The following is a 448,345-nucleotide window of genomic DNA, read 5'->3' on the forward strand; positions in this document are numbered from 1 at the left end:
ACCGGATCAGCGGGACGTCGGCGAGCTCCGCCACCTCGACACGCGACCGGGACGCGAGGGGATCGTCGGCCCGCACGGCCAGGACCCAGGGCAGCTCGATCACCGGGCGCTGCTCGATGCCGCGTACGGGCGGGCCGATCGTCACCCAGGCGAGGTCGAGGCCGCTCTCGACGAGCGCGTCGAAGCATCCGCTGCTGGAGTTCCCGGTCTGGAACTCCAGGTTCACCTTCGGATAGCGACGGCGGAACGTGACGACCGCCTCGGCCATGAAGTGCCGCAGGGTGACCCCGCCCGTCGTGACCCGCACGGAGCCGCTCTCCCCGTTCGCGAGGTCGTCGATCCGCCGGAGAGCGAGGTCCAGGCCCGAGATCCCCTGGTCCGCCGCGGCCCGGAGGATGTGCCCGGCAGGGGTGGGCGCCACCCCGCGTGGCAGCCGCTCCAGCAGGCTGACCCCGGTCTCCCGTTCCAGCCGCTTCACATGCTGGCTCACCGCGGACTGCGTACAGCCCAGATCCCGGGCCACCGCGCTGAGGCTTCCGGCCCGGCACACGGCGACGAACACGCGCAGGTCTTCAAGAGTCACCACCCCAAGCTACAGCTGGGGGATCGCGAGGAATTCCCAGGATTGACTGGGGTTCACCCGCTGCACGAGGATCACCGCAGGGCCCAGGCGGCAACCCGCCCGGCGACTCCGCGGTGTCCGGACCACGAGCGGAGACGTCCGGCGGGTGCCGACCCTCCGAGGACGGAAAGGACACGCCCCGTGCCGGCTCCTCCCTCCACCGCAGAGCAAGCCCTCGCGTTCCTGCGCCGGTTCGGCGCCGAGAGCATCACCCATCCCGGCGGGACGCTCCTCGCCCATCTCCAGCGCGTACGGGAGCGGCTCGCCGCATGGGGTGCCCGCCCCGCGCTCCAACGCGCTGGCCTGTGCCACGCGTTCTACGGAACGGACGGATTCGCCACGGCGCTTCTCGCCCTCGACCGCCGGACCGAACTGGCAGCGGTCATCGGCACCGAGGCCGAGGCGATCGTGTACCTCTACGCGAGCTGCGACCGGAAGGCCACCTATCCGGCCCTCATGGATCCCTCCAGCGCCTTCCACGACCGGTTCACCGGCCGGACCCACATGCCGCAGCCACGGCACCGGCGGGACTTCGCGGAGCTGACGGCGGCCAACGAGCTGGATCTCGCTCGCGTGGACCCTGTCTTCCGCGAGAAGCAGGGCCCGGAACTCCTCGCGCTGTTCGCCCGGTTCCGCCCCCTGCTGACCGCGGCCGCGTGGCGCGACTGCCAGGAGGTGCTCGCCTCTCCTCCTGGCTGAAGCGACCGGACCGTCGAAAACCGTGTGCGTCCCGGGCGCCGCCCGTCCTACGGTGGGGCACGGCCCAGGTGCGCAGGCAACGGCTACTTCGATTCGGGATCGGGTTGTTGCGAGTTCAAGTCTCGCCACCGGCTTCGGCCGGTGTAGCTCAAACGGGTAGAGCGCCACGTTCCGTTGCCGACTTGGATCTCTGGGCTCCTCACGGTCGTCCTCCGTGGCTACGTGTTGTGGTCACCAGGAGGACGACCACATAGATTTCTTCCACCATCTCGCCAGGGAAGATCCCCCGCAGAATGGCGCGTTCCTCATCGAGGAACCGCTCGGTGACGGACCGGTCGAGCACAAGAAACGTCGAACTGCTCGTGATGTTCGCGAGATGCGTGTCCAGGGGGACGGTGCGGCTCCACCGTATTCGGCGAAGCTCGGCGTGGAGGCCGGAGAGCCCCGCGAGCTGACCGGCATTGCTGGCGTCGGGGCGGGTGGCTGCCGGTTTTCTGCCGCAGTGGTGCTCGATGCGCTCCAACTGTTCGACAGCCCAGGGCACATCAGGAGGGGGCGTGTTCCACCAGAGCGCGAGCGCGCCGCCCGGACGCAGCACCCGCAGTGCCTCGGGTACGGACCGCTCCGTATCGGTCCAGTGCCAGGACTGCGCGTACGTCACCAGGTCGCAGGAGGAGTCCGCCAAGGGCAGAGCGTTTCCGTCGCCTCGTACGACCGGGACCCCGGGCAGCGTTTCACGGAATCGTGCGGCCATTCCGTCGCCCGGCTCGACGCCGAGGACGTCTGCGCCCCGATCCCGCAGGAGGGCCGACGCGATGCCCGTACCCGCGCCCACATCGGCGACACGGGCACCCGCGAGGGATCGCCCGGCCAGTTCCTCGACGGTGTCGAAGAGAACGGCCGGGTACGAGGGGCGGTTCGCGGCGTAGAGATCTGCCACCGCGCTGAACGAGAGGGCGCGCGAGTCCGTAGCCATGGGCCCATCCTGGCCCACGGGTCGCGAGGTTCACAGGGCGCGCCGGGCCGGGCCGGTCCGGCTCCTGGGCGCTCCGTCAGCCGCCGCTGGAGGCCGCACCGCCACCTGAACCGCTGCCCGAACCGCCGCCCCGGGCCTGGCCCGAGCCGCCCGAACGGGGGCGCAGCGCCGCCGCCGCGAGGACCGCGGGCGAGATGAGCAGCAGCGTGCGGGTGACCATCGACATGCTGCCGTCCGGATGCTGCCGACTCGCCGCGGTTCGCGGTGGCAGCGCGACGGGCTCGCTGCGGGACGGCGAGGGCTTCCGGGTGGGCTCGGCGGGCCGGGTGGGCGGCGCGGTCGTACGGGGCGGCGGCGAGGCCGCGCGTACGGGCTTGGCCGGGGTGGGCGAGGGACGTGGCGGCGTGGGGCTCGGGGCCGCGCTCCGGGGCGGGGGCGGGGGCGGCGACGGCACGGGCGGTCGTGGCGAAGCCGGGGGAGCCGGGGGAGCGGGCGGCGGGGACGCCGCGGGAGGCGCGCCGGTGGGCTCGGGCGGGCGAGGGGGCGGGGCGCACGGACCGCCCCCGGCGCGCGCCGTGACCGAGGTCCCCTGGCCGCTCCGGATGGCTGCCTGGGCGCGCGGGCCCCCGCAGCCGCCCTGATGGGCCTGCGCGTCGACGCGGACATCACCCGTACGGATGGAGACCCCGGCGCCGCCATCAGGGCCGGGGTGGGTGCTCACGGAGATGTTCGGGGGCCAGGAGGCAGAACGGGCGCGAGGCTCGGCGGCTTTGGCCGGAGCCCCGCTCAGAGCCCTCGGGCCGGGCAGGCCGGGCGGACCGGGCAGGCCGGACTGGTGAGGCGGGCCCGGTCGGCCGGGCTCGATCCGGGCGGCCACTGCCGCGGGGTGCGGGTCGGGCTCGTCGACGAGCGCCTGTGCGGTGGCGGCGGTGCCCAGCGCGAGCGCCGTGCACGCCACCACCGTGGCCGTTCGCGGATGCCTTCCGAAGCGTCCCTTCACACGCCAGAGGATGCGTCCGTGCAGGTGGCCCGCAGAAGGCTTCCGGCCGGTAGTCACACGATGTGCTGAAGTCTTGCGGCGCGACCCGGGAGGAGCCGGGCCGCGCCGCTCAACTCGCCTTGACCAACTCGATGTAGCGGTCCCAGTCCCAGTGCGGTCCGGGGTCCGTGTGGTCCGCTCCGGGCACCTCGTTGTGCCCGATGATGTGGTCGCGGTCCTTGGGGATCGCGTAGTCGTCACAGATGTTGGCGGTGAGGGCCGCCGAGGCCGCGTACATCTCGTCTGTGAACCACTTGTCGGGCTCGTCGATCCAGCCCTCGTGCTCGATGCCGACGCTGCGCGTGTTGTAGTCCCAGTTGCCTGCGTGCCAGGCGACGTCCTTCTCCCGCACGGTCTGCGCGATGTGGCCGTCGGCGGAACGGATGAGGTAGTGCGGCGAGACGTCCTTGGCGGGGTTCTGGAAGATCGCGAGTGCGTCCTTGTAGGTCTCCTGAGTGACGTGGATGACCACGAACTCGACCGTGTACGTGGAAGGCCGGTCGGAGGACGTGTAGTTGGACTTGTCCGCCGGGAGCCACTCGGCCTTCGGGTAGTCCACGTCGCGCGGTCTCCTGGCGCCCCGGGACTGCGCGGTCGCGGCTGAGCCGGAGGCGAGCAGGGAAGCGGCCGACGCGCCCATGGCCAGGGCGAGTCCGGCGCCGCCGCGCAGCATCGTGCGGCGCGTGGGGAGGGAGAGGTGCCGGTGGTGCGGGCGTGCTGGGTCCATCGTGTCTCCCGTGGGGGGAAATGAGAGAGGTGGGGGCACGTTCATGACAAGTTGACGCGCGTCGATAGTGACATCCCTGCTCAGAGCTGCCAAGGGTGGCACAAAGGCGCCATTGGGTGGACCAATGGGCGCACGAAGCGCAACGGGCGTCCGTCCCTCCGGCGGGCGGAGGGACGGACGATCCCGCGCGCATCGGGCGCCCCGGGCTCACGTCAGCGAGCCCGGGGTGCCCGTCAGGTCCGGTCCGGAGGGTCCGTCAGGTCCGGTCCGGGCTCGGCCCGGGGTTCGGTACCGGTCAGTGCCGTCCGGCGAGGTGCGCGGGCACCTCGTCCGGGCGGACGACGTCCGGCAGCCCGAAGGCCGTGAACAGCGCGTCGCCGAAGAACGCGCCGACGTGCGCGACCTGGCCCTTGTGCAGGGTGAGCACCTGGATGTGGAACGGGTGGTAGCTGCCGTCCTCCTGGAGGCTGTAGAGCCCGAAGGCGGGCTGGCCGTTGGCCGACGTGGGCAGCATGAGGCCCTGGTCCGGGCCGATGGGGCACTGGTGGGTGATGAGCTGCACGATGTCCTCGCGGCCGCGGAACCACTGCGGGAACGGGGGCATCTCCCAAACGGCGTCTTCCTTGAACAGGTCGACGATCGCTGTGACGTCCGACTTCTCGAACGCCGTCGCGTACCGGTCGAGGAGGTCCCGCATGGCCGGGTCGGTGGGCTCCGTGAGCTCCTCCTCCACCGGCGACGCCTGTTCGAGCTGGGCGCGGGCCCGCTGAAGGGCGCTGTTGACGCTCGCCGTCGTCGAGTCGAGCAGCTCGGCCACCTCGGCCGCGCGCCACTTGAGCACGTCGCGCAGCAGGAGCACAGCCCGCTGCCGGGCCGGCAGATGCTGGAGCGCCGCCACGAGCGCCAGGCGCATGCTGGACTTCGACACGACGACGGAGGCCGGGTCGGAGGGCTGGTCGCCGCTGAACATCGTGTCCGGTATCGGCTCCAGCCAGGGCACCTCGGGGGACTCCGAGACGGGGCGCTCCGGGTCGCTGGGCGCGCCGATGCCCGAGGGCATGGGGCGGCGGCCGCGCTGCTCGATCGCGGTCAGGCACGCGTTCGTCGCGATGCGGTACAGCCACGTGCGGAGCGAGGAACGCCCCTCGAACCGGTCGCTCGCGCGCCAGGCGCGCAGATACGTGTCCTGGACCAGGTCCTCGGCGTCGTGGACCGACCCGAGCATGCGGTAGCAGTGCGCCAGCAGCTCGTTGCGGTAAGGGCGTGCACGCTCCAGCAGGTCATCGGCTGTGGAGCCGCCTGGGGAGACGGAATCGGTGGGTGGCGTCTCTGCCATCGTCCTGGCCTCTCGTCCTTCTCGTCCTGCGCCGCTGAGCGATGACCGCCCCGGAATGTTTCGATGCTCGGAATATAGAAGAAGGGACTGACAACGCCGGTCCGGAGCGGACCGGGGCTGACGGTCGCGGGCCTGGTTCCGCCCGTATCGGCGCAGCCCAGTCTGCTCTCTCGACGGCCGTGGCGGGGGCGGTTCCCCTCCGAGAAGTGGTGGTTGCGCTCCGTCGCGCCCCCGGCGCGCGAGGTTTACGGGCAGCGCCCTTTTGTCACCACGCTACTCGGGACCCTCCTCCAGCACCTCCGCTGCGGCAGGGTCGAGGACCCGCGCGAGGAAGGACCGGGTACGCGCGTGCTGCGGCTCGCCCACGACCTGCTCCGGCGGTCCCTCCTCCACGACCGCCCCCGCGTCCATGAAGATCACGCGGTCGGCGACCTCCCGCGCGAAGCTCATCTCGTGGGTGACGACGAGCATCGTCATCCCCTCCTGGGCGAGCTTGCGCATGACAGCCAGCACATCGCCGACCAGTTCGGGGTCGAGGGCGGAGGTCGGCTCGTCGAAGAGCATCAGTTCAGGTCCCATGGAGAGCGCACGCGCGATGGCGACCCTCTGCTGCTGGCCGCCCGAGAGCTGAGCCGGGTAGACGTGCTCCTTCTCGGTCAGGCCGACGCGCCGGAGATTGCGCCGCGCCACTTCCTCCGCCTCCGCCTTGCCGTGCCCCAGGACGCGACGCTGGGCGATCGTCAGATTGCCCAGCGCGGTCAGATGCGGGAACAGGTTGAACGCCTGGAAGACCATGCCGATGCGCCGCCGTACGCCGTCGATGTCGACGTCCGGGTCGGTCACCTCTTCCCCCGCGACCCTGACGACACCCGATGTCGGCTCCTCCAGCAGGTTCACGCAGCGCAGCAGCGTCGACTTTCCCGAACCCGAGGGGCCGATCACGCACACCACCTCGCCGCGCCGCACGGTGATGTCGATGCCCTTGAGCACCTCCAGCTCGCCGAAGGACTTGTGCAGCCCGGTCACCTCGATCGCCGGTCCGGAGGTGTCCGACGGCGTGTCCATGGACGTCTCCAAACCGGTCACCGGGCCTTCGCCGTACGGGCTTCGAGGCGCCGCACCAGATGGCCGAGGGGCAGGGTGATCGCCAGGTAGAAGAGCCCGGCGATCAGGATGGGGGTCAGGCTGCGGTGCTGGTTGAGCGCGTCCCGCCCGAACTTGGCCAGCTCGTACTGGTCCATCGACAGGCCCAGCAGGTAGACCAGGGAGGAGTCCTTGGTGAGCAGGATCAGTTCGTTGGCCAGCGGGGGCAGCACGATGCGGAACGCCTGCGGGATGACGATGGAGACCATCGCGCGGGGCTGGGACATCCCTAGCGACCGAGCGGCCTCTGTCTGGCCCCGGGGCACCGCCTGGATGCCCGCGCGGATGGTCTCCGCCATGTAGGCCGCGCCGACGAGGCCGAGCGCGAGCATCACCGTCACGTACTGGTTGATGGACACCTGGAACGCCAGCGGCACGCCGAAGCCCAGGGCGATGAAGACCAGCAGGGCCGGTACGCCGCGGAAGAACTCGATGTAGCCGACCGCCAGCCAGCGGTACGGCGGCACCTTCGACAGGCGCATCAGCGCCAGCAGCAGCCCCAGCGCCAGGCCGAAGCTGAAACCGAGCACCGTATAGACGACGGTGTTGACCAGCGCGGTGGTGACGACCTCGGGGAACTGCGCCTTGGCGACGTCCAGGTCGAAGAACGCGCGCCGCAGCTCGCCCCAGTCGGCCGCGAGCGCGAAGGCGAGGACGACGAGGGCGAGGAGCGTGTACTGGCCGGTCCGGATGAGGCGGGTGCGCTGGCGGCGCTTCACCGCGTCGGCTCCTTGCCGAACCACTTCTTGTAGATCTTGTCGTAACGTCCGTCGGCCTTGGCCTTCTTCAGGCTCTTGTTGATCTGCTTGCGCAGCGCGTCGTTGCCGGTGCGGACGCCCACGCCGTACTTCTCGCCGGTGTCGAACTCGGCGGTGACCTCGGTGTCCGGATTCTTCTTGACGTAGTCGTAGAGCACACCGTTGTCGTTGATGCCCGCGTCGACCTGCCCCGTCTTCACGGCGGTGAGCAGCAGGCCGAGGTCCTCGAACTGGACGGTCTTGGCGCCCTTGGCGTGCTTCTTCGCGTACTCCTCGCCCGTGGTGGCCTGCTGGACGCCGAGCTTCTTGCCCTTGAGGTCACTGAGCGCGTCGTAGCCCTTGCCCTTCTTGACCAGCAGGGCCTGGGTGGCTTCGAAGTAGGAGTTCGAGAAGTCCAGGTTCTTGTCGCGCACAGGAGTGATCGTCATCCCCGCGGCGGCGAGGTCGCACTTGCTCGCGTTCAGGTCCTCACCGGACTGGATGCCCTCGAAGGGGGTGTCGACGATCTCCTGCGTGACGTCGAGGTCCTTGGCGATGAGATCGACCAGGTCGACATCGAAGCCGACGATTTCCTTGCCCTTCCTGAACTGGAAGGGCGCGTACGGGAGATGGGTGCAGGTCTTGAGCTTGCCGGAGGAGACCAGCTCGACGTCGGTGCCGCTCCCGCCCGAGGACTTGGTGCTGGAACAGGCGACGAGAGTGGTGACGAGGGCGGCGGACGCGAATGCCGCAGTGAGCGGCTTCCAGGGCTTACGCGCGGATCGTACGGACACAGCGCCTCCAGGAGTGGGTGTGCCACCAGGGAGTCCGACCAGACCGGTAAGTTCCGTGCATCCTGCCACCGGATCCGCGCGGGCGGATCCGCCGCGTACATTGCGAGGAGATAACGGCCCGTCAGTCGAACGTCCTGTCACACTCCAGCTCTGCCCACACCGCGTGCCCTGTCACTCCTTGGCCGTTCTGACCGGCCGGATGTCCCGGGCGTATCCCCCAGTCGTCGGCGAGGACGCTGACGAGGAGGAGTCCGCGTCCGCTCTCGCCGTCGCTGTCGCCCTCCGGCGTGCCGTCGGCACAGTCCGGGCATATGTGCTCGCAGCCGCCACCCTCGTCCGTCACCTCCAGACGCAGGCGCACGCCTATGACCCACAGCTCGCAACTTATCTTGTTGCTGTCGGTGTGCCGGACGGCGTTGGTGAACAGCTCGGACATGAGCAACTGGGCATCGGCGCAGGACTCCTCGTCCACGTGCCATCCGCGCAGTCGGTCGAGCACGCGTGATCGGGCCTCGGACACGGAGCTGTCGCGGGCAGGGAGATGGAAGGCGTCCCGGTGAGGACGGGCCATCAGGGCACCGTCAGACCGGTGGTCTAAAGGCAGGGCGTCATGGGGGGCAGCCACAGCTCTACTATGCGGTTCGTCACTCGCGTATGGCAAGGATCAGTCTGTGAATTGCAGAACGGTTCCGTGCAGGGTGTCTTTGGAGTTGGTTGCCGTGCCAAACTGCCTCTGTAAGAAGACAGTTGGAAGGGAGCGGCAGTGCCGGACTCGCGGACGGGTGGTGGCGGTGGAGCACCCACCGTGCTGCGCATCGTGCTGGGCAAGAGGCTTCAGCAGCTGCGCGACAAGGCGGGTCTGTCCTACGAGCAGGCGGCGAGGGCCCTGGATGTCACCCACGCCACCGTGCGCAGGATGGAGAAGGCCGAGGTCGGCCTGAAGGTTCCGTACGTCGAGAAGCTGCTGCGCACGTACGGCGTGAGCGACCCCTCCGAGATCGAGGGGTTCGTCTCGCTGGCCCGGGAGGCGAACCAGCCCGGCTGGTGGCACCGCTACCGCGACGTGACGCCCGAGTGGTTCAGCGTCTTCGTCAGCCTGGAGACCGAGTCCCACGAGATCCGTGCCTACGAGCCGCACTACATCCCCGGACTGGTCCAGACCGAGAACTACGCGCGTGCGGTCCTGCGCGCGGGCATGCCGCACGCCCCCGAGGGCGAGATCAAGCGGCAGGTGGCGCTGCGCCTGGAGCGGCAGGCCCTGCTCAGCCGGGAGAACCCGCCCATGCTGTGGGTGGTCATGGACGAGACGGTGCTGCGCCGTCCGATCGGCGGGGCCGAGGTGATGCGCGAGCAGATCGACCACCTCATCGAGGTGTCGGAGCAGACGCACATCCAGCTCCAGCTCATGCCGTACAGCGCGGGACCGCATCCCGCCATGTACGGGCCCTTCCATCTGTTCCGGTTCCCTCAGGAGGAACTTCCTGACGTCGCCTGCGCGGAGAGCCTGGTGGGTGCGGTCTATTTCGACCAGATCGACGACGTCTCGGGGTTCCGGGAGGCGCTCGACCGGATGTGCGCCCAGGCCGTGCCTCTGTCGCGGACCCGGGCGACCCTCACTGCACTGCGCAAGGAGATCTGAACCATGGGTCGTATCTACAACGGAATGCCCGCCAAACACCTGGGCAGCGAGGGCTGGCACAAGCCGTGGAGCGGTGGCAACGGCGGGAGCTGCGTGGAAGCGCTCATGCTGGCGGACGGCCGTGTCGCGCTGCGCCAGTCCACCGACCCGGACGGGCCCGCGCTGATCTGCAGCCGTCACGACATCACGACCTTCGTCCTGGGCGCGAAGGAGGGCAAGGCCGACTTCCTGGTCGCCTGACGCGCGTACGACCACTGCCGCGCTCCCGTGCGGCGAACCCCGGGCGGGCCGTCGTGGAACGGCCCGCCCGGACGTTTTTCTCGCGCCCTTACGCCTCTTGCGCCCCTTGGACTCCGCTGCCGTCCGGGGAGAGTGTCGAGAAGACGAAGGAGAACTCCGCCGGCCCGACGTCCAGCCGGTGTTCCGGAAGCACGCCCGGGCCGCACGACTGCGAGCCGATGCCGTGCATGCCGTGGTCGAGGTTGACCCAGACGGTGTCACCGGCGACCAGATCGGTGGTGTGCCGCGCGGCGTCCAGGTGCTCGCTCGTCCACCGGCGCGCGGTGAACCAGAACGGCGCCGGATCCGCCTCCACGCGGAGCCCCTCTCCGCCCGGCCGGTCGGTGAGCTCCGCCCAGCGGACGTCCGTACGGGCCCCGTTCTCCTGCGGCCGTACGTAGTCGGTCTGCATGCCGTCCACCGTGCTGTGCCAGCGGCCGGTCATCGACGCGGCGCACGTGTCCGGGTACGCCTCGCCGGGCCCGCCGCCGAACCACCTGGCGTGCCCGTAGGCGGCGGGCAGGCCCAGCCGCACGCCGAGCCGCGGCAGCGGGAAGTCCCAGTCGCCCTCCGGCTCCACGGAGACGCGCAGACGGAGCACCCCGGACGTGGCGGTCCAGCGGTAGACGGCGCGCAGCGCCAGCGGGCTGGCCGCCGCTGCCACCCGCGTACGGACGACGAGCGCGTCCCCGTCGGCCTCCACGGCGTCGGTTCGGTGCGTCATCCGGTGCAGCCCGTGCGAGCGCCACAGGGGCCCGTGACGGGTGTCCGGCTGCCAGGGCGCACCGTCGTCGTTGTCGGTGGTCGCACGCCAGACGTCGAGCCGGGGGCCGGACAGCCGGAGACCGTCGAGACGGCGCAGAACGCCGCTGTCCGGGGCGAAGACGCCCGGGCCGAGCCGGAGGACGTCGTCCTCCCGCCGGGGCGCCATGAGGGCGCCTCGCGGCCCCGCGGAGCCCTCGTTCCCGGCGACGGGCCCGGGAACCTGGCCCCAGGCGACCGTATGGCCCCGCTCGGCCCACGGGGTGTCCTGGGCGAGCTCGGCCCGGACCGTCCAGCCGGTCTCTCCGGTCCGGTCGCTCCCCGGGGGTGCGGGGAGGGTGACGTCGACGGACTCGCCGGGAGCGACGGCGGGTTCGGGCAGCTCCAGCCGTCCGGTCGCGACGGCCTCTCCGTCGATCTGCCAGGACCAGGTGAACGCGAGGGCGGAGAGGTCGGCGAAGTCGTGCCCGTTGGTGACCTTCACGGTGCCGGGCTCCGCGCCCGGCACGATCCTGACGGGCTCGATCACCTTCTTGAACTCGACCAGCCCGGGGGAGGGGGTGCGGTCCGGGAGGAGGAGGCCGTCGCAGACGAAGTTTCCGTCGTGCGGGTCCTCTCCGAAGTCGCCTCCGTAGGCGAAGTGTGTCCGCCCGTCCGGGGTGCGCTTGGGCAGCCCATGGTCGATCCATTCCCAGACGAACCCGCCCTGGCAGCGCTCGTACGTCTCGAAGATCCGCTGGTAGTCGGCGAGAGCGCCCGGCCCGTTGCCCATGGCGTGCGCGTACTCGCACAGGATGAACGGAAGGGTCCTGCGCCGCTCGTCCTGTTCCGGTTTGCCCATCGGCGGCTCTTCGCGCCGTCCGATCTGCTCGACCTCCTCGTGCGGGAGGTACATGCGCGAGTAGAAGTCGCTGTCCGGATAGACGTAGTCGTTCTCGTAGTGCAGCGGGCGTGACGGGTCGCGCTCGCGGATCCAGCGGGCCATCGCGGAGATGCCACGGCCACCGCCGGACTCGTTGCCCAGGGACCAGATCACGACGGAGGGATGGTTCTTGTCGCGCTCGACCATCCTGGCGGCACGGTCGAGCAGGGCCGGTGTCCACTCCTCGGTGTCGACCGGGTTGGTCACGTCCTTCAGGGCGAGGAAACCGTGCGTCTCCAGGTCGCACTCGTCGATGACCCACAGGCCGAGTTCGTCGCACAGGTCGAGGAAGGCGGGGTGCGGCGGATAGTGGCTGGTGCGCACGGCGTTCACGTTGTGCCGCTTCATCAGTTCGAGGTCGTGCCGCATGGTCGCCTCGTCCACGGCACGTCCCGTCTCCGGATGGAACTCGTGCCGGTTGACGCCCCGGAGCAGGACGCGCCTGCCGTTCACCTTGAACAGGCCGTCCTCGACCACCGCCGTGCGGAAGCCGACGCGCAGCGGAACGCGCTCGCCCTCGGTGGCCAGTTCGCCCTCGTACAGACGGGGCGTCTCGGCCGTCCAGGGCTCGACGGGGATGTCGGCGGTCTCGCCCGTCGCCAGATCGAGCCCCAGCTCCGGGACGGTGACCCGGCCGCCCGGCTCGCAGTCGACCCGCAAGGTGCCGCGCCCGGTGGTGTGGTCGTAGCCCGCGTGCACCTGGAAGTCGGTGACGGCCCCGGGCGGGCGGTGCAGCAGGGTGACGTCCCGGAAGATGCCGGGCAGCCACCACATGTCCTGGTCCTCCAGGTAGCTTCCCGCCGACCATTGGTGGACACGGACGGCCAGGACGTTGCCGCGCGGCCGCAGCAGGGGGCCGACGGCGAACTCGTGGGGAAGCCGGGAGCCCTGGAAGGTGCCCAGCTCCTGTCCGTTGAGCCAGACACGGGCGCAGGACTCGACCCCGTCGAAACGGAGCAGGGTCTCGCCCTCGGCCCCCGGCCCGGCGGGCCAGCCGTCGGGCAGGTCGAAGACGCGGCGGTGGTCGCCCGTCGGGTTCTCGTCGGGAACGCGTGGCGGGTCCACGGGGAAGGGATACGGGACGTTGGTGTACGCGGGCGAGCCGTGGCCGTGCAGTACCCAGTGGGACGGAACGGGCAGTTCGGCCCAGCCGGAGTCGTCGAAACCGTCCCGGACGAAGGCGTCGTCCTGACCGTCGGCCGACGGGGACAGCCGGAACCGCCAGTCCGTTCCGTTCAGGCTCAGGTCTCGCGCGTCCGTACGCGCGGTCCAGGCGCGCGCGGGGAGGCTTCCGGTGCCGGGAGAGACATCCTCGTAGTAGGGGGTCTGACGCTGCCCGGACGGGCGGGAGGTGGTCATACGTCTCCTCGGTGGTTCTCGGTCACCTCTGGATCATCGTTTCCGGACCGCCGCCCTGTCACCGGTGCCTCCGGCCTGGACGTGTCCTTGGCGCCTTGCGCTGTCCGTACCGTCCGGATTCACGTCGCCCTCTGTGAGGGTGGCATGACAGAGTGACGGGATGACGATGCCGCCGTCGAGCCAGCCGCCGTCGGGCAGCCAGCCGCCCGGCTCACCACCACCCGGTGGCTTCGGGCCGCCTGGCTCGGGCAGCTTCGGTCCGCCTGGGCAAGGTGGTTGGCGGTCATCGGGGGACGGGCCGCGCAAGGGGCGGATCGTGGCGGGCGCGGTGGTCGCGGGCGTGCTCGCGCTGTCGCTGCTGACCGCGGGAATCCTCTTCCTCGCCGGGGGCGACGGCGAGGGGCGCGCGGTGAGCGACGCTCCCGTGGACGGGAGTTCGTCGGCCGGGGCGGCGCCGGGCGGGGGAGGAGCCTCCGGTCCGGACGCGACACCCACCGGTGACCCTGTGCCGGACGACGACGGCGCTGCCACCGATTTTCCCGATCCGGACCCCTCGGGCGCGCTGCCGACCGGTGACCCCGGGGACGGCGCGAGTGACATCACGCTTCCCTCGTTCCTCTTGAGAAAGGGCGCCTGCTACGACCTTTCGGGCAAGCGGGAGGGGCAGGTGGAGACCCGCGACTGCGCTGCGGCACACGACGCCGAAGTGGTCGCGCGGAAGAGGATCCAAGGGAGCTTCGAGAAGGACGCCGCGGTGGCGGAGAAGGCCGAGTCCCTGTGCCGCCCTGTCCTGCGGACCACGGCCAAGCGTCAGCCCGGTGGAACGGTGGGCGGCACTCTCGTCTCTTATCCCAAGGCCGAGGGCGTGAACGCGGGGCTCGACCGCGTGACGTGCAGTCTGACGGCGGGCAAGGGCAAGAAGCTGCACAAGCCGCTGAGGTGACTCCTCGAACGGCGCGTCAGGGCGTGTAGGGATCTTCGCGCGGCGGAAGCACCCATACGGCACCTCTGTTCACCCCTGTCCCCATGCCCCTTTGCCACAAGGGTCGTTGAGTCCGAAAACACCTGTCGCGGGGTTGGCATGGACACGGCTCAACGCGGGTAGATTGGCGTGACCGGTGTGACAGATGTTCCCTCCATGCCCCACCCATGTGAGAGGTTCCATGAAGCTGCGCAGATGGGCGTCCACGGCTACAGCCGCGGTCGCGTTCCTCGGACTGTCCCTGATCGGGGCCGCTCCCGCCAACGCGGAGGAAGCCGCCCCCTCGTACGTCGCTCTCGGCGACTCCTACTCCTCCGGCGTGGGCGCCGGAGACTATGAATCCGGTGACTGCAAACGGAGCGCCAACGCGTATCCGAAGCTGTGGAGCGCGGCCAACTCGCCCGCCTCCTTCGACTTCACCGCCTGCTCGGGCGCGCGTACCTCCGATGTGCTGTCCAACCAGCTCGGCCCGCTGAACGACGGGACCGGACTGGTCAGTATCAGCATCGGCGGCAACGACGCGGGCTTCGCGGACGCCATGCAGACCTGTGTGCTCCAGGGCGAGAGCGCCTGTCTGACGCGGATACAGGAAGCGCGCGACTACATTGCCAATACGCTGCCGGGCAAGCTCGACACGGTCTACGACGCCATTCGCGAGAAGGCTCCCAACGCGAAGGTCGCCGTGCTCGGTTACCCCCACATCTACAAGCTTCAGGGCGACTGCAACGTCGGCATCAGCGAGAAGTCCCGGGAGGCCGTCAACGCCGCCTCGGACGACCTCAACGACGTGACGGCCAAGCGCGCCGCCGACCACGGGTTCGGCTTCGGTGACGTGCGTCCGGCGTTCGGCGGGCACGAGATCTGCTCGGGCGACGAGTGGCTGCACAGCGTCACTGTCCCGGTCGACGAGTCGTACCACCCCACTGCCGCCGGTCAGTCCGGTGGCTACCTGCCCGTGCTGGACAGCCTCGGCTGACCCGCACAGCTCCGGATCCGCGCCACCCTGACCCACACCGGCAGGGGCCGCGCGGAAGGCGGTGGCCCAAGGGCGACGGACCGCACCGGACGCACGAACCATACGGACCGCACGAACCATACGAACCGTACGGGTCGTCCACATCGCCGTCCCCGCACCCTGACGCGGGGACGGCGATGTGCTGCCGTTCGACGGCCGCCGGGCTCAGCCCGACGCCTCGGCGCCCTCCAGCGCGACCGCGAGGGCCGAGGCGGGGTCGTGCTCGGCGCTTCCGGCGGGCCACCAGCGGCCCCGCTCCTTCCGGTACGGCCACCACCGTCCGTCCCGCCCGCACCGTAGCTGTGCGTCCGCGCCGACGACGGTCCACCGGTTGCCGGAGGCCCGGAGCCGGGGGCGAGCGTCGTCGTCGGCCCACGCGGCATCCACCTGGGTGCGTGCCCGCGCGAGGACCGTTTCCTCGGGCGAGCCGGACGACGAGTCCTCCTCCAGGACCTCCAGCGCCACCGCGCCCCCGAACTCCCAGGCGCGCACGGCAGGTCCGAGGTCGCGCTCCGGACGGCCGCAGCCCTCGGCGAGCCGCGCGGTGACGCTCCGGCCCGGACGGGACGAGGCCAGCCGCACCGCGTCCTGCCAGCGCGTCAGCGGCGCCGGTACGGGACGCCGCGCGTGCGCCGGGGACAGTGCCTCCGCGAGCGTGCGGCGCGCGCGCTCGGCCGTGTCCGCCGCGAGCAGCTCCAAGGCCCCGACATCGACGCCAGGAGCCTCCGTGCCGCCGTCGAAGACGGCGACGCGGGCATCGTCCGTCACGGGCGGCAGAGGCCCGGGAAGCGGCGGCAGGACCGCTCCGAGGGCGTACGCCTCCTGCGCGGGAACGCCCTCCGGCTCGTCGCCCCCGTCCTGCGCCGCCCGTTGCTGTTCTCCGGCCGCCTCCGCCGCCCTCGCCGCGCTGCGCGCCTGGAGGTCGTCCAGCACCTCGCGCTCGCCCCGGCCGCGCATGAGCAGCAGGACGAACGGATCCTCGTCGAGGAGACGGGCCACCTGGTAGCTGAGCGCGGCCGTGTGGTGGCAGTGGTCCCAGGCGTCGCAGGTGCAGGCCGGTTCCAGGTCGCCGATGCCCGGGAGGAGCTCGATCCCGGCATCGGAGGCGTCCTCCGCGAGGGTGGGCGGCATGTCGCGGTCCAGAAGGGCCGCGATGTGTCCGGCCTCGTTCGCGATCACCTCCAGGAGCCGGTCCCACTCGTCCTCGCCCAGCTCGCGCAGGAGCACGTCCGCACGGAACGGGACCCGGTCGGCGCCGAGCACCATCGCGGTGATGCGCCCCGGGCGCACCGAGACCGCGCCCACCGCGCCCTCGCGTGCGTACTTGCGGCCCTGGCGGAGCTGTTGGTTGTCCAGCGCCGTGTCCTCCAGCGCCTTCAGCCATGTCTGGCCCCACCATGTACGGGCGAAGCCGCGCCCCCGCGCGGGCGGCAGCGCCTCGAAGATCCGCTCCAGCTCCGACGCCTTGTCCCGGGGCATGTCGTCGTGCTCGCTCATCGCTCGTCCCTCCGCAGCTCGACGAGCTCGGCCAGCTCGGCGTCGGACAGTTCGGTCAGTGCGCCTTCGCCCGAACCGAGCACGGCGTCGGCCAGTGCCTGCTTGCGCCGCAGCATCTCGGCGATACGGTCCTCGATCGTCCCCTCCGTGATGAGCCGGTGCACCTGTACGGGCCGGGTCTGTCCGATGCGGTACGCGCGGTCGGTGGCCTGTGCCTCGACGGCGGGGTTCCACCAGCGGTCGAAATGGATGACATGTTCGGCCCGGGTCAGATTGAGTCCCGTACCGGCGGCCTTGAGCGACAGGAGGAACACCGGAACGCTCCCCTCCTGGAAACGCCGCACCATGTCCTCGCGTTCGGCGACGGGCGTCCCTCCGTGCAGACACTGCGTGGGAACACCCCGCGTGGCGAGGTGCCGCTCCAGAAGGCGCGCCATCTGTACGTACTGGGTGAACACCAGAACGCTCGCGTCCTCGGCGAGGATCGTGTCCAGGAGCTCGTCCAGCAGTTCCAGCTTCCCCGAGCGGCCGGGCAGCCGCGGCCGGTCCTGCTCCTTGAGGTACTGCGCGGGATGGTTGCAGATTTGTTTGAGCGAGGTGAGCAGCCGGACGACCAGGCCGCGCCGGGTGAATCCCTCCGTCCCGGACAGCTCCGCGAGGGACTCGCGGACCACGGCCTCGTACAGACCGGCCTGTTCGGCGGTGAGGGAGACGGCGCGGTCGGTCTCCGTCTTGGGCGGCAGCTCCGGCGCGATGCCCGGATCCGTTTTGTGCCGCCTCAGTAGGAAGGGACGCACGAGTCGTGCCAGCCGTTCGGTGGCCGCCGGGTCGGTGCCTCCCTCCGCCGCGTCGGCGTAGCGCCTGCGGAAGGTGCCGAGCCGTCCCAGCAGCGAGGGTGTCGTCCAGTCGAGGATGGACCACAGCTCGGAGAGGTTGTTCTCCACGGGCGTGCCGGTGAGGGCGACGCGTGCCTGGGCGGGAATGGTGCGCAGCGCCTTGGCCGTCGCGGAGAGGGAGTTCTTCACGTGCTGTGCCTCGTCGGCCACGACCATGCCCCAGGGGGCTCCGGGACTCGGTGCCCCCAGCCGTTCCGCGTCCAGCCGCATGGTGCCGTAGGTGGTCAGCACGAACTCGCCGTCCGCCAGTGTCTCCAGACTGCGCGAGGGACCGTGGTAGCGCCGTACGGGCGTGCCCGGGGCGAACCGTTCGATCTCGCGCTGCCAGTTGCCCATCAGCGAGGTCGGACAGATGACAAGGGTCGGCCCTGCTGTCTCGGGCCTCTCTTGCCGCTGGAGATGCAGGGCGATGAGGGTGATGGTCTTACCCAGGCCCATGTCGTCGGCGAGACAGGCGCCCAGGCCGAGCGAGGTCATCCGGTGCAGCCAACCCAGCCCGCGGAGCTGATAGTCGCGCAGTGTCGCCTGGAGCGCGGCCGGCTGGGTGGGTGGTGTCCGGTCCTCGCCCTCCGGATCGGCGAGCCGCGCGCGCAGTTCCTCCAGCCATCCGGTCGCCTGGACGTCGACGTGCTTGCCGTCCTGTTCGCTCGTCCCCGTGAGCACGGAGCCCAACGCGTCGAGCATGCCGACCTTGTGGTCCTGCCGCTTGTTCGCCTTGCGGACGGCCTCCGGATCCACCAGCACCCACTGGTCGCGCAGCCGGACGACGGGGCGTCCGGCCTCGGCGAGCTGCTCCAGCTCGGCACGGCTGACCTCGTGGTCGCCGACGGCGAAGCGCCAGTTGAAGCTCAGCAGCGCCTCGGGCGAGAGGAACGAGGGCGGCCCTGAACCGAACCCGCCCGACCCGCGGTGGCCTTGCTCCCCGTCCTCGGAGTCGCCGGGGGTGATCACCGCACGGGCCGTGAGGTTCATGGCCAGCTCCCGTGGCCAGTGCACCTCGACTCCCGCGGCGGCCAGCGCGGAGGCGACCGAGGAGCCCAGCAACTCGGCGATCTCCTCATCGGCCAGTTCCAGCGCGTCCGGCACCGCCGCGGACAGGAGCGGGCTCAGCGCCTCCCAGATGCCCGCGGCCCGGCGCAGGGTCAGCAGCGCGTCCGTACGTGCACGGGGACCGAACCGGTCGCTGACGGACGACGAGCCCGTCCAGACCTCGGCCGCGTCGGCGACGACGGTCGCGTCGGTCAGGCTGTGCACCTGGAGCACCCCGCGGAACCGGGGCGCGGTGTCCCCGCCGCCCTCGGTCTCTCCGCTGCCTCCGGTGAGCCCGTCGACCTCGATCCGGAGCGACAGCCGTACGCCCGCGTCGTGCCCCGCGGCGACTCCCTGCGCCCATCGCCGGAGCTCGGGGAGAGCACGCACGGCTCCCGGGTCCGTGAACGCGCTCCCGCCGAGGGCGAGGGGCGCGGCCGGAGTACGCGGCATCGTGTCCGCGACGGCGTCCACGAACGCCCGTAGCTGCCCTTGAGGAGAGGGGAGACGGAGGGGCTCACCGTCGGCCGGGGAGGAGAGGGGGACGGCGTGCGCGTACGGGGGCATGGCGGCGGCGAGTTCCGCCAGCGCCTCCGTGTCGCCGGGGCCGAGCGGGCCGAGGCGCCAGGCGTCGTGGTCCTCCGAGGTGAGCCCCGGCAGCAGCTTTCCCTGCGCCGTCAGCCGCAGTGCCAGCAGTGCCGCGGCTCCCCAGAATTCCGCCGCCGTACCGGTACGCGCCGCACGCGCCCTGGTCAGCACGGGCAGAGCCTCGTCCATGGTCAGTAGGAGCGCGGGCACGGTGTACATCCCGACCGTGCCGTCCTCGTCCGGGAGCGCGACGGACAGATCCTCCGCGGTGCCGGTCGGGGGCGGGCCCGAAGGGCCGGGAGCGACGGGGGGACTGCCGTCCGGTCGCCAGAAGGCGAGTCGGGAAAGGCGTGGAGGGTCGGCCGTGAGGAGCACGGCCGCGCAGTGCGTGAGCTGGGAAGTCGGGTCGGGCGATGACACGGTCTCTGCCACAGTACTGACGTATTCCTCAAGTTTGACTAGCGCAACAGGGCGGCCGAGAGTACCTCAGGTATGAGCGTGACGGGTAGCGAGGATGGAACCCTTCGGCCCGAAAAAGCGTTCAATGGGGTGAGCGGCAGGTGCCGCTGTGCGGGAGGAGGGATCGAGATGACCAACCGGGGAAAGATCGCTGTCGGCGGAGTGGCCGTGGGGCTGCTCCTGTGGTGGCTGACCTCGTTCTGGATCGCGGTGCTGGTGATCGTCGGTGTGCCGACCGTCGCCTATCTGACGCTGGACCCCTCGCAGCGGAAGAGGCTCCGCCGGGTCAGCCGTAAGGAGCTCGGCCGCTGAGCGTGGCGCCGGAGACTCGGCGGGGGAGGGCGGCGACCACCGTTCCGCGTCGCCCCTGGCCCATGCGGCGGCTCACGCCGCCGGGCGGGGCGCGAGGTCGTCGAGCGCCTTGAGCAGGCCCGGCAGCTCGGGGCCCCGCCCGACCGGAAGGATCTCGCCCGGCGCCTCGTCCGTCAGCACGAACGCGATGTCGTCCGTGCGTGCCACCACGCTCCAGCCGGGGCCGTCCGCACGGAGCGTACGGGCGTCCCCGGAGGCGAAGGCGGAGCGGATCCGTCCAGGCGGAGGAGGACTCTCCACGTAGGCCCGCACTTCTTCGAGCACCCGGCGCACCCCGCTGGGCGGGCCCTCCCCGGGCTCGGTGAACTCGACCTCCTCCTCGACCTGCTCCCGCCACTCGGCCCACTGGAGCGCGATCTGGTCCGCGCCGAGACGCCGCTGCGCCGGGCCCCAGCTCCCCGTGTCGGGCGGGGAGAGCATCGGGGCACCGCTGTCGGTGCCGTCGTCGGGCTCGGGCTCGGGGTCGTGCGGTGCGGGAACTCCTGGCGCCGACACCGCCAGGGCGAGCGGCCAGCCGGGCAGCACAGCGGCGACCGTCCGGTCGTCTGGTGACAGGTCGTACTCCATCCCGCAGTCCCAGGCGGCGACGGCGCAGGCGACCAGCGTCACGTCCTCCGTCGCCACGGTCCAGCGCGCTCCCTGCCCGTCCTGCCCGAGCACGAGCCCGTACCCCTCGGCGAACGGCTCCAGACCCAGCGCCGCACACGCCTCGGGATAGTCGTCGCCGAGCACTCCGGGGAACTGAGCGGGAGTCAGCAGTACGGCGGTGAGCACGTAGAGCGCGTCCTCGTCCGGCTTCTCCGCAGCCTTCTCAGTACCCACCACGCCTCCTGTCAGGACCCCGTTTTCGGGTGCACCATAGCTTCTGGAGTGGGACGGGCAACAGATGCGGGAACACCGACAGAGGGGGCCCGACGTGCGGCGATACGACCGGCTGAAGCAGATCCTGAGCCTCGATCCGGAGCGGGACTGGCTGGAGATCTACCGCATGACGGCGTACTGCGAGTTCCCCTGGGACTTCACACGAGCCCTTGAGTTCGCCCTCTACCGCACCTACGCCGTCCCCAGCATCGGACGGCTGCTCGCGGAGACGGCGGAGCTGACAGACCGCACGCAGAAGCGGTACGACGACACCTCGCTGCTCCTGGACGCGGTCGTCGAGCACGGCTTCGAGCACGAGACCGGGCTCGCCGCGATCCGCCGGATCAACCAGATGCACCGTTCCTACGACATCTCCAACGACGACATGCGCTACGTGCTGTGCACGTTCGTCGTGATGCCGGAGCGCTGGATCGGCCGGTTCGGATGGCGTTCCCTGACCGGCCACGAACTCCGCGCCGGGGCGGCCTACTACCGCACGCTCGGCCGCCACATGGGCATCCGGGACATCCCGGAGACCTTCGCCGACTTCGAGCGATGCCTCGACGACTACGAGGACGCCCATTTCGGCTGGGACGAAGGCGGACGACGGGTCTCCGACGCCACGATCGACCTGGTCGCCTCCTGGTACCCGCGTCCCCTCGCGCCCCTGGTGCGCGGTGCCACGGTGGCGCTGCTGGACGACTCCCTGCTGCGGGCCTTCCGTTACGACCCGCCGCGCCCCGCCGTGCGGAACCTGGTGCGCTGGGCCGTACGCCTGCGCGGACGGGCCGTACGGCTGATGCCGCCGCGCCGCAAGCCGCACTACGGCCGCCAGAACTGGGAGATCCGGAGCTACCCCGGCTACCCGGTCGGCTACGACGTCGCCGACCTCGGAACGTTCCCCGGGACATCCCGTCCGCTCGGCCAGTCCTCGGACAGGCAACGCTCCGGCCCTTCCGCCTGCCCGGTGCCGCACGTGGCCCGGACCGGGCCGCAGGAGGAGCCGCAGGAGGAGAGGCAGGAGCGCCCCAAGGGTCCCTCCTAACGTGTGCGCACCGCCAACGCGAGATAGCGGTCGTCCTCGTCGGCGTACGACACCAGACGCCAGCCCGTCGAGGCGAGCAGGGGGCGGAGATTGGGCTCCGCGCGGACGTCGTCCGCGGTGAGCTGCTGCCCCTTGCGCGCGGCGAGTGCGGCCCTTCCGACGGGGTGGAAGAGGGCGAGCGTGCCCTCCGGGCGTACGACACGGGCGAGTTCGCGCAGGCCAGTGTCCGGGCCGGGGAGGTGGGAGATCAGTCCGGCGCCGAACACCGCGTCCAGGCATGCGTCCCTGAGGGGCAGACGGACGACATCGGCGAGGACGAGTCCCGCACAGGCGTCGCGCCCCTTCCGGACCGCCTCCTCCAGCATGGCGGGCGTGAGATCCGCGCCGAGGACGGTTCCGGACGGGCCGACTGCCGTGCGCAGGGCGGGCAGCGCGCGGCCGGTACCGCATCCGGCGTCCAGAACCGCGCCGCCCTGAGGGAGGGCGATCTCGGACACCGCCGCGGCGTAGGCGGGGCCGTCGTCGGGGAAGCGCGTTTCCCAGGTGGCCGCCCGGGAGTCGAAGAACTCCTGGACGGCAGCTGGATCGTAGGGCGTGTCGTGAGCCATGTGCCCATCATCGCGCGTCATGTGTTCCTCTCCGGATTCATTCCGGTCGATGCCGATCACGTCGGTGTCAACTAAGGGATGCTTCCGGAACATGCCCGAGGCGCATGTCCACCCGAATTAGCGTCCGGAATCATGCGACAACTGACTCACGCACCTTCTCGCGCCGACGGCCCCCGGCGCGCCGCCGACGCCTCCGGGGACGCCCTTGACCTGGCCGCGCAGGTCTCCGTGGCGACCGGGACCGACGGCTCGGCGGCGGGGCCGGGTCCGGGGCCCTGGATCGGTCCCCGCCACACCACGCTGCTGGACGCGTGCCGTGGCGAGCCGCTTCCGGTCGCGGAACTCGCCGTCGTCGCCGGACTGTCCGTCACGGCCGTACAGGCGCTGATAGGTGATCTTCTCCGGCGCGGCTGCGTCACCGTGGTCCCGCCCTCGCCGCCGACCGGGCCGGCGGGAGCGCGGGCGTTGAGCGAGGTGGTCGATGCGCTCCGCGCACTCTGAACTCGCGCCGGCAGGCCCTGTGGCGGAGCGGGAGGTACTCGGGGCCGGTGCGCGGGGGACCGGTCGGATCGACCCCGGATCGCAGGCACTGAAGGTGCCTGTCGCGGGAGGAGCGGGTGCGGGGAAAACCACGCTGATCGGCTCGGTCAGCGAGGTCAGGCCCTTGCGCACCGGGAAGAAACGGTCCGGTGCTGCCGAGGTCCCGGCGGCGGGGCCGACGAGGCCGGAGGGGCCCGCCACGGTGGACTTCGGCCGGATACCCGTCCGGCCGGGTCTGTCCCTCTGCCTTTTCGCCATGCCCGCGGCGGACGCGCATCGCTCCGCATGGAACGAGCTGACGCGAGGCGCGTTGGGCGCGGTCGTCCTCGCCGACGCCGAAAGGCTGGAGGACTGCTTCCCGTCCGTGAACTACTTCGAGCGCAACCGTGTGCCGTTCGTCGTCGCCGTCAACTGTCTGTCGGGCGAGAGCCCGTACGCCGCGTACGACATCGCTCGTGCCCTCGACCTGGACGCGCGAACGCCCGTGATGCTGTGCGACGCGCGTGATCGTGACTCGGCCAAGGAGGTGCTGATCCGACTGCTCGACCACGCGGGCCGTCGGCAGCTCACGGAGCATGTCACGGGGCACTTCGCAGAGACGGATGTGACATCTGTGGCGGAGGAGAGGCCGGATCGGGACTAAGCGTGCGTAGTGGTTGCTGACCGTGCTCTCGTGGGTAAGGGTGGCTCGGCAGATGCCGAGAAAAAAGGGGGCAGCGGAGTGGCACTGAACACGGGACTCGACTGGCTGCTGGACGATCTGACCAAGCGGATCTCCTCCGTCCGGCACGCGCTGGTGCTCTCCAACGACGGACTGGTGACGGGGAGCAGCCAGGAACTCGCGAGGGAGGACGCCGAGCACCTTGCCGCCGTCGCTTCCGGACTGCACAGCTTGGCGAAGGGCTCGGGACAGCACTTCAAGGCCGGGCGGGTGCGGCAGACGATGATCGAATTCGACGAGGGGGTGCTCTTCGTGACCGCGGCGGGCGACGGCAGTTGCCTGTGCGTGCTCGCGGGGGCCGAGGCCGATATCGGTCAGGTCGCCTACGAGATGACGCTGCTGGTGAACCGCGTCGGAGAACATCTCGGGGTCGCGGTGCGAAACGGGCAGTGACCTGCGGTTCTGTGGAGTTTTCCACAGGCCGCGCGGGATGCTGGCGGGCGCGTTACCGTTTTTCACGCACGGTAATTGAGCGACTGCGGGGGATGAGTGTCATGCCAGTGAATTCCGCATGCGGAGACCATGGCGCCGAGTCAGGGGCCACGGGGACGGGACAGGAGAGCACCGCGCCCATGGCGGTGCGCGTGGCGGCGAGGGAGCTGGGGCTGAGGCCCAGGGAGCTCGACCTGGCCATTCAGTTGGACGTGGTGCGCACCGTTCCGGGGGCCAGGGGAGGCCCTCGCAGGGTGCCTCGCGAGGAGTTGAAGCGGGTCAAGGGGACCGAAGGGTTCCCCGAGCGGCTGAGGGAGCGGCTGCGTGTCGTGGGGGCGGAGGAGGGGGCCCGGCTGTTGGGCATCAGCCCCTCCCGCTTCGCCCGGCTGGCGAGGCTGGGCGCCTTCCACCCGGTGCGGTTCTATGTGAATCGCTACCGCACCGTGGTGTGGCTGTATCTCGCGGAAGAGGTGCGCGGATTGGCGGAGCGCAGCCCCGATCTGCTCACCGGCAGGTTCCCCGCCCCGGCGAGGGCGGTCCTCGCCGAGGGGGTCGACAGGCGGGCCCAGCTCTGGCGACACCGACGGGTGGGGCAGCTCGCCCGGCAGGCGGGCGGGGCCTGGGGGCGGGCGGCGGCCCGAGCGGCGGTTCTCGATGAGGACGTGCTGGCGGAAGCCGTTCCCGACATGGAAGAGCGTGCCCTGCTCCACGCCCTCCGGCCCCGGCTGGCCGATGTGCCCGGTGGGACACCGGCCACACAGGAGGTGGTGGCCGAGCTCTGTCTCGCGGACAGCGAGGAGGAGATCCTCTGGCACCGGTTGACGCTCTCCGCGGAGTTGGAGGAGGCACGCGAGCCGGCGGAGCACGAGACCGGGCACGCTCCTGTCGCCTCGGCGCGAGCCGCTGATTCCCCGCCGGACACGGGGGAGGGGCGGAGCCCGGAGCTGGTCCCCCGGGAGAGCATCGTCCGGGCCCGGGAGGAAGCGGCGAGGGAGAGGAGGCGCTGGCGCCCGTGGCCCCGCCGGGGAAAGCTCGTCAGTCGCCCAGCTTTCTGAAGAGCCCTTCCTGCATCACGGAGACGATCAGCTTGCCCTCGCGGTCGTAGATCTGGCCGCGGGCGAGTCCACGGGCGCCTGTGGCGATGGGGGACTCCTGCTCGTAGAGGAACCACTCGTCGGCGCGGAACGGCCTGTGGAACCACATCGCGTGGTCCAGGGAAGCGGTGTCGAAGCCGCGCGGACCCCAGAGGGGCTCGACGGGGATGCGCACGGCGTCGAGCAGGGTCATGTCGCTCGCGTACGTCACCGCGCAGGTGTGCACGAGGGGGTCGTCGCCCAGCGGCCCCATCGCACGCATCCACACGGCGCTGCGGGGCTCCACGTCCCGCAATTCCTCGGGCGTCCAGCGCAGGCGCTGCACATAGCGGATGTCGAAGGCTTGCCTGCGGGCCATCCGCTCCAAGGGCTCGGGCAGCGTGCCGAGGTGCTCGCGGATCTCGTCCGCGAGCTTCGGCAGGCTCTCCGGCTCAGGCACATCGGGCATTGGGACCTGGTGCTCGAATCCGGGCTCCGGCTGATGGAAGGAGGCGGTGAGATTGAAGATGGTCCGGCCCCGCTGGACGGCGACCACGCGACGGGTGGTGAAGGACCGCCCGTCCCTGACCCGCTCGACCTGGTACACGATGGGCACGCCGGGAATCCCCGGCCGCAGGAAGTACGCGTGCAGGGAGTGCACCGGACGGTGCTCGTCCAGCGTGCGCCCGGCCGCGACGAGCGCCTGCCCGGCGACCTGCCCGCCGAAGACCCGCTGGAGGGATTCCTGGGGGCTGCGGCCCCGGAAGATGTTGAGATCGATCTCTTCCAGGTCCAGCAGGTCGACGAGACGTTCGGCAGGACTGGGGCCGGTCATGTCGTCGGTTCCTCTCTCGTGTCCGTCTTCGCGGGGGAGACGGGAGCCCTCAGAGCGGCCCCACGCCGGTCACCTTGACCACGGCGCGGCCTTCCTCGTCGGAGGCGACGAGATCGACCTCGGCCGAGATGCCCCAGTCATGATCCCCGTTCGGGTCGGAGAACGTCTGGCGGACGCGCCAGAGCCGGTCCTCCGGGACCTCCTCGATGCTCAGCAGCTTCGGCCCGCGGGCGTCCGGACCCGTGCCCAGGTCGTCGTACTCTTCCCAGTACGCGTCCATGGCCTCGGCCCAGGCGTCCTCGTCCCAGCCCGCCTCGCTGTCCATCTCGCCCAGCTCCGCGACATCGTCCAGCGCGGCCAGCTCCACCCGGCGGAACATCGCGTTGCGGACGAGCACGCGGAACGCCCGGGGATTGGCGGTGACCGGCTTGACCTGGTCGGCGCGCTCCTGGGCCTCCTCGGCGGTCTCGTCCTCCGGGTTGGCGAGCTGCTCCCACTCGTCGAGCAGGCTGGAGTCGACCTGGCGGACCATCTCGCCGAGCCACTCGATGATGTCCTGGAAATCCTCCGACTTCAGATCGTCGGGGACGGTGTGCTCCAGGGCCTTGAAGGCGCTCGCGAGGTAGCGGAGCACGATGCCCTCGGTGCGGGCCAGCTCGTAGAACGAGACGAACTCGGTGAAGGTCATCGCCCGCTCGTACATGTCGCGGATGACGGACTTCGGGGAGAGCGGGTGATCGCCGACCCAGGGGTGGGACTTGCGGTAGAGACCGTAGGCGTGGAACAGCAGCTCCTCGAGGGGCTGCGGGTAGCTGATGTCCATCAGCCGTTCCATCCGGTCCTCGTACTCGACGCCGTCGGCCTTCATCTGGGCCACCGCCTCGCCCTTGGCCTTGTTCATCTGGGCGGCCAGGATCTGCCGAGGGTCGTCCAGCGTCGACTCGACGACCGAGACCATGTCCAGGGCGTACGAGGGGGACTCGGGGTCCAGCAGTTCGAAGGCCGCGAGGGCGAAGGTGGACAGCGGCTGGTTGAGGGCGAAGTCCTGCTGGAGGTCGACGGTCAGCCTGATCGTGCGGCCCTCGGCGTCCGGTGTGTCCAGCCGCTCGACGATGCCGCCGTCCAGCAGGGAGCGGTAGATCGCGATGGCGCGGCGGATGTGCCGGAGCTGGGAGCGCCGGTCCTCGTGGTTGTCCTCCAGGAGCTGCCGCATCTGCGCGAAGGCGTCGCCGGGCCGGGCGATGACCGACAGCAACATCGCGTGGGTGACGCGGAAGCGGGAGTTGAGCGGCTCGGGCTCGGAGGAGATCAGCTTCTCGAAGGTCTGCTGGCTCCAGTTGACGAAGCCCTCCGGCGCCTTCTTGCGGACGACCTTGCGGCGCTTCTTGGGATCGTCGCCCGCCTTGGCGAGCGCCTTCTCGTTCTCGACGACGTGCTCGGGGGCCTGGGCGACGACGAAGCCCGAGGTGTCGAAGCCCGCGCGCCCGGCGCGCCCCGCGATCTGGTGGAACTCCCGCGCGCGCAGCGTCCGCACACGGGAGCCGTCGTACTTGGTGAGGGCGGTGAACAGGACGGTCCGGATGGGCACGTTGACGCCGACGCCGAGCGTGTCGGTGCCGCAGATGACCTTCAACAGCCCGGCCTGGGCGAGCCGTTCCACCAGCCGCCGGTACTTGGGCAGCATGCCCGCGTGGTGCACCCCGATGCCGTGCCGGACGTAACGGGAGAGGTTCTTGCCGAACTTCGTGGTGAAGCGGAAGTTGCCGATGACCTTGGCGATCTCGTCCTTCTCGGCGCGGGTCGACATGTTGATGCTCATCAGCGCCTGAGCGCGCTCGACGGCCTGCGCCTGCGTGAAGTGGACGATGTAGACCGGTGCCTGGTGGGTGTCCAGCAGTTCGGTCAGCGTCTCCGTGAGCGTGGTGGTGCGGTATTCGTAGGACAGCGGCACGGGGCGGGTCGCGGAGCGGACGACGGCCGTGGGCTTGCCCGTACGGCGTGTCAGGTCCTCCTCGAACCGGGAGACGTCGCCGAGCGTGGCCGACATCAGGATGAACTGGGCCTGCGGGAGCTCCAGCAGCGGAATCTGCCAGGCCCAGCCCCGGTCCGGCTCGGCGTAGAAGTGGAACTCGTCCATCACGACCTGGCCGATGTCGGCGTCGGCGCCGTCCCGCAGCGCGATCGAGGCGAGGACCTCGGCGGTGCAGCAGATGATGGGGGCGTCGGCGTTCACGGAGGCGTCGCCGGTGAGCATGCCGACGTTCTCGGTACCGAACAGCTTGCACAGGTCGAAGAACTTCTCGGAGACCAGCGCCTTGATCGGCGCGGTGTAGAACGTGACCTTGTCCTGCGCCAGCGCGGTGTAGTGGGCGCCGGCGGCGACCAGACTCTTGCCGGATCCGGTGGGGGTGGAGAGGATCACGTTCGCCCCGGAGACCACCTCGATCAGCGCCTCTTCCTGGGCGGGATAGAGCGAGATGCCCCGCTCTTCGGCCCAACTGGAGAAGGACTCGAAGAGGGCATCCGGATCGGCGTCGCTCGGCATCTGATCGATAAGGGTGGCTGTCACGCCCCCCATACTGCCTGCTGCTGCCACGGATCCGGGAACCGGTGGGTCCGTGGTGATCATCGGACGCTACGCTGTGTTGCCGACGGGGCGTCAGTCGGCAGGGGCGGGGCACGGCCAGGCCGTGCACGGCGAGCGCAGCGAGCATCACGAGATCGGGGCGGGGATACGCATGATGGGACCGGCGCACTCACTGTCGGGGGCCGCCGCATGGCTCGGTGTGGGGGCCGCGGCCGCGGCGGCGGACCATCCGATGCCCTGGCCCGTGGTGGTCGTCGGCGCGCTCATCTGCGCCGGAGCGGCGCTGGCGCCCGATCTGGACCAGAAGTCCGCGACGATCTCCCGTGCCTTCGGCCCGCTCTCCCACGCGCTGTGCGGGGTGATAGACAAGCTCTCCACGGCTGTCTACAACGGCACGAGGGCCCGCGGCGAGCGACGCCGCGCGGGCGGTCACCGCACGCTCACCCACACCTGGATCTGGGCGATCTTCATCGGTGTCGGTTTCTCGGCCGCGGCGGTGATCTGGGACCGGTGGGCGGTGCTCGTGATCCTCTTCATCCACATGGTGCTCGCGGTCGAGGGGCTGCTGTGGCGGATGGCCCGGGTCTCCAGCGACGTGCTGGTCTGGCTGCTCGGCGCGGCCAGCGCGTGGATCCTCGCGGGCGTCCTGGACAAGCCGGGGAACGGTTCGGACTGGCTGTTCACCGGGGACGGCCAGGAGTACATGTGGCTGGGGCTGCCCATCGTGCTCGGCGCGATGGTGCACAACATCGGCGACGCGCTCACGGTCTCCGGCTGCCCGGTCCTGTGGCCCATCCCCATCGCGGGCAAGCGCTGGTACCCGCTGGGCACCCCCCGCTTCATGCGCTTCAGGGCGGGCGCCTGGGTGGAGAACAACGTGCTGATGCCCGCCTTCATGCTGCTCGGCGGCGCCGGGAGCCTGGTGGCGCTCGGCTTCATAGGGGGCTGACTCCCGGGACGTACCGCTCGGCGCGGGAGCGCCCGGCGCCGGACGTGCTCACCGCGACCTCCGCGGTCGCGGAGTCGGGGGCGACCGCACCACCTCATGCGGCGAGAGCGCGGCCCGGCGGCGGTCTGCCGCCAGGCGTTCCCCGCCGAACGCCTTCCCACCGAGCGCTCTGCCACCCGGCGTCCTCCCACCGAGCGCCATGTCACCAGATGTACTGCCACCTGCACGACTCGTGGGTGCCCCCGCGTCAGCCGTGCCAGGAGCGCCAGAGCGCCGCGTACGGGCCGTCGGCTGCCACCAGGGCGTCGTGGCTGCCGAGTTCGCTGATCCGTCCGTCCTCGACCACGGCGATGACGTCGGCGTCGTGGGCGGTATGGAGGCGGTGCGCGATGGCTACGACGGTGCGTCCCTCCAGCACCTGGGCGAGCGAGCGTTCCAAGTGCCGTGCCGCGCGGGGGTCGAGGAGCGAGGTCGCCTCGTCCAGGACCAGCGTGTGCGGGTCGGCGAGCACGAGACGGGCCAGCGCGATCTGCTGGGCCTGTGCCGGGGTGACCACGAGCCCGCCCGAGCCGATCTCGCTGTCGAGTCCGGTGGACAGGTCACGGGCCCAGGTGTCCGCGTCGACCGCGCCCAGGGCCGCCCACAGCTCGGCGTCCGTGGCGTCCGTACGGGCGAGGAGGAGGTTGTCGCGGAGGGAGCCGACGAAGACGTGGTGCTCCTGGTTGACCAGCGCGACATGGCGGCGGACCTCTTCGGCGGGCATGTCGGCCAGCGCGGTGCCGCCCAGGGTGACCTCGCCCCTGCGCGGGCCGTAGATCCCGGCGAGGAGCCGGCCGAGCGTGGATTTGCCCGCGCCCGACGGACCGACCAGCGCCACGCGCGTACCGGGCGGGACCTGGAGCGTGACCCCGTGCAGCACGTCGACGTCCGGGTGGTAGCCGAAGCGCACCCGCGCGGCGCGTACGTCACGGCCCTCGGGGGACAGCTCGCCGTCACCGGCGTCGGGCTCGATCTCGCGGACGCCCACCAGACGGGCCAGGGAGACCTGCGCGACCTGGAGCTCGTCGTACCAGCGCAGGATCATGCCGATGGGTTCGATCAGCATCTGGGCCAGCAGGGCGCCCGTGGTCAGTTCGCCGACGCCGATCCAGCCCTGGAGGACGAAGACGCCACCGAGCAGCACGACGGAGCCGAGGACCAGCAGGTTGGTGATGTTGATCGTGGGGAAGATGATCGTGCGCAGCCAGAGGGTGTAGCGCTCCCAGGCGGTCCACTCGGAGATCCTGCGCTCGGAGAGCGCCACGCGCCGGTCGCCGAGCCGGTGGGCCTCCACGGTCCCGCCCGCGTCCACGGTCTCGGCGAGGGCGGCGGCGACGGCCGCGTATCCGGCGGCCTCGGCGCGGTAGGCCCGGGGAGCCCGGCGGAAGTACCAGCGGCAGCCGATCAGCAGGACGGGCAACGCGATCAGGACGGAGAGCGCCAGCGGGGGTGCGGTGATCGTCATCGCGCTCAGCAGCAGGCCTGCCCAGACGATGCCGATCGAGAGCTGCGGCACCGCCTGGCGCATGGCCTCGGCCAGGCGGTCGATGTCGGTGGTGATCCGGGACAGCAGGTCGCCCGTCCCGGCCCGCTCCAGCACGCTCGGCGGCAGGCCGACGGCGCGGACGAGGAAGTCCTCCCGGAGGTCGGCGAGCATGCGTTCGCCGAGCATCGAGCCGCGCAGCCGTACCTGCCAGACGAAGACGGACTGGATCGCGAGGGCCACGGCGAACAGGGCGACGGCGCGGCCCAGATGGAGGTTGCGTTCGCCTTCCGAGAGGTCGTTGACGAGGGTGCCGAGGATCTGGGGCCCGACCATAGAGGCGATGACCGCGACGGCGTTGACGGCCATCAGAGCCGCGAACGCCTTCCGGTGCCGCCGCAGCAGCTCGCGCACATAGCCGCGCACGGTCGCGGGGGAGCCGACCGGCAGGGTCGTGACGTTCTCCGGGGCGGAGGGGTCGTACGCGGGAGGGGCGACGCCAAGTCTCTGTTTCACGCGGACTCAGCTCCTTCCGGCTGCCCGGCGAGGGCGGCGCGCAGCGGCGGGACCGCCGGTTCGGGCTCACGGGTGACGACGGCGCGGTACGCCGGATCGCGACGCACCAGATCGCGGTGGGTGCCCGAAGCCGCCGCGCTGCCGTCGTGCACGAAGACGACCCGGTCGGCGCGGTCCAGGAGCAGCGGACTGGAGGTGAGGACGACCGTGGTGCGTGCCTCCCGGAGCTGCTTGAGGCCCCGGGCGATACGGGCCTCGGTGTGCGAGTCGACGGCAGAGGTCGGCTCGTCCAGCACCAGCACCTCCGGGTCGGTGATCAGCGAGCGGGCCAGGGCGAGGCGCTGGCGCTGGCCGCCGGAGAGGGAGCGGCCCCGTTCCGTGACACGGGCACGCAGCGGCTCGCCCTTCGCGTCGGGGCTGCCCTGGGTGAGCGCGGTGAGCACGTCGGCGCACTGCGCGGCCTCCAGCGCGCGCTCGACGGTGACCTTCCCGGACGAGGGCACGTCCAGCAGCTCGGCGAGGGTGCCCGACAGCAGGACCGGGTCCTTGTCCTGGACCAGGACGGCGGTGCGGGCGGCGTCGAGGGTGAGGTCGTCGAGAGCCATGCCGTTGAGCAGCACGGAGCCGGAGCCGCTGGGTACGGCCGGATGGCCGCCCAGACGCTCGGCGAGGCGTCCGGCCGCGTCGGGGTCGCCGCACACCACGGCGGTCAGCTCGCCGTTGCGGGCACGGAGGCCGCTCGAGGGGTCGTACAGGCCGCCCTCGCGCTCGCTCCCGCCGTTCTTCAGGTTCCCGTCGGCCTCGCGGGCCGCCGTGGTCTCCCCAGCCGCCTTGGCCGCCGCAGCAGCCTCTGCGGACTCCGCACCCGCCCCAGCTGCGCTGACGTCCTGGGCCTCCTGTGCCCTCTGTGTCTCCTGCGCTTCCCGGGGCTCCTGCGTCTCCTCTGCCTCATCGGCAGCGGCCTCATCGGCAGCGGGCTCGCGGCGGAGGGCGAGCACGCGGGCCGCGCGGGCGGCGGAGGGGCGGGAGAAGGAGTACGCCATGGCGAACTCCTGGAAGAGGCGGAGCGGGAAGAGGAGGAACATGACCGCGCCGTAGACCGTGACCAGCTCGCCGACCGCGATGCGGCCGTCGAGGGCCATGTTCGCGCCGAACCACACCACACAGAGGAGCAGCAGACCCGGCAGCGCGACCTGCACGGCCTCGATGAGGGCCCACATCCGGGCCGTCCGTACGGCGGCGTGCCGCACCTCCTGGGAGACGCGGCGGTACCGGCCGAGGAACAGTTCCTCGCCGCCGATCCCGCGCAGCACACGGAGCCCCGCGACGGTGTCGGCGGCCAGTTCGGTGGCGCGGCCCGCCTTCTCGCGCTGGAAGTCCGCGCGCCCCGTGGCCTTCGGCAGCAGCGGCAGCACGGCCAGCGCCAGGACCACCATGCCGAGCCCGACGAGCAGGCCCAGGGCGGGCTGGTAGATCATCAGGCCGCCGCAGACGGCCAGCGTGGTGAGCAGCGCCGCGCTGAAGCGGGAGGCCGACTCGACGCACCAGCCGATCTTCTCGATGTCCCCCGTGGAGACGGCGACGACCTCACCGGCGGCGACGCGGCGGGTCAGCGTGGCGCCGAGCTCGGAGGCGCGGCGGGCGAGGAGCTGCTGGACGCGGGCGGACGCGGTGATCCAGTTGGTGACGGCGACCCTGTGGAGCATCGTGTCACCGAGGGTCACCGTGATCGCGAGCAGTGCCATGACTCCGCCCGCCGTCGCCAGCTTCCCGCCCGACTCCGCCACCACCGCGTCCACGGCGAGGCCGGTGGCGACGGGGAGCGACGCGGCGGACACCAGGTGCATCAGCCCCCAGCCGAGGGCCTTGCCCTGGCCTCCGAGCTGGCTCCGGCCGAGCCACAGGAGCAGCCGGAAGCCCGAGCGTGTGTCAGGGACACCCGGATCGGGATACGGAAGATCGCGAATCTGCATGACGTCCCAGGTCAGTTCGGTGTTCGGGCGGAGTGGCCCGGAGAAAGGCTGCTGCCAGAAGGGCCGAAAATCAACGGGTTTTCCCATACGGCGTGGGACATCAGGTCAATGCGACCATGGAGGGCATGCGCATACCTGGGACTGAGCGGACGCGGGGCAGGGCAGGGGCGGCGGCCATGGCAGCGGGCGCGACGGCCCTCGCCCTCCTGCTGGCGGGCTGTGGCGGCGGCGACGGTGACTCGGCGGGGCAGCGGGCCGAGGCGCGCGCCAAGCCGTCGGAGAAGCAGGCGTCCCCCTCCCAGGACCCGACACGCGTGCCCGGCGTCGGCGACCGCCTCCAGGCGAGGATCCCCGGGAACAGCACCCAGGCGGTGACCGTACGGGGCGAGGGGGTGAACTCGCCGGACGCGACCGTGCGGCTCTACGAGAAGCACGGCGAGAAGTGGTCCCAGACCGCGAGCTGGCGCGCGCACAACGGCAAGAAGGGGTGGACGAAGAGCCACAGGGAGGGCGACAAGCGCAGCCCCGTGGGCGTGTTCACGCTGACCGACGCGGGAGGGGTGCTGGCCGACCCGGGGGCCAAGCTGCCGTACTCCCACAGCTCGGCCTTCACCCCGCCCACGTATTGGCCGAAAAAGACGCGTCATGACTTCGACTACGTGATCGCGGTTGACTACAACCGCGTCAAGGGCACCTCACCGCTCGACCCGACCCGTCCCCAGGGCAAGGCCAAGGGCGGAAGCATCTGGCTGCACCGGGATCACGGCAGCGGCACCTCGGGGTGCGTCAGCGTCTCCAAGGCCGGGATGGAGAAGCTGCTGCGCACCCTCGATCCGAAGAAGCACCCCGTGGTGGCGATGGGCGACAAGGCGGCGCTGGAGAGCTGAAGCTGACTCGCGCGCCGCCTCGCGCCCGCGCGGGTCAGCCCTTCGGCTTCTCCGAGTCGATGCCGCCGCGCTCCTTCTTCCACAGCCCGCGCGTGAAGTCGGGGATCTCCTGCGGCATGCCGTTCGCCTTGATCGAGGCGTGGCTCAGCGGTACGGGCGCGGTCCAGGTCGCCGCGTCGTAGACGTCGAAGTCGGGGACCAGGCCCAGTTGCATGCACTGCATCAGCCGGAACAGCATGATGTAGTCCATGCCGCCGTGTCCGCCCGGCGGGTTGGCGTGCTCCTTCCAGAGCCAGTGGTCGAAGTCCTTGTACTTGTCGAAGTCGCCCCACTCGTGGCCGGACATCTCCGGCTCCAGGTAGATGCGGGGCGGGTAGTCCTCGAAGACGCCCTTGGTGCCCGCCAGGATGTTGAGCCGGTCGTAGGGGTGCGGGTTGGAGACGTTGTGCTCCAGGCGGATCACGCGGCCCTTGGCGGTCTGGACGAGACTTATCGACATGTCGCTACTTATGTACGTCTCCTTCCAGCTCTCGTCACCCGGCGGCATGTGCTCCTTGCGGTAGGCGGCGAGGCCGAGCGCGGGGGAGCCGAACGTGGTGATCCGTACGGCACGGTCGCCGCGGTTGACGTCCATGTAGTTCGAGGCGGGCCCGAAGCCGTGGTTGGGGTAGAGGTCGCCCTTGAGGCGGGTGTGCCACTTGCGGCGCCACGGACCCTCGTAGTACTCGGGGTCGAACATCAGCTCGCGCAGGTCGTGGATGTACGCGCCGGCGCTGTGCAGCAGGTCGCCGAAGAGGCCCTCGTGGGCCATGCGCAGGACGCGCATCTCGTTCTGCCCGTACGCGCAGTTCTCCAGCTGCATGCAGTGCTTCCGGTGCCGTTCGGAGAGGTCCACCAGCTCCCAGAGCTGCTTGAGCTCCAGTGCGAGCGGACACTCGACGCCGACGTGCTTGCCGCCCTTGAGCGCGGCCTTGGCCATCGCGTAGTGCCAGTCCCAGGGGGTCGCGACGTAGACGAAGTCGAGGTCGCCGCGGGTGCACAGCTTCTCGAAGTCGTGGTCGCCCTTGGTGTAGAGGGTGGGAGCGGGCTGGCCCGCCTCGGTGACCTTCTTCGCGGCCTTCTCCGCCTTTTCGCGCACCGGGTCGCAGAGCGCGACCACGCGCACGCCCTTGAGGGCGAGGAAGAGGTCGATCATGCTGCCGCCGCGCTGGCCCAGGCCGATGATGCCGACCCGGACGGTGCTCCGTCCCTCGAAGGGCACGCCGATCATCGTCTCGCCCTGGCGCGGGGGAGCGGCGGGCGCGCTGCCGTCCGCCGCCGCGGCCGCTGCCGTGTCCTGTCCGGCCGCCGCGCCCGTGCCGGTGCCGAGCGCCCCGATGCCTAGTCCCGCGCCTGCCGCGCCCGCAGTTCGAAGGACGGAACGGCGGCTGAATCCTGGGTCGTTCATGGGGCCTCCCGCGGCTCGGTGTGAGATTTCTGCATGTCTTATGTCTGAAGTCGTTCGTCTGAGCGCCAGAAACGTCAACTCCGTGCAGGACCCTCGTGGTTGAGGCCAGTGGTGCGCAAGAGGGCGGACTTGGACTCTTCGCGAGGAGACTTGGACTCTTGTGGCCGCAAAATCTTGCAGCAAGAAGCTGGAAACCCTTGCTTCATCTCTTGACGTGTCCACGTTGTCGGGGCAGGCTCGCTGCCGTATCCCCCCACGGCGGCCCAGGCGCGTGGCTGCCTTCCCCCGGGCATGCCCCTGTGCCCGTACGACGAAGGAGCCGCACACCATGAGAAAACGCCTGCTCGCGGCGAGCACGGCAGGAGTGCTGGCGGCCGGAGCCCTGACGGCCGTCGCTCCCTGGCAGTCCCAGGCCGCGCCGCCCGGCGAGAAGTCCGTCACCGCCACGCTCTTCGAGAGGCCGTTCACCTCGGTGGCCAAGGAGTGCACCAGTACGCTCGGCCCCGCAGGTTACGGCTACGTCGAGGTCTCCCCGGCCACCGAGCACATCCAGGGCGACCAGTGGTGGACCTCGTACCAGCCCGTCAGCTACAAGATCGCAGGACGGCTGGGCAGCCGGGCCGACTTCGAGAGCATGGTCAAGACCTGCGACGAGGCCGGGGTCAAGGTCATCGCCGACGCGGTCATCAACCACATGAGTTCCGGCTCGGGCACCGGAACCGGCGGCACCGCGTACTCCAAGTACAACTACCCGGACACCTTCCAGGACGGCGACTTCCACGGCTGCCGGAAGGACATCACGGACTACGGCAACCGTGAGAACGTCCAGACCTGCGAGCTCGTCGGTCTCTCCGACCTCGACACGGGCAGCGAGGCGGTGCAGACGACCATCGCCAAGTACCTCGACGACCTGCGCTCCATGGGCGTCGCGGGCTTCCGTATCGACGCGGCCAAGCACATGGCGGCCAAGGACATCGAGGGCATCAAGGCCAAGATGACCCAGGACCCCGGGTACTGGGTCAGCGAGGTGATCTACGGCGCGGGCGAGGCCGTCCAGCCCGACGAGTACACGGGCGTCGGCGACGTCGACGAGTTCCGCTACGGACACCACGTCAAGAGCGCGTTCCAGGGCGGAGACCTGGGCTCGCTCCAGAACGTCGGCGACGGCAAGCTGGGCGGCGGCTCCGCCCGTACGTTCGTCGACAACTGGGACACCGAACGGAACGGGTCGACGCTCACCTACAAGGACGGTGCCACCTACACCCTGGCCAACGTCTTCCTGCTGGCCCATCCGTACGGCTCGCCCAACGTGTACTCGGGATACGAGTTCAGCTCCAACGACGCCGGTCCGCCGAGCGGTGACTCGGGCTGGACCAACACCCACGCCAAGCCGCAGATCACCGGCATGGTCGGCTTCCGCAACGCGGTCGGCGACGCGGAGCTGACCGACTGGTGGTCGGAGGGCTCGGCGGTCGCGTTCAGCCGGGGCGACAAGGGCTTCGTCGCCGTCAACAACGGTGACGGCGAACTCGCGAAGTCCTTCAAGACCTCGCTCCCCGCGGGCTCCTACTGCAACGTCGCGTCCGGCGAGTCGGGCGACTGCGCGGAGAAGGTCGAGGTGTCCGGGGACGGCACGGCCGAGCTGAAGGTGCCCGGGAAGGGCGCTGTCGCGCTCCACGTGGACGCGAAGGCCTGACGGCGGAGCTCCGGGACCGCCGGGCCGCCCGCGGCCTCCCCAGGCCGCCTGGAGCTCTTCTCAGGGCCACCCGCCCCCGTGCGGCCCACCCGCCCCCGTGCGGCCCACCCGCCCCCGTGCGCGCGTGTGCGTCTATCGGGGGCGGGTGGCCCGCTCCAGCTCCAGCACGACCGAGCGGTATCCGGGGCCGCCCGTCGCGAAGTCCATGCCGATCTCGCAGGTGCGGTTGGCGGACAGGTACGCGTCGTACGGGCGCGCGTTCACCTCGGCGGCCTCTCTTGCCGTCGCCGACAGGGTGAGCTCCTTGTGCAGCATTCCCCGGTCGCCCGCGAAGGCGCAGCAGCCCGCGTCGAGCGGGACGACGACCTCCTCGGCGCACGCTTCCGCGACCCGCTTCAGATGGTCCTCGTCGCCCAGGTGCTGCATGGAACAGGTGGGATGAAGGACCGCCGACTCGATGCGGTGCTCCACCGTCAGGTGCGGCAGCAGTTCGTCGGCCGCCCAGACCAGTGAGTCGACCACTGTCAGACGGTCGTGCAGCTTGGCGTTGGCCGGTGTCAGATAGGGCACCACTTCGTGGGCGATCCCCAGTGTGCAGGACGAGGCGTCCACGACGAGGGGCAGTTCCCCTCCGTCCGTCCAGCGCCACGCGGCCTCCACGATCCGGTTGGCCATCAGGGCGTTGCCCGAGTCGTAGCCCTTGGAGTGCCAGATGGTCGCGCAGCAGGTGCCTGTGACGTCCTCCGGGATCCATACGGGACGTCCCGCGCGGGCCGAGACGATGACCATGGCCTCCGGGAGCGAGGGGCCCTCGTGGCCCTCCGGGTCGCCGAAGATGCGGTTGACGCAGGCGGGGTAGTAGACGGCCGCCGCACTCGCCCTGTCCGTCGCGGGGAGCCGTTTGGCGGCGGCCCCCGGGATTTCCGGCAGCCACTCCGGTACGAGGTCGGGCCGTACGGCCTTGCGCACGCCCGCGGTGGCCTTCTCCAGCAGACGGTCGCCCAGGTCGCCGTTCCGGCCGCGCAGCCTCTTGCGCACCTGGTCGGCCGCGGCGACGGCGAGGCGCGCGGAACGTTCCACCGTGGCGAAGTTCTTCGCCACGCGTGCCGCCGCGCGCTCCTCGCGCCCCGAGTGGCGGGCGTGGCGGAAGTCCTTCATCATCGCGCCGGTGTCGATGCCGACGGGGCAGGCGATCTTGCAGGTGGAGTCGCCGGCGCAGGTGTCGACCGCGTCGTAGCCGTAGGAGTCCAGCAGGTTGTCGTTGACCGGCGAGGCGGGTGCCTGGCGCATCATCTCGCGGCGCAGCACGATGCGCTGGCGCGGCGTCGTGGTCAGGTCCTCGCTGGGGCAGGTCGGTTCGCAGAAGCCGCACTCGATGCACGGGTCGGCGACAGCTTCGACCTTCGGGATGGACTTCAGGCCGCGCAGGTGCGCCTTGGGGTCACGGTCCAGGACCACGCGCGGGGCGAGCACCCCTTCCGGGTCGAACAACCGCTTGATCCGCCACATGAGCTCGGTGGCTCTCTCGCCCCACTCCAGCTCCAGGAAGGGCGCGATGTTCCGCCCTGTGGCGTGCTCCGCCTTGAGCGAGCCGTCGAAGCGCTCCACCGTCAGGCGGCAGAAGTCGTCCATGAAGGCCGCGTACCGGTCGACGTCCTCCGGGAGGGCGGCGTCGAAGGCCAGCAGGAAGTGCAGGTTCCCGTGGGCGGCGTGGCCCGCCACGGCCGCGTCGAAGCCGTGCCGCTCCTGGAGTTCGAGCAGGGCCTCGCACGCCTCGGCGAGCCGCGAGGGCGGTACGGCGAAGTCCTCCGTGATCAGCGTCGTCCCGGACGGGCGGGAGCCGCCCACGGCCGTGACGAACGCCTTACGGGCCTTCCAGTACGAGGCGATGGTCCCGGCGTCCCTGGTGAACTCGTTCGTCACGGAGGGAACGGGCGCGACCAGTTCGAGCCCGGACACCACCTCACGGGCGGCCCGTTCGCTCTCCTCGCGTGCCTCCTCGTCGGGGGAGCGGAATTCGACCAGGAGGGCCGTCGTCTCCTTGGGCAGCTCCGCCCAGTCCTGGGGGACGCCCTGCACGCTGACGGAGGCACGGAGCGTGTTGCCGTCCATCAGCTCGACGGAGAGGGCACCCGCCTCGTTGAACCGGGGCACCGCGGCGGCCGCCGCCGAGAGGGAGGGGAAGAAGAGCAGTCCTGTGGAGGTGAACCTGTTCAGCGGAAGGGTGTCGAAGACCACCTCGGAGAGGAAACCCAGCGTCCCTTCCGACCCCACCATGAGGCCGCGCAGGATGCTCACGGGGGAGTCCCCGTCGAGGAAGGCGTCCAGCCGGTAGCCGTTGGTGTTCTTCAGCTCGTACTTGGCGCGGATGCGGGCGACGAGCTCCGGGTCGGACTCGATCTCCCCCTTGAGCGCCATCAGCCCCTCGCACAGCGCGGGTTCGGCGTGCACCAGGTTCTCGTCGGCGTCCGGTTCGGCCGTGTCCACCACGGTGCCGCTCGGCAGTACGGCCGTGAGCGAGACGACCGTACGGTACGAGTTGCGGGTGGTGCCCGCCGTCATGCCGGACGCGTTGTTCGCGACCACGCCGCCGACGGTGCAGGCGATCGCGCTCGCCGGATCGGGGCCGAGGAGCCGCCCGTACGGCGCCAGCGCGGCGTTCGCCCGGAAGACGGTGGTGCCGGGCAGGATCCGCATCCGCCTGCCCTCGTCGTCCAGCACCTCCGTGCCCACCCAGTGCTGGCGGACGTCCACGAGGATGTCCTCGCCCTGGGCCTGCCCGTTGAGCGAGGTGCCCGCCGCGCGGAAGACGACGTCGCGGCCGTTCCCGCGCGCGTAGGAGAGCACCGCCGAGACGTCGTCCAGGTCCTCGGCCAGCACCACGACCTGCGGCACGAAGCGGTAGGGGCTGGCGTCGGACGCGTAGCGCACCAGGTCCGAGACCTTCCAGAGCACCTTCCCGGGGCCCAGGAGCCGCTCCAGGTCGCCGCGGAGGGGCTGCGGCGTGCCGAGGGCGCGGGAGTCCGGGACGCGGTCGCCGGAGGGCGTGTGACCCGCCGAAGGGTGGGGACGCAGGGCGCCAGGCTGGGGTTCGAGCAGGGGCATGGCATCTCCTGGGCGCACGGGAGGCGGGAGTTGATGTGCGCTACATGCTAGTTCCGCACGTGAGAGGGCGCTCTGTCAGGTCCTGGGCTCCCCGGCAGGGCCGCGGTCGGAGGACTTCCCGGCGGGGCCGCAGCCGGAGTGCTTGCCGTGCCCGCCGGTGTCGAGGAGCGCCAGCAGCGTGCTCAGCTCCTCGCGCTGGCCGTGCGAGAGGGGGGCCAGGAGGTCCTCGGCGGCGGATCGGCGGGCCTGCCGCAGCTCCTGGAGGGCCTCTCTGCCGCCCTCGGTCAGCTCGATGCGGGTCACCCGGCGGTTGGCCGTGTCGGGGACGCGGCGGACCAGGGAACGCTCCTCCAGCGCGTCGACCAGGCTGGTCACCTGCCGGGGCACGACGCCGAGCCGCTCGGCGAGGTCGGCCATGCGCGGGGGCTCCGGGCTGTGCCCCGTGACGCGCAGCAGGCGGGCCTGTGCGGGCGTCACGCCGACGGGCGCGAAGCTCTGCCGGTGCGCGTGGTTCAGCCGCTTGGTGAGCCGCAGGAGCTGGTCGGCGAGGTCTCCGGCCGACTCGCCGGAGGGGCGGTGCGTCATGGCGGCAGCGTATCAGGACATAGTTCATTGTGAGTATAGGTAACAATGAACTATGCTCTTGTCAGAGTGAGCCCACCCGAACCCCCAAGGAGCCCCTTGCGCCCTGAATCACCCGGCTGGAAGCCGTCGCCCAAGGACCCGCTGGCCCCCGAGCAGCCCGTGCGGATCCGTCGCATCCTCCGCCTGTTCCGCCCGTACCGCGCCCGGCTGGTCACCGTGGGCCTCCTGGTCGCCGCGTCCTCGCTCGTCTCGGTCGCCTCGCCGTTCCTGCTGCGCGAGATCCTCGACGTCGCCATCCCGCGGCAGCGCACCGGACTGCTGAGCCTGCTCGCCCTCGGCATGATCGCGACGGCGGTCATGACCAGCGTCTTCGGCGTCCTCCAGACGCTCATCAGCACCACCGTGGGCCAGCGCGTCATGCACGACCTGCGCACCAGCGTCTACGGGAAGCTCCAGCGGATGCCGCTCGCGTTCTTCACCCGTACGCGCACCGGCGAGGTCCAGTCGCGGATCGCCAACGACATCGGCGGCATGCAGGCCACCGTCACCTCCACCGCGACCTCCCTGGTCTCCAACCTCACCAGCGTGATCGCGACCATCGTCGCCATGCTCGCGCTCGACTGGCGGCTCACGGTGGCCTCGCTGCTCCTGCTGCCCTTCTTCGTGTGGGTGAGCCGCCGTGTCGGACGCGAGCGCAAGAGGATCACCACGGAGCGTCAGAAGCAGATGGCCTCCATGTCGGCGATCGTCACCGAGTCGCTGTCCGTCAGCGGCATCCTGCTCGGCCGCACCATGGGCCGCGCCGACTCGCTCACCAGGAGCTTCGCCGACGAGTCCGAGCGCCTGGCCGACCTGGAGATCCGCTCCAGCATGGCGGGACGCTGGCGCATGTCGACCATCGGCATCGTGATGGCCGCCATTCCGGCGCTCCTGTACTGGACGGCGGGAATGCTCGTCCATTTCGGCGGGCCCGCGTTCTCCATCGGCACCCTGGTCGCGTTCGTCACCCTGCAGCAGGGGCTGCTGCGGCCGACCGTCTCGCTGCTGAGCACCGGTGTGGAGATGCAGACGTCCCTGGCGCTCTTCCAGCGGATCTTCGAGTACCTCGACCTCCCGGTCGACATCACGGAGCCCGAGCACCCGGTCACCCTGCCGAAGGCCAAGGGGGAGGTCCGCTTCGAGAAGGTCGGCTTCTCCTACGACGGGAACGAGCCGGGCGCCACCCTGCGGGACATCGACCTGACTGTCCCGGCGGGCACCAGCCTGGCCGTCGTCGGCGCGACCGGATCCGGGAAGAGCACCCTGAGCTATCTGGTGCCACGGCTGTACGACGTCACCGACGGACGCGTCACCCTGGACGGGGTGGACGTGCGGGACCTGGACTTCGCGTCCCTCTCGCGCGCGGTCGGCGTGGTCTCCCAGGAGACCTACCTGTTCCACGCCACCGTCGCCGACAACCTGCGCTTCGCCAAGCCCGAAGCGACCGACGAGGAGCTGCGCGAGGCCGCACGGGCCGCCCAGATACACGACCAGATCGCCGCCCTGCCGGACGGCTACGACACGGTCGTCGGTGAACGCGGCTACCGCTTCTCCGGCGGCGAGAAGCAGCGCCTGGCGCTCGCGCGGACCATCCTGCGCGACCCGCCCGTGCTCATCCTCGACGAGGCGACCAGCGCGCTCGACACCCGTACCGAACGGGCCGTGCAGCAGGCGGTCGACGCACTCTCGGAGGGGCGCACCACCCTGACCATCGCGCACCGTCTGTCCACGGTCCGCGACGCGGACCAGATCGTCGTCCTCGACCAGGGACGCGTCGTCGAACGCGGCACCCATGACGAACTGCTCGCCGCCGACGGGCGGTACGCCGCACTCGTCCGGAGGGACGCGCAGACCACAGAAGCCCCCGCTGTCGCAGTCCGCGCCATCGGCTCGACCTCGTCACCGCTCTGACGGATCCTGGAGGAAGGAACGAGGTTCCAGGGGGTGGCGTCATGGACAAGTACGGCAGTGCTCATGAATGGCCGCACGGCGGCGGCCCGTTGTGGCTCCATCCGGACGACGACCTGGCGCCGAACCGGCCCGGCGAGCACCTGCACGCCCGTCTCGCCTCTTACGAGGCGCATGCCGGGTCCCCGGGCGCCCCGCGCGTGTGGGCCGCACGGCTGACGGGGCGGACCGACCAGGCGGCCGTATGGCGCGGACAGCTCGCCGGACAGCAAGAAGTGGGGGACGCGCTGGAGTCGATGACCGGGGGCGGATGGAGGGTCCTGCACGCGATCCCGCTCCCCTCGCACTCTGTCATCTCCCACCTGCTGATCGGCCCGGGCGGGGTGTTCACTCTCCGCACGGAGCACCACAGGCGCGCACACGTCCGAGTGGGGCACGATTCGGTCCGTGTCGGGCGGCGGCGCCACGAGCCGTACGTACGGCTGGCACGGCGCGAGGCGCAGGCGGCGTCCCTGGCTCTCAGCCGCGGCTGCGACGTCATGGTCGAGGCCCAGCCGGTACTGGTCTTCGCGGCCGTCTCGCGGATCACTGTCACACCCGAGGCGGGCAGCGTCCGGGTGATGCGGGAGGGGGAGGTGACCCGGCTGGGGGAGGGTGTGGCCGTATGGAAGCCGCCGGAGATCGAGGCGGTCTACGCCGTCGCGCGCGACAGGCGCACCTGGACCCGTCTGTGAACCGGAGGGCCAGCCTGTGAACCGGAGGGGACGGACGCGCCGGAATGGCTAGCGGTGGACGCCGCGCGGCTTCGGGTCGAAGACGCAGAACTCGTTCCCCTCCGGGTCGGACATGATGTCCCAGGCGATCTTCTCGTCCCGGCGGCGCACCAACGTCGCCCCCAGGGCGACCAGTTCGGCGGTGTTCCCGAAGACGTCCAGGTGCATGCGGTTCTTGACCGTCTTCGGCTCGGTCACCGGGTTGAACCAGATGAGCGGCCCCGCTCCGGCGGGGTCGAAGATGGGCACGGGCCACTCCTGAGGGCGTTCGGCGTAGCCGGCCGGGGGCTGGCGCCGCTCGTAGCCCAGCGCGGCGCACCACCAGTCGGCCAGCGACTGGTGGTCGACGGCGTCCATGACGAGGTCCTTGAATCGTGCGGCCATAGCCGGAGCCTAGCCCGGCCGGGCCGCCTCAGCCGGATCTCGCCGGTACCTCAGCCGTACAGCAGGTACGGGCGCCGCTTCCGGGTGAAGGCGCGCACCTCGGAGCGCCACGCGGCGGTGACGGCGGCCGTGTCCTTGCCGTCGTCGATCATCTCCCGCAGCCGGGGCGAGCCCGAGAGCTTGTCGATCCAGTACGGCCGCGGATCCTGGTCCTTGCGCCAGGCGAAGCCGTCGTACTTACGGGCCTCCACCAGCATGGCGACGGCCGTGGGAACCGCCTCGTACCGCGCGGGATCGGTCACCAGGAGCTGCACGCCCGCACAGGTCTTGCCCGTGTACTTGCTGAACGTCGGGACGAAGTAGCCCTCCCGGAAGCGCACGCCCGGAAGCCTCTGCGCGTTGAGCCGGTCGCTGTAGCGGTAGTCCAGATAGGGCGCCCCGATGAACTGGAACGGCTGGGTGGTGCCACGTCCCTCGGACAGGTTGGTGCCTTCGAAGTAGCCCGTGCCCGCGTACGCGGTCGCCGTGTCCGGCGTCGGCATGTTGGGCGAGGGCGGCACCCACGGCAGCCCGGTGCTCTGGGCCGTCGAGGACGGGTCCCAGCCGCGCACCGGGACGACCTCCAGCTCGGCCTTCCCGCCGTCGCCCTCCTGCGGGAGGAGTTCACCGTTGAAATAGCGTGCCATCTCGCCGACGGTCATGCCGTGCTGCTGGATGATCGGCTTGAGCCCGACGCCCGAGGAGAACTCCGGCGTCAGCAGCGGACCGTCCGCTCTGCGGCCGATGGGGTTGGGTCTGTCCAGCACGAGGAACCGGGCGCCCGTGTCCCGCGCGGCGACCATCGCGTGGAACATCGTCCAGATGTACGTGTAGAACCGCACGCCCACGTCCTGGATGTCGAAGACGATGGTGTCCGCCCCGGCCTTGCGGAACAGGGCGGCCATCTTCTTCGCGTCGGCGCCGTACGCGTCGTACACGGTCAGGCCCGTGCGCGGGTCCTCGAACTCCGGCTCCGACTCGCCCGCCTGGGCGCTGCCCCGGAATCCGTGCTCGGGGCCGAAGACCCCGACGATGTTCAGCTCGTCCCGCGCGGCCATCGAGTCGACCACATGGCTCGCGTCGCGCAGGATGCCGGTCGGGTTGCTGACGACGCCGACCTTGCGGCCCCGCAGCATGCGCCACCCCCGTGAGGCGGCGACATCGGCGCCGGGGACGACGGTGTGCGCCGAACCGTGCCCTCCCGGCGGAGCCGCGCTCGCGGCGCCGGCGGTGAGCAGCGGGGCGGCGAGAGCGGCGGCTGTGCCGCCTGCCATGAGGGAACGGCGGGAGGGAGCGCTGGCCATGACGGACCGTCCTTCCGGAAGAGGGAGGGCTGGGCAAGCTAACCCGAACGTGACGGTGGCGACCAGGGTGCGCGCACGAGCCAATGAGCATGCGCACCGACACGCGCCGCTGACAGGATGACCGTATGCCGAATCCGAACATCACCCTGGTCCAGGGCGACATCACCGAGCAGGACGTCGACGCCGTGGTGAACGCGGCCAATTCCTCCCTGCTGGGCGGCGGCGGAGTCGACGGCGCGATCCACCGCAAGGGCGGTTCGGACATCCTGGCCGAGTGCCGCAGCCTGCGTGCCTCGCGCTACGGCGGCGGCCTGCCGGTGGGGCACGCCGTCCCGACGACCGCGGGGAAGCTGCCCGCGCGCTGGGTCGTCCACACGGTCGGCCCCGTCTGGCAGCCCGACGAGGACCGCTCGGCGCTCCTCGCCTCCTGCCACCGCGAGTCCCTGCGCGTCGCCCGGGAGCTCGGCGCCCGTACGGTCGCGTTCCCGGCCATCTCCACGGGCGTCTTCCGCTGGCCCGTGGAGGACGCCGCCCGGATCGCGGTCGGCACGCTGCGCGAGGAGGGCGAGGGCTTCGCCGAACTGCGGTTCGTCCTCTTCGACAAGCGCGCCTACGACGCCTTCGCCGCCGCGCTCTGAGGGCTCGGCGCGGGGAACCGGGCGGCCCTGCGCCCTCGGCGCCCCTGGCACCGCCTGGTGCCCCTGGCGCCCCGTCAGAACAGCGGCTCCGTCAGCTCCACCGAGCGCAGAGCCGCCGACAGAGCCCTGCTGCGGCCCTCGTCGTCGCCGTTCCGGCCGCTCCACTCCGCGACGTCCAGCGCGGTGTCCGCGAGCTTGATGACGTGCTCGTCGCCGTGGGCGACCGCGCGCTCGAAGATCTCCTCCGGCGCCGCCTGTCCCGGGTCGGGCGCCGGAGCGGCCTCACGGGGGCCGTAGACGGCCGTCACGGCGGCGCTGACGGTCCAGGCGGCGTCCAGGCTCGGGCCCCACAGTTCGGGCGGCAGAGCGGGCAGTGTGCGCAGCACGCCGTTCGGCGCCGTGGCGGCGTGGACGAGCATGACCGGCGAGCCGTGCGCGTGCGTCGCGTACCGGAGCGTCGCCGCGCGCACGACCTCGGCCACCTCGGCCTCCGCCGCCGCGGCGTCGAGGTCCTGCGCGCCGGGCCGCGCGGGCAGGCCGGTGATCCGTTCGAGGCGTGCCACGATGCCCCCGCTCTGGTCCGCGACGAGCGGCACCGCGTCCAGACCGGCCGCCGCCGACCGCGGGACGGGGAGTTCCCGGATGCCGGAGAGCGTGAGGTGCCGCGCGGCCCAGTAGCCGAGCGCGTGCCCCAGCTCGGCCCGGCGGGGCTCCGTCGAGGCGCCGCCCCGCGCCTCTTCCTCGCTCAGGAGGGTCCGTACGGCGTGTCCCGTACGGATGACCGGGTGGGTGGCCGCGCCGGAGATGCCCGGCAGCAGACGGGGCCACCATTCGGCGAGCACGTCGCGCCAGGGACGCTCCTCGACCTGCCGGGTGAAGAAGAGCGCCCAGTCCGTCAGCTTGCGGGGGTCGCCCAGGTGTTCGCGCCAGTTGTCCTCGGTGACGGGCCCGGTGGCCGCGGGCATGTCCTCCAGCTTGTCCTGGTAACGGTCGAGCCAGCGGTGCACGGTTCTGGCCTGTCCGTGCCGCACCAGCGCCTCGACGGCCATGGGGGCGTGGTTGGTGAGCCAGCCCTCCAGCTCGGGGCCGGTGCGGTGCAGTCGTTCCAGCGCTTCGTCGAGCGTCCCTGTCGTGTCCATGGACGGCACGCTAGGCGGGGACGACAGGGGCCCGGAACGGTCCACGGCACGAGCCGCCCCGGGTCTTCGCGGCCTAGGACCCGCGGCCTACCCCGCCTAGGCCCGGCCCGGACGAGCCCGTTCAGGCGCGGCGGCCGGAGCGGGCGAGCCAGCGGCCGTCCTGGGACGTCACCTCGATGGGACGCCCGAAGCAGTGCGTCATGCGCTCCCCGGTCAGCACCTCGCGCACAGGGCCGCTCGCCTGCACCCTGCCCTCCCTGAGCAGCAGGGCGTGGGTGATGCTCGGCGGCAGCTCCTCCAGATGGTGGGTGACCGTGACGGTCGCCAGCTCGGGCCGGGCGACGGCCAGCCGGTCGAGCGCGTCGATCAGGTCCTCGCGGGAGGGCAGGTCCAGCGCGTTGAACGGCTCGTCGAGCAGCAGGAGCGACGGGGAGGGCATCAGCGCGCGGGCGATGAGCACCCTCGCCCGCTGGCCTCCGGAGCACACGCCGAAGGGGCGGTCGGCGAACTCCTTGCAGTCGAGTTCTGCCAGCAGCTCGTGGGCCAGCTCCCGCGTCGCGGCGTCGTACTTCTTCCAAAGAGGCTGCACCGTGCCCGTCGCGCCCGTCAGGACGACCGTGTGCGCGGTGGCGTCCTGCGGGACCCGCTGGGAGGTGGACACATGGCCCAGGACGGCGCGCAGCTCGCGCACGTCGACCCGGCCGAGACGCTTGCCGAGCACCTCCACGGTGCCGGTCGTGGGGTGCATGGTCGCCCCGATGAGGCGCAGGAGGGTCGTCTTGCCCGCGCCGTTCGCCCCCAGGAGTGCCCAGTGCTCACCCGCGCGCACGGACCAGTCGACCTCGTCGAGGATGACCTGGTCCGTCGTGATGCGGCGGACGCCGACGCCCTCCAGGGCGGTCACGTAGCGGGGCGAAGGGTCTTGCATGCGGTGCCTCCCGGCGCGTCCTCGTGCGACGCGGCCACCGGCGTCCTGACGCGGCTGGCCGCTGGGACGGTCAGGCTAGCTGTACGGTGCACGGTCCTGCCGGAGTGTCCGGAACGTGAACGTGCCCCCTGCCAGGGGGACCGCAGGGGGCACGTTCGGTGGAGAGGAAGAGCGCGGGCCGTCCGACCCCCGTGATCAGACGGAGGCGCGGCTCTCCCTGCGGTACCGGTTGACTGGCGGGAGCCAGCACATGACGAGGGCGACGAGCCCGAGGAGGATGGCTCCTGTGCTGGTCACCCTGAGACTGGTGGGGGGCGCGTCGCTGAGGACCAGCAGGTGGGGGAAGGCGGCGGACAGGAGCGCCACGATGGTGATCATCACGCGGGACCAGACAGCGGCCTTGCGCACGAACAGGGCGAAGAGCAGCAGCCCGACGCCGAACACCATGGCGATGATCGCGCGGGCCTCCATCGTGCCCTGCCACTCGGTGACCACCGAGTCCCAGATGGGACCGCCGGCGAGCTCCTTGATGTCGGCCGAGGTCACACCGGCCTGGAGGCCGACGGCCTCCGGGTTGGAGTCCACGGCGTTGCGCACGTTCTCGTCGGCGATGTCCTTGCCGCCCGAGAACACCAGGAAGGAGCCGATCGCACCGGACAGAGCGGCCAGTGCGGTCACGATCGGCAGAGCGGCCAGGATCCCCGGTTTCCTGATCCGGGACGCCGCGCGACCCGGCGGGGGGACCGGGTACGGGGCGCCCGGCATCGGGGCGGCCTGTGGGTAGCTCACGTGCGGAGTCTCCTTGACGGAAAGGGAGGGGGGATGTGCGATGGGCAAGACCCTTCCACGGGTATTGCGACGCGAACTACCGTTTCCTGGAAGAAATCTGTAGAACATTCCCAGTGAACGCACGGACAGCGTGCGGGAGTTAGGCTGCGGGGCCCCGGCACACCGAGGAGACAGAGAGTGAGATGGGCCTATGCCCGTGCCCCGTACGACACAGGAACCCGTAGGTGCTCTATACCCGGCGGGACTGCTTGACACCACCATGGACCAGTTGCGCACACTGCTCGCCGTGCACGAGGAGGGGACGGCGCTCGCCGCCGCTCGTCTTCTCGGTCGCGAACAGTCCAGTGTGCAGAAGCAACTGGACACGATGAACCGTAATCTGGGAGAGCACTGCGGCGAGCCGCTCCTGCACAAGCGGGGGAGAGGCGAGCGCGTGATGTTCACGGCCACCGGCGAGGCGCTCGCCCGGCTCGCCCGGAGCACGCTCGGCGAATGGCGCGCCGAACTGGACGCGGCACGGCTGCGCAGCGGCCGTACGCTCTCCGTCGGCTCCACCCGCTACACGCTGGGCTATCTCCTGGACGCGGTGGAACAGGTCAGGGACCGTTTAACGCAAGAGGGCGTGCAGCTTCGCGTGGAACACGTCCGCACCAGAAGCCTCTTGAGCAAGCTCAGATCGCGTGAACTCGATCTGGTCTGCGGAAGTGTGCTCACGTCGGCAGTCGCGGGGGCTGCCGGGGACGCGCGCTTCGAGGGCGTCGAGGTGATGGAGTGGCGCCGCAGCGGCCTGGCCCTGGTGACCAACGCCGCCGAGAGCGAACTGCCCGACATGCCGGTCAGCGTGCGCGCGCTGGCGTCGATGCCGCTGGTCGTCTCGGCCGACGGCATCATCCCGGACGCGCTGCGGGGCTGGTTCGGCCCCGACTTCCGGCGGCGGATGTGGATCGCGGCGGAGATCGACACGGCCCACTACGGCTTCGAGCTGCTGGCCTCCGGGGTGCTCCGCGCGAGCATGCTGGTGACCCAGGGGCTCGGGGAGGCCGTCGCCGAAGGGCTCCTGCCGGAGGCGAGAGGGCTTCGCACGCTGCGGCTGCTGGAGGACCTCGGGCCGCCCCAGCGCGTCCTCGTAGGGGCCTTCAGGCGCCGTGGCGAGCCCGAGACGCGGGACCCCGGCCACCCGGCCAGCATGCTGTGGAACTCGCTCGCCCGGCGGAACGCCGAGCCACGGGACGCACGTCCCCGCGGCCCGGCGGCCGAAGGACGCGGGAACGAGGGCCGGTCGGTCGAGAACCGGGCGGGCGTCGGCCGCGCGGACGGCGGACCGGGCACGCTCGCGCCCGCCGCAGGAAGGAGCGTCACCGGGACGGCATCCCCCGTGCGGGCGGGCTTCGCCCCCCGCTAGCCGTCTCCGTACGGCCCGGCCAGGATCACGTCGAGGGCGCGCGGACCATGCACGCCCTCGACGCGGTCGAGTTCGATGTCGCTCGTCGCGGACGGGCCCGAGATCCAGGTCTGGGGCCTGGCCGGGTCGAGCCGTTCCAGGGCCTCCGGCACGGACGCGACCACCTGGCCGGGAACCCGCACCACGCACACATGGTGGTCGGGTACGAGCGTGATCAGCCGGCGGCCCTGGTCGGGCGACGCGTCGAGGACGAGGGTGCCGGTCTCCGCGACGGCGACCGCGCACCCCGTCACGACGCTGTCGACCGCGTCCAGGTCACGCGCCGTCAGCTCCGGCGCGTCCGGGACGTGCTCGATCCCCTCCGGCAGCCACCCGGCGGGCACGCCCGGGGGCGCGACCACCCGGCGTGCCCCGCGCGCGGACAGCAGTTCCGCGACCTTCGCCGCCACTCCGTCCTCGTCGCAGTGGTGCACCGCGGCCCGGTAATCGGCCAGATGGACGGCCAGCAGCCGCACCGTCTGTTCCGGCGTACGGTCACCGTGCTCCCGCAGATAGTCCCGCGCGACCGGCACCGCCTCGGGGCGCTCCTCGCGCGGTACGTCCGCCAGGGCACGCCGTACGCGCCCGAGGACGAGGTCCCGCTGACTCATCTTCCGCCTCCTTCACGGCCGTCCGGTCCGCCCCGGGTACGGCGCCACCAGTCGCGGAACGGCTCCGGGGGCAGCTCCGGGATGTCTCTGGTCTCCGTCCAGGCGCTGCCCGGGCCCGGCAGCCGCCGGGGCACGAGGCGCCGTGCGCGCGACGCCAGCCGCTCGCCCGTACGGAGCACGGCGGGACGGTCGAAGGTCCAGGAGACGGCGCGCATGGCCGCGCGTTCGGCGGCGTGGCCCCGTGCGGGCCTGAGCACGACCCGTTCGCCCCGTACGGTCGCGGGCCCGCCCTCCACGACCCGTTCGCGCAGCCGCACCAGGATCTCCGGGATGTCGATGGCGACGGGGCACACCTCGTAACAGGCGCCGCACAGGGACGAGGCGTAGGGCAGCGAGGCGTCCAGTTCGCTGCCCATCCCGTCGAGCTGCGGCGTGAGGATGGCACCGATCGGTCCCGGATACGGCGAGCCGTAGGCGTGCCCGCCCGCGCGCTCGTAGACGGGGCAGACGTTCAGACAGGCGGAGCACCGGATGCAGCGCAGCGCCTGGCGGCCCACCTGGTCGGCGAGCGTGTCCGTACGGCCGTTGTCGAGCAGCACCAGATGGAAGTCGCGCGGCCCGTCCTCGTCCGTCGTCCCCGTCCAGGTGGAGGTGTACGGGTTCATCCGCTCGGCCGTGGAGGAACGCGGCAGCAGCTGGAGGAAGACCTCCAGGTCCTGCCAGGACGGCACGACCTTCTCGATGCCGACGACCGAGATCAGCGTCTCCGGAAGGGTGAGGCACATCCGCCCGTTGCCCTCGGACTCGACCACCACCAGGGTGCCCGTCTCGGCGACCATGAAGTTCGCCCCGGAGATGCCGACCTTGGCCCGCAGGAACTTCTCGCGCAGATGCAGCCGCGCCGCCTCCGCCAGCTCCGCGGGACTGTCCGACAGGTTCTCGGGAGCCGGCCGTCCCCAGCGCCCCATCCGCTCGCGGAAGATCTCGCGGATCTGCTCCCTGTTGCGGTGGATGGCCGGAACGAGGATGTGCGACGGATGGTCGTCACCGAGCTGCACGATGAGCTCCGCCAGGTCGGTCTCGTAGGCGGAGATCCCCGCGCTCTCCAGCGCCTCGTTGAGCCCGATCTCCTGGGTCGCCATCGACTTGACCTTCACGACCTCCGTCTCGCCCGTCTCGCGGACGAGACCGGTGACGATACGGTTCGCCTCCGCCGCGTCGGCGGCCCAGTGCACCGTGCCGCCCGCCGCGGTCACGGCCTCCTCCACCCGCTCCAGATAGTGGTCGAGATGGCGCAGCGTACGGTCCTTGATCTCCGCGCCCGCCGTGCGCAGCTCCGCCCAGTCGTCCAGTTCGGCGACGGCGGCGGCCCGCTTGTCCCGGATGGTGTGGGTGGCGTGCCGCAGGTTGCTGCGCAACTGGCCGTCCTGGACCGATTTCCCGGCCGCCTCGGGGAAGGGCGGCATGCCCAGATAGGTCACTCCGCCTCGGGAATCGCTCACAGGGGCGCCTCCTCCGTGCTCGCCAGGATCTCCGCCAGGTGCACGGGTTCCACGCGGGAGCCCTGGCGCGACAGGGTGCCGCCGATGTGCATCAGGCAGGAGTTGTCGACCGTGCAGACCGCGTCGGCGCCGGACTCCTCGATGTGGCGTGCCTTGTCGGCGCCCATGGCGGCGGAGACCGCGGCGTTCTTGACGGCGAAGGTGCCGCCGAATCCGCAGCACTCCTCGGCGCCCTCCAGCTCCCGCAGCTCCAGCCCCTTCACCCGCTCCAGCAGCCGCCGGGGACGGTCGCCCAGGCCGAGCATCCGCAGCCCGTGGCAGGTCGGGTGGTAGGTCACCGTGTGCGGGTAGTAGGCGCCGACGTCGGTCACCCCGAGGACGTCCACGAGGAACTCGGTCAGCTCGTACGTGCGGGGCACCGTCTCCTCCGCCGCCTCGGCGAGGGTGCCGCCCCGGCCCTCGGCACGGGCGCGCGCGCCCATCCGCGGGTAGTTGTCCCGCACCATCGCGGCGCACGAACCGGAGGGGACCACGATGTGGTCGTAACCCCGGAACGCCTCCGCGTAGCGGAGCACCAGCGGCTCGGTCGCGTGCCGGTACCCGGTGTTGAACTGGGGCTGCCCGCAGCACGTCTGGGCCTCGGGGAAGTCCACCTCCACACCCAGCCGCTCCAGCAGCGTCACCACGGCACGGCCCGTGCGGGGATAGAGCGAATCGTTGACGCAGGTGACGAAGAGCGCTACGCGCACGTCGCCTCCTTCCCGTGCTCACGGACGCGCGCGGCGGCCCGCGCCCAGGATGCTTGATCACCGGTCGGTTCATACTGCCGCAGCTCCAGACTGCCGCGCAGCAGGGCGCGCAGCTCGGGGAGCCCGCCGGAGACCGCGCCCGCCGTACGCGCCTGCACCAGCACGTTCCCGTACGCCGCCGCCTCCGCGGGCCCCGCGACCACCGGGAGCCCGCAGGCGTCCGCCGTGAGCTGGCACAGCAGTGCGTTGCGCGCCCCGCCGCCCACGACGTGCACCGTGCGCACCTCCTGGCCGGACAGCCGCGCCGCGTCGGCGAGGACCGAGCGGTGCGCCAGGGCCAGGGAGTCCAGGACGCAGCGGGTGGTCTCCGCCGGGTCCCGCGGCTCGGGCTGTCCCGTGCGGCGGCAGGCGGCGGCGATACGGTCCGGCATGCCGACCGGCGCGAGGAACTCCGGGTCGCCCGCGTCCACCACCGAGCGCAGCCCTGGAAGCCGCGCTGCGCGCTCCAGGAGCGGCCCGAGCTCCTGGGGGTCGCCCTGGGCCTCCCAGGCCCGCAGACACTCCTGGAGCAGCCACAGACCCATCAGGTTGCGCAGGTAGCGGACCGTGCCGTCCACGCCCAGCTCGTTGGTGAAGTTGGCCAGCCTGCTCTCCTCGCTCAGCACGGGCGCGTCGAGCTCCAGCCCGGCCAGCGACCAGGTGCCGGTGGCGATGTACGCGAAGCCCTCGCCCCCGGCGGGGACCCCCGCGACCGCCGAGGCCGTGTCGTGCGCGCCCACGGCCGTCACGGGCACGGGACCGTCCAGCCCGGTCTCCTCCAGCACCTCCGGCAGCAGCGTGCCCGCCGGGTCGCCCGGCCGCCGCATCGGCGCGAAGAGCGACAGGTCGATCCCCAGGGCCTCGGCGACGGGACGCGACCAGGTGCCGTCCCGCGGATCGACGAGCTGGGTGGTGGAGGCGATCGTCAGCTCTGTCCCCTCCACCCCCGTCAGCCAGTACGAGATCAGGTCGGGCGTCAGCAGCAGCCTGCGGGCGGCCGCCAGCTGGTGCGTCCCCCGCGCGGCGGTCAGCTGGTAGAGCGTGTTGATGGCGATCCGCTGGAGCCCGGTCGCCTCGTACAGCTCGCGGGCCGGAAGGGCCTTCTCGATCTCGGCGTCCATGCCGTCCGTACGGGAGTCCCGGTAGTGCACCGGATTGCCGAGCAGCACGCCGTCCGTGTCCAGCAGGCCGTAGTCCACGCCCCATGAGTCGATGCCCACAGATGTCAGCGGGCCCGCCTTCGCGCCCGCCACGCGCAGCCCGTCGAGCACACCTCTGTAGAGGCCCAGGATGTCCCAGTGCAGCGTTCCCCTCGTCCGTACGGGGCGGTTGCCGAAACGGTGGGCCTCCTCCAGGACGATCCTCCCGTCGACGGGGCTGCCCACGATCACCCGCCCGCTGGACGCGCCCAGGTCGACGGCGGCGAACGCGGCGGGGGAGCGGGACGGCGAGGACGGGAAGGACGGGGAGGAGGTGGAAGAGGGGGAGGGAGAGGCGGACGGGGATGGCGGCACGGTGGACCTCACGCTCGGACAGGGTTGTACGGATGGACCGGTGGCGGGCCCGCCCCCACGGCTCGGCCCGCCACCGGAGTCGGTCGGACGGTGTGTCGGTCGGCGGGTCAGCGCAGGAAGGCCGCCGCGACGCCCGCGTCCACGGGGATGTGCAGCCCCGTCGTGTGGCTGAGGTCGCCGCCGGTCAGCGCGAAGACCGCATTCGCCACATGCTCCGGCAGGACCTCCCGCTTGAGAAGGGTCCGCCGGGCATAGAACTCACCGAGTTCCTCCTCCGGCACGCCGTACACCGCGGCGCGCTGGGCTCCCCAGCCGCCCGCGAAGATGCCTGAGCCGCGCACCACGCCGTCGGGGTTGACCCCGTTGACGCGGATGCCCCGCTCGCCCAGTTCGGCCGCCAGGAGGCGCACCTGATGGGCCTGGTCGGCCTTCGCGGCTCCGTAGGCGATGTTGTTGGGGCCGGCGAAGACACCGTTCTTGGAGGAGATGTAGACCAGGTCGCCGCCCATGCCCTGGGCCGTCATCACCCCCGCGGCCTCCCGGGAGACCAGGAAGGAGCCGCGCGCCATGATGGCGTGCTGCCTGTCCCAGTCCTCCGCCGTGGTCTCCGCCAGGGGCTTGGAGACCGAGATGCCCGCGTTGTTGACGACCAGGTCGACGCCGCCGAAGGCCCGTACGGCCTCGTCGAAACCGGCGGCGATCCGCTCCTCCGCGGTGACGTCCATGGAGACCGGGACCGCGGTGTCCGGACCGCCCAGTTCCGCGGCGACCTTCCGCGCGCCGTCCGCGTCACGGTCGGCCACCACCACGCAGGCCCCCTCGGCCGCGAGACGGTGCGCGATGGCCCGCCCGATGCCGGAGCCCGCGCCGGTCACCAGCGCGACCCGGGCCGCCAGCGGCCGGGGCGGCGGCATCCGCCGCAGCTTGGCCTCCTCCAGCGCCCAGTACTCGATACGGAACTTCTCCGACTCCTCGATGGGCGCGTACGAGGAGACGGCCTCGGCGCCCCGCATCACGTTGAGCGCGTTGCGGTAGAACTCGCCCGCCACGCGCGCGGTCTGCTTGTCCTTGCCGAAGCTGAACATGCCGACACCGGGGACGAGGACGATCGCCGGATCCGCGCCGCGCATCGGCGGCGAGTCCGGGGCGGCGTGCCGCTCGTAGTAGGCCCGGTACTCCTCGCGGTACTCCTCGTGCAGTTCCCGCAGCCTGCCGGTCATTTCCTCCAGGGACGCCGTCGCGGGCAGATCGAGGACCAGGGGACGCACCTTGGTGCGCAGGAAGTGGTCAGGACAGGAGGTGCCCAGTGCCGCCAGCCTGCGGTGCTCCGTACGGGAGAGGAAGTCGAGGACCTCCTCGCCGTCGTCGAAGTGCCCCACCTGGGCCCTGTCGCGGGAGGCGAGCCCCCGTACGACGGGAGCGAGGGCCGCGGCACGTGCCCGGCGCTCCTCCTCCGGCAGCGCCCCGTACCCGTCGAGGACGGTACCGAACGGTTCCGTCCTGCCGCGCTCTTCGAGGAAGCGCTCGGCGGTCCGGATGATGTGCAGCGAGTTCCGCTCGCACTCCTCGCTCGTACGGCCCCACGCGGTGATGCCGTGTCCGCCCAGCACGCAGCCGATGGCCTCCGGGTGCGCCTCGTGGAGCGCGGCGATGTCCAGGCCGAGCTGGAAGCCGGGCCGCCGCCAGGGGACCCACAGCACGCTCCCGCCGAAGCACTCGCGGGTCAGCTCCTCACCGTCCGCCGCGCAGGCCAGCGCGATGCCCGAGTCCGGGTGCAGATGGTCCACGTGCGGGGCGTCCACCAGGCCGTGCATGGCCGTGTCGATCGAGGGAGCCGCGCCGCCCTTGCCGTGCAGGCAGTAGTCGAAGGCGGCGACCATCTCGTCCTCGCGCTCCACGCCCGGATAGACGTCCGTGAGGGCGCGGAGCCGGTCCAGGCGGAGCGCCGCCAGTCCGCTCGCCGTGAGCGTGCCCAGATCGCCGCCCGAGCCCTTCACCCACATCAGCTCGACGTCTCCGCCCGTGACGGGATCGGTGTCCGTGCCCTTCGCGGAGGCGTTCCCCCCGGCGTAGTTGGTGTTGCGCGGGTCGGCTCCCAGCCGGTGCGAGCGCGCGAGCAGCGCCTCGACCTCGTGGTGCGCCGTCACGTTCCCGGGGCCCGTACCCCCAGGGCTCGTCCCCCCGGTGTGCTGTTCCGCGGTCATCTTCACGCCCCCCAGCCCGCCTGCTCGCCGCCCACACGCTCGGCCGCGATCCGCTCCGCCCAGCCCGACGCCGCGTAGGCGGCCAGCGGGTCACGGTCGGCGCCCAGCTCCTCGCGCACGTCCGCGACGAGCGGCCGTACGTCCGTGTGGAAGGCGTCCATCAGGATGCCGTGCGCGCCCAGCACGTCGCCCGCGCGCTGCGCGGCGGCCAGGGCCTCGCGGTCGACGAGCAGCGCCTTGGCGGTGGCCTCCTGGACGTTCATGACCGACCGGATCACCGCCGGGATCTTCGGCTCGATGTTGTGGCACTGGTCGAGCATGAACGCGACACCCGTTTCTGGCTCCAGACCGCCGCCCACCCGGACCTCGTACATGATCCGGAAGAGCTGGAAGGGGTCGGCGGCGCCCGCCATCAGGTCGTCGTCCGCGTAGAACCGCGAGTTGAGGTCGAAGGCGCCGAGCTTCCCCTCGCGCAGCAGGAACGCCACGATGAACTCGATGTTCGTGCCCGGCGCGTGGTGCCCCGTGTCGACGCAGACCTTCGCCCGCTCGCCGAGCTTGAGGCAGTGCGCGTACGAGGTGCCCCAGTCCGGCACGTCCGTCGCGTAGAAGGCGGGCTCGAACAGCTTGTACTCCAGGATCAGCCGCTGCTCGTCCCCCAGGCGCTCGTAGACCGCGCCCAGAGCCTCCTCCAGGCGGTCCTGGCGGGCCCGGATGTCGTCCTGGCCCGGGTAGTTGGTGCCGTCGGAGAACCACAGCTTCAGGTCGCGCGAGCCCGTGGCGTCCATGATGGCGACGCACTCCATGAGATGGTCCAGCGCCTTGCGCCGCACCGTGGGGTCGGGATGGGTGACGGAGCCGAGCTTGTAGTCGTCCTCCTGGAAGACGTTGGCGTTCACGGCGCCCAGGGTCAGTCCGCGCTCCCCGGCGTACGCCGCCAGCGCGGTGTAGTCGTCGACCCGGTCCCAGGGGATGTGCAGCGCGACGACGGGCGCCACGCCCGTGTGCGCGTGCACCCGCGCGGCGTCGTCCAGCTTCTCCCGAGGATCGCGCGGGACCCCCGGCTGCGCGAACACCTTGAAGCGCGTCCCCGAGTTCCCGTACGCCCAGGACGGGGTCTCTATCCGCTGGGACATGAGCGCGGACTTCACCGCCGCGAGATCCTGCTCCGACATGCGTCTCCTCTGTGCTTTTTCCCTGCTGGGTGGTACAACCAATGGCAGAGGGTGAAACGATTCAACGGACTGTGCGACGACGCTACGTGCGGCGTGATCACGCGTCAAGAGGGGGTGCCGGAAGCCCAGTTGAGGAGGCCGGGAGGCGGGTGGAACCAGCCACTCCGTGCGACCGGTCCCTTCCCGCCCCCGCGGCTCTCCAGCCGTCGGCCACTCACCGCCAGCCGCCGGCCGGTCAGCGGCCCACCGTCAGCCGTCCACCGTGAACCGGCGCCTCCCCGACCCGACGGAGAACACCGCGCACCCGTCCTCCATCCGTTCGAGGACCGCGCCCGGCGCGCCCTCGCGCGACACGTCCGAGGCGCGCTTCGCCGGTACCCAGACCTCCGCCGTGGTGTTCACCGGAACGGTGACGTCCAGCGTGAAGCGGTCCCCGCCGCTGCCGCCCTCCAGCGACCATCCGGTGGCGACCGTGCCGTAGGGCGTCCGGTGGCGGCCGCTCGCCCGCCGTACCCCGCCGCCGGGGCGCGGCCGTACGACGATCCTGCGGAACCCCGGTCCGCCGGGCGCGATGCCCGCGATGGTCTCGTACATCCAGGAGCCGACCGAGCCGTAGGCGTAGTGATTGAACGAGTTCATGCCGACGTCCTGGAAGCTGCCGTCCGGTTTGATCGAGTCCCAGCGCTCCCACATCGTGGTGGCGCCCTTGTCGATCTGATAGCCCCAGGAGGGGAACGTCCGCTGCCGCAGCAGCCGGTACGCGACGTCCGTATGGCCCGCCGCCGTGAGCGCCGGAAGGAGCCGGGGCGTGCCGAGGAAGCCCGTCGACAGGTGCCAGTCCTTCGCCTCGACGAGCGCCACGAGCCGGTCGGCCGCGGCGCGGCGGAGCGCGGCGGTGGGCAGCAGATCCATCGAGAGCGCCAGGACGTACGCGGTCTGGGTGTCGCCCTTGATCCGCCCGTCACCGCTCACGTAGGCGGTGTTGAACGCCTTCCTGACGCGCTCCAGCAGCTCCTCGTACGGTGCCGCGTTCTCGCCCAGCAGTCGCGCCGTCTCCGCGACCAGGGCGGTGGCGTGTGCGAAGTACGCGGTGCCGACGACGTCCTTGGGCGTCTCGTCCTCGATGTTCAGCCAGTCCCCGTAGCCCTCGGCCGGGCGGAGCAGGCCGTCGCTGTGCTTCTCCAGATAGCCGATCCAGGCGCGCATGGCGTCCCAGTTCTCCTCCAGCACCCGCTCGTCCCCGTAGGCCCGGTGCAGGCTCCAGGGGACGGTCACCCCGGCGTCGCCCCAGCCCGCCACGCCCTTGCCCACGGGTCCGATGTACGGCGCGACGTCCGGGAAGGCACCCGCGTCGTTCCCGTCGTCCGGCTGGCCGTCCCGCAGGTCCTGGAGCCATTTGGTGAGGAAGCGCGCCGAGTCCATGACGTACGCGGCCGTGGGGGCGAAGACGTTGATGTCGCCCGTCCAGCCGAGGCGTTCGTCCCGTGCGGGCGTGTCGGTCGGTACGGAGAGGAAGTTGCCGCGCTGCCCCCAGGTGATGTTGCTGTGCAACTGGTTGAGCATCGGTACGTCCGTCGAGAACTCCATGGTGAACGGCGCGGCCGTATGGAGCACCCGTCCGGTGACCGTGTCCCGTGACGGACGTCCCGGAACGCCGCTCACCTCGACGTACCGGAAGCCGTGGAAGGTGAAGCGGGGCGTGTACGTCTCCGTGCCGTTCCCGCCGTCCCCGCTGCCCCCGCCGCGCAGGGTGTACGTGTCCACGGGCCGTGCCGTGCGCAGGTTGTCGACGTAGAGCGCGCCGTCCTTGTCGAGCACCTCTCCGTGCCGGACGGTGACGCGCTCTCCCTTCCGGCCGCCGGAGATCTTCAGCCGGACCGTACCGACCATGTTCTGGCCGAGGTCGAAAAGGTGGACCCCTGGCCGCACTTCGCGGACCTCGACCGGTTCGAGCTCCTTCATGACGCGGGTCGGCGCGTCCGTCATGGCGACGACCCGCGGCATGTCGCCGGAGGGCGTGTCCACGGGCCGCCAGGAGCCGTCGTCGTACCCGGGGGCGTCCCAGCCGGGCGTCTCGGCGCGTGCGTCGTACTCCTCGCCCATCATCAGGTCGGCGGCCGTCAGCGGGCCCGTGGCCGCCCGCCAGGAGCCGTCGCTGACGACCCGCTCGGTGCGGCCGTCCTCGTACGTGACCTCCAACTGGGCGAGCAGCGCGGGGTGCTCGCCGTAGTGGTGCTGGCCGAACCAGCCGATGTTGCCCGCGTACCATCCGGGCGCCAGGGTGACGGCGAGGGCGTTGGCGCCGCCCCGGACCGCGCGGGTCACGTCGTACGCCTGGTAGGCCACGCGGTGGGCGTAGTCCGTCCAGCCGGGCGTCAGGACGTCCTCGCCGACCCGTTCGCCGTTCAGCCGCGCCTCGTACAGGCCGAGCGCCGTCGCGTACAGCCGGGCGCGTCTCACGGAACCGCCGGGCAGCCGGAACGCGCGACGCAGCTGGACCGGCGTCTGCTGCGCCAGCACCTTGCCCCACGGGTCCTCGCCCCACGCGGCCACCGCGCGTGCCTTCTGCCAGCCGCTGTCGTCGTAGCCGGGGCCGCGCCAGGCGTCGCCGGAGGGCTCGCTGCCGACGCAGCGCCAGCCGTCGTCGGCGGTCGTGAAGCGGGACGTGCCCTGCCCGGTGGTGACCTCCAGGACAGAGAGCAGGCCCGCGGCGCCCTGCTCGGCGTTGGAGGCCGCCACGGCGAGGACGTTGCCGCCCTCGCGCAGGTGCTCCGTGACGTCCAGAAGGACGGGATGGCTCCACGACTTCTGGATGGCCAGCCCCTCGCGTACGGCGACCTCCGCGCCGTTGACGTACGCCGTGAAGCCGTCGTCCGCGGCGAGCACCAGGCGGGCACGGCGCACACCCGCCGCCGCCGTGAAGGATCCCCGGAACCATCGGGTGGCGGGCGGCAGCTGTCCGGGGGAGCCCTCCGGGAACCAGATCCAGGACGCGCCCTCCAGGGCCGGTGGATCGGCCAGCGCGGCGGGCGGTGCGATCCAGTCCGCCTGCCACCCGCCGTCCCCGGCGACGCTCAGCCCGGTCTCCCACCAGGTCGGCTCGCTCCATTCCGACGCGCGCCCTTCGCCGTCCCAGGCACGTACGGACCAGTGGTAGCGCGTACGGGGACGGAGCGCGGGCCCTCCGTACGGGACGAGGACGGAACGGCCGGACTCCTGGCGGCCGCTGTCCCAGACGTCGGGGGAGCCGAGACGGTCCGGCGCGGTCGCGACGCGAATCCGGTACGCCGTCTGCTCGCGGTCGCGACCGTCGGCGCCCAGCACCCAGCTGAGCCGGGGGCGCGCCGTGTCCAGGCCGAGCGGGCGGTCGGCGTACTCGGTGGTGGTGCTCTCGACGCGCAGCCCGGCGGGGGCGGCGGACGCCGTCGTGCCCGGGAGCGAGGTGACCGCCGCGGCGGCAGTGGCGGCGGTGGCTGCTGTGGCCGTCGTGGTGGCGGTGGCGAGTAAGTGGCGTCTGCTGATCACGTGCGCCTCCAGGACCGAAGGTGAACGGTAATTGAAAACGATTCAGTTCATGGGTCCAGGAAAGTAGAGGCGGCGGTTCCGCAGGGTCAAGAGGTAGGGCTCAAAAGCCAGTTACCTGCGGCGGACCCCCTTGACTGACCTCCGACATGTGACTAGCTTCCGGTCAACTATGTTGAAACATTTCATTTCTGAGCCACGGTCAGCCGCGTGACCAGGGGAGGAGCACGATGACCAGGCCCTCAACGGGCGATGGTTCCCCGCCGGTTCTCGCGCTGGAGGGGGTGAGCAAGTCCTTCGGCAGCGTCCGCGCCCTCCAGGGAGTGTCCCTGGAGCTGCACGGCGGCGAGGCGCATGCCCTGGCGGGGGAGAACGGCGCGGGCAAGTCCACCCTGATCAAGACCCTCGCCGGTGTGCATCCGCCGGACGCGGGCACCGTCCTGCTCGACGGCAGACCCGCGGCCTTCCACGGTCCCGCGGACGCGCGGGACGCGGGCATCGCCGTGATCTACCAGGAGCCCACCCTCTTCTCCGACCTCTCCATCGCCGAGAACATCTTCATGGGCCGCCAGCCCCGCCGTACGCTCGGCCGCATCGACCACGCGGCCGTGCACGAGGCGACGGCGAAGCTCATGAGCCGCCTCGGCGTCGACCTCGATCCGTCGCGCCCCGCCCGCGGATTGTCCATCGCCGACCAGCAGATCGTCGAGATCGCCAAGGCGCTCTCCTTCGACGCGCGCGTGCTCATCATGGACGAGCCCACCGCCGCGCTCACCGGCAGCGAGACCGCGCGGCTCTTCTCCGTCGTGGAGGCGCTGCGCGCCGAGGGCGCCGCCGTGCTCTTCATCTCCCACCGGCTCGCCGAGATCTTCGAACTGTGCCAGCGCGTCACGACCCTGCGCGACGGGAAGCTCGTCGCCTCCGAGACGCTGGACGGGCTCACCGAGGACGACCTCGTGCGCCGGATGGTCGGCCGTGACCTGGGCGAGCTGTACCCCAAGCAGGAGGCGCACACCGGGGAGAAGGCGCTCACCGTGCGCCGCCTGACCCGCGAGGGCGTCTTCCGCGACGTGTCGTTCGAGGTGCGCAGGGGCGAGATCGTCGCCCTGGCCGGACTCGTCGGCGCCGGGCGCAGCGAGGTCGTCCAGGCCGTCTTCGGCGTCGACCGCGCCGACGCGGGCGAGGTCGAGGTCGACGGGAAGCCGCTGCGCCGGGGTTCGCCCACGGCCGCGATGGACGCCGGGCTCGCGCTCGTACCCGAGGACCGGCGGCAGCGCGGGCTCGTCATGGAGGCGTCCATCGAGCGCAACATCGGCCTCACCGGGCTCGGGAAGCTCGGCAGCGGCGGCATGGTGCGGCGCACCCTGGAGCGCGCCCGCGCCTCCGACTGGGCCGTGAAGCTCCAGCTCAAGTACGACCGTCTCTCCGACACCGTCGGCGTCCTCTCAGGAGGCAATCAGCAGAAGGTCGTCCTCGCCAAATGGCTGGCCACCGAGCCCGCCGTGCTCATCGTCGACGAGCCCACCCGCGGCATCGACGTCGGCACCAAGGCCGAGGTGCACCGCCTGCTGTCCTCCCTGGCCGCCGAAGGGCTCGCGGTGCTGATGGTCTCCTCCGACCTGCCCGAGGTCCTCGGCATGGCCGACCGCGTGCTCGTCATGCACGAGGGACGCCTCGTCGCCGAGATACCCCGGGACGAGGCCACCGAGGAGAGCGTCATGGCCGCCGCCACCGGACGGGCACGGGCGGCAGGTGAGGCCGCGTGAGCGCCACCCTCGAACCCCTGGACCACCGGCCGGACGAGGACAGGGCCGAGAAGAAGCGCGGCGGACGTTCGCTCGCCGAAACCGTCTCCCGGGTGCGCGAGTTCAGCATCGGCGGCGCGCTCGTCCTGCTGATCCTCGCGACCTGGCTGACCAACCCGTCCTTCCTCGACGACCAGGGCATCAAGGACCTGCTGCTCAACTCGTCCATCCTGGTGCTGCTCGCGACCGGACAGTCTGTCGTCGTCCTCACCCGAAACATCGATCTGTCGGTCGGTTCGATCGTCGGCCTCACCGCCTTCGCCTGCGGCAGCTTCGCCTCCGGGACGGACCACAGCGCGTTCACCGTCGTCCTGCTCGGCGTCGCGCTCGGCACCGGCTGCGGCCTGGTCAGCGGCGCCCTCGTCAGCTTCGGCAGGGTGCCCGCGCTCGTGGTGACCCTCGGCATGCTCTACGTCATCCAGGGCATCGACCACGCCTGGGCGCACGGCGACCAGATCAACGCCAGCAACGTTCCCGACGGGGTCCTCGACCTCGGCAGCGGCGCGATCCTGGGCATCCCGTACCTGCCGATCCTCTCGGCCCTGGTGCTCGCCGGGACCGCGTACTTCCTGCGGACGTACCGCAGCGGCCGTGAGCTGTACGCCATCGGGTCCAACCCCGAGGCCGCGCGCCTCGCGGGCATCCCGCTGCGCCGCAGGGTGCTCGCCGCGTACGCCTTCTCGGGCGCCGTCGCGGGCCTCGCCGGGGCGCTCTGGCTCGCCCGCTTCGGCACGGTGGTCGCCGACGCGGCCAACGGCTGGGAGCTGACCGTCGTCAGCGCCGTCGTCGTCGGCGGCATCGCGATCACCGGCGGCGTCGGCACCGTGTGGGGCGCCGCGCTCGGCGCGCTGCTGCTCACGACGATGGGCAGCGCCCTCGTCGTCCTCAAGGTCAACCCCTTCTGGGAGCAGGCCATCACGGGCGCGCTGCTGCTCGTCGCCATCAGTACCGACCGCGTCGTGCGCAGCCGCACCACCCAGGCGCTCAGAAAGAGGAGAAGAGAGTGACCGCACCAGCCACCCCCGAACTCAAGGAGGAGCGGCCCGGCTTCGGCCGGTTCCTGCGCTGGGACACGGTGGTCGGCGTGCTCCTCGTCGCCGCCTTCCTCGCCGGTACGGGCACGACCGAGGGCTTCTCCGACTCGGTCAACCTCTCGTCGGCGCTCAACGACACCGCCGAGATCGCCCTGCTCGCCCTCCCGATGACGCTCCTCGTCGTCGCGGGACAGGTCGACCTGTCCGTCGCCTCCATGCTCGGCCTCTCCAGCGCCCTGGCGGGCTCCCTGTGGGACGCGGGCTGGACGTTCGAGATGCTCCTGCCCGTCTGCCTGGTCGTCGGCGTCCTCGGCGGCCTGCTGAACGGCTGGCTCGTCACCCGCGTCGGGCTCCCCTCCCTCGCCGTCACCATCGGCACGCTCACCCTCTACAGAGGGCTCGCCTCCGTCGTCCTCGGCGACAAGGCCGTCGCCGACTTCCCCGAGACCTACGCGCAGTGGGCGGGCAACACCGAGACGGTGCCGGGCACCTTCGTGCCGTACCCGATCGCGCTGTTCGCCGTCCTGGCCGTGGCCGTGGCGGTCGTCCTGCACTGCACGGGCTTCGGACGGTCCCTCTTCGCGATCGGCGCGCAGGAGGACGCGGCGTACTTCGCGGGCGTACGGGTCAAGCGGATCAAGCTGATCCTCTTCGCCTTCAGCGGCTTCATGGCGTCGTTCGCCGGGATCGTCTACACCCTGCGCTACGGCAGTGCCCGCGCCGACAACGGGCTCGGGCTCGAACTGACCGTCGTCGCCTCGGTGCTGCTCGGCGGCGTCGACTTCGACGGCGGCAAGGGGACGCTGGGCGGCGCCGTCGCGGGCGTCCTGCTCATCGGCGTCCTGAACAACCTGCTCACCCTCAAGGACGTGTCCCACGAGATCCAGGTCATCGTCACCGGGGTGCTGCTCATCGTCTCCGTGCTCACCCCCCGGGTGATCGCCCTGGTCACGGCCCGCAGACAACGGCGGCCGGCCACGTCCTGACGGATTCCGCGCACACGTGCACCACCCCTCCGTATCCGTCTGTCCCATCCCCCTGTCCACCCTCGAAAGGCAATTCCATGCGAGCGCACCACCGTTCCCGTCTCCTCGCCGCCACAGCCGCGGTCTGCGCGCTGTCCGTCGCACTGGCGGGCTGCTCGGGGACGACCAAGAAGGACTCGAAGGACGATGCCAAGGAGAAGGCCCAGAACGCCAAGGCCGATCCCGACGCGCCTCTTAAGAAGGGGCTCAAGATCGCCTTCCTGCCCAAGCAGATCAACAACCCCTACTTCACGGTCGTCGACAAGGCCGGCATCAAGGGCATCAAGGAGTTCGGCGGCAAGGGCAAGGAGGTCGGCCCCTCGGACCCCAAGGCGTCCTCCCAGGTCAGCTACATCAACACGCTGACCCAGCAGCGCCAGAACGCGATCCTCCTGGCCGCCAACGACCCCAACGCCGTCTGCGGGCCCCTCAAGCAGGCCATGAAGCAGGACGTCAAGGTCGTCTCGTTCGACTCCGACGCGGGCAAGGACTGCCGCCACGTCTTCGTCAACCAGGCGGGCTCCGACCGGCTCGCGCGCCAGATGGTCCAGGACCTCTCCCGGCAGATCGACGACAAGGGCGAGATCGCGATCCTCTCGGCGACACAGAACGCGACGAACCAGAACACCTGGATCAAGATCATGAAGGACGAGCTGAAGAAGCCGCGCTACAAGGACGTGAAGCTCGTCAAGACCGCCTACGGCGACGACGACGACCAGAAGTCGTTCCAGGAGACCCAGGGTCTGCTCAAGGCGTACCCGAAGCTCAAGGGCATCATCTCGCCCACGACCGTCGGCGGTGCCGCGGCGGCCCGCTATGTCAGTGGCTCCAAGTACAAAGGAAAGGTCGTCCTCGGCGGCCTGGGCACGCCCAACCAGATGCGCAAGTTCGTCAAGGACGGAACGGTGAAGGAGTTCCTGCTCTGGGACGCCGAGCACCTCGGCTATCTTGCGTCCTACGCGGGCGCCGCGCTGGCCTCGGGGCAGATCACCGGAAAGCAGGGTGAATCGTTCAAGGCGGGCAAGCTCGGGAAGTACAAGGTCGGCAAGGACGGCGAGGTCGTCCTCGGCCCGCCCACGGTCTTCACCAAGAAGAACATCGACAAGTACGACTTCTGAGAACCGCTGGTCGAGCGGCGGAAGCGGAAGGGGCGGGGCGTGAGCCGTACGAGCCGGGCGGGCGGAACGGTGGGCATCAAGGAGGTCGCCCGCGCGGCCGGCGTCTCGGTCGGCACGGTCTCCAACGCCATCAACCGCCCCGAGATGGTCGCCGAGGAGACCCGCGTCCGCGTCCTCGCCGCCATCGACCAGCTCGGCTACGTGCGCAGCGAGTCCGCGCGCCATCTGCGCGCGGGCCGCAGCCGCATCATCGCCCTGCTCGTGATGGACATGGCCAACCCGTTCTTCGTGGACGTGGCCTCCGGCGCGGAACGTGCCGCGCGGGAGGCCGGGCTGGGCGTGATGCTCTGCAACAGCGCGCAGAGCGTGGCGGAGGAGGCGGAGTATCTGTCCCTCTTCGCCGAGCAGCGCGTGCGCGGCGTGCTGGTCACGCCCGCCGACACGACGGGCCGCAACCTCGCGGCGTTCGAACGGCACGGCATCCCGTTCGTCTCCGTCGACCGGGTCGTGCCCAGCGCCCAGGGCTGCTCCGTCTCCGTCGACGACTACGAGGGCGCGGGCCTCGCCGTCCGCCATCTCCTCGACAGGGGGCACCGCGACCTCGCGTACGTCAGCGGACCGATGCAGCTCAGCCAGTGCCAGGACCGGTACGACGGCGCGACGGCCCTGCTCCGTGCCTCGGGCACGGACGCGCGGCTGCGGCACGTCGAGGCCGAACGGATGGACGTGGCGGCCGGGCGCGACGCGGGCGCCCGGCTGCTGGGCATGTCGCCCCGCCCCACGGCCGTCTTCTGCGCCAACGACCTGATGGCCCTCGGCGTCCTCCAGTCGCTCTACGGCGCGGGGATCCGGGTCCCGGAGGAGGTCGCCCTCGTCGGCTACGACGACATCGAGTTCGCGGCGGCGGCGGCGGTGCCCCTCACGTCCGTACGGCAGCCCGCGTTCCGCATGGGACGCGCCGCGGCCGACCTGCTCATCGAGGAGACGGGCGACGAGGCGGCGGCCCACGTCCACCAGCGGATCGTCCTCCAGCCGGAGTTGGTGGTCAGGGCATCGAGCATGACGGGCCGGAGCTGACCGCCGGACGGCGGAACGACGGGACCGTCAGCCGTGCCAGGCCCCGGACGCCGCGGTCCGCAGCACGTACTCCTCGAAGGTCCGGGGCGGGCGTCCCAGCACGTTCGCGACGCCGTCCTCCGTCCCGGCCGTCACCCCGCGCTCCATCAGCACGAACATGTCGGCGACGTGCCGGGCTTCCTCCTTGTCCCAGCCCGACTCGACCAGCGCGGCCGTGTACTCGGCGGGGGAGACCTGCCTGTAGGTGATGTCCCGGCCGCTCGCCAGCGACATCAGCTCGACGGCCTCGGCGAAGGTCAGCGCGCGCGGTCCGGTCAGCTCGTGGATCCGCCCGGCGTGCGGGCCGGGATCGGCGAGCACCGCGGCCGCGACGTCGGCGACGTCCTCGATGTCGATGAACGGCTCGGGGACCGTGCCCGCCGGAAGTGCCAGCTCACCGGCGACCAGCGGGGCGTGGAAGAGGTCCTCGTCGAAGTTCTGGTCGAAGTTCGACGGGCGCAGAACGGTCCACCCCAGCGCCGAGTTTCGCACGGCGTCCTCGGCCGAGCGCATGTCCAGGCCGAAGTCGGAGTCGCCCCAGGTGTCGGACCCGTGACCGGACAGCAGGACCAGGTGGCGTACTCCGGCGGCCTCGGCCCGGGACACGAACTCGTGCACGGGGCCGGGCACGGTCGGCGGGACCACGTAGACGGCGGAGACCCCGCGCAGGGCCGCGTCCCAGCCGCCGGGGTCGGACCAGTCGAACCGGGTCGCGCTGGAACGGGAGGCCGCGCGCACGGGTGTGCCCCGCAGCCGCAGGCGGGCGGCGACCCGTCGGCCGGTCTTGCCGGTGGCGCCGAGGACGAGGGTGGTGTCGTTGCTCATGGCTGTATTCAACGGCGCGTTGCTGGACGTATCCATATGCGAGAAGCCGGGATGCCTTTGTCATCGTCCGGCTTCCTCTAGCCTTACGGGTGTGGACGCGTTCGGTGATCTTCTGCGTGGAGTACGGGCCCAGGGCTCGCTGTTCGGCAGCTCGACCCTGACCCCGCCCTGGGCGCTGCGCTTCGTGGACGGCGCGCCGCTGACGCTGTGCACGGTCCTCTCGGGCGCGGGCTGGATCGTGCCGGAGGGCCGTCCGCCCGAACAACTCCGTGCGGGCGAGACGGTCATAGTGCGGGGCCCCGCGCCGTTCACCTTCGTCGACGAGATCGGCACCAGCGCCGAGCCCGTCGCCTGCGGTGAGCACTGCGCGACGCCCGAGCAGGGCGGGACCCGGCACCGGCGCGGCTGGAACGACCGCGGTGGGGCCGAGGCAGGGGACGGTGCCGAGGCCGACGGCGCGACGACGCTGATCGTCGGCGCCTACCCGGTGCGCGGCGAGATCAGCCGCAGGCTCCTGGACGCGCTGCCCGTCGTGCTCAGGGCGTGCACCGACGACGGACCCGACCCCATCTGGGACCACCTCGTCGCCGAGGTCGCCGCCGACACCCCCGGACAACAGGTGGTCCTCGACCGGCTGCTGGACTGGATGCTCGTGTGCGTGCTGCGCGAGTTCTTCGACCGGCCGGGCGGCGAACCGCCCGCCTGGTACACGGCCCAGCGGGACCCGGTGGTCGGCGACGCGCTGCGGCTGCTGCACACCGAACCGGCCGCGCCGTGGACGGTCTCCACGCTGGCCGACCGGGCCGGGGTGTCGCGGTCCACGCTGGCGAAGCGGTTCGCCGAACTGGTCGGCGAGCCGCCGCTGACCTATCTCGCCCGCTGGCGCATGACGCTCGCCGCGGATCTGCTGGCCGAACAGGAGGCCGCGACCGTCGCCGAGGTCGCCCGCACCGTGGGCTACACCGACGCCTTCGCGTTCAGCGCGGCCTTCAAACGGATCCGCGGCGTCAGCCCCTCCGGCTTCCGGCGCGGCGCCTGACCGGCTGACGGGCCGGGAGACCGGAAGGCTCAGACGGCGACGGGCTCCAGGTCCCCCTGCGGCCGCGCGGTGGCGGTGCCCGTGCCTGTGTCCGTACCCGTACCCGTGCCCGTGCCGCCGGGGAGCAGCAGCTTCCGTATGTCCCGTACGGCCGCACGTCCCGCCCGGTTGGCGCCGATCGTGCTGGCCGAAGGCCCGTACCCCACCAGATGGACGCGCGGGTCCTTGACCGCCCGTGTGCCCTCCACCTGGATGCCGCCGCCCGGCTCGCGCAGCCGGAGCGGCGCGAGGTGGTCGATGGCGGGCCGGAATCCGGTGGCCCACAGGATCGTGTCCGCCGGGGTGCTGCTCCCGTCGGCCCACTCGACGCCGTCCGGCAGGATCCGTGCGAACATCGGGTGCCGCTCCAGCACCCCGTTCTCCCGGGCCCGGCGCATCGCCTCCGTCATGGGCAGCCCGGTCACGGAGACCACGCTGCGCGGCGGCAGCCCGGCCCGTACGCGCTCCTCGACCATCGCGACGGCCGCCCGCCCCTGGTCCTCGTCGAACGGGCCCTCCCGAAAGACGGGCGGGCGCCGCGTCACCCAGGTCGTGTCCGCCGCTACCTCGGCGATCTCCAGCAGATGCTGCACGGCCGAGGTGCCGCCGCCGACCACGACCACACGCTTCCCGACGAAGGCGTCGTCCTGCGGACCCGGGTAGCGGGCCGTGTGCAGCTGCCGCCCCCGGAAGCTCTCCTGCCCGGCGAAACGCGGCCAGAACGGCCGGTCCCAGGTCCCCGTCGCGTTGATCACTGCCCGCGCCGCCCAGACGCCGTCCGAGGCGACCACGAGCAGCCGCCCCTCGTCCCCGTCGGCTCCTTCCTGCCCCTCCCGGACCTCGATCACGTCCACGGGGCGCCGTACGGGAAGGCCGAAGGCGTGCTCGTACTCGGCGAAATACTCCCCGATCACCGCGGACGATGCCCGCTCCGGATCGGCCCCGGTCAGCTCCATCCCGGGCAGCGCGTGCATGCCGTGCACCTTGCCGTACGTGAGGGTCGGCCAGCGGTGCTGCCAGGCACCGCCGGGACGCGGTGAGTGATCGAGCACGACGAAGTCCCGCCACGGCACGAACCCCGTACGCCGCAGGTGGTACGCGCTGGAGAGCCCGGCCTGCCCGGCCCCGATGACCACGACCTCCACATAGTTCATGCTTCTACGAACCACGCGGCGGCCCGGAAGCTTCCCGGGGAGGACACCGGAGGAGGACACCGGAAGAGGACGCCGGAGAAGGACACCGGAGAGGATGGAGTCATGACCGACGCATTCCAGACCCACGTCCTCCACGTCACGACCGGCTCGTCGGAGACGGTCGCGGACCTCACCCGTGACTGCGAGGAGTTCCTCGGCAGGGCGGCGGGCGGCCGCGACGGCCTGCTCAACATCTTCGTGCCCCACGCGACGGCCGGTGTCGCGATCCTGGAGACGGGCGCGGGCAGCGACGACGACCTCCTCGCGGCCCTCCGCGACCTGCTCCCCGCCGACGACCGCTGGCGCCACCGCCACGGCACCCCGGGCCACGGCCGCGACCACGTCCTCCCCGCCCTCGTCCCACCCCACGCGACGCTCCCCGTCCTCGCAGGTCACCTGGAACTCGGCACCTGGCAGTCGATCTGCCTGGTCGATACCAATATCGACAATCCAAACCGTAAAGTCAGGTTGAGCTTCTTCGGGCAGTGATTCGCTTCGGCGGCACTGTAGAGGGGAAGTCCGGCCGCGCCAGCCGGGTGGTGCGCACAGTCGACCGTCTGTCTGGAGGCTAGTGAGCTTTTCTCTATCTGTGGGCAGGGGATGTCTGTTCTGCGTCGCTCACCTGTTTCTGGTGACCTCGCACGTTGAGTGCGTGGCGATTCTAGAGCCTGCCGCGAAGGCCGTCTGGCCTGCGGTTTTATTGATGTGCCCTATGCGTGGTGCGGGAGTTATGGGCGTTCCCCACGGGGGCAACTGATCTGTATTGCGGACTGCCTGAGCTATTAGCGGTGACCGAGGCGAGGGTGGATCGTGGCGTGCTTCATGAGTTTTCGACGCGCGTATCGCAGTGACGTCTCGGATGCCCACGAACGTTGACCGAGCCTATGTGCGCGATCTGTCGAGCCGCCGGGACTGGCCTGGGAGCGAGAGGCCTGTTCGACGAGCCCGCAGTCTCGCATCCCAGCGTAACGAAGGCCTGGGCCGACAGTGGCACCAGCGCAGCGTCTTCCAGTACGGAGTCGCCCGAGGATTCGACGTCGAGGTCGTGAAACGACCCGTCACCAAAGGGCGGGGTGCATTCCTGTCTGTGCTAGCCAGCCCAGGGACCCCAAGGGGGATGCCGGTTAGGGCGCTCAGAGGGCAATCGCCGTGCAGTCCTCACCGCCGACGTCACAGCCCTGTTCTCGGAGGGCTCCACACGATTCGCGCTCCAGGTGAGCTCGACGAGCAGGTTTTCGGCGCGCAGCGCACGCCTGACTCGGCGAGCGTCGATGGACCGTTGGCGCGGGGTGCCGTTACGCCGCAGTGGTTCGAGCGATCGCGGCTGCCGTCGGCACAGGAACGACTTCGATACTTACCCCGCGTGTGGTGAGCTCCCTTGCTGCCTGGTGGAGCGTGATTTGGGAGAAGGCGAAAAGCGAGTCGGGCGTGAAGGTGGCTCCGGACTTGTGACGGACCGCAAGGACCAGCCGACGAGGTGTGAAGTCCTCGGCCAGCCTGATTTTCCCGTCGCTGTCCCGTGCGACCCGGCGGACGAACTGGCGGCGCGCCTCGGGTGAGTTGACGAGGAGTTCGACGGCGACCTGTGCTTGCCCGAGGAGGTGACTGAAGGAGCCGGAGGAGCCGGACTGCTTGACCAGGACAAGGGTACCGTCCGGAGTCAGCAGGTCGCAGATTTCGACCCGGTCGGTGCGCTTGAGGGGGTTATTGATGAACTCGCCGTCGAGAAACAGCCATTCGGGCCGGGCCTTTGAGACCGCTCGGTTGTAGGCGCGTTCGTTCGCGCCTTCGGGCCAGTGCGGCAGACCGTACACGGCGGGGTCGGTGAACAACTGTCGCAGGTTGTCTCGGACGGAGTCGATGTAGCCGGCGCCGAGTTCGTACCAGTCGCCGTCCAGAAGGCAGTACGTCCGTGGACCGAGGGAGACATCGGCCTGGATCCAGTCCAGGGCGTGGGTGGTTGCCAGCGGGACGGAGGATCTGGTCGACGGGTCGCGGTGGAGGGTCACCGTGCCGTCGCGCAGGGCGGCGATACGGGTGCCGGGGCGGTGGATCCTGGCCCGGGTGAGGACGTACTCCAGGTCGAAGTCGTCGCAGAGGTAGGCCTCGGTGCTGCCGATGCAGGTCCGGTATGCGGTGGCCTCGGCGTACGTCTCGTGCAGGTCGAGGGGCACGGAGAACGAGATCCGCCCGTCGGCGGGGGCGCCGAGCAGGCGGTCGAGGGCGGCTTCGAGCGCGTCGCGTGTGACGGTGTCGCTGACCGGGACGATGTGGTCGACGAATTTCAGCTCGGGGTGTGGAATGTCGTCCTGGCAGGCCCGGGTGATCGTGCGCAGGTCCTCGACCAGGTCGGCCGGCTCGATGCCGAGCGGGAGCCGCAGGCCGACACCGCCTTGGGCGGTGCAGGCCCGGCCGTTGGCGTGGCGGCTTCGGGTGAGTGGGACGTCGTCGAGGTGGCCGCCGAGGTGGCGGACCACCCTTGCCTGGTCGCGAATGCCGAGTGCCGGGACGGAGGTGCCGGCGGCTACCAGGGAGATGTCGGTGCGCGGCCGCCCGAGCGCCTTGGTGACAGCGCCGCTGATGTGCCGGGGGTCGATCATGCGGATGGCGAAGCAGAGGCCGAACCGCTTGTCCTTGAGGACATCGGGAACCAGGCGGTAGCCGTTGCCGCAGGTCACGGCGTAGACGTGGCCGTCGACGGCGAGGAGCAGCAGGGCTCCGGTGCGGCGGACGGGTTCGAAGACCGTGATTCCGGTGGTACGGGCGTTGGGGGCGCACCAGGTGTCGGCGGCCTCCTGCTTGCCGTAGGTGAGGTAGATCGCGGGCACGCCGAGGACCGCGGGGTGGTGCAGTTCGGCTCCCAGCCGGTCTAGCTGTTCGTGGTCGAGGGCCTCGAACATCGCCTCGGGGGTCGGGGAGACGGTGGGGAGTCGATAGACGGTGCGGACTGCGGTGTGGGTGGCCATGGGAAGTTCTCCGAGCGTCTGCGGGGGTGGTGCAAGAAGGCTGACGAAGCCTCACCTGTATACGCAGAACAATGACAGCGGTCTGTGTACGTTGTCAACGTGACTCTGATGTTCCCGTGGTCGTGCCGCTGCGTGTACGGTGGTCGCATGTCGGACCAAGCTGCCCCCGCCGCCGGCCCCCTCGTCACCGGATCAGAGATCGCGAGGCTGGCCGGCGTCACCCGCGCCGCCGTGTCCAACTGGCGCCGCCGTTACGAGGACTTCCCCGCGCCCTCGGGAGGTGGGGCGAGCAGCCCCTTGTTCGCGCTGACCGAAGTCCAGGCGTGGCTGGAGAAGCAGCGGAAAGGGAAGGAGGTCTCGGCCGAGGTCCAGGTCTGGCAGGAGCTGCGGGCCGCCTACGGAGAGGACATGATCGCCGGACTCGCAGATGTGGCCGCGCTGCTCTCCGAAGCGCACGGTCGACGGCTGCCGGGGTTGCGCCTGCCGCGAGAAGCCGTGGCGCGCGTCCGTTCACTCGCCGAAACCGAGCGGCCCGTTGACGTCGTGAACGCACTGACCGAACGGTTCGCCGACGCCGTACGGCGCGCCGGGTCGGATCAGGTGACGTCCCCCCGCCTGGCCCTCGCCGTACGACACTTCGCGCCGCCGCTGCCTCCCGGGGCGACGGTCTTCGATCCTGCCTGCGGCATCGGTCTGTTGCTCTTCTCCGTCGCCGGGCAGACCGGGGCGCTCTGCCGCGGGCAGGAGGCCGATGCCGACTCCGCGCGGCTCGCCAGGCTCCGTGCCGCCCTGTCCTCGATGCCCGACACCCGGATCGAGACGGGCGACTCGCTCCGCGACGACCGATGGCCCGACCTCCGGGCCGAACTCGTGGTCTGTGATCCTCCGGTGGGGGTCACCGGATGGGGCCGCGAGGAACTCCTTCTCGATCCACGCTGGGAACTCGGCACCCCGTCCAAGGCGGAGGGCGAACTCGCCTGGTTGCAGCACGCCTACGCTCATACCGCGCCGGGCGGGCACGTTGTGATCGTGCTGCCCGCCTCGGTCGCCTACCGCAAGGCTGGGCGAAGGATCAGGGCCGAGCTGGTCCGTAGGGGCATCCTCAACCAGGTTGTCGCCCTGCCGCCGGGCACGGCCTCCTCGCACGCCCTCCCCGTTCACCTCTGGACTCTGCACCGTCCCGGGCCGGCCGACATCCCCCCGACCACGGTGCGGATGGTGGACCTCACCGCCAACGACCCCGACGGCAGCCTCACCCCCCGCCCAGAGCAGATCGTGGACGTCCCTTCGATCAGTCTCCTCGACGACATGGTCGACCTCACCCCGGGCAGCCACCTCCAGGCCGTGCACCGCGACTACTCCGGCGAGTTCACGGCCCTCCGTGGCGATCTGGAGGAGCAGCTGCATCGGCTGGCCGCACTGCTGCCTCAGCTACGGCCCGGTACGGGGGCAGGCTCCCTCGACGGTGCCACGGCGGGCGTCGCCGAACTCCTCCGGGAAGGCCTCGTGACCTGCGAAGGCCCGGAGCCGGTCTCAGCCAGCGACCAGCTCGACAACGATTACCTCCAGGGTTTCCTGCGCAGCCCGGCCAACATCCGCCGTGCCACCAGTGCCTCCGGCACCTACCGGCTGGAGGCCAAGGGCGCCAGGATCCCGCAACTGGCCATCGAGGAACAGCGCCGCTACGGTGCGGCCTTCCGGGAGCTCACCGAATTCGAGGCGACGATGCGGGCCGTGTCCGAGCTCAGTCGCCGGCTCGCCGAGCTGGCCCGCGACGGACTCGCCACCGGCGCTCTGGCCCCGGAGGACTGAGGACATCCGGCGGGGCGGCTCTGGGAGGCGGAGCCGCCGCAGTGCCGGGGCCCGTCTCCCAGAGCCGCCCTGCAGCCACCCGTTCACACCTGTGTCGGCAGGAACTCGCTCGGTCTTCCGGTCCAGGACACGCTCAGTGCCTCGCGCGCCCTGGTGCAGGCGACGAAGAGCAGGCAGCGCTCGCGCAGGAGGTCGGCGTCGTGCTGCGGTGCATCCGTCTCCAGCGGGGTGATCTCGCGGGCGAAGGGCACCGTTCCCTTCGTGACCCCGAGCACGGAGACCGCCCTGAACTCCAGCCCCTTCATGGCGTGCATCGTGGCCAGCCGGACTCCGGGCGTCTCCGCGGCGACCTGCCCCTTCACTCGCACCACCGGGACCCCGGCGTCCCTCAGTCGGGACTCCGCCGAGTCCAGTGCCAGGTTGAACCGGGCGCACACCCCGATCTCGTGAGGTGCGAGCCCCTCGCCGATCCATGCCCGCACCCGGTCCACGAGGGCGGCGTACTCCTCCGGCTGGGTGGTGTACCCGCCGGCCTCGGGTTGGCGGCCGCGCAGCAGCGAGCGGTAGCCGGCCAGGGAGTCGGTTCCATCGCCCTCCAGGGCGTCCACGCTGACCGGTGCGAGCAGGCGCGCCGACCAGACCAGAATCTCCTCGGTGGAGCGATAGTTGAGACGCAGCCGGAAGCTGCGGCCGGCGGTGGCGATCCCCAGCGAGCCGAGCGACACCCGGGAGTCGTAGATCCGCTGGTGCGGGTCGCCAGTGAGGAACAGATCGTCGGGGCCGGGGGTGACGGCGGCCCGGAGCACCCGCCACTGTGCGGGGTGCAGGTCCTGTGCCTCGTCCACTACGACATGGTCGTACGGGGCCGGGCCGACGGCGAGCAGGTCGGCCGCCCGGGCACAGACCCGCAGGTGAGTGGTGGCACCGCGCTCAAGCAGCAGCTTCTCGAACCACTCGACGCCGGTCCACACCAGCTCGCGCCTGGCCGCTCCGAGGCCGGTGCCGCGTCCGCGCCGGCTCACCGCGAGATAGCCGTCCAGACCACGGATGTCCTGGCCGAGCACCACGTGACGGTACTCCTGCGCCAGGAAGCGGGCCTGGAACGGCAGATCCAGCTGCTTGACCGCCTTCTCCCAGAGCTGCCGCTGGTCGCGGTCGCCCACCGGCTTCGGGGTGACGCCGGTGTGCTGCCGCACCACGCCGTTGGCATAGGCATCGACGGTCGTGACATCGACCCGGGAGAGGAGGAGTTCGTCGCCTTGGAGGAGAAGACCGAGCATGTCGCGCAGTCCGGTGGCCAGCGCGTTGGTGTACGTCGTCAGCAGGATCCGGCTGTCCGGCGACCGTCCCAGCAGGTGCCGGACCCGGTGCAGCGCGGCCACGGTCTTCCCCGTCCCCGGGCCGCCGGTGACCTGCACCGGACCGCCGTACGAGGTGCGGTGAGCGACCCGCCGCTGGGAGGGGTGCAAGAAGACCCGCCAGGCCGCGAACGGTTTCGCCAGGACCTCTTCCAGCTCGTGCGGGCCGGTGACGAGACGGATCCGGGCGGTGGTGTTGCTGATGACGGTGGCCAGGTCCTCGTCCGGCTCGGGCGGCGCGTCCACCGGGCGGCGCACGGCCACCACGTCCCGGTAGACCTCCTCCGGCGAGAACCCTTCCGCGAGGTACTGGAGGACCTCCAGCTGGTCCTCGGGCAGCAGCGTGGCGAACGCCTCCAGCTGCGCCTTGTCCGCCATCGAGCGCGCTGCACGCAACACCTGCGCGTCGATGCCCAGCTCGCGCAGGACTCCGTCGGAGACGCCGGAGAACAGCAGCTTCGGCGCCTTGCGGGAGGCCGTCTCGTACAGCGGTGTCAGCTCGTCCAGTGCGACCGCGTCGCGTACCTCCAGGCCGCGGGTGGCGCTGTTCGCGCTGTACAGGCGTTTCGCCGCCCAGGTGTACGCGTCGTCGTGCGGCAGCACATGGACGAGGAGGAAGAGATCGCTGCCGTCGTCCGGCGCGAGAACCACGCCGCGCCAGAAGTCGGTGATCCGTATGGTGCGCATCCGCCGGTCACGGGCGTTCTCCACGGACTCCAGATGCAGACCTTTGTCAGCGTTGAGCTCGGCCACGGTCAGGGCCTGGAACTTCGTCATGGCCTTGCGGACGCCGGCTCTGACCGGCTTCTCCAGGGTGTCGAATCCGTCCCAGAAGCTCTGGGAGAAGGCGAGTCGGGGCATGGGCCGTGGGCCCCCTTTCCGCGAGTGTCAGGCGGTGGGCCCGGCGAGGTGGGCGGCGAGTTCCCGGAAGGTCCGCAGCAGCGCCGCGGGTTCCGAGGTGAGGTCGAGACTGTGCTGGAACAGCCGCAAACCGCCGACGCCGCGGACCTCGGTCGTCCGCTCGGGCAAGCGGCCCGCCGCGTACACCAGATGCGCCTCGCGCAGGCCGAGCACAGTGGCGTAGGCGAGCGCCTGGTACAGGTCGGAGTTCGGGTAGCCATGGGCCCGGGGGGACATCTCGGTCTTGTACTTGGCGTCGACGACGGCGACCGGTGTATGGCCGTCCACGCCGTACACCACCAGATCTGGCTTCATCCGAATCTGGCCGCCCAGGTCGAGAGCGTGTACGTCCTGCAGCCGCGCCGTCAGGCCGTACTCCCGGAGGGCCTCGCGCAGTGCGACCGTTACGAAGTCCTCGAAGAGCTGGTTCATGTCGAGCAGGAAGCCGTCCAGGGCGAGCGGGCCGGACAGGTGCTCCGGCGAGGTGGAGCGCAGTACGGCCTCGGCGAGCCGCAGGGCGGGCTGATAGTGGGAGTTGATACGGGACGGCTGCCAGCGCGGCAGGTCCTGCCCGCGGACCAGGGGACCGGCGTCCCCGAGGCGGATTCGCTGGTGGGCTAGACGCCGCCGTACCGGCCCAGGAACGGACGGCAGCCGCAGCAGCCGTTCCACCGCGGCGCGCAGGATGCGGTTCTCGGCGATGTCGGCGGTGTACGCGTCGTAGGCGATCTCGGCGGGCGGCATGCGGCCGAAGTGGAGCCGGATCTGCTCGGCCTCCCGCAGTCGGCCCCGTACCACCAGGGCGGACTCCGCCACCTCCCGGTAGCCTTGGAGGACCCCCTGCCGCAGCGCGCTGTCGATCTGCCGTTCCACCGCGTACGCGAGCGCGGGTACCACCTCGTCGTGCGCGCCGGTGCTGACCGTGCCCTCACGGCTGTCGCGCCAGGCGTCAGCCGGGTCGAGGCTGAAGCCGAGCAGGAAGAACAGCCGCCCCACTGGTGTCTTGGGCGCGATCCGCAGGACCGTCCCGCCGGGCAGTCGGACCGCGCCGACTTGGTGGCCCGCCCGCAGTCTCCAGTATCCGGGTCGCTCGGGGTCCGGCGCGGCGGCGTCGAGGAACCGCGCCGCGACGAGGGCCCGCCCGGTGGCCGCTTCCAGCGGTACGGACAAGGCGGCGCCGTACTCCCGCAGCGTGATCTCGCCCGGGGTGTCACTGCGTGCTGGGCCCGCGTCGTCTGCCGCATTGCCGTCGGCGGTCGCGACCGGGATGTCACCGTGCGCCAGGGCACCGCCGCCCCTCGGGTTCCCGCTCATGACCGCCGGGTCCGCTCGCGCAGCGCGTCCAGGCCGTAGCGGGCGTCGATGTCGATGCCCTCGCCGTAGTGGTGCTCCTCAAGGAGGGGGAGGATCTTGGTGCGCCAGGTCCGGTCGAGTCCGCCCTCGCGGTATACGCCGGGCTTCATCAGGTAGGACGGGCCTATGGCGAAGTCGGGTTCGTCGATCGCCGTGTTGAGGGCGTCGAGTAGGCGGGCCGGCTCGGGGTCCTTGCCCTCGCGCTTCAGCCAGCGGGTGAGGAGGCCTGCGGTGGGCTCCACGCGGGGGGAGAGCTCCACAAAGGCGAACCGGCGCCGCATCGCCGCGTCCACCAGCGCGATCGACCGGTCCGCGGTGTTCATGGTGCCGATCACGTACAGGTTCGGCGGCAGCCCGAAGTCGTCCCCGGAGTAGGTCAGGCGCACCGAGCGCTTGCGGTACTCCAGGAGGAAGTACAGCTCGCCGAAGACCTTCGCCAGATTGGCCCGGTTGATCTCGTCGATGATCAGGAAGTGCGGTACGTGCCGGTTGCCCTCCTGCGAGGCGGTGTCGGCGAGCTCGCGTAGCGGCCCCGCTGTCAGCCGGAAGGCGACCTCCCGTGTCTCGGGGTCCTCGACCGGCCGGAAACCCTCGAAGAAGTCCTCGTACGCGTACGAGGGATGGAACTGGACGATCTTGACCTGCTCCGGGCCGCCACCGAAGTACTCGGCGAGCTTCAGCGCCAGATACGTCTTTCCGGTGCCGGGTGGTCCGTAGAGGACCATCTGCCGCTCGTCGAGAAGGAGTTCACGCAGTTCGTCGAGGAAGGAGCGGTCGTGGACGAGGAGCTTCCGGGCGAACTCGTCGGTGACCTCGGGGAAGGTCAGCACGCGCTGCTCGGAGGATTCCAGGGCCTGCCCGGCCTGCTCCGGCGCGGTCCCCGGGCCGCCGGTGAGCGCGGTGAGCTGTTCCAGGACGGGGGTCAGGTCGACCACGTCGTGCTGGGCGGAGAGCTTCTGCTGCACCTCCTCCGGCAGCTCCTCGTACGGATGGGCCGTCGCCTGCCAGGCCGCCGGGCGCCGCAGGTTGGAGAGCTCGTCGGCAGGCCCCGTCTGCACCAGGTCGCCGGTGATCCGCCCGAGGTGGAGCAGGCCGTCGCTGAGGGTGGCGACAATGTCCCCGATCCGCATCTGGGTGAAGAAGGCGTGCAGTTCGTCGACGAGACCACGCTTCTGGTGGTACGTCGCCGAGCCCTCGTAACCCTCCTCGACGAAGCGGCGCAGTACGCTCTTGGTCGGGTCGGGCTCGTCCACCCGCGGCAGGTGGGCTGCGTCGAGCGAGACCAAGCCCTCCTTCAACCAGAGCCGACGGACCAAGTTGTGGCCGGATACGTTGTTCCCCCGCACCAGCCAGGCCTTCTGCGGGGCCCGCCAGCTCTGCGGCAGGAAGTCGCCCAGGCGGTGCCCGTCCTCGGTGCTGCGCCAGGTGCCGGGGCCGGTGGCTCCGTAGCCGAGGACCAGTGAGGCCGCGGCGGAAGGCGAGTTGCACACGATGTCGTGGGACGCGGTCCAGGCGCTGGGGTGGGGACCGTCGGCCAGCGTTCCGTTCTCCCGCAGTCCTGAACGGAGCCGGCGCGCGGAGTCGCTCAGTCCCGGCCAGTCCTCCGCCGACACCGCCGAACCCGCGGTCACCAGGAACTTGTGCGAGCCGTTGTCGCCGAGCTCGGCGAGCAGGAAGCCGTGGGCCTCTCCGGCGTCCTTGGCCAGGGCGATCCGGAAGTCCGGGAAGCCGGGAAGACGGTCGGGGAGCTGCGGCATGGGGACCTTCCGGACGCGGGTGGTTCAGGTGGCACGAAGCGCGTCCAGCCTACGTGTTGACGGTGTCAATCGGTATGTTCGGTGGCTGGACGCTCACCACGCCCGTTCGACTACCGGCGCTCGGGGAACACCTGGGCGCTGTCCCGCTGCTTGCGCGCCGCGGGGGCAGGCGCCTGCCTGTGACCGGCGAGCTCGTTCAGTTTCACGTGCAGCGCGTCCTGGGCGGCGTAGTCCCCGCGAGAGGCCGCGGCGCGCAGGTCGTCCCAGGCGGCCAGGATCGGACGGCGTACGGACTCCGGGAAGCGGCCGTGCTCGGCGTTGTGGGCGGCGAGCATGGATTGCCAGGTGGTCGTGTCGAGCTGCCGCCACAGGCCGCGGGCGTGCTCCGTCGCTGCCCGCATCGCGGGCAGATCCAGCCGCTCGCGTGCCGCGTCCAGGGCGCGCCGGGCGTCGGCCAGCTCTTCGGACGGCGTGTCGAGGCCCAGCTCCCGGCCCCGGCGTGCGGCGACGGACGCGTTGGCCAACCAGCTGCGGGCGTCCCGGCACGTCTCCACCGTGTCGCGAGCCTCGTCGAGGAATCCGTCGAGGGACCGGCCGAGGGGTTCACCGCATACGATCGCGGTGAGCTGTTCTGTCAGTTCGGCGAAGACGCCGTGCTCCGCCGCCGTCAACTCGCCGCCGAAATGGGCGACATGGGTACGGATCTCGTCGAGGAGTCGAGAGGCGTCGCGGCCGATGCCGTCGGCGACGGCGTTGCGGCGCAGCCGTGCGCCCAGCTCCTCGCCGTCGCCGATGCGGTAGGCGAGGTTCACGGTGCGGTTCTCGTCCAGCTGTACCCGGAGTGTGAGCCGCTCCACGCTGTCTGTGCCCCTGTCGAAGACATGCGTGTGCTCCCCGCAGAACTCGTTGCGGGCGTGCGACTTCTCGTGCGGTCCTTCGACGATCCGGAAGGTCAGCGCGGTGGTGCCGTCCGGCCGGATCTGAAGGTTCTCGATGTTCTTCCAGTCGGTCGGGTACGGCGTTCCGGCGGTGAAGAGGACCGCGACGGTGCCGTTGTCGAGTGCCAGTCCCAGGTTCTGGGCGGTGACCTGCTCCGGCTGGTCGGTCTGGAACAGTGCGTCGCAAGCCGAGCACGCCGTCAGACCGGCGGCGTTGACCATCTGACACTGGGGGCACTTCAGGCCACCGGCGTCCAGCGGCTGGTCGCAGTCCTGGCACACGGTGACCGAGGTGGAGTTCTCCGGGCAGCCGCAGTGCGGGCACTCGGCGCGGGACGCGACGGGGGCAGTCGCCCGCAGCCCGGAGAGGCTGTCGGCACAGACCGGACAGCTCGTGGTCCCCTCGGCGGCGGGCACGTGGCAGCCGGGGCAGTCGACTGTCGCCGTGCCGAGCAGAGAGGTGCCGCAGTCGGGGCAGGCGCTCTCGGTGATCGGGATTCCGGTGGTCAGGCACGGCTCGGAGGGGCAGGCGAGAGCGGACGCGAGCCCGGCCTCGATGCCGGCGCCGAGCGCGACGGCGGACATGGGGTCGATTCCGCCGTGCACCTTCTCCTCGCCGAACAGTTCGGCCAGGCGGCGGCGGACCAGCGGGATGCGGGTAGAGCCGCCGACGAGGAGGACCTTGTCGATGTCGTCGGCCGTCCTGGACGCGTCGCGCAAAACGCCGCGGGTGAGCTCCAGGGTGCGGTCGATCACGGCGCCGATCAGCTCCTCGAAGTCGTCGCGGGTGACCTTTCCCGTCCAGGAGCCGCCGTGCTTTCCGAGCGGCGCGAGGATGATCTCCGCTGCGGTGACATCCGAGAGTTCGATCTTGGTGCGTTCGGCGGCGGCGCGGATGCGTGCCGCGTCGCCGGTCCCGGAGAGGTCACGGCTGCCGAGTCGCTTGTCGGTGAGCATCCGGCACAGCGCGGAGTCGAAGTCGGCCCCGCCGAGCGACTTGTCCCCGCCGAGCTTGTACACCTGGAAGTACCCCGACCCGATGACCAGCACGGAAACGTCGAAGGTACCGCCGCCGAGGTCGTACACGAGCACCGAGCACATGTCGTCGTCATCCTCGACGAGGCGCTCCACTCCGAAGGCGTGGGCCGCCGCGGTCGGTTCGGGCAGGATCCGCGCGACGGTGAAGCCCGCAAGCTCCCCGGCTTCCCGCACCGCCGCGTACTGCGGTTCCGTGAAGTACGCCGGGACGGTGATCACGGCTCGCGGGAAGGGTTCGCCGGCGGTGTTCTCGGCGTCCGTCCGCAGCCGTCGCAGCAGGATCGCCGAGACCTGTACGGGCGTCAGCCAGTGGGCGCCGAGCTGGATCTCGACCCCGCCGTCCGCGGACTTACGTACCCGCGGTGCGTCCGCGGGCTGCTCGTCGAGCAGCCGCTGGACGTCGGCGTCGGCGTGGCGGCGGCCGATCAGCCGCTTCACCTCGGTGATCACGGAGCCGGGCAGGTGGTCGCGCACGCCGAGCGCCTCGCTGCCCACCAGGAGGGATCCGTCGGCGCCTGTACCGACGGCGGACACCGTGGCCTGCTCGCTGTGGCGGTTGGGGAGGACCACCGGAACGCCGCCGTCCATCCAGACGGTGACGGAGTTGGTGGTGCCGAGATCGATTCCGAGTGTGCGGTATGGCATGACGTGGCCTTCGGGTGGCAGGGGCGGTAAGGGGTGTGGAGCGGGTTCAGCGGCGGCGCTTGGAAGGCTTGCGGGGCAGCGGCAGCGGCTGCCGGCGCTGGGCGCGGCTGGTGCGGCGCGGCTGGTTCCGGCGCTCCCGCGCGGCCCCGCCCTCGGAGGTCCTGGCGGGCGCCCCCTGTTCGGGCGCGGGCGCGGGCCCGGGTACGGCCAGGACGACATCGGCACGGCGCAGGCAGGCGGTCCCGTGGCGGAAGCCGGTGACGGTCTCCCGCAGGACGGTTCCCTCGGGAGCGGTCGGATGCGGTTCGACGCCCGTCACCCGTGCCTCCACCGGGTCGGGGATCTTCTCGGCGAGTTCCATCGGATGCACGCCGTGGCGGGCGAGTTCGGCCCGGAGCATCTGGTGGGCGCCTTGCGTCTGCTGTTGCACGACGGCTTCGATTTCTCCGGTCCGGCCTGCTCCGGAGCGGCCGAACTGCTCGGACCGGTGTGCCGTGTCGGCGAGGACATCGTCGAGTGAAAGCAACGCGGTGAGGAGGCCGGTCAGTTGGGCCACGGCCTCTTCGCGCTTGCGGGAGAGGGCCGCGACGCGAACGCGCAGTTGGCGCAGCTCGTCGGTGTCGGGCGGGGGAGTGGTCACGTGGATGCGGGACCTTTCGGAGCGTCGGACGCCGGGAGGGGAGGAGTGAGCAGTTCGCTGACGAGGACGTCGCCCGGGGTGCGGGCCACGTCGTGGGCGGCCTTCAGGGCGCGCTCGCGGTCCGTGTCCCGGGCACGGCGGGCCCGGGAGACCGCCACACCCACCGCCTTCGCGAGGTCCCCCTGGCCGATGCCCGGCCTGGCATGCGGAAGGAGCTCGAACACGGTGGGGCCGAAAAAGGGTATCGGTGTGCGGGGGTGTGCGGTCACAGGGTCTCCTGGATGTATGGCGGGTCGTCCGGGTCCGGTGTTCCAGGTGAGTCGTAGAGGCCGGGGAACACCATCGGTTCGAGCGGGAGGGAGATCTGCCGGCCGGTCTCCAACCCCAGGGCGGACGCGGTGCGTTCGTCGCGTATGTCACCGGCGTGGTCACCGTCGGCACGGCGGTCGCGGGCGCGCCGGTGGTATGCGACGGCGAGAAGCTGGTCGTACGCCGCGGAGCGGCCCGGCGTGATCAGCAGCCCGCCCTGAAGGGCGATCAGCTCGGAGAAGCGCCCGGTGTCGACCAGTTCCCCGGCGAACGGCACGATGATCTCCAGCGCCTGCCACTCCGCCTCCGCCCCGGTGAGCTGTGCGAAGGACGCGGCGGCGGAGAGCAGCAGGGGCACCTGCCGGGTATAGTCGCCGGACCGCGCTCCGAGCTGCCGGACGGCCGTGTCGTGCAGGAGGCGGGCGAAGACACCGTCGTCGGCCTGTACTCCCCACTCGTCCTCGGAGGGGCGGACCTCCCGTAGTTGCCGCAGGGCCCGACGGGCCTCGCTCTTCTTGCCGTCGAGCGCCTTCCGTACGGCCCGTTCGATCATCCGCTCGCTGTACCAGGCGTACACCTCGTGCAGATCCTCGGCCCGGTCCTCCGCACGGAACCCGCGGCGCAGCAGTGCCCCGACCCGTTGCAGACCGGGCTGTCTGCCCCGGCTGTTTCCCGTGACGACGGAAGCGATGTCGGCAAGATCCAGCGCGTCCAGCGCATCCTGTGCCACCGGATCGCCAGGGTGTACGCACAGCGCCCGCTGGAAGCGGGCGCGGGCCTGAATCGTGTCCTTCGTTCCCAGAGCTTCGGTGCCGCGCCGGACCAGGGCGGCTGCCAGCTCCTGGGCGAGGTCGGTGTCATCGGGAGCGAGCGCGTGCGCGGACTCCAGCCAGAGGATGCGCTGGATGAGCGTGGCCCGCTGGTAGCCGTTGCCGTTCCGGCCAGCGCTCAGTCCGGCTTCGCGGGCCATCTCGTGGTGGTACGGGTCGAGTACGAGGCCGAGGCGGGCGGCTGCGGTGAGGTCGGTGAGGGTGTTCGGCCAGTCGCCCTTCGTGAACCGCTCGTGGGCCCTGGTGACCAGGGCTCCGGCAAGGTGCGGTGCACAGGCCCGGTGGGTGTCGGAGTCCGCCTGCCAGGTGACGGGTTCGCCGTGACGGCGGGTGTACGCGGTGAGCAGGTCGAGGTGTTCACCGTATGCCTCCAGTTGCTCGGCGGCGGTGTCCACGGTGACGGGGGAGCCGTCCCAGGGACGGCCGCCGAGCAGCAGCCCCAGGCACGGGGGAGCGGTGTCGGGGGTGGGTGGCCGCCAGGTGTCGACGTCGCACCGGCAGCTGCCGGTGCTGCCGCCCTGGTTGTCTTCCCGGCCGTCGGCGCAGGTGCCGAAGCAGTCCTCCATGCGCAGGTAGGTGCGTTCGCCGCGGACGAGCTCGCCGCTGTACTCGTACTCCTCGACGTTCCAGACGGTTTCCCAGGCGTCGAGGACGTCGTGGCCGTCGCGTTCGTCGACCGCGCGGAGCGCCGTACGGATCCGGTCCGTCAGGGTGTCGCATGCGGACTGCCAGTCCTCGGCGCCGAGGGGAGCGCCGCGCCGGGCGGTCACCATGGCTTCGAAACCGAGCGGGTCTTCGTCGTTGAGCAGCAGGTGCCAGACAGAGATGGCGAAGACCGCGTGAGCCGGAGCGACCTTGTCGCTCTGGGCGAGCGACTTCAGCGTGCCGACCGCGACCGCGTGCACCAGGGCGGTGCGGCGGTTCCCGGACGGGTCGGGGACGGCGTCGAGGACCTCGCCGAACGCGCCCTGGCGGGCCGCCTGCCACACCAGGCGCCACAGCGCGTGTGCCGGGCAGCAGAGGCAAGGCGTCTCGCCGGACATGGCATCCGGAGCGTCGAGTACGGTGCGGACGTCGCAATCGCAGCCGAGGCCGCAGGGCTGGTCCTCGCCGCTCACGGGCGGGGTGGAGCCGAACACCGCGAGCCAGCGGTGGACCGCCTCGGGCCAGTTGCCCGCGCGTTCGGCGAGCAGGGCGCGCAGTGCGTCGTAGGAGGCGCGGTCGTCCACGGGGAGGCCAAGGCAGTCTGCGGAGATCCGGTCCAGCAGGTTGAGCGTGCGCGCGAATTTCCGCGTGCTGTAGGCGTGCTCGGCCTGACGGAGCATGTGGGTGGCGTCGGTGGTGTTCAAGCAGGTCCCCTATGTGCACGTGGTGCGTGGTTGACCTTATGTGGCGCCTATTTGCTCGGTCAACGGACCGTCAGATACCGGACGATGTGGCCAGTTCCGCCCGTACGGTCTTGGCGCCCTGTGGGCGTGGGACGGTCTCCCAGCGGTCGGCGGAGGAGGGTGAGGAGGGTCATGCCCCGGCCGCCGGTGGAGAGGTCGGGCTCATCGGTGGCGGCTCGGGGGAGGCGGTCGCCACGGGCGTCGGAGACCTCGATGAGGAGGCGACCGGGACGCGGCAATGGGGTGTAGGTCAGGGCGAGTTCGAAGTCGCGGCCGGGGACGCGGCCGTGCGGGACGGCGTTGGCGGCGAGCTCGGCGACGACGAGTTCGGCACGTTCCGTGATGTCCGGCGTGAGGCCCCATGCGTGGAGTTCGGTGACGGCGAGGAGTCGGGCGAGACGTGCGCCGTGACGGGTGGAGGACAGCTGTTTGCCTGAACGTCGTGGTGAAGGGCGTGAGTCGGGGTGCGGTGTGGTTCATGGGGTCAGCGTGACCCGCGCGGGGGCGGGGCGACGAGAGGAGAGGCCCGTGCGGGAGGTCACCGTACGAGCACGCAGGGTGGACAGTACGGAGGGGAACCGTCACTCTGGGTGCATGTGAACGTGCGGGAGGATGGGGCGACGGATGGCCAACGCCGGAGAAGGGGCTGGTGCGTTCCCGGAAGGGGAACGGGAACCGCATCCGTCGGACAGTCTGCGGACGTTCGGGGCGATCGTACAGGCGCTGCGCGAGCATGCGGGGCTGAGCCGGGTGGAGTTCGGCGAGCGGGTGCGGTTCTCGAAGCACACCGTGGAGTCGGTGGAGCTGGGGCGGCGGATGCCGGACGAGTTGTTCGTGGAGTGCGGGGAGGAGGCGACGGGGAACACGGGGGCGTTGCGGAGGGCGGCGCCGCATCTGTCGCGGGGGGAGGTGGGGCTGGCGGCGTGGTTCCGAGAGTGGGCCAGGCTGGAGTGGACGGCGGTGAGTCTGTGTACGTACGAGTGCAGGCTGGTGCCGGGGTTGTTGCAGTCGGAGGCGTATGCGCGGGCGGTGTTCGACAACAGCATTCCGCTGCTGACGGACGAGCAGTTGGAGGCGCAGCTCGCTGCGCGGATGGCGCGACAGGGGATGGTGCGGGAGCGGCCTACCGTGCCGTTCGGGTTCATCGTGGAGGAGTCGGTATTCCGGCGGAAGCTGGGTGGGTGTGGGGTGCAGGCGAGCATATTGGAGCACGTGCTGGAACTCACGGCTCCGCGCAATGTCACATTGCAAGTGGTGTCCACGGAGACGGAGTTCCACGGCTGCCTGGACGGGCCGGTGCAGATCCTGGAGACGCCGGACAATCGGAGGCTCGGATACGCCGAGGGGCAGCAGAACGGGCGGCTGATCTCGGACCCGAAAGAGGTGGCTCTCCTCTGTCAGCGCTATGACACACTGCGCTCGCAGGCCCTGAACCCGAAGGAATCCAGGGACCTGTTGGAGCGACTCCGAGGAGATCTAGAGCATGAGTAGCGACATGACAGGGCTCGCCTGGTTCAAGTCCAGCTACAGCGGGACGCAAGGCGACAGCTGCGTTGAGGTGGCGATCGCCGAACAGGCCATCTATGTAAGAGACTCCAAGGACCTGGCGCGTCCGGCTTTCGCCGTCGACCGCGACGGGTGGGGCCGGTTCGTGCGGTTCGCGTCGGCGCGCTGATACGTCGAGGGGCGCCGTTCGCTGCTCAGCGGACGGCGCCCCTCGCGTTATCCGGACGTCAGCCGTCCTGGCGGGCCGGGTGGCGCGGGCCCTGCCCCGGCGGCGGAGTGAGCGTGGACCGGTACGTGCCGGAGTCGCTCTCGTCGAGCGGCGTCTCCAGGGTGAGGCCAGCGGCGGCCATGCGGTCGTACTCGGCGAGGATCAGGTCCTTGGTGCGGTAGGTGCCGTGGGTCGCCTCGTCCTTACGCTTCACGATGGGGAAGGTGTCGAGGATGTACGACACATCGTCCCGGGTGATGCCGTAGAGGTGGAAGAAGAGAGCGTCGAGTTCGGCGCGGATGACGGCGCGGCGCTCCTCGTCCCAGCGGAAGGGGGCGCCGGTGTCGCCCAGGTCGCGAGCGAAGTGAGCCATGTCATGGGCGCTATAGGTGAGTTCTAGTAGGCGGGGAGTAACGAGTGAGAGGTGCGGATCCAATTGTTTCGGGGAGAGGAAGGGCAGTTGGTAGGTGATAAAGAAGTTCAGGTGTGTTCCGCCAACCTTGAACCGGGCGATGAAGTCAAGGGCGAACGACGAAGCGCAGGCTCCCAACGCACCGATCGCGCGGACGTTATCCGTTTGGAAGGTGGACACGGGCAGGCTGTTTGCCGCCGCAGACTTGGGCAGGAAACCGACAATCGCTGTGCGCTCGTTCGTGGAGCTCGTGATGTCGCGCCACCCAAGCAGCCAATTGTGGTTCCACCCCTTTGTGCGGAGCTTCGACTGCACGCCCTCGGCGGTGATCTCTAGATCCCGACGGTTCCGCGTTCCGGTTGCAACATCGCACTCCGGGGCCCAACTCGAAGGCATCGCCTGACGATCCGGGTTATCCAAATTGCCTGCATCGAGATAAGCAGGCTGATTCTGTCGCTGCACCGCCGTCGCGCTCTTCACTACATCGGCAGCGCGGTGGTTGAAGAAGTCGAGCATCTTCGCCTCGTACAGCGGAAATAGCCGCTCTTCCCCGCGCACCAGCACGTTCCCGTCGAGGCGCCAACCATCCGAGAGCATCGACTCAAGCGTCTCGCCGTTGGCAGCCGAGGGGCGGAAGAGGTGGGAGTCGTGGGACATGTCGAACATGCGCAGGAACGACACGCCCCACGGGTTGCCGTTCGCCTTGTCCGCCTCCTTGAGGAGGACCGGAACCCGGCGGTAGATGCCGAGGGTGATCTCGGCGTCGCGGCGGGTACGGAAGACCGGGCAGGTCCCGGTGTTGGGGTTGAGGAGAGTGATCTCCTCGGGGGTGAGGGTGAAGACCTTGTCGTGGGTCTCCAGCTCCGCCGGGTCATGGACGAAGAAGGCGAATCGGGCGGCTGGTTCACGCAGTGAGCGGCCTGCGAGGGACAGCACGCAGAACTTCATGCGAGAGTCCACCGCCGGGAAGAGACCGCTGCGGTTCTCGAAGTCGAACAGCGCCGCCAGCGATCCCGCCGACACCAGCTCCTTGAAGAAATACTGCGTCCGCGCGTCCGTCGCGATACCCGTCGGCACGATGACACCGGTTCGCCCCCGGGCACCGGTCAGGATGCGATCGGCCTCGGCGAATAGCGCGTACAGGTTGAGGTTGCCCTGCCCCGTCAGGGGATAGCGGCCGGAGATGCGCAGGAAGTGGCTTTCGCCGTACACCCGGCGCTTGGCGGCCTCGTACTCGTTGAACAGCCCAACGGTGTCGAGGTCGTCCCCGAGCGCCTGGATCTTCTTCTTCCGGGCCGCTGTGTTGTTGGTCGCCGCGATGTCCGGCGCGCGTACCGCGAAGAACTCCGTCTCGGGGAAGTTGATGCTGTCCCACGGCGGATTCCCCACCACCGCGTCGAACCCGCCAGCCCACCCCGTCGTCGGATCGACGCCCGCCCCTGACTCCGGGACGGCGAACACCTCCGGGAACTCCAGGTGCCAGTGGAAGAACCGGTACCGCTTGCTCAGCGCGAGCACCTCCGTCAGCGTCGCGTCGGGCACCGCCGCCGTGTCCCCGGCGAGCAGGCTCCGTACGACGTCGTGCGTCGGCGCCTCCGGCGCGCCCGGCTGCTTCGGCCAGACGAAGGCGGCACACCACGCGTCCGCCGTCTCACGGCCGCGCGTGTACGCGGCGGAGTTCACGTACGCCTCGTACGCCGCCTCCTGGGCGTTGACCTCACTGAGGTCGTCGGACGGAGCGTTGGTGATGAGGTTGAGCTGAGCCGCGAGACGCGTGTTACTCGGCACCGTGACCTCGGACTCTGCGAACAGGTCGCCCTGGCCGCCGCGTTGCGCCTTATTGCGCTTCTTGAGCGCGGCAGCGTACTTCTTGTCGTCGCCCTCGATCGCGTCGAACGCCTCGTCGGGCACTCCGCCCGCGAGGAGTGACGGCGTCGTGCCCAGCAGCGCGTTGCCGCACCGGACATGCGCGTCCAGGAACCCCAGCGCCTTCCCCGGCTCCATCGCCTCCAGCCACAGCGACACCTTCGCCAGCTCCACCGCCATGAGGTTGAGATCGACGCCGTAGATGCACCGTGCCACGACCTCCCGCAGCGCGTGCCGTACCGCGTCCACCGTCGGCTCCGGGTTGTGCTCGCGTACCGCAGCGACCCGCTTGGCGATCCGTCGCGCCGAGGCGACCAGGAAGTGCCCGGAACCGCACGCCGGGTCGCACACCGTCAGGCCGAGCAGCTCCGTGACGATGTCATCCGCCGGGTCGGTGCGTCCGCCCGCCGAGGCCCGCTGCTCGCCGCGCTTGACCGCGTCGTCGATCACCGGATCGAGGGTGGTGTCGAGGAGGCATTCGATCAGCGACGACGGGGTGTAGTAACTGCCCGTTGTCTTGCGGCTGTTGCCCGCCACCTCGACCAGCTCGAACGACCGGTCCGCCGCCGAGTGCTTCGGCTCCAGTTCGAGCAGCGACTCGTACACCGAGCCGAGCTCTTCGGCGTCCAGGTGCCGGTAGTCGACGGCCCGCCAGCGCCGCGCTCCCGGGTCGTGGACCTGAGCCAGGTACCCGACGGCCTTGAGTAGCGACTCGTTGGAGAGCTTCAGCCCCTCCAGCGGCGCGTCCGCCTCCGTACGCGAGAAGAGCCCGCCGAGTCCGGGCAGGCCCAGCTCTGGTCGGCCGCCCTCGGTGCCGAGCGCGTCGAGGACCAGGCGCAGCGCCTCGTACTGGTCACCGTGCGCGGTGCCCTGGCGCCGCCGTGCCCGCCTGCGCAGACGGTCCGAGGAGAAGTACTTCGCGTACGCGTCGCGGGCCCGGTCGTCCGCTGCCGGGTCGAGCAGCGCGTCCCGGTCCTCGGCGACGAAGACGAAGAGGAGCCGGTAGACGAGCCGCAGGAGCGCCGCTTGCAGCGCCTTCGGGTCGGTGTCTTCGCGCAACTGCCCGTTGTCCGGATGCCGCAGGAATCCCGTACCGAGCACGGTCAGTGCCTGCTGGACACCGAGCCGCAGCTGGTCCAGGGCGCGGGCGCCGGAGGTGACGGCTTCGGTCCGCCATTTCTCCAGCCAGCACCCGGACGGTGCCGCCCCCTCCGCCACCTCGAACCGCGACGCGTGCAGCACGCAGTACAACAGCACGAACTCGCTGAACAGTTCACCGTCGAAGATCGCCTCCAGGTCGAACTCGACGTACGCGGCCGTCGCGAACGACGACGAGTCGCGCAGCAGTCGCAGCGTTCGACCGTTGGTGAGGACCGCCCAGAGGTGGGCCTCGGTCCGGTTGAGGCAGTCCTGGACGAGGGACTGCGGCGGTACCTGCCCGGCCGCCGGGCGCTTGTCCGGTTCCTGGTTCCAGGGGATCAGGTGGAGCAGCGCGGGCCCGTGCCGGTGCGAGATACGGAACCGGGTCTCCGTATCGGAGTCGGCGGGGATGCCCTCCGGGCCGACCTCCGTCAACGCCCCGAAGTCCAGCTTGCGGAAGAGCTGGGAGAGCCAGTCGGAGGAGGCCCGGCCGGTCGGGTCGGCGGCGGGCGCGCCGGTCTTCGGGTCGGTGGGCAGCGCGGCGCGCAGTTCGCGCCAGAGCGGCTTGAGGTACTCCCAGGCGCGCTCGGCCTCGTCGCGGACGGCGACCGAGCCCGGCAACCTGTAATCGGCGGACTTGGTGCCCGACAGGTTCTGTGCCTCGGCGATGCGGACGAGCATGTCGCCGGGGAGTAGCCCGCCGACCGTGGTGACGGCGGTGAAGACCGGTGCGGTGCGGGTGGCGGCGGACATCAGGCTTCGGCTCCGGTCACGAGAGGGGCGGATACGGCGGCGGGCTGCTGCGGCAGATACACGTACACACCAAGGACGTCGGCGGGCTCCTGCGGGACGACCTTCAGGCCGCGGACGATCTCTGCACGGTCGCTGGTGTCGGCCTTCCGCACCCGGCGGTGCGAGGCGTCGAGGTCGGCGGCGAGGGCGACACCGTACTCGGTGATGTGGCCGGACAGTTCGGGGAGTCCGTCCAGGGTGCGGGTGATCTGGTTGCGGGCCAGCTGCTCGTGGGTGTTCGTGGCGGCCCGTGCCCCGAGGAGCGCGGCTGCCGCGTCGTCGTCGAGCCAGCGGGCGCGGGCGGGCAGGCCCTCGAAGGCGAGCAGCCGGGCGTCCTCGGCGACGATCTGCCGCTCCCCGGTGCGGGAGGGCAACGTCAGGTGGAAGCGGTAGCGGACCAGGAGCAGGGTGGTGCGGATGGTGACCGCGTCCGTGGTGACGACGCCGCAGCGGCGGGCCGGGCGCGGGCCCGGAGTGTTCGCGTCGAGGGCCGAGTCGAGGACGTACGCGGCGAGCGCGCCGACCGCCGGGTCGGTGCGGACCAGGGCCGCCTCGCCGCGCCCGATCGCCGGGGAGGTGCGGAACGGGATCTCCCGGTCCTCCTCCACGATCCGTCCGCCGAGCACCGCGGCGAGACCGTCGCGCACACCGGCCGGCGTACCGCCGACCTGCGCGGCGAAGTCGCCGGAGCCGTCGCGGCCAGTGGGTGTCGCAGTGCGGACCTGGGCGTCAAGGTCGCGCAGCGCCTCCAGGACGAAGTCGCGGACCTCCTCGGAGCCGCCGAGCGCGGCCCGTACGGCGGTGACCTCGCGGGCCACCTCCTCCGGGTGGATGGCGCGTTGCGCGTACTTCGAACGGGAGGTCCGCTCGCGCTCGGCGGCCGAGTTCCACTCCCGTTCCATCCGGTCCAGGGACTCCTGGTGGCCGTCGAGGTCGAAGAGTCCTTCCTGGGTGCCCTGTCTGCCGTGCAGGAGCAGCCATTCGACCACCGCGTCGGTGACGCCCGAGGCTGTCTCGTCCGGGACGGAGACCGAGATGCCGAGGTCCTTCTTGATCTGCCGGTGCTTGGCGAAGAGGACTTCGAGGACCTTGCCGTCGATGCCGTTGTCCTCGCCGAACATGGTGATCACGCGGACCTGGTCGCGCTTCTGCCCGTACCGGTCGACGCGGCCCTCCCGCTGGTCGTGCCGGGTCGGGTTCCACGCCAGGTCGTAGTGGATCACCGCGTCGAAGGCGTGCTGGAGGTTGACGCCCTCGGAGAGGCAGTCGGTGGCGATCAGGACCCGGCGGACAGCCGGGTCCTCGGCGTCCTCGGCGGCCAGCTTCTCGATGCGCTCCAGACGTTGCTGTGGGGAGAGCGTGCCGGTGACGGCCGCGATCCGCGTTGTCGCCCCCAGCTTCTTCTCCAGGTGCGTCGCCAGATACTCGGCGGTGGGGATGTAGCGGCAGAAGACGATCGGGCTGTAGCCGTCCGCGATCAGCGACTTGAGATGCGCGGTCAGCGTCTTGAGCTTGGCGTCGGACGCCGGGCCGTACAACTCGGCCGCACGCGCGGCGAGTTCACGCAGTCGCGGGTCGCCCTGCTCGCTCTCCGCCGCGCCCGGCGAGACGTCCATACCCTCCAGCCGGTCGCTGTCCGAGGAGTCACGGGTCAGCGGAGCGCCGAGGGCGTCCGCCTCGACGGCGGTCCGGGCGGCGGCGGACTCGGAGCGGGTCTCCAGGGTGCGGGCCGCGGCGGCGGGCGAGGACACCATGGACCGGAGCAGCGCGATCACCGACCACCAGGCGATACGGGCCTCCCGCTTGCCCTGGCGACCCGCGGTCTCCACCCGGTCCGCCGCATAGGCGATCGCGTCGTCGAGCAGCGCCCGGTAGGCGGGGGTCAGCTTGTACGGTTCGTCCTTGGTCCACCGGTCGGACGGGAACGCGGTCCGCTCGACGAGGGAGTCGTCGGCGAGGCCGTCCTCCTTGGTGAGGTACTGGCGCACGTCGGCCCGCTTACGGGCGACGAAGTGCTCGGCGAGACGGGCCCGGCCAGCCGGGCTCTCCAGATCGACCGTGGCCAGGTCCGGCCGTACGAGACCGAGCAGATTGCGGAACGCGGACTCCTTGCCGGAGTGCGGGGTGGCCGTGAGCAGCAGCAGATGCCGGTCCTCGTCAGCGGCGACCCGCCGCAGCAATTCGTAGCGGAGCTGACTAGTGGACGAGGAGGCCGGGCTCTGCGCATCGTCGGCCGCGACGCAGGTGTGCGCCTCGTCCACCACCACCAGGTCCGGACAGTGCCGTACGAAGTCCTCGCGGTGCCGGGTCGACTTGATGAAGTCCGTCGAGATGATCGTGAACGGGTGCCGGTCGAAGAGCGACTGCCCCAGCTCCAGGCCGCGCTCCAGACGCGACACGGTGGAGGCGAGGACCAGCTCGGCGTCGATACCGAACTTCTCCCGCAGTTCCCCCTGCCACTGCTCGGCGAGCGAGGGGGAGCAGAGCACCGCGAGGCGGCTCGCCTCGCCCTGCGCGAGGAGTTCCTTGACGATCAGGCCGGCCTCGACGGTCTTGCCGATGCCGACGTCGTCCGAGATCAGCAGCCGTACGGTGCGCTGCCGCAGCGCCATGAGCAGCGGCACCAGCTGATAGGCGCGCGGCTCCACGGCGATCGACGCCAGCGCGCGGAAGGGTCCGGCCCCGGAACGGAAACCGATCCGCAGCGCGGTCCGCAGCAGGCCGGCCGCCCGCTGGTCACCCAGGTCGGACGGGCTCGGTGCCGCGAACTGGGCGTCCCGCACCTCTTCGAAGGCGGGAAAGACTGCCGCGACGTCGTCCTCGCCGCCGCCCAGCGGGCGCAGCACCAGCATGCCGGAGGCGCTCTCGGGGAGCACCACCCATTCCCGGCCGCGTGCGTTCACCAGCGAACCGGCCGTGTACGTGGGTCTCATGAGTCTCTCGGTTCCTTCGAGGGCGGCGGGGTGGAACGGTCGGGGTGGGACCTGGGCGGTGAGCGTAAGGATCGACCGGGAGAACGTAACGGTCAACGGGTCTGGAAATACATCGCGTTGTCGTCCGCCACGGCGTCCCAGTCGGTTCCGGCCCGGAAACGCAGCACGTCCCAGCCGGCCTCCTCCAGGCGGTCGCCGGCCCCGCGGTCCCGGGCGGAATCGGCACCGTGGCCGGGGAGGTCGACGAAGACCGCGAGGTTGGCGCCGTCCATACGGAACACCAGATCCGGCTTGGCGGCGGCCTCCGGAACCAGGACGTCGACCTCGTCCGGCAGCCGGTAGCCCTTGGCCTTCAGCCAGCCGAGGAGATCACCCGAGGCGACCAGGGCTTCGAGGTCGGCCTCCAGCGGAGTGGGCACGGCGGATACATCGCTGCCGGTCCGGGCGGGGTCGTTGGACCCGGTCGCGGTGGGTGCCGCCAGCCGGTGGAACTGCTCGCTCCGGGACTCTCCCCGGTCCTCGCGTTCGGTCTGCGAGCCCGCGAGGCGCAGCAGCAGCGGGCGGGCCGCGTGGCGGCTCAGCAGGCGGTGGTGGGTCTGGTTGCCGTACGTCAGGAGACAGGCGTAGCAGCCGCGGGCGCACTCCTCGCCGCCCTCGGGACCGCCCAGGTCCTCGCCGGTGTCCGGGTCGAAGTGGCAGATCCGCAGGGCGGCGCGGGCGGCCTTCGCCAGCGCCCCTCGCTCCTGTCGCAGCCGACGCAGCACACCGGCACCGCCCTCCGCGGCCTCGGTGAAGAGCAGTCGGCGGCGCGGTCCCTCGGGCGGCGGCAGGAGTTCGGCCGTCAGCTCGGAGTCCTCCAGCTCGAAGGCGGCCTCGATGCCCCGCTCCAGGGCGTACAGGACGGAGAACGCGACCGGCTCCGGCAGCGGCTCGTCCAGCGTCGTCACCAGGATGTTCCGCCGGTCCTCCACGTACGGCAGGACCCGCTTCCGGCGGCGCTTCTCGTTGCCGTCCTCGTCGACCACCGGCATCCCGGTGCCCTCCACGGCGTCCGCCGCAGCCCGGTCGTTGAGCCAGCGGCCGTCGCCCAGGTCCAGCCAGTAGCCGTCCTGCACGTCCTCCTTGTCGCGGACCCGGCCCAGGTTGGTGATCCGGACCGTGGCCGAATCGCCGTAGTCGAGGGCGAGGACGGCGGCACCATCTCCGTCCGTCACCTGCGAGGTGAGACGGCCCTTGCGGACCCCGTGGTCCTGGAAGGCGTACGAGGTCTCCAGCCGGAAACCGGCCCGGCGCCGCTCCTCCTCATCGGAGGAGATCCGCTCGCGGGGGGTGGTGTACACGGTGTGGAGATGGATAAGGCCGGTGCGCTTCCCGGTCAGCTCCGTATCGCACATCGCGCAGCGGTCGAGGCCGGGACGGACCGGGTGGTGGTAACCGCAGGTGTCGCAGCGGCGTGCCTCCGCCGTCGCCAGATCGCCGGAGGCGTCCGGCGGCAGTTGGATCCGGGTCACCTGGTAGCGGGCGCCCTCGTGGTAGATCAGCGCACCCGGGCCGAACTCGCGGATCGCCAGGAACCGTGGCCGCTGGAGATAGTCGCCGTCGGCGTTGCGCCGGTTGCCCGAACGCGGGATGTACGCGGCCAGCGGCAGGCGGGGGAAGCTGTAGCCGGGGAGGAAGCCCTCGGAGGCCAGATAGCGGTAGGGGTTGAAGTCGCTCATCACCGACTTGTTGTCGGTGGAGCGGTTGAGCAGAAGATTGGTCTGCGTCTCGGCCTCCCGGCGGCGGGTGCGGGCGCGGCCCTGCTCGCCCTGGCTGAGCGTGTGGTCCACCACCCGCTTGTTCTGCTCGTACTGGTCGAGCACGGCGGCCCGGAACAGGTCACGCCACCGGTCGAAGGACTTGTCGAACCTGTCCGCGGCCTGCTCGATACGGTCCTCGATCCACTCGTCGTACCACCAGGTCGTGTCCTGGAAGTCCGAGATCAGCGGCGCGAGCACGCTGTGCGCGGCGGTGACCGCGCGGCGCCGGGCGCCCTCGTCGAGTGACCTGTCACGGATGTGCGTGTGCAGCGGCAGCACCATCTGGGGATCGGGCCGGTCCCCGCTTTCCGGGTCGTACGCCACATCGACGATGTCAGGTACGGCCGTACCGAGCTTCATCTCGGTCTCCGCCAGCCAGATGCTCTGGACGTGCGAGCGGACCAGGTCCTCGTTGGCGAGATCGAGGCGGGGCGGCGCGACCTGGCCGGAGACCATCGCCTCCGAGCGGCGGAAGTAGTACTGGTCATGGCTGTTGCCCGTCGCGCAGTACGTGGTCACCAGAGCCGGCTGCCCCGAACGGCCCGCACGGCCGGAACGCTGGGCGTAGTTGGCCGGCGTCGGCGGCACGTTGCGCATCATCACCGCGTTGAGTGAGGAGATGTCGACGCCCAGCTCCATCGTCGGCGAGCAGTAGAGCAGCGGCAGTTCCGCCGTGCGGAACTCCTCCTCGCGCAGCAGCCGGTCCTCCGGCGGCACCTGCGCGGTGTGCTCGCGGGCGTAGAGCCCCGCCAGCTCGGTTGCGGCGTCACGGTACAAATCGCGGAAGAAGGGATTGACGCGCGGCCCCTCGCCGTGGCTGTAGGTGCGGGTCAACGGGTCGATAACCCCCGTCTCCCCGGTGCCGGCCCGCCACACGATCGCGGCGGCCGACACCCGGTACCCGGTGCGCTTCTCCGCCGTACGCCGGCGGAGCGCCGGCCCCGAACGCTCCGGGGCCGCCTCCACCTCGCGCACCAGGTCGGCGTCGCGGAGCACAGTGAGCAGAGTCTCGATCACCCCCCGCACATCGTCCTGCGGGGCCTCACGCAGCGCGGGGACGTTCCGGCGCAGATACTTGCCGAACTTCCCGCGCGGCGAGAGGAACAGGGCGGTGCGCTCCATACCAGGCTTGGAACCGTACGGGTAGGCCGTGCCGACATTCGGCTTGTCGCTTTCACCGAGGACCCAGGGGCCAGTCAGCCGCTCCTCGCTGGCGCCCTTCAACGCGTCGAAGTCGTCCCGGAAGTACTGCACATCGATGGCCAGGCCCCGGCGCAGGAAGTCCAGGAGAGTGCGGGCGATCTCGGCACGCAGCTCCGCGTCGATCTCGCGGAGCACCGGGTGCGCCGATTCCCAGCGCTCGGCGCGGGCGGCCACCCACTCCAGGTCCTCGTAGTCGATGCGCAACAGGCCCGTCTGCTCCAGGTTGGGCATAGTGATCCGCCAGCCGCGCTCCAGGTCGCGGTAGAGGCGGTAGCCGACGACGTCCCGGAAGGTCTTCGTCGCCCGGCGCTCCATGGACGGCGGCTGGTCGGCGACACCTGTGTACTCGCGCGGTGCAAGGCCCATCACCTCCGTCACCGCCGCCGTCAGGTCGTCGTGGCGCACCCCCTCCTCACCGGAGCGCACGACGGCCGCGTACAGAGCCCCGCGCAACTGGGTGACCTGCGCGAAGTCGTTGAAGTGGCCGGCCTGCAGCGAGGCGTCCTGACGGTTGTCTACGAAAGTGAGGAGCTTGCGGGCCTCCTTGTCCAGGCTCCTCTCCGGCACCGCGCGCAGCGACTTCAGGATGGAGGCCGAGATCAGGGAGGTAGCCGAGGAGCGGCCCTCCTGGTCGAGCGTCGCCAGCTTGGCGAAGTCACGGCCGCGGGTCTGCTCGTACGACACCTGACAGTGCACACAGAACAGGAACGGCGCCGGGACAAACGCCGCCTCAAGACCCTCGCCGCTCTCCGTGCTCTCCGTGCCGAAGGGGTCGACGACGACGCGCTTGGGCACCCGCTCCCGGTAGGTCTTCTTCACCACCGTCAGACCGTTCGAGTCCTGCTCCAGCCAGGACTCCGGAATCCGCCGGTCGTCCACGGCCCGCTGTGGATCGGCGGGCCAGACGTAGTCCTCGTCCGGCACCCCGACGTACAGACAGCCCTCGCCTTCGCGGCCCCCGGAGGCCGAGGTGCCACGCCGGGGCTCGTAACGGAAGACACCATCACGGCCCTCGGTGCGCCACACCGTGAGGTACTCCTGACCGCACTCCCGGCAGAACGACAACGGGTACAGCGGCATGCCCCCGCTGCCCGGCTGCTCCAGCTGGAAGGTGCGGGTCAGCGGGCGGGTGAGCGGATTCTCCAGGGTCGTGTACACGGTGTCGCCCTTGGAGAGGAACTGGTGCAGGCGGAAGGCGAAGAGGGGCCGCTCGGTCACCGGGTGCTTGGCCTGGGAACCGGCCTCCAGGGTGGCGCGGATCGCCTCCCGGACCTGGCCGGCGGGGACCCCGGAATCGGTGGACAGTTCCTCGGCGGCCGACTCGATGGTGCGCGGCGCACAGCGGCGCAGCCGCCCGGTATCCGGCTCCTCCTCAAGGCCGAACCGGGACTCCACCCAGCGGGCGAGGGGGTCCCGGGTGAGTGTCTCGTACGCGAGGGGCGCCGCGGGCATCCGCAGCCGCTCGGGGGGAACGGCCGCCGGGGGCTGATCGGTGGCCCGGACCAGCGTCTCGCCGATCACCCGGGTGGGCAGCACCGTGGTGCCGAAGAGCCGGCCCGCGACCCGGGCGACCTCCCGCCGCTGGTCCTCCCAGGTGCCCTCGGTGGACATGGTCGCCGAGGTGCCGACGCACTGCAGGTTCTGCCCCGCACGGCATGCCTCGCGGACCCGGCGGATCAGCAGCGCGACGTCCGCTCCCTGCCGGCCCCGGTAGGTGTGCAGCTCGTCGAAGACGAGGAACTGCAGGCCTTCGGCGTTCCGGATCAGACCGTCGCGGTCGTCCGGCCGGGTGAGCATCAGTTCCAGCATCACGTAGTTGGTGAGCAGGATGTCCGGCGGATTCCGGCGTAGCTCCTTGCGCCGCTCCTCGTCCTCCTGGCCCGTGTACCGGGCGAAGGTGACCGGCTCGTGGCCCTCCCCGAAGCCGTGCCGCAGGTACTTCTCCAACTCCTTAAGCTGGGAATTGGCCAGCGCGTTCATCGGGTAGACGACGATCGCCCGTACCCGTCGCGGAGCCCTCGGAGCGGCCGCGTCCCGCTCCTTCAACACCTGGTTCACGATCGGCACGATGTAGGAGAGCGACTTACCGGAACCCGTGCCGGTGGTGAGCACGTACGAGTCGCCTTCCTGGGCCGCCTCGATCGCCTCGCGCTGATGGCGGTGGAAGGTGAGCGGCCGGCCGTCCGGACGGCGGGCGTCCTCCTTCTTGCCGACCTGGAAGATCTCGGCACAGCGTGGATGCAGCAGCCCGTCCCTGACCAGATCGGTGACCTGGCCGCCGTCGGCGAAGAACGGATTCAGCGAGAGCCAGGGGTCGGGCCACTGCGACTTCGAGGCCAGGTCGTCCTCGACGAAGTTCTCGGTCCGGGCGTCACGGATGACGGTGGCGCTCCGCGTGAAGCTCGCGTACTCCTCGATCAGATTGTTGTGGATGCCGAAGACGTCCATGGTCTCCGGCAGGCGGGGTGAACGGCGCGGTACCGGGGCCGGCTTCACGGCAGCGGGCTGTGGCAACTCGGTGCGGAGCCGGGCCACCGGGTCCATCGCCGTCCACTCCGGGGCGAGCAGGTCGACCGTCGCGTCGGGGGCGAGCGCGTGCGGGATCAGGGCCTCGCGGATCAGGGTGGCGTTCTCCGGGCGGTTCTCCGGCTCCTTCTCCAGGAGCCGGGAGACCAGGCGCACCAGGGCCTGCGGCAGATCGGGCCGCACGATGGTCAGCCGCGGCGGCGGGTCGTACTGGTGCTGCGCGGACAGCTCGTAGGCGGTCCGCGCGGAGAACGGGGGGCGGCCGATCAGCATCTCGTAGAGGACGCAGCCGAGCGCGTACAGATCGGCCGCGGCGGAGACCAGCTCGGCGCGGAACTGCTCGGGCGCCATGTACCGTGCCGTGCCGACGCTCACGCCGGTGCTGGTCAGTCGCGTCTGGTCAGGGTCGTCGACGATCGAGCCCATGCCGAAGTCGAGGATCTTCACGGTGCCGTCGCGGAGCAGCATCGCGTTGGCCGGCTTCAGATCGCGGTGGACGACGCCAGCCGTGTGCGCGGCGGCGAGGCCGGACGCGATCTGCGCGCCGATCGCGGCGACCCAGGAGACCGGGAGCTGCGGCTCTTCGTCCATGAGCAGGCCCAGGGCGTGGCCGTCGAGCAACTCCATTGCCAGATAAGGGAGACCGCTGCCACCCGGTGCGTCGTCGACGCCGCCTGCGATCAGATGGGTGAGGTTGGGGTGACCCTGGGAAAGCATGCGCATGATCCTCACCTCGCGGTGGAAGCGCTGAGTCTCCTTGTTCCCCTCCGCAGCCTCGACCAGCAGGCCGGTGCGATTGCGCAGTACCGTCTTGAGCGCCACCTCGTACTGCGTCGAAGCGGGTGCGGCTTCCAGGTCCACGGCCCGGTGCACCTCGCCCATGTTTCCGCGACCCAGGTCACCGGTAATCCGGAAACGTCCACCGACCTGCTCCAGCACCACTGCTGCTCCCCGTCACTCGCGTTGTGATGGAAGGTATCTAGCGGGAAGGGTACACCAGAAGTGAGGGTATGGGCCGTGAAGTGCTGTTGACTATGTCAACATGCCTTAGCCGTGACCGCGGCAATGAATGGAGAGGACGGTGGTTGTCGTTTCGGTCCATTACCGACGCCTGCCGCCAGGCCCGAATCTGCCCGGTGAGAACCGTCGCCCGGTGCTGCTCGATCTGCTGCTCGCGACGGCCGCGTACCGCGGCGCGGCTGTTCGGACTCACGCAGCTGCTTCTCCTGCTCCCGGCGGTTGGCTTCCGCCACAAGGCGTTCGAGATCCTGCAGTAGATGTCCAATCCGTGACTCCAGCGTCCACCGGGCACCGTCGCTGTAGGAGTACGAGTGCTGGTACCAGCTCCCGGAGGGCGCGCCAAGAGCGAGGCGGCCGTTGAACTCTTCGTCGCACTTGGGCAGACGCGTCCAGGGATTGTGCTCCTGCCGACGGAGCTCCTGCGGGGTCGGCTCGTGCGGGACCTTGGCCGTCCGCTTCGTGAGAGCGAGAGGAAAGGCCCAGCGCCGGATCACGGTCGCGACCATGCGTACGGCTTCACTGCGTTTCGGGTCGTTCTGGGCCTCGACCGCGTAGCCCCGGCCTTCCGCTTCCGTCAGCGGTGCGTGCATGATCCGCAGGGTCCGGTCGGCGAGTGGACGCGACAGGTGCAGCGGGATGACTTCCGACTTGCTCCGGGTGTCGACCACCTCTGGGATCGTCCCAGGGCCTTGCGCGTCGCACGAACGAGGCGATGAGGGCGATCGAGGGTCTCCGGCACGTCGACGGCCGGAACGGGAGGAGGCTGGACTGCCTTCTCAGCCTCCTCGTCAATCAGAGTGAAGACACAGTCGCCGCGATGTCGGCCGTTCCACCGCAGCTTGTGCCCCGTGGGCACGTGCCCGTGCTGGAGCGCGTCGGAGTACGCCGCCCGCCATCGACCCCGGGTTTGCGCGGCAGGATCGGGAACCGTGATCTTCCCCGAGTCCGACTGCGGAGGGGAGATTAGCTCTGCTCCGTCGTCCGGAGCCCGCGCGGCATGGGCGGCGTCATCCTTCAGTCGCTCCTTCTCGGCCTGGACCTGTCGGGGATGCCTGCCCTGCTCGAGGTAGTAGTGGCCGTCCGCAGTGACGACGGAGACGTGCCCGCTCCCGCTCCAGATCCGCTTGATCAGGCCCCGTTGTTCCACGGCCCAGGATGTCTGGAGCCGGGCAGGTGGAATGGGCATCGCACTGGTAGCTGCCGCGATCTCGCGGAGCAAGTGGACCTGCGGCTCCGTCAACGCGTACTTCACCACGTCGGCTCCTCGACGGCCCGTGGACGGGAAGGCCAACCTAGAGGCGCTACAGGCACCTGGCGTGCAGTGGTCCTCCATACTTAACGACCACGGCCGCTATGACAGCGGTGTAGGAACTCGCAGTGATCTCTCTCCCCCCGTGTCGCCAATTCACCGCCGTGACGCTCATTTGACGCGCTGAGCCCCGTATGTCTCCCTGGTCGAGTGGAAAAACGATGCCTGATCTGCTGTTTCCCGCACAGCCGTCCAGGCCGACACCATCCTAACGGAGATTGGCGGACACCAATGTCGATAATGAGTGGCGACAGGTTCGCTTGAGCTTCCTTGGACAGGATGCTGACTCGATTCGGCTGGAGACTCTGAGTCCGGATGCGCCGATGTCCCTGGGTGACTGTCTAGCCTAGCCTTAGATCATCTATCGATCCGGTAGCGGCTCTGGGTGATGACGGATTGCCGGAGCTTGGCGGTGAAGTCAGGTGTGCGAGCGATGCGGTCGACGCCGCCAGCCTTGCTTTGGCGCAGAGCGGTCTTGAAGTTGTGCTCCAGGGTGCCGGTCATGCGGGTCATGAGCGTATCGGTGAGGTGGTCCAGGTCGATGTTGAGTAGGTCGCGCGGGGAGGGTTGCCGGAGCCGGGTCAGGGTGTACGCCGACATGCATGCCACCGGGTAGAGCCAGTTTTCCAGAGTCTCTCCGAGCAGCGGGCGGTCCTCGGCGTACTGGGTGAGGAAGACACGAAGTCGGGTGTGGACATCAAGGCAGAGCGTGTAGATGTCCAGGTCATGTCGGGTGGAGAAGATCTGGGCGTAGTGCTGGTCGTCCAGGAGTAGGGCGTCAGAGTGACGCAGCGCTATGTGTGGCTCGTGGAGTGCGAAAGCAGTGAATTCGCGAGCCAGACGAGCCATGCTGACGACGCGATCGAGGGGGAAGCCGAGGTTTCGGTAGTAGCTGGCGCGGCGCTCATAGTAGTAGCTGCCGGCTTGGTGGAGGCTTTCTTCGATGTCCTTCTGGACGGATTCGGTGGCACGCAGGGCGCCGGCTGGCAGTTGGGTCTGACTGTTGGTGGCGCGGATGATGCGGTCGCGGGCAGTGCCGGACTCCGGTGCAACGACGATCTTGACCAGTAGGGATCGGTTGCGGTGCTGGCCGCCGTTCTGGACATAGTTGTAGATCTCGTGGCTGGTCTGCAGGCCGTTGACTACCTGGGGTTCTTTGATCACGATCTTCTTGCCCGCGATCTGGGCGGCGTCGGCGACGACGGTGACGCCGTTGTTGAACCACCAGAAGTCCTCGCCGGTCCCGGACCTCAGGGTTTCTCCGATGGCGTTGTTGACCACGGTGGAACCGGCGTAGTCGCGGACGTTGGACTCGAACAGCTCAAGGCGGAGGGCCTCGTTGTTCGAGGTGATGAACTGGTAGTACTCGTTGAGGCGGGCAAGGCACACGTAGCCTTCGCCGAGTGACGTGCTCATGGGTGTTTCCGTGAAGACGAGCTCGGCGATAGCCTTCGCGCCACGAGCGGTGCGCTCGCGCAGATCCGCCGCGTTGAGGTATTCAATGTCGGCGGTGGTGTCTGATGTGATTTTGGCGAGTTCCCTGCGGAGCCGATCTCCCTTGGACTTGACGTTCGGGTGGGGGGTCTCTGCTGCTTTGCTGGCGTAGATTACCTTGATGCGGACTTGCGGGAACGACGAGGCCAGCTCCTCCAGGACATGCAGGAATCGGCGGGTACGGTCAAGCAACTTGGCGTTGGTGTGGTCGATCAGCCCGCTTTCCTCGCGACTCATATCGAGCAGTGCGGGTAGATGGAAGTGGAGCTTCTCGATCACTGTCTCCTGGTATCCCGGGCCGTTCTTCGCCTGCAGGAGCACTAATTCGATTCTCCCGGCGCGGGAGGGTAGGTACTGGTGAGTGTCGGCGGTGATGTACCGCTCGTCGACGAAGGTCCAGATGCCGTCGATGCCGCAGTCGTGTGCACCGTCCACGATGCCGTCTGTGATCTCGTCGTTGTCGAGATCCCAGTCTTGTAGGGCCTTGTCGGCGGCGAAGAAGGTGAAGAAGTCGTCCCTGCTCTTCTCGGGTGCGAGCTTACGGTGCTGGTCTTCCAGGATCCGGTCGAGCAGCCGCTGGTCGTTGTTCTGCGCCGACGCCATGCAACCCCCCCATGGTGTGAGGAACGTGGGCAGAAAATGTTGACAGAGACCGTCGTGGAACAACACCCGGCGCACGCCGATGAGTTGAGACACGCAGGGGGCGTGGTGTGCTTCGCGGACTCTGTCGTGCGCCGGGGTAGCTCGTGCCGAACCACCGGAGGAGACGTCCTGCGTCGTCCCGTACTGTGTGCATACCCCCTTGCGCTACGCCCCCGTACAGTGATCACTGTGGACGCTGTATGAAGAACAGGGGGTCAGGGTCGATATCTGGTGCTTCAGGCGTTGTGCCACCCAGTAGGTCTCTTACCGGGGCAGCCCTCGCCATCGGCACTGTCAGAATGAGGCCCCATCGCATCGCCTGGGAATGTCGTGACGCGAGCGTGGCGGACTAGCCACGGTCGGCCTTCGTGTTCGTCTCCGGCCCTATATGCGTCGAGGTAGTCCCGGGAGGGACGGTCACAGCACCGGCCTGGTGCACGTGGGAACCGTTAGCCTGGAGTTGTCTTAGCGGAGGTTGGCGGACACGAACGTCGACAATCCGCGACGGCAGGTACGGCTGTCGTTCCTGGGGTAAGCAGCCATGGGCCGGGGTGGGCTGCCATGTGGTGGGGGTCCCGCTGTGACGGCACGACAGGGGCGAAGTTCGGTTGCGCCAATAGCTGCCCGGATCGTCGTGTGTTACTCCAGATGAAGGGCGGATCTCTCCAGGGCTCACCGGGTTTGGATGGCTCCGCGGTCGATGAGGTCCTGGATGTAGGGCGGCCAGTCCTGTTCCAGGCTCTCGGCGATGCCATCGTGGACGTTGCGCCGGAGCTGGGAGGTGACGTGCTCGACCTCGCCGTTCGTGTAGTGGATGCGCAGGCCCTTGCGGCTGGCATCGCACAGGACGGCGTGGGCCTTCTGCGTGAGCGTGAGCATCAGCTGAGGGACGGGCGCCTCGATCAGCTCGTCAATGACGGCTTCGTAGTCGATGCCGGCGTCCGCCCATGCCTGACCCTGCTTGTCGAGCCACAGGGTGATGTCGGAGAAGAAGACAGCCTTCCCTGGGCCTTCGTACGCATCGGTGGCCAGGGCGGCTGCGAGATCGAGCGCTGCGCCGGCGTCCTGGCTGACGAGGGATCGGGGAATCGTCGGCGGCGCGATGACCGTTGCGCATTCCCCCCCCACCATTGCGGGTCTCGGCCGACCAGGGCAGTCCCAACACGAGCCATCCGGACGGTGACAGCAGTGACTCGTTCAACGTGCTCTGCCTCCTTGGTGTTGCGATCATTGCCTCTGAACTATCGCGCTGAATTACTCTCGGGCAAGAGGATCTCCGGCCACTCCCCACCGCGTCCGCTGTCCTGTTCTGGCGGCGTCCGATGGGATTTCTGACCGTCGGATGCCTGCGCGCGGTCAGGGCTTGCGGGACCAGGCCGAGCGGACATCGTTCACGGTCCGAGTTCGGCGTAGCGCACAACCTGGATCGCGAGGCTCACAATCGCGGCCACCTCGGCGGCCGAGACCAGAAGCAGAGGCCAGTGGGCTGGGCCGTTCAGCCAGAAGACGGTGAGGGCCGCGAGCGGGGACCCGCAAAACGTCATGAGATCTACGGCGAGTTGGAACCGTTTGCGGGACACCCGGTGCAGGTCATGGCGGTGTACGGATTCCCAGCCGAAGACCTCGGACCGTTCCGGTGTGAGCGCTTGGAGGCGGGGAGCCAGGGCATTCCGAATATACCGGCCGACGGCTGAGATCTTTTCGTCGTTGACCAGATAGGTCCAGCCGAGTAGGACAGACAACGGGGGCAGCAGGAGTAACATTTCGAGATGGACGCCCCGAGCCATCGTCGAGCCGATGACCGCCGCCTTGACGCCGATGGTGGCGTAGATGAGATTGTCGCGAAAGCCGATGCGGGCTCGCTGCTCCTGCTTGATCTGTTCGTACTCGGCGAGCAGGATCTGTCCGATGTCGGTCACTCCGCTTCGTTCTCCAGGTGGGCCAACTGAGCTGCCAGGCCGCTGAGTCCAGTTCGCTCGGCACCGCCACGGAGCCGGGACAGTTCAGGGATGTCCAGACGCAGTTGACGGCACAGGCGAGCGATGAGTTCTTCCGCCTCCTGTTGTGTGACCTGGTGTCTGGAACCGAGGCGTTGATCCAGGCGGTCCAGCAGCGCACGCTTACGCGGCGTCTCTGCCGGGCACCACACGCGGAAGAAGCGCTTGCCTGCCATGCGGTAGGTGCCGATGCGGGACACCGGGAGGCCGCTGTCGCCGAACGCGGTGGCCGGAAGCGAAACAGACCACGTGCCGTCGTCGTCCTGTGCTGGGGCGCTGGAGTCGAAGCCCTGCTCGCGGAGCCAGTTCTGTGCGGCCCTCCGGACACGGTCCTCCGCGTCGTCGCCCTGCTCGTCGTTGTCCAAGGCGTTGATGAGTTCTGGCGCAAGAGCACAGAGACGGCTGAGTTCTGGGTCGTGCGCGGCCCCGGCGCCCGCCTGACCGTAGACCAGGAGGCCGTCCCGGCCGCGCACCACATAGACCGGGAGGAACACCAACTCCTCGCCCAGGCTCTCCATCGCGTTCAGCGCGACGGGCAGATTGAAGCGGGCCCGGTCCTTGCGGTCCTTGAGACGGTCCAGGGCCGAGCGGTCGAAGCCGGACGTCACATGGATCGGCGTGAAGCGCGGGTATTGCCCGCTCCGCATCACCTCGGTCAGTTCGTCGCCGGACAGCAGGGTCACGACGTCTTCGTCGTAGTGAGCACGGGTCAGTGGGGTGCAGCTCAGGGCCTCGAAGTACAGCTTGCGACGGTCCTGATGAGTGACCACGTAGCGGACGTCGTCGTCCACGGAACGCTGCCCGAGTGACGTCAGGGACAGACGGCCTCCGGACTCGCGCAAGTGGCCGATCGCGGTCAGAAAGCGCACGGCCTGCGCCACCAGGGGAGGGTCCAGGGCGAAGAACCGGGAGAGCTCGTCGACGGTGTGCAGCGCGCCGTGGCGCAACCCGCGCTCCAGGAAGCGGTCGATGAGGAAGAATGCCTCTCCCTCGGTGATGTCGGCGCGGATCTCCACCTGCCATACAGGAAGCAGCAGGGCGTAGAGCCGGGTGGGGACCATGCCCTGTCCGAAGGCGGCATCCTCCAGGACCCGTTCTTCGGGGAAGAGCATCAGGCGGGCGGTGGTCGTCACAGCCGACCCCCTTCCGGGGCGTGGCCCGCAGCCTTGTCGAGCGTTGCCATGACGTCCTGGTAGTCCCACAGGTCACCTCGGTCGCGCAGATGCGCGTGCAGGTCCTCGGCGAGGGCGCGGAAGGTGGGGTCGTCCGCGCGAAGTAGGGTGCTCAGGTCTCCGACCAGCACCAATTGGCTCTTGGCACGTGTGAAAGCGACGTTGGCGCGGCGTAGCTCTTTGAGGAAGCCGATCCGGCCCTCGGGGTTGCTGCGCGTGAAGCCGTACAGGACGACTTCGCGTTCCCCGCCTTGGTAGGAATCGACGCTGCCGACCGAGGCGTCCGCAAGCTGGGAGTCACCGATCAGAGGGGTGAGATGGCGGACGACCTCGCGGCGTTGAGCAAGGTAGGGAACGATCACCACCCACTCGGAACCCCGCCGGTGGTAGAAGGCGGCGAGGTGGGCCAGGAGGCGTGCCTCACAGGTGTTGAACGAGCCCTTGCCGCCGCTGCCGTCGGCGCGCCCTGCGGCCGACTCGCGCCGTGTGCGGTCGGGCAGGGCGGCGGTGTCGACGAAGGCCATCGGGCTCGCGAACAGGGGGTCGGTGTGCTGATGTTCCTTCTCGGTTAGCAGTTCTCCTCGGTAGAAGGAGGCCGAGATGAAGTCGGCGATCTCGGCAGGCATCCGGCGCTGCCGGGTTAGCTGCACGATGTGTGAGGAGGGCAGCCCGGCACGCAGCTGTTCCAAGGCGCTCTGGCATGTCAGCCGGATCATGTGGGCATCGCCCGTTTCCTGGGCCCAATCGGCAACTTCGGTGTCGAGGAAGGGCGGCAGCTGCCGGTCGTCGCCGACCAGGACGCCGCGACGGACCCGGGTCAGCGGCACCAGCGCGTCCGCGACGCCGATCTGGCCGGCCTCGTCGACGATCGCCAGATCGAAGTCGACACCGGACAGTTCCGGACGGGATGCGGCACCGATGCACGTAGAGCCGACCACCTGGGCGTAGCGGACGAGTTCGGGCACGAGCTGGCTCGGGTCCTGGCCTATGGCGGCCTGCCACTGCCGCGTGAGTTCCTCGCGTTGGGACAGCAAAGGGAGCCGCGTCTCCAACTGGCCATGCAGGACGCGCAGCGCCGCCACTGCATTCGTGGCATCCGGCAGCCGGTCGGGCGCGGACACATCCCGCATGACAGTGCTCAGCGCCTGAACGGCCGTGTCGGCGGCCGCGTAGGCAGACCGAAGACTTTCGCCCAGGCGATGTTCTGCGGACTGATGGGCCGTCAGGGCCGAGCTGACGGCGGGATCCTCGCGCACCGCGCGATCCGCCTCCGCGCTCGCCGCCTCAGTCTGCCTGCGCAGCTCGGGGGCAAGCTCCTCAAGCCTCTGAATCTCGGGCAGCACCGCAGTGAGCTCTTCTTCTCCGCGCCGAGCCCTGGAGCGGTGCAATCGCCCCGTCAACAGGGCGTGGGAACGCTGCTGCTCCGACTCGACCTTCGCCGCGAGCTGCGCGGCCCGTTCGGCCAGCGACCGATGCGCCGATTCTCTTTCGGCCTCCTCGCGTTGCAATTCTTCCAGTCTCTCCCGAGCCGGTGCGGCAGCCCATTGCATCGCGTTCCGCACGCGCAGAGACGCCGCCTTCACCTGCCGGGTGAGGTCGTCGACCTGGTCGAGTCGGTCAGCGAGTTCCGTCGTCCACAGCGCGGCGTCTTTGGCCTGGCGGTAGGTCTGCGCCTGGTGGGCCATGGCCCGCTGGATTCCCTCCGAGAGGTTCTCGGACTGTTCCTCCAGAAGGAGCGGTTTCACATCGGCGTGGACCTTGCTCTCGTCTCCGACACGGATCACTACGAGATCCTGTGGCAGTCGGGCCAGCACGTTGTCCACGGCGCGATTGGTGTGAGAGGTGACGAGAACTCTGCCGTCAGCGTCGGCCGTGATCGCGCTGGTGTGGGCGATCTCGGTGATGGTCCGGGTCTTCCCGGTGCCGGGCGGGCCGAGCACCACCAGCAGGTCCTCAGTGGTAAGCGACTTGCGGAAGGCCGCCAGCTGTTCGGGGTCGAGCTGCTCGTGCGGCTGAGCGGTTGTGGTGGGGATGGGGCGTACGCGGTGCTCGACCACGGCCGGGAGCAGGCCCCGATTCCTGGTGTCCCTTGTGCGGAGGCTCGCAACGGCCTGTCGCTGCTTGTTGAACACGACCGAGCTCGGGATGAGTTCCAGTGCTCCCTGAGTCGGCACTCGTTCCCATGAAACGGGCTGGTCGAAGCGGACGGTGACGGATCGTCCTTTGACCCGGCTCACTCTGCCCCGGGTGTCCGTGTCCCCCTGAATGCGGACGAAGGAGCCGGCCGGCGGCAGCTCCGGCTTGACGAGCTGGAATTCGTACACCGACTGAGGCGTGTTGGTGCGCCTGCCGCCGGTGGTCGTAAGACGCTGATACAGGAACGGGGCGGCCATGCGTTCGTCGCGGGTTGTGATCTCCTCCGTTGCGTCGATCAACCGGTCCACCGTGTCGAGGAACGACGACTCGGCTTCGCTTGCAGAGGAGGTCTCGAGCTGTTGCGGCTGTGCTTGGCCGAGGTTCTGCCAGGCCTCTTCGAGGACCTGCCACTGGGCGTCACAGCCATCCGGAATCGCCGTCAGCTCGAACACCATCTGCCAGGCGGGCGGGCGCACCAGCAGGCAGGACCTGGCAAGGCGCGCGTGGTCGGCGAGGCGCAGCGGAGCGATGTGTTTGACGAAGTAGGCGGTACCACGCTTTGTCACCTCCAGACGCAGTCGGTACGTACGCGCGTGTACCAGCAAGGACGGTTGGTACTTGCCATTGCCCGAGCTGAGGCTCACGGGGGCGCCGCCTTGGAGCTGGTTCAGGTCCTCGATGATCTGCGGAACGTCTGGCGGCAGCCCGGCACTGGATTCGGCCTTCGAGCGGAGCTGTTCGTCCAGCTTGAACCCCGGGACGAGCACCAGCGGCGCACGCAGGGCGACGGTGGCGACGGACATCGGCGCTCCTCAGTGTTGCGGTGGAGGGACGGACGACAGCTCGCGGGCGGCGGAGAGCAAGGCGGCGCGGAAGGCACGCATACCCGGGCGCTCACCCGGGTCTTGCCGCAGTGCACACGTGAGTGCGTGGACCAGGTCCCTCGGTGCCGAAGCCAGGAGGTTGGAGGTCGGCAGTCCGGGGGCCCGGGGATCGGGGCATCTTCCGGCCAGCGCGCGGTACAGGAGCGCGCCCAACTGGTAGACGTCGGTGGCGGTTCCGGGGCGGAAAGGAGAGCCGTGGAGTTGCTCTGGTGCCTGATAGGGGCCGGGGTTCTCGCCCGGGCGGGGTGGCACGGTGGCGAGGCCGAGATCGCGCAGCAACATGAGTGGCTGGTTCATGACGAGCGCGGCCGGTTGCAGCGCTCGGTGCGAGAGATTCTCGCTGCTCAGACGTGTGAGGGCCGCGGCCACTTCGGCAAGCCCCTTCACGATCAACCAGAGCCGCAGCGAGTCCGTCGGCGCGGGTGGCTCGGGCAGCAGCTGGTGGAGGGTCTCCAGGGGGCGGCCGAGTTTCGGGTCACCTGGCCAGGCCAGAGCCAGCGTGGCGGTGCTTCCGCGACGGGCCAGCTGTAGGACCTCGGGGCCACGGATGGCACGGCAAAGCTCGGCTTCCTGCTCCAGCGCGGCCAGCGGGTCGAAGCGGCCGGGGCCGGGGAGCGGCCGTGTCCACTCGACCTGCCGCAGCCACGCGTAGGAGCTGCGGGACTCCCGGTCGGACACCACACGTGCTACTGCCTGACGACGCACCACGTCGCCGTCCCGTGACTCCTGGAGAAGACCCGTGGGGTCTTCGTACACCAGGTACTCCTGTCCCTCGATCTCGACGACGGGCTGACTGCCCCAGGAAGAGGGGCTGGAGCTGCGGTCGGGACCGGACACCACCACGACGACGGGATCCACGGCCCTCTCTCGGGCTGGTCCCCTTTCGGGCCTCAGATCGCGCAGTACCCGTAGCGCGAAGGCGGCGGCGTGGCGTGATGCGGTTTCCTGGGAGCCCGCGGCGTCGGACGCGGGTTTGCCGGAGTCGGCGTAGTCGCTGATGCCGCGGATGGAGAGCGCCCGCACCGTGCGGTTCATCCTTGCCGCGTGGGTGACGCCTTGGCTCTCCATATCGATGGCCACGGCGTCGTTGTAGTGCTGGCGGATACGGCGGGCCGTCTCGGAATCGCGGAAGCCGAGCAGCACATCGCCCGACGCGATCGGCTCGAAGTAAACCCGGGGAGACCTGGCGGGCCGGGAACCTGGAGCGAGGAAGGCCCAGGGGTTGTTACGACAGGCGGAGCGCACCAACTGGTCCATGGCGTAGGTCGTTTCCCAGGCGTCAGGCCGCGCGTGGAACCCGTCCACGCTCTCGCGGCCGCCGTGATAGCCGTAGACCTTCCTGGCGACGACAACGTCACCGAGGTGGACGTCGTCCTTGAGCGCACCGGCGACACCGACGAACAACACTGCCTCGGCGTCGAAGTACTCGATCGTGGGTTGGGTGACGAGTGCGGCACGGGTGTTGGTGGGGCCCGTCTCGGCCAGCGCCACTTCCCAGTCGAGACCGGGTATCCGGCCGACGTCGAGCAGGGTGCCCTGCGGTAGCTCGACCTCGCGCACATCCTCCAGGTGCTGACGTACTGCCTCGTACTCCACCTGCAAGGCAGTAAGTACGACCACGGTGGGCCGCCCCCTCGTCGCTCTCCCCAACGGAACCCCTCACTCTCGCGGGACCTGCGACCTGACCTCATGGCTCCCGCCAGGGATTCTGCCCGGCACATGAGGTGGAGTCACCCTAGCCTGGATGCCCTCAAGTGGGTGTCGCAGCTTCGTCGTCTGATTCGTCGTACTCTGCGATTTTGAAACAGAGCGACCGTGAGCCGGTCCGTCGATGGGTTGCGATCATCGGACGCCCTTCGGGGCAACCGATGATCGCAATGCCGAGATGCCTCCCGCCGCGTGAGCGGTCGACGGACCTTGAGGGAATCGAGTCGAGAAGGCGATGGTGGGCCGGGCGTCCGCGGCGTGGCGCGTGATCAGCGCTGGTGACGTCCCCGGCCGCCCCGGGTCTTAAGGACGGCGAACCGGGTCCGGCACAGTCATGTGCCGGACCCGGTGGTGTCAGCCATTCATGGCCGCCCAGAACTCCTCGAAGGACATCTGGCGGTCGCCGTTGGCGTCGAGGGAGTCGATCAGCCCCTGCGCCTGCGACTCGGTGATCTCCGTGCCCTCCAACTCCGCGACGACCTTCCGGTATTCCTCCGCGGTGACCTGGCCGTCCCCGTCGAGATCGTAGCGCTCGAAGACCTTCCGCGCCGCCGTCTCCACGATGTCTGCCATGTGTTCCGCCCTTCTGTGATCTCTGCCGACGGCCCCAGATTATCCGTCGGCCGGACGCGGCCCGACCGGTCACCCCGTCCCGTGGAACGGCCAGTGATTCAGCCCTGTTCGGCCGCGAGGATCTCGGCTGCCCGTTCGCCGATCACCATGGAAGGGGCCATGGTGTTGGCGACCGTCACATGGGGCAGCACCGAGGCGTCGGCGACGCGGAGGCCCTCGATGCCGTGCACCTTGAGGCGGGCGTCCACGACGGCCCCCTCGTCACGGCCCATCCGGCACGTACCGCTCTGGTGCCAGTAGGTCTCGACGGCGTTCCGAAGGAACTGTTCCACTGCTTCCGTCGCGCCGGACGCCGGGGACACCTCCCGTTCGACGAACGGGCGGAGCGCCACGGAGTTGCCGATCTCCCGGGCCATGGCGACGGCGGACAGGGCCGAGCGCACGTCGTCGGGGTCGGCGAGGAAGTTCGTCTCGACGCGCGGGCCGGTCAGCGGGTCCGTGCTCGCCAGACGGACCCGGCCGCGGCTGCCGCCACGCAGGCGCATGGCAGGCATCAGGGTGAAACACCGCTCAGGCGGCGGGTACTGTGCCGCGCTCTCGGGCGAGACGGACGGCGCAGGGGAGAGGTACATGACGAACTCCGGTGCCCCCGGCCGTGTCTCGTCCTCCCAGAAGCAGACGGCTTGGCTGCGGGTGGGGACCGGCAGCGGCACCTCCGTCGCCTCCCACATGCAGGGCAGGCGTATGTGGTCGTCGAGATTGCGGCCGACTCCGGACAGGTGCTGGACCACCGGGATGCCCAGCCTCCGCAGTTCGCCCTCGTCTCCGATCCCGGAGCGCAGGAGCGCGGCCGGCGTGCCGAGCGCCCCCAGCGACAGCACCACTTCCTGCGACGCGTTGACGCGCAGGGATCTGCCGTCACGTACCAACTCGACGCCGTGCGCCCGGCCTGCGGAGAGCAGGACACGCGAGACCGTCGTGTGCGGGAGCACTGTGAGGTTCGGCTGCCGCGCACGATCGGCGACATAGCGGCGGAAGGGGGTCTGCCGCACGCCGTCGTGGATGTTCTCGTCCCGCACGGCGCAACCGGAGTCCGACTCCATCAGGACGCCGTTGGCGCTGTCGAAACGGGAGATGCCCGTGGCCTCGGCGGCGTCGAGGTAGGCGGTGAAGAGCGGGTGCACGTCCTGCGACGGCCGTATCCGCATCGGCCCGCCGGTACCCCGGCGCCCGGGGTCGGGCACGCCCTGCCAGTCCTCGATGGCGCGGTAGTGCTCCAGTACGTGTGCGTAGCCCCACGCGGAATCGCCCGCGGCCTCGGCGTAGGAGTCCCAGTCGCTCCGGTGGCCCCGGGCCCACACACCCGCGTTGACGGCGCCTCCTCCGCCCAGCCCGCGGCCCGTCGCGTACGCGAGCCGACGCCCGTTCAGATGCGGGTTCGCCTCCGTGACGTGGTCCCAGGTCCGCTCGCTGCCGAGGTTGGCCGGCCACAGGTCCGGATCGCGCACGCGCTCGTCCTCGTCGTCGCCGCCGCTCTCGACGAGCAGCACCATGACGGCCGGATCGGCCGCGAGCCTGCCCGCGAGAACGGAACCGGACGAACCGGCGCCGCACACGATGTAGTCGAACGTGGCGCCGTCGTCGATGCGGTCGGCGAGCGCGAGCCGCTGTGGGGTCGTGGTCGCCGCGGCTTCGGCCTGTCCGGGGTGGGTACTCATGCTCAGCGTCTCCTTGGAGTATCAGGGCGAAGCCGCGGTCGCGTCGTGTCGCGTCGTGTCGTGTCGAGCCGAGTCGCGTCAACGGTAGAGATCGGTCTGGCCGTTGGACGCGGTCAGGCCGCCGTCGACGGCGATGTGCGCGCCGTTGACGTACGAGGCGCCGGAGCCGGCGAGGAACGCCACGACAGCGGCCACCTCGGCGGGGTCGCCGGGCCGCCGCATGGGCACCCGGTCGTCGAACCGGTCGCGCAGCGGCGTGCCTTCGGCGAGCGCTGTCCGGATCTCCTCGTGGCTGGTCGTCACGCCGGGATGGACCGCGTTGACCCGGACCTCGCTGCCGTGGTCGAGGGCCATCGCGTTGGTCAGATTGGCCACCGCTCCCTTGGCCGTGTTGTAGGCGGCCTGCGTCCAGTCACCACGCATGCCGCCGACGGATCCGATGTTGACGATGCACCCACCGGCCGCGCGCAGGTGGGGCAGGGCGGCGCGGGAAGCGAAGAACAGGCCGTCGACGTTCACGCTCATCACGGCGCGATAGGCGTCCTCGCTCGTGCTCTCCACCGTGCCCGGACGCGCCAGCCCCGCGTTGTTGACGAGGACGTCCAGCCGCCCGTACCGCTCGGCCACCCCGTCCATGAGCGCGGTGATGGCGGCCAGGTCGGAGACGTCGCCGACCCACGCGTGCATGTCGCTCCCGTCCGGGCCGCTCTCGACGGCCCGGCGCAAGGTTGATTCGGTGCGCCCCACCAGTACTGTGGTGTATCCGTCGGCGGCGAAGCGGTGCGCGAGAGGGACTCCCAGGCCTCCTCCGGCGCCGGTGATCACGGCCACGCGGCCGTGCTGCTGGCCGTGCTGCTCGTTCATCAAATCCTCCTGCTATGCGGGTGCTTCGCACACTAGGGAGATCGCGGAAGGCTCGGCATGCACCAGGGCGACAACCGGATGGAACATCGGCGACACACCTCCTGGACGCGGACTCGCGGGTCGATGGACGACAGCGGGACGGCATCCTTCTCGCTCGACTCGCGCCGTGCGGCCACCACCGGTCGGGACGACTTCGAGCGGAGCTGGCGTACCCACGTCGGCGACGAGTTCCCCCTCCCCAGGTTCAGCGCGGCGACGGTGGCCGACTTCCGGGTGCGTTTCCGCGCCGCCAAGGTGCACGACGTGGCCCTCACCACCGTGGACGGGGCGTCGGCGGCGAAGACGGCGGAGGGGCCGGTTCAGGACTCCGACCATGTCCGTCTGTGGCTGGTGCACCGCGGGGCCTGGGCCCTGGGCAGCAGGCGGAACAGTGTGGAACACACCGTGGTGGCGGGAGGTTTCCTGCTGCGGCATGCCGCACGGATGCCGCACTTCGCGCTCCCGCCCCACACGAGAGCGCAGTGCATCGTGCTGCCCGCCGCCCCCTTCGCCCGGACACTCGCCTCCCGCGAGGTCACCGGCCGCGCCGACGCCGCCGAGGTACGCCTCCTGGCGGCGCACGCCACCATGGTGGAGGAGGCACTGCCCGATCTGAGCCCGGCCGGTGTCCGGGCCGCGCGGGACACGCTGGTCGAGCTGGCCACCGCGGTGGCGCACCGCGGATTCGACGAGGTGAACACCCGCCTCTCCCCGGCCCTCGCCCAGGCCGCCAAGAACCTCGCGGAGCGGCGGCTCGCCGACGCCGATCTCTCACCGTCGACGCTGGCCCGGGAACTGAACGTTTCCGTGCGAACTCTGCAGCGCGCGTTCGCGGCCGGTGGGGAATCGGTGACCGCCTACATCCGGGAGAAGCGCCTGGAGCTGGCCAGGCAGGCGCTGTCGGCGTCGCGCTTGACCGTCTCGGAGATCGCCGCGCGCTGGCAGTTCGCCGACAGCAGCCACTTCAGCCGGGCCTTCAAGCGGCGCTACGGGCTCACACCCACCGAGTACGCCCGGCAGACCCTCTGATCGGCGGCCCTGCTGGTCAGAGGGTCTGCCGACGGACGGCGTCGGCGATGGGTTCGGGCCCTTGGGTGAGTTCGAGGATCCGGCGGCGGATCCGGGAGGTGTGGACGAGTTCGGCGAGGGTGGCCGCGACGTCGTCACGGGTGACGTCGGTGTGGATCAGGGCGGGGGAGAGGCTGATCCGGCCGGTGCCTGGTTCGTCGGTGAGGGCGGCGGGGCGCAGGATGGTCCAGTCGAGGTCGGTGGCGGCCAGTTCGGCATCTGCCTTCTTCTTGACGTCGATGTAGTGCTCGAAGGTGTCGGGCATGTCGCGGTCGCGCCAGGCTTCGGGGAAGACGGAGAGGAGGAGCAGGCGGCGGACGCCGGCGAGGCGGGCCGCTTCGACGGCGGTGGTCAGGCCGGTGCCGTCGATGGCGGTGGTGGCTGCGGTGCCGCCTTCACCGCCGGCTCCGGCGGCGAAGACCAGGACGTCGGTGTCGTGGAGGAGCGCGGCGAGGGCGGATGCGTCGAGGCGGGTCAGGTCGCCATGGGTGGCATGGATGCCCTCGGCGGCGAGGCGTTCGCCCTGTTCCGGGCGGCGGTAGAGTCCGTCGACCCGGTCACCGGCGGCGGTCAGCAGACGGGCCAGACGGCTCCCGACGCCGCCCGCGATGCCCACGATGAATACCTTCATTGGTGTCGCTCTCCTTGATCGGTGTCGGCCGGAGCTTGCGGTGTACGGGGTGGGTCTTCGTCCCCGCTGGGAGTGACCGGGCTGGTGCCGGTGCTCGTACTGGTGCCGGTCGTGGTGTGGGCTATGCGCGGGCTTCGTCGACCTGGTCGACGAGGGTGAGGAGTGCGTCGGCGGCGGGTCCGGAGGAGGCCGGGCTCTGGCCGGTGACGAGCAGGCCGTCGGTGAGGACGTAGGGCTGCCACTCGTCGGTCTTGGAGTAGTCGGCGCCGAGGCGCTTCAGTTCGTCCTCGACGAGGAAGGGCACGATGTCGGTCAGGCCGACGGCGGCTTCCTCCTCATTGGTGAAACCGGTGACCCTCCGGCCCTGGACGAGAGGTGTGCCGTCGGGGTTGGTGGCGTGGCGCAGCGTGCCGGGGGCGTGGCAGACCAGGGCGAGGGGCTTGCCCGCGCGCAGGACGGTCTCGATGAGCCGGACGGAGGTGGGGTCTTCGGCCAGGTCCCACAGGGGGCCGTGTCCGCCGGGGTAGAAGACGGTGTCGAAGTCGTCGGCGGAGACGGAGTCGAGGCGGGTGGTGTGGGCGAGGGCGGCCATGGCTTCCGGGTCGGCCTCGAAGCGGCGGGTCTCGTCGGTCTGGAAGCCGGGTTCGTTGCTCTTGGGGTCCAGCGGGGGCCTGCCGCCCTTGGGGGAGGCGAGTACGACCTCGGCGCCGGCGTCCTTGAAGCGGTAGTAGGGGGCGGCGAGTTCCTCCAGCCAGAAGCCGGTCTCGCGGCCGGTGGTGCCGAGTTCGCCGTGCGAGGTGAGAACGATGAGGATCTTGATGACGTGACTCCTTGAATAGACCGGTCGTCTCCAGTGGCGCGTGAGCGGTGACCGGTGTTCGGGTGGATCCGGGGTCGGCGCTCGGCCCAGTGCTCGGCCGGGTGCTACCGGTGCAGGAGCTGACGGGTGACCGTCATCGTGGTGTCCAGCGGGCCGATGTCGCGGTGGATCTTGGCCATGACGCTCGCTCCGAGCCACATGTCGTACAGGGCCTGAGCGGTGTCGCGGGGAGCGCCGTCGATGGCGATCGATCTGTCCTCCAGGCCGGCCGTGATCGTCCGATCCAGGCGGTCGATGATGCCGGTGGTGCCTTCCTTCAGGGCGAGCCGCATGGTCTCCGACAGGTCGGAGACCTCCGCGCCGAGCTTGACGGCCAGGCACTTCCCTTGGCATTCGTCGATGCTCTGCGTCTCGCGCCAGTTCTGCCAGTAGTTCATCAGTCGTTCTGACGAGGTCAGGCCCGGCTCGGCGAGGACGCGGTCCATGTCCGACAGGTAGTCGGTGAAGTAGGCCCGCAGCATGGCCTCGCCGAAGGCGTCCTTGGAGCCGAAGAAGTGGTAGAACGACCCCTTCGGCACTCCGGCTTCGGAGAGGACTTCGGTGATGCCCACCGCGGAGAACCCCTTACGGGACATGATCCGCTGGGCGGCGTCGAGAATGCTGCGGCGAGTGTCGCCCTTGATGGCTGGCATGCGACCCATCCTACGCCCATTAGACCAGTCGTCTAGTTTGCTCCGTGCCTAGACCTCTCGGCCCGGCGCGTCACTGTGCCGAGGGCTGGCCGAGGAAGTCCAGGAGGATCTCGTTGATCTCGGTGGTGTGGGTGGTGAGCAGCCCGTGCGGCGCCCCGTCGATCTCGACGTACTTGGCGGCGGGCAGGGCCTTGGCGAAACGGCGCCCGGTGGCGTCGACGGGCAGGGTCCGGTCGCCCGTGCCGTGCACGATCAGGGCGGGCACGTCGATACGGGGGATGTCGGCGCGGAAGTCGGTGGGCCAGGTCAGCGGGGCGGCGGCCGAGGCGATCGGGCCCGCGCCCGCCGCCACGTTCCATGCGTTGCGCACCGCTTCCTCGCTCACCCGGGTGCCCAGGTTCTCGTCGAGGTTGAAGAAGTCGGCGTAGAAGCCGGTGAAGAAGGCGTAGCGGTCCTTCTTCACCGCTTCGGAGACGCCTTCGAAGAAGGAGGGCGGGGCGGCCCCGTCGGGATTGTCGTCGGTGATGGCCAGGTACGGCTCCAGCGACGCGAGGAACACGGCCTTGGCGACCCGGCCGGAACCGTAGGCGGACAGGTAGCGGGCGACCTCGCCGGTGCCCATCGAGAAGCCGACCAGGATCGCGTCGCGCAGGTCGAGGGCCTCCATGACCGTGTGGAGGTCGGCGGCGAACGTGTCGTAGTCGTAACCGGTGGAGGGCTGGCTGGACTTGCCGAAACCGCGCCGGTCGTAGGTGATGACCCGGTGGCCCGCGGCCAGCAGGGCGGGGACCTGCCCTTCCCAGGAGTTGCCGTCCAGCGGGTAGCCGTGGATGAGGACTACCGGCTGCCCCGTCCCCTTGTCCTCGTAGTGCAGTTCGATGTCGGTGCTGTTCTCCGTGCCGACCTTGATGCGTCCCATGATGCCGTCCCCTTCCGGGAGTTCGGTGCCTGTCGTGCTCCGATGCCAGAACTATACGACCGGTCTACTCGCACCGCAACCTCTCCGTCGCTCACGCCTGCCACGGGGCTGGCGCCGCGGGTGTGTCGGCGTAGCGGGTTACAGGCGGGCCTCCAGGCGAGCTTGGAGTCCGGAGTAGTCATGCTCGGGGAAGACGCGCGGGAAGGTCGCCAGCATGCGTGTCAGCAGCCCGGCCGCGCTCGCGAACTCCTCTGTCGACAGGTCGACTTCTGCCGGATCCACGAACAGGTACTGCCAGCAGAACGTCCCCTTGGTGATCCGCAGGGTTTCCAGGTAGGTGGGGTAGTCGAGGTCCATCCGGTGCGGCTCGTAGGCGCCGGCGTGGAACCAGACCTCGGCGTCGGAAGCGCCCTTGGTGAGGCGCAGGAGTGCCAGGTGTCCCACCCCGGTGGTGGGAGTTCCGTCGAAAGGGTGCAGCTCCTCAAGGAATTCCTCGGACAGTCCCGGGATTCCCGACCAGGCCTCGGTGGGGGAGGGGGTGAGGGCGGTCTCGAAGAGGTTCGTCACATGGAACTCACCTCCGAAGCTCTCCGACGAGTCCCTGTCCCCGAACGTCCAGCACGACCCGAACTCCGCGAAACGCAGGTAGGAGGGCTTCCAGGATTCGGGGAGCGTGACCCCGTTCAATGTCGAGATCATCGTGAAAACCTGATCGGCGTCGCCGAGGCTCGGCGTGAGGTCCCCACGGACCTCGTGGGTGACGTGAATCTCCGGGTTGGACCGCAAACCGTCCAATGTGTCCCACCACGTCTGCTCGTACTCCGAGAACTCGCTCATGCGTCAACCCTCCTCCGTGATGCGGTGCTGCGTCAGGGAAAGATCCCAGCCCACTCTCCCGTCAGGACTGACTGGCTCGCCGGTTATTCAGAGGCGGCCGGGCCGGAGATGGGGCACACTCAGGCGGCCGATGAGTTCTGGTGAGTGCGCAGGTCTGTATCGGTGCGACCAACGACCATCCAGTCCGGCGACCCTCGATCACGGGGCGACTGCGACCACGGAACCAGAACCCCAGCGAGGTGCTGTCATGTCAGCTGCGATACCGGAACGACCAGCCGCGGAGGCGGGCGGCGGCACTCCCGTGGTGGTGCGGCTGCTGGTGCTGGCCACGTTCGTGGTGATCCTCAACGAGACCATCATGATCAACGCGATCCCGCGCCTGATGGAGTCGTTGCACATCACCGAGCAGACGGCGCAGTGGGTCTCCACCGCGTTCATGCTCACCATGGCCGCGGTCATTCCGGTCACCGGTTGGTTCCTGCAGCGGGTCAGCACCCGCCAGGCCTACACGCTCGCGATGGGGACCTTCCTCGTGGGCACCGTCGTGTCGGCCGTCGCGCCGACCTTCGCGGTGCTGCTGGCGGGACGGATCGTGCAGGCCTCGGGGACGGCCATCATGATGCCGCTGCTGATGACCACGCTGATGACGGTGGTGCCCGCGGAGAACCGGGGCAAGGTGATGGGCAACGTCACCCTGGCGATGTCGGTGGCGCCCGCGCTCGGCCCCGCCGTGTCCGGGATCATCCTGCAGGCCGGTTCCTGGCGGCTGCTGTTCGTGGTCGTGCTGCCGATCGCGGCCGGAGTGACCATGTTCGGGCTGCGCAAGCTGGAGAACATCGGGGAGCGGCAGACGAGTTCCATCGACTGGTTCAGCGTCTGTGTGGCGGCGCTCGGCTTCGGCGGCCTCGTGTACGGGCTGAGCCTGGTCGGTGAGAGCGACCGCAGGACGCTCGGTATCAGCATCGCCGTGGCCGGTGTCGCGGCCATCGCGGTCTTCGCGTTCCGCCAGCTCAGGCTGCAGCGAGACGGCACGCCGCTGATGGACCTCCGTACGCTCCGGTTCGGCACCTTCACGCTGTCCCTGGCCCTGATGGCCATCGGCTTTCTGACGATGCTCGGCTCGATGATGCTGCTCCCGCTGTATCTGCAGAACGTGCGTGGCCTCAGCCCTCTCGAAACCGGCCTGCTGATCATGCCGGGCGGTCTGGCCATGGGGCTGCTGGGACCGACCGTCGGAAAGGCGTTCGACCGGTTCGGAAGCCGGACACTGGTGGTGCCGGGTTCGATCGGCATCGCGGTCGCCCTCGCCGGATACACGCAGATCGCGATGGCTACGCCGTACTGGCAGATCCTCGGTCTGCACATGCTGCTGATGGTCAGCCTGGCCGCCACGTTCACCCCGGTCTTCACCCTCGGCATGGGCGCGCTGCCCCCGCACCTCTACTCCCACGGCAGTTCGATCCTGGGCACGCTGCAGCAGGTCGCGGCCGCCTTCGGTACCGCGCTGATGGTGACCGTGATGTCGGCGCGTACCACCAGCCAGATCGCGGAGGGGGTCGCCCCGGTGCCTGCCCAGGTGAGCGGGATGAGGCTGGGCTTCGGCGTCGCGGCCGTCCTGGCGCTGGTGACGATCGCGATCGCGCTGAAGCTGCCCCAGCGGGTCGCGGGTTCGGACACTCCCGATGCCGATGCCGATGCCGATGCCGATGCCGATGCCGATGCCGGTTCCGGTTCCGGTTCCGGTGCCGACGCCGCACCCGTCCCCGTCTCCGCCCCCGCCGCCGAGGATCCCGATCTCGGTCAGCGGGCCACCGTCAAGGCGTAGCGGCCACGACACCCACGCGCTCCCGTCCGGCGTCACGTCCGGGCGGGAGCGCGGTCGTGTCCGGAGGTGCACGTCAGGTCCCCGGACCTGGCACAACCGGACGGGAATGTTCAGGCGTGCGCTCTTCCGGCGGGTGGCACACTGGCCCGTTCCACCCCCGTGTCCCCGCACAGCACCACAGCACAGAGACCGGCCTTGGGAGCAGTACCCGTGCAGGACCTCAGCGAGATGACAGAACCGGTCCCGGGAGGACCGGCCCGGAGGCGCCTCGGATTCGTGGCGGTGGCGCTGGCCGTCGTGGTGATCGCCGCCGTTCCCCTCATCTGGGGCTCGCTCGGCGGCGGTGACTCCGAGGAGGAGCCGAAGCCCCGTCGTAAGGCCCTGGCGGGACCCGGCGGAACGGCGCCGGTCGCGGACTTCGACAAGGACGGCACGCAGGACGTCTACACGACGGGCGAGGTCGGCGGCGGTCCCGTCTCCGTGGTCTACGGCGCACGCGAGGGCGACGAGCGCCGTCGCGCGCGCCTCGACCTCGACAGCCCCGGCGTCCCCGGGGGCGAGGGCAAGGGCGTGTCGTTCGGCGCGCTGACGGCGGCCCGCGACTTCGACGGGGACGGCTATACGGACCTGGCGGCCTCCGTGGAGGCCGGGAGGAAGAAGAGCAAGCTGCCCGAGGGCACGCACGGCGGGCTCGTCGTCCTGTGGGGTTCACCGAAGGGGCTCTCCGGGGGCTCGTACGTGAAGGACGTGCCGGACTCCTACCCGAGCACCCCGCTCGGCGACGCCCCTCTCGTCGCGGGCGACATGGACGGCGACGGGCACAGCGACCTCGTCATCGGGATCGGCGGCAAACGGGACCTGGTCAAGGGCCCGTTCCGGCGCGACGGCAGCACAGGCGGTACGGCCGCCGTCCCGGCCCCCTTCCGCGACCCGGAGAACGGCGACCAGCTCGTCACCGCCTTCGCCGCGGACCTGAACGGCGACGGCAGCGACGACCTGATCAGCTCCCACGCCACCGAGGACGACGGCATGGGCAGCGGCAAGGTCGAGACGAGCTGGACGGCGGGCGGCCCCGACGGCTTCGCCAAGCCCGACACGGGCCTGCTGCCGGGCATCCAGGCCTCCACCACCGGCGACGTCGACAAGGACGGCTATCCGGACCTCATCCTGCGCCGTTACGCGAAGGGCGCCGCGCCCGACTCGGCGGGGTCAGGACCCGTCGAGGTCTTCCACGGCTCCGAGGAGGGCCCCGACCCCTCCCGGCACACCGAACTCGACCAGGACTCCCCGGGAGTGCCGGGCCACAAGGAGAAGTACGGCCAGTTCGCCTCCGCGCTCGAAGCGGGCGACGCGGACGGCGACGGCTACGCCGACGTGGCGGTCAGCACTCCGGCGGGCGAGGACGCCCAGAGCGAGGGCGACGACAAGGGCAAGAACGGCGTCACGGTGCTGTACGGCGGGGCCAAAGGCCTCACCGGGCGTGGCGCACGCGTCGTCGAGGAGCCCGCCTCGTCCCGGAAGGAGGGGCGGGAGCACAAGGAGACCACCACCGGCACCCGTTTCGGTGCCGCCTTCCGTATGGGCGACGTGAACGGCGACGGCCACGCGGACCTGACCATCGGCGCCCCGCGCACGGGCGGCTTCGAGGGAGCCCTGTGGATCTTCCCCGCGCGGGACGGCACGTGGCCGCAGGACGCGGCACGCCAGTACCGGCCACGCGACTTCGGGGACGGGCCCGCACCGGACGACGAGACGCTCGGCGCGCACGTACGCTAGCGGCCCGGTGCGACGGGAGGGGCGGGAGGGACGGGAGTGACGGTCATGGCTGGACGCCGTCGATTCCCGCGTTCAGGGCGAGCAGGCTGAGAGCCCCGCCCTCGCCCGCGCGGCCGTGCGCGGCGCGGGCCAGGCCGAGGGCGGCCGGGGAGGCGTCACGCCGGTCGGCGAGGTGGTTCCGCAGGTGGAGGAAGCCCCACAGCGCGGAGTTGAGGCGCCAGGCGAGGTCGCCTCTGCCCGAGACGGTGGCGAAGTGCGTGGCGGCGACGAGGTTGGCCCGTTCGGTCTCGCACCACTCGCGTGCCTCCTCGCGGTCCGTGAAGGCGAGGGGAAGGCAGCCGGGCGGCGGCGGTTCGAGCCGGAGTCGTCTGCGGTGGGGCGTGAGGAGCGGGTGCGCCGCGTCCATGGTGTGCAGGTACCAGGAGAGCAGCCGCTCGACGGCCCGCTCCTGTTCCCGCACCGGTCCGGCGGCGCGCAGGCGTTCGGCGGCGTAGACCCGTAGGAGGTCGTGCGGGGTGTAGCGGCCGGACCGGTGCTCGACGAGCAGGTGCGCGTCGGCCAGTTCGGCGAGGAGCGCGCGGGTCGCCGCAGTGCCGAGCCCGGCCAGGGCCGCCGCCGTGTGCGCGGAGACGTCCGGGCCCGTGGGCAGCGCCAGGAGGCGGAAGAGGCGCGCGGCAGGGGCGGACAGCGCCGCGTACGACCAGGAGAAGACGGCTCTGACGTCGGTGCTCAGATCGCTGCTCGCGAAGGCGTCGAGGTTCTCGTCGCTGTGGCGCAGCTCCTCGGCGATCGCGCTGAGCGGGAAGCCCGGGTTGGCCGCCGCGCGCGCGGCGGCCACGGCGAGCGCCAGCGGCAGCCGGGCGCAGCGCGCCACGATCTCGTCGGCCGCGGCGGGCTCCGCCGCTGTCCGCTGTGCGCCGAGGCGGTGTCCGAGGAGGGCATGCCCGTCCTCGGGGGTCAGCCGGCGGAGCGTCACGGGGTGCGCTCCGGCGCTCGCGACGAGGCCCGTGAGCCGGTTGCGGCTGGTGACGACGACGAGTGAGCCGGGGGAGCCGGGCAGCAGCGGCCGGACCTGCTCGATGTCGCGCGCGTTGTCGAGGAGGATCAGCACCCGCCGCTGGGCCAGACGGCTGCGGTACAGCGAGGCCTGTGCGTCGAGCGGGGCCGGAATCTGCTGCTCCGGGACGCCGAGCGCGGCGAGGAAGGTACGCAGGGCGCTCTGTGCGGGCACGGGCTCTTCGCCCGCGTCGAAGCCGCGGAGGTTGAGGAAGAGCTGCCCGTCGGGGAAGCGGTCGGCGACCTGATGCGCCCAGCGCACGGCCAGGGCCGTCTTCCCGGCACCGGCCATGCCGCTCACGGTGGCGACGACGACCGTCGGGGGAGGCGAACGGTCCGGCAACAGGGCCTGGAGCTGGGCGAGCTCGGCGCTCCGGCCGACGAAGGAGGTCAGATCGGGAGGCAGCTGCGCGGGCCCGGTCTCCCGGGCTCGGGGGAGCGGAACGTCGTCGGCCGCCCGGATGCTGTCGTGCAGCTCCCGCAGCGGCGGGCTGGGCTCGATTCCCAGCTCGGTCACCAGGGTGCGGCGCGTCTCGTCGTAGCAGGCCAGCGCCTCCGCCGACCGCCCTGTCCGGTGCAGGGCGAGCATCAGGAGCCGGCAGAGCCGTTCCCGCAGCGGGTGCAGGGCGAGCAGGGTGCGGAGTTCGGCGACGGCCCCGTCGTACCGCCCGAGCTGGACCTCGATGTCGAGGCGGGCCTCCAGGGCGCCGAAGCGCTCCTCGGTCAGCCGGGACCGTTCGGCCTCCGCCAGCGGACCGGGGAGCCCGGCCAGCGGCGTTCCCTCCCCCTCCGCCAGCGCGGCGCGCAGCCGTTCGGCGGCGGCCGGGAGCTCGCCCGCGGCGCGCAGCCGCTGCGCCTCGGCGACGCGCTCCTCGAACACGCCCAGGTCCACGGAGCCGTGGGGGACGCGGGCCAGATAGCCGTCGGCCGCCGAGACCACCACCTGCGGGGAACCGGCGGCGGCCGCCTCGGACCGCAGCACCTTGCGGAGCCGTGAGACATACGTACGCAGCACCGGGACGGCCGTTGCCGGAGGGTCCTCGCCCCAGACGGCGTCGACGAGTTCGGCGGTGGTCACCAGCCGCCCGCGCCGGAGCAGCAGCATCGCGAGCACGACTCGCTGCTGGGGCGAACCGAGGTCCAGCTCCCGCCCGCCGCGCCACGCGCGGAGCGGCCCCAGCAGGGCGAAGCGCGGAGCGTCCTCTTGGCCCGAGTTCACACTTCCGGACTATACAAAGCCGTTGAACCGAAGGCGTTGAACCGATCACGGCTCCCGTCCGTGTCAGCAGTGCCGCTTCCCGCCGTGCCCGCCCCGACCAGGCCGGGCGACGGGAGCGGCCCCGGCCCCGCTCTCCGCCATCCCCCCCCCGGCGCGGAGGGACGGGGCCTTTCTCGCGAGGTGCGCCGTTCCGGGGTCCCGTTCCAGGTTCTGTGCGTTCCTGCTGGTCAGCGCCCGTTCGGGCGTTCCAACGTCCCGTAGTCGCGGCCAAGTGTGGCGGCCGGGACGGGGCACGGCCCAAGCTGCGGTTGTCCCGGTGGTCCGATGGACGCACCGCTTCCGACGCTTGGTGCCGGGCGGCTCCCGGGACTGCTCCAGGGAGGATTGGCATGGCGTTGCCCGAGGCCATCGCGGTGGGGGAGCTCTTCGGCCAGCCCGGTGGCACACGTGCGTCGATCTCGCCGGACGGCACGCGGCTCGCGTATCTGGCGCCGTGGAAGGAACGGCTCAACGTCTGGGTGCAGCGCCTCGACGAGCCCGACGAGGACCCGCACTGCGTGACCGCCGACGACGTCCGCGGCGTCCTGGACCACCACTGGACGGACGACCCCCGGTGGCTGCTCTTCGCCCAGGAGAGCGACGGCGAGGAGAACCGGCACCTGTACCGGGTCGACCTGGACGATCCCGATGCCCCGGCCATCGACCTCACACCCTTCACCGGAGCGAGGGTCGCGCACTACGAACTCCTGCCCGGACGGGGCCGGGGACGTGCCGGGAAGGTGGCCGTCCAGCTGAACCTCACAGGCCCCGATGCGTTCGATCTCTACGAGGCCGACATCGCGACCGGAGCCCTCACCCTGCTGGCGGAGAACCCGGGGCATCCCGACGGCTGGCTGTTCAGCACCACCGGCGACATCTACGCCCACGCGCTGAACGCCGACGGCGACTTCGAACTCTCCCGCTGGGACAGCGCGTCCGGCACGCTGCGCCCCCTCCTCGTCCGCGACGGCACCGACCACCCGCTCGGCATCCATCCGGTCCAGCTCACCCCGGACGGAGCCGGATTATGGCTCGGCTCCTACGGGGACGGCGACCGGATGAGCCTGGTCCGGGTCGACCTGGCCACGGGCGAGGAGAGCGAGGCCGACAGCCACCCGGACCTCGACCTCGACACGCGGTCGGCCGCCCTCCGCGCCTTCCCGTCGCCGCTCGTCCGCGACCGGCGTACGGGCGAACTGCTCGGCGTCCGCTACCTCGGCGAACGCCAGGTGATCAGGGCGCTGGACCCGCACTTCGCCGAGGTGCTGGAACGGCTGGAACAACTGTCCGACGGAGACCTGTCGACGCTCTCGTCCGACGACAGCGGGCAGCGCTGGGTCGTCAGCTTCACCCACGACCGCGACCCCCACGCCACCTGGTTCTACGACCACGCCACCGGGCGGGCCCGGCCGCTCTTCCGGCCGTACGCGCACCTGGACCCCGAGACGCTCGCCCCGATGCGCCCGGTGACGGTCACCGCGCGCGACGGGCTGCGCCTGCGCTCGTACCTCACGCTGCCCGTGGGAGTCGAACCGGCGGGACTGCCGATGGTCCTGCTGGTCCACGGCGGTCCGTGGCACCGCGACAGCTGGGGTTTCCACCCGCTCGTCCAGTTCCTGGCCAACCACGGCTACGCGGTGCTCCAGGTCAACTACCGGGGGTCCACCGGATGCGGCAGGGCCCATCTGTCCGCCGGAGTGGGTGAGTTCGCCGGAAAGATGAACGACGACCTCGTCGACGCCGTGGAGTGGGCGGTCGGGCAGGGGTACGCCGACCGCGGCCGCGTCGCGGTCCTCGGCGGCTCCTACGGGGGCTACGCCGCGCTGGTCGGCGCCGGTTCCGCGCCGGACGTCTTCGCCGCGGCCGTCGACATCGGCGGCATCGTGAACCTCGCGCACCATCTGCGGAGCCTGTCCGCCTTAGCCGGGCACCGGAACCGGCACCGGCTGGCCCACAACTGGCACCGGTTCGTGGGCGACCCCGACGCCACCGGCGACCCCGACGCCCCCGCGCGGGAGGCGGACTTGCTGGCCCGCTCGCCGGTCGGCCGGGTGGACCGGATCCGCGTGCCCCTGATGGTGGTCCAGGGCGCCGACGACGTACGGGTCGACAAGGGCGAGGTCGACCGGCTCGTCGGGGCGCTGCGGATGCGCGGCGTGGAGGTCGAGCACCTGGTCAAGGAGAACGTGGGGCACACCTTCGTGAACACCGAGGACGAGCTCGACGTCCACCACGCCGTCAGGCGCTTCCTCGCCCGCCACCTGGGGGGCGGGCGGGACGGCACCGCGGCGGCCGACCGCCCGTCCCGCCCGTCCCGCCCGTCACTCCGCCGTGTCCATGGCGGTACGGAGGGCGGCGATGCCGCGTGAGGCGTACGCCTTCGCGGCGCCCCGCGAGATCCCGAGCGTCTCGGCCACCCGCGCCTCCGACATGTCCGCGAAGTAGCGCAGCACGAGCACCTCGCGCTGGCGCTGCTGGAGACCGCGCATCGCCTCGATCAGCCGGTCCCGTTCGAGCCGGTCCCAGGCCCCCTCCTCGGCACTGGCCATGTCGGGCATCGGCTTGGCGAGCAGCTTCAGATTGAGGAAGCGGCGGCGCAGCGCGGAACGGGAGAGGTTCACGACGGTCTGCCGCAGATACGGCAGGACCTTCGCGGGGTCGCGGACACGCTTGCGGGACGCGTGGACGCGGATGAACGCCTCCTGCACGACGTCCTCGCACGACGCGGTGTCGTCGAGCAGCAGCGCCGCGAGCCTGAGCAGGGAGGCGTAGTGGGCGCGGTAGGTCTCGGTGAGCTGGTCCACCGTGGTGCCGACGGCCCCGGCCGTCGCCGCGTCACCGTCCCCCTGGGCCTCCCGCGGCCCCGGCATCCGCACGGGGCGCGCGGCCGGCCAGGGCGCGATCACGGGCATCCCTCCGGCCGCTGCCGTACGAAACTGTCGCACCACGTCAACTCCCCCTGTTCCCCTGGCGAACGGACCTTGTCACGGGTAACTACGTTTCACGGCCCAAGTGGTTCAACCAGTGGCCCGCTCGGTGGCGAGGACATGACCCACCCGCCGACGCGCGTACCCCACGCCCCGCCGCACGGTGTGCCGGGCGGCGTACGCCTCGCCGAGCAGCGCCCCTCGCGCACGGTGCAGCGAACCGGCCCGGTCGCTCATCAGCGAGGTCAGCAGGTCCTCGTAACGGGCCGCCACACGCGCGGGGTCGAAGCGCGCCGACGCGGCGAGCGCGGCGTGGCTCATCCGGGCGCGGAGCCGGTCGTCGTCGATGAGGCGGAGCAGCGCGCCGGAGATCGCGCGCACGTCTCCCGTGGGGACCAGGAGTCCGTCCTCGCCGTCGCGGATGATCTCTCCCGGCCCGTGCGGGCAGTCCGTCGCCACGACGGGCAGGCCGCACCGCATCGCCTCGACGATCGTCATGCCGAAGGATTCGAGGCTGGAGGTGACGGCGCAGACCGCTCCCTTGACCCACTCGGACTCGATGGGATGGGCCGAACCCATCAGGAAGACGTGGTTGTAGAGGCCGAGCTCGTCGATGAGGTTCCGCAGCTTGTCCTGCTCCCGGCCGTGCCCGTAGATGCGCAGGCCCCAGTCGGGCCGCTCGCGGGCGACCTCGGCGAAGGCGCGTATCAGCACGTCGTACCGCTTGGCGGGCGCGAGGCGGCCCGCCGCGATCACCCACTTGTTGCCGCCGTCGGCGGGGCCGACCCGCGGCGCGGGCACGCTGTTCGGGAGCGCCTCGACGCGCACGCCGGGCAGCCGCAGGGTGCTGCGGTAGTCGCGCGCGTCCGCCTCGGTGACCGTGGTGAGCGCGTCCAGCCGGGGATAGGTGCGGCGCAGCAGGTGCTTCATCCGAGGGGAGTGCGTGGCGAGCGTGAGGTGCTCCTGCCCCATGCGCACGGGGCCGCGGCGCGTCTGCCGGGCCACGTGCACATTGAGTCCGGGACGGGTGCCGACGACGACATCGGCGTCCGTACGGGCCAGGTACGCGCCGATCCTGCGGTCCGTCAGCGCGCTGTGCCGCGCGTACTGGCCGTCCGCGACGGGGAAGACCCGCGCGGGGACGGCGTGCTCGGGGTCGGCTCCGTCGTACGCCGTGCTGTTCCGGCGCATGTCGACCAGCGACGTCAGCCGTACGCCCCGGGACGGCTCGAAGAAGGGCCTGTCGCGGTAGCGGAAGACCGACACGATCTCCACCTCGTGGTGCTCGGCGAGCGCCTGCGCCAGATTGAACGTGGTGCGCACGGTGCCGCCCATCCCGTACGCGCTGAAGATCAGAAACGAGATGTGCACTGTCCCGGTCCCCCGAATCCCTGGTTGCCGTCACCGCGGCGGCCCTTTCCGGGGCCGCCGCACGACAGGTGACAACGGGAGGGAGGGGACCGGGGTTCAATCCGGAATGATCCGGAACGGTTACGGCGCGCTGTCGCTCGGCTCCGGCTCCCGCTCCGGCTCCCGCGCCGCCGCGGAATCCGGCTCTCCGCCGCCCGCAGCCGGGCCCGCGCCGCCCGTGACGCGCTCGCGGATCAGGGCGATGCCGACCACGATCACGGCCGCCAGCATCGACATCGTGACCTGCTCGCGCGCGTCGGGCTCGGTCAGCATGTAGACGAGGACGAACGAGATCATCCCGATCGTCACCCAGGTGAGGTACGGGAAGAGCCACATCCGTACGGTCAGCTTCTCCGGGTTCTCGCGCAGGATGATGCCTCGCATCCGCAGCTGCGTGCAGCAGATGACCAGCCAGACGAACAGGGCCACCGCGCCGGAGGAGTTGAGCAGGAACGCGAACACCGTGTCCGGCCACTGGTAGTTGAAGAAGACCGCGACGAAGCCGAAGACGACGGAGCCCAGGATCGCCGCCTGCGGCACGCCCCGCGCGTTCGTACGGGCGAAGGAGCGGGGCGCGTCGCCGCGCTTGCCGAGGGAGAAGGCCATCCGGGAGGCCGTGTAGAGGCCCGAGTTGAGGCAGGACAGCACCGCCGTGAGGACGATGACGTTCATGACCTGGCCGGCGTGCGGGATGCCGATGGAGTCCAGCGCTGCGACGTAGGAGCCCTTGTCGGCGATGGCCTTGCTGTCCCAGGGGAGCAGGGCGAGGACGACGAAGATCGAGCCGAGGTAGAAGACGGCGACGCGCCAGATCACGCTGTTGGTGGCCTTGGTGACCGCGCGGCGCGGGTTCTCCGACTCCCCGGCGGCGAGCGTGACGATCTCGCTGCCCATGAAGGAGAAGACCACCAGCAGGATGCCGGTGAGGACGGCCCCCGGGCCCTCGGGGAAGAAGCCGCCGTGCGCGGTGAGGTTGGACAGTCCGGCCCCTTCGTTGTCCGAGCCGGGCAGCAGCCCGAACGCCGCCAGCCCGCCGATCACGACGAACGCGCCGATGGCGACGACCTTGATGCCCGCGAACCAGAACTCGAACTCGCCGTACGAGCCGACCGACACGAGGTTCGTCGCCGTGAGGACGACCATCACGATCAGCGCCCAGCCCCACTGGGGCACGGCCGGTATCCAGCCTTCCAGGATCTCCGCGCCCGCCGTCGCCTCGACGGCGAGGACCACGACCCAGAAGAACCAGTAGAGCCAGCCGATCGAGAAACCTGCCCAGCGGCCGAGCGCCTTGTCCGCGTAGGCGGAGAACGAGCCGGAGGTCGGGTTGGCCGCCGCCATCTCGCCCAGCATCCGCATCACGAAGACGACCAGCAGGCCGACGAGCGCGTACGAGAGCAGGATGGCGGGTCCGGCCGCGGCGATGCCGGAGCTGGAGCCGACGAAGAGACCGGCGCCGATCACGCCGCCGATCGCGATCATGGAGAGATGGCGGTTCTTGAGACCGGCCTGGAGGCCGTCGGAGGACGGTGGCGGGGTCGCCTTGGAGGAGGAGGATTGCATGCGCGTGACTTCCTTGATGGGGGGATGGGGGGACACGTGCTGTGCGTGGTGCCGCGCGGGATTCCGCGCAGCACGGGGCGTTCCGTCGACGGAGGTCGCCGGTGGGAGGGGTCGGGGCACGGAGGACGGGACCGCCACGCGGTGCGGCGCGGGTGAGGCGCGCCGAGCGGGCCGGGTGGGCGTGGTGCGGCGGTTTCCGGGTTCTCCGGCGGGAGGGGGACGGCCGGTCGGAGGCGGCACGTTGCCGGTCGCGTCGCTTCGACTGGCGGGAACAGTAAGGCACGTCCTCGATCCCCGTACACCCCGAGTTCCGGAATCGGCCGCGGAGCGTCCCGGCTTCGTACATCTGTCGGAAGCCGGGGTGCCGAGAGTGTGACATCCGTCCATGGCCCGGCCCGCCGCCCCGCCTCTAACCTCAGCGAACGCGCGTCCCGCGCCGAGCGATCCTCCGCGCGGGACGCGTAAGCCACCTCGGCCGGGGGGCCTCGGCGGAGGCCGGTGAGCCCCGGCGCCGACCTGCTGCGCGGCCGTGCACGGGCGTTCGCCTAACCTGGGATCCGCAGCAGCGGACGTGGTGGCAGCACCCAGTGGGAGACGGAGAAGCCGTGGACAAGGTCGCACTCACGGCCGCCGGTCTCTACGTCATCGTCCTGCTGCGCGCCGGAGGCACCTTCGCCGTCGGGTGGCTCGCCGGTACGGGCGCCAGGCGCGGCAAGCTCGCCGAGCGGTTCTCCCACGAGCGGTTCCGCCGGGTGGAGCGGGCGATCCAGCGCTGGGGCGCACCCGTGGTGGCCGTCTCCTTCCTGACCGTGGGCTTCCAGACCGCCGCCAATTTCCTCGCGGGGACCATGCGCATGCCGCTGCGGCGCTATCTGCCCGCCCTCCTCCTCGGGGGAGCGGCCTGGGCGCTGATCTACGCGACCGCCGGGATCGGCGTGCTGGAGCTGCTGGCGCGGCTCTCCGCCGGGCAGGCGGCCCTCGCCGCCGCCGGGCTCGCGGCGCTCGTCCTCGCGGCCTGGGCCGTGGTGACGTACCGGAGGCGCGGCCGCACCGCCTCGTGAGCCACGACCTCGTGAGTCACGTCCTCGTGAGCCACGTCTCACCCGCACGGTGCCGCTTGTCTATGCAACGAGTTGCATAGAAGGATGCGGGCATGGCGCTTGAGCACGCGATTCTCGTCTCGCTGTTGGAGAAGCCGGGCTCCGGATACGAGCTGGCCCGGCGGTTCGACCGCTCCATCGGCTACTTCTGGACCGCCACCCACCAGCAGATCTACCGGGTCCTCAAGCGCATGGAGAGCGACGGCTGGATCGAAGCCCGCGAGGTGGCGCAGCAGGCCCGGCCGGACAAGAAGGAGTACTCCGTAGCGGCCCCCGGCCGGGACGCCCTCTCCGGGTGGCTGCACGAGCCGATCGAGCCGGAGAGCGTCCGGCACGAACTCGCCGTGAAGATCCGCGGCGCGGCCTTCGACGACCCGGCGGCGCTCCTCCGCGAGGTGGAGCGGCACCGCGCGGCGCACACGGACCGGCTCGCGCACTACCTCGCGGGGGAGCGGCGCGACTTCACCGGGCCCGGGGCGCCCGGGACGCTCGACGCGGGGCAGGAGCTCCAGCATGTCGTGCTGCGCGGCGGCATCGCGTACGAACGTATGACGCTCGATTGGCTGGACGACGTGATCGCCACCCTCCAGCGGCTCGGCCGCTGACCCCTCCGCTCTCCGCCCACCCTCACCCTCACCGTCCGGAAAGGCGCATGGCCATGGCCGACCCGCTGCTGTTCAACCCGAAGACCTACGACCCGGCGCACTTCGACCCCGAGACCCGCAGGCTGCTGCGCGCGACCGTCGACTGGTTCGAGGCGCGGGGCAAGCGCAAGCTGATCGAGGACTACCGCTCGCGCGCCTGGCTGGCCGACTTCCTGGAGTTCTCCGCGAAGGAGGGCCTGTTCGCGACGTTCCTGACCCCGGCGGCGGACGCCCGGGAGCAGGAGGACAAGCGCTGGGACACGGCCCGTATCGCTGCCCTCAACGAGATCTTCGGCTTCTACGGGCTCGACTACTGGTACGCCTGGCAGGTGACGATCCTGGGGCTCGGCCCGGTCTGGCAGAGCGACAACGCCGCCGCCCGTACCCGCGCGGCCGAGCTCCTCTCGCAGGGCGAGGTGTTCGCCTTCGGCCTCTCCGAGAAGAGCCACGGCGCCGACATCTACAGCACCGACATGCTCCTGGAGCCCGACGGCGACGGCGGCTTCCGGGCCACCGGGTCCAAGTACTACATCGGCAACGGCAACGCCGCGGGCCTCGTCTCCGTCTTCGGCCGCCGTACCGACGTCGAGGGCCCCGACGGCTACGTCTTCTTCGCCGCCGACAGCGGCCACGAGACGTACCACCTGGTGAAGAACGTGGTCGACTCCTCCAAGTACGTCAGCGAATTCCGCCTGGAGGGCTACCCGGTCGGCCCCGACGACGTCCTGCACACCGGCCGCGCCGCCTTCGACGCCGCCCTCAACACGGTCAACGTCGGCAAGTTCAACCTGTGCACCGCCTCGGTCGGCATCTGCGAGCACGCGATGTACGAGGCCGTCACCCACGCCCACCACCGCATCCTCTACGGCCGCCCCGTCACCGCCTTCCCGCACGTGCGCCGGGAGCTGACCGACGCGTACGTCCGCCTCGTCGGGATGAAGCTCTTCAGCGACCGCGCCGTCGACTACTTCCGCTCCGCGGGCCCCGACGACCGCCGCTACCTCCTCTTCAACCCCATGACGAAGATGAAGGTGACCACCGAGGGCGAGAAGGTCATCGACCTGATGTGGGACGTCATCGCCGCCAAGGGCTTCGAGAAGGACACCTACTTCGCGCAGGCGGCCACCGAGATCCGCGGCCTGCCGAAGCTGGAGGGCACGGTCCACGTCAACCTCGCCCTGATCCTCAAGTTCATGGGCAACCACCTCCTGAACCCGGCGGAGTACGCGCCCGTGCCGACCCGGCTGGACGCGGCCGACGACGACTTCCTCTTCCGCCAGGGACCCGCCCGCGGCCTGGGCGCCATCCGCTTCCACGACTGGCGCACCGCCTACGACGCGTACGCCGAGGTGCCCAACGTCGCCCGCCTCCGCGAGCAGGCGGACGCCCTGTGCGAGTTCGTCACCACCGCCGCGCCCGACGAGGAGCAGAGCCGCGACCTCGACCTCCTGCTCGCCGTCGGCCAGCTGTTCGCCCTCGTCGTGCACGGCCAGCTCATCCTGGAACAGGCCCGCCTGACCGGCCTCGACCAGGACGTCCTCGACGAGCTCTTCGCCGTCCTCGTCCGCGACTTCTCCGCGCACGCCGTCGAGCTGCACGGCAAGGACTCCGCCACCCCGGACCAGCAGCGCTGGGCCCTGGGCGCGGTCCGCCGCCCGGTCGTCGACGAGGCCCGCGCGGCGCGCGTCTGGGAGCGAGTCGAGGCCCTGGCGGGGACGTACGAGATGGCGCCGTGACCCCGTAACCAGGGGAAGGAACGTAACCTCGGGGGATCCGCTTCGGCCCGCCCCCGAGGAGTACGGCATGAACGACAGCTCCCTCATCCGCAGCCACACGCTCGGCGACCTGCTGCGCCGTACGGCCGCCCGTACGCCGGAGAGGACCGCGCTCGTGTGGCGGGGGAGCCGCGAGACGTTCGCGGAGCTCGACACGGCGGTGAACCGGACGGCGAACGCGCTGGCCGGGCGGGGCGTGGCCCAGGGCGACAGGGTCGCGCTCCTGACGCACAACTGCCGTGAGTTCGTGGTCCTCTACTTCGCCCTGGCCCGGCTGGGGGCGGTCTCCGTGCCGGTGAACTTCATGCTGGGCGGCGAGGAGATCGCGTACATCCTGCGGCACTCCGGGGCGCGCGGGATCGTCGCCGAGGACGCGCTGCGGCCCGTCGCCGAGGAAGCGCTGCGCGCCCTCGGCGACGCGAGCCCGGTGCGGCTGCGCGGCTGGATCGGACTGGGCGAGGGGACGCGGCCCGAGGGGTGGGAGGACGTCGCGGAATGGGAGCGGCACGGGGACGACAGCCCCCCGAGTGCCGTCGTGGCCGACGACGACCCGGTGCAGCTCATGTACACCTCCGGGACCGAGTCGCGCCCCAAGGGCGTGGCGCTCTCCAGCCGTTGCCTGCTCGCGCAGTACGCCTCGGCGGCCGTCGACGGCGAGATGAGCGCGGCCGACGTGGAGATCCACGCGCTGCCGCTCTACCACTGCGCCCAGCTGCACGTCTTCCTCACGCCCGACATCCAGCTCGGCGCCACGAGCGTCATCCTGCCGGGGCCCGACCCGGCGACCGTGCTGCGCACGATCGAGGAGGAGCGCGTCACCAAGCTCTTCTGCCCGCCGACCGTGTGGGTCGCGCTGCTGCGCAGCCCGGACTTCGACCGCTACGACCTTTCGTCTCTCCGCAAGGGCTACTACGGCGCGAGCCCCATGCCGGTCGAGGTGCTCAAGGAGCTCGGCGAACGGCTCCCCGGCGTGCGGCTCACCAACTTCTACGGCCAGACGGAGATGTCCCCGCTCGCCACCGTGCTCCGCCCCGAGGAGCAGACCGCGAAGCCCGGCTCGGCGGGCCGCGCCGCGCTGAACGTCGAGACGCTGCTGGTCGACGACGACGGCAGGCCCGTACCGACGGGCGAGGTCGGCGAGATCGTGCACCGCTCGCCGCACGCGATGCTCGGGTACTGGAACGACGAGGAGAAGACCGCCGAGTCCTTCCGCGACGGCTGGTTCCACAGCGGCGACCTGGGCGTGACCGACGAGGACGGCTACCTCTACGTCGTGGACCGCAAGAAGGACATGATCAAGACGGGCGGCGAGAACGTCGCGGGGCGCGAGGTCGAGGAGGCGCTGCACCGCCACCCCGCCGTGGCCGAGGCGGCGGTCTTCGGCATCGCGCACCCGTACTGGATCGAGGCCGTCACGGCCGCCGTGGTGCTGCGCGACGGCGCCGAGGCGACCGGCGAGGAGCTGATCAGCCACTGCCGCGCGATCCTGGCCCCCTTCAAGGCGCCCAAGTACGCGACAGTGGTGACCACGCTGCCCAAGAACCCCAGCGGCAAGATCCTCAAGCGTCAGCTGCGCACGGAGTACGCGCACCTGGCCGGGGAGGAAGTGCCGCGGGGGGAGTAGGCGTCAGCCCGCGATCGGGGTCGTCCGGGTGTGCCGGTAGGCGTGCTCGTACGAGGACGTCTCCGGGTCGACGGTGTACGCGTCCGTCACGACACGGTCGGCGTTGATCGAGAGCATCATGAAGCCGAGCGTGTCGTACGCCTCCCAGAACGCCTTGTTCTCGGGCTTGTCCGCCTTGCCCTTCGTCTTCGCGGCCGCGCCGCAGACGATCTGCTGGGTGCCCTTGTAGTCGGCGCCGGTGTCGAGGATCTGGAGCGTGTGGTCGTGCCCGCCGAGCAGGAACTCGGCCTTGCCGCAGACCACTTCCTCGTACAGCTTCTTGACGTGCTTGCCGCTCAGGTAGTCGCCGCACTCGATGCCCTCGTACGCGCCCGCGTTGCCGTGCGTGCCGTTGTTGCGCAGCGGGTGGTGGGCGAAGACGAACTTCCAGCGGGCGCGGGAGGCGTCGAGCGAGGAGGCCAGCCAGTCGCGCTGCTTCCGCGCGAAGGGGCCGTCCCACTGGTACTCGGGGTCGGTCTGCAGGACGTACGACGAGAGCGGCGTCGTGTCGAGCGCGAAGAACTCGGCGACCGGCTTCCGCTCCGGGACGGCCACGGAGTAGTACCGGTCGGGCATGTACCAGCGCGCCGAGTGCCGGTGGTAGGCGACCTCGTGGTCGCCGCGCGAGGGGCGGCCGCCGCTGCCGGGGATGATGCCGCTGGTGTCGTGGTTGCCGAGGACCATCAGCCAGGGGACGTCGATTCCCTTGTTCGGCTCCTCGAACTTCGAGGTGAACTCGTCGTCCGTCTCCTCCTCGGGCCCGTTCTCGTAGATGTTGTCCCCGAGCCCGATCGCGAGGTCGACGCCGCGCTTCTCGCACAGCTTGCGCGCGGCCGCCGCGACGGCGTACTGCTCGGGCGTGCCGGTGCCCGCGTCGCCCGTCACGAGCACGTTCAGCTCGGCCTTGTCAGGCAGCGGGAACTTGTCCGGCCCCCCTTCGGCCGCCGTCGCCTTCGCCTGTACGCCGAACGCGCCCAGCGCCACGGCCGTACCGACGCCTCCGGCTCCCGCGAGCACTCTGCGTCGGCTTATTCCCTGCGCCTGCATCCTGATCTCCTTGTCGTCCTTCGTCGCTCAGAAGATCTTGGCAAGGGAAACGTGGCAGGGACAGGTCACGGACACGAGGTGAATCCTGCCGACATGGCACCGCCCGGCAGCCCATCGCGCTGCCGGGCGGTGCCGCGGATCGGTCAGACCCGGTCGGCCGCGATCAGCAGGTACTGGAAGGAGCCGTCCTTGTACGAGTTGATGAACGCCTCCTCGATCCCGGTGACCAGCGAGGACGTGGCCCGCAGCTCCCAGTACGGCAGCGTCGCGGCGGTCAGGTCGACGACGGTCTGCGGCACGAGACGGTTGTCGGCCATGGCGCGCAGGTACTCGCGGCGGGAGTGGATGTTGCACTCGAAGTGCGCGTTGATCTGGGAGACCCACTTCGAGGGCTGGCCGTACCGCGGGTTCCAGCAGCCCGTGATGGTCACATAGCGGCCGCCGACCTCCAGGACGCGGGAGTGCTCGGAGAAGAGGTCGTGCAGATCGACGTACATCGTCGACTCGTTGTTCCACGAGCCCGCGATCTGGCCCGTGCCGAAGGGCATGTCGAGCATGTTACGGACCCGCGCGTGGACGTGGTCGTCGATACGGAGCTCACGCGCGCGGCGGTTGGCGAACTCGGCCTGCTTGGCGGAGAGGGTGACGCCCTCGACATGGCAGCCGAATCGCTGATGGGCCATCACCATCGAACCGCCCCGGCCGCAGCCCGCGTCGACGAGCGTGTCGTCGCTCCCGATCTGCCCGAGGTGGTCCATGAGGACCTCGGCCTGGGCCGACTCCAGGCGGTGGAGCTCGGCGATCAGCTTCTTCTCGTACTCGCTGTCCGCGGAGTCCCCGAGGGCGGAACGGTCGACCTCGCCGATCCCGTAGTGGTGGTGGTAGAGCCCGTCGACATCGCCGAGGCGCAGGTTCACGGGCCTGGCCTCCTGGTCCCAGTAGCGGGCGATGTCCCCCTGGTAGGGGGAGGCCGGGGAGGGGATGAAAGCGGTGGCGGCCTGGACGGTGGTGTGCTCGGTGCTGGTCACAGGTGCATCCATTTCTTACCAGAAGTCGGGCAGGCTGTAGCGGTAGGTGTTGGTCTGGTGCCAGTAGTGGTTGCCGTCGACCCAGACGGCGACTCCCCTCAGGAAGCGCAGCACGCTCGGCACGGGGCAGGCGGCGGCCAGGTCGGCGGCCTCGGCCTCGAAGGCGTGCATGAGGTTGTTGTGGACCTCGACCGCCTTGAGGTAGGCGTCCCGCTCGGAGACGCCCTCACGCTCCGCGATCACCACGGGCAGATTCAGATGGGTACCCGGGCTCTTGAGCTCCTTCGTGTACGAGTACAGGTCGTTGACGATGGTGGTCGCGTTGGAGGCGAGCGCGATGACCCGCTGCATGGCGGGCTGCGCGTGCAGGTCCGCCGGCAGTTCGTAGCCGCCGACGGTGTCGGTGATCGTGGGACAGGGGCGGAAGTTGTTGAACTGGCGCATCGCCAGGTACTCCCACACCTCGGGCATGTGCCCCGTCTCGGCCCAGGCGGCCTCCGCGAGATACCCCAGGTGCAGCCGGGCCATGTCGTGCCGGTACCGGTCGGCCTGGGAGGGGGTGGACTGCCGGACGAAGTACTCCATGGCGGAGCGGTACGCGCGGCGGGGCGCGTCCGAGCCGAGCGACTCCAGCCACGCGGGCTCGTACTCGCCCGTCGTGTGCAGCGGGTCGAGCGCGGTGTGCGCCAGCAGGAGACGGCTGCCGAGACCCACGGGGGAGCCGCCGTGGTCCTCGCAGTAGCAGTCGTCGACCGCGTTCTCGGCGACCATCAGCCGGGTGGCGATCATGACGTGGTCGACCGTCGGGGCGTCCGGATGGCAGGCGACCATGTACCGCCCGACGGAGAATCCGTCGAACTGGTCCTCCCACTCCGCCGGGACCGCCCGCACCTCGTCCACGGCCCACTCCCTGATCCTCCGGCTGACCTCCGCGACGCGGACCGGGTCGGGATCCGGGATCGGGTGATGGTAGAGGCCGGGGACCGGCTCCCCGGCGGCGGGCGCGCCCGACGCCGGTTCCTCCGCGGCGGGTTCGTGTGTGGCTCGTTCGCACTCCTCCGGGGCTTCGGGGACTTCAGGGATTTCGGCGGCTTCCGGAGCGGGCGCCTCGGGCATCCGGGGCTCCCTGCGGGAGGCCAGGTGCAGGCCCGCCGTGCCCAGGCCGCTGGGACCGCCCAGGATCCGCGCCAGGTCCGGGGACGGTGGTGCGGGCGGGCTCGGGGGCAGGAGGGAATCCACAGGATCAGGCATCCGTGACTCCTTGATGAGAGGGGTGGGCTGTCCCGGTACGCGGGCACGCTCGCCCGGCCGCCCGGGAGCCGGGCCGGTGTCGGCCCTGGTCGGCCGCGGTGGGGTTCTCTAGGCGCGTCTGAGGAGCGCCCGTGCGCCGCTGACCGCGTGGCCGGTGCGTGACCGGCTGTCGTCGCCGTGACGATTCTTCCGCGAGGTGGTCGTACGCTCGCGGGTGTGGCCCAGGAGGCACTGCGGTTCCGGGCCGGTCTCAGTGGTCATCGAGCGGGGCTCTCCTTCGCCGGAGCGATGGGGATTCGTGCGGATCTCGGGGAACCGTAGCGGCCGTTGAGCCCGTTTCGCCCGGGGTGACCGGGGGAGTTACTTCGATGCGGTGTTCTTCGCCCGTCCGGTGTTTATCCGAACAGCCGACGAGTTCAGGACGCCCGGCGGACTCCGTGCACGGCGGGATCCGAGTTTCCTGGCTTGATCACGAGCGTGTCCTGGTCTCGTGCCGGGACCGCCACCGGGTGGCTGGTTATCGATCCAGGTCACCTAGGGTGGCGATCATGTCTTGGTCAAACACTCCCCAGCATGGCGCCCGCCCCGGGCGTACGGACGGTCCCGCCCCGTCCCGTCGTAAGAAGACGACACTCGTCGCCGCCGTCGGCGTCGGCATGGTCCTCGCCCTCAGCGGCTGCAACGAGGACACGGACACCGACCCCGACGCGGCCGGTTCGAAGAAGCCCTCCGCCGGGGCGTCCGCGGAGAAGTCCCAGTCCGCCGCCCCGTCGTCCCCCTCGGGCAAGGAGCCCGTCGTCAAGGGCTGGCAGACCCAGACGCGGGAGAAGCACCACTTCCGCTACGACGTGCCGCCCAAGGCCAAGAAGTGGAAGGTCCTCGACCAGGACACGTCCCTCTCCTACACGGACAAGGGCGGCAAGCCGATCGTCGTCATGAACGGTGCCGCCACCTACCGCGAGGGCGGCTGCGCCTCGGCGCCCAACCCCAAGGCGTTCGGCGAGGCGGGCAAGGGCCAGCTCGCCACGGTCGGCACCACCGGCGGCGGCAAGGAGGGCTCCCTCCAGGAGAACGCCCGCAACTGGGCGGGCAACTGGGGCTTCGCCGCGTACGGCGGCGAGGAGAAGAAGCCCAAGGTCACGGTCAGCCAGGCCAAGCCGTGGAAGCAGGGCGGCATCGAGGGCTACACGGCGACCGCCAAGGTCAAGGTCACCAACCGCCCCAGCAAGTGCGTCCCCGCGACGGCGGTCGTGCACAGCATCGCCCAGAAGCTCCCGGACGGCACGATGCACGGCTGGGTGATCTACGGCGACCAGGGCGTCCCGAACGCGCTGTCGGAGGCCGAGATGAAGAAGATCATGAGCACGGTCCGCTCCACGGACGGCTGACAGGCCCGTACGACGGACGAGACCCCGGCGGCACCGTGCCGCCGGGGTCTCTGCCGTACATGAGAGGTCAGGAGCCCTTGGCCTCTGCCTCCGCCTTCCGCTTCTCCTTCAGGCGTGCGGTCTCCTTGCGGACCTCGGCCTGGGTCGCGCGCTCCTTCTGGAGCCACTCGGGGTTCTCCGCCTTGAGCGCCTCGATCTGCTCCGTGGTGAGGGGCTCGGTGGCGCCGCCACGGGCGAGGCCCGCGTTCGAGACACCCAGCTTCGCCGCGACGACCGGGCGCGGGTGCGGGCCGTCGCGCCGCAGGTCGACGAGCCACTGCGGCGGATCGGCCTGCAAGGCGGTCAGCTCGTCGCGCGTGACGACACCCTCCTGGAACTCGGCGGGGGTGGCCTGGAGGTACACACCCAGCTTCTTCGCCGCGGTCGCGGGCTTCATGGTCTGGGTGGTCTTGTGCGACGTCATGCGTCCAGGGTAACGAGCGGATGAGGTGCCCCTGACCACGGCCGGTAGCCTGGCGTGGTGACAGACGCGGCAGCATCCTCCCCTTCCTCCCCGGCGCCCCCCTCGTTCCGGCTCGCCTACGTTCCCGGGGTGACGCCCACGAAGTGGGTCCGGATCTGGGAGGAGCGCCTTCCCGGCATCCCCCTCGCCCTCGTCCCCGTCCCCGCGGCCGAGGCCCCCGGCCTGCTGCGCGAGGGCGGCGCGGACGCGGGCTTCGTACGGCTGCCGGTCGACCGCACGTACTTCAGCGCGATCCCGCTGTGGACCGAGGCCACGGTGGTCGTCGTCCCCAAGGACCACCTGGTCACGGCGGCCGACGAGGTCACGCTCGACGAGCTGGCCGACGAGATCGTGCTGCACCCCCTGGACGACGTGCTCGGCTGGGAGCAGCCCCCGGGACGGCCCGCGCTCGAACGCCCCGCGACCACCGGCGACGCCGTCGAGCTGGTCGCCGCGGGCATCGGCGTCCTCGTGGTCCCGCAGTCCCTCGCCCGCCTCCACCACCGCAAGGACCTCACCTACCGGCCCGTGACGGACGCTCCCCAGTCGCAGGTCGCGCTGGCGTGGCCCGAGGAGGCGACGACGGACATGGTGGAGGACTTCATCGGCATCGTCCGCGGCCGCACGGTCAACAGCACCCGCGGCCGTACGGCCCCCCAGGACCAGCCCCGGCCCAAGTCCCCGGCGAAGTCCGGCAAACCCGCGCCCGCCAAGAAGGGTGCCTCAGGGCGTGGCGGTCCGAAGGGCGGCGCCAAGGGTGGTGCCCCCAAGGGCGGCCCGCGACGCGGAAAGCCCCGCCGCCGGTCGTAGAGCCGCTCTATCCTCGTGCGATGACCGAACACGGGAACGACAGGGGGAGAGTTGTGGGGATGCTCGACGGGCGGGTGGCGATGATCACCGGGGCCTCCAGCGGGATCGGGGCCGCCGCGGCGCGGCTCTTCGCGGAGGAGGGCGCGGCAGTCGTGCTCATGGCGCGGCGCGGCGACCGGCTGGAAGAGGTGGCCGGGGAGATCACCGCGCGGGGCGGGCAGGCCGCGGCCGTCGTGGGGGACGTGACCGTCGCGGAGGACGTGGGGCGGGCCGTCGAGACGGCGGTGGAGCGGTTCGGCGGGCTGGACTGCGCGCTGAACAACGCGGGGTACGCCACCGTGGGGACCGTGCTGCACGAGACCGAGGACGAGATCTACGAGCGCACGATGGACGTCAACGTACGGGGCGTGTGGAACTGCATGAAGCGGCAGCTCCCCGTGATGCTGGAGTCGGGCAGGGGCGGCTCGATCGTCAACACGAGCAGTACGGCCGGGCGTTACGCGACCGGTGCCTCCGTGCCCTACGTCGCCTCCAAGCACGCCGTGCTCGGGATCACGCGGGCCGCGGCGGCGGAGTACGGGGAGCGGGGCGTCCGCGTGAACGCGCTCGTCGTGGGCACCACGCGCAGCGAGATGATCGACGAGGCGGTCCGCCAGGTACCGGCGCTGGAGCAGGCGTTCATCGCGCCGCAGATCCAGAAGCGGATGGCCGACCCCCGGGAGATCGCGGAGGCCGCGGTGTGGCTGTGCAGCGACCGCGCGACCTTCGTGACCGGCACGGCGATGCCCGTGGACGGCGGGATCTCGGCGACGGCCAAGCCGGGGGACTGAGAGGACGAGGCCCCTCCGTTAGGGTCGGGGCGTGGAGATCCCCCGCCTGCTCGACGGCCGTCTGAAGTTCCGGCACCTGGTGCTCGTCGACGCGCTCGCGCGGCAGGGGACCGTGGTCGGGGCCGCTGCGGAGCTGCACGTGACGCAGCCCGCGGCGACGCGCAGCCTGCACGAGCTGGAGGACATCCTCGGGGTCGCGCTCTTCGAGCGCGGGCCGAGGGGCGTCACGGCGACCGTCTTCGGGGAGGCGTTCACGCGGCACGCGCGGGCCGTTCTGGCGCAGCTGACGCAGGCCGGGCGGCACGTGGTGGAGCTGGCCGACGCCGACCGGGGCACGGTCGTCGTCGGCACGCACCTGGCGGGGTCGAACGTGCTGCTGCCGCGCGCCATCGCGGCGTTGAAGAAGGACCGCCCGTATCTGACGGTCGTCGTGCGGGAGGCCTCGCCGGACGCGCTGCTGATGGAGCTGGAGGCCGGGCGGATCGACTTCGTCGTCGGGCGGCTCACCTCGCCGCCCGGGGAGCGGGTGGTGCGGCGCAAGCTGTACGACGAGTCGGTGGAGCTGGTCGTGCGGGCCTCGCACGCGCTGGCCGCGCGCGAGGGCGGCGAGGACGGCGTCCTCGCCGAACTGCTGGACTACCCGTGGATCCTGCCCGGTCCGGAGACCGCGCTGCGCCGGGAGGTCGAGGAGTTCTTCGCCCGTAACGGCTTCGCGCTGCCGGAGAACCGGGTGGAGACCACCTCGTTCCTCACCGTCCGTCAGCTCCTGCTGGAGACCGACGTCATCGCCGTACTGCCCAGCTTGATCATCCGGGACGACAGCCGCATCGTGCGGCTGCCGGTCCCGCTGGACCCGGTCGGGCACAGCGTCGGGCTGACCCTGTCGGCAGCCCGGACGCTGAGCCCTTCCGCCGAGGCGCTCATCCGGAGCCTGGAGGAGACGGCGGCGGGAATGGCGACGCCTCAGCTCTAGGCGGTGGCCGGTGGAGCGTGCCGGGCAGGGGGCACTCCTGGGTCCTGGCCTCTACAGGCCCAGGTAGCGTTCGGCGTTGCCGTGGGTGATCTTTCCGCGCACCGCCTCGTCCAGGAACTGGCTCTTGCGGACCACCTCGCCCACGGGGCGCTCGCCCAGCGGGTACGGGTAGTCGCTGCCGACCATCACCCGGTCCGCGCCGACCGTGTCCACGAGGAGCCGCAGCGCGCGGTCGTCGAAGACGACGGAGTCGACGTAGAAGCGGCCGAGGTAGTGGGACGGCGGGTAGGCGGACGTGCCGATGATGTCGTTGCGGCCGTGCCACGCGTTCTCCATCCGGCCCAGCCAGAAGGCGAACGAGCCGCCGCCGTGCGCGAAGCAGATATTCAGCCGCTCGTCCACGCGGTCGAAGACCCCGCCCAGGATCATCGCCAGGATCGACAGATGGGTCTCCGCGGGCATGGCCGTGAGCCACTGGGCCATCCACCGGTCGAGCCGGGGCGAGCTGGCCATGTCCCACGGGTGCACGAACACCGGTACGTCCAGCGCGGCGCAGTGCTGGAGGAAGGTGACGACACCCTCGCTGTCCAGGTCCTGGTCGCCGACGTGGTTGCCGATCTCCACGCCCCGGTGCCCGTTGGCGACGCTGCGCTCCAGTTCGCGGCAGGCGGCGTCCGGGTCCTGCAACGGCACCTGGCAGAAGGGGAGCAGCCGGTCGGCGGCCGGGGCCGTGATCTCCAGAGCCAGGTCGTTGAAGATCCGGGCGACCTTGGCGGCCTCGGCGCCGGAGCGCCCGTACGTGAAGAACGCGGGGGTCGGCGAGACGACCTGGGTCCGTACGCCGTCGGCGTCCATGTCGCGCAGCCGGGTCTCCGCGTCCCAGGCATCCGCCTGGATGCGGCGGAACTCCTTCGACCCCATCATGATCATCGCCTCGGCCTCGGATTCGATGCGCAGCCAGGGCGCCTCGGGTCCGGCCTCGGCCGTCAGGTCCGGCCACCCCCGGGGGACGTAGTGGGTGTGGACGTCGATCATAGGTTCCACGGTCAGCCCTTCCCCGGATGCAGCGCGCCGCACCGCGGGCAGGTGCGGGCCTGCTCGTCGTCGTAGAACGCGGTGAAGACGGGCGGCAGGTCCTGCACGATGTCGCGGACCTGGAGCTCGACCTCGTGGGTGAGGGCCGAGCACTCCTGGCAGTACCAGAGGAACTTCTCCAGCGTGCCCTCCTCGCGGACCCGCTCGATGACGAGGCCGATCGAGTCGGGGTCGGGGCGCTGCGGGGAGTGCGGGACGTTGCCGGGGAGCAGCCAGACCTGGCCCTCCCCGATGTGCACGGTGCGCGGGCCCTCCTCGGTCATCAGGTTGACGTGCATGTCGCCCTTGACCTGGTAGAACCACTCCTCGTACGGGTCGAGGTGGAAGTCCGTGCGCTGGTTGGGGCCGCCGACGACCTGGACGATGAAGTCCTGGCCGAGGGACATGGTCCGGTTGTTCACCGGCGGCTTGAGCAGGTGCTCGTGCTCGGCGATCCAGCCCTGGAAATCGATGACCTCGGGGATGTCCGTCATGACGCCTCCTGTGCGGTGCGGGCGGTACGGGGAGTACGGGGGGTGCGGGGGGTGCGGGGCAGATACGCCGTCGCTTGGATCTCGATCAGCAGGTGCGGGTGGGGAAGCTGGTGCACCGCGACGGTCGTCCGGGTCGGGCCGTCCTCGTCGAAGAACTCGCCGTAGACCTCGTTGTAGCCGCCGAAGTCGTTCATGGACACCAGATACGTGGTGAGCTGCGCGACATCGGAGAGCTCCGCGCCGACCTCGGCGAGGATGTCGCGGATGTTCTCGATCACCGCGCGGGTCTGGGCGCGGATGTCGAGGTTCGCGGTGCCCATCTCGTCGGTCTCGACGCCGACGAAGGTGTTGTCGGGGCGGCGCGAGCTCGTCCCCGACACGAAGACGAGGTCACCGACGACCTTCACGTGCGGGAAGCGCCCGCGCGGGGTGGCCCTGCCCGCCACGACGCGGGCGCCCTGCGAGGAGCCGGTCACGAGGCCACCCCCTTCACCGAGACGGAGACGGAGCCCAGGCCCGCGACCTCGCAGGAGATGACCCCGGGCGTGACCGGGACCGCGGCCGTGGCGGCGCCCGCGAGCACGACCTGACCGGCGCGCAGCGGGATGCGGCGGCGACGGGCCATGTCGAGCAGCGCGTGCAGCGCCCGTACGGGCGAGCCGAGGATCGCGGCGGTCGAGCCGACGGCCTCCGCCGACCCGGAGAGCAGCCGCACCGCGCGGTTGGAGACGTCCCCGGCGTTCGCGACGGGGCGCCAGGCGCCGATCGCGTAGGCGGAGGCCGAGGTGTTGTCGGCGACGACGTCCTCGTAGGTGAAGCGGAAGTCGCGGTACCGGGAGTCGATGAACTCCAGCGCGGGCGCGAGCGCGTCGACGCACGCCTCGATGTCCACGGACGGGTCGTCCAGGTCCACGTCCCGTGCGAGCCGGTAGGCGACCTCCGGCTCGGCCTTCGCGTGGAGGAAGCGGGAGAGGTCCACGTCGGCGCCGTCCGCGACGCGCATGGCGTCGGTGAGCCGCCCGACGATCACGTCGGAGACGCCCATCTGCGCCATCTTCGCCTTGCTGGTGAAGCCCAGCTTGACGCCCGTGATCCGCTCGCCGCGCGCCTCGCGCCGGGCGAGCAGCGCGGCCTGGACCGCGTAGGCGTCCTCGATGCCGAAGGTGTGCGTGTCGGCGAGGCTCGGGGTGTCGGTCCGCGAGGTCTCGGCGTGGTCGAGGCGCTCGGCGAGCGCCGCGACCGTCTCCGAGGCGAGAGCCGTGCTCATGCGGCGCTCCTTCCGGCCAGGTCCAGTGCGATGTCCACGATCATGTCCTCCTGGCCGCCGACCATCTGGCGGCGGCCGGCTTCGAGCAGGATGTCCCGGGTGTCGAGCCCGTAGCGGCGCGCGGCGCGTTCGGCGTGCAGCGCGAAGCTGGAGTAGACACCCGCGTATCCGAGGGTCAGGGTCTCCCGGTCGACCTGGACCGGGCGGTTCCGGAGCGGGCGGACGATGTCGTCGGCGGCGTCCTGGAGCGCGAACAGGTCGCATCCGTGCTCCCAGCCGAGCAGGTCCGCGACGGCGACGAACGCCTCCGCCGGGCAGTTGCCCGCGCCCGCGCCCTGTCCGGCCAGGGCCACGTCCACGCGGTACGCGCCGTGCTCGACGGCGGTCACGCTGTTGGCGACCGAGAGCGACAGGTTCTCGTGCGCGTGGATGCCGATCTCCGTCGCGCCGTCCAGCACCTGGCGGTACGCGTCGATGCGTTCGGCCACGTCCCGCATGGTGAGGCGCCCGCCGGAGTCGGTGACGTACACGCAGTGCGCCCCGTACGACTCCATCAGCGCGGCCTGCTTCGCCAGCCCCTCGGGGGAGTTGAGGTGGCTCATCATCAGGAAGCCGGAGACGTCCATGCCGTGCTCGCGGGCCCAGGCGATGTGCTGGGCGCTGACGTCGGCCTCGGTGCAGTGGGTGGCGACGCGGACGCTGCGCACCCCCAGCTCGTAGGCGCGGCGCAGGTGTTCGATGGTGCCGATGCCGGGGAGGAGGAGCGTCGTCAGCTTGGCGTTCGTCAGGACGTCGGCCGCGGCCTCGATCCACTCCTCGTCGGTGTGCGCGCCGAAGCCGTAGTTGGCGCTGGAGCCGCCGAGTCCGTCGCCGTGCGCGACCTCGACGGCCGCGACCCCGGCCCTGTCGACGGCGGCGACGATGTCCCGCACCTGGTCGACGGTGTACTTGTGCCCCATGGCGTGCATGCCGTCCCGCAGGGTCACGTCCTGGACGTAGAGCTTCGTGAGCTTCGTGCTGCCTGTCATGCGTGCTTCCCCCAGCCCCGCAGCGCGGCGGTCTTCTCGGCCGTACGGACGGCCGCGGCGGTCATGATGTCGAGGTTCCCCGCGTAGTCGGGCAGGTAGTGGCCCGCGCCGAGGACCTCCAGGAAGACGGAGACGCGTACGCCCGTGACCCGCCGCCCCAGACCGGGGACGAGCGCGTCCTCGACGGGGTCGAACTGCACGTCCTGCTTGAGCCGGTAGCCCGGTACGTACGCCCGTACGTCCTCGGCCATCCGGCGCACCGAGTCGGCGATCTTCTCCTGGAGGCCCGCGTCCACCTCGCCCTCGACCAGGCAGTAGACGGTGTCCCGCATGACGGGGGGCGGTTCGGCCGGGTTGAGGACGATGATCGCCTTGCCCGCCTCGGCGCCGCCGACCGTGCGGATGGCGTGGCTGGTGGTCTCGGTGAACTCGTCGATGTTGGCGCGCGTGCCGGGGCCCGCGGAGCGGGAGGAGATCGAGGCGACGATCTCCCCGTACGCGACCGGCGCGACCCGGGCGACGGCGGCGACGACGGGGACGGTGGCCTGTCCGCCGCACGTCACCATGTTCACGTCGTCGGCGTCGAGATGGTCGTCGAGATTGACCGGCGGGACGACGAACGGGCCCAGGGCCGCCGGGGTCAGGTCGATCATCAGCTTGCCGTGCTCCCGCGCGACCTCGGCGTTGCGCACGTGGGCCTTGGCGGAGGTCGCGTCGAAGACGATGCGGACGTCCTCGAACTCCGGCAGCTTCGCGAGCCCTTCGACGCCCTCGTGGGTCGTGGCGACCTTGAGGCGGGCGGCGCGCGCGAGGCCGTCGGAGTCCGGGTCGATCCCGGCCATCGCGGCCATGCGGAGGGTGGGGGAGTGCCGCAGCACTTTGATCATGAGGTCGGTGCCGATGTTGCCCGAGCCGATGACGGCGACGGGGACGGTGCCGGTCCCGTTGTCCTGTACGTTCATTCCGCTTCCCCCTCGATGACGGCCTCGACCTCGCCCATCTCGTCCAGCTCCAGCCGGTAGCGGCCTGGGCCGCCGACCGGGACCATCGGGCCGAGCGCGCCGGACATCACCACGTCGCCCGCGCGCAGCGGCTGCCCGCGCCGCGCCCGCTCGCGCGCCAGCCACGCCACGGCGACGACCGGCGAGCCGAGGCAGGCGTGGCCCGCGCCGAACGAGACGGGTTCGCCGTCCCGGTGCAGCGTCATCCCGACCCGCGCGAGGTCGAGCCCGGCGAGCGGGTACGGGGTGGTGCCGAGGACGACAGCGCCGCTGGAGGCGTTGTCGGCGACGGTGTCGGTGATGGCCAGGTCCCAGTCCGCGATCCGGGAGTCGACGATCTCGATCGCGGGCAGCGCGAACTCGGTCGCCCGCAGCACGTCCGCCACGGTCGCGCCCGGCAGGTCGAGGTCGCGCCCGAGGACGAACGCGATCTCGCCCTCCGCGCGCGGCTGGAGGAACCGGCCGAGGGGCAGCGGCTCGGTGTGCCCGTACACCATGTCGTCGAACAGCGCGCCGAAGTCCGGCTGGAAGACGCCGAACTGCTGCTGCACGGAGCGCGCGGTGAGCCCGATCTTGGCGCCCACGGGCCGTGCGCCCGCCGCCGTACGGGCCTCGGTCAGGCGGCGCTGGACGGCGTAGGCGGCGTCCACGTCGTCCGCGCCCAGCAGGTCCCGTACGGGCGGGCAGGGGGTGCGGGACTCGGCGGCGGCCGTCAGCCGCTCGGCCGCGGCGCCGATCCGCTCGGTCAACTCGCTGTCAGGGGTGAGGAGTTCGGTCACAGTGACACGCACACATTCGTCGGCTCGGTGTAGAAGTGCAGGGACGAGGCGCCGCCCTCGCGGCCGATGCCGGAGAGCCCCATGCCCCCGAAGGGGGAGCGCAGGTCGCGCAGGAACCAGGTGTTGACCCAGGCCATGCCCACGTCCATGGCCTGCGCGACGCGGTGGCCGCGGCGCAGGTCGGTGGTCCAGACGGAGGCGGCGAGCCCGTAGTCGGTGTCGTTGGCGAGGGCGATCGCCTCGTCCTCGGTGTCGAAGGGGATCAGCGCGGCGACGGGCCCGAAGATCTCCTCGCGTACGGGCCTGTCGGCGTTGGTCAGGCCCGTCCAGAGCGTCGGCTCGATCCAGGAGCCTCCGTCCAGCTCCGCGCCCAGCGCGGGGACGCCGCCCCCGGTGAGGACCTTCGCCCCGGCCTCCTCGGCGAGCGCGAAGTAGCCGCGCACCTTGTCGCGGTGGGCCTGCGAGATGAGCGGGCCCGTGGTCGTCGCCCCGTCCAGCGGGCGGCCCAGCCGGAGCGAACGGGCGCGCTCGGCCAGCCCGTCCGCGACATCGGCGAAGACCGAGCGGTGGACGTAGACGCGCTCGGTGCACAGGCAGACCTGGCCGGTGTTGGCGAAGACCGAGCGGGTCAGCCCGTCGAGCGTCTCGTCCAGGTCGGCGTCACCGAAGACGAGCGCGGCGTTCTTGCCGCCGAGCTCGAAGGAGACGGGGCGCACGCGCGGCGCGACCGTCCTCATCACGTGGGAGCCGGTGGCCGAGGAGCCGGTGAAGGTGACGCCGTCGATGCCGGGGTGCGCGGTGAGGTGCGCGCCCGCCGAGCCGCCGCCGAAGCCGTGCACGACGTTGTACGCGCCCGCCGGGAGCCCGGCGTCGCGCAGCACCTCGGCGAGGAGCGTCGCGGTGCCCGGCGTCTCCTCGCTGGGCTTGACGACCACGGCGTTGCCGCAGGCGAGGGCCGGGGCGACCTTCCAGGTGAGGAGGAGCAGCGGCAGGTTCCACGGCACGATCACGGCGACGACGCCCAGCGGCTTGCGCACCGCGTAGTTGAGCGCCTGGCGCCCGCCCGCGAGGTCGGTGAGGAACGACTCCTGGCCCGCGGCGGCGACGACGTCGGCGAACGTACGGAAGTTCGCGAGGGCCCGTGCCACGTCGAGTTCGCGGGCCTGGGTGACGGGCTTGCCGGTGTCGGCGATCTCCGCCGCGACGAACTCCTCGAACCGCTCCTCGATCAGGTCGGCCGCGCGGCGCAGCACCGCGGTCCGCTCCCGGACGGGGGTCCGCGCCCAGGGGCCGAGGGCGCCGCGGGCCGCCGTCACGGCGCGGTCCACGAGGGCCTCGCCGGCCTCGTGGACGCGGGCGTTGACCAGGCCCGTGGCCGGGTCGGTCTTCTCGAAGCTGCGGTTCTCGCCGCCGGTCTCCTCGGGATCGACGTACCGCCCGTCGACGAAGTTGCGGATCCACCGCGCTGTGTCTGCCGTCATGCCTCCACTCTGGGAGGCGCGGCCATGCCGAACAAATCAAGATTTCGCGCGTCGGTATAGCCGTATGGTTATGTCTCGCGCAAGAGGTCGCACTATACCGAGACGGCTATACCTGACCCCCGATTCGGTATTTGTGTGTCATGGCTCACGGGGTGAGGATCCAGCGGTAACGCGGGTGCACCGTCGGACCCGCGTTCGCTCCAGTGAGAGGTCACCCCATGAGCAACCCAGAGAAGACCGAGAGACCCGCTGCCGGAAGGACGGCCGCCGCCACGCTGGCCGGTACCACGCTGGAGTGGTACGACTTCTTCCTCTACGGCACCGCCGCCGCGCTCATCTTCGACAAGCAGTTCTTCCCCTCCCTGAGCCCCGCCGCCGGAACCCTCGCCGCGTTCAGCACGCTGGCCGTCGGCTTCGTCGCCCGGCCGCTCGGCGGGCTCGTCTTCGGGCACTTCGGCGACCGCATCGGGCGCAAGGCCACCCTCGTGGTCTCCCTCCTCCTCATGGGCATCGGCTCGACCCTCATCGGCCTCATCCCGAACTACGACTCCATCGGCTTCTGGGCCCCCGTCCTCCTGGTCGTCCTGCGCATCGTCCAGGGCATCGGCCTCGGCGGCGAGGGAGCGGGCGCCACGCTGATGTCCATGGAGCACGCGCCCGAGGGCAAACGGAACCTCTACGCCGGGTTCCCGCAGATGGGCACGCCCGCCGGACTCGTCCTCGCCAACCTCGTCTTCCTCGGCACCAACAAGCTCGTGGGCGACGGCGCGTTCACCGCGTGGGGCTGGCGCATCCCCTTCGTGCTGAGCTTCGTCCTCGTCGTCGTCGGCCTGGCGATCCGGCTCCGCGTCACCGAGTCCCCCTCGTTCCACAAGGTCCTTGAGAAGGACGAGGTGGTCCGCTTCCCGCTCGCCGAGTCCCTCAAGGTCGGCTTCCCGCGCCTCTCCCTGACGCTGCTCGCCGTCGTCGCCAACTCCGCCGTGGCGTACGTCTTCATGGTGTTCACGCTCTCGTACGGCAGCAAGGAACTCGGCTACGACAAGCAGTTCCTGATCCTCACCGTCACCGGCGCCGCCGTCCTGTGGTTCGCCACCATCCCCGTGTGGACGCGCGTCGCCGACCGGCACGGACGGCGCGCCATGTTCCTCGGCGGCTCCCTGGCGATCCTGGCCTGGTGCGCCGCGTTCTTCCCGCTGCTCGACACCGGCAGGACCGCGCTGGCCGTCCTCGCGCTCGCCGGGATGGGGCTCATCATCCCCGTCACCCACTGCGTCCAGGGCAGCATCATCGCCGACACCTTCCCCGCCCACGTGCGCTACTCGGGTTCCTCGCTGATCCTGCAAGCGGGAGCGATCCTCGGCGGCGGGCTCGCGCCCATGATCTCCACCGCGCTGCTGAACTCCGGCGGCTCCTCGGCCGGTGTCACCTGGTACCTGGTGGCGATCTGCGCAGTGAGCCTCGTCGGCGCCACGGCGCTCTTCCGCCTGGTCCCCGACGGCGCACCGGCCGGAGCCCCGGAGGCGGCGGCCCCGGCGCCCGAGATCGGAGGTGAGGCATGGACGACCCCGCGCTGATCCGCACGGGCCCGCTGCGCTACGCCACGGCGGAGCGCTTCGGGCGCCCCCGCCCGGTGGCGCCGGACGACACGCGCCCGTCGAGCGGCCAGCTCTGCCCGCAGCCGCCCTCCCGGCTCGACGCGGTCATGGGCCCGCCGCGCGACAGGCCGCCGCAGGGCGAGGACTGCCTCAACCTGACGGTCACCACCCCGGCGCGCGACGCGGGCGCCCGCCCCGTCCTCGTCTGGTTCCACGGCGGCGGCTTCAGCAGCGGCGGCGGCATCCTCGACTGGTACGACGGCGGGCCGCTCGCCGCGCAGGGCGACGTGGTCGTCGTCGGCGTCAACCACCGCCTCGGCGCCCTCGGCTATCTCTTCCTCGACGGCGTCAGCGAGGGCAACCTCGGCCTCTACGACCAGCTCGAAGCCCTCCGCTGGGTCCGCGCCCACATCGCCGCCTACGGGGGCGACCCCGGCAACGTCACCGTCTTCGGCCAGTCCGCCGGCGCCCTCTCGGCGCGCATGCTGATGGAGATGCCCGAGGCCCGGGGCCTCTTCCGGCGCGCGATCCTGCAGAGCCCGCCCCTGTCCATCGCGGCGCGCTCCCGCGCCGAGTCGCAGGCGCTCGGCCGGATCTTCGCCGACGTCCTCGGCACCGACCCCCGCACCGCGGACACCGACGCGCTCCTCGCCGCACAGCGCGAGACCGCCGCCGCGCACGGCCGCCGCTCCGGCAGCACCCTGGAACCCCCGTTCACCCCCGTCGCGGGCGCCGACCCCGTACGCGTCCCCGGCCTCACCTTCGATGCCAACGTCCGCGGCCTGGACGTCATGTACGGCTGGAACGCCGACGACATGACCGCCTTCCCCGGCGAGCGCGGCGAGCCGGACGAGCTGACCCGGCGGACGTACGAGGCGCCGCTGTGCCGCTTCGGGGACCGGCTGAAGCGCGCGGGCGCCCGCGTCCACGCGTACCGCCTCGACTGGCGCCCGTCCGGCTCCCCGTTCGGCGCGACCCACTGCGTCGAACTCCCCCTGCTCCTGGGCGGCCGCGAGGCGTGGCGGGACGCGCCGATGCTCGGCGACCTCCCCTGGGACGAGGTCGAGGCGCTCGGCACGGCCGTACGCGCCGCCTGGATCTCCTTCGCGCGTACGGGCGCTCCCGGGCCCACGCCCGAGCCGCTGAGCTGCGTCGGGCGCAGCGGCGGCAGGGACGGTACACGCGGTACGGGGCTCAGCGCGGTGCCAGGGCGCGGTACGACGCGCTCGTGACGAGCAGCTCGTCGTGGGAGCCCGCGCTCACGACGTGCCCGGCGTCCAGCACCACGATCAGGTCGGCCTCCCGCACCGTGGACATCCGGTGCGCGATCACCAGCAGCGCGCAGCGCCGCGCGGTCTCCCTGATCACGGTCCGCAGCGCGGCCTCGTTCTCCGCGTCGAGATGCGCGGTCGGCTCGTCGAGCAGGAGCAGTTCGGGGCGGGCGAGGAGCGCGCGGGCGAGCGCCACGCGCTGGCGCTCCCCGCCCGAGAGCGCCGCGCCCTGCTCCCCGGTCTCCGTCTCCAGCCCGCGCGGCAGCCGGGAGACCACGTCGCCGAGCTGCGCCAGCTCGACCGCGCGGCGCAGCTCCCGCTCGTCCGCGCCGGGAGCTGCGTAGGTGAGGTTCTCGCGCAGGGTGCCGTGCAGCACGGGGGAGTGCTGCTCCACGAAGCCGATACGGGCCCGGTGCGCGTCCCGCGCCAGGGCGCGCACGTCCTGGCCGCCGAAGAGCACGGCCCCGCCGTCCGGGTCGTAGAAGCGCTCGGCGAGGGCGAACACCGTGGACTTCCCGGCGCCCGACCGCCCCACCAGCGCCACCTGCCCGCGCCGCGGCACCGCGAAGGAGACGCCGCGCAGCACGGGACGGTCGGCGCGGTAGCCGAAGTGGACGTCCCGGAACTCCAGCAGCGGGGCGGCGCGGTCCTCCGGGGGCCGGCCGGGGTCCGGGGCACCGGGGGCCGTGCCGTCGTCCTCCTCGCCCGGCAGGTCCAGCACCTCCCGGATGCGCCGCAGCGCGCCCGCGCCCTGCTGCATGCTGCTCACCGCCTGGAAGACGACACCGATCGGTTCCACCAGGTAGAGCATGTAGAGCAGGAACGCGGCGAGGTCGGCCACCGATCCGCCGGAGGCGGCGCGCGCGCCGCCGATCAGCAGGACCGCGAGGAACGAGCCGTGGACGGCGAGTTCGACCGCCGGTGCCACCACCGCGTCCAGCTTCCCGACCCGTACCCCCGAGGCGTACGCCGTCCGCGCCTGCCCGCCGATACGGGCCGCCTCCCGGCGTTCGGCCCGGCTCGCCCGTACGGTGCGCAGCGCGACCAGCGCGCGCTCCAGGTCGGCCGTCATGGCCCCTGTGGAGCTCTGCGCCTGGAGCGAGGCGCCCTCGATCCGGCGCAGCACGGTGGCCAGCAGGCTCCCGCCGAGGGCGACCATCGCCAGCACGGCGAGGAAGAGCACCCAGTCCAGCCAGAGCATCAGCGCGGCCACGCCGAGCACTCCGAGGCCCCCGGTCACGGCCCCCGTGAACCCCTCGGCGACGAGCAGCCGCAGCGCCGTCGTGTCCGTGCCCGTACGGGAGATCAGGTCGCCCGTGCGGTGCCGGTCCAGGGTGCGCAGCGGCAGCCGCAGCAGCCGGTCGACGAGCGCGAGCCGCACCCCGAGCACCACGCTCTCCCCGGTGCGCACCATCACGTAACGCCCCGCCGCCTGCACCCCCGCCTGCGCCAGGAAGAGCGCCACCAGCACCAGGACGGCGCCGCCGAACGGCGAGCCGTCCCCGGCCGCCTCGATGACGTCCTTCACCACCAGCGGCTGCGCCAGCGCCAGCAGCAGGGCCAGCAGGGTGAGCCCGACGGCGGCGCTGACGCCCCGCCGGTGCCCGCGCAGGGTCCGCAGCACCTCGCGGGGACCGTTCCACCCTTCCGTGTCGCTCACGGCACCGTGAAGAAGGGACGGAAGTAGTCGGGCGGCAGCTCCTCGCCCACCGGCACGCCCTCGGCCTCGACCCAGGCGTGCGCGCCGAACGGCGGCAGCCGCCGGACCCCCACGCACCACACGGGCCACTGGCCGCGCGTCCGGCACAGCAGCGCCGTGGCCAGGGACCGGGGCAGACAGCCCTCGGGGCCCGTACTGGCCAGGCTCACGGCGGTCACCGCGTCCCGCGCCGACGCCGCTTCCCGGTACGTGGCGGGCCGCGCCCCGCGCCGTACGCGCTCCAGCACGGCACGGATCCGGCGGGGAGGCAGCTGGGCGAGCGCCAGTGCCACGCCCACCGCGAGCCGCACCAGCAGACGCCGGGGGAGCGGCACCGAGCGCGGACTGTGCCCGATGGCCTGCGGAAGGCTCATCCCGACCGCCCCTCCTCCTCGACGAGGCCCGAGGTGCCGAGCTGCTCGACCAGGGCCAGCACGTCGGCGCGGGCGCTGTCGGAGTCCACCGCGTACTCGCCGGTGAGCCGCCGTACGGCCAGCTCCTGCGTGCCGCCGTCCTCCAGCAGGGTGCGCAGGACGAGCGCGCCGGTGCCGTTGAGGTTCCAGTACATGCCGCTGTTCTCGTCCAGCAGGGCGATTCCGGTGTCGGTGTCCGCGCGGGACACGCCGTCACGCAGCCTCAGCATGGGGGCCTCACCTCGGGGTCGTAGGGACGGTGTGCGGGCGGCCGTACTCGCGGGCCCCGGACGCCGCCGCTTCGCGCGCCCGGAGCCAGACCTCGCACGCCACCGCCTGGTACAGGGCGCCGTGCAGATCGCCCCGCCGGCCGCCGTCGCGGTCCTGGAGCGGGCCGGCGCACAGCACGCGCAGTGTGGCGGCGTCGGCCAGGCCGAGCCGGGCCAGCCGGGAGTCCTCCCACAGCGACAGGAGCGCCGCCCGGTTCTCCCGCAGCGCCGTGTCCGGGTCGCAGGTGCCGGCCGACTTGGTCTGCCTGCCCAGGCTCACCTCCGGTACGACGCCCCGCATCCCCTCCAGCAGCAGCGGCTTGTACCGCCACGGCGTCCGCTTCTCCTCCGCGCGGACCGCGAGCGCGGCCTCCAGCACGAGGTCGTCGTGGAACGGCGCCGCCAGCGCCGTTCCGCCCCTGAGCGCCAGCTGGCCCATCGGACGGAGGGGACGCGCGGCGTACCGGATTCCCTCCAGGTCGTCGTGGAGTCCCCGGTGCTCGGTGATGAGCCGGGCCTCGGCGGCGGCGCCGAGGACCAGCTCGCGGACCGCGTCGACGGCTGCTCCGGTCGCCCAGGGCGGCATCCGGGGCACGCTGCCCCAGTCCAGGCTGGGCGCGTTCGCGGGCGGCGGGGGAGCGGTGAGCAGATCGGCGGCGGCACGCAGCCAGACGGGGTACGGGCGGGCGTCGCCGAGCTGCCGCAGCACCCGGCTCCGGGGCCAGCGGTAGGAGGCGGCGAAGCCGCGCAGCAGCGGCAGCGCCACCGTGGGTCTGCGGCGCAGCAGCAGCCGCAGATGGCTGGTGCTGGCCGCGAGGACCTCGTCGCCGCCGAAGCCGCCGAAGTGCACCGCCGAGCCGAGCGCGGCCCCCCGGCGGGCCAGCGCGGACCAGCGCGCGTGATCGGCGATCACCCCGCAGGGCTCGTCGAACGGGTCGTCCAGCTCCGGCAGCCCGGAGTAGATCTGCGGCATCTCGTCGGCCGGTACGGTGCGGTGCTCGATGCCGGGTACGGCCGCCGCCGTACGCCGCGCCCACGCCACGTCGTCGTCGAGCGGGTCGGGGCTGGCCGCGGTGAACGCCAGCACCCGTACGCCGGTCCCGCCCGCCCCCTCGTCTTCTCCCTCGCCCTCTCCCCGCGCCGCGAGGCAGCACACGGCGGTGGAGTCCAGCCCGCTGAGGTCCGCGCTGACGCGGTCCCGGCCCCGCGTCCGAGCCTCCACCCCGGCGGCCAGCGCCTCGCGCACGGCCCGCGCCCCCTCGGCCAGCGGCACCTCCGGCGCGGGCGGAGTCCAGCGCCGCTCCTGCCGGGACGTACCGTCGGGGCCGAGCACCACGCAGTGGCCGGGCGGCACATGGGCGACGCCGGACCAGAGCGGACGGTCGGTCAGGGGGTGCAGCGCGGGCGGGTCGAGCAGGTGGAACGCGAGCTGGGGTACGTCGAGTTCGGGCCCGCCGTCCATGAGCCAGGCCAGCACGTCGGCCCGGTCGGCGGCGACGGTGACCCCGCCCAGCTCCCCGTTCAGCCGTGCCGTGAAGACCCGCCGGAGCCCGCTGAGCGAGCCCTGCGCGCGTACCCGCCCTCCGACGGACGCCAGCAGATGGAAGCTGCCGGGCATCCGCTCCACGCGCCGCGCCGCTTCGGCGGGCGTGGTGGAGGAGGCGGCGATACGTTCGAGTTCCCCGACGGTCACCGCGTGCTGTCCGGCCACCGCGATCCGGGCGTCCCGCGCCGCGCCCACGCGCAGCGTCTCGGCGCCGCCGGGCGCGTTCCCCCAGCGCCCCAGCAGCCAGGTCCGGCCCGAGGGGTGCGGCACCGTATCCGCCGCGCACTCCCGCAGCCGCGCCGCAACGGGGGCGGCCGCCGCGCAGTCGGGCAGGGCCACCCACCAGTCCGGGACGGCGTCCAGCCAGGCCCATCCGGCCCCTTCGCCGACGCGGTGGCGGGCGCTGCCGCCCGCCACCGTCCGGTCTTCCTGCTGTCCGGTCAACTCTCTCCCCGTTCCGGTCGGGGGTCAGCGGAGCAAGCTGTGCTGACCGAGGAAGTCGGGGGAAGCCGTCGACTTGAGGATCTTGCCGGTGACCTTGCGGAAGGTCCCGACCGCCCTCAGCGTCGGACGCTCGTACGTGCGCATCGCGATACACCTCCTCTCTCCTCACCGCGGTGGGCGGTGGAAGGGGTCCGTGCGTGCGGGCGTTTTCCGCCGCGAAACCCGCGGGAGATCCGGCAATCCAGAGATGGGCCCGTCCGATACGGGTCGGCATCACCGTGGGGTGGTGGAGCTTCGCAGGAGCACAACCTCACGGCTCACTGGAGCAATTCCAGGCTACGCCCGCCGCCCGGAACGCCGCATCTCAGCCGGTGAGCAGCTCCGTGAAGCGGTCGAGGTCGATGTTGCCGCCGCTGAGGACGACGCCCACGCGGGCACCGCGCAGCCTGCCCGCCGTCGCGTGGGCGCGGGCGGCGGCGAAGCCGAGGCAGCCCGTCGGCTCGACCACGGTCTTCATGCGGGAGGCGAACAGCCGCATGCACGCGACGAGTTCCTCGTCGCTCGCGGTGAGGACGTCCGTCACGCGCTCGCGGATGACGGGGAAGGTGTGCTCGCCCACGTGCTGCGTCTGGGCGCCGTCGGCGATCGTGCGCGGCGTGTCGATGTGCACGATCCGCCCCTCGCGCAGCGACCGCCGCACGTCGTCGCCCGCCTCGGGCTCGACCCCGTACACGGCGCACTCCGGCGACAGCGCGTCCCGGGACAGCAGCGAGCCCGACAGCAGGCCCCCGCCGCCCAGCGGCACGTACAGCGCGTCGAGCGGGCCGACGTCCTCGAACAGCTCCTTCGCGACCGTGCCCTGACCGGCCATCACCTGCGGATGGTCGTACGGCGGGATCAGCGTGAGCCCCCGCTCGGCCGCCAGCGCGCGCCCGATCTCCTCGCGGTCCTGCGCGTAACGGTCGTACGTGACGACCTCCGCGCCGTACCCCTTCGTCGCCGCGACCTTGGTGGCGGGGGCGTCCAGCGGCATCACGATCGTCGCCGGGATGCCGAGGATGCGGGCCGAGAGCGCGACGGCCTGCGCGTGATTGCCGGAGGAGTAGGCGACGACGCCCGCGCGGCGCTGCTCCTCGTCGAAGCGCGAGAGCGCGTGGAAGGCGCCGCGGAACTTGAACGCGCCCATCCGCTGCGTGTTCTCGGCCTTGAAGAAGAACGAGGCGCCCAGCTCCTCGTCGGTCATCCGTGAGGTCAGCACAGGCGTACGGCGCGCGTGCGGGGCGATCCGCTCGTGGGCCCGTACGACGTCGTCGTAGGTGGGAGGGGCGGCCTGGGCCGCGTTCCGGTCACTTCGCATCTGCGTACACCGTCGCTCTCGACACTCCGAGGTGGTCCGCGATGGTCTCGGCCGACCTGCGGACCTCCATGAAACCCTGCGTCTTCAACTGCCGTACCAGCGCGCGGCGCTGCTCGGTGCGGAGCGCGCGCGGCGTCGTCGCCTGCTGGGCCGCGAACGCGTCGATGCGCGCGCGGATGCCCTCGGTGTTCGCCGGGTCCAGCGACTCGCCGGGCGCCGCCGCGCCGTCGTAGCGGCCGAAGCGCTCCAGGACGTTCCCGATGCCGTCGAAGACGGTCATGTCGACGTTGAGGCAGAGGGCCGCCGCGTAGCGCCCGTCCTCGTCCTTGATGCCGACCGAGGTGCTCTTGGCGCGGCGGCCGTCCGCGAACCGGTTCGGATAGTTCGCCAGCACCTGCGGATAGGCGTCGTCCGCGAGACGCGCCAGTCCCAGTTCGGTGGCGGGGTCGCCGACGGCGCGGCCCGACAGATTGTTCTCGATGGCGACGATGGCGTGCTCCGGGTCCCGCAGGTCGTGCACCACGACCTCGCAGAACGGCGCGAAGGTCGCCGCGAGCCCCTGGGCCACCTGCTGGAGCTGGTCCATCAGATGCTGCTGGTTCGACATGCAGACACTTTATAAAGTTCTGGACGGACTGTCCAAGGTTACGGACTGTCCAAGGCTCACGTGTGCCGCGTGACCGTCCACTCGTAGCCGCGCCGCGCGTCGAACTCGTCCTGCCCGCCCCTGAACAGCAGCCCCGCCGAGGCGAACGCCGGGTCGTCCGCCGTGTGCGGCAGATACGGGACGGCGACGCAGCGCATCCCGGCCCGGCGCGCCGCCTCGGCGCCGGGCGGCGCGTCCTCCAGCACGACGCAGCTCTCCGGCGCGGCGCCGAGCCTGCGCGCCGCCTCCAGGAAGACGTCCGGCTCCGGCTTGCCGTGCGGGACCTCCTCCGCCGAGACGTACGTCCCCAGCAGCGCGTCCAGGCCCGTCGCCGCGAGGACGGCCGCGATGGCGGCGCGGGACGAGCCGGAGGCGACCGCCATCGGGATCCCCCGGGCGTGCAGCAGCCCGACGTACTCGCGCATCTCGGGGAAGACCTCGGTGTGCGCGCCCGCCAGGCCGAGATAGAGCCGGTTCTTCTCCGCGAGCAGCTGCTCGACGGGCGCCTCGATGCCGTGCTCGGCGCGGAGCGTCTCCAGCGTCTCGCGGGTGCCGATCCCGATGAACCGGCCGTGCTCCTCCCAGGTGAAGCCGGGCACGCCGTGCGCGGCGAGCAGCCGCCGCCCGGCCTCGTAGTAGTTCGGCTCGCTGTCCACGAGGGTGCCGTCCAGGTCGAAGATCACGGAGGTGCTCATGCGCCCCAGGATGTCAACGGAGTGGGGCAGGGGGTGCACGGGTCCGATCGTCGGACGTCCGGGCAAGCAGGTAGCCTGGGAGGGCGAAGGCGCTGCGGAGACCCCGCGGCGCTTCTTTCATGCCACGACACCAGAGGGGCGGGAAGGTTTGCTGGACGGTTTGCTGAAGAGGGCGTTCGTCGCACCGGATCCGGGGCGCGCCAGGGCCCGGGTCTCGGCGCGCGCGGTGCTCGGCATCGGGCTGGCCGTCGCGGCCGCCGGTGCCTGCGGATTTCCGCTGGAGGCCATGGTCACCGGCGGGCTCGTGGCGCTGCTCGCGCTCTTCAACGTCGCCGATCCCACGCGGCGCGGCCAGGCGGTCACCACCGCGCTGTACCCCTTCGTGGGCTTCCCCGTCCTCGCCCTCGCCGCGCTGCTGCACGGCGCCCCGCCCGCGCGCGACGCGGCCTTCCTCGCCGTCGTCTTCTGCGGCGTGTACGCGCGCCGCTGGGGCCCGCGGGGCAACGCGCTCGGCATCTTCGCCTTCATGATGTTCTTCGCCGCGCAGTTCCTGCACACGGGGCCGCGCGAGCTGCCGCTCACCCTCGCCGCCGGGATGCTCGCGCTGGCCGTCGCCGCGCTGACGCGCTTCGTGCTCTGGCCGCTGGAGCGCCGCACGCCCCCGCCCGCGCAGCCCGCGCCGCTCGGCGGGCGCGGCCTCGCCAGGCCCAGCACCCGGCAGGCGTTCCAGGCGCTCACCGCCTGCGCGCTCGCGCTCGCCGCGGGGCAGGCGCTCTCCCTCGACCGCTGGTACTGGGCGGTGGGCGCCGCCTGGTGGATCTTCGTGGCCACGGCCTCGCGCGGCGAGACCCTGGTGCGCGGCTTCCGCCGCGTCCTCGGCACCCTCACCGGGCTGGGCGCCGGGTTCCTGATCGCCGTACCGGCCGACGGGGCCGTGCTGCCGACCGCGCTCGTCGTCGCCGTCAGCGTCTTCGGGGTCTTCTACACCGCGCCCCTGTCGTACTCCTGGATGATGTTCTGGGTCACGCTCATGGTCGGCATGCTCTACGGGCTGCTCGGCGTGCTGCACCCGGGGCTGCTCGCGCTGCGGCTGGAGGAGACCGCCGTCGGCGCGCTGGCCTCGGCCGCCGCCGTCGCGCTCGTCCTGCCCATCACCACGCACGCCGCCACCGACGCCTGGATCCGGCGCGCCGTGGGCTCCGTGCACGCCGCCGCGCGCGAGTCGGCGCTGCGGCTGGGCGGCGACGAGGCCGCCGATCCCTCGCCGCACATCGCCGAGCTGGAGCTGCTGCTCGGGCGCGTACGGATGGCGGTGGCGCCGCTGGTGCACCCGCTGAGCCCGCTGCGCGCCCGCAAGGCGCGCGCCCGGCAGGCGCTCGCGCTGCTCGACGACTGCGCGCGCCAGGCACGCGGCCTGGCCGAGGTCGCCGCCGACCCCGACGCCTCGCACGACGCCCGGCTCACCGCCGCCTGCGAGCGGGTCGAGGCCGCGGTGCACGGCCTCGTACGGGGCCGTGCCGACGGCCGCGCGGTTGCCCCGGCGCGTACGGCACCCGTGACCGGGGCAGTGGACCGTACGGGCGTCCCCGCCCCGGCCGGGGCCGAGCCGCATCCGGCGGCCGAGCGCGCGCTGTCCCACCTGCACGGCCTGGAGGCGGCGCTGGTGGAGCTGGCGCTCCCGCTGCACAGCGAGCCGCGGGCGCCGCTGCGCGCCGCCGCCTGAGGCTTCGTTGAACTTGGAAGGAAACTTTCCTAACCATTCACGTCCCGGTCTATTGACGCGGTCATGGCGAGTCGCCAGGATTCCCCGCGACAGGCCGACGCCCGGCCAACCCTCCTGAAGGAGACGGACGTGTCTTCCACCCCCACCTGGAGAAAACGCCGCTACGCCCTGCCCGCCGCCGGAGCCGGCGCCGCCGCGCTCGTCGCGGGGCTGCTCATCTGGTCGCCCGCCGACAGCGCCGACGCCGGTCAGAACGCCAAGGGCAAGGACGCCGCCGCGTTCACGGCCGTCGCGGCCGGTGACATCGCGGAACAGTGCACCGAGAGCGACAGCGGCTGCGAGCACGTGCGCACCGCCGCGCTCACCGAGAAGCTCGACCCCGCGTTCGTCCTGACGATGGGGGACAACCAGTACGACGACGCGCGCACCGAGGACTTCGAGAAGTACTACGCGAAGACCTGGGGCCGCTTCAAGGAGAAGACCCGCCCCACCGCGGGCAACCACGAGACCTACGACCCCGACGGCCCCCTCACGGGCTACAAGAACTACTTCGGGGACATCGCCTACCCCAAGGGCAAGCCCTACTACAGCTTCGACCAGGGCAACTGGCACTTCGTCGCCCTCGACTCCAACGACATCAGCGACGAGCAGCTGGACTGGCTCAAGGACGACCTGGCCGCGAACGACAAGAAGTGCGTCGCCGCCGTCTACCACCACCCGCTCTTCTCCTCCGGCGAGCACGGCAACGAACCGGTGAGCAAGCCCGTCTGGGACCTCCTCTACAAGAACGGCGCCGAGCTCGTCCTCAACGGGCACGACCACCACTACGAGCGCTTCGCGCCCCAGACGCCCGGCGCCGAGGCCGACAAGGAGAAGGGCATCGTCGAGGTCATCGGCGGCATCGGCGGCGCCAACCCGTACGACATCCAGGACGAGCAGCCCAACAGCGAGAAGCGGATCAGCGGCTCCTTCGGCGTGCTCAAGTTCGACTTCGGGGACAGCTCCTTCTCCTGGGACTTCCTGGACGCGGACGGCAAGACCGAGGACAGCAGCCCCGAGTACCAGTGCCACTGACGCACCAGGAGCCCCCGGATGTACCTCGCCTCCAGCCGGGAGACGGGCGCACCGACGGCCGAAGGGGCGGCCTCGCGCGGCACTGACACGTCCAGTGCCGTGCGCGGCCGCGTCGCCGGGCCCGTCCTCGCTCTCGGCGCGGTCAGCCTCGTCACGGACATCTCCTCCGAGATGGTCACGGCGGTGCTGCCGCTCTACTTCGTCGTCGGACTGGGCCTCAACCCCCTCCAGTTCGGCTTCCTCGACGGCCTCTACAACGGCGTCACCGCCCTCGTCCGCCTCGTCGGGGGCCACGCCGCCGACCGCCGCCGGTGCCACAAGCTCGTCGCCGGATCCGGCTACGCGCTCTCCGCGCTCTCCCGGATCGGGCTGCTCCTGGCCGGGACCTCCACGGGCGGCATCGGCGCGGCCCTCGCCGCCGACCGGATCGGCAAGGGCGTCCGCACGGCGCCCCGCGACGCGCTCATCTCGCTCAGCAGCCCGCCGGACTCCCTCGGCAGGGCCTTCGGCGTGCACCGCGCGATGGACACCACGGGGGCGCTGCTCGGCCCCCTCGCCGCGTTCGCCCTGCTGTGGGCGACGGCCGACGCGTACGACGCCGTCTTCGTCGTCAGCTTCTGCGTCGGACTGCTCGGCGTACTGATGCTGCTCGCGCTCGTGCCCGGACGCGACCACCCCGCGCTGCGCCCCGCCGCCGCGGGTCCGGCGCCGCCGTCCCTCCGTGCCGTCCTCGGGCTGCTCGGCGACCGCCGCTTCCAGCGCGTCCTGTGCGCGGCCTCGCTGCTCGGCGCCGTCAGCATCGGCGACGCCTTCGTCTATCTGCTGCTCCAGCGGCGGCTGGAGTTCGCCACGAGCTGGTTCCCGCTGCTGCCGCTCGGGACGGCGGCCGTCTTCCTGCTGCTGGCCGTGCCGTTCGGCAGGCTCGCCGACCGTACGGGCCGCAGGCTGCCGTTCCTCTGGGGGCACGGCGCGCTGCTCGCCGTCTATCTGCTGCTGCTCGGACCGGTCGGCGGCTGGCCGCTGCTGTGCGCGGCGCTGCTGCTGCACGGCGTGTTCTACGCGGCGACGGACGGCGTCCTCATGGCGCTCGCGGCGCCCGTGCTGCCCGCCCGCCAACAGGCCGGGGGCATGGCCCTGCTGCAGACCGGCCAGGCGCTCGGACGGCTGCTCGCCGCCGTGGCCTTCGGCGCCGCCTGGACGCTGTGGGGCTCGCGCCCCGCCCTCGCGCTGGCCTCCGCCGCGCTGGCTGCGGGCCTGGCCGCGGGCGTGTTCCTGCTGCGCGACCGAGACCGTTCCGTCCCCGCCGAGGAGACCCCATGTCCGGCCGAATGACGCTCCCTTGGCGCGACGGCGCCGGGCTCAGCCTGCGGGCCCGGATCGCCGCGCTCGGCGCCGCGGCCCTCGTGCTCGCCTCCGTCGCCGTCGTCTACACCGTCCGCGCCGCCGACGGGCGCGCCGAGGCGACCACCGTCTCCTCCGCTTTCGGGCTCCGCGCGAAGGAGCCGAGGCTGCTCTTCCGCAGCACGCGCGACGGCTCCGGCAAGGGGCGTGTCGCCTGGGTGCCCGAGGGCGGCGGCGCCCCGCGCACCACCGGCGGACCGGCCTGCGACCGCTTCCACGCGGCGGCGGGCACCGGCCTCTGCGTCCAGCGCCAGCCGGGCCTGCCGCTGCGCTCGTACGCGATCGTGCTCGACCGGAAACTGAAGGAGAAGCGACGCGTTCCGCTCGACGGCATCCCCAACCGCGCCCGCGTCTCGGCCTCCGGACGGATGCTCTCCTGGACGAACTTCGCCTCCGGCGACTCCTACAACGAGTCGTCGTTCTCGACGCGCACCGGCATCCTCGACACCCGGACGGGCTACCTCGTCAAGAACATCGAGAACATCCCCCTCACCGTCGACGGCCGCCGCTACCACTCCCCGGACGTCAACTTCTGGGGCGTCACCTTCGCCGCCGACGACAACCGCTTCTACGCCACCGTCTCGACCAAGGGCAAGACGTACCTGATCGAGGGGGACATGAAGAAGTGGACCGCGCGGGCCCTGCGCGAGAACGCCGAGTGCCCCTCGCTCTCGCCGGACGGCCGCCACCTGGCGTTCAAGAAGAAGGTCTCCGGCGGCGGCAGCGCGCCCTGGCGGCTGCACGTGCTCGATCTGCGCACGATGCGCGAGCGCCCGCTCGCCGAGCGGCGCGGCGTGGACGACCAGGCGCTCTGGCTGGGGAAGTCGGAGGTGGCGTACGCGCTGCGCGAGGGCGGAGGCGGTTCCGGCCGCTCGGACATCTGGAGCGTACGGGCCGACGGCACGGGAGAGCCCCGTCTGCGCGTACGGGACGGCTCCTCACCGGCGTTGCTCCGCTGAGCCGTGACCTATGGGGAGAGGTCCAGACCTCCTGTTACGGTCGGACCCCCTGACGGCACGGCGAAAGGACGGCGCGGTGGGCGGCACGGACGGCGAGCAGCGGGCGTTTCTCGGCTCCTTCACCTCGGCGGGAGGCCACGGCATCACCGCCGTGCGCGTCGACCCGGAGACGGGCGCGCTCTCCGCGCCACGGCACACGGACGCGGTGCCCGACCCCTCGTACCTGACGCTCGCGCCCGGCGGCGCGTACCTCTACGCGGTCAGCGAGACCGTGCCCGGTGCCGCCGCGGCGCTCGCGACGCGCGGCACGGAAGCGCCCGAACCGCTCGGCGCCCCCGTGCCCGTGGACGGCGACGGCCCCACCCATCTCGCCCTCGCCGCCGGGCGGCTCTTCACCGCCGACTACGTCTCCGGCACGGTCAGCGCCCTCCGCGTCCGCGCCGACGGCGCCCTCGACGCGGGCGCGTACACCCACACCCACAAGGGCTCGGGCCCCAACGCCGAACGGCAGGAGAGCCCGCACGCCCACGCCGTCGTCCCCGACCCGTCCGGGCGGTGGCTGCTCTCGGTCGACCTGGGCACCGACTCGGTGTGGACGTACGACCTGCGGGACGCCGCCGCCGGTCCGCGCCCGTGCGGGGAGACCGCGCTGCGCCCCGGGAGCGGCCCGCGCCACCTGGCGTTCCGCCCTGGCGCCCCGCACCGCGCGTACGTCGTCAATGAGCTGGACTCGACGGTCACCACCTGCCGCTGGGACGCGGAGGCGGGTGTTCTCGAACCGCGCGGCGAGACCCGTACGCTGCCGCTGGACGCGCCCGGCGAGGGCAACTTCCCCTCAGGGCTGGCCCTCTCTCCCGACGGCCGCTTCGCCTGGGCGGCCAACAGGGGCGACGACAGCGTCGCCGTGCTCGCGCTGGAGGACGGCGAGGGGCTGCCGGAGTTCGTCACCACCGTGCCCTGCGGCGGCCACTGGCCCCGCGACCTGGCCGTCCACCCCTCGGGCCGCTGGATCTACGCCGCGAACGAGCGCTCGGGCGACGTCACCTGGTTCACCGTCGACCCCGCGACGGGCGTACCGCGCGCCGCGGGCGCCCTCGACGCCCCGGCGGTGAGCAACGTCGTCTTCGGCTGACGCACTGTCGGCCGACGCTCCTTCGGCTGACACGGCCCGGCGGCCTGACACGCGGGCGCCCCCTCGCACTCCGGAAGAACCCGAAAGGGGGAGTACGAGGGGGCGGTGACACCTGCGTGGTGAAGCCCGGCGCTACGGGATCAGCGCGCGGGCATGCCCTGGGGCGCCTGCTGCTGAGCGAGGCCGATCTTGGCCGCGTACGTCGAGGCCACCAGCTTGCCCACCGCCGGGTAGGCGCCCAGCGGCTCGGCCGTCGAGCAGCCCGCCTCCTTGGCCGCCTCCTCCAGCAGGCCCTCCGGGATCTCGGGGCCGATCAGGCACGGCGCCACCGCGAGCTGCTGCGAGCCCGAGCCCTGGAGCTGCTCGGCGGTACGCGCGACCGCGCCCTCCTCGTCGAGCCCGGCGGCGAGCACCGGCACGGCCAGCCGCGCGGCGAGCAGCATGCCGGTGATCCCGGCCGCCTGCACCGCGTCCTCGCCGCCCACGGTGGCGAGGACGATGCCGTCGGCGGCGGTCGCGACGGTGAACAGGCGCGCCCGGTCGGCGCGCGCGAGGCCCGCCTCGGACAGCTTCACGTGCACGCCCTCGGCCAGCAGCGGGTGCGGACCGAGCACATCGGTCAGCTCGGCGCCGGTGGCGCTGTTGAGCACCTCCTGCCGTATGCGGCGCATCAGCGCGGGGTTCGGCCCGGCGAGGAGCGGCACCACGACGGCGGGCAGGGAGTCGTCCTCGCCCGTCTCGGCGGGGGCCTCCCCCTCCGGCGCGACGGGACCGCGCCGCCGTGCGGCGCGCTCGGCGACCGCCCTGGTGAGCGCCGACCCCAGCGACGGGAACTCCTCGTCGTCGCCGTCCGCGAAGCCGACGCGCGCGTCCAGGCCGGGCAGCTCCGAGCGGGCGATGCTCAGAGTCTCCTCGGCCAGGCTGCGGTGGGCGCTGGACGGCGTGCCGGGAACCGCCAGCACCAGCGCGGGCGCGTTCTCGGGGGCAACGACGGGCTCCGGTCGGCGGTGCCGTCCGGGCTGGCGTGGACGCGGCATTCGTACGGGCAGACCATTGTCCGGCCCTGTGGGGGAGCTCATGCGCCCGCATGCTAATGCCTTGATGGGCTTGGCTGTTCGGCCGGGGGAGACCAGGCGCATATGTCCTGATTCGCACCGGCCGAAGTGTGACCGTTTTTGGCCGATTCTGTTAAACGCCGTTCACGACGTGCAGAAGCCTCGGTTCGACCGGCAGTGCGAGATCGTCCGAGGCCAGGCGTGCCGCGATCAGCACGGAGCCGTCCAGCGGGTCGCCCGCCGTCTCCACGACGGGGACGTCCGGCAGCCGCGCCGCCAGCTCCTCCCGTACGGGCACCGTCAGCGGCCCGCCCAGCCGGAACAGCCCACCGGTCAGCGCGAGTCCGGGGGAGGCCTCCGCCCGGCGCGCGCCGGGCGCGGGGCAGACGGCGGCGGCGCTCCGGGCGATCTCGCGCGCGGCCTCGCGCAGGATGCCCTCCGCCACCGGGTCGTCGTCCGCGCAGCGCGCCACCTCGGGCGCGAAGGACGCCAGCACGGCGGGGCGGTCCGTCCGCGGATAGAGCTGCCCCGGCAGCCCGTTGAGCGCGCCGCCGAACATCTCCTCCGCGCGCTTCCGCAGCACCGCCGAGCCGCCCTCACGGCCGTCGTACGCGCGCATCGCGGCCTCCAGCCCCGCGCGGCCGATCCAGGCGCCGCCGCCGCAGTCGCCCAGCAGATGCCCCCAGCCGTCGGCGCGGCGCCAGGCGCGCAGGTCGGTGCCCATCGTGATCATCCCGGTGCCCGCCGCCACGACGGCCCCCGGCCGCTCGCCCAGCGCTCCCGCGTACGCCGTGACCCCGTCGGCGGCCAGCGCCAGCCTCCGTACGCCGAACGCCTCGCGCAGGAAACCCGGCAGCCCCGCCCGCAGGTCGTCGCCGAGGGACGCCATTCCGGTCGCGCCCACACAGACGGCCTCGGGCTTGTCGTCGGCCCCGGCCCGGTCCAGCAGCTCGTGGACGGCGGGCTCCAGCAGCGCCGCCATGTGCGCCGCCTCGATCCCGGCCGGGCCCGTACGCACCGGCTCGGCGGACGAGACCTGGCCGAACCGCTCGACGGACCGGCCCGCGGAGCCCGCCCCGCCGCTCCGTACGCGCGCGAGCGCCACCCGGATCCCGGAGCCCCCGGAATCGACCCCGAGCACCCAGGGTGCGGCGCTCCCGGCTCTCACGGAAGGCGCCAGTCCACGGGCTCGGCGCCCTGCCGCGCCAGCAGCTCGTTCGTACGGCTGAAGGGGCGCGAGCCGAAGAAGCCCCGGTCCGCCGACATGGGGGACGGGTGCGAGGACTCCACCGAGGGCAGCTCGCCCAGCAGCGGGCGCAGATTGCGCGCGTCCCGCCCCCACAGGATCGAGACCAGCGGCTTGCCGCGCGCCGCGAGGGCGCGGATCGCCTGCTCGGTGACCTCCTCCCAGCCCTTGCCCCGGTGCGCGGCGGGCTTGCGCGGGGCCGTGGTGAGCGCCCTGTTGAGCAGCAGCACGCCCTGGCGCGTCCAGGGCGTCAGATCCCCGTTGGAGGGACGGGGGAGGCCCAGGTCGTTGTGCATCTCCCGGTAGATGTTCTCCAGACTGCCCGGCAGCGGGCGCACCTCGGGCGCCACGGAGAAGGACAGCCCCACGGCATGGCCGGGCGTCGGATAGGGGTCCTGCCCCACGATGAGGACGCGCACCTCATCGAAGGGCTGCTGGAACGCGCGCAGCACATTCGCCCCCGAGGGGAGATACGTTCTGCCCTCCGCGATCTCCGTGCGGAGGAAGTCGCCCATCACGGCGACGCGTTCAGCGACCGGCTCCAGTGCCTTGGCCCAGCCCGGTTCGACGATTTCGTTCAACGGTCGTGCAGCCACGAGCCGTCACTCTACTGGCTCAACAGGCGTCGCGCGGTCAGTCGATCACCGCCGCCCGCACGCACAGGACATCGGGGAGGTGGGAGGCCAACTGCTGCCACGTCTCGCCGTCGTCGGCGCTGGCGAACAGCTCACCGTTCCGGTTCCCGAAATAGATGCCCGCGGGGTCCGCGTCGTCCGTCCAGAGGGCGTCGCGCAGCACCGGGCCGTAGTGCGCCTCGCGCGGCAGCCCGGTCTCCAGCGGCTGCCACGTCCTGCCCGCGTCCTCCGTGCGGTGCACCCGGCAGTGGCGCCCCGCGGGCACCCGGTCCGCGTCCGCGTTGAGCGGGAAGAGATACGCGACGCCGCCGCGCCGGGGGTGGGCCGCGACGGGGAAGCCGAAGTCCGAGGGCAGGCTGTCCCCGATCGAGGTCCAGCTGGCCGCGTTGTCGTCGCTGCGGAAGACGCCCCAGTGGTTCTGGAGATAGAACCGGTCGGGGTCCTCCGCGTCCCGCGCGACCTTGTGCACGCACTGGCCGTACTCCGGATAGCGCTGGCTCTCCGGGAGGAACACGGCCGAGACGCCCCGGTTGCACGGGTCCCAGCTCTTGCCGCCGTCCGCCGTGCGGTACGCGCCGCCGGTCGAGACCGCGACCGTCACCACCCGGGCGTCGCGCGGGTCCACCAGGATCGTGTGCAGCCCGAGCCCGCCGCCGCCCGGCATCCACTCCGCGCGGGTGGGGTGCTCCCACAGGGAGCGGACCAGCTCGAAGGACTCGCCGCCGTCCTCCGAGCGGAAGAGGCCGCCGGGCTCCGTGCCCGCGTAGACCACACCGGGCTCGGAGTCGCCGCCCGGCTGGAGCTGCCAGACGCGCTCCAGCGACGTGCCCGTGTCCTCCGGATACCTGACCGGCGGGCGCGTGGGCTCCGTCCAGGTCTCTCCCAGGTCGTCGGAGTGGAAGACCGAGGGGCCCCAGTGGGCGCTGTCGCCCCCGGCCAGGATCCGAGGAGTGTCCCTGCCCCTTCTGTCGATCCCGATCGCATAGACCGCCTGGGCGTTGAAGTGCGGGCCTGTGAACTCCCAGCCCGCCTCGTGCCGCCGCCCGACCGGCCGCCGCGCGAGGAACAGACCTTTTCTCGTGCCTACTGCGAGCAGTACGTCCGCCATGCGGATCACCGCCTCCATGACGTCGTTGTCCGAGGTACCGCTCAGTCTGCACCCCGCCACTGACAGCCGCCCTCACGACGCGCGTCGCCGCAGCTCAGCGCCCGTATCGGCGGACACAGGAGGCGTGCGGGAAGGCTCAGCCCGGCAGGCCCGCGGCCGCCAGCAGGCCGTCCCAGTCCGGGATCTTGACCGTCGCCCGCTCCAGACGCCGCCCGAGGTCCGCCTCGGCCGCCTCGATGCCGAGCCAGCCGCCCCACTCCACCGGACGCCGCCCCGCCGCGCGCAGCACGTCCAGCGGGTCGTCCGCCAGCGGTCCGCGGGCGGCCAGCAGCGCCTCCGCGTCCTCCAGCAGCGAGCCCACCGTCTCCTTCGCGCACGGCCGGTTGGTGCCGATCACGCCGGTGGGGCCGCGCTTGATCCACCCCGCCACGTACTCGCCCGGCGAGGGCACGCCGTCCCGCAGCACCCTGCCCGCCGTGTGCGGCACCGTGCCCGAGCGGGCGTCGAACGGGAGCCCGTCCAGGGGCACTCCGTGGTAGCCGACCGAGCGCAGCACGAGCTGCGCCTCGATCTCCTCGTACGCTCCCGTGCCGGTGACGCCGCCCGCGCCGTCCGGCGCCGTCCGCTCGAAGCGCACGCCGCGCACGGCGCCCGCGCCGTCGTCCAGGATCTCCACGGGGCGCAGATAGAAGCGCAGCCCGATCGTGCCGGGACGGCCGGAGGGCTCGGCCGCCGCCCAGTCGCGCAGCACGGCCACGTTGCGCCGTACGGCCGAGGGCAGCCCCTCCGGGTCCCGGTAGCCGGGATCGAGGCTCAGCTCGTCCTCGCGTACGCGCGTCTCCGCGCCCGGCAGCGTGCCCAGCTCGCGCAGCTCCTTCGTGGTGAACTTCGCCTGCGAGGGGCCCCGCCGTCCCACCATCGTCACGGTGCTGACGGCGCTGCGCTCCAGGCTCTCCAGCGCGGCCTGCGGCATGTCCGTCGGCCGCAGCTCGTCGGCGCCGCGCGCCAGCACGCGCGCGACGTCCACCGCGACGTTGCCGACCCCGATGACCACGGCCGAGCGCGCGCCCAGGGCGAAGCCGTCGTCCCGCGCGTCCGGATGCGCGCTGTACCAGGAGACGAAGTCGGTCGCCGAGTGGCTGCCGCGCAGGTCCTCGCCGGGGATCCCCAACCGCCTGTCCGTGGCGGCGCCGACGCAGTAGACCACCGCGTGGTAAGCGCGCAGGAGCGCGGCGGGCGGCATGCCGTCCGGGCCCACCTCCACGTTCCCGAGGAAGCGGATCCGGGGGTGCTCCAGCACCGTACGGAGCGTGCCCTGCAGGGACTTGATCTTCTCGTGGTCCGGCGCCACGCCGTAGCGCACCAGTCCGTACGGGCAGGGGAGCCGGTCCAGGACGTCCACGGCCACGGCCGGGCCGGTCTCCTCCTCGCGGACCAGGCCCTGCGCGGCGTACACACCGCTCGGCCCGGCGCCGACCACGGCCACGCGGAGGCGGTCCTGCTGCTGTCGGGGGGCTGGCACGGAGGCGCTCCTTCCCGCCGGGGTTCCAGGATCGCACCGGAGCGCGGGCTCCGGGAGGGGTGCGGAAGGAGTACGGAAGGGGTGCGGAAGACGGCCTCCCGTGAACTCCGGGCGCCTCACGGGCCCTTGAGGGCACCTCCGGGCTCCACGGGCAGCACGTACGCCACCGCCGACGCGCGGTGCTCGACGAAGTCGTGCAGGGCGTCGGTGGCGTCGAGGCGCTGCTGGACGCGGGTGAAGAGGGCGGGGTCGCGCATGTAGGCGAGGAAGAGGAGCCCCCGGTCCCGGGCGCCGTGGTCGTAGGAGTAGCCGCGCCGCAGCATGCGGGCACCGCCGTCGAGCCGGGAGTGGGCCAGGCGCACGTGGGCGTCGTTCGGGACAACGTAGCGCCCGTGGGGCGTCTTGGCGAAGAGGTCGACCGGATCGTGCTCGCGGTCGCCGCCGAGCGGGGCGCCGCTGCGCAGACGGCGGCCGATGACGTCCTCCTGCCGTGCGCGGGGCAGCCGGGCGAAGTCCGCCGTCTCCATGTGGACGCGGCGGTAGACGAGACAGCTGCCCCCGTCCTCGTCCCACACCCAGCGCTCCCGCTCGGCGGGGGACGGGTTCTCCGTGCCGTCCTTGAAGCCGAAGAGGTTCCGCGGGGTCTCCGTGCCCGCGTGCGGGGGCAGGAAGCCGCGCTCGTGCCAGCGGGCCGCGAACGCGGGCGAGAGGGCGGAGCTCACGCGGCGCGCGGCACGGTCGAGGTCCTCCGGCGCTTCGCCGCACAGCTGGACGAGGACGTCGCCGCCGGAGCGGCGCGGATCGAGGCGGTCGCGGGGGAACGCGGGGACGTCCCGCAGGCGCGCGGGAGCGGGCAGCCCGAGCGTGCGGTACAGCCCGGGCCCCGTCGCCACCGTCACGGTGAGCCCTTCCGCGCCCTCCTCAGCGCGCCCTTCGGACACCCGTACCCGGGACACGGCGCCGAGCGCCTGCCGGAGGTCCGCCACGCGGGCCTGACGGCGCAGGTCGTACGCGCGGAGGAGGACGTGCCGGGGCTGCGGCCCGGCGACACCGTCCTGGCGGGACGCGGTGCGCCGGCGCGCCGCCGTGCCGACGGCGGGGTTCCGGCCGTCACCGGTTCCGGTGGGCCGCGGCAGGCAGGATTCGGCGGCCATGGAGGCGGCGAGCACCGCCACGGCGGCGGAGCCGGTCAGCACGCCGCGGCGCGTCTGCGGCCCGAGGCGGGCAGGAGTGGCCGTCATCGGTCCTCCAAGAGGGCTGAACGTTTCGCGCGGTACGAGCGGACGGCGAGGGCGGCGGCACGGAGCGGCATGGAGCGGTGCTGAGCCGTACGGACGGTACGGACCGTACGGACCCGCGCGGACCGCGCCGACCCGCGCCGACCCCGTACGGGCAGGGGGCGGCCAGGCTGGGCCGTCGGGGCCGACCAGACGCTACACCTTGTGACATGTACTCCTTTGACAGGAAACGCCCCGCACGGCGTGTTCCGTCGCGCCTCCTCGCCGCGCTCCTCCTCTTGGTGCTCGCTCCCGCCTGCGGCCGTGCCGCCGAGGACGCGGCGGAGGACAACGCGCCGTCCGGCGGCGGCAGTCCGGTGGTGCGGAGGGTGCCTGCCGCGTATCCGTCCATCCAGAAGGCGGTGGATTCCGCCCGACCGGGCGACACCGTGCTGGTCTCTTCGGGTGTTTACCGCGAGAGCGTCACGGTGCGGACGGAACGGCTCACCCTGCGGGGCACCTCGCGCTCCAGGACCGTCGTGGACGGGCAGTTCAAGCGGGCCAACGGCGTCACGGTGACCGGCGCCGGGTCGGTGGTCGAGAACCTGACGGTGCGCAACCACCTCGCCAACGGGCTGCTGTTCACCGGCGTGACGGACGAGGCCCTCCAGGGCACCGGCGCGGGCGGATCCGGCTACGAACGGCTCGACACGGGCAGGTTCCCGCCGCTGCGCGGCTTCCGGGCCTCCTACGTCACCGCGCACAACAACGCGCTGTACGGCATCTACGCCTTCGACTCCCGGAACGGCGTCATCGAGCACTCGTACGCCTCCGGCCACTCCGACTCGGGCATCTACGTGGGCCAGTGCAGGCCCTGCCGCACGGTGGTGCGGGACAACACGACCGAGCACAACGCGGTCGGCGTCGAGGTCACCAACGCCTCGCGCGCGCTGTACTTCCTCGGGAACACGGCACGCCGCAACCGGGTCGGCATGACCGTGCTCTCCGACAACCTGGAGTCGCTGGGCCCGCAGCACCGCGCCGTGTTCGCCGGGAACCTGATCGCCGACAACAACGACGACCGCAGCCCCGAACAGGCCGACGGCGGCTTCGGTGTCGGCGTCGGCGTCAGCGGGGGACGCGACAACCGCTTCACTCGCAACCGCGTCGAGGGCAACCGGGCCGGGGCCTTCGTCCTCCGCGACGAACAGGGCCGCCCGGCGGTCCGCAACCGTATCCGGCACAACGCCACGGACGGCGGGTCGCCCGGCCTCGTGCTCCGCACGGCCCGCGCCGGGGGCAACTGCTACCGCGACAACGGACCGGGCCTCACCGTTCCCCGCACGCTGCCCCGTACGGTGACCGCCTGCTCGGGCGGCGACCCCGCGCTGCGCGGCTCCGCGAGGCCGCCCCGTACCGGCCCGGTGCCGCCCGGGGTCTCCTTCCGCGAGGTGCCCGCGCCGCCCGCCCAGCCGGGCATGCGCGATCCGGCGCACGCGAAGGCGCGACCCGCGACGGGGCTGCCCGGCGCGGTGGAGCCGGGCTCCTACCCGCTGCCGGAGCCCGGCCGCTGAGCCCCGTGCTCAACTCCGGCGCGCGGGACCGCCCCACGGACGGTCGGGCAGCTTCGACGCGGCCCCGGCCCCGGCCCCGTTCCCGGCCCTGGCCCCGTGCCCGTTCCCGGCTCCGGTGAAGTCGATGCGTACGGGCCGGGGCAGGCCGTCCATCCGGGCCTCCAGCCGCCGGAGCTGCCCGTCGCGGCTCACCCAGTACGTCAGCGGCGAGACGGACGTACGGCGGTCCGTCCGGTCCGTTCGGTCCGTCCGGGGCCGCGGCCCCGCGAACACGTCGTACGTCCGGCCGCCGACGCGCTCCGAGCGCAGCCACCGCGCGCCGCCCTGCGCGAGCAACTGGGCGTTCTCCGGCCGGTCGGTCCCCAGCGACTGGCTGAGCCGCAGCGCGCGGTCGAACGGGTCGCTGGTGTAGCTCCGGGGGGACCAGGCCGTACGCGCCGGCTTCGCGGCCGCGCGCGTCACGTCACGGGGCGAGGACGCGCCGGGGCGTACGCCGAGTCCGCCCTCGTCCCAGGCGACCAGCCCGCGGGACCCGGCGCTCGCGGAGTCCCCGCCCTTCGTGTCTGCCACGCCGTAGCGGCCCACGGCGCGGTGGGAGCGGTAGTCGACCACGCCGGAGACCAGGAGGGTGGCCTCGCCCCGGGGGACCCTCAGTTCGAGCCCCACGGGGCTCGCCTCGTAGCGGCTGAACCGGGCCAGGGCGAAGCGCTGGGCCTCCGCCGTGGTCAGGGGGCGGCCCCGCTCGCCTCCGTCGCCGGAGTCCGGACCGACGGCCGCGGTGACACCGAGCGCGGCACCGGCGGTCCCCGCGAGCAGCAGGCACCCCAGCACCCATTTCTTCACCTTCATCGGAAATCTTCTCCGTACGGCCGTCGGTCCGGTCAGGGGGTCACTTCTTCTTGCCGTGCCGGTCGGGCTGGTTGGTGAGCGTGATCTCGACCGGATCGGTGTCGCTGTTGGCCGCGGTGACCTTCAGCGGGGTCACGGTCCGGCGCGGCAGCACGTAGCCGTCCGGGACCGCGGTCTCGACCAGGTAGTACGAGCCGACGCCGAGGTCCGCGAAGACGCACCTGCCGCGTCCGTCGGTGGCACACCCGCGGTCGCGCCGGGTGTCGGGCCGGGAGCCGGTGCGCTGGAGGCCGGGCCGTCCGTTGGTCTCCTGCCACAGCTGGAAGACGGCACCGGCCAGCGGCTTGCCGGTCCGGGCGTCCTTCTTGGTGACGACGACGCGGGACGACGGGGCCTTCGGCCGGACGAATCCGAAGTCGAGGGTGTGGTCGTTCCTGCCGGGCTCGCCCAGCGTCACCTCGGTGAAGGGGTATCCGTCGCCGCCCGGCCGGGTTCTGCCGTTGGAGTCGATCTCCCTGTTGCCGCCCTGGTCGTGCGGCGTCGGCACCCAGCCGTCGAGGGGCTCGCCCTCCCGGCGGTCGGCCGGATCGTCGAGCCGCACGGTGTACTCGCGGCCCGAGACCCAGTCCGCCGGATCGACGTTCTTGAGCAGGGTGGAGTCGAAGTAGTACTCGCCGCGGGCGTTGGTCTTCGTCGTCGCGATCTTCTTGCCGCTCGCGTCGTAGAGGTTGACCGTGGCGCCCACGACCGGCTTCTCGTCCGGGTCCTGGATGCCGTCCCTCGTGTGCTTGCCCTCGTCGTACCAGACGCGGTTGCCGATCTGGAGCGGCGCCTCGTCGCACAGCACTTCCAGGTCGCCCATGCCGCCGGCCTTGCCGAACGAACTGGTCAGCTCGTTGCCCTGGCCGTCGGCGATGGTGCCGTCGCTCCGGTTGAAGAAGCCGGTGCCCGAGGTGTGCGCGTTGTCGATGGGGTCGTAGAGGGTGGTGGCCACGGTGTCCTCGACCTTGGACAGCGCCACCCCGCCCAGGGCGGTCTCCTGGTGCGAGCCATGGATGCGGTGGTCGCCGGGGTAGAACTCCGCGACATCCGGGTCCTGGCCCCCGCTGTTGGCCGGTGTGGCGTTGTTCCGGCAGCCGCCGTTGGCGTCCAGGGCGAACGTGCCGCCCTTCTCGCAGGCGCGGTTGAGGTCGCCGCCCGCGAAGGTCTGCACGGTCCGCGAGGTGTCGCCCGGCTCGTAGGTGATGAACGCGCCGTACTGGTCGGCGAAGCGGTCGCGGAAGCCCAGGATCAGTTCGCCGTCCGTGTCCACCACGATGTCCGACAGCAGCGGGGCCGGGTTCGGCACCTCACGGCCGTCCTGCTGGCCGGACTGGCAGTCGGCCCCGTCCTGCGTGTCCGGCACGGTGGTGCGCCAGGGGAACCACTTGTCGCCGGGGCAGGAGGCGGGCACGTACACCTTGCCGCGCGGGTAGGTGAGCTTCTCGTCCATCACCGTGCCGGTGAAGCTGCCGCTGTCCGGGTCGAAGGTCTGGATGACGGCGCGCAGGTCGTCCCGGTCCTGGGTGGACTCGCCGGAGCAGACGCCGCCGACGTACACGGTGCCGTCCTGCTCGCCGAGGCCGAAGGGCCGCCAGTCGTCCCCGGAGGGGCACCCCGGGTCGGGGATGGCGTACGACGCCTTGGGCGCGGACGCCGTCTTCCGGGTGGCGTCGTAGCGGTAGAGCTTCCGGTCGTTGAGGTTGACGGCGTACAGGTCCTTGCCGTCGTCGCTCACGTCGATGTCGCCCAGCGACTCCTTGCCCACGGCGGTACGGAAGGCGAGGTCCATGTCGGTGTCGACGTCGTGCTCGGTCGTACCGGCGTTCGGAACGGTCGTGAACTGGGTCAGCTCGCCCGTCTCCCGGTCGGTCAGATAGATCGCGCCGGGGCCTCCCGGGCCGTACTCGGCGCCGCGCTTGGCGAAGGCCGAGGAGAAGAGCCACTTCTTCTGCTTGCTGTACCCGAGGCCCCAGAGGGAGCCGGTCTCGCCCTTGGTGGCGAGGTCGGTGGTCTCCGCGTCGTTGCCGCGGGCGTTGTACGGGTGGGTGACCAGGGTGCGTGCCGAGTCGGGGTCCGCCTGGCCCGGGACGTCGCTCTTGATGCAGGCGGTGGCCAGGTCGGCGTTCTTCTGGCAGTAGTCGCCCGGGTTCCAGAAGGACGTGGTCACCTCGGCGTCCCGGCCGCCGGACAGGTCGACGAACTCGACGTGGGAGGAGAGCGCCCCCGGATCGCTCAGGTCGTCCTTGGACGCGGCGAACCCGGGGTGGAGGACTCCGGGCTTCGGGTTCTTGACCTCGACGCGGTACCTGCCGCCCTGGAGCCGGGTGCCGGGCTCCAGCCGTACGGTGCCGTCCGCGCCCGTGGTGCCGGTGACGGACCTGCCGTCGGTGTCGGTGAGGACCACCTCCACGCCCCGCATGCCGGGCTCCAGCGCGTCGTCCCAGCGGCCGTTCCCGTTCACCTCCCGCACCACCCGTACGGTCGCGCCGCCGTCCCCGGCGTCGGCACCGGCCTGCCAGCCGGAGGGCAGGACGGTGGCGGCCGCGACGCCCGTCGCGAGGGCGGCCACACAGCCCGCTCTGAGGGCCGCTCTTCGCCGCCCCGGTCCCACCTGTTCAGTAGGTCTGATCACTCTCATGGACCCGATTGAAGGGCGCCCGTAAACCCGGGGCGACGCGCCACTCCCCGCAGGGCGCGGCGGGGGCGGGGAAACCACCCCAACGGCAGGGCGTACGGGCCCCTCGCGCCGCGCCGCCCGGGGCGGCCCCTGGAGATACGGCAACTCCGCGTTCCTGGCGGCCCGCTATCGGGGGGCGTTGCCCCGCCGCCGGTGTGTGCCGCGCGGAGCCGTACGGGAGCGGCGGTACGGTGCCGCCGTGTCGGAAAGTTCCCTTTACTCCTCTTGCTCCTCGAACTACCTGAATCCGCCGAATGGATCTGTATCGGTGTGGCCCCTGTGGGAACTCCAGGGATACGGCACGGCCACCCCCGACCCCGACTGGACGGGCCGCCCCGGCGGCGCGCCCGACCTGCTGCCGCCCTGGTTCAACGTCCGGCTGACCTTCTCCGACGGCTCCCGGATCGACATCCTGGCCGCCGTCGTCGACGGCCAGGTCACCATCGAGGACATGCGCGCCGAGCCCGCGCTGCCCCTGCACGGCTTCGCGACCCTCGCGGGCTGGATCGCGGAGCCCCTGGAGGACGCCTGCCGCGTGGTGCTCGACCAGCACGCCGCGGGCAGCACCGGCGGTACGGGCGGTACGGGCGTCGACCAGCGCTCGTTCCGCCATCGCCCGGACCCCGGGGCGGCCGAGGAGCCCGCCAAGCGCCGGGCCCGCCCCGCGTGGCCGAGGGGCACGGCGGGGCGGCGCGTCGCCGCCGAGGCCTATCTGGCGGCGCAGGAAGGGGGGCAGGACCCCGTGCTCGCCGTGATGTGCGCGACGGGCATGAGCCGCCGCAAATCGCTGAAGATCATCGCCAGTGCGCGTGACGAGGGATACCTCGCGCCCCGCCACGCGCGCCGCTGACGGCCGATCGGGTACACCCGCCCGGATCTCCCGTGGACACGGGTTCGTCTGCCGGAAGCCTGGCTACGTTGCAGTCATGAATCGTGATCATCGGTACCTCGCGGGCCTGGCGGTGATCGCGTCCGCCGCGATGTCCCTCGCCCCGGCCGTCACCGCCTCTGCCTCCGCCGAACCGGCCGAGTCCGCCCGGGCCGCCCAGGCCCCCTCGGGATCGCGGACGTTCGGCTTCACCGGCGCACCTGAGAGGTTCACCGTGCCGGACGGCGTCTGCGCGCTGTCCGTGACGGCGGACGGCGCCGCCGGAGGCGAAGGGCAGTACGGCAACCCCGGCGGCAGGGGAGCGCGGGTGTCCACGCCCCTCCGCGTGACGGAGGGTCAGACCCTGACCGTCGACGTCGGCGGCAAGGGCCACGGAGGGGACGAGGACGCGGACAAGGCGCAGGGCGGCTACGGGGGCGGTGGAAACGGCGGCGCGTACGTCGTGGACGGACAGATCAGCGGCATCGCCTCCGGCGGGGGCGGCGGCCGTACGGTCGTCAGCTCCGGAGCGGTGCCCCTCGTCGTGGCGGGCGGCGGCGGTGGCGGAGGCTCCTCCTTCTTCTCGTCAGGGCTCGACGGCGGCGACGGCGGCCGGGCCGGAAAGCCGGGCCTCGGGCTGCCGGGCAACGACGAGGGCAAGCCCGGGCGTCCCGGCGGCGAGGGCGGCGCCGGAGGCGTCAACGTCCCCACGGCCACGCCGAACGGCGAGAACGGCTTCCCCGGCGTGGGGCCGGTCGGCGGACGCGGCGGCAACACCACCGGAGACCCGCACGGCGGCGCGGGCGGCGGTGGCGGCGGCGGAGCCGCCGGGGGCGGGGGCGGCGCTGCCTCGCCCACCGACCAGAACAGCGGCGCGGGCGGCGGCGGAGGCTCCAGCTCGGGACCCGGCGGAGCCTCCGTCACCGACGGCGCCCAGAGCGGGAACGGCGAGGTGACCTTCCGCTGGGAGCCCTGCGAGGAGGCCGGAATCACGGTCGTGAAGACCGACGCCACGAGCGGCAAGGCCCTGCCCGGCGCGGTTTTCCAGGTCTGGCGGGAGACCAACGGCACGCCCGGCCTCCAGCGCACCGGCAGCGACCCGGACACCAGGACCGGCGCCGCCTGCGCCACCGACGGGCAGGGACGCTGCACGTTCGACGGCCTTCCGCTGGGCACCTACTACCTCCAGGAGACCGCCGTCCCGGACGGCTACCGGCTCCCCGCGAATCCCGTCACCGGCCCCCTCACCCTCGACACGGCGGGCGAACAGCTCACCAAGAGGCTCGCCAACGCACGCGACACCTGCGGCAAGGGCAAGGGATGCAAGTGAGCCGCCCCCGCCCCCGCCCCCGCGCTAGCGCAGCTTGCGCATCCGCCGGATCTCGGACTTCTGCTGCGCCATCACATCGGTGGCCATCTCCTCGACGCGCACGTCGTTCCCGTTCTCCAGGAGCTGTACGGCCATCGTGACCGCGCCCCGGTGATGGGTCGTCATCAGGGTCAGGAACAGCTCGTCGAACGCCTTCCCCTTCGCGGCCCGCAACTTGTCGAGCTGCGCCTCGGTCGCCATGCCGGGCATCCCCGCGTGCCCGTCGTGTCCGCCGTCGTGTCCGTCGTGCCCCTTCTCGTGCCCTCCGTGCCCGTTGCTCTTCAGCCAGCCGCGCATCGCCTTGATCTCCGGGCCCTGCGCCGCTCCGATGCGTGAGGCGAGTTTCCGTACGCCCTTTCCCACGGCACGCTCGGGCGCCAAGGCGGTCATCACCAGGGCCTGTTGGTGGTGCTGGATCATCGTCGTCGCGTAGGTGACGTCGGCCGCGTTGGGCTTCGTGTCGCCGCCCGATGCCTTCCTTGCGTCCTTCGGGGAGAGGGTGCGCGCCTTCTCGCCGGGCTTCCCGGGGGCGATCACCCCGGGGCCGTCCGCGGCCTTGCCCTCGCCCTTGTCCGGCTCGCTCTCGCAGCCCGTGAGCGCGGGGAGCGCGGTGAGGAGCAGGGCGCACGCCGTGGCGGCGAGCGCGGGCGCGCGGTGGCGGCTGTGTCTGTGACGGTCGGTCACACGGGCCTCCTGAGGCCGGAGTGGGCGGTGTCGGAGGTGTTCCCCTCTGTTGAGATGGACATGCAGGACGTCATACTGCCGGAATCCGTGACTGTTCACCCGTACGGGGACGGGCGGATTCAAGGGAGGTCGCAGTGACGCCGTTTCCCAGAAGCAGAACCGGCTCCGGTTCCGGACGCGCCAGACGCGTCGGCCGGAGGCCCAGGGGCCGTCTCGTCGCCCTGACCGGGGCGCTCGGTCTCGTGGCCACGCTCCTCGTCGCGGGGCCGGCCGCCGCCACCCCGGATCCCGGGGACGCCCCGAAGGCGCCGAAGAAGGTGACCGAGCGGGACAGGGCGCAGACCGAGGCCGCCATCCGCAGCGGCGAGATACCCGGCAAGGACGAGATCGTCCACAGCAAGAACGTCTCGCACCTGGCGAACCTCCCCAAGGGAGCGCTCCAGGGCACCAATTCGGACCTGGCCTTCCAGGGGAAGTACGCCTTCGCGGGCAATTACGATGGATTCACGGTCTACGACATCAGCAGGCCGAAGTCGCCCAAGGTCGTCAGCCAGGTGCTCTGCCCCGGCTCGCAGAACGACGTGTCGGTCGCCGGGAACCTGCTCTTCCTCTCCACCGACTCCTCGCGCAGCGACGACTCGTGCAGCAGCACCAAGCAGCCCGCCACGGAGAAGGACTCCTGGGAGGGCATGAAGATCTTCGACATCAGCGACAAGAAGAAGCCGAAGTACGTCTCCGCCGTGGAGACCGCCTGCGGCTCGCACACCCACACCCTCGTGCCGGACCGGAAGAACGTCTACGTCTACGTGTCCTCGTACGCGCCCGACGCGAGCTTCCCCGACTGCAAGCCGCCGCACGACGGCATCTCCATCGTCAAGGTGCCGCGCGCCGCGCCGCAGAAGGCGAAGGTCATCGACTTCCCGGTGCTCTTCCCCGACGGCGGCTACCCCGGTGACCCGGACAGGCCCGAGGCCAGCGACACCACCGGGTGCCACGACATCACCTCGTACCCGAGGCTGAAGCTGGCCGCCGGGGCGTGCATGGGCGACGGCGTCCTGCTCGACGTCGCGAACCCCGAACGGCCGCGCGTCATCGACCGCGTCCAGGACACCGACAACTTCGCCTTCTGGCACTCGGCGACCTTCAACCAGCGCGGCGACAAGGTCGTCTTTACCGACGAGCTGGGCGGTGGCGGGGCCCCGACCTGCGACAAGGCGACGGGCGACGAGAAGGGCGCCGACGGGATCTACGACATCACCGGCAAGGGCGACAAGCGCAAGCTGGAGTTCAAGAGCTACTTCAAGATCCCGCGCCACCAGGCGGCGACCGAGAACTGCGTCGCGCACAACGGCTCGCTGATCCCCGCCAAGGGGCGCGACATCATGGTGCAGGCCTGGTACCAGGGCGGCGTCTCCGTCTGGGACTTCACCGACTCGGCGAAGCCCGAGGAGATCGGCTACTTCGAGCGCGGCCCGCTCTCCGAGGACACCCTCGTGGGCGGCGGCTCCTGGTCCGCGTACTACTACAACGGGCACATCTACTCGAACGACATGGCCAAGGGCTTCGACGTGCTCCGCGTCGACGACCGGCGCACCGACAGCGCCAAGAACGTCAGGATGCGCGAGCTCAACGTCCAGACGCAGCCTGACTATCGCTGACCGGACGGCCGCTCAGATGGATCGGTGAGAGCGTGCGCGTCCCGTCCGGGGGAGGGGCGTCCCCGGGCGGGGCGCCCAGCTCCCACGGAAGCCCGTACCGGACGAACAGCTCGGCGCGCAGCCGTTCCAGCGGCATCGGGATGCCTGGCAGCAGCACGGCGACGACCGCGCCCATCAGCAGGGCGCGCAGCAGCGGATAGTCGGTGTCCGGGTCCGGCGAGCCGTAGCGCGTCACGGCGTCGCGCAGCAGGGAGGCCAGCCGCTGCTGCTCGTCGCACTGCACGAACCCCTCCTGCTGGAGGATTCCGGCCATATGGGCGCGCATCAGTACGGGGTGGTCGCGGGCCATGCTCAGGATCGCGTCGATGGCGCGGGCCAGCGTCTCCTGACCGCCGAGCTGCCCCTCGGGCACGGGACCGCCGCGCTCCAGGCCCTCGGACAGGGTGAGGTGCATCAGCCGGTGCACGGCCGATTGGAACAACTGCCGCTTGCCGGGGAAGTAGTACGAGATCAGGCCGCGCGCGGAGCCCGCGCGGTCGGCGATGTCCCCGAGCGTCGTCGCCTCGTAGCCACGTTCGGCCACCAGTTCGACGGTCGCATGGAGAAGCCGCTCGCGCGAGCGTCGGCGCAACTCTTCATTGACCGATGCGCTCCGGGGGGACATGCTGTAACTCCTGCGTTGACTGGCTGGCAGCCAATATACTCAGCACTGGCTTCGGGCGTGCCTCATCGTGTAAGGGCGATCGTCCGGCAAGGCGGCCGATATCGGGGCGACACGGGGGATCGCCTCGATATCGGCGCAGTACATGAAGTGCGTGGCTCAGGCTATCCCACCTGTTCGAACCTGTTCGAGCACGGGGCCGAGCCCCTCCGGCCGCTCGTCCACGGGCAGGTGCTCCACCTGGAGGAAGCGGCAGCCGAGCGCGGTGGCGCCCCCGTCGGCCTCCGCGCTGTCGCCCACCATCAGCACGTCTTCCGGTGCCAGCCCCAGCTTCTCGCAGCCGACGGCGAAGAGCCGTGCGTCGGGCTTCTGCACTCCGTGCTCGTACGACAGCACGTACGCGTCCACCAGCGGGTCGAGCCCGTGGGCGCGGAAGACCGGGCGCAGGTCCCAGCCGATGTTGCTCACGACGGCCACCGGAACGCTCCGCTCCGCGAGCGCGCCCAGTACCCGGGCCGCGTCCGGGTACGGCTGCCACGCCTCGGGGGCCATGTGCCGCTCGTACAGTGCCTCGTGGAGACCCGGGCGGGGGAGCGGGACCTGACGGGCCAGCCCCGTGTACGCCGCGCGGTGCTCCTCGGCGCTGCGGTCGCGGTGCGCCCACACCTCGCGCAGCTCCTCGGGGACACGGCGGGGCGGGAGGCCGCCGGGCAGCGCGCCCGCCTCCTCCAGCCGCCGCGCGGTGGCGTCGAACTCCTCCGGGGGCAGCTCGACGCCCGCCTCGTCCAGCACCGCGCCCAGCCAGCTCCCGACGGGCTCGACGCGCAGCAGGGTGCCCGAGAAGTCGAACAGGACCCCCGCGCACGCTCCCGCGCCCTCCGGCGCACCGGTCCCGACTGCCGCACTGTTCATGATCAAAGTATTCCACGCCCGAACTGCGCCCCCGACACCGGGTGTTCAGCAGTCGCTTCCGGCCACTGCGCGGTCCCTCTCCACCCGTACGGGCGCTACGTTGTGGGCGACAGCGGCACGGCCGCGCCGGGAGCGACACAGGGCAGGGGAGCGCATGAGCGACGAGCAGGGACCGCCGGGAATCGACACGTCCGTTCCGCACTCGGCGCGGATCTGGAACTACCTGCTGGGCGGCAGGGACAACTACGCCGTCGACCGCGCGGCGGGGGACAACGTGCTCGCCGTCTTCCCCGGCATGGTCGACATCACCCGGCACTCCCGCGTCTTCATCGGCCGCGTGGTCCGCCAGCTCGCGGAGCGCGAGGGGATACGGCAGTTCCTCGACATCGGTACCGGGCTGCCCACCCACGACAACACCCACGAGATCGCCCAGCGCGTCTCCCCGGACTGCCGCGTCGTCTACGTCGACAACGACCCGCTCGTCCTCGCGCACGCCCACGCCCTGCTCACCAGCACGCCCGAGGGCGCGACCGCGTACATCGACGCCGACGTCCGCGACCCCGCCCGCATCCTCCGCGAGGCGGCCGGGACCCTCGACCTGGACCGGCCCGTCGGGCTGATGCTCATGGGCATCCTCGGCCTGGTCGCCGACGACGACGAGTGCCGCGCGATCATCCGTACGCTGATGGACGCGCTTCCGGCGGGCAGCTTCCTCGGGCTCAACGACGGGACGGACACCGACCCCGCCTACGTGAAGGCCATCGAGGGCTTCAACGCGAAGTCGGGCGCCGTCCCGTACACACCGCGCGGCCCCGAGCGGATCGAGCGCTTCTTCGACGGCTACGAGCTCCTGGAGCCCGGCGTCGTGTCCTGCCCCCGCTGGCGGCCCGAGGCGCTGCTCGGCGAGCCGGACGAGGTCGCCGTCTTCGGGGGCCTGGCCCGCAAGTCGTAGCGCGCGCTCCCGACGGCCAGGGCCGCCAGGGGCAGCGCGAGGCCCAGGAGGCCGCCCACCAGCGTGTCGGTCAGCCAGTGCACGCCCGTCCAGACCCGGGTGAAGGCGACACCGGCGACCGACACGGCCGCGACGGCGAGCGCGGCGCGCCACGGGGCGCCGCGTACGCCGAGCCCGTGCAGCAGCCACAGCAGCAGGACGCAGGTCGCGGCCGCCGTCATGACGTGCCCCGAGGGCATCGCGGCGTACTGCGCCGAGTCCACGGGGCGCTCCCACACCGGACGGTCGCGGCCGACCGCCGCCTTCAGCCCCTGCTGCACGGCGGCCGTGGCGGCGGCCGTACCGGCGATCCAGAGCGCCACGAGCCGGTCGCCGCGCCACAGCAGCCACAGGACCACCAGCGCGAGCAGCAGCCTCATGGTCCACGGATCCCACACCCAGTCCGTCAGGACCCTGTTCACGTCCGTCCAGAACGGATGGTCCAGCGCCGCGCCGTGCAGCCCCCGCGCCACGCTCCGGTCGAGCGAGATCAGGGGCCGCCAGTCGGCGACGACCAGGAAGAGGATGACGGCGGCGAGCGCCCCGAGGGCCGCCGCGGCCCGGAGCTGAGCGGAACCGGGCGGGGTCAGACGGTGCATGCCCCGATCATCACCCGGAGCGGGGGCCGGGGCACAGGCCCCGGACCGGAGGAGGCGGAAGAGATGCCTCCGGCGCGTCGGACCGGTCCGGATCAGTGCAGCGCGGAGAGGCCCGGGCCGAACGCCACCAGCAGCGGGACGAGCGGCACCAGCGCGGCGACCGCCGTCATCCGCAGCCTGCGGCCCACGGTGAAGCGGGGCCCCGGCGAGAGCAGCCGGTGCACGCGCTGCGGCACCTGCGCCAGCGCGGTCGGGCAGGGGCCGAACACGCCCCGGTCCTCGTTGAGTTCGACCAGCGCGAGGGCGATCGTCAGCCGCCCGTAGCGGCGCGAGGCGACGTCGTCGGCGGCCAGCTCCACCAACCGGTGGACCTGGTCGTGGAAGTCGGCGAAGACCGGGATCCGGGGGAAGCCGCCCGCGAGCGCCCCCGAGCAGTGCAGCAGCCAGTCGTGCCGCGCCCGCGCGTGGCCCTGCTCGTGCTCCAGGACGGCGTCCAGCTGGCGGCCCTTGAGCCGCCGCAGCGCGGCCGTCGTGATGACGAGCTGCGGCGCCGCGCCGGGCAGCCACCAGGCGTCCGGCTTCTCGCCCTCCAGCACCACGAGCCGGTCGCCGGACGAGGGCTCCTCGCCGGGCAGCCGGGGCGCGCGCTCACGCAGGTCGGCGCGGCGCCTGCGGCGTCGCGCCCGCGCGTCGCGCACCTCGCGCAGCAGCATCGCGCCCGTCCACGCGCCCCCGCACGCCAGCAGCACGGCCAGCGCGGCGGCCCAGGGGGAGTCCGCGCCGAGCCCGTACGCCTCGACGACGCCGCGCGGCGCGGGGGCGAAGACGTGACTCCGGACGACCTGGAAGGCGGCGGCTCCGGAGAGCGCCATGGCGAGGAGGCAGCACAGCAGGACGGCGCCGACGACGCACTGCCAGACCCAGAGCGCGAGCACGGGTTCCCGGTCGGGCCACGAGCTGCGGGTCAGTACGCGTGGTGCCAGACCCGCGGCCAGCAGGGCGAGCAGCATCAGCGCGAGCGGCACCATCATGGCCACAGCCTAGAAGTCCAGGGGTACGGGGCGGTACGCCCCTTGGTACAGAAGTGACGCGGCTCACTGCCGGACCGCGGCCGGCGGCCTCACAGCGTCAGCAGCATCGCGAACATCCCCGTGCCCATCGCCAGCCGTACGCCCGCCACGACCCCGGGCTGCCGCAGCAGCGCGCCGCCGCTCTCCTCCCGCGCGCCGTCGCCCGCAGGCATCAGTCGCGCGCCGGAGCGCAGCACGTAGAACGCGAAGTACGCCAGCAGTGCGCCAGTCAGCAGCGGAAGCCCCGCGGCCCCCGCGGCGCCGGTGGCCGTGCCCCCGGCGTGCGCGCCCCCGTGCGCGTGTCCTGGGGAGGCGGCCATCGCGGCCGCCATGTAGAGCATCGCCAACGCGCCCACGGCGTGGTGCAGATGGGCGGCGTGCGCCCCCTCGCCGCCGCGGTGCGCGAGCAGGAGGCGCACTTCCCATGCCGTCACCGCGCCGAAGACCGTCACGTACAGCGCGAGGGGGACGGGGGAGTACGGGGACCAGAACGGGGAGTCGGGCAGCGCCATCACTGTCATGCCGAGGCACATCAGGGCCTCGCTGACGGCCTCTTCCCGCCGCGTGCCCGTCGAGCCTCTCGCCCGCAGCGCGCAGCAGGCACCCGTCGCCGCGCACAGCGCCACGAGCAGCCAGCCGACCGTGGCAGGGCCGTGCATCGCCCACCTCCCCGCTCGTCCCACGGGAAGGGTGCCCCCGTCGACGCGCGCATACGGGAGCGCACGGGAGCGGCGGGGGAGCACCGCGCCGCCGGGCGGTGGCTCAGATTCCGGGCCGGTAGCGCAGGGGGTGGTCGTCGGGGACCTGTACGACGCAGATGCGCACCCCGTCCGGGTCGGCGATCCACATCTCGACCAGGCCCCACGGCTCCTTCACCGGCGGGCGCAGCACCGTGACCCCGGCCGCCGCCAGCTCCGCGTGCGCCGCCCCGGCGTCGGCGACCTGGAGCCAGAGCTGGAGTCCGGGGGCCGGGGGCTCCTCGGAGCGGCCCGAGACCTCCAGGAAGCCGCCGCCCAGGAAGTAGACGGTCCCGCGCTCGGGCCCCGTGCCGAACTCGCGGGCGATGTCGAGGCCGAGCGCCTCCCCGTAGAAGGCGCGGGTCCGCTCGGGGTCGGTGGGCCGCAGCAGTGTCCGGCTGCTCAGTACGTGCACCATGCTCAGGACTGTAGTGCGGGACGTCGGCGTTAGGCTCCGGGAACATGACCGACACCACGCGGGAGCACCCGCAGGACAAGCAGAACGAGCACGACGGGCAGGACGAGCACGCCCCGCACGGCACCCGCCTCGCCTTCCGGACGGCCGTCGAGGACGACATCCCCGCCCTCACGGAGCTGGTCGAGTCGGCGTACCGGGGCGACTCCAGCCGCGCGGGCTGGACCACCGAGGCCGATCTCCTGGAGGGGCAGCGGACCGACCCCGAGGGGGTGGCCACCGTGGTCAGGGACCCCAAGAGCCTGATGCTCGTGGTCGAGCGCGAGGGCGGGATCGTCGCCTGCTGCCAGCTGGAGCACAAGGGCGCGCACGCGTACTTCGGCATGTTCGCCGTCCGCCCCGGGCTCCAGGGCGGCGGGCTGGGGCGCGCGGTGCTGGAGGAGGCCGAGCGCACGGCGCGCGAGCAGTGGGGCGCCACCGAGATGCAGATGCAGGTCATCAAGCAGCGCGAGGACCTGATCGCCTGGTACGTGCGCCGGGGCTACGCCCGTACGGGAAAGCTCAGCCCCTTCCCGTACGGCGACGAGCGCTTCGGCATCCCGCAGCGCGCCGACCTGGCCTTCGAGCTGCTGGTCAAGCCGCTGAGCTGACCGCCCGGCAGACGCTGGGCATGTCGGTCACGACACCGTCGAGGTTCAGCTCGCGGACGCGGGCGAGGTCCTCGTCGGTGTTGACCGTCCAGCTGATGACCTTGATCCCGGCATCGTGGCAGCGGGCGACGATGTCCTCGTCGATGTGGCACAGCTCCAGCGAGACCATGCCCGCGCCCAGGTCCCGGGCCCGCTCCGGCGCGGTCGGCGAGGACTTCCCCGCCACCAGCACCAGCGGGATGCCGGGCAGCAGGGAGCGGGTCTCGCGCAGCGCCTCGACGTGGAAGGAGATCACGGTGACGCGGTCGTGGAGGCCGCGCTTCTCGATCACCCCGGCCAGCACGCGCGCCGCCGCGCGGTCCTTGATCTCCGCCTGGAGCGGCTTGGCCACCGCGTCCACGACCTCCTCGAAGACGGGGATCCGCTCGCCCCCGCCCGCGTCCAGCTCGCGCAGCTCGGCGAGGGTGAACTCGCCGATCGGCCCGGTGCCGTCGGTCGTCCGCGCGACGTCGGCGTCGTGCATCACCACCAGCTCGCCGTCCTTGCTGAGGTGCAGGTCGAGCTCGATGACGTCGAGCCCCTCGCGTTCGGCGCGGGCGAAGGAGCGGAGGGTGTTCTCGGGCTCGACGCCCATGACGCCGCGGTGTCCGACGGTGAGCAGTGGCACGGTGCGCTCTCGCTTTCCTGCGGTGACGGTCCGGCCGTCCGGCCGCCTGACGGCCGGGAGGCACCGCACAGGGTAACGGCCGACGGTACGTCTCTTGCCTTCTCCATCTCTGACTACTAGTCATATTTCGAATAGGCATAGTCAGCTAGTCGGCACCGGGAGGACGGCAGACATGAAGTTCTCGCTCATCTTCGAGGCCCAGCTCGCGGACCCCACCGTCGCGCGCGAGCACCAGCTCTTCCGGGACAGCGTCGAACAGGCGGTGCTCGCCGAGCGCATGGGCTTCGACCGGATCTGGGCCGTCGAGCACCACGCGCTCAAGTGGTACGCGCACATGAGCGCGCCGGAGATCTTCCTGACCTGGGTCGCGGCCAGGACCAGCACCATCCGCGTCGGGCACGGCGTCGTGTGTATGCCCTTCAACTTCAACCACCCCGTACGGGTCGCCGAGCGCGCCGCCACGCTCGACCTGCTCTCCGGCGGACGGCTCGACCTCGGCGCGGGGCGCGGCGGCACGCTCCAGGAGACCTCGCTGTGCGGGGTGGACAAGGAGCGCACCACGCAGGAGGTCGAGGAGGCGCTGCGGATCATCGGCGCCGCCTGGCAGAAGGACGAGCTGGAGCACCACGGCGAGCTGCTCGACATCGGGCCGCACCCGATCCTGCCCCGCCCCGCGCAGGCCCCGCACCCGCCGCTCTTCCTCGCCTGCAGCCGCGCCGAGACCCTCGCCCAGGCCGCCGAACTCGGCGTCGGCGCCCTCGTGATGGGCTTCGCCGGGCCCGATTCCGTCCGCGAGATGCGCGCCGCCTACGACGCGGCCCGCGCGGCACGCGACGGCTCCCGCCTCGTCTCCACGGAGGTCAACGACCACTTCTCCGTGCTCTGCCCCACGATCGTCCTCGACGACGCCGAGCGCGCCCGCGCCGTCGGCATCCGGGGCCAGCGGTTCTTCGCGCAGGCCATCAGCCACTGGTACGGCGGCGGGGGCGTGCCCGACGAGGCCGTGGTGGAGGGCGCCGACGGGGAGGCCGAGGCGGCCGAGATGCGCCGGGCCGCCGAGCAGGTCGCCGCCACGCTCCACGAGCAGAGCATCCCCGTCCGCCCCAGCTCCACCGCCACCTTCCACGCCGACCACGCCTACGGCGGCGCCGAGGACGCGATCGCGTACGTGGAGCGGCTGCGCGCGGCCGGGGCCGACGAGATCATGTGCCTCGTCCAGATGGGCACCGTCCCCCAGGAGGCGTGCCTGGAGACCATCCGGCAGTGGGGCGAGAAGGTCATCCCGCACTTCCGTGCGGGCGCGGAGGACGCCCGGTGAGCGCCGACCGGCTCGCGCCCGCCGCGCGCCCCCTCGTGCACGCCCTGAGCGCCGCCTTCCCGGACGTCGGCGGCACTGTCACCGACGCCGCCGAGGCCCGCCGGATCCTGGACGCCGCTCCCGCCAGCGCCGGACCGCCGCCCCCGGTGCGCGAGACGCTCGACCGCACGATCCCCGGCCCGGAGGGCGCCCCGCCGCTCCCCGTGCGGATCTACCGCCCGTACGGGGACGACGAGGGGCCCCGTCCCACTGTCGTCTACCTCCACGGCGGCGGCTGGGTGCTCTGCGGCCTCGACAGCCACGACCGTACGGTCCGCACCCTGTGCCGTACGTCCGGTGCCGTGGTCGTCTCCGTCGCCCACCGGCTCGCGCCCGAGGCGCGCTTCCCCGAGCCCGTGCGCGACGCGTACGCCGCGGTGCGCTGGGCCGCCGCGCGCCTCGGCGCCCTGGGCGGGGCCCCCGGGGCGCTCGTCGTCGCGGGCGACAGCTCGGGCGGGAACCTGGCCGCTGCCGCCGCGCTCATGGCCCGCGATCTCGGCGGGCCCCGGATCGCGCTCCAGGTGCTGGTCTACCCGGTGACCGATTCCCGCGCGGTGACCGATTCGTACCGCCGCAACGCGGAGGGCTACTACCTCACCCGGCGGGCCATGCGCTGGTTCGCCGAGCAGTACTTCGGTCCGGACGGGGACCGCGACCACCCCTACGCGGCGCCCGTACGGGCCGATCTGACGGGGATGCCGCCCGCCCACGTCGTCACGGCGGGGTGCGACCCCCTGTGCGACGAGGGGCGGGCGTACGCGGAACGGCTGAGGAGCGCGGGGACCCCCGTGACGGAGGCGCACCACCCGGCGATGTTCCACGGCTTCCTGGCCTTCGGGGACCTGCTGCCGGAGGCCGCGGAGGCCATGGGGGGTTTGGGCAGAGCTATCGTGGAGACAGTCCCGGGCAGGAAGATCGGCGGTGGTGACCCCGGTCTCACCGCATAATCTCCTGTCACTTCCCCTTGAGCGGGGATGCCCCACACGGATACGGTTCCTTAACGCGAGTTTCTTCTGTGGAGGGGTCATCATGACGGAAATTCTTTCGCCATCGACTTCCGGTGGCGGCGTTCTGCCGTCCGAGCGCGTGGTCGACCACCCCGCCTGGACCGTGCTGAAGGACGCTGTCGAGGCCGTCCGGCCCTGGCAGTCCAAGGACGGCTCGATCGACTTCGAGGCCGAGGAGGCGCCCGCGCCCCAGGCCGTGCGCGAGCTGATCGGGACGATCACCGGTGCGGTCGAGGAGCTCGCGCCGCTGCTGCCGCACGACGAGGCGTACCACCGCGCGCTCGTCGCCGACCTGGGCCGCTGGGCGGACGGGGGCTTCGGCGTCCCGGACTTCCTGGACTCCCTGCTGGCCTTCCACCCCGCGCAGCACCGCGAGGACGGGCTCCAGCACCTCGTCGTCTTCCCGATGTACACCCAGAACGGCAACCCGGACCGGAACCTGGAGGCCCTCGTCCTCCGCATGGTCTGGCCCGACTGGCTGGCCGAGCTGGAGCGCACGCGTTACGACAACCCGCTCTTCTGCGGCATCACCTTCGAGGACTTCACCAGCGGGTACGACACGCACTCCGCGGTGCTCTTCCCCGAGACCATCGCCGTGCGCGAGGCCCCCGAGCGCTTCACCTGGGGCGGCATCTTCTGTGACCGCGAGGCGGCCCGCTTCCGCCGCGTCGTCGAGGCGGCCTGCGACGTGACCAAGCTCGAACTGCCCGAGGAGGCGCGCGTCCTCCTCGCCGACCAGGAGCGCTGCCAGCAGACCTTCGTGCTCTGGGACATGGTCCACGACCGCACCCACAGCCACGGCGACCTGCCCTTCGACCCCTTCATGATCAAGCAGCGCCAGCCGTTCTGGATGTACGGGCTGGAGGAGCTGCGCTGCGACCTCACCGCCTTCCACGAGGCCGTGAAGCTGGAGGCCGACGGCTACGCGCAGGGTCGGGACGTGCAGTTCGCGGTGATCCTGGAGCGCCTCTTCCGCTTCCCCGTCACCGGCGAGCGCAAGCGCAACTACGACGGCCTGGGCGGCCAGTTGCTCTTCGCCTACCTCCACCAGCACGACGCGCTGCGCTGGACCGACAACCGGCTCAGCATCGACTGGGACCGCGCGCGCGAGGTGACCGTACGGCTGCGCGAGGAGATCGAGGAGCTGTACCGGGCCGGCATCGACCGCCCCAAGCTCGTCCACTGGTTCAAGGCGTACGAGCTGGTCTCGGGCTATCTCGCCCCGCACCCGGGCTCGACCTGGGCCAAGGGCCCGGACGCGCTCGACCTCAGCCTGCCGCCCCGCAAGCTCGTGGACGAGGTGCTCCCGGACGAGTTTCCGCTCAGCATGTTCTATGAGGCACTCGCCAAGAAGCTGCGGCGTGTGATCGCATCGACCGAGGGGATCACCGCACGGACCCCGGCCGCCGCGGCGGCGTGAGCGGGGGACGGGCGGCTTGAGCGACAGCGCAGTGCCAGGAGCGAGGAGGCGACGAGGATGACGGACGCGACAGAGACGACCGCGAAGGGTTACGAGGGGAACGGCAAGGGGCGGCTGGAGGGTTCCGTCATCGCCGTCGCGGGCGCCGCGGGCCCCGCCGGGCAGGCCACGCTGCTGCGTCTCGCCGAGGAGGGCGCCACGGTTGTGGCCGCCGACGCGGACGCCGAGCGCCTCGCGAAGGCCGTGGACGCCGCCCGGTTCGCGCACGGCGGCGCGACCGTCACGGGCGACACCGTCGACCTCCTCAGCCTGGACGCGACCCGGGAGTGGGCGACCAGGACCGAGAAGGAGTTCGGCCGCATCGACGGGCTCGTCCACCTCGTGGGCGGCTGGCGCGGCTCGGCGTCCTTCGCCGAGACCGACCTCGCCGACTGGGACACCCTGCACAATCTGCTGCTGCGCACCCTCCAGCACACCTCGCTCGCCTTCGAGGCCCCGCTGGAGCGCAGCGGCAAGGGGCGCTTCGTCCTCGTGAGCGCCGCGGGCGCCTCCAAGCCCACGGCGGGGAACGCGGCGTACGCCGCGTCGAAGGCCGCCGCCGAGGCGTGGACGCTGGCGCTGGGCGACGCCTTCCGCAAGGCGGGGGGCGAGGACGGGCCTGCCGCCGCTGCTGTCATCCTGGTGGTCAAGGCGTTGGTGCACGACCAGATGAGGCAGGACCGGCCGAACGCGAAGTTCGCCGGGTTCACGGACGTCAAGGACCTGGCCGAGGCCATCGCCACGACCTGGACCAAGCCCGCCGAAGAGCTGAACGGAACCCGCCTGTGGCTGACGCCCCGTCCATGAAGGATCTGCCGATCCTGACCGACCCCAAGGCCCCGAAGACGGACGCCAAGCGCCGCCACGACCCGGAGGTCCGCGGCTTCGCCAGCGACAACTACGCGGGCGTGCACCCGGAGATCCTGGCGGCGCTCGCCCTCGCCAACGGGGGCCACCAGTCCGCCTACGGCGCGGACGAGTACACCGACCACCTCCAGCGCGTCGTGCGCGGCCACTTCGGGCCGCGGGCCGAGGCGTACCCGGTCTTCAACGGCACGGGGGCGAACGTCGTCGCGCTCCAGGCCCTCACCGACCGCTGGGGCGCCGTCATCTGCGCCGACACCGCGCACATCCACGTCGACGAGTGCGGGGCCCCGGAGCGCGTGGGCGGCCTGAAGCTGCTCACCGTGCCCACCGAGGACGGCAAGCTCACGCCGGAGCTGATCGACCGCGAGGCGTTCGGCTGGGACGACGAGCACCGGGCCATGCCGCAGGTCGTCTCGCTCGCCCAGAACACCGAACTCGGCACGCTGTACACGGTCGAGGAGATACGCGCGATCGTCGACCACGCCCACGAGCGGGGCATGAAGGTCCACCTCGACGGCGCCCGTATCGCCAACGCCGCCGCAGCGCTGGACGTCCCCATGCGGACGTTCACCAACGCGGCGGGCGTGGACATCCTCTCCCTGGGCGGCACCAAGAACGGGATGATGTTCGGCGAGGCCGTCGTCGTGCTGAACCCGGACGCGGTCGGCGCGATGAAGCATCTGCGGAAGCTGTCGATGCAGCTCACCTCCAAGATGCGGTTCGTCTCGGCCCAGTTCGACGCGCTGCTCTCCGGCGACCTGTGGCTGCGCAACGCGCGGCACGCCAACGCGATGGCGCAGCGCCTCGCGGAGGGCGTCAAGACGGTCGACGGCGTGGAGATCCTCCACCCGGTCGAGGCCAACGCGGTCTTCGCGCGCCTGCCGCACGACGTCAGCGAGCGCCTCCAGAAGCGGTACCGCTTCTACTTCTGGGACGAGGCGGCGGGCGACGTCCGCTGGATGTGCTCGTTCGACACGACCGAGCAGGACGTGGACGGTTTCGTCGCGGCGCTCCGCGAGGAGATGGCCCGCTAGCCGTACCTCGCCTACGTCTGCGTATCTCGTGACTTGTCGCGCGAGTCGCAGTAGAACATGTCCTCATTCGCCCCGTGGGAGGAATGCGGACATGGGTCACAAGACGCAGTGCGACAAGGGCTTTACGGGTATCTCGCGGCGCGCGTTCGTCGCTGGAACCGGTTCCCTTCTGGGGGCGGCGGCGCTCGCCGGGACAGGCGTCGCCGTCCGGGCGGGCGCCGCGTCGGCCGCCGGGCCGGTCGAGTCGGGCGCGCAGCTGCAGGCCCTGGTGATCGGCACCGGCTACGGCGGCTCTGTGGCCGCGCTGCGGCTCGCGGAGGCGGGCGTCGAGGTGCACATGGCCGAGATGGGCATGGCCTGGGACACCCCGGACGCGGACGGCAAGATCTTCGCCAACACCACGCGCCCCGACAGACGTTCCTACTGGCTGAGAACCAGAACCAAGCAGCCGCTGAGCAACTTCCTCGGCTTCCCGCTCGACAAGAACATCCCCCGCTACACCGGGATCCTGGACGCCGAGGAGTTCAGCGGCATCATCGTCTACCAGGGCCGGGGCGTCGGGGGCGGCTCGCTGGTCAACGGCGGGATGGCGGTGACCCCGCGGCGCGAGCGGCTGGGCGCGATCCTGCCGACGGTCGACGCGGGGGAGATGTACGACCGCTACTACCCGCGCGCCCGCGCCGGGCTGGAGGTCAACGAGGTCGACACGGCCTGGTGGGAGTCGGCGGACTGCTACAAGTACGCCCGGGTGGGCCGCAAGCACGCCGAGCGCTCCGGCTTCCCGTACCTCCTCGTGCCGAACGTCTACGACTTCGCGTATATGAGGCAGGAGGAGGCCGGGAGCGTCCCCAGGTCGGCCCTGGACGGCGAGATCCTCTACGGCAACAACCACGGCAAGAGGTCGCTCCAGAAGACCTATCTCGCGCGCGCCAGGGCGACGGGCCGGGTCACCGTCTCGCCGCTGCACAAGGTCACCTCCGTCACCCCGGCCTCCGGCGGCGGCTACACCGTCGTCATCGAGCAGCTCGACACCGCGGGGCAGCGCGTGGCGACCAAGACCGTGACGGCGCAACGGGTGTTCTTCGCCGCGGGCAGCGTCGGCACCAGCAAGCTGCTGACGAAGCTCCGGGCGACCGGCGCGCTCCCCGCGCTGAGCGCCGAGGTCGGCAAGGGCTGGGGCGACAACGGGAACGTCATGTGCGGCCGCGCCAACCACCTGTGGGACCCGACGGGCAGCCTCCAGGCGTCGATGCCCACGCTCGGCATCGACAACTGGGACGCGGGCGGCGCGTTCGCCGAGGTGGCGCCGCTGCCCACGGGGATCGAGACGTACGCCTCGTTCTACCTGTCCATCACCGACACCCCGCACCGCGCCGAGTTCAGCTGGAACGCGGCGGCGGAGCGCGTCGAGCTGAGCTGGCAGCGGGCCTGGAAGCAGCAGTCCGTCGACATGGCGAAGTCCATCTTCGACAAGATCAACAAGAAGGAGGGGACGATCTACCGCACCGACCTCTTCGGCACCTACAAGATCTGGGGCGACCACCTCACCTACCACCCGCTGGGCGGCGCCGTGCTGGACAGGGCGACGGACAACTGGGGCCGCCTGCGCGGCTACAGCGGGCTGTACGCCATCGACGGCTCGCTGATCCCGGGGAACACGACCGTCAATCCCTTCGTCACCATCACGGCGCTCGCCGAGCGCAACATCGAGAAAATCGTCGCCACCGATCTGTGAGTGTCAGCGGCCGGGCAGCGCGCAGGCGGTGTCCAGGCCCAGCACGTGGTTGAGCCTGCCGAACGCCAGCCAGGAGCCGATGCTCATGCTCAGCTCCACGATCTCCGCCTGGCTGTAGTGCGCGGTCATCCGGGCCCAGAACTCCTCGTCGAGGCCGTGGTGGTCCACGGCGTACCGCTCCGCGTACTCGGCCGCCAGCCGGGTGCGTACCTCGAAGTCCGGGGCCGTGCGCCAGGCGGCCACGGCCTCGGCGAAGCCCTCCTCGACCTTCACGCCGTCGCGTTCCGTGCGCCAGTCCAGGCAGAACGCGCACCCGTTGAGCTGGGCGATCCGCAGCCGCGCGGCCTCGAACTCGCGGAGCCCGAGCGTCGTGTGCTCGTACACCGCCAGCGAGAAGTGCGAGGCGGCCGGGCCGATGCCGGGGACCATCTCGCCCCACACGTACGCGATGGGGTCCTTTCCCTCGGGGACGTCGACGATCACGACTGCTTCCTCCCCAGCTTGCCGACGGCCGGGCGCACCGGGACGTCGAGCGCGTCGTACAGCCCGGGTTCCGCCTCCGCGAGCCAGCCGATGGCACCCACCAGGCGGCCCACCGCCGTGGCGTTGCCCCCGGCGGAGCGGTTGCCGCCCTCGTCCGTGGCCTCCACCGTGACCTCGATCCGGGGACGGCCCTCGACGATCACCCGGTGCGCGCCGTCCCCGCCGTCGGGCGGCAGCGGCCAGTCGCGGGCGCAGGACGGGTGGATACGGGTGATGTGCTCGACCACGAGGAGCGGCTCGCCCCCGACGATCCCCTGCACCTCGAAGCGCACGGCGCCCTGGGTGCCCGCCTCGAACGTGCCCATGGAACGGGTGGTGACCGTCGACTCCAGCGGGCGCCGGTCCGAGGTCTCGCGGAGCCCGTCGAGCTCGGCCCCGAGGGCCCGCGCCATCAGCCGCACCTGCCCGCCCCACAGCGTCGTCGGGACGGTCGCCGCGAGCATCGGCGGCGCGTACTCCATGGGGTGGCCCATGCCGACCAGGTCGCGGACGGCCTCGGGCTGGTCGTAGGTGGAGTAGTCGAAGATCTCCTGGCAGCGGATCGCGTCCACCGTCGTGCCGAGACCGCTGAGCAGCAGCGGCAGCACGTCGTTGGCCCAGCCCGGGTCGACGCCGGAGACGAAGAGCGAGCCGCCGCCCTCGGCGATCGCCGCCAGCACCGGGTCCCGCAGCTCGGAGGGGGCGCTGTGCGGGTCGTAGAGCGTGTGCAGCGAGGGCGTGACGACCACGGCCCCGGTGCGCAGCACCCTGACGATGTCGGCGAGCGCCTCGGCGGGGCGCAGGTCGCCGGAGGCGGCGTACACCACGGCGCGTGGCCGGGCCGCCAGTGTCGCGTCCACGTCGTCGGTGGCGGCCACCCCCAGATCGCGGCCGAGCCCGGCGAGGCGCCCCGCGTCGGCGCCCACCTTCCCGGCGTCGTGGACGAGGACGGCCGCGAGGCTCAGCCCCGGATCCGCCTCGACCGCACGGAGGGCTGCGCGCCCGACATTCCCGGTACCCCAGACAACCGTCGGAATCATGCGGCGGAGGGTAGCGACGGGAGGCGGAGGTTCCCAGAGGCGTGCGCGACCGGCTTCCGTCACCCACAAGATGCATGATTATGCACTGCAGAGTAAATATATTGAACTACGGCCCGGGGCTCCGTACGCTCCCGGCATGCAGCTCACACCTGTCACCGCGGACGAGTCCGCCTACCTCGTCGCCGACGCCGCTGTCGACCACGCCCACCCGCTCGTACGGGAGACCGCGGCGCGGCTGAGTGCCGGGGCCGACGACCTCACCGCGTACGCGCGCGCCGCCTTCGAGCTCGTGCGCGACACCGTCACGCACTCCGCCGACGCGGACGACCCCCGTATCACCTGGCGCGCCTCCGACGTGCTGGAGCAGGGGACCGGGATCTGCCACGCGAAGGCCCACGCGCTCGTGGCGCTGCTGCGCGCCGAGGGCGTGCCTTCCGGGTTCTGCTACCAGAAGCTCGACGTGCTGCACGGGCTGATCGCGCTGAGGCTCCCGGGTGGCCGCTGGATCCGCCAGGACCCCCGCGGCAACAAGCCAGGTGTGAATGCCCAGTTCCGCCTCGACCGCGAGCAGCTCGCCTGGCCCGTACGCGCCGAGAAGGGCGAGTGCGACTACCCGGTGCTCTACGCGGAGCCGCATCCCGTCGTCCTGCGGGCCCTCCAGGGGGCCACGGACAGGGCTCAGCTGTGGCGGCTTCTGGACACCGCGCTGTAGGGCCGGCGTCGCTGACGTGGCCTGATCCGTACGGCTGCGCGGCCGCCGGTGTTTGCTCCCGGGGTTCCGTGAGAAAGATGGCCAATGCATAGATGGCACATACACGTAACTCCGGAGGGTGACATGTGCGGAATCACCGGGTGGGTCTCCTACGCGCGCGACCTGGTGGCGGAGCGGGCGACCGTCGACGCGATGACCGCGACCATGTCCTGCCGCGGACCCGACGACTCCGGTACCTGGATCTCCGGGCCCGCCGCGCTGGGGCACCGCAGGCTGGCGATCATCGACCTGCCGGGCGGCACGCAGCCCATGACCGTCCGGACCGACGGGGGCCCTGTGGCGCTCGTCTACTCGGGGGAGACCTACAACTACACCGAGCTGCGCCGTGAACTCGCCGCGCGCGGCCACCGGTTCACCACCGACTCCGACACCGAGGTCGTACTCCACGCCTACCTGGAGTGGGGCACGGCCCTCGCGGAGCGGCTCAACGGGATGTACGCGTTCGCCGTCTGGGACGGGCGCACCCGGCGGCTCGTCATGGTCCGCGACCGGATGGGCATCAAACCCCTCTGCTACGCCGAGACGCCCGACGGCGTCCTCTTCGGCTCCGAGCCCAAGGCGATCCTCGCCAACCCGCACGCCCGCCGCGAGGTCACCCTCGACGGGCTGCGCGAGCTGATGGCCTTCGTGAAGACGCCCGGCCACGCCGTCTGGGAGGGCATGCGCGAGGTCGAGCCCGGCACGGTCGTCACCGTGAGCCCCGGGGGCGTCCGCACGGACGTCTACTGGCGGCTGGAGACCCGGCCGCACCCCGACGGCAAGGACGAGACGATCGCGCACGTACGGGCGCTCATGGACGACATCGTGCGCCGCCAGCTCGTCTCCGACGTGCCCCGCTGCACCCTGCTCTCCGGCGGCCTGGACTCCTCGGCCATGACCGCGCTGGCCGCGCGGCAGCTCGCGGAGAGCGGCGAGACCGTGCGCAGCTTCGCGGTGGACTTCGTCGGCCAGACCGAGAACTTCGTCGCCGACGCGCTCCGCGCCACCCCCGACACGCCCTACGTCCACGACGTGGCCCGCGACTCCGGCACCGAGCACCAGGACATCGTCCTGGACTCCGGTCAGCTCGCCGACCCCGAGGTGCGCTCCCGGGTGATCAGGGCACGGGACCTGCCCGCCGGGTTCGGCGACATGGACGCCTCGCTCTACCTGCTCTTCAAGGCGATACGGGAGCACTCGACCGTCGCGCTCTCCGGGGAGTCGGCCGACGAGGTCTTCGGCGGCTACAAGCAGTTCTTCGACCCCGAGGCGTGCCGCGCCCGGACCTTCCCCTGGCTCGTACGGATGGCCGAACAGCTCGGCGACGACGGGGACATCCTCACCGAACCCCTCTCACGCGCCCTCGACCTGCCCGGCTACGTCGCGGACAGCTACGCCTCGGCCGTCTCCGGCATCGAGCGCCTCGACGGCGAGAGCGACGGGGAGTTCCGGATGCGGCGCGTCAGCCATCTGCACCTCACCCGCTTCGTCCGCGTCCTCCTCGACCGCAAGGACCGGGCGAGCATGGCCATCGGCCTGGAGGTCCGCGTCCCGTTCTGCGACCACCGGCTCGTCGAGTACGTCTACAACGCGCCCTGGGCCCTCAAGTCCTTCGACGGGCGGGAGAAGAGCCTGCTGCGCGAGGCCACCGCCGACGTCCTGCCGCGCTCCGTCTACGAGCGCGTCAAGAGCCCGTACCCCTCCACGCAGGACCCGCGCTACCACGCGGCGCTTCAGGAGAGCGTCCGGGATCTGCTGGCCAAGCCCTCCCACCAGGTCTTCGACCTCGTCAGCAGGGCGTGGCTGGAGCGCGCGGTCAAGGACGGGGCGCCGCACCGGGCCCAGTCCGAGCGGCGCGGGCTGGAGCGCGCGCTCGACCTGGCGCTCTGGATCGACATCTACGCGCCGACGCTCACGCTCGGCTGAGACGGAACCGGCGAACCCCTACAGGGCCTGCGCCTGGGCGGGCGTCGGGGCCGTTCCGCCCAGGTGCGCGGGCATCCACCAGGAGTCCGCCGGGCCCTTGGGGCTCACCGGGTACGCGCGCTGGGCCGCCTCCAGCAGCTCCTGCACCCGCTCGCGCAGCCGCTCGGTCACCGTCACCGCCGACTCGTCGGCGCCCGGGTGCAGGGGCTCGCCCACGCGGATGCCGATCGGCACGTGGTTGCGGCCGAAGTCCCGCTTGTGTCCCTTGGTCCACAGCCGCTGGGTGCCCCAGAGCGCCACCGGGACCAGCGGCACCCGCGCCTCCTGCGCGAGGCGCGCCGCGCCCGACTTGAAGTCCTTGAGCGTGAAGGAGCGGGAGATGGTCGCCTCGGGGAAGACGCCGATGATCTCGCCCGAGCGCAGGGCCTTCAGCGCGTGCGCGTACGCGTTCTCCCCGCGGGAGCGGTCCACCGGAATGTGCTTCATCGCGCGCATCAGCGGCCCCGACACCTTGTGCCGGAAGACCGACTCCTTCGCCATGAAGCGCACCAGCCGCTTGGCCGGGCGGGCGGCGAGACCGCTGAAGATGAAGTCGAGGTAGCTGATGTGGTTGCTGACCAGCACGGCGCCGCCGTGCTTCGGCACGTGCTCCGTGCCCTGGATGTCGAACCGGAGGTCGAGCGCCTTGAACCAGGTCCGGGCCGCGCCGATCACCGGCGGGTAGAGGAGATCTGCCACGTGGGGGACCCTTCGTCTCGGGGCGGGACTGGTGAAACTTACGGACGCGTAACTTCGGCCTTCCGCAGATCGTTCCCTATGGCCCCGTTCATGGCTACCCCATGAACGGGTCAAGAGGGAGATCCTTGTCACGCGCACGCAGGCCGCCGGGGAGCCGCTGGGGCGCCCGGGGCAGACTGGAACCATGGAGGACGTGCGGGACGGGGAAGCGGCGGCGGTGGAGTGGATCGACGGCGGAGCGCTGGGGGAGCGGGCCACGCTCGTGCAGTTCTCCAGCGCCTTCTGCCAGCCCTGCCGGGCGACCCGGCGCACGCTGAGCGAGGTCGCCGCGATGGTCGAGGGCGTCGCGCACGTCGAGATCGACGCGGAGGACCGCCTCGACCTCGTCCGCGCGCTGGACATCCGGGGCACGCCGACCGTGTTCGTGCTCGACGCGCGCGGCCGGATCGTCCGGCGCGCCTCCGGGCAGCCCCGCCGGGCGGACGTGATCGCCGCGCTGGGAGAGGCCGTTGACGCCTCGACCGGCCCCTCGGCGTGATCCAGATCCCGCTCGCATTCCCTCGCTTCGCACGGTCCCGCGTGATGGAGTTGGGCTCGTCACTCTCCCCGTTGGCTAGGTCACAGTTCGCTGGTCTTGAGAACGGGGAATGTGCGGAGTGTACTGACGAGTAATATTGTGGACGGAGCATCGGTCCACCGGACCGGGACCCGTAAGTCGAAGCAGTAGGAGAGCCGGCGTGAGCTTGAGGATCGTTGTCTGTGTGAAGTACGTGCCTGACGCCACCGGTGACCGGCACTTCGCGGAGGACCTGACCACCGATCGCGAGTCGGTCGACGGCCTGCTCTCCGAGCTGGACGAGTACGCGGTGGAGCAGGCGCTCCAGATCGCGGACGAGGCCGACGACGCCGAGATCACGGTGCTGACCGTCGGTCCCGAGGACGCGAAGGACGCGCTGCGCAAGGCGCTTTCGATGGGGGCCGACAAGGCCGTGCACGTGGAGGACGACGACCTGCACGGCACCGACGCGCTCGGCACCTCGCTGGTCCTCGCCAAGGCCGTCGAGAAGACCGGTTACGACCTGGTGGTCTGCGGCATGGCCTCCACCGACGGCACCATGGGCGTGCTGCCCGCGATGCTCGCCGAGCGCCTCGGCGTGCCGCAGGTGACGCTCCTGTCGGAGGTCTCCGTCGAGGACGGCACCGTGAAGGGCCGCCGCGACGGCGACGCGGCCACCGAGCAGCTGGAGGCGTCGCTCCCGGCGGTCGTCTCGGTCACCGACCAGTCGGGCGAGGCCCGTTACCCCTCCTTCAAGGGGATCATGGCCGCGAAGAAGAAGCCGGTCGAGTCGCTGGACCTGGACGACCTCGACATCGAGGCCGAGGAGGTCGGCCTGGAGGGCGCCTGGACCAAGGTCGACGAGGCGAACGAGCGCCCGGCGCGCACCGCGGGCACCGTCGTCAAGGACGAGGGCGAGGGCGGCAAGCAGCTCGCCGAGTACCTCGCGGGCCAGAAGTTCATCTGAGCCGCAGCGCCCGACCGACCGACCCCTTTTCCTGGCAGGAGAAACAAGAACCATGGCTGAAGTCCTTGTCTACGTCGACCACGTGGACGGCGCAGTCCGCAAGCCCACCCTCGAACTGCTGACCCTCGCGCGCGGCATCGGCGAGCCGGTCGCGGTGCACCTCGGCCCGGGCGCCGAGGAGGCCGCCAAGGTCCTCGGCGAGTACGGCGCGACCCGTGTGCTGGCCGCCGACGCGCCGGAGTTCGGCGACTACCTCGTCGTCCCGAAGGTCGACGCGCTGCAGGCCGCCTACGACTCCGTGTCCCCGGCCGCCGTGCTGGTCCCCTCGTCCGCCGAGGGCAAGGAGATCGCGGCCCGCCTCGCGGTCCGTACCGGCTCGGGCATCATCACCGACGCGATCGACCTGGAGGCCGGTGACGAGGGTCCGGTGGCGACGCAGTCCGTCTTCGCGGCGGCGTTCACCACCAAGTCCCGCATCACCAGGGGCACCCCGGTCATCACCGTGAAGCCCAACTCGGCCGCCCCCGAGGCCGCCCCGGCCGCGGGCGCCGTCGAGCAGCTCGCCGTGACCTTCGGCGACGCGGCGACCGGCACCAAGGTCACCTCGCGCACCGCGCGCGAGTCGACCGGGCGTCCGGAGCTGACCGAGGCCGCGATCGTGGTCTCCGGCGGCCGCGGCGTCAACGGCGCCGAGAACTTCCCGGTGATCGAGGCACTCGCCGACTCGCTCGGCGCGGCCGTCGGCGCCTCGCGCGCCGCCGTGGACGCGGGCTGGTACCCGCACAGCCACCAGGTCGGCCAGACCGGCAAGTCGGTCTCCCCGCAGCTGTACATCGCCGCGGGCATCTCCGGCGCGATCCAGCACCGGGCCGGCATGCAGACCTCGAAGACCATCGTGGCCATCAACAAGGACGCCGAGGCCCCGATCTTCGACCTGGTCGACTACGGCATCGTCGGCGACCTCTTCGAGGTCGTCCCGCAGCTCACCGAGGAGGTCAAGACCCGCAAGGGCTGACCAGCTCCCTGGCTGGTGACCGGCCCCCGTACGCACCGCGTACGGGGGCCGCTCGCGTGCCCAGACCCTTGACGCCCAGGTCAGGCGGGGATTAGCTTCGCGGCACGGTTTCAACAAAATGTTGAGGAGTGGGAGTGTCGATGACGCACGGCGGGACGGTCAGCACCACCTTCGCGAAGTCCGTGGCGGACGGCGTCGCCGGTTCGCTCGCCGGCGTGGACGCCGAGCTGGCGCGCCGCTTCCCCGGCGACCCCGGCACCCGTCAGCCCGTCCACACCGTCTACGTCCCCGGCGACGCGATCACCGCCGGGACCCCGCGCGAGTGGGGCGACCAGGCCCTCGCGCTGCTGGACGCGCACGCCCCCGACGCGGAGGCGCTCGCCGGTGTCCTCGGGATCGACGCGGCGCTCGCCGGGCCCGTCCTCGCGCGCGTACGGGCCAAGCTGGAGCGCGAGCCGGTCGAGGACCTCAGGATCGACTTCGAGGACGGGTACGGGGTCCGCGCGGACGCCGAGGAGGACGCCCACGCGGCGCGCGCCGCCCGGCTCGTCGCCGACTGGGCCGAGGGGGAGGGCGGCCCCGCGTACGCGGGCATCCGCATGAAGTGCATGGAGGCCGCCGTGCGCGAGCGCGGCATCCGCACCCTCGACGTCTTCCTCACAGGCCTGATGGAGGCGGGCGGCCTGCCCGACGGGCTCGTGCTCACCCTGCCCAAGGTCACTTACGCCGAGCAGGTCGCCGCGATGACCCGGCTGTGCGAGGAGTTCGAGAAGGCCCACGGACTCGCACACGGCCGTCTCGGCTTCGAGATCCAGATCGAGACCACCCAGTCGATCCTCGGCCCCGACGGGCGCGCCACGGTCGCCCTCATGATCGACGCCGCCGACGGACGGGCCACCTCGCTGCACTACGGAACCTTCGACTACAGCGCCTCCTGCGGCGTCAGCGCCGCGCACCAGGCCCCCGACCACCCGGCCGCCGACCACGCCAAGGCCGTCATGCAGGCCGCGGCCGCGGGCACGGGCGTACGGCTGTCCGACGGCTCGACCAACGTCCTGCCGGTCGGCGGGGAGCAGGCCGTCCACGACGCGTGGCGGCTCCACCACCGCCTCGTACGGCGGGCGTTGGGCCGCGCGTACTACCAGGGCTGGGACATGCACCCGGGTCACCTCGTGACCCGTTACGCCGCCGTGTACGCCTTCTACCGCGAGGGCATGGCGCGCGCCGCCGAGCGGCTCGCCGCCTACGTCGGGCGCTCCGGCGGCGACGTGCTGGACGAGCCCGCCACCGCGCGCGCCCTCGGCGACTACCTGCTGCGCGGCCTGGACTGCGGAGCCCTCTCCTCCGCCGAGGTGACCGAAGCCTCGGGGCTGGAGCGGGCCCGGCTGGAGGAGCTCGCGGGGCGCAGGGCTCCCGTCTCATAAGCCGCATCAGGACCGTAGGCTGTCCCCCGTCACCATGTGATCGACCGACCACAGCGCGACAGGGGGACGAGGAACGGTGCGGAATCCGGGGGATACGGGGCCGGACGGCGGGAGCCGGGACGGCGGTGGCCGGGACGGTGCGGGAAGGCTGCTGGCGGGGCGCTACCGCGTCGCCGCCCAGCTCGGCCGGGGCGGCATGGGCGTGGTCTGGCGCGCCGTGGACGAGGTGCTCGGGCGCGAGGTCGCCGTCAAGGAACTGCGGACGTACACCGACGCGGGCGAGTACGAACTCGCCGAGCTGCACACGCGGATGCAGCGCGAGGCCCGCGCCGCGGCGCGCGTGCGGCACTCCGGCGTCATCGCCGTGCACGACGTCGCCCAGCACGAGGGCCGCCCGCTCATCGTGATGGAGCTCGTCGAGGGACCGTCGCTGGCCGACGTCCTCGACGAGCGTGGCACGCTCGACCCGGTGGAGGCCGCGCGGATCGGCGCCGCCGTGCTCGACGCGCTCGCCGCAGCGCACGCCGTCGGCGTGCTGCACCGCGACGTGAAGCCGGGCAACATCCTGCTGGACCGGCGGGCCGACGGGGGAGCGGGCGGCCGGGTCGTCCTCACCGACTTCGGCATCGCCGCCATGGAGGACCCCGACGACGGCAGGTCCACGCGCCTCACCAGCAGCGGCGAACTCGTCGGCTCGCTCGACTACCTTGCGCCCGAGCGCGCCAGCGGCGCCGAGCCGGGCCCGCCCTCCGACGTATGGGCGCTGGGCGCGACGCTGTACGCGGCGGTGGAGGGCGTCTCCCCGTTCCGCCGTACGTCCACGTGGTCGACGCTCGCGGCGATCGTCACCGAGCCGCTGCCCGAGCCGCGCAACGCGGGGGCGCTGGCGCCCGCGCTGGCCGAACTGCTGCACAAGGACCCGGCGTCACGCGCCGACGCGGTCCGCGCCACGACCCTGCTGAAGGCCGTCGCCTCGGGCGCCGCGCTCCCGCCGCCGCCCGCCACGGGGGGCGCGCCCTGGACGCCGTACACGCCGACGTCGCGCGACGCGGCGGCCCAGCCGCAGGGCGGCTTCGGACCGCCGCCCGTACCCACGCCCGAGCCCGTCCCGGCGCCCGCACATTCTTCCCCCGCGTCCGCGCCCCCTGCCACGCCCCGGGGGAAGCAGCGGCTCAAGGTCGTGGCCGCCGCCGTCGCGACCGTGCTGGTGGCCGGGGGCGGCGTCACGTACGCGCTCGTCAGCCAGAGCGGCGACGACGAGCGCTCCTCGCGCGCCTCCGACGCGCGCAGTCCCGGCGAGGGCGGCGAGGCGGCGCCCGGCGACGACGACGCGCGGAACGGGCGCATCGACAAGGGCGAGAAGGACAAGGGCGAGGGCAAGGAGAAGAAGACCTCCCGTCCGGACCCGGGCCGTTCCGCCTCCGCGAGCGGCAAGCCCGGAGCGGCCGCGGGCGGCGGCTCCGGCGGCGAGCGGGAGCAGGACGGCGGCAAGGGCGGGGACAAGGGCGACGCCGACGGCTCCGGCGGCAAGGGCGACGGCGGGGGCAAGGGGGACGGCGGCGACGGGGGCGGCTCCGGCGGCGGTTCCGGCGGTGGCGGGGGCGGAGGCGGCGGACCGGCGCCCGCGCCCGTCTGCCACGGCATCGGCGGCGGCAAGTTCAACTGCGACGTGTGGCGCGGCGCCACCTCGTACGACGGCGGCCACAAGCCCGTGGGCAAGCTCAACGCGGGCACCAACTACTTCTTCTGCCAGGTGAAGAAGCCCCAGCGCGAGACCTACGGGAAGTGGACGAACGTCTGGTGGGCGCGCACGGACGACGACAGCGGGAACGTCAACGTGTACGTCAGCGACGTCTACATCAAGGGCGGCGACAACGACAAGCCGCTGCCGGGCCTCCCCGTCTGCTGAATCGTCACGTCACTCACCCGCCAGCAGCCGTCCTGCCCCCGGCACCACCGGGGGCAGGCCCAGTTCGGTGAGGACGCGGTGCGTCGTCGCGGTCGCCGCCGTGAGCACCGGCAGGCCCGAGGCGTCCTCGACGTGCTGGACCGCCGACAGCGACGGCATCTGGACGCAGGCCGAGAGCACGATCGCGTCGGCGTCCGACACGTCCAGGCGACGCCAGTGCGTGCGCAGGTCGTCGGGGTCGAGACGGGCGACGGCGAGGTTGTCGGGGACCTCCAGGCTCAGCGCGTCCACCACCTCGGTCCCGGCGTCCTCGATGTAGGCGACGACCGTCTTCGTCAGCTCCTCCATGTACGGCGTGACGACCGCGACCCGCCGCGCGCCCAGCGCCGCGATGCCGTCGAGCAGCGCGCCCGCGCTGGAGACCACGGGCGCCCCGGAGCCCTCGTCGCGCAGCGCGGTCCTGATCTCCTCCTCCGCGACGCAGTGGTGTCCGGGGCCCTGCGCCATGATCGCGACGAGGCAGGCGGAGGCCACCACGTCGGGCCGCGCGTCGGCGAGTTCGCGCGAGGCCCGGTCGGTCTGCGCGTTCATCGCGCGCAGCTGCTCGGGCGTCACGTGCTTCATCCGCATCCTGCTGCTGTGGAACAGGAAGCGGTCCCCGGGCAGCGCCTCCTCGCGGGCGCGCAGCATGCGGGGCAGCTCGGTCTCCATCGTGAGGTTCGAGCTGGGCACGATCATGCCGATGTGGTGGTCCGTCACGGTCACGGGCGCGGTCACGGGCGCGGTCACGGGTCCTCCGGAGGAACGGTGGGTGTGGGTGGTCAGGTGTCCCCGCCCAGCGACTCCCAGTGGTCGGCGAGGGCGGTCAGCTCTCGCAGGAGCGCGTCGCGGCGTTCGGGCGGGTAGGGGGCGAGCAGCCGCTCGTCCAGGTCCCGCGCGCGGCCGTTGGCCTCGCGCAGGGCCTGCTCGCCCTGGTCGGTGAGGTAGAGCAGTTTGCGGCGGCCGTCGGCGGCGGCGGTGCGGCGCTCCAGGAGGCCGCGCTTCTCCAGCCGCCGGGCGACGTCCGCCATGGTCGAGGTGTCCAGCGCCACGGCGGACGCCATCGAGCTCTGGTCGCTGCCGGGCGCCGCGTGCACCGCGGTGAGGACGGCGAACTGCGGGCCCGTCAGTGTCGGGTCGACGGAGCGGACCCAGGCGGCCAGATACGCCTGGTAGAGGCGTCTGACCTGGTAGCCGGGGGCGGCTGTGAGGGCTTCGGGTGCCGTCGTGTGGAGGGTGGTCTTGTCAGCCATGGGCCCACTTAAGCACGGCAGTTGACGGCTCAGGCGAGCAGGCCGCGCACCGCGGCGCGCAGCCGGTCGAGGGCGCCTTCCGGGTTGTCCCAGAAGACCATGTGCCCGGCGTCCGGGATCCGCGTGAGCCGCGCGTCCGGCAGCGTACGGGCCGCCTCGTCGGCGCCCTCGGCCGTGACGACGGGGCTCTCCGCGCCGTACAGCAGCTCCACCGGCACGGGCACCGACGGCCACCAGTCGAAGAAGTCCTCCTCCTCGAAGCCGCGGTGGGTGCCCCGAATCGCCTCCTCGCCGCAGCTCGCCAGCCAGCGGGCGCGCAGCGCGCGCTCCCGGTGCGGCCAGCGCGGCCACGAGCGGCCGACCTCCTCCGCGTCCGTGCCGCGCCGGGCCTCGGCGAGCTGGCCCAGGAACGCGTCGAGCGTCGTCGGGTACGGGCCGCGCCCCGGCCCGCTCATCGGCGGGTCCACGAGGACGGCTCCGCGCAGGGGCGCCTTTCCCCGTACGGCCGTCGCGGCGGCGATACGGGCGCCCATCGAGTGCCCGAGGAGCAGGGGCCGGTCGAGCCCGAGCCCGTCGACGACGGCCTCGGTGTCCCCGGCGTACGCCTCCAGCCCGTACGAGGCGCCGTCGCCGGAGAGGCCGCGCCCGCGTACGTCCAGCACCAGCGGGCGTACGAGGTCCGTCAGCGCGCGGGCGACGAAGTCCATGGTGACGGCCGGGCTGGTGATGCCGGGCAGGATCAGCAGGGGGACGCCGTCGCCGCCGTAGTCCAGGACATGGAGGCGGGGCCCGTCGGGGGAGCCGTGGGAGACCCAGCGGCTGACCGCCGGGACGTCCGCGAGGTCGGCGGCGGCCTCGGGGGTGAGGAAGCGGGAGGGCAGGGACAACAGGGGGCTCCTTGGAGGGGCGGGGGGATCGGGGATCGGGGATCGGGGGGGGCGTCAGAGGGAGCGGAGGTAGGCGAGCGCGTCGTCCTGCTCGACCACGTCGCCGTACTTGGCCTGGATGTCGAAGAGCGCCGCGTCGTGCGGGCCGTCGGCGCGGTCGCCGACCGACGCACGGGGAACGAGCACGGGGAAGCCCGACTGGACCGCGTCGACGGCGGTCGCGCGCACGCAGCCGCTGGTCGTGGCGCCGCAGACCAGCACCGTGTCGGCGCCGAGGGCCGTCAGCGAGGCGGCGAGCGAGGTGCCGAAGAACGCGGAGGCGCCCTTCTTCACGACGAGCGGGTCGCCGGGGGCGCGGGGCAGCCGCGGATCGAGGGCGACCGCCTCGCTGCCCTCGACCAGGGCGCGCATGCCCCTCGCCTTGTCGAGCCAGGTGACCGAGGTGCCCTCCGCCTCGGCCCGGGTGTACGAGATCGCGGTCCAGATCACCGGGACCCCGGCGGGGCGTGCGGCCCCGACCAGCTCCGAGGTGGCGTCCACGACGGAGGTCAGGTCGGCGCCCGTGGGGAACGAGGGCTCCGTGAAGCCCCGCGTCAGGTCCACGACGACGAGCGCGGGACGGCTGCCGCGCCGTACGGGCGCGCCGAACCCGGCGCGTTCATAGGTCTCCTGGACGTCGGCGGTCACCGCTTCCTCCTCGGGAAGGCACGGGCCAGCAGCCAGCCCTCGAACAGGCCGAAGGCGAAGGCGCCGACGACGGGGCCGTACTTGGTGAGGGCCGGACCGGCGAACATCGCGAGGCCGTCCAGCTCGTCGTCGGCGGCCAGCGGAGCGGGGGCCGGGGCCGACGGCGTGGGCCTCGGGGTCGAGGCGGCCGGCGCCGTCGCGGGGTGCTGGGTCTCCTGATCGGTCAGCAGCGCGCCCAGGTTGCGGGCGAACTGCTGGAGGATCTTGTCCGAGACGGTCGCCACCGCGCCCTTGCCGAACTGCGCGATCTTGCCCCGGATCACGAGGTCCGTCTCCAGCCGCAGTTCGGAGGAGCCGCCGGGCGCCTCGGCGACCTCCAGCCGGACGGCTGCCTCGGCGTCGCCGCTGCCGTGCGTGTCCGCGCCGCGGGCCTGGACGCGCAGCGTACGGGCCGCCTCGTCGACCTCCAGGAAGCGGACCGTACCGGCGTACGCCGCCGTGATCGGGCCGACCTTGACCTTGACGCGGCCGCGCCAGCCGTCGTCGCCCTCGCGGCCGTCGAGCGCGGCGCCGGGCATGCAGGAGACGACGCGTTCGACGTCGTTGACCAGGGCGAAGACCTCCCCCGGCGGGGCGCTCACCGGGACGGCGTTGCTGAGCCGCATGAAACCTCCTCGTCACGGGCCGCCCTGCGGCGCGCCGCGCAGTCGTCGATCGCCTCGACGATCGTCTGGTAGCCGGTGCACCGGCACAGGTTGGAAGCGACCACCTCGCGGATCTCCTCCTTGGACGCCTCGGGGCGCTCGGCCAGATAGCCCTCGGCGAGCATCAGGAACCCCGGGGTGCAGAAGCCGCACTGGAGGCCGTGGTGCTCGGTGAAAGCGCGCTGGAGGTCACCCAGTTCGCGCCCGTCGGGCCCGCCGCCGAGCCCCTCGACCGTACGGATCTCGGCGTCCTCGGCCTGCGCGGCGAACATCAGGCACGCCCGTGCGGGAGCGCCGTCGACCAGGACCGTGCAGGCGCCGCAGATGCCGTGCTCGCAGCCCACATGGGTGCCGGTGAGGCCGAGGTCGTGCCGGAGCACGTCCACGAGGGTGCGGCGCGGTTCGGTGAGCACCTCGTGGCGCTCCCCGTTCACGGACAGGGCCAGCAGTTGCTGGCCGGGCGGCTGGTGGCTGATCTCCGGCATCAGGCGTGCTCCAGGGGGTGAGTCGTGAGCGCGTGGGCGACGGTCTCCGGGGTGACGGGGGTGCTGTTCAGCTCGACGCCGGTCGGGCGCAGCGCGTCGTTGACCGCGTTCAGGACGGCCGCCGGGGCGCCGATGGTGCCGCCCTCGCCCGCGCCCTTGGCGCCGGTCTCGGTGAACGCGCAGGGCGTCTCCAGGTGCTGGATGCCGATGTCGGGGATCTCCAGCGCGGTCGGCACCTTGTAGTCCATGAAGCTGGTGGCCGAGGGCTCGCCCTGCTCGTCGTAGGTGATCTGCTCGAAGAGGGCGCCCGCGATGCCCTGCGCGATGCCGCCCCGGCACTGCCCCTCGACGACCTGCGGGTTGATGGCGACGCCGCAGTCCTCGACGCACACGTAGCGCAGGATCTCCACCTGGCCCGTGCCCTCGTGGAGTTCGACGACGACGCCGTGGGTGGCGTTGGAGAACGTGCCGTCGTTGAAGACGTCGAACGACGCGGTCGCCGACAGCCCGGGATCGACGCCCTCGGGCAGCAGATGCGCCTTGAGGTACGCCACGTCGGCCAGCTCCTCGTGGCTGAGGAAGCGCTCGCCGTCCGTGTGCCGCACCCCGCCGTGCGCGAGCGACACCTCCTCGGTCGGTACGTCCCAGCGGTGCGCGGCCAGCAGCCGCAGCTTCTCGCCGAGCTTGGCCGCCGCCAGCCGTACGGCGCTGCCGCCGACCGCGATCGAGCGGCTGGCGAAGGTGCCCCAGCCGTAGACGATCCGGTCGGTGTCGCCCTGGTGGACGCGGACCTTGTCCAGGGCCAGGCCCAGCGCGTCGGCGGCGATCTGCGCCATCGTCGTCTCGTGGCTCTGGCCGTGGCTCATGGTGCCGGTGGTCACGGTCAGCGCGCCGCTGGTGTCCATCCGGACCTCGGAGATGTCGAAGCCGGGGACGACCTCCATCTTCCGCTGCGCGAACGCCGTCGAGCCGTACCCCGTGCGCTCGCTGAAGCAGGAGTAGCCGATGCCCAGGAACCTGCCCTCGGCCGCCGCCTCGTCGCGGCGCTCGTACCAGCCCTCCTCGCGGAGCGTCGCCTCGCACAGGTCGAGCGACTCGCGGTACGAACCGGGGTCGTACGTCACGTTGTTGACGCCCGTGTAGGGGAACTCCGTGATCAGGTTGCGGCGGCGGATCTCGACCGGGTCGAGGTCCAGCTCGCGCGCGGCCCGTTCGAAGAGCCGCTCCATCACCATCACGTACTGCGGGCGGCTCACGCCCCGGTACGGCGCGGTCGGCGCCTTGTTGGTGGTGACGGCGCGCGCCCGTACGCGGTAGGCGGGCACCCGGTAGACGCCCGGCATCTCCGCCGAGGCCATCAGCGGCTCGATGCCCGCCGTGAACGGATAGCAGGAGTACGCGCCCATGTCACAGACGAGGTCCGTGTCCAGGCCCAGGATCCTGCCCTCCGCGTCGAACGCGGCCCGTACGTCGTAGTGCTGCTCGCGCGCCAGGAACGAGGCGGTCAGCGCGTCCTTGCGGTCCTCCGTCCACTTCACGGGCCTGCCCATGCGCAGCGCCGCCGCGCCGACCGCGATCTCCTCGCGGCCCACCACGCACTTGAGGCCGAAGCCGCCGCCCATGTCCGGGACCATGACGCGCACCGCGCGCTCGTCCAGCCCCAGGCAGCGGGCCGCGACCGTACGGACCTGGTGCGGGACCTGCGTGGAGGTGTGCAGCACGAGCTGCTGCTCGCGGTCGTCCCAGGTGGCGACGGCGCCCCGGGTCTCCAGCGGCAGTGCGTTCTGCCGCCCGGTGCGGGACTCGACGCGCACGACCTGGTGGGCGCCCGCGAAGACCTCGTCGATGCCCTCGGTCGCGAACATCGAGACGTCCACGAGGGTGTTGGCCGCTGCCTCGTCGTGCACCAGCGGAGCGCCGGGGGCGAGGGCCTGGGTGTCGGAGGTGACGGCGGTCCGCGCCTCGTACGTGACACGCGCGGCCTCGATGCCGTCCTCGGCGGCGTACGGGTCGCGGGCCACGACCACCGCGAGGGGCTCGCCCGCGTACCGCACCCGGTCGTGGGCCAGCACCGGCATGCTCGTCGGCACGAACTCGGAGGCCGGGCGGCCGAGCCGCGCCGTGATGTCGCCGAGCTTGAGGTCGTCGGCGTCGAACGCCGCGACCACGCCCGGCACCTCGCGCACCGCCGACAGGTCGAGCGCGGTGACGGTGGCGTGCGCGACGGTGGCCCGCACGAACGCGGCGTACAGCATGCCGGGCAGCCGGATGTCGTCCGTGAACCGGCCGCGCCCGGTCAGCAGCCGCGGATCCTCCCGCCGCCCGACGGAGGCGCCGACGAGGGTCCCTTCAGGCTGGTCTCGGTTCATCGGGCCCTCGCCTCCTCGCAGGCGCGCCTCACCAGGGTGCGGGTGAGGCCGCGCCGGTACTCCGTGCCGCCGTTGGCGTCGCCGGGCGGGTCGATCGCGGACGCCGCCGCCGACGCGCAGGCCTCGAAGAGGCCCGGTCCGGTCCCTCCCTCGGCGAGCACCCGTTCGGCCTCCGGGACGCGCACGGGCAGCGCCGCGACGCCGCCCAGCGCGACCCGGCCGCCGCGCACCGTGCGCCCGTCGGGCGCCACGTCGAGGTCGACGGCGGCGGCGACCGTCGCGAAGTCGCCGTGCCGCTGCGCGTACTCGGTGAGCGCGGCGTGCGGCGCCGGGCGCGGGAAGACGACCTCGGTCAACAGCTCGTCGGGCTCCAGCGCCGTCGTGTAGTAGCCGTGGAAGAAGTCCCGCGCGTCGATCCGCCGTACGCCGCCGGGCCCCCGGACCACGAGCACCGCGTCCAGCAGCAGGGCCAGCAGGCACCACTCGGCGGTCGCGTCGGCGTGCGCCAGGCTGCCGCCGACGGTGCCGCGCGTACGGATGGGCAGGTGGCCCACCCAGCGCATCGCGTCGCGCAGGACGGCGAAGCCGGGGCCGAGGTCCGGCGCCGTCTCGACCTCGTGGTGCGTGGCGAGGGCGCCGATCCGCAGGGTGCCGTCGACGTCCGTACGGATGCCGCGCAGCCCGTCGAGCCCCGTGATGTCGACCAGGTGGTCGGGGCGGGCGAGGCGGAAGTTCATCATGGCGACCAGGCTCTGGCCGCCCGCGACGACCTTCGGCTCGCCCCCGGCGTCCGCCAGTTCGGCCAGCAGCCGGGTGGCGCCGTCGAGATCGCGGGCGCGGTGGTACGTGAAGGGGGCGGGCTTCATGGAGCGGGCACCTCCTCACGCGGGGAGGCGGGGCCCAGGTCCGGGCCCGGGGCCCCCGTCACCTCGTCGGCGTCCAGTTCGAGCCCCTTGGTCTCCGGCGCCGCCACGGCCATCCACAGCACCGCCGCGACCACGACCACGCCGAGCACGGCGAACGTCAGCGGCAGCCCCAGCAGCGGCCACATCAGCGAGCCGAACAGCATCGGCGCGAAGCCGGTGCTGATCCGGCTGACGGACGAGGCCCAGCCGAAGCCGCTGGCGCGCAGCGTCGTGGGGTACAGCTCGGAGACGTACGCGTACAGCGCCGGGATCGTGAGCTGGATCAGGAAGCCGAAGACGGCGATCATGACGAGCGCCGCCGTCTGGACCTCCAGCACCAGCGCGAAGACGACCAGCGCAGCCGTCGCCACGGGTGCGGAGAAGCCGATGAGCCGCTTGCGGCCCACCACGTCCACCAGCCAGGTCGAGACGCACACGCCCGCGATGCCGACGCCGCTCATCAGGGTCGTGCCGGTGAACGACGCGGTGTCGCCGTAGCCCTCCTCCTTGAGGATCGAGGGCATCCAGGTGAGCGCCGCGTAGTAGACGAGCATGATCGTGATGAACAGCAGCCAGGCCACCGAGGTGATGCGCGGGCTGTGGCTCCACAGGCGGCGGAACTGCTCGACCCCGGCGCGCACTCCGCCCGTCGTCTCCCGCCGCACGGGCTCGGGGACCGCGTACGGCTCGGGCGTCGCGCCCGTACGCGCCACCAGGTCGTCGATGACCTCGCGGGCCTCGGCCTCGCGGCCCGTCTTCGTCAGGTAGACCGGCGACTCGGGCACCCCGCGCCGCACCCAGAACAGCAGCAGCGCGGGCAGCACCATCGTGGCCAGCATCCAGCGCCAGTTGCCGTCCGTGGGGATCAGCGCGGTCGAGGCCAGCCCGCACAGGGTGACGCCGATGGGCCACCACAGGTCGAGCGCGGTGAGGATCCGGCCCCGGTACTTCTTCGGCGAGAACTCGCTCACCAGCGCGTAGTCCACGGGGATGCAGCCGCCCAGCCCGACGCCCGCGAGGAAGCGGAAGAGCAGGAAGATCCCGTAGTTGGGGGAGAAGGCGCCGAGCACGGAGAAGAGCGCGAAGATCAGCAGCGTCGCGCTGAACGCCTTCTTCCGGCCGATACGGTCCGCGATGGCGCCCCAGACGATCGCGCCGACCGCCATGCCCACGAGGTTCGCCGTGGCGACGAAGCCCCGGGCGCTGAGGCTGAGGTCGAACTCCTTGCCGAGCAGGGGCATCAGGAAGCCGTTGAGCGCGATGTCGTACGCGTCGAACAGGTAGCCGAGGCCACCGATGACGAAGATCTTTCCTTGGACTCCCCATCTCCAGGGGAGTTCCTGCACTATCTGATCGCCTGTCTTCACGCGCTCGCTCCAAGGGGGACGGGGGTACGTGCGGATGACGGATGGGTCAGCGGGGGAACTGGTAGGCGAAGGCGGTCATGTCGGGGTCCCGCAGCGGCGTGCCGCTCCAGAGCCAGTCGTAGGAGACGTCGGACTCGCCGCTGAAGCCGCGCCTCAGCTTGGCGTCCCGCTCCCGCTGCTCGGGCCCGTCGGGGTAGTGGTAGAAGTCCTTGTTGCGCAGCGAGGCGTCCTGCACCATCCCCGCGTGCTTGGCCCGCCGGTCGACGTAGCGGCGCAGCCCCTGCTCGATGCCGTCGGCCGTGACCGCGCCCAGCTCCTCGGCGAGCACGGCGGCGTCCTCCATCGCCTGCGAGGCGCCCTGCGCCTGGTACGGCAGCATCGCGTGGCAGGCGTCGCCCAGCAGCGCCACCCGGCCGTCCTGCCAGACGGGGTCGCGCCGCCGGTAGTAGAGCGCGAAGAGGGAGACGTCGTCGTCCTTGGCCTTGGAGAGCATCGCCGGGACACGGTCGTCCCAGCCGGGGTACGCCGCCGCCAGCTCGGCCGAGGAGGAGGGCACCGTCCACTTCTCGGCGACCTCGTCCGTGCAGGGCACGATGGCCACGATGTTGAGGTACTCACCGCCCCGGATCATGTAGTGCACCAGATGGCGGTCGGGGCCGTACCAGATGGTGGACTGGAAGCGGTCCACCAGCCAGCGCGTCGCCGGGTCGGCGGCTATGGCCTCCCCGTCGATCAGCGCGCGGAAGCACATCTCCCCGGAGAATTCGAGGGTGTCCTCGGCGCCCATCAGGTCCCGCACCTTCGAGCGGATGCCGTCGGCGCCTATCAGCACGTCGGCCGCGAACCGCTCGCCGCCGTCGGTGACCGCGACCGGGCGCGCGGGGTCGGCGCGGTCCAGCTCCGTCACCCGGCTGCTGGTGCGCAGCGTGACGGCGGGGCCGTGCCCTCCGGGATCGGTGCACGCCTCCATGAGGACGCGGTGCAGATCGGCGCGGTGGTAGTGCCAGTACGGGGCGTCGTACGTGTCCTTGCAGTGCTGACCGAGCGGGGTGAGCCCGACGACGCTGCCGTCCTTCCACCGGCGCCGCACCTGGTCGAGCGGCTCCGTGTGGATGGCCTCCAGCTGCCTGCGCAGTCCCATGCCGAGCAGCAGCCTGCTGGCGTTCGGCGCGGTCTGGATCCCGGCGCCCACCTCGCCCAGCTGCGCCGCCTGCTCCAGCACGGTGACCCGGACGCCCCGCTGCCGCAGTGCGAGGGCGGCGGTGAGCCCGCCGAGACCTCCGCCGACGAGGGTGGCTTCGAACGACTGACTGGGCGCCAAGGCGGCTCTCCTCAGGACGAGTGCGGAATGGGGGGCGGGCGCTTCAGCGGTCGGTCAGCTCGCCGCCGGAGACGACCTCGGTGCCGTCGACCGAGACGGTGCAGCCGCGCATGGCGATGTCGAGGTGGGCGTACGACTCGCGGCCGAGCACCGGGTGCGGGCCCGTGGACCAGAGGAAGTTGCCCGCGAAGGCGCGCGCGTCCATGCCCATCAGGTCGCCCTTGCCGTACATGGCCGTCGCGAACCAGTCGGCCGAGCGCATCAGGCCCCAGCCCATGTGGGAGAGGTAGCGGGCCCACTGGTCGTCGGCGTCCTCGAAGAACGTCTCCAGCATCCGCGCCTCGGCCCCGCCCTCGACCTTGTCGATACGGCCGCCCGCGATGTGCAGGGTGGCGGGGGAGTGCACGTACTCCTTGAAGGGCAGCAGGATGTCGCCCTCGGCGAGCACGATCTGCCCGTCGGAGATCTCGGGCCAGCAGAGCACCATCGTGCTGGGCCAGTGGTCCCAGCGGCCCGGGTCGTCGGCGAAGCCGGTCTGGAACTCGGGCTTCGAGCCCTCCAGCTGCACCGTCAGATCGGTTCCGGCGGCCGAAGTGACGCGCATGACCCGCGACTTCTTCAGCAGCTCGGCCTCGCGGATCACGAGCTGCTTGTCGTTCTCGTCGGGCAGATTGCGGATGAGGACGTCGGGCGCGTCGCAGACGAAGATGATCCGCGTCCCCGCCTTGAGGATCTCCTGCTGCACGGGCGCGTGGATGAAGCCCTCCTGGGTGAGGTCCACGACCAGGTCGGCGGATTTCAGCAGGTCCTGCGCGGCGCGGTCGTCGAGCACCGAGGCGAGCCCGGGGCCCGCGCCCGTGTGGGTGCTGGGCATCGGCGCGGGGCTGCCGCCGGGCACGGTCGCCGCGATGACGCGGGCGCCGAGCGACTTGGCCGCGCCGAAGGCCGCCGCGACGTAGTCCCCGCGGCTGTTGGGCTCCGCGAGGACGACGACGTGCTCGCCCTCCTGGACCTTGCAGAGCTGGAGTTCACGGGTGAAGGCGTCGAGCAGGTCGACGGACGAGAGATCGAACACGAGGTCCTCCGAAGTGGTTGAGGGCACGGCGGAATTGGCCCCTCACATGGGGGCTGACCAGTAAGAATGTGGGTCGGGAGCGGTGCCCGACGGAGATAATCCGAACACGTACTAACTTGGCTTGGCAAGGGTCGTGCACGGAGTTGACGGGGATCTTTCCTGACGGACACACGGCGCACGGAAGGCGTCCGCGCGCGGGCGCGAGAGAGGCGGAAACCGGCATGGCGGCACTGCGCGACACCTTCGACGAGGACGCGGAGCTCTACGACAGGGCCCGGCCCCGCTATCCGGCGGCGCTGGTCGAGGAGCTGGCCCGGCACATCGCCCCGGCGCCGGGCACCCGCGTCCTGGAGATCGGCCCCGGCACCGGCCAGCTGACCGTGCCGCTGGCGGAACTGGGCTGCCGGATCACGGCCGTCGAGCGCGGTCCGCGCCTCGCCGCGGTGGCCCGCCGCAACCTGGCCCCGTACCCCAGGGCCCGGGTGGAGGCCGCCGCCTTCGAGGAGTGGCCGCTCCCCGAGGGCGGCTTCGACGCGGCCGTGGCGGCGACCTCGTTCCACTGGCTCGACCCGGAGGTACGCGTACGGAAACTGGCCGAGGCCCTCCCGCCCGGCGGGACCCTGGCGCTGATCGCCACCCACCATGTCGCGGGCGGCACCCACGACTTCTTCGCCCGCGCCCAGGAGTGCTACGAGCGCCACGTCCCCGGCACCGAGCCGGGCCAGACCCTCCCGGACGAGGCCACGGTCTCCACCGACACCGCCGAACTGCGCCGGGACGGCCTCTTCGGCGAGGCGACCGTCCAGGCGTACGCACAGGAGATCACCTACACCGGCGCCGAGTACCTCGACGTCCTGCGCACCTACTCAGGCCACCGCGCCCTGCCGGCGGACACCCGCCGGTCGCTGCTGGAGGCGATCGGCGCACTGATCGACGACCACTACGGGGGCCGCGTCACCAAGCGGTACCTCCACGAGCTGATCGTGACGAGCCGCACCGACGTCGGGCCGTAGACCCGGGGGCGGCGCTCACACGTCGGCGCTCACGTGGGCGGCGGTACCTCGCCCGAGCCCCGGGCGATCAGGCGGGTGGGGCGGGTGACTTGGCGCGGCGGGTCGTCGGCGCCGTCCAGGCGGCGGAAGAGGAGCTCGGCCGCGCTGCGGCCCAGCTCCGCCGGGTTCTGGGCGACGACGGTGACCGGGGGAGAGAGGAGGTCGGCCAGCTCGAAGTCGTCGAAGCCGACGAGGGCCACCGGGTGGTCCCGCCCGGCGAACTCGGCCAGGACGCGGACGAGTGTGACCGTGACGCGGTTGTTCCCGGCGAAGAGGGCCGTGACCGGGTCCGGGCCCGTGAGCATGCGGGCGGCGGCCGCGCGGACGCGCTCGGGCTCCGTGCCGCCGAGGGCCATCCAGGAGTCGGGCGAGGGGAGGCCCGCCTCGGCCATCGCCTCCCGGTAACCGCGCAGCCGCTCCGTCGCGGTGTGGATGCGGGGGTTGTCGCCGATGAAGCCGATGCGGCGGTGGCCGTGCGCGATGAGGTGCGCGACGCCCTCCCGCGCGCCGTTCGCGCTGTCCGAGAGCACCATGTCGGCCTCTATCCGGCCCGGCGGGCGGTCCACGAAGACCGTGGCGACCCCGGCGGCGATCTCCGGCTCCAGATAGCGGTGGTCGTCGCTGGCCGGGACGATGATGAGCCCGTCCACGCGGCGGGCGCACAGCGCGAGGGCCAGCTCCCGCTCGCGCTCGGGGTCCTCCGCGCTCGACCCGTTGATCAGCAGCGCCCCGTGCGCCCGCGCGATCTCCTCGACGGCGCGGCTCAGCGGCGAGTAGAACGGGTCGGCGAGGTCCTCCAGCACGAGGCCCACGCTCGCGGTGCTGCCCTTGCGCAGCACCCGCGCGCTGTCGTTGCGCCGGAAGCCCAGCGCCGTGATCGCCTCCTGGACGCGGCGCTCGGTGTCGCTGGAGACGCCCGCCTCCCCGTTGACGACACGGGACACGGTCTTGAGGCCGACGCCGGCCTGCGCGGCGACGTCCTTCATGGTGGGCCTGGTGCCGTAACGGCCCCCGTTCTGGCGGGAGGCGGCTGGGCGGGCGGTATCGGCCACGGGGTCCTGTCCTTTCCTGCGGGACCAGCAGCATAGTCCCCGGGGTGCCCAGGGCGGCCGAGGTCTGGACAACGTTGTCAGATGTGGTCAGACTTGTCCGGTCCGCCCCCGGCCCGGGTCCGGACCCCGCCGCCGGACCCCGCCTCCGGGGCGCCGCCCCGGGCCACCGCCCCTCAGGAGACAACTGCCCATGCGCAACGACCTCGTCGCCTCGCTCGACATCGGAGGCACCAAGATCGCCGGTGCCCTCGTGGACAGCGGCGGCAGACTGCTCGCCCGGGCCCAGCGTCCCACGCGGGCCCAGTCGGGCGCCGAGCAGGTCGCCGCCGCGCTCTCCGAGGTGCTCGACGAGCTGGCGGCGGCCCCCGACTGGCACCGCGCGGGCGCGGTCGGCATCGGCAGCGCGGGCCCCGTGGACGCCAAGGCGGGCAGCGTCAGCCCGGTGAACATTCCGTCGTGGCGCGACTATCCGCTGGTCGCCCAGGTGCGCGAGCACGCGGGCGGCCTGCCGGTGACCCTCGTCGGGGACGGGGTCGCCCTCGCCGCCGCCGAGCACTGGCAGGGCGCGGCCCGGGGGCGTACGGGCGCGCTATGCATGGTCGTCTCGACGGGCGTCGGCGGCGGCCTGGTGCTGAACGGTCAGGTCCACCCGGGCCCGACGGGGAACGCGGGGCACATCGGTCACATCTCCGTCGACATGAACGGCGGCCTGTGCGCCTGCGGTTCGCGCGGCTGCGTCGAGAGCCTCGCCAGCGGCCCCAGCATCGCGCGCTTCGCCCACGAGCAGGGCTGGCGGCCGGGGCCCGACGGCGACGCGACGGCGGCCGCTGTCGCCGCCTCGGCGCGCGCCGGGGACCCGGTGGCCGTCGCCGCCTTCGACCGCGCCGCGCGGGCGCTCGCGGCGGGCATCGCCGCCACCGCCACGCTCGTGGAGATCGAGATCGCCGTGATCGGCGGCGGCGTCGCCGGGGCCGGAGAGGTCCTCTTCGCCCCCCTCCGCCGCGAGCTGGGGCGGTACGCGACGCTCTCCTTCGTCCAGGGCCTGCAGATCGCCCCCGCCCAGATGGGCGCCGACGCGGGCCTGGTCGGCGCCGCCGCGGCCTGCTGGAAGCTGCTGGAGAACGGCCCGTCGGGGCTGGGCGGCGCCTGACCCGCGCCCTCCGGTATGTTCTCCCCGGCCCCGGGGTTGGAGAGGACTGAGGACCGTGACAGTGAGCGGCGAACGGTGAGCGGTGAACGGCTCGCGGCGGACTGGATGCGGGACTGGTGCGCGCGTACGGACCAGGAGCTCGCCGCGCTGATGACGTCGTTCGAGGCGCGCTACGGCTTTCCGCCCGGCACGCACGCGGTCGTGCGCGCGAGCGACGAGAGCCACCGGTCCACCGACGCGCTCGTGGAGCTGACGCCGGTGCCCTCCGATCTGACCACGATGTACTGGGTGCTCGCCGAGGTCTCCCTGCCCGACGTGCACACCGGCACTTTCGTCCACCCGGCCGCCACGGTCGCCCGTCACTTCCAGGAGTACGGCGACATCCGGATCGAAGGCGAGGAACCGGGCCTGGTGTTCGCCAGCGACGGCGGCGGCCACCTGTTCGCGCTGGCGGGCTCCGGGCGGGTGTGGCGGTCCGCCGCCGCCTCGTGGTCCGCCCGGTTCGACCTCGCCGCCGCCGGTCTCCAGGAGTTCTTCGAGGGGCTGACCCGGCAGATCGGGGACCAGCTCTGACCGTACGGACGACGTGCGGCCACCGGCACTTCACCAGCACTCCACCAGCACCCCATCGTCATCGCCACAGGTCGGCGCCGTCGCGCCCCGACGGGTCCGCCGTCAGCAGGTCCTCGTGCAGGCCCGCGAGCGGACGGCCGGTGGGCGCGCCGTCCTCGCCGGACTCCATGACGGCCCAGCCCACGTCGGCGCCGGACACGTTCACGTCGGCGCCGGAGTCCAGCTCGTCCACGGTGGCGAAGACCGCCTCGTAGGCGACGGCCCGCGCCAGCAGCACCAGATCCTCCCGGTCGGCGCCCGCGTCCAGCAGTCGGCGTCCCGCCGCCACCTGCTCCACGGCGCCGGGGCCCGACCAGCCGTCGATCGCGCCGTGCCAGAGCGCGCGGAGCAGCACATGGCGTGCGAGCTGGGGCTCGTCCTCCTCGATCTCCGACCGCGCCAGCTCCGCCGCGTCGGCGGAGCCGAGCGCCTCGAACCGGGACCGCAGGCTCTCGGCCGCGGACCGCTGCCGCGGACCGAGCCCGGACAACCAGGTCTGCCACGTCACTTCCGACTCATCCATCGCACCAAGATGCCACCGCTCGCGGGCGCCGCCACCAGGGAGTCCGACAGAGTCGACACGCTCCCCTAGGGTGTGGGGGCATCGGACGACGAGGACGACGACCGAGGACGACGGACGAGGGGGACGGGCAGCCGTGGCATCGGGGGAGCACGAAGGGCCGCGCGGGGACGGGGAGCTGACGGGGCGTCTGCTGGGCGGACGCTACCGCGTCACCGGGCGTATCGGGCGCGGCGGCATGGGCGTGGTGTGCCGCGCCGAGGACGAGGTGCTGGGGCGGGACGTCGCCGTCAAGATCCTGCGCGCCTACACGGACGCCGCCGCGTCCGAACTCGCCGACATGCGTGCCCGTATGCAGCGGGAGGCCCGCGCCGCGGCCCGGATCCGCAACCCGCGCGTGATCACGGTGCACGACGTGCTGGAGGAAGAGGGCCGCCCCGTCATCGTGATGGAGCTGATCGACGGCCCCTCGCTGGACGGCGTGCTCCACGACGACGGGCCGATGGACCCCGGCGCCGCCGCCGCGCTGGGCGCCGAGGTCGCCGACGCGCTGGCCTCGGCCCACGCCGTCGGCGTTCTGCACCGCGACGTCAAGCCCGGCAACGTGCTGCTGGACTCCGGCGGCCGCGTCGTGCTGACCGACTTCGGCATCGCCAGCATCGAGGCGCCGGAGGACGGCGCGGAGGGCGCGGAGGGCGCCGCCCGCCTCACCCGCAGCGGCGAACTCGTCGGCTCGCTCGACTACATGCCGCCCGAGCGCGCCCAGGGCGACGACTTCGGCAAGCCCTCGGACGTCTGGGCGCTGGGCATGACGCTGTACGCGGTGGTGGAGGGCGCCGCCCCGTTCCGCCGTACGTCCGTCTGGTCCACCCTCTCCGCGATCATCACGGAGCCGCTGCCCGAGCCCCGCCGCGCGGGCGCCCTCGGGCCCGTGCTCGCCCAGCTCCTCGCCAAGGACCCGGCGGCACGCCCCGACGCGGCGCGCGCCCGCGAACTGCTGCGCGAGGCCGCGGAGTCGGCGGGCGCCGCGGCGGCCGGGGACCGGGCGACGGTGGTGGTACGGGCACGGCGGGACGGCCCGGCGGAGGAACGACCGGAACAGCTGGTCTCGAACGCGCCCGCGGCCCCGGAGAAGGCGGAGCCGCAATCGGCCGAGGGCACGGCCGCGCCGGGCGGGCGGCGCCGTCGCCGGGCCGTCGTCGTGGCCGCCGTCGCGGCGGTGCTCGCGCTCGCGGGCGGCGCGACGGCGTACAGCGTGCTCGACCGCGACGAGCCCGGCGGCTCCCGCGACAGGGACAGGGCCGGGGGTGCCCCGTCGAAGCCCGGCTCCTCCGCGTCCCCGGACGGCGGGGGACAGGCGGGCGGCAAGGACGGGAAGGACCGCGAGCGGGGCGGAGGGCCCGACGGCCGCGAGCGCTCGGGGAAGCCGTCCGGGGCCGCCAGCAAGGGCGGCGGCGCGGTCGGCGGCGAGGGACAGGACGCGGGCGGTACGGGCAGCGGCGGCACCGGAGGACCGGGCTCCGACGGCGGCGGTGCGGGCGGCGGCGCGGCCGACGGCGGCGGCTCGTCCGGACAGGACGGCGGGGACGGCGGCGGCGACGGGGGAGGGGGAGGGGGAGGGGACGGCGGGAACGGCGACGGCGGTCCGGGCGGCACCACGCCGCCGCCCGCGTGCACCGGCGGCGGCACCGCGTTCACCTGCACCGTGGCGGGCGAGGCGCCCTCCCGTATCCGTACCGGCAAGCAGGTCGGCACCGTCTCCGCCGGACCGCGGCGGATCTACTGCCAGATCAACTGGAACACCGAGGACACCTTCGACGGCCGCACCAACACCTGGTCGGTGAAGACCGACGACGACAGCGGCAACGAGGACGTGTACGTGGGCGCCGCCTACATCGCGGGCACGGAGAGCGACGAGCGCATCCCGGGCGTCACGCTCTGCCGGGAGAGGTGACCGGCGGGCACGGCCAGTTTTCTACGCCCCGTTCGGCCTTCGGCAGCTCGAACGGGGCGTGAGTGACGCTCACTCCGCTCCCGGCCACGACTCCACGTCCACGACGTCCACGACGGCGCCGACCGGCAACGACCCGTAGATGTGCGGGAAGAGATCCGTGCCGCCCGGCACCGGAGGCTCGTACCGTACGGGTGCCGTCAGCCGCTCGCTGTCGATGACCAGGACGACGAGACGGCCGGGCTCCGGGCGTTCGCCGTACAGCGCGCGGGCGACGGCCGGGAGCTGGTGGCGCAGCGAGGCGTGGATGAACCCCACCTCGCCCAGCGTGCGGCCCTTGGTGGACATCTGGTACGTCCCGGCCGCGCGCGCCTCCTCCCACAGGACACGCTCGGTGAGGTGCAGCAGCTCTGTCATGGCACGACGCTAGACAGCGCGCCCGGCACCTGTCAGCCGGGTCAGCCGGGAAAACCCGCCTTCGCGTACGCGGCGGGGGAGACGCCGACGGCGCTCGTGAAGTCGCGGACCAGATGGGCCTGGTCGGCGTAGCCCAGCTCGGCGGCGAGGCGCGACCAGTCGGTGCCGGGATCGAGGGTGGCCCGTTCCAGGGCCTCGTGGACGCGGTAGCGCAGGATGGCCCACTTCGGGCTGACGCCCACGTACGTGGCGAACAGCCGCTGGAGCGTACGGACGGAGACGCCCTCGTCGGCGGCCAGTTCCTCGACCCGCAGCACCGTACGGTCCGTACGGACGCGGCGCGCGAGCGCCCTCGCCTGCTCGGCGCCGGGGTCGGCGTGCGGCCCGTGGGAGAGCAAGAACGCGTCGAGCGCCGCGACCCGCGCGTCCTCGTCCTCGGGGCCCAGCACGCGGGAGGCCGCCGTCGGCGCCGCGTCGGCGCCGGGGAAGACGTCCGCCAGGGGGAGCTGGGCCCCGGTGAATGCGGAGACCGGGCGCGGCGGGGAGAGGAACGGGCGGAAGCCGCCGGGCACCAGCTGCACCCCGCACACCCGGCCCGTTCCCTCCAGCTTCGTGGAGAACAGGCCGGTGCCCACGCCCGCCACCAGCCCGGTCTCCGGGGCGAGGCCCGCGGGGCCGCGCCGTTCGAAGACGAGGTTCACGGCGGGGTGGGGCACCACATGGGAGACGTACGGCTCGTCCAGGTCCCAGTCGATCAGCCAGTAGTGCTCGACCCAGGGGCGCAGCGGCCCGGCGGGTGCCCTGCGCCGGAACCGGACGCGCGCGAAGAGCCCCGGGGCCTCGACGATGCCGCGGGTGTCCCGGCGCGGCGCGGAGCCCTCACCCGGAACGGGGTCCTCGCCCGGAACGGGGTCCTCACCCGGAACAGGACTGGTGGAACGGTTCTGGCCTGCCATGACAGCGATGTTGCTGCGTCGTGTCGTGTTTCTTCAAGCCGGGGTCCGGCGACCGGCCCTACGCTCCGGTCATGGCCAACGAACTCAGCGAACTCATGGAGCGCTCGGCACGCCGCACGGTGCCCGTCGTCCAGGGCGTGACCGACGCGCGGCTCGGGGACCCGACCCCGTGCTCCGAGTACGACGTACGGGCCCTGCTGAACCACCTCTTCCACGTGGTGGTCGGCTTCCAGGCGCTGGCCGCCAAGGACACCGCCGACTTCAGCACCACCCCCGACTACCTGGACGGCGACTGGCGCGCCCGCTTCGGCGAGGAGACCGGCAGGCTGGTGGCCGCCTGGGGCGAACCCGGCACGCTGGAGGGGAAGTCCCAGGGCTTCGGGATGCCGCAGCGCACCGTCGCGCACATGGTCCTCGGCGACCTCACCGTCCACGGCTGGGACCTCGCGCGCGCCACGGGGCAGCCGTATGCCCCGGACGAGACCGTGATCGGCGAACTCCTCCCCGCCTTCGCCGCCATGGGCCCCATGGCCCGCGAGTCGGGCGTCCTCGGCGAGGAGGTCCCGGTGCCCGAGGACGCGCCGCCTTTCGAGAGGCTTCTCGGACAGATGGGCCGCGATCCGCACTGGAAGGTGTGACGGCCGGAAGGTGTGTCGGAGGAATTCCCGGCGGTTCCGGTCGGCTAACTGCGGAATGCGGAATTCTTTTCCTGTGCGTGTGTACGCGACCCTCCGCCCCTGGTTATGCTGCGGTCGCGAACGGATGCCGGGTCATCCGGGAATAGTGGGTCCGGATGGCGGCGAGTTCCGCACTTATGGAGGCGGGACCCCTCCGGAAATCCCGCGCCGAGCGTGCGGGTGAATTCGTTCGCTGCCTCATTTCAGCGACTTCGACGGGTGGTGCAGTGTTTATCTCAAGGAATGCGAAAGGCGCGGACAAGGACCGGACCTTACGGTGGCTCGGGCGGGGAGCGGTGACGCTGCTCGCGGCCGGTGCCCTCGCGGCCGTACCGGCGACGGCCGCCGTGGCGCTGCCCTCAGCGCCCGCGGGCAGCGGTGGTGAGCGGGTGAGCGACAGCAGGACGGCGCCCTCACTCGTGGGTACCTGGGCGGTGCGCGCGACCGGAGAGGACGGCAGCGTCAACAACACCGTCATCAGGTTCGCCAAGGACGGCACCCTCAGCAACGAGTCGGGCACCGGCACCTGGAAGAAACTCGGCCCCGGCCTCTTCTCGTACCAGCTCACCGAGCACATCTACGACGACAGCGGTGCCCTCCTCATGCGGATCGAGATCGAGCAGAAGGGCGTGCTCAAGAGCGGTAACTCCTTCGCCAGCGCCGGTTCCGCCGAGACGTTCGACCCGAGCGGCACCTCGCTCGGCACCACCAAGGTCCGCGGCCAGGGGACCCGCCAGTGAGCCGGCCCCGCTGACGCGTCCCCCCTGCCGTCACCCGACCCCCTCATTCCCGCTCATTCCTGGTCGCGCGCCCGTCCTGCGCGCCGGGGCGCGCGCGCCGTGCCCCTTTCGGCGCGGGCAGAGCCGCCCCGGCGCGTTTCCGGGGCAGGGTGATGCGGGCAACTGAACGGGGACGACGGATGAGGGGGGACCACCGTGATCGTCTGGCTGAACGGCGCCTTTGGCGCGGGCAAGACCACGACGGCGTACGAACTCCTGGACCTGCTCCCCGGAAGCACGCTCTACGACCCTGAACTCATCGGCGCCGGCCTCAGAAAGATGCTCCCGAAGGAGCGCGCCGGGCAGATCGGCGACTTCCAGGACCTCCCCTCCTGGCGGCGGCTCGTGGCCGACACGGCCGCCGCGCTGCTCAGCGAGGTGCGGGGTCCGCTGATCACACCCATGACGCTGCTCCGCCGCGACTACCGCGACGAGATCTTCGGCGCCCTCGCCTCCCGCCGGATCCCGGTGTGCCACATCCTGCTGCACGCCGGGGAAACGATCCTCCGGGAACGGATAGCCGAACGGGCCGCCACCGACGGCGAGTCCACCGGCGCCTGGTGCCTCCGCCACCTGGAGCCCTACGCGGAGGCCCTGCCCTGGATCACCGCCGAGGCCCATACGGTCGACACCTCGCGCCTCACCCCGCGCCAGACGGCGGAACGCGTGGCCACCGCCGTGCGCGCGGGGGCCGGTGCCGTCGACATCGTGCAGACCCCGGAGCCGACCGCCGAGACGGTCGCCTCCGGGGTCCTGCTCTTCGACGAGCGCGACCGGGTGCTCCTGGTCGACCCCACCTACAAGCCCGGCTGGGAGGTCCCCGGCGGCGTCGTCGAGCCCGGCGAGGCCCCCGCCCTCGCCGGGGTGCGCGAGGTCGGCGAGGAACTGGGCCTGCGTCTGCACGAGGAGCCCCGGCTGCTCGTCGTCGACTGGGAACCCCCGGACCCGCCGGGCTTCGGCGGCCTGCGGCTCCTCTTCGACGGCGGCCTCCTCGCGGCCGAGGACGCCGCCTCGCTGCTGCTCCCGAGCGCGGAGCTGCGCGGCTGGCGCTTCGTGACGGAGGAGGACGCCGCCGGGCTCCTCCCGCCCGTACGCCTCGACCGTCTCCGATGCGCCCTCCGCGCCCGCCGCGAGGGCCATCCCCTCTACCTGGAGGCAGGCGTCCCCGTCGGCGCCCGCAACCTCTTCTGAGGACTCGCGCGACTCGCGCGACTCGCGCGACTCGCGCGGCTCACGCGACTCCCGTGACTACGCGCCGGTCGTCGCGTAGCGGCGGAGGAACTCCGCCACCGCCACGGACATGCGCTCCAGCTCGCGCGGGTCGACGCTCTCGTTGACCGCGTGGATACGGGCCTCCGGCTCGCTGAGGCCGATCAGCAGGATCTCGGCCTCCGGGTAGAGGGAGGACAGGGTGTTGCAGAGCGGGATCGAGCCGCCCTGTCCGGCGACGCGCATCTCCTCGCCGTCGTACGCCGAGCGGAGGGCAGCCTCCATCGCGGCGTACGACGGGCTGGAGGTGTCGGCGCTGAAGGGCTGGCCCTGGCCGACGGTCTCGGTCGTGACGCGCGCGTTCCACGGCACGTGCGACTCCAGGTGGGCGGTGAGGAGCTCGACGGCCTTGTGCGCGTCCGTACCGGGCGCGATGCGCAGCGAGACCAGGGCCCGGGCGCTCGCCTGCACCGAGGGGGTGGCGCCGACGACCGGCGGGCAGTCGATGCCGAGGACCGAGACGGCGGGGCGCGCCCAGACGCGCTCGGCGACCGATCCTGTGCCCGCCAGCTGCACGCCGTCCAGCACCCGGGCGTCCTGGCGGAAGACGTCCTCCGGGTACTCCATGCCGGGCCACTCGCCGTCCGCGGCGAGGCCGTCGATGACGGTGTTGCCGTCGGCGTCGCGCAGCGAGTCGAGGGTGCGGACGAGGGCTGCGAGCGCGTCGGGGGCCGGGCCGCCGAACATGCCGGAGTGCAGATTGCCCTCCAGTGTGTCCACCTGGACGCGCACCAGGGCCATGCCGCGGAGCATCGCCGTCACGGTCGGCACGCCGTTGCGGAAGTTGCCCGCGTCGCCGATGACGATCGTGTCGGCCGTGAGCAGCTCCGGGTGCGCCTCCGCGTACCGCTCCAGGCCGCCCGTGCCCTGCTCCTCCGAGCCCTCCGCGATGACCTTGACGGTGACCGGCACCCCGCCGTTCGCGCGGAGCGCGCGCAGGGCGAGCAGCAGCATCAGGAAGCCGCCCTTGCAGTCCGCGGCGCCGCGCCCGTACCAGCGGCCGTCCTCGCGCTCGGTCAGCTCGAACGGGGGCGTGTGCCACGCCTCCTCATCGAGCGGCGGCTGCACGTCGTAGTGCGCGTACAGCAGGACCGTCGGCGCGCCCGCCGGGCCGGGCAGCAGGCCGTAGACGGACTGGGTGCCGTCGGGGGTGTCCAGTATCGCGACGTCCTGGAAGTCCTCCGCGCGCAGCGCGTCCGCGACCCAGCCCGCCGCGGCCTCGCACTCGCTCCGCGGGAACTGCTCCGGATCGGCCACCGAGCGGAACGCGACCAGCTCGGCCAGCTCCTCCCGGGCTCGCGGCATCAGCGCGGCGACGGAGGTGGCGAGGTCCGAAGGGGTCTGCGGCATGGGGAACGCTCCTTGTGGGTGCGACGTTGGCACACGTGTACGCAGACATGTGTACCGCACATCCGCGGTGGCGGAGGCCGCCGGGAGCCCGGCGGCGGTCCGCCGCGAGAACGGGTGCGCGAGCGCCGTAGGATGCGGTGGACCATGCAGGAGCCGAGCTCGGGCGGGAGCAGAAGCACATCGTGAGCAGCGAGAACGCAGCCGGGGGAACCGAATCCGAGGGCGCCGCCGCCGGTGGCCCGGAGGAGAACGCGGTCTGGGACGTCGTCGTGGTCGGAGCGGGCCCCGGCGGGGCCTCGGCCGCCTACGCCGCGGCGGTCGCCGGACGGCGGGTGCTGCTGCTGGAGAAGTCCGAGCTGCCCCGGTACAAGACGTGCGGGGGCGGCATCATCGGCCCCTCGCGCGACGCCCTGCCGCCCGGCTTCGAGCTGCCGCTCCAGGACCGTGTGCACGCGGTCACCTTCTCCCTCAACGGGAAGCTGGCCCGTACCCGCCGCTCCCGGAACATGCTCTTCGGGCTCGTCAACCGGCCCGAGTTCGACCAGAGCCTCGTCGACCACGCGGTGAAGGCGGGCGCCGAGGTCCGCACCGGCGTCACCGTCTCCCGCGTCGAGCAGCACGGCCCCGCCGTGCCCGACCGGCGCACCGTCGCCGTCGTCGTCGCGGGCGAGGACGAGCCGGTGCTGGCCCGCGCGGTCGTCGGCGCCGACGGCAGCGCGAGCCGCATAGGGGCCCACGTCGGCGTCAAGCTGGACCAGGTCGATCTGGGCCTGGAGGCCGAGATCCCGGTGCCCCCGAGCGTCGCCGAGGACTGGGCGGGCCGGGTGCTGGTCGACTGGGGTCCGCTGCCGGGGAGTTACGGCTGGGTCTTCCCCAAGGGCGACACCCTCACCGTCGGCGTGATCTCCGCGCGCGGCGAGGGCGCGGCCACCAAGCGCTATCTGGACGACTTCATCGCCCGCCAGGGCCTCGCGGGCTTCGAGCCCCGCATCTCCTCCGGGCACCTGACCCGCTGCCGTACGGACGACTCGCCGCTCTCCCGCGGACGCGTGCTGGTCTGCGGTGACGCGGCGGGACTGCTGGAGCCGTGGACGCGCGAGGGCATCTCCTTCGCGCTGCGCTCGGGCCGCCTCGCGGGGGAGTGGGCCGTACGGATCTCCGAGGCGCACGACGCGGTGGACGCCCGCAGGCAGGCCCTCAACTACGCGTTCGCGGTCAAGGCCGGGCTGGGCGTCGAGATGGGCGTCGGACGGCGGCTGCTGCGGATCTTCTCGCGCCGCCCCGGCCTCTTCCACGCGGCGCTGACCGGCTTCCGCCCGGCCTGGAACGTCTTCGCCCGCTTCGCCCGCGGCGCCACCTCCCTCGCCGAGGTCGTCCGCACCCACCCGGTGGCCCGCCGCGCCCTGGACCGCCTGGACAAGGCGGAGGCCCGCGAGGCGCGGAACGCCGAGAGCGCCGGAACCGCCGCAGGGGACGACGGCCAGGACGGAGGCGAGGGCACCGGCACCTCGGTCGCCCAGCCTTCGTCACCGTCGTCGCCCTCGTCACCCCCGTCCTCGTAGGCGGAGCCCGTACTGCGCGGGGAGTAGTCGTGATCACCGCGCTCGGCTGACGCCCGTTCGCGGCCGGCCGGTCTAGCGTGGCCGGCATGCGGCAATCCTCCGGGGGTCCGTCCCCCGCGCCCACCCCGCGCGAGCGCGGTGGCCCCGGCCGGTGGGGCACCTCCGGCGGGCCGCCGTGGCAGCGGTGGCTGGCGCACACGCCTTCGGCGCGCTCGTATCCCTGGCGGTCGGCGCTCTTCGTGCTGGTCTTCCAGCAGGTCGGCTCAGGCTTCGCCGCCGAGGGGCAGCGGGGGGAGAGCGAGCGGCTCGGGCTCGACGTGTTCGCGCGGGGCCTGCTCACCGTGGGGCCGCTGCTGCTGCTGTTCCGGCACCGCTTCCCGCGGCTCGCGGTCTTCGGCGCCAGCGCCGCGGCGCTGGTGTACCTGGGCGCGGGGTACGTGTACGGGCCGGTGCTGCTCAGCGTCGTCGTCGCGGCGTTCTCCGCGATCGTCGCGGGGCACCGGTACGCCGCGTGGGGCGCGCTCGGCGCGCTGTGGGCCGGGCACTCCGCGCTCATCCACGTCCTCTACCGGTGGCTGCCGCCGGACGGGGACGCGCCCGGGACGAACGACTGGGGCTCGGACCTGTTCATGCTCGCCTGGATCGTGGCGGTCTGCTCCGCCGCCGAGCTTGCGCGCGTACGGCGGGCCGAGTGGGCGCGGCAGCGGCGTGAGGCCGAGGAGGCCGAGCGGCGGCGCGCCGACGAGGAGCGGCTGCGCATCGCCCGCGAGCTGCACGACGTGCTCGCGCACAGCATCTCGGTGATCAACGTGCAGGCGGGCGTCGGCCTCGCGCTCCTCGACTCCGACCCCGACCAGGCCCGTACGGCGCTGACGACCATCAAGTCGGCCAGCAAGGAGGCGCTCGGCGAGGTGCGGCAGGTGCTGGACACGCTCCGGGCGCCCGGGGACGCGCCCCGCGCGCCCGCGCCCGGACTCGACCGGCTCCCCGAACTCGCCGAACAGGCCGCGGGCGCCGGGCTCCGGGTCACCACCGGTACCGAGGGCGCCGCGCAGCCGCTGCCGCCCGGCGCTGACCTGGCCGCGTTCCGCGTCGTGCAGGAGGCGCTGACCAACACCGTGCGCCACTCGGGCTCCCGTACCGCGCGCGTACTGCTGCGGTACGGCGCGCACGAGCTGGAGCTGCGCGTCGACGACGACGGACCCGCCACCGGCGACGGCCCGACCGGCGGCGGCAACGGGCTCGTCGGCATGCGCGAACGCGCCGCCGCGTTCGGCGGCACGGTCGAGGCGGGGCCGCGCGACGACGGCGGCTTCACGGTCCGCGCCCGCATCCCGCTCCGGCCTCCGGCTGAGCCCCACGAGGCGGACGGCCCGCCGCTACAGTGAGCCGTCCCGCCGCGAGAACCCGTCCGCCGCGAGAAGGAGACCGTTCCGTTGATCCGCGTACTGCTCGCCGACGACCAGGTGCTCGTCCGTGCCGGATTCCGCGCCCTGCTCGACGCCCAGCCCGACATCGAGGTCGCGGGCGAGGCCGCCGACGGCGAGGAGGCGGTCGCCAAGGTGCGCGAACTCGCCCCGGACCTCGTCCTGATGGACATCCGCATGCCGCTCGTGGACGGCCTCGCCGCCACCCGCAGGATCACCGGCGACCCCGCGCTGGGCGGGGTGAAGGTGGTCATGCTGACCACCTTCGAGCTGGACGAGTACGTCTTCGAGGCGATCCGCTCCGGCGCCTCGGGCTTCCTCGTCAAGGACACCGAGCCCGAGGAGCTCGTGCGCGCCGTACGGGCCGTGGTCGACGGCGACGCGCTGCTGTCGCCCGGGGTGACGCGCCGTCTGATCGAGGAGTTCGCGGCCCGCTCCAAGGAACCGGCCGCCGCCGAGGGCCTCGCCGAACTCACCGAGCGGGAGCGGGAGGTGATGGCCCTCGTCGGCATCGGGCTCTCCAACGAGGAGATCGCGCGCCGTCTCGTCGTCTCGCCGCTCACGGCCAAGACCCACGTCAGCCGCACCATGGTCAAGCTCGGCGCCCGCGACCGGGCACAGCTCGTCGTCCTCGCCTACGAGTCGGGGCTGGTGCGCCCCGGCTGGCTCGGCTAGGCGCCGGCGGGCTGGGCCGGACGGCGGTCCTTCTTGCGGCGGACGTAGATCTGCTTGCGTACGCGCGCGACGACCGTGCCGTCCGCCGCCGTGATCTCCGACTCGAACCAGGGGAGCGCCTTGGAGCCGTCGGCCGTGGCCGCGCGGATCTCGTCGAGGCGCTCCTCGGTGAGCGTGAACTCCGCGAAGACGTCCCCGCGCCCCGGCGCGACGTACTCGATCTCCCCGGCCTTGTCCCACACCAGGTAGTCCCGGCCGAGCCGGTTGACCGCGAGCAGCACCCAGAAGGGGTCGCTCATCGAGTAGAGGCTGCCGCCGAACTGGGTGCCGAAGTAGTTGCGGTTGAGGCGGCCCAGCCGCAGCCGTACGCGGGCGCTGCTCCAGTCGTCGGCGATGCTCAGCACCTTGATGCCCGCGAAGCGGTACGGCGGCCACCAGGACATGACGTGCCGGAGGCCCTTGGGCGTGCGCAGGGTCTTGCTCATGGACGCGAAGCTACCACGTTTATTACTGGCCAGTAATGCCAGTCATGCCAGTGATGGAGGACTCGCGGAGGAAGCCGTCCAGCGTCGCGGTCAGCTCGGCCGGGGCGTCCTCCTGGACGAGATGGCCCGCGCCCGGGATGAGCCGCAGCCGGGCGCCGGGGATCCGCTTCGCCAGCTTCTCCGCGTTCTCCACCGGGATCCACTGGTCGTCGGCGCCCCAGCAGACCAGTACCGGGATGTCGATCTCGCCGTAGTGCCGCTCGGCCTCCTCCGTCCAGCGGTGGTCGTTCTGCGCGATCTGTCGGAAGAAGGCGGGCGAGCCGTCCTCGCCGAGCCATGGCGCGACGAGCGCGTCGTGCACGTCGCCGCGCAGGCCGGGGAAGCTCGCGGAGGCGATGTACTCGCGGACGAGCGCCTCGTGCAGCGCGGGCGGGAGCTGGCCGAAGATCTCCGGGTGGGCGCCCATCAGCTTGTAGGTGGGGGAGCCCCAGGAGCCGAACGCGACCACCACGTTCACCAGTGCCAGCCGCTCGTACGCCGCGCCGTGCAGCAGATGCGCGCGGGCCGCGACCGTACCGCCGAAGTCGTGCGCGAGGACGGCGGGCCGCTCCAGGCCCTCGGCCGCGCGCCAGTGCTCCAGCAGCTCGGTGAAGACGCGCGCCTGCGCGCCCAGCGAGACGTCCTGCCCGTCGAACTTGGCCGAGGCGCCGTACCCCGGCATGTCCCAGACGTACACCCGGTGGCGCGGTGCCAGCGCGCGGGCGACGGCGCGCCAGGTGTACGAGGACCAGGGCGTGCCGTGCAGCAGTACGACGGGCGGGAGGCCGGGCTCGCCGAGGGCCGCCCAGCGGACGGTGCCGGAGGAGCTCTCGAAGGTGCGGTCCAGGTGCCAGGTGCCGGAGGCGGGTGTCTGTGTCATGCCTTCACTCTGGACCCGGCGGGCCCGCCGTTCCATTGGCCGTGACGACAGCAAGTGAAAGAATCTGGCCACGCTCGTAGCGCGGCTCCCCCCCCCGGCTCTAATCCCCCTCCGGCAGCACCGCGTGGCGCGTGGCCCACGCGACCACGGACGCGAACGCGGCCAGCAGTGCCACCGTGAGCAGCGCCGTCGTCAGCGAGAACCAGTCGGCGAGGAAGCCGATCGCCACCGGGCCGAGCAGGATCCCGCCGTAGCCGAACGTGGAGGCCGCCGCGACCCCCTGCGGCCCGGCCAGGGCTCCCGCGCGGCCGATGGCTATGGGGAAGACGTTCGCGAGGCCGATCCCCGTCAGCACGAAGCCGCCGAGCGCGAGCCAGACCGACGGCGCCAGCGAGCCCAGCAGCATCCCGAAGGAGGCCAGGGCGCCGCCCGCGATCAACGTACGGCCGGGGCCGAGCCGTTCGAGCAGCGCCGTGCCCGAGGCGCGGCCCACCGTCATGGCGCCCGCGAAGACCGAGTACCCCATCGCGGCGAGCCCCGCGCCCGCGCCCAGGTCGTCGGAGAGGTGCAGGGCGCTCCAGTCGGCCAGCGCGCCCTCCCCGTACGCCGTGCACAGCGCGATCAGCCCGAGCACCGCCACCAGCCGCCCGGCGCGGCCCGTCATCCCGGGGGCGTTCCCGGGGGTGCCCTCGCCGCTCCCGGCGTGCGGCGCCGTCGGCACGGAGCAGCGCAGCAGCGGGCGCGCGCCGAGCGCGGCGACCACGAGCGCGACGAGCATCAGCAGCGTCAGATGGCGGGCGGGGGACAGGTGCCCCGCGACCAGGCCGCCGAGCCCCGCGCCGAGCATGCCGCCGAGGCTGAACGCGGCGTGGAAGCTGGGCATCACGGGCCGCCGCAGCGCCGCGACGACGTCGACGGCCGCGCTGTTCAGCGCCACGCTGATCCCGCCGTACGCGGTGCCGAAGACCAGCAGGACGAGCCCGAGCGCGAGCGCCGAGTGCGTCAGCGGCGGCAGCGCGACGCTCACCGCGAGCAGGAACCCGGCGGCCACGGTGACGGGTTGGTGCCCGAAGCGGGCGCAGAGCCGCCCGGTGAGGATCATCGTGAGCACGGCCCCCGCCGACACGCCGAGCAGCGCGAGGCCGAGCGCGCTCGGCGAGGCGTTCGTCTGCTCCTTGATCGCGGGGATACGGACGACCCAGCCCGCGAAGACGAAGCCGTCCAGGGCGAAATACGCGGTGAGTGCGGCACGAAAGCGGCGCAGGTCCGGGAGGGTGGAGTCAGGCGGAGTACCACTGCCGCGCCCCATCGCACCGGCGAGCGCCGACCGCATTTTGTTTAGTGTCGGCACAAAGAGAGAATAGGGGAGTGACCCAGACGCGTACAACACGTTCTACGAGGCTGGAGAGAGGCCGTTCGGCACTCGGGCCCGCACTGGAGCTCGTGCACACCGGGCAGGCCCCGACCCGCGCCGTGCTCACCGCGGAGCTGGGGGTGACCCGCGCGACCGCGGGCGCCGTCGCCGCCGAGCTGGAGTCCCTCGGGCTCATCACCGTCGACCCCCACCCCACCGCGCCCGTCGGCACCCAGGGCCGCCCCTCGCACCGGCTCGCCGTGGACCCGGACGGGCCCGTCGTGCTCGCCGTCCAGGTGCACGCCGACGGCTTCCGCGCCGCGCTCGTGGGCCTCGGCGGGCGCATCGTCGCCACCGCGCCCGGCTGCGGCACGGTCGACGCCGACCCGGCGCGCGTGCTCGGCGAAGTCGTCGCCACCGGCGCGGAGTTGCTGCGGGAGACCGGGCGGCGCTGCGTGGGCGCCGGGTTCGCCGTGCCCTCCGCCGTCGCCGAGCCCGAGGGCACCGCGCTCAACCCGCTGCACCTCGCCTGGGAGGCGGGCGCGCCCGTACGGGACATCTTCCAGCGCTGCCTGGACGAGGCAGGCATCCCCGGCCCCTCCGGCGGGCCCCCGGTCACCGCCTTCACCGGCAACGACCTCAACCTCGCGGCCCTCGCCGAGCACCGGCACGGCGCCGGGCGCGGCGCCCGGCACCTGCTCGTCGTCGGCACCGGGCACCGCGGCGTGGGCGGCGCGCTGGTGCTGGACGGCCGCCTGCACACCGGGAGTTCGGGGCTCGCGCTGGAGGTCGGCCATCTGACCGTCGACCCGGAGGGCCGCCCCTGCCACTGCGGCAGCCGCGGCTGTCTGGACGTCGAGACCGACCCCGCGGCCCTGCTCGCCGCCGCCGGACGCGAGGCGGGCCCCGAGTCCTCGCTGCTGGAGCAGGCGGGCGAGCTGATCCGCACCGAGTACGGGAGCGACGTGGCCGTACGGGAGGCCACCGGGCTCCTCATCGACCGCCTCGGCCTGGGGCTCGCCGGGCTGGTCAACATCCTCAACCCGGACCGCGTCGTGCTCGCCGGGCTGCACCGCGTCCTCGTCGAGACCGACGGCGAGCGGCTGCGCGGCGTCGTCGCCGACCGCAGCCTGTGGGGCCGCAGCGGCAGCGTGCCCGTCCTCCCCGGCACTCTCGCGCACAACTCCCTCGTCGGCGCCGCCGAGCTGGCCTGGCAGCCCGTGCTCGATGACCCGCTCGGTGTCCTGGGATGATGGACGTCATGCGCATCAGAGCGGGCGACAGCCGCGATCTGGCGGCCCTCCAGGACATCGAAAGGGCGGCGGGACGCTGGTTCCGCGACCTCGGCATGGACGAGATAGCCGAGGACGAGCCCCCCACGCTCGACACTCTCGACGGCTGCGCGCGGGCCGGTGGCCTCTGGGTCGCCGAGGGTCCCGACGGCGGCCCCGTGGCGTACGCGATGGTCGAGAAGGTGGACGGGAACGTCCACATCGAGCAGATCTCCGTCCATCCCGACCACGCCCGGCGCGGCATCGGACGTACCCTCATCGAGCACATCGCCGCGCGCGCCGCCGAGGACCAGGCGCCCGCGCTCACCCTCACCACCTTCACCGAGGTCCCCTGGAACGCGCCGTACTACGAGCGGTGCGGCTTCCGGTGCCTCGACGAGCCCGAACTCACCCCGGGGCTGCGGGAGATCCGCCGCGTCGAGTCCGAGCACGGGCTCGACCGGTGGCCCCGCGTGTGCATGCGGCGCGATCTACTCCCCCCGGAGTAGCGCGGATCTCCTCCGCCGACGGCAGGTGACGGGGCACCTCTCCCGGTTACCGTCTTCTCATGGAGGCGGAGCGGGTGTGGCGGGACCGGATGAGGGACGTGATGCTCGCCGTGGGCGTCACCGTGCTGGAAGTGGGCGCGGCGCTGACCGAGCCGGGCACGCCGGGCACCGAACTGGACGCGTACGGATACGCGTTGATGCTGGCGCCGGGCCTCGCCCTGCTCGCCTCCCGCCGCGCCCCCGTGCCCGTGCTGCTGCTCGCGAGCGTCTGCCTCGCGGCGTACGAGGTGCGGGACCACCCCGGCGACGTCGTGGCTTTCCCCGTGATCGCCGCCGTGTACGCGGCCGTTCGGCGCGGGCACAGGCCGGTGCTCCTCGCGCCCGTGGCAGCCCTCGTCGTCGCCATCGCGGGCGGCGTGCTCACGGGGGACGACGGGCAGTCCGTGTACGAGGCCGTCCAGTCGCGGTTCCTGCTGGCGGGCTGGATCGTCGCCGCCGCGATGATCGGGCAGGCGGCGCGGAACTGGGAGGCGTACCTCGAACAGGTCGAGCGCCGCGCCGAGGACGCCGAGCGCAGCCGCGAGGAGGCCGCGCTGCGCCGCGCGGACGAGGAGCGGCTGCGCATCGCGCGCGAGCTGCACGACTCCCTCACCCACAGCATCTCCGTCATCAAGGTCCAGGCCGGGGTCGCGGTCCATCTCGCCCGCAAGCGGGGGGAGGAGGTGCCCGCCGCGCTCCTCGCCATCCAGGAGGCGGGCAGCGACGCCTCCCGCGAACTCCGCTCCACCCTCGGGGTGCTGCGCACCGCCGACGGCGCGGACGACGGCACCGCCCCGTCCGCCAGCGGCCTCGGACGGCTCGACAAGCTGCTGGAGCGGGCCCGCGCCGCCGGGCTGCGCGCCTCGCTCACCGTCACCGGCGAGCGCCGCCCGCTGCCCGGCGACACGGACACGGCGGCGTACCGCATCATCCAGGAGTCCCTCACCAACGCCGCCCGCCACGCGGGCCCCTCGGCCACCGCCACGGTCACCGTCGGCTACGAGCCGTCCCGGCTGACCCTGCGCGTCGAGGACGACGGGCGCGCCTCGCCGGACCGGCCCGTCGTGCCCGGCACAGGCCTCATCGGCATGCGCGAGCGCGTCACCGCGCTGGACGGCGAGCTGGAGGCGGGCGCCCGCCCCGGGGGCGGCTTCGCCGTCCGCGCCCGGCTCCCCCTCGCGCACCAGGACGACCCGGCCGCCGTCCCCGGCCCCCGTACGCTCCCCGAGGAGGCGCCCCGGTGACCTCGACGATCCGTGTCCTGCTCGTCGACGACCAGACGCTCATCAGGGGCGGCTTCCGCGCGCTGCTGGAGGCCGAGGACGACATAGAGGTCGTCGGCGAGGGCGCCGACGGGCGCGAGGCCGTCCGGCTCGCCGCCGAGCACGTCCCCGACGTCGCGCTCGTCGACGTCCAGATGCCCGTCTCGGACGGCATCGAGGCCACCCGCCTGATCGCCGCCGACCCCGCGCTGGCGGCCGTGCACGTCGTGATCCTCACCAACTACGGCCTGGACGAGTACGTGTTCAACGCCCTGCGCGCCGGGGCCTGCGGCTTCCTCGTCAAGGACATCGAGCCCGCCGACCTGCTGCACGCCGTGCGCGTGGCGGCCCGCGGCGAGGCGCTGCTCGCGCCCGCCATCACCCGCAAGCTCATCGCCGAGTACGTCTCGCGCCCGATGGACCTCACGGCAGGCACGGACGGCAGCCTCGACGTCCTCACCAACCGGGAGCGCGAGGTCGTCTCCCTCGTGGCACGCGGCCTCTCCAACGACGAGATCGCCGCCCACATGGTCATCAGCCCCACGACGGCGAAGACCCACGTCAGCCGTGCCATGACCAAGCTCCACGCCCGCGACCGCGCCCAACTCGTCGTCCTCGCCTACGAGTCGGGCCTCGTGGCCGTCAGGCCCTGAGACGGGCGCGGGTCCGCACCCTCCGGCGGCCATTGCCGGGGCCGGGGGCCCGTCCGTAGACTCCGTGCCGACCATGATCCACAACAGAGGGGGCCAGTCGTCACCTCATGAAGAAATTCACCACACGCGCAGTCACCGTCGGAGTCGGCACCCTGGTCGCGGTCGGCGCGATCGGCGCCCCGCAGGCCCAGGCCATCGACGTCTGGGCGAACCCGGGCCACTCGAAATCCGGTAAGAGCTACGTCCATTCCGCACGCGCCTCGTTCACCGCGAACGGCGACACGTTCACGGTCTACGACGACGAGAAGGACGGCTACCAGCCGGTGCTGGAGGTCTACGCGACGCGGGCCAACGGCGACGGAATCAGCGGCAGCTACTGGTACGACAAGGGCGGCAAGACCCACGGCGTACTGCTCTCCAAGGACCTGGAGGAAGGCTCCGCCGTGAAGTTCCGGATGTGCATGTCCTGGGGGAACAAGCAGTTCGCCTGCGGCAAGTTCCGGACCACGACGGCATAGGGAGCACGCCCCGGACGCCCGTACACCCCGCGCGGTGTACGGGCGTCCGCGCTCCGGTACGGCTCAGGCGCCGAGCGCGTCCGCGGTCGGGACGACGACGCCGAACGTGTCGGAGACGGTGGTCAGGGCCGCCGTCTTGAGGTCCGCTGCGGGCAGGACGGAGCCGTCGGGGGAGGCGAGGGCGCGGGTGGCGGTGGCCTCGGCGACGACCGTGGGCCGATAGCCCCGGTTGAACGCGCCCTGCGCGGTGAACGTGACGCACATGTGCGCCATCAGCCCGGCCAGCACGAGATCCTTGCCACCGCCGGGCTCGAAGCCCAGGCCGCTCAGGGTCTTCTCCAGCTCGGTCGCGTGGAACGAGTCGGGGAAGTTCTTGACCACCACCGGCTCGCCGTCCAGCGGGGTCACCTCGTCGCAGACGGCGCCGATCTCGGCGCGGATGTCGAACGGGCTGCCCTCGCCGCCGTCGTGCACGACATGGACGACCGGCGTGCCGGCGGCGCGGGCCCGCTCCAGCAGGCGCGCCCCGGCCGCGAGGGCCTCGTCGACGCCCTCCAGGGTCATGACACCGGTGCGGTAGGCGTTCTGGAAGTCGATCAGGACCAGGGCCGACTCGCTCAGCCGGGGCGGGGTGCCGTCCAGGCCCATCACGTCGCGCAGGGTCGTGGAGGGGGTGCGGGTGCTCATGGGGGACCTTCCTTCGGAGGTTCTGGGCATGGCGGGGCCGCCGCCTCGCCCAGGTGACAAGGGGATACGGGGTGTGCCGGTACGGACGGCTCAGGCCGCCCGGGTGCGGAACCGGCGGCGGTAGGCCGCCGGGGTGGTGGCGAGCTGGCGGCGGAACGCCCGGTGCAGGGTCTCCGCCGAGCCGAGCCCGGAGGCGGCCGCGACCTGCTCCAGCGGACAGTCGGTCGTCTCCAGCAGCCGCCGGGCCGACTCGACCCGGACCGCCTCGACGTAGGCGGCGGGGCTGGTGCCCGTCTCCTGCTTGAAGACGCGTGCGAAGTGCCGTTCGCTCAGGCACATCCGGTCCGCCAGGGCCTGCGCGGACAGGTCGCCGTCGAGATGGTCGGCGATCCACAGCCGCAGCTCGTCGATGTCCCGCCGCGTCGCCGCGGGACGGCTCAGCGGCACGGAGAACTGGCTCTGGCCGCCCTGCCGTTTGAGGTACAGCACCAGGTTCCGGGCGACCGCCAGCGCGGCCTGCTCGCCCAGGTCCTCGGCGACGAGGGCCAGCGAGAGGTCCAGGCACGCGCTGATGCCCGCGCCGGTCCACAGCCGCCCCCTGTCCGTACGGACGAAGATCGGGTCGGGGTCGACCGTGACGTCCGGGTGCTCGGCGGCGAGCTGGGCGGCCGTCGACCAGTGCGTCGTCGCCGTCCGCCCCTCCAGCAGCCCCGCCGCGGCCAGCACATGGGCGCCGACGCACACCGACGCCACCCGCCGGGCGTGCGGCGCGGTCTTCCGCACCCACTCCACGACGACGGGATCGGTCCGGGCGACGGGCCCGTCGTCCGTCATGTCGACCGCGCCCGGCACCAGCAGCGTGTCCACGTCCTCGCCGACCTCGTCGAAGGCCACGTCGGTGACGAGCCGTACGCCCGCCGACGTACGGACCTCGCCGCCCGAGGGGCTCGCCAGGCACACCTCGTACGCGGCGCGGCCGCCGGTCTCCCGGTCGGCCAGCGAGAAGACCTCGGCGGGGCCGGTGACGTCGAGGAGGTCGACATCGGGGAAGACCGCGACGACGACCCGGTGCGGAGTGGGCATGCCCTCATCCTCGCCGCGTCCCGTCGGTGGCCGCAATGACGATTCCCTGTCACATCCGGACATGGCCCGGGCGCGGGGACGGCGGCCGGGGGAGCAGTCCCGCACCCCTCGGCGTACTCCCCGGGAAGCAGCCGTACTGCCGCTGGCCGTACGACGACCGGGACCCCCTCCCGCGGCCACTCTCGGTAGCGAAGTCGCAAGACAGCGAACGAACCGCTACCGAGGAGCTGAGCACCATGCAGACCCTGGCGCACTGGAACGACGGGGGCGGCCCCGGCCCCTGGATCCTGCTCTTCCCGCTGCTGTGGGCGTCCGTCGTCGCGGGCGGCATCCTCCTGCTGCGGCGCACCGTCTGGCGGGGCCGGGGCGGACCGCGAGGCCCGCGCGGGCCCTGGAACCGGAACGCCGCGGGCGGCCCCGGCGGCCCCACCGGCGCCGAGAGCCCCCTCGGGCTGCTCGACCGCCGCTTCGCGCGGGGCGAGATCGACGAGGACGAGTACTGGCGCCGGTTCTCCGTGCTGAACGAGAGCGCGCGGGACAGGGCGGCGGGCACCGGCGGCACCGGCGGCGGCAAGGGCGGCGCGTCATGACCGCCCCGGCCCCGACCGCGACCACGGGCGGCGGTACGGCCGCCGCCCGCGTCGTCGGCGCCGTGAAGGTCTACGGCAGCGGCGACACCGAGGTACGCGCCCTCGACGGCGTCACCCTCGACTTCACGGCCGGGCGGTTCACCGCGATCATGGGCCCGTCCGGCTCCGGCAAGTCGACCCTGATGCACTGCGCGGCGGGGCTCGACACCCTCACCTCCGGCGAGGCGTACATCGGCGGCACCGGGCTCGGCGGGCTGGGCGACACCAAGCTCACGCTGCTGCGGCGCGAACGCGTCGGCTTCGTCTTCCAGGCGTTCAACCTGCTGCCGACCCTGACCGTCGCCGAGAACATCACGCTGCCGCAGGACCTGTCCGGCAGCCGCGCCGACCCCGAGTGGACGGACGCGCTGATCGACGTCGTCGGGCTGCGCGACCGGCTGCACCACCGGCCGAGCGAGCTGTCCGGAGGCCAGCAGCAACGCGTCGCCGTGGCACGCGCGTTCGCCGGACGGCCCGACGTCGTCTTCGCCGACGAGCCGACCGGCAACCTCGACTCGCGCTCCGGCGAGGAGGTCCTCGGGCTGCTGGGCAGCGCCGTACGGCAGATGGACCGCACCGTCGTGATGGTCACCCACGACCCGGTGGCCGCCGCGCACGCCGACGAGGTCGTCTTCCTCGCCGACGGGCGGCTCGCGGGCCGCATGGAGGCCCCGACGGCCGAACGCGTCCTGGACGCCCTCAAGGAGTACGACCGCAAGGACCGTGCGGGGACCACGGGGGTGGCGACATGAGTGCCAACGGCAGCGCCCGCGCCTCCGTCCGCCTCAGCCTCGCCTCGCTGCGCACCCACAAACGGCGCTTCGCCGGCACCTTCTCGGCCGTGCTGATCGGCGTGGCCTTCCTCGCCGGGACGCTCGTCATGGGGGACACCCTGCGCGCGAGCTTCGACTCCATGTTCGGCGGCGCCACCAGCGGCACCGACGCCGTCGTCCGCAGCGACAACGTCATCACCACCTCCGACGACGCCATGGGCACCCGCCGTCCGCTCCGTACGGACGCCACCCTGCGCGCCGTGGAGAAGGCGCCCGGAGTCGCCGCCGCCGAGCCCAGCGTGCAGGGCTCGGGGCAGCTCGTCGGCTCCGACGGCGAGCCCATCGGCGGCGAGGGGCCGCCCACGGTCGCGGGCAACTGGATGCAGGACAAGCAGCTCAACCCGTACGAGCTGGCCGAGGGCCGGGCGCCCCGGCGGCACGCCGAGGTCGTGATCAACCGGGGCGCCGCCGAGACCGGCGACCTCAAGATCGGCGACACCGCCACACTGCGCACCCCCGACCCGCTCAAGGTCAGGATCGTCGGCATCGCCACCTTCGGCGGCGAGGACGGCATGGCCGAGACGACGTTCACGGGGATGACGCGCGCGGACGCCGAGAAGTACCTGATGCCCGAGCGCGGCATGGCCGCCAGCGTCCAGGTGCGCGCCCAGGACGGCACGAGCCAGGAGGAGCTGACCCGTTCGCTGGAGGCCACGCTCCCCCAGGGCGTCGAGGCCATCACGGGCCAGGAGTCCGCCGAGGAGAACCTCGACAACCTCTCAGGCCAGTTCCTCACCCTCTTCACGAGCCTGCTGCTGGTCTTCTCCGGCATCGCGCTGCTCGTCGCGGTCTTCTCGATCCACAACACCTTCGCGATCGTCGTCGCCCAGCGCACCCGCGAGAACGCGCTGCTGCGCGCGCTGGGCGCCTCCCGGCGCCAGGTGCTTGCCTCGACGCTCGCCGAGGCCGCCGTCGTCGGTCTCGCCGCCTCGGCCGTGGGGCTGGGCGTGGGCATCGGCATCGCGGCCGGGCTCCAGGCGCTCTTCCCCGCGATCGGCTTCCCGTTCCCCGAGGGCCCGCTGGTGATCGGCGGCGTCTCCATGCTGCTGCCGCTCGGCGTCGGCTTCCTCGTCTGCCTCGGCTCCGCGCTCGCGCCCGCCGTACGGGCAGGGCGCACGGCCCCGCTGGCGGCCCTGCGCGAGACGTCGGCGGAGAACGTACGGGTCTCCCGCGCGCGTACGGTCACGGGCGTCGTGCTGGGCGCGGGAGGCATCGCCGCCGCCGTCCTCGGCGCGGGCACGGGCGACCCCTCCGTGCCGCTGACCGCGACCGGCGCCGTGGCCGTGCTCGCCGCGTTCGTGGTGCTGGGCCCGGTGGCCGCCGCGTCCGCCGTACGGGCGCTGGGCGGGCCCGTGGCGCGGCTGCGCGGGCTCACCGGGGCGCTGGCCCAGCGCAACGCGCTGCGCAGCCCCAAGCGGACGGCGGCGACCGCGACCGCGCTGATGATCGGCGTCGCCGTCGTCTCGCTCTTCACCGTCTTCGCCTCCTCGCTCAAGACGACGATGGACGAGACCGTCGCGCGGAACTTCGCGGGCGACGTCGCCGTCTCCACCCCCGGTTTCGGCGCGGGCGGCAGCGGGCTCAGCCCCCGGCTCGGCCCGGCGCTGGAGAAGCTGCCCGAGGTGGACACCGCGCTCGGCCTCGGCCAGGGCGTGGCCCGCGTCGACGGCTCGGGCCAGGAGCTGACCGTCACGGACCCGGCGAAGCTGCCCGACGTCATGAACCTCGGCACCGTCGACGGCTCCCTGAAGGACCTCGGCCGGAACGGCATCGCGGTCTCCGAGCGCAAGGCCGAGGACCACGGCTGGAAGCCCGGCTCCACGGCCGAACTCGCCTTCACCGACGGCCAGAAGCAGCGCTTCACGGTCCGGGCCGTCTTCGGTACGAGCGAGCTGACGGGCGACTACGTCATCACGCACGAGGCGTGGAAGCCGCACCGTACGCAGGACGCCGACAGCCTGCTGTCGGTCACCTTCGCCGACGGCGTCTCCCCGGAGAAGGGCAAGGCGGCCGTCGCCGCGACCGCCGAGAAGTACGGCAACCCCGACGTCCAGACCCGCGACGAGTACGCGCAGTCGGCGGCGGGCGGCATCGACATGATGCTCACCCTCGTCTACGCGCTGCTGGCGCTGGCCGTCCTCATCGCCCTGCTCGGCATCGCCAACACCCTCACCCTGGCCCTCCACGAGCGCACCCGCGAACTCGGCCTGCTGCGCTCCGTCGGCCAGACCCGCGCCCAGCTCCGCTCGATGGTGCGCTGGGAGTCCGTCCTCGTCGCCGCCTTCGGCACGCTCGGCGGACTCGGCCTCGGCGGCTTCCTGGGCTGGGCCCTCGTCAAGGCGACGGACAGCAGGGGCATCAGCGCCTTCACCCTGCCGCCGCTCCAGCTGACGGTCGTGGCGCTCGTCGGCGTCGCCGCGGGACTGGTGGCGGGCTGGCGCCCGGCACGCCGGGCGGCGCGGCTCGACGTCCTGCGCGCCATCGCGGCCGAATGACGGCGGCGCGCGCTCCACAGGGGAGGGCGCGCGCCGCTCCCGGGCGCCCCCGGCGGGGGAGGGGGCGTCAGGAGGCCCGCGACGTGGAACGCGGCTGCCGCTCCCTCGGAGCGGCAGCCGCGTCGCCGTCGGCCGCGTACGTGTCGGCGTAGGCGTCGGCCGCGCGGGCCGCGCGCCGGGCCGGGCGCGCCTGGCGTGTCTGGCGTGCGGCGCGCGGTGGGGCGAACGCGGCGGGCAGCGTGAACCAGACGACCTTCCCCGAGCCGTCCTGGTGCGCCCGCATCCCCCAGCTGTCGCTCACCGCCGCGACGAGCGCCAGCCCCCGCCCGCTGGTCGCGAGCCCGCTCGGCGCCGACCGTACGCGCGGCAGCCGCGGGTCCCGGTCACGCACCGAGACCGTCAGCCGGTCCCAGGCGAGGGAGATCTCCACGGTGCAGTGCTTGTCCGTCTCCGCGTGCCGGTGGACGTTCGACAGCAGCTCGGTCACGCCGAGCGCCGCCGGGTCGATGAGCGGATCGAGCCGCCAGTAGCGGAGCTGTGCCGAGACGATTCTGCGCACCTGGCCGATGCGCGAGGGCAGCGCCTGGAACTCCACGGCGCAGTGCCTGCCGGGCACCGTGCGGACGCTGGTGCTGGTGCTGCTCGGTGGACTGATCACGACTGTGACTCCCTGGTGAGGGCCTGCCCGGGAGGGCGGGAGCGGATCACGTGTGACGTACGCAACAAACCCAGCATGGGAGCGGTCGCACCGGGTGGCAAACGGGGCGTGCCCGTCGGTTCACCCTCGGCTCACCCGCCGACTCGTCCCCGGCTCACTGCCCGAGCACCCCGCGCTCGGCGGCGGCCTTGGCACGGGCCGTCCGCACGGCGTTGATCAGCCCTTCGCGGTGGCCGAGACCGAAGCGCAGGACGTAGCGATTCCGGCCGACCGTCGCCAGCACCTGGTCCCGTACGCCGTAGCCGCTCAGCCGGACGTGCTCGACGGGCGCGCTGTCGATCTCGCTGCCGTAGCTCGTCATCAGCACCAACTGGCCGTCCCGTACGAGAACGTGACCGGCCCGGGTCAGCGAGCGCAGCATCCGTCGTATCCGGACTCCCGCCGCGTCGAACTCCGGTTCCGTCACCTCGACCGCCTCCCACCGGTTTGTCCCGGCACGGGTACCCTCGCGCCTCGGCCGTACACCCCGCCGGGCGGCCCTGGCCCGTACTCCTGCTGCGGGGAGTCTGCCCGTGTCCGGGCCGGTCTACCAGTGCCGATTTATGATCGGCTTCGTGAGCACCACCGAACCCGCCCCTGACGCCACCTCCGCCCCGACAGCCGACGTGGACCGCAGCGACCCCGAGTACCGGGCCTGGCTCAAGGAAGCCGTGCGCAAGGTCAGGGCCGAGAGCGGCCGCAGCGCGGACACCCATCTGCTGGCGTTTCCGCTCCCCGAGGAGTGGGGCATCGACCTGTACCTGAAGGACGAGTCGACGCACCCCACCGGCAGCCTCAAGCACCGTCTGGCACGCTCGCTCTTCCTCTACGGGCTCTGCAACGGCTGGATACGGCCCGGCGGGCCCGTGATCGAGGCGTCGAGCGGCTCCACGGCCGTCAGCGAGGCGTACTTCGCCAAGCTGATCGGGGTGCCCTTCATCGCGGTGATGCCCCGCACGACGAGCACGGAGAAGACCCGGCTGATCGAGTTCCACGGCGGCCGGTGCCACCTGGTGGACGACCCGCACACCGTGTACGAGGTCTCGGCGGCCCTCGCGGCGGAGACGGGGGGCCACTTCCTGGATCAGTTCACCTACGCCGAGCGGGCCACCGACTGGCGCGGCAACAACAACATCGCGGAATCCACCTTCGACCAGCTGCGCGCCGAGCGCTTCCCCGAGCCGGCCTGGATCGTCGCCACGGCGGGCACCGGCGGCACCTCGGCCACCTTCGCCCGCTACATCCACTACATGCAGTACGACACCCGCGTCTGCGTCCCCGACCCGGAGAACTCCTGCTTCTTCGACGGCTGGACGCGCGACGACCCCGAGGCCACCAGCGACGCCGCCTCCCGCATCGAGGGCATCGGCCGCCCCCGTATGGAGCCGAGCTTCGTGCCCGCCGCCGTCGACCGGATGATGAAGGTCCCCGACGCCGCCAGCGTCGCCGCCGTACGGGCGCTGGAGGCGGCCATGGGGCGCAAGGCGGGCGGCTCGACCGGGACGGGGCTGTGGAGCGCCCTGCGGATCGTCGCCGAGATGCGCGCCGCGGGCCGTACGGGCAGCGTCGTGACCCTGCTCTGCGACCCCGGCGACCGCTACCTCGACAAGTACTACTCCGACACCTGGCTCGCCGCGCAGGGCCTCGACATCACCCCGTACGCCCGGACCCTGGACGACTTCCTGGCGACGGGGGAGTGGCGGGAGTAGCCCTCTCCTTCCAGGGGCTCAGCGCACCCGCTCCCGCAGGCGCGCGTCGAGGTTGCGCACGGCCTGGCGGAACGAGCGGCCCATCCCGGGCCTGCCCAGCCGCGCCGCGGCCCGCAGCCCCTGCCCGCCGTCGAGCGCCATGGTCCAGCGCAGCCGCGTCCCGCCCGAGGGGGAGACGGCGAGAGTCCAGTCCTCCAGCAGGGCGCGCACGCCCGGCGCGTTCGTCTCGTCGACCCGGTACGCGTACCGCTCCACGGGCTGCGCCGCCATGATCGTCTCGCGGAAGAAGACCCCGCCCCGCAGCCGTACGAGCCGCCCCCGGCCGCCGTCCGTGGGCCGCACCTCGGTCACGGCGGTGAACCAGCGCGGCCACGCCTCCAGCTCGCCCGCCAGCGCCTCGTACACCGACTCCCTGGTCGCGCCCACGTCTCCGGTGAAGGAGAGCCGCAGCGGGGCCGTGTCGGCGAAGTCGAGCTCGACGGGACGCAGTTGGCGTGCCATGGGCCTACCCCCGGGGAGTGTGCGAACGGGCGTACGAGTACGAGTCGCACACCCTACTGCGCCCGGCGCGCTCAGCCCTGCCCGGGACCGGCCCCGGTCTCCGTCTCGCCCGCGACGACCAGCTCCGGCAGGTGCTCCTGGATCTCCTCCCGTGCCTCCGGCGGCAGCCCGCCGTCGGTGACGAGCGTGTCGACCTCCTCCAGAGAGGCGAACGAACTCAGGCCCACCGTCCCCCACTTGGTGTGGTCCGCGACCACGATCACCCGGCGCGCCGAGCCCACGAAGCGGCGGTTCGTCTCCGCCTCCGCGAGGTTCGGCGTCGACAGCCCCGCCTCCACCGATATCCCGTGCACGCCCAGGAACAGCACGTCGAAGTGGAGCGAGCGGATCGCGGCGTCGGCGACCGAGCCCACCAGCGAGTCCGACGGCGTGCGCACCCCGCCCGTCAGCACCACCGTCGCCGCGCCGGGACGGCCCGAGGGCGCCCCGCCGGACGAGCGCTGCGCGCTGTGGAAGACATCGGCGACCCGCACCGAGTTGGTGACGACCGTCAGATTCGGCACGTCGAGCAGATGCTGCGCCAGCGCGTACGTCGTCGTGCCGCCGGAGAGGGCGATCGCGCTGCCCGGCTGCGCCATCGAGGCGGCCACCCGCGCGATGTCCTCCTTGGCGCTCAGCTCCATCGACGACTTCGCCTCGAAGCCCGGCTCGTGCGTGCTCGCCTCGGCCACCGGCACCGCGCCGCCGTGCACCTTCTCCAGTGCGCCCTGCCGGGCCAGAGCGTCCAGATCGCGGCGGACCGTCATGTCGGACACGCTGAGCTTGCGCGTGAGTTCGTTGACCCGCGCGCCGCCGCGCCGCCGCACCTCCTCCAGGATCAGCGCGCGCCGCTGCTCGGCGAGGAGGTTCTGGTTGTCGCTCACCGCTTGGTCCGTCCCTTCGGTCCCTCGTCCACCGGCCCGGCCTCCCGGCGGGCGGTCCGGAGCCCAATCCTCCCATGGGCGCGAAGGGCACGCGCGTGTCACGATTCGGCACCGCGCGCATCAGGTTCATCCCATCGGGGACTGCACACGGGCTTGGGCGGCGAGGATGCTGGGGAGCGATTACCGGCACGTATTCGGGGGACTTCGGGGGAAGACAGACATGCCGTCAAAGCGCGCGCACAAGGGTGCCCGGGAAGGCGCGGCACCGCAGCGGAACGGACAGGAACCGAACGGTAGGGAACCGAACGGCAAGGAACCGACCGAGCAGAAGCCGGACGAGCGGGGGCTCTCCCTGGAACTGCTCGTGCACGGCGTCGGGGGCACCACACCGGAGGAGATGCTCCGGGACCCCCGCACGGAGCGCATCACGGGGGACACCACGGCGGCCGTCTACCGCCGTACAGAGGACGCGGACGCGGAGGAACGCCCGGAGGAGTACCGGGACGAGCCCGTTCCTGAGGCGTACTGCTGGTCGAATCTCACCTCGGGCAACGGGGCGCGGGCCCTCTGGCTGATCCTGCTGCCCTTCATGGTCGTCAATCTCGCGCACTGGACGCGTCCCGCGTCCGACGGCCACCGCCGCATGGTCCGGCTGCACGGCGTGCTCGTGCGGCTGGTGGCACTGTCGCTGACCGTGCTGCTCGTCGGCGCGGTCTGCGAGGTGGCGCTCGATCTGATCGCCTGGCAGTGCGGCGGCAGCAAGGAGTGCGCCGGACAGCGCGACTGGCTGGCGTTCATGGCCGCCGGGCCGGACGGCTCGGGCGGCTGGTGGAGCCAGCCCGGCCGCAGGGTGGCACTGGCCGCCGTGCTCCCGGCCGCCGCCACCGGGCTGCTGTGGTGGCTCTCGCACCGCACCTGGAGCGCGTACGAGTCGCAGCAGCCGCTCGACGTCACCGTGACCGAGGACGACCCGAAGGCGAACGGGCGCCCGGCGCTCTCGCTGCCCGGGTTCTGGTACGGCAAGCGGCACGTCGCCCGGCTCCGCGCGGCCCACACCGCGGCCGGGTTCCTGACGATCGGCGCGATGCTCGCCGCGGCCTCCACGCGCCACGACCGTGAGCCCGGCGGCAGCGCCGTGCTGAACGCCTTCGGCTGGGCCCTGGAGGGCATGCTCCTCGCCTGCGGGGTGTGGGTGCTGTACGTGGTCTGCAGCAGGGCCCGGAAGGAGACCAGGACCGACAAGGACGACGACTCGCTCTCCGTCACGGCCCTGCCCGGCGTGGCCCTCGGCGTCACCGTGCTCGCGGCCCTGCACGGCGCCTGGTCGCGCCCGGGCTGGGTCTCCTCGGACGCGCCCCTGCCCAGCGACGCGACGTTCGGCGTCATCGCCGTCATCCAGGGCGCCCTGGTCGTCGCCCTGGGCGTCGTCGGCGTCGTCCTCTACCGGGACCGCCCGGTGGAGCGGACCGCGCTGGGCGGCTTCGCCCCGGCGGCGGTCGCCATGCTGGCCTGCGCCCTGGGCGCGGTGCTCTCCGGCGGCGTCGCGCAGCGCGTCGGCGACTGGCTGGACGGGCCCGCCACGCCCGGCTCGTCCGGCGCGTCGATCGCGGGCCCGCCCACCCTGCTCACCTGGCAGGCGTCGATCATCCCGCTGCTGCTCGTCTTCGTGCTGGCGCTGATGGCCTGGTTCGCCTTCCAGCTGTGGCGCCGCGCCAAGGCGCTGCGCGGGAAGGTGAACGCGATGTACCCGGACGCGCCGCTGCCCGACGAGTCGCGCTCCCGGCGCATCGGCGGCGCCATCGCCCGCGCGGCGCTCACCGACGAGGCGCCCTGGCTGGTGGCCACCGTCGCGGTCGTCACGCTCGTCCTGGGCGGCTGCGCGGTCCTCGGCACCGTCCTCACCGACGACGTCCCCGGCCAGGCGGCCGACGGCGCGGGCGCGGTGGTCAACGGCGCCGCGGATACCGTGCAGGCCCTCGGCTCCTGGATGGTCGGCTTCGGCTTCCTGCTCTTCCTGACCTGGGGCCGCAGGGCCTACCGCGACCCGTCGGCGCGCCGCACCATCGGCATCCTGTGGGACGTCGGGACCTTCTGGCCCCGCTCGGCGCACCCCTTCGCCCCGCCCTGCTACGCGGAGCGGGCGGTGCCCGACCTGGCCTGGCGGATGGCGATGTGGACCGACAAGGAGCCCACCCGGCGGCTGGTCATCTCCGGCCACTCCCAGGGCAGCGTCCTGGCCGCCTCCGCCGTCTGGCAGCTCGATCCGGAGACCCGCAGGCAGATCGCGCTGCTCACCTACGGCTCACCGCTGGAGCGGCTCTACGCCCGCTGGTTCCCGGCCTACTTCGGACCGGCCCAACTGGAGGCGCTGCACGGGGACATCCGCTGCTGGAGCAACCTGTGGCGGCTCACCGACCCCATCGGCGGCCCGGTGCGCCTCCAGCCCGTGAACGGCCACCGCGTCGACCACGGCCCGCTGCGCGACCCGGTGGACTACGGCCGTACGAAGGAACGTCCGCTGCCCGCGCCGATCCTGGCCCACAGCGACTACCAGGCCGACCCCGCCTTCGACGAGGAGCGCGACGAGCTGCTCGCCCGGCTCAGGACCCCGCGCGAGGGCCTGACGGGCGTACCGCCGCAGCCCGCGCTCGTCGCTCAGGCCGAGCGCGTGGGGCCCGGCAGGTCCTCGGGGTAGAGCAGCGTGAGGTCGTCGGTGCTCGGGTCGGGGAGCTGCGCGACCCGGCCCGCGTGCCGCTCGACCATCGCCTCGAACGTCTGCCGCGCGGTGCGCCCGTTGCCGAACGAGGGGCCCTTGGGCAGCGTCGTGAAGTAGCCCAGCAGCGCGTCCCGCGCGCCCTCGCCGAGGTGGTACTCGTGCTCGTCCGCCTGCTGCTCGACGATGCGCAGCAGCTCGTCCGGCGCGTAGTCCCCGAAGGTGATGGTGCGTGAGAAGCGCGAGGCGACGCCCGGGTTGACGGCGAGGAAGCGCTCCATCTCGGCCGTGTACCCGGCGGCGATCACCACGACCTCGTCGCGGTGGTCCTCCATCAGCTTCACCAGGGTGTCGATGGCCTCCCGGCCGAAGTCTCGCCCGGAGTCCTCGGGCGAGAGCGCGTACGCCTCGTCGATGAAGAGCACGCCGCCCCGCGCCCGTTCGAACGCCTCCTGGGTGCGGATCGCCGTCGAGCCGATGTGCTCGCCCACCAGGTCGACCCGGGAGACCTCGACCAGATGGCCGCGCTGGAGCACGCCCAGGGAGAGCAGGATCTCGCCGTACAGCCGCGCGACGGTGGTCTTGCCGGTGCCGGGGGAGCCGGTGAAGACCAGATGGCGGCGGGCCGAGGCCGCCTTGAGCCCGGCGCGCTGCCGCCGTCGGCCGACCTCGATCATGTCGGTGAGGGCGCGCACCTCGCGCTTCACGCTGTCGAGCCCCACCAGCGCGTCGAGCTCGCCGAGCACCTCTTTGGAGGGCCGCAGGGGAGCGGCGTCGCCGGACTCCTGGCCTTCCCCGGCCCGTACGTCCGCGGTCGCGGGGGCGGGCGGGAGGGACGGCGTCTGCGGCTGCTGCCCCGGCGCGTACTGGCGGGGTACGGACACCGAGGCCGTCAGCAGACCCGCCGTACCCTCCGGCGGCGGGGCTGGCGCGGGCGGGGGAGAGGAGGGCAGGGGGCTCGCCGTCGCGGCGCTCTCGTCGCTGGAGCAGTCCTCGGTGACGGGACCCTCCTCGGCGAACTCGTAACCCCCGCGCGCGCAGCGCTCCGTACGGCAGCGGCGCAGCGTGGTGCGGCAGCCGTCGATGATGTGGAACCCGTACCCCTGCGAGCCGGTGACCCGGCAGTGCTGGAAGGTGCCCCGGCCCTCGGCCGAGACGTAGAAGCCCGCCTCCGTGGCACCGCTGACCGTGCAGCGCTCGACCGTGGGGTCGGCGCCCTTGGTGACGATGACGCCGGTGGCGGCGCCGTCTATGGTGCAGCCGCTGAGGACGCCGCCGCTGCCGTGGTCGCGGAACCAGGCGCCCGTCGCCGCCTCGCGGATCCGGCAGTCGTCGAGCTGGACGGCCGCGCCGTCGCTCACCGAGACGGCGGTGCCCCGCACCTGCGACAGGTCGCTGTCGAGCACGTCGACCCGGGAGCCCCGGTCGAGGACGAACAGCGCGTCGGGCACCGAGTGCACGCGGCAGGAGTCCAGCACGGCGGTCGCGCCGTCGCTGACCCAGACCGCCGGGTAGTCGCCCGTGCTCTCGTGGATCTCGCAGCCGTTGGCGTCGACGCGGGTGCCGGGGTCCCATACGGACAGCCCGTTGCGCCCGAAGCGGCGGACCGTCGAGCGGGTGAGGGTCAGGACCGAGCGGGAGCGCAGGTCCACCGCGTTCTCGGGGATGTCGTGGACGTCGCAGTCGGCGAGGGTGAGCACCGCGTCGGTGTCGAGGGTGACGCCGTCGCCCGAGGTGCGGTGGACCTGGCAGTCCGTCAGATAGCCGCTGGCGCGGGCCGCGACACGGACGCCGCTGCCCTTGATCTCGTACACCTCGCAGCCCACCGCCTCGGCGGAGGTGCCCTCGCCCTGGAGGGAGAGTCCGGCGCCCGACGCGTGGTGCACGCGGCAGCGCTCCAGCCGGGGGCGCGCGCCGTCGCGCACGGCGATCCCGGACTGCCCGGCGGCGACGACCTCGCACTCCTCGTAGAGCCCACCCGCGCCGCCGATGACGCTCATCCCGAGGCCCGCCGGGTTGTCCACGACACAGCGCCGCACGGTGGGCCGCGCGCCGTCGCGCACCTCGATGCCCGAGGCGGAACGCGTCATGACCCGCAGCCCGGTCAGCTCGGGCGCCGCGCCCTCGATCAGCACGGCGGGCACGGCCGTGTCCTGCCCCTCGATCTGGAGATCCTGCACGGAGGCGGGCGCGCGGACGGTCAGGGCCACCCCGTCGACGGGCGCGATACGGACCGAGCCGCTGCCGGAGCGCTCGGGTCCGCGCAGGGTGACGGTCCGCTCCAGCACCAGGTTCTCGCGGTACGTACCGGGCGCGACGGTGAGCACGTCCCCGTCGGACGCCGCCTCCAGCGCGGCCGACAAGGACGCGTACTCCCCCGTGCGCCGCCGCCACCGCGACGTGCCCGCGTGCGTCACCGTGACCGAGCCCTGTGCCATGGAGTGCCGTGCCCCAACCTCGTGCGTACCCAGATGCGTTGCACCGGCCGCGGGGGAGCCCCGCGTCGGTCGCACCACCGTAGCGTGCGCTGGGCCGATGGGTTGACGGGTCCGCCTGTGACGGGTGCGCGGAGGGTCAGTTGCTGGTACCGGCCCGGCCCCAGTCGGGCCCGATCCGTCCCCACTCCTCGTCCCAGCGCGCGTACCTGCGCCGCATGACCTCGCGCACGGCGAGGCGCCGCGCGAGCTCCAGCACGGTGGCGGCGCCCGCGCCCGCGGCCAGTCCGGCGAGCAGGGAGTGCGAGGAGGCGGAGCGCGCGCTCATCGGGCGCGCGGTGAGGTGACCGCGCCCGTCCGTCCATACCTGGAAGCGCTCGCCGGGGCGCACGCGCTGGTGCACGGCGATGGAGCCGGTGTGCGGCTTGCCGTCGGCGGGGCCCAGCCAGCGGACGCTCACCCGCCCCCGGTCCCGGCCGGGCGCCGCGGACGCGGGGTCGGTGCGGAGGCCGGGGCGCACGGTGGTGTCCACCGCCCTCGCCCAGGTGCGGTGCCGCTCGTGCTGCTGCTCGCGCGCGGTGCGCAGCAGCGCGTCGTGGGTCGCGGCCGCGGTGAGGAGCCCGGCGGCCGGCGCGCCGACGGCGATGAGCAGGGCGGCCCAGAGGGCGAGCCACGCCTCGCGCCGGTCGGTGCGGCGGCACAGCGGATTGCCCCGCCAGCGCCAGAGGCCGACAACGGTGCGCATGCCGCTCACCCCCTTCCCCGTCCGTACGTACCTCGTCGCGCGAGGCACATGCACGAGAGGGAGACGAAGAGAGCGAAATCCCCGGGACGAAGTCCCGGCGCTTCCTGGCCCGTCGGCCGCGCCGGATCGGTGGTCGGGCCGGTCCGGTGGCCGCGTGGTTTCCCTCGTGGTTTCCCTCGTGGTGTCCCGAGTTTACTGAGTGATCGCGCGTCCCGGCTCAAGGGGGCGCACAGCGATTTGCGTACGCCGTCGATATGCCTCTGCGCCGTCATGTGCGCCCGTCCGGCCAAGGCCGCCGTTCGATGCTGCGGAGAGTGACACCGGCTCCGGGCTCGTCACCCAGCGTCGCTGATTCCGGCCGGTTACCCGAGCCGTGCGGGGAGCATTCACAGGGCCGGGGCATCTTTTGAGCGATTGCCCGGGGAATCCGTGCACTACTAACTTCTGGCGGCAGCGCGTGTGAATTTTCTTTCCCGGCACGGAGATTGGGTTCAGAATGACGACTGCGACAGAGCGGAATTCCGGCGGCGAGGGCGAGGTCGAGGCGGGCGGTCAGGCCCAGCTCAGCCTGGCCACCGCCGCGGCACGGAATCTCGCGACGACCACCAAGACACCCCCGCAGATGCAGGGGATCACGTCGCGGTGGCTGCTCAAAGTCCTTCCATGGGTGCAGGTCTCCGGCGGCACGTTCCGGGTGAACAGGCGGTTGTCCCACACGCTCGGCGACGGCCGCGTCGAATTCACCTCCACGGGTGCCGAGGTCCGTGTCATCCCCGCCGAGCTGACCGAGATCCCCCTCCTGCGCGGCTACGAGGACATGGCCGTGCTGGAGTCGCTCGCCTCCCGCTGCGCCCAGCGCGACTTCGGGCCCGGCGAGGTCGTCGCGGAGGCCGGGAGCCCCGGCGGCCTGCTGCTGGTCGCCCACGGCAAGCTGCGCAGGACGGGGCGGGGGAGGTACGACGAGGAGACGGCCCTCGGCATCCTCGCCGACGGCGACTTCGCGGGGGAGGAGAGCCTCGGCGGCACGCCCGCCACCTGGGACTCCACGCTGACCTCGCTCACCAGCGGCACCGTCCTCACCCTCGACCGCGCCGCGTTCGACGAGATCCTCGCGGGCTCCGACAGCCTCCGCGCCCACCTGGAGTCCGTCCGCGAGGCGGTCTCCGGGCGGCGCACCGAGCACGGCGAGGCGGCCATCGAGCTGGCCTCGGGCCACGCGGGCGAGCCCGCGCTGCCCGGCACGTTCGTGGACTACGAGCTGAGTCCGCGGGAGTACGAGCTGAGCGTGGCCCAGACCGTGCTGCGCGTCCACACGCGCGTCGCCGACCTCTACAACCACCCGATGAACCAGATGGAGGAGCAGCTGCGGCTGACCGTCGAGGCCCTGCGCGAGCGCCAGGAGCACGAGATGGTCAACAACCGCCGGTTCGGCCTCCTGCACAACGCGGACATGAAGCACCGCGTGCACACCCGTTCGGGCCCGCCGACCCCCGACGACCTCGACGAGCTGCTCGCCACGGTCTGGAAGGACCCGAGCGTCATCCTCGCCCACCCCAAGGCCATCGCCGCCATCGGGCGCGAATGCAGCAGCCGCGGGGTCTACCCCCAGCACACCGATCTCGACGGCCAGTCGGTGCCCTCCTGGCGGGGCGTTCCCATCCTTCCGTGCAACAAGATCCCGGTCTCCGACAGCGGCACCACGTCACTCCTCGCGATGCGCACCGGAGAGAAGACCCAGGGCGTCGTCGGGCTCCACCAGACGGGAATTCCCGACGAATACAGCCCGGGTCTCTCCGTGCGTTTCATGGGCATCAATGAAAAGGCCGTCATGTCCTATCTGGTGAGCGCCTACTATTCCGCGGCCGTCCTCGTTCCCGACGCGCTCGGCATCCTGGAGGACGTCGAGATCGGGCACTGACCCCCCGCCCACCCCCGTACATCAGCGCACGCCTTCACGAAAAGGGAGCGGGAAGACACCCGATGACCACGCACCCCGAATCCACCGGCACCACCGCACCCGACCGGTCCAGCCTCGCGACCGCCGCGGCGCGGAATCTCGCGACGACCACCAAGACGCCCCCGCAGATGCAGGGCATCTCGCCCCGCTGGCTGCTGCGCGTGCTGCCCTGGATCGAGACCACCGGCGGCACCTACCGGGTCAACCGGCGGCTCACCCACACCCTCGGCGACGGCCGCGTGGAGTTCGTCTCCACCGGCGCCGACATCCGCGTCATCCCCGCCGAGCTGCGCGAGATCCCGCTGCTGCGCGGACTCTCCGACGAGGCCGCGCTGCGCACCCTCGCCGACAGCTTCGTCCAGCGCGAGCACGAGGCCGGTGACACCCTCACCACCCGCGGCGAGCCCGCCTCGGAGCTGCTCCTCGTCGCCCACGGCAGGCTCGACAAGCGCGCGGCGGGCAAGTACGACGACGACGTGAGCCTCGGCGTCCTCGCCGACGGCGACCACACGGGCGACCAGATCCTCACCCCCGAGCCCGGCACCTGGGCGTACACGCTCACGGCGACCACCCGCTGCACCGTCCTCGCGCTGCCCCGCGAGGCGTTCCAGCAGGCGGCCGAGCGCTCCGGCGCGCTCCGCTCGCACCTCGACAGCGTCGTGTCCCGCGCCGTGCCCCGGCAGAACCGGCGCGGCGAGGCCGACATCCTCTTCGCCTCCGGACACGAGGGCGAGCTGGAGCTCCCCGGCACGTTCGTGGACTACGAGCTGAGTCCGCGGGAGTACGAGCTGAGCGTGGCCCAGACCGTGCTGCGCGTCCACACGCGCGTCGCCGACCTCTACAACGACCCCATGAACCAGGTCGAGGAGCAGCTGCGGCTGACCGTCGAGGCCCTGCGCGAGCGCCAGGAGCACGAGATGGTCAACAACCGCGAGTTCGGCCTCCTCCACAACGCCGACCTGAGCCAGCGCATCCACGCGCGCTACGGCCCGCCCACGCCCGACGACCTGGACGAGCTGATCTCGCGCCGCCGCAAGACGCGCTATCTGCTCGCGCACCCCAAGGCCATCGCCGCCGTCGGCCGCGAGTGCAGCAGCCGCGGCGTCTATCCGGGGGAGACCACCGTCGAGGGCAGCCGCGTCCTCGCCTGGCGCGGCGTCCCGCTGCTGCCCTGCGACAAGATCCCGGTGCGCGAGGACGGCACCAGCTCCATCCTCGCCATGCGCGTGGGCCAGGAGAACCAGGGCGTCGTCGGGCTCCACCAGACCGGCATCCCCGACGAGATCCAGCCCTCGCTCAACGTCCGCTTCATGGGCATCGACGAGAAGGCCCTGCTCTCCTATCTCGTCAGCGCCTACTTCTCGGCCGCCGTCCTGGTGCCCGACGCGCTCGGCATCCTGGAGGACGTCGAGGTCTGAGCGGCTCCGCCGCACATCTCCCGCACACCCCTCACACACAGCCGCGCCCGGGGCGTTGCCCGCCGCCGGGCGCGGCTGCACGATGACGGGGTGCGCAATCCATGGCTCGCCCTCGAAGCGGGAGCGGACCCGGCCGCGCGCGCGGGCCAGGTGCGCCGCGCCCACGAGGAGTTCCTGACCGGAGGCTCGATCGCCACGCCGGTGCGCGACGTGGTCGCCGAGTCGTGGCGCCGCTGTGCCGGAGCCCGCGTCGAACCGGAGCGCCTCGCCCGTATCGACCTCGACGAGGCGGCGCTCGCCGCCTGCCGCGCCGAGCACCCCCTCGCGCCCGTGATGCCGCTCTTCCGCGAACTCCTCGGCACCATCGCCGAGGACGGCGAGCACCTGCTCTCCGTCTGCGACGCGCGCGGCCGGATGCTCTGGGTCGAGGGCCACGCCCAGGTGCTGCGCCGCGCCGAGCGGATGAACTTCGTCCCCGGCTCCCGCTGGGCCGAACGCGCCTCCGGCACCAACGCGCCCGGCACGGCCCTCGCCCTCGACCACCCCGTGCAGATCTTCGCCTCCGAGCACTACTGCCGCCCCGTGCAGGCGTGGACGTGCGCCGCCGCGCCCGTCCACGACCCGCGCACCCACCGCGTCATCGGCGCCGTCGACATCACCGGCGGCGACCATCTCGCCGCGCCGCAGAGCCTCGCGCTCGTCCAGGCCACCGCGCGCGCCGCCGAGGCCCGCCTCGCCGAGCTCGGCCCCAGGAACCCCGCGCCCGCCGCCACGTACGCCCTGGACGTCCTCGGCCGCGACGAGGCCCTGCTGCACACCCCGTACACCCGTGCCACCGGGCAGCCCGTACGGCTGGGCCCGCGGCACAGCGAGATCATGCTGCTGCTCGCCGCGCACCCCGACGGGCTGACCGGCGAGCGGCTCGCCCACGAGCTGTACGGCGAGCGCGACGTCAACCCCGTCACCCTGCGCGCCGAACTCTCCCGGCTGCGGCATCTGCTGGGCCCGCTGCTCGTCTCGCGCCCGTACCGGCTGCGGGAGCGCCCCGCCACCGACTACGACGCCGTCGCCGACGCGCTCGGCGCCGCCGACCCCGGCGCGGCCCTCGCCGCCTACCCCGGGCCGCTGCTGCCCCGCTCCGAGGCCCCCGGCGTCATCCGGCTGCGGCGGCTGCTCGAACAGCGGCTGCGCCGCCGCCTCCTCGCGAGCGGCGACCCCGCGCTGCTGGAGAGCTGGCTGTGCACGCCCTGGGGCGAGGACGACCTGGAGGTACGGGACCTGCTGCACGCCCGTACGGCCCGCGCCGCCGCACCCCCGGCCGGGGACCCCGCGCATGCAACCTCCGCGCAACGTTCCGCGCGCTAGCGTCCCCACGACCGCGCCCGCCGCACCGGCGGCGGGGTCCCCTCAAGGGAGGCAGAGCATGAGCCGCTACGCAGCACCGGGCACCGAGGGCGCCCTGATGTCGTATCAGCCGCGCTACGACCACTGGATCGGCGGCAGCTACGTCGCCCCCAAGCAGGGCGGCTACTTCGAGAACCCCACGCCGGTCACAGGACAGCCCTTCACCGAGATCGCCCGGGGCACCGCCGACGACGTCGAGCGCGCCATCGACGCCGCGCACGAGGCCCAGCCCGCCTGGGGTCGCAAGGCCCCCGCCGAGCGCGCCGCCGTCCTCAACGGGATCGCGCAGCGGATGGAGGCGCACCTGGAGGAGCTGGCGGTCGCCGAGAGCTGGGAGAACGGCAAGCCGGTCCGCGAGACCCTCGCCGCGGACATCCCGCTCGCCATCGACCACTTCCGCTACTTCGCGGGGGCGATACGCGCGCAGGAGGGCTCGCTCTCCCAGATCGACGAGGACACCGTCGCGTACCACTTCCACGAGCCGCTGGGCGTCGTCGCGCAGATCATCCCGTGGAACTTCCCGATCCTCATGGCCACGTGGAAGCTCGCCCCCGCGCTCGCCGCGGGCAACGCCGTGGTCCTCAAGCCCGCCGAGCAGACCCCCGCCTCCATCCACTACTGGATGAGCCTGGTCGCCGACCTGCTGCCGCCCGGCGTCGTCAACATCGTCAACGGCTTCGGCGCCGAGGCGGGCAAGCCTCTGGCCAGCAATCCGCGCGTCGCGAAGATCGCCTTCACGGGCGAGACCACGACGGGGCGCCTCATCATGCAGTACGCCTCGGAGAACCTGAAGCCCGTCACGCTGGAGCTGGGCGGCAAGAGCCCGAACATCTTCTTCGAGGACGTCTCCGACGACGGCGACGACTTCTACGACAAGGCCCTCGAAGGCTTCACCCTGTTCGCCCTCAACCAGGGCGAGGTGTGCACCTGCCCGTCCCGCGCCCTCATCCAGCAGGGCCACTACCGCAGCTTCCTCGACGCGGGGATCGCCCGCACCGAGGCCATCGTCCAGGGGCATCCGCTGGACACCGCGACCATGGTCGGCGCACAGGCGTCCAACGACCAGCTGGAGAAGATCCTCTCCTACCTCGACATCGGACGGCAGGAGGGCGCCCGCGTCCTCACCGGCGGCGCCCGCGCCGAACTCGGCGGGGAACTGGAGGGCGGCTACTACGTCCGGCCCACCATCCTGGAGGGCGGCAACCAGATGCGGGTCTTCCAGGAGGAGATCTTCGGCCCCGTCGTCTCCGTCACCGGCTTCACCGACTTCGACGACGCGATGAAGATCGCCAACGACACGCTCTACGGCCTCGGCGCGGGCGTCTGGACCCGCGACGGCTCCCGCGCCTACCGCGCCGGACGCGCCATCCAGGCGGGCCGCGTGTGGACGAACTGCTTCCACGCGTATCCCGCGCACGCCGCCTTCGGCGGCTACAAGCAGTCGGGCATCGGCCGCGAGACGCACAAGATGATGCTCGACCACTACCAGCAGACGAAGAACCTGCTGGTCAGCTACTCGGACAAGAAGCTCGGACTCTTCTGATGGCACAGCAGAAGGAGCGCGTCGCCCTCACCCCGGAAGCGGCGCGCCTGCTGCGCGAGCTGACGGAGAAGCACGGCCCGCTGATGTTCCACCAGTCCGGCGGCTGCTGCGACGGCAGCAGCCCCATGTGCTACGAGCGTGGCGAACTCCGCACCGGCGACTCCGACGTGCTGCTCGGCGAGCTGGAGGTCGAAGGCGTCGCCGATCCGGTGCCGTTCTGGATGTCGGCCAGCCAGTTCGCGTACTGGAGCCACACCCATCTGACCGTGGACGTGGTCGAGGGGAGGGGAAGCGGCTTCTCCCTGGAGGCGCCCGAGGGCGTCCGCTTCCTCATCCGCTCCCGGCTCATGGAGACGTGAGCGTCTCCCGCCCTCCCCGCTCCACCACGCCGTGCCCGCCCCCCGGCAGAGATCGGCGCCGGACCTGGCCCGTCAGCCCGTCAGTACCCCCGGCCGGGGTACTGGTGCCCGCCGTACGGATCCTCGTACGGACCCGGCATCTGACGGGGCACCGGCGGGCGCGGCGCGACCGGCCGCATCTGCGGCGGCTGCGCCTGCTGCGGCACCTGAGGGTGCGGCTGGGGCTGCTGCTGCGCCGGCGGAGCCGCGTAACCCCTCATCGGGGCGTGGGTCTGCGGCGGCACATAGGCACCCGGGGCCTGCTGCAGCGGGGCCGGGGCCTGCGGGAGCGCGGGCTGGGCCTGGGGCAGCGCGGGCTGCGTCATCTGCTGATGATGCTGCGGCACGGGCGGAGCCGGGGGCTGATACCCGCCGTACTGCGGCGCCGGGGGCTGCTGCGCGGCCGGACCGGGCGGAAGTGCGGCGGGCGGCAACGCGGGAAGACTGCCACCGGTGTCGTAAAGAGGCGATGTCACTCGGATAGGAGCGATCTGCGGCGTGCCCCGCTCGGCGACCAGCATGTCGTAGATCGGTGTCTCGGGGTAGCTCGGTGCAGCGTAGTAGCCGCCGCCATAAGAGCTGCGGGGGGAGGTCATGCCCATAAGTTAAGCCCAAAATGTGGCCGTTGGGGAGTCCGATAGGTGGACGGTTCTCCGTGTTCGGAGTGACTGCGGCTCACCAATGTGAGCGAATCGACGGAAAACGGGCCCCAAGGTGCGTTGGAATCCTGTAAAGAGCGTGTGCCCCGGAGGGGGACGCGTCATGCGGGGAACCCGGACAGTAGGTTGGGAAGCACGCGAGCCGAGGGCCGAAATGCCGAGCAGGGCAGAGGGGGAGCGGGCAGCATGACGATGCGCAAGGGAACGAACGTCCCCGTCACGGCGGACGCGGTACGGATCGAGCTGGGCTGGCGCACCGGTCCCGGCGTCCCCGACGTCGACGCCTCGGCGCTGCTGCTCACCGACACCGGGAAGGTCCGCTCGGACGGCGACTTCGTCTTCTACAACCAGCCCCGGCACGCCACCGGCGCGGTCCGCCACGAGGGGAAGCGGCCCCAGGGCGCCGCGTGCGTCGACGAGTTGGGCGCCGACCTCGGGCGCGTCGAGCCCGGCATCGAACGGATCGTCGTCGTCGCCTCCGCCGACGGGGGCACTTTCGGCCAGGTGCCCGGGCTCTACGTCCGCGTGCTGGAGGCCGTGACCGGGTCCGAGCTGGCCCGCTTCGACAGCGACGACGCCACGGTGGAGACCGCGTTCGTCCTCGGCGAGCTCTACCGCAGACAGGGAGTCTGGAAGTTCCGCGCCGTCGGACAGGGCTACGGCAGCGGACTCGCGGGCCTCGCGACCGACTTCGGCATCAGCGTGGACGACCCGGCCCCCGCCCCTACGCGCACCCCCGCGCCCCCGCGTGCCCCGGAGGCCCCCACAGCGCCGGCGCCCGCCCCGCAGGCCCCTCCGGTGTCCCCGCGCGCCCCGGAACCCCCGCAGGCCCCGCAGGCCCCCGCGCCCCCTTCCGCCCCCGTACGCCTCAGCAAGGTCACCCTCACGAAGGACGCGCCGTCCGTCTCGCTCACCAAGCAGGGCGGCACCTCCGGCAAGATGCGCGTGAACCTCAACTGGACGACGCAGGGCTTCCAGTCCAAGGGCCTCGCGGGCCGCCTCAGCCGCGCCATGGGCTCCCTCACCGGGCCCGACCTCGACCTGTGCGCCCTCTTCGAGCTGACCGACGGGCGCAAGGGCGTCGTCCAGGCCCTCGGCAACTCCTTCGGCTCCGTCGACCGCCCGCCCTACATCCACCTCGACGGCGACGACCGTACGGGCGCCGTCGAGACCGGCGAGAACCTCACCATCAACCTCGACCACATCAAGGACCTGCGCCGCGTCCTCATCTTCGTCACCATCTACGAGGGCGCCCGCTCCTTCGCCGGGCTGCACGCCACCGTCACGCTCCAGCCCCAGCACGGCGCGCCCGTCGACTTCTCCCTCGACGAGTGCACCGTCCCCTCCACCGTCTGCGCCCTGGCCCTGCTCACCAACGAGGGCGGCGACCTGATCGTCCGCCGCGAGGCCCGCTACCTGGTCCCTGGCCGCGGCGTCAGCCCTCAGCGCACCGTCGACCAGGAGTACGGCTGGGGCATGCAGTGGACCCCGGGCCGCAAGTGACGGCGGGTCAGGGGGCCGGTCACGGATAGGTGCGGCCCTTCCATGCCGCGCCCCTGCCCCGGTAGTGCCGCACCGCCGAGTCCACCGTCATCGCCAGGTACAGCGCGGCGGTGACCGGCAGGAGCGGGGCCAGCCAGAGCGGCTGGCCGTAGTGGCGGAGCATCGGCACGTACGTCAGCGTCATCAGCGCCCACGCCGCGCCGCCCACCGGCGAGCCCGCGCACGCGGCCACCGGCGGCACCAGATAGACCAGCGCGAGCCCGGCGACCGTGCCGAGCAGCAGCAGCGGGTTGTTCCGCAACTGGGCGTACGCGCTGCGCGAGACCATCCGCCACAGCGGACGCAGCCCGCTGTACGGGCGTACGCTCGCGACGCCCTCCGCCAGCCCCAGCCAGATCCGGCCGCCCGCGCGCTTGACCGTACGGCCGAGTGTCACGTCGTCGATCACCGCGTCCCTGATGCTGTCCGGGAGCCCCGCGCGTACGGCCGTCTCCGTGCGCAGCAGCACGCAGCCGCCCGCCGCCGCTGCCGTACGGCCCGTGGCGCTGTTGATCCAGCGGAACGGGTAGAGCTGCGCGAAGAAGTACACGAAGGCGGGAACGATCAGGCGCTCCCATCCGGAGACGACCCGCAGCCGCGCCATCTGCGAGACCAGGTCGAGGCGCGAGACGCGCGCGGCGGACACCAGACGGCGCAGCGAGTCCGGCTCGTGGGCGATGTCCGCGTCGGTCAGCAGCAGGAACCCCGGCTCCGCGCCGTCCGCCGCGCGCCCCTCCGCGCGTGCGACCCGCATGCCGTGGCGCACGGCCCACAGCTTCCCCGTCCAGCCCGGTGCGGGCTCGCCGGGGGAGCGGACCGTCAACGGGAGCCCGCGCGGCGCCGCTTCGGCGAGCTTGCGCGCGACCTCGTCCGTGCCGTCCGTCGATCCGTCGTCGACGAGCACGATCCGGGCCCGGCCCGGATAGTCCTGCGCCAGCAGCGTGGGCAGGCTCAGCGGCAGCACCTCCGCCTCGTCCCGCGCGGGCACCACCACGGCTACCTCCGGCCAGTCGCCGTCCTCCGGGCCCTCGTCCGGGCCGCCGCCGGGCGGCAGCCTCACGTCCGTACGCCAGAAGAAGCCCTGTCCGAGCAGCAGCCAGAGCCAGGCGGCGAGGGAGAGCGCGGCGGTCCATGTGAGCACGGTCATCGGCGGCAGTCTGCCCCACGCGGACCCGTATGACCGATCGATTAGAGTGGTGCTCCGTGAAGATCGCGCTGATGGACTCCGGAATCGGCCTCCTCCCGGCCGCCGCCGCCGTACGCCGGGCTCGGCCCGACGCCGACCTCGTGCTCTCGGACGACCCGGACGGCATGCCCTGGGGCCCCCGCGACACCCACGACATCACCGCCCACGCGCTGGCCTGCGCCCGTGCCGCCGCCGAGCGGGGGCCGGACGCGCTGATCGTCGCCTGCAACACCGCGACCGTGCACGCGCTGCCCGCGATCCGCGCCGAACTGGAGCCCGCCGTCCCGGTCATCGGCACCGTTCCGGCCATCAAGCCCGCCGCCGCTGCCGCCGCCACTTCCGGCGGACCCCTCGCGATCTGGGCCACCCCCGCCACCACCGGCAGCCCGTACCAGCACCGCCTGATCGCGGAGTTCGGCAAGGGCGCCGACATCACCGAGGTGCCCTGCCACGGTCTCGCCGACGCGATCGAGAGCGGCGACGAGGACCTCATCGACAGGGCCGTGCGCGCCGCCGCCGCGCTCACCCCCGACGACGTGCGCACCGTCGTCCTCGGCTGCACCCACTACGAGCTGGTCGGCACCCGGGTCCGCGAGGCCGTCACCCCGCCCGGCGGCACCCCGCCGGTCCTGCACGGCTCGGCCCAGGCCGTCTGCGCCCAGGCGCTGCGCCGCGCGAACGCCGTCCCGGACCCGGACGCCGCGCCGACCGGCGGCCTCACCGTGCTGCACAGCGGCAGTACGGGGGAGCTGACCGCCACCGCGCTGACGTACGCCGAGGGGCGGCTGCTCGCCTCCTCCAGCCCCTCCACTCCCGCCAGGGGCTGAACACGGGCTGCCCCTGACTGCGGAGCGGAGTAGTCTCCTCACTATGAGGGATCATCCCCGCGATGCCGTGCCCCCGGTCAAGGGAGCCGAGGGTGACGCGGTTCCCCCCGTCACCCCGCCGTCCCCGACGTCCCCGACGGACCAGCCCTGTCCCGAGCACTGGACCGGCCGGGCCACCAACCGCTATCAGTGGGCGCTCGCCGCGCTCGGCGCCGCCTGTCTCGCCCTCGGGATCGACCTCGCCGTGGAAGCCGCCTGGTGGGGCGGGCTCGCGCCGCTGGTCATGTCCGTTGTCGGCTGCCTCGCCGCGGGGCTGCTGATCCTCTTCGGCACCCTCGCCTTCGTGCAGGTCAAGGTGAAGGTCGACGACGACGCCCTGGAGGTGCGGTGCGGACACGCCGGGCTGCCCCGCCGCCGTATCCCGCTGCGCGACGTGATCGAGGCCGACCACGCCCCGAGCGTCACCCCGCGTCACTGGGGCGGCTGGGGTTACCGCTGGCGGCCCGAGAAGGGCACCGCCGTCATCGTCCGCAGGGGCGAGGGCGTGGTCCTGCGCCTCGGCGACGGCCGCGTCTTCACGGTCACGGTCGACGACGCCGAGGCCGCGGTCCGCGTCATCCGCTCCCGTCTCGCGGCGACGCCGGGCGCCTGAACCGGCACTTTCCCGGGCCCCTCGTGGTGGAGTCCGCTCCACCTTCGGGACGCCAGTCCGCTCCCTCCCCTCCTTGACCTGGCGTTTCTAGCGTTCTCCGTAGCACTACTGCACACAGGGCAAGGGCTACGGAGGGACACGCATGCTCGGGCGGCGCGGGACCGTGACGGATGTCGGGGGAGGCACGGACGTCTCCCTCGACGGGGCGTCCGCACTCAGCCTCGACGGGGTCAGCAGGGAGTACCGGAGGGGCGTACGGGCGCTGGACGAGGTCAGCCTCCAGCTGCCGCGCGGGCGCTTCCTCGCCGTCATGGGCCGCTCGGGATCCGGCAAGTCGACGATGCTCGCCTGCGCCGCCGGGCTGGACAGGCCCACCGGCGGGACCGTCCGCGTCGGCGGCACCGACCTTTCGGGGCTGACGCCCGAGGCGCTCACCCGGCTGCGCCGGGACCGTATCGGCTTCGTCTTCCAGGACCTCAATCTGCTGCCCGCGCTGACCGTGCTGGAGAACGTCGCGCTCCCGCTCCTCCTCGCGGAGACCGGCGGGATCCCGGCCGCCGAGGAGCGCGCCCGGCGCGCGCTCGCCGCCGTCGGGCTGCCGGACCGCGCCGACGACGCGCCCGCGCGCCTCTCCGGCGGCCAGCGGCAGCGGGTCGCCGTCGCCCGCGCCCTCGTGACGGGCGCCGGGCTCCTCCTCGCCGACGAGCCGACCGGCGCCCTCGACCCGGTCACCGCGCAGGAGGTCCTCGGCCTGCTGCGGCACACCGTCGACACCGAGGGGAACGCCGTGCTCATGGTCACCCACGACCCGGCCGCCGCCCGGTGGGCCGACAGCACGGTGTTCCTCACCGACGGCCGCGTGACCGGCTGCCTGGAGCGGCCGGACGAGGCGGCGATCCGGCGGGAGCTGGCCCGGGGTCCGGTCCGGTGAACGCCGCCCGCCTGCTCGCGGCGCGCTCCGCGCGCGTCCACCGCCGCGCCTGGACGGCGGTCTTCGCCGCCCTCGCGCTCACCTCCGTCCTGCTGGGCGCCTTCGCGCTCGCCGTCGGCTCCACGGCGCTCGGCCACCCGCGCGTCGAGCGGTACGCGGCGGCGCCCCTCGTCGTCGCGGGCGACCAGACCACCCGCTACACGGCCAAGCCCTGGGGCAGCGACCCCGAGACGGCCACCGCCGCGCTCACCGAACGCGTCCGCGTGCCCGCCCGCGCCCTCGACGTGGTCCGTGCGGTCCCCGGCGTACGGGAGGCGGTGCCCGACCGCTCGTTCCAGGCGTCGACGGGGCGGGCCTCGCGCCCGCTGCCGGGTCGCTCCTGGGGCGCCGCCGCGCTCGCGCCGTACGCCCTGCGCGAGGGGCGCGCACCCCGTGCCGCGCACGAGGCCGTCGCGGGCGGCGGTTCGGGCGTACGCCCCGGACAGCGGATCGCCGGGCAGCGGATCGTGGGCGTCGCCGACGGGCCGCGCGCGCTGTACGTGACCGAGGGCGAGGCCCGTCAGCGCGCCGGGCGTCCGTACGCGCTCGACGCCATCGGCGTGCTCCCCGCGCGCGGCACGGACGCGGGCGCACTGCGCGACCGCGTCCAGCGGGCGCTCGACAGGGCAGGGCTGCGCGACGTCGGGGCGGAAGGGCGGGGGCGGGCCGAGGGCGACTCCGGCGCGCTGCGCGTCCTGACCGGTGACGCGCGCGGCGCGGCCGAGCACTTCCACGCGGCACCCGCCCGCTCAGGGCTGCTCGAACTGGAGGGGGCGATGTCGGCCACCTTCGTCCTCGTCGCGCTGCTCGTCGTCTCCTCGCTCGTCGCCCAGGCCCTCCACCAGCGCATGGGCGAGCTCGTGCTGCTCCGTACGGTCGGCGCCACGCCCCGCCAGTTCCGCGCGGCCGTCATGGGGGAGGTGCTGCGGGTCGCGGCGCCCGCCGCGCTGTGCGGCGCCGTCGGCTCCGTGCCCGCCTTCCTCGCGCTGTGGTGGTGGCTGCCGCGCCGGGGCGCCGTCCCCGACGGGCTCGAACTGCCCACCCCCGGCTGGCTGTTCACCCTGCCCCTGGCCACCGCCGCGCTCACCGTGGGGGCCGCGTCGCTCGCCGCGCTGCTCGCCTCCGTCCGTACGGCCAAGGCGCGCCCGGCGCGGGCCGTGCAGCCGCCCGGCAAGGGGCGCCGCACGGCCGGGCTGGTGCTGCTCGTCCTCGGCGCGGGCTCGGCGGGCACGGCCGCGGCGCAGCGCGGGGAGACCGCGGCGGCGGCCGCGAGCGGGGCCGCCGTCACGCTCGTCATCGGCTGCGCCCTGCTCGGCCCCTGGATCGCGGAGGCCGCGATGCGGCTGCTGCACGGGCCGCTGCGGCGCGCGGGCGGCCCCGGCGGCTGGCTCGCCGCCGCCAACTGCACGGCGAACTCCCGCCGTCTGGGCGCCGTGATCACCCCGGTCGTGCTGGTCACCGCGTTCGTCCTGGTGCAGCTCTCCGCCGCCGCGACGATGCGCGCGCAGGGCGGCGTCCAGGCCGGGCAGGCGCTGCGCGCCGACCTCGCGGTCACCGCGCCCGGCGACCTGTCCGAGCGCGCGCTCGACCGGCTGCGCGCGCGGACGAAGGGCGTCACCGCCGCGACCGCCGTGCTGCCCGGCACGGTCGTCCTCGCCCGCAAGGAGACCGGCGAACCCCGCCTGGAACGGCTGCCCGTGCACGGCGTCACCCCCCACGGTCTCTCCCGCGTCCTCGACCCCGACGTCACCGGGGGCACACTGTCCGGGCTGCGCCCCGGCACGGTCGCCGTCGGCGCGGACCGCGCCCGCGCGCTCGGCCTGGCACCGGGTTCGATCGTACGGCTGCGCTTCGGCGACGGCGTCGAGCGGAAGCTGCGCGTCACCGCCGTCTACGCGCGCTCCCTCGCGCTCGGCGACTTCCTGCTCTCCCGCGCCGAACTCGCCCGCCACACCCGGGAGTCCGCGACCACACGGATCCTGGTCGCCACCGGCGGCGCGGACGCCGTCGGCGCGGACGCGGTCGGCGCGCTCACCCGCGCGCTGCCCGGCGCCCGCGTGGACCGCTCGCCCGCGCTGGAGCCCCCGCGCGCCGAGGACGAGGCGGCGGGGGAGGCGCTGAGCACGGTCGCCGTGGCCGCCATCGGTGCCTTCGCGGCGCTCGCCGTGCTGAGCACCCTCAGCCTCGTCACCGCCGGGCGGCGCGGCGAGTTCACCCTGCTGCGGCGGGTCGGCGCCGGGTGCGGGCAGGCCCGCCGGATGCTCCGCTTCGAGATGGCGGTCGTGGCGGGCTGCGGGCTGGTGCTCGGCACCCTGGTGGCGGCTCTCCCGCTGACGGCGTTCAGCTTCGCCATGGCCCGCGCCCTGCCGTACGTGCCGCCCGCGCTCGCGGTCACCGTCGTCGTGGCGGTCGCGGCGACGGTCTGGGCGGGTACGGCGCTGCCGGCGCGGCGGGCACTCGGGGGACAGTGACCGTGACCGTGAACGGGTCACCGGAACTCAGGAGTTGAGGTACGCGAGGACGGCGAGCACCCTGCGGTGCCCGCTGTCGCTCTGCGGCAGGCCGAGCTTCGCGAAGACGTTCCCGATGTGCTTGTGCACCGAACGCTCCGTGATGACCAGGGTGGTGGCGATGGTCGCGTTGTCGCGGCCCTCGGCCATCAGCTGCAGCACCTCGCGCTCGCGCGGCGTCAGCGTCTCCAGCGGCCCGCCGCCGCGCCCCTTCGACATCAGCTCGGTGACCACCTCGGGGTCCAGCGCCGTGCCGCCCGACGCCACCCGTTCCAGCGCCGCGAGGAACTCGTCGACCCTGCCCACCCGGTCCTTGAGCAGATAGCCCACCCCGTGCGCGCCGCCGCCGAGCAGCTCCGCCGCGTACGTCTCTTCCACGTACTGCGAGAGCACCAGCACCGGCAGCCCCGGGTGCTTCTCGCGGGCGGCGAGCGCGGCGCGCAGCCCCTCGTCGCGCAGGCCCGGCGGCAGCCGTACGTCGAGGACGGCGACGTCCGGTTCGTGCTCCAGCAGCAGCGGCAGCACCTCGGGCCCCGAGGACGCGACGCCCACCACCTCGTGGCCCGCCGAGGTCAGGAGCAGCACGAGGCCCTCCCGCAGCAGGGCGTTGTCCTCGGCGATCACCACACGCACGGCAGTTCCACTTCCATCGTGGTCGGCCCCCCGTCGGGGCTGGTCAGCACGACGGTACCGTCCAGCGCCGCGACCCGGCGGCGCACTCCCAGCAGTCCCGTGCCCCGGCGCTCGTCGGCGCCGCCCGCGCCCTCGTCGCGGACATGGACGCGCAGCAGGCGCGGGGTGCGGGAGAGGGCGACGGAGGCGTGCCGTGCGCCGCTGTGCTTCGCCGCGTTCGACAGGGCCTCGGCCACCACGAAGTACGCCGCGGCCTCCACGGCGGCGGGGGCGCGGGCCCCGTCCTCCTCGGGCCCGTCCGCCAGCCCCTCCGCGGTCACGCCCACGTCGAGCCCGCTGCTCGCGGCCAACGCCCGTACGGCACCGACGAGTCCCCGGTCGGTCAGCACGGGCGGGTGGATGCCGCGCACCACGTGCCGCAGCTCGGCCAGCGCCTCCTCGGCCTGGTCCTGCGCGTCGTCGAGCAGCTTGCGCGCGGCCGCCGGATCGCTGTCGTACGCCCGCCGGGCCAGCCCGATCCGCATCGACAGGGCGACCAGGTGCGCCTGCGTGCCGTCGTGCAGATCGCGCTCGATGCGCCGTAGTTCGGCGCCGTGCGCCGCCAGCGCCCCCGCCCGCGTCTCGGCCAGCTCCGCCACGCGCTCGGTCAGCGCCCGGTCGGCGGGGGAAGGGGAGAGCAGCGCGCGGGACAGCCCGGCCTCCAGCGAGGCGAGCCGGGGGAGGAGCGGCAGTGCCACCGGCCGCTGCCGCGCCAGCCCGCACCACACCCCGTCCACGAGCAGCGCGACGGGGAAGAGCGCCATCCCGATGTAGAACAGCACCAGCCCGTAGAACGTCTGCGCCACGAGCCATGCCAGGTCGCGGCGGGTACCGGGGTCGGTCACCGTGTTCCGTACGCGCGCGACGAGCGTGCCCTCGTCCAGCGGCAGATAGCTCTCGGGCACGGACCGTCCCGACCAGGCCGCCGTACGGCGCCGCTCGGCACCGGCCAGCAGCCGTACGGCGCGTACCGCCTCCGGCAGCATCCCCGCGCCGATCACCAGCAGACAGGCGGTGAGCGCGACGAGCACCAGCCCGACGGCGACGTACCCGACGACGCTCAGCCCCGCTCCGACCAGGAGATGGACCAGCGCGCGGTCTGCGTTACGGAGGGCCTGACGCATGGTGATCAGTCTAGGGTTCGGGTGCGCGGCGGTCGGTGGAGCCAGCTCCACCATCGGTCGGGGTGCCCGCACCGTGCCCCGCGCGGGACGGAACCGGCAGGCTGGGAACCGTTCGCAGCCGGGGCCGCAGTCCAGCGCCCCGGCGGTACGGACGACTCACCGACGGAGGAATTCGCGTGCGCTCCCTGCTCTGGCTGGTCCTGTCCCTCGCCGTGGTCGGCAACGTGTTCATCGGCGTCGCCGTGTCCGGCGGCCTCACGCAGATCGTGCTCAGCTCGGTCTCCGGCCTGTGCGTGCTCGCCTGCGGGATCGGGCTGTACGTGACGCGGGACCGGAACGGCGCGGACCACGGCATGGTCTGAGCGTGGGTGTGGGTGTGGGTGTGGGCGTGGTCCGAGCCTGCCGTCCGGGGTGAACGTTCCGCCCCCTCACCGAGGAGGCAGGCCCTCCAGGGGGTGCTGGGCGTGGGTGCGGTAGCTGATGCGGTGTGCGGTCGCGAACCCGGCGAGCATGCCCGCGCCGGTGGTGACCTGGGTGAAGCTCAGCGCGTTGCCGACGCACGACACGGCCGCGAGCGCGGTCAGCGCCGTGCCCGCCGTCAGCACCACGGCCGTCGGCCGGGGCGAGTACCAGAGCGCGAGCAGCACCCAGCCGAACGCCGCGCCCAGCAGCGCGACTCCGGGCAGCCCCTGCTCGGAGCCCACCTGGAGCGGCGCCGAGTGCGGCTTGCCGTCGGTGTCTGCCTGCTGCCCCGCCGTCTTGCTCGTCTCCCCGAAGCTGTCGGGCCCCGACCCCAGCAGCGGATGGTCACGGACGGTCGCGAGGGCGTCCTCCCACAACTCCACGCGGTGCTCCGTGAGCTGGCCCTCCAGCGAGGACGAGAGTCCGTCGGGAAGCGACCGTTCCGCCACCGCCCAGGTCGTCCCGGTGGCCAGCGCGACCGCCAGCACGAGCCCGGCGAACGCCGGGCCCCGGCGCCGGAGCCGCCCCGCGGCCAGCGCGCACAGCACCACGCCCGCCGCCGCGGTGAACCCCATCAGCGACTCCCACGCCAGGCCCACGCTCGCGATGAGCCCGCCGAGCAGGAAGAGCAGGACGCGCCGGAGCCCGCCCTTCGGGGCCGACCACGCGGCGCAGCAGGCGGCGCCCACGGAGAGCACGAGCAGCGCGGCCGTCGCGCCCGCGCGCCCCTGCGGCACCGTGGGGGCCGTGCCCGGAACGGCGTCGGGGGAGGCCAGTGCCAGTGTGAGGCCCACCAGGGAGGCGAGCGCGGGCGCGCCGACCGGGAGCAATGAGCCGAGGATCCGCCCGCAGGCGTAGCCCGCGCCGACCGCCAGCACGGCGAGCAGCACGCCTTCCGGGCGCGCGTCGCGCCCCGCGGCCGACAGCAGCGCCCATCCCGCGCAGGAACCCAGGACGAGGACACCCGCGACGTCCGGGACCGTGCTGTCCCGTTCCCGCGGTCCCCGCGCCGGGGGCGAGCCGAGCGCCGGTGACGCCATTCCCGTACGACCCCCCGAAGGCACGGCGGACGGCGCCGTATCACCACGCTGTGACACGAGCCGCGACTTAGGGTGCCACCGTAGCCCCTGATCTGACGCTGCGTAGAGGGATGGCCAGGAATCGTGAGCAACGTGGTCCGGGTGCCGGACCACGTAGGGTCGCCGTATGGCAACACCCGACTTCATCCGTGACCTGCGTGTCAGCGCCGGTCACCAGCTCCTCTTCCTCCCCGGCGTCAGCGCCGTCGTCTTCGACGACACCGGACGGGTCCTGCTCGGCAGACGCGCGGACACCGGGGACTGGTCGATCATCGGCGGCATCCCCGAGCCCGGCGAACAGCCCGCCGACTGCGCGGCCCGCGAGGTGTGGGAGGAGACCGGCGTCCGCTGCGTGCCCGACCGCGTGGTCCTCGTGCAGTGCCTGGAGAAGCCGGTCACCTACCCCAACGGCGACGTCTGCCAGTTCATGGACGTCACGCTGCGCTGCACCGCCACCGGCGAGGCCGCCCGCGAGGCCCGTGTGAACGACGACGAGTCGCTGGAGGTGGCCTGGTTCGACGTGGACGACCTGCCGCCGCTCAGGGAGTTCGCCGTGTTCCGCATCCAGCAGGCGGCGGCCGAGGGCCCGGCCTGGTTCGAACCGGCCACGCTCCAGCCGTAACGCGCTGCCGCGCCGTCGCGCCCTCGGCCCACGGCGAGGGGAAGTCAGACCTTCCGGTAGCCGTACGCCTCCTCGGCCGCCGCCGCCACCGCGTCCAGGTCGGCGCCGCCCGCCGCCGTGACCACGGCGGCGACGGCTCCCTCGACCAGGGGCGCGTCCACCAGGCGGGTGGGCTCGGGGAGTTCGTCGCCCTCGGCCAGCAGCGCCTTCGCCGTGAGCACCGCGCTGCCCAGGTCGACGAGGAGGGCGATCCCGGCCCCGTCGTCCACCCGCGCCGCGGCCTCGGTGATCAGCTCGGAGCTGGTGCCGAGGCCGCCGTCCGGCAGCCCTCCCGCGCCCGTGACCGGCGCGTCCGGCACCCCCGCGAGCGACGCGGCGAGCCGCGCGACGGAGTCCGCGACCTCGGCGCTGTGCGAGACCAGCACGATCCCGACCCGGCCCATGTCACTCACCCCCGCCCTCGCCAGCGCGCGCGAGCGCGCCGACCAGCAGCGCGGCCGAGGTCGCGCCCGGGTCCTGGTGGCCGACGCTCCGCTCGCCCAGATAACTGGCCCGGCCCTTGCGCGCCAGCAGCGGAACGGTCGCCTCCGCGCCCTCCGCCGCCGCCGTGGACGCGCCGTCGAGGCCCTTGGGCATCGCCTCGACCGCGGGCAGCAGCGCGTCCAGCATCGTCTTGTCGCCCGGGGCCGCGCCGCCGAGCTGCGCCACCGCGTCGACGCCCGTACGCAGCGCCTCCGCCAGCTCGCCCACGCTCACCGACGGCGCGTCACCCAGGGCCTTGCCCGTACGGCGCAGCAGCGTCCCGTACAGCGGGCCCGAGGCGCCGCCGACCGTCGAGACCAGCTTCTTGCCCGCGAGCCTCAGCACCGCGCCGGGCGTCTCCGGCCTCTCCGGCGCGTCCTCGGCCAGCGCCGTCCGTACCGCGTCGAAGCCGCGCCGCATGTTGGTGCCGTGGTCGGCGTCGCCGATGGCCGAGTCCAGCTCGGTCAGCCGGTCCGCCTCCCGGTCCATGTCGTCGGCGGCCTCCCGCATCCAGCGCGTGAAGAACCCGGCGTCCAGCGATTCCCCGCTCACCACAGCCCCTTCCTGCTCGCCTGCCCGTCGTTCCCCGCCGGGCTCACAGACCCCACCGCAGGCCCGGCGTCCGTACGGGCGCGTCCCACAGCCGCAGGATCTCCTCGTCGGCCCGGCACAGCGTCACCGAGGCGCCGGCCATGTCGAGCGAGGTGACATAGTTCCCGACGAGCGTACGGGCGACGGGCACCCGGCGCTCGCCGAGCACCCGGTGCACCTCGGCGGCGAACCCGTACAGCTCGATCAGCGGCGTGGCGCCCATCCCGTTCACCAGCGCGAGGACGGGCGCGTCGGGGCGCAGGTCCTCCAGCACCGCGTCCACCGCGAAGTCCGCGATCTCCCCGGACGTCATCATCGGCCGCCGCTCCCGGCCCGGCTCGCCGTGGATCCCGATGCCCAACTCCAGCTCACCGGCCGGGAGATCGAACGTCGGGCTGCCCTTCGCGGGCGTCGTGCACGCGCTCAGCGCCACGCCGAAGCTCCGCGAGGACTCGGCGACCTGCCGCGCCACCGCCTCCACCCGCTCCAGCGGAGCTCCCTCCTCCGCCAGCGCCCCCGCGATCTTCTCGACGAAGAGCGTGGCGCCCGTACCGCGCCGCCCCGCCGTGAACGTGCTGTCCGTGACCGCCACGTCGTCCTGCACCAGCACCTTGGCGACGCGCACGCCCTCGTCCTCGGCGTCCTCGGCGGCCATGTCGAAGTTGAGGACGTCACCCGTGTAGTTCTTGACGATGAACAGCACCCCCTCACCGCTGTCCACGGCCGCCGCGGCCCGCACCATCTGGTCCGGCACGGGCGAGGTGAAGATCTCCCCGGGGCACGCCGCGTCGAGCATCCCCAGCCCCACGAACCCCCCGTGCAACGGCTCGTGCCCCGACCCGCCGCCCGACACCAGCGCGACCTTCCCCGACACGGGCGCGTCCTTCCGCACCACGACCCGGTTCTCGACATCGACGCTCAGCTCCGGATGCGCGACGGCCATCCCCCGCAACGCATCGGGAACGACGGACTCGGGGACGTTGATCAGCATTCTCATGTGTACCTCCAGGGGAGGCTAGCAGCGGCCGCTGCTAGCGGGGAAGACGCTGGTCAGGCTGGGTTTCACCAGTTATCGATCTTGGCGGTGGGTGGCGGCCCGGAGCGGGCTCTGGCGGGGCTGATGCTGACCTCTTGCTGAGTTTCCTGATGGGATGTCAGGTAGGCATCTCGTCGCTGACGGCGCGTAGGGGGTGCGGCCAGTATCGAAGACAACGCCGCGTTTGTGCCTCCGGTGGATGTGTTCGGCAGTCCATCGTGTGGCGTCGATGGGTGGCCGGTACCGTCCTGGGTAGGAGCTACACGACCTGCCAGTCACCACGGTCGATCGCCTCGACAAGCGTTGTGTCGGAGACGCCGAGCTGCTGCAGGACCAGGGCAGCGACCAGGGTCTGGGCAAGCCGGGTCAGGGAGAGTAGCTGTGGGGGCGTTGGCCGTACCGCTCCGTGAGCGAGGTTGTTCCGCACCTTCGCCATAACTGCCCATACGTCGCGGGGATTCTCGAAGACAGTATCGAGTGGGGCGGGCAGGGGGTCGACCCGAGCGTGGATGCGTTCCTGCAGTGCCGGGGAGAGACTTTCAGCTAGTTGGCGCATGCGTTCGTGTAGTGGGTAACTTCCTACGGTATCGATCCATTGCTTGAGCCACTGGATATCACCATCATCCACTGCCGTGCATTCCGTGAGCCTGCGCAGAACGGCTTTGCGCTCCCTTTGGAACTCCTTCTTGGGGATCGGCCCGCTACCGTATTTTGTCGCATGATAACTCTCGATGGCGGGAACCAGGGAGAGAAATTGAGTTTTTGGAGTCATGGCCTCCCGTAGTGCGGTTATGAGGAGGTCGAAGAAGGTGTCGTAGTCCTCCCCCAGACTTCGCCAGCCGCTCAGAAGGTCGGCCAGTGATACTCCTCCAGGTCCGAGGCGCAGTAGCGGGGCGAGCACGCCCGGCTCAGGAGATTCGGCGTCGAACGGTTCCTGGGTGACCTCTGAAGAAAATACCTGGGCGCTGTAGCGGGGGCTGCCGCAGGTGAGACGAGCCCAGCAGATCGGCTGCTTCCGTACCGTTACGAACGTGGTGATCTGTGTCAACGGCCGAATGTAGGTGTCGATCCACTCGTCTGCGGTTCTTGGAACCCCACGGATGCTCACTACTGGATACGAGGAGAGGTGGTATCGATACCCGCGGTCGTACTTGAGGTCGGCTATATAATCGAGTGACAGTGAGTCACCAGATGCGGTCGTCCACTCCTGATCTGCCTCGCCGCTCCAGGCTGCGGAGAATTGCCGTTCGGTTGATCCACCCCGGACCGGCATCGAGAATTCTGTGAACGCCCGGACTCCTGAAATCTCTGTCAGACCGCCGACTTGGAACTCGACCGAGTCGAACAGCAACTCATCTGCCTCAGGAATTCCCAGCCCGATCAGTGCCATGCGTGCACTGAGCCTAGCTTGCTCTGGGAAAAGATAGGTGACCTTTGCGTCCAGCAGAACCACATCCTGGTTGGTGCGCAACCGTCCGCGCAGGCGAGGGAATTCGGCCACGTGTGGTGAGAAGCGTCTGGTCACTGAGCCGGAGCCATCGGTCTCGGAGGTCCATACTCCTGGCGCGTCGAAGACCGAGCCTTGGGGGCGTTGGCTACCTGCCAGCACCAACTCCCCCGGTACGGTTCCGTCGTTGACCGACCATGTGCAGGCGTATTCACCGGTGGAGACCTGCAGCTTCTTCATCTCAGTAGGTTATGAGAAGTGCGCCGTCGAGTGGTACTCATCGGCAGCCCGCAAGTTCGTTGCTATGTTCTGGCATCGGCCTCGGGGAACATCGGTACAGCGGTTAACGCTAAGCCGGTGATCATGGCCTCTACCACGGGCAGCAGGCCCGGCGGCGAGGTTCGGCGGAAGATCCCTAAGAGCCTGCGGGCGCCGATAGCTTCGCGTCCATGCCAGTGGAGTTCCTGACCGATGAGCAGGCGGCGTCGTACGGCAAGTTCAACGAGGAGCCGACCCGGCCGGAGCTGGAGCGGTTCTTCTTCCTCGACGACGAGGACCGCAAGCTCATCGCGAAGCGGCGCGGGGACCACAGTCGGCTCGGGTTCGCTCTCCAGATGTGCACCGTGCGCTACATCGGCCGCTTCGTCCCGGATGACCCGCTGGACGTGCCGTGGGTCGTGGTCGAGCACCTGGCCGTGCAGCTCGGCATCGAGGACGTCTCGTGCGTGAAGCGGTACACCGAGCGCAAGCCGACGCCGTACGAGCACGCGTGGGAGATCCGGGACGCCTACGAGTACCGCGAGTACGAGGATGCGGAGTGGTCGCGCCGGTTCCGGACGTTCCTGCACGGGCGGGCGTGGACGCACGCCGAGGGGCCGGTGGCGTTGTTCAACCAGGCGGTGGGCTGGTTGCGCCGGCATCGGGTGCTGCTGCCCGGGGTGAGTGTGCTGGCGCGGCAGGTGTCGGAGGCCCGGAAGGTCGCGGAGAAGCGGCTGCACGCCACGGTCGCGGGCGCGGCCCGCCGCGCCGACCCGGCGCTGCCGGGCGAGTTGGTGGCGACCTTGAAGACGCCGGAGGGGGCGCGGTTCTCGGAGCTGGAGCGGTTGCGTCGGCCGCCGACGCGGACGACGGGGACGGCGTTCGCCCGTGCGCTGGAGCGGGTGGACGAGATCGGCGCGTACCGGCTCGGTCGGCTGCGGCTGTCGCAGATCCCGCCGAACCGGATGGCCGCGCTGGCCCGGTACGCGCTGGGCTCGAAGGCGCCGCTGCTGGAGCGGGCGGCGGAGCCCAAGCGCACGGCGATGCTCACCGCGGTGATGCGGCACCTGGAGGCGAAGGCCATCGACGAGGCCCTGGATCTCTTCCAGGTCCTGATGGCCACCCGGCTGCTGAACGCCGCGAAACGGAAGACGGAGAAGGAGCGGCTGTCGACGCTGCCGCAGTTGGAGAAGGCATCGCGCACGCTCGCGCGGGCGGCGAAGGTGCTGTTCGAGGAGCTGGAGCTGGTCGAGGAGCACGGCGCGGACCTGGACGTGGCCGCGCTGTGGGCGGCGGTGGAGGAGGTCGCCCCGCGTGCCGCCGTGATGAGCGCGGCGGCCACCGTGGTGACCCTGGTGCCCGAGGACGAGAACACGGCCGACGTCGCGATGCGGGCAGTGCTGGCGACTCGGTACGCCACGGTGCGCCCGTTCCTCGCGTTGCTGGGTGAGTCGAAGGCGCTGGACGCGGCGAGTGCCGGGAAGCGGGTCCTGGCCGGGGTGCGCGCGCTGCCGGCGCTGGCGCGGCGGAAGGTGGGGGTCAAGCCGCTGCTGCCGCGTGAGGTGGACGACAAGCTCGTGCCGCCGGCGTGGCACAAGGCGGTGTACGCCAACCCGGATCTGCCGCAGGGCGCGGTGGACCGGGACGCGTACGTGGTGTGCGTGCTGGAGCAGTTGCACCGGGCCCTGAACAACCGCGACGTGTTCGCCTCGCCCTCGCACCGCTGGTCCAACCCGCGCGCCCGTCTCCTGGAGGGCCCGGACTGGGACGCGGTCGAGGAGGACGTCCTGGCGGCCCTGAGTCTGGACATGCCCGTCACCGAGCACCTGTCGGAGTTGGTGCGGGGCCTGGATGCCGGGTGGAAGCAGCTCGCCGAACGTTTGGAGGAGGCGGGGCCGGCGGCGAAGGTCTCCATCGAGGTGCAGGACGACGGGCGGGTGAAGCTGCACGTCGACAAGCTCGGCGCGCTCGGCGAACCGAAGTCCCTGATCTGGCTGCGCAAGCGGGTCGAGAAGATGCTCCCGAAGATCGACCTGCCGGACCTGCTGTTCGAGGTGAACGCCTGGACCGGGTTCCTCGACGCCTTCGTGCACCTCGGCGACGGCACGACCCGGATGAAGGATCTGCCCACCTCCATGGTCGCGCTGCTGGTCTCCGAGGCGTGCAATATAGGCCTGACCCCGGTGGTCAACCCCGCCCACGAGGCCCTGACCCGGGCCCGGCTCGTGCACGTCGACCAGTACTACCTGCGCGCCGACACCATCGCCGCGGCGAACGCGCGGCTCATCGCCGCCCAGGCCGATATCCCGATCGTGCAGTTCTGGGGCGACGGGCTGCTCGCCTCCGTGGACGGGCTGCGCTTCCAGGTTCCGGTGCGCACCATCAACGCCGCCCCGTCACCGAAGTACTTCGGCTTCAAGCGCGGCATCACCTGGCTCAACGCCGTCAACGACCAGGTCGCGGGCATCGGGCAGATGGTCGTCCCCGGCACCCCGCGCGACTCCCTGCACATCCTGGACGCCCTGCTGAACCTCGACGGCGGCGTCAAGCCGGAGATGGTGGCCACCGACAACGCCTCGTACTCCGACATGGTGTTCGGCCTGTTCAAGATCCTCGGCTACAACTTCAGCCCGCGCTTCCGCGACCTGGACGACCAGCGGTTCTGGCGGGCCACCCTGCCCGGCGTCGAGACCGGCAGCTACGGCCCGGTGGAGGACCTGGCCCGCAACCGGGTCAACCTGAACAAGGTGATCACGCACTGGCCGGACATGCTGAAGGTCGCCGGGTCCCTGGTCACCAACCAGGTCCGCGCCTACGACCTGCTGCGCATGTTCGGCCGCGACGGCCGTCCCACCCCGCTGGGCGCGGCGTTCGCGGAGTACGGGCGGATCGCGAAGACCGAGCACCTGCTGCGCGTGGTCGACCCGGTGGACGACACCTACCGCCGTCAGATGAACCGGCAGCTCACCGTGCAGGAGTCCCGCCACAAGCTCGCGCGGGACGTGTGCCACGGCAAGCGCGGCACCATCCACCAGGCGTACCGGGACGGCATGGAGGACCAGCTCGGCGCGCTCGGTCTGGTCCTCAACGCCATCGTGCTGTGGACCACGAAGTACATCGACGCCGCCGTCACCCAGCTCCGCGCCGAGGGGCACGAGGTCCGGGATGAGGACATCGCACGGCTCTCCCCGCTCAAGCACCGCAACCTGAACCTGCTCGGCCGCTACAGCTTCACCGCCTCGACGCCAGCGGCCGGCGCCCTGCGCCCGCTGCGCGACCCGGAGGCGCCGGAGCTGGACGAGGACGACGACGGAGCTGGGGCGGACTAGTCGTGGCCGGTCAGGGCGGTGATGAGCTTGCGGGCCCTCGCCTTGGTCAGCCGTTTCGCAGCAGTCGCGCAGTGTGGCCGAGGCGTACGCGGGGCGATGCCGCTGCCCTTGATCACCTTGACGAACTCGGTGTCGAACCGCTCCTTGCCGACCTTCTCCGCAAGCGTGGTCAGGTACTGACGCGCAGGTGCTGGTCCGCAGGACACAGTGGGCCTGCGGACGGGAAGGCTGCCGCGGTTCGTGAGGCAGTACGCGGACGTGCACGGCGTACTGCGCGAGGCGGCCCGGGGCTTCGCGGCCGACATGGCGGCGGGGACGTTCCCGGCAGCAGAGCACACCTTCTGACCGGAGCGGACACGTCAAGGGGCGGGCGAGCGGCCTCCAGTCGCTCGCCCGCCCCTCTTTCCAGCAAAGGGTCAGCGCGGCTCGGTCGCCGGCCAGGCGCGGGGGTAGGGCACGCGCAACGCCTCGGGCGCCACGGGGGTGTGGTCGGCGGCGGCGTGGAGGCGGCCGTCGCGCAGGACTATGGCCCCGCTGCCGAGCATGGTCGTGACCAGTTCATTGGCAAGGGCCTCGGCGGCCACGTCCAGGAGACGGGCGGCGTCGGTCAGCCAGGTGCGGGCGGTCAGGTACGGCTCGACCTCGTCGGCCGGGATGCCGCCGCGGATCATCAGGGCGAAGGCGAAGATGCGGCGCGCGCCGTACCAGATGGCTCCGTCCGGGTCGTCGACGAGCCGCTGGGCACGGCGCAGGGCAACGTCGAACGCGGTTGCGGGGTCGGCGGGGATCGGGCCGTGCGAGGGCAGGATCACCCGGGGGGCGAGGCCGGCCATCCGCTTGAGGGAGGCGAGCGCGGTCGTGGCCGCGTCGAGGCCGTCGAGCACGAGGTTGACCCAGCCGACGTCGTAGTCCGACAACGCGTCACCGACCACGAGGAGCCGCTCGTCCGGCTGCCACAGCGCCAGATGGCCCGGAGTGTGCCCGGGAGTGCGGACGACCTCCCAGTCGCCGTCCCCGAGACGCAGGCTCTGCCCGTCGTCGAGGGCGAGGTCGGCGGTGTACGGGGCGACGGGCTGGTCGAGGTATTCGGCCGCGCAGCAGCCGGGATCCCGGCGGGTGATCGCCTCGGCCTCCGGGGCGCCGGCGGCGATGGTGGCGCCCCGGGCCTGGAGGACGGCGTTGCCGCCGACGTGGTCGGAGTGCCAGTGAGTGTTGACGACCAGGTCGATGTTCCCGGCGTGCGCGCGGGCCCAGGCGGCGGTCTCCTCGGCGTGGCCGACGAAGCCGGTGTCGACCAGGCCCGGCCGCCGGCCGGGCAGCAGGAGGGTGTTGGCGTCGGGGAAGGGGCGCTGCCACCACGTGATCCAGGACGGCAGGGCCGGCTGGGTGCTCACGGGGCGGCCCTGTTCACGCGGATCAGGGTCTGCTGGCCATTGGCGACGAGCTTGCGGGCGCCATCGGCATGGACGCCGTAGACCTCCAGATGGCAGACGGTCAGGGTGCGTCCGGGCTTGAGGACGGTGCCGATCGCTTCGAGGTGGTCACCGGCGGCGGGCGCGAGGAGATTGATCTTGTACTCGACGGTGAGGACCTCGCAGTCCTCGTCGAACAGGGTGAGCGCGGCGTACCCTCCGGCGCTGTCGGCGATGGCACTGGTGGCGCCCGCGTGGACGTAGCCGTGCTGCTGGGTCACCTCGGGGCGGGCCGGGAGCACGATGTGTACCCGGCCGGGCCCGATGTGGGTGATCCGTGCGCCGAGGTGGGACATCAGGCCCTGCAGGTCGAAGCTGTCCTGGATACGCTTCTGCACCGCGGGGCTCGCCTGTTCCTGCTGCATCCGGTCTTCCACGGGCGTGCTCTCCTTCGGGTCCATGTCAGGTGGGGCGGGACGGGTTCCTCAGACGGCCAGGCGTTCCACCAGCAGAAGGGCGCCGATGGCGATCATCATGGCACCGCTGATCCGGGTGACGATCCGGGCTGCCGAGGGCCGGGTGCTGAGAACCGTGCGGGCGAGGATGCCGACGGCGAGGTAGACCACGGCGCACGCGGTCAGGTGCACCGTGCTGAGCAGCCCGGTCTGCGCGGCGACCGGCCAGCCGGTGGCCGGGTCGATGAACTGCGGGAACAGCGAGAAGTACAGCAGCAGCGCCTTCGGATTCAGGCCGCTGATCCCGAACCCCTTCAGCAGGACCCGGAGGCGGGAGGTGTCCGCGCTCTCGCCTGCGGCCGCCGGGACGGCCGGCTCCCGCAGGACGCCCCAACCGAGCCACAGCAGGTAGCCGGCGCCCGCCACGGTCAGGGCGGTGAGCGCGGACGGGGAGCTCGCCACGATCACCGCCAGGCCCGCGACGGCCACCAGCGCGTAGGCGGCGTGTCCGGCGATCAGTCCGGTGACAGCCGGGAGCACCGAGCGGCCCCGCAGCCCGGCGGAGATCGCATAGGCCCAGTCCGCGCCCGGCGTGAAGACCAGCAGCAGGTCCACCGCCAGGAAGGCCGCCAGCGTCGTCGTGTCCATCGGTCCCTCTCGTACGTCTTGCTCTGGAGGGAACGCTAGGCCGAATTTGCCCGAAAGTGTTTGCGTCTTTACCTCATGATCGCCATTTTTGGGGGAGAATCTTCTGCGTGGATGCCTTGGATCGGAAGATTCTTACCGAGCTGCAGCTCGACGGCCGCCTGACGGTCACCGAGCTGGCCGCCCGCGTGCAACTCAGCGTCTCGCCCTGCCACCGCCGGCTGCGTGACCTCGAACGCGAGGGCGCGATCCGCGGCTACCGGGCCGTGGTCGATCCGGCGGCCGTCGGCCTGAACTTCGAGGCCCTCGTCTTCGCCACCCTGCGCTGGGAGACCCCCGACACCGTCACCGCCTTCGAAGAAGCCGTGACCGCCGTCCCGCACGTGCTCCAGGCCCAGCGCCTGTTCGGTGAGCCCGACTACCTGCTGCGGGTCGCGACCACCGACCTGGCCTCCTTCCAGGAGCTGTACGACCAGCAGCTCGCCCGGCTCCCCGGCGTCCAGCGCCTGACCTCCACCCTTGTCATGAAGAACGTCGTCCAGGACAGGCCGCTGCCCGAATAGGCCGCACCCGGCCCGGGGTGCTTGAGCTCGCCACGATTCGGAGTGTGTCCCCGTTGTAAAGCGCCGGCCCGGCCTGACGCGGCTGTGGCTGATGAGGACAGACTTGTCCGCCGTCACCGCGGCTCGCCTACCCCTCAGCCTTGCTCCTGCTGGGGGCGGGGGGCAAGAAGAACATGGCGACGGAGGCGAGGAAGCACAGGGCGGCTGCGGTGAACCAGGCGATCATGTAGCTGCCGTAGCTCTCCCGGAGCAGGCCGGCGGCGAAGGCTCCCGCCCCGGCGCCGATCATGTGGGCGGCGAAGACCCAGCCGAAGACCGGGGTGGCGAGCCGCGGGCCGAAGTAGGTGCGGCACAGGGCGACGGTGGGTGGCACGGTCGCGACCCAGTCCAGGCCGTAGAAGATGATGAAGATCCACAGTGGTGGTTCCGCGGAGGGTCCGAGGACGGTGTGCACGGTCAGCAGTGAGACCCCGCGCATGCTGTAGTAGCCGACCAGCAGGACCCACGGGCTGACCCGGTCGGTCAGCCAGCCGGAGGCGATGGTGCCGATGACGTCGAAGATGCCGATGAGGGCCAGCATGCCGGCGGCGGTGCCGGCGGGCATTCCGTGGTCGTGGGTGGCGGGCAGGAAGTGGGTCTGCACCAGGCCGTTGGTGGTCCAGCCGCAGACGGCGAAGGTGAGCGCCAGGATCCAGAAGGCGCGGTGGCGTATGGCTTCTCGTAGTACCCCGAAGGTCTCCAGGGCGGCGTTCTTGCGCCTGGCGGCCGGTTCCGTACCGGCGTGCTGCGCGGGGGGTGCGGTTTGGTCGCTGCCGTGCGGGGTGATGCCGACGGAGGCCGGGCTGTCGGCGAACGGCCAGAACAGCAGCGGGATGATTGCCAGGGCGAAGGCGGCGACAAGGAGTGACGCCGTGCGCCAGCCGTGTCGTTCGGCCATGTTGACGATGACGGGCAGGAAGGCCAGTTGTCCGCAGGCGCCGGCGGCCGAGAAGATGCCCATCACCAGGCCGCGGCGGTGGGTGAACCAGCGGTTGGCGACCACCGCGCCGAAGACGAGCGCCAGTGCTCCCGCGCCCACACCGACGAACCCGCCCCACAGCACCCAGAGTTGCCAGAGGCTGCCCATGACCGTCGTCAGTCCGCTGCCTGCGGCGATGAGGAGCAGCGCTGCGGCGGCGACCCTGCTTGGCCGGAACCGCTCCAGCAGGACAGCGGCGAAGGGCGCCACCACGCCGTAGATGATGAGGTTGGCCGTCACCGCTCCGGACACCTGGGCACGGCCCCAGCCGAACTCCGTCTCGATCGGTTCGAAAAGGGCTCCGGTCGTGGAGCGGAACACTTCCGCCGAGACCAGGGCCAGTACGGTCACTGCCGCCACGAGCCAGGCGCGGTGCAGGCGGAGGCCGGACCGGGGGAGAAGGCTTCCGGGTGTGCGGGGCATCGATTTCTCCGAAGGCGTCGGTGCTTGTTTTCGTTACGTCTGCAGGGTGCGTGCGTGCTGCGAGCCCGGACTCAGTCCGTCCGCGGCCTCCCGTGGGGCGGTGCGCCGGGGTTCCGGCCGGGTGCGGGGAGGTCGAGGGGCGCTTTTCACGTTCGGCTCTTGCGGGCTGTGTCCGGAACGCGGGGCTGGACGAGGAGTGGCTGGTTCGCGGTGCCGAGCGTCCCGGAAGGGTCGTAGAGGTCGGCCTGGGTGGTGCCGATGCCGTCGCCGGAGAGGGAGGTGCGGGCGTCCAGCAGGGTCCACTCGCTGTGGGGGTGGCGGTGGAGGTTGAGGTGGAGGGCGGTGGGCACGTAGAGGAATTCGTCCAGGGGTAGTTCGCTGGAGAGTCCGTTGGCGGAGTCGGCGACCACGGCCAGGCGCTGCAGCGGGGTGATGGCCTCGTCCGCGACGACCGGGATCTTCACGCGGGTCCAGACGGCTGCGGGGCCGGGCTGTCCGCTGCTGCCGGTCACGGGCCGCCAGTCAGTCGCGTCGGGGTAGTGCCAGGGTTGCGGGAAGCCGGGAAACGCCGGTTCGGGTACCGGGTCGGGGATGGCGGGCAGCGGCGTCGCCCGGTGTTCGACCCTCTTGTCGGCGCCCGTGCTCGTGGCCATCGACCAGCATCGGGCCTCGGCCACCACCCGGCCGCCGATCGTCAGGGTGGCCGCGTCAAGCCGGATCCGGCGGCCGGGGCGCAGGGTGCGGACGGTGACCTCTCCCGTCGTGCGGGGGATGGCTCCGTGGAAGTCGATCTGCGCGGCCGTGATCCGGCTGTGGCCGTGCAGGGTTCGCTCGATCTCGCCGAGCAGCAGCGCGGAGGGCGGGCCGCCGTGCTGGAGGGACTGGTCCCAGGGGCTCTCGGTGGCGGGCGTCGGCGTGAACGTGGTGGGCCCGGTGCGGTGGTAGAAGGACTCGCTCATAATCCCGTGACGATACAGCTCTGTCTCGCCACCGTGCGATACAGACTGGTATCGTAAGTCTCATGACTGGTACACGGGACGCCCGCGAGCGGGTTCTGAACGCGGCGACTTCCCTGTTCTACGAGAACGGGATCACCGCGACCGGTGTCGACGTGATCTCGGAGCACGCGGGTGTGGGGAAGATGTCTCTGTACCGGCACTTCACCAGTAAGGACGACCTCGTCGTCGCCGTCCTGAAGTCCCAGGACCAGTTCCACCTGGACTTCCTGCTGCCCGAGACCACCGACCAGGGGCCGAGGCAGCAGGTGGCCGCCATGTTCGACCGGATCGCCCATGCGGCCACCGGCGGCGGCTTCAACGGCTGCCCGTTCCTGCGTGCCGGCCTGGAGCTGCCGACGGACCACCCCGGGCGCCGCGTCGTACGCGAGCACAAGGCCCGGTTTCGGGCCCGGCTTCGCACGCTGATGGAAGCGCTCGGGGTGGCGGACGCCGCCGCCCTGGCGTGGCAGCTGGCGACGCTCGCCGACGGAGCCGCCGTCGAGAGCGTCGTACAGAACAGCGGCACACCCGCCCGCGCCGCCCGCACCCTGGCGATGCTCGCCATCGACTCGGCGACACAGCAGCCGGACCCCTGACGCGGTCAGGGGTCCGGCCCGGTCCGCCCGCTCGCGAACCGTCGCGCTGGGCGCCGCACAGAGCACCCCGCGCAGGCACGACCAGCACGCACACGAGGCGATATGTCATCCAAGACCACGACCATGCCCACATTCGCCCCCGCTGTGGGCGGCCCGGCCACCTGCCGTGGCGAAACCCTTGAACCCGGGCGGTGGTCCCAGGCGCGTGCGGCCCTGTGCGACTCCGGATCGGTGGGCCTTGGCCTGGTGCCGCTCGGTCTCGCCTTCGGCGTGCTGATCACCCACTCCGGGCTGCCCTGGTGGAGCGCGACCCTGTTCACCGTCCTCGTCTACGCGGGCTCCTTCGAGTTCCTGCTCGTGGGCCTGGTGACGGCAACCACGCCGCTGGCGGCGATCGCGCTGAGCGCCTTCCTGGTCAACTTCCGGCACGTGTTCTACGCGCTCTCCTACCCGATGCACCGCCTCCGCGGCCGTGCCGCCAAGGCGTACGGCACCTACGCGCTCAGCGACGAGGCATACGCGCTGACCGCCGGGGCCCACGCCCAGTCCTGGCCGAGTGCGCGCATCCTCTACCTGCAGATGTTCCTGCAGATGTACTGGATCGGCGGCGCGACGGCCGGAGCCCTTCTGGGCTCCCTGGTGCCCGCCGGCGTCAGCGGCATGGAGTTCGCCATGACGGCGCTGTTCACCGTGCTGGCACTCGATTCCGTCCGTGACCGCCGGGGCGACCTGCCCACCCCGCTGCTGGCCCTGCTCAGCGCACTGGCGGCCCGGCTGGTCTTCCCCGGCCAGATGCTCCTCGCCGCCTTCGCGCTGTTCACCGCCGCGCTCCTGGCCCAGTACCTCCTGAGCAAGAAGGAGCCCTCCCGTGCCTGATACGACCTACCTGCTACTGGCCGCCGCCATCTCCGGCGCCGTCACCTGGGCGCTGCGCGCACTGCCGTTCGCCGCGCTGGCCCCGCTGCGCGAAAGCCGGACCGTCCAGTACCTGGGCGCCCGCATGCCGGCCGGAATCATGATCATCCTGTTCGTGTACTGCCTGCGCGACCTGCGGCCCACCGAGCTGAACTCGCTCGCCCCGCTCGCGGCCGTGGCCGTCGTTATCGGCCTGCACCTGTGGCGCCGCAGTGCCGTGATGAGCATCCTCGGCGGCACCGCCGTCTACGTGACCCTGACCAGCACCCTCTTCGCGTGATGAAGCCCGCCAGCCGGTCAGGCGCTGTCGAGGTTCGGCAGCGGAACCGCGTGCTGGGCGCCTTCGGTCAGAACCATCGCGAGCAGGCCGGGGAAGCGCTGGTTGAGCTCCTCCTTGCGCAGCGTGTTGATGCGGCGGTTGCCCTCGTCGTGCTGGCGGATCACGCCCGCCTCCCGCAGCACGCGGAAGTGGCGGGTCAGCACGGAAGGGGTCACGTCGCGGTAGAACCCGCTGCAGGCCAGACCGGGACGCGAGGAGAGCGTGAGGACGATGCCGAGCCTGATGGGGTCGGTCAGCGCACTCATGATCCTGATCAGGTCGAAGTCCTCGACGTCGGGATGGGTGAGCGGGGACGCGGTACGGCTGGCCATGCCGTCCAGGATACCGCCCGCCCCACCCATGTACGCATCAACGCGAACATGGGATACAGTGGTCACATAGCGGGGCAATCCGCCCCACTCTTTGCCTCTCGCGCGAAGCGAAGCACCCTCTTGACCTAGATGTACGCATCAGGGCGTAGATCCTGATGTTGTCGGGGTGGCGCGGAGACGGGATGGCAGGGAGCTGAGGAACACCGAGAAGGGATGACCGACATGGCGAACGTTTTCGTCCTCAACGGCCACGCGCAGCACCAGATCTCCCCCGGCAAGCTGAACCAGGCGTTCACCGAGCGGGCCGAAGCCTTCTTCAAGGACCAGGGCCACGAGGTGCGGACGACGTACGTGGAGCAGCCCTTCGAGATCGAGGCCGAGATCGCCAAGCTGAAGTGGGCCGACATCGTCTTCCTGCAGGCGCCGGTGAACTGGATGGGCGTCTCCTGGGCCATGAAGAAGTACATCGACGAGATCTGGACCGTCGGCATGATGGGCGAACTCTCCGGCGGCGACGGACGCACCGCCGAGGAGCCCAAGAAGAACTACGGCCTCGCCCCGATGCTGAACGGCACGTACATGCTGTCCCTGACGGGCAACGCGCCGAAGGAAGCCTTCAACGATCCGCAGGAGAAGTTCTTCGACGGCCTCAGCGAGGACGAACTCATGCTCCCCCTCCACCTGAACTTCAAGTGGATCGGCCTCAAGCCGCTGCCGACGTTCATGGCCTACGACGTGCTGAAGAACCCGGACGTCGAGAGCGACTTCCAGCGGTTCGACGCCCACCTGGCCAAGCACTTCTGACGCAGACCGCAACCGTGTGAAGCCTTCCGGAACCTCGGGACTTCCCCTTGGACGGCTGTTCCTCCGAAGGCTTCACACTCCCACCTGGCCTGAGCCCGCTCCCCGCAGGGCGCCCGCCGCACGTCGGCTTCGCTGCCGGCAGGAGGTCCGTCGGCACAGGAAGGGGAGGGCCACCACGCAGACACACGCATCGTAGAAGGGGCGCTGAACTCCGTGACCAGCACCACGCACACCCGCGCGGCCGGCCTGTTCGAGCCGGTGCGGCTGGGGGCGATCGAGCTTGCGAACCGCGTCGTGATGGCGCCGCTGACCCGTATGCGCTCCGGCCCCGCCGGCGTTCCGGGCGACCTGTTGGTCGAGCACTACCGACAGCGGGCGAGCGCCGGGCTGATCATCGCCGAGGGCACCTATCCCAGCCACGAGTCGCAGACGTACATGGGCCAGCCCGGCATCGTCACCGCCGAGCAGACGGCCGGCTGGCGGAACGTCGCGGACGCCGTGCACGAGCGCGGCGGGCACATCGTGCTCCAGCTCATGCACGGCGGTCGCACCTCCCACCCGGGGATCAACGGCGGCCGACGCGTCCTGGCCCCCAGCGCGATCCCCCTTCACGGCACAGCACACACCCCGAACGGCAAGCAGCCCTTCCCGGTACCGGAAGCGATGAGCCCCGCCCAGGCCGAGGCGGTCATGGACGACTTCGTCACCGCGGCCTGGCAGGCCGTCGACGTCAGGCTTGCCGACCTCGACGGGGTGGAGATCCACGCCGCCAACGGCTTCCTGCTGCACCAGTTCCTCTCCCCGGCCGCCAACCAGCGCACCGACGCCTACGGCGGCTCACCCCAGAACCGGGCCCGCTTCGTCGCCGAGGTGGTCACCGCCGTCGCGAACACCATCGACGCGGACCGGGTCGGCCTGCGCATCTCACCGGAACACAACATCCAGGACGCCCACGAGACCGACCGGGACGACGTCCTGGCCACCTACGGCAGCCTCCTGGACCAGCTGCGCCCACTGAACCTGGCCTATCTGTCCATACTCCACCACGAGCCGGCCGGAGACCTCGTCCAGGAACTGCGACAGCGCTTCGGCGGCAAAGTGATCCTCAACACCGGCTTCACGTCCGCCACTTCCCGCAAAGACGCCGTCCGGCTCATGGAGAGCGCCGATGCTGTGGCCGTCGGCCGCGCCATCATCGCCAACCCCGACCTCGTCGAACGCTGGCAGGGCGGACACCCGGAGAACCCGGTACGCCAGGAACTCTTCTATATGGGCGGTCACGAGGGCTACACCGACTACCCCTTCCTCACACCGTGCTTGCGTCGATCCCTCGGGTGAATGAGCCAGGTCCTGGCCGTCCTCACTGATGAGGATGAACGGCGGCCGTTCACGGCGACGGGGCATGAACCGGTCGAGCCAGGTACGCGGTTCGATCCCTTCGGGCCGCATGTTGGCGGTGTCGAGCGCGTGTAGCTGCTCCGTGCTCAGCAGGTCGGCGAAGTTGTACGGGAAGTAAGCGGAAACCCACACCTGCAACCGGCCCTGCTCGATGACGCCGCCCTGGCCCGCGAGCACAACGTCGGCCGCGGCGCCGTACGCACCGCCGTCGACGACCTCCTGCCGGAGCACGTCATCGCGGCCAAGAAGACGCCGGCGCCGGAGCTGCCGGTCACCCTCGACATGCCTGGCAAGGTGGCCGACTTCCTCCGGAGCGCCGAGCTGGACGACGTCGAGCGGGCCGCGCGCGGCCAGGGCTACACCCTGCGCGTCACCGCCGCCCCGGCCGTACACCACCGACTCCTCGCCCGCTGCCAGCCGCTCGACGGCGGCCACTGTCTCTCCCCAGTCCCGGCCCAGCGCAAGGCCCGCCGTGAGTACGAGAACAGGGTCAGCACGCTCACACCCGGACCATGATCACCGGCTTAGCGTTAACCGCTGTACCGATGTTCCCCGAGGCCGGGCATCAGCCGTCGCGGTCGTAGCGCAGTTCTGTGCAAACCCGGAGACGGCCGCCGCCAGCGGGATGGTCTTCGCCTTCAGCCGGGGCGGGTGTGCTGCCGGCTCGGCGCTGTGGTGCCGAGTGGATGGCCGTACCGGCAGGCCGAAGGCGGCGGTGTAGCCGACGGCGGTGGTTGCCGCGCTGCTGGCTGCCGTCGCTGTTGAGCGAGACCGCCTACGGCGCCATCGCTGTGGTCAACCCTGCTGATGACTGCAAGGCGGGAGCGGTGACTATCCCAGCGACGTCCACATCCAAGGACGCGGTCCTCCCTGACCCTGAAGGCACGCAAGGCGGTACATTGCCTGCTCGTGGATTGCCGGTCGATCGTCGGCGGCCTGGAAGGCCGAGGACGTCATTCGCAACTCACGAATAGCTCGCATGATCGGGTACCCGTCCCAGCCCCTCACGTCGTATCCGTAGGCCGAGCAGTACCTTTCGTAGGCGTCATGGGAGAGGTTCCCCAGGGTGTCGACGCCTACGGCCGTGGAGGTCAGGTCCCACTCGGGGCGGCCGAGTGAGGTGCGTTCGAAGTCGAGCAGAATCGCTTGGCCCTGATTGGTGACGGCGCAGTTCCCAGCCCAGGCATCTCCATGGATCACGCTCTGCGGGCGGCCCTGGGGGAGTTGGTCCCACGCGGCCCGAAGGTCGGCGAGGAGGCTGAGGAGCCAGGCTTGATCGCTTTCGGCGAGGCTGCGAGCGTTGGCCAGCCGTTCCTCGACGCGAATGAACGGGTCCATGACGCCGAGGGGCAGGTCCTCCGGGGCGGGGAGATCGTGCAGTCTCCGCAGAAGCGGCGCCAGGTCGGCGCCCGACCCCGAGCGGTGCGGGGGAAGCTCCTTCCAGAACGTCGTCGGGCGTCCATGCGCCACGACGGGCTGCTGAACATCTAGCGGTTGTACGGCCGGTACGCCCTGGCCTGCGAGCCACCTCGTCACAGCGACTTCTCGCGCAGCGGCCTGCTCCTGGCCAACACGAGCCACCCGGGCCACGACGCCATACGGGAGACGCCACAGATCGTTCTCCGAGAAGCGGATGACTTCGGCGCCGTCGGCAGGCAGGCCAACCGCCGCTGCCGCCGTCTCCAGAACGGCTCGTGAGGCTTCGGTGCGCGTGGTGGTCATGCCAGGACGTTAATCCGAATCCGCTCGCGTAGCTCCGCGATCTGGCCGCCCCTGCGTCGGGAAGCCAGGCAGTCCAGGTCGTGAACGTCCTCGGCAGCGCGACGGGAGCGCAGGCGTCCGACTTCGTCGAGTGCCCGGTGGGCCAGGTCGACGGCCTCGTCCGGGTTGCCCGTGGCCATCGTGAGCGAGGCGAGTTTCGTCCGGCTGATGGCCCGGGACCGCGCGTAGGCGTCGGCGTGCCCGTTGATCGCGATCTCAAAGCGGCGTGCCGCCGGGCGGGGGGAGTGGCCGGTGAGGAGCGCCAGGTCGTAGAGCGAGTGACCGGTGTCGCCATGGTGTTGCGCCGACTCGTAGTACGCCATCCACGGCACGTCTTCGCCTTGCTTGGCCCGCGCGAAGATCTCGTCGGAACGCCCGACGGAGCGCAGCGTTTCCTGAACGCGCCCCATCTTCCCGAGCGCCCGTGCCCGCGCGTTGTGCAGCATGGCTTGCTCACGTGGGGTGAGTCGGTCGGCTCTGACGAGTCCGCTCTCGGCATGGGTGAGTCCGGTGTCAGGGTTGCCGACCCAGATCTCCTGTCGGGCACGCCAGTTCAGCGAGGTGGCGCGAAGGTGCCAGTCGTCACCTTCCTCGGCGCAGTCGGTTGCGAAGCGGAGGAGCAGGCGGGCTTGGTCGTGCTCGTACGCGTCGAAAGCTGCCGCGCCCAGGACCGTGGCGAGCCGTCCGACAGCACTGAACAGGTCGGGTCTCAGCTCGGCCGGACACCTTGCTTCCAGCAGTCCTCGGGCCCAGTGGAACTGCCCGAGCGACGTGGCCCGTACGACGCCCGCACCACCGAAGAGGTTGTCCCACCCGGCGAGCGTGGCGGCGGCGACGCGCACCTGTTCCACGTCGTCCGGCCGTACGGCAGCGGGTGCGGCGACCGTGTCGGTGATCGGGACCAGCCCTTCGGTGGCCAAGGCGGCGATGCCGGTGGCGGTAAGGGCGGCAAAGCGGCGTCGTTCCACGGGGCTCCGTTCGCTCGGGAGCGGGTCCATTCTGAGCATGCCCGGCCCAGGGGTGGAGGCGTCCGGACCGGACGGGGCTGACCGGGCTGTGTCCGCATCAGTCCGCTTCTCCTCCTCCTGCTCGACGCGTCGCCAGAGACGGTGAAGGGCTCCGCCGGCGTCCAGTGCTTCGTCCAACGCAGCCGCAAGAGCCATGCTGCACGACCGGGTCGCCTTCTCGATCTTCACGATCGAAGAGCCGCTGAGGTGCACTTTCTCACCGAGGGCGTCGGCCGACAGCCCACGTACCCTCCGCCAGTTCCGAAGCTCCTTGCCGAACCAGGCAGCCAGGGAGGCTGCATCGTCCAGACGTTTCGGAGGCTGTGGCATGGCGTCTCCTTCGACACCTGATGCGGACTGGGACGACCCGGATGGCGCTGTCCACATCGCGAGCGGATTCCTGAGTGGAGGAGTCGGCCAGGAGCGGCTCCTCCCGAGTTCTTCCCTACCCCAACAGGGATACCAGTCGCAGCAGTTCAGGAACACGTAGTGCGCAGCCCGGTACCCGTGACGGTACCGGGCCGGTTTCCGTGGTCAGGACGGAGGGCTCAGGGGCGGGGCCGTCCGACATCGAGCGCCGCTGTGAAGGCAGTCCAGGCGGCGCGAGACATGGAGATGGGCGGGCGCTCCGGATCCTTGGAGTCGCGCACCTGTACGCGTTCGGCACCGAGTGCGCACTCCACGCACTCGCCCTGCGGTTCATTGCTGTAGCTGCTCTTTACCCACGTGAGCTGGGAGTCTTGCACGGCGTTCCTCGCTATGTGTGACGTTGCAGGTGCGTCTTGCGGGCCTCGGCGATCATCTGCGCCGATTTCCTCGCGTCAAGTGCCTCCTGACGGAGGAAGCTGAAGGTGTTGCTGTACTTCTCACGAGCGGCCTCGGCTTCGAGGAACAGGCTCCCGGCTTGGTTCTCCAGGAAGACCACATCCAGCTCCGGATCTGCGCCGCCGTAGACGACAAACGTGTTGAGGGCGGCACTGTACGAGCCGCGGTCGAAGGGCAGCACCTGGATGGTGATGTTCGGTTCACGTCCGCGTTCCAGCAGGTGGTCGAGCTGCGCTGCCATGACCTCCGGACTGCCGGTGCTGCGGCGGAGTACAGCTTCGTCGAGCACGACGTGGAACGCCGGTGGCGAGGCCCGGTCGAGCACCTCGGCAGGCCGCTGCATGCGAATGGAGAGGAAGTCCTCCACTTCGCTCTGAGGCAGTGCTCCCTCGGGCGTGGGAGCGATGGAGCGCGCGTAATCGAGCGTCTGGAGCAGTCCAGGTACGACGCCGAGCGAGAAGTGGCTGATTCGCGCGGCCTCGTACTCCAAGGACAGCAGGAGCAACATTTGATCGCTGAGCTGGTCGGCGTACGGAACCCACCAGCCGTGCGTGTCCTGGCTGGACTTGGTGAGTGCCACCAGGTCCTCACGCATGCTGTCCGGCGCCTTGCTGGCCCGGCAGAGCTGGTCGACGACAGGCCACTTGATGGTCCCTTTGCCGCGTTCGTAGCGACTCACGGTCGCTTTCGAGACTCCGGCCAGCTCACCTGCCTGCTCAGTGGAGAGTCCCTGGCGCTCGCGCAGTGCGCGAAGGCGGATACCGACCAGGCGCTTTCGAGTAGTGGGTCCTCCAGGCAGCTCGTCTGCCACGGGCGCTGTCGGCATATCGCTCAAGGTGCCCCCTTCCGCTGGGCCAGTGCGGCCACAAGAAAGTTACATGGCGCCCTGTCGCTTCGTGCGGCCGTACCAGCGCCAGCTTGGCTCCATGCGGACACATCCACTGTGAGTGTTACACGGTGAGTGGATCCCTGCCCATACTCCAAACCTGCCGCCACGACGACCAGTTGGCCCTAACCCAGCACTTGGCGGGCAAGCGGCGTAGCTGACTGCGAGGCAGGGCGAGACGGAAGGCGAGGAGCACATGAACCCCACGCGCACCCCGCGGGTGACGGTCTTGAACACTCCGCGAGCAGCCGCCTGGGGGATAGGGGCGGTTTCGGGCACGGAGTGGATGGACCGCGAGTACGAGTTCCAGCAGATGTTCCACCCCCGCAGCGTGGGGGTGCGGCCGGACCCGGGCCGCTGCTTGATGATGCGGCGACGTGCGAACCTGAGACAGCAGCTCGCGATGCTGCGGGCCAAGGGCCGGATGCCGCGGGTGTGCCTGTACGCGCTCACCACGAATCCCGAGGCCCAGCCGCCCGCGCGGTCCCTGGAGGAGGCGCGCGCCTTCGCGGTGCGGGAGGGCTGGCAGGTCGGCGCCGAGCAGATCTACATCGACCACACCGGACCCACCCACCCGGAACTCCGGCCGGGCTGGGCGGCGGTCCAGCGGCAGTTCCAGTCCGGCTTCGCCGACGGCGTCGTCGCACTCACCCAGGCCGCCATCACTCCGCACCACGACGAGTACGACCAGCAACTTCGCTGGTGCGCCGACCGGTACGTCTTCATCGCTCTGGTGCACCCCGAGTCCGCGGCGGTACGGCCGTGACGGCGGCGGCCCCGGCGGACCACGGCCTCGACGTCCTTCCCGTACGGGCGGAGGAGGTCTGGGACGACGTGACGCTGCGGTTCACGCGCACCCCGCTCAGGCCCGGCCAGGCCGTGCTTCCCGAGGATGCCGTCTGGGTCGAGCGCTTCCGTCGCATCGGCGCCGCCAAGGCGCGGCAGTGGAACATGCCGGGCCTGATCGGCGACCTCCAGGTGCTGGTCAGCGAGCTGGTCACCAACGCCCTCCAGCACGGAACCGGAAGCCAAGTGGCCATCCGGTACGTCGTCGCGGACGGCCGGGTGCTGGTCGCGGTGGACGACGGGTCCCCCGGCGCGGCACAGGTACGGCAGGCCGGCGAGGAGGACGAGACGGGCCGCGGGATGTTCCTGGTCGACGCGCTGGCCACCACCTGGGGCGTCAGCGAGGACGGCACCACCACCTGGTTCTCCCTCACCGACGAAGGGGGGAGCAGGTGAACGGCATCGAGGACTCCCTGTCCCTAACCGTCCTGAGCGAGAAGGAGCTGGCGGCCGACCGCTTCCCCGGCCAGCCCGTCCGCCTCCTGGTCTACGCCGCCTTCGCAGAAGAGGACCGCGAGGACGAGCCTGCCCGGGTGGAGATCCGGATGAGGCCGGACCGCCTGGTCGAGCTGGCACGGCAGGTGCGGGCGGCGCAGACCGCCATGGCCGTCGCCGAGCGCCGACGCGCGGAGTCGGAGGCGGTCCAGGAGGAGCGAGAGCATGCCGCTCAGGTGGCGCTGTGCTCCTCAGAATTGACCGACACCGGCACGCTCAAGCGCGTGCTGGCCGCACTCGACGATGAGGAATCCGGCACGCCCATAGAAGCCTGATCGGAAAGTAGGAGCCCCCCCCAAATCTCCGTCCCACGCACGGCGTTCGACGGACGGCGGGGAGAGGGAACCCCTCCCATTCCGCTATTGCGATACGTGGGAAGTGCCTCTGAACCCTCTCCCCGCCACGCACAAGATGCGACTCGACGCATCGGATCAATACGAGAAGACGAGGTGACATGGCGCGGAAGCGCTACCGGGTCGGTGGAACGGTCAGCAGCACCAACAAGGGCTCCAAGGCATTCAACGAGACCGTATTCGCGGATTCCCCGAAGGCTGCGGAGAACCTCGCGAAGACCAGAATCAAAAAGCGGTATCCCGATGGCTATATCACCATCGGGGTCGTCACACAGCAAGACTGAGAAGTAGGAGGAGCCGTGCGCTCGAACGTTGCCTCTGTTCTGCGTCGTTGGCGGCGCATACCTCACCCGATGACTTCCTTGTGCGAGGCGGACACGGACGCCTTCAACCGCCGCGTTCGGCACCTCACCACCCGTGTCGCCCTGGAAGGCGCCCTTCCGCAACCACCTTTCGTGGTGTCGGGATCGCCGAGGGGAGGCGATCGGCGATGACCAGCGCCCTCGATGCCACCGCTCCGCACTGGCGCGAACCGCTGAGCACGGACCACTTCTTCCACCTCCTCGGCAAGAGCCACCTGACCCAGGATTCCCGAGCGCCGGAAGGGCTGATCACCGCGTGCGCACGCGTGCCCCTGGCCGTGTGCCTGGCGGCGGCGGGACCGGCGGGGCTCTCGGAGGCGTCCGTGGCTTCGGCCGCCGCCGCGCTCGCCCGCCATGCCCGCCACGCCTGTACGACCGATGGAAGGACCACCTCGATGTCCCCCGCCCTCAACGCCAGCTACGACGATCTTCCGCCCGGGGCCGCGCGCACGTACCGGCTGTTGGGGGCCGGGGAGCAGGCCGTCATTGACGTGAACAGCACGGCCGCCGCGTGCGCGCTGGAGTTGGAGGACGCCGCCGCGCATCTGCGCTCGCTGGCCGCAGTTCGGCTGCTGGAGGAGCGCCATGACCGGCCCTGGGCCGGGGTCTTCTTCCGGTTCCCCGACGAGGCCCGCGAGCACGCGCGGCAGCGGGCCGTCGAGGAAGAGACCGAAGCGGCGGTCGAGGAGGCCGTACGGCGGTGGCTGGACTGGTTCTTGCTGACGTGCACCCGCGCGGAACGGATCATCACCCCCGCGCACCGCATCCTGGACCGCAACGTTAGGTACGAGCCCGCGCATCAGCCGCCCTTCCAGGACGAGGACGGCGCCATGGCGTGGCTGGAGGTCCACCAGCCCGACCTGGAAGCAGCCGTACGCGCGGCGGAGGAACGGGACTGGGACACGCTGGAGTGGCAACTTGTCCACAGTGCCTGGCCCCTTTTCCACAGACTGCGTCCGCTGGAGCTGTGGGTGGACCTGCACCAGCGCGGCCTGGAAGCCGCCCGCCGCACCGGGCACCGCCCGGCACAGCGCGAGATGCTCACCACCCTCGTGATCGGCCTGCGCGGCCTGGACCGGAACCCCGAGGCGATCGAAGCCGCCGCGGAGGCGCTGCAGCTCGCCCGCGAGGACGGAGATGCCCGCTCGGAGTCCCAGGCGCTCCACGAGACCGGCGTGGCCCACCACGCCCAGCACGAGGGCGCGAAGGCGGTTGCCGCCCTGGCCGAGGCCATCGCCATCCGCGAGCGCATCGGCTACGAGCGGGGCGTCGGCCTCTCCCGCACCATCCTCGGCCTCGTCCACCTGGAGGCCGACCGCATCCCCGAGGCCATCAAGCAGCTCACGCTCGCCCAGGCGGAGCTGGAGTTGTGCCGCGACCGGTTCGACGCGGCGCGGGCGGCGGCCTGGCTGGGCCGCGCCCGCGCACGGGCCGGCGAGTTCGTGAAGGCGACCGACCTGCTCACCGGCGCCCTCCGCGACTTCCGCGCACTCGGCTCCGCGCCCTGGGAGGCCCGCGTCCTGCACCTGCTCGGCCTGTCCGCCGAGGAACAGCAGCAGCTCGACCGCGCCCTCCAGCTCTACGCCCAGGCCCTCGCCCTCGCCGACAGCGCCGCCCCGCAGGAAGTCGAGCACTACCGCGAGGCCCTGGCCCGGGTCACCGACGCCCGGAACAAGGAGGAGACACCATGACCCCCTCCGCAGCGGCCTTCGCGCTCAGGGGACAGCGCGGTCCCCTGTTCGCGAAGCACCCGCTCACCGGCCGGTCTGTCCGCGTGCCCTACGTCGCCATGTGGGACAGCGAGAAGGCGGTCGCCGAGGCGATGCTCGCGGTCGAGATCGCGCCTGCGCCCAGGCTGGCCTATCAGGGGCGGAGGCTTCCGGGGGACCGTGACGGGTTCGGGGCGCTGTGGGCCCGGTGCTCCTCCTCGCCCGGTGCCGGCGAGCCCGCCTTCGCGTGCATGCATCCGGGGCGGCAGTACGAGTGCATGTACGCGATGAAGTGCCAGGTCTGCCGCGCCCCAGCGGACCGCAACGCGGACGGCTGGCTCTTCCTCGACTGGCGCCACGAGCTGGACCCGCCGACGTGGCCGGAAGGCGCGCTGACCGCGATGCCCCCGCTGTGCGCGCAGCACGCTCGGCTGTCCATGGGCGTGTGCCCCAAGAAGGGCGAGTTCACCGCGCTGCGGGTAAAGGCGCCCCGGCTGTGGGGAGTGGGCGGGGTCAGCTACCGCCTCACCACCGACGGATGGCGGCTCAACCAGGGCGAGAACGACCTCTGGCTGCCCAAGGACGACCCGGGACTGGGCTCGATGCTCGTCTCGAAACTGATCCGCGAGCTGACCAAGGTCACCCCCGTCGACCCCCGCGATCTGTCTACGCCGACCGCGTAGCGCCGGTTCCGCGCCCGGTCCCTTAGGCCGCTGCCGTCCCTGCAACTCCAGCGCCCGCCCCCACCCAGATTCCATGCGCTCTCTCCAGTCCCGGCATCCCGGGCACGCCGCACCACCACGACCGACCGAAGGAGTACACGTGATGCACAAGGACACCGACTGGGCGAACCCTCCCCGCCGACGTCACGGCTGTCTGGCCCTGATCCGCAACGAAGAAGGTCAAGTGCTGCTGGTGAAGCCCAACTACAAGCCGGGCTGGCAGCTCCCCGGCGGGGGCGCACTCGCCGATGAGGACCTTTTGAAGGCGTGCGTGCGCGAAGTCGCGGAGGAGACCGGCCTGCCGATCTCGCCCACCGTCGTCCTCGCCAACGACTACGTGAGCGCCACCCCCGAATCCGCCGAAGGCTTCAACGTCGTCTTCGACGGTGGCGTGATCCCCTCCGAAACGCCCATCCAGATCCAGACGGAGGAGCTGGAGGGCCACCGGTGGGTCGGGCTCGACGATCTCGACAACTACGCCAGGCCGCAGCAGGCCGCACGCATCCGGCAGGCCCACTCCGCCGCCACAAGCACTGGGGGCATCCCCTACCTGCGCCGCGGTGAGCTCGCGGGCTGAGATCACTTCGCCCGGCCGCCGACTCGGCGGCCGGGCAACGTGCCGCCCCCTCCTGCCCGTGATCCGTTCTGCCCCGCCGAGGGGTGCCGGTGACGGGCCCTGGTGACGAAGGGCCCTCGGCGCGTTGAGCGCACCCGCCCCCGATCAACCGCAGCACGGGCCAGGTCCCCGCGCGCTGATGTGAATCCGAACAAGGGAGAGTCCCCCATGACCGTGGAAACTTCCGGGCGCCGCCCGCTGCCGTTACTCACGACAGCTCAGCGCGGCAGCCTGAAGCCGGACATCGCCGATCCCGTCGAGTACCGCAAGTCGGGCCTGTCCCTCAATCACGTGGTGGGGTGCCCGCTGGACTGCGGGTACTGCATCCGTCACATCGAGCGCTACAGCAACTTCGAGATGAAGACGCCGCGTGCCCTGATGTCGGACGAGGAGGCGGTGGAGGCCCTCGTCCAGCACCGGTACTTCCGCGCGCACGTCACCCCGGTTCAGCTCTTCAACAAGGCCACGGACCCGATGCTCCAGGCGGTCAAGCCGCACACGTTCAACACCCTGCGACTGCTCGACGACCGGGGGCTGACCAACCACGTGCTGGTGATCACCCGGTGGCGGGTCGACCCGGAGGACTGCGAGGTCCTCAACCGCCTGTCGAACATCAAACTGACCGTCCTGGTCACCCACTCCGGCATCGACCACCCCGGCATCGAGCCCGTCGACTCCCGCATCGCGGCCTCCAGCCTCACGACGCTCCACGCGCACGCCGAGAACTACCGCACGGTGCTCTACTGGCGCCCCATCGTGCCCGGCCTCAACGACACCGACCGGCACCTGGCCCGCGCCAAGGAACTGTCCGCGCACGCGCACGCGACCGTGTTCACCGGCCTGTTCTTCCGCGACGAGATCGCCGCGTACTACGCGGCCAACAACCTGCCCCAGCCCTACACGGCCACCGCCCGCCGCAAGATCATGCCCGAGGAGACCGAGACCCACATCCTGGACCTCTTCCGCCGCCCCGCCGACTCCCATCAGCCGTGGGGGCCCCTGTTCCGCAAGACCTCGTGCGCCGTCTCCTACGCCCACGGCCTCGCCGACTACAACGGGCACTACGGCATCCGCGAGCTGTGCGACATCTGCCCCAAGCAGCAGATCCAACGGTGCGCCAAGGGATGGAAGAAGCCCGAGCTGGAGCAGGCCACCGCGACGGCCCGTGCCCTGGGCGCGACCGGGCCCGTTGACGTCACCGACCGCGCCATCATGGTCGAGGGCCTGGACGAGCCGCCCCGCTACTTCCTGCAGCACACCACCGGCTACCAGGTCCACGCCCGCGAACACCCTCACCACCACCGCCGTCACGGCCGTGCGGACATCGGCTGGAACGGCGAGACGGGAACCACCTCGTGAAGCCTGCCGACTGGCACCGCCCGCTGTACGTGATCGACGTGGAGGGCAACGGAGCCAACCCTCCCGACCTCGTCGAGGTCGCCGCGATCCCCCTCGACGAGGGCCGGGCACGCCCCGAGCGGGCGCGCACGTGGCTGATCCAGCCGCCGACGCCGATCCCGGCCTGCATCACCCGCATCCACGGCATCACCAACACCATGCTCGAAGACGCCCCCTCCTGGGAGCAGAGCAGCGGCGAGGTGCGCGAGCTGCTGGACGGCGCGTGGATTGCCGCCCACCACGCGAGCGTCGAGTACAACGCGCTCACCCGGCACCTGCCCGACTGGCAGCCCGAGGGAGTCCTCGACACCCTCCGCCTGGCCAAGGACGCCGACCCCGGGCAGCGCGGCTACGGCCTGGACGCGTTGCTCGAACGGACCGGCATCGACCTGAGCGGGGTGACCGGGCAACGCCACCGCGCGGCCTTCGACGCCCACGCGACCGCCCTGCTCCTGCTCCACCTCGCCGAGCGCTACCCGGCCTGGGACGCCCTCGTCGCCGCTGCCGTACCGCCGCGGATGCCCGGCGCCCCCGCCCCGGCACCCCCGCCCACCATCGAGGAGACGCTGTGGTGACCCGTATCGCCGTCGCCGGAACACATTCCACCGGCAAGACCACTCTCTTAGACCGCCTGGAGACGAAGCTGCGGGCCACCGGACTGACCGTGGCCCGGCCACCGGGCAGCTTCGCCGTCCGCGCCGCCGAACTCGGCTTCCCCAAGCTCCAGCAGCAGAGCCCCGAATGCGCCGAGTGGATCATCGCCTCCTCGACCGCCGCCGTCGCCGAGGCGACTCTGCACGCGGACGTCGTCCTGATGGACCGCTCCGCGATCGACCCGATGGCCTACTACCTGGCCGCCCTGGAACACTCCGACCACGAACCGGACCCCGCAGTCGTGGAACGGCTCAGCGCGCTGGTCGCCGCACACACTGCCGCCTACGACGGACTGCTCGCCACCGTCCTCGACCCCGCCATCCCCCTCGGCCCACACCGCGACCGTGACCTGGAGTACCGCGCCGCCGTCGACCGCTACGTCCACGACATCCTCCGCAACCTGCGCATCCCCCACCAGTGGATCACCGGACCGGACGACGAACCGGCCGTCCTCGACGCACTCGTCACCTTGACCACCGGCCTGGTCACCTCATGATGCGCGAGGCCGAAACGCTCACCCTCGCGGGCAAGACCGTCCCCCGACTCGGATTCGGCACCATGCGCCTGACCGGCCCCGGAACCTGGGGCGACCCACCCGACACCCACCCCGCGATCCACCTGCTGCGCACCCTCGTCCACACCCACGGCATCACCCACCTGGACACCGCCGACGCCTACGGCCCCCACACCGTCGAACACCTCATCCGCCGCGCCCTGTGGCCGTACCCCGAGAACCTGCTGATCGCCACGAAGGTCGGCATGGTCCGCCCCGCCCCCAACACCTGGCTGCCCCTGGGACGGCCCGAGTTTCTACGCGCCACCGTGGAACAGTCCCTGCGCCGCCTCAACCTCGAACGCCTTGACCTGTGCTACCTCCACCGCGTCGACCCCACCGTCCCGTTCGAGGACCAGGTCGGCACCCTCGCCGAACTCCAGCAGGAAGGAAAGATCGCCCACGTCGGCCTCTCCAAGGTCACCCCGGAACAGATCGACCTCGCCCACGCTCTCGTCCCCGTCGCGGCCGTGCAGAACAAGCTCAGCATGGCCGTACCGGGCGACACCCCCACCGTTGAGCACTGCCGGGAACGAGGCATCCCCTACGTCCCCTACGCCCCACTCGGCTCCGGCTCCCTCGCCACGAACGGCCAAGCCGCCAAGGCCCTGCGCTGGCTGCTGGACCTGGGAGAGCACACCGCCCCCATCCCCGGCACCAGCTCCCTCCCGCACCTCGAAGAACTGCTTCGCACAGCGGACCGCTGATGCCCAAGCTCCGTCGCCCGCATCCCATCGAACCCGTGCAGGGGGACGCCTGAGGGACCCGGAGCTGGCGGCATCGTTGAAGCGCCGTGCCAACAGGGACCAGAAGGCCCGAACCCAGCCCAAGCGTAGGGGGCAGTCGCAGTCACAAGCCGCGCGCTCCCGGCGTGCGGGAACGGGCGGCTTGATGGCTTTCCGGCGGCGTAGGCGTGAGGGCGTGACGCGTGCTCTGCGGGTCAGCAGTCGCCGACGGCCCACCACGGCACGATGACGTCCCAGCGGGACCAGCCGGTGACGCCGGTGGAGTCGTTGGTGTGGAAGAGCCACTCCTCCCCGTTCACCACGCTGCGGCAGTGCACCGTGACGTCCTGGTTGCGGTATCCATAGCCGACCGTGGTCGCCCCCGTGTTCGGCTGGCTCCGGATCCGGCCGCCGTCCACGAGATAGCGCCCCGGCGCCGCCTGTGCCGCCCGCGGTTCGTGTGCCGAGGACGGCGCCGCCTGAGCTGTACCAGCCGAACCGACGGCCAGCGCTCCGGCGGTCAGGACTGTGGCCGCTGCGGCGACGATGCGCGCGTGTGTACGCATACGGGTTCCCCGTTTCTGTGAGTCGTCCCAGGGGGGGCACCACGGCGGTCAGGAACGCGAGCACACGTCCGCAACCGCCTCCACCGTTGTTCTCCCCCGTGACTTCAGTGGATCCGTCGGTACAGAGTCTCGCGTGGCCCTGAAACTGCGGGAAGAGATCCTCGATAGGGCTTCGTGCCCGACCGATAGCCATTCGCCTATCGCCGCGAGGATCACGCAGCGGCGTCCCCCCCCGTCCCGCCTGCGGTGCAGCGGTGCCCGTGTCGGTGTGCCTCTTCACGACGGGGCGAGCCGTGGTGGTTCGTTGTCGGTGAGGTGGACGGTGAGGTGGAGCTGCGAGTTCATGAGCGGTTGGCAGGTGATGAGGCGGATCTCGACCTTTTCACCGCCGTGGACGGGGAGGCAGAAGCGCCGCGGTCTGCTGTCTGGGAATTGCAGGGCCCGGTGGTCCTCCCACAGCTCCCGGGCTTCAGGGCTGCTCTCCAGCAGCTCCGCCTTCAGCCGGTGGGCTGGTTCGGAATCGTCGTAGTACACGAGGGCGAAGTGGAGCAGGCCGACGGCCGTGGTCGCCCAGTCGTCGTGCCAGTTGACGAGCTGCTCGCGTCCACGGGGGTCTAGGAAGACGAAGCGGATCAGGTTGGAGCCGACCTCGCTCATCCAGGGGAACCATTCCCACGCGGACTGGTTTGCGGTCAAGACGTCCCACCAGGGGGTGGCGATCACCGTGGGGCGGGGCTCCAACCCGTCGACGATGCTCTGCAGCGCAGGATCGACGCGGTAGTCGTCGCGCCGCTCGCCTGGAGGATGCAGGCCAAGGGCAAGGTGGAACAGCAGGATTCTCTCGCCCTCGTCCAGACGCAGGACATCAGCGAGCCGATGAAGGAAGTCGGAGGAGAATCGTCTCTGACGACCTGCCTCCAGTTCGGCGTACCAGTTTTTACTCACTCCGGTCAGGTCGGCAACGTCCTGCTGAGTCAGCCCGGACTTCAGACGTCGCCGCGTACCGTCCACTCCGGGCACACGCCTGTAATTCAGGCGCGCACGCCAAGCACGCAGGAATGCGCCTAGCTCACTGGAAACCGGATGGTTTGAACTGTGCTGTTGGTCACTCATGCCTAGCCACCTGATTTCCATTCGCCCTTCACGGCCGACTGCGCAGGCTGTCCGACGGCGCCGCGGAGCCCTCGTTTTCCCCGCACGTTCCGCGTAAGCGGCTATTTAAATCCGACCAGGTGGGCCGGGGGAGTGATGGCGAGTAGAGAGTAGCCCCACTCAGAGTGGGGCTACTCCGTGCGCATCATGGCGCTGCGAATCCCGCCCTCTGGGCGGCGGACGGCGTCATGCGCCATGAGTACGAGGGATGACCAGCCCATGTGGGAGCGATGTTTTTCGGGCCTCAAGCCCTCCCGTGCCGCACGTGCTGAGGAGCGCGTGCTGCGGCAGCGAATCAGGGAACGCGTGCGGGCTCTGGACCTCACGCCGCCGCTGGATATCGAGGAGGTGTGCGGGGCGATAGCACGACAGCGGGACCGGCCTATCGAACTGCGCCCTTACCCGCTGCCGGTGCCCGGCCCCTTCGGGCTGTGGGTGGAGACCCCCGCTGGGGACCTGATCGTCTTCCAGCAGCACACCAGCAAGGCCCACCAGGACCACATCGTGGTGCACGAGCTGAGTCACCTGCTGTCCGGTCACCCCGGGGTCAGCGTCGAGGAGATGTGGCGCCAGATGGTGCCTGTGCTGGGCATTGGGTCGGTCACCCGGGTGGTGCAGAGGTGCTGCTCCTACGACGAGGCGTACGAGCGCGAAGCCGAGTTGACCGCCACCCTCGTCGCGGAGCGGACCTCCACTCTCAACCACGTGTTGCCCCGCAGCGCCGGGGTCGACCCGACCGCGCGGCGGCTCCACGCAGTCCTCGGCGACTACGGACGGTGGATGTGACGGTTGTCGTGACCACCCTGTCCGGGTACCTCGTCCTCGCCCTCGTAGCGCCAACGCTGACCTTGAAGCTGCTTCAGCTTGCACGTGATCCGCACAATGATCCGCTACGCGCCATCACTCTGTGTCTGGCCTGCGTGGCGAGTTCTTACTTTGTCTCCAGATCTGCCGGTGCCCTCACTCGCGTCGGTCTGGAGCACCGGACCGCGGTGCTCCTCGATCACCTGCTGATGATGGCCTCCGGCTACTTCCTGCTGCGCTTCTACCTGACATCCGTCAACACCCCGGGCGCACGGCGCCGTGCCCGCTACGAAGGCGGGCTCCTCCTGGCTGCCGCCACGGCCCTCACAGTTCTCGTGGTCGGAAGCAACCATGTCCCTGCGGGCCCTTACGCCGCCGCCATCATGACCCCGCGAACCGCCACCTTCACCGAGGCCGCGACCCTATATCTGCTGTACACGCTGGTCGTCTCGCTTTGGTGGACCAGCGAGTACGCTCGCCGTTCGCCGCGTCCGTACGCGACCGGCCTGTGGCTGGTGGCAGGCGGGCTCGGCGCCTTGGCGCTTTCCTGCGTGCTACTGGCGACCGCGATCCTTCGGCGCGCGCTCGGCGGCAGCGCCGGCTGGCAGCCCGTCGTTCCTCTGGCGCAGGTGGCGGCCGTTCTCGCGGTCATCGCCGGGCTGGCCTGGCCCGCACTGGCCCTGCGGACTTCCGTCACCCACCTGTGGCGCAGCCACCGCCGTGACCTGCGCCGTTTGGAGCCGCTATGGCGGTTGCTCATCCAGGCATACCCCGACCTCCGTCTCGCCGCTTCACGCACCGAGGAGGGGGATGACCGCAGGTACGGCGTGTCCCTACGCTTCCATCGGCGCGTGTTTGAGTGCCGGGACGGGCTCGTCCGTATCAGCCCGCGCTTGGGCCCCGGCCTCCCCGCGGGTTCCCTCAAGGACGTCCCACCGACGGTCCTCGCACGGCACCTGCACCACGCGGTACGTAGCGGAGCCGCCCGTGACCCGGACCGCGTACCCGCCATCGCCCTGGCTCTGCCGCCTGGCCCGGCTCCGGAAGAAGACGTGCGGCTGCTCATTGAGCTGTCCGACGCGGTTCGCGACCTGGTGCCGGAGGACCGCTCCTGCTGAGCTTGGTACCACCGCATTGTGCCTGGACAATAGGGGAGCGAAAAGCTCTAGCCGAGCGAGCCCGGCTTCGGAGGCTTCGCGCGGGCCTCCTTCTCCTGAAGTTCATGAGCGACCTGACGGATGAAAGCCATCACGTCCGGGGCGAGTCCGCCGTCCCCCGCGCCGCGTGCGGCGATGGCGCCCAGCACGCCGCTCTTGACCGAGGCCAGAAGCCGTAGCCCTTCGACGACTTGGCGCACGACATCGGTATCGGACTCGAAGAACATCTTCGAGACGTCGAATACCGCCGCCAGGCCCTCCAGGACACCCGGCGGGGGATCGGTTCGCTCCCCGGTGCGCAGAGCGCGGATGTCATCCTCGGTCACGATCTCCGTGCCCGCGCTCTCGTTGACCGTCTGGGCCATCTCGCCGTCGGTGGGCGCCCGCTGGTCGCCCGGATAGGTGTGCTCCAGGAGATAGGTGATCTTCTCCGCGAGCGTGACCGGGACCGTTTCCTGCTCGGGCACCTCGCGTCCGAAGGAGCGTTCCTGGGCATCAAGGAGTCTCTGCGCTGTCACCCCGTAGGCGGCGGCGAGCGTTGCGGTATGGGTCTGGGCCAGCCGCTGCTCCCCGCGTTCGGCCGCGCCGATGATCCCGGTACGGCCGATGGCCTCGTCGGCCGCGTACTGCGTTAGCCCGGCATCGCACCGCAGGTCAGCCAGGTCCGGCGCCCCCTCGCGGGGGAAGAGCCGCTCCAGTGATGCCCCGAGAGTGCTGGCGACGGCGGGGAGCTTCTCCGGGTCGGGTCTGGACACCCCGCTCTCCCAGTTCGCTACCGCACCCCGCGTGGTCCCCAGCTGCTCGGCGAACGCCTTCTGCGTCAGGTCCCTGCTGCGCCGCTCGGCGCGCAGCTTGAGCCGGTCGAAGGCGCGTGCGGGCATGTAGGGATCTCCAGGTCGAGCGGCGGATTCTTGGAGGGAATGCTCCCCTTGCCGCATCTGGCGAAGGTGGCATAGCGTCAACCTACCTCAATCAAGCGGAACCCATGACTCCGAATTGAGCCGTGGGTGGTTGGCGTGTCTCCCGGAAGCAAAGGCGGATCATGTCCTGGACTCGGCTGGTCTCGTGGGACTCCTGGCCTTACGGCCCAGGCGAGCCCCTGCGTAGCCACGGCTGGGACGTTCTCGCTCCGCGATCAGTCGAGGCTTTAAGAGTTCAGCCTGGATCTTGACCTGGCCCGTGCGTATGTTCGTCGTCCCCGGCCGGAACGGCCCCGGAGTCGCGAACGTGAGGAGCACGGCAGGACCCGACACGACCGCGTAGGTCTGCGGACGGCGGGGGTGCCCAGGAGCCGCGAACCCTCCGGGGCCGAACGGACAAGCCGCATATCCCGGTCCTGGGGCAGGGAGTTCCCACGGCCATCAACCGACGCGAACGCGGCTCGAAAGGGCCTGACCACGAGAGCGAAGGAGGACGTCGTGCAGTACCGCGACTGAGCTGAGACACCGTCGTGGGGAGCGGTGAGTCGGTGTCCGGGGCGGCAACCCCGGACACCGCGTCCGCGCCCCTCGACGAGGCACGGACCCATAACTGGGGCGGACCGGCTGGCCTTTTCGACGAGAACCGCCGAACCACCCCACCTACGAGTGAGGGATTCTCGCATGCCCATATCCCAGAGTGAAGCGCCGACGGGCGGAGCCCGCGGGGCCGCAGATGATCGACGTCGACGCTTGGCCCGTCTCCTGGCCGACATGCTGCCTGGCGTGGCCATCGTCCGTGTCACCCAGTACGGCCCCGGGGCGACCTGGCCGGGTGTGGATGCCCGCGCGTACGACCTTGAGGGCCACGCCCTGCTCATGAGCCGAGCGCAGCGAGTCGTCGCAGCCCGCTGGGTCATCCGTACCCACCAGGGAGTGGACTGGACCGAGCCCCACGACTTCGACCTTGCCGCGGGAACCCTGCACCCCCTGGTGCGGTACGGCTGCGGCCGTGGGGGTGAGTGATCATGGCCCGGATCCGGACGATCAAGCCGGAGGCATTCGCCTCGGAATCGCTCGCCGAGGTGGGCGTGCACGCCGAGCGGACGTTCTTCGGCCTCCTGACCCAGGTCGACGATCACGGACGATTCCGTGATCAGCCCGCCGTCATCGCCGGGCTGCTCTGGTCCCTGCGGCCCGAGCACGGCGCGATCGGCGTCGAGGACGACCTGACCCAGCTCGCGGAGGCGGGGCTCATCTGCCGCTACGAGGCCGGTGACGGCAAGCGGTACCTGCACATCGTCACCTTCCGGAGGCATCAGAAGGTCAACCGGCCCAGTGGCTCCCGCTGCCCCGCCTGTTCTCTCCACCCTGCCGCGTCCGGCCAGGGCGACCTGAAGGCTGTGAGGGCTCAGGGAGAGCTCAGGGAGTCCTCACAGACGACTCACGGAGACAGCGGTGAGGCCGTCGTGACCCACGAAACCGCAGGTCAAAGGGGGCTCGATGAGTCCTCAGTGAGTCCTCACGGAGGAAGCGGTGAGTCTTCGGTGATCTCTCACTGTCCGGATCTTGGACCTAGGAACGTGGATCTAGGATCTCCCCCTTCGGGGGGCGCCGCCGCGCCCGCGCCGGAGGCCGTCTCGACCCAGCAGCTCATCGGCGAGTACGCCGCCTCCTGCGCCCACCGCCCACCGAACGGCGTGCTCGGCCACCTCGGACGCGAGGTCGTCAAGCTGCTCGCCGAGGGCATCGCCCCCGAGCACATCCGTGCCGGGCTGGCCCGGCACCGAGCGAAGGGCCTGCACCCGAGCACCTTGCCGAGCCTGGTCCACGAGGCGATGAACGCCACCGGCTCGACCAGCGACTTGATGCGGCCGGAATCCGCGAATACCGTGCGCGGTCACCGGGCCTGGGCCAACCCCGTCGACCCGGCCGCCGCCTACGCCGAGGAGCTGTGATGCGTGATCACGACGCCCAGCCCGTCGGTGGCATCGCGCGCCGTCTGGCCGGGATCCTCAAGTCGCGGGGAATCGATCCGGACGCCCAGGTCGGCAACGAGTCCGAGCCCAGCGCCGCGCTGGAGGCCGCGCAGGCCCGTATCCCGGCCCGCTACCAGGACGCCGCCGCCGATCATCCCGCTGTCGCCGCCTGGGTGCGCGAGGTCGCCGCTGCCGGGCGGCGGGGCCCCGAAGGTGCTCCGGGGATCGCCCGGGGGCGGTCGCTGCTGATCGTCGGCACGACCGGTACTGGCAAGACCCACCAGGCGTACGGAGCCGTCCGCTCGCTGCTGGCCGCCGGAGTACGGCTTCGCTGGAAGGCGACGACCGCCGCCGACCTGTACGCCGAACTGCGGCCCCGGCCCGGGAGCGACGGCGAGCGTGAACTCCAGGACCTGGCTCGCTGCCCGCTGCTGATCATCGACGACCTCGGCGCCGCGAAGGCGTCGGAGTGGACCGAGGAGATCACGATGCGGCTGATCAACCGCCGCTACAACGAGATGCTCCCGACCCTGGTCACCACCAACCTCGGCATGGCCGACCTGCGCGCGCACATCGGCGACCGCGTCGCCTCCCGGCTGACCGAGATGACCGACAAGGTCATCCTCGACGGCCCCGACCGCAGACGCGCCCTGGCCGCCGAGCGTCGCCTCGCCACCGCCTGAACCGGCAGCCAGCCCGCTCCCTCACGAACGATCCTCTGGCCCGCGCCTGTCCGGACGCGTCCCCAGGGGCGAACGGAGACACCCTCATGCACCACCCCGAGTCTGCCGAGCCACGCACCCTCGGCGACCACGTCTGGCACGACCATGCCGCCTGCCGCTCCACCCCGGCCAAGCCCGTGGATTCGACGATCTTCTTCCCTGAACCGGAGGAGATGGACCGCATCCGCGCCGCCAAGACCCTGTGCGCTCGGTGCCCGGTCCGTCGCACCTGCCTGGATGCCGCGCTGGAGGCCGGGGACCGGGACGGCATCCGGGGAGGAATGACCGAGGAGGAACGCGAGCCGCTCCACAGCAAGCTCCATCGTCGTCTCGACTACGCCCGCGTCAACGCCGTCCTCGCCGGGCGCGACATCCATCTGACGGACGCCGAGCGCCGCGCGGTCACCCGCGCCGCGTACCAGGCGGGCGTACCGGCCGAACGTCTCGCCTGGCTGCTGAAGATCACCGAAGAGCACGCCGAGAAGCTCTACCGTCACGTCCGCCGGGAGTTCCGCAACCGTGCGGTCGAGCAGCAGAACGCCGACACCTCGTGGAGCGCCCCGGCCCCGGGCCGCGACGAGCTGGGGACGGCCGCGTGACCCACACCGACGCGATACCGGTGCGCATCACCGGCTGGGACCGCGCCGCCATCGTCGCCCTCGGCGCCGCCGGATGCGCCCTCTCCTACGACGCGCTCCAGCAGATGGCCGTCGCCATCCACATCCGCGGTCTGCTGACCTACCTTTTCCCCCTCGTGATCGACGGCTTCATCGGCTACGGGGTCCGCGCGGTCCTGGTGATGCGCAGCGCCTCCCTCGGCGCCCGTTGCTACGTATGGGCCCTGTTCGGCACCGCCACGGCCGCGTCGATCTGGGCCAACGCCCTCCACGCCGTCCGCCTCAACGACCAACCCGGGGACGGTGGTCTCCGGCTCAGCGACGTGACGGTCGGCGTGCTGTCCACGCTTGCCCCGCTCGCCCTGGCCGGAGCCGTCCACCTCTACATCCTTATCGCCCGCCGCGCCGCCACCGAGGCCGGTCACCCGGTCACCACAGGCACTGCGGACACCACCGTCCGCGCCGAGCGGATCCCGGCGGACGCCCCGGACAGCCCGAACGCCGAGCCAGCCATGGACTCCGTGGCTGCCCTGGAGCGCCAGGCCAAGGACACCGCAGCTTCGGACAACGACCCGGATGCCAGACCCGGACTCGGTGAACGGGCCCGTCCCCGGGAGCGGAACACCTCCGCATCGGACGCACCGTCGAAGGCCCCTTCCTCCAGCACGGCCACGGAGAACCGGCCCAAGGCCGGTGACGCCGACGAACTGCTCTCCCTGGCCCGCCAGGCGGTCACCGACGCGGGAAAGCTGACCCGCAAAGTCGTCGCGGACGCTGTCCGGGGAGAGGGCCTCCCGCTGTCCAACGACCGGCTGACCGAGCTGATGCAGCAACTCCGCGCCGAGGCGGACAACCACACCCTCCGCCCCACCGGCTGACCGCCGCACCCCCGGGCGGACACCCCTTCTCTCCGGTCACCCGGTCACTCCGGACACCGGGGCCGGGGTGTCCGCCCGGCCCCGGTCACCGAACTCGCCCTCGCCACCTGTCCTCCGCGAAGGAGAACCCTCTCGTGCGCACCACCCCACCGACCAGCGACGAGATCGACGTGTGGATCGCCGTCCTACGCGACCACGGTCACCTGCACTGTGCCGAATCGGGCCCCGACCGGTCCTGGACGGTGCAGCGGACGCCGTCGAGCACGCCCCACACCCTGCACCACCCCGTTCTCGCGCTCGACTACATCGCCGAGATCCTGCGCGACGTCCGGCTCGGCGCCGAAGACGGCGTCCGATGACCGCCTCCGACCACCCCGGCGCCCCCGACGAGGAGTACCTGGACGACCGCCCGGCACGAGGCCGAGCAAGCTATACCTTGCGAAACTCCCTCGACGGCACGGCCGCCGAGGGAGTTTCGCAAGGGCATGCCCCCGCCCCAGGAGGAGCGGGGGAGGCCCGGCACCAGGGGGCGCCGGACCACGAGGCTGCGACCGAGGGCGGATCGCAGCCACAGGAGGGGGAGACGCCGCGCGCCGTCGTCGAGACGCGCATGCGACCGCGCCTTCGCCACGTCCAGCACCGCGACCGCGTCCGCAGCGTCCGCCTGACCGCCGACGAACTCGCCGACGTCCAACAGGCCGCCGCCACCATGGGCATGCGCGTCGCCGGGTTCCTCGCCGACGCCGCGGTCGCCGTCGCCCGCGCCCAGGACGGGCCGCAGAGCTGGCTGATGAACCAGCGCGCCCTCGTCGAAGAGCTGATGCGCGCCTCCGCCCAGCTCGCCCGCGTCGGCAACAACCTCAACCAGGTGGCCAAGGCACTCAACAGCGGCGCCGAGGCCCCGTACGCGGACGACGCGCTCGCCCGTGTGCTGCGGGCCGCCGCCCGTGTCGAGGCCGCCGCCGTCGAGATCGCGAGGAGCTGAGCGGCATGGTGCCCGACATCTCCCTCGGCGGCCGGACGTACGGCCTGCTCGCCTACCTCTACGGGCCCGGCCGCCGCGACGAACACCTCGACCCGCACCTGGTCGCCGCGTGGCAGCCGGGGCTGGCCCCCGACCCCGGCCGCGATCCGGCCGCCACGCTCAAGCAACTGCAAGAGCGGCTCGACCTTCCCGTCCAGGCCGTACCTGAGCATCGCCGCCCCAAGCGGCACGTGTGGCACTGCCCGGTCCGCGCCGATGCTGGCGACCGGCACCTGTCCGACGAGGAGTGGGCCGGGGTCGCCCGCCGCGTCGTGCACGCCGTCGGCATCGCCGAGGAAGGCGACGAGCAAGCGTGCCGCTGGATCGCCGTGCGCCACGCCGAGGACCACATCCACATCGTCGCCACCCTCAAGCGCCAGGACGGCCGCGCACCCCGCCGCCACGACGACTACAACCGCGCCCAGGCCGAATGCCGCCAGATCGAGAAGGACTTCGGCCTCCGTCGACTCAACCCCGGCGATGGCACCGCAGCCAAGCGGCCCACCAGCGCGGAGCGTGCCAAGGCCGAACGCGCGGGCCGCACCGCCACCGCCCGCGAACTCCTGCGCGACCACGTCCGCCAGGCCGTCGCCGGAGCCGCGGACGAAGCCGAGTTCTTCCGCCGCCTCACCGACGCCGGAGTGCGCCTCGACCGGCGTCTCGCCCCCTCCGGCGACGTGCTCGGCTACAAGGTCGCCCTGCCCGGCGACCGCAACCGCGACGGGACACCCATCTGGTTCCCCGGATCCCGCCTCGCCCCCGACCTCTCCCTCCCCAAAATCCGCCAACGCCTCGGCAGCGAGAAAGAAGCCAACCAGCCGCTCCCCGGCACCCGCCCGCACCAGCGGGAGGCTCCGGCGCGCGCTCGACGCGAGGCTGCCGGCATCGTGGAGCGCATCACCACGGTCTCCGTCGACGGTGACGAAGCCGAGGCCGCAACACAGCTCTCCGGGCTCGGCGAAGTCCTCGACGCCCTCGCCCACACCTCGCCCTCCTCCACCCGGCAGCAGGTGACCGAAGCGGCTCGCGCCTTCGAACGCGCCACCCGCTGGCACACCCGCGCCGAACGCGCCGATGGCCGCGCGGTCCGCTCCGCCGCGCGCGGCATCATCCAGGCCGGCAACGCGCTGGGACGGGGCGAGGACGGCGGCGCGACCGCCATGCTCTTGTCCACCCTGGTCCTGGCCACCCTCGCCGCCGCCCGCTGGCACGCCGCCCGCCAGCACCATCAGCAGGCAGCCGCCGCGCGGCAGGCCGCCGACCAGCTCCGGGCCGCGTACGGCACCGCCGCGACCACGCCGATGCGCGTCATGCGTGCGCAGGGCCGCCGTCTTCCCGAGCGCGTACGGAACCGTCACCTCGGCACCGTCGAAGCCGCCTTTCCCGGCCGCACCGGCAGCGTTCGCCGCGAACGCGGCTGGGACGCCCTGGTCGCCACCCTCGACCAGGCCGAACGCGCCGGGCACGACCCCGAAGAGCTGCTCCAACGGGCCGTCGCCTGGCGCGAACTGAACACCGCCGACCGCGTCACCGACGTCCTGGTCTGGCGCCTGCGGCGCATCGGGCACCTTCCCGCGGACGCACCACAACGCCCCGCCGATACCCGATCTCCCGAGCAACAGCCCCGGCAGGAGCAGGCACACACCGCCGGGCCGACACACAACCCCACCACGTCCGAACACCGACACCGGCGCTGAAGCCGCGACACAAAGTGTGGACGACACCGCCTCGCGCCTGTTAGGGCTGGTCAGAGGAATACGAGGAGCCGATGCACATGTCCACCGAAGAACTCCAGAAGCCCAGAACCCTCTCGCCGGAGAGAACGCTCGCCGACGATCCGCTCCTGCGGCTGCAGGACGCGAGCGAACCGGACGACGCCACCCGGATCCAGACCACCACGCACGCAGACCCGATCACCATCACCGGCATCACCGTGATGTGCGCGAACTGCGGCGCCCGCCGGGACTGGCTGGTCATCTGCGACCGCCAGAACCAGGTCTTCCTGCGCTGCCGGTGCGCCCATGAATGGCACGAGCCCGAGCTGACCCGGGCCGACTTCGACGCCATGGCAGGCGAGGGCGGCCAGAAGTACCCGAGCCTGGAGGCCGTCGTCCGGGACACCGGCTACGACGGCACGCTGGCTGGCACCTACCTCCCCGAGGGCCTCGCTCCCGGCACGTGGGGCTGACCAGCCCGGGAGTGGTGATGCCATCATCTTGACTGCATAGGCTGCTGGCATATTCGCCAACTGCTGTCATACGTTGCACGTATGGCTGACGCAGGAGACCACGACATACGCAGCCGCACCGAGAACACCACAAGTTACCGGTCGCGCAACACCAACTACATCGGCGACGGAGCGCAGGTCTCGACCGCGATCCAGATCGCCGGGAACCACTACGGAGGACTCGACCTCCGAGACCTCCCGAACCCCCGGAGGCGCCAGGCCACCCCTTCGTCCGAGACCCAGGCGGAGCCCGTGAGCGACTCGACTGTGCAGCAGGTGGTGGACCTGCTGTGGCACCTGGCCCGCGTGGACCCGGAGAAGCGCGCGGAAGCGATGGCGGCCATCGACGCCCTGGAGACCGGAAACAAATCCGCGTGACGACGAAGCGGGTGCCATTCCATTTATGGACTGGCATCCGTTTCGTCGTGGCGGTGAACGTTGACCACAAGGTGGAGTAGCGAGACTCCGGGTTACTTCTCCACCTGGTGGGACGACGGCACCGACCAGACCATCCATGACCTGCTGCATTGGCAGGTGCGGGAGAAGCGGGGGCGATTAGCCGGCCCTTCCCCGGTGGCCATCGACACCCAGGGGCTGCATGCCGCCGCCGGGGTCCCGGTCGACACGACGGGTCGGGATGCGAGCAAGGAGGTACCTGGTCGCAGGCGGGGACTGGCCGCGGGCGGAGATCCTCCTCACTTTCGAGAATCCGCTGTGCGCAGCCGTCCCACCACGATCGAATACCGGTATGCCTTCTCGCCCTTCCCGGACACGCCTCACCACCCGCCGCGCCTCCCGCACCCGGACCACTCCGGGTATCCGCAGGGCACATCCGCAACGCGGAGACATCCGTGACGAGTCGTCATCAGGGCGTCTGGACTGGGCGCGACGGGTCGAGCTGGCATCGGTGGCGGTCGCTTCCCTCGTCGCAGTCGGAGGGCTGTGGTACACCGCGATCCAGACTCAGCAGTCCAACCAGCAAGCAAGGGCAGAACGATCGCTGAGTAAGGAAGGGCAAATCACCGACCGCTACACAGCTGCGGTGGAGAACCTCGGCGACAAAAAGGTGGACGTGCGACTGGGCGGTGTCTACGCACTACAGCGGATCATGCAGGACTCGACACGTGACCACACCACCATCGCCAACGTCCTTAGCGCCTACGCTCGCACCTACGATGACAAGAGCTGGAAGAAGGGCCAGGACTCGGACGCACTCCCCGTCGATGTCCAAGCCGCCCTCACTGTCCTGGCCACCCGCGACATCAGCCACGACAAGAGCTTCACCCTCAATCTCAAATCTGCCCAGCTCCCCAACGCTGACCTCACTGTCCCGAATGGCAGCGACCGGGAAGTCGGCTCCCGGGCGCGTCTTCGCGGCAAGGTTGGTACGGCTCAACTCCAGCATGCGGACCTACGCGGAGCAGACTTGAGCGGTGCGGCCCTCGACGCGGACCTGCGCGACGCGGACCTGAGCGGTGCGAAACTGCGCGGAGCGAAACTGCATGCGGACCTACGCGACGCGGACCTGCGCGGCGCGAACCTGAACGAAGCAGACTTGAGCGACACGAAACTATTGCCCGAAGTGGACGCGCGCGCGTACCTGAGTCGCGCGTACCTGCGCGCGTACCTGCGCGACACATTCGAGGGCGCGCTCTTGAAGGAAATGATCCGGAAGGTCGGGACTGGGAGCGGTACGAAACTGCGCGAGGCGAACCTGTCCGACGCGAAACTGCGCGAGGCGAACCTGTTCAGCGCGAACCTGCGCGAAGCGGACCTGAGCGACGCGAAACTGCGCGAGGCCCTTCTGTTCGGCGCGGACTTGCGCGGCGCGGACCTGCGCGGCGCGGACCTACGCGACACAGACCTACGCGCCGCAGACCTACGCGACGCGGTTCTCTTCGAATCGGACCTGCAGTACGCGAAACCACGCAGCGCGGACCTGCGCGGCGCGGACCTGCGCGGCGCGGACCTGAATGACGTAGATCGGAAGTACGCGGCCCAGCACGGGGCGCGCGTCTGAACCGACGACGCGACTACACCTCGGCCCTGCTGGACGACCCACATGCCGGAGCGACAGCCACGGACGGATGCAGGGGCACACCTGATCCGACGAGCCGGAATCCGCATCTGGAGAGCTACTCGTACGGTCGTGGCCTGCGGCGACCGGGTTCATTGTCGCGAAGCAACATTCCGCTGAATCCGGCGCAACTGCTGGGTTCCACGACAAAGACAACAGGCAGCGGCGCCATACGTGAGCCGCGACGATGCTTCGATACGGCTTGGGCGTCGCGCGATAGTACGACCAGGGCCTGTGCATTGCGAAGGGCCGCCTCGTACGCGAGGCGGCCCTTTCCGTGGTCGTGCTTCATTCGAGGAGGCGGTTCGCCAGACGTAGCGCGCTGGTCGCCAGCGACATGGCGGCGTGTAGCCCGAGTACCTCGTGGAGTGTGGGGCGGATGACGGAAGTCCAATTGCCGTGAAGGTCTGGCCAGGTGGCGAGAAGTACCTCCGTACTGGCCAAGCCGAGGTAGGCCGTCACCTCCATCCCGCCGTCGAGATCCGGGGGCAGGCCCCAGGTGAGCAGAATGCGGCCATCGGGAACGTGGCCCGCTTCCTTTCGGAGCCAAGCTGCCAGGATCGGAGCATCCGGGCAGCGGGGTGCCCGCTGGACGACCGCGCCGCGAGACCACGCCGGAACAGGGGCATGGGCGCGGTCGGCCAGGAAGAACCGGTCCGTGGGAAGCGAGGCGGGACTGGGCCCCTTCCGGGATTCGGCGGGCCGGGTCACGGGCGCTTCCGGACGTTGAAGTCGGACTGCCAGATGCGCTGTTCGCGGCGGCGGGCGGTACGGCGCCTGCGCTTCTTCGCCAGAGCGCGGGAGCGCGTGCCGTATTCGTCCGGGTAGAAGTAGCAGGTGCAGCCCTGGCTTGCTCGTACACATGGTCCCGCGTGACCGGGGACAGTCTTGCCGAGCATGTCGCTCACGAGGCGCCTCCATCGTTCGACTTACTGGGAGGGGAAGAGCACGGCCCGCGACACGGCAGAGCGGGCCGTATCGCGGGCGGCGGGCGTTCTCAGGACCAGGCCAGCTCGGTGCGCACGGTGGACGGGAGGTAGCCCTCTTGGCCGTTCTCGGCGATGTAGGCCACGGTGCCGGGCCCGTCGGGCACGGTGACGACCCGGTCGATGCGGTGGGCGAAGGGCCAGTCGGGGTTGACAGCGAGGAAGACCGGCTGGTCGGGGTCGACGGTTTGGAGCTGATGGATCAGTTGCCCGACCGTGAGCGTGCGGGACATGAGTACCTCCGTGGCTACTTCGGTGCGAGCTGGTCAGCGGCGGGAGCTTCGGGCGTTGTCAAGGTGGCGAGCATGGAGGCGACGAGGAGGGCCGACCAGATGCCGAGCGGGAAGACCGGCCAGCAGTAGGTCAACTCGTGGCGGGCGAGGCTGTCGACGCCCCAGATCGCGCTCAAGCACACGACGGCTTGCAGCCAGATCCGCCACCGCCTCGCCCAGACCTTGAGCGCCGCGACGCGCTGCTGTGCGCCGCGTACCTCGCGGGCGTGGTCCTCCGCTTCCGGCAAGTCGTAGGTCACCGAGGCCAAGTCACCCAGAGTCCGGGCTGCGAGCGCGGCACTGGAACGGGAGTCGTGCTCCTCCTGATTCAGACGGCCGTTGGCCAGCGCGGTGTCGAGGATCGTGAGCACGAGGTTGCGATCGGCGTCGGACGCACGCGTCGTCGCAGGCGCGGGCGCGTCGCAATTGGTCAGGAAGGTGGGGTGACGTGGCACGGTCGGGCCTCCAGGAGGGTCGGGGTGGGCGTCAGATGCACTCGCACCAGCGGCCGGGATAGGCGAGGAGAGCGGCGAGGAATCCGGCGACGGCATGTGCGGGGACGTCGTGGTCGAAGGTGGTGCTCCACGCGCGGCGGCCGTCGGGACCGTGGACGCTGATGTGCCACAGCTCGCCGAAGGCGGCCTCCGGGCTCTCGGGGAGGAACCCGACGAACACCCGCCGGTCGGGGCTGGCGCAGTAGACGTTGGCCTTGGGGTCGTCGACCATGGTCCAGCCGCAGTTGTCCAGCAGCCGCAGGACGGGATCGGCGCAGTGGCATTCGAGGAGCCACTCGCGCTCGGCGGGCGCGAGGTGAGCCGGGGTAAGTGCGTTGGTTGTCACGAGGAATCCCTTCGTTGACCTGCGGGTTTTCGAGCCGTCCGTACGTTGACTTGGAATGGGCGCGTCATTCCAGTCCGTGCGGGAGGGCATGTGTCTGCCGAAGGCGAACTCGGGAGGGCCGAGGAAGGGATGGACGTCTCGTGCGGGAATGAACCGGTCGTTTTACTGGCTGAGTGCGGGACGACTGGGGCAACACGAGGCGGTGGACGGCGGTGGATGCGAACGGGCAGCGCTGCTTCGAGGAGCGTGTGGACGATGCTGAGGCAGCTTCCGTGGCGCGCTCGCGAGCGGCCAGCGGAGCGCGGATCGGGCTGACGGTGGAAGAACTGGCGAGAGCTCTGGAGAGGCCCTGTCCGTCGGCACCGCGGGGGGCGGCGGGAGGTGTCCGGGCCCGTGAGTGCCGACGTGTCGGGATAGGGAGGTTCACCGTCGGAGGCGTGGCCGGGACGGGGTTGGGTGACCGGTCGTCTGCGCCGAGGCCGGGCTCGGACTCTCCGGCGTGCCTGGTGAAGAGCACCCTGCGCTGGTGCGGCTTCGGGCGGCTGCGGCCCGGGGGGCTGTGGAGCGCGTCGCGGTGGTGGTGACCGTGGCCTTGGGGTGAAGGACGGCGTCGGCGGCGCGGTCGACCGGATTGGTGTTGGCCAGCCGTTCGACGGTGGCGGTCACGAGCCGGGTGGGGGCGTGGGTGGTGAAGGCGCCGTACCAGTCCATGTAGCCGTTGTCGTGCGTGCGGCCTCCGTGGATGAGCCACGGCTGGTAGTCGGGATCGAGAGGGTGGCCGGGCGTGGTGTCGTAGCGCACTTCGGCGAGCTGGTCCGGGGCGATGAACTCGATCTCCCATTCGTTCTCGCGGCGGTGCCAGCCGGCCTCGGCCAGCGGGCGCAGCACACGGTCGGCCTGGGGCCGCCGCCGTTGAGAGCGGGCCCGGTGGACGTCCTTGGCGAGGGCGGTGGTGAGCGCTTCGACGACCTCGGGCGGTGTGCCGGTGGTGAATTCGGCCAGCCAGGAGGGCGGGGTGTAGCGGTCGGGTGCCTCGTAGATGCACCACAGGGCGTGGGTCAGGCCGTTGGGCAGGTAGTCGACGTGGTGCCCGCCTCGGGGTGAGGTGAGGCGGACGTTCCCTGCCCGGTCGATCTCCTGACGGAAGCCCGCTTCTTGCAGGGGGCGGAGGGCGTGGACGCTGGGCGCGGTCCCGGCGAGGTATACGGGCGAGACGTGCTGGATGGCGGGCTGGCTTTCGGGATCGGGCATGTCGGAACTTCCTGCTCGTGGGGTGGTGTTCAGCGCTTGGGCGCCGGGCGGGGCGTTGATGCCGTTGCGGGTGGCCGAGAGGGCTCGTGGGCGCTCGGCTGAGGCTGGGCAGGGCGGTTGGTGCTTCGGGCCTGGGCCGCCGCGACCCGTGCGGAGCACGCGGCGGGCCGGAGATCGATGAGCGCGCGGTGGCGTTCGGGCACGCGGTGCGCGGGGCGCTCGACAGGTCGGGGGTCGGCCACGGCGGCGGCGACCGTGGTCAACAGGGGCTGCGGGGTGGAGCCGGTGAGGGACGCCGTCCACGCGGGGCGTTTGACCGGGTCCGGCCCGGCGGTGAACTTCCAGGTGGCTGCGTCCCGGTCGCGCAGTTCCTCGTGGTCGTGGAGGTGGCCGAGGCGCAGGTGGAAGGCGGCGTGCTCGTCGGGGGCGAGTATGTGCCAGGGGCGGGAGCCGTGCACCGGCTTCCACTCGTGTGCCGCGAGGAGGCGGGCGGGCGTGAGCCCGGAGTAGCGGGGGCCGCCGTGCAGGTGGTCGGCGAAGTAGTTCCCGAGGCCGTCGACGAGCTGCTCGGCGAAGGCGGTGAGGACCTCGTCGGGGGTGGCGCGGTCGAAGTGGGCGGACCAGACGGGGATGCCGAGCGGGTCGGCGGCGTAGGTGAAGCTCCACTCGCCCTCCCGGCGCCGTGCGGCGCGCAGGCGCTGGCACGGGCTGGCGTAGTACGGATCGGGCCCGACGAGGGTCCGGGTCCAGTCGGGCGTGGTGTCCAGGAGCGGAGCGAGGGGGTCGGTGCCGGTGGTTCCGGCGAGGTAGCGGGGCGCGACGAGTACGGTCTCGCCGCCGGTGGCGTGGTGTGGCATTGGGCGTTCCGGTGGTGGGGCACGGGCGCCCGCGCCCGGCCGTTCCGGGCCGGTGCGGGCACCGGTGCGGACGGGTTTTCTGAGGCTGGGCATGCGGCTCACCGTGTGCGGGAGGGGTGGGAGAGCGCGGTCACGTAGGCCGGAACGCGGGGCTGCGGGGCGGGCGGGTGTGAGAAGAGCCCCCGTGCGGCCGGAGCGGCGGGTGAGGGGCGACGAGCGGCGGTTGCCCGACTGGCCAAGGCAGCAGGCCGGTCGGCCCGACCTTGGCCCTGGGCGGCCTGGCGGCGGTGGCCGAAGTCGTGCAGCTCGGCGTAGACCGGAGCGAGCTGCCGCGCGGCGGGCGTGAGGGCGTAGGCGAAGTGCTGCTCGGGGCCGAGGCGGGTGACCAGACCGTCGTCGAGGAGCTGCTGGGTGCGGTAGTGGAAGGAGCCGGTCGCAAACCCGGCGGCCTCCCGCAGTTCGCCGGGGCGCAGCGGGCCGTGCCCGTCCAGCGCGGAGAGCATGTCGAGCGTGCCCTTGCCCCGCAGCGGTGCGAGAGCGTCCTCGACCCGGTCGGCCCGCTTCCAGAGCGTGTTGTTCTGCTCGAAGTGCCGCTGGTGCCAGGAGGCGAGCGCGCGGTGCGTGGAATCGGTCTTGCGTCCCAGGCCGGTGAGGGTGGCCACCCCGCGCTCCGGCCGTGTCACCAGCCCACTCGCTTCCATGCGCATCACGACCTGGTGGGCGCTGCCCGGGGTCAGCCAGGGCATGGCGGTGGCCAGTTCGCGTACTGGAACGGGACCGTGCTTGCCCAGGGTGCGCAGTGTCCAGGAGGTCCAGCGCGGTGCGAGAACCTCGACGGCGTGGTGCACCTGCTCCGAGGCGGCGGTGGTGGCGGGGGCGGTGGTGTTCATGGTGGTTCTCCGGGAGGTTCAGCGCCGCGGGCGGGCTGTCGTACGGGCGGTAGGGACGGCGCCGGCAGGGGGCGCGGCGATGGGTGCGGCACCCGGCCGGGGCCAGGTGCGCGCGGTGCGGATCTGGGCGGCACGGGCCCGCGCGCTGCCGGGCGGCTGGTGAGCGGCCCGGTGCAGGGCGGCAGTGACGGAGGCGCGTTTCGCCTCCAGCGGGGTGGGCACGGAGGGGCGGGTCCGCGACCCGGCTTTGTGGACGGGTTCGAGCTGGACGAGGTGCTCGACGTCCCGGTGGAGCATGTGACGTTCCCGGACGGCGGGGAGGGGCGCCTTCAGCGCGGCGGCGGTGGCGGCGATGAGGTGGGTGGGGGTGTCGGCGGTGAAGGTCGCCTCGGCCCGGGTGAGGTATCCCTTTGGACCGGCCCACAGCCGTACGGTCTCCTCCTCGCGGCCGTAGCCGCGGGTGTCGATCCACGCCCCGGCCTGCCCGTCGGGCGCGAGCAGCTCCACCGTGCCGGGCCGAGAGGCCCGCAGCCGCTCCCACCCGGCCTCCAGCAGAGGCTCGACGCTGTCGGCCCAGTAGATCGACGGCCGGGCGAGGAAGCGCTCGGAGTCCGGGTCCCAGTCCTGGGCCAGGGCTTCGGTGAATCCGACGGTGATCTCCGGGGGGAAGTTCTGGTTGAAGCGGGCTGTCCAGCGGGCGGGGCCGACGGCGTCCTCGGCTGCGGTGATCTTGACGGGTTCGTAGTCGTCGCCGAACCAGCCGAGGCGGATCCGGCCGTCCGGGCTGGTGATCAGTAGCTGGCACCAGGTGTCGTCGTCGAGGTCGTGGTGGGGCCAGTGGCCGACCGGTGCGAAGGCAGGGTCGCCGGCGAAGCCTGATCCGGCCAGGTAGCGCGGGGTGACGTGGTACTCGCGCCAGCGCTGCTCGTCGCCGTCGTCGTCGAACATGCGGGGTGTTCCTCTTCGTTGGAGTGGTCAGCGCACGCGCCGCAGGTGCGGCTGCGGCGTGACCGTCCCCGGCGCCGGAGCGGGCGGCTCGTTGCGGGCGCTGGGGGCGTGGGCGGAGCGGGCGCGGGCGGCGTGTGCCCGCCCGGCGTGCGGCCCGGCCTCGGGGACCTGGCGCTCGCGGGTCAGGCGGCGGGCGGCGGACTCGTAAGCGGCGTGGTCCTGCCGCTCGCCGACGGCCAGCAGGTAGATCTCCCGGCGGTGCTGGGAGGTGGCGGGGGCGTCGCGGTACTGGATGACCATCCGCCACCGCGTCTGCGGATCGACATAGACCTTGTGGCAGCCCGCCAGCTCACGGGTCAGGGGAGCGCCGCGCTCGTTGCCGTGCACCAGGTGCTGGAGTTCGAGCAGCGCCAGGTCCCGGACCTTCCCGGGGACCTCGTGCAGGTCGGCGAGGGCCTCGGGGTGCGCGGCGAAGGCGTACCGGGCGCTCACGAACGCCCCCGGGAACGAGCAGGGGCAGTGCCCGGCAGGGGTGCTACGCCGGGGAGGGGTGGCTGGACGCTGGCCGTGGTGTGGGTGGTGGTCCGAGTGAGGGCAGCGGTGGCCCGCCGGTCGTACGTACGCGGGGGTGCCGGGGCGAGGGGGAGCGGCGTGTCCCGGTTCTCCAGCCACGCGTCGGCCGCCTCGGCGCTGGCGAAGGCGCCCTCGCGCACGGTGTACGTGTCGAGGGACGGCGTGACCTCTTCCAGGAAGAGCCGGTAGGGCCGCTCGGCCGAGTCAGGGTGACCGTCGTGGACCAGGGCGCTGACCTCGATGCCCTCGTTGAAGCGGCCGGGGTTGTGCGTGTAGTGGTCCAGCAGCGTGTACCTGCCGTCCGGATTGGCGCGCAGCACGTCCTCCAGCCGGGAGGTGAGCCCATCGGCCGGGCGCGGACCCGGCGCGGCGCCCAGATCGGTCGCCTCGGGCGGACAGCCGCGCGAGATGAGCCAGTTCTGCGTGATCGGCACGGTGGGCTGCCGGATGTGCTCGAAGGTGAAGGTGCCCTCGAACAGATCACGCTGAATGCGCATCCCGACGTACTCGGCCGTACCGGGGATGTCCCAGGTCGCGGCGCGGTCGTGGAGCAGCAGGAAGGTGTTGCCCTTGGTGTGGTGCGCGGCCAGCTCGACGTACATGTCGTCCGAGAGCGTCACGGCGGCGAAGTCCTGCGCGACGCTGTTGGATGCCGGTTCGAAACCGTCGATGCGGTAGTCGGGAACGTCCACGTCAGACCCCGGTTTCCGCGAACTCGGGGGCGGCCAGCAGCCGGTGGTTCGGCCTGGTGGCGCTGGTGGTGCACGCGCTGAACGGGCCGTCCGGCGCGCGCAGTTGCATCAGCGCGGGGTCGAGGTGGTCGCGGTGCCACACGGAGGGTCCGGCGAGTCCGGCCTCGGCGTCGGTGAACTGCTGCCAGGCCAGCCACAGCGCGTGCAGCCGGGCGACGGCCTCGGGGTGTTCGGCCCACTGCGCGCACCAGGGGCGGGTGGCGGTGATCTCGCGTCCGTAGACCGGCAGCAGCAGGTCCTCCACCCACACCTTGAGCGCCGCCAGTTCCTCGTCGTACGCGGCACCGGCCATCGCCAGGACGAACAAGGAAGAAGCCTCGGCAGAGCTGCTCCCGCTGCCTGGTTCGGTAGCGGGAGCGGCCCCGTCGGGCCCCTTCTCTTCGCCGTCGGGCGGTGACGGCTGCTCGTCGGCGAGACGGGCGAGGGTCTCGCCCTGCTTGCGGGTCTCAGCGACCAGACCGGCGACCGTGGAGACGAGGTCGTCAAGGTCGTGGTCCGGTATCCGTACCGGCTCGTGCTCGTGGGCGGAATCCATCGACAGCCCCTTCGTCGCTCGGGTGTGGGAGCGACGAGGATCCGGAGAACGAGCGGTTTGGCCCGGCCGGGAAACCAGGTGTAGAAGGGGCGGCTCACCCTCCACGCCGATGACGGCAGGCGGGCGTGCGGGGTGCGAGGAGCCGTAGCGCCTGTCGGGCCTGCTGCGGTACGACCCCGTTGCCCAGCGCGGTGAGTTGGGCGGGCCGCCCCAGCCCGGGAGTGGCGGTCACCCAGCCGTCATCCAGGCCCTGCATCCACTCAACGAAGCGCGGGCTCAGGCGGCCCACGTCGTCGGTGGGTGCCGGTGCGGGGCGCGTGAGGCTCTCCCATCGGGAGATCGCTCCTCCATACCGTCCCCAGTCCCGGGGGCGTTCTTCGTCAGGACCGAGATGTCGAAGAGGGCGAGGGTCGGATTCGGGCGACCAGGGGGCGTGGTCGTCCGGCGGCTCAGTTGCGCTGCCGCCGAAGGCAGGGTCAGGTCGCCGTTTCCGTGCCGCTGGCGTGGCGAGCCCTTGATGCCGTCGGACGCCTTCGGGGTGGGCAGCAGCCACTCGATCTCGTCCGCGAGGTTGGGGCCGTGTCCGCCCTCCTTCCGTTTCGCGGGGTGCTGGCTGCCGCCGTTGGTAGCGATGTTGCTGGTCGGTGTCTTCAGCAAGGGCGCCTGGTCGCCAGGCGGTGAGGAAGAGTCGCTCGCGCCGGTGCGGGGCGCCGATGTCGCTGGCGCGTAGCACGCACCAGCGCGCATCGCGCCCGAGGTCGGCCAGGGATCCGAGTACGGCACCGAGTGCGCGCACAGCAGGCCGGCCTGCGGTGTCTCCCACACACCACGGGCACGGTTCCACCTCGCCAGCGGCAGCGGCGGGGGAGGTGAGGAGTCCTCGAACGTTTTCGATCACCACCAGGCAGGGGTCGAGGGCGTCGATGGCACGCACCACGTGGTGCCACAGCCCGGAGCGGTTTCCTTCCAGCAGACCAGCACGGCGTCCGGCGATCGAGACGTCTTTGGCAAGGGAACCCGGCGGTCAGCACGCACACCTCCGGGACCATGGCCCAGTTGACCGTGGTGATGTCGCCGAGGTTCGGCGTACCGGGCCAGTGGCGGGCGAGGACCCGGGAGGTTCCGGGATCGATGTCGGCATGCCAGGCGAGGGTGCCGCCGAGGGCGGCCTGGACGCCCAGGTCCAGGCCGCCGTAGCCGGAGCACAAGCTCCCGATCGGCGGGCCGGAGCCCTCCGCCGCCGGGTCAGCGCCCACGCGCGACCCCGGGTGCACGGGGCGGCTGCTGCGCGGGAGTATCCGCCGGTGCTTCCACATCCGGCGGAGCCTGGCTTCGGGCGGGATCGGCATATGTGGAACTGGCGCGAGCCGCGCGGGAGACCGACGGGCCATCCGGTCCCTCCAGGACGGCGGCGCTGTTGTCCAGGGCGCCGCGTGCGGAGGACAGGCGGTCGCGGGCATCGGCAATGCGTTCCTGGGCGAGGGTGAACGCCGTGCGGTGCCCGTTGCGCAGGGCCGTGTGCTCGGGGGTGTGGCGGTGGGCGTGGAGGAAGCCGAGCTGGCGGTAGGCCGCTCCGTAGTGGCCTACGGCTTCGCTGAGAATTCCGGCCGCCCGCGCCCAGGCACCGACGGCAGCGTCGAAGCCGGGATCGTGCTGCTGGGTGTCGCCGCGCGCATGGACCTCTTGGGTCAGGTCCTGGACGAGGCGTGCTAGGTCGGCCAACTGTGCCGAGGCATGCGCGAGTGTGGGCAGATCGTCCGGGGCGTGAGGCAGACGTATCGCCTTGCGGGTGCGGCTGAGTTCCTCGGCCCGGCGCAGCATGCGCTGCTGTTCGGTCCGGGCCTGGTGGTCGTCGTCGTTCACGAAGTGCTCCTGCACGTGCGCTGAGGGAAAGGGGACATCGCGTAGGCGCGCTCGGCGCCGACGCACGTCTGCGGAGGTCGGCACGCGGAGATTCCGGAGCGGCTGTGGTCACGTTGTCCTGCCGGGCGGGGGCGGCGGTCCGTAACTCATCGGCTGCGGTGACGAATCGGGGCAGTTACGACGGGCTCCGGTGAGGGCGCACGGAGCGCAGGGTGCGGGCCGGCATGCTCGCGCTCGACGCCGGCTTCGTACCGGCGGAGGGCGCGGTGGTGCGGACACGAGCAGCGGCAGCACGAGCTTCAGGAGGTGCCCCCGACGGCTTCGTGGCGGCGGTATCCGGTTCGCCTTCGGCGGCGGCAGCGCGCCATCGGCGTACCTCGTTGAGCGGGACGAGCGCGGCAGTGGCCTGGTGGATGAGCGGGCCGGGAGCGAGCGCCTTGTCGTCGGCCAGGTCGCGGATGTGCCGGGCGGAGGCGGTGGCGGTGCGCAGCAGGGAGGCGTCGAGGATCTGCTCGGCGAAGTAGTCGGCCGACCCTCCGGCTGCACTCGCGCACAGGTGGCGGACGCGCTCGGCGTCCAGAGTGCAGTCGGCGAGCGTTCCCCGGCGCTGGCACTCCCACAGCACGGTGAGCGCGTCGATCGGCTCGCCCCGGTGGTGCAGCCCTCCCAGGGCGCGGTAGAGGTGCTCGTGACCCGGGTCGGAGAAGTCCTCCGGTCGCAGCCAGCCGACCACCTCCCGCATCTGGTGCGGGTGGGTGGCCAGTACGCCGAGTAGGAACTCCTCGGCATCCCGCACCCGCTCGTCCGCCGACACCTGTACGGACCGAGGCGCGGCCTGCGGTGTCGGGGCGTGCGCGGGGCGGGGTTCGGTGCCCCAGCGGCGGCCGAGGTCGTCGAGGACGTCGGCCAGGACCTGCGCGTGATGGAGGGTGGCTGCGACTCCGGCGCCGCGGGCGGCGTCCTCGCGGGCGGCCTGGTGCAGGCGGTGGGCATGCTCGGCGACGCTGCGGTGGATGGCGCCCTCCAGCACCATCCGCCCGTAGACCGGCGCGTGCGCGGGGCGCGGGCAGGCTGAGGCCAGGGAGTGCACGTACGCGGCCGTCACCCCGCGGGTGCGCGCGCCCGCCCCCTCCTGGACCCCGTTGACCCACGAGATCGGCACTGGCTCACCCGCAGGCGCCCTCGTTGCGGGATGCCCTTGGGCGCGCAGGTCGAGCATCGCCGTGTACAGGGCGGCGTGGGCGGGGCGGTAGAAGTGCTCGGGGCGCAGCCACCCGGCCAGGCGGCCGAGCTGACGCGGCTCCAGCAACACCGCGCCGAGCACGGCCTGCTCGGCCTGCATCAGCGGCGACTCGCTCACCCTGGCTCCACGGCGTCGACCGCGCGGTTCGCCGCCGCGAGATCGACGGCATGACGATCGAGCATCCGGTCAAGGGCGGGATCGGCGGCGACGGCGCCGCTGGCGGCGACCAGCCACCAGCCACCGGGACCACGTACGACGGGGACATCGGCGAGTTGTCCGTCGCGCGAAGAGGGGGATGGGGCGGGAGAGAACATGGGGCACCTCGGCGAGCGGAAGGGCGGGCGGACACGGCGGTGGCCGTGCGTCTCGCCGGGGTGCGGTTCCCGAGGCGGCCGGTCATGCGGCTGGTCCGTACTGGTCGCGGCGGGGGAGGTCCTTGGCCAGAGCGCGGGCGGTGATGGCGGCGGTGGCCTTCTTCGAGGCGGCGCCGATCCGGTCGGCGTCGCCCTCGCGGTACCAGGGCTTGAGATCCAGCAGGGCCGGGCGGACGCCGGTCGCCAGCAACAGGGCACTGCCCTTGGGCAGCGCCCGGATCTTGTCGGGCGGGAGCACCCGCTCCTGGCGCATGGAGACTGAGGAGGAGTGTCCGGAGTCGCTGGAGGAGACCGAGAGGGTCTGCACGTCGTGGTCGCCCGCCAGGCGGGAGAGCTTGTCGGCGAAGTCGGCGTCGTCGATGCCGGAGCCGATCAGCTTGATCGTTGCCGCGCTCCACAGGGCGTCCATCCCGGTCTCGCCCCACACCCGCTGCCCCTGGCGGTAGGACTGCAGGATCGTGATCGGGATGACCCCGCGCGAGCCGAGGTGGGAGTACAGGTCGGGCAGGTCCTGGATTTTGCACACGTTCGCGGCCTCGTCCAGGACGCTCAACAGGGGAGGGTCGAGGCGTCCGCCGTCGCGTTCGGCCTGGATGACGGCCGCGCGCATCACCGCGTCGGCCGCCGCCGCGATGATCGCCGAAGCCGATCCGCCGCCGTCCTTGGACAGCAGATACAGCGTGTCGGTGCTGCGGGAGAAGTCCTCGGGCTTGAACTCCCGCAACGTCGCGCCGCCCTGGGGCGGGGTGACCCAGGAGGCGATGCGGGGGTCCAGCAGGCAGCTCGCGTACTGCCGGGCGTTCTCGAAGATCCCGTCGCGGGTCTCGACGGCCCCGGCGACGGTGCCCTGCAACTGCGCGGCGACCGCGTCCAGGCCGGCATCGGTGAGCAGGTCGATCGGCGTGCGGTCGGACGGGGAGGCGAGCCAGGCGGTCACGTCGGTGACCGGCCGCCCGCCGCGTGCCGCCGCGAGGAAGAGCGCGGTGAGCGTATTGGCTGCGGCCGTCGACCAGAAGTCTCCGGCGCTGGACTCGTCCACGGAGGCGGTGACGAAGTGCTGGGCGAGCCGCCGGGCGCCGGTCAGGTCCTTCGCGCCCGCGAGGATGTCCCACCACATCGTCTGCTCGGCGTGCGCGATCTGCTGCGGGTCCAGTGTCCAGACCGTGCCGACGCGGGCGCGCTCGTCGAGCGTGGTGGTGTAGGCGTCGTTGGCCGCCTTGTTGGACGTCAGCAGCACCGCGCCCGGCGCTCGCAGGATCGCGGGTATCGCCAAGCCGGAGGTCTTGCCCGAGCGGGGCGCCATGATGGCCAGCAGGACGTCCTCCCAGGAGGAGCGCACCTCGGCCGCCCCGGGCTTCAGCGAGCCGAGCAGCACCCCGCGATCGTCGGGGGCGACGGCGGACGGCTTCGTGCCATTCAGGCTGGGGCGCAGCCCGGTGGCCTTCGCGGCGGCCTTCTTCGGGAGCAGGCCCCCCAGCTCGCGGCGGTCGGCGAGACCCTGGGGGCTGGAGCGGAAGCGCAGCCAGAGCTTCGCTCCGAGCCCGGCGGCCGTGAGCAGGAGCACGGCGGGGAGGGCGTAGCAGGCGGTGAGAAGTGCGGGCCGGGGCAGGTGCGGCCACAGGGCGTCGGGGTGGAAGAGGGCTTGGTTCGGTGCGTAGGCGGCCCAGCCGCCGGAGCCGAAGGCGTCGTTGGCGAGGTTGCCGAACAGCCAGCCGAGATTGCCGCCGCCGATCCCGAGGGCGGCGAGGGTGAGCAGGAGATAGAGCAGGACGTCCGTGCCGGTGGTGGCCGACGGAGTCCTGGTACGCGCTTCAGACAAGAGGAGATCCCAGAACGTGCGAGGTCGGGCGGTGGGGGAGCGCGGGGCGGGCCGGGGGTTCTACGGGTGATCACGGGCGTGCTCCTAGTGGTGGCGGCGTGGGGACGGGGCGGGCGACGCAGGTGGTGCCGGGCGGGTGGCAGCTGCGTCCGAGGTGGGGGCGGTCGGGCGCTTGGGCGCGGTGGCGTTGTAGTGCGCGACGCGGTCGCGCCAGTGCGGTGGCTCGGGCGGGCCGAGTTCACGAAGCTGCCGGGGCAGGCCGAGGCTGCGCAGTTCCTCGGAGGCGTCATCCAGCTCCTCCCGCAGGCCGGTGAGCGTGTCGGCGGCCTCCATGAACCGGTAGTGCAGTTCCCAGCCCTCGTCGGTCTCGGAGGCTTGCGCCTGCTCGGCGGCGGCCTCGAAGAACTCGCCCAGCCGGGCCAGCACCCCGAAGTCGGGGTGGAGCACTTGGTCGGTGTGGTGCTTGGCGCGTGCGTAGGTGTGCGCGCCGGTCATCCGCACGGTCAGATCCCGTATACGGCGTCCGGCGGCGTAGTTGTCCTGCGGGTCCGCGGGCGTGAGCGGTCCCTCGCGAAGCGACGGGGACAGGGCGACGGCGTAGCCCTCCTGGGCGAGCAGGCGCGTCGCGAGGCTGGCCGTCTTCTGCTGGTCCGTCGCGGACATCCCGTTCGGGAGGCGGTACTGGGACGGGCCGAGTTGCTGGTCACGGCGGAAGCCGACGCCCGTGACGAGCTGGGCGGAGCGCTCGTCCACGGCTTCGGCCACCACAAGATCGGTGTCCAGGCGGGTGATGGCGACTTCGGGAGGCTGAGGCACTGGTTCGCCCATCAGAAGTGGGGGTTCTCAGTGGGCCGGTCGGCCTCACCGGCTGCCTCCAGCAGCTCGGGCAGGTCCGCCGGGTCGGCCTCGCGGTTGTCGATCCACCACCCCGCCCGGGTCAGCGGCCGAACGGCCTCCTCGATGCCCTGCCACGCGTCCTCGTCCATCTCACCCTCGGCGACGAGCACGGTGTAGGCGGCGGTGACGAGCTGGTGGCGGCAGCGGGCCGCCCAGTCGACTGCGCGTTCGCTGCCTTCCAGCGGCGGCATCCGGTACCGGTCGGCCCACGATTCGGCCTCAGCCGCCTCCTCGGCGCGCTTGCCCACCAGCCACTCCGCCAAGGAGGCGGAGTCCTGGCGCTTCGAGGCTTGCCAGCACTCGGAGCAGTCACGGGAGGCGAGCCAGCGGGCGTAGCCGGCACGTCGGCCGGCGGGGCGCTCGGACAGGTCGGCTTCGAGGGTGTGGCCGCAGGCGTGGTCGATGGACCAGATCTTCTTCACGGGCATCGAGCAGGCTCCTTACTGAGCGAAGAGGGGATGAATCAGCGGGTTCGGCGGTTGCCGGTCGGCGGCTGGGGTGCCGCGCGCGGGGACGGGGGCGCGGGCTTCTGTGTGGGGGCGGGGCGCTGAGGCGAGGCGGCCCGAGCGGCGTGGGAGCGCGCAGCGTGGTCCCCTCGGCGCCCCTCCTGCGGATCGGAGCCAGCGGCTTCGGAGTGGGCGGGAGCGTGCGCGGGACCGTCCGGGTGGGGCGGTACGACGGCGCGGGGATCAGCTGCGACCGACAGGCCCGCAGCCTGGAACTCGCGCGTGGCGGCGGCCATGTTCTTCACCGTGACGTCGTACGCCGTCTCGGGCGGCAGCAGGTACACGTTCAGCCGGGCCTCGAAGGCGAAGTGGTGCTTGCGCAGGACCTCGTCGAGGAACGGCCGGTCATCGGCGACCGCAGCGGCGATACCGAAGTCGCGGGTGGTGCCGAAGGCGACGTCCGGCTCAGGCTGCGAGGACACAGGAACGTTTCTCCTAGAGGTGGGGCGTTGGTTGCTGGGCGGCGGCCGGGCTGGGCCGGTGCGAGCGCTCGACCGGAGGCGTGGACGGCGCGACGGTGATGCCCCTGCGGGCGGGCGAGATGGCCGTCGCCGCCTGAGCCCGTCGTTGCTGGACGGAAGCCGCCGCGAAGGACGGCGCCTTCGGAGGATCACCGGGCAGGGGCGGACGCTCGCCGGGATGAAGGTCGTAGGCGGCGTCGGCGCTGACGCTCTGATGCGCGGCGCGTAGCGACTGGACCGCGAGCTGGGTGCGGCGTACCGGATCGCGATCGGGCTCTGCCAGGACGTAGAGGGCGCCGTCGTCGAGGCGCTCGAAGCCCACTCGGTGAAGCAGGTGGTCGGTGACGTGGTGATCGTGGGAGGGGGCGGCCACGACGCCGACGTGGGGATGGTGGCCGATGGTGATGTGCGGAGCTTCCGCCACGAGGTGCACCTCGCTGGATCGGGGACATACGAGGGCGAGGATCCGCGGGAATGCGGGATTTGGCGGTGCCGGAGATTTCCGCTAGCGCGTCCGGTGCGTCCGGCCAGGAGGGGACGGGACGCCGGGCGCCGGACCTTCGGAGAGTGGCGTCGCAACAGGTGCGGTGGTGGAACGGGCGCGCGCCGCGTTGGCCTGCGCCGTGCGCGCGTCACCGGAGTCCGCACGCTGGCGGATCGCTTGGTCGATCTCGACCAGGACGTCGGCGTGGTCGGCGAACGTGATCGTGTAGTGCCAGCCCTCGGCGTTGCGCGAGATCTCCATCCTGCGCCGCAGTTCGTCGCCTTCGGGGCCGGGCAGGATCACCTCGTTCGCCCCCTCCCAGGCGGCACGCTCCGCCCGACCCCCTTCGACGGCGTGGCGCAGTTCGGCGAGCTGATGCCTGCGGCGCGCGATGGCTTCCCAGTCCGGGGGCCCGTCGCTTTGGTGGAGAGCGCGGAAGTCCGTCTCGGCTTGGGCGAGCAGCTCAGGACCGTGATCGAGGAAGGACTCGAAGGCGGCCCAGGCTTCTGCGTCCCGCTGGTGCTGGCGCACGTCGTACCGCTCGTCGAGCGGTTCGTGGTTCTCGTCGCACAGACTGTCGGAGACGGCGTCCCAGTCCTCCAGAGCTTTGCGCCCACGCTCAGCGGCCTCGGGGAGTGCGGCGAGGAGGGACTCGCGGGTCGTCGGATCAAGCGACATCTTGGGTTCCTTCGCAGGGGCCGGTCGGATGGTGAGTTCGTGGCCGCATCTCGCGGCGGGTTCGATCGACGGTCCACAGCAGCGGTTGTCCTCTGAAGGAGTGGTTCGCGCTGCTCATCCGAGGGAGGTGCGTTTGGGGGCTCAGTGCGGGGAGAGTCGTCGGGCGATCCCCCCCCCCCGAAGGAGAATCCATGCCCGTTCGCACCATCCTCGCTGTCACTGCGCTGGCGGCCACCTCCGTCCTCGCCGGAGCCGGTACCGCTGCCGCCGGTGGTGGCAATGCTCAGGGCGCGGCCGTGAACGGCCCCGGCAACGGCTCGCCAGCTTCGGTTCTCGCGCCAGTTCTCGTGCCCACCGCCAAGTGCAACGACGTTGTCGCCAGCAACGCCGCCCTCAACGCCGCACTCGGCAACCCCTGTGCAGCACCAGGCCAGCCCGGCTCGCCCACGTAGTCGTTGGACCGACGGGCCCGCAGCGGAGCCACATCCCCACCGGGCCCCCTGGGCACCCGCACCAGCGGGTGCCCACGTCCAGTACGAGAGCCGTCCGCTGGGACCGGGCCGCAGGTGCCCGTGCTTGCCAAGGCGAAGTCAAGGGTTCGGGGAACCACGCGCGTGGAGAGCCCCTTCATCAGGACCTCTCCCGTGGGATCGCGTCCGTTCCCCGCCCGGAAGCCGGGACCCCGTCGGGGACGCCGTGCATCCGGGCGTCGGTGTCGAACAGTTCGCGTTCCCGTGGGTGGAGCAGGTGTTGCGTGATGAAGCTCCGGCCTGCGACTTTCCACAGTCCGCGTCCCTTGGTGAGGGCGGAGACGGCTTGGGCTTCGACGCCGGTCAGGCCGAGGAGGGCGGCGGCTGCGGCGAGCTGGTCGGCTTCCTGGCGGTAGATGATGCGGGTGGAGCAGTCGGTGAGGAGGCCCTCGGCGAGCGCGCGTCCGCGTGATCCGGCGTCGCCTGCGGTGAGCAGGTCGGAGAGGCGGTGGATGACCATCATGTTGGCGATGCCCAGGCCGCGGGAGAGCTTCCACTGGGACTGCATGCGCTCCAGGAGGGCGACGTGGCGCATGACGCGCCAGGCTTCGTCGTAGATCACCCAGCGGCGTCCGGCGTCCGGGTCGGCGAGCGCGGATTCCATCCACGCGCTCGCGCACGTCATGGCCAGGACGAGGGCGGTGTCGTCGCCCGCGCCGCCCAGGCGGGACAGGTCGATGGACAGCATGGGCGCGCTTGGGTCGAAGGCGACGGTCGAGGCCGCGTCGAACATCCCGGCCAGGTCACCGTGCACCATGCGGCGCAGGGCGTGGGCGAGGTCTTCGGCGGCGTTCCCCAGGCGGCCGGAGGATTCGCCGTGGGCGGCGTCGAGCTGTTCCGGGGAGCCGAGGACGTGCGCGACCTGCCCGAGCAGCGGCGTGCCTCCGCTGGCCTCGGCGTGGGCGACGACCTCGTCGAGCGCGATGTCGAGCGCGGTGTGCTCCATGGGGTGCAGCTCGCGTCGCAGGACCGTCTTGGCGAGTGAGCCGAGCAGGAGCAGGCGGCGCTTGCGGACCTCGGTGCGCCAGTCCTCCTCGCTGATCCCGCTCGGGCGTGCGGGGGCGTCCAAGGGGTTGAGGCGGCCGGGAAGGCCGGGGCCGAGGGCGATGGTCTGGCCGCCCAGTTCGCGGGCGACGGGGGTCCATTCGCCCTTGGGGTCGCAGGGGACGTAGATGCGGTAGCCGAAGGCGACGGCGCGCAACGCGAGGGACTTGGCCAGGGCGGACTTGCCCATCCCGATCACCCCGGCGAGAAGGATGTTGGGGTTGGTGAACCCGTCGAGCCGCCCGTAGAGGGAGAACGGGTCGTAGCAGAAAGCGGCCTCGGCGTGGACGTCGCGGCCGACGTAGATGCCGTGCGCGCCGAGACCGCCCTCGGCCAGGAACGGGTAGGCGCCCGAGGCGGTCGCGGTCGTCATCCGGTGCGCGGGGAGCTTGAGGCTGCCGCCGCGGGCGGAGGCGGTGCCGGGGCGACCGGATGCTGGGTAGGTGGCCCGTAGTTCGGGGTCGAGTCCGGAGCCGGTGGTGCGGGCGGTGGGCCGGTTGGCGTGTCGGGCCTGGTCGCGGGCGGTGGCGAGGTGGGCCCGTGCGGCGCGTGCGGCGTGGCGGTCGCGCTTGGCCGGGACGAACAGTGGGCTGGCGGTGGCGCGGGGGCGTGTCGAGGGGGACATGCGGGGTGGTGCTCCTGGGGTCAGTGGCGGGTGAGGCCGGTGAAGGGGTCGCGCAGATCGGAGGGGGTGTGGTCGCGGCGTACTCGGGCGGAGGTGGCCAGGTGGCGCTGGCACACCGTGAGTTCGGGCGCCCCTTCGGGTAGCCGGGCCCGGCACGTCTCCCGGGCGGGTGGCCGGCCGGTGTCCGGGAGCGGGGCCGTGTGGAAGGCGGTGTGGAGGTGGTCGGCTGCCTGCCACAGCCGGATCCGGCAGGCCCGCAGATGGTCGCCCTCGACGGCGGCCACCGCAGAGGTGCTGGTGGTGTGCGCGTCCAGGAGGCCGTAGAGGGCGACCAGGTGCGCGTGGAGCGAGTCCAGCTCGGCGCGGGAGGCGGCGACGGGCGAGGTGGGCAGATTGAGCGCGCGGTGGAAGTCGAGCGCGGCGGTGGCGAACGGCACGAAGTCCGAGGCCGCTGCGGGCGGAGGGTCGGTCGGCATAGGGGGACCTTCGGTCGAGCGTGGGACGAAGCGGTTGGGGCGGTGCCGGTCAGGCGGCGCGTGCGAGGGGGAGGGCGGCGGTGGTGAAGGCTTCGGCCTGCTGCCAGGTCAGGCGCCGTAGGTCGGTCATGGAGGCCACGGCTGCGGTCTCGATCGCGGCGCAGGCGGAGTTGAGGTCGTCGCCGGATTCGGCGCTGACGGTCAGCAGCCCGGTGACGGCGACGTCGGCGTGCCCGGCGATGAGCTGGCGTTCGCGTTCCTTGACGTCGGCGTACTCGACGGCGTCCTCCTCGGAGTCGACCTGGCCCTTGCGCTGGCGCTCGGCCGCGTCCGCGATGACGGATGCTTTCTTGCGCTGCACGTCCTTGAGCGCGGAGTCCAGGCCCTTGGGCGTGTAGGTGAGCGAGAGGGTGCGGCGCACGCCGGAGGTGAACAGGAGCTGGTGCAGGAAGCCGGGCGAGGTCTCGGTCCGGGGCCAGTTCTCGATCCAGTACGTCGCGTGGTGCGCGGTGTCGGTCTGGACGCGGTCGCTCTTCTCGACCAGGACCACGGGGCCTGCGGCTGCCGGGTCGGCCTGCGGGCGCCCGGTGGGGGACCACTGGTCGAGCGCGGCGCAGGAGGCGGGGTCGTAGGCGGTCCGGATCACGGCGGCGACTTCGTTGGCGGACAGCCAGCCGCCGGGGGTGAGTCCGGCGTTGCGGGCGGCCTGGTCGAAGGTGGAGGTGAGCTGGGCCAGCACGGCGAAGGCGCCGGTGAGGCCGCCCCCGCCCTGGTTGATCAGCCGTCGGGCGGCCTTCATGTCCAGGGCGAGCGCGACGTACGCCTCGTGCGGGGCGGCGGCCGGTCCGGCGGCCTGCAGCAGGTCACGGTAGACGGCTCCGGCCAGCGGGGTCTGGGCGTCGCCGTGCTCGCTCCAGTACCGGTTCAGTGCGTCGCCGGAGTCGGGGACGGTGCGCTCCAGGACCTGGACGCGGGCGACGTGTCCGGTGCGGGCGAGCGCGGCCAGGGTGCGGCCCCAGCCGGTGACGTTCGCGGCCTGGGCGGCCGGGTCGAGCAGCGCGAACGCGCGGGCGGAGATGCGGACCACGGCGGTCAGCGTGCCCGCGTGCGGATCATGAATCGCGCCGAAGCGGCCGTCGGGGGCGGTGGTGACGCGGAGCGAGGCGGCGGTGCCGGGCAGGTGCAGCAGTCCTTCGCGGCGGGGTCGGGTGGCGGGCCGGGCCAGCCATACCAACTGCCCCTTCGCGCGGCGCGCGACGTAGCGCAGGGCGATGGGTGCCCAGTCGGCGAGCGACCGGCCCCGGTGCCGGACGAAGACGCCCGCGAGCAGCAGGGCCCACAGCGGGATGAGCTTCAGCGCGCCCAGGACGCCGGAGGTGAGCAGGGCCGCGAGGAGCAGCAGGCCGGTGGTCGCGACGCCGAGCAACTGCGGTACGGACAGGCCCATCAGCACGCCACGGCGCGTGCGGTAGGGGAACTTCACGGTGGCCGGACCGTCGGAAGGCGAGGTCTCGGAGAGCATGGCGGAGCCGTCCTTGCAAGCAGAGGAGAACAGGGGGAGAGGAGGGGGCGGGCGGCCGGGCGGGGCCGGAGCCCGCCCCCGTCACAGGCGGGCTCTAGGAGCCGGAATCACGCGGTGAGCTGGGATAGACCCACCGCTGCGGCGTGGCACCACCCTGCGGAGGCGGACCGCTGGACGGCGATGTCCCACCCGGCGCGGAGGGCCGGTGCATCGTCCCGGTCGGCTCGCCGGAGGCGCCCTGCGCGGCGGGACCGGAGGAGACCGGCGCTCCCTGCGCGCCACCGCCGGAACCGGACCCCGGACCGGATTCCTGCCCCGGGCGGCGGATGAGCGGCTGGCCCCGGTCCCCGCCGGTCGGGGGACGGCGGATGAGCGCGCGGCCCTTGTCGCCGGGGGCGGCCGGGTCCTCGCCGAAGCGGAAGCGGGTCTGCTTCGCCTTGCCCGCACCGCCGCTGCCGGAGCCGCCGCTGGGGTCGATGCCGGAGGCCACGCCGTCCTTGCCCTGGCCGGGGACCTTGGCCGGTCCCTGCGGCGCCGCGCCGCCGGTCTTGGCCTGCAGCGCGAGCTGGCCCGCGGTCTTCGCCGCCCCGGTTGCCGTACCGACTCCGGCCATCCCGGAACGGTGCAGGTCATCCTGCCCGCTGCCGTCGGCCGCCCAGTGCACGAACTTGTACGTCGCGTACGGGCAGAGCAGGACGAGGACCATCACGACCAGGCCCGACATGGCGTCCGAGAGGGCCGCCATCCCGCCGTCGGAATCCGACTTGCCCATGGCCGAGACGCCGAGCAGGAAGACGATCGTCATCAGCAGCTTGGAGACGATGAGGGTGGCGGTGGCCTCGATCCACCCCTTGCGCCACCGCTTGGCGACCTCCCAGCCGCCGCCGGCACCCGCGAAGACCGCGAGCGTGACCAGGACCAGGATGCCGACCTTGCGGGCGACCATCACGGCCCAATACAAGAACGCCCCGACCGCGCAGCCCAGCGCGATGATCGCGGGCACGCCCCAGCCCAGGCCGTACATCGCCCCCAACTCATTCACCTTGATCACGCGGCGGATCGCGCCATCGACCGAGGTGTTCGCCGCCTTGAACAATCCGGCGGACAGGGCGTCGACCACGGTGAGGGCGACGGTGGTGCAGGCGATGGCGGAGAAGGCGAAGAAGACGCCGATCATCGTGCCGAACGCGGCCTGGGCCAGCGCGCGTTCGTCCCGGCGCCAGGCGGCGCGGGTGAGCTGGAGACAGAACGTGCCCACAGTCAGCACGAGCCCGATCGGGAGGAGCAGCTCGTAGTTCTCCCGGAACCAGGCGGCGTTCAGATCGACGGCGGTGGTCTTGTCCACGGCCCGCGTCGCCAGGTCGGCCGCCGACTGGGCAAGCTCGCCCATGGACTTGGCGATCCAGGCGCCGATGCCCTCGGTGATGGCCTCGCCGGTCTCGCTGGCCACGCCGCCCACGGCACCGCAGACCTGGTTCATCAAGGGAAGATCACAGGCCCCCACCGGGCACCCCCTTCAACATCGCGATGGCGTTCACGGGGCGACCTCCGGCAGCACGCCGACCAGGGCGCAGTCGTGATGCGGTCGGCACTGGACGGCGAGCGTGGTCGAACGGGGCTCGGCACCGGTGCCGCCGTCCTTCCAGGACAGGGACTGCTTGCCGGTCACGGTGACCGCGTAGATGTACGCCTCGGTGATCGCCCCGGGGTCCTGGGACATGGCGGTCTTGAACGCCTCGGGGAAGTGCCCCTCGTCCGCCTTCGCCGTGGCGTGCTGGCGGTTGTCGCGCATCCGCGACCACAGCGCCTTGCCGGGCACCTCGCCGCTCACGGAGGCGGAGTCGGCGTACTTCTCCTCGCCGGTCATCCACTCCTTGAGCCCGGCCAGATGCTCGGTCCGGGAGAAGCGCCGGGCGTCATACGTCCACAGCGCCTCGGTCGCGGCCTTCGCGAACGTCACCGGATCGCTGGTGCGCGGCGGCGCGGCAACGGCCTTCTTGGCTTCCGGACGCGGCGCGGCGGGGCGGGGCGTCGCGGTGGACTTCGGCTGGGCCTTCGCGCGGGGCTGCGGATCCTCGGTCCGGGTCAGGTAGGCGGTGAGCCCGGCGACGCCCAGCAGCACCGCCAGGACGACGCCGATCATCGCCGAACGGTGGAGCACCGAGGAGGGCTCGCCGGAGGAGTCCCGCCAGGAAGCGAAGTGTTTCTTCAGCGTCGGCATCAGTGGACCTGCGTCCCCATCGCCGAGAAGAACGCGACGATCCCGTTCGCCGCCCCGAGGAGCAGGGCAACGCCTGCGGCGATCGTGGTGCCCTTCTTCCCGTTCTGCTCGGCCTGGTGACCGCCCGAGTGATGACCCCAGGCCCAGATCACGGCCGAGAGCACCAGGGCGCCGACGGTCGCCACGATGCCGAAGAGGTTGATCGAGCCGATCACCTTCTTGAGCACGTCGAGACCGGGCAGCCCGCCGCCCTTCGGCGAGACGCCCGGGTCGTAGGCCAGGTACTGGAGATGCTGCGCGAGCTTCAAGAGGAACTCCTGTTCGAGTCCGGGTGCGCAAAAGCCCCGGAGGTCGTGCGAGAGAAAGAGGAGAAGGGAAGGAGGGGAGGAGAGGAGAGGGGGTGCGTCAGGCGACGCGGCGCGCGGCGAGGATCGTGGAGCGCCACTCGGCGAGCCGCGTGATCTTGGTGACGTCGCCGGTGCGCGGGGCCTGGAGAATCAGGCCGCGCCCGATGTACATGCCGACGTGCTCGGGCCGGGCGGCCGTACCGCGGGTGAAGAGCAGATCCCCCGGCTCCAGCCGCTCAGGACTGGCCGCCTTGCCCTCCTTGACCTGGGTGTACGTGGTCCGGGAGAGCTGGATGTCGCCGGCCTTGTAGGACGCCTGTATCAGCGAGGAGCAGTCGCAGCGGCCCATCGGGTCCTTGCCGTGCGCATCCGCGCACGAGCCGCCCCACTGGTACGGCGTCCCGAGCTGCCCCAGACCCCACCGGATCGCCTTGCGCACCGGCCGGGGCGCCGAGGCCGGGATCTTGTAGCCCTTGGGGACCTTGCCCTTCGGGATCGGACCAGCCGGTGCGCCGTCTCCGTCCTCGCACTCACCGACGGCGGGAGCACCAGGCATATCGTCCTTGTCGACGTCGCCGCCGGAACCGGTCCCGTCCTTGAGGGACTTGGCGAGCGCCTTGTGCAGCGCGGTGGCCAGCGGCTCCCACTTCGCGTACGCGTCGGGGAAACCGCTCGCCTGAACCGACTGGGCGGCCTGGGCGACGGTCATCGACTTCCAGCCCGAGACCTGCTTGAGGCGCTCGTAGAACTTCGTCGACGCGTACACCGGATCCCGCACCTGCGCAGAGGTGCCCCAGCCCTGCGAGGGGCGCTGCTGGAAGAGCCCGAGGCTGTCCCGGTCGCCGTAGGTGAGGTTGCGCAGCCCCGACTCCTGCAGCGCGGTGGCCAGCGCGACCACCTGCCCCCTGGGCGGGATCTTCATCGCGACGCCGGTGGCCTGGATCTTCTTCGCGTTCGGGATCTGCTCCTTGGGGGCATCCAGCCCGGCCACGCGCACGGAGGCCGCCTTGCCGCCCTTCAGGATCGAGCGCACCTGCTGGGCGACCGCCGTGGTGTCGACGTCGCCGCCCGCGTCATCTTTTACAGGCCGCCTCGGCGCCCTGCGCACCGGCCATCGCCAGCGGCGCGATCAGCAGCATCGGCGCCACCGCCACCGAACCCACGGCCAGCAGCGTCTTGTTCACGAGCGCCGACCCGTCACGGAACGGGGGCCAGGCTTCGTTCCCGGCACCGGGGCCGGGCGTTGTTCAGGGTGCCGCACGGCAACTCCTTGCACGTAGGCGGCGGGGTGCGGGCGTTCTCGTCGAAAAGGCCACCCGCACCACACCGGTCGAGAATCCGAATTCGCTCGGAGAGAGGGCGGCCCGGCGGACGGGCAATCAACAGCCTGCCCGCCGGACCACTCCAACGAAGAGCGGCAGCCAGCCGCGCTCGTAATCTCACACGCCACATACGGAAAGACCCTCACTCCGAGCCGAAGACATGACCGAGCACCGATCCACGCCACCATCCCTGGACGGGACAGCACGCATCAGCACAGCTCAACTGGGGTGGAGTTGCCTCCTGCCCGGTGAGCATGCCGAGACTGTAGAGACGAATTCCGGCCGCACCAAACGAGCCGAAGAGTGCCTCCAGGACGAGGCGGTCGCCGGCTTGGTACGGCCGGAATCCGTGACTAACCTCCGGTGCACGTCGGCCCTCGGCCCGTCGAATCCGACGCCCGAGGCCCCGGCCTTCTCCCCGCACACGCCCCCATTCCCGAGGGGCTGCGTGCGCGCAATTCCCCGAGAGAGAGCCCGCTGAAATGCCCTACACCCTGCACCGAGGCGACGCGCTGAGCGTGTTGTCCGAACTCCCGGACAATAGCGTCGACGCCGTCATCACCGACCCGCCCTACAACTCCGGCGGACGCACCAGCTCCGAGCGCACCGGACGGACCGCGAAGGCGAAGTACACCGCCGCGGACGCCGAGCACCAGCTCGCCAACTTCCCCGGCGAGAACCGTGACCAGCGCTCCTACGGGTACTGGCTCACCTTGCTGTTGACCGAGTCCTACCGCGCCACCGTCCCTTCCGGCACGGCTCTGGTCTTCACCGACTGGCGGCAACTGCCCACGACTACGGACGCGCTGCAGGCGGCGGGATGGACGTGGCGCGGCATCGCTTCTTGGCACAAGCCGGTCTCCCGGCCGCAGAAGGGGCGGCTCAAGCAGTCCTGCGAGTACATCGTGTGGGGAACCAAGGGTCCGGTCGACGCGAACCGCAACCCCGTCTACCTCCCCGGCCTCTACACCGCGAGCCAGCCCCGCAAGGACCGTGTCCACATCACCCAGAAGCCCGTCGAGGTGATGCGGGAACTGGTGAAGATCTGCCCCGAGGCCGGCACCGTCCTCGACCCCTTCGCCGGATCCGGCTCCACCGGCGTCGCCGCCCTGCGCGAAGGACGCCAGTTCATCGGCATCGAGCTGTCCGACCACTACGCCAACGTTGCCGAACAGCGCCTGGCGGGCGCTCTGACCCAGGACGACTTCGACCTCGCCGGACCCGAGGAGTGACCCGGGCGGCGGGCCAGGACGGCAGAACACGCGAAGGGGCGGTCGCACACCGCAACGGGTGCGCGACCGCCCCTTCGTCCGAGGTGGTCAGGAGGCCGCGATGCTCCGCAGGATCAAGTCCTCGGCGCGCTCCAGATCCGCGAGCGAGCGCAGGCTCACCTCGACGCCCGAGATCCCCAGGCAGCCGATCTGCGTCACGTCCCGGGTGAAGCCCTCCTCCAGCTCCACCGTCGCCGGATCCAGCTTCAGGTTCACCGCGACGACCTCCTTGCGCGGCAGCACCCGCACCGAGGCGAAGTTCTTCAACCGCCGGTAGCTCAGGTAATGCTGCTGCGGCTCCACCCGAGCCCCCTCCGGCACCAGCAGCCGCTCATCGACCGTGACGAACAGCTCCCGCACCTTCGCCGAGGCCCCCTCCAGTCGCTGCTGCTGCACACTCACCGCCGACCCCGGCCCGGCCGCCTTCGCCGTAGTCGAAGCCTTCGCCCGCGAGGAAGTCCCCCCGGCCCCTGCGACGGACGCGATCAGCCGCAGCGTGAGGACGTCGTCGAAGACCCGGTAGGAGACCAGGTCGATGCGACGGCCGATCTCCTCCACCGCCACCGTGTCGTGATACGTGAACTCCCCGGCCACGCACACCACCCGCGGATTGCTCCAGTCCACCGCCCCGGCCGCCTCCGGACCGATCCGGTCGGCGACCAGCCGCTCGAACTCGTGATGGTGATCCCGCAACCACACCAGATACGACAGCGCCTGATTGATCACGTTCTGATCCCGCGACCGCTTGTACTCGACGATCACCGGAGTACCGCTCTCATCCAGCCCGAGCGAATCCACCCGCCCCCGATGCCGACCCGTCCGGTACTCCGAGGCCAGAAACCGGATCCCGAGCATCGCCTCCATATTGGCCTCGATCAGCGACTGCAGCTCCCGCTCCACCGCGACCGACGCCCCCGGAATCTCCGTCGCCCGGCCACCTCTGACCCGGAAGACCTTCAGGTCGCCCATGCGCTCCTCCCCGCTCCGGCACGATCACTGCCAGGCGAGAATCGCAGCCGCTACCGGATTATTCCTCCTCCGTCGAGGCAGGACCGGCACGCTCGAAGTGGTCCTCTGCCGGAAGGGCTTCTGCGCCGCACAACGGGCACGGCCTGAGCGACCGGCCGCGCGTCTCCACGACAGGACCCACCTCCCGCATCCGGCGCAGGTGATACGCGACCGTCGACGTGCTCGACAGACCGACAGCATCGGCCAACTCGCGCATCGTCGGATGCACCCCACGCTCGGCCACGAACCCACGCGCCGCCCGCAGAATCCGTTCCTGCTGACCGGATAGCTCGCTCATCCGGCCACCCCGCCTCGGTCGGCACTCTCCCGAGCCCGCCTGCGCAGCTCGGCACGGGTCACCGGGTCGCCTCCGGCCGCAGCATCGAAGCGGGGGTGCCAGAAGACCCGGGCCTCCAGCCACAACAACCGGCGACGCACCGCCGTGGCATCGCGCGGACGCTGCGCCAGCTCCGCGTACACGCGGTTCCGGGCTCGCTGCAGCTCGATGAGGTCCTGGGGGAAGTGCTCGGACATCATGGCCTGAATTCAACCACGTGTTCGATTTATGTGTCATTCGCTCTGAGGGCCAGGACGGCTCCGGTGAAGGAGAGGGTCGCGAGGGCGAGGAAGAGGTGGGTGTGTCCGCCGAGCGGCCCGGCGAGGGCGGTGGCGGTGAAGGGGGCGAGGCCGGTGGCGAGGGTGATCGGGGCGCTGAGGAGTCCGGTGAGGCGGCCGTAGTGCCGGGTGCCCCAGCGGTCGGTGACGGCGGTGGCCTGGAGCAGTGTGAGGTTGCCGCGCACCATGCCCGCGACGACGGACAGCGCGACCAGGACGGGTATCGGGCCGGGGACCAGGGCGAGTGCCGTGGTGGTGACGCCTCCGGCGGCGATCAGGGTGACCGTGCGCGCGGTGGCGCCGGTACGGCGCGCGAGCGGGGCGTAGCCGAGGCGGCCGAGGGTCTGGCCGAGGCCGCCGAGCCCGAGGGCCCAGGCGGCCTGGGTCGGGGTGGCGCCGCGTTCGGTCATGAGGGGGACCACCCCGATGACAACGGCGTGGACGGTGAGCGCGGAGAGCGTCATCGCGGCGGCGAGCATCAGGAACGGGCCGGTACGGGCGACGGGCGTGCGGCGGTGCTCGACCGGCCCAGAAACGGGGGCCGGTGCCGGGGGCCAGGGGGCGCGCAGCGCCAGGGCGTGGGCGGGGACGGTGACGAGGGCGAGTACGGCGGCAAGCACGATGTACGTCCCCCGCCAGCCGAGGTGCTCAGCGAGCGCAGCGGAGAGCGGGGCGAAGAGGGTGCTGGCCAGTCCGCCCGCGAGGGTGACGATCGTCAGGGCGCGGACCCGGTCGGGGCCCCACCAGCGGGTGAGGGCCGCGAAGGCGGGCGGGTAGAAGGTGGCAGCCATCGCGACGCCCGTACACAGCCAGGCGGCGACGAAGACGGGGAGGGTGGGTGCGGTGGCGACGGCCAGCACGCACGCCGTACCGAGGGCGGATCCGGCGGTCATGACGGCGCGTGGGCCGCGCCGGTCGAGGACGCGGCCGAGGGGGATCCCGGCCAGCGCGGAGACGAGCAGGGCCGCGGAGAAGGCGGCGGTGGCGGCGGTGGTGGACCAGCCGGTGTCCTCGCTCAGGCGGGGGAGGAGGACGGGGAAGGCGTAGTAGAGGATGCCCCAGCTCGTGATCTGGGTGACGCACAGGGCCGGGAGCGCGGCGCGGGGCCGCGACCGGATACCGTCCCCGGCCTTGGTCGCGGCCTGCGCACCTGTCTCATGGCGCGGCATCGCCGGGCTAGCAGCCGCCGCCCGCCGCGGTGGTCGGGGCGGCGCCGATCTGGACGGTTGCCGGGGCGGCGCAGCAGCCTCCGCCCTCGTTCTCAGCGGTGTCGGGTTCGTCGAAGAGGCCGGAGCCGCCGCAGACTCCGGTCTCGGCGAGGATCAACTCGACGCGGGCGGCGGCCTCGTGGTCCCCGGCGAGGGCGGCGGCGACGGAGCGGGCCTGCTCGTACCCGGTCTGGGCGAGGAAGGTGGGCGCGCGGCCGTAGCTCTTCATGCCGAGCAGGTATACGTCGGGCTCGGGGTGGGCCAGCTCCTTGGCGCCGTGGGGGTAGACGGTGCCGCAGGAGTGGACGTTGGGGTCGATGAGGGGCGCCACGGCGGTCGGGGCCTGGAGGCGCGTGTCGAGGCCGAGGCGCAGCTCGTCCAGGAAGGAAAGGTCGGGGCGCAGGCCGGTGAGCGCGATGATCTCGTCGACGGGTTCGAGGCGGCGGTCGTCGTCGGCGACCAGGGTGAGCCGGTCGCCGTCGCGTTCGATCGCCTGGGTGCGGAAGCCGGTGACGGCGGTGGCGTAACCGTCTTCCACTGCGGCCTTGGCGCGCAGGCCGAGCGCGCCGCGCGCGGGGAGCTGGTCGGCCTCGCCGCCGAACGTGTCGCTGCCGATGCCGCGCCGCAGCACCCAGGCGGCGTGCGTGCCCGGCTCCTCCCCGGCCAGGGCGGCGAGGGCGGCCAGCACGGTGAACGCGGAGGCGCCGGAGCCGACCACGGCGGTACGGCGGCCCGCGTAACGGGCGCGTACGGCCGGGTCGTTCAGGTCCGGGACCCGGTAGGAGATCCGGTCGGCCGCGGCCCGCTCCCCGAGGGCCGGGAGGCCGTCGCCGCCCAGCGGGTTGGGGATGGACCAGGTGCCGGAGGCGTCGACGACGGCGCGGGCGAGGATGCGCTCCTCACGGCCGTCGGCGGTGGTCAGGTGCAGGGTGAAGGGCTGCTCCTCGCGCCCGGCGTCGACCACGCGGTCGCGCCCGGCACGGGAGACGCCGGTGACGCGGACGCCGTAGCGCACGTGCTCGTCGAGCGAATCGGCTAGGGGCTGGAGGTAGCGGTCGGCCCAGTCGGCGCCCGAGGGGTACGTACGTCCGTCGGGCCGCTCCCAGCCGGTCGGGGCGAGGAGCTTCTCGGCGGCGGGGGCGATCACCTCCTCCCAGGTGGAGAAGAGCCGCACGTGCCCCCATTCCCGTACGGCCGCTCCCGCGTCCGGCCCGGCCTCCAGGACGAGGGGTTCGATGTCGCGTTCCAGCAGGTGGGCGGCGGTGGCCAGGCCGACGGGTCCGGCGCCGATGACCGCGACAGGAAGCGTGGGGTGGGCGGGCTGCTGCTCGGACATGGGGCTGCCCCCTCATTTCTGATTTGAAATCTGTCGATGTAGCGAGGCCGAGTCTGGCACTCTGAATCGATAGGTGTCAATATGGAGCTATGTCGAAGCTGAAGGATCTCCCCGTCGTCGAGCCGGACAGCGCCGAGGACGCCGTGCCCTGCTGTCCGCCGCTGACTGCGCCGGACCTGTCGGCCGAGGACGCGCAGACGATGGCCACGATGTTCAAGGCCCTCGGTGAGCCGATCCGGGTGCTGCTCTTCAATCGGGTCGCCGCGCACCCGGAAGGCGAGGTGTGCGTGTGCGACCTCGGCGATCTCGGGGTCGGTCAGCCCACCGTCTCCCACCACCTCAAGAAACTCCGCGACGCGGGCCTTGTCCTCTCCGAGCGGCGCGGGACGTGGGTCTACTACCGCGTCGCCCCTGGTGTGCTGGCGCGGATGGGTGCGATCACGCGCTGACCGGCTCCAGGAGCCTGCTCGCGAACAGATTTCGTGCCCGCCGACTGGGGGTTTAATTCATGGCATGAGTATTGATATCCCCTGGGTCCGTGACCAGTTAGCCGAGTTTCTGTCCCTTACTGAGTTGTATCGCCCCGCTGACCCTCCGGGGGTCACGATGGTGGGGTTCACGCACCGGATGAATCGCGGCAGTGACGAGGCGATCATCGCGAGTGCGCACGTGGTCGAGCAGATCCTGGACCGTGTCTTGCCGCAGTGGCGGACCGAAGTTCCCGCTGACAGGAACAAGAGCGTGAATCGTTGGTGCCAGCATCGGGAGGCGGCACAGCGGGCGGACGCCGCACTCGTGTGTGACGCGGAAGTGCGGCAGCACTTGGGCGATGACGCGCCGCAGGTCAGCGCTGGGGCGATGCATTCGTGGGCGTGGGAGGGGGCCAGGGCTCTATGGAGCAGTGGCCACTTCCGTGAAGCGGTCACGGCAGCGGCCCGCAAGGTCAATGCGGAGACGCAGAACAAGGTGGGCCGCCGGAACTTGAGCGAAGTCAAGCTCTTCCAGCAGATCTTCAGCGTCGAGCCGCCGAAGCCGGGACAACCTCGGCTCAGGCTGATGGACGATGACGGCAGCGAGACATACCGGAGCGTTCACCGGGGAGCGATGGCCTTCGCCGAGGGCTGTTATGCGGGTATCCGCAACCCCAACAGTCATGAGGACGGCCAGCCTGAATTGCCGGAGCACGAGGCCCTTGAGCAGCTCGCGGCGTTCAGTGTGCTCGCTCGCTGGGTTGAGAAGGCCGAGCTGGCCACTGCCTGATGTTGGTCTCCGGATCGGCTTGAATACGGGTCGGGCTCTTCTCCTCGCTTGCTTCATCGTTTATCGTCGATGAACGATGAATACCGTGCAGCCACTCACCCGTCCCACCGCCGAGGAGTACGCCTCCTGGTTCAAGGTGCTGGCCGATGCGACCCGGATCCAGATTGTCTCGCTGCTCGCCCGCTGCGGGCGGAAGATGACGGTCGGGGAGATCGTCGAGCTGATGGGGGTCGGTCAGTCGACCGTCTCCCAGCACCTCAAGCAGCTCGCTGAGGTGGGCTTCGTGCTCGTGGAGCGGGTGGGGACCGCGAGCCACTATCGGATCAACGAGGAGTGCGTGCGCGCCTTCCCCTCCGCCGCCGACGTAGTGATGGGGCAGGCCGCATCCGTACCACCGGGCAAGGAGTGCACGCGATGAGCCAGTCCGCTACGTCTCCCGAAGAGATCGTCCGTCGATACGCCGGTCTGGCCCGCGCCGCCCGTGCCGGAGAGCGGATCGTCGACTGCGGCCAGGACGCGTTCGATGCAGGGTGCTTCGGGTCCGCCGGATACGAGGACGAGACCGCCGTACTCCCCGAGGGGGCGGTGCGCGCCAGCCTGGGGTGCGGCAACCCCACGGCGGTGGCCGAACTGGCGCCGGGCGAGACGGTGCTGGATCTGGGCTCAGGCGGCGGCATCGACGTGCTGCTATCGGCGCGTCGCGTCGGCCCCGACGGATTCGTCTATGGGCTGGATGCGACGGCGGAGATGGTCGGGTTGGCCGAGGAGCACGCGCGCGAGGCGGGCGTGGCCAACGTCCGCTTCCTGCACGGGCGTATCGAGGAGATCCCGCTGACCGACGGGCTGGTGGACGTGGTGATCTCCAACTGTGTGCTCAGCCTGTCTACCGACAAGCCGCGAGTGCTGGCCGAGGCGTACCGCGTGCTGCGGCCCGGCGGGCGGTTCGGGGTGAGCGACGTACTCGCCGAGCCGGGCCTCGCCCCGGACGAACGGGTAGCGGCCGAGGAGCACGTGGGCTGCACCGGGGGCACGCTGACTGCCGACGAGTACCGCGTACGGCTCCTGGCTGCCGGCTTCACCCAGGTGCGCGTGACGCCGACCGTGGAGGCGGGTTCCGGGATGTACTCGGCGATGGTCCAGGCGGTCAAGCCTGCCGCCCCTGCTGGTTTCGTGCTGCGGCCGATGCGGGAAGCGGACGCACAGCGCGTGCTGGAGCTGTACCGGGCGGGGATCGAGGAGGGGGAGGCGACCTTCGAGACCGAAGCCCCGTCATGGGAGGCGTTCGATACGGCGAAACTGGCCCTGCACCGGTACGTGGCCGTCGAGGAGGACAGCCGTGAGGTCGTCGGGTGGGTCGCGGCCGGGCCGGCCTCGGCGCGGGCGGCGTACGCGGGGGTGGTCGAGCACTCCGTCTACGTGGACCCGGCCGCGCGCGGCAAGGGGGTGGCCCGTGCGCTGGTGGAGGCGCTGGTGGCCTCGACCGAGGCGGCCGGGGTCTGGACGGTGCAGTCCAGCGTGTTCCCGGAGAACACCGCGAGCCTGGTGCTGCACGAGCGGGCCGGGTTCCGGCAGGTCGGGCGGCGGGAGCGGATTGCGCGGCAGCGCGGCGTGTGGCGGGACACGGTGCTCATCGAGCGCCGTAGCCCGCTGGTCGACTGAGGCCGGGGGTGGAGCGTGGGCGGGCATCTCAGGTACTTCTTCGAGGCAGGAGTCCCGCACACCCCGCTGTGGCCGGATGATGTCGACAGTCCGTACGGATCGCCTTGCGAGCTGGAGCTACTGCCGATCAGCGAGACACTCCGGGCTGAACTGTCCCGGCTGTGTGAGTGGTACCAGTCCTCCATCCATTGGGACTATCCGCCCGCCCCCTCGCCCTGGCCTGCGGAGGAACGGGCGCGGTTCGTCCGGCGGGCGGACACCGCGCTGGCTTCCCTGCGCCGCGAGTTGCCGGACGGCTGGTCGGTCGAGGACCGCCGTCCGGCTGTGTGAGGCGGGCGTTCAGCCGAGCAGCGCGGTGATTTCCCGTACGGCGTCGCGGGCGGGGCGGCCGACGCCGATGAGGGTGGCGGAGGCCGGGCCGGTCCAGTCGCCGTAGCCGAGCAGGTGAAGGCGGGGCTCGTCGAGCGCGCGGGTGCCCTCGGTGGCGATGTGCCCGCGGGTGCCGCGCAGGGAGAGCGGGGCCAGGTGGGCGAGTGCGGGACGGAAACCGGTCGCCCAGATGACCGCGTCGGCCGCGGTGCGTGAACCGTCGCTCCACACCGGCCCGTTCGGCTCCAGGCGCGTGAACATCGGGCGCGGTTCGAGCAGTCCGCGGTCGCGCGCGTCGCGGACCGGCGGTACGGCGACGACGTCGCCGAGCGCGGCCACGCCGCCGGTGTCCTCCCGTCCGGCCTCCAGTGCGCGGCGGCGGGCGGTGGCGGCGTCGAAGAGGGCACGGCCGTCAATGTCGTCGGGCAGGAAGCGCGGCGGGCGCCGCGTTGCCCAGGTCGGCTCGATGCCGTGCGCGGACGCGGCGAGGGCGAGGTCGGCGGCGATCTGCGCGCCGGAGTTGCCGCCGCCGACCACCACGGCCCGCTGATCGGCGAAGTCCTTGGGGGAGCGGTAGCCGGTGGTGTGGAGCTGGCGTCCGGTGAAGATCTCGCGGCCGGGCACGGCGGGCCAGAACGGGCGCCACCAGGTCCCCGTCGCGCTGATGACCGTACGCGCGAACCAGGAGCCCGAGTCGCTCTCCACACGCAGCAGATCACCGTCCCGGTGCACGGCGCCGACGGTGACAGGTCGGCGGACGGGCAGGTCGTAGCGCTGCTCGTATTCGGCCAGGTAGCGGACCGCGTGGGCGGCCTCGGGGTAGGGCTGACCAGGCTGTACGGGCATGGGGCGGCCGGGCAGCGAGGAGTAGGCGGCCGGGGAGAACAGGTGGAGGGAGTCCCACATGTGCCCCCACGCGCCGCCCGGCTGCTCCTGCGCGTCCAGGACGGCGAAGTCGAGCCCGGCGCGGCGCAGGTGGAAGGCGGCGGCCAGGCCCGCCTGACCACCGCCCACCACCACCGTGTCGTACGGTCCGTTCACCAGGACACGGTCCCGGGAACGGGGGCGTGGAGGGCCCCGCAGGCGCCGCACTGCACCTTGCGGACCTCGGCCTCGTCCGGCGAGCCGAAGCGCGGGCCCCGGCGTACGCGGCGGGTGCCGATCACGGCGTGGCTCGCGCATACGGCCGCGCCGCAGCTCTGGCACACACCGATCGCGTCCCGCTGGTTCTTCTGCTCGCGGCACTCCAGACAGCGCATGACGCTCAGCCTTCCTGCGGTCGCGGTTCGGCGGTGTTCAGGGTTTGGTCGCTGAACTTGCGGCGCCAGGCCAGTGAGACGTAGACGAGGGCGATGAGGACGGGGACCTCGATCAGGGGGCCGACGACACCGGAGAGGGCCTGGCCGCTCGTCACCCCGAAGGTGGCGATGGCGACGGCGATGGCCAGCTCGAAGTTGTTGCCCGCTGCCGTGAACGCGAGGGTGGCCGTACGGTCGTACGCGAGGCCGATCGCCTTGCCGAGGGCGAAGGTGCCGAACCACATCACGGCGAAGTAGACCAGCAGCGGAAGCGCGATACGGGCGACGTCCAGGGGCTGCGAGGTGATCGTCTTCCCCTGCAGGGCGAAAAGGATCACGATCGTGAACAGCAGCCCATACAGGGCCCACGGGCCGATCTTCGGGAGGAAGCGGTTCTCGTACGCCTCTGTGCCCATCTTCTTCTCGCCGAGGCGGCGCGTGAGGTACCCGGCCAGCAGGGGGATGCCGAGGAAGATGACGACGTTGAGCGCGATCTTCCACATCGAGATGTCCAGGTGCTGCCCCTCGCCGAGGCCCAGCCAGCCGGGCAGCAGGTCGAGGTAGAACCAGCCGAGGAGGCCGAAGGCGATCACCTGGAAGACGGAGTTCAGAGCCACGAGGACGGCGGCGGCCTCGCGGTCGCCGCAGGCCAGGTCGTTCCAGATGATGACCATCGCGATGCAGCGGGCGAGCCCGACGATGATGAGGCCGGTGCGGTACTCGGGCAGGTCGGGCAGGAAGATCCAGGCCAGTGCGAACATCACGGCCGGGCCCAGGACCCAGTTGATGACCAGCGAGGAGGCCATCAGCTTCCGGTCGCCCGTGACCGTGTCGAGCTTGTTGTAGCGGACCTTGGCCAGCACCGGGTACATCATGATCAGCAGGCCCAGCGCGATCGGCAGCGAGACCCCGCCGACCTCGACTTTGCTCAGTACATCGTTCAGCCCGGGAATCGCACGCCCGAGCCCGAGCCCGACGGCCATGGCCGCCAGGATCCACACCGCGAGGTAGCGGTCCAGGGTGGAGAGCTGCTTGACGATGCCGGACCCCTCGCCGGGCCCGGCTGCCGGTTCACCGGGGGCGGCTGTGCTCTCGGTGGTGGGTTCCGTCTTGCTCACGGGCAGGGCCTCTTCCGGTCGGTGGCGATCGTCGTACGGGCGGTCTCGGCCAGCTCGGTGAAGGCCCCGGCGAGCGAGGTGAGCACCTCGGGGCGCAGCTTGTAATACGTGAACCGGCCGCATGGCTCGGTCTCGACGACGCCCGCCTCGCGCAGCACCCGCAGATGATTGGACAGGTTCGTCTGCCGCGCGCCCGTCTGCTCGACCAGGTGCGTGGTGCACAGGGTCTCGCGGGCGAGCAGCGTGACGATCTCGTACCGCAACGGGTCCGCGATCACCCGGATCAGCTCGGCACCCTCCGGCACCGGGGTCACTTCACTCTTGGCTGACATCATCATGCGCTGATACTGTCACATCAGTTGTCAGTGACGCCAGTCCCCGCTGATTCGTCCGGGGTCCGAGAGAAGCGAGATCGCCGTGTCCGAGAAGCCCTCCGTCCTCTTCGTCTGCGTGCACAACGCGGGCCGCTCCCAGATGGCCGCCGCCTGGCTCGCCCACCTCGCGGGGGACCGGATCGAGGTCCGCTCGGCGGGCTCGGCCCCCGCCGATGCGGTGAACCCGGCCGTGGTCGAGGCCATGCGCGAGGTCGGCATCGACATCGCCGCCGAGACACCCAAGGTGCTGACCGTGGACGCGGTCCAGGCGTCGGACGTGTGCGTGACCATGGGCTGCGGCGACGCCTGCCCGGTCTTCCCCGGTAAGCGCTACCTCGACTGGAAGCTGGAGGACCCAGCCGGGCAGGGCGTGGCGGCCGTACGGCCCATCCGGGACGAGATCAAGGCCCGTATCGAGACGTTGATCGCCGAGATCACCCCGGAAGGCCAGGGGGGCGCGGAGTGACCGGGGCACCGATGTCCGAGGCGTGATCATCATCGGTTCCGGTCCAACCGGTCCCATCGCCGCGCGCTACGCGGTCCCCGCACCCGGCTCCGGCCGCTGCCGTTCGGCGGCGCCGTCTTCGTCGGGGGTTCGATGACCACTCCGACTGAGGTGGAGAACTTCCCCGGGTTGCCCAAGGGCGTCGACGGCCCGGACCTGATGGAGAATATGCGGGCCCCGGGCCGAGCGATTCGGTGCCGAGACGGCCGACGATTCTGCGTTTCGCGGCCTTGAAAAGTCACAACTGTCGAGCCCAACTCGCGTGCTTCCCCGCATGGTTACCTCGCGGGTAGATTCGGGCGCTCCGGACGGCCACGTTCGGAAAGTGGGCCGTCTCTCGGCCTGTGCGGCCCTGGCGTGACACGATTCAGTATCGGCCTGTTTTATGGGATGGGTCTTTTGTAAGAGTCCGCCAATTGACGCACCTCTTCATGTTGACCGTCGCCAAGGATGCGGCGCATCGAGTGAAGGGCTGGCGACGCGCCTTACGGGTTCTGCCAATGGTGGGAGTGCATCCTGATTTGCTGTCGGTTCGTAATGCGCCCCCGTTCTCCGGCGAAACGAGATCACTTTCATGCGTGAGGAAATGCCGCCATTGGCGGTTCTGCAGGCAAGCACGAATCCTTTCCTGAAGGTTCGTGGTCCTTCGCTGCTTGATCGCACACACAAGTTCAGTGAGGAAGTGTGGGAGCCGCGCCTCTCGCATGATGTCCTGCCGCTGAGGCGGGTCGTCCATGGGGAGGTCAGCCCGCAGGCTGAAGTGAGCAGCCTGCAGGGTCGGACGTGGCACGGCACCGCCTTCTCGATGCAGGACTATCTCGGCCTCTCACGGGAGGCGTCGGTGCGCGAGGCCGTGCAGGACGCGCTGCATCGCTACGGCCCTCACTCCGGGAGTTCTCCCATGCTGGCGGGGGTCACCCCGCAGTCCGCCGAGCTTGAGGCGGCCCTGGCCGAATTGACGGGGATGGAGCATGTCGTGCTCTACCCGACGGGCTGGGGTGCGGGCTTCGGGGCCATCGCCGGTCTCGTGCGCCCGCACGACCATATCGTCCTGGACGAGCGGGCCCACTCGTGCCTGAACACGGGCGCCCGCGCGGCCACCCCCCAGGTGTCGCTGGCCGCCCACCTGGACAACGGGGCCGTGCGGGAGCAACTGGCCCAGATCCGGGCGCAGGACACCAGCAACGCTGTTCTCGTCGTGACCGAGGGCCTGTTCTCCATGGACGCGGACGCGCCGCAGCTCGCCGAGCTCCAGGAGCTGTGCCACGAGTACGGGGCCACGCTGCTCGTCGACGTGGCGCATGACCTGGGAGCGCTCGGCCCTGGCGGCACCGGGCAGGCGGGCCTGCAGCAGATGCACGGCCGACTCGACCTGGTCATGGGGTCCTTCAGCAAGTGCTTCGCCACCAACGGCGGCTTCGTCGCCACCCGTTCCCGGGCGGTGGCCCAGTACCTGCGCGTGTTCACCAGCTCCCATGTCTTCTCCTCGGCGCTGTCCCCGCTGCAGGCAGCCGCGGCGCTTCAGTGCGCTCGGATCATCGGCTCGCCCGACGGGGACCGGCGCCGCGCCGATCTCGCGCGTGCGTCCGAGCGGCTGCGCGGGGCGCTGTCCGGACGCGGTCGGACGGTGCGGGGTGTGCCGTCGGCCATCGTGCCGGTGGACGCCGGTAGCCAGGAGGTGGGCTATCTGGCCTGCCGACTGGCCGAAGCCCAGGGCCTGGTCCTCGCCCTGGCCGAGTATCCCGCCGTGGCGCGCGGCACGGCCCGCTTCCGGATGCAGTTGATGGCTGATCACCCGCTGGGTGAACTCGACACCGCGGCTGCCGTGCTGGATGAGAGCCTGACCCGGGCCGAGTCACTGGTCGGCCGGCTCAAGGGCGCGGCGGTATGACCCGGGCTGTGCTGGTCACCGGGTGCTCGCGGGGCCTGGGCGAGGCGGTCTGCCGCCGTCTGGCGCGCCTGCCCGGCCTGACCGTCTACGCCACGGCACGCGACACCGAGCAGCTGGCGTCCCTGCGCGAGGCCGGGTGCGTCACGATGCGGCTGGATGTCACCGACGACGCGCAGCGGCGTGCGGTGGTGCGCCGGATCGAGGAGTGTCACGGCCAGGTCGACATTCTGGTCAACAATGCCGGGATCGGCCGCTTCGGCCCCGTCGAGGCCGTCGACGGCACCGACCTGTTCTCCACCAACGTGTTCGCCGCGACGGCTCTGATCCAGCTGGTGCTACCGGGGATGCGTCGCGCCGGGTCCGGGCGCATCGTCAACGTCTCCTCGGTCTCCGGGCGTATCACCTATCCCGGCGGTGGCTGGTACACGGCCTCGAAACACGCTCTCGAAGCGCTCTCGGACACACTCCGCACCGAGGTCTCGGCACACGGCATCTCCGTCACGCTCGTGGAATGCGCCTGGTTCGCCTCCGAATTCTTCGCCCATTCATCCCACGAATCAGCAGCCCCGTACCAAGAGATGATGAAGACCTTCCACCGCAAAATCGCATCCCGCAACGACTGGGCAGTCTCCTCCATCGAGCAGGGAGCCACAGCTGTCTGCAAGGCAGCTCTCGGTCGTTCCCGCCCTCGCCATGTCCTCGGGAACTACACGCGGCTGATGATTCACACCCGTCGGATCCTGGGAGCACGCGCATGGGACGCCGTCATGCGCGTCTACTTCCAGCAACCCTCGCTCACCTCGGCACTGGGCATGAAATGGAAGGAGCCTGACAGATCACAATGACCCTCGCCATGCGGGCAATAGTGAGCACCAGATGCGCCACGCTGGACAGATCGGCGCGCTCCTTAACGCGTCGCATCTCTTGCATCATCGCGCAGTAGAACCAGTTCGGGCGGCTAAGGTCCATCCCGGCGGCCTGTGCCGCCAGGTCTCTCACGTCCGTGGTGGTCACGGTGTATTGCGGCCGCAGAGCATGGTCGCCATGCTCACATCCTCGGTGAGGGAAATGTTGCCGCTGTGGTGTTGACGGGTGGCGCCGTATTCGGCGGGGACGGCGCGGCAGCAGCGGAGTGCGGGATGAGTACGAGCGCCGCGGGGCCGCTGACCGGCCCGCATGGGCAGGCGGTCAGCGGCGGTTCACCGATCGGCCTTCAGGGGCATTCCGCCGACAGGACGGCCCACAGACGGCTGGTGGGGATCACGGGAACTTACCCGATCGTCCAGCGCAACTCGGTGTTCCCGCGTGTCTGCTCGTCGCGGTCCTTGTGGACGCGTGTCCTGCACTCGCCGTGGCAGTCGACGCCCTCGCTGCTGGACCCGATGAAGGGGTTGGACCACCAGAAGGTGTAGTCCTGACCGTCGACGTTATAGGTGACCCAGCCCTTGGTGCCGGTCATGACGCCGTTGGACGTCGAGGCGAACCTTCCCTCGGCTTTCGGCTGGATCTCGCGGGGGGCCTTGGTGTGCCAGGTGCCGTGGTCGAGGCCCTCATTGATCTTGGTGAGGGGCTTGTCGGTGTTGTTCTGGATGCAGGCGTGAATCCAGAGTGACCCCGGGGCGTTGATGTAGCAGTTGGGGTGCGCGGATGGGGTCGTCGCGGTCGTGGCGGTGGCGGGTGCCGCAGTGGTCAGGGACAGCGCGGCCGTCACCGCAACGGTGGTCAGCGCGATCGATTGGGCATTCAACGATTTCACCCAGGCGTGCCTTTCTCTGCGATGCGGCTTGGCGCCACGCCCTCGTACCGGCGCGAACAACCCGGATGTCACACAGCGACTCGCGACGTCAGCGGGCCAAGCCTGGAAGAAGCTACCGTCAGGACAACTTGCCTGCTCAGCCCGTTGGCTAACGTGTGCTGGGCGTTTGCCGCCCGCATGAGCGAGCGCACCACCAGGGCGTGCACGGGGCCAGAAGCCCGCCCGAGCACGAGTCCGTGCCCCGGCATGTCCCCGCTCCTCCAGCCACCCGCCGAGCCCGGCGACATCGCCATGGATAGGGCAACGGCTTCGCCCGCGTCGCCCGCTCCGTCACCGTCGTCCGCAGCCGCTCGACCTTGCGGTCCTCGAAGGTCAAGCAGAACCGGGCCTTCGCCGAGGACAAGAATTCGTCGCCTCGACAGCGAGATCGCCGAGATCAAGGAGAAGGCCGGCATGCTCGCGGGCCTCGTCCTGCGCGACACCTTCACCGGCGCCACCTGCGACCTGGACGTGACGGGCCTGTTCATCGCGATCGGGCACGACCCGCGCACCGAGCTGTTCAAGGGGGCGCTCGACCTGGACGAGGAGGGTTACCTGAAGGTGGACGCGCCCTCGACCCGCACCAACATCCCGGGCGTCTTCGCGGCGGGCGACGTCGTCGATCACACCTACCGCCAGGCCATCACCGCCGCTGGGAACCGGCTGCTCCGCCGCGTTGGACGCCGAGCGCTATCTCGCTGCCCTGGCCGACAGCGAGACGACCCCCGGGCTGGAAAAGGATGCCGCCGCCGTGTAGGCGGCCAGCCTGTCAGTGCGCTGCGGGTCGGTCGGCGGGTTTGACGGCGCGTACGACTGCGCCGTGCATCCCGTCGGCGACTTGGTGCGTGGATTCCACGCGTACGTCCGTGAAGCCCGCGGTGGTCAGGAGTTCGCGGTACTCGGCGAAGCTCAGCGCCCCCGCGATGCAGCCCGCGTGGTCGCCGCGTGTGGCGCGGTCGGCGGGGGAGAGGCGGTCCTCGGCGACCACGTCGCTGATGCCGGTACGGCCGCCGGGGCGCAGCACGCGGTGGATCTCGGCGAAGACGGCGGGCTTGTCGGTGGACAGGTTGATCACGCAGTTGGAGATGACGACGTCCACGTGCGCGTCGGGCAGCGGAACGGCCTCGATGCCGCCCTTGAGGAAGCGCGCGTTGGCGGCGCCCGCCGCCTCGGCGTTCATACGGGCGAGGGCGAGCATTTCGTCCGTCATATCCAGGCCGTAGGCGATGCCGGTGGGTCCGGTGCGGCGGGCGGAGAGGATGACGTCGATGCCGCCGCCCGAGCCGAGGTCCAGGACGGTCTCGCCCTCGCGGAGTTCGGCGACGGCGAGCGGGTTGCCGCAGCCGAGGCTGGCGGCGACGGCGGCGTACGGCAACTCGCCGCGCTCCTCGGCGGAGTAGCGGGCGGCACCGAAACTCTCGTCCAGGACTGTGGGTTCAGAACAGCAGCCCTCTGCGGCGCTGGCCCCACAGCACGCGGCGCCCGTACCGGAGGTGACCGTACGGGCGGCGGACGCGTAGCGCTCGCGGACCTGGTCACGTAACTCGTCGTGTTCGGGAGTGGTCATGATGCGGTCTCCTTCGAGCGGGTGGCGGGCGTGGATCAGGGGAGGTCGGTAGGGCCGCCGGGCCCCTTCGTGTCCGTCTCCTCGGTCAGGCACAGCGCCAGGTCGAGTACGGCGGGCACGCACGGGTCGGCCAGCGAGTAGAGGATGCGGTTTCCGTCCCGGCGCGCGGTGACGATGCCCCTGTCGGCCAGTCGCTGCAACTGGTTGGACACGGCCTGCGGGCGCATGCCCACCTGCACGGCCAGCTCGCCCACCGCCACCTTTCCGCCCCGATGCAGTGCGTGCAGCAGCCGCAGCCGGGTGTCGTTGCCCAGCGTCTTGAACAGCGCCACGAGCCGGCCCGTCTGCACGTGCGTCAGCAACTCCCGCTCCGCAAGCGGCGGTTTGCCCGCCGCACCGGTCGGCGATACGGCCGGGGCACAGCACGACTCGGAAGCCTTGGTCACCGCGCCGGTCTGCTCGTGAGCTGCGTCCATGAATCCACGGTTACACGAACTCGTGTAACCGTGGAGAGGTCGCGCCACCGTAGAACGCCTACGACGCTCGCTGCTCCCGGCAGGTGTGAGCGCGATGCTGGGGGCATGAGCATCGAGATCTGGACCGTGCCGGACTGCCCGAACGAGAAGCTCTTCCGTGCCCGTCTGCGGCAGGCGCTGGACGCTGCCGGCCTGCGGGACGTCGCCTTCACCACCCGGGTGGTCACCGATCAGAACGAGGCGGAGCGGGTCGGCTTCACCGGGTCCCCGACCGTTTTGATCGACGGTCACGATCCGTTCGCTGACGAAGGCCGCCCCGCAGGACTGGCCTGCCGGGTCTACGGCACTCCCGAGGGCGGACTGGCCGGAGCCCCGAGCGTCGGCCAACTGAAGGAAGCCCTCGCGGCATCCGCCGTACGAGGTCGCCCTTGACCTTCGAGTCGAGTCGAAGGTTTACGGTCGCGGTGTGGCCACGATGATGCGGATTTCTCAGCTCGCCGAGCGCTCCGGCGTTCCGGCTACCACTCTGCGGTTCTACGAATCCGCAGGGCTGCTGCCCTCCGGACGGACACCGGCGGGCTACCGGACGTATGACGAGAGCGCGCTGGACCGGCTGGCCTTCATCGGGGCCGCCAAGCACCTCGGGCTGCCGCTGGAAGAGATCGGCGAGCTGCTCGGCGTGTGGGCGGCGGGCGCCTGCGCGGACGTCAAGGCCGACCTGCGGCCCCGTATCGCCGCCCGGCTGGAGGAGGCCCGGCGCAGGACCGCCGAGCTGAGCGGCCTCACCGCTACGCTGCACGCTGCCATGGAGCACCTGGACGCGCTGCCGGATCGCACCGGCCCCTGCGATCCGGACTGCGACTTCCTCGCGGAGCGCGACGAGCGGTGGCGGTCCGAGCCCGTCGCCTGCTCGCTGAACGGAGACGGGCTGCGCGAGCGCACCGTGCAGTGGCGCGAGGCCATCCACGGAGCCCTGCGCACTCCGGCCCCGGACGGCGTCCGGCTCACGCTCCCCGCCGACCGCGCCCAGGCGATCGCGGCGCTGGCCTCCGCCGAACAGCGCTGCTGCCCCTTCTTCGACTTCCGCCTCCACTTCGACGGGCCGCGCCTCCACCTCGACGTCCGCGCACCGGCCGAGAGCGCCGACCTGCTCGCCGAACTGTTCGGCCCGGCTGCCTGACCGCTCGGCGCGCCCCGTACTTCGTACCTCTCGCACCAGCCCAACCGAAGGATCTTCTGTGCTCGTCGCCCGTTCCCTGGCTCTGTTCGCCGTTGCCGCCGTCTTCGAGATCGGCGGAGCCTGGCTGATGTGGCAGGGCTTGCGCGAGCACAGGGGCTGGCTGTGGATCGGCGCCGGGGTCGTCGCGCTGGGTCTGTACGGCGTGTTCGCCACCTTTCAGAGCGACGACAACTTCGGCCGTATCCTCGCCGCCTACGGCGGGATCTTCGTCGCGGGATCCATCGCCTGGGGGATGGTCGCCGACGGCTACCGCCCCGACCGCTTCGACGTGATCGGCGCGCTGGTCTGCCTCGCCGGAATGGGCGTGATCATGTACGCGCCCCGAGGCTAGCGACCGCTGCGCGCTCGCCCCCTCGCCTCGACTGGACATTCCAAGCGGTAGCCGACGCCGCGGATGGTGTCGATGGTGCAGCAACTGCCCGGGACCGAGGCGAGCTTGGTGCGGAGGCGTTTGATGTGGACGGTGAGGGTGTTGGTGTCGGTGACGTCGGTGCCCCACAGCTCGCGGAGGATCTGGTGCCGGGAGACGACCTGGTTGGGGTGGCGCATCAGGTAGTGCAGGAGCTGGAACTCGCGCAGCGGGAGGCGGAGCGGCTGGCCCTGTACGTAGGTGTGCAGGCCGACGAGGTCGAGTTCGATGTCGCCGACGGCCAGGGAGGGGGTGTCGTCGGCGCCGTAGGGCTGGAGCAGCGGCAGGAGTTCGGTGACGCGGTAGGGGCGGGCGACCAGGGCGAGGGCTCCGGCGGCCAGGGCGGCGACGGCTTCGTCCGGGTGCTGCTGGCCGGTTCCCACCACGACCGGGGAGGGGACGTGCTTGCCCAGCAGGGCCGTCACCGTGGTGGCGTCCACGCGCGGCAGCGGGGCGCCGAGCAGCACCATGGAGGGCTGGTACAGCCCGGCCAGCAGCAGGACTTCGGCGCCGTCGCGGCAGCCGAGGACTTCGACGCCGCGTGCGGCGAGGTCCGCGGTCACTTCCTGGGCGATCCCCTCGTCGGCTTCGGCGATCAGGAGGGTGGGCAGCGCGGGCAGGGAGGCCCGGGGCGTGGTCCGGGTCCGGCGGACCGGGTAGGGCATGGCGGTGGGTGTCACCCTGGTCCTCCCTGTGCGGTTGTGGTCAGGCGCTCCCGGCGCGGTAGGGGCGGGAGCGGGCAGGAGGGCTCAGCCGAAGCGGCCGGTGATGTAGTCCTCGGTGCGCTGGTCGGCGGGGTTCTCGAAGATCTTCTCGGTGGTGTCGTACTCCACCAGCCGCCCATGGCGTACGCCCGCGTCGTCGACATCGGCGGTGAAGAAGGCGGTGTAGTCCGAGATCCGTGCGGCCTGCTGCATGTTGTGGGTGACGATGACGATGGTGAAGTCCCGCGCCAGATCGGCCATCAGGTCCTCGATGCGCGCGGTGGCGATCGGGTCGAGGGCCGAGCAGGGCTCGTCCATGAGGATCACTTCGGGCCGTACCGCGATGGTGCGGGCGATGCACAGCCGCTGCTGCTGGCCGCCGGAAAGGGCCAGGGCGCTGGACTTGAGCTTGCTCTTGACCTCGTCCCACAGGGCCGCCTTGATCAGGGCCTCTTCGACCAGGTCGTCGAGCTTGCCCTTCACGCCGTTGACGCGGGGGCCGTAGGCGATGTTGTCGTAGACGGACTTGGGGAACGGGTTGGGCTTCTGGAAGACCATGCCGATGCGCCGGCGGACCTCGATGGGGTCGATCTCCGGGTCGTAGAGGTCCTCGCCGTGGTAGGCGACCTTGCCGACCACGCGGGCGGTGGGGATGAGATCGTTCATACGGTTCAGGCAGCGGATGACGGTGGATTTGCCGCAGCCGGAGGGGCCGATCATCGCGGTGATCTGGCGCCTGCCGATGGTCATGGTCACCTCGCGGACGGCCTGGTGGTCGGCGTACCACACGTCCAGGTCGGAGAGGTGGAAGACCGGGTCGTCCAGGGAGGGCGCAGGCCGTTCGGGGTGCCGCTTGTGCATCCGTACGGCCAGCGCGGAGAAGTCCTCGACGTGCTTGTCCGGCGAGGGCTCGGGAGGGCCGTCCTCGGGGACGGGGGGCTCGGGGCGGCCGGTCCCGGCCGCGTACGGGGTGGGGCCGTCGGCGCGTAGGTCTGTCATGGGGATCACCAGCGCTTGCTGTAGCGGTTGCGAAGCCAGATCGCTGCGGCGTTCATCGCCAGCAGGATGACCAGCAGGACGACGATCGCGGCGGCGGCCAGGTGGTGGAACTCGGCACGGGACTGGGCGATCCAGTTGTAGATCTGCACCGGGAGCACCGTGTAGGCGCTCTGGAGGCCCTCGGGGTTGAAGGCGACGTAGGTGATGGCGCCGAGCATGATGACCGGCGCGGCCTCGCCGATGGCGCGGGAGAGGGCGAGGATCGAACCGGTGGCGATGCCGGGCACGGCGGCCGGGAGCACCTGGCGGCTGATGGTCTGCCACCGCGTGGCGCCCAGCGCCAGGGATGCCTCCCGGATCGACTGCGGCACCGCCCGGATCGCCTCCCGCGCGGAGATGATCACGACCGGGAGGACGAGGAGGGAGAGGGTGAGCGCGGCGGTCAGCACGGTGGTGCCGAGCGCGAACTGGCGGGCCAGCAGGCCGAGTCCGAGGATGCCGTAGATGATGGAGGGGACGGCGGCCAGGTTCTGGATGTTCAGCTCGATCAGCCGGTTGTACCAGCGCTGCGGATCGGCGTACTCCTCCAGATAGATCGCCGCCATGATCCCGGTGGGCAGGCAGAACAGCGCGGTGAACGCGATCACCCACACCGTGCCCAGGATCGCGGACTGCGCTCCGGCGGCCTCGGGGCGGCGGATGGAGGGGAAGTTGTTCCACAGCCGGGAATCCAGCCTCGGCCACGCCTCGATCAGGATGTAGCCGAGCAGCACGAGCAGGAAGACGACCGCGACAACGAGGCAGGCCAGCAGCAGCCAGCGGAACGCGGTCTCCCCGGGCCGGAACCGGGGCCCGGCCAGCGTGGCGCGGCCCTCCTGGGGGCGGGGTTCGGTGACGGGCGGGGCGCTCATCACTCGTACACCTCCCGGTACTTGCGCACCAGGCGGATGCTGATCGCGTTCATCACGAAGGTGAGGACGAACAGCAGCGCGCCCACCGCGAAGATGGTCTTGTACTCGAACGAGGCCGTGGACACGTCCCCGGACGCGGCCTGCGCGATGAAGGCCGTCATGGTCTGCATCTCGCGCAGCGGGTCGAGCGTGAAGTCCGGGCGGGCGCCGGAGGCGATCAGCACGATCATGGTCTCACCGACCGCGCGGGAGACGCCCAGCACGAACGCGGCGATGATCCCCGACAGCGCGGCGGGCATCACCACCCGTACCGCGACCTGCCGCTTGCCCGAGCCCAGCGCGAACGCGCCGTCGCGCAGCGACTGCGGCACCGCCGACATCGCGTCCTCCGAGAGCGAGGCGATCGTCGGCACGATCATCACGCCCATCACCAGCCCCGCCGCCAGCGCGTTCTTCACCTCCGGACCCGCGCTGCCTGGCCAGATGTCCTGGAGGAGCGGGGTGATGAAGGCGAACGCGAAGAAGCCGTAGACCACCGTGGGGATACCGGCCAGGACCTCCAGCACCGGCTTGAGGACCTTCCGCACGCGCGGCGCCGCGTACTCACTCAGATAGATGGCGGCGCCCAGTCCGACCGGGATGGCGACCAGCAGCGCGATCCCGGTGATCAGCACGGTCGCGGTCAGCAGCGGGAGCACCCCGTAGGACGGGTCGGAGAACAGCGCGGTCCACTCGGTGCCGGTGAAGAACTCCCCGACGTCCACGCGCTCGAAGAACTCGGCGGTCGGCGGGATCAGCGCCAGCACGATCCCCACCGTGGTGCCGACCGACACCAGCGCCGCCGCCAGCAGCAGCCCCTGGATGACCAGCTCGCCGTAGCGCGGGCGGCCTTTGCGCAGCGACCGGAACACCGCGTCCGGAGACTCGGGCACCGGCGGTGGCACGAGGCGGCTCACTCCGCCCGCTCCTTGAGCTTCTTCAGATCCGCCGCCAGCTCCTTGTCCTGCTCGCCGTTCAGCGGCACGAAGCGGGCGTCCTTGGCGATCCGGGCGTGGTTGTCGACGTAGAACTCCACGAAGCCCTCGACCTCGGGCCGCTGGAGCGCCTTGGCCGTGGGATAGATGAACAACGGCCGCGACAACGGCTTGTACGTCCCGTCCTGCGTGGTCTCCACGCTCGGGGCCACGCACCCCTCGCCGCCGTCGACCTTCAGCGCCTTGAGGTCCTTACGGTTCTCCTCGAAGTAGGAGAAGCCGAAATAGCCGAGCCCGCCCTTCGAGCCGGCCACGCCCTGCACGGTGACGTTGTCGTCCTCGGTGGGGCTGTAGTCCGTACGGGAGGCGCCCTCCTCACCGTTGATGGCCTCGGTGAAGTAGTCGAAGGTGCCGGAGTCCGTCCCCGCGCCGAACAGTTTCAGCGGCTCATCGGGGAACTTCGGGTCGATCTGCTTCCAGCTCTTCACCTTCGAGCCGGGCTGCCAGATCTTCTTCAACTGCGCGGTGGTCAGGCACTCCACCCACTTGGCGTCCTTGTTGACGACTATGGTCAGCGCGTCATTGGCGACCGACAGCTCCTCGTACTTGATGCCCTTCTTCTCGCACAGCTTCTTCTCGTCGTCCTCGATGGGCCGCGAGGCATCCGAGACATCCGTCTCGCCCGCGCAGAACTTCTCGAAGCCTCCGCCCGTGCCCGACGTCCCCACGGTGACACGTACCTTGGGCTGCTCCTCGGCGTAGAACTCGGCCGCCGCGGTCGACAGCGGAGCCACCGTGCTGGAGCCGTCGATCTTGACCTTGCCGGACAGCTCCTCGCCGTCCCCGGAACCCCCGCCCGCGTCGCCACCCCCGCAGGCGCTCAGCGCGAGCGCCCCCGCGAAGACCAGCGCCGCCGGGCCCGCAGACCTTCTTGAACCAGACCTACGAAAACCGTTCATGTGTCTCGACCCCTGCGCTCAGGCCGGTCGCCAACTCCGGCTCACATAGGGCCCGTTGGGGGCGAGCCCCTCGGATACCCTGGATCGAAACTTGACTATGTGAACGCAGCGTGTACGGCAGGCGTCGCAAAGCAGAAGATAGATGCCCGTCTATATTGACGGTGATCTATGGCGATGCGGGAGTGGCGAACTCAGACGGAAGTGACCGCCGGGGCCGGGAGGATGTTCCTCAGCGCCGCCAGACCCTCGGGGTCGACCGCGTACCAGACCCAGGTCGCGCGCCGCTCCCGGGTCAGCAGCCCGGCATCCGTCATCAGCTTCAGGTGATGGCTCACGGTCGGCTGCCGCAGCCCCAGGCACGCGGTCAGGTCGCACACGCACGCCTCCCCGCCCGGCGCGGACTGAATCAGGTGCAGCAACTGGAGCCGCGTGGGGTCGGCGATGGCCTTGAGCATCCCCGCCAGCCGCTCCGCCTTCCCCCGCTCCAGCAGCGAGCAGGCAAGCGTGGGCTCGCACTCTCCGGAAGCACCCGCCTCCGGTCCCCCCGGCCCCCGTCGAGCTTCTGTGGTGCTTGCAGAGATGCCCATCTATGCAACATACGACGGAAGTTGTGTCGACAGCTTGTCCGAGGGCCGCCAGCAGTCTGCGTTCATCCGACGTTCACCTTGGGCGCGCCGGGCAGGTGCAACCCCTTACGGGCGGCCCCGCTGCCGCCGGAGCTTCCCGACCACGTACGCGGCGTCCCGCCCCACCCCGCGCACCGAGGCCGAGGCGTTGTTGCGCTGGTACTCCAGCCCCACATACCCCAGCCCCCGGACGGTCGTGGAGATCCCGGCCCGCTGCAACGGCAACCCCTCCGCGTCCAGGGCTCCGGTGCCCGCCAGGTAGCCCATGTCCGGCCGGTAGCCGGTGGCCAGGACGATCGCGTCGAGGTGCTCGCGCTCCCCGCCCGGCCACTCGACGCCGTCCTCGTGCAGCCGGGAGAAGAGCTTTCGGTGGTCAGGGTTCCCCGACTCCAGTGCCGCACGGTACCGGCCGTCATCGATGATCGGCATCGACTTACCGCCCAGCCACCGCCCGATCGGCGCGCTGTCGATCCCCGTACGCGTCAGCCACCAGTGCAGATCCTTGCCCGCGATCCGCTGCGCCTGCCACCGCAGTGGCGCCCGGCTGGCAAGGCTCACCCGCGCCACGCCCGCCAGGTCGGCGGCGATCTGCATCGCGGAGTTCCCGCCACCAACGACCACCACGCGCTGCCCCTCGAATGCGTCCGGCGTCCGGTACTCGGACGAGTGGAGCACCGTGCCCGCGAACTCCGTAGCGCCCGGCAGCTCGGGCCGGTACGGATTCCCGAAGTACCCGTTGGCCGCGATCACCGCCGACGCCTCGTCCTCCGAGCCGTCCTCCGTCCGTACCGTGAACCCGCCGCCGGGCGCCGTCTTCACCGACTCCACCCGCCGGCCGTACCGCACCTCGCCGTTGAACCGCTCGGCGTACGCCCGCAAATAGGCCACCACCTCATCCCGCCGCGGATACCGGCCCCCGTCACCCGGGAACCGTGCGCCCGGCAGCGCGGAGAACCAGGCCGGGGAGAAGAGCGCCAGGCTGTCGTAGTAGCGCGGCCAGGAGCCCACCGCCTCGTCGGAGGCTTCCATGACGAAGAAGGGCAGGCGCGCCCCACGGAGGGCATGGGCGGCGGCGAGGCCGGACTGACCAGCCCCGATGACGATCACAGGGTGTCTCGTGTTCAGCATGACCTCAGTGTATTGACGTATCTCAAAATAGCAATACGAAGGATGAGGGCTAGGCTCTGACCAGGGACGGATGGCGAGACGGGAGGCGGACCATGGCACCAGGGGACACACCGGCGGACACCGGCGGCCAAGCCCCGGAGCTGCACCCGGCCACCCACGACTTCCTCAAGGCCCTCGCCAACCCGACCCGCCAGAAGGTGATGCTGCTCTTCGCCCGAGGCGCCGAACTCTCCGTCAGCGAGGTCGCCGAACAAGCCGGGATTGGCCAGCCCACCGCCTCCCAGCAGCTCGCCCTCCTCCGTCGTGGCGGAATCCTCACCTCACGCCGCGAAGGTAAGACCGTCCTCTACCGCAGCGACAAGGACGGCGTCGCCGCCTCCCTCACTGACCTCCAGAACTATTTGAAGGTGTGCTGCTGACTGGTCGGTATCAGTGCCTAGCGCAGGCGGCGGGAGGAACGGCGAGACTTCAGCGTGAGATCTTGACGTTCCTTGCGTCGGCTAGCGGCTACTCGCTGCATGAACGCCAGGCGCCCGTGGTCACGAAGGCAATCCGGGGCACACGCTCTGATCATTCCGGGCGAGTGTCCGGTGAAGCGCCGGATCTCGTCCTCCGGGCTCCCGGCGAAGGTGAGTGCTTGGTTGTACTCGGCGATCTCGCAGGCCCGTTCCACGCTGTGGAACTGCAAATCGAGTCGTCCCGGGAGTTGTGACGGACCGTCGAGCCAGATCCTGCAGTCTGATCCTCCAAGCCTGCAGGAGCAGGTGCGCATGTCCTCCTTGAGTGCAATGCCGCACTCCGGGTGGGTGAGGTGCGCGATGAGCGCGTCGTGGTCGGTCCGGTGTGTCTGCGCGAAGGTGAGCCGGAGGCCGTAAGTATTGACCTGCTTGGTGAAGCCAGCCATGTCCAGCCAGTTCGCTTCGTTGCGGAAGATCAGCAATCGGCGAAGCAGCGCACTTCCGAACGCGGCGACCTCCCGCTGTGCCTCCAGGAACCAGCCGTGCCTTTCGGTAAAGGCGCGTTCACCTGGTGTCAGCCCAGCGTGCCAGAACGGCGCCACCTCACCAGACGCCTCCGCTGCCCGGCAGCGCAGCTCTACCGCGCTCCACCACGCCCGTTCCGGGATACCTTCGAGGCGGAGCCGCGCGTCGGTTCCGAGTAGACCGACATCAACGCGGCCGTGAGCGGCCCCGGTACTGCGCAGACCGCAGATTCCCCGCAGGTCGTCTTCACCGCCGCATGAGAAGAGCCCCCAGGCGATGACGTCGGCGAGGCCATCGGGATCGGCGTCGGCTGCGAACCGGATGACAGCTCCGTCCTCGCGCGGGATGACACGCAGGATGCGGAGCGGCCTCGTGGTGTAGGTCGTGGGGAACTCCAGCAGGGCGCGCAGAACCTGCGCTTCCAAGAAAGCTAGATCGTCTCGGGCCATGGGGATGAACGGACCGCCGAACGGAAGTCGACGAAGACGTTCTGAGGCGCCAGCGTGAGTCTCCCCGGTGTAGCGGCGACAAAGAGCAACAGTGTGATCGAAGAGCATGACGAACTCCTTCGGCGCTGCCGGATCTCAGCGCGGGAAAGAGCTGCCTGCGGATGCGAACGCTCACGGGGCGAAGCGAACTGATGAGGGTACGCCATGGGGCTTTCGACACGCTGCGCCATCGATCCGGGAGGCGCACGACGAGGGTTCCCTCAGCCCGAACCCGACCCTACGCGTTGGGATGCGGTTGCACCGCAAGGCGCGTGCCCCCATCCAAGTGAAGATCCCTAGCCGTGCGGGGGCAGCGCCCCTTGCCCTCTGGACGCCCAGCATGGGCGCCCTTCCGGCCCTGGTGGCTAGCTGGCCGGACAGGGGCATCCCAGGGACTTTTCAGGGACTTTCAGCTCTGTCACAGGGACTTCTGAGGGACTTTTCGCCGTACAGAAGGGTAAGCCGTGACAGAACCGAAAGACGCGAATCACCTGGTCAGGGGTGCTGCGCTCAGCACTCGATGACGTTCACCGCGAGCCCGCCCCGCGCAGTCTCCTTGTACTTGACCTTCATGTTGATGGCAGCCTCCCCGCCCCTGCCGTGGGCGTTTGGTGCGGCCGGGGTCTGCGGGTACTTTCCAGCCTTCAAGCATGAAGGAGGGCCTGGTGGATCGTCGATACATGGGAGTAAGCGATGCTGCTTGCTATCTCGATATGTCCGAGCGGTGGATGTACCGGGAATCACGGCGCCACGGCATCCCGAGGTACTACTTCGGCGGGAAGCTGAAGTTCAGGGTCGACGATCTTGATAGGTGGGCTCGGCAGCAGAAGATCGCATGACGGGGTCGGGCATCTGCCCGACCCCGTCTCCGTGCTACAGGCCCGCGTTGAGGACCTTCGCCGCCCTGCCAATCGAAGCCGGCATCAGGTGGCGGTAGATTCGGAACGTCATCGTGATGCTCTTGTGTCCCATCCACTCTGCCACGTCTGTGATCGGGATCCCGTTTGTGAGGCAGTTCGAGGCAAAGAAATGGCGGAGCGAGTACGGGGTCAGTTTGCGTTCGATCCCGGCTCGCTTCTTCGCGGCGCTCCACTGGTAATCCAGCGTTGTATGTGCCCAGTAGGCGCTTCGCTGGGTGCGGAGTAGGTAACCGTTCTCGTCCGTTCCGTAGCGCTCTTCGTACGCGAGCACGGAGTTGCGCACCACTGCAGGCATCGGGGATTCACGGAATTCGCCAGGCTTGCGATGCTTGAGACGAGCTGGCACGCGCCGTACGCCATCGATCTGTTCCGCTATCCGGTAGACGTCCTGAGCCACCAGGCGGTGGATGTTCGCTGCGTACGCCTCGCCATTCCGGTGCCCGCAGCCCGACATCAGGTCGATGACCAAGCCCAGGGCTGCTGAACCTGCCTCCTTGAGTGCGTGGATCTCGTCCACTGTCGGGATGGTGATCTGACGGGGTATGTACGCGGGGGAGACCACGCCCTCGAAAGGGTTTCCCTCGATGCCACCCTTGCGCTGTGCGTCGAGGAGAATCTTCTTCAGGGTGTCGTACGCGTTCTGCTGCGTCGCCACTCCGACCCGGTCTTCCTCCATCGCCATGATGAAGTCGTCGACAACCGTCGGAGTGAAGGTGTTCATCTGCCGCGTTTCCAGGACCGGCAGGATGTGACGGTCCAGGAGGCCGGTGACGGTCCTGGTGCTCCCGTGCGCGTAGTGACGCTGGCGTGTCAGCCAGTCGGAGGCGTAGTCGCCGAAGCGCTTGCGCCCGATCTCACGCTTCAGCTCCGCTTGCTGCCTCGGTGTGTTCCGCTTCTTTTCGTACAGCTCGGTGAGCCGGTCGAGCGCTGCTGTCTGTGTCGCGTATCCGACTTCCTCCCGTTGCCTGCCCATCGCGTCACGGAACCGGATGATGTAGGGGTGCGGGCATCGGGCCTGGCGGAGGCAGTCGCAGGTCTTGAAGAAGCTGCCCATCCCACGAATGAGTTTGGTCGCCATCGTGCACGTCTCCTGACTCATGCTGGGAGATTGCTGACTCAGAAGCGCCCAGCATGGTCCTGACCTGCGGCCGCACCAAATTAGGGAACGTTGATCAGCATCTTCATGTGTACCTCCGGGGGAGGCCAACAGCCGGGGCTGCTAGCAGGAACCTTGCTGGTCAGGATGGATATGGTTAGTTGTCGATCTTGGCGCTGCGCGGCGACCGCAGGCGCCCTCCGGCGGGGCTGACGCTGACCCTTCGCTGAGCTTCCTGACGGGGTGTCATGTGCTGCTGCTCTGACGTCGCGATCGTGGTCAGGGAGCTGCACAACCTGCCAGTCGCCGCGATCGATCGCCCGTACGAGAGCTGCGTCGGGGCCCCGAGCTGCTGCGGCACCACCGGCACCACCGGGACCTCCGGTCCACACCACCTCGGCATGGCTGAATCGCGTGTCTGCACCGAGCCCCGGCCAGGGGAAGAATACCGACCCTGTGGCGGCATCGGCGGCAGATGTCGTTGCGGCGGGGTCCGAGTCGATGGGTGCGGCGAAGTAGGGGATGAGCGTGCCGGAGCATGACTTCATCGTGGTCGGCGGGGGCACCGCGGGCTGTGTGCTGGCGGCCAGACTGTCCGAGGACGCGAGCGCGCGCGTCCTGCTGATCGAGGCCGGTGGTCCGGGCGTACTGCCCGCGCAGAGTGTTCCCTCCGGGTGGCCGACGCTGCTGCAAGGGCCCGCGAGCTGGGGCGAGTTCACCGTGGAGCAGGCGGCGACGGGAACGTCCACGCTCCTGCCCCGAGGGCGGGGCCTGGGCGGCTCGTCCGCCATCAACGCCATGGTCTTCGCCCGGGGGCACCGGTCCGGCTACGACCGGTGGACGCGGGAGGGAGCCAGGGGCTGGGGCTTCGACGATCTCCTGCCGTACTTCAAGCGCAGCGAGAACGCCGAGGGCCGGGATCCGGCGCTGCGAGGGATCGGCGGTCCGCTCACGGTCGGGCCCGCGGCGCCCCCGCATCCGGTGATCGAGGCGTGCCTGGAGGCGGCCGCGGAGACGGGGTACGCGCGGGCCGCCGACATCAGCGGCGGCCTGGAGGAGGGTTTCGGCCTCACGGACCTGAACATCGTGGACGGCAGACGGCAGAGCGCCGCCGACGCTTATCTCAGGCCGGTCCTGAACCGCCCCAACCTGACGGTCGCGACCGACGCCCTGGTCCATGGTCTGCGTATCGCCGACGGGCGCTGCCACGGTGTGGAGTACCGCGCCGGTGGCGGAACGGTGACCGCGGACTGCTCGGGCGAGGTCGTCCTGACCGCCGGCGCCATCGGCTCCGCGCAACTGCTGCTCCTGTCCGGAGTCGGTCCGAGGCACCACCTGACGGACGTGGGCGTCGAGACCGTCCTCGACCTGCCGGGAGTGGGCACCGGTCTCCACGACCATCCGGTCGCCAGTGTCCTGTTCAGCGCGGCCCGCCCGGTATCCGCGGGGGAGAGCAGCAACCACAGCGAGGGAATCGGCCTCGTACGCAGCGATCCAGCCCTCGACACACCGGATCTGCAGGTCCTCCTCTTCGTCGACTCCCCGACTCATCTGTCCTCGATCAAAGGGCCCGAGAGCGGCTACACCATCGCCGTCTCCCTGATGCGCCCGCGCAGCCGCGGCACCGTACGCCTCGCGAGCGCCGCACCGGGCGCGTCGCCCCTGCTCGATCCGGACTTCTACGCCGATGAGCGCGACATGGCGGCGATCCTCGCCGGTGTGCGGCTCGTCCGGGAGATCGGTGCGGCGCCCGCCCTCGCGCCGTGGCGCCGTGAGGAGGCGCTTCCCGGCCCCGGCACGGAGGACGACGAGGCGGTCCGCGCGTATGTGCACCGGACACTGACCTCGTACTGCCACCCGGTGGGGACCTGCCGGATGGGCGAGGATCCCCTCTCGGTGGTCGGCCCCGACCTTCGCGTCCACGGGATCGCGGGGCTGCGGATCGCGGACGCCTCGGTCTTTCCCTCCATCCCGTCGGCGAACACCGTCGCCACCGTGTACGCCGTCGCCGAGCGCGCCGCCGACCTGCTCCGCGCCCACCCCTAGAGGGAACGCCTCGCGCCCTCCGAGGAGTGACCGGACTCCCTGGCGCGATTCTTGATCGCGAGGATGACGTCTGTCTTGGCGTCGGCGTAGTCGTTCATGTCGTTCCACCGCTGGTCGAGCAGAGCGCGTTTGGCGCTCTCGTACAGGGCGCGGTCGTCGGCGTCGGTGCGCAGGTGGTCACGGAAGAGAAGGTATTCGTGCACCGCCGCGTCCCCTCGTTCGTAGACGTGCACGTGAACGTCGCGAGCCGGTGTACGCACGAGCCGGTGTCCCGGCTCGCGGACCCGCAGTTCGTAACCGGCGGCCAACAGCCCGTCGAGGTAGTCCTCTTCCGCCGTGATGTCGGTGACCGCGACGACGATGTCGACGATCGGCTTGGCCGCGAGGCCTGGAACCGAAGTGGATCCGATGTGCTCGACATCGACGTCCACTCCCGCCAGCGCGTCGAGAATCCGGCGTCGGTGCTGCAGATAGATCTCCGGCCAGCGGGGGTCATAGCTGCCAAGGCCGACCTTGAGCACTTCTGGGCCACCGATGATCTCGACCGTCGTGACGTCCGGCCGACGGGGCTTGCTGCTGTTCGTCACCAATACATCCCCAATCCCCAATCGCCAATCCCCATACATCCTCTATGGCGTGCGCCAGTTCAGCACATCGCTCGACAGGCTGCGGATGCCACTCCGGTGACCGCTCTGCGGCTTGCGAGGAAATCCGGCCTGAGTTACGTTCGCGGGCTGACCAATTCCGCCCGGCGAGGTGGGCGAGACGCGCACGATCTGAGGCCAGCGATGACGGACACCGGCAGCATCTCCGACGGGTTCCACACCTTCGACGAGCTGTACGAATTCAGGCGGCTCTACCACGCGTACGCAGTCCGGGCGTGGCTGGCCGCCGGGTATCCGGTCGTCCGCTCGTGGAAGCACCACGACGGCGAACCGTGCTTCGGGGGCGGCTGGTTCATCGTCACGGCCCAGCTCCCCACGGGGCAGGTCAGCAACCATTACCGGGCCGACAGCTGGTCGCTGTTCGGTGACGTTCCCGAGGTCGGGAGGGCGCCCGTGTGGGACGGGCACAGCACCGCCGACGTCACTCGCCGGCTGCGCGCCCTCCTCTGAAGGAGCCGATCATCTAAGGTGACCGCATGTCGCTGGTGGGAAGGGACCTTGAGCTGGCGCGGGTTCAGCGTCTGCTGGCGGACGCGCGCGACGCGCGCAGCGGGGCGCTGGGGCTGCGGGGCGCACCGGGGATCGGGAAAACGGTCCTTCTCGACCACGCCGTGTCGATCGCCGAAGCCGAGGGCATGCGGGTGGTGCGCGGAGCCGGGATCGAGTCCGACTACGAGCTGGCGTACGGCGGCCTGCACCAGCTCCTGTTCCCGCACCTGGACCGGTTGGACGCGCTGCCCGCTCCCCAGGCGACGGCGCTGCGTTGCGCGTTCGGGCTGGCCGAGGGCGACGACGCCAACCGGTTCCTGATCTCCGCGGGCACCCTGTCGTTGCTCGCCGATCTCGCCGAGGACGCCCCGCTGCTGTGCGTGGTCGACGACCTGCAGTGGCTCGACCAGGGTTCCGTGGAGGCGCTGCTGTTCGCGGCCCGCCGCCTCGTGGCCGACCCGATCGCGGTGCTGTTCGCGGTGCGTGAGACGGCGGCGCCGTTGGTGATCGCGGGCGTCGAGGCCGTGGATCTGTCAGGCCTCGCCGCGTCCGATGCCGCCCGGCTGCTCGACGGCCACGCGCCGGAACTCGCCGAACGGGTGCGGACCCGGGTCCTCGCGGAGTCCGGCGGCAATCCCCTGGCGATCATCGAGCTCGGCGCTTCGCGGCTCGCGGCCCGCGATGCCGACGAGTCCGACCCGGCCGAGCAGGTCGGCCCGCTGCCGGTGACCCGCCGTGTGCAGGAGACGTTCCGCCACCAGATCGTCGCGCTTCCCGACCCCACCCAGCGCGCGCTCCTGGTGGCGGCGGCCGACACGGCGGCGCCCCTCGCGACGATCCTGCACGTGATCGAATCCCTCGGTGGCGCCCCCGGCGACCTGGCGCCCGCCGAACGCGACCGGCTGATCCGGACCGACAGCCGGATCACCTTCCGCCATCCCCTCGTACGGGCAGCCGCCTACCAGGACGCGCCGCTGCACCGGCGGATCGAGGTGCATCTCGCGTACGCCGAGGCGCTGCGCGCGGACGCCGATGCCGACCGCCGGGCCTGGCACCTCGCCGCTGCCACCACCGGACCCGAGGAGGCGGTGGCCGCCGAGCTCGAAGGCGTGGCGGAGCGGGCCTGGCACCGGGGCGGCGCGATGGCGGTGTGCGCCGCCTACGAACGCGCCGGCCGGCTCAGCGCCGACCGGGAGCTGAAGGCCCGGCGCGTCGCCCGGGCCAGCCAGGCCGCGTTCGACGCGGGCAAGGCCGACCGCGCGGCGCGGCTCGCGGCCGAGGCGCTCGCGCTCACCGCCGACACCGGCGTCCGGGCCGACGCCATCTACACCCGTGGCGCCGTGGAGTACGAACGCACCTCGCCGCGCGCCGACGCGGAGCTGACGATGGAGGCCGCCGCGCTGGTGCGCGACACCGATCCCGAGCGTGCCGCGCTCACGCTCTACGAGGCCGCGCACGCCGCCCGGCACGGGGCGGCGCACGACGTCCTGCAGCGCGCGGCGGAGCTGATGCGCGGGGTCACCCCGCCGGAGCACTGGGCACCCGTCGTCGCCGCCCTCCTCGGGTGGGCGGAGCTGTTCGCCGGACGCCCGGAGCTGGCCGTCGGCCCGATGCGCGAGCTCCACACCGCCGCACGCGGCGACGGGCACGACCTGATGCACCGCATCACCGTCGGGTTCGGCGGACTCATGATCGCCGACGAGGACGGCGTCGCGGCCGGGACCGAGGACATGCTGGCCGTCGTGCGGGCCACCGGGGCGCTGGGCTGGATCCCGTACACCCTGAACGTGCTGGCCGTGGCGCGGCTGCTGCGCGGCGAGTTCGCGGACGCCCGCGCGTGTGCGGCGGAAGGCGTCTCCGTGAGCGACGAACTCGGGAACACGACCGAGAGCCTGGCCCACCGGTCGGTGGAGGTGTGGCTGCACGCCGTGTCGGGCGACGAGGCACGCTGCCGGGCTCTCGCCGAGGAGGTGCTCCCGCGAGCCCGCGCCCGGCACCGCGTCAACGCCGAGATCGCGGCCTGGGGCCTCGGGATGCTCGACCTTTCCGCCCGGCGGTTCGCGGACGCGCTCGACCGGCTTGAGCAGGTGTCCCGGGGGCCCGCGAGCCGCGACCTCCTGGTGCGGGCGGTGCCGGATCTGGTGGAGGCAGCCGTACGCGGCGGCATGCCGGATCGCGCCCACGGACCCCTGGTGGCCTTCCGGCACTGGGCCGAGCACGTCGACCGTACGGTCGCCACCGGGCTCGTCCTGCGCTGCCGGGCCCTGCTGGCCGACGACGCCGACGCCGGTGCGCTGTACGCCGAGGCGCTGCGGCTCCACGAGCGGCACGGCGGCCCCTACGAGCACGCCCGCACCCAGCTCGTCTACGGCGAGTGGCTGCGCCGCCGCCGTCGCCGCGCCGAGGCCCGCGGCCATCTCGCCGCCGCGGTCTCCGCGTTCGAGCGCCTGGGCGCGCAGCTGTGGGCCGAGCGTGCGCGCGGCGAGCTGGCCGCCTTCGGCGAGCGGAGCGACGAGCCTCAGCGCAGCGGCCCGCTCACCCTGCTGACCCCGCAGGAGCTGCAGGTCGTACGGCTGGCCGCCGCCGGTCGCACCAACAAGGAGATCGCCGCGCAGCTCTTCCTCAGCCCACGGACCGTCGGCCACCACCTCTACAAGGCGTACCCGAAGCTCGGCGTCACCGCTCGCGCCGAACTGGCCGACCTCGTCCAGGTCTCCCGGACACCAGTCACGATGACTGATACGTCGGTGGCGGGCCCCGCATAGCGTTTCCGACATCAAGACAGCGCCCGCCGGCCGACAGCCGACAGCCGTCGGCCGTCGGCCGTACGACGAGGAGACGACAATGCCGAAGTACTTCCTGAGCCTCCCGCACGACTCCGCCGAGGAGCAGACGATGGCGGACATGGACCCCGCGGAGCTGCAGGAGATCATGGCCGAGGTCGGGGCGTTCAACACCGCCGTCCAGGAGGCGGGCGCGTTCGTGACCGCCGGGGGCCTGCAGCCGCCGTCTAGCGCGACCACGGTGGACTACTCCGGAGACAGCCCCGTCCTCACGCCGGGCCCGTTCGTCAAGGCCGACGAGTACCTCGGCGGCTTCTGGATCATCGAGGCCGAGAACGACGACGTCGCCATCGAATGGACCAAGCAGGCCTCGCGCGCGCTGCGCAGCAAGGTCGAGGTACGCGCCCTCCAGGAGGAACCCGCCGCCTGACGGTCCGGCGGACGGCCTCCGTGTCATCCGCGCCCGTGCGGCTTTCCGAGGTAGGGGAAGTCGGGGAGCAGGTCGGTGTGCGGCCGTAGCCCGTCGTGGGGCACGGCGCCGTTGCTCAGCTGGGCGATGCCCATGTTGATGACGTCGTCGGTGAGGCTACGGCCGTTGGGGAAGCCTTCGGCGCTGGTGCGGTCGTACGTCAGCAGGTCCGGGAGCAGGCTCTGCGCGAGGGCGGTGGCCCGGTCCCTGGGGTGGCCCGCCTGCTCGAAGACCCGCGTGAACTTCTCCAGGTAGCCCTCGCGGTCGTGGGAGGGCTCCTGCCGGTTCCAGACCCGCTTGTCCTCGTCGTCCACGTTGAAGGTGGCGTCGATCGCGGGCCGTCCGACCCGGTCGCCCTGGACCAGCCGGCCGTCGTGCGGCACCAGGACCCTGGCCCAGACACCGACCCGCGGGTTCGGGCCGAGCGCGCTGTTGGGGACCTCCAGCACGATGCCGAAGATGTCCTTGTCGGCGAAGAAGTCCGTGCCGGTCCACTGGAACTCCTTCTCCGCGCCGATGGGATCGGCGAAGAACGGGTCGCTGCGGAGCCCGGCGAAGAGCCTGAAGTCACCGGCCGTGGCGATCCGCGGTTCTTCGGGGCCGAAGGTCACCGGTGCGTCGCGCAGGACCGTCTCCCCGGCGTCGGGGTCGGCCGCGGCCCCGCGGCCGGTCGCCAGCTGCAGGCTCGCCGTCTGCGCGTTCTCCCGCACGGGCGAGAAGCGGACGCGGAAGGCGATGTCGGTGACCGCGTCGGCGTCGGTGTCCACGCCGAATTCGTAGACCGACTCGTGGTCGACGGCGTCGTCGGTGATCGGCGAGGTCGGGTTGATGTCGATCACCAGGACCGTCTTGCTCGCGTCGCCCGGCTTCTGAAAGACGAAGAGGTCGGTGAGGTGGCTCCTGGGATCCATGCTCGTGGGACTGATGCCCAGGCCGGAGACGTGGTGCGCCATTTCGGGACTCCTGTCGGGTGGCTGTGCGGGCCGAGGAGCGCGGCGCCGAGGTGCGCGGCGGCGCGTGCGCGACGGTGCGTGCGCGGCGGTGCGTGCGCGGCGGTGCGGTGGAGCCGTGGCGGCATGAGGAACGTCGAGAGCAACGGTCTGCCTGTCGCGGTCGGCTGTACATCCGTCAACCGACGTAGTCGGGGGCTTGCCCGGGGGTATATGCCGGTGCTGACGTCCCCACATGGCCGGTTCGCGTGTCCTCGCCGCGCCCCGGGCCGGGCGAGAATACCGGGCCCCACCCTCGTCGGTCGCGAAGGAGAGGGAGCCGACATGAGTGCGCTGGGCACCAGGCTCACCGAGAGGTTCGCCGTGCCGTACCCGTTCGTCTGTGCCGGGATGGCCTTCGCGGGCGGTACGTCCGAGCTGGCGGTGGCCGTCTCCGGAGCGGGCGGCATCGGTGCGGTGGGGGCCGGGCTCATGCCCCCGGACACGCTCCGGCGGGTCATCCACGAGATCCGGAAGGGCGTGGGCGGCGCCCCGTTCCACGTCAACCTCATCACGTACTTCGACAACACCGAGCACGTCCGTGTCTGCGCGGAGGAGCGGGTGCCCATCGTCTCCTTCCACTGGGGCCATCCGCCCGTCGGCCAAGTGGAGCGGTTGCGCGAGGCGGGGGTGTCGGTGTGGGAGCAGGTCGGCTCCGCCGACGCGGCCCGGCACGCGGTCGACGAGGGCGTGGAGGCCGTTGTCGCCCAGGGCTGGGAGGCGGGCGGGCACAACTACGGCGGGCTGCCCACCATGGTCGGCGTGCCCGCCGTCGTGGACGCCGTGGCCGACCGCGCGCTCGTCCTCGCGGCGGGCGGCATCACCGACGGCCGTCAGGTGGCGGCGGCGCTGTGCCTGGGCGCCGACGGCGTGTGGGTGGGCACGCGGCTGGTCGCCTCGCGCGAGGCGCGGGTCCACCCCGAACACCACCGCCGACTGATCGCCTCGCGCGGTGAGGACACCGTACGCAGCGGGATCTTCGGCCCCGAGTGGCCGGACTTCAACCCGATGCGGGTGCAGCGCGACCGCGTGGTGGAGGAGTGGAACGACCGCCTGGACGAGGTGCCGACCGCCCGCGACAGGCTCGAACAGATCGGCACCACGGTCTTCCAGGGGGAGGAGACGGCGCTGCGCAAGTTCAACGTGCTGCTGCCCGTGCCCGGGACCGAGGCCGACTGGGAGGAGATGCCCTGGCTGATGGGGCAGGGCGTCGGGCTCGTCCACGACGTCCGGCCCGCCGGAGACATCGTCCGGGAGGTCATGGCCGAGGCCGAACGCGTCCTCACGGCCCGGCGGCAGCTGTGAGGGGCCCGGCCGAGCACGCCGCCGTCCCGTCACCGTCCCGACACCGTACGCACGTACCTTCGGCGAAAGGAACGTCATGAAGTTCGCGATCATGGGCGGCACCGGTCTCATCGGGTCGCAGGTCGTCAAGGACCTCGACGCCGCCGGACACCGGGCCGTACCGCACTCGCCGTCCACCGGGGTCGACGTCATCAGCGGCAGGGGAGTGGACGAGGCGGTGGCGGAGGCCGACGTCCTGGTCAACCTCACGAACTCCCCGACCTTCGACGAGGCGTCCCCGGCCTTCTTCCAGACCTCCATGGACAACCTCCTCGCCGCGGCACGGCGGAGCGCGGTCGGCCACTTCCTCATCCTCTCGATCGTCGGCGTCGACCAGGTGCCGGAACTGGACTACTACCGGGCCAAGGCGCTCCAGGAGCACATTCTGGAGGCGGGGCCGGTTCCGTACTCGATCGTGCGGGCGACGCAGTTCATGGAGTTCATGGACAGCGTCCTGTCCTGGACCTCCGACGACGAGACCGTCCGTCTCCCCGCCACGCCGGTCCAGCCGATCGCCGCCAGGGACGTGGCCGCCGCGGTGGCCGAGGTCGCCGCCGGGCCCCCGCTGGGCGGCATCCGCAACATCGCGGGACCCGAGGTCTTCGCCCTGGACGAGCTGGGACGGCTCACCCTCTCCCGGCGGGGCGACCTCCGTACGGTCGTCACCGACCCCACCGCGGGGATGTTCGCCGCCGTCAAGGGCGACGTCCTCACGGACACCGCCAAGGACGCCCGCCTCGCCCCCACCCGCTACACCGACTGGCTCTCCTGAGCCGCAGCCCGTTCAGGGGCACGGCCCCGGCGCTGCCTACCGTCCTTTCGGACGATAGGTCCGCCCGAAGCTGCGCGGACTGTCCTCGTAGATCTCGACCAGCTCCCAGTCGATCCGCTGTCCGCCGGGGACGTCGAAGATACGGACGCCGTCGCCGAGGAACACCGGAGCGACGAAGACCTGCAACTCGTCGATGAGGTCGTGCTGGAGTGCCTGTCTGGCGATGTCGGCGCTGATGATCTGTACGTCCCTGTCACCGGCGATTTCCTGAGCGCGACGGATCGCCTCCACGATGTCGCAGTTCAGCGCGGTGACGGCCGGGTCGTCGGCGATCTCCTCCGGCCGGTGGGTGAGGATGAACTCGGTCCCGGACCACGCGCCGCCGTACGCTGCGGACGTCGTCTCGTCCCGCTCGTCCTGCTGCTCCTTCGCCGCGTCGTAGCCGGCGCGGCCGGAGATGATCACTGCGACGTCTCCCGCCATCCGCTCCACGGTGCCCTCGGCCAGCGGCTCCGCGGCGGACATCCAGCTCATGTCGTGCCCCGGCCCGGCGATGAAGCCGTCGATCGAGCACGTGAACCCCCAGGCGACCTTCCCCACGCGTCCTCCTCCGGAATGACCAATCTCTACGGAACCGGAGATCCATTCTCCGTCATCGCCTGATCACGCGTCAGCCGAAGCCTTCCTCAGCGCGTGGCCGTGCCGTTCCGCGGCGTGCCGGGGCGGCGGCGGTGTGCTCGCTGTCGGCAGGTCGCTCCGCAGTAGCGCGCCGGGCGGCCGGTGGGCCGGGCCTTGAGCCGGACCCCGCATTCCTCGCATCGCGGCGCGGCATGGAGCGTGCCGGGGGTGCCGGGGATGTCACGGAACTCCGTCTCTTGCGTGACATGCGAGGGAGCCCGCATGCCCTCCAGTGCCAGTCGCACCATGCGCGTACCGCTCTTACGGTCGTGGTGGGCGGCCTGGATCGCCGCGCATCCGGCGGTGAAGGCCACGGCGTCGTCCGTGCTGACGTCGGTGCGGACTCCGCCGAACCGCTGGGCCGCGCGCAGCAGTTCGTCGAGTGCCTGGCGGAACCGTCGTGCCGCCGCGGCCAGGCCCGGCCGTGGCCAGCTCGTCTGCGAGGTCAAGGCGTCGCACGCGTGCTGGCGCCCGTGGGTCGTGTCGACGACCTCCAGGAGGAAGCCGAAGAACGCCGCGACGGGATCGGCGCGGGCCGCCCACCGCCGGGCGGTCTCCACCAGGTCGTCGAGCCGCTGGACGAGGACGGCCTCCAGCAGGATCTCCTTGCTGGGGAAGTGCCGGTACACGGTCCCGGCGCCGACCCCCGCCTGCCGTGCGATCGCGCCGAGCGAGATGTCCAGGCCGTGCTCGTCGAACGCCCGCGTTGCGGCGGAGAGCACCTTCTCGCGGTTGCGCCGGGCATCGGCCCGGCTCGCGTCCCGGGGAGCTGCGGTCATGTCACGTAATCCCTTGTCCGTTCCGCTCAACCGGGTGGAGCATTCCACATCGACCCCGGGGCCAACCCGATCCCTCCCTCCATCCATCCACCGACCGTCCCGGGGCGGAGGACGACATGACCACTGACCGCTTGATCGTCGTGACCGGTGCGACCGGCCGGCAGGGCAACGCGACCGCACACCGGCTCCTGGCGGCCGGACGGCGGGTACGTGCCCTCGTACGGGACACGACCGCACCTGCCGCCAAGTCCCTCGCGGCCGCGGGGGCGGAGCTCGTGCGCGGGGACTTCGACGAGCCGTCGAGTCTGCCTGCCGCGCTGGAGGGGGCGGCGGCGCTGTTCGCCGTACCGCCCGCGGCGTTCGGGCCGGACGGGCCCGACGTGGAGCGCGAGTTCGCCCGCGGCCGGGCACTGGCCGATGCCGCGGCAGCGGCGGGAGTCGAGCACGTGGTGTTCACGGGCATCGCGTCCACGCCGGGCCGTCCACACGTCTCTGAGGGGAAGAGGCGCATCGAGGAGCATCTGCGTGCGCGGATCCGGTCGGTGACCGTGCTGCGTCCGGTGCGGTTCATGTCGAACTATCTCGCTTCGGCGCCCATCGGCGTCGACGGCATCGCCCACGGCGTGCACCGGCACATCTTCCCGCCGGACGAACCGGTCCAGGTCATCGCGGTGGAGGACATCGCCGAGTTCGCCGCGCTGGCCTTCGACCAGCCGGACCGGTTCGCCGGACGGAGTCTGGAACTGGCCGGGGACGCCCCCACCCCGGCCGAGGCCGTCGCGGCGATCAGCGAGGCCACCGGTGCCGTACTCCGCTACGAGCGGCTCACGCACGCCGAGGCGACCGCGCTCCACCCCGAGATCGCCCGGGTCCGGGAGGATTGGGATGCCGGATCACGCTGGCACGCCGACATCGAGGCCCTGCGCGTCATCCATCCCGGGCTCCGTACGTTCGCGGACTGGCTCGCGGAATCCGGCACGACCCCGCTGCGGAAGCGGCTCCTGGAGAGCGCCGAGTCATAGACGATCGGTTATCGATCGGCCTCGGGATCGCATCGAGGAGCTCTTCAAGTCCTGGGCACAGGGCTGGAATGCTCGGTCGGGAACGGGGGGCGATGTCATGTTTCAGCTGGTTCTAGTTCTCGTGTGTGGGTTCCTGACCGGTGCGTACCGGCTCGGTTCGGGAATCTACGTACTCACGACCATCAACGAACTGCGGGCGAACGGAGTGCGGGTGCTGGCCGAGGCGGTCGCGCCGCCGCCGGACGCTCCTTCGTGGCAGTCACGGCGCAGGGGCGGGTGGGTGTTCAATCCGCTGCTGAGCTGGGTGACGGCGGACGGCCGGACCGTGCGGCAGCAGGCCGGCAGCAAGCACAAGCCCGTGCGGGTCCGCGAGGGCCGGCCGGTCACGGTGTTCCACGAGCCGGACGCCCCGGCCAAGTTGTGGGTCGAGGGCTCCGGAGTCAAGGCCCGGGCCTGCATCGACATCGGTTTCGGGATCGTGGTGATCATGACCGTGCTGTTCTTCGCCGCGCTGAGCCCCTGACGGTCACGCGCCGCTGCCCAGGATTCCCCGTTCGTACGCGCGGGCCACCGCCGCGGCGCGGTCGTTGACGCCCAACTTGGCGTACAGGTGGGTGAGATGGGTCTTGACCGTGGCCTCGCTGATGAAGAGCTCGCGGGCGATGTCGCGGTTGGAGGTGCCCCGGGCGACGAGGGCGAGGACCTCGCGCTCGCGGGTGGCGAGGGGACCGGGGGCCGGGGTGCGGACGGCGGAGACCAGGCGGGAGGCGACGGCGGGGGAGAGGACGGAGCGGCCCTCCGCCGCCGCGCGTACGCCGGAGAACAGCTCCTCGCGCGGGGCGTCCTTGAGGAGATAGCCCGTCGCCCCCGCCTCGATCGCGGGGAGGGTGTCGGTGTCCGTGTCCCAGGTGGTGAGGACCAGGACCTTCGCGCGGACACCGCGGCGCGTCAGCTCGGCGATGGCGTCGACGCCGCCGCCCCCGGGCATGCGCAGGTCCATCAGGATCACGTCGGGGTCGAGTGCGAGGGCGCGCTCGACCGCCTCCACCCCGTCGGACGCCTCGGCCAGCACGGTGAAGCCCGGCGCGGACGCGAACATGCCGCGCAGCCCGTCCCGTACGACCGGGTGGTCGTCGACGACGAGGAGGGAGATCGCGGCGTCGGTGTCGGCGTGCTGCTCATGGCTCATGGCGCACCAACGGTACGCGAGCCGACACGGCCGTGCCGTACCCCGGTTCGGACTCCACGGTGAGCGAGCCCGCGACCCGCGCGGCCCGCGCGCGCATGCCCTCCAGCCCGAAACCCCCGGTGCCGGTCGGTGGTGCCTGTGGGGCGAAGCCCCGGCCGTCGTCGCGGACGTCCAGCGTGACCTCGCCGTCCATGAAGCTGAGCGTGACACCGACGCGGGACGCGGACGCGTGCTTCGACGCGTTCGCCAGCGCCTCCTGGGCTATGCGCAGCAGCGTCGCCGAGACCTCCCCGTGCAGCTCGTGTGCCGTGCCGGTGAGGGTGAACTCCGCGCGCACGCCGGTGTGTGCGGACCACTGGGCGACCGTCTTGTGCAGGGCCTGGGGCAGTCCGTCGTCGGCGAGGTCCATGGGCGCGAGATTCCGCACCGAACGGCGGGCCTCGGCCAGGCTGTGGCGGGCCAGTTCGGTGGCGCGGCTCAGACGCTGCTGGGCCGCCGCCGGTTCGGACGTGCCCATGGCGACCTGGAGCTGGGCGATGATGCCGATGAGGCCCTGCGCGAGGGTGTCGTGGATCTCCGCGGCGAGCCGTCGCCGCTCGTCGGCGACGCCCGCCTCCCGGGCCTGGACGACGAGCTGGGCGTGGAGCGCCGCGTTCTCGTCGAGGGCGCGCTGGAGCGCGGCGTTGGTGCGTTCGAGCTCGGCGATGGTGGCCGCGCGGGCCTGGGACCTCTCGTCCTCCTGCTCGACGAAGTGGGCGACGATGGTCAGCAGCACGTTGTTGGCCACCAGGAGCCCGGCGAACACGCCCCACTGCACCGGCCCGGAGAACGGCAGCCCGCCCGCCTGCGCGCTCGCCACCGGGACGGAGCAGGCGACCGGGCCGACGCGTCGCCAGCGCTTGCGGAGCAGTTCGTCGGCGTCGAGATAGCCGGAGGCCGCGTAGAACGAGAAGAACCCGTTCAGCCACGTGAGCGCGAAGCCGAGCGCCCACCGGGCCGTGTAGTACACCGCGCCCGCGGTGCTCGGGCCCGTACGGCCGCGGGCGGCACGGGTCCACCAGAGCTGGAGGGCGAGTGCCGCGACGACCAGGGTGACGGTCGGGATCACGTCGGCCGGGCCCGGCATCACCGGGGCCGAGACGGCCGCCAGCAGCGTGGCGGCGCCCAGCAGTCCGTACGCATGCCAGCGGAGGAAGGTGTGCCGCCGCCGGTCGATGCTCGTGTCGGCCCTCGTCATCCCCTCAGTCTGCAGGGCCGCGCCCCGCCTCCCGTGCCCGGTCGGCCGCGCCGCTTCCGCGGCTCCCGCTACTCCCACCGGAACCAGCGCGTGGCCGAGGCCGACAGGATCACCGTCCACGCGACGAGCACGCCCAGATGGGACCAGGCGGGCCAGTCGCCCGCCGCCGCCTCGCCCAGGGCGCGGGCCGCGCCGCCGAAGGGCGTGAGGCCGACGACCCGGGCGAGGACGTCCGGCATGGCCTGCACCGGAAGCCACACTCCCGTGCAGAACAGCATCGGGAAGAACACCGCCGAGCCGACGGCCGTCGCGATCTTCGCGGTACGGGCACGGGCCGACACCAGCGCTCCCATGGCCAGCGCGGCGGTGACGGCGAGCAGCAGCGCCACCGCGTATCCGGCGGGCTGGCGCGGCAGCGGCACGTCGAAGAGGAGCCGCCCCACCGTGATGGACATCAGCGCCGACAGCAGGGCCGCCGCCCCGTTCAGCCCCATCTGCGCCGAGAGCAGCGCGGAGGGGCGGACCGGTGTCGTCGACATGCGGCGCAGGATGCCGCGCTCGCGGTAGCCGGTGAGGACGGGCGGCATCGCCTGCATGCTGGCCATGAGCAGGCCGACCAGCACGGTCACCGGCACGTACACGTCGATCAGCCGGAGCCCGTCGCCCAGCGCGTCGCCGGGCTCCCGGAACATCGGCACCGAACCGAGGATCGTGAGCAGCAGCGGCGGAAATCCCAGGATCCAGAAGAGGGTTCCGGGCTCACGCCGGTAGAGCCGGGCCTCGGCGCGCAGCACGGCGGCACGGGGAGAGGCGGTCGAGGCTTCGGACATCGTGGGGCTCCCATGCGGATGTCGGGCCGCCTGCGGCCCGGGGGTTCGCCGACGCGCCGGGGGCGTCAGCGTGCGGTCAGGTCGAGGAAGGCGTCGTCCAGCGTGGCGTCGGTGACGCGGAGCTGGTGCGCCGTGATGCGGTGGCGGGCGAGGAGCGACACCACCGCGTTCACGGTCTCGTCGGTGCCGCCGAGCGTGATCCGGCCGCCCCGGCGCTCGACGGAGGCGAGCGCGGGCAGCGCGGCCACCTCCTCGTCGTCGAGGGGCGCCGAGGGCGTGAACGAGATGACGGTCGATCCCGCCGCGCGGGAAATCAGGCCCTGGGGCGTGTCGAGAGCGGTGACGCGCCCGTTGTCGATCACCGCGATGCGGTCGCAGAGGCGCTGTGCCTCCTCCATGAAGTGCGTGACGAGGAGAACGGTGACGCCGCGCGCCCGGACGTCCTCGACGATCTGCCAGGTGTCGCGGCGTGCGCGCGGATCGAGGCCCGTCGTCAGCTCGTCGAGCACGACCACTCTCGGGTTCCCTATCAGCGCGAGCGCGATGAACAGGCGCTGCTTCTGGCCCCCGCTGAGCACCGCGAACCGGGTGGACAGCTGCCGGGTGAGGCCCAGGCGCTCCGCGAGCGGGCGCCAGTCGGCGGGCCGCGGATACAGCGCCGCGTACAGCTCCAGGGCCTCGCGGACCGTCAGCTTGGGCTGCAGCTCGCTCTCCTGGAGCTGCGCGCCGAGGACCCGCGTCACCGCCGCGTGGTCGGCCACAGGGTCGAGCCCCGCGACCCTGACCCTGCCCCCGTCGGGGACGCGGAGGCCCTCGACGCACTCGACGGTCGTCGTCTTCCCCGCCCCGTTCGGACCGAGGATGCCGAAGATCTCCCCCTCCTCGACGGCGAACGAGATCCCGTCGACCACGGCCCTGTCACCGTAGGACTTGCGCAGATCGCTGACTTCGACGACGGCCCCGCGCGCCCCCGGTGCCGTCGTGCCCATGCTCGCCGTCTTCATGGGAAGAGCGTCGCGCGCGGCCCTGACCCGCCGCATCGTCCATCGGGCTCGAAGCGGCATCAACCGATCGGCCGGCGCACCCTACGACCCGCCGGCCAACGTGGCCGCGTGGTCCGGGACATGCCGTTGCCGCGACCACGGCGGGCGGACGTAACCCGTGGACGGCGGGCGCGGCGGCAGGCCCAAGGCAGGGGCCGGGGAGTCCACCGCGTCGTACGGGACGGTCGAGAGGAGATGGGCGATCATGCTGAGGCGGGCGCTGCGCTTGTCGTCGCTGTCGACCACGTACCAGGGGGAGCGGTCGGTGTCCGTGTGCGCGAGCATCTCGTCCTTCGCCCGCGAGTACGCCACCCAGCGGGTGATCGACTCCAGGTCCATCGCGGAGAGCTTCCAGCGGCGCGTCGGATCCTCCAGCCTGCTGCGGAAGCGCTGCTCCTGCACGGCGTCGCTCACGGAGAACCAGTACTTGCGCAGCAGCACGCCGTCCTCGATGAGCAGCCGTTCGAAGACGGGGCACTGGCGCAGGAAGAGCGCGTGCTCCTCCTCCGTGCAGAAGCCCATGACCCGTTCGACCCCGGCGCGGTTGTACCAGCTCCGGTCGAAGAGCACGATCTCGCCCGCCGTCGGCAGGTGCGCGACGTAGCGCTGGAAGTACCACTGGCCGCGCTCGCGGCTGCCGGGCGCGGGCAGGGCGACGACGCGCGCGACACGCGGATTGAGGCGCTCGGCGACCCTCTTGACCGCGCCGCCCTTGCCCGCCGCGTCCCGTCCCTCGAAGACGACGACCAGGCGGGCCCCCTCGGCCCGCACCCACTCCTGCAGGCTCGCGAGCTCCGTCTGGAGGCGGAACAGCTCCTGCTCGTAGACCTTCCTGGGCAGCCGGCCGCCCCCGGCGGTGGTCGTCAACGCTCCGCGTCCGCGGTGGCGGACAGGTTCGGTTCCAGGAGGCGCGAGCGTGCCGCCCGGAGCCGGTGGGCGACGACGCGTGCGACGGCGACCGAGACGGCGTTGCCGAGCACAGGGTCCTGCTCGCACAGCTCGCGTACGGCCCTGGCGTCGAACTCGTAGGCGTGCACCGGGGCCACGGCACGCCCGCTCAGGTGCCAGCGGTACGGCGGGAAGAGCCAGGACCAGCCGACGAGGTCGCCGTGCCCGAGCGTGTCCAGCGCCTGCGCGCAACGCCCCGGAACGTGCGCTTCCAGTGCCACCGTCCCGCTGCGCAGGATCCAGAAGCGGTCCGCCGGATCGCCCTCCACGAACAGGGTGGCGCCGCGCGGGAAGGACACCTCGCGGGACAGGCGCAGCAGGGTCTCCCCGTGCCCGGCCGGGAGCGAGGCGAGGATGCGGTTCTTCGTGAGCATGTGCGTGCCCCTTCTGCTCGGTGGTCGTCTCCAGCGTCCGTTCCCGGGCCTGGGCCCGCACAGGGCCGGTCGGTGCCGCGGGAGGGCCCGACCGGCTCCCCGCAGAGGGCCGGATCGTCCCTCCACGTCCGCCCGGTGACGGTGCGACGGTGCCGTCAGGGGCGCGTACGGACGCCCCGTGCACGGCGGAGGAGAGGAGGCCGGGCATGAACGGGGAACTCGAACTCCCCCTGGCCGTCGGCGTCGACGGCTCGGAACCGAGTCTGCGCGCGCTGGACTGGGCCGCGGACGAGGCGGCGCTCCGCGGCGTACCGCTGCGCGTGGTCCACGCCTCGCTGTGGGCCCGCTTCGAGGAACCGAGCGGCGAGGACGAGGGCGACGTGTCGGACGAGCTCGCGCGGACCGAGCGGCTCGTCTCGTCGGCGGTGGACCGCGCGGCCCGGCGCGACCCAGCCCCGGAGGTCAGCGCCGTGACCGTCCCCGGCGACGCGGTCCCCGCGCTGCTCGACCAGTCGCGCAACGCCCTCGCCGTCGTGACCGGTTCGCGGGGGCGGGGCGGGATACGGGGCCTGCTGCTCGGCTCGGTCAGTCTGGAACTGGCCGCGCGCGCCGACTGCCCCGTCGTCGTCGTGCGCGGCGCGGACCCCGGCCCGGGCACCCACGGCCGCGTCACGCTCGGTGTCGGCGAGGAAGCGGACTCCGCGGCCGTACGGTTCGCGTTCCAGGAGGCGGAGGCGCGCGGCTGCGCGCTGCACGCGCTCCGCGCGTGGCGCTGCCCCACGCACGAGCTGGGCGACCTGCCCCTGACCGAGGACCACCCCGCGCTCGCCCACGCGCGCGAGGCCCAGGGCCTGCTCGACCACGCGCTGGGCTCCTGGCGGCACAAGAGCCCCGGCGTCGAGGTGTGCCAGGAGGCCGTGGAGGGTACCGCGCGCAAGGTGCTGCTGGAGGCCTCCTCCGCCACCGACCTGCTGGTGATCGGGGCGCACCGCCGACAGGGGCATTTCGGGCGCCAGCTCGGCATGGTCGGCCACACTGTGCTGCACCACGCCGCCTGCCCGGTCGCCGTCGTACCGGAACACATCTGATCCCGTCCCGCCCCGCGCCGAGGAGGAACGCCCGTGGCCCCCACGTCGTACGAGTACGAGTCCGAGTCCGAGGGAACGACCGACGAGGAACTGGCAGCCCTGGACGCGCACTGGCGCGCGGCCAACTATCTGGCCGTCGGCCAGATCTACCTGCGCGCCAATCCGCTGCTGGCCGAGCCGTTGCGCCCCGAGCACGTCAAGCCCCGCCTCCTGGGCCACTGGGGCACCTCACCGGGCCTCAACCTCGTCCACACGCACCTCAACCGGGTGATCCGCGCCCGCGCGCTCCAGGCCCTCTGCGTCTGGGGCCCGGGGCACGGCGGCCCGGCGGTGCTGGCGAACTCCTGGCTGGAGGGGACGTACAGCGAGACGTACCCCGACGTCAGCCGGGACGCGGCCGGGATGGAGCGGCTGTTCCGGCAGTTCTCCTACCCGGGCGGCGTGCCCAGCCATGTGGCCCCGGAGACGCCCGGTTCGCTGCACGAGGGCGGCGAGCTGGGCTACTCGCTCGCACACGCCTACGGGGCCGCCCTCGACAACCCCGACCTCCTGGTGACCTGCGTGGTCGGCGACGGCGAGGCCGAGACGGGGCCGCTCGCCACCTCCTGGCACTCGACCAAGTTCCTCGACCCCGTGCACGACGGGGCCGTCCTGCCGGTCCTCCACCTCAACGGCTACAAGATCGCCAACCCCGCCGTCCTCGCCCGCCTCCCCGAGGCGGAGCTCGACGCGCTGCTGCGCGGGTACGGCCACGAGCCGCTGTACGTCTCCGGCGACGAGCCGCGCGAGGTGCACCGGGCGATGGCGGCGGCCATGGACACCGCGCTGGACCGCATCGCCGGGATCCAGCGCGCGGCCCGCGAGGAGGGCCGTGCCGAGCGCCCCGCCTGGCCCATGATCGTGCTGCGTACGCCCAAGGGCTGGACCGGCCCCGCCGAGATCGACGGCCTGCCCGTCGAGGACACCTGGCGCTCGCACCAGGTGCCCCTCGCGGGGGTGCGGGAGGACCCCGGGCATCTGCGGGAGCTGGAGCGCTGGCTGCGCTCGTACCGCCCCGAGGAGCTGTTCGACGCGGACGGAGCGCCACGGGGCGAGGTGCTGGCGTACGTACCGGACGGCGAACTGCGGCTGGGCGCGAGCCCGCACGCCAACGGCGGGCTGCTCGTACGGGACCTGCCCGTGCCGCCGCTGGAGCGGTACGCCGTCCCCGTCGACAAGCCCGGCGGGACCACGCACGAACCCACGCGCGTGCTCGGCGGACTGCTCGAACAGATCATGCGCGACACCGCCGGACGGCGGAACTTCCGCGTCGTCGGCCCCGACGAGACCTCCTCCAACCGCCTCCAGGACCTCTACCGCGCCACCGGCAAGGCGTGGCAGGCGCAGACCCTGCCGACCGACGAGCACCTGGCCCGGGACGGGCGGGTGATGGAGATCCTCTCCGAGCACGTCTGCCAGGGCTGGCTGGAGGGCTACACGCTCACCGGACGCCACGGGGTGTTCTCCTGCTACGAGGCGTTCGTCCACATCGTCGACTCGATGGTCAACCAGCACATCAAATGGCTGAAGGTCTCGCGGGCCCTGCCCTGGCGGCGCCCCGTCCCCTCGCTGAACTACCTGCTGACCTCGCACGTGTGGCGCCAGGACCACAACGGCTTCTCCCACCAGGACCCGGGCTTCCCCGACCACGTCCTCAACAAGAGCCCCGACGTCGTCCGCGTCTACTTCCCGCCGGACGCCAACACGCTGCTCTCCGCCGCCGACCACGCGCTCCGCAGCCGCGACTACGTCAACGTCATCGTCGCGGGCAAGCAGCCCTGCTTCGACTGGCTCTCCCTGGACGAGGCACGCGTCCACTGCGCGCGCGGCGCGGGCATCTGGGAGTGGGCGGGCACCGTGGACGAGGGACGCGAACCCGACGTGGTGCTGGCCGCAGCCGGGGACGTCCCCACCCAGGAGACGCTGGCCGCGGCGCAGCTGCTGCGCGACCATCTGCCGGGGCTCGGCGTCCGGGTCGTCAACGTCGTGGACATCGCCAAGCTCCAGCCGCACGAGGAGCACCCGCACGGGATGAAGGACGCCGAGTTCGACGCGCTGTTCACCCGCGACCGGCCGGTGATCTTCGCGTACCACGGCTATCCCTGGCTCATCCACCGCCTCGCCTACCGCCGCGCGGTCCACCCCCACCTCCATGTGCGCGGCTACAAGGAGTCGGGGACGACGACCACGCCGTTCGACATGGTCGTGCGCAACGACCTGGACCGCTACCGGCTCGTGATGGACGTCATCGACCGCGTGCCCGGACTGGCCGTACGCGCCGCGCCCGTACGGCAGGCCATGGCCGACGCGCGTACCCGCCACCACGCCTACATCCGCGAGCACGGCACCGACATGCCCGAGATCGCGGCCTGGACCTGGACACCGTGACGGCGTCGCCGTGAAGGGACCGCTGCACGGTTCACGGGCCGTCGTGTGCGACACCGACGGGGTCCTGCTGGACTCCGCGCGGCTGCACGCCGCGGCGTGGAAGGAGGCCTTCGACGCGTTCCTCGGCGCGTTCCCCGGCGCGGCGGAGACGACGGGGCGGCCGGGCGGGCCCTTCCGCCCGTTCACGGCCGAGGACTACCGCCTGTACGTCGACGGCAAGGCACGCCTCGACGGCGCCGCGGCCTTCCTCGCCTCGCGGGGCATCGACCTGCCGCCCGGCGTTCCCGGGGACCCGCCGGGCCACGGGAGCGTCGCGGCCGTCGCGGCGCGCAAGGAGGAGCTGTTCGCCGGGCGGCTGCGCACCCACGGCGTCGGGGTGTGGCCGGGCACCCTGCGGCTGCTGCGCGCCCTGTACGGGGACGGGGTGCCCTGCGCCGCCGTCTCCGCCTCGCGCCACGCGCGCGACCTGCTCGCGGCGGGCGGGCTGACGGAGCTGCTGCGCACGGTCGTCGACGGCGCCGAGGCGGCCCGGCTGGGCCTCCCCGGCAAGCCCGACCCCGCGCTCTTCCTGGAGGCCGCCGCCCGGCTGGACGTACCGCCCCGGCGTACGGCCGTGGTCGAGGACGCCCTCGCGGGGGTCGAGGCCGGGCGGCGCGGCGGCTTCGGGCTGGTCGTCGGCGTGGACCGGACGGCCGGGCCGACGAGCGCCGCCGACCTGCGCGACCACGGCGCGGACCTCGTCGTGGCGGACCTCGCCGAACTGCTCGGCGGCGCACGGGAAGAGGAGTGACCGGTGACCGACTGGCTCTGGGAGTACGAGGGGTACGACCCGGACGAGGAGCCGCTGCGCGAGGCCCTGTGCACCCTGGGCAACGGGCGTTTCGCCACCCGGGGCGCGGCCCCCGAGGCGGACGCGGGACCGCACCACTACCCGGGAACGTACGCCGCGGGCTGCTTCAACCGGCTCATCTCCACCGTCGCGGGGCGCGACGTCGAGAACGAGGACATGGTCAACCTCCCCAACTGGCTGCCGCTCCGCTTCCGAACCACGCCCGCCCCCACCCCCTGGTGGTCGCCGGACGAGCAGCCGCCCCTGGAGCACCGGCAGACCCTCGACCTGCGGCAGGGCACGCTCACCCGGCGGCTGCGCGTGGCGACCCCGGCCGCCGGGCCGCTGGCCGTCGAGCAGTGCCGCCTGGTGCACATGGGCGATCCGTATCTCGCCGCGCTGCGCACCACGTTCACCGCCGAGGAGGCCGGGATGGACCTGGAGGTCGAATCGGCCCTCGACGGCACCGTCACCAACTCCGGGGTGGCCCGCTACCGCGACCTGGCGGGCCGCCACCTCACCCACGTCCGTACGGGCGAGGACCCGGCGGACCCGGCGGACCCGGCGGACCCGGCGGTTCCGGCGGACACGGCGGACCCGTCCGGCACCCTGTGGCTCTCCTGCCGTACCTCGGCCTCCGGCATCGGCGTCGTCCTCGCCGCGCGCACGAGGACGGACGCGCCCGGCGCGACCGCGCGCACCACGCTCTCCGAGGGGCGCGCGGCCCGGCACCTGACGCTGGCCCTGCGCCCCGGCGAGCCCGTGACCGTCGAGAAGACGGCCGCCCTGTTCACCTCCCGCGACCCGGCGGTCAGCGACCCGCTCGGCGCCGCACGCCGGGCGGCCGCCGACGCGGGCGGCTTCGCGGAGCTCCTCGCCACGCACCGCAGGGCCTGGCGCCATCTGTGGGACCGCGCCGAACTCGACGTGCCGGGCGAGGCGGGCCGCGTCCTGCGGCTGCACCTGTTCCACGTGCTCCAGACGCTCTCCCCGCACACCGCCGAGCTCGACGCGGGCGTACCGGCGCGCGGGCTGCACGGCGAGGCGTACCGGGGACATGTGTTCTGGGACGAGCTGTTCGTCCTGCCCTATCTGAACCTGCACTTCCCGGAGGTCTCCCGCGCGCTCCTGACCTACCGTCACCGGCGGCTGCCCGCGGCCCGCCGCGCCGCGCGCGAGGTGGGGCGGCGCGGCGCCATGTTCCCCTGGCAGAGCGGCAGCGACGGGCGCGAGGAGACCCAGTCCCTGCACCTCAACCCCCGTTCCGGACGCTGGCTCCCCGACAGCTCCCGGCTCCAGCGCCACGTCGGCTCGGCGGTCGCGTACAACGTGTGGCGGTACGCGCAGGCCACCGGCGACCTGGACTTCCTGCACACCAAGGGCGCCGAGATGCTGCTCGGCGTCGCCCGCTTGTGGGCGGACAGCGCGGAGCACGACCCGGGGGAGGGGCGGTACCGCATCCGGGGCGTGGTGGGCCCCGACGAGTACCACGAGGCGTATCCGGGGGCGGAGACGCCGGGCCTCGACGACAACGCGTACACCAACGTCACCGCCGCCTGGGTCCTCGCCCGCGCCGTCGAGCTCAGCCGTACGCTCCCCGCGCCGCGCAGGGCGCACCTCTTCGAGGACCTGGAGCTGGAGGACGGCGAACCCGGGCGCTGGGAGGAGATCTCCCGGCGGCTGCGTGTCCCCTTCCACGACGGCGTCATCAGCCAGTTCGAGGGCTACGGCGCCCTGGCCGAGCTGGACTGGGACGGCTACCGAGCCCGGTACGGCGACATCCGCCGTCTCGACCGGATCCTGGAGGCCGAGGGCGACACCGTCAACCGCTACCGGGCGTCCAAGCAGGCCGACGTCCTGATGCTCGGCCATCTCTTCCCGCCCCGCGAACTCGCCGCCCTCTTCGCCCGGCTCGGATACCCCCTCGACGACGAGCAGTGGCGCCGCACGGTCGACCACTACCTGCCGCGCACCAGCCACGGATCCACGCTCAGCGGCCTCGTCCACGGCTGGGTCCTCGCCCGCGAACGGCGCCCCGAGGCGTGGACCCACGTGGAGGAGGCGCTCCTCGGCGACGTCGCCGACGTGCAGGGCGGCACCACGCCCGAGGGCATCCACCTCGGCGCCATGGCGGGCACCCTCGACCTCGTACAGCGCGGCCTGACGGGCCTGGACTTCACCGGCGGCACGCTGCGCCTGGACCCGGCGCCGCTGCCGCAGCTGTGCGCGTACGGCTTCGCCGTCCGCTTCCGCCGGCACTGGGGCATCGGCGTCCGGGTCACCGCGGACGCGCTCGCCGTCTCCCTCCCCGCGACGGCGAGCGCCCCGCTGCGGGTCGGCCTCCACGACCGTACGGTCACGGTGTCCCCCGGAGAGACCGCCCGCCTCCTGCTGGCCCGCTGACCGCGGGCCCGCTAGGCGGTGTAGTTCTGCCCGGGCGACCGGCCGGGGACCGGCTTGGCGATGAGGGCGACCGGGATGAAGAAGGAGATCTGGCTGATCGCCAGGACCAGCGTCCAGAGCGCCTTCTCGTCGTAGTGCTCGGCGGCCCGCGCGAACAGCTCGTCCGGGACGCGCTCCCCGTGCGGGTTCGGGCTGAGGACGGCCTCCACCAGCTCCAGCGCGACGCGTTCGGCGTCGGTGAAGTACGGCGCGTCCCGCCAGCTCGCCACGGCGGTCACGCGCTCCTCCGGCTCGCCTGCCTTGCGGAGGGTGCGTGCCTGCCCGATGACGTGGTACGAGCTGCCGACGAGCTGCCCGGCGCGGAGCTGCACCAGGGCGACGGTGCTCTGCGGCAGCACCCCGTTCCCCAGGACCTTGGCCATGGTCTGGGCGACCGTGACCATCTCCGGGAAGAGCTTGACGGGGTCGGGCAGCCGCGACCGGAGGCCGTCCTCGGCGGAATCGGCGGAGGCGGTCGTGGGTGTGGGCGTGGGCGTGGGTGTGGGCATCGTGAGGTCTTCCTTCCCCTGGAGTGTCGTACCGGACGGTGTCTCACCGGTCCGACGGCGCTGCCACGGGAAATGTGAGGCCGTCAGCCCCGCGCGGCCTCCCGGTGGGCCTCCCGGTACGGGCGGAAGAACTCGCGCAGCTCCCGCGCGTACAGCTCCGGTTCCTCGAACGCCGCGAAGTGCCCGCCGCGCGGCGGCTCGGTGATCCGTACCGCGTTCGTCGTGCGCTCCAGCCACGCGCGCGGCGGCCGGACGACGTCCCCCCGGAAGACCGAGAACCCGGACGGGACCTCGACCCGGCGGGCGTGCTGGGCGAGCGGGATCGCGGCGTTCGCGCGGTACATGCGCATCGACGAGCCGATCGTGCCCGTGAGCCAGTACAGGGTGATGTTCGTGAGGATCTCGTCCTTCGTGAAGCTCCGTTCGATGTCGCCGTCGCAGTCGCTCCACGCGCGGAGCTTCTCCACGATCCACGCGGCCAGCCCGGCGGGGGAGTCGTTGAGCCCGAAGGCGGCGGTCTGCGGCTTCGTGCTGTGCAGGGCGGCGTACGCGCCCTCAGCCGCGCCCCAGGCCGCGACCTCCTCGAACCAGGCGCGCTCCTCCGGCGTGAGCTCGGCCGGGTCCCCCGAGAAGCGGGGCAGGCCCCCGTCCGTACGGTGGACGGCCACGACCCGCTCGGGGTGGTCGAGCGCGAGATAGCGGGTCACATGGCTGCCGATGTCGCCGCCCGCCGCGCCGAACCGCTCATGGCCGAGTACGCCCATCAGTTCGGCCCACAGCCCGGCGACGCCGATCGAGTCGAGGGGTGTGCCGGGCCGGTCGGAGTAGCCGAAGCCCGGCACGTCGGGCACGACCACGTCGAACGCGTCGGCGGGGTCGGCGCCGTGCGCGCCCGGGTCCGTGAGATGCGGGATGACCTTCGTGTAGCGCCAGAACGAGTCCGGCCAGCCGTGCGTGAGCACCAGCGGCAGCACGGGCCCGCGCGGGGCGACGGCCCGGACGTGCGCGAAGTGGATCCCCAGCCCGCCGACCCGGGCCCGGAACCGGGGGATCCGGGCGAGCGCCGCCTCCTGCGCGGACCAGTCGAAGCCGTCCGCCCAGTACGCCACGAGTTCGCGGAGGTAGCCGAGGTCGGTCCCGGATGCCCAGCCCGCGTCCTCGGGAGCGTCCGGCCAGCGGGTCGCGCGCAGCCGCGCGCGCAGGTCCTCGACCGGGCCGGGGTCGGTCTTCGGGGCGAACGGCTCGGGGCGGGGCGTCACATCGTCGGACATGCGCCGATCCTACGAGCGTTCGCGGCCGCGTCCCCGGTGTGCGAGGGGCGGCCTACGTGCGGGCACGCGCGGCCCCCGTACGTACCGCGCCCGCGTCCAGCAGCCGGGACCGCGAGGCCCGGAGCCGCCTGCCGACGACCTCGGCGACGGCGTGGGTGAGCGCGTGCCCGAACTCGTGGTCCTCGTCGCACAGTGCCCGGACGCGCGCGGCGTCGAACTCCAGCGCCCGCACGGGGCTCGCGGCGCGGGCCGTCAGATGCCAGGTGTACGGCGCGAACAGCCAGGACCAGCCCAGGAGTTCCCCGGGCCCGAGGATCTCGACCGCGTCCGGACCGTGCCCCGGACCGGGCACGGGCGTGGCCGGATCGAGGTCGACGGAGCCGGTGCGGAGGATCCAGAACCGGTCGGCGGGCTTCCCCTCCTCGAAGATCAGGGCGTCCACCGGGAAGGCCACCTCGCGGCCGTACGCGCCCAGCAGCGCCCGGTGCCCGGCGCGCAGCCCGCCCAGGAACCCCCTCGTGGCCGGATTCGTCGTCATGACCCCTCCTCGCACCTCGCCCGCCGCCCCCGTCCCTACCCATGACGGTGCCGCCCTCCGGTGGAGCGCGGACAGAGCCCGAACGGACCTCTCACCAGGGGCGACCGGACCTCCGCGAGGGACGGTCGGCCCCTCCGTATCCCTCCGTACCGCTCCGTACCGCTCCGTACCGCTCCGCACCGCGGACCCCGCCGTTCCGGATGCCGGATGCCCCGGTAAGGTCGCGCGGGCAGTGTGACGGGTGGTACGGGGGAGGAACACGGGGTGCTCTGGATCGGGCTGTTCGCGCTGGTCGTGGCGGTGGGGTGCGCGTACCTGGCGCGGGCCGCGCACCTGCGGGCGCGGGCCATGGAGAGCACGGAGGCGGTGTCGGCGGCGGAGCTGCGCGCGCTGCGCACGGCGGCCGTGGAGGCGGGCAGCGCCGGTTACTTCCGCTACCGCTGCGAGCTGACCGGCCAGGCGGCCCCGCACAAGAACGGCGCGCTCCGCTCCGAGCTGGAGGGCCTGGAGTGCGTGTGGCACCGGCACCGGATCACGCGCAAGTACGAGGAGACCTACCGGGACGGCAAGGGCAACCGGCGGCGCAGGACCCGTACCGAGACGATGTCCGAGCACTCCAGCCCCACCGCGTTCTTCGTCCAGGACGCCACGGGCAGGACGGTCGTGCGGCCGGGCGGCGCCGAGGTCGTCGGCGCCGAGAAGGTGCTGGACCGCTTCGACCCCCACCAGGGCGGCGGGGGCGGGCGGCTCCGCATCGGCCCGGTGAGCCTGGACCTCGGGCGCCGTGAGGGCACGATCGGCTTCCAGCGCGAGGAGTGGATCGTGCGCCCGGGGAGCCGGTTCTACGTCCATGGCGAGGCCGCCGACGCGGACGGCCGCCTGGCGGTCACGGCCCCGGCCGAAGGGGGCGTCTTCGTGATGTCCGTCAAGTCCGAGGCGGAGCTGCTGCGCGGTGAGAACACCCGGGTGGCGGGCTTCGGCGTCGCGGCCGGGCTCGCCGCGGTGGGCGGCTGCGTGGCGCTGGTGCTGGCCCTCGTCGGCTGAGCCTGCCGCGCCGCGCGGGCCGAGCCGCGTCGGGACATCACTCGATTGCCCCCATTTGTATCTGAAACGTCCAGAAGTGGCGACGATGGCCGCACAGGCCGTCACCAGCTGAGGACGTGACATGGTTCAGGGCTTCTCCAGGGAACCGGGCACTCAAGGGCCGCTGACAGAGGTGCCGCCCGAAGGGCTGCGGAAGATCTCCCTGTGGGCGGGCCTGATCGCCGTAGGCGGATTTCTGTTCGGCTTCGACACGGGCGTCGTCTCCGGCGCGCTCCTCTACGTCAAGCAGGACTTCGATCTGAACGCCTTCGAGCAGGGCAGCGTGGTCAGCGTGCTGCTCATCGGCGCGGTCGTCGGCGCCACCGGGGCCGGCGGCCTGTCGGAGCGGATGGGGCGGCGCGGGACCCTGGGCCTGGTCGGGGTGGTCTTCCTCGTGGGGACGGTCGTCGTCACGTTCGCGAACGGCTACGTGGTGCTGATGCTCGGCCGGGTGGTGCTCGGCCTGGCAGTCGGGACCGCCTCGGCGACCGTCCCCGTGTATCTGTCGGAGATCTCCCCGACGCGCATCCGCGGGCGGCTGCTCACCCTCAACCAGATGATGATCACCGTCGGCATCCTCGTCGCGTACCTCGTCAACCTCGCCTTCGCGAGCAGCGAGATGTGGCGGGCCATGTTCGCCGTCGGCGCGCTCCCGGCGGTGGCCCTGGTCGTCGCCTCGCTGTGGGTGCTGCCCGAGTCGCCGCAGTGGCTGATCACCCACGGCCGGGCCGACGAGGCGCGCCGGGACATCGCGTCCGTCACCAACGAGGCCACCGCCGACGAACTGCTCGCACGCGCCCGGCGCCGCATCGAGGCCGCGCGCGAGAAGGAGGCGAAGGCGGCGAATGAGGCGGAGGCGGCGAAGGACGAGGCCCCAGCCGGTAAGGGCGTAAGGCGGCTGCTGACGCCCGACGTACGGCCCGCGCTGATCGTCGGCCTCGTCCTGGCCGCCGTCCAGCAGTTCGGCGGCATCAACACGATCATCTACTACGCGCCGACCATCATCCAGCAGACCGGCCTCAACGCCTCGAACTCCATCTTCTACTCGCTCGCCATCGGCGTGATCAACCTCGTCATGACGCTGGTCGCGATCCGGCTCGTCGACCGCGCGGGGCGCCGCCCCATGGTCCTCGTCTCGCTGGCCCTGATGACCGTCTCGATCTTCCTGCTGGGGCTGGCGTTCGTCACCGGCATGAACTCGGTGCTCACGCTGCTGTTCATGGTGATCTACATCGCCGCGTTCGCGGGCGGCCTCGGGCCGGTGTTCTGGACGCTGATCGGCGAGATCTTCCCGCCGTCCGTACGCGCCGAGGGGTCGAGCCTGTCCACGGCCGTCAACTGGATCGCCAACTTCGTCGTCAGCCTCGCCTTCCTGCCCCTGGCCCATCTCATCGGCCAGGGCGAGACGTTCTGGATCTTCGCGGGGATCTGCCTCTTCGCCTTCTTCTTCGTCGGCCGCTACCTCCCCGAGACCCGCGGCCGCGACCCCGAACAGATCGAAGAGGCCCTCCAGTCCCGCTTCGGGACGCGCGCGGTCCACGGGTCAGGGCCGGAGCACGAGACCCCCTCCACCCACGGGAGCGCGCGATGAACGGCACGTCCGACACGCCCCTCGACCTCGGCGACCTCGAACGCGCCGACGCCCTGGTGCTGTTCGGCATCACCGGCGACCTCGCCAGGAAGATGCTGCTGCCCGCGCTCTACCGGCTCACCGAGTCGGGGAAGCTGACCGTCCCCGTCATCGGCGTGGCCGCCGGAGACTGGGACGACGACGCGCTGCGCCGCCACGCCCGCGAGGCGGTCGCCGCCACGGGCACCGGCATCGACGAGGCGGTCTTCTCCCGGCTCGCCGCCAAACTGTCGATCGTCACCGGGGACTTCACCGACGACGCCACGTTCGAACGGCTCCGCGAGGCCGTCGCGCACCTCGGCTTCCTCACCCACTACCTGGCGATCCCGCCCTCCCTGTTCACCACCGTCGCCGCCGCGCTCGCCAGGGCGGGGCTCAACCGCGACTCCCGGCTCGTGGTGGAGAAGCCCTTCGGCCACGACCCCGCCTCGGCGCGCGAGCTGCAGAAGGAACTGAGCGCCTCCTTCGACGAGACCCACCTCCTGCGCGTCGACCACTTCCTCGGCTCCGAGGCCGTCGAGGGCCTGATGGTGGCCCGGTTCGCCAACACCCTGCTCGCGCCGATCTGGCACCGCACGTACGTGGACAACGTGCAGATCTCCCTCACCGAGGACTTCGACGTCGCCGACCGCGGCTCGTTCTACGACACCGTCGGCTGCGTGCGCGACGTCGTCCAGAACCATCTCCTCCAGGTCCTCGCCTACCTCGCCATGGACCCGCCCAGCGTCACCAACGCCCGCGCCCAGGCCCTGGAGAAGTGGCGCGTCCTGCACGCGACCCGCACCATCGACCCCGCGGACACCGTGCGCGGCCAGTACGAGGGCTACCAGGACGTCGAGGGCGTGGCCCCCGGCTCCACCACCGAGACGTACTTCGCCACCCGCCTCTTCGTCGACAACTGGCGCTGGTCGGGCGTCCCCTTCCACCTCCGCAGCGGCAAGTCCCTGGCCGTCTCCGCCACCGAGGTCGTCGTGGAGCTGCGCAAACCGCCCCTGGAACTCTTCGGCGACGCGAACACGCAGACCCCGCCCAACCTCATCCGCTTCCGCATCGACGGCGACACCGGCATCAGGGCCGACCTGACGCTCCGCAAGCCCGACCGGGGCACGGCCCCGGTTCCCGTCCCCATCGGCGTCGACTTCGCACGCGTACTGGGCCGCCAGGAACTCCCGTACGAGAACATCCTCGACGGCGCCATCGCGGGCAACCCCGAATACTTCGCCTTCTACCCGACGGTCCTGGAGTGCTGGCGCGTCGTCGAACCCGTACTGGACCCCGCCGACCGCCCCCTCCCGTACGCCCCCGGCACCTGGGGCCCCGAAGCGGCCGACCACCTCCCCGGCCTCACCACCTGGCACCACCTGAGCCGCCGTCTCTTCGACACCGACTAGCCGAGCGGTTCCGGACGCCCACGGCCCGTATCGGTGGACCAGACGCTTACGCGCTCCTGGCCTTCGCCGCCCAGCCGGTGTGATGTTCCCGGGTCAGGACGGTGTGGGGGTGAGAGAAGCCCAGCACGCGCTCCTGGTCCTCCAGAAGCTCTTCCAGGGCTGCCGCGGCGCCGGCTGCGTCCCCTGCTTCCCCGCGCCAGCGCGCGAGGTACTGCCGGGTGATGAGGGTGTGGTAGTGATCCGGGCCCAGGACGCGCTGCCGGTCCGCCAGGAGTGCGGCGTAGTCACCGACGGCGCCGGGGGCGTCCCCTGACTTGCCGCGGAACCTGGCCAGCTGTCCACGTGTGGCAAGCGTGTCGGGGTGGTCCTGCCCCAGCACCCTTCGCATCGGTGCCAGCAGTTCGACGAGGGCGGCGACCGCCGCGGCCGGGTCTCCTGCCTCCCCTCGCCAGCGAGCCAGGCTGAGCCGTGTGGACAGGGTGTAGGGGTGATCCGGGCCCAGCGCGTGCTGTACGGACTCCAGCAACTCGGCGGAGGCCGCGGCGGCTCCCTGCCGGTCTCCGGCCTCGCCGCGCCAGCGGGCCAGTTGATTCCGTGTGTCCAGGGTGTTCGGGTGGTACGGGCCCAGCACTCGCTCCTCGTCGGCCAGCAGCGTGCGGTAGCCGCCGACAGCGGCGGCCGGGTCTCCGGCTCTGCCCTTCCAGTGGGCGAGCATGCGGCGCGTGGAGAAGGTGTCGGGGTGGTCCGGTCCCAGGACACGTGTCCGGTCCGCGAGCAGCCCCGTAAGGGCGCTGACCGCTCCTGTCGTGTCGCCGGCCTCCCCACGGAAATGAGCGAGATTGTGGCGGAGTGTGAGGGCGACGGGGTGATCCGGACCCATGCCCGGTTCCTGGTCGTTCATGAGCGAGGTCAAGGCGGCCACAGCGCCCGCCGCGTCCCCCGCCTCCCCACGGAAGCGGGCGAGGCACTGCCGGGTGGCGAGAGTGTCCGTATCGTCCTTGCCCAACACTCGTTCCTCGTCGGACAACAAGGTGGCCAAGGCCTGCCCCGCGCCCTGCGCGTCACCCGCCTCTCCCTGCCAGGAGGCGCGATACCAGCGGGCGAGCAGGGCATCGCGATGATCCGGGCCGAGGAACTGCCGGGCGTCCTCGGCGAGAAGGGTGAAGTGGTCGACGGCGGCGCTCAGGCGACCGGCGCGGCCGAGGCTGTCGCCGGAACGGAAGAGCACCTCGTGAACCTGTGGCCTGAACAGGGCCTCGTGGGCATGGCGCGCCAGGGCGTCCGTGTTGGACCGCAGAACCTGCGCGAGGTCGGTGTCCCGTTCCACCTCGGGCCAGGCCGACACGAGCGCGTCAGCGGCGGTACGGACGAGCCGATGGCTCTGACTCCGGGGCAGGCTTTCCCGGGTGACGCGTTGGATCAGGGGGTGGGCACGCACCGCGTGCTGCGGGGTTTCCGGGGTGTGCGTGGCCAGGCTCAGGCGGTGCAGGGCACGCAGCGCGTCGATGGCGATCTCGGCGCTGACCTCGCCCTGGAACTGAGGGGTGTCGAGGGCGCGGCATTCGCTCAGATAGGCCAGTGCCGGAGGGCTGGTCAGCACGGCGGAAGGGATGCCGTCGGGATCGAGGACGCTCACCAGGTGCAGCAGGGGGCGGGACAGCCCCTGGGGGCGGATCCGGTCGGCGTGGTCGAGCGACAGGGACCAGGTGGTGCCCACGGTTTCGTGATGGTCGTCGGGGAGTTCACCGGATTCCGGGAACAGATCGGACAGCGTGCGGTGCCGGCTGGCGAACCGGGCACGGTAGGCGGCGCAGTCCAGACCCAGATCGATGAGGTACGCCGAGACCTGCGCGAGCGCCAGGGGAAGGTGGCCCAGGTCCGCAGCGAGCCCGGCGATCTCCTCGGGATCTTCCTGACGGCGGTGAGGGGCGAGCTTCACGCCCAGGTACGCGGCGGCCTCCGCCGGGGTGAAGACCCCGACGTCGATCCGGCTCCCGCTGAAGGCCGCGTCACGTCGGCGCGTGGTGATCACCGTACGGCCCTGCGGGAGCTGCGGGGGCCAGAGAGCACGTAGGTCAGCGGGGTCGGCCACGTCGTCGAGCACGACCAGCCACCGCTTGTTCGTCGACTCCGCCCAGTTCAGGAACCGGGCAACCGCCTGACCGGGGTGGTCCGGGTCGGCGTCGGCCACATCGATACCGGCCTGGGCGTACGTGGTCAAGATCGATTCCCGGCTGGCGGCCGTCACCCACACCAGCAGATCGACCGCCCGCATCTGCCAGGCCGTACGCGCGTGATGCGCTGCCAATTGAGTCTTGCCCATGCCACCGGCTCCGATCAGCACCAGCGGCTCGTCTTGGGCAAGGGCAATATTGAGGGCATCCACCGCGGCGCGATGCTGAAAACAGGCCGCCTGCCTGGGCAGTGTGCCGACCTGATGGGGCCAGGACACCGGATCCCGGAGGGCGACGTACTGGTTCACCGAATCGATGCGTTCGGCCGTGACGCTGCCGAACGGGGCGACACCCGGTGCCTGCCGCGCCGGACCGGACGGCGACCGGGTGGCTCCGGCTACGGGCGCCCCTGCTCCGTACCCGGCTGCGAAGGGCTGCCCAGGTGCACGTCCCTCACCCGCAAAGCGGCGACTGAACCGAGATCGGCCCGCAGCGTCACGTTGCCACCGACGGCCTGTCCGCTGCCGCTCGCCGACGCCACCCCGCCGCGTGACGCGGGCGCGTGCTCGGACAGCAGCGACCGCAGGGCGTCCGCCATGCGCTCCTGACCGGACGCGTCCTGGCTCTCCAGCACCATCTCGAACCGGGCCTGCCACGCCGCTTCCTGGCGGCTCGTCACTCGTTCGCTGTCGTCACCGGCCACCTCGACTTCACCGGCCGTACGGTCCAGGCGCTCAAGTTCGGCGCGCTCACGCGCCGCGTCCCCCAGACCGAACCAGCGGGCGACTGCCTGCCGGAAACTGCTCCACGCGTCGGTCCCCGCGGCCTGCACCACCGCAGTGCCCCCCGACGCGGCCAACGTGATCAGCGTCTCGCTCAACATCCCTGCCCCCGTACCCCGTTGTGCGTGATAGGTCGAAGGTAGCGCGGTCGCCGGGCCCCGGCTCCGCGCCCGTCGCGAGTAGTGACGGCAGCGACGGATCGAGCCCACTGCTCTGACAGACGGCTCCACGGGGCGACATCGGGACGGCAGGGGAGGCCGCCCGGCGGAGCGCGGCGGAGGTGTTCTGGCTTCGGCGACCTGCTGCCCTCGCGCGCGGACTCGTTATGGCCCGTGCGGTCCAGAATCGGTACGATGAGGGCATGGCCCGGCCTCGTAAATTCGACGAAGATCGTGTGATTCTCGCTGTCCGCGACGAGTTCTGGGACAAGGGCTACGCGGCGACGTCCCTGGAGGACCTGCTGCGCGTCAGCGGGCTCGGCAAGGGCAGTCTGTACGGCGCGTTCGGGGACAAACACCACCTGTTCCTGCGGGTGCTGCGCGCATACGACGACGCGAATCTGCTGGCGCTGCGTGAGCGCCTGGAGTCCGCGGCGCGCGGGGCCGACCTGGTGCGCGAGTTCGTGCTCGGCCCGGCCGCCGACCCCACCGGGGCGGTCGCGCGCCGGGGCTGCCTGCTGGCCAACAGCAACGCCGAACTCGCCACCAGCACTCCGGAAGTGGCCGCCGAGGCCCGCCGTAGCTATGACGCGATCACCGCCGTCCTCACCGAGGCGCTGGAGCGGGCCCGGCGCGAGGGCGACCTCGCCTCCGACGCGGACCCCGCCGAGACCGCCCGTGCCGCTCTCGTCACCCAGCTCGGCCTCATCGCGCTCGGGCGCACCGGCGTGGACGTCGACACCCTCGCCGCGGCGGCGCGGTCCGCCCTGGCGCGACTCCTGCCCGCTCTCACGCCCCGGTAGCGGCCAGCCCCGTCAGGCGTGCCTTCATGTTGCGCGGTCGCCCCTCCCTGACCTCGTTCTTGACTGCACGGTCCATATCGAGGATTGTTATTGACTCAACGGTCCATAATCCTTGAGGAGGGCGGCATGGCCGTCTTGGCAGGCAAGGTCGCGGTGATCACCGGAGGCAGTACCGGCATCGGTTTCGCGACGGCACGCGCGTTCCGTGAGGAAGGCGCCCAGGTGTTCCTCACCGGTCGCCGCAAGGACGCGCTGGACGCCGCGGTCGCCGAACTCGGCGAACTCGGCGACGGCGTGACCGGCGTGGTGTGCGACGTCTCGGTGCCCGCGGAGCTCGACGCGTTCTACCAGGCCGTGCGCGAACAGGCCGGTGGGGTCGATGTGCTGGTCGCGAACGCCGGCGTCGGCACCGCGGCTCCGTTCGGCGAGGTGACGGAGGAGGTGATCGACTCCGTGTTCGCCACCAACGTCAAGGGAACGGTCTTCACGTTCCAGCAGGCGCTGCCGCACCTGAACGCCGGTGCCTCGGTGATCCTGACGGGCTCGACCGCCGCGACGCGGCCCGACCCCGGGCTCGAGGTCTACGCGGCGTCGAAGGCGGCGGTGCGCAGTCTTGCCCGCGGCTGGGCCCTCAGCTCGCGCGCACGCGGCTTCCGGGTCAACGTCGTGTCGCCGGGCGGGACGCGCACCCCGGGGCTGCTGGAGCTGATCCCGGCCGAGGTGCTGGAGCAGGCCGAAGAGGGCGTTCCCCTGGGCCGTCTCGCCGAGCCCGAGGAGATCGCGGCGGTGACGACGTTCCTCGCCTCGGACGCGTCGAGCTACGTCAACGGCGCGGAGTTCTTCGCCGACGGCGGATACGCCCAGACGTAGGCGGGCCCGCACACCGCGGGGCCCGTCGCCGGGGCTGTGAGACGCTGGCGGCGTGCGCATAGGTGTTCTCGGTCCGCTGGAGGTCTCGGACGGCGGGACGCCGGTCGCGGTCGCGGGGAGCAGGCTCCGCGCGCTGCTGATCCGGCTCGCGCTCGACCCCGGCCGGTACGTCGCCACCGGCGCGCTCGCGGACGGGCTGTGGGAGGGCGAGCCGCCCGCCGACCTGGGGAACGCCCTCCAGTCGCTGGTCTCCCGGCTGCGCCGCGCGCTCGGGCGGCCGGAAGTCGTCGAGTACGGGGGACCCGCCGGGTACCGTCTGGCCGTACCGCCCGACACGGTCGACGCGGTGCGCTTCGAACACCTGGCCAGCGAGGGCGGCCGGGCGCTCCGCTCCGGTGACCCCGCCGCCGCAGGACGCCTGCTCGACGACGCGCTCGCGCTCTGGCGCGGGGAGGCGCTGGTGGACGTCGCCCGCGCGCCGTTCGCCGAGGGGCCCGCGCACCGGCTGGAGGAGCTGCGCGTCGAGGCCGTCACGGACCGGCTGGAGGCGGGGCTCGCCGCGGGCCGGGCGGCGGAGACCGTTCCGGGGCTGGAGGCGCTGACCGAGGCCCACCCGCTGCGCGAACGCCCGCGCGTCCTGCTCGTCAGAGCCCTCGACGCGGCGGGACGGCAGCCGGAGGCGCTGACGGCGTACGAGGAGTTCCGCGCCCGGCTCGCCGGTGAACTCGGCATGGACCCCTCCGCCGAACTGCGCGCCGCGCACCTGGCCGTCCTGCGCGGCGAGGGCGGTACGAGCGGTCGGAAGGAGAGCGCGGCGCCCGCCCCGGACGAGACCCCCACCAATCTGCGGGCCCCGCTCACCAGCTTCGTCGGGCGGGACGGCGAACTGCGCCGGGTGCGCGAACTGTTGACGGGCGCCCGCCTCGTCACGCTCACCGGGCCGGGCGGAGCGGGGAAGACCCGGCTGGCGACGACCGTGGCGACGAGCCTGCTCGCCCACCCCGAAGCTCGAACTGAGGCCGGCTCTGTGACGGACGACCTGCCCGGCGGCGTATGGCTCGCCGAACTGGCCCCCGTCACCGGCGCCGACGACGTGCCCCTCGCCGTGCTCGGCGCCCTCGGTGCCCGGCAGTCCGCCGTCGTGGACCTCCGTCATCAGGCGCCCCAGGACGTGCTGACCCGGGTCGCCGACACACTGGCCGCCGCGCCCGCCGTCCTGGTCCTCGACAACTGCGAGCACGTCGTCGCGGCCGCCGCGCACGTCGCCGAGCAGCTGCTCGGCCGCTGTCCCCTGCTACGGGTGATCGCCACCAGCCGGGAGCCGCTGGGCATCGCGGGCGAGGCACTGTGCCCCGTGCCGCCGCTCGGCCTCCCGCCGAACGCCGCCGACGCCGCCGACGCCGCGCCGGACTCCCGCGACTCCCACGACGACCGCGGCTCCTCCGACCCGCACGACTCCCCGGCGGTGCGCCTCTTCGCCGACCGGGCGCGCGCGGCCAGCCCCGGCTTCGCCGTGACGTCCGCGAACGCGACGGCCGTGGCCGAGATCTGCCGTCGCCTCGACGGGCTGCCGCTGGCGATCGAACTGGCCGCGGCCCGGCTGCGTTCGCTGCCGCTCGGCGCGGTCGCCGCCCGCCTGGACGACCGCTTCCGGCTGCTGACCACCGGATCGCGCACCGCGCTGCCCCGCCACCGCACGCTGGAGGCCGTGGTCGCCTGGAGCTGGGAGCTGCTCGACGAGGAGGAACGGCGCCTGGCCGAACGGCTGTCCGTGTTCCCCGGCGGCGCTACCCCCGCCGCCGTGGCCGGAGTCTGCGGCATGGACGAGACGGCGGCGCTCGACCTGCTGGCGGCGCTGGCGGACAAGTCGCTGCTGCACATCGCCGCCGAGGACGGGCCGCGCTACCGGATGCTGGAGACGATCCGCGAGTTCGGCCAGGAACGGCTGGCGCGCGCCGGGGCGCTGGACGAGGCCCGCGCCGCCCACGCGGCGTACTTCGTGGAGCTGGCCGAGGCCGCCGACCCGCACCTGCGGGCGCACGGGCAGCTGCGGTGGATCGCGCTGCTGGACGCCGAGCACGACAATCTGCTCGCCGGCCTGCGCTGGGCGGTCGAGACCCGGGACGCCGCCGTCGCGGTCCGTACGGGCGCCTCGCTCGGCATGTACTGGAGCATCCTCGGCCACCACGCCGAGGCCGCCGAGTGGCTGCGGCTCGTGCTGGAGGTGCCCGGCCCGTCCTCGGCGGAGCTGCGCGCCGTCGCCCTCGCCTTCTACATGATCAACAGCGCCTCGTCGGGCCGCGTCGAGCAACTCGCCGCCCCCGGCGAGGAGCTGATGGGGCTCGCGGCCCAGGTGGCGGCGGACGGCGGGCACGCGCTGCTGGCGGCGCTGGAGCCGGGCGTCGCGATGTTCACGGAGGACGACGACACCGGCATCGCGCTGATCGAGGCCAGGCTGGACCACCCGGACCCCTGGACCCGCGCGATGCTCCGGCTGATGCGCGCCGCATTCCGCGAGAACAAGGGGTACGCCGCCGGGCTCCGGGAGGACCTGGACGCGGCGGCCGACGGGTTCCGGTCCGTCGGCGACCGGTGGGGGCTCGCGATGAGCCTGACGCAGCTCGGTGAGTACCAGGCGCTGACCGGCGAGATCGAGGAGTCCCGCGCCGCGCTGGAGGAGGCGCTGCGGCTGATGCGCGAGCTGCGGGCCCGGAACGACATCGGCCAGCTGCGCGTACGCCTCGCCGAGCTCGACGCCCGCGCGGGCTGTACGGGCGCCGCCCGTGCCGAGCTGACGGACCTGCTGCGCGCGGCCCTGCGGGAGGGCGTTCCGCACGTGGTCGTCATCTGCCGGGGCGCCCTCGGCGACATCGCCCGCCGCGAGGGCGACATCCCGGCGGCGGCCCGGTGGTACGAGGAGGCGCTGAGCACCTGGCGCGAGGGCCCCGGCATGGTGCCGCAGGCCGTACCGCAGCTCAGCGCCCTCCTCCACACGGGCATGGGCCACCTGGAGTGCGCCCGCGGCGACCTCGACGCGGCCGCACGCCAACTGGCGGCGGCCACCGAGGCGGTCGGCCGCGCCCGGGACATGCCGATCGCCGCACTCGTCGGCGTCGGGCTCGCCGACCTCGCCGCGCACCGCGGCGAGACGGCGTACGCGGCGGAGCTGCTCGGCGCCGCCGATGTCGTCCGTGGCGTCGGCGGCGTCGCGCAGCCCGACGCGGAACGGCTCACCGCGCGGCTGCGCCGCGCGCTGGGCGACGCTTTCGCACCGGCCCACGCCCGCGGCGCGGCACGCACCCAGCCGGAGGCGCTCGCCCTGCTCCACGCGGCGGCCGGGAGCGGCCCGGCGGCCAAGAGCGGCCCGGCGGCCGGGACCCGGGGCGGCACGCCGTCCGGCGGGCCCGTCCCCGGCCCCGGTGCCGGTCAGGCGCGGCGCCGGTAGGCCCGTACCGCCAGGGGGAAGGCGACGGCGAGGATGCCCGCGCCCCAGAGCGCCGTGGCCAGGACCGGGGCGGCGACCGGGCCTTCGACCATCAGGCCGCGCGACGCCTCCATGGCCTGGGTCACCGGATTGACGTCGACCCAGGCGTGCAGCCAGCCGGGGAGGGTGTCGGCCGGTACGAGGACGTTGGTGCCGAACGTCAGCGGGAACAGGGCCATGAACCCGATGCCCTGGACCGCGCCCGGCTCCCGCACCAGCATGCCGATGAGCACGAACACCCAGCTCAGACAGAACGCGAAGGCCATCACCAGCAGACAGGCGGCCAGCGCGGAGAGCGGGTCGGTGCCGATCCGGAAGCCGACCGCGTAGCCGAAGCCGAGCTGCACCACGATCGTCACCACGAACCGGATGACGTCGCCGAGCACCGAGCCGATCAGCGGCGCCGAGCGGGCGATGGGCATGGACCGGAAGCGGTCGAAGACGCCCTTCTTGATGTCGTCGTTGAGGTTGATCCCCGTCTGCACGGAGGCGAACAGTACGTTCATCACCATCAGCCCCGGCAGCAGGAACTGGAGGTAGGCGTGCGTCGACCCGGCCACCGCGCCGCCCAGCAGATAGACGAACATGACGATGAACAGCACGGGCTGCATGGTCACGTCCAGCAACTGTTCGGGCGTGCGCAGGGTCTTCGTCAGGCTGCGCCGCGCCAGCGCGACGCTGTGCCGGGCCAGCGGGAACGGACGCCGTCCGTCCGCCCGGCGCGGTGGCCTCGTCCGTTCCGGAACCGTCAGCGTGCTCGTCATCAGGCCGCCTCCCCCTTCTCCTGGTCCTTCTTCTGTTCCTGCGCGGCCCCGTGGCCGGTCAGCGTGAAGAACACGTCGTCCAGGTCGGGCAGCCGCAGCGCCAGCTCCGCGACCGCGATCCCCTCCTCCTCCAGCCGCCGTACGACCGTGCCCAGCACCCCGTCGTCCTCGACCGGGACCGTGAGGACCCCGCGCCCCGGCGACTCCGGCTCGTGCCCGGTGGCCGCGGAGAGGATCCCGGCCGCGGGGGCCAGCGTCCCGGCGTCCAGCGGCCGCAGCTCCAGATGGCGGCCGCCGACCCGCTGCTTCAGCTCCGCCGGGGTGCCGTGGGCGATGACGCGGCCCCGGTCGATGACGGAGATCTCGTCGGCGAGCGCGTCGGCCTCCTCCAGGTACTGGGTGGTGAGCAGCACCGTCGCCCCGTCCGCGACGAGCGAGCGGACGATGCCCCACATGTCCTCGCGGCGCACCGGGTCCAGGCCCGTGGTGGGCTCGTCGAGATAGACGACGTCCGGCCTGCCCACCAGGGAGGCGGCCAGGTCGAGGCGGCGCCGCATGCCGCCCGAGTACGTCTTCGCCTGCCGCCCCGCGGCCTCGGTCAGCTCGAAGTGCGCCAGCAGCTCGCGCGCCCGGGAGCGCGCCGCGGCCGTACGCAGGTCGAGGAGCTGCCCGATGAGCACGAGGTTCTCCGTGCCCGTCAGGTCCTCGTCCACCGAGGCGTACTGGCCGGTGAGCCCGATCGTCCGGCGCACCGCCTCGGCGTCCTGGACGACGTCGAGCCCGCCGACCGTCGCGCGGCCCGCGTCGGGCCGCAGCAGGGTGGCGAGGATGCGGACGGCGGTGGTCTTGCCCGCGCCGTTGGGACCGAGCACGCCGAGCACGGTGCCCTGCCGGGCCGCGAGGCTGATCCCGTCCAGCGCGGTCGTCGCGCCGAACCGCTTGACCAGGCCCTCGGCCTGGAACGCGTAGGTCATCACTTCTCCTTCGTGGTCGTGCGGGAAGGAGAGTGGCAGCGGCCGCGCACACGCCACGCACCGCGCACTGGCACGGCGCTGCGGCGGGCTTCCACGGGCCGGGGAGGGTCATCTACCGTGCGAGATCCGCGAGGCGAGATCCGCGAGTTGGGGAGGGATCATGGCGCACGCCGGTGACGAGGTGGCCCGGCTGTACGAGGCCGGGGGCGAGGGGATACGGGCGGGCGAGGCGCACTCGGCACGCATGTACGACTACCTCCTCGGGGGCCACGACAACTTCGCCGCCGACCGGGAGGCCGCGGACGCGGCGGTCGCGGCGTTCCCGACGCTGGGCACCGCGGCGCGGGAGAACCGCGCCTTCCTCGGCCGCGCCGTGCGCCACGTGGTCGAGGAGACCGGCATCCGCCAGTTCCTCGACATCGGCTCCGGCCTGCCGACCGCCCAGAACGTGCACCAGGTCGCGCGGCGCCACGTCCCGGACGCCCGCGTCGTGTACGTCGACAACGACCCGCTCGTCCTGGCCCACGGGCACGCGCTGCTCGCCGCCGACGCGCGGACGACCGTGATCCGCGGCGACATCCGGGACCCCCGCGCGATCGTCGAGCACGCCGGGACGCGGGAACTCATCGACTTCCGCGAGCCCGTGGCCCTCCTCGCGGTGGCGGTCCTGCACTTCGTCTCCGACGAGGAGGACCCGCGCGGGCTGGTCGCGCGGCTGCGCGAGGCCGTCGCCCCCGGCAGCGTGCTCGTCCTCTCGCACTCGACGGCCGAGATCTCGCCCGAGACCGCGCTCGGTGTCCAGACGGCCTACCGGGCCCAGGGCGTTCCGCTGACCCTCCGCGACCGCGCGGCCTTCACCGGGTTCTTCGAGGGGTTCGAGCTCGTCGAGCCCGGCGTCCAGGTCGTCTCCGACTGGCGCGCGACCGTTCCCGAGTCCGAACGTCCGTCGCACGCCGAGGTCTCCTGGTACGGCGGCATCGGCCGTCTGCCGTAGCCGTCAGGTGAGGCGCCGCTCCAGGACAGCGCCCGGCCACGTGCCGTACAGGAAGCGGGCGACGTCCGTGAAGCCCGTCCGCTCGTAGAAGGCGACCAGTTCGCCCCCGCCGCCCGCCCAGCAGTCGACCCGCAGCAGCTCCACACCGGCCCGCCGTGTCTCCTCCGCCGCCCGGCCGAGGAGGGCGGCGCCGATGCCGCGACCGGCGTACTCCCGGTCGGAGACCAGCAGTCGGACGTACCGCTCGGGCTCCCCGGGCGCGGCGATCGGCATCTCCGGGCTGGGCCCGTGCCCCAGCACCAGGCAGCCGACGGGCGTGCCGTCCAGCTCGGCGACGAAGGGCTCGTGCTCGGTCGTGTACCGCTCGATGCGCTCCACCCCGCCGGGCTTCTCCGAGAACGGCGTCGTGCCCCACTGCTCGGTGTTCCCCCGCGCGTTCATCCAGGCCACGGCGCCGTCGAGCATGCCGACCACGGCCTGCACGTCGGCCGGGCCACCCGTTCTGATCCGTATCTCTTGCCTCGTGTGCCTCGTGTGCCTCGTGTCGTGATCCACGGCGGAAGCCTAATGGCCGCCTCCGGCGCCGAGGTCGGGGTCCTGGCGTGGGCTGAGGCGTACGAAGGGGAGCTGGCGTCCGACCGCGCGGTAGTCCTCCGTCGTGCCGTCGACGGAGAAGCCCATGAAGCGGACGAGTTTGCGTGCGGCCCGGGGGTGACGGGGCGCGTAGCGGGCCATGAAGTCGCCGCCTTCGTCCGTGCCGAGCGGACGCGCGGTGACGGGGAGGGTGCGCAGGCCGACCTGGACGCTGGTCCGGGGCGTGGCGAGGAGGTTCCGGTACCAGGCGGCCTTGGGGCCGAAGCCGGAGCAGACCACGTAGCTGCCGTCGGAGCGGTCGTGCTCGACGACCTCGATGACGACTTGGCGGCGCTTGCCGGAGACGCGTCCCGTGTGGTTCAGCAGGAGCAGACGGCCGCCGAAGAGCCAGCCCATGCGCATGCGGTAGAGGTGGATGGGGGCCCGGAACAGCAGACGGCGGATGCCGGTGGGCGGGTCGGGGCGCTTGATGATCTCCAAGGCGGGCCTCCTTCGGGGGCGGGGCGGGTGGGTCACCGGGGCGGGTGTGGAGCACCGTCCGCACCGTCCGTACCGGGTGCGGCGGGTGCGGCGGGCGCGGCGGTGAGCCCGCCGGAGTAGATCGCGAGCACTTCGGGCCCCCAGCGCGCGAGCCCCTCGGCGGACAGCGGGTCGGTGTCGAGGACGGCGGTGAGGTGCTCCCGCAGGAGCAGCACGGCCAGGTCGTTGGCCATGAGGACCGCCGCGCGTACGGCCGGGTCCCGGCCCGGTGCGGCGAGCCCAGCCTCCACCATCGCGTCGAGGGTCGCCCGGCTCAGCTCGTGGAGCCGGACGAAGAGCTGCCGTCCCGAGGTGCTGCCGGACAGCAGCAGCCGGGAGAGGTAGGCCGGGATGGGGGAGTCCGACGGCAGGTGCTGGAGCATCACCTCGGCCAGCGACCGGCCGGCCGCCGCCGGATCGGAGGGGTCCCGCGCACCGTCGGCGGTGATCGCCCCCAGCATCCGGTCGAACGCGTCGAGCACGTACTGGTCCACCTCTTCGCGGAGCCCGTCCTTCGAGCCGAAGTGGTGCAGCACCAGGCCGGGGGAGGCCCCGGCGGCGGCGGCGATCTCCCGCACGGAGACGTTCTCCGGCCCCTTCTCGGCGAAGAGGCGGAGCGATTCGTCGCGGAGGACCGCGCGGGTGGTCCTGTCCTCGGGGGTTGAACGCATGTTTAGTAGACTAAACGCGTGTTCAGCTCGATGGCAAATCGGACAGACCGGAGACGCACGTCCACGGTTCGCCCCGGTGACACGGCCCGTACACCTGGCGTTCGTGTGACCACACTTCGCTCTAGGTGCTGGCCGGGAGCGGCTCCCACGGCTGTCGTACCGCACCGGCCGTCTGCTGTTGGCCGAGGGCAAGGAACGAGAAACGTGAACGCATCCAGGCGGCCGAGCGGAATCGTCCGGGCCGCCGTACTGACCTCTGTCGCCACCTTCACACTGAGCGCCTGCTGGAGCGCCGGGGCGGGAACCGACGACGGCAAGGAGCTGCTCGGCAAGGTCATGGTGGACGGCTCCAGCACCGTCGCCCCGCTGGCCAAGGCGGCCGCCGAGCTCTACGCGGAGAAACAGCCCAAGGTCCGTGTCTCCGTGGGGACGTCCGGGACGGGCGGGGGCTTCAAGAAGCTCTGCTCGGGCCACGCGGACATCTCCGACGCCTCACGCCTGATCAAGGCCAAGGAGCGCGCCGCGTGCGCGGAACGGGGCGTGAAGTACGAGGAGTTCTCCGTCGCCAACGACGCGCTGACCGTGGTCGTCAACAAGAGGGCGTCCTGGGTGGACTGCCTGTCGACCCGGCAGCTGAAGAAGATCTGGCAGCCCGGCTCCCGGATCCACAGCTGGAAGCAGGTCGACCCGTCGTTCCCCGACGTGCCCCTCAAGCTCTACGGACCCGGCTCCGACTCGGGCACCTTCGACTACTTCACCAAGGCCATCAACGGCACGGAGGGGGCCTCCCGCGCCGACTACACCTCGACGGAGGACGACAACGTCACGGTGCGGGGCGTCTCCCGCGCCCGGGGCGGAATGGGCTACTTCGGCTTCTCCTACTTCGAGGAGAACGAGAACGAACTCAAGTCCGTCATGATCGACAGCGGCGACGGCTGCGTCGTCCCCAGCGTCACGAGCGTCCAGAACGGCACGTACAAGCCGCTGTCCCGGCCGCTGTTCATCTATCCCACCGCCAAGGCCCTCAAGCGGCCGGAGGTCGAGGACTTCGTCGAGTACTTCGTCGAACACCACGCCCAGATCACGGCCGGCACCCAGTTCATCCCCCTCAACTCCCAGCAGGAGGACAAGCTGAGGGACGACCTGAAGAAGCTCAAGGCCGCCGCCGGCTGACCACCGGGGCCTTGTCAAGGATTCCTTTACGCGGGCCGGTAGACGTGGGCCGCCGTTCCGCCGGTGAACGGGGTGCTGCTGAGCAGGGTGAGGTCCAAGTGGTCGGCGAACAGGGGGAGGCCGGTGCCGAGGGCCACGGGGTGGACGATGAGGCGGTACTCGTCGACCAGGCGCAGGGACGAGAGGGCACGGGCGAAGCTCGCGCCGCCGTGGGCCAGGATGTCCTTGCCGGGCTCCTCCTTGAGGCGGGCGATCTCCGTCGCGAGGTCGCCGTCGGCGATCCGCGTCCCGGCCCAGTCGGCCTCCTGGAGCGTGCGGGAGAAGACGACCTTGGGGATCTCGTTCATCGGGGCGGCGAACACCTCCGTGGACGTCGGCCAGTGGGCCGCCATACCCAGGTAGGCGGTCCGCCCCATGATGTGCGTGCCCGCCTGCCACAGCGTCGTCCCGGCCAGCCACGCCGCCGCGTCGTCGCTGAGACTGGGGAAGATCCAGTCGACGCTCCCGCTGTCCGTACCGACGAACCCGTCGAGCGACACGTTCATCTTCAGCACCAGTTTCCGCACGCCGAACCTCCTTGCCCGCGGGGCCTGTCCGGCCATCTCCGTACGGACTCGGGCCGTACGGGAAACTCATCGCCCGTACGGCGGTCAGGGCCGGTCGGGACCGGTCAGGACGTACGCGCGGCGTTGAGCGCGTCGACCGCGGCCCGCGCGGTACCGAGGTTGGCGAAGTCGACGGCGACGAAGTTCACCGGGTGGCCCCGCTCGGACGCGCAGCGGCGGGCCCGTTTCAGCACGAAGTCCTTGTCGTTGACCTCGGCGGCGTCGATGCGGCTGCCGCCGCCGTGGGTGATGAAGTGGTTCATCAGGAACAGATTCTTGTCCTTGCCGCCCCGGTTGGGCTCGCAGTTCATCTCGCCGGGGTTGGAGAACGCGAAGGGCGTCTCCATCCCGTACCGGTAGAAGTTGCGGTACCAGGGGGCCGGGCCGTCGGCGCGCTCGGCGAAGACGACCAGCCGTTTGTCCTCGTCGACCATCTTGCCCAGGGTCGGCCACTCGGCGCCGGGGTCGTCGTCGGGCGTGTACAGCAGATCCTCGACCCCGGCCTTGCGGAACGCGGACGCCGTCTGCTTGCCGCTGACGCCGTCCTCGATGATCAGCGTGACCACCTCGTCCGGGTGGTCCTCCATCCACTTGCCGATCTCGCGCAGCGACTCGACGAACGGGACGGCCCCCGCCCGGCAGATCGCGTGGCACAGCCAGAGACCGGGCTCGGCCGGGCTCGCCTTGTCGATGATCCCGGAGATGCGCCGCTGGGTCTCCGGGGCGAACTCGGAGAGCTTCAGCCGCGGGGCGATCTCGTCGCGGCGCTCCCAGGTGTGGGTGTCGATCAGCAGCGCCCGCGCCCCGTTGTCGAGCTGGGTGGTGATGTCGGCGTCCTGGAGCGGGCTGATGAACTGCTCGGCGGTCGAGGACATCGAGTTGTGCGTCGCCAGGTACGCGGCCTGGTCGTAACGGGCGTCGCAGAGCGCGGCCGAGCCGTTGCAGTAGGCCCGGTCCGTTCCCTTCGCGACGGTCGGCAGCAGCGTAGGACCAAGGACGATCATGGTGGTGACGACCGCGCCGACGGCGGTCAGCAGGGCTCGCCGCGTACGCGGCGTGAACCTGCGGCCCACGGCACGCCGCTCCCACACGACGGCGAGGGCGGCCATCGGCAGGCCCACTGCCAGCGGCACCAGCGCGGCGAGCAGTCCGGCGTCGGCGAGTGAGCGGACGCCGGTCCGCTCCAGGTCCCCGACCAGGGAGGCCAGCGACGGCGGCCAGGACGCCGGAGGCGACCACACGAGCGCGTCGGTCCGCCACCGCACCAGCAGGAACACGAGCGCCGCCAGCACACCGCCCCCGGCGAGCAGCGCGCCGAGGTCACGCAGCCGCCGCGTCCTGCGCCGCGGCCCGGAGAGCCACAGGAAGACCACGGAGGCGAGGCCGACGACCGCGGCGAACGTCTGCACGGGGCCCATGACCAACTGCGTGACCTCGCGCACCGACTTCAGCGCCCCGATGTCGGCGCCCGAGGCCTCCAGGTCCTCCGCCACGTTCCACCGGCCGCCGTCGGCGATCTTCATCAGGTCCCGCCGCGCCTTGTCGCCCCCGCTGCCCGCCGTGGTGCCCGGCAGATGCGGGCCCACCGCGGCCAGAGCCGTGGCCACGTCGCCCTCGGCGAGGGCCCCTTCGACCTGCGGGCGCAGCTTCGCGCGTTCGCTCTCCGGAACACCGGAGAGCAGCAACTTGGCCCCGTCCTCGGCGTCCTTCTTCCCCAGGTCCACCTTCGGCAGGTCGGGCTTGCGCCCGGCGGCGACGTCGTCGAGCGCCGAGTCGAGCTTCTTGAGCGCCGAGTCGAGCTGGGCCTCGCCGCGCCCCTTGGAGTCGGAGACGAGGCTGCTCAGATACACCTCGCCGAGACCGCCCAGATTGGCCATCAGCGGTGTGAGGTCCACCGACAGGCTGAGCGTGTCGGCGTCGCCCCGCAGATAGCGGACGAGCGCGACGATCTGCTCGTCCGTCAGCTCGCGCACGGTCGCGGGCGGCAGCACCGTCTTGAGGTTGGCGGTGATCACGGACTCGGGGACGGGCAGCCGCGCCAGCAGGCTCCGCGTCACCGGCTGCGCCTCCGGGTCGACGAGCACCTCGTCGTACAGCCGGTCGTACGCCCGTTCGTCGTCCAGGACCCCCTGGTAGAAGCCACGGCTCAGGGCCGTGGAACGTACGGTGCCCGCGGTCACGAGGACCACCACGCACAGCACGGTCAGCACTCCCGCCAGGACGCGGCACCACCGCACCCACCGCTCGCTACGCCACCCGGCGGCCGAGGGCACCTTGCGCTCGTCCGGCGCTGCGGTACCGCCCACCACGACACTCTCCCCTGCGGTTCAAGACCTCTACGACCGGCCGTCACACTAAGCGCTACCTGTGCCGATTGGCATTTCGATCTTCCTGGGTGGACGCCGTCCGACCTCCTTGGGGTGAAGTCCGGCGTGGTCGTCCGGGGGCCGCGGGACGGCTGGGGGATCGTGGGCGCATGACCGAATTCCCGAGCTCAGGAGGCCCCGTCGTGCGCCGTACCGTCACCGGTGTCGTCACCGCACTCGTCCTGGCAGGCGGCAGCGGTGTCGCATGTGCGAACGACGGAGGAGAGGACGTCGTGCGGAACGCCTCCCACGTCGGCAGCAAGGCGGGGATGGCCCTGCCCAGCGCGGCGAACACCCTCGCCCAGCGCTCCGCCTCCCTCGCCGACAAGACCGGCATCGACCGCCCGCTCATCGGCCCCGGCGACCTCGGCCGGGGACCCTACCGGTCGTAGCGCCCCTCGCGCCCGCATCAGCCGGTACGCGCCGCTGCCGCGACTCCTCCCGGGAGCGCGGCGGCGGCGCTTTGGCGTGTGAGGGACTCCCTGTCCTGCTGTCTTGCGATGGCCTCTAGTGACAGTTACGGTGTATAACTAAAGCGAGAGCGTGGTGCCGCAATGAGCGTGCGCCACCCGCGACTTGGGAGGGAAACCGGCATGATCTACCACCAGATACGTCTCGCCATGCGGCCCGACGCACCCCAGGACAAGGTCGAGGAGGCGCTGGGGGCGCTGCGCAGGATGGGCCGCGAGATCGATGCCGTCGAACACTGGGCGGTCGGCCGGGACTTCGGCGGCGACTTCGAGTACGGCGCCCTGTTCGCGGTCAAGGACATCGCGGCGTACCGGGCGTACATGTACGACCCGCTCCACCGTCACGTCGACGGGATCGGCCTGCCGCTCGTGCGGAACATGATCTCCCAGGACCTCACCGACGACGAGGACCCGGAGATCGGCGCGCGGATCCGCGAGATCCACGCCGAGCGCTTCGCGGGCGACCCCGCACTCGTCGCGCTCATCGACGGCCTCGGCTCGTACGAGGGCAGCGGTGTGCCGGAGGGAGGGCCGGAGGGAGGACCGGAGGGCGGTACGGAGTGACGCCGCGGACCCCGCGGCTCAGGGTGTGGGGATGCCCGCCGGGCGGGACGGGCGGCCGAAGCGCACGGGCACGCCGGGGGAGTAGAGCACGCTGACCGGCGCGCCCTCCGGCATCGCGAGCCCCGCGGCCGTGATGAGCGACTCGTCGCACTCCAGGAGCTCGGCGCGGTGCAGCGGCCAGCGCGGATGCGCGTTGGGGAGGTAGACGGAGCGGCCGAGGAAGGCGTTGTGCATGCCCCAGCGGGCCGTCAGGAAGTGCTCCAGCTCGGTGGGCTCGTCGAGGCGTTCGCCGACGCGAACGGTGAGGCGGCTGTGCGCGCCGCGCGGCCCCGGCCAGCGGCGCGCACTGGTGTAGACGCGGAGATCGCCCTCGGCCCGCACGTCCATGCGCGACCACTGGTACGGCAGTCCGAATCCGGCGCGCGCCATCAGGACCGGGATCAGCCGGGACGCGTCGAGCGAGCGGAAGACGACGCCGCGCCGCCCCCGCGCGTCCACCGAGTAGAGCCGCACGTTCGTCTCGGGGAACGTGCCGAGGTACGGGACGCCCGGCAGCCGGAACCAGCCGACGCGGTGCATCCGGAACGCGACGAGCCCGACGTACGTCACCCCGTGCAGCGTGTCCGGAGCCGCGCCCTCCGGGAGCAGCGGTGCGACCTCGGCCGGGTCCACGGCCCAGTGGAGGAACGCCAGATCGAGCCAGGACTGCGTGAGGAGCGGGCTGGCGATCGGCGCGGGCGCGTCGGCCGTGATCGGCTCGGGGAGCGGTGCCGGTACGGGGGACGGCGCCGGTGCGGGGGGCATCCGTTCAGGATCGCAGGACCACCCCGCGCACCGGCGCGCGCCCCCGGGGCCTCACGCGCCCACGTACTCCGCGAGGTGCTCGCCCGTGAGGGTCGAGCGGGCCGCGACGAGGTCCGCCGGAGTGCCCTCGAAGACGATCCGGCCGCCGTCGTGCCCCGCGCCGGGACCGAGGTCGATGATCCAGTCGGCGTGCGCCATGACCGCCTGGTGGTGCTCGATGACCAGGACGGACTTGCCGGAGTCGACGAGCCGGTCGAGCAGGCCGAGGAGCTGCTCGACGTCGGCGAGATGGAGGCCGGTGGTCGGCTCGTCGAGCACGTAGACCCCGCCCTTCTCGGACATGTGGGTCGCCAGCTTCAGCCGCTGTCGCTCGCCGCCGGAGAGCGTGGTGAGCGGCTGGCCGAGGGTGAGATAGCCGAGGCCGACGTCGGAGAGCCTGCCGAGGATCTTGTGCGCCGCCGGGGTACGGGCCTCGCCCGCGCCGAAGAACTCCTCGGCCTCGGCCACCGGCATCGCCAGCACCTCGCTGATGTCGCGGCCGCCGAGGTGGTGGTCCAACACGGAGGCCTCGAAACGCTTCCCCTCGCACTCCTCGCAGGTCGTGGAGACGCTCGCCATCATCGCGAGATCGGTGAAGACGACGCCCGCGCCGTTGCAGTTCGGGCACGCGCCCTCGGAGTTGGCGCTGAACAGCCCCGGCTTCACGCCGTTGGCCTTAGCGAACGCCTTGCGGATCGGGTCGAGCAGCCCCGTGTACGTCGCCGGGTTGCTCCGCCGGGAGCCGCGGATCGCGGCCTGGTCGATCGAGACGACGCCCGCCTCCTCGGCGGCCCTGCTGTGGACCAGCGACCCCTGCACGAGTGAGCTCTTGCCCGATCCGGCGACACCGGTGACGACGCAGAGCACGCCGAGCGGGATGTCCACGTCGACGTCGCGCAGGTTGTGCGCCGAGGCGCCCCGGACCGGCAGCTCGCCGGTGGGCTTCCGTACGGACTCCTTCAGCGCGGCGCGGTCGTCGAGATGACGGCCGGTGATGGTGCCGCTGCCCCGCAGCCCCTCGACGGTGCCCTCGAAGCAGACGGTGCCGCCCGCCGTACCGGCGCCGGGACCGAGGTCGACGACATGGTCGGCGATCGCGATCGTCTCCGGCTTGTGCTCGACGACCAGGACCGTGTTGCCCTTGTCGCGCAGCCGCAGCAGCAGGTTGTTCATCCGCTGGATGTCGTGCGGGTGCAGGCCGATGGTGGGCTCGTCGAAGACGTAGGTCGTGTCGGTCAGGGAGGAGCCGAGATGGCGGATCATCTTGACGCGCTGCGCCTCGCCGCCGGAGAGCGTGCCCGCGGGCCGGTCGAGCGAGAGATAGCCGAGACCGATCTCCGCGAACGAGTCGAGGGTGCCGCCCAGCGCGGTGAGCAGCGGCGTCACGGAGGGCTCGGCGAGACCGCGCACCCACGCGGCGAGATCGCTGAGCTGCATCGCGCAGGCGTCGGCGATGGAGATCCCGGCGATCTTCGACGACCGTGCCGCCGCGCTCAGCCGCGTCCCCTCGCACTCGGGGCAGTCGGTGAAGGTCACCGCGCGGTCCACGAACGCCCGGATGTGCGGCTGCATCGCCTCCCGGTCCTTGGCGAGGAACGACTTCCGGATGCGCAGGAGCAGCCCCTCGTACGTGAGGTTGGTGCCCCTGACCTTCACCTTGGTCGGCTCGTGGTGGAGGAAGTCGCGCAGCTCCTTCTCGGAGTAGTCGCGGATGGGCTTGGCCGGGTCGAGGAAGCCGGACTCGCTGTAGAGGACCACGTTCCAGCCCTTTTCCCCGTAGCCGGGGATGGTCAGGGCGCCCTCGGAGAGGGACTTGGAGTCGTCGTAGAGCTCGGTCAGATCGAAGTCGGTGACCTTGCCACGGCCCTCGCAGCGCGGGCACATGCCGCCGGTGCGGGTGAAGGAGACCTTCTCCACCTTCTTGTCCCCGCGTTCGACCGTGATGGCGCCGCTCGCCTTGACGGAGGGGACGTTGAAGGAGAACGCGTTGGGCGAGCCGACGTGTGGCTCCCCGAGGCGGCTGAAGAGGATGCGCAGCATCGCGTTGGCGTCGGTGGCGGTGCCGACGGTGGAACGGGGGTCCGAGCCCATCCGCTCCTGGTCCACGATGATCGCGGTCGTCAGCCCGTCCAGGACGTCGACCTCGGGGCGGGCCAGGGCCGGCATGAAGCCCTGGACGAAGGCGCTGTAGGTCTCGTTGATCAGCCGCTGCGACTCGGCGGCGACGGTGTCGAACACCAGTGAGCTCTTGCCCGAGCCGGAGACACCGGTGAACACCGTCAGGCGGCGCTTCGGGATCTCGATGCTGACGTCCTTGAGGTTGTTCTCGCGCGCGCCGTGCACGCGGATCGCCTCGTGGCTGTCGGCGGCGTGCGGCGCGTCCTGGTCCTGCCGCGGGTCCGTCGTCGGGGCCATGCTCATCGTCTCCATCTGTGAGTGCCGGGCCGCTTTCCGCGGAATCGACCGGCATCGCCTGGCTCGATCCAACCAGATGCGATTCGTACGTCTGTCGGTCTTGGTCGAACGGGCTCGGCCGGGCTCAGCGCAGCTCCTGGATGCGGACCAGGTTCCCCGCCGGGTCACGGGCCGCGCAGTCCCGCACGCCGTACGGCTGCTCCGTCGGTCCCTGGATGACCTCGGCGCCCGTCGCCAGGAGCCGCGCGTGCACGGCGTCGAGGTCGGTGGTGGCCAGGACGATCCCGGCGTAGGTGCCCTTCGCCATCATCTCGATGACCGTGCGGTGCTCGTCGGGGGTGACACCGGGGCCGTCGACCGGCGGTTTCAGGACGAGCGAGGTGTCGGGCTGGCCGGGAGGGCCGACGGTGATCCAGCGCATTCCGCAGTCCTCGACGTCGTTCCGTACCTCGAAGCCGAGGGCGTCGCGGTAGAAGGCGAGGCAGGCGTCGGGATCGTCGTCGTCGTGCGGGAGGAAGCTCGCATGAAGGGTGAGGCCCATGCCGCCACGCTAGGGCCGGGGGCGCGGCGGACGCTTCTCGAATCCTGACCGGTGAGGCGGATTCGACTTGCCTGGCGGGAAAGTCGGGTGTAGCTTTCCTGGTGGGAAAGTTGAAAGGGGGCTTGCGGCTTGCCTCCTTGAACCGGCTTGGCGTGCCTCGGCACGTCAGGGGAGGGCGATGTTCGTGAGCACATCGGTGGATGCCGATCAGGCATGGAGCGCGCTGCAGCGCATCCGGGTCCCGCAGGAGAGGGTGTACGACGAGATCGAGAGGTCTGCTTCGGCCGACCCCGGCGCGACGTACGCCACGGGCGTGATCATGTGGATCTTCCTGGCGAGCCTGGGCCTCGACCTGGCTCCGTGGGGCGTCGCGCTGGTCGTTGTCGCGTATGCCGGGCTGCTCGGTGTGCTGGCCGTGTCCTGGGCGCGCCGGAGCCGGATGAGACTGCACCGCTCCCGCTACGACTGGCGGACGACCGCCGCTCTGGTCGCGGGAGCGTCGGTGACCGCGGGGACGGCGGTGCTGTCCGGCAGCCTGGCCGAGCCGCTGGATCCGATGTCCGGCAGTCTGATTCAGGCCACTGCCACGACGGCCGTGTTCCTGCTGTTCACCGGCCCGGCGAACCGCTGGGCGGCCGGTTCGCTGCGTGGCCACCGCGAGCGAGCCGCGGGTGACGGGGCCGCGCACGAGGGGGCGGGCCGATGAGCACCCCGACCGGCTTCGACGAGCTGATCCATCCGGCCACACGGCTGTCGGTGGTCGCGCTGCTCGCCCCCACCGAGTGGGCGGAGTTCGCCTTCGTCCGCGACAGCCTCTCGCTCAGCGACTCCGCGCTCTCCAAGCAGCTGCACACCCTGGAGGAGGCCGGATACCTGGAGATCCGCAAGGAGGGCGGCGGCCGCAAGCGGCGCACGACGGTACGGCTGACGGACCGCGGCCGTTCGGCCTTCGAAGGCCATGTGGCGGCGCTCCGGGCGATCGTCGAGGGCGCGGGGCAACCGGGCCGGCGCCACGCGGAGGTGGACCGATGACACTGCCCGGGCACGCCACCACCCACGCCACCACCCAAGCCACCACCCAAGCCACCACCCAAGCCGTCATCCATGCACGCGGCATGACCATGGCGTACGGCGACGTCCATGTCCTCCACGGCATCGATCTCGACATCCACCGCGGCGAGGTCTTCGCCCTCCTGGGGCCCAACGGTGCGGGGAAGACCACCACCGTCGAGATCCTGGAGGGCTTCCGGCGCCGCTCCGCCGGGGAGGTCCGCATCCTGGGCGCGGATCCGCAGCAGGGCGGCGACGCCTGGCGTGCCCGCATCGGCCTGGTCCTGCAGTCCTGGCGCGACCACCGCCGCTGGCGGGTCGCCGAGCTGCTGACGCACTTCGCCCTGTACTACCCGGAGCCGCGCGACCCCGCCGAGCTGCTCACCCTGGTCGGCCTCACCGACCAGGCGGGCCAGCAGGTGGACCGGCTCTCCGGCGGGCAGCGGCGACGGCTGGACGTCGCGCTCGGCATCGTCGGCCGCCCCGAACTCCTCTTCCTGGACGAGCCGACGACGGGCTTCGACCCGGAGGCGCGGCACGAGTTCCACGTCCTGGTCGAGCGGCTGGCCCGCGAGGAGGAGGTCACCGTCCTGCTCACCACGCACGACCTGGCGGAGGCCGAGCGGCTGGCCGACCGGATCGCCATGCTGGTCGGCGGCCGGATCCGGGCCTGCGGCACCCCGTCGGAGCTGGCGCGCGGAGCGGCCGCACAGGCCGAGGTCCGCTGGACCGCCGACGACGGATCGTCCCGCCGCGAACGCACCGAGGACCCCTCGCGGTTGGTCTGGGACCTCCACCAGGACGCGGACGGCCCGATCGCCGGTCTGGAGGTCCGCCGCCCGACGCTGGAGGACACCTACCTGCACATGGTGCACCGGCCGGACGACGGGGCGGGCCACGGGTCGGACATCGGCACGGACGGGGCGAGGAGCGAGGAGGTGCGGGCCGCATGAGGGGGACTCGTACGACGGATGAGAGGGAAGTGACCGACGGGGCGACGGCGCCGGGCTGTCCGGGCCGTCCGAGTGGTTCAGGCCGTTCGAGCGGTTCGGGTCGTCCGCGCCGCCGCACCTGGCGTGCCGGTTTCCTGCGCGGCGGGATCGAGCTGCGGCAGCTGCTGCGCAATCCCAAGGAGATGTTCGGCCATCTGGCCAACGTGATCGCCGCGCTGCTCATCGTCGCCTACGTGAGCGACGAGGTGCCCGGCACCCAGGTCCCGCTGGCCCATCTGATGCTCGCGGGCCTCGCCGCCTATCTGCTGTTCCAGATCGGCCTGGTCAGCCTCCCGCAGATGCTGGTGACCGAGCGCGAGGAGGGCACTCTGCTGCGGCTGCGAGCCACGCCCGGCGGGATACCGGCCTATCTCGTCGCCAAGTGCCTGCTGGTGGTCGGCACGGCGGTCGGCAGCCTGGCCGTGCTGCTCATGGCGACCTCGCTGCTGGCGGACGGTCCACTGCCGCGTGGTCCGGAAGGCTGGCTGACGCTGCTGTGGGTCACCCTGCTCGGGCTGCTCGCCGTCGTACCGCTGGGTGCGGCCATAGGCGCCGTGCTGCCCAACCCGAGGGAGGCGCTCGCGCTGCTCATGCTGCCGGTGATGGCGCTGCTGTTCACCTCGGGATCGGTTTTCCCGATCACCTCGATGCCCGTGCCGGTCCAGCAGGTGGCGTCCGTCTTCCCGCTCAAGTGGATGGCGCAGGGCCTGCGTTCGGCGCTGCTGCCGGATTCCGCGCGGACGGCCGAGGCGGCCGGCTCCTGGGAGCTGCCTATGGTCGCGCTGGTGCTGACCGCCTGGGCCGTCCTCGGGTTCCTCCTGGCGATACCCCTCCTGCGCCGCGCCGCCCGCCGCGAGTCGGGCTCCCGGGTGACCGCGCGTCAGCGCAAGGCGGCGCAGAGCGGGGCGGCGCCCGCGTAGCGGTCGCCCTCGCGCCCCTCCTGCTAACTCTGGTCCGGGGGCGGGCTGTCGAGAAGCACCATCCCGTACTGCCCCAGGACGTCGGTGTGTTCGGAGTCGATGCGCGCGTCGTCCGGGCCGATGGCGCGGAAGTAGCCCTCGACCGCGCCGGGGTTGTTGATGACGAGGAGCTCCGCGGTGGGCGTGAGCGTCTGGAAGGTGTGGGGGACGAGGCGGGGCCCGTAGACGTAGGCGCCAGGCTCGGCGTCGTACACGTCGCACATATCAAGGGAGGTCGAACCGACCCAGAACCGTACGCGGCCGGAGAGGACCACCCAGCTCTCGTCCTCGCGGCTGTGGCTGTGCAGGGGCGGCGCGTCCTCGCGGTCCACGGTGAGACGCATGACGGTGACGGCGCCGCTCGTCTCGGCGCTCGTCACGACCTGCTCGATCGCGTTCTTGTAGTAGCGGAAGTCCGGTCCGTCACCCGGGTTCCGCACGAGGGCGATGCTCATGTGAGGTCTCCTCACCGGAGTGGTAGTTGAGTGTTCAATCATTACGCCTGGGTGCGGCAGACCGCCACAGTCCCGGGCAATTTGGCTCGTTCTGAGCCCCGGGGTCGAGCCCCCGTTTCGCCGATGGAGATATCTCCTCTCGGCGCACGGGGCGGCTCTAGCGTTGCGGCCATGTCCTCACCGATCACGGGTACGGCCGCGGGCGTGCCCTTCACCGCGCTGCCGCCCGTCGGCAACGGCCCCGCGCCGCTCGTCGTCACCTGGCACATGCTGGACGCGCCGAGGTCGGACGCCGCGTTCGCCGCCGCGCTGCCCATGGAAGGGCTGCCCGCGTGGCGGGTGCATCTCGGCATGCCGATGTGCGGGGCGCGCATGGTCGACGGCAGGACGGACGCCGTCATGGAGCTGGTGCGGGAGGACGTGCTGATGTCGTTCCTGTTCCCGTTCGTGCGGCAGGCGGCTGGGGAGTTCCCGGCCGCGCTGGCGTCGCTGCGTGAGCAGTTGCCGGTCGGCGACGGTCCGGTCGGGGTGCTCGGCGGCTCGCTGGGCGGGGCCGTCGCGTTGCGGATCCTCGCCGACACCGACATCCCCGTCTTCGCCGGTGCGATCGTGAACGGGGCTGTGCGGCTGCGGTCGGTCGTCGGGCTGTTCCCGGGGGAGTATCCGTACGACGCGGAGTCCGAGAAGGCCGTCGAGAGCGTGGACTTCGTCGCCAGGGCGGGCGCGATCGCCGGTCGCGCCCCGCTGCTCGTCGTCAGCGGCGAAGAGGACCACCTGGGGCTGCGGGCCGACGCGTCGGAGCTCGCCGACGCGCTCGGGGAGCGGGCCGAACTGCTGTCGGTCCCCGGCCTGGCACACCCCCTCGCCGACGAGCCGGGCATCGAGCCCGCGCCGCAACTGCCCCTGGCGCGCGAGGTGGACGCAAGGCTCGTCGCGTGGTTCCGGCGCCACCTCCCCGGCACGGCACGGGAGCCGTCGGCCGGGTGATCAGGTCCGCCGCCGACGAGGACTCGGCTACGGGCTCGGCCATGGGCTCTGCTGTGGGCGAATTTGCTGTCGCGCTGGTGTTCGGGGTGCTTGGGTGACGGCATGGAGATCTTGGTGCTGGGCGGAACAGCGTGGGTGGGCCGGGAGCTGTCGCGGCAGGCGGTCGAGCACGGCCACCGGGTGACGTGCCTCGCGCGCGGCGAGAGCGGGGACGTCGCGGACGGGGCGCGGCTGGTGGCGGCGGACCGCCGCGACCCCTCGGCGTACGAGCCGCTGCTGGACCGGGAGTGGGACGCGGTCGTCGAGGTCTCCTGGCAGCCGGGGTTCGTCCGCGGAGCGCTCGACGCGCTGGGGGAGCGGGCCCGTCACTGGACGTACGTCTCCTCCATCAGCGCCTACGCCTCCCACGCCGAACGGGACGCGGACGAGTCCGCCGCGCTGCTCCCCGCGACCGGCCGTGACGAGGTCGACCGCGCGCTGTACGGCGAGGCGAAGGCCGCCTGCGAACAGGCGTCGGCCAAAGCGCTGGGCGACCGGCTCCTCATCGCACGCGCCGGTCTCATCGGCGGCCCGGGCGACCACAGCGGACGTACCGGATACTGGGCGGCCCGCGCGGCACGCGACCAGCGGGGCCCGATGCTCGTACCCGACGTGCCCGCCCAGCCGACCCAGACCGTCGACGTGCGGGACCTCGTCTCCTGGCTGCTCCACAGCGCGGGGGAGGGGACCACGGGCACATACGACGCCGTGGGCCCCGTCCTGCCGTTCGCCGAGTGGCTCGAACTGTCCCGCACCGTCGGCGGGCACACCGGCCCTCTCGCCACCGCCGGATCTGAGTGGCTGCTCGCGCGGGGCGTGGCCGAGTTCATGGGCGAGGAGTCGCTGCCGATGTGGGTGGCCCAGCCCGACTGGCAGGGGTTCTGCGCCCGGTCCGGCGCCGCGGCCCACGCCGCCGGACTGCGGCACAGGCCCCGGACGGACCTGCTGGCGGACACCCTGGCCTGGGAACGCGAACAGGGCCTGACCCGCCCCCGCCGCGCAGGCCTCAGCCCCGACCGCGAAAACGAACTCCTCGCCGCACTCGGCCACCAGCCGCCGACGGAGAGCTGATCTCGTCGCCCAGCCGTCGGCTCGGCTCGGCTCGGACCGGCTCGGCCTCGTCGAGGAGGGGCGCTTCCGTGATTACGTGATCTCCGCGGGTCGGCACCGTGGTGACCAAGGGGCGGCCTGCTGGCGTCTCCACGGATGCCCCCCGCAGGCATACCCGTCGTCACTCCAGCGGAGATCCACACCATGACTGCTCAGCGGCCTCTCACCTACGACGCATTCGTCGAACTCGCCGTCGCCGACCCTGCCGTCGTCGGCCTCGTCCTCAAAGGCTCCCGAGCCCATGAGGGCATGATCACCCAACACTCGGACCACGACCTGTACGTGGTCCTCTCCGACGACGCCACGACCGATCTCACCCGGTTCGCGGGCCACCGCACCGCCGAGCTGGACCTCGTCATCATCTCCCTTACCGAGTTCCGCGCGGCCGGAATGCCTGGCTTTGAGCGTTACGCCCTCGCCCGAGCCCGCGTCGTGCTCGATCGGCTCGATGGGGGCATCGCCCGGATCCTCGTCGACAAGGAGCGCCTGGATGCGGACGAGGCGTTCCAGGACGCCGGTGGCTGGCTCGACGCCTACGCCAACTCTCTCTACCGCTCCCTCAAGAACCACCGGGACGGCCAGGCACTGGCCGCTCGCCTGGACGCCGCCGACAGCCTCCGGTTCCTGCTCGAGCTCCTCTTCGCCCTCGACCGCCGTCCCCGCCCCTACAACAAGTACCTGGAGTGGGAGCTTGCCCGGCATCCGCTGCCGGGCTGGGACACCGGCGTGCTGCTCCGTGCCGTGGACCACATTTCGGCGACGGGCGACCCGTCCCCGCAGCGGCACCTGTTCGCCCTGGTCGAGAGGGCCACCCGAGAGGCCGGACACAGCGGGGTGCTGGACGCGTGGGGCGAGGACCTGGGCCTCATGAGACCGCAAGAGCAGAACGGGGCCTAGCGGAGGTGCAGTTCGCCGACCGTCTGGTCCTCGCTCTTCTCGCCCGTCGGCCGGAAGCCGAGGCCCAGGTAGAAGCGTTCGGGGCCGGGCTCGCCGGGGTGCCAGGTGGTGGTCAGGAGGGTGCCACCGCGGCGGCGAATCTCGGTGGCCACGGACTCGACCGCGAAGCGGCCGTATCCCCGGCTCTGTTCGCCCGCGGCGATGTTGAGGCGCCAGAGGCCGGAGCGGACGTCCGCGCGTGAGCCGTCGCCACGCCAGTCGATGTCGAAGAAGGCCATCAGGAAGCCGACGGGCCTGTCGCCGTCGAGGATGAGCCGGGGCCAGGCCGCGTCGGGATGGACGTACGCCTCGGCCAGGGACTTCACGACCGGCGCGACCAGGTGCTCCTGGTCCGGCCTTACGCGCAGGGCGAGTGCGGCCTCGATGTTGTCCGGGGTGATCTTCTCCAGGCGGGGTGCGTTGGTCATCCGGGAACCATAGGCCGGTCAGTCACGAGCCCCGGCTCCGTTCGTGCGTCCCGTCTTGCCAGATGACCCGCGCGGGTCTGTCTTGTCCTTGGGTGACGCGGACGGAACCGGCCCGGATCCACGGGGCGGTTCGCGCCGGGCGGGAGAAGGCGAGGCCGGCATGCGAGGGCGCAGCGATGGCTGCGGGAAGGCTCTCACCGGGCGCCCGGCGAGGGGGCGTTCGCGGGTGGCGCGTGCGGTCCAGCGGCTGCGCGGCCTGCGCAGGGAGGCCGTCCGCACCCGGGGGAGGCGCCGGGCGGTCCTCGCCGCTGCGGCGGTCGTCCTGCTCGCCCTCGTCGCGACGGTCCTGCCCCTGCTCCTGGACCGGCTCTCGCCCGCCGTGCGTACGGCCTCGGCGTCCTGCGTACGGGACATCGCCCGGGCGGTCCGGGCGAACGAGGCGAAGGGGTACGTCCTGCTGCGCGTCACGGTCAGGGACGCGCGTGTCCCGGTGAGCGACGGGGTGGCCCGGGGGTACGGCTTCCGGGTCACCGTCCGCGAGAGCCTGTCGCCGGCGCCCCGCCCGGCGGGCCCCGTCACGGTCTGGGACATCCTCCGCCCGCGGTACGCGCCCGAGGCGGAGGAACTGGTGCTGCTCGTGTTCCCGCAGCAGCTCGACAGCACCGCGGGGGAACCGTTGTTCGGCCTCTCCGAGCCGCACGTCTACGAGGTCCGCGACGGCGACCAGGTGGTCCTCGACTGTCCGGAGGGCGAGGGGACCGCCCCGCTGACCGCGTTGAGGGCGTAGGGGGCGTACGGGCGTGGCTGGTACGAAGAGTTGGTACGAAGAGGGGATGACGTCCTACGAACTCGACCCGGTAGAGCGCCTGCTCGCGGAACGGGCCTGCAAACGCGTGATCCTGGAGCTCGTCCGGCGGCTCGACCTCGGGGAGCCGAGCACGGTCAGCGAACTCTTCACCCCTGACGGCGTCTGGGAATGGCCGTACGACGGGAGGCGGATCGAGGGCCGGGAGGCGCTGCGCGCGTACTTCGGCGGGCGGCCCGCCGACCGCCTCTCCCGGCGGATGTGCACGAACATCCTGGTCACCCTCGACTCGCCCCGTACCGCCTCGGCGACCACGTACTTCGCGACGTACCGCGTCGACGGCTACACCGACGGCACGCTGGTCCCGCCCCGGCTGCCCGCGAACATCGGCCACTACGAGGACACCTTCCGCAAGGTCGAGGGCGCCTGGCTGCTGGCGACGCGGACCCTGGTCCTGCCGTTCGGCGGTCCGACGGGGAGGGTGGAGGCCGGGGCGGCCGACCGGTTCTGACCCAGGACGCGTCAGGCATCGGGCCGCATGTGCCGCCCTGCCCATTCCTCGAAGCTGGTGAGGGGGAGGCCGAGTTCCTGGGCGTACTCGGGGCGGGCGGGCTGGCCCACGGCGTTCAGCCACTCGTGCGAGGCGCCCATCGGGGGCATCCCGGCGGCGCGGGCCTCCTCCTCGGTCATGTCCGGCGGGGCCAGGTGAGTGCCGAGGGCGCGGGAGAGCACGTCGGCGATCCGCGTCATCGGCAAATGGTCGCCGGCGAGCTCCAGTTCGACGGCGTGGAAGCGTTCCGGCTCCGTGAGGGCCGCGGCGGCGGCCGTGCCGATGTCGTCCACCGCCACCATCGACAGCCAGGTGGCGGGGCGCAGGAGGGTGACCAGGCCGCCCTCGATGCCGCGCGGGAAGAGGTAGGCCATGGAGGGAAGGAAGTTCTCCATGAAGAAGCCCGGCTTGAGCAGCGTCCAGCGGGCGAAGCCCGCCTCGCGGACCCGGTCCTGGATCGCACTCTTCGCGCCGAGGGTCGGTGACATCGACGCCCAGCGTCCCTCGGCCCAGCCGGGAGCCTCCGTGTGCTGACCGGCGCCGGAGACGGACGTATGCACGAAGTGCGGCACCCCGGCGGCCTGCGCGCCCTGGACGAGGTTGACGCCCTGGGCGATCTCGCCCGCGAAGTCGGGGCCCTCCGGGGGCATGGCGGGCATCTGTACGGAGAAGACGGCGCGGGCGCCCTCGGCGGCGCGGGTCACGGAGGCGCGGTCGTGCAGATCGCCGGTGACGAGTTCGGCGCCGAGCGCCTCGACGGCCTTGGCGCGGGCGGTCGCCGGGTCGCGCACCAGGGCGCGGACGGGGACGCCCGCCGCGCGCAGGGCGCGGGCGGTGGCACCGCCCTGCCTGCCGGTGGCGCCGGTGACCAGGACGGGTGCGGAGTCTGTGGGCATGGTGCTCCTCGGGTAGGCAGGTACGCAGGTACGCATCCACGAAACGGCGGGGCCCGCCGTTTCTGTTCGGGTACGATATGGCGGGCCCCGCCACTTAGCAAGCCCGCTCAGTGCTCAGCGATCCTGGAGGTGACGCCATGTCCGAGCGGCTGCGCTCCGACGCCCGGCGCAACTACGCGCGGATCCTCGCCGTGGCCGAGGAGGAGGTCGCGGCGCGGGGTGCCGGTGCGTCCCTGGAGCAGATCGCCCGCACCGCGGGGGTCGGCTCGGCGACCGTGCGCCGTCACTTCCCCACCCGCCGCGCGCTGTTGGAGGCGGTGTCCCACAAGCGGATCGACGCCCTGGGCGCCCGCGCGCACGACCTCGCCGCGCACGACGACAGCCGTACGGCGCTGCTGGAGTGGCTGAGCGAGGTCGTCGCCTACTGCGTCTCGGCCCGGGGGCTGGCGGCCGCGCTCTCCTACGACGGTGCCGGGGCCGACCCCGTGCACGAGAACTCCTGCTCCGCGACGCTCGAAGAGGCGGCGGGCCCGCTGCTGCGCCGCGCCGTGCGGGACGGCGCCGTGGGCGCTGGCGTCACGGTCGCGGACCTCATCGCGCTGAGCGTCGGCATCGCCCTGGCCACGGAGCACCACGCCGACCCCGCGGCCCAGGCGGAACGGCTCTTCCGGCTGACGGTGACGGGGCTGCGCCCTGAGGCGTGAGCGCTGTGAGCTGAGCCCTGAGGCGTGAGCCTGCCAGGTGAGCCCGACGGGAGTGAGCCCCGACGGGTCGGTCTCAGAGCTCCTGGGCCCCGGCCCCCGCGCGGCTTGCCTCTGACGCCGGTGTGAGCTTTTAGCGTGGTGCGCGTCGGCACTCGCCGATCATTCAGGCCGTGTGGAAAGGCAGAACGTCATGCGCGCAGTCCGCTATCACGAGTACGGCGGTGTGGAGACCCTCGTGGTCGAACAGGCGCCGGACCCGCATCCCGGGCCCGGTGAGATCCGGGTCCGCGTCGCGGCCGCGGGCGTCAATCCCGTCGACTGGAAGGTGCGTTCCGGCGCGGTGCGCGAGGTGCTCCCCGTGGACCTGCCCGCCATTCCCGGGCGGGACGCCGTCGGCGTGGTCGACGAGACCGGGGCGGACGTGGCGGGGGTGAGCATCGGGGACCGCGTCTTCGGGCTGGGCGGCGTCACCGGTGCGACGGCGGAGCTGGCCGTGCTCTCGGCCTGGGCCCACGCGCCCGGCGCGTGGAACGACGAGCAGGCCGCCGGTGCGGGTCTGGCGTCCGTGACCGCGATGGGCGGGCTCCGGGCGCTCGGTCCGCTACGGGGGCGCACCCTGCTCGTCGAGGGCGCCGCCGGGGGCGTGGGCAGCGCCGCGGTCGAGATCGCGGTGGCTCAGGGTGCCACCGTGATCGGGACGGCCGGTGAGCGCAACCACGAGTTCCTCACCTCCCTCGGAGCCGTCCCCACCACCTACGGCACCGGTCTCGCGGAGCGCCTCGCGGGCCTGGCCCCGGACGGGATCGACCTCGTGCTCGACACCGCGGCCTCCGGCTCCCTCGCCGACCTCGTCGCGATCGCGGGCGACCCCGCCCGTGTGGCGACGGTCGCGGACCACGCCAACGCGCAGCGCCTGGGCGTACGTCTGGCCAACGCGGAGAACGACTCCACGCTCCTCGCCGAGGCGGCCGCACTCGGCGGGCAGGGCCGCTACACGCCGCGCGTCGAGCGGACGTACCCCCTCGAACAGGCCGCGGAAGCACACGCGTACGGCGAGCGCGGGCACATCCAGGGGAAGATCGTGATCCGCGTCTGACGGCTCGGCCGGCCCTTGCCCTCCAGGGGATATTCGGTACCGTATATACGGCACCGTACACAAGGAGGGCCCCATGAAATCCGGCTTCGTCGCGTACCACTACCCGCACGCCTTCTACCGCGACGAGTTCGCCCCGCGGGTCGAGGCGGTCGCGCGGGTCTTCCGGACCGTCCCCGGGTGCCTCTCGGCCGACTGCTGGCTCAGCCACGACGGCGAGTCCGTCGTCTCGATCGTGACGACGGAGTCCCCGGAGGCGCTCCAGAAGGCGTTCGCCACGGTCCGGTCGGAGGAGACACGGAAGACGCTCGAAGCGGAGTTCGGTCCGACGCCGGAGGGTGAGGACGACGGCACCGACACCGAGCACTTCGTCCGCCCCCACGAGATCCACTGGCTCGCCGGGCTCTGAGCCTGTTCCCCCGGCCCGGCCCGGCCCGGAGCGCCGCTGAGTGCGGCGAGCGCCGCTCAGAGGCTCGCGAAGAGGCCGTCGAGCGGGGCCGGTGCCCGGCCGGGGGCGAGGGCGTCCACGAGGAGGGTGCCGTACCGGATCTTGCGGCCCTTCCTCGTGCCGAGGAACCGCCTCAACTGCTGGTCCCGGGGCCGGCCGTGCTGCGCGGGCTGGCGCAGGAACGTCCGCCAGGGGCGGCGGTCCACCTCTTCGCCCTCGACGATCTCCTCGACGGCCGCCGTGCCCAGCGCGCGGATCAGCTCGTCCTCCAGGTCCGCCACGCAGACGAAGATGTCGCGCCGCGGGGCCCGTGCCCGCTCCAGGCCGCGTTCGTAGAAGCCCCGTTCGCGCTCGTCGCACAGCCCCGTCAGGCGCAGTCCGAGGCCGGGCGGCCCGAGGAGACCGGCGTACCGGCCGACGCTCATCGCGCCGCCCATCGGCATCACGCACACCCCCTCGGCGGCCAGGTCCCGGCCGCGCCGCGCGGCCAGCGCCTCCACGGCCGCGGCGTCGCTCAGCCCTTCGAGCAGCACCGCAGTCCGTACGCCCACCCGCGCCGCCAGCTCTTTCGCCTGTCCGCCGGGGCCACCGGCCGCCCAGGCGCTCACCTCTTCCCGGAACGCCCGCATGTCAGCCATGGAGCGAGTCTGCACGCCCCGCGACCGCACGGCACGCCAATATCGGACGGCCCTTCCCGGGCCCCGTGCTCCCGCGCCCGGTCACGCCTCGGACGCGGAGTCCGTCAGGAGTTCCTGGGTGCCGAGAACGGTCAGGAGGGCGAGGCGTTCGGCGTCCTCGGTGCCGGGCTCGGCGGTGTAGACCATGATCCGCAGGTCGCTGCCCGCCACGGTGAGGATGTCGCAGTCCAGCGTCACCGGGCCGACCCGGGGATGGTCGATCGTCTTGCGCGAGGACGCGTGACGCCCGGCGGCGCTCGCGTCCCACAGCTCGGCGAACCGCGCGCTGCCCGCCCGCAGTTCGGCGATCAGCGTCCGCAGCCGCGGGTCCGCCGGGTAACGCTCGGCGGCCGTACGCAGGTCGGCGACGAGCGCGGCCTCGTGCGCGCGTTCGTCCTCCGGCGTACGCCGGGCCGGGCTGCCGGGGCCGAGGAAGTGCCGCCGTACGCCGTTCCGCTCGTCGCCGGGCCCGGAGGAGCGCGGGGGAGGGGCGCCCATCAGCGCCGTGTAGGGCGCGTTGGCGACCAGCAGGGTCCAGGTGGCGTCGAACACCGCGACGGGCGTCTCCGTCAGCCGGTCCAGCAGCCGCTGCACGCTCGGCGTGAGACGCGCGGGGACCGTCTCAGGCCCCGGCGGTACGAGCCCCGCCAGCCGGAACAGATGCGTACGCTCCTCGTCCGCCAGCCGCAGCGCCCGCGCCAGGGCCTCCACGACCTGGGCCGAGGGATGGGTGGCGCGGCCCTGTTCGAGCCGGGTCACGTAGTCGACGGAGATCCCGGCCAGCAGCGCCAGCTCCTCGCGGCGCAGCCCGGCCGCGCGCCGCTGCCCGCCGCCCGGCAGCCCCGCCGCCTCGGGCCGTACCCGGTCGCGCCAGCGGCGCACCGCCTTCCCGAACTCCGCCGTCGCCATGCGGACAGTGTGCTCCTCCGGCCGCGCGCCTGCCTGGTACCAGGAGTCCCAGGAAGCCGGGACTCCTGGCTGGGCGGGCCGGGACGGCGGACGGTGAGGGCATGACGAACACACTGATCACCGGAGCGAACAAGGGCCTCGGCCACGAGACCGCCCGCCGCCTCGTCGCCGCGGGCCACACCGTATACATCGGCAGCCGGGACCCCGAGCGCGGCCGCCGGGCGGCCGAACGCCTGGGCGCGCGGGCCGTACAGCTCGACGTCACCGACGACGCGTCCGTCGAGGCGGCCGTCAAGACCGTCGAGGCCGAGGGAGGTCTGGACGTACTGGTCAACAACGCGGGCATCGAGGCACGCGGCGAGCAGAACGAGGTGGCGGGGGCCGCCGACCTCACCGCCGCCATGATGCGACAGGTCTTCGAGACGAACGTCTTCGGCCCGGTGCGCGTCACCCACGCCTTCCTGCCGCTCCTGCGCCGCTCCGCCTCCCCGGTCGTAGTCAACGTCAGCAGCGGCCTCGCCTCGCTCACGCACGTCACCGAGCCGGGCCACCCCGCCTCCGCCTACCCGGGAGTCGCCTACCCGTCCTCCAAGACCGCGCTGAACATGGTCACCGTCCAGTACGCGAAGGCCTTCCCGGACATCCGGATCAACGCCGTGGAACCCGGCTTCACCGCCACGGACCTCAACGGGAACACCGGCACCCAGACGGTCGAGGAAGGCGCCGAGATCATCGTCCGCATGGCCCGGCTCACCCCCGAAGGCCCCACCGGCACCTTCGTCGACGCCTCGGGCCCGCTGCCCTGGTAGTCCGGCGGGCCTAGCGCGGCAGTTCCACCGACAGGCAGGGGGAGAGCGCGGCGAGGAAGCCGGGGGCGTCGAAGGCCGCGCCCGCGGAGGTGACGCCGGACGCCGTGGTCCGGCCGTCGAGGAGGCGGGTGACAGCCTCGACCGCGAGCGGCGCTGTGACGGCGTAGATGTCCTGGCCCCGGGCGACCGCGCGGCGTTCGGCGGTGCCGCGGCGTACGACGGCGTCGACGAGGAAGGTCTGCGCGGACCGGCCCTGTCCGTCCGCCGCCGCCGAAGCGGACGGTGCCGGGGTGTCCGGGGCGACCACGTCCCCGGCGGCCTCGACCGTCATGTACGTGCGCACCTCGGGGACGGACAGGTGGCTGGGGACGGTGACGATGTCGGCCATCGAGAACTCGCCGACGACGGCGCGCGTGCCCAGCGGTTCCGGGAAGTTCCACTTCTGGTGCGGCGGCTCGCCGTGCAGGTACTCCAGCCGCCCGTCGGCGTACCGGACGCGCCGTCCGCCCCGCCGCTCCCGGGAGACCGCACCGGCGGCGCGGGTCCCGGCGGTGGGGTGCCAGCTGTCCAGCCCGTACGCGACGTGCGCCTCGTCGGCCGCCGTCCAGTCGCCCGTCGCGGCGGTGACGAGCAGGTCGCCGAGGCCGCCGAAGAAGGCCATCGCCGGTACGACCGCCACGCCCGCGTCCCGGGCACGCGCGTCGAAGTGGGCGAACGTGTCGGCGTTGGCCTCGATCTCGGCGGCCACGTCCACGTACGGGATCCCGGCGCGCAGCGCCGCCTCGATCACGGGGGCGGCCGTCGAGGCGAAGGGCCCGGCACAGTTGATCACCGCGGCGGCGCCGGAGAGCGCGCGGTCGAGCGCGGCGGGATCGTCGACGGACGCCGGACGGACGTCGGGTCCGGCCCCGGATTCCGACTCGGCCATCGCCGCGAGCTGGGCGGCGTCGCGGCCGGTGAGCAGCGGCACGAACCCGCGTTCGCGCAGGTGCGTCACCATGAAGCGCCCGGTGTGGCCGTACGCGCCGTACACCGCGACCTTCTGACCCGTGTCCCTCGATGAATCGTTCATGGCGAACATCCTTACGGGCGTGGCAGGTTCCGACGAGTGTCTGGAACGACGTGACCCGTACAATTCCAGACGTGGCCACTGTCGCTCTCGCCGTCACCGACGGCATGCTGCACTTCGAACTGTCCCTGGCGTACGAGGTCTTCGGGACGGCACCGCCCGGTACCGTCCGCACGGCCGCGCCCTGGTACCGCCTCAGCGTCTGCGGGCCGGACGCGGTGACGGTCGGCCGGTTCCGGCTGGAGCCCGACCACGGTCTCGACCAGCTGCCGCGCGCCGACACCGTGATCGTCCCGGGCTGGGCCGACGTCGATGTCGCACCGCCCGCCGAGCTCGTCGACGCCGTACGCGCGGCCCACGAGGCGGGCGCCCGCGTGGCCTCCCTGTGCACGGGCGCGTTCGTGCTGGCCGCCGCCGGGCTGCTGGACGGCCGCCGCGCGACCACGCACTGGGCGCACACCCAGGTCCTCGCCGACCGCCACCCCCGGGTGACGGTGGACCCGGACGTGCTCTACGTGGCCGACGACACCGTCCTCACCTCGGCCGGAAAGGCCGCCGCCATGGACCTGTGCCTGCACCTCGTCCGCCTCGACCACGGCTCGGCGGTCGCCAACGCGGTCGCCCGTCGCCTGGTCGTACCGCCGCACCGGGACGGCGGCCAGGCCCAGTTCGTCACGACGCCCGTGCCCGCGCCCGACCAGCACCAGCCGCTCGCCGCGCTGCTCCCGTGGGTCCTCGAACGGCTGGACCAGCCGCTGACCGTGGAGGACCTGGCCCGCCGGGCCCGCCTCAGCTCGCGCCACCTGAGCCGCCACTTCCGCGCGGCGACCGGCACGACCCCGCTCCAGTGGCTCCTGGTCCAACGGATCCGCCGCGCCCAGGAGTTGCTGGAGACCACCGACGACAGCGTGGACACCATCGCGGCCACCACCGGCATGGGCACGGCCACGACCCTCCGCCGCCACTTCAACCGCACGGTCGGCGTGCCGCCGGACGCCTATCGCCGTACGTTCCGCGCCCGTACGTTCCCCGCCCGTACGTCGGGCGCGCGGCCGAGCTGACGGGCAGCCGCGCCGCGGCGCTTGCCCTCGCCCGCAGTCGCGGACGGCATCGACTTTTGGACAATGTCTCGGATTGGTCTCGGTCCGGCGTGTGGCTGAGTGACCCCGCGCGCTCCGCCCGTACTGACGCATCGAACGCGCCCAACAGGCGTCAGGACCAAGGAGACCGAGATGTTCAACAAGACCCGCAGGACCCGCAGGACCCGCCGGACCACCACGCTGATCGTCTCCGTCGCGGCCGTCGGCACGCTCGCGCTCACCGCGTGCGACGACAGCGGCGGCGGCTCCGGGGCGGCCGAGTCGCCATCCCCCGCGTCCCCCTCATCGTCGTCTTCGGAACGCGGAAACGGTTCCGGTTCGATGGACCTGGCTCTCACGTCCGGCACCGCGAAACAGAACAACGCGCCAGGGAAGACCGGGGACTGGGCCAACCCGCCCGGAAAGCCCGCCACGAAGCCCGTGCAGCGCAAGTGGGTCCAGCTCTCGGCGGCGAAGGCCGGGGACCTGAACCCCGTCGTCGTCAACGGCGGCGGCTTCACGCTCTACCGGTTCGACAAGGACACGGCCTCTCCGTCGAAGTCCAACTGCGACGGCGCCTGCGCCACCACCTGGCCTCCGGTCCTCGTCGACCCGGGCGGCAAGATCTTCGTCGACGGGGTGAAGCCGTCGGCCGTGGGTGTCATCAAGCGCGGCGACGGCACCCGCCAGGTCACCATCGGCGGCTGGCCCGTCTACCGCTTCAGCAAGGACCTCAAGCCCGGCGACACCAATGGCCAGGGCGTGGGCGGCACCTGGTTCGGCGTCACTCCCGACGGCCGGAAGTCCGGCCGCCCGGCGGGCGACGCCGGTCAGGACGGCGGGCAGGGCGCGCCCGCGACCGCGCCCGCGACCAGCGCCATCCTCTTCGACGAGGCGAACTTCTCCGACGACGGCCCCGCCCAGGGCGTCGCCGGTCCCGGCTGCCAGAACGTGGCCCGCCCGAAGGTGACCTCCTCGCTCTCCGCGAGCGGCTCGCTGAAGATCTGGTCCGGCCGCGACTGCAAGGGCGAGTCCAAGACCGTCGATGGCGACGTGGCGGACCTGGGTTCCCTCAACTTCGACAACAAGATCAGCTCCGTCAGGTTCGGCTGACCCGCGCCGAGCGGCATGGCCACCTCAGCGCGCCGGTCCGGCGAGGTCCTGGCCCCCGAGGACCGCGAGCAGGTCGAGCTGTCCGGCGCTGTCCGTACCGACCGCCGGGGTGAACCAGAGCAGCCGCTGACGGCCGTCCTCGCTGAACAGGTTCAGGCAGTTCACCTCGACAAGGCCGAGCACGGGATGGTTGAGGCGCTTACGGTCGTCGCGCCGGAACGCCACCTCGTGCTCGGCCCACAGCACGGCGAACTCGGGGGAGACGCGCAGCAGCGTCTCGACCATCGAGCGGGCCTCGGTGTCCTTCGCGTCGCGCCGTGCCGCGGCCGCGCGGAGATCGGCGACGAACGCGCGGGACTGGGCCCCGTGATCCGCCTCCGGGTACAGGCGCCGCGCCTCGGGCTCCGTGAACCACCGGTGGACGAAGCTGGCCCGGGGCCCCGTCAGCCCGGACTGGTCACCGAGCAGCGCCACGGCGAGCGGGTTCTGTACGAGGGTGACGTGCAGGTCCGTGATCACCTGGGCAGGCGTCGAGGTCAGCCGGTGGAGCAGGTCGAGCATCCCGGGGTGCACGTGCGAGGCCCCTCCGCCGGAGGCCGGAACGGGGCGGTCCGCCAGGTGGTAGAGGTGGTCACGCTCGTCGGCGGTCAGGCGCAGCGCCCGCGCCAGCGCGGCGAGCATCTGCTCGGACGGCTGTGACCCGGCACCGCGTTCGAGCTCGTTGTAGTAGTCCACCGAGGCCCCCGCGAGCTGGGCGACCTCGTCGCGGCGCAGCCCGGGGACCCGGCGCCGGGGCCCGGTGGGGAACCCCACGTCGGCCGGGCGGATCCGGCCGCGCCGCGCCCGGAGGAACGCGCCCAGCTCGGTGTATTTCGCAGAACCCATGCCCTCCAGTCTGCTCCCGGCGGGGACGTCCACCCAGGGGATGTCATCCCCTGGCTGCGCCGCCGGGCACCCCGCAGGGTGGAGGGCATGACGACGCACCACCACACTTCAGGACCCGCCCCCGAGCGGGTCGCCCTCGTGACCGGCGGTTCCCGGGGCATCGGCCGCGCGGTCGCGCGCACACTCGCCCAGGACGGCATGGCCGTCGTGATCAACTACGCCCGCGACGCGACCGCCGCCGAGGAGACGGTCGGCGCGATCACGGCTACGGGCGGCACCGCGCTCCCCGTACGCGCCGACGTGGCGGACGAGGACGAGGTCGCCGCGCTGTTCGACCGTACGGAGCAGGAGTACGGCGGCGTGGACGTCGTCGTGAACTCCGCCGGACGGCTCGCCCTCTCGCCCGTCGCCGACCTCGACCTCGCGG

Annotated in this window: 420 protein-coding genes and 6 pseudogenes (2 of these 426 running past the window's edge); 187 read left to right on the forward strand and 239 right to left on the reverse strand. The window is 71.8% G+C overall.

Annotated elements, in window-relative coordinates; translation table 11 throughout:
• A protein-coding gene (locus tag ACGF3A_RS15425) for a LysR family transcriptional regulator (RefSeq protein WP_393729828.1) crosses the window boundary here: on the reverse strand, positions 1–583 show its 5' portion. Its footprint begins 338 nt before the window's first position; the window shows 583 of its 921 coding nt (coding positions 1–583); the start codon lies at positions 581–583; the stop codon falls past the left edge of the window.
• Positions 584–763: 180 nt separating this feature from the next.
• Between ACGF3A_RS15425 and ACGF3A_RS15430 the strand changes: the two genes are divergently transcribed.
• Complete coding sequence (locus ACGF3A_RS15430; RefSeq protein ID WP_393729830.1) at positions 764–1,321, forward strand: DUF6817 domain-containing protein; 558 nt, start codon at positions 764–766, stop codon at positions 1,319–1,321.
• 199 nt (positions 1,322–1,520) lie between these two features.
• Here the strand turns inward: ACGF3A_RS15430 and ACGF3A_RS15435 are convergent, their stop codons facing one another.
• A complete protein-coding gene (locus tag ACGF3A_RS15435) occupies positions 1,521–2,297 on the reverse strand; it encodes a class I SAM-dependent methyltransferase (RefSeq protein WP_393729831.1) in 777 nt (258 codons plus the stop codon).
• A 76-nt stretch (positions 2,298–2,373) separates the two neighbouring features.
• Positions 2,374–2,523 carry a hypothetical protein gene (locus ACGF3A_RS15440; RefSeq protein WP_393729833.1) on the reverse strand — a complete coding sequence of 50 codons (150 nt, stop codon included), beginning with the start codon at positions 2,521–2,523 and terminating at the stop codon, positions 2,374–2,376.
• Here ACGF3A_RS15440 and ACGF3A_RS15445 point away from each other — a divergent pair.
• A complete protein-coding gene (locus ACGF3A_RS15445) occupies positions 2,492–2,938 on the forward strand; it encodes a hypothetical protein (RefSeq protein ID WP_393729835.1) in 447 nt (148 codons plus the stop codon). The genes ACGF3A_RS15440 and ACGF3A_RS15445 overlap by 32 nt on opposite strands.
• A gap of 468 nt (positions 2,939–3,406) precedes the next feature.
• On the opposite strand, the gene ACGF3A_RS15450 is transcribed toward ACGF3A_RS15445, so the two are convergent.
• The 6 genes from ACGF3A_RS15450 to ACGF3A_RS15475 all read right to left on the reverse strand — a co-directional run bounded on the left by ACGF3A_RS15450 (position 3,407) and on the right by ACGF3A_RS15475 (position 8,644).
• Positions 3,407–4,063, reverse strand: a complete 657-nt coding sequence (locus ACGF3A_RS15450) for an N-acetylmuramoyl-L-alanine amidase (protein WP_393729837.1) — start codon at positions 4,061–4,063, stop codon at positions 3,407–3,409.
• A 295-nt stretch (positions 4,064–4,358) separates the two neighbouring features.
• Positions 4,359–5,399: a sigma-70 family RNA polymerase sigma factor gene (locus tag ACGF3A_RS15455; protein ID WP_393729839.1), complete on the reverse strand. Its 1,041-nt coding sequence runs from the start codon at positions 5,397–5,399 to the stop codon at positions 4,359–4,361.
• A 273-nt stretch (positions 5,400–5,672) separates the two neighbouring features.
• The gene (locus ACGF3A_RS15460; protein ID WP_393729841.1) at positions 5,673–6,464 is read right to left on the reverse strand and encodes an amino acid ABC transporter ATP-binding protein; all 792 of its coding nucleotides are present in this window, start codon (positions 6,462–6,464) and stop codon (positions 5,673–5,675) included.
• A gap of 17 nt (positions 6,465–6,481) precedes the next feature.
• Positions 6,482–7,261 carry an amino acid ABC transporter permease gene (locus ACGF3A_RS15465; protein WP_393729843.1) on the reverse strand — a complete coding sequence of 260 codons (780 nt, stop codon included), beginning with the start codon at positions 7,259–7,261 and terminating at the stop codon, positions 6,482–6,484.
• Positions 7,258–8,073 (reverse strand): basic amino acid ABC transporter substrate-binding protein, encoded by an 816-nt coding sequence (locus ACGF3A_RS15470; protein ID WP_393729845.1) that lies wholly within the window; start codon positions 8,071–8,073, stop codon positions 7,258–7,260. Before ACGF3A_RS15470 ends, ACGF3A_RS15465 begins: the two co-directional genes overlap by 4 nt.
• 121 nt (positions 8,074–8,194) lie before the next feature.
• Entirely contained in the window at positions 8,195–8,644 is a 450-nt protein-coding gene (locus tag ACGF3A_RS15475) for an ATP-binding protein (RefSeq protein WP_393729847.1), read from the reverse strand.
• Positions 8,645–8,836: 192 nt separating this feature from the next.
• Here ACGF3A_RS15475 and ACGF3A_RS15480 point away from each other — a divergent pair, with 192 nt between their 5' ends.
• A complete protein-coding gene (locus tag ACGF3A_RS15480) occupies positions 8,837–9,712 on the forward strand; it encodes a helix-turn-helix domain-containing protein (protein ID WP_393729849.1) in 876 nt (291 codons plus the stop codon).
• A 3-nt stretch (positions 9,713–9,715) separates the two neighbouring features.
• Positions 9,716–9,952, forward strand: coding sequence for a DUF397 domain-containing protein (locus ACGF3A_RS15485; protein ID WP_393729850.1), 237 nt, complete (start codon positions 9,716–9,718; stop codon positions 9,950–9,952).
• A gap of 88 nt (positions 9,953–10,040) precedes the next feature.
• On the opposite strand, the gene ACGF3A_RS15490 is transcribed toward ACGF3A_RS15485, so the two are convergent.
• Positions 10,041–13,034 carry a glycoside hydrolase family 2 TIM barrel-domain containing protein gene (locus tag ACGF3A_RS15490; RefSeq protein ID WP_393729852.1) on the reverse strand — a complete coding sequence of 998 codons (2,994 nt, stop codon included), beginning with the start codon at positions 13,032–13,034 and terminating at the stop codon, positions 10,041–10,043.
• A gap of 316 nt (positions 13,035–13,350) precedes the next feature.
• On the opposite strand from ACGF3A_RS15490, the gene ACGF3A_RS15495 reads away from it, so the two are divergent.
• Complete coding sequence (locus tag ACGF3A_RS15495; protein ID WP_393729854.1) at positions 13,351–13,977, forward strand: hypothetical protein; 627 nt, start codon at positions 13,351–13,353, stop codon at positions 13,975–13,977.
• Between the two features lie 220 nt (positions 13,978–14,197).
• Positions 14,198–14,992 (forward strand): SGNH/GDSL hydrolase family protein, encoded by a 795-nt coding sequence (locus tag ACGF3A_RS15500; RefSeq protein ID WP_393729856.1) that lies wholly within the window; start codon positions 14,198–14,200, stop codon positions 14,990–14,992.
• Positions 14,993–15,196: 204 nt separating this feature from the next.
• Here the strand turns inward: ACGF3A_RS15500 and ACGF3A_RS15505 are convergent, their stop codons facing one another.
• Together ACGF3A_RS15505 and ACGF3A_RS15510 are read right to left on the reverse strand one after the other, a co-directional pair.
• Positions 15,197–16,528, reverse strand: coding sequence for an SWF or SNF family helicase (locus ACGF3A_RS15505; protein WP_393729857.1), 1,332 nt, complete (start codon positions 16,526–16,528; stop codon positions 15,197–15,199).
• A complete protein-coding gene (locus ACGF3A_RS15510; protein ID WP_393729859.1) occupies positions 16,525–19,473 on the reverse strand; it encodes a DEAD/DEAH box helicase in 2,949 nt (982 codons plus the stop codon). Before ACGF3A_RS15510 ends, ACGF3A_RS15505 begins: the two co-directional genes overlap by 4 nt.
• Before the next feature lie 156 nt (positions 19,474–19,629).
• Here ACGF3A_RS15510 and ACGF3A_RS15515 point away from each other — a divergent pair, with 156 nt between their 5' ends.
• The gene (locus ACGF3A_RS15515; protein WP_344525040.1) at positions 19,630–19,812 is read left to right on the forward strand and encodes a hypothetical protein; all 183 of its coding nucleotides are present in this window, start codon (positions 19,630–19,632) and stop codon (positions 19,810–19,812) included.
• A 72-nt stretch (positions 19,813–19,884) separates the two neighbouring features.
• Here ACGF3A_RS15515 and ACGF3A_RS15520 read toward each other — a convergent pair whose 3' ends face one another.
• Positions 19,885–20,697, reverse strand: coding sequence for a hypothetical protein (locus ACGF3A_RS15520; protein ID WP_393729862.1), 813 nt, complete (start codon positions 20,695–20,697; stop codon positions 19,885–19,887).
• Positions 20,698–20,788: 91 nt separating this feature from the next.
• Here ACGF3A_RS15520 and ACGF3A_RS15525 point away from each other — a divergent pair, with 91 nt between their 5' ends.
• The gene (locus tag ACGF3A_RS15525; RefSeq protein WP_393729864.1) at positions 20,789–21,778 is read left to right on the forward strand and encodes an oxygenase MpaB family protein; all 990 of its coding nucleotides are present in this window, start codon (positions 20,789–20,791) and stop codon (positions 21,776–21,778) included.
• Here ACGF3A_RS15525 and ACGF3A_RS15530 read toward each other — a convergent pair.
• Positions 21,775–22,386: a class I SAM-dependent methyltransferase gene (locus ACGF3A_RS15530; RefSeq protein WP_393729866.1), complete on the reverse strand. Its 612-nt coding sequence runs from the start codon at positions 22,384–22,386 to the stop codon at positions 21,775–21,777. The genes ACGF3A_RS15525 and ACGF3A_RS15530 overlap by 4 nt on opposite strands.
• A 132-nt stretch (positions 22,387–22,518) precedes the next feature.
• Between ACGF3A_RS15530 and ACGF3A_RS15535 the strand changes: the two genes are divergently transcribed.
• The 4 genes from ACGF3A_RS15535 (at position 22,519) to ACGF3A_RS15550 (ending at position 25,134) form a co-directional block, all read left to right on the forward strand.
• Positions 22,519–22,887 carry a DUF742 domain-containing protein gene (locus tag ACGF3A_RS15535; protein ID WP_393729867.1) on the forward strand — a complete coding sequence of 123 codons (369 nt, stop codon included), beginning with the start codon at positions 22,519–22,521 and terminating at the stop codon, positions 22,885–22,887.
• Positions 22,868–23,569, forward strand: a complete 702-nt coding sequence (locus tag ACGF3A_RS15540; protein WP_393729869.1) for an ATP/GTP-binding protein — start codon at positions 22,868–22,870, stop codon at positions 23,567–23,569. Before ACGF3A_RS15535 ends, ACGF3A_RS15540 begins: the two co-directional genes overlap by 20 nt.
• A gap of 78 nt (positions 23,570–23,647) precedes the next feature.
• Entirely contained in the window at positions 23,648–24,040 is a 393-nt protein-coding gene (locus tag ACGF3A_RS15545) for a roadblock/LC7 domain-containing protein (protein WP_344525029.1), read from the forward strand.
• A 179-nt stretch (positions 24,041–24,219) separates the two neighbouring features.
• Positions 24,220–25,134 carry a DUF6397 family protein gene (locus ACGF3A_RS15550; RefSeq protein WP_393729871.1) on the forward strand — a complete coding sequence of 305 codons (915 nt, stop codon included), beginning with the start codon at positions 24,220–24,222 and terminating at the stop codon, positions 25,132–25,134.
• On the opposite strand, the gene tesB is transcribed toward ACGF3A_RS15550, so the two are convergent.
• Both tesB and ACGF3A_RS15560 read right to left on the reverse strand, forming a co-directional pair.
• Positions 25,115–25,987: an acyl-CoA thioesterase II gene (tesB, locus tag ACGF3A_RS15555; RefSeq protein ID WP_393729873.1), complete on the reverse strand. Its 873-nt coding sequence runs from the start codon at positions 25,985–25,987 to the stop codon at positions 25,115–25,117. The two genes, ACGF3A_RS15550 and tesB, sit on opposite strands and share 20 nt — an antisense overlap.
• 49 nt (positions 25,988–26,036) lie before the next feature.
• On the reverse strand, positions 26,037–28,565 hold the full coding sequence (locus tag ACGF3A_RS15560) for a DEAD/DEAH box helicase (protein WP_393729875.1): 2,529 nt from the start codon (positions 28,563–28,565) through the stop codon (positions 26,037–26,039).
• A gap of 160 nt (positions 28,566–28,725) precedes the next feature.
• Here ACGF3A_RS15560 and ACGF3A_RS15565 point away from each other — a divergent pair, with 160 nt between their 5' ends.
• Positions 28,726–29,523: a metal-dependent hydrolase gene (locus ACGF3A_RS15565; protein ID WP_393730685.1), complete on the forward strand. Its 798-nt coding sequence runs from the start codon at positions 28,726–28,728 to the stop codon at positions 29,521–29,523.
• Between the two features lie 247 nt (positions 29,524–29,770).
• Here ACGF3A_RS15565 and ACGF3A_RS15570 read toward each other — a convergent pair whose 3' ends face one another.
• Together ACGF3A_RS15570 and ACGF3A_RS15575 are read right to left on the reverse strand one after the other, a co-directional pair.
• The gene (locus tag ACGF3A_RS15570; protein WP_393729877.1) at positions 29,771–31,561 is read right to left on the reverse strand and encodes an ABC transporter ATP-binding protein; all 1,791 of its coding nucleotides are present in this window, start codon (positions 31,559–31,561) and stop codon (positions 29,771–29,773) included.
• Entirely contained in the window at positions 31,558–33,534 is a 1,977-nt protein-coding gene (locus ACGF3A_RS15575; protein WP_393729879.1) for an ABC transporter transmembrane domain-containing protein, read from the reverse strand. The genes ACGF3A_RS15570 and ACGF3A_RS15575 overlap by 4 nt, the downstream gene beginning before the upstream one ends.
• A 176-nt stretch (positions 33,535–33,710) precedes the next feature.
• On the opposite strand from ACGF3A_RS15575, the gene ACGF3A_RS15580 reads away from it, so the two are divergent.
• Entirely contained in the window at positions 33,711–34,421 is a 711-nt protein-coding gene (locus ACGF3A_RS15580; protein WP_393729881.1) for a L,D-transpeptidase family protein, read from the forward strand.
• Between the two features lie 34 nt (positions 34,422–34,455).
• On the opposite strand, the gene ACGF3A_RS15585 is transcribed toward ACGF3A_RS15580, so the two are convergent.
• The gene (locus ACGF3A_RS15585; RefSeq protein ID WP_393729883.1) at positions 34,456–35,868 is read right to left on the reverse strand and encodes a Gfo/Idh/MocA family protein; all 1,413 of its coding nucleotides are present in this window, start codon (positions 35,866–35,868) and stop codon (positions 34,456–34,458) included.
• A gap of 328 nt (positions 35,869–36,196) precedes the next feature.
• On the opposite strand from ACGF3A_RS15585, the gene ACGF3A_RS15590 reads away from it, so the two are divergent.
• Complete coding sequence (locus ACGF3A_RS15590; protein WP_393729885.1) at positions 36,197–37,564, forward strand: alpha-amylase family protein; 1,368 nt, start codon at positions 36,197–36,199, stop codon at positions 37,562–37,564.
• A gap of 132 nt (positions 37,565–37,696) precedes the next feature.
• Here the strand turns inward: ACGF3A_RS15590 and ACGF3A_RS15595 are convergent, their stop codons facing one another.
• The gene (locus tag ACGF3A_RS15595) at positions 37,697–40,669 is read right to left on the reverse strand and encodes an FAD-binding and (Fe-S)-binding domain-containing protein (RefSeq protein WP_393729887.1); all 2,973 of its coding nucleotides are present in this window, start codon (positions 40,667–40,669) and stop codon (positions 37,697–37,699) included.
• Positions 40,670–40,744: 75 nt separating this feature from the next.
• Positions 40,745–41,254 (reverse strand): MarR family winged helix-turn-helix transcriptional regulator, encoded by a 510-nt coding sequence (locus ACGF3A_RS15600; protein ID WP_393729889.1) that lies wholly within the window; start codon positions 41,252–41,254, stop codon positions 40,745–40,747.
• Positions 41,255–41,299: 45 nt separating this feature from the next.
• Here ACGF3A_RS15600 and ACGF3A_RS15605 point away from each other — a divergent pair, with 45 nt between their 5' ends.
• Positions 41,300–43,204, forward strand: a complete 1,905-nt coding sequence (locus ACGF3A_RS15605) for an ABC transporter ATP-binding protein (protein ID WP_393729891.1) — start codon at positions 41,300–41,302, stop codon at positions 43,202–43,204.
• Positions 43,205–43,245: 41 nt separating this feature from the next.
• Entirely contained in the window at positions 43,246–43,935 is a 690-nt protein-coding gene (locus tag ACGF3A_RS15610) for a nuclease-related domain-containing protein (RefSeq protein WP_393729893.1), read from the forward strand.
• 48 nt (positions 43,936–43,983) lie between these two features.
• On the opposite strand, the gene ACGF3A_RS15615 is transcribed toward ACGF3A_RS15610, so the two are convergent.
• Both ACGF3A_RS15615 and ACGF3A_RS15620 read right to left on the reverse strand, forming a co-directional pair.
• Positions 43,984–44,358: a VOC family protein gene (locus tag ACGF3A_RS15615; protein WP_393729895.1), complete on the reverse strand. Its 375-nt coding sequence runs from the start codon at positions 44,356–44,358 to the stop codon at positions 43,984–43,986.
• Between the two features lie 50 nt (positions 44,359–44,408).
• On the reverse strand, positions 44,409–45,701 hold the full coding sequence (locus ACGF3A_RS15620) for an exo-beta-N-acetylmuramidase NamZ domain-containing protein (RefSeq protein WP_393729897.1): 1,293 nt from the start codon (positions 45,699–45,701) through the stop codon (positions 44,409–44,411).
• Between the two features lie 125 nt (positions 45,702–45,826).
• Here ACGF3A_RS15620 and ACGF3A_RS15625 point away from each other — a divergent pair, with 125 nt between their 5' ends.
• Positions 45,827–46,339 (forward strand): O-acetyl-ADP-ribose deacetylase, encoded by a 513-nt coding sequence (locus ACGF3A_RS15625; protein WP_393729899.1) that lies wholly within the window; start codon positions 45,827–45,829, stop codon positions 46,337–46,339.
• Positions 46,340–46,413: 74 nt separating this feature from the next.
• Here ACGF3A_RS15625 and ACGF3A_RS15630 read toward each other — a convergent pair whose 3' ends face one another.
• The 3 genes from ACGF3A_RS15630 to ACGF3A_RS15640 all read right to left on the reverse strand — a co-directional run bounded on the left by ACGF3A_RS15630 (position 46,414) and on the right by ACGF3A_RS15640 (position 49,195).
• Positions 46,414–47,478 (reverse strand): questin oxidase family protein, encoded by a 1,065-nt coding sequence (locus tag ACGF3A_RS15630; protein WP_393729901.1) that lies wholly within the window; start codon positions 47,476–47,478, stop codon positions 46,414–46,416.
• Positions 47,479–47,599: 121 nt separating this feature from the next.
• Entirely contained in the window at positions 47,600–48,406 is an 807-nt protein-coding gene (locus ACGF3A_RS15635) for an ABC transporter ATP-binding protein (RefSeq protein WP_393729903.1), read from the reverse strand.
• Between the two features lie 195 nt (positions 48,407–48,601).
• Complete coding sequence (locus tag ACGF3A_RS15640; protein WP_393729905.1) at positions 48,602–49,195, reverse strand: hypothetical protein; 594 nt, start codon at positions 49,193–49,195, stop codon at positions 48,602–48,604.
• A gap of 259 nt (positions 49,196–49,454) precedes the next feature.
• Between ACGF3A_RS15640 and ACGF3A_RS15645 the strand changes: the two genes are divergently transcribed.
• Positions 49,455–50,597, forward strand: a complete 1,143-nt coding sequence (locus ACGF3A_RS15645) for a LysR family transcriptional regulator (RefSeq protein ID WP_393729907.1) — start codon at positions 49,455–49,457, stop codon at positions 50,595–50,597.
• On the opposite strand, the gene ACGF3A_RS15650 is transcribed toward ACGF3A_RS15645, so the two are convergent.
• From ACGF3A_RS15650 to ACGF3A_RS15680, 7 genes are all read right to left on the reverse strand, one after another.
• Positions 50,594–51,247 carry a lactate utilization protein C gene (locus ACGF3A_RS15650; RefSeq protein WP_393729909.1) on the reverse strand — a complete coding sequence of 218 codons (654 nt, stop codon included), beginning with the start codon at positions 51,245–51,247 and terminating at the stop codon, positions 50,594–50,596. The two genes, ACGF3A_RS15645 and ACGF3A_RS15650, sit on opposite strands and share 4 nt — an antisense overlap.
• Complete coding sequence (locus ACGF3A_RS15655) at positions 51,244–52,713, reverse strand: LutB/LldF family L-lactate oxidation iron-sulfur protein (RefSeq protein WP_393730687.1); 1,470 nt, start codon at positions 52,711–52,713, stop codon at positions 51,244–51,246. The genes ACGF3A_RS15650 and ACGF3A_RS15655 overlap by 4 nt, the downstream gene beginning before the upstream one ends.
• Positions 52,714–52,745: 32 nt before the next feature.
• Positions 52,746–53,498 carry a (Fe-S)-binding protein gene (locus ACGF3A_RS15660; RefSeq protein WP_393729911.1) on the reverse strand — a complete coding sequence of 251 codons (753 nt, stop codon included), beginning with the start codon at positions 53,496–53,498 and terminating at the stop codon, positions 52,746–52,748.
• Positions 53,489–54,949, reverse strand: a complete 1,461-nt coding sequence (locus tag ACGF3A_RS15665) for a rhamnulokinase family protein (RefSeq protein WP_393730689.1) — start codon at positions 54,947–54,949, stop codon at positions 53,489–53,491. The genes ACGF3A_RS15660 and ACGF3A_RS15665 overlap by 10 nt, the downstream gene beginning before the upstream one ends.
• Before the next feature lie 209 nt (positions 54,950–55,158).
• Positions 55,159–57,198 carry a bifunctional aldolase/short-chain dehydrogenase gene (locus tag ACGF3A_RS15670; RefSeq protein ID WP_393730691.1) on the reverse strand — a complete coding sequence of 680 codons (2,040 nt, stop codon included), beginning with the start codon at positions 57,196–57,198 and terminating at the stop codon, positions 55,159–55,161.
• A 59-nt stretch (positions 57,199–57,257) separates the two neighbouring features.
• A complete protein-coding gene (gene rhaI, locus ACGF3A_RS15675; protein ID WP_393729913.1) occupies positions 57,258–58,430 on the reverse strand; it encodes an L-rhamnose isomerase in 1,173 nt (390 codons plus the stop codon).
• A gap of 249 nt (positions 58,431–58,679) precedes the next feature.
• Positions 58,680–61,955, reverse strand: coding sequence for a family 78 glycoside hydrolase catalytic domain (locus ACGF3A_RS15680; RefSeq protein WP_393729915.1), 3,276 nt, complete (start codon positions 61,953–61,955; stop codon positions 58,680–58,682).
• 227 nt (positions 61,956–62,182) lie between these two features.
• Between ACGF3A_RS15680 and ACGF3A_RS15685 the strand changes: the two genes are divergently transcribed.
• From ACGF3A_RS15685 to ACGF3A_RS15705, 5 genes are all read left to right on the forward strand, one after another.
• Entirely contained in the window at positions 62,183–63,718 is a 1,536-nt protein-coding gene (locus ACGF3A_RS15685) for a sugar ABC transporter ATP-binding protein (RefSeq protein ID WP_393729917.1), read from the forward strand.
• Positions 63,715–64,764 (forward strand): ABC transporter permease, encoded by a 1,050-nt coding sequence (locus ACGF3A_RS15690; RefSeq protein ID WP_393729919.1) that lies wholly within the window; start codon positions 63,715–63,717, stop codon positions 64,762–64,764. The genes ACGF3A_RS15685 and ACGF3A_RS15690 overlap by 4 nt, the downstream gene beginning before the upstream one ends.
• A complete protein-coding gene (locus ACGF3A_RS15695; protein ID WP_393729921.1) occupies positions 64,761–65,777 on the forward strand; it encodes an ABC transporter permease in 1,017 nt (338 codons plus the stop codon). The genes ACGF3A_RS15690 and ACGF3A_RS15695 overlap by 4 nt, the downstream gene beginning before the upstream one ends.
• A gap of 77 nt (positions 65,778–65,854) precedes the next feature.
• Entirely contained in the window at positions 65,855–66,934 is a 1,080-nt protein-coding gene (rhaS, locus tag ACGF3A_RS15700) for a rhamnose ABC transporter substrate-binding protein (RefSeq protein ID WP_393729923.1), read from the forward strand.
• Positions 66,935–66,973: 39 nt separating this feature from the next.
• Positions 66,974–68,011 (forward strand): LacI family DNA-binding transcriptional regulator, encoded by a 1,038-nt coding sequence (locus tag ACGF3A_RS15705; protein ID WP_393729925.1) that lies wholly within the window; start codon positions 66,974–66,976, stop codon positions 68,009–68,011.
• A gap of 27 nt (positions 68,012–68,038) precedes the next feature.
• On the opposite strand, the gene ACGF3A_RS15710 is transcribed toward ACGF3A_RS15705, so the two are convergent.
• Complete coding sequence (locus ACGF3A_RS15710; protein ID WP_393729927.1) at positions 68,039–68,875, reverse strand: NAD(P)H-binding protein; 837 nt, start codon at positions 68,873–68,875, stop codon at positions 68,039–68,041.
• 91 nt (positions 68,876–68,966) lie between these two features.
• On the opposite strand from ACGF3A_RS15710, the gene ACGF3A_RS15715 reads away from it, so the two are divergent.
• The gene (locus ACGF3A_RS15715; protein WP_393729929.1) at positions 68,967–69,914 is read left to right on the forward strand and encodes an AraC family transcriptional regulator; all 948 of its coding nucleotides are present in this window, start codon (positions 68,967–68,969) and stop codon (positions 69,912–69,914) included.
• Positions 69,915–69,943: 29 nt separating this feature from the next.
• Here the strand turns inward: ACGF3A_RS15715 and ACGF3A_RS15720 are convergent, their stop codons facing one another.
• The gene (locus ACGF3A_RS15720; RefSeq protein WP_393729931.1) at positions 69,944–71,107 is read right to left on the reverse strand and encodes an NAD(P)-binding domain-containing protein; all 1,164 of its coding nucleotides are present in this window, start codon (positions 71,105–71,107) and stop codon (positions 69,944–69,946) included.
• A 102-nt stretch (positions 71,108–71,209) separates the two neighbouring features.
• On the opposite strand from ACGF3A_RS15720, the gene ACGF3A_RS15725 reads away from it, so the two are divergent.
• Positions 71,210–71,635: a YjbQ family protein gene (locus tag ACGF3A_RS15725; protein WP_393729933.1), complete on the forward strand. Its 426-nt coding sequence runs from the start codon at positions 71,210–71,212 to the stop codon at positions 71,633–71,635.
• 806 nt (positions 71,636–72,441) lie between these two features.
• On the opposite strand, the gene ACGF3A_RS15730 is transcribed toward ACGF3A_RS15725, so the two are convergent.
• Positions 72,442–74,112 carry a TIGR04141 family sporadically distributed protein gene (locus ACGF3A_RS15730; protein WP_393729934.1) on the reverse strand — a complete coding sequence of 557 codons (1,671 nt, stop codon included), beginning with the start codon at positions 74,110–74,112 and terminating at the stop codon, positions 72,442–72,444.
• 147 nt (positions 74,113–74,259) lie between these two features.
• Here ACGF3A_RS15730 and ACGF3A_RS15735 point away from each other — a divergent pair, with 147 nt between their 5' ends.
• The gene (locus ACGF3A_RS15735; RefSeq protein ID WP_393729936.1) at positions 74,260–75,924 is read left to right on the forward strand and encodes an N-6 DNA methylase; all 1,665 of its coding nucleotides are present in this window, start codon (positions 74,260–74,262) and stop codon (positions 75,922–75,924) included.
• Between the two features lie 83 nt (positions 75,925–76,007).
• Here the strand turns inward: ACGF3A_RS15735 and ACGF3A_RS15740 are convergent, their stop codons facing one another.
• The 8 genes from ACGF3A_RS15740 to ACGF3A_RS15775 all read right to left on the reverse strand — a co-directional run bounded on the left by ACGF3A_RS15740 (position 76,008) and on the right by ACGF3A_RS15775 (position 87,505).
• Positions 76,008–78,143, reverse strand: a complete 2,136-nt coding sequence (locus tag ACGF3A_RS15740; RefSeq protein ID WP_393729938.1) for a UvrD-helicase domain-containing protein — start codon at positions 78,141–78,143, stop codon at positions 76,008–76,010.
• 27 nt (positions 78,144–78,170) lie between these two features.
• The gene (locus ACGF3A_RS15745; RefSeq protein WP_393729940.1) at positions 78,171–79,496 is read right to left on the reverse strand and encodes an McrC family protein; all 1,326 of its coding nucleotides are present in this window, start codon (positions 79,494–79,496) and stop codon (positions 78,171–78,173) included.
• Complete coding sequence (locus ACGF3A_RS15750) at positions 79,493–81,292, reverse strand: AAA family ATPase (protein ID WP_393729942.1); 1,800 nt, start codon at positions 81,290–81,292, stop codon at positions 79,493–79,495. The genes ACGF3A_RS15745 and ACGF3A_RS15750 overlap by 4 nt, the downstream gene beginning before the upstream one ends.
• 110 nt (positions 81,293–81,402) lie before the next feature.
• Entirely contained in the window at positions 81,403–83,913 is a 2,511-nt protein-coding gene (locus ACGF3A_RS15755) for an Hsp70 family protein (RefSeq protein WP_393729943.1), read from the reverse strand.
• A gap of 46 nt (positions 83,914–83,959) precedes the next feature.
• Positions 83,960–84,553, reverse strand: a complete 594-nt coding sequence (locus tag ACGF3A_RS15760; RefSeq protein ID WP_393729945.1) for a hypothetical protein — start codon at positions 84,551–84,553, stop codon at positions 83,960–83,962.
• Positions 84,550–84,777 (reverse strand): hypothetical protein, encoded by a 228-nt coding sequence (locus ACGF3A_RS15765; RefSeq protein WP_393729947.1) that lies wholly within the window; start codon positions 84,775–84,777, stop codon positions 84,550–84,552. The genes ACGF3A_RS15760 and ACGF3A_RS15765 overlap by 4 nt, the downstream gene beginning before the upstream one ends.
• Positions 84,778–84,818: 41 nt before the next feature.
• Positions 84,819–87,041 carry a hypothetical protein gene (locus tag ACGF3A_RS15770; protein ID WP_393729948.1) on the reverse strand — a complete coding sequence of 741 codons (2,223 nt, stop codon included), beginning with the start codon at positions 87,039–87,041 and terminating at the stop codon, positions 84,819–84,821.
• 59 nt (positions 87,042–87,100) lie between these two features.
• A complete protein-coding gene (locus ACGF3A_RS15775; RefSeq protein ID WP_393730693.1) occupies positions 87,101–87,505 on the reverse strand; it encodes an ATP-binding protein in 405 nt (134 codons plus the stop codon).
• A gap of 199 nt (positions 87,506–87,704) precedes the next feature.
• Here ACGF3A_RS15775 and ACGF3A_RS15780 point away from each other — a divergent pair, with 199 nt between their 5' ends.
• Together ACGF3A_RS15780 and ACGF3A_RS15785 are read left to right on the forward strand one after the other, a co-directional pair.
• The gene (locus ACGF3A_RS15780) at positions 87,705–88,571 is read left to right on the forward strand and encodes a Scr1 family TA system antitoxin-like transcriptional regulator (RefSeq protein WP_393729950.1); all 867 of its coding nucleotides are present in this window, start codon (positions 87,705–87,707) and stop codon (positions 88,569–88,571) included.
• Entirely contained in the window at positions 88,564–88,755 is a 192-nt protein-coding gene (locus tag ACGF3A_RS15785) for a DUF397 domain-containing protein (RefSeq protein ID WP_393729952.1), read from the forward strand. The genes ACGF3A_RS15780 and ACGF3A_RS15785 overlap by 8 nt, the downstream gene beginning before the upstream one ends.
• Positions 88,756–88,813: 58 nt before the next feature.
• Here ACGF3A_RS15785 and ACGF3A_RS15790 read toward each other — a convergent pair whose 3' ends face one another.
• From ACGF3A_RS15790 to ACGF3A_RS15850, 13 genes are all read right to left on the reverse strand, one after another.
• The gene (locus ACGF3A_RS15790; protein ID WP_393729954.1) at positions 88,814–92,965 is read right to left on the reverse strand and encodes an Eco57I restriction-modification methylase domain-containing protein; all 4,152 of its coding nucleotides are present in this window, start codon (positions 92,963–92,965) and stop codon (positions 88,814–88,816) included.
• Positions 92,965–95,937 (reverse strand): DEAD/DEAH box helicase, encoded by a 2,973-nt coding sequence (locus ACGF3A_RS15795; protein WP_393729956.1) that lies wholly within the window; start codon positions 95,935–95,937, stop codon positions 92,965–92,967. Before ACGF3A_RS15795 ends, ACGF3A_RS15790 begins: the two co-directional genes overlap by 1 nt.
• A 92-nt stretch (positions 95,938–96,029) precedes the next feature.
• Positions 96,030–102,347 carry a protein kinase gene (locus ACGF3A_RS15800; protein ID WP_393729958.1) on the reverse strand — a complete coding sequence of 2,106 codons (6,318 nt, stop codon included), beginning with the start codon at positions 102,345–102,347 and terminating at the stop codon, positions 96,030–96,032.
• Positions 102,348–102,502: 155 nt separating this feature from the next.
• Positions 102,503–103,153 (reverse strand): hypothetical protein, encoded by a 651-nt coding sequence (locus tag ACGF3A_RS15805; RefSeq protein WP_393729960.1) that lies wholly within the window; start codon positions 103,151–103,153, stop codon positions 102,503–102,505.
• A gap of 998 nt (positions 103,154–104,151) precedes the next feature.
• Positions 104,152–105,891, reverse strand: coding sequence for an AIPR family protein (locus ACGF3A_RS15810; RefSeq protein WP_393729961.1), 1,740 nt, complete (start codon positions 105,889–105,891; stop codon positions 104,152–104,154).
• Between the two features lie 711 nt (positions 105,892–106,602).
• Positions 106,603–107,061, reverse strand: coding sequence for a hypothetical protein (locus ACGF3A_RS15815; RefSeq protein WP_393729963.1), 459 nt, complete (start codon positions 107,059–107,061; stop codon positions 106,603–106,605).
• Positions 107,062–107,321: 260 nt separating this feature from the next.
• Positions 107,322–107,849: a hypothetical protein gene (locus ACGF3A_RS15820; protein ID WP_393729965.1), complete on the reverse strand. Its 528-nt coding sequence runs from the start codon at positions 107,847–107,849 to the stop codon at positions 107,322–107,324.
• The gene (locus ACGF3A_RS15825; RefSeq protein ID WP_393729967.1) at positions 107,846–109,060 is read right to left on the reverse strand and encodes a hypothetical protein; all 1,215 of its coding nucleotides are present in this window, start codon (positions 109,058–109,060) and stop codon (positions 107,846–107,848) included. Before ACGF3A_RS15825 ends, ACGF3A_RS15820 begins: the two co-directional genes overlap by 4 nt.
• Complete coding sequence (locus ACGF3A_RS15830) at positions 109,057–112,038, reverse strand: DEAD/DEAH box helicase (RefSeq protein ID WP_393729969.1); 2,982 nt, start codon at positions 112,036–112,038, stop codon at positions 109,057–109,059. The genes ACGF3A_RS15825 and ACGF3A_RS15830 overlap by 4 nt, the downstream gene beginning before the upstream one ends.
• Positions 112,039–112,047: 9 nt before the next feature.
• On the reverse strand, positions 112,048–113,739 hold the full coding sequence (locus ACGF3A_RS15835; RefSeq protein ID WP_393729971.1) for a hypothetical protein: 1,692 nt from the start codon (positions 113,737–113,739) through the stop codon (positions 112,048–112,050).
• A gap of 441 nt (positions 113,740–114,180) precedes the next feature.
• The gene (locus tag ACGF3A_RS15840; RefSeq protein ID WP_393729973.1) at positions 114,181–114,399 is read right to left on the reverse strand and encodes an EF-hand domain-containing protein; all 219 of its coding nucleotides are present in this window, start codon (positions 114,397–114,399) and stop codon (positions 114,181–114,183) included.
• A 98-nt stretch (positions 114,400–114,497) separates the two neighbouring features.
• Complete coding sequence (locus ACGF3A_RS15845) at positions 114,498–116,117, reverse strand: GMC family oxidoreductase (RefSeq protein ID WP_393729975.1); 1,620 nt, start codon at positions 116,115–116,117, stop codon at positions 114,498–114,500.
• A 78-nt stretch (positions 116,118–116,195) separates the two neighbouring features.
• Entirely contained in the window at positions 116,196–116,981 is a 786-nt protein-coding gene (locus ACGF3A_RS15850) for an SDR family NAD(P)-dependent oxidoreductase (protein WP_393729977.1), read from the reverse strand.
• A gap of 123 nt (positions 116,982–117,104) precedes the next feature.
• On the opposite strand from ACGF3A_RS15850, the gene ACGF3A_RS15855 reads away from it, so the two are divergent.
• The gene (locus ACGF3A_RS15855; RefSeq protein ID WP_393729979.1) at positions 117,105–118,049 is read left to right on the forward strand and encodes a helix-turn-helix transcriptional regulator; all 945 of its coding nucleotides are present in this window, start codon (positions 117,105–117,107) and stop codon (positions 118,047–118,049) included.
• Positions 118,050–118,065: 16 nt separating this feature from the next.
• Here ACGF3A_RS15855 and ACGF3A_RS15860 read toward each other — a convergent pair whose 3' ends face one another.
• From ACGF3A_RS15860 to ACGF3A_RS15880, 5 genes are all read right to left on the reverse strand, one after another.
• Entirely contained in the window at positions 118,066–118,719 is a 654-nt protein-coding gene (locus tag ACGF3A_RS15860) for an NAD(P)H-binding protein (RefSeq protein WP_393729981.1), read from the reverse strand.
• Between the two features lie 121 nt (positions 118,720–118,840).
• The gene (locus tag ACGF3A_RS15865; protein ID WP_393730695.1) at positions 118,841–119,539 is read right to left on the reverse strand and encodes a type 1 glutamine amidotransferase domain-containing protein; all 699 of its coding nucleotides are present in this window, start codon (positions 119,537–119,539) and stop codon (positions 118,841–118,843) included.
• Between the two features lie 104 nt (positions 119,540–119,643).
• On the reverse strand, positions 119,644–120,231 hold the full coding sequence (locus tag ACGF3A_RS15870) for a TetR/AcrR family transcriptional regulator (RefSeq protein ID WP_393729982.1): 588 nt from the start codon (positions 120,229–120,231) through the stop codon (positions 119,644–119,646).
• 70 nt (positions 120,232–120,301) lie between these two features.
• Entirely contained in the window at positions 120,302–121,150 is an 849-nt protein-coding gene (locus tag ACGF3A_RS15875; protein ID WP_393729986.1) for an alpha/beta fold hydrolase, read from the reverse strand.
• Between the two features lie 138 nt (positions 121,151–121,288).
• The gene (locus ACGF3A_RS15880) at positions 121,289–121,987 is read right to left on the reverse strand and encodes a hypothetical protein (RefSeq protein WP_393729988.1); all 699 of its coding nucleotides are present in this window, start codon (positions 121,985–121,987) and stop codon (positions 121,289–121,291) included.
• A 304-nt stretch (positions 121,988–122,291) separates the two neighbouring features.
• Here ACGF3A_RS15880 and ACGF3A_RS15885 point away from each other — a divergent pair, with 304 nt between their 5' ends.
• Positions 122,292–123,812, forward strand: a complete 1,521-nt coding sequence (locus ACGF3A_RS15885; protein ID WP_393729990.1) for an MDR family MFS transporter — start codon at positions 122,292–122,294, stop codon at positions 123,810–123,812.
• A 228-nt stretch (positions 123,813–124,040) separates the two neighbouring features.
• Positions 124,041–125,588 (forward strand): FG-GAP and VCBS repeat-containing protein, encoded by a 1,548-nt coding sequence (locus tag ACGF3A_RS15890; protein ID WP_393729992.1) that lies wholly within the window; start codon positions 124,041–124,043, stop codon positions 125,586–125,588.
• 43 nt (positions 125,589–125,631) lie between these two features.
• Here ACGF3A_RS15890 and ACGF3A_RS15895 read toward each other — a convergent pair whose 3' ends face one another.
• Complete coding sequence (locus ACGF3A_RS15895; RefSeq protein ID WP_393729994.1) at positions 125,632–127,863, reverse strand: BTAD domain-containing putative transcriptional regulator; 2,232 nt, start codon at positions 127,861–127,863, stop codon at positions 125,632–125,634.
• Positions 127,864–128,252: 389 nt separating this feature from the next.
• Here ACGF3A_RS15895 and ACGF3A_RS15900 point away from each other — a divergent pair, with 389 nt between their 5' ends.
• Positions 128,253–130,271, forward strand: a complete 2,019-nt coding sequence (locus ACGF3A_RS15900; protein ID WP_393729996.1) for an alpha/beta fold hydrolase — start codon at positions 128,253–128,255, stop codon at positions 130,269–130,271.
• Here the strand turns inward: ACGF3A_RS15900 and ACGF3A_RS15905 are convergent.
• The 3 genes from ACGF3A_RS15905 to ACGF3A_RS15915 form a co-directional block, all read right to left on the reverse strand.
• Positions 130,224–130,814 carry a SigE family RNA polymerase sigma factor gene (locus ACGF3A_RS15905; RefSeq protein ID WP_393730697.1) on the reverse strand — a complete coding sequence of 197 codons (591 nt, stop codon included), beginning with the start codon at positions 130,812–130,814 and terminating at the stop codon, positions 130,224–130,226. The two genes, ACGF3A_RS15900 and ACGF3A_RS15905, sit on opposite strands and share 48 nt — an antisense overlap.
• 105 nt (positions 130,815–130,919) lie before the next feature.
• Positions 130,920–132,200: a glycosyltransferase family 4 protein gene (locus tag ACGF3A_RS15910; RefSeq protein WP_393729997.1), complete on the reverse strand. Its 1,281-nt coding sequence runs from the start codon at positions 132,198–132,200 to the stop codon at positions 130,920–130,922.
• Positions 132,201–132,320: 120 nt separating this feature from the next.
• On the reverse strand, positions 132,321–133,802 hold the full coding sequence (locus tag ACGF3A_RS15915; RefSeq protein WP_393729999.1) for an amino acid permease: 1,482 nt from the start codon (positions 133,800–133,802) through the stop codon (positions 132,321–132,323).
• Positions 133,803–134,407: 605 nt separating this feature from the next.
• Between ACGF3A_RS15915 and ACGF3A_RS15920 the strand changes: the two genes are divergently transcribed.
• The 4 genes from ACGF3A_RS15920 (at position 134,408) to ACGF3A_RS15935 (ending at position 138,945) form a co-directional block, all read left to right on the forward strand.
• Complete coding sequence (locus ACGF3A_RS15920) at positions 134,408–134,863, forward strand: DedA family protein (RefSeq protein WP_393730001.1); 456 nt, start codon at positions 134,408–134,410, stop codon at positions 134,861–134,863.
• A 92-nt stretch (positions 134,864–134,955) separates the two neighbouring features.
• A complete protein-coding gene (locus ACGF3A_RS15925) occupies positions 134,956–135,507 on the forward strand; it encodes a PadR family transcriptional regulator (protein ID WP_393730003.1) in 552 nt (183 codons plus the stop codon).
• Positions 135,508–135,560: 53 nt separating this feature from the next.
• On the forward strand, positions 135,561–137,282 hold the full coding sequence (locus ACGF3A_RS15930) for an acyl-CoA dehydrogenase family protein (protein WP_393730699.1): 1,722 nt from the start codon (positions 135,561–135,563) through the stop codon (positions 137,280–137,282).
• 67 nt (positions 137,283–137,349) lie between these two features.
• On the forward strand, positions 137,350–138,945 hold the full coding sequence (locus tag ACGF3A_RS15935) for an acyl-CoA synthetase (protein WP_393730005.1): 1,596 nt from the start codon (positions 137,350–137,352) through the stop codon (positions 138,943–138,945).
• Positions 138,946–138,948: 3 nt separating this feature from the next.
• Here the strand turns inward: ACGF3A_RS15935 and ACGF3A_RS15940 are convergent, their stop codons facing one another.
• The 4 genes from ACGF3A_RS15940 to ACGF3A_RS15955 form a co-directional block, all read right to left on the reverse strand.
• Positions 138,949–140,031: a metallophosphoesterase gene (locus ACGF3A_RS15940; protein ID WP_393730007.1), complete on the reverse strand. Its 1,083-nt coding sequence runs from the start codon at positions 140,029–140,031 to the stop codon at positions 138,949–138,951.
• A 143-nt stretch (positions 140,032–140,174) separates the two neighbouring features.
• Positions 140,175–141,071, reverse strand: a complete 897-nt coding sequence (locus tag ACGF3A_RS15945) for a geranyl diphosphate 2-C-methyltransferase (protein ID WP_393730009.1) — start codon at positions 141,069–141,071, stop codon at positions 140,175–140,177.
• A 3-nt stretch (positions 141,072–141,074) separates the two neighbouring features.
• Positions 141,075–142,310 (reverse strand): family 2 encapsulin nanocompartment cargo protein terpene cyclase, encoded by a 1,236-nt coding sequence (locus ACGF3A_RS15950; protein ID WP_393730011.1) that lies wholly within the window; start codon positions 142,308–142,310, stop codon positions 141,075–141,077.
• Between the two features lie 108 nt (positions 142,311–142,418).
• Positions 142,419–142,571, reverse strand: a complete 153-nt coding sequence (locus ACGF3A_RS15955) for a hypothetical protein (protein ID WP_393730013.1) — start codon at positions 142,569–142,571, stop codon at positions 142,419–142,421.
• 287 nt (positions 142,572–142,858) lie between these two features.
• Between ACGF3A_RS15955 and ACGF3A_RS15960 the strand changes: the two genes are divergently transcribed.
• A complete protein-coding gene (locus tag ACGF3A_RS15960; RefSeq protein ID WP_393730015.1) occupies positions 142,859–143,698 on the forward strand; it encodes a hypothetical protein in 840 nt (279 codons plus the stop codon).
• 67 nt (positions 143,699–143,765) lie between these two features.
• Here the strand turns inward: ACGF3A_RS15960 and ACGF3A_RS15965 are convergent, their stop codons facing one another.
• Complete coding sequence (locus ACGF3A_RS15965) at positions 143,766–144,161, reverse strand: DUF5997 family protein (protein WP_393730016.1); 396 nt, start codon at positions 144,159–144,161, stop codon at positions 143,766–143,768.
• Positions 144,162–144,290: 129 nt separating this feature from the next.
• On the opposite strand from ACGF3A_RS15965, the gene ACGF3A_RS15970 reads away from it, so the two are divergent.
• Genes ACGF3A_RS15970 through ACGF3A_RS15980 form a run of 3 tightly spaced genes read left to right on the forward strand, consistent with a single transcriptional unit; the run spans position 144,291 to position 146,813 of the window.
• The gene (locus ACGF3A_RS15970) at positions 144,291–145,010 is read left to right on the forward strand and encodes a LysR family substrate-binding domain-containing protein (protein WP_393730018.1); all 720 of its coding nucleotides are present in this window, start codon (positions 144,291–144,293) and stop codon (positions 145,008–145,010) included.
• A gap of 20 nt (positions 145,011–145,030) precedes the next feature.
• Entirely contained in the window at positions 145,031–145,840 is an 810-nt protein-coding gene (locus ACGF3A_RS15975; RefSeq protein WP_393730020.1) for an SDR family NAD(P)-dependent oxidoreductase, read from the forward strand.
• Between the two features lie 31 nt (positions 145,841–145,871).
• A complete protein-coding gene (locus ACGF3A_RS15980) occupies positions 145,872–146,813 on the forward strand; it encodes a LysR substrate-binding domain-containing protein (protein WP_393730022.1) in 942 nt (313 codons plus the stop codon).
• A 51-nt stretch (positions 146,814–146,864) separates the two neighbouring features.
• Here ACGF3A_RS15980 and ACGF3A_RS15985 read toward each other — a convergent pair whose 3' ends face one another.
• Genes ACGF3A_RS15985 through ACGF3A_RS16020 form a run of 8 tightly spaced genes read right to left on the reverse strand, consistent with a single transcriptional unit; the run spans position 146,865 to position 153,937 of the window.
• The gene (locus ACGF3A_RS15985; protein WP_393730024.1) at positions 146,865–147,857 is read right to left on the reverse strand and encodes an amidohydrolase family protein; all 993 of its coding nucleotides are present in this window, start codon (positions 147,855–147,857) and stop codon (positions 146,865–146,867) included.
• A 2-nt stretch (positions 147,858–147,859) separates the two neighbouring features.
• Positions 147,860–148,381 carry a 3-hydroxyanthranilate 3,4-dioxygenase gene (locus ACGF3A_RS15990; RefSeq protein ID WP_393730026.1) on the reverse strand — a complete coding sequence of 174 codons (522 nt, stop codon included), beginning with the start codon at positions 148,379–148,381 and terminating at the stop codon, positions 147,860–147,862.
• Positions 148,378–148,857: a RidA family protein gene (locus tag ACGF3A_RS15995; RefSeq protein WP_393730028.1), complete on the reverse strand. Its 480-nt coding sequence runs from the start codon at positions 148,855–148,857 to the stop codon at positions 148,378–148,380. Before ACGF3A_RS15995 ends, ACGF3A_RS15990 begins: the two co-directional genes overlap by 4 nt.
• Positions 148,854–149,648 (reverse strand): 2-keto-4-pentenoate hydratase, encoded by a 795-nt coding sequence (locus ACGF3A_RS16000; RefSeq protein WP_393730030.1) that lies wholly within the window; start codon positions 149,646–149,648, stop codon positions 148,854–148,856. The genes ACGF3A_RS15995 and ACGF3A_RS16000 overlap by 4 nt, the downstream gene beginning before the upstream one ends.
• A complete protein-coding gene (gene dmpG, locus ACGF3A_RS16005) occupies positions 149,645–150,676 on the reverse strand; it encodes a 4-hydroxy-2-oxovalerate aldolase (RefSeq protein ID WP_393730031.1) in 1,032 nt (343 codons plus the stop codon). The genes ACGF3A_RS16000 and dmpG overlap by 4 nt, the downstream gene beginning before the upstream one ends.
• Positions 150,673–151,638, reverse strand: coding sequence for an acetaldehyde dehydrogenase (acetylating) (locus ACGF3A_RS16010; RefSeq protein WP_393730033.1), 966 nt, complete (start codon positions 151,636–151,638; stop codon positions 150,673–150,675). Before ACGF3A_RS16010 ends, dmpG begins: the two co-directional genes overlap by 4 nt.
• Positions 151,635–152,456, reverse strand: coding sequence for a 2-keto-4-pentenoate hydratase (locus ACGF3A_RS16015; RefSeq protein ID WP_393730035.1), 822 nt, complete (start codon positions 152,454–152,456; stop codon positions 151,635–151,637). The genes ACGF3A_RS16010 and ACGF3A_RS16015 overlap by 4 nt, the downstream gene beginning before the upstream one ends.
• Positions 152,453–153,937, reverse strand: coding sequence for a 2-hydroxymuconic semialdehyde dehydrogenase (locus ACGF3A_RS16020; RefSeq protein WP_393730037.1), 1,485 nt, complete (start codon positions 153,935–153,937; stop codon positions 152,453–152,455). Before ACGF3A_RS16020 ends, ACGF3A_RS16015 begins: the two co-directional genes overlap by 4 nt.
• A gap of 218 nt (positions 153,938–154,155) precedes the next feature.
• Here ACGF3A_RS16020 and ACGF3A_RS16025 point away from each other — a divergent pair, with 218 nt between their 5' ends.
• Both ACGF3A_RS16025 and ACGF3A_RS16030 read left to right on the forward strand, forming a co-directional pair.
• Positions 154,156–155,511 carry an MFS transporter gene (locus ACGF3A_RS16025; protein WP_393730039.1) on the forward strand — a complete coding sequence of 452 codons (1,356 nt, stop codon included), beginning with the start codon at positions 154,156–154,158 and terminating at the stop codon, positions 155,509–155,511.
• Positions 155,493–156,764, forward strand: coding sequence for a carboxylesterase family protein (locus ACGF3A_RS16030; RefSeq protein WP_393730041.1), 1,272 nt, complete (start codon positions 155,493–155,495; stop codon positions 156,762–156,764). Before ACGF3A_RS16025 ends, ACGF3A_RS16030 begins: the two co-directional genes overlap by 19 nt.
• On the opposite strand, the gene ACGF3A_RS16035 is transcribed toward ACGF3A_RS16030, so the two are convergent.
• The 8 genes from ACGF3A_RS16035 to ACGF3A_RS16070 form a co-directional block, all read right to left on the reverse strand.
• Complete coding sequence (locus ACGF3A_RS16035) at positions 156,727–158,463, reverse strand: ABC transporter ATP-binding protein (RefSeq protein WP_393730043.1); 1,737 nt, start codon at positions 158,461–158,463, stop codon at positions 156,727–156,729. The two genes, ACGF3A_RS16030 and ACGF3A_RS16035, sit on opposite strands and share 38 nt — an antisense overlap.
• The gene (locus tag ACGF3A_RS16040) at positions 158,460–158,876 is read right to left on the reverse strand and encodes a lasso peptide biosynthesis B2 protein (protein WP_393730045.1); all 417 of its coding nucleotides are present in this window, start codon (positions 158,874–158,876) and stop codon (positions 158,460–158,462) included. Before ACGF3A_RS16040 ends, ACGF3A_RS16035 begins: the two co-directional genes overlap by 4 nt.
• Positions 158,873–159,145 (reverse strand): lasso peptide biosynthesis PqqD family chaperone, encoded by a 273-nt coding sequence (locus tag ACGF3A_RS16045; protein WP_393730047.1) that lies wholly within the window; start codon positions 159,143–159,145, stop codon positions 158,873–158,875. The genes ACGF3A_RS16040 and ACGF3A_RS16045 overlap by 4 nt, the downstream gene beginning before the upstream one ends.
• A 7-nt stretch (positions 159,146–159,152) precedes the next feature.
• A complete protein-coding gene (locus ACGF3A_RS16050; protein ID WP_393730049.1) occupies positions 159,153–161,174 on the reverse strand; it encodes an asparagine synthase-related protein in 2,022 nt (673 codons plus the stop codon).
• A gap of 24 nt (positions 161,175–161,198) precedes the next feature.
• The gene (locus tag ACGF3A_RS16055; RefSeq protein ID WP_393730051.1) at positions 161,199–161,318 is read right to left on the reverse strand and encodes a keywimysin-related RiPP; all 120 of its coding nucleotides are present in this window, start codon (positions 161,316–161,318) and stop codon (positions 161,199–161,201) included.
• Between the two features lie 220 nt (positions 161,319–161,538).
• Positions 161,539–162,531, reverse strand: a complete 993-nt coding sequence (locus ACGF3A_RS16060) for a threo-3-hydroxy-L-aspartate ammonia-lyase (RefSeq protein ID WP_393730053.1) — start codon at positions 162,529–162,531, stop codon at positions 161,539–161,541.
• Complete coding sequence (locus ACGF3A_RS16065) at positions 162,521–163,117, reverse strand: transcriptional regulator (protein WP_393730701.1); 597 nt, start codon at positions 163,115–163,117, stop codon at positions 162,521–162,523. The genes ACGF3A_RS16060 and ACGF3A_RS16065 overlap by 11 nt, the downstream gene beginning before the upstream one ends.
• Positions 163,118–163,194: 77 nt before the next feature.
• A complete protein-coding gene (locus ACGF3A_RS16070; RefSeq protein WP_393730055.1) occupies positions 163,195–163,872 on the reverse strand; it encodes an HAD family hydrolase in 678 nt (225 codons plus the stop codon).
• Between the two features lie 163 nt (positions 163,873–164,035).
• On the opposite strand from ACGF3A_RS16070, the gene ACGF3A_RS16075 reads away from it, so the two are divergent.
• The 5 genes from ACGF3A_RS16075 to ACGF3A_RS16095 all read left to right on the forward strand — a co-directional run bounded on the left by ACGF3A_RS16075 (position 164,036) and on the right by ACGF3A_RS16095 (position 170,161).
• Positions 164,036–165,595, forward strand: coding sequence for an FUSC family protein (locus ACGF3A_RS16075; protein ID WP_393730703.1), 1,560 nt, complete (start codon positions 164,036–164,038; stop codon positions 165,593–165,595).
• Positions 165,596–165,724: 129 nt separating this feature from the next.
• A complete protein-coding gene (locus tag ACGF3A_RS16080; protein ID WP_393730057.1) occupies positions 165,725–166,669 on the forward strand; it encodes a metallophosphoesterase family protein in 945 nt (314 codons plus the stop codon).
• An 18-nt stretch (positions 166,670–166,687) separates the two neighbouring features.
• On the forward strand, positions 166,688–168,001 hold the full coding sequence (locus ACGF3A_RS16085) for an MFS transporter (protein ID WP_393730059.1): 1,314 nt from the start codon (positions 166,688–166,690) through the stop codon (positions 167,999–168,001).
• Positions 167,986–169,029, forward strand: a complete 1,044-nt coding sequence (locus tag ACGF3A_RS16090; RefSeq protein WP_393730061.1) for a hypothetical protein — start codon at positions 167,986–167,988, stop codon at positions 169,027–169,029. The genes ACGF3A_RS16085 and ACGF3A_RS16090 overlap by 16 nt, the downstream gene beginning before the upstream one ends.
• Before the next feature lie 76 nt (positions 169,030–169,105).
• Positions 169,106–170,161: a lactonase family protein gene (locus tag ACGF3A_RS16095; RefSeq protein ID WP_393730063.1), complete on the forward strand. Its 1,056-nt coding sequence runs from the start codon at positions 169,106–169,108 to the stop codon at positions 170,159–170,161.
• 140 nt (positions 170,162–170,301) lie between these two features.
• On the opposite strand, the gene ACGF3A_RS16100 is transcribed toward ACGF3A_RS16095, so the two are convergent.
• The 6 genes from ACGF3A_RS16100 to ACGF3A_RS16125 form a co-directional block, all read right to left on the reverse strand.
• Positions 170,302–171,240 (reverse strand): sirohydrochlorin chelatase, encoded by a 939-nt coding sequence (locus ACGF3A_RS16100; RefSeq protein WP_393730066.1) that lies wholly within the window; start codon positions 171,238–171,240, stop codon positions 170,302–170,304.
• A 109-nt stretch (positions 171,241–171,349) separates the two neighbouring features.
• Positions 171,350–172,384 carry an N-acetylglucosamine kinase gene (locus tag ACGF3A_RS16105; protein ID WP_393730068.1) on the reverse strand — a complete coding sequence of 345 codons (1,035 nt, stop codon included), beginning with the start codon at positions 172,382–172,384 and terminating at the stop codon, positions 171,350–171,352.
• A complete protein-coding gene (locus tag ACGF3A_RS16110; protein ID WP_393730070.1) occupies positions 172,381–173,058 on the reverse strand; it encodes a uracil-DNA glycosylase in 678 nt (225 codons plus the stop codon). Before ACGF3A_RS16110 ends, ACGF3A_RS16105 begins: the two co-directional genes overlap by 4 nt.
• A 37-nt stretch (positions 173,059–173,095) precedes the next feature.
• Positions 173,096–174,205 (reverse strand): WD40/YVTN/BNR-like repeat-containing protein, encoded by a 1,110-nt coding sequence (locus ACGF3A_RS16115; RefSeq protein WP_393730705.1) that lies wholly within the window; start codon positions 174,203–174,205, stop codon positions 173,096–173,098.
• A 136-nt stretch (positions 174,206–174,341) separates the two neighbouring features.
• Entirely contained in the window at positions 174,342–175,727 is a 1,386-nt protein-coding gene (locus ACGF3A_RS16120) for an FAD-dependent oxidoreductase (RefSeq protein WP_393730072.1), read from the reverse strand.
• A 116-nt stretch (positions 175,728–175,843) separates the two neighbouring features.
• Complete coding sequence (locus tag ACGF3A_RS16125) at positions 175,844–176,968, reverse strand: Dyp-type peroxidase (RefSeq protein WP_393730074.1); 1,125 nt, start codon at positions 176,966–176,968, stop codon at positions 175,844–175,846.
• Positions 176,969–177,174: 206 nt separating this feature from the next.
• On the opposite strand from ACGF3A_RS16125, the gene ACGF3A_RS16130 reads away from it, so the two are divergent.
• Positions 177,175–178,518, forward strand: coding sequence for a right-handed parallel beta-helix repeat-containing protein (locus ACGF3A_RS16130; protein ID WP_393730076.1), 1,344 nt, complete (start codon positions 177,175–177,177; stop codon positions 178,516–178,518).
• 9 nt (positions 178,519–178,527) lie between these two features.
• On the opposite strand, the gene ACGF3A_RS16135 is transcribed toward ACGF3A_RS16130, so the two are convergent.
• The gene (locus ACGF3A_RS16135; protein ID WP_393730078.1) at positions 178,528–179,367 is read right to left on the reverse strand and encodes a hypothetical protein; all 840 of its coding nucleotides are present in this window, start codon (positions 179,365–179,367) and stop codon (positions 178,528–178,530) included.
• 40 nt (positions 179,368–179,407) lie between these two features.
• Complete coding sequence (locus ACGF3A_RS16140; RefSeq protein ID WP_393730080.1) at positions 179,408–181,978, reverse strand: SdrD B-like domain-containing protein; 2,571 nt, start codon at positions 181,976–181,978, stop codon at positions 179,408–179,410.
• 376 nt (positions 181,979–182,354) lie between these two features.
• Between ACGF3A_RS16140 and ACGF3A_RS16145 the strand changes: the two genes are divergently transcribed.
• Together ACGF3A_RS16145 and ACGF3A_RS16150 are read left to right on the forward strand one after the other, a co-directional pair.
• A complete protein-coding gene (locus ACGF3A_RS16145) occupies positions 182,355–182,936 on the forward strand; it encodes a DUF6214 family protein (RefSeq protein ID WP_393730083.1) in 582 nt (193 codons plus the stop codon).
• 76 nt (positions 182,937–183,012) lie between these two features.
• Complete coding sequence (locus tag ACGF3A_RS16150; protein WP_393730085.1) at positions 183,013–184,284, forward strand: prealbumin-like fold domain-containing protein; 1,272 nt, start codon at positions 183,013–183,015, stop codon at positions 184,282–184,284.
• Positions 184,285–184,308: 24 nt separating this feature from the next.
• Here the strand turns inward: ACGF3A_RS16150 and ACGF3A_RS16155 are convergent, their stop codons facing one another.
• Complete coding sequence (locus tag ACGF3A_RS16155; RefSeq protein WP_393730087.1) at positions 184,309–185,007, reverse strand: DUF305 domain-containing protein; 699 nt, start codon at positions 185,005–185,007, stop codon at positions 184,309–184,311.
• Between the two features lie 134 nt (positions 185,008–185,141).
• Between ACGF3A_RS16155 and ACGF3A_RS16160 the strand changes: the two genes are divergently transcribed.
• A complete protein-coding gene (locus ACGF3A_RS16160; protein ID WP_393730089.1) occupies positions 185,142–186,665 on the forward strand; it encodes an LVIVD repeat-containing protein in 1,524 nt (507 codons plus the stop codon).
• Here ACGF3A_RS16160 and ACGF3A_RS16165 read toward each other — a convergent pair.
• Entirely contained in the window at positions 186,634–187,329 is a 696-nt protein-coding gene (locus ACGF3A_RS16165; RefSeq protein WP_393730091.1) for a TetR/AcrR family transcriptional regulator, read from the reverse strand. The two genes, ACGF3A_RS16160 and ACGF3A_RS16165, sit on opposite strands and share 32 nt — an antisense overlap.
• A 156-nt stretch (positions 187,330–187,485) precedes the next feature.
• On the reverse strand, positions 187,486–188,238 hold the full coding sequence (locus ACGF3A_RS16170) for an HAD family hydrolase (protein ID WP_393730093.1): 753 nt from the start codon (positions 188,236–188,238) through the stop codon (positions 187,486–187,488).
• Between the two features lie 154 nt (positions 188,239–188,392).
• On the opposite strand from ACGF3A_RS16170, the gene ACGF3A_RS16175 reads away from it, so the two are divergent.
• Complete coding sequence (locus ACGF3A_RS16175; protein ID WP_393730095.1) at positions 188,393–189,190, forward strand: SAM-dependent methyltransferase; 798 nt, start codon at positions 188,393–188,395, stop codon at positions 189,188–189,190.
• Here ACGF3A_RS16175 and ACGF3A_RS16180 read toward each other — a convergent pair.
• The 4 genes from ACGF3A_RS16180 to ACGF3A_RS16195 form a co-directional block, all read right to left on the reverse strand.
• A complete protein-coding gene (locus ACGF3A_RS16180; protein ID WP_393730097.1) occupies positions 189,079–189,828 on the reverse strand; it encodes a phosphatase PAP2 family protein in 750 nt (249 codons plus the stop codon). The two genes, ACGF3A_RS16175 and ACGF3A_RS16180, sit on opposite strands and share 112 nt — an antisense overlap.
• A gap of 92 nt (positions 189,829–189,920) precedes the next feature.
• A complete protein-coding gene (locus tag ACGF3A_RS16185; RefSeq protein ID WP_393730099.1) occupies positions 189,921–190,859 on the reverse strand; it encodes a M56 family metallopeptidase in 939 nt (312 codons plus the stop codon).
• 89 nt (positions 190,860–190,948) lie between these two features.
• Complete coding sequence (locus ACGF3A_RS16190; RefSeq protein ID WP_393730101.1) at positions 190,949–191,557, reverse strand: DUF5134 domain-containing protein; 609 nt, start codon at positions 191,555–191,557, stop codon at positions 190,949–190,951.
• Between the two features lie 103 nt (positions 191,558–191,660).
• Positions 191,661–192,053, reverse strand: a complete 393-nt coding sequence (locus tag ACGF3A_RS16195) for a VOC family protein (RefSeq protein ID WP_393730103.1) — start codon at positions 192,051–192,053, stop codon at positions 191,661–191,663.
• A gap of 44 nt (positions 192,054–192,097) precedes the next feature.
• Here ACGF3A_RS16195 and ACGF3A_RS16200 point away from each other — a divergent pair, with 44 nt between their 5' ends.
• Complete coding sequence (locus ACGF3A_RS16200) at positions 192,098–192,700, forward strand: GNAT family N-acetyltransferase (protein WP_393730105.1); 603 nt, start codon at positions 192,098–192,100, stop codon at positions 192,698–192,700.
• Here ACGF3A_RS16200 and ACGF3A_RS16205 read toward each other — a convergent pair.
• Positions 192,684–193,367: a glycerophosphodiester phosphodiesterase gene (locus ACGF3A_RS16205; protein ID WP_393730107.1), complete on the reverse strand. Its 684-nt coding sequence runs from the start codon at positions 193,365–193,367 to the stop codon at positions 192,684–192,686. The genes ACGF3A_RS16200 and ACGF3A_RS16205 overlap by 17 nt on opposite strands.
• A 172-nt stretch (positions 193,368–193,539) precedes the next feature.
• Here ACGF3A_RS16205 and ACGF3A_RS16210 point away from each other — a divergent pair, with 172 nt between their 5' ends.
• The 6 genes from ACGF3A_RS16210 to ACGF3A_RS16235 all read left to right on the forward strand — a co-directional run bounded on the left by ACGF3A_RS16210 (position 193,540) and on the right by ACGF3A_RS16235 (position 200,826).
• Positions 193,540–194,685, forward strand: coding sequence for an LLM class flavin-dependent oxidoreductase (locus ACGF3A_RS16210; protein ID WP_393730109.1), 1,146 nt, complete (start codon positions 193,540–193,542; stop codon positions 194,683–194,685).
• Positions 194,682–195,671: an alpha/beta hydrolase gene (locus ACGF3A_RS16215; RefSeq protein WP_393730111.1), complete on the forward strand. Its 990-nt coding sequence runs from the start codon at positions 194,682–194,684 to the stop codon at positions 195,669–195,671. Before ACGF3A_RS16210 ends, ACGF3A_RS16215 begins: the two co-directional genes overlap by 4 nt.
• 82 nt (positions 195,672–195,753) lie before the next feature.
• Positions 195,754–197,151 (forward strand): DUF6421 family protein, encoded by a 1,398-nt coding sequence (locus ACGF3A_RS16220; protein WP_393730113.1) that lies wholly within the window; start codon positions 195,754–195,756, stop codon positions 197,149–197,151.
• Positions 197,152–197,208: 57 nt separating this feature from the next.
• Positions 197,209–197,997, forward strand: coding sequence for an SDR family NAD(P)-dependent oxidoreductase (locus tag ACGF3A_RS16225; protein WP_393730115.1), 789 nt, complete (start codon positions 197,209–197,211; stop codon positions 197,995–197,997).
• On the forward strand, positions 197,994–199,091 hold the full coding sequence (locus ACGF3A_RS16230; RefSeq protein ID WP_393730117.1) for a threonine aldolase family protein: 1,098 nt from the start codon (positions 197,994–197,996) through the stop codon (positions 199,089–199,091). Before ACGF3A_RS16225 ends, ACGF3A_RS16230 begins: the two co-directional genes overlap by 4 nt.
• A 91-nt stretch (positions 199,092–199,182) precedes the next feature.
• Positions 199,183–200,826 carry a GMC oxidoreductase gene (locus tag ACGF3A_RS16235; protein WP_393730119.1) on the forward strand — a complete coding sequence of 548 codons (1,644 nt, stop codon included), beginning with the start codon at positions 199,183–199,185 and terminating at the stop codon, positions 200,824–200,826.
• A gap of 3 nt (positions 200,827–200,829) precedes the next feature.
• Here ACGF3A_RS16235 and ACGF3A_RS16240 read toward each other — a convergent pair whose 3' ends face one another.
• Both ACGF3A_RS16240 and ACGF3A_RS16245 read right to left on the reverse strand, forming a co-directional pair.
• Positions 200,830–201,309 carry a carboxymuconolactone decarboxylase family protein gene (locus tag ACGF3A_RS16240; RefSeq protein WP_393730121.1) on the reverse strand — a complete coding sequence of 160 codons (480 nt, stop codon included), beginning with the start codon at positions 201,307–201,309 and terminating at the stop codon, positions 200,830–200,832.
• Positions 201,306–202,388, reverse strand: a complete 1,083-nt coding sequence (locus ACGF3A_RS16245; protein WP_393730123.1) for a dihydrodipicolinate reductase — start codon at positions 202,386–202,388, stop codon at positions 201,306–201,308. The genes ACGF3A_RS16240 and ACGF3A_RS16245 overlap by 4 nt, the downstream gene beginning before the upstream one ends.
• 136 nt (positions 202,389–202,524) lie before the next feature.
• Between ACGF3A_RS16245 and ACGF3A_RS16250 the strand changes: the two genes are divergently transcribed.
• Positions 202,525–203,100: a transglutaminase family protein gene (locus ACGF3A_RS16250; RefSeq protein WP_393730125.1), complete on the forward strand. Its 576-nt coding sequence runs from the start codon at positions 202,525–202,527 to the stop codon at positions 203,098–203,100.
• 123 nt (positions 203,101–203,223) lie between these two features.
• Positions 203,224–205,065 (forward strand): asparagine synthase (glutamine-hydrolyzing), encoded by a 1,842-nt coding sequence (gene asnB / locus ACGF3A_RS16255; protein ID WP_393730127.1) that lies wholly within the window; start codon positions 203,224–203,226, stop codon positions 205,063–205,065.
• A gap of 18 nt (positions 205,066–205,083) precedes the next feature.
• Here asnB and ACGF3A_RS16260 read toward each other — a convergent pair whose 3' ends face one another.
• Positions 205,084–205,803, reverse strand: coding sequence for a lysophospholipid acyltransferase family protein (locus tag ACGF3A_RS16260; RefSeq protein ID WP_393730129.1), 720 nt, complete (start codon positions 205,801–205,803; stop codon positions 205,084–205,086).
• A 184-nt stretch (positions 205,804–205,987) separates the two neighbouring features.
• Between ACGF3A_RS16260 and ACGF3A_RS16265 the strand changes: the two genes are divergently transcribed.
• From ACGF3A_RS16265 to ACGF3A_RS16285, 5 genes are all read left to right on the forward strand, one after another.
• Positions 205,988–206,341, forward strand: coding sequence for a TlpA family protein disulfide reductase (locus ACGF3A_RS16265; protein ID WP_393730131.1), 354 nt, complete (start codon positions 205,988–205,990; stop codon positions 206,339–206,341).
• Positions 206,342–206,540: 199 nt separating this feature from the next.
• Positions 206,541–207,326, forward strand: a complete 786-nt coding sequence (locus tag ACGF3A_RS16270) for an electron transfer flavoprotein subunit beta/FixA family protein (protein ID WP_393730133.1) — start codon at positions 206,541–206,543, stop codon at positions 207,324–207,326.
• 52 nt (positions 207,327–207,378) lie between these two features.
• Positions 207,379–208,341 (forward strand): electron transfer flavoprotein subunit alpha/FixB family protein, encoded by a 963-nt coding sequence (locus tag ACGF3A_RS16275; protein WP_393730135.1) that lies wholly within the window; start codon positions 207,379–207,381, stop codon positions 208,339–208,341.
• Between the two features lie 140 nt (positions 208,342–208,481).
• Entirely contained in the window at positions 208,482–209,765 is a 1,284-nt protein-coding gene (locus ACGF3A_RS16280) for a DUF6986 family protein (protein WP_393730707.1), read from the forward strand.
• Between the two features lie 76 nt (positions 209,766–209,841).
• Positions 209,842–211,674, forward strand: coding sequence for a serine/threonine-protein kinase (locus ACGF3A_RS16285; protein ID WP_393730137.1), 1,833 nt, complete (start codon positions 209,842–209,844; stop codon positions 211,672–211,674).
• Between the two features lie 9 nt (positions 211,675–211,683).
• On the opposite strand, the gene ACGF3A_RS16290 is transcribed toward ACGF3A_RS16285, so the two are convergent.
• The 11 genes from ACGF3A_RS16290 to ACGF3A_RS16340 all read right to left on the reverse strand — a co-directional run bounded on the left by ACGF3A_RS16290 (position 211,684) and on the right by ACGF3A_RS16340 (position 222,766).
• On the reverse strand, positions 211,684–212,433 hold the full coding sequence (locus ACGF3A_RS16290; RefSeq protein WP_393730709.1) for an Asp/Glu racemase: 750 nt from the start codon (positions 212,431–212,433) through the stop codon (positions 211,684–211,686).
• Positions 212,434–212,495: 62 nt separating this feature from the next.
• Positions 212,496–212,966, reverse strand: a complete 471-nt coding sequence (locus ACGF3A_RS16295) for a MarR family winged helix-turn-helix transcriptional regulator (protein WP_393730139.1) — start codon at positions 212,964–212,966, stop codon at positions 212,496–212,498.
• A 29-nt stretch (positions 212,967–212,995) separates the two neighbouring features.
• Positions 212,996–213,847, reverse strand: a complete 852-nt coding sequence (locus tag ACGF3A_RS16300; protein ID WP_393730711.1) for an alpha/beta fold hydrolase — start codon at positions 213,845–213,847, stop codon at positions 212,996–212,998.
• Between the two features lie 60 nt (positions 213,848–213,907).
• Positions 213,908–214,540, reverse strand: a complete 633-nt coding sequence (locus tag ACGF3A_RS16305; RefSeq protein WP_393730140.1) for an isochorismatase family protein — start codon at positions 214,538–214,540, stop codon at positions 213,908–213,910.
• Positions 214,537–215,205: an SRPBCC family protein gene (locus tag ACGF3A_RS16310; RefSeq protein WP_393730142.1), complete on the reverse strand. Its 669-nt coding sequence runs from the start codon at positions 215,203–215,205 to the stop codon at positions 214,537–214,539. Before ACGF3A_RS16310 ends, ACGF3A_RS16305 begins: the two co-directional genes overlap by 4 nt.
• A complete protein-coding gene (locus tag ACGF3A_RS16315) occupies positions 215,178–215,729 on the reverse strand; it encodes a (2Fe-2S)-binding protein (RefSeq protein WP_393730143.1) in 552 nt (183 codons plus the stop codon). The genes ACGF3A_RS16310 and ACGF3A_RS16315 overlap by 28 nt, the downstream gene beginning before the upstream one ends.
• Positions 215,729–218,098: a xanthine dehydrogenase family protein molybdopterin-binding subunit gene (locus ACGF3A_RS16320; protein WP_393730145.1), complete on the reverse strand. Its 2,370-nt coding sequence runs from the start codon at positions 218,096–218,098 to the stop codon at positions 215,729–215,731. Before ACGF3A_RS16320 ends, ACGF3A_RS16315 begins: the two co-directional genes overlap by 1 nt.
• Positions 218,095–218,964, reverse strand: a complete 870-nt coding sequence (locus tag ACGF3A_RS16325) for an FAD binding domain-containing protein (protein ID WP_393730147.1) — start codon at positions 218,962–218,964, stop codon at positions 218,095–218,097. Before ACGF3A_RS16325 ends, ACGF3A_RS16320 begins: the two co-directional genes overlap by 4 nt.
• On the reverse strand, positions 218,961–220,370 hold the full coding sequence (locus ACGF3A_RS16330) for an MFS transporter (RefSeq protein ID WP_393730148.1): 1,410 nt from the start codon (positions 220,368–220,370) through the stop codon (positions 218,961–218,963). The genes ACGF3A_RS16325 and ACGF3A_RS16330 overlap by 4 nt, the downstream gene beginning before the upstream one ends.
• Before the next feature lie 46 nt (positions 220,371–220,416).
• On the reverse strand, positions 220,417–221,691 hold the full coding sequence (locus tag ACGF3A_RS16335; protein ID WP_393730150.1) for an FAD-dependent monooxygenase: 1,275 nt from the start codon (positions 221,689–221,691) through the stop codon (positions 220,417–220,419).
• 43 nt (positions 221,692–221,734) lie between these two features.
• Positions 221,735–222,766, reverse strand: coding sequence for a hypothetical protein (locus ACGF3A_RS16340; protein ID WP_393730712.1), 1,032 nt, complete (start codon positions 222,764–222,766; stop codon positions 221,735–221,737).
• 221 nt (positions 222,767–222,987) lie between these two features.
• Between ACGF3A_RS16340 and ACGF3A_RS16345 the strand changes: the two genes are divergently transcribed.
• A complete protein-coding gene (locus ACGF3A_RS16345; protein ID WP_393730152.1) occupies positions 222,988–223,779 on the forward strand; it encodes a class I SAM-dependent methyltransferase in 792 nt (263 codons plus the stop codon).
• Positions 223,780–223,808: 29 nt separating this feature from the next.
• Here ACGF3A_RS16345 and ACGF3A_RS16350 read toward each other — a convergent pair whose 3' ends face one another.
• Positions 223,809–224,870, reverse strand: a complete 1,062-nt coding sequence (locus ACGF3A_RS16350; protein WP_393730154.1) for a LacI family DNA-binding transcriptional regulator — start codon at positions 224,868–224,870, stop codon at positions 223,809–223,811.
• Between the two features lie 190 nt (positions 224,871–225,060).
• Here ACGF3A_RS16350 and ACGF3A_RS16355 point away from each other — a divergent pair, with 190 nt between their 5' ends.
• Both ACGF3A_RS16355 and ACGF3A_RS16360 read left to right on the forward strand, forming a co-directional pair.
• Positions 225,061–226,020 carry an ROK family protein gene (locus ACGF3A_RS16355; RefSeq protein ID WP_393730156.1) on the forward strand — a complete coding sequence of 320 codons (960 nt, stop codon included), beginning with the start codon at positions 225,061–225,063 and terminating at the stop codon, positions 226,018–226,020.
• A 75-nt stretch (positions 226,021–226,095) separates the two neighbouring features.
• Positions 226,096–226,593, forward strand: a complete 498-nt coding sequence (locus ACGF3A_RS16360) for a hypothetical protein (RefSeq protein ID WP_393730158.1) — start codon at positions 226,096–226,098, stop codon at positions 226,591–226,593.
• A 58-nt stretch (positions 226,594–226,651) separates the two neighbouring features.
• Here ACGF3A_RS16360 and ACGF3A_RS16365 read toward each other — a convergent pair whose 3' ends face one another.
• Complete coding sequence (locus ACGF3A_RS16365; protein WP_393730160.1) at positions 226,652–227,155, reverse strand: hypothetical protein; 504 nt, start codon at positions 227,153–227,155, stop codon at positions 226,652–226,654.
• 133 nt (positions 227,156–227,288) lie between these two features.
• Here ACGF3A_RS16365 and ACGF3A_RS16370 point away from each other — a divergent pair, with 133 nt between their 5' ends.
• Entirely contained in the window at positions 227,289–229,106 is a 1,818-nt protein-coding gene (locus ACGF3A_RS16370) for a serine/threonine-protein kinase (RefSeq protein WP_393730162.1), read from the forward strand.
• Between the two features lie 69 nt (positions 229,107–229,175).
• On the opposite strand, the gene ACGF3A_RS16375 is transcribed toward ACGF3A_RS16370, so the two are convergent.
• Both ACGF3A_RS16375 and ACGF3A_RS16380 read right to left on the reverse strand, forming a co-directional pair.
• Positions 229,176–229,520, reverse strand: coding sequence for a DUF952 domain-containing protein (locus tag ACGF3A_RS16375; RefSeq protein WP_393730164.1), 345 nt, complete (start codon positions 229,518–229,520; stop codon positions 229,176–229,178).
• Between the two features lie 41 nt (positions 229,521–229,561).
• On the reverse strand, positions 229,562–230,476 hold the full coding sequence (locus ACGF3A_RS16380; protein ID WP_393730166.1) for a DUF6597 domain-containing transcriptional factor: 915 nt from the start codon (positions 230,474–230,476) through the stop codon (positions 229,562–229,564).
• A 71-nt stretch (positions 230,477–230,547) separates the two neighbouring features.
• On the opposite strand from ACGF3A_RS16380, the gene ACGF3A_RS16385 reads away from it, so the two are divergent.
• From ACGF3A_RS16385 to ACGF3A_RS16395, 3 genes are all read left to right on the forward strand, one after another.
• Positions 230,548–231,114: a TIGR03086 family metal-binding protein gene (locus ACGF3A_RS16385; RefSeq protein WP_393730168.1), complete on the forward strand. Its 567-nt coding sequence runs from the start codon at positions 230,548–230,550 to the stop codon at positions 231,112–231,114.
• A 335-nt stretch (positions 231,115–231,449) separates the two neighbouring features.
• Positions 231,450–231,893, forward strand: a complete 444-nt coding sequence (locus ACGF3A_RS16390; RefSeq protein ID WP_393730170.1) for a hypothetical protein — start codon at positions 231,450–231,452, stop codon at positions 231,891–231,893.
• Positions 231,894–232,088: 195 nt separating this feature from the next.
• On the forward strand, positions 232,089–233,123 hold the full coding sequence (locus ACGF3A_RS16395) for an NUDIX domain-containing protein (protein ID WP_393730172.1): 1,035 nt from the start codon (positions 232,089–232,091) through the stop codon (positions 233,121–233,123).
• Positions 233,124–233,180: 57 nt separating this feature from the next.
• On the opposite strand, the gene ACGF3A_RS16400 is transcribed toward ACGF3A_RS16395, so the two are convergent.
• The gene (locus ACGF3A_RS16400) at positions 233,181–234,551 is read right to left on the reverse strand and encodes a dipeptidase (protein WP_393730174.1); all 1,371 of its coding nucleotides are present in this window, start codon (positions 234,549–234,551) and stop codon (positions 233,181–233,183) included.
• Positions 234,552–234,733: 182 nt separating this feature from the next.
• On the opposite strand from ACGF3A_RS16400, the gene ACGF3A_RS16405 reads away from it, so the two are divergent.
• The 3 genes from ACGF3A_RS16405 to ACGF3A_RS16415 all read left to right on the forward strand — a co-directional run bounded on the left by ACGF3A_RS16405 (position 234,734) and on the right by ACGF3A_RS16415 (position 238,215).
• Complete coding sequence (locus ACGF3A_RS16405; protein WP_393730175.1) at positions 234,734–236,113, forward strand: geranylgeranyl reductase family protein; 1,380 nt, start codon at positions 234,734–234,736, stop codon at positions 236,111–236,113.
• A gap of 86 nt (positions 236,114–236,199) precedes the next feature.
• Positions 236,200–237,501 carry a sensor histidine kinase gene (locus ACGF3A_RS16410; protein WP_393730177.1) on the forward strand — a complete coding sequence of 434 codons (1,302 nt, stop codon included), beginning with the start codon at positions 236,200–236,202 and terminating at the stop codon, positions 237,499–237,501.
• 48 nt (positions 237,502–237,549) lie between these two features.
• Positions 237,550–238,215 (forward strand): response regulator, encoded by a 666-nt coding sequence (locus ACGF3A_RS16415; protein ID WP_393730179.1) that lies wholly within the window; start codon positions 237,550–237,552, stop codon positions 238,213–238,215.
• Here the strand turns inward: ACGF3A_RS16415 and ACGF3A_RS16420 are convergent.
• From ACGF3A_RS16420 to ACGF3A_RS16430, 3 genes are all read right to left on the reverse strand, one after another.
• Complete coding sequence (locus ACGF3A_RS16420; RefSeq protein WP_393730181.1) at positions 238,212–238,700, reverse strand: DUF4442 domain-containing protein; 489 nt, start codon at positions 238,698–238,700, stop codon at positions 238,212–238,214. The genes ACGF3A_RS16415 and ACGF3A_RS16420 overlap by 4 nt on opposite strands.
• Positions 238,701–238,722: 22 nt before the next feature.
• Positions 238,723–239,619, reverse strand: a complete 897-nt coding sequence (locus tag ACGF3A_RS16425) for an alpha/beta fold hydrolase (RefSeq protein WP_393730183.1) — start codon at positions 239,617–239,619, stop codon at positions 238,723–238,725.
• A 100-nt stretch (positions 239,620–239,719) separates the two neighbouring features.
• Entirely contained in the window at positions 239,720–240,970 is a 1,251-nt protein-coding gene (locus tag ACGF3A_RS16430) for an MFS transporter (protein WP_393730185.1), read from the reverse strand.
• Between the two features lie 17 nt (positions 240,971–240,987).
• On the opposite strand from ACGF3A_RS16430, the gene ACGF3A_RS16435 reads away from it, so the two are divergent.
• From ACGF3A_RS16435 to ACGF3A_RS16455, 5 genes are all read left to right on the forward strand, one after another.
• Complete coding sequence (locus tag ACGF3A_RS16435; protein WP_393730186.1) at positions 240,988–242,226, forward strand: ROK family protein; 1,239 nt, start codon at positions 240,988–240,990, stop codon at positions 242,224–242,226.
• 8 nt (positions 242,227–242,234) lie between these two features.
• On the forward strand, positions 242,235–242,753 hold the full coding sequence (locus tag ACGF3A_RS16440; protein ID WP_393730188.1) for a GNAT family N-acetyltransferase: 519 nt from the start codon (positions 242,235–242,237) through the stop codon (positions 242,751–242,753).
• 59 nt (positions 242,754–242,812) lie between these two features.
• Positions 242,813–244,036 carry a sensor histidine kinase gene (locus tag ACGF3A_RS16445; protein ID WP_393730190.1) on the forward strand — a complete coding sequence of 408 codons (1,224 nt, stop codon included), beginning with the start codon at positions 242,813–242,815 and terminating at the stop codon, positions 244,034–244,036.
• Positions 244,033–244,707 carry a response regulator gene (locus ACGF3A_RS16450; protein ID WP_393730192.1) on the forward strand — a complete coding sequence of 225 codons (675 nt, stop codon included), beginning with the start codon at positions 244,033–244,035 and terminating at the stop codon, positions 244,705–244,707. Before ACGF3A_RS16445 ends, ACGF3A_RS16450 begins: the two co-directional genes overlap by 4 nt.
• Positions 244,708–244,814: 107 nt before the next feature.
• Positions 244,815–245,225, forward strand: a complete 411-nt coding sequence (locus tag ACGF3A_RS16455; RefSeq protein WP_393730194.1) for a hypothetical protein — start codon at positions 244,815–244,817, stop codon at positions 245,223–245,225.
• Positions 245,226–245,288: 63 nt separating this feature from the next.
• Here the strand turns inward: ACGF3A_RS16455 and ACGF3A_RS16460 are convergent, their stop codons facing one another.
• Positions 245,289–245,912, reverse strand: coding sequence for a cysteine hydrolase family protein (locus tag ACGF3A_RS16460; RefSeq protein WP_393730196.1), 624 nt, complete (start codon positions 245,910–245,912; stop codon positions 245,289–245,291).
• Between the two features lie 90 nt (positions 245,913–246,002).
• Positions 246,003–246,995: a GlxA family transcriptional regulator gene (locus ACGF3A_RS16465; RefSeq protein WP_393730198.1), complete on the reverse strand. Its 993-nt coding sequence runs from the start codon at positions 246,993–246,995 to the stop codon at positions 246,003–246,005.
• 236 nt (positions 246,996–247,231) lie between these two features.
• On the opposite strand from ACGF3A_RS16465, the gene ACGF3A_RS16470 reads away from it, so the two are divergent.
• From ACGF3A_RS16470 to ACGF3A_RS16480, 3 genes are read left to right on the forward strand one after another with little or no spacing between them, the layout of a single operon-like run.
• A complete protein-coding gene (locus tag ACGF3A_RS16470; protein ID WP_393730200.1) occupies positions 247,232–247,585 on the forward strand; it encodes an SHOCT domain-containing protein in 354 nt (117 codons plus the stop codon).
• Positions 247,582–248,376, forward strand: a complete 795-nt coding sequence (locus ACGF3A_RS16475; RefSeq protein WP_393730202.1) for an ABC transporter ATP-binding protein — start codon at positions 247,582–247,584, stop codon at positions 248,374–248,376. Before ACGF3A_RS16470 ends, ACGF3A_RS16475 begins: the two co-directional genes overlap by 4 nt.
• Complete coding sequence (locus tag ACGF3A_RS16480) at positions 248,373–250,952, forward strand: ABC transporter permease (RefSeq protein WP_393730204.1); 2,580 nt, start codon at positions 248,373–248,375, stop codon at positions 250,950–250,952. The genes ACGF3A_RS16475 and ACGF3A_RS16480 overlap by 4 nt, the downstream gene beginning before the upstream one ends.
• 67 nt (positions 250,953–251,019) lie before the next feature.
• Here ACGF3A_RS16480 and ACGF3A_RS16485 read toward each other — a convergent pair whose 3' ends face one another.
• Together ACGF3A_RS16485 and ACGF3A_RS16490 are read right to left on the reverse strand one after the other, a co-directional pair.
• Positions 251,020–251,607, reverse strand: a complete 588-nt coding sequence (locus ACGF3A_RS16485; protein WP_393730714.1) for an ATP-binding protein — start codon at positions 251,605–251,607, stop codon at positions 251,020–251,022.
• A gap of 157 nt (positions 251,608–251,764) precedes the next feature.
• On the reverse strand, positions 251,765–252,076 hold the full coding sequence (locus tag ACGF3A_RS16490) for a hypothetical protein (RefSeq protein ID WP_393730206.1): 312 nt from the start codon (positions 252,074–252,076) through the stop codon (positions 251,765–251,767).
• A 136-nt stretch (positions 252,077–252,212) separates the two neighbouring features.
• Here ACGF3A_RS16490 and ACGF3A_RS16495 point away from each other — a divergent pair, with 136 nt between their 5' ends.
• A complete protein-coding gene (locus ACGF3A_RS16495) occupies positions 252,213–253,358 on the forward strand; it encodes a PLP-dependent cysteine synthase family protein (RefSeq protein WP_393730716.1) in 1,146 nt (381 codons plus the stop codon).
• Positions 253,359–253,376: 18 nt separating this feature from the next.
• On the opposite strand, the gene ACGF3A_RS16500 is transcribed toward ACGF3A_RS16495, so the two are convergent.
• Entirely contained in the window at positions 253,377–253,859 is a 483-nt protein-coding gene (locus ACGF3A_RS16500; RefSeq protein WP_393730208.1) for an SRPBCC family protein, read from the reverse strand.
• 71 nt (positions 253,860–253,930) lie between these two features.
• Complete coding sequence (locus ACGF3A_RS16505) at positions 253,931–254,782, reverse strand: DeoR/GlpR family DNA-binding transcription regulator (protein WP_393730209.1); 852 nt, start codon at positions 254,780–254,782, stop codon at positions 253,931–253,933.
• Between the two features lie 220 nt (positions 254,783–255,002).
• Between ACGF3A_RS16505 and ACGF3A_RS16510 the strand changes: the two genes are divergently transcribed.
• Entirely contained in the window at positions 255,003–257,477 is a 2,475-nt protein-coding gene (locus tag ACGF3A_RS16510) for a hypothetical protein (RefSeq protein WP_393730211.1), read from the forward strand.
• Here the strand turns inward: ACGF3A_RS16510 and ACGF3A_RS16515 are convergent.
• Both ACGF3A_RS16515 and ACGF3A_RS16520 read right to left on the reverse strand, forming a co-directional pair.
• On the reverse strand, positions 257,438–259,933 hold the full coding sequence (locus ACGF3A_RS16515; RefSeq protein ID WP_393730213.1) for a right-handed parallel beta-helix repeat-containing protein: 2,496 nt from the start codon (positions 259,931–259,933) through the stop codon (positions 257,438–257,440). The two genes, ACGF3A_RS16510 and ACGF3A_RS16515, sit on opposite strands and share 40 nt — an antisense overlap.
• A 136-nt stretch (positions 259,934–260,069) precedes the next feature.
• A complete protein-coding gene (locus tag ACGF3A_RS16520; protein ID WP_393730214.1) occupies positions 260,070–260,675 on the reverse strand; it encodes a hypothetical protein in 606 nt (201 codons plus the stop codon).
• A 496-nt stretch (positions 260,676–261,171) separates the two neighbouring features.
• Here ACGF3A_RS16520 and ACGF3A_RS16525 point away from each other — a divergent pair, with 496 nt between their 5' ends.
• The 5 genes from ACGF3A_RS16525 to ACGF3A_RS16545 all read left to right on the forward strand — a co-directional run bounded on the left by ACGF3A_RS16525 (position 261,172) and on the right by ACGF3A_RS16545 (position 267,356).
• Entirely contained in the window at positions 261,172–262,593 is a 1,422-nt protein-coding gene (locus tag ACGF3A_RS16525; protein WP_393730216.1) for a family 2B encapsulin nanocompartment shell protein, read from the forward strand.
• Between the two features lie 62 nt (positions 262,594–262,655).
• On the forward strand, positions 262,656–264,050 hold the full coding sequence (locus ACGF3A_RS16530; RefSeq protein ID WP_393730218.1) for a family 2B encapsulin nanocompartment shell protein: 1,395 nt from the start codon (positions 262,656–262,658) through the stop codon (positions 264,048–264,050).
• Between the two features lie 90 nt (positions 264,051–264,140).
• Positions 264,141–265,415 carry a GAF domain-containing protein gene (locus ACGF3A_RS16535; protein ID WP_393730220.1) on the forward strand — a complete coding sequence of 425 codons (1,275 nt, stop codon included), beginning with the start codon at positions 264,141–264,143 and terminating at the stop codon, positions 265,413–265,415.
• 58 nt (positions 265,416–265,473) lie between these two features.
• On the forward strand, positions 265,474–266,997 hold the full coding sequence (locus ACGF3A_RS16540; RefSeq protein WP_393730222.1) for an aldehyde dehydrogenase family protein: 1,524 nt from the start codon (positions 265,474–265,476) through the stop codon (positions 266,995–266,997).
• Positions 266,997–267,356 (forward strand): DUF779 domain-containing protein, encoded by a 360-nt coding sequence (locus ACGF3A_RS16545; protein WP_393730224.1) that lies wholly within the window; start codon positions 266,997–266,999, stop codon positions 267,354–267,356. Before ACGF3A_RS16540 ends, ACGF3A_RS16545 begins: the two co-directional genes overlap by 1 nt.
• 80 nt (positions 267,357–267,436) lie before the next feature.
• On the opposite strand, the gene ACGF3A_RS16550 is transcribed toward ACGF3A_RS16545, so the two are convergent.
• Positions 267,437–267,991, reverse strand: a complete 555-nt coding sequence (locus ACGF3A_RS16550; protein ID WP_393730226.1) for a DUF6643 family protein — start codon at positions 267,989–267,991, stop codon at positions 267,437–267,439.
• Positions 267,992–268,240: 249 nt separating this feature from the next.
• On the opposite strand from ACGF3A_RS16550, the gene ACGF3A_RS16555 reads away from it, so the two are divergent.
• Positions 268,241–269,557 carry a TerD family protein gene (locus ACGF3A_RS16555; protein WP_393730228.1) on the forward strand — a complete coding sequence of 439 codons (1,317 nt, stop codon included), beginning with the start codon at positions 268,241–268,243 and terminating at the stop codon, positions 269,555–269,557.
• A 19-nt stretch (positions 269,558–269,576) separates the two neighbouring features.
• Here ACGF3A_RS16555 and ACGF3A_RS16560 read toward each other — a convergent pair whose 3' ends face one another.
• Positions 269,577–270,743, reverse strand: coding sequence for a glycosyltransferase (locus tag ACGF3A_RS16560; RefSeq protein WP_393730230.1), 1,167 nt, complete (start codon positions 270,741–270,743; stop codon positions 269,577–269,579).
• Between the two features lie 56 nt (positions 270,744–270,799).
• On the opposite strand from ACGF3A_RS16560, the gene ACGF3A_RS16565 reads away from it, so the two are divergent.
• The 4 genes from ACGF3A_RS16565 (at position 270,800) to ACGF3A_RS16580 (ending at position 275,702) form a co-directional block, all read left to right on the forward strand.
• A complete protein-coding gene (locus ACGF3A_RS16565; RefSeq protein WP_393730718.1) occupies positions 270,800–271,609 on the forward strand; it encodes a glutamate racemase in 810 nt (269 codons plus the stop codon).
• A gap of 43 nt (positions 271,610–271,652) precedes the next feature.
• Positions 271,653–272,261 (forward strand): hypothetical protein, encoded by a 609-nt coding sequence (locus ACGF3A_RS16570; RefSeq protein WP_393730232.1) that lies wholly within the window; start codon positions 271,653–271,655, stop codon positions 272,259–272,261.
• Between the two features lie 142 nt (positions 272,262–272,403).
• Positions 272,404–273,192, forward strand: a complete 789-nt coding sequence (locus ACGF3A_RS16575; protein ID WP_393730234.1) for an ABC transporter ATP-binding protein — start codon at positions 272,404–272,406, stop codon at positions 273,190–273,192.
• A complete protein-coding gene (locus ACGF3A_RS16580) occupies positions 273,189–275,702 on the forward strand; it encodes an FtsX-like permease family protein (RefSeq protein WP_393730236.1) in 2,514 nt (837 codons plus the stop codon). The genes ACGF3A_RS16575 and ACGF3A_RS16580 overlap by 4 nt, the downstream gene beginning before the upstream one ends.
• Positions 275,703–275,729: 27 nt before the next feature.
• Here the strand turns inward: ACGF3A_RS16580 and ACGF3A_RS16585 are convergent, their stop codons facing one another.
• Both ACGF3A_RS16585 and ACGF3A_RS16590 read right to left on the reverse strand, forming a co-directional pair.
• Positions 275,730–276,374 (reverse strand): response regulator, encoded by a 645-nt coding sequence (locus tag ACGF3A_RS16585; RefSeq protein WP_393730238.1) that lies wholly within the window; start codon positions 276,372–276,374, stop codon positions 275,730–275,732.
• The gene (locus tag ACGF3A_RS16590) at positions 276,362–277,537 is read right to left on the reverse strand and encodes a sensor histidine kinase (RefSeq protein ID WP_393730240.1); all 1,176 of its coding nucleotides are present in this window, start codon (positions 277,535–277,537) and stop codon (positions 276,362–276,364) included. The genes ACGF3A_RS16585 and ACGF3A_RS16590 overlap by 13 nt, the downstream gene beginning before the upstream one ends.
• A 176-nt stretch (positions 277,538–277,713) precedes the next feature.
• Between ACGF3A_RS16590 and ACGF3A_RS16595 the strand changes: the two genes are divergently transcribed.
• Entirely contained in the window at positions 277,714–277,899 is a 186-nt protein-coding gene (locus ACGF3A_RS16595; RefSeq protein WP_393730241.1) for a hypothetical protein, read from the forward strand.
• A gap of 66 nt (positions 277,900–277,965) precedes the next feature.
• Here ACGF3A_RS16595 and ACGF3A_RS16600 read toward each other — a convergent pair whose 3' ends face one another.
• Entirely contained in the window at positions 277,966–279,039 is a 1,074-nt protein-coding gene (locus ACGF3A_RS16600) for an O-antigen ligase family protein (RefSeq protein WP_393730243.1), read from the reverse strand.
• Positions 279,040–279,205: 166 nt separating this feature from the next.
• Here ACGF3A_RS16600 and ACGF3A_RS16605 point away from each other — a divergent pair, with 166 nt between their 5' ends.
• On the forward strand, positions 279,206–279,700 hold the full coding sequence (locus ACGF3A_RS16605; RefSeq protein ID WP_393730245.1) for an NUDIX domain-containing protein: 495 nt from the start codon (positions 279,206–279,208) through the stop codon (positions 279,698–279,700).
• Between the two features lie 44 nt (positions 279,701–279,744).
• On the opposite strand, the gene dhaM is transcribed toward ACGF3A_RS16605, so the two are convergent.
• From dhaM to ACGF3A_RS16625, 4 genes are all read right to left on the reverse strand, one after another.
• Complete coding sequence (gene dhaM / locus ACGF3A_RS16610) at positions 279,745–280,143, reverse strand: dihydroxyacetone kinase phosphoryl donor subunit DhaM (protein WP_393730247.1); 399 nt, start codon at positions 280,141–280,143, stop codon at positions 279,745–279,747.
• Between the two features lies 1 nt (position 280,144).
• Positions 280,145–280,732, reverse strand: coding sequence for a dihydroxyacetone kinase subunit DhaL (gene dhaL / locus ACGF3A_RS16615; RefSeq protein WP_393730720.1), 588 nt, complete (start codon positions 280,730–280,732; stop codon positions 280,145–280,147).
• An 85-nt stretch (positions 280,733–280,817) separates the two neighbouring features.
• On the reverse strand, positions 280,818–281,810 hold the full coding sequence (dhaK, locus tag ACGF3A_RS16620; RefSeq protein WP_393730249.1) for a dihydroxyacetone kinase subunit DhaK: 993 nt from the start codon (positions 281,808–281,810) through the stop codon (positions 280,818–280,820).
• Between the two features lie 298 nt (positions 281,811–282,108).
• On the reverse strand, positions 282,109–283,536 hold the full coding sequence (locus ACGF3A_RS16625) for a HEPN domain-containing protein (RefSeq protein ID WP_393730251.1): 1,428 nt from the start codon (positions 283,534–283,536) through the stop codon (positions 282,109–282,111).
• A gap of 209 nt (positions 283,537–283,745) precedes the next feature.
• Here ACGF3A_RS16625 and ACGF3A_RS16630 point away from each other — a divergent pair, with 209 nt between their 5' ends.
• Positions 283,746–286,883: a Tn3 family transposase gene (locus ACGF3A_RS16630; protein ID WP_393730253.1), complete on the forward strand. Its 3,138-nt coding sequence runs from the start codon at positions 283,746–283,748 to the stop codon at positions 286,881–286,883.
• On the opposite strand, the gene ACGF3A_RS16635 is transcribed toward ACGF3A_RS16630, so the two are convergent.
• Positions 286,880–287,089 carry a hypothetical protein gene (locus ACGF3A_RS16635; RefSeq protein ID WP_393730255.1) on the reverse strand — a complete coding sequence of 70 codons (210 nt, stop codon included), beginning with the start codon at positions 287,087–287,089 and terminating at the stop codon, positions 286,880–286,882. The genes ACGF3A_RS16630 and ACGF3A_RS16635 overlap by 4 nt on opposite strands.
• 34 nt (positions 287,090–287,123) lie before the next feature.
• Between ACGF3A_RS16635 and ACGF3A_RS16640 the strand changes: the two genes are divergently transcribed.
• Positions 287,124–287,228, forward strand: a complete 105-nt coding sequence (locus tag ACGF3A_RS16640; RefSeq protein WP_393730257.1) for a hypothetical protein — start codon at positions 287,124–287,126, stop codon at positions 287,226–287,228.
• A 71-nt stretch (positions 287,229–287,299) separates the two neighbouring features.
• Here the strand turns inward: ACGF3A_RS16640 and ACGF3A_RS16645 are convergent, their stop codons facing one another.
• Genes ACGF3A_RS16645 through ACGF3A_RS16655 form a run of 3 tightly spaced genes read right to left on the reverse strand, consistent with a single transcriptional unit; the run spans position 287,300 to position 289,398 of the window.
• Positions 287,300–288,277: an MBL fold metallo-hydrolase gene (locus ACGF3A_RS16645; RefSeq protein ID WP_393730259.1), complete on the reverse strand. Its 978-nt coding sequence runs from the start codon at positions 288,275–288,277 to the stop codon at positions 287,300–287,302.
• Entirely contained in the window at positions 288,274–288,720 is a 447-nt protein-coding gene (locus ACGF3A_RS16650; RefSeq protein WP_393730722.1) for a PaaI family thioesterase, read from the reverse strand. Before ACGF3A_RS16650 ends, ACGF3A_RS16645 begins: the two co-directional genes overlap by 4 nt.
• 60 nt (positions 288,721–288,780) lie before the next feature.
• Positions 288,781–289,398: a LysE family translocator gene (locus tag ACGF3A_RS16655; RefSeq protein WP_393730260.1), complete on the reverse strand. Its 618-nt coding sequence runs from the start codon at positions 289,396–289,398 to the stop codon at positions 288,781–288,783.
• A 107-nt stretch (positions 289,399–289,505) separates the two neighbouring features.
• Between ACGF3A_RS16655 and ACGF3A_RS16660 the strand changes: the two genes are divergently transcribed.
• A complete protein-coding gene (locus tag ACGF3A_RS16660) occupies positions 289,506–289,958 on the forward strand; it encodes an Lrp/AsnC family transcriptional regulator (RefSeq protein ID WP_393730262.1) in 453 nt (150 codons plus the stop codon).
• Positions 289,959–290,085: 127 nt separating this feature from the next.
• On the opposite strand, the gene ACGF3A_RS16665 is transcribed toward ACGF3A_RS16660, so the two are convergent.
• Positions 290,086–291,399, reverse strand: a complete 1,314-nt coding sequence (locus ACGF3A_RS16665) for an MFS transporter (RefSeq protein WP_393730264.1) — start codon at positions 291,397–291,399, stop codon at positions 290,086–290,088.
• Positions 291,400–291,545: 146 nt separating this feature from the next.
• Positions 291,546–292,358 (reverse strand): thioesterase family protein, encoded by an 813-nt coding sequence (locus tag ACGF3A_RS16670; RefSeq protein WP_393730266.1) that lies wholly within the window; start codon positions 292,356–292,358, stop codon positions 291,546–291,548.
• A 62-nt stretch (positions 292,359–292,420) separates the two neighbouring features.
• On the opposite strand from ACGF3A_RS16670, the gene ACGF3A_RS16675 reads away from it, so the two are divergent.
• The 3 genes from ACGF3A_RS16675 (at position 292,421) to ACGF3A_RS16685 (ending at position 294,188) form a co-directional block, all read left to right on the forward strand.
• Positions 292,421–292,993: a TetR/AcrR family transcriptional regulator gene (locus tag ACGF3A_RS16675; protein WP_393730268.1), complete on the forward strand. Its 573-nt coding sequence runs from the start codon at positions 292,421–292,423 to the stop codon at positions 292,991–292,993.
• A 231-nt stretch (positions 292,994–293,224) separates the two neighbouring features.
• Positions 293,225–293,869 carry an AzlC family ABC transporter permease gene (locus tag ACGF3A_RS16680; protein WP_393730270.1) on the forward strand — a complete coding sequence of 215 codons (645 nt, stop codon included), beginning with the start codon at positions 293,225–293,227 and terminating at the stop codon, positions 293,867–293,869.
• The gene (locus tag ACGF3A_RS16685; RefSeq protein ID WP_393730271.1) at positions 293,862–294,188 is read left to right on the forward strand and encodes a branched-chain amino acid transporter permease; all 327 of its coding nucleotides are present in this window, start codon (positions 293,862–293,864) and stop codon (positions 294,186–294,188) included. Before ACGF3A_RS16680 ends, ACGF3A_RS16685 begins: the two co-directional genes overlap by 8 nt.
• Positions 294,189–294,205: 17 nt before the next feature.
• Here the strand turns inward: ACGF3A_RS16685 and ACGF3A_RS16690 are convergent, their stop codons facing one another.
• On the reverse strand, positions 294,206–294,559 hold the full coding sequence (locus tag ACGF3A_RS16690; protein WP_393730273.1) for an ArsR/SmtB family transcription factor: 354 nt from the start codon (positions 294,557–294,559) through the stop codon (positions 294,206–294,208).
• A gap of 222 nt (positions 294,560–294,781) precedes the next feature.
• Here ACGF3A_RS16690 and ACGF3A_RS16695 point away from each other — a divergent pair, with 222 nt between their 5' ends.
• The 3 genes from ACGF3A_RS16695 to ACGF3A_RS16705 all read left to right on the forward strand — a co-directional run bounded on the left by ACGF3A_RS16695 (position 294,782) and on the right by ACGF3A_RS16705 (position 297,277).
• Positions 294,782–295,363 (forward strand): NAD(P)H-dependent oxidoreductase, encoded by a 582-nt coding sequence (locus ACGF3A_RS16695; protein ID WP_393730275.1) that lies wholly within the window; start codon positions 294,782–294,784, stop codon positions 295,361–295,363.
• A 213-nt stretch (positions 295,364–295,576) separates the two neighbouring features.
• A complete protein-coding gene (locus ACGF3A_RS16700) occupies positions 295,577–296,701 on the forward strand; it encodes an alkene reductase (RefSeq protein ID WP_393730277.1) in 1,125 nt (374 codons plus the stop codon).
• 342 nt (positions 296,702–297,043) lie between these two features.
• On the forward strand, positions 297,044–297,277 hold the full coding sequence (locus ACGF3A_RS16705) for a hypothetical protein (protein ID WP_393730279.1): 234 nt from the start codon (positions 297,044–297,046) through the stop codon (positions 297,275–297,277).
• A 315-nt stretch (positions 297,278–297,592) separates the two neighbouring features.
• On the opposite strand, the gene ACGF3A_RS16710 is transcribed toward ACGF3A_RS16705, so the two are convergent.
• The 4 genes from ACGF3A_RS16710 to ACGF3A_RS16725 all read right to left on the reverse strand — a co-directional run bounded on the left by ACGF3A_RS16710 (position 297,593) and on the right by ACGF3A_RS16725 (position 301,180).
• A complete protein-coding gene (locus ACGF3A_RS16710; protein WP_393730281.1) occupies positions 297,593–298,483 on the reverse strand; it encodes a phosphotransferase in 891 nt (296 codons plus the stop codon).
• Positions 298,480–299,859, reverse strand: a complete 1,380-nt coding sequence (locus tag ACGF3A_RS16715; protein ID WP_393730283.1) for a helix-turn-helix domain-containing protein — start codon at positions 299,857–299,859, stop codon at positions 298,480–298,482. Before ACGF3A_RS16715 ends, ACGF3A_RS16710 begins: the two co-directional genes overlap by 4 nt.
• Before the next feature lie 218 nt (positions 299,860–300,077).
• Positions 300,078–300,275: a DUF397 domain-containing protein gene (locus tag ACGF3A_RS16720; protein ID WP_393730285.1), complete on the reverse strand. Its 198-nt coding sequence runs from the start codon at positions 300,273–300,275 to the stop codon at positions 300,078–300,080.
• Positions 300,276–300,286: 11 nt separating this feature from the next.
• On the reverse strand, positions 300,287–301,180 hold the full coding sequence (locus ACGF3A_RS16725; protein ID WP_393730724.1) for a helix-turn-helix domain-containing protein: 894 nt from the start codon (positions 301,178–301,180) through the stop codon (positions 300,287–300,289).
• Between the two features lie 346 nt (positions 301,181–301,526).
• On the opposite strand from ACGF3A_RS16725, the gene ACGF3A_RS16730 reads away from it, so the two are divergent.
• From ACGF3A_RS16730 to ACGF3A_RS16780, 11 genes are all read left to right on the forward strand, one after another.
• Positions 301,527–302,006, forward strand: coding sequence for a hypothetical protein (locus ACGF3A_RS16730; RefSeq protein WP_393730287.1), 480 nt, complete (start codon positions 301,527–301,529; stop codon positions 302,004–302,006).
• On the forward strand, positions 302,003–302,482 hold the full coding sequence (locus tag ACGF3A_RS16735) for an ATP-binding protein (protein ID WP_393730289.1): 480 nt from the start codon (positions 302,003–302,005) through the stop codon (positions 302,480–302,482). Before ACGF3A_RS16730 ends, ACGF3A_RS16735 begins: the two co-directional genes overlap by 4 nt.
• Positions 302,479–302,856, forward strand: a complete 378-nt coding sequence (locus ACGF3A_RS16740; RefSeq protein ID WP_393730291.1) for a hypothetical protein — start codon at positions 302,479–302,481, stop codon at positions 302,854–302,856. The genes ACGF3A_RS16735 and ACGF3A_RS16740 overlap by 4 nt, the downstream gene beginning before the upstream one ends.
• A 179-nt stretch (positions 302,857–303,035) precedes the next feature.
• Entirely contained in the window at positions 303,036–303,218 is a 183-nt protein-coding gene (locus tag ACGF3A_RS16745; protein ID WP_393730292.1) for a hypothetical protein, read from the forward strand.
• Between the two features lie 206 nt (positions 303,219–303,424).
• On the forward strand, positions 303,425–304,987 hold the full coding sequence (locus tag ACGF3A_RS16750) for a tetratricopeptide repeat protein (protein ID WP_393730294.1): 1,563 nt from the start codon (positions 303,425–303,427) through the stop codon (positions 304,985–304,987).
• On the forward strand, positions 304,984–305,688 hold the full coding sequence (locus ACGF3A_RS16755) for a hypothetical protein (protein WP_393730296.1): 705 nt from the start codon (positions 304,984–304,986) through the stop codon (positions 305,686–305,688). The genes ACGF3A_RS16750 and ACGF3A_RS16755 overlap by 4 nt, the downstream gene beginning before the upstream one ends.
• Positions 305,689–305,830: 142 nt before the next feature.
• On the forward strand, positions 305,831–306,304 hold the full coding sequence (locus tag ACGF3A_RS16760) for an NUDIX domain-containing protein (protein ID WP_393730298.1): 474 nt from the start codon (positions 305,831–305,833) through the stop codon (positions 306,302–306,304).
• 207 nt (positions 306,305–306,511) lie between these two features.
• Entirely contained in the window at positions 306,512–307,702 is a 1,191-nt protein-coding gene (locus ACGF3A_RS16765; RefSeq protein ID WP_393730300.1) for a radical SAM protein, read from the forward strand.
• Complete coding sequence (locus tag ACGF3A_RS16770) at positions 307,699–308,316, forward strand: exonuclease domain-containing protein (protein WP_393730302.1); 618 nt, start codon at positions 307,699–307,701, stop codon at positions 308,314–308,316. The genes ACGF3A_RS16765 and ACGF3A_RS16770 overlap by 4 nt, the downstream gene beginning before the upstream one ends.
• Positions 308,310–308,891: an AAA family ATPase gene (locus ACGF3A_RS16775; protein ID WP_393730304.1), complete on the forward strand. Its 582-nt coding sequence runs from the start codon at positions 308,310–308,312 to the stop codon at positions 308,889–308,891. Before ACGF3A_RS16770 ends, ACGF3A_RS16775 begins: the two co-directional genes overlap by 7 nt.
• A complete protein-coding gene (locus ACGF3A_RS16780; protein WP_393730306.1) occupies positions 308,888–309,655 on the forward strand; it encodes an aldo/keto reductase in 768 nt (255 codons plus the stop codon). Before ACGF3A_RS16775 ends, ACGF3A_RS16780 begins: the two co-directional genes overlap by 4 nt.
• Positions 309,656–309,888: 233 nt before the next feature.
• Here ACGF3A_RS16780 and ACGF3A_RS16785 read toward each other — a convergent pair whose 3' ends face one another.
• Together ACGF3A_RS16785 and ACGF3A_RS16790 are read right to left on the reverse strand one after the other, a co-directional pair.
• Positions 309,889–310,239, reverse strand: a complete 351-nt coding sequence (locus tag ACGF3A_RS16785) for a hypothetical protein (RefSeq protein ID WP_393730308.1) — start codon at positions 310,237–310,239, stop codon at positions 309,889–309,891.
• 276 nt (positions 310,240–310,515) lie between these two features.
• Positions 310,516–311,352, reverse strand: a complete 837-nt coding sequence (locus ACGF3A_RS16790; protein ID WP_393730310.1) for a helix-turn-helix transcriptional regulator — start codon at positions 311,350–311,352, stop codon at positions 310,516–310,518.
• A gap of 318 nt (positions 311,353–311,670) precedes the next feature.
• Here ACGF3A_RS16790 and ACGF3A_RS16795 point away from each other — a divergent pair, with 318 nt between their 5' ends.
• Both ACGF3A_RS16795 and ACGF3A_RS16800 read left to right on the forward strand, forming a co-directional pair.
• Positions 311,671–312,177, forward strand: coding sequence for a hypothetical protein (locus tag ACGF3A_RS16795; RefSeq protein ID WP_393730312.1), 507 nt, complete (start codon positions 311,671–311,673; stop codon positions 312,175–312,177).
• Between the two features lie 8 nt (positions 312,178–312,185).
• Positions 312,186–313,313, forward strand: a complete 1,128-nt coding sequence (locus ACGF3A_RS16800; protein WP_393730314.1) for an MAB_1171c family putative transporter — start codon at positions 312,186–312,188, stop codon at positions 313,311–313,313.
• A gap of 47 nt (positions 313,314–313,360) precedes the next feature.
• Here the strand turns inward: ACGF3A_RS16800 and ACGF3A_RS16805 are convergent, their stop codons facing one another.
• On the reverse strand, positions 313,361–314,233 hold the full coding sequence (locus ACGF3A_RS16805; protein ID WP_393730316.1) for a helix-turn-helix transcriptional regulator: 873 nt from the start codon (positions 314,231–314,233) through the stop codon (positions 313,361–313,363).
• An 822-nt stretch (positions 314,234–315,055) separates the two neighbouring features.
• On the opposite strand from ACGF3A_RS16805, the gene ACGF3A_RS16810 reads away from it, so the two are divergent.
• The 11 genes from ACGF3A_RS16810 to ACGF3A_RS16860 all read left to right on the forward strand — a co-directional run bounded on the left by ACGF3A_RS16810 (position 315,056) and on the right by ACGF3A_RS16860 (position 323,736).
• Positions 315,056–315,295 (forward strand): hypothetical protein, encoded by a 240-nt coding sequence (locus ACGF3A_RS16810; protein WP_393730318.1) that lies wholly within the window; start codon positions 315,056–315,058, stop codon positions 315,293–315,295.
• Positions 315,296–315,297: 2 nt separating this feature from the next.
• Entirely contained in the window at positions 315,298–316,227 is a 930-nt protein-coding gene (locus ACGF3A_RS16815) for a hypothetical protein (protein WP_393730320.1), read from the forward strand.
• Positions 316,227–316,931 carry an ATP-binding protein gene (locus ACGF3A_RS16820; RefSeq protein ID WP_393730322.1) on the forward strand — a complete coding sequence of 235 codons (705 nt, stop codon included), beginning with the start codon at positions 316,227–316,229 and terminating at the stop codon, positions 316,929–316,931. The genes ACGF3A_RS16815 and ACGF3A_RS16820 overlap by 1 nt, the downstream gene beginning before the upstream one ends.
• 86 nt (positions 316,932–317,017) lie before the next feature.
• Positions 317,018–317,569, forward strand: coding sequence for a WhiB family transcriptional regulator (locus tag ACGF3A_RS16825; RefSeq protein ID WP_393730324.1), 552 nt, complete (start codon positions 317,018–317,020; stop codon positions 317,567–317,569).
• Positions 317,566–318,465: a DUF2637 domain-containing protein gene (locus ACGF3A_RS16830; protein ID WP_393730326.1), complete on the forward strand. Its 900-nt coding sequence runs from the start codon at positions 317,566–317,568 to the stop codon at positions 318,463–318,465. Before ACGF3A_RS16825 ends, ACGF3A_RS16830 begins: the two co-directional genes overlap by 4 nt.
• A 134-nt stretch (positions 318,466–318,599) precedes the next feature.
• Positions 318,600–318,824 (forward strand): hypothetical protein, encoded by a 225-nt coding sequence (locus ACGF3A_RS16835; protein ID WP_393730328.1) that lies wholly within the window; start codon positions 318,600–318,602, stop codon positions 318,822–318,824.
• A gap of 251 nt (positions 318,825–319,075) precedes the next feature.
• A complete protein-coding gene (locus ACGF3A_RS16840) occupies positions 319,076–319,450 on the forward strand; it encodes a plasmid mobilization protein (RefSeq protein WP_393730329.1) in 375 nt (124 codons plus the stop codon).
• A 5-nt stretch (positions 319,451–319,455) separates the two neighbouring features.
• Positions 319,456–321,186 (forward strand): relaxase/mobilization nuclease domain-containing protein, encoded by a 1,731-nt coding sequence (locus ACGF3A_RS16845; RefSeq protein ID WP_393730331.1) that lies wholly within the window; start codon positions 319,456–319,458, stop codon positions 321,184–321,186.
• A 77-nt stretch (positions 321,187–321,263) separates the two neighbouring features.
• Positions 321,264–321,677: a hypothetical protein gene (locus ACGF3A_RS16850; RefSeq protein WP_393730333.1), complete on the forward strand. Its 414-nt coding sequence runs from the start codon at positions 321,264–321,266 to the stop codon at positions 321,675–321,677.
• An 81-nt stretch (positions 321,678–321,758) separates the two neighbouring features.
• Positions 321,759–322,094, forward strand: a complete 336-nt coding sequence (locus ACGF3A_RS16855) for a hypothetical protein (RefSeq protein ID WP_393730335.1) — start codon at positions 321,759–321,761, stop codon at positions 322,092–322,094.
• 529 nt (positions 322,095–322,623) lie between these two features.
• Positions 322,624–323,736, forward strand: a complete 1,113-nt coding sequence (locus tag ACGF3A_RS16860) for a pentapeptide repeat-containing protein (protein WP_393730337.1) — start codon at positions 322,624–322,626, stop codon at positions 323,734–323,736.
• A gap of 764 nt (positions 323,737–324,500) precedes the next feature.
• Here the strand turns inward: ACGF3A_RS16860 and ACGF3A_RS16865 are convergent.
• The 23 genes and pseudogenes from ACGF3A_RS16865 to ACGF3A_RS16975 all read right to left on the reverse strand — a co-directional run bounded on the left by ACGF3A_RS16865 (position 324,501) and on the right by ACGF3A_RS16975 (position 340,022).
• The gene (locus ACGF3A_RS16865) at positions 324,501–324,701 is read right to left on the reverse strand and encodes a hypothetical protein (RefSeq protein WP_393730339.1); all 201 of its coding nucleotides are present in this window, start codon (positions 324,699–324,701) and stop codon (positions 324,501–324,503) included.
• A gap of 89 nt (positions 324,702–324,790) precedes the next feature.
• Positions 324,791–325,012 (reverse strand): hypothetical protein, encoded by a 222-nt coding sequence (locus ACGF3A_RS16870; protein WP_393730341.1) that lies wholly within the window; start codon positions 325,010–325,012, stop codon positions 324,791–324,793.
• Between the two features lie 14 nt (positions 325,013–325,026).
• A complete protein-coding gene (locus tag ACGF3A_RS16875) occupies positions 325,027–325,506 on the reverse strand; it encodes a DUF1707 domain-containing protein (RefSeq protein ID WP_393730343.1) in 480 nt (159 codons plus the stop codon).
• Positions 325,507–325,537: 31 nt separating this feature from the next.
• Positions 325,538–325,891, reverse strand: coding sequence for a DUF317 domain-containing protein (locus tag ACGF3A_RS16880; protein WP_393730345.1), 354 nt, complete (start codon positions 325,889–325,891; stop codon positions 325,538–325,540).
• 423 nt (positions 325,892–326,314) lie between these two features.
• Positions 326,315–327,142: a DUF317 domain-containing protein gene (locus ACGF3A_RS16885; protein WP_393730346.1), complete on the reverse strand. Its 828-nt coding sequence runs from the start codon at positions 327,140–327,142 to the stop codon at positions 326,315–326,317.
• 29 nt (positions 327,143–327,171) lie between these two features.
• Positions 327,172–327,999 (reverse strand): DUF317 domain-containing protein, encoded by an 828-nt coding sequence (locus tag ACGF3A_RS16890; protein WP_393730348.1) that lies wholly within the window; start codon positions 327,997–327,999, stop codon positions 327,172–327,174.
• Between the two features lie 98 nt (positions 328,000–328,097).
• Positions 328,098–328,889 carry a hypothetical protein gene (locus ACGF3A_RS16895; RefSeq protein ID WP_393730350.1) on the reverse strand — a complete coding sequence of 264 codons (792 nt, stop codon included), beginning with the start codon at positions 328,887–328,889 and terminating at the stop codon, positions 328,098–328,100.
• Between the two features lie 18 nt (positions 328,890–328,907).
• A complete protein-coding gene (locus ACGF3A_RS16900; protein WP_393730352.1) occupies positions 328,908–329,837 on the reverse strand; it encodes a DUF317 domain-containing protein in 930 nt (309 codons plus the stop codon).
• Positions 329,838–329,864: 27 nt separating this feature from the next.
• On the reverse strand, positions 329,865–330,329 hold the full coding sequence (locus tag ACGF3A_RS16905) for a hypothetical protein (RefSeq protein WP_393730354.1): 465 nt from the start codon (positions 330,327–330,329) through the stop codon (positions 329,865–329,867).
• Entirely contained in the window at positions 330,326–331,102 is a 777-nt protein-coding gene (locus tag ACGF3A_RS16910; RefSeq protein ID WP_393730356.1) for a hypothetical protein, read from the reverse strand. The genes ACGF3A_RS16905 and ACGF3A_RS16910 overlap by 4 nt, the downstream gene beginning before the upstream one ends.
• 1 nt (position 331,103) lies before the next feature.
• Positions 331,104–331,697 (reverse strand): DUF4913 domain-containing protein, encoded by a 594-nt coding sequence (locus tag ACGF3A_RS16915; protein WP_393730358.1) that lies wholly within the window; start codon positions 331,695–331,697, stop codon positions 331,104–331,106.
• Positions 331,698–331,973: 276 nt separating this feature from the next.
• Positions 331,974–332,354, reverse strand: a complete 381-nt coding sequence (locus ACGF3A_RS16920) for a hypothetical protein (RefSeq protein WP_393730360.1) — start codon at positions 332,352–332,354, stop codon at positions 331,974–331,976.
• Positions 332,355–332,406: 52 nt separating this feature from the next.
• A pseudogene (locus ACGF3A_RS16925) lies at positions 332,407–332,691 on the reverse strand (DNA cytosine methyltransferase); the annotation flags it as partial.
• 70 nt (positions 332,692–332,761) lie between these two features.
• Positions 332,762–333,046, reverse strand: a pseudogene (locus tag ACGF3A_RS16930) (hypothetical protein); the annotation flags it as partial.
• Positions 332,943–333,560 carry a hypothetical protein gene (locus tag ACGF3A_RS16935; protein ID WP_393730362.1) on the reverse strand — a complete coding sequence of 206 codons (618 nt, stop codon included), beginning with the start codon at positions 333,558–333,560 and terminating at the stop codon, positions 332,943–332,945. The gene ACGF3A_RS16935 and the pseudogene ACGF3A_RS16930, both read right to left, overlap by 104 nt.
• A 175-nt stretch (positions 333,561–333,735) precedes the next feature.
• Positions 333,736–334,920 carry a DnaB-like helicase N-terminal domain-containing protein gene (locus ACGF3A_RS16940; RefSeq protein ID WP_393730364.1) on the reverse strand — a complete coding sequence of 395 codons (1,185 nt, stop codon included), beginning with the start codon at positions 334,918–334,920 and terminating at the stop codon, positions 333,736–333,738.
• Positions 334,917–335,117, reverse strand: a complete 201-nt coding sequence (locus tag ACGF3A_RS16945) for a hypothetical protein (protein ID WP_393730366.1) — start codon at positions 335,115–335,117, stop codon at positions 334,917–334,919. Before ACGF3A_RS16945 ends, ACGF3A_RS16940 begins: the two co-directional genes overlap by 4 nt.
• A gap of 82 nt (positions 335,118–335,199) precedes the next feature.
• Positions 335,200–336,996 (reverse strand): type IV secretory system conjugative DNA transfer family protein, encoded by a 1,797-nt coding sequence (locus ACGF3A_RS16950; RefSeq protein ID WP_393730368.1) that lies wholly within the window; start codon positions 336,994–336,996, stop codon positions 335,200–335,202.
• 84 nt (positions 336,997–337,080) lie between these two features.
• Positions 337,081–337,824, reverse strand: coding sequence for a hypothetical protein (locus ACGF3A_RS16955; protein WP_393730370.1), 744 nt, complete (start codon positions 337,822–337,824; stop codon positions 337,081–337,083).
• Positions 337,824–338,321, reverse strand: a complete 498-nt coding sequence (locus ACGF3A_RS16960) for a hypothetical protein (RefSeq protein ID WP_393730372.1) — start codon at positions 338,319–338,321, stop codon at positions 337,824–337,826. The genes ACGF3A_RS16955 and ACGF3A_RS16960 overlap by 1 nt, the downstream gene beginning before the upstream one ends.
• A 35-nt stretch (positions 338,322–338,356) precedes the next feature.
• A complete protein-coding gene (locus tag ACGF3A_RS16965) occupies positions 338,357–338,821 on the reverse strand; it encodes a hypothetical protein (protein WP_393730374.1) in 465 nt (154 codons plus the stop codon).
• Between the two features lie 13 nt (positions 338,822–338,834).
• Positions 338,835–339,284, reverse strand: a complete 450-nt coding sequence (locus tag ACGF3A_RS16970; RefSeq protein WP_393730375.1) for a hypothetical protein — start codon at positions 339,282–339,284, stop codon at positions 338,835–338,837.
• 81 nt (positions 339,285–339,365) lie between these two features.
• Entirely contained in the window at positions 339,366–340,022 is a 657-nt protein-coding gene (locus tag ACGF3A_RS16975) for a hypothetical protein (RefSeq protein WP_393730377.1), read from the reverse strand.
• A 191-nt stretch (positions 340,023–340,213) separates the two neighbouring features.
• Between ACGF3A_RS16975 and ACGF3A_RS16980 the strand changes: the two genes are divergently transcribed.
• Entirely contained in the window at positions 340,214–340,474 is a 261-nt protein-coding gene (locus ACGF3A_RS16980) for a chaplin family protein (protein ID WP_393730379.1), read from the forward strand.
• Positions 340,475–340,652: 178 nt separating this feature from the next.
• Here ACGF3A_RS16980 and ACGF3A_RS16985 read toward each other — a convergent pair whose 3' ends face one another.
• The 7 genes and pseudogenes from ACGF3A_RS16985 to ACGF3A_RS17015 all read right to left on the reverse strand — a co-directional run bounded on the left by ACGF3A_RS16985 (position 340,653) and on the right by ACGF3A_RS17015 (position 347,926).
• A complete protein-coding gene (locus ACGF3A_RS16985) occupies positions 340,653–342,221 on the reverse strand; it encodes an ATP-binding protein (protein WP_393730381.1) in 1,569 nt (522 codons plus the stop codon).
• A 20-nt stretch (positions 342,222–342,241) separates the two neighbouring features.
• A complete protein-coding gene (locus ACGF3A_RS16990; RefSeq protein ID WP_393730383.1) occupies positions 342,242–342,697 on the reverse strand; it encodes a DUF6238 family protein in 456 nt (151 codons plus the stop codon).
• Positions 342,698–342,746: 49 nt separating this feature from the next.
• Positions 342,747–344,219 carry an SCO6880 family protein gene (locus tag ACGF3A_RS16995; RefSeq protein ID WP_393730385.1) on the reverse strand — a complete coding sequence of 491 codons (1,473 nt, stop codon included), beginning with the start codon at positions 344,217–344,219 and terminating at the stop codon, positions 342,747–342,749.
• A gap of 94 nt (positions 344,220–344,313) precedes the next feature.
• Positions 344,314–345,699: an ATP-binding protein gene (locus ACGF3A_RS17000; protein ID WP_393730387.1), complete on the reverse strand. Its 1,386-nt coding sequence runs from the start codon at positions 345,697–345,699 to the stop codon at positions 344,314–344,316.
• A 54-nt stretch (positions 345,700–345,753) separates the two neighbouring features.
• Positions 345,754–346,440 carry a hypothetical protein gene (locus ACGF3A_RS17005; RefSeq protein ID WP_393730389.1) on the reverse strand — a complete coding sequence of 229 codons (687 nt, stop codon included), beginning with the start codon at positions 346,438–346,440 and terminating at the stop codon, positions 345,754–345,756.
• Positions 346,440–346,748: a DUF6112 family protein gene (locus ACGF3A_RS17010; RefSeq protein ID WP_393730391.1), complete on the reverse strand. Its 309-nt coding sequence runs from the start codon at positions 346,746–346,748 to the stop codon at positions 346,440–346,442. The genes ACGF3A_RS17005 and ACGF3A_RS17010 overlap by 1 nt, the downstream gene beginning before the upstream one ends.
• Positions 346,749–346,845: 97 nt before the next feature.
• A pseudogene (locus ACGF3A_RS17015) lies at positions 346,846–347,926 on the reverse strand (C40 family peptidase).
• 665 nt (positions 347,927–348,591) lie between these two features.
• Between ACGF3A_RS17015 and ACGF3A_RS17020 the strand changes: the two are divergent.
• On the forward strand, positions 348,592–349,341 hold the full coding sequence (locus ACGF3A_RS17020; protein ID WP_393730393.1) for a DNA-methyltransferase: 750 nt from the start codon (positions 348,592–348,594) through the stop codon (positions 349,339–349,341).
• Positions 349,342–349,428: 87 nt separating this feature from the next.
• Here ACGF3A_RS17020 and ACGF3A_RS17025 read toward each other — a convergent pair whose 3' ends face one another.
• Genes ACGF3A_RS17025 through ACGF3A_RS17045 form a run of 5 tightly spaced genes read right to left on the reverse strand, consistent with a single transcriptional unit; the run spans position 349,429 to position 353,547 of the window.
• Positions 349,429–350,349 carry a DUF5655 domain-containing protein gene (locus ACGF3A_RS17025; RefSeq protein ID WP_393730395.1) on the reverse strand — a complete coding sequence of 307 codons (921 nt, stop codon included), beginning with the start codon at positions 350,347–350,349 and terminating at the stop codon, positions 349,429–349,431.
• A 58-nt stretch (positions 350,350–350,407) separates the two neighbouring features.
• Positions 350,408–350,686 (reverse strand): LexA family protein, encoded by a 279-nt coding sequence (locus ACGF3A_RS17030; RefSeq protein ID WP_393730397.1) that lies wholly within the window; start codon positions 350,684–350,686, stop codon positions 350,408–350,410.
• On the reverse strand, positions 350,683–350,925 hold the full coding sequence (locus ACGF3A_RS17035) for a hypothetical protein (protein ID WP_393730399.1): 243 nt from the start codon (positions 350,923–350,925) through the stop codon (positions 350,683–350,685). The genes ACGF3A_RS17030 and ACGF3A_RS17035 overlap by 4 nt, the downstream gene beginning before the upstream one ends.
• A 26-nt stretch (positions 350,926–350,951) precedes the next feature.
• Positions 350,952–352,172 carry an MFS transporter gene (locus ACGF3A_RS17040; RefSeq protein WP_393730401.1) on the reverse strand — a complete coding sequence of 407 codons (1,221 nt, stop codon included), beginning with the start codon at positions 352,170–352,172 and terminating at the stop codon, positions 350,952–350,954.
• 7 nt (positions 352,173–352,179) lie between these two features.
• Entirely contained in the window at positions 352,180–353,547 is a 1,368-nt protein-coding gene (locus tag ACGF3A_RS17045) for an FAD-dependent oxidoreductase (protein ID WP_393730403.1), read from the reverse strand.
• 89 nt (positions 353,548–353,636) lie between these two features.
• On the opposite strand from ACGF3A_RS17045, the gene ACGF3A_RS17050 reads away from it, so the two are divergent.
• The 5 genes and pseudogenes from ACGF3A_RS17050 (at position 353,637) to ACGF3A_RS17070 (ending at position 356,466) form a co-directional block, all read left to right on the forward strand.
• Positions 353,637–353,996 carry an ArsR/SmtB family transcription factor gene (locus ACGF3A_RS17050; RefSeq protein ID WP_393730404.1) on the forward strand — a complete coding sequence of 120 codons (360 nt, stop codon included), beginning with the start codon at positions 353,637–353,639 and terminating at the stop codon, positions 353,994–353,996.
• Between the two features lie 64 nt (positions 353,997–354,060).
• Positions 354,061–354,807 (forward strand): TIGR02391 family protein, encoded by a 747-nt coding sequence (locus ACGF3A_RS17055; protein WP_393730406.1) that lies wholly within the window; start codon positions 354,061–354,063, stop codon positions 354,805–354,807.
• A gap of 85 nt (positions 354,808–354,892) precedes the next feature.
• Complete coding sequence (locus ACGF3A_RS17060) at positions 354,893–355,225, forward strand: ArsR/SmtB family transcription factor (protein WP_393730408.1); 333 nt, start codon at positions 354,893–354,895, stop codon at positions 355,223–355,225.
• Positions 355,222–355,878 (forward strand): annotated as a pseudogene (locus ACGF3A_RS17065) (methyltransferase domain-containing protein); the annotation flags it as partial. The gene ACGF3A_RS17060 and the pseudogene ACGF3A_RS17065, both read left to right, overlap by 4 nt.
• A gap of 111 nt (positions 355,879–355,989) precedes the next feature.
• On the forward strand, positions 355,990–356,466 hold the full coding sequence (locus tag ACGF3A_RS17070; RefSeq protein WP_393730726.1) for a GNAT family N-acetyltransferase: 477 nt from the start codon (positions 355,990–355,992) through the stop codon (positions 356,464–356,466).
• Positions 356,467–356,805: 339 nt separating this feature from the next.
• Here ACGF3A_RS17070 and ACGF3A_RS17075 read toward each other — a convergent pair whose 3' ends face one another.
• The 4 genes from ACGF3A_RS17075 to ACGF3A_RS17090 form a co-directional block, all read right to left on the reverse strand.
• Entirely contained in the window at positions 356,806–357,876 is a 1,071-nt protein-coding gene (locus ACGF3A_RS17075) for an ArsO family NAD(P)H-dependent flavin-containing monooxygenase (protein ID WP_393730409.1), read from the reverse strand.
• Entirely contained in the window at positions 357,873–358,094 is a 222-nt protein-coding gene (locus ACGF3A_RS17080) for a DUF2180 family protein (RefSeq protein WP_393730411.1), read from the reverse strand. Before ACGF3A_RS17080 ends, ACGF3A_RS17075 begins: the two co-directional genes overlap by 4 nt.
• A gap of 5 nt (positions 358,095–358,099) precedes the next feature.
• A complete protein-coding gene (gene arsB / locus ACGF3A_RS17085; RefSeq protein ID WP_393730728.1) occupies positions 358,100–359,173 on the reverse strand; it encodes an ACR3 family arsenite efflux transporter in 1,074 nt (357 codons plus the stop codon).
• A gap of 74 nt (positions 359,174–359,247) precedes the next feature.
• A complete protein-coding gene (locus ACGF3A_RS17090; RefSeq protein ID WP_393730730.1) occupies positions 359,248–359,583 on the reverse strand; it encodes an ArsR/SmtB family transcription factor in 336 nt (111 codons plus the stop codon).
• A gap of 85 nt (positions 359,584–359,668) precedes the next feature.
• On the opposite strand from ACGF3A_RS17090, the gene ACGF3A_RS17095 reads away from it, so the two are divergent.
• From ACGF3A_RS17095 to ACGF3A_RS17110, 4 genes and pseudogenes are all read left to right on the forward strand, one after another.
• Positions 359,669–360,091, forward strand: coding sequence for an arsenate reductase ArsC (locus ACGF3A_RS17095; RefSeq protein ID WP_393730413.1), 423 nt, complete (start codon positions 359,669–359,671; stop codon positions 360,089–360,091).
• A 22-nt stretch (positions 360,092–360,113) separates the two neighbouring features.
• A pseudogene (locus ACGF3A_RS17100) lies at positions 360,114–360,344 on the forward strand (thioredoxin-disulfide reductase); the annotation flags it as partial.
• A gap of 360 nt (positions 360,345–360,704) precedes the next feature.
• On the forward strand, positions 360,705–362,021 hold the full coding sequence (locus ACGF3A_RS17105) for an aminotransferase class I/II-fold pyridoxal phosphate-dependent enzyme (protein ID WP_393730414.1): 1,317 nt from the start codon (positions 360,705–360,707) through the stop codon (positions 362,019–362,021).
• A complete protein-coding gene (locus ACGF3A_RS17110; RefSeq protein ID WP_393730416.1) occupies positions 362,018–362,866 on the forward strand; it encodes an SDR family NAD(P)-dependent oxidoreductase in 849 nt (282 codons plus the stop codon). Before ACGF3A_RS17105 ends, ACGF3A_RS17110 begins: the two co-directional genes overlap by 4 nt.
• A 425-nt stretch (positions 362,867–363,291) precedes the next feature.
• Here ACGF3A_RS17110 and ACGF3A_RS17115 read toward each other — a convergent pair whose 3' ends face one another.
• Complete coding sequence (locus ACGF3A_RS17115; RefSeq protein ID WP_393730418.1) at positions 363,292–363,768, reverse strand: hypothetical protein; 477 nt, start codon at positions 363,766–363,768, stop codon at positions 363,292–363,294.
• 288 nt (positions 363,769–364,056) lie between these two features.
• Here ACGF3A_RS17115 and ACGF3A_RS17120 point away from each other — a divergent pair.
• A pseudogene (locus tag ACGF3A_RS17120) lies at positions 364,057–364,573 on the forward strand (NAD(P)/FAD-dependent oxidoreductase); the annotation flags it as partial.
• A gap of 12 nt (positions 364,574–364,585) precedes the next feature.
• Here the strand turns inward: ACGF3A_RS17120 and arsM are convergent.
• Entirely contained in the window at positions 364,586–365,383 is a 798-nt protein-coding gene (gene arsM, locus ACGF3A_RS17125; protein WP_393730420.1) for an arsenite methyltransferase, read from the reverse strand.
• A 35-nt stretch (positions 365,384–365,418) separates the two neighbouring features.
• Positions 365,419–365,859, reverse strand: a complete 441-nt coding sequence (locus ACGF3A_RS17130) for an ArsR/SmtB family transcription factor (RefSeq protein ID WP_393730422.1) — start codon at positions 365,857–365,859, stop codon at positions 365,419–365,421.
• Between the two features lie 105 nt (positions 365,860–365,964).
• Here ACGF3A_RS17130 and ACGF3A_RS17135 point away from each other — a divergent pair, with 105 nt between their 5' ends.
• The 3 genes from ACGF3A_RS17135 to ACGF3A_RS17145 are packed head-to-tail and all read left to right on the forward strand — an operon-like array spanning position 365,965 to position 367,430.
• Positions 365,965–366,291, forward strand: coding sequence for a glutaredoxin family protein (locus tag ACGF3A_RS17135; protein WP_393730424.1), 327 nt, complete (start codon positions 365,965–365,967; stop codon positions 366,289–366,291).
• 43 nt (positions 366,292–366,334) lie between these two features.
• Entirely contained in the window at positions 366,335–367,039 is a 705-nt protein-coding gene (locus ACGF3A_RS17140) for a MerR family transcriptional regulator (protein ID WP_393730732.1), read from the forward strand.
• Between the two features lie 58 nt (positions 367,040–367,097).
• Complete coding sequence (locus ACGF3A_RS17145; protein ID WP_393730426.1) at positions 367,098–367,430, forward strand: YnfA family protein; 333 nt, start codon at positions 367,098–367,100, stop codon at positions 367,428–367,430.
• Here the strand turns inward: ACGF3A_RS17145 and ACGF3A_RS17150 are convergent.
• The 7 genes from ACGF3A_RS17150 to ACGF3A_RS17180 form a co-directional block, all read right to left on the reverse strand.
• A complete protein-coding gene (locus ACGF3A_RS17150) occupies positions 367,427–368,188 on the reverse strand; it encodes a winged-helix domain-containing protein (protein WP_393730428.1) in 762 nt (253 codons plus the stop codon). The genes ACGF3A_RS17145 and ACGF3A_RS17150 overlap by 4 nt on opposite strands.
• A 69-nt stretch (positions 368,189–368,257) precedes the next feature.
• A complete protein-coding gene (gene pstB, locus ACGF3A_RS17155; protein WP_393730734.1) occupies positions 368,258–369,073 on the reverse strand; it encodes a phosphate ABC transporter ATP-binding protein PstB in 816 nt (271 codons plus the stop codon).
• Positions 369,074–369,216: 143 nt separating this feature from the next.
• Positions 369,217–370,122 (reverse strand): phosphate ABC transporter permease PstA, encoded by a 906-nt coding sequence (gene pstA, locus ACGF3A_RS17160; protein ID WP_393730430.1) that lies wholly within the window; start codon positions 370,120–370,122, stop codon positions 369,217–369,219.
• Positions 370,122–371,078 (reverse strand): phosphate ABC transporter permease subunit PstC, encoded by a 957-nt coding sequence (gene pstC / locus ACGF3A_RS17165; RefSeq protein ID WP_393730432.1) that lies wholly within the window; start codon positions 371,076–371,078, stop codon positions 370,122–370,124. Before pstC ends, pstA begins: the two co-directional genes overlap by 1 nt.
• Positions 371,075–372,055, reverse strand: a complete 981-nt coding sequence (locus ACGF3A_RS17170) for a PstS family phosphate ABC transporter substrate-binding protein (RefSeq protein WP_393730434.1) — start codon at positions 372,053–372,055, stop codon at positions 371,075–371,077. Before ACGF3A_RS17170 ends, pstC begins: the two co-directional genes overlap by 4 nt.
• A gap of 191 nt (positions 372,056–372,246) precedes the next feature.
• The gene (locus ACGF3A_RS17175) at positions 372,247–372,636 is read right to left on the reverse strand and encodes an ArsR/SmtB family transcription factor (RefSeq protein WP_393730736.1); all 390 of its coding nucleotides are present in this window, start codon (positions 372,634–372,636) and stop codon (positions 372,247–372,249) included.
• 111 nt (positions 372,637–372,747) lie between these two features.
• Positions 372,748–373,809, reverse strand: a complete 1,062-nt coding sequence (locus ACGF3A_RS17180) for a flavin-containing monooxygenase (RefSeq protein ID WP_393730436.1) — start codon at positions 373,807–373,809, stop codon at positions 372,748–372,750.
• 92 nt (positions 373,810–373,901) lie between these two features.
• Between ACGF3A_RS17180 and ACGF3A_RS17185 the strand changes: the two genes are divergently transcribed.
• Positions 373,902–374,228 (forward strand): ArsR/SmtB family transcription factor, encoded by a 327-nt coding sequence (locus ACGF3A_RS17185; protein ID WP_393730438.1) that lies wholly within the window; start codon positions 373,902–373,904, stop codon positions 374,226–374,228.
• Between the two features lie 17 nt (positions 374,229–374,245).
• Here ACGF3A_RS17185 and ACGF3A_RS17190 read toward each other — a convergent pair whose 3' ends face one another.
• The gene (locus ACGF3A_RS17190; protein WP_393730440.1) at positions 374,246–375,349 is read right to left on the reverse strand and encodes a hypothetical protein; all 1,104 of its coding nucleotides are present in this window, start codon (positions 375,347–375,349) and stop codon (positions 374,246–374,248) included.
• A gap of 581 nt (positions 375,350–375,930) precedes the next feature.
• Here ACGF3A_RS17190 and ACGF3A_RS17195 point away from each other — a divergent pair.
• Positions 375,931–376,119 carry a helix-turn-helix domain-containing protein gene (locus ACGF3A_RS17195; protein ID WP_393730442.1) on the forward strand — a complete coding sequence of 63 codons (189 nt, stop codon included), beginning with the start codon at positions 375,931–375,933 and terminating at the stop codon, positions 376,117–376,119.
• A gap of 34 nt (positions 376,120–376,153) precedes the next feature.
• Here the strand turns inward: ACGF3A_RS17195 and ACGF3A_RS17200 are convergent, their stop codons facing one another.
• Positions 376,154–377,278 carry a tyrosine-type recombinase/integrase gene (locus ACGF3A_RS17200; RefSeq protein WP_393730444.1) on the reverse strand — a complete coding sequence of 375 codons (1,125 nt, stop codon included), beginning with the start codon at positions 377,276–377,278 and terminating at the stop codon, positions 376,154–376,156.
• Positions 377,279–377,818: 540 nt separating this feature from the next.
• On the opposite strand from ACGF3A_RS17200, the gene ACGF3A_RS17205 reads away from it, so the two are divergent.
• Positions 377,819–379,342 carry a GMC family oxidoreductase gene (locus tag ACGF3A_RS17205; protein ID WP_393730446.1) on the forward strand — a complete coding sequence of 508 codons (1,524 nt, stop codon included), beginning with the start codon at positions 377,819–377,821 and terminating at the stop codon, positions 379,340–379,342.
• Here ACGF3A_RS17205 and ACGF3A_RS17210 read toward each other — a convergent pair.
• Positions 379,339–379,929 (reverse strand): GrpB family protein, encoded by a 591-nt coding sequence (locus tag ACGF3A_RS17210; RefSeq protein ID WP_393730448.1) that lies wholly within the window; start codon positions 379,927–379,929, stop codon positions 379,339–379,341. The two genes, ACGF3A_RS17205 and ACGF3A_RS17210, sit on opposite strands and share 4 nt — an antisense overlap.
• 201 nt (positions 379,930–380,130) lie before the next feature.
• Here ACGF3A_RS17210 and ACGF3A_RS17215 point away from each other — a divergent pair, with 201 nt between their 5' ends.
• The 3 genes from ACGF3A_RS17215 to ACGF3A_RS17225 all read left to right on the forward strand — a co-directional run bounded on the left by ACGF3A_RS17215 (position 380,131) and on the right by ACGF3A_RS17225 (position 383,709).
• The gene (locus ACGF3A_RS17215) at positions 380,131–380,457 is read left to right on the forward strand and encodes a hypothetical protein (RefSeq protein WP_393730450.1); all 327 of its coding nucleotides are present in this window, start codon (positions 380,131–380,133) and stop codon (positions 380,455–380,457) included.
• A 26-nt stretch (positions 380,458–380,483) separates the two neighbouring features.
• Positions 380,484–383,261 carry a helix-turn-helix transcriptional regulator gene (locus ACGF3A_RS17220; RefSeq protein WP_393730452.1) on the forward strand — a complete coding sequence of 926 codons (2,778 nt, stop codon included), beginning with the start codon at positions 380,484–380,486 and terminating at the stop codon, positions 383,259–383,261.
• A gap of 79 nt (positions 383,262–383,340) precedes the next feature.
• Positions 383,341–383,709, forward strand: a complete 369-nt coding sequence (locus tag ACGF3A_RS17225; protein ID WP_393730453.1) for a YciI family protein — start codon at positions 383,341–383,343, stop codon at positions 383,707–383,709.
• Between the two features lie 23 nt (positions 383,710–383,732).
• On the opposite strand, the gene ACGF3A_RS17230 is transcribed toward ACGF3A_RS17225, so the two are convergent.
• Positions 383,733–384,701 carry a DUF4331 family protein gene (locus ACGF3A_RS17230; protein WP_393730455.1) on the reverse strand — a complete coding sequence of 323 codons (969 nt, stop codon included), beginning with the start codon at positions 384,699–384,701 and terminating at the stop codon, positions 383,733–383,735.
• A 321-nt stretch (positions 384,702–385,022) separates the two neighbouring features.
• Here ACGF3A_RS17230 and ACGF3A_RS17235 point away from each other — a divergent pair, with 321 nt between their 5' ends.
• Entirely contained in the window at positions 385,023–386,042 is a 1,020-nt protein-coding gene (locus tag ACGF3A_RS17235) for an NAD(P)H-dependent flavin oxidoreductase (protein WP_393730457.1), read from the forward strand.
• Positions 386,043–386,118: 76 nt separating this feature from the next.
• Positions 386,119–386,853 carry an SDR family oxidoreductase gene (locus ACGF3A_RS17240; protein ID WP_393730459.1) on the forward strand — a complete coding sequence of 245 codons (735 nt, stop codon included), beginning with the start codon at positions 386,119–386,121 and terminating at the stop codon, positions 386,851–386,853.
• Between the two features lie 36 nt (positions 386,854–386,889).
• Here ACGF3A_RS17240 and ACGF3A_RS17245 read toward each other — a convergent pair whose 3' ends face one another.
• The gene (locus ACGF3A_RS17245) at positions 386,890–387,453 is read right to left on the reverse strand and encodes a dihydrofolate reductase family protein (RefSeq protein ID WP_393730460.1); all 564 of its coding nucleotides are present in this window, start codon (positions 387,451–387,453) and stop codon (positions 386,890–386,892) included.
• Positions 387,454–387,539: 86 nt separating this feature from the next.
• On the reverse strand, positions 387,540–388,310 hold the full coding sequence (locus ACGF3A_RS17250) for a TetR/AcrR family transcriptional regulator (RefSeq protein WP_393730462.1): 771 nt from the start codon (positions 388,308–388,310) through the stop codon (positions 387,540–387,542).
• 116 nt (positions 388,311–388,426) lie between these two features.
• Between ACGF3A_RS17250 and ACGF3A_RS17255 the strand changes: the two genes are divergently transcribed.
• Complete coding sequence (locus tag ACGF3A_RS17255; RefSeq protein ID WP_393730464.1) at positions 388,427–389,332, forward strand: NmrA family NAD(P)-binding protein; 906 nt, start codon at positions 388,427–388,429, stop codon at positions 389,330–389,332.
• Positions 389,333–389,429: 97 nt separating this feature from the next.
• Positions 389,430–389,855: a DUF3592 domain-containing protein gene (locus ACGF3A_RS17260; RefSeq protein ID WP_393730466.1), complete on the forward strand. Its 426-nt coding sequence runs from the start codon at positions 389,430–389,432 to the stop codon at positions 389,853–389,855.
• 3 nt (positions 389,856–389,858) lie between these two features.
• Here ACGF3A_RS17260 and ACGF3A_RS17265 read toward each other — a convergent pair whose 3' ends face one another.
• The 6 genes from ACGF3A_RS17265 to ACGF3A_RS17290 form a co-directional block, all read right to left on the reverse strand.
• On the reverse strand, positions 389,859–390,521 hold the full coding sequence (locus ACGF3A_RS17265) for a response regulator (RefSeq protein ID WP_393730467.1): 663 nt from the start codon (positions 390,519–390,521) through the stop codon (positions 389,859–389,861).
• Entirely contained in the window at positions 390,511–391,758 is a 1,248-nt protein-coding gene (locus ACGF3A_RS17270; protein WP_393730469.1) for a sensor histidine kinase, read from the reverse strand. Before ACGF3A_RS17270 ends, ACGF3A_RS17265 begins: the two co-directional genes overlap by 11 nt.
• A 68-nt stretch (positions 391,759–391,826) precedes the next feature.
• On the reverse strand, positions 391,827–392,588 hold the full coding sequence (locus ACGF3A_RS17275; RefSeq protein ID WP_393730470.1) for an ABC transporter permease: 762 nt from the start codon (positions 392,586–392,588) through the stop codon (positions 391,827–391,829).
• A 65-nt stretch (positions 392,589–392,653) separates the two neighbouring features.
• Entirely contained in the window at positions 392,654–393,592 is a 939-nt protein-coding gene (locus ACGF3A_RS17280) for an ABC transporter ATP-binding protein (protein WP_393730472.1), read from the reverse strand.
• 81 nt (positions 393,593–393,673) lie between these two features.
• Positions 393,674–394,498, reverse strand: a complete 825-nt coding sequence (gene ppk2 / locus ACGF3A_RS17285; protein WP_393730474.1) for a polyphosphate kinase 2 — start codon at positions 394,496–394,498, stop codon at positions 393,674–393,676.
• Entirely contained in the window at positions 394,495–394,953 is a 459-nt protein-coding gene (locus ACGF3A_RS17290; protein WP_393730476.1) for a cyclic nucleotide-binding domain-containing protein, read from the reverse strand. The genes ppk2 and ACGF3A_RS17290 overlap by 4 nt, the downstream gene beginning before the upstream one ends.
• 206 nt (positions 394,954–395,159) lie before the next feature.
• On the opposite strand from ACGF3A_RS17290, the gene ACGF3A_RS17295 reads away from it, so the two are divergent.
• From ACGF3A_RS17295 to ACGF3A_RS17310, 4 genes are read left to right on the forward strand one after another with little or no spacing between them, the layout of a single operon-like run.
• Positions 395,160–396,041 carry a universal stress protein gene (locus tag ACGF3A_RS17295; protein ID WP_393730478.1) on the forward strand — a complete coding sequence of 294 codons (882 nt, stop codon included), beginning with the start codon at positions 395,160–395,162 and terminating at the stop codon, positions 396,039–396,041.
• A 33-nt stretch (positions 396,042–396,074) separates the two neighbouring features.
• On the forward strand, positions 396,075–398,468 hold the full coding sequence (locus ACGF3A_RS17300; protein WP_393730480.1) for a phosphoketolase: 2,394 nt from the start codon (positions 396,075–396,077) through the stop codon (positions 398,466–398,468).
• A 10-nt stretch (positions 398,469–398,478) separates the two neighbouring features.
• Positions 398,479–399,258, forward strand: coding sequence for an HAD family hydrolase (locus ACGF3A_RS17305; protein ID WP_393730482.1), 780 nt, complete (start codon positions 398,479–398,481; stop codon positions 399,256–399,258).
• A gap of 3 nt (positions 399,259–399,261) precedes the next feature.
• Entirely contained in the window at positions 399,262–401,700 is a 2,439-nt protein-coding gene (locus ACGF3A_RS17310) for a glycoside hydrolase family 65 protein (protein WP_393730484.1), read from the forward strand.
• Positions 401,701–401,711: 11 nt separating this feature from the next.
• On the opposite strand, the gene ACGF3A_RS17315 is transcribed toward ACGF3A_RS17310, so the two are convergent.
• From ACGF3A_RS17315 to ACGF3A_RS17325, 3 genes are all read right to left on the reverse strand, one after another.
• Entirely contained in the window at positions 401,712–402,248 is a 537-nt protein-coding gene (locus tag ACGF3A_RS17315; RefSeq protein WP_393730486.1) for a carboxymuconolactone decarboxylase family protein, read from the reverse strand.
• A gap of 83 nt (positions 402,249–402,331) precedes the next feature.
• Positions 402,332–403,519, reverse strand: coding sequence for an epoxide hydrolase family protein (locus ACGF3A_RS17320; protein ID WP_393730488.1), 1,188 nt, complete (start codon positions 403,517–403,519; stop codon positions 402,332–402,334).
• Between the two features lie 52 nt (positions 403,520–403,571).
• Positions 403,572–404,057, reverse strand: a complete 486-nt coding sequence (locus tag ACGF3A_RS17325; protein ID WP_393730490.1) for a cyclic nucleotide-binding domain-containing protein — start codon at positions 404,055–404,057, stop codon at positions 403,572–403,574.
• A 264-nt stretch (positions 404,058–404,321) separates the two neighbouring features.
• Between ACGF3A_RS17325 and ACGF3A_RS17330 the strand changes: the two genes are divergently transcribed.
• The 3 genes from ACGF3A_RS17330 (at position 404,322) to zwf (ending at position 408,161) form a co-directional block, all read left to right on the forward strand.
• Positions 404,322–405,101, forward strand: a complete 780-nt coding sequence (locus ACGF3A_RS17330) for a GIDE domain-containing protein (protein ID WP_393730492.1) — start codon at positions 404,322–404,324, stop codon at positions 405,099–405,101.
• A 121-nt stretch (positions 405,102–405,222) separates the two neighbouring features.
• Positions 405,223–406,731 (forward strand): sugar porter family MFS transporter, encoded by a 1,509-nt coding sequence (locus tag ACGF3A_RS17335; RefSeq protein WP_393730494.1) that lies wholly within the window; start codon positions 405,223–405,225, stop codon positions 406,729–406,731.
• Entirely contained in the window at positions 406,728–408,161 is a 1,434-nt protein-coding gene (zwf, locus tag ACGF3A_RS17340) for a glucose-6-phosphate dehydrogenase (protein ID WP_393730496.1), read from the forward strand. Before ACGF3A_RS17335 ends, zwf begins: the two co-directional genes overlap by 4 nt.
• Positions 408,162–408,207: 46 nt before the next feature.
• Here zwf and ACGF3A_RS17345 read toward each other — a convergent pair whose 3' ends face one another.
• The gene (locus tag ACGF3A_RS17345; protein ID WP_393730498.1) at positions 408,208–410,643 is read right to left on the reverse strand and encodes a tetratricopeptide repeat protein; all 2,436 of its coding nucleotides are present in this window, start codon (positions 410,641–410,643) and stop codon (positions 408,208–408,210) included.
• Positions 410,644–410,732: 89 nt separating this feature from the next.
• Positions 410,733–411,218, reverse strand: a complete 486-nt coding sequence (locus ACGF3A_RS17350) for a hypothetical protein (protein ID WP_393730500.1) — start codon at positions 411,216–411,218, stop codon at positions 410,733–410,735.
• Positions 411,219–411,478: 260 nt separating this feature from the next.
• On the opposite strand from ACGF3A_RS17350, the gene ACGF3A_RS17355 reads away from it, so the two are divergent.
• The 3 genes from ACGF3A_RS17355 (at position 411,479) to ACGF3A_RS17365 (ending at position 416,393) form a co-directional block, all read left to right on the forward strand.
• Positions 411,479–412,078 (forward strand): TetR/AcrR family transcriptional regulator, encoded by a 600-nt coding sequence (locus tag ACGF3A_RS17355; protein ID WP_393730502.1) that lies wholly within the window; start codon positions 411,479–411,481, stop codon positions 412,076–412,078.
• 126 nt (positions 412,079–412,204) lie between these two features.
• Entirely contained in the window at positions 412,205–412,948 is a 744-nt protein-coding gene (locus ACGF3A_RS17360; protein WP_393730504.1) for an SDR family NAD(P)-dependent oxidoreductase, read from the forward strand.
• Between the two features lie 52 nt (positions 412,949–413,000).
• Positions 413,001–416,393: a BTAD domain-containing putative transcriptional regulator gene (locus tag ACGF3A_RS17365; protein WP_393730506.1), complete on the forward strand. Its 3,393-nt coding sequence runs from the start codon at positions 413,001–413,003 to the stop codon at positions 416,391–416,393.
• Here ACGF3A_RS17365 and ACGF3A_RS17370 read toward each other — a convergent pair.
• The gene (locus ACGF3A_RS17370; RefSeq protein ID WP_393730508.1) at positions 416,375–417,196 is read right to left on the reverse strand and encodes an ABC transporter permease; all 822 of its coding nucleotides are present in this window, start codon (positions 417,194–417,196) and stop codon (positions 416,375–416,377) included. The genes ACGF3A_RS17365 and ACGF3A_RS17370 overlap by 19 nt on opposite strands.
• The gene (locus ACGF3A_RS17375) at positions 417,196–418,170 is read right to left on the reverse strand and encodes an ATP-binding cassette domain-containing protein (RefSeq protein WP_393730510.1); all 975 of its coding nucleotides are present in this window, start codon (positions 418,168–418,170) and stop codon (positions 417,196–417,198) included. The genes ACGF3A_RS17370 and ACGF3A_RS17375 overlap by 1 nt, the downstream gene beginning before the upstream one ends.
• Before the next feature lie 160 nt (positions 418,171–418,330).
• On the opposite strand from ACGF3A_RS17375, the gene ACGF3A_RS17380 reads away from it, so the two are divergent.
• On the forward strand, positions 418,331–419,164 hold the full coding sequence (locus ACGF3A_RS17380) for an SAM-dependent methyltransferase (RefSeq protein WP_393730512.1): 834 nt from the start codon (positions 418,331–418,333) through the stop codon (positions 419,162–419,164).
• 3 nt (positions 419,165–419,167) lie between these two features.
• On the opposite strand, the gene ACGF3A_RS17385 is transcribed toward ACGF3A_RS17380, so the two are convergent.
• From ACGF3A_RS17385 to ACGF3A_RS17395, 3 genes are all read right to left on the reverse strand, one after another.
• On the reverse strand, positions 419,168–419,629 hold the full coding sequence (locus ACGF3A_RS17385; RefSeq protein WP_393730738.1) for a GNAT family N-acetyltransferase: 462 nt from the start codon (positions 419,627–419,629) through the stop codon (positions 419,168–419,170).
• A gap of 99 nt (positions 419,630–419,728) precedes the next feature.
• The gene (locus ACGF3A_RS17390; RefSeq protein ID WP_393730514.1) at positions 419,729–420,238 is read right to left on the reverse strand and encodes a nitroreductase family deazaflavin-dependent oxidoreductase; all 510 of its coding nucleotides are present in this window, start codon (positions 420,236–420,238) and stop codon (positions 419,729–419,731) included.
• Between the two features lie 32 nt (positions 420,239–420,270).
• Positions 420,271–420,948: a TetR/AcrR family transcriptional regulator gene (locus ACGF3A_RS17395; RefSeq protein ID WP_393730516.1), complete on the reverse strand. Its 678-nt coding sequence runs from the start codon at positions 420,946–420,948 to the stop codon at positions 420,271–420,273.
• Positions 420,949–421,152: 204 nt separating this feature from the next.
• Between ACGF3A_RS17395 and ACGF3A_RS17400 the strand changes: the two genes are divergently transcribed.
• Positions 421,153–422,121, forward strand: a complete 969-nt coding sequence (locus ACGF3A_RS17400) for a PstS family phosphate ABC transporter substrate-binding protein (RefSeq protein WP_393730518.1) — start codon at positions 421,153–421,155, stop codon at positions 422,119–422,121.
• 26 nt (positions 422,122–422,147) lie between these two features.
• On the opposite strand, the gene ACGF3A_RS17405 is transcribed toward ACGF3A_RS17400, so the two are convergent.
• On the reverse strand, positions 422,148–422,687 hold the full coding sequence (locus tag ACGF3A_RS17405; protein WP_393730520.1) for a dihydrofolate reductase family protein: 540 nt from the start codon (positions 422,685–422,687) through the stop codon (positions 422,148–422,150).
• A 104-nt stretch (positions 422,688–422,791) separates the two neighbouring features.
• Entirely contained in the window at positions 422,792–425,032 is a 2,241-nt protein-coding gene (locus tag ACGF3A_RS17410) for a hypothetical protein (RefSeq protein WP_393730522.1), read from the reverse strand.
• A 170-nt stretch (positions 425,033–425,202) separates the two neighbouring features.
• On the opposite strand from ACGF3A_RS17410, the gene ACGF3A_RS17415 reads away from it, so the two are divergent.
• Together ACGF3A_RS17415 and ACGF3A_RS17420 are read left to right on the forward strand one after the other, a co-directional pair.
• A complete protein-coding gene (locus ACGF3A_RS17415) occupies positions 425,203–425,484 on the forward strand; it encodes a hypothetical protein (RefSeq protein ID WP_393730524.1) in 282 nt (93 codons plus the stop codon).
• A 201-nt stretch (positions 425,485–425,685) separates the two neighbouring features.
• Complete coding sequence (locus tag ACGF3A_RS17420; protein WP_393730525.1) at positions 425,686–426,126, forward strand: Dabb family protein; 441 nt, start codon at positions 425,686–425,688, stop codon at positions 426,124–426,126.
• Between the two features lie 18 nt (positions 426,127–426,144).
• Here the strand turns inward: ACGF3A_RS17420 and ACGF3A_RS17425 are convergent, their stop codons facing one another.
• From ACGF3A_RS17425 to ACGF3A_RS17435, 3 genes are all read right to left on the reverse strand, one after another.
• The gene (locus ACGF3A_RS17425) at positions 426,145–426,930 is read right to left on the reverse strand and encodes a YqjF family protein (RefSeq protein WP_393730527.1); all 786 of its coding nucleotides are present in this window, start codon (positions 426,928–426,930) and stop codon (positions 426,145–426,147) included.
• Positions 426,931–426,981: 51 nt separating this feature from the next.
• Positions 426,982–429,390, reverse strand: coding sequence for an ATP-binding cassette domain-containing protein (locus tag ACGF3A_RS17430; protein ID WP_393730529.1), 2,409 nt, complete (start codon positions 429,388–429,390; stop codon positions 426,982–426,984).
• Between the two features lie 118 nt (positions 429,391–429,508).
• Positions 429,509–429,925, reverse strand: a complete 417-nt coding sequence (locus tag ACGF3A_RS17435) for a VOC family protein (RefSeq protein ID WP_393730531.1) — start codon at positions 429,923–429,925, stop codon at positions 429,509–429,511.
• A gap of 178 nt (positions 429,926–430,103) precedes the next feature.
• On the opposite strand from ACGF3A_RS17435, the gene ACGF3A_RS17440 reads away from it, so the two are divergent.
• From ACGF3A_RS17440 to ACGF3A_RS17455, 4 genes are all read left to right on the forward strand, one after another.
• Positions 430,104–430,631 carry a hypothetical protein gene (locus ACGF3A_RS17440; protein WP_393730533.1) on the forward strand — a complete coding sequence of 176 codons (528 nt, stop codon included), beginning with the start codon at positions 430,104–430,106 and terminating at the stop codon, positions 430,629–430,631.
• Positions 430,628–430,957, forward strand: a complete 330-nt coding sequence (locus tag ACGF3A_RS17445; protein WP_393730535.1) for a transcriptional regulator — start codon at positions 430,628–430,630, stop codon at positions 430,955–430,957. Before ACGF3A_RS17440 ends, ACGF3A_RS17445 begins: the two co-directional genes overlap by 4 nt.
• A gap of 83 nt (positions 430,958–431,040) precedes the next feature.
• Entirely contained in the window at positions 431,041–431,928 is an 888-nt protein-coding gene (locus ACGF3A_RS17450; protein ID WP_393730740.1) for an ABC transporter ATP-binding protein, read from the forward strand.
• A gap of 29 nt (positions 431,929–431,957) precedes the next feature.
• On the forward strand, positions 431,958–432,887 hold the full coding sequence (locus ACGF3A_RS17455; protein ID WP_393730537.1) for an ABC transporter permease: 930 nt from the start codon (positions 431,958–431,960) through the stop codon (positions 432,885–432,887).
• Positions 432,888–432,910: 23 nt separating this feature from the next.
• Here the strand turns inward: ACGF3A_RS17455 and ACGF3A_RS17460 are convergent, their stop codons facing one another.
• Positions 432,911–433,381 (reverse strand): cupin domain-containing protein, encoded by a 471-nt coding sequence (locus ACGF3A_RS17460; RefSeq protein ID WP_393730539.1) that lies wholly within the window; start codon positions 433,379–433,381, stop codon positions 432,911–432,913.
• A gap of 171 nt (positions 433,382–433,552) precedes the next feature.
• Here ACGF3A_RS17460 and ACGF3A_RS17465 point away from each other — a divergent pair, with 171 nt between their 5' ends.
• From ACGF3A_RS17465 to ACGF3A_RS17475, 3 genes are all read left to right on the forward strand, one after another.
• Positions 433,553–434,368 (forward strand): alpha/beta hydrolase, encoded by an 816-nt coding sequence (locus tag ACGF3A_RS17465; RefSeq protein ID WP_393730541.1) that lies wholly within the window; start codon positions 433,553–433,555, stop codon positions 434,366–434,368.
• 102 nt (positions 434,369–434,470) lie between these two features.
• Positions 434,471–435,478: an NAD-dependent epimerase/dehydratase family protein gene (locus tag ACGF3A_RS17470; protein ID WP_393730543.1), complete on the forward strand. Its 1,008-nt coding sequence runs from the start codon at positions 434,471–434,473 to the stop codon at positions 435,476–435,478.
• A 183-nt stretch (positions 435,479–435,661) separates the two neighbouring features.
• On the forward strand, positions 435,662–436,414 hold the full coding sequence (locus ACGF3A_RS17475) for a hypothetical protein (RefSeq protein WP_393730545.1): 753 nt from the start codon (positions 435,662–435,664) through the stop codon (positions 436,412–436,414).
• On the opposite strand, the gene ACGF3A_RS17480 is transcribed toward ACGF3A_RS17475, so the two are convergent.
• Entirely contained in the window at positions 436,411–436,881 is a 471-nt protein-coding gene (locus ACGF3A_RS17480) for a GNAT family N-acetyltransferase (RefSeq protein ID WP_393730547.1), read from the reverse strand. The two genes, ACGF3A_RS17475 and ACGF3A_RS17480, sit on opposite strands and share 4 nt — an antisense overlap.
• Positions 436,882–437,107: 226 nt before the next feature.
• Here ACGF3A_RS17480 and ACGF3A_RS17485 point away from each other — a divergent pair, with 226 nt between their 5' ends.
• Complete coding sequence (locus ACGF3A_RS17485) at positions 437,108–437,668, forward strand: hypothetical protein (protein WP_393730549.1); 561 nt, start codon at positions 437,108–437,110, stop codon at positions 437,666–437,668.
• Between the two features lie 46 nt (positions 437,669–437,714).
• A complete protein-coding gene (locus tag ACGF3A_RS17490) occupies positions 437,715–438,197 on the forward strand; it encodes a nuclear transport factor 2 family protein (protein WP_393730551.1) in 483 nt (160 codons plus the stop codon).
• Positions 438,198–438,208: 11 nt separating this feature from the next.
• On the opposite strand, the gene ACGF3A_RS17495 is transcribed toward ACGF3A_RS17490, so the two are convergent.
• Positions 438,209–439,132 carry an NmrA family NAD(P)-binding protein gene (locus ACGF3A_RS17495; RefSeq protein ID WP_393730553.1) on the reverse strand — a complete coding sequence of 308 codons (924 nt, stop codon included), beginning with the start codon at positions 439,130–439,132 and terminating at the stop codon, positions 438,209–438,211.
• Positions 439,133–439,269: 137 nt separating this feature from the next.
• Between ACGF3A_RS17495 and ACGF3A_RS17500 the strand changes: the two genes are divergently transcribed.
• The 3 genes from ACGF3A_RS17500 to ACGF3A_RS17510 all read left to right on the forward strand — a co-directional run bounded on the left by ACGF3A_RS17500 (position 439,270) and on the right by ACGF3A_RS17510 (position 441,338).
• Positions 439,270–439,836 (forward strand): TetR/AcrR family transcriptional regulator, encoded by a 567-nt coding sequence (locus ACGF3A_RS17500; protein WP_393730555.1) that lies wholly within the window; start codon positions 439,270–439,272, stop codon positions 439,834–439,836.
• Between the two features lie 190 nt (positions 439,837–440,026).
• Entirely contained in the window at positions 440,027–440,932 is a 906-nt protein-coding gene (locus ACGF3A_RS17505) for an NADP-dependent oxidoreductase (RefSeq protein WP_393730557.1), read from the forward strand.
• 73 nt (positions 440,933–441,005) lie between these two features.
• A complete protein-coding gene (locus ACGF3A_RS17510) occupies positions 441,006–441,338 on the forward strand; it encodes a hypothetical protein (protein ID WP_393730559.1) in 333 nt (110 codons plus the stop codon).
• Positions 441,339–441,394: 56 nt separating this feature from the next.
• On the opposite strand, the gene ACGF3A_RS17515 is transcribed toward ACGF3A_RS17510, so the two are convergent.
• Both ACGF3A_RS17515 and ACGF3A_RS17520 read right to left on the reverse strand, forming a co-directional pair.
• Positions 441,395–442,015 carry a TOPRIM nucleotidyl transferase/hydrolase domain-containing protein gene (locus ACGF3A_RS17515; protein WP_393730561.1) on the reverse strand — a complete coding sequence of 207 codons (621 nt, stop codon included), beginning with the start codon at positions 442,013–442,015 and terminating at the stop codon, positions 441,395–441,397.
• 81 nt (positions 442,016–442,096) lie between these two features.
• Positions 442,097–442,963: a helix-turn-helix transcriptional regulator gene (locus ACGF3A_RS17520; protein WP_393730563.1), complete on the reverse strand. Its 867-nt coding sequence runs from the start codon at positions 442,961–442,963 to the stop codon at positions 442,097–442,099.
• 101 nt (positions 442,964–443,064) lie between these two features.
• Between ACGF3A_RS17520 and ACGF3A_RS17525 the strand changes: the two genes are divergently transcribed.
• Positions 443,065–443,772, forward strand: a complete 708-nt coding sequence (locus ACGF3A_RS17525) for an SDR family oxidoreductase (RefSeq protein WP_393730565.1) — start codon at positions 443,065–443,067, stop codon at positions 443,770–443,772.
• Between the two features lie 10 nt (positions 443,773–443,782).
• On the opposite strand, the gene ACGF3A_RS17530 is transcribed toward ACGF3A_RS17525, so the two are convergent.
• A complete protein-coding gene (locus ACGF3A_RS17530) occupies positions 443,783–444,844 on the reverse strand; it encodes a saccharopine dehydrogenase family protein (protein ID WP_393730567.1) in 1,062 nt (353 codons plus the stop codon).
• A 71-nt stretch (positions 444,845–444,915) separates the two neighbouring features.
• On the opposite strand from ACGF3A_RS17530, the gene ACGF3A_RS17535 reads away from it, so the two are divergent.
• Together ACGF3A_RS17535 and ACGF3A_RS17540 are read left to right on the forward strand one after the other, a co-directional pair.
• Complete coding sequence (locus ACGF3A_RS17535; RefSeq protein WP_393730568.1) at positions 444,916–445,902, forward strand: helix-turn-helix domain-containing protein; 987 nt, start codon at positions 444,916–444,918, stop codon at positions 445,900–445,902.
• Positions 445,903–446,073: 171 nt separating this feature from the next.
• Positions 446,074–447,033 (forward strand): hypothetical protein, encoded by a 960-nt coding sequence (locus ACGF3A_RS17540; protein WP_393730570.1) that lies wholly within the window; start codon positions 446,074–446,076, stop codon positions 447,031–447,033.
• 24 nt (positions 447,034–447,057) lie between these two features.
• Here the strand turns inward: ACGF3A_RS17540 and ACGF3A_RS17545 are convergent, their stop codons facing one another.
• Positions 447,058–447,918, reverse strand: coding sequence for a helix-turn-helix transcriptional regulator (locus tag ACGF3A_RS17545; RefSeq protein WP_393730572.1), 861 nt, complete (start codon positions 447,916–447,918; stop codon positions 447,058–447,060).
• 87 nt (positions 447,919–448,005) lie between these two features.
• On the opposite strand from ACGF3A_RS17545, the gene ACGF3A_RS17550 reads away from it, so the two are divergent.
• On the forward strand, positions 448,006–448,345 hold the 5' end (the start) of the coding sequence (locus ACGF3A_RS17550) for an SDR family oxidoreductase (RefSeq protein WP_393730574.1). Its footprint extends 422 nt past the window's final position; 340 of the gene's 762 nt are visible here — the first part of the coding sequence; the start codon lies at positions 448,006–448,008; its stop codon lies off the right edge, out of view.

The organism is Streptomyces sp. NPDC048172, from assembly GCF_043202595.1.
Classification (GTDB): Bacteria; Actinomycetota; Actinomycetes; order Streptomycetales; family Streptomycetaceae; genus Streptomyces.

Coding starts and splice junctions, on each gene's coding strand:
- ACGF3A_RS15435 (WP_393729831.1), bottom strand. CDS start 2,297: ATGGCTACGGACTCGCGCGCCCTCTCGTTCAGCGCGGTGGCAGATCTC.
- ACGF3A_RS15445 (WP_393729835.1), top strand. CDS start 2,492: ATGAGCAGCAGCGTGCGGGTGACCATCGACATGCTGCCGTCCGGATGC.
- ACGF3A_RS15440 (WP_393729833.1), bottom strand. CDS start 2,523: ATGTCGATGGTCACCCGCACGCTGCTGCTCATCTCGCCCGCGGTCCTC.
- ACGF3A_RS15450 (WP_393729837.1), bottom strand. CDS start 4,063: ATGGACCCAGCACGCCCGCACCACCGGCACCTCTCCCTCCCCACGCGC.
- ACGF3A_RS15455 (WP_393729839.1), bottom strand. CDS start 5,399: ATGGCAGAGACGCCACCCACCGATTCCGTCTCCCCAGGCGGCTCCACA.
- ACGF3A_RS15460 (WP_393729841.1), bottom strand. CDS start 6,464: ATGGACACGCCGTCGGACACCTCCGGACCGGCGATCGAGGTGACCGGG.
- ACGF3A_RS15475 (WP_393729847.1), bottom strand. CDS start 8,644: ATGGCCCGTCCTCACCGGGACGCCTTCCATCTCCCTGCCCGCGACAGC.
- ACGF3A_RS15485 (WP_393729850.1), top strand. CDS start 9,716: ATGGGTCGTATCTACAACGGAATGCCCGCCAAACACCTGGGCAGCGAG.
- ACGF3A_RS15490 (WP_393729852.1), bottom strand. CDS start 13,034: ATGACCACCTCCCGCCCGTCCGGGCAGCGTCAGACCCCCTACTACGAG.
- ACGF3A_RS15500 (WP_393729856.1), top strand. CDS start 14,198: ATGAAGCTGCGCAGATGGGCGTCCACGGCTACAGCCGCGGTCGCGTTC.
- ACGF3A_RS15505 (WP_393729857.1), bottom strand. CDS start 16,528: ATGAGCGAGCACGACGACATGCCCCGGGACAAGGCGTCGGAGCTGGAG.
- ACGF3A_RS15515 (WP_344525040.1), top strand. CDS start 19,630: ATGACCAACCGGGGAAAGATCGCTGTCGGCGGAGTGGCCGTGGGGCTG.
- ACGF3A_RS15530 (WP_393729866.1), bottom strand. CDS start 22,386: ATGGCTCACGACACGCCCTACGATCCAGCTGCCGTCCAGGAGTTCTTC.
- ACGF3A_RS15535 (WP_393729867.1), top strand. CDS start 22,519: ATGCGACAACTGACTCACGCACCTTCTCGCGCCGACGGCCCCCGGCGC.
- ACGF3A_RS15540 (WP_393729869.1), top strand. CDS start 22,868: ATGCGCTCCGCGCACTCTGAACTCGCGCCGGCAGGCCCTGTGGCGGAG.
- ACGF3A_RS15550 (WP_393729871.1), top strand. CDS start 24,220: ATGGCGGTGCGCGTGGCGGCGAGGGAGCTGGGGCTGAGGCCCAGGGAG.
- tesB (WP_393729873.1), bottom strand. CDS start 25,987: ATGACCGGCCCCAGTCCTGCCGAACGTCTCGTCGACCTGCTGGACCTG.
- ACGF3A_RS15560 (WP_393729875.1), bottom strand. CDS start 28,565: ATGGGGGGCGTGACAGCCACCCTTATCGATCAGATGCCGAGCGACGCC.
- ACGF3A_RS15565 (WP_393730685.1), top strand. CDS start 28,726: ATGATGGGACCGGCGCACTCACTGTCGGGGGCCGCCGCATGGCTCGGT.
- ACGF3A_RS15575 (WP_393729879.1), bottom strand. CDS start 33,534: ATGCAGATTCGCGATCTTCCGTATCCCGATCCGGGTGTCCCTGACACA.
- ACGF3A_RS15580 (WP_393729881.1), top strand. CDS start 33,711: ATGGCAGCGGGCGCGACGGCCCTCGCCCTCCTGCTGGCGGGCTGTGGC.
- ACGF3A_RS15585 (WP_393729883.1), bottom strand. CDS start 35,868: ATGAACGACCCAGGATTCAGCCGCCGTTCCGTCCTTCGAACTGCGGGC.
- ACGF3A_RS15590 (WP_393729885.1), top strand. CDS start 36,197: ATGAGAAAACGCCTGCTCGCGGCGAGCACGGCAGGAGTGCTGGCGGCC.
- ACGF3A_RS15595 (WP_393729887.1), bottom strand. CDS start 40,669: ATGCCCCTGCTCGAACCCCAGCCTGGCGCCCTGCGTCCCCACCCTTCG.
- ACGF3A_RS15600 (WP_393729889.1), bottom strand. CDS start 41,254: ATGACGCACCGCCCCTCCGGCGAGTCGGCCGGAGACCTCGCCGACCAG.
- ACGF3A_RS15605 (WP_393729891.1), top strand. CDS start 41,300: ATGAACTATGCTCTTGTCAGAGTGAGCCCACCCGAACCCCCAAGGAGC.
- ACGF3A_RS15610 (WP_393729893.1), top strand. CDS start 43,246: ATGGACAAGTACGGCAGTGCTCATGAATGGCCGCACGGCGGCGGCCCG.
- ACGF3A_RS15615 (WP_393729895.1), bottom strand. CDS start 44,358: ATGGCCGCACGATTCAAGGACCTCGTCATGGACGCCGTCGACCACCAG.
- ACGF3A_RS15620 (WP_393729897.1), bottom strand. CDS start 45,701: ATGGCCAGCGCTCCCTCCCGCCGTTCCCTCATGGCAGGCGGCACAGCC.
- ACGF3A_RS15625 (WP_393729899.1), top strand. CDS start 45,827: ATGCCGAATCCGAACATCACCCTGGTCCAGGGCGACATCACCGAGCAG.
- ACGF3A_RS15630 (WP_393729901.1), bottom strand. CDS start 47,478: ATGGACACGACAGGGACGCTCGACGAAGCGCTGGAACGACTGCACCGC.
- ACGF3A_RS15635 (WP_393729903.1), bottom strand. CDS start 48,406: ATGCAAGACCCTTCGCCCCGCTACGTGACCGCCCTGGAGGGCGTCGGC.
- ACGF3A_RS15645 (WP_393729907.1), top strand. CDS start 49,455: ATGGACCAGTTGCGCACACTGCTCGCCGTGCACGAGGAGGGGACGGCG.
- ACGF3A_RS15650 (WP_393729909.1), bottom strand. CDS start 51,247: ATGAGTCAGCGGGACCTCGTCCTCGGGCGCGTACGGCGTGCCCTGGCG.
- ACGF3A_RS15655 (WP_393730687.1), bottom strand. CDS start 52,713: ATGCCGCCCTTCCCCGAGGCGGCCGGGAAATCGGTCCAGGACGGCCAG.
- rhaI (WP_393729913.1), bottom strand. CDS start 58,430: ATGTCGGAGCAGGATCTCGCGGCGGTGAAGTCCGCGCTCATGTCCCAG.
- ACGF3A_RS15685 (WP_393729917.1), top strand. CDS start 62,183: ATGACCAGGCCCTCAACGGGCGATGGTTCCCCGCCGGTTCTCGCGCTG.
- rhaS (WP_393729923.1), top strand. CDS start 65,855: ATGCGAGCGCACCACCGTTCCCGTCTCCTCGCCGCCACAGCCGCGGTC.
- ACGF3A_RS15710 (WP_393729927.1), bottom strand. CDS start 68,875: ATGAGCAACGACACCACCCTCGTCCTCGGCGCCACCGGCAAGACCGGC.
- ACGF3A_RS15720 (WP_393729931.1), bottom strand. CDS start 71,107: ATGAACTATGTGGAGGTCGTGGTCATCGGGGCCGGGCAGGCCGGGCTC.
- ACGF3A_RS15725 (WP_393729933.1), top strand. CDS start 71,210: ATGACCGACGCATTCCAGACCCACGTCCTCCACGTCACGACCGGCTCG.
- ACGF3A_RS15730 (WP_393729934.1), bottom strand. CDS start 74,112: ATGGCCACCCACACCGCAGTCCGCACCGTCTATCGACTCCCCACCGTC.
- ACGF3A_RS15735 (WP_393729936.1), top strand. CDS start 74,260: ATGTCGGACCAAGCTGCCCCCGCCGCCGGCCCCCTCGTCACCGGATCA.
- ACGF3A_RS15740 (WP_393729938.1), bottom strand. CDS start 78,143: ATGCCCCGACTCGCCTTCTCCCAGAGCTTCTGGGACGGATTCGACACC.
- ACGF3A_RS15745 (WP_393729940.1), bottom strand. CDS start 79,496: ATGAGCGGGAACCCGAGGGGCGGCGGTGCCCTGGCGCACGGTGACATC.
- ACGF3A_RS15750 (WP_393729942.1), bottom strand. CDS start 81,292: ATGCCGCAGCTCCCCGACCGTCTTCCCGGCTTCCCGGACTTCCGGATC.
- ACGF3A_RS15755 (WP_393729943.1), bottom strand. CDS start 83,913: ATGCCATACCGCACACTCGGAATCGATCTCGGCACCACCAACTCCGTC.
- ACGF3A_RS15780 (WP_393729950.1), top strand. CDS start 87,705: ATGGCCAACGCCGGAGAAGGGGCTGGTGCGTTCCCGGAAGGGGAACGG.
- ACGF3A_RS15785 (WP_393729952.1), top strand. CDS start 88,564: ATGAGTAGCGACATGACAGGGCTCGCCTGGTTCAAGTCCAGCTACAGC.
- ACGF3A_RS15790 (WP_393729954.1), bottom strand. CDS start 92,965: ATGTCCGCCGCCACCCGCACCGCACCGGTCTTCACCGCCGTCACCACG.
- ACGF3A_RS15795 (WP_393729956.1), bottom strand. CDS start 95,937: ATGAGACCCACGTACACGGCCGGTTCGCTGGTGAACGCACGCGGCCGG.
- ACGF3A_RS15800 (WP_393729958.1), bottom strand. CDS start 102,347: ATGGGCGAGGTGCACCGGGCCGTGGACCTGGAAGCCGCACCCGCTTCG.
- ACGF3A_RS15810 (WP_393729961.1), bottom strand. CDS start 105,891: ATGGCGTCGGCGCAGAACAACGACCAGCGGCTGCTCGACCGGATCCTG.
- ACGF3A_RS15815 (WP_393729963.1), bottom strand. CDS start 107,061: ATGGTGGGGGGGGAATGCGCAACGGTCATCGCGCCGCCGACGATTCCC.
- ACGF3A_RS15830 (WP_393729969.1), bottom strand. CDS start 112,038: ATGTCCGTCGCCACCGTCGCCCTGCGTGCGCCGCTGGTGCTCGTCCCG.
- ACGF3A_RS15840 (WP_393729973.1), bottom strand. CDS start 114,399: ATGGCAGACATCGTGGAGACGGCGGCGCGGAAGGTCTTCGAGCGCTAC.
- ACGF3A_RS15845 (WP_393729975.1), bottom strand. CDS start 116,117: ATGAGTACCCACCCCGGACAGGCCGAAGCCGCGGCGACCACGACCCCA.
- ACGF3A_RS15850 (WP_393729977.1), bottom strand. CDS start 116,981: ATGAACGAGCAGCACGGCCAGCAGCACGGCCGCGTGGCCGTGATCACC.
- ACGF3A_RS15855 (WP_393729979.1), top strand. CDS start 117,105: ATGGACGACAGCGGGACGGCATCCTTCTCGCTCGACTCGCGCCGTGCG.
- ACGF3A_RS15860 (WP_393729981.1), bottom strand. CDS start 118,719: ATGAAGGTATTCATCGTGGGCATCGCGGGCGGCGTCGGGAGCCGTCTG.
- ACGF3A_RS15870 (WP_393729982.1), bottom strand. CDS start 120,231: ATGCCAGCCATCAAGGGCGACACTCGCCGCAGCATTCTCGACGCCGCC.
- ACGF3A_RS15875 (WP_393729986.1), bottom strand. CDS start 121,150: ATGGGACGCATCAAGGTCGGCACGGAGAACAGCACCGACATCGAACTG.
- ACGF3A_RS15880 (WP_393729988.1), bottom strand. CDS start 121,987: ATGAGCGAGTTCTCGGAGTACGAGCAGACGTGGTGGGACACATTGGAC.
- ACGF3A_RS15890 (WP_393729992.1), top strand. CDS start 124,041: ATGACAGAACCGGTCCCGGGAGGACCGGCCCGGAGGCGCCTCGGATTC.
- ACGF3A_RS15900 (WP_393729996.1), top strand. CDS start 128,253: ATGGCGTTGCCCGAGGCCATCGCGGTGGGGGAGCTCTTCGGCCAGCCC.
- ACGF3A_RS15905 (WP_393730697.1), bottom strand. CDS start 130,814: ATGCCCGTGATCGCGCCCTGGCCGGCCGCGCGCCCCGTGCGGATGCCG.
- ACGF3A_RS15915 (WP_393729999.1), bottom strand. CDS start 133,802: ATGCAATCCTCCTCCTCCAAGGCGACCCCGCCACCGTCCTCCGACGGC.
- ACGF3A_RS15925 (WP_393730003.1), top strand. CDS start 134,956: ATGGCGCTTGAGCACGCGATTCTCGTCTCGCTGTTGGAGAAGCCGGGC.
- ACGF3A_RS15930 (WP_393730699.1), top strand. CDS start 135,561: ATGGCCGACCCGCTGCTGTTCAACCCGAAGACCTACGACCCGGCGCAC.
- ACGF3A_RS15935 (WP_393730005.1), top strand. CDS start 137,350: ATGAACGACAGCTCCCTCATCCGCAGCCACACGCTCGGCGACCTGCTG.
- ACGF3A_RS15940 (WP_393730007.1), bottom strand. CDS start 140,031: ATGCAGGCGCAGGGAATAAGCCGACGCAGAGTGCTCGCGGGAGCCGGA.
- ACGF3A_RS15945 (WP_393730009.1), bottom strand. CDS start 141,071: ATGGATGCACCTGTGACCAGCACCGAGCACACCACCGTCCAGGCCGCC.
- ACGF3A_RS15950 (WP_393730011.1), bottom strand. CDS start 142,310: ATGCCTGATCCTGTGGATTCCCTCCTGCCCCCGAGCCCGCCCGCACCA.
- ACGF3A_RS15955 (WP_393730013.1), bottom strand. CDS start 142,571: ATGACCACTGAGACCGGCCCGGAACCGCAGTGCCTCCTGGGCCACACC.
- ACGF3A_RS15960 (WP_393730015.1), top strand. CDS start 142,859: ATGTCTTGGTCAAACACTCCCCAGCATGGCGCCCGCCCCGGGCGTACG.
- ACGF3A_RS15965 (WP_393730016.1), bottom strand. CDS start 144,161: ATGACGTCGCACAAGACCACCCAGACCATGAAGCCCGCGACCGCGGCG.
- ACGF3A_RS15975 (WP_393730020.1), top strand. CDS start 145,031: ATGACCGAACACGGGAACGACAGGGGGAGAGTTGTGGGGATGCTCGAC.
- ACGF3A_RS15990 (WP_393730026.1), bottom strand. CDS start 148,381: ATGACGGACATCCCCGAGGTCATCGATTTCCAGGGCTGGATCGCCGAG.
- ACGF3A_RS16000 (WP_393730030.1), bottom strand. CDS start 149,648: ATGAGCACGGCTCTCGCCTCGGAGACGGTCGCGGCGCTCGCCGAGCGC.
- dmpG (WP_393730031.1), bottom strand. CDS start 150,676: ATGACAGGCAGCACGAAGCTCACGAAGCTCTACGTCCAGGACGTGACC.
- ACGF3A_RS16010 (WP_393730033.1), bottom strand. CDS start 151,638: ATGAACGTACAGGACAACGGGACCGGCACCGTCCCCGTCGCCGTCATC.
- ACGF3A_RS16020 (WP_393730037.1), bottom strand. CDS start 153,937: ATGACGGCAGACACAGCGCGGTGGATCCGCAACTTCGTCGACGGGCGG.
- ACGF3A_RS16025 (WP_393730039.1), top strand. CDS start 154,156: ATGAGCAACCCAGAGAAGACCGAGAGACCCGCTGCCGGAAGGACGGCC.
- ACGF3A_RS16030 (WP_393730041.1), top strand. CDS start 155,493: ATGGACGACCCCGCGCTGATCCGCACGGGCCCGCTGCGCTACGCCACG.
- ACGF3A_RS16040 (WP_393730045.1), bottom strand. CDS start 158,876: ATGAGCCTTCCGCAGGCCATCGGGCACAGTCCGCGCTCGGTGCCGCTC.
- ACGF3A_RS16045 (WP_393730047.1), bottom strand. CDS start 159,145: ATGCTGAGGCTGCGTGACGGCGTGTCCCGCGCGGACACCGACACCGGA.
- ACGF3A_RS16055 (WP_393730051.1), bottom strand. CDS start 161,318: ATGCGCACGTACGAGCGTCCGACGCTGAGGGCGGTCGGGACCTTCCGC.
- ACGF3A_RS16060 (WP_393730053.1), bottom strand. CDS start 162,531: ATGCGAAGTGACCGGAACGCGGCCCAGGCCGCCCCTCCCACCTACGAC.
- ACGF3A_RS16065 (WP_393730701.1), bottom strand. CDS start 163,117: ATGGACCAGCTCCAGCAGGTGGCCCAGGGGCTCGCGGCGACCTTCGCG.
- ACGF3A_RS16070 (WP_393730055.1), bottom strand. CDS start 163,872: ATGAGCACCTCCGTGATCTTCGACCTGGACGGCACCCTCGTGGACAGC.
- ACGF3A_RS16085 (WP_393730059.1), top strand. CDS start 166,688: ATGTACCTCGCCTCCAGCCGGGAGACGGGCGCACCGACGGCCGAAGGG.
- ACGF3A_RS16090 (WP_393730061.1), top strand. CDS start 167,986: ATGTCCGGCCGAATGACGCTCCCTTGGCGCGACGGCGCCGGGCTCAGC.
- ACGF3A_RS16100 (WP_393730066.1), bottom strand. CDS start 171,240: ATGAGCTCCCCCACAGGGCCGGACAATGGTCTGCCCGTACGAATGCCG.
- ACGF3A_RS16115 (WP_393730705.1), bottom strand. CDS start 174,205: ATGGCGGACGTACTGCTCGCAGTAGGCACGAGAAAAGGTCTGTTCCTC.
- ACGF3A_RS16125 (WP_393730074.1), bottom strand. CDS start 176,968: ATGACGGCCACTCCTGCCCGCCTCGGGCCGCAGACGCGCCGCGGCGTG.
- ACGF3A_RS16130 (WP_393730076.1), top strand. CDS start 177,175: ATGTACTCCTTTGACAGGAAACGCCCCGCACGGCGTGTTCCGTCGCGC.
- ACGF3A_RS16135 (WP_393730078.1), bottom strand. CDS start 179,367: ATGAAGGTGAAGAAATGGGTGCTGGGGTGCCTGCTGCTCGCGGGGACC.
- ACGF3A_RS16150 (WP_393730085.1), top strand. CDS start 183,013: ATGAATCGTGATCATCGGTACCTCGCGGGCCTGGCGGTGATCGCGTCC.
- ACGF3A_RS16165 (WP_393730091.1), bottom strand. CDS start 187,329: ATGTCCCCCCGGAGCGCATCGGTCAATGAAGAGTTGCGCCGACGCTCG.
- ACGF3A_RS16170 (WP_393730093.1), bottom strand. CDS start 188,238: ATGAACAGTGCGGCAGTCGGGACCGGTGCGCCGGAGGGCGCGGGAGCG.
- ACGF3A_RS16175 (WP_393730095.1), top strand. CDS start 188,393: ATGAGCGACGAGCAGGGACCGCCGGGAATCGACACGTCCGTTCCGCAC.
- ACGF3A_RS16180 (WP_393730097.1), bottom strand. CDS start 189,828: ATGCACCGTCTGACCCCGCCCGGTTCCGCTCAGCTCCGGGCCGCGGCG.
- ACGF3A_RS16185 (WP_393730099.1), bottom strand. CDS start 190,859: ATGATGGTGCCGCTCGCGCTGATGCTGCTCGCCCTGCTGGCCGCGGGT.
- ACGF3A_RS16190 (WP_393730101.1), bottom strand. CDS start 191,557: ATGCACGGCCCTGCCACGGTCGGCTGGCTGCTCGTGGCGCTGTGCGCG.
- ACGF3A_RS16195 (WP_393730103.1), bottom strand. CDS start 192,053: ATGGTGCACGTACTGAGCAGCCGGACACTGCTGCGGCCCACCGACCCC.
- ACGF3A_RS16200 (WP_393730105.1), top strand. CDS start 192,098: ATGACCGACACCACGCGGGAGCACCCGCAGGACAAGCAGAACGAGCAC.
- ACGF3A_RS16210 (WP_393730109.1), top strand. CDS start 193,540: ATGAAGTTCTCGCTCATCTTCGAGGCCCAGCTCGCGGACCCCACCGTC.
- ACGF3A_RS16220 (WP_393730113.1), top strand. CDS start 195,754: ATGACGGAAATTCTTTCGCCATCGACTTCCGGTGGCGGCGTTCTGCCG.
- ACGF3A_RS16225 (WP_393730115.1), top strand. CDS start 197,209: ATGACGGACGCGACAGAGACGACCGCGAAGGGTTACGAGGGGAACGGC.
- ACGF3A_RS16230 (WP_393730117.1), top strand. CDS start 197,994: ATGAAGGATCTGCCGATCCTGACCGACCCCAAGGCCCCGAAGACGGAC.
- ACGF3A_RS16235 (WP_393730119.1), top strand. CDS start 199,183: ATGGGTCACAAGACGCAGTGCGACAAGGGCTTTACGGGTATCTCGCGG.
- ACGF3A_RS16245 (WP_393730123.1), bottom strand. CDS start 202,388: ATGATTCCGACGGTTGTCTGGGGTACCGGGAATGTCGGGCGCGCAGCC.
- ACGF3A_RS16250 (WP_393730125.1), top strand. CDS start 202,525: ATGCAGCTCACACCTGTCACCGCGGACGAGTCCGCCTACCTCGTCGCC.
- asnB (WP_393730127.1), top strand. CDS start 203,224: ATGTGCGGAATCACCGGGTGGGTCTCCTACGCGCGCGACCTGGTGGCG.
- ACGF3A_RS16265 (WP_393730131.1), top strand. CDS start 205,988: ATGGAGGACGTGCGGGACGGGGAAGCGGCGGCGGTGGAGTGGATCGAC.
- ACGF3A_RS16275 (WP_393730135.1), top strand. CDS start 207,379: ATGGCTGAAGTCCTTGTCTACGTCGACCACGTGGACGGCGCAGTCCGC.
- ACGF3A_RS16280 (WP_393730707.1), top strand. CDS start 208,482: ATGACGCACGGCGGGACGGTCAGCACCACCTTCGCGAAGTCCGTGGCG.
- ACGF3A_RS16295 (WP_393730139.1), bottom strand. CDS start 212,966: ATGGCTGACAAGACCACCCTCCACACGACGGCACCCGAAGCCCTCACA.
- ACGF3A_RS16310 (WP_393730142.1), bottom strand. CDS start 215,205: ATGCGGCTCAGCAACGCCGTCCCGGTGAGCGCCCCGCCGGGGGAGGTC.
- ACGF3A_RS16315 (WP_393730143.1), bottom strand. CDS start 215,729: ATGCCGGAGATCAGCCACCAGCCGCCCGGCCAGCAACTGCTGGCCCTG.
- ACGF3A_RS16320 (WP_393730145.1), bottom strand. CDS start 218,098: ATGAACCGAGACCAGCCTGAAGGGACCCTCGTCGGCGCCTCCGTCGGG.
- ACGF3A_RS16325 (WP_393730147.1), bottom strand. CDS start 218,964: ATGAAGCCCGCCCCCTTCACGTACCACCGCGCCCGCGATCTCGACGGC.
- ACGF3A_RS16345 (WP_393730152.1), top strand. CDS start 222,988: ATGGCGGCACTGCGCGACACCTTCGACGAGGACGCGGAGCTCTACGAC.
- ACGF3A_RS16355 (WP_393730156.1), top strand. CDS start 225,061: ATGCGCAACGACCTCGTCGCCTCGCTCGACATCGGAGGCACCAAGATC.
- ACGF3A_RS16365 (WP_393730160.1), bottom strand. CDS start 227,155: ATGGATGAGTCGGAAGTGACGTGGCAGACCTGGTTGTCCGGGCTCGGT.
- ACGF3A_RS16375 (WP_393730164.1), bottom strand. CDS start 229,520: ATGACAGAGCTGCTGCACCTCACCGAGCGTGTCCTGTGGGAGGAGGCG.
- ACGF3A_RS16380 (WP_393730166.1), bottom strand. CDS start 230,476: ATGGCAGGCCAGAACCGTTCCACCAGTCCTGTTCCGGGTGAGGACCCC.
- ACGF3A_RS16385 (WP_393730168.1), top strand. CDS start 230,548: ATGGCCAACGAACTCAGCGAACTCATGGAGCGCTCGGCACGCCGCACG.
- ACGF3A_RS16400 (WP_393730174.1), bottom strand. CDS start 234,551: ATGCCGCAGACCCCTTCGGACCTCGCCACCTCCGTCGCCGCGCTGATG.
- ACGF3A_RS16410 (WP_393730177.1), top strand. CDS start 236,200: ATGCGGCAATCCTCCGGGGGTCCGTCCCCCGCGCCCACCCCGCGCGAG.
- ACGF3A_RS16420 (WP_393730181.1), bottom strand. CDS start 238,700: ATGAGCAAGACCCTGCGCACGCCCAAGGGCCTCCGGCACGTCATGTCC.
- ACGF3A_RS16425 (WP_393730183.1), bottom strand. CDS start 239,619: ATGACACAGACACCCGCCTCCGGCACCTGGCACCTGGACCGCACCTTC.
- ACGF3A_RS16440 (WP_393730188.1), top strand. CDS start 242,235: ATGCGCATCAGAGCGGGCGACAGCCGCGATCTGGCGGCCCTCCAGGAC.
- ACGF3A_RS16445 (WP_393730190.1), top strand. CDS start 242,813: ATGGAGGCGGAGCGGGTGTGGCGGGACCGGATGAGGGACGTGATGCTC.
- ACGF3A_RS16455 (WP_393730194.1), top strand. CDS start 244,815: ATGAAGAAATTCACCACACGCGCAGTCACCGTCGGAGTCGGCACCCTG.
- ACGF3A_RS16460 (WP_393730196.1), bottom strand. CDS start 245,912: ATGAGCACCCGCACCCCCTCCACGACCCTGCGCGACGTGATGGGCCTG.
- ACGF3A_RS16465 (WP_393730198.1), bottom strand. CDS start 246,995: ATGCCCACTCCGCACCGGGTCGTCGTCGCGGTCTTCCCCGATGTCGAC.
- ACGF3A_RS16470 (WP_393730200.1), top strand. CDS start 247,232: ATGCAGACCCTGGCGCACTGGAACGACGGGGGCGGCCCCGGCCCCTGG.
- ACGF3A_RS16475 (WP_393730202.1), top strand. CDS start 247,582: ATGACCGCCCCGGCCCCGACCGCGACCACGGGCGGCGGTACGGCCGCC.
- ACGF3A_RS16480 (WP_393730204.1), top strand. CDS start 248,373: ATGAGTGCCAACGGCAGCGCCCGCGCCTCCGTCCGCCTCAGCCTCGCC.
- ACGF3A_RS16495 (WP_393730716.1), top strand. CDS start 252,213: ATGATCGGCTTCGTGAGCACCACCGAACCCGCCCCTGACGCCACCTCC.
- ACGF3A_RS16500 (WP_393730208.1), bottom strand. CDS start 253,859: ATGGCACGCCAACTGCGTCCCGTCGAGCTCGACTTCGCCGACACGGCC.
- ACGF3A_RS16510 (WP_393730211.1), top strand. CDS start 255,003: ATGCCGTCAAAGCGCGCGCACAAGGGTGCCCGGGAAGGCGCGGCACCG.
- ACGF3A_RS16515 (WP_393730213.1), bottom strand. CDS start 259,933: ATGGCACAGGGCTCGGTCACGGTGACGCACGCGGGCACGTCGCGGTGG.
- ACGF3A_RS16520 (WP_393730214.1), bottom strand. CDS start 260,675: ATGCGCACCGTTGTCGGCCTCTGGCGCTGGCGGGGCAATCCGCTGTGC.
- ACGF3A_RS16525 (WP_393730216.1), top strand. CDS start 261,172: ATGACGACTGCGACAGAGCGGAATTCCGGCGGCGAGGGCGAGGTCGAG.
- ACGF3A_RS16530 (WP_393730218.1), top strand. CDS start 262,656: ATGACCACGCACCCCGAATCCACCGGCACCACCGCACCCGACCGGTCC.
- ACGF3A_RS16540 (WP_393730222.1), top strand. CDS start 265,474: ATGAGCCGCTACGCAGCACCGGGCACCGAGGGCGCCCTGATGTCGTAT.
- ACGF3A_RS16545 (WP_393730224.1), top strand. CDS start 266,997: ATGGCACAGCAGAAGGAGCGCGTCGCCCTCACCCCGGAAGCGGCGCGC.
- ACGF3A_RS16550 (WP_393730226.1), bottom strand. CDS start 267,991: ATGACCTCCCCCCGCAGCTCTTATGGCGGCGGCTACTACGCTGCACCG.
- ACGF3A_RS16555 (WP_393730228.1), top strand. CDS start 268,241: ATGACGATGCGCAAGGGAACGAACGTCCCCGTCACGGCGGACGCGGTA.
- ACGF3A_RS16560 (WP_393730230.1), bottom strand. CDS start 270,743: ATGACCGTGCTCACATGGACCGCCGCGCTCTCCCTCGCCGCCTGGCTC.
- ACGF3A_RS16570 (WP_393730232.1), top strand. CDS start 271,653: ATGAGGGATCATCCCCGCGATGCCGTGCCCCCGGTCAAGGGAGCCGAG.
- ACGF3A_RS16575 (WP_393730234.1), top strand. CDS start 272,404: ATGCTCGGGCGGCGCGGGACCGTGACGGATGTCGGGGGAGGCACGGAC.
- ACGF3A_RS16590 (WP_393730240.1), bottom strand. CDS start 277,537: ATGCGTCAGGCCCTCCGTAACGCAGACCGCGCGCTGGTCCATCTCCTG.
- ACGF3A_RS16600 (WP_393730243.1), bottom strand. CDS start 279,039: ATGGCGTCACCGGCGCTCGGCTCGCCCCCGGCGCGGGGACCGCGGGAA.
- ACGF3A_RS16605 (WP_393730245.1), top strand. CDS start 279,206: ATGGCAACACCCGACTTCATCCGTGACCTGCGTGTCAGCGCCGGTCAC.
- dhaM (WP_393730247.1), bottom strand. CDS start 280,143: ATGGGCCGGGTCGGGATCGTGCTGGTCTCGCACAGCGCCGAGGTCGCG.
- dhaL (WP_393730720.1), bottom strand. CDS start 280,732: ATGCGGGAGGCCGCCGACGACATGGACCGGGAGGCGGACCGGCTGACC.
- dhaK (WP_393730249.1), bottom strand. CDS start 281,810: ATGAGAATGCTGATCAACGTCCCCGAGTCCGTCGTTCCCGATGCGTTG.
- ACGF3A_RS16625 (WP_393730251.1), bottom strand. CDS start 283,536: ATGAAGAAGCTGCAGGTCTCCACCGGTGAATACGCCTGCACATGGTCG.
- ACGF3A_RS16630 (WP_393730253.1), top strand. CDS start 283,746: ATGCCAGTGGAGTTCCTGACCGATGAGCAGGCGGCGTCGTACGGCAAG.
- ACGF3A_RS16650 (WP_393730722.1), bottom strand. CDS start 288,720: ATGCAGCAGGAACAGGCGAGCCCCGCGGTGCAGAAGCGTATCCAGGAC.
- ACGF3A_RS16655 (WP_393730260.1), bottom strand. CDS start 289,398: ATGGACACGACGACGCTGGCGGCCTTCCTGGCGGTGGACCTGCTGCTG.
- ACGF3A_RS16665 (WP_393730264.1), bottom strand. CDS start 291,399: ATGCCCCGCACACCCGGAAGCCTTCTCCCCCGGTCCGGCCTCCGCCTG.
- ACGF3A_RS16670 (WP_393730266.1), bottom strand. CDS start 292,358: ATGAGCGAGTCCTTCTACCACCGCACCGGGCCCACCACGTTCACGCCG.
- ACGF3A_RS16675 (WP_393730268.1), top strand. CDS start 292,421: ATGACTGGTACACGGGACGCCCGCGAGCGGGTTCTGAACGCGGCGACT.
- ACGF3A_RS16690 (WP_393730273.1), bottom strand. CDS start 294,559: ATGGCCAGCCGTACCGCGTCCCCGCTCACCCATCCCGACGTCGAGGAC.
- ACGF3A_RS16695 (WP_393730275.1), top strand. CDS start 294,782: ATGGCGAACGTTTTCGTCCTCAACGGCCACGCGCAGCACCAGATCTCC.
- ACGF3A_RS16705 (WP_393730279.1), top strand. CDS start 297,044: ATGCCTGGCAAGGTGGCCGACTTCCTCCGGAGCGCCGAGCTGGACGAC.
- ACGF3A_RS16710 (WP_393730281.1), bottom strand. CDS start 298,483: ATGACCACCACGCGCACCGAAGCCTCACGAGCCGTTCTGGAGACGGCG.
- ACGF3A_RS16715 (WP_393730283.1), bottom strand. CDS start 299,859: ATGCCACAGCCTCCGAAACGTCTGGACGATGCAGCCTCCCTGGCTGCC.
- ACGF3A_RS16725 (WP_393730724.1), bottom strand. CDS start 301,180: ATGCCGACAGCGCCCGTGGCAGACGAGCTGCCTGGAGGACCCACTACT.
- ACGF3A_RS16730 (WP_393730287.1), top strand. CDS start 301,527: ATGGACCGCGAGTACGAGTTCCAGCAGATGTTCCACCCCCGCAGCGTG.
- ACGF3A_RS16745 (WP_393730292.1), top strand. CDS start 303,036: ATGGCGCGGAAGCGCTACCGGGTCGGTGGAACGGTCAGCAGCACCAAC.
- ACGF3A_RS16750 (WP_393730294.1), top strand. CDS start 303,425: ATGACCAGCGCCCTCGATGCCACCGCTCCGCACTGGCGCGAACCGCTG.
- ACGF3A_RS16755 (WP_393730296.1), top strand. CDS start 304,984: ATGACCCCCTCCGCAGCGGCCTTCGCGCTCAGGGGACAGCGCGGTCCC.
- ACGF3A_RS16760 (WP_393730298.1), top strand. CDS start 305,831: ATGCACAAGGACACCGACTGGGCGAACCCTCCCCGCCGACGTCACGGC.
- ACGF3A_RS16765 (WP_393730300.1), top strand. CDS start 306,512: ATGACCGTGGAAACTTCCGGGCGCCGCCCGCTGCCGTTACTCACGACA.
- ACGF3A_RS16780 (WP_393730306.1), top strand. CDS start 308,888: ATGATGCGCGAGGCCGAAACGCTCACCCTCGCGGGCAAGACCGTCCCC.
- ACGF3A_RS16785 (WP_393730308.1), bottom strand. CDS start 310,239: ATGCGTACACACGCGCGCATCGTCGCCGCAGCGGCCACAGTCCTGACC.
- ACGF3A_RS16790 (WP_393730310.1), bottom strand. CDS start 311,352: ATGAGTGACCAACAGCACAGTTCAAACCATCCGGTTTCCAGTGAGCTA.
- ACGF3A_RS16805 (WP_393730316.1), bottom strand. CDS start 314,233: ATGCCCGCACGCGCCTTCGACCGGCTCAAGCTGCGCGCCGAGCGGCGC.
- ACGF3A_RS16815 (WP_393730320.1), top strand. CDS start 315,298: ATGGCCCGGATCCGGACGATCAAGCCGGAGGCATTCGCCTCGGAATCG.
- ACGF3A_RS16820 (WP_393730322.1), top strand. CDS start 316,227: ATGCGTGATCACGACGCCCAGCCCGTCGGTGGCATCGCGCGCCGTCTG.
- ACGF3A_RS16825 (WP_393730324.1), top strand. CDS start 317,018: ATGCACCACCCCGAGTCTGCCGAGCCACGCACCCTCGGCGACCACGTC.
- ACGF3A_RS16840 (WP_393730329.1), top strand. CDS start 319,076: ATGCGACCGCGCCTTCGCCACGTCCAGCACCGCGACCGCGTCCGCAGC.
- ACGF3A_RS16845 (WP_393730331.1), top strand. CDS start 319,456: ATGGTGCCCGACATCTCCCTCGGCGGCCGGACGTACGGCCTGCTCGCC.
- ACGF3A_RS16850 (WP_393730333.1), top strand. CDS start 321,264: ATGTCCACCGAAGAACTCCAGAAGCCCAGAACCCTCTCGCCGGAGAGA.
- ACGF3A_RS16855 (WP_393730335.1), top strand. CDS start 321,759: ATGGCTGACGCAGGAGACCACGACATACGCAGCCGCACCGAGAACACC.
- ACGF3A_RS16870 (WP_393730341.1), bottom strand. CDS start 325,012: ATGTCCCGCACGCTCACGGTCGGGCAACTGATCCATCAGCTCCAAACC.
- ACGF3A_RS16885 (WP_393730346.1), bottom strand. CDS start 327,142: ATGCCCGATCCCGAAAGCCAGCCCGCCATCCAGCACGTCTCGCCCGTA.
- ACGF3A_RS16890 (WP_393730348.1), bottom strand. CDS start 327,999: ATGCCACACCACGCCACCGGCGGCGAGACCGTACTCGTCGCGCCCCGC.
- ACGF3A_RS16895 (WP_393730350.1), bottom strand. CDS start 328,889: ATGAACACCACCGCCCCCGCCACCACCGCCGCCTCGGAGCAGGTGCAC.
- ACGF3A_RS16900 (WP_393730352.1), bottom strand. CDS start 329,837: ATGTTCGACGACGACGGCGACGAGCAGCGCTGGCGCGAGTACCACGTC.
- ACGF3A_RS16915 (WP_393730358.1), bottom strand. CDS start 331,697: ATGGATTCCGCCCACGAGCACGAGCCGGTACGGATACCGGACCACGAC.
- ACGF3A_RS16945 (WP_393730366.1), bottom strand. CDS start 335,117: ATGTTCTCTCCCGCCCCATCCCCCTCTTCGCGCGACGGACAACTCGCC.
- ACGF3A_RS16955 (WP_393730370.1), bottom strand. CDS start 337,824: ATGGGCGAACCAGTGCCTCAGCCTCCCGAAGTCGCCATCACCCGCCTG.
- ACGF3A_RS16960 (WP_393730372.1), bottom strand. CDS start 338,321: ATGCCCGTGAAGAAGATCTGGTCCATCGACCACGCCTGCGGCCACACC.
- ACGF3A_RS16975 (WP_393730377.1), bottom strand. CDS start 340,022: ATGTCGCTTGATCCGACGACCCGCGAGTCCCTCCTCGCCGCACTCCCC.
- ACGF3A_RS16980 (WP_393730379.1), top strand. CDS start 340,214: ATGCCCGTTCGCACCATCCTCGCTGTCACTGCGCTGGCGGCCACCTCC.
- ACGF3A_RS16985 (WP_393730381.1), bottom strand. CDS start 342,221: ATGTCCCCCTCGACACGCCCCCGCGCCACCGCCAGCCCACTGTTCGTC.
- ACGF3A_RS16990 (WP_393730383.1), bottom strand. CDS start 342,697: ATGCCGACCGACCCTCCGCCCGCAGCGGCCTCGGACTTCGTGCCGTTC.
- ACGF3A_RS16995 (WP_393730385.1), bottom strand. CDS start 344,219: ATGCTCTCCGAGACCTCGCCTTCCGACGGTCCGGCCACCGTGAAGTTC.
- ACGF3A_RS17000 (WP_393730387.1), bottom strand. CDS start 345,699: ATGAACCAGGTCTGCGGTGCCGTGGGCGGCGTGGCCAGCGAGACCGGC.
- ACGF3A_RS17005 (WP_393730389.1), bottom strand. CDS start 346,440: ATGCCGACGCTGAAGAAACACTTCGCTTCCTGGCGGGACTCCTCCGGC.
- ACGF3A_RS17020 (WP_393730393.1), top strand. CDS start 348,592: ATGCCCTACACCCTGCACCGAGGCGACGCGCTGAGCGTGTTGTCCGAA.
- ACGF3A_RS17025 (WP_393730395.1), bottom strand. CDS start 350,349: ATGGGCGACCTGAAGGTCTTCCGGGTCAGAGGTGGCCGGGCGACGGAG.
- ACGF3A_RS17030 (WP_393730397.1), bottom strand. CDS start 350,686: ATGAGCGAGCTATCCGGTCAGCAGGAACGGATTCTGCGGGCGGCGCGT.
- ACGF3A_RS17035 (WP_393730399.1), bottom strand. CDS start 350,925: ATGATGTCCGAGCACTTCCCCCAGGACCTCATCGAGCTGCAGCGAGCC.
- ACGF3A_RS17040 (WP_393730401.1), bottom strand. CDS start 352,172: ATGCCGCGCCATGAGACAGGTGCGCAGGCCGCGACCAAGGCCGGGGAC.
- ACGF3A_RS17045 (WP_393730403.1), bottom strand. CDS start 353,547: ATGTCCGAGCAGCAGCCCGCCCACCCCACGCTTCCTGTCGCGGTCATC.
- ACGF3A_RS17050 (WP_393730404.1), top strand. CDS start 353,637: ATGTCGAAGCTGAAGGATCTCCCCGTCGTCGAGCCGGACAGCGCCGAG.
- ACGF3A_RS17055 (WP_393730406.1), top strand. CDS start 354,061: ATGAGTATTGATATCCCCTGGGTCCGTGACCAGTTAGCCGAGTTTCTG.
- ACGF3A_RS17070 (WP_393730726.1), top strand. CDS start 355,990: ATGCGGGAAGCGGACGCACAGCGCGTGCTGGAGCTGTACCGGGCGGGG.
- ACGF3A_RS17080 (WP_393730411.1), bottom strand. CDS start 358,094: ATGCGCTGTCTGGAGTGCCGCGAGCAGAAGAACCAGCGGGACGCGATC.
- ACGF3A_RS17090 (WP_393730730.1), bottom strand. CDS start 359,583: ATGTCAGCCAAGAGTGAAGTGACCCCGGTGCCGGAGGGTGCCGAGCTG.
- ACGF3A_RS17105 (WP_393730414.1), top strand. CDS start 360,705: ATGCGTGAGGAAATGCCGCCATTGGCGGTTCTGCAGGCAAGCACGAAT.
- ACGF3A_RS17110 (WP_393730416.1), top strand. CDS start 362,018: ATGACCCGGGCTGTGCTGGTCACCGGGTGCTCGCGGGGCCTGGGCGAG.
- arsM (WP_393730420.1), bottom strand. CDS start 365,383: ATGACCACTCCCGAACACGACGAGTTACGTGACCAGGTCCGCGAGCGC.
- ACGF3A_RS17130 (WP_393730422.1), bottom strand. CDS start 365,859: ATGGACGCAGCTCACGAGCAGACCGGCGCGGTGACCAAGGCTTCCGAG.
- ACGF3A_RS17135 (WP_393730424.1), top strand. CDS start 365,965: ATGAGCATCGAGATCTGGACCGTGCCGGACTGCCCGAACGAGAAGCTC.
- ACGF3A_RS17140 (WP_393730732.1), top strand. CDS start 366,335: ATGATGCGGATTTCTCAGCTCGCCGAGCGCTCCGGCGTTCCGGCTACC.
- pstB (WP_393730734.1), bottom strand. CDS start 369,073: ATGCACAAGCGGCACCCCGAACGGCCTGCGCCCTCCCTGGACGACCCG.
- pstA (WP_393730430.1), bottom strand. CDS start 370,122: ATGAGCGCCCCGCCCGTCACCGAACCCCGCCCCCAGGAGGGCCGCGCC.
- ACGF3A_RS17170 (WP_393730434.1), bottom strand. CDS start 372,055: ATGAACGGTTTTCGTAGGTCTGGTTCAAGAAGGTCTGCGGGCCCGGCG.
- ACGF3A_RS17180 (WP_393730436.1), bottom strand. CDS start 373,809: ATGCTGAACACGAGACACCCTGTGATCGTCATCGGGGCTGGTCAGTCC.
- ACGF3A_RS17185 (WP_393730438.1), top strand. CDS start 373,902: ATGGCACCAGGGGACACACCGGCGGACACCGGCGGCCAAGCCCCGGAG.
- ACGF3A_RS17190 (WP_393730440.1), bottom strand. CDS start 375,349: ATGCTCTTCGATCACACTGTTGCTCTTTGTCGCCGCTACACCGGGGAG.
- ACGF3A_RS17195 (WP_393730442.1), top strand. CDS start 375,931: ATGAAGGAGGGCCTGGTGGATCGTCGATACATGGGAGTAAGCGATGCT.
- ACGF3A_RS17200 (WP_393730444.1), bottom strand. CDS start 377,278: ATGGCGACCAAACTCATTCGTGGGATGGGCAGCTTCTTCAAGACCTGC.
- ACGF3A_RS17205 (WP_393730446.1), top strand. CDS start 377,819: ATGAGCGTGCCGGAGCATGACTTCATCGTGGTCGGCGGGGGCACCGCG.
- ACGF3A_RS17215 (WP_393730450.1), top strand. CDS start 380,131: ATGACGGACACCGGCAGCATCTCCGACGGGTTCCACACCTTCGACGAG.
- ACGF3A_RS17220 (WP_393730452.1), top strand. CDS start 380,484: ATGTCGCTGGTGGGAAGGGACCTTGAGCTGGCGCGGGTTCAGCGTCTG.
- ACGF3A_RS17225 (WP_393730453.1), top strand. CDS start 383,341: ATGCCGAAGTACTTCCTGAGCCTCCCGCACGACTCCGCCGAGGAGCAG.
- ACGF3A_RS17230 (WP_393730455.1), bottom strand. CDS start 384,701: ATGGCGCACCACGTCTCCGGCCTGGGCATCAGTCCCACGAGCATGGAT.
- ACGF3A_RS17235 (WP_393730457.1), top strand. CDS start 385,023: ATGAGTGCGCTGGGCACCAGGCTCACCGAGAGGTTCGCCGTGCCGTAC.
- ACGF3A_RS17240 (WP_393730459.1), top strand. CDS start 386,119: ATGAAGTTCGCGATCATGGGCGGCACCGGTCTCATCGGGTCGCAGGTC.
- ACGF3A_RS17250 (WP_393730462.1), bottom strand. CDS start 388,310: ATGACCGCAGCTCCCCGGGACGCGAGCCGGGCCGATGCCCGGCGCAAC.
- ACGF3A_RS17255 (WP_393730464.1), top strand. CDS start 388,427: ATGACCACTGACCGCTTGATCGTCGTGACCGGTGCGACCGGCCGGCAG.
- ACGF3A_RS17260 (WP_393730466.1), top strand. CDS start 389,430: ATGTTTCAGCTGGTTCTAGTTCTCGTGTGTGGGTTCCTGACCGGTGCG.
- ACGF3A_RS17265 (WP_393730467.1), bottom strand. CDS start 390,521: ATGAGCCATGAGCAGCACGCCGACACCGACGCCGCGATCTCCCTCCTC.
- ACGF3A_RS17270 (WP_393730469.1), bottom strand. CDS start 391,758: ATGACGAGGGCCGACACGAGCATCGACCGGCGGCGGCACACCTTCCTC.
- ACGF3A_RS17275 (WP_393730470.1), bottom strand. CDS start 392,588: ATGTCCGAAGCCTCGACCGCCTCTCCCCGTGCCGCCGTGCTGCGCGCC.
- ACGF3A_RS17280 (WP_393730472.1), bottom strand. CDS start 393,592: ATGAAGACGGCGAGCATGGGCACGACGGCACCGGGGGCGCGCGGGGCC.
- ACGF3A_RS17290 (WP_393730476.1), bottom strand. CDS start 394,953: ATGCTCACGAAGAACCGCATCCTCGCCTCGCTCCCGGCCGGGCACGGG.
- ACGF3A_RS17295 (WP_393730478.1), top strand. CDS start 395,160: ATGAACGGGGAACTCGAACTCCCCCTGGCCGTCGGCGTCGACGGCTCG.
- ACGF3A_RS17315 (WP_393730486.1), bottom strand. CDS start 402,248: ATGCCCACACCCACGCCCACGCCCACACCCACGACCGCCTCCGCCGAT.
- ACGF3A_RS17320 (WP_393730488.1), bottom strand. CDS start 403,519: ATGTCCGACGATGTGACGCCCCGCCCCGAGCCGTTCGCCCCGAAGACC.
- ACGF3A_RS17325 (WP_393730490.1), bottom strand. CDS start 404,057: ATGACGACGAATCCGGCCACGAGGGGGTTCCTGGGCGGGCTGCGCGCC.
- ACGF3A_RS17335 (WP_393730494.1), top strand. CDS start 405,223: ATGGTTCAGGGCTTCTCCAGGGAACCGGGCACTCAAGGGCCGCTGACA.
- zwf (WP_393730496.1), top strand. CDS start 406,728: ATGAACGGCACGTCCGACACGCCCCTCGACCTCGGCGACCTCGAACGC.
- ACGF3A_RS17350 (WP_393730500.1), bottom strand. CDS start 411,218: ATGTTGAGCGAGACGCTGATCACGTTGGCCGCGTCGGGGGGCACTGCG.
- ACGF3A_RS17355 (WP_393730502.1), top strand. CDS start 411,479: ATGGCCCGGCCTCGTAAATTCGACGAAGATCGTGTGATTCTCGCTGTC.
- ACGF3A_RS17360 (WP_393730504.1), top strand. CDS start 412,205: ATGGCCGTCTTGGCAGGCAAGGTCGCGGTGATCACCGGAGGCAGTACC.
- ACGF3A_RS17370 (WP_393730508.1), bottom strand. CDS start 417,196: ATGACGAGCACGCTGACGGTTCCGGAACGGACGAGGCCACCGCGCCGG.
- ACGF3A_RS17375 (WP_393730510.1), bottom strand. CDS start 418,170: ATGACCTACGCGTTCCAGGCCGAGGGCCTGGTCAAGCGGTTCGGCGCG.
- ACGF3A_RS17380 (WP_393730512.1), top strand. CDS start 418,331: ATGGCGCACGCCGGTGACGAGGTGGCCCGGCTGTACGAGGCCGGGGGC.
- ACGF3A_RS17385 (WP_393730738.1), bottom strand. CDS start 419,629: ATGCTCGACGGCGCCGTGGCCTGGATGAACGCGCGGGGGAACACCGAG.
- ACGF3A_RS17395 (WP_393730516.1), bottom strand. CDS start 420,948: ATGCGTTCAACCCCCGAGGACAGGACCACCCGCGCGGTCCTCCGCGAC.
- ACGF3A_RS17415 (WP_393730524.1), top strand. CDS start 425,203: ATGACCGAATTCCCGAGCTCAGGAGGCCCCGTCGTGCGCCGTACCGTC.
- ACGF3A_RS17420 (WP_393730525.1), top strand. CDS start 425,686: ATGATCTACCACCAGATACGTCTCGCCATGCGGCCCGACGCACCCCAG.
- ACGF3A_RS17425 (WP_393730527.1), bottom strand. CDS start 426,930: ATGCCCCCCGCACCGGCGCCGTCCCCCGTACCGGCACCGCTCCCCGAG.
- ACGF3A_RS17430 (WP_393730529.1), bottom strand. CDS start 429,390: ATGAGCATGGCCCCGACGACGGACCCGCGGCAGGACCAGGACGCGCCG.
- ACGF3A_RS17435 (WP_393730531.1), bottom strand. CDS start 429,925: ATGGGCCTCACCCTTCATGCGAGCTTCCTCCCGCACGACGACGACGAT.
- ACGF3A_RS17440 (WP_393730533.1), top strand. CDS start 430,104: ATGTTCGTGAGCACATCGGTGGATGCCGATCAGGCATGGAGCGCGCTG.
- ACGF3A_RS17445 (WP_393730535.1), top strand. CDS start 430,628: ATGAGCACCCCGACCGGCTTCGACGAGCTGATCCATCCGGCCACACGG.
- ACGF3A_RS17450 (WP_393730740.1), top strand. CDS start 431,041: ATGACCATGGCGTACGGCGACGTCCATGTCCTCCACGGCATCGATCTC.
- ACGF3A_RS17460 (WP_393730539.1), bottom strand. CDS start 433,381: ATGAGCATCGCCCTCGTGCGGAACCCGGGTGACGGACCGGACTTCCGC.
- ACGF3A_RS17465 (WP_393730541.1), top strand. CDS start 433,553: ATGTCCTCACCGATCACGGGTACGGCCGCGGGCGTGCCCTTCACCGCG.
- ACGF3A_RS17470 (WP_393730543.1), top strand. CDS start 434,471: ATGGAGATCTTGGTGCTGGGCGGAACAGCGTGGGTGGGCCGGGAGCTG.
- ACGF3A_RS17475 (WP_393730545.1), top strand. CDS start 435,662: ATGACTGCTCAGCGGCCTCTCACCTACGACGCATTCGTCGAACTCGCC.
- ACGF3A_RS17480 (WP_393730547.1), bottom strand. CDS start 436,881: ATGACCAACGCACCCCGCCTGGAGAAGATCACCCCGGACAACATCGAG.
- ACGF3A_RS17490 (WP_393730551.1), top strand. CDS start 437,715: ATGACGTCCTACGAACTCGACCCGGTAGAGCGCCTGCTCGCGGAACGG.
- ACGF3A_RS17495 (WP_393730553.1), bottom strand. CDS start 439,132: ATGCCCACAGACTCCGCACCCGTCCTGGTCACCGGCGCCACCGGCAGG.
- ACGF3A_RS17500 (WP_393730555.1), top strand. CDS start 439,270: ATGTCCGAGCGGCTGCGCTCCGACGCCCGGCGCAACTACGCGCGGATC.
- ACGF3A_RS17505 (WP_393730557.1), top strand. CDS start 440,027: ATGCGCGCAGTCCGCTATCACGAGTACGGCGGTGTGGAGACCCTCGTG.
- ACGF3A_RS17510 (WP_393730559.1), top strand. CDS start 441,006: ATGAAATCCGGCTTCGTCGCGTACCACTACCCGCACGCCTTCTACCGC.
- ACGF3A_RS17515 (WP_393730561.1), bottom strand. CDS start 442,015: ATGGCTGACATGCGGGCGTTCCGGGAAGAGGTGAGCGCCTGGGCGGCC.
- ACGF3A_RS17520 (WP_393730563.1), bottom strand. CDS start 442,963: ATGGCGACGGCGGAGTTCGGGAAGGCGGTGCGCCGCTGGCGCGACCGG.
- ACGF3A_RS17525 (WP_393730565.1), top strand. CDS start 443,065: ATGACGAACACACTGATCACCGGAGCGAACAAGGGCCTCGGCCACGAG.
- ACGF3A_RS17530 (WP_393730567.1), bottom strand. CDS start 444,844: ATGAACGATTCATCGAGGGACACGGGTCAGAAGGTCGCGGTGTACGGC.
- ACGF3A_RS17540 (WP_393730570.1), top strand. CDS start 446,074: ATGTTCAACAAGACCCGCAGGACCCGCAGGACCCGCCGGACCACCACG.
- ACGF3A_RS17545 (WP_393730572.1), bottom strand. CDS start 447,918: ATGGGTTCTGCGAAATACACCGAGCTGGGCGCGTTCCTCCGGGCGCGG.